Origin of the sequence: Ectothiorhodospira sp. BSL-9 (assembly GCF_001632845.1) — a bacterium.
Lineage (GTDB): Bacteria > Pseudomonadota > Gammaproteobacteria > Ectothiorhodospirales > Ectothiorhodospiraceae > Ectothiorhodospira.
Map to the genome: position 1 here is coordinate 57,672 of NZ_CP011994.1, position 447,863 is coordinate 505,534.

The window sequence follows — 447,863 nt, forward strand, 5'->3', positions numbered from 1 at the left end:
CTGGGCAATGGCCCGGCCCACGCATCCGGACACGACGACCAGGAACCCGCCGAACTGCGCACCCATGGCATCGGCGCCCAGATCCTCAAGGATCTGGGCGTGAGCCGGATGCGCCTGCTTTCGGCCCCCAAACGCTTCCACGGGCTCGGCGGTTTCGGGCTCGAGGTGGTGGAATACGTCAACGAACGCTAACGGAACACCCCAGTCATGACTGCAAACCTGCAAACCATCGAAGGCACCTTCACCGCCACCTCCGAGGCACGGATCGGCCTGGTGCTGTCCCGCTTCAACTCCTTCATCGTCGAGCGTCTGCTGGAAGGTGCTCAGGACACCCTGAGTCGCCATGGCGTGCCGGACCAGAACCTTACCGTGGTGCGCGTGCCCGGAGCTTACGAACTGCCCCTGGCCGTGAAGGTGATGGCCCAGTCCGGCAACTACGACGCCGTGATTGCCCTGGGCTGCGTGATCCGGGGCTCCACGCCGCATTTTGATTTCGTGGCCGGTGAGGCCGCCAAGGGCCTGGCCCAGATCCAGCTAGAGCATGGCCTGCCCATCAGCTTTGGCGTGCTCACCACCGACACCATTGAGCAGGCCATCGAACGGGCTGGCACCAAGGCGGGCAACAAGGGGGCAGACGCCGCCATGAGTGCCCTGGAAATGATCAGCCTGATCCGGTCCCTGCGCGCATGAATCCCGACGCCCTGCAACACCGGCGCCTCACCCACGCCCGTCGCCACGCCCGCCGCCTGGCGATGCAGGCGCTCTATCAATGGCAGCTCACCGATTACCACCCCAAGGACATCCTGGCCGACTTCCACGAGGATCCGGAAATGGAGCGGGCGGATTGGGAGCATTTCCGCCACGTGCTTCTGGGCGTGACCGAAAATGTGGAAGCGGTGGACGGGTTGATCGCCCCCTTCCTGGACCGCCCGGTGGCCCAGGTGGACCCGGTGGAGCGTTCCATCCTGCGCCTGGCCACCTTCGAGCTGCATCACTGCCCGGACGTGCCCACCCGTGTGGCCATCAACGAGGCCGTGGCGCTGGCGAAGAAGTTCGGTGCAGATCAGGGGCACAAGTTCGTCAATGGAGTGATCGACAAGGTGGCCGGAGGGGCACTGCGCCGGTAAGGCAGAGCACTCCCCTCTCTCCCCGAGGGAGAGGTGCTGTCATTCGCTTGGCTCCATCAAGGGGCATTCATCGGGAAGGCGTTGACTGAATGCAGACGAATCATCAGGGCATGCTGGCCGGGCAGGTGGAGACCGGGGCGCGGGAGCCGGGAGTGGCGGCGCGGCGATTGATTTATGGGGTGGCGCTGGCCTGGTCGCTGTTTCAGATCTGGATCGCCTCCCCCCTGCCCTATTGGTTCGATATCTTCATCGTCTCCGAGACCAAGGCTCGGTCCATCCATCTGGCCTTTGCCGTGCTTCTGGCCTTCCTGGCCTTCCCCGCCATCAACCCCATGGCCCGGATGCGGCCGCTGGCAGGGTATTTCTTCATCCTGGTGGGGCTGGGCCTTTGGGGGCTGGCCGGGTATCAGTTCTGGCATGAACTGCCTCGGGCGGGGGTATTTGCCACCATCGGCGCAGCGGTGCTGGTGGCCGCCTGGCCCTTGCTGCGGCCGGCCGCACTGGATCGGGTGCCGGTGGTGGACTGGGTGCTGGCCATGCTGGCGGCCCTGTGCGCCGGGTATCTGTTCCTCTTCCATCAGGATCTCGCCCAGCGACCGGGTTCACCCACACCCACCGACCTGATCGTCGCCGGCGTCGGCATGGCGCTGTTGCTGGAGGCCACCCGGCGGGTCCTGGGGCCGGCACTGATGGTGATCGCCGTGATTTTCCTGGTGTACACCTTTGCCGGGCCCTGGATGCCGGACCTGATCGCCCACCGGGGGGCCTCCTTCGGCCGGGCCATGTCGCAGCAGTGGCTGTCCAATGAGGGGGTGTTCGGAATCGCCCTGGGGGTGTCCACCAGCTTTGTCTTCCTGTTCGTGCTGTTCGGGGCCCTGCTGGAAAAGGCCGGTGCCGGCGGATATTTCATCCGCGTCGCCTTCTCCCTGCTGGGACACCTGCGCGGCGGGCCCGCCAAGGCGGCGGTGGTGGCCTCAGGGATGACCGGGGTGGTATCAGGCTCATCCATCGCCAATGTGGTCACCACCGGCACCTTCACCATCCCGCTGATGAAGCGGGTGGGCTTTCCGGCCTACAAGGCCGGGGCGGTGGAGGTGAGCAGTTCCGTGAACGGCCAGCTGATGCCGCCGGTGATGGGGGCCGCGGCCTTTCTCATGGTGGAATACGTGGGCATCTCCTATGTGGAGGTGATCCGGCATGCCTTCCTGCCCGCGGTGATCGCCTATATCGCCCTGTTCTACATTGTCCACCTCGAGGCCCTCAAGGCCGGCATGGAGGGCCTGCCCCGGCGGGTGACCTCCACGGTCACCGGGCGGCTCATCGGCTGGGGGCTGACCCTCTCAGGGCTGTTCGTCCTGGCCGGGGCCACCTATTACGGCCTGGGCTGGATCAAGACCGTGAGCGGCGATGCCTCGCCCTACATCATCGGAGTGCTGGTCCTGGCCGCCTACCTGGGCCTGTTATGGACGGCCTGCCGCGCCCCGGCCGTGCAGATGGTGGACGATGACCATCTGGAGCTGCCCGATCCCCGGTCCACCATCCAGGGCGGCCTGCATTTCCTGCTGCCGGTGGTGGTGCTGGTGTGGTGCCTGGTGGTGGAGCGCCTCTCACCAGGGCTGTCGGCCTTCTGGGCCGTCGCCTTCATGATCTTCATCATGCTCACCCAGCGGCCCCTGATCGTGCTGTTCCGGGGTCAGCAGGCGTTTGCCAACGACGTGCCGCCGGATGACCCGGCCGCCCGACAGGTCACCAGCGCCCTGCTGCGCGGTGGCCACGAACTGGCCGATGGCATGGTGCAAGGGGCCCGCAATATGGTGGGTATCGGCGTGGCCACGGCCGCGGCCGGCATCATCGTGGGCACCGTGGCCATGACCGGGATCGGGCTGGCCATGACCGACATGGTGGAATTCCTCTCCGGCGGCAATCTGCTGCTCATGCTCATGCTCACCGGCCTGATCTGCCTGGTGCTGGGGCTGGGGCTGCCCACCACCGCCAACTACATCATCGTCGCCACGCTCATGGCGCCGGTGATCGTGGAGCTGGGCTCGCAGCATGGCCTGCTGATCCCGCTGATCGCCGCGCATCTGTTCGTGTTCTATTTTGGCATCATGGCCGACGTGACGCCGCCGGTGGGCCTGGCCTCCTTTGCGGCGGCCGCCGTCTCCCGGGCCGACCCGATCCGTACCGGGGTGCAGGCCTTCATCTACAGCCTGCGCACGATCACCCTGCCCTTCCTGTTCGTCTTCAACACCCAGTTGCTGCTCATCGGCGTGGACAGCCTGTGGCAACTGCTGCTCACGGTCTTTGGGGCACTGGTGGGCATCCTGGTCTTTGCGGCCGCCACCCAGGGCTGGCTGGTCACCCGCAGCCGGATTCACGAGTCCATCCTGCTGCTGGGCATCTCCCTGGTACTGTTCGCCCCCAATCTGCTCATGGACCGTATCGAGCCCCGCTATGACCGCCTGCCCCCCGGGGAGATCCAGGAGATTGCCAAGGCGACGCCCCAGGGCGGGCAGTTGCGCTTCGCCGTGGAGGGCATGGATATGGATGGCAGGGAGGTGCAACGGGTGGTGATGCTGCCCATGGGCGATCCCGGGCCGGGTGATGAGCGCCTGGCGGATGCGGGCCTGGGGCTGATGACCCTGGGGGATCAGGTGAGCATCAGCTTCGTGTCCTTCGGCAGCCCGGCCGAGCGCATGCGCCTGGAATCCGGCTGGAACGTGACCGAAGTGATGGTGCCGGCGGACCGGCCCGCACCGGAATGGTTCTACCTCCCCGCGCTGTTGCTTCTGGGGGGGATCATCGCCCTGCAGCGCCGACGCGCCCGGGGCTGATTCAGCGTGGCTCGTCGGCCAGTGAAGAGCTGACGGCCTGCTGATGTGCACTGAAGCCCTCGGTGGGCGCAGCAGGGATGACGCGACGCCTGGGATCCGGGCAGGAAACGGCGGGATGGTGATTGCGCACCCGTCGCCAAAGGTTGAGCAGATAGCGTACATCGCTGTCGGCCTGATGGGCGAAACCCGGCGTATCCCGCCGGGCCTGGGCCATCAGGCCCTGCAGTAGATCCGGGGCCCGGTACTCGGGGGGTGGCAGGCGGGGTTCCAGCAGCTTGAACACATCCCCCAGTCGAAAACGGGGCATGAAGCTGCCCGCCACGAACAGGCGCTGCAGCCAGAATCGGTCCAGATGCACACCGTCGGTGAAGACCACCTTCCCCGCCAGGGCACGGTTCATGCGCCGGCACAGCCAGGTGATGTCACAGCCGCGCTCCTCGATCATGTCGCGGCTGATGCCATGCATCTCCTCCGCCTGATCGCACCAGTCGGTCCACTCGGGGGCGGGACGGATCAGCCAGCACTCCAGGTGGCCCGCCCCGTCGGACCAGGCCACCTGTACGGGATAACTGCCCCGGGTGAGAGACGAGGCCTCGAAGTCCAGAAAACAGGGCAATGTGCTGTGGGTGAAGTCGATTGACATGAAAATGCTTGGCAAAGCCCCCTTGCTCGGTCGATGATCATAACCCGTGCCCCCGCCCACGGCCACCCCTGGCCAGCGGGGGGCAAAGCCACACAAAATCAGGGGCCTGACGGCATGGGAAGTGCGTTCAAGCGGCTGGAAAGGAACACCGGGGGACGGGATTTTGTGGTGGGCGATCTTCATGGCATGTTCTCCGCCCTGGAGCGGGCCATGGACGAACTGGACTTCGATCGGGAACAGGACCGAATGATTTCGGTGGGGGACCTGATCGACCGCGGCCCCGAATCCCACCGGGCCCTGGAGTTTCTTGAGCAGCCCTGGTTCTTCGCCGTGCAGGGCAATCACGAGCGCCTGCTGCTTGAATCGGAAATCGACCGGGACCTGGCCACCTCCTGGGTGACACTCAATGGTGGCGAGTGGTGGATGGATGTGGACCCCATCACCCAGAACCGCTTCCGCCGCCGGCTGCGCGCGCTGCCCTTCGCCCTGGAGGCGGATACCGAACCCGGCCAGGTGGGTATTGTGCATGCCGATGTCCCTCCCCGGCTCAACTGGATGGCGTTCCTGGAACAACTGGAGCGGGACCAACGAACCCGTGAATACGCCACCTGGTCCCGCAAGCGTATCGGCCAGGTACTCAAGGATGAGGCCATCGCGCCCGTGGAGGGCCTGGCCCTGCTGGTGGTGGGGCATACCCCCGTCGAGGAGGCCATGCGTCGGGAGAACATCTATTATCTGGATACCGGCGCCGCCTACGGGAAACAGATGCCCCATGCCAAGCTCAGTATCCTGCAGATCCATCCGCAATGGGCGTTGAGCAGCTTTCCCACCGCGCCCAAGCCCACTTCTCAGGGGAGCACATGACCGATCAGGATTTGACGCAAACCCTCAGCGAGTTGATTGCCGACGCAGCCCGGCATGAGCGGCCCCTGGAGATCCGGGGCGGCATGACCAAGTCCTTCTACGGGCGCGCCGTATCCGGCGACCCACTGGATATGACCCCACACCGTGGCATCATCGACTACGAGCCCACCGAACTGGTTCTCACGGCCCGTGCCGGCACGCCCCTGAGAGAGATTCAGCAACTTCTGCAGGCCAATGGCCAGATGCTTCCTTTCGAGCCACCCGCCTTTGGTCCGGAGGCCACCCTGGGGGGCACGGTGGCCAGCGGATTGTCGGGGCCACGACGCCCCTACGCCGGGGCCGTGCGTGACGCGGTACTGGGTGTGCGCATGATCAACGGCCTGGGCGAGGTCCTGCATTTTGGCGGACAGGTGATGAAGAACGTGGCCGGTTATGACATCTCCCGGGTGATGGCCGGCAGCCTGGGCACCCTGGGGGTGCTGCTGGAAGTCTCGGTCAAGGTGTTGCCACGGCCCGCACACAGCATCACCATCGCCCAGCCCGCCAGCGCCAACCAGGCCCTGAACTCCCTGCTCGGCTGGGGCAGCCGTCCGCTCCCCCTCTCCGGGGCCTGCCATGTGGACGATACCCTCTATGTACGCCTGTGCGGCGCCCGCCAGGGCGTTGAACAGGCCGCGCATGTGATCGGCGGGGATGCAATGGAGGCTGCGGAGGCCTTCTGGGAGAGCATTCGCGAGCAGACCCATCCGTTCTTCCAGGGACGGGAGGCTCCGCTGTGGCGTCTGAGCCTGCCCCCGGGGGCGCCAGCCGATCTGGTGCCGGAGCCCTGTCTGCTGGACTGGGGCGGCACCCTGCGCTGGTTCCGGTCCGAGGGCCCGGCCGACGCCATCCGTCAGACCACCCAGGCACAGGGCGGGCATGCCACCGTATTCCGTGGTCATGGCGATCGCATCGAGCCGTTCCACCCCTTGGCGCCGCCGTTGCTGCAATTGCACCGGCAACTCAAGGGCGCCTTCGATCCGCACGGAATCCTCAACCCCGGCCGCCTGTACCCGGAGGTGTGACATGCAGACCCGACTGGTGGACTTCATCAGGGAAACGCCGACCGGCGAGGAAGTGGACGGCATCCTGCGCAACTGTGTGCACTGCGGCTTTTGCAATGCCACCTGCCCCACCTATCAGTTGCTGGGGGATGAGCGGGATGGCCCTCGGGGGCGCATTTACCTGATCAAGCAGGTGCTGGAAGGGCAGGAACCCAGCCGTCGCACCCAGACCCATCTGGATCGGTGCCTCACCTGCCTCAACTGCATGACCACCTGCCCCTCCGGGGTGGATTACCGGCATCTGGTGGAGGTGGGCCGTGCCCAGGTGGAAGAGCGGGTCAGTCGCCCCTGGCGTGAACGCCTGCAGCGGGCTGCCCTGCGCTATGTGCTGCCCCGGCGCCGCCTGTTCAATGGATTGCTGCGTACCGGCCAGGGTCTGCGGCCGGTGCTGCCGCCTCCCTTCCGTCACTGGGTGCCCCCGCGTGCCGTTCAGGGCCCCTGGCCCGAGGCAAGGCACGCGCGACGCATGCTCACCCTGGAGGGGTGCGTGCAGCCTGGCCTGCAGCCGGATATCGACGCGGCCCTGGCCCGGGTGCTGGATCGCCTGGGGGTGAGTGTTGTCCGTGGCGGCGGGGGTTGTTGCGGGGCCGTGGAGATGCACCTGAATGACGAGCAGGCCGCCCGGGCACGGGCACGGCGCAACATCGATAGCTGGTGGCCACAGATCGAGGCGGGCCTGGAGGCCATCCTGGTCACGGCCAGCGGCTGCGGTGTGCAGGTGAGGGATTACGGCCATCTGCTGGCGGCGGATCCGGCGTATCGGGACAGGGCCCGGCGGGTGGCGGAACTGGCACGTGATCCCTGCGAAGTGGTGACGCCGGAGGATGTCCGGCGCCTGGGGGTGGACGCCGATGGCCGGCGGGTGGCCTTTCATCCGCCCTGCTCCCTGCAGCATGGCATGAAGCTGAGCGGTCGGGTGGAGGCGCTGCTGCGGGCGGCGGGTTTTGAGTTGGTGGCAGTGCGGGATGTGCATCTGTGCTGTGGATCGGCCGGGACCTATTCCATTCTGCAGCGGGCGTTGTCACGGCAGCTGCAGCAGCGCAAGCTGACGAATCTGGAGCGGGAGGCTCCGGAGGTGATTGCCACGGCGAATATCGGGTGTCACATGCATCTGCAGTCGGGGACGGGCACGCCGGTGCGGCACTGGATTCAATTGATGGATGGAGACACCGGAGGCTGAGATCCGCACACCCTTCTCTCATCCGGCCCACCGCCTTATACTTCCATAATTTTTTCATAAACTTAAAGAAATCCACCCATTCAGCAGACCCTCACTATGATGACTTATCCCTCCTTCCACCCCCCCGTGCGCACCTTGATGGGCCCCGGTCCCTCCGATATCAACCCCCGGGTTCTGGCTGCCATGAGCCGCCCCATCATCGGGCATCTGGACCCCGCCTTCGTGGGCATGATGGATCAGATGAAGGTGCTGCTGCAGTACGCCTTCCAGACGGAAAACGAGCTCACCCTGCCCGTTTCCGCACCCGGTTCCGCCGGCATGGAAACCTGCTTTGCCAACCTGGTGGAGCCGGGTGACGAGGTGGTGGTGTGCATCAACGGTGTATTCGGCATGCGCATGAAGGAGAACGTGCTGCGCTGTGGTGGCACCCCCATCGTGGTGGAAGAGGAATGGGGCCAGCCGGTGGATCCACAAAAGCTGGAGAACACCCTGGCGGCCCACCCGGACGCCCGCCTGGTGGCCTTTGTCCACGCCGAGACCTCCACCGGGGTGTGCTCCGATGTGAAGACGCTTTCCCAGGTGGCCCATGCCCGGAATTGCCTGGTGATCGTGGACACGGTGACCGGCCTGGGCGGCAGCGAGGTTCGGGTGGACGACTGGGGTGTGGACGCCATCTACTCCGGCACCCAGAAATGCCTCTCCTGCACCCCTGGCCTGTCGCCGGTGAGCTTCAGCCCCCGGGCCGTGGAGCGCATCCGCAACCGCAAGCACCCGGTGCAGAGCTGGTTCCTGGACCTGAATCTGGTCATGGGGTACTGGGGGTCGGGCAACGCCAAGCGGGCCTATCACCACACCGCCCCCATCAATGCCCTGTACGCCCTGCATGAATCCCTGGTGCTATTGCGCGAAGAAGGCCTGGAAGAGGCCTGGGCGCGTCATCGCCATCATCACGAGGCGCTGAAGGCCGGCCTGGAGGCCATGGGCCTGAACCTGCTGGTGGACGAACCTCACCGCCTGCCCCAGCTCAATGCCGTGAAAGTACCCGAAGGCGTGGACGAGGCTGCGGTACGCGCGCAGTTGCTGGAACGCTATGGTCTGGAGATTGGTGCAGGCCTGGGGCCGCTGGCCGGGAAGATCTGGCGCATCGGCCTGATGGGCTTTGGTTGCAACCAGAGGAACGTGCTGCTGTGCCTGCACGCCCTGGAGGCCGTACTCACGGAGATGAACGCGCCCATCGAACGGGGCCATGCCATGCGTGCCGCGCAGCGGGTGTATGGCGAGGCGAGCCACATGGGCGAAGCTTGACGCGAAAGAACCCCGTCAGCTACCGACACTCCCTTCTCCCCCTCGGGGGAGAAGGGAGTGTCACGTGTCCTTGATCATCCGGGGTGATTGGCCGCCGTGATGCAACCGTGATGCATGAGAGTCAGTCACACTCCCCGAGACGCTGCCCCTTCACCTCGGTATGCATGGGGATCTTGCCGATGGAGGTATCCATATAAGACGTGACGCGACCGGTGAGCCTGTCTCCCATGAACTCGAAGGTCGCCCGCATTTCCACGACATCACCACCGTCCTGCTCGCATATCATGCTGTAGGCCAGATTGGCATGGGTGGATTCCATGTCCGTGATGTCGCAGCCCTGATCGGCAATCAGGAAGCTGGCGCCATCGGCGATATCCTCTTCCGTGATGCACCCCCGTTCCGTGTGGGCGTCTTCCTCAGGGGCCTCGTGCCCCATGGTGCTGCTGATGGAGGTGAACTCCCATTCCCCCGGCTGCAGGTTGGGCTGGTTGGCCAGAGCGCTCAAGGGCATCATCAAGGTCATGGCGGCAACCGCCATCGGTCGAAAGATTTGCATGTTTCCATCCTGATCGTGAGTTCGCAGGCATGGTAAATGATATAAAAGGGGATGACACGTTCCATGGGGGCCGGGGATGATCGCACTCGGGGAAGATCGTCACCTGCGCCTCACCCTCAAGGCCTGGGCCCTGTACCTGGGCGTTTGCCTGGTGCTGGCCGTGGTGATCGCCTGGGACCTCACCACCTCCAGAGAGCAGGATATGGAAGCCGCTCGCCAGCGCACCCATGCCACCAGCGTGCTGGTAAGCGAATGGCTGTATGCCGCCTTCGAGACCAGCGGGGCCCTGCTCAGCAGCATGGCCGGCGAGATCCGTCCCGAGAGCCTCCCGGGGCCCGAGGAAGACCCCGAAGCCCACGCCCGAATCAACCAGTGGCTCGATCGGCATCTGCATCTCCTGCCCAATACCAAGGGCATTGCCCTGTTCGACTCTGAAGGGCGGATGACGCATACCTCCGGCCCCCACCACGAGATCGGCCACGACATCAGCGACCAAGGTCATTTCCAGGCCCTGCGTGATAACCCTGACCTGGAGCGCCAGGTGTCCCGCGCCTTCTTTTCCCATGAGACCGGGGGGTTTCTTGTCGCTCATGCCCAGGCCCTTCGTGATGCCGAGGGTCACTTTGCCGGATTACTGGGGGTGCGCCTGGATCTGGATTTCTTCGATCACTGGCTGGAACGTGCCGAGCCCACACCCGGCAGCAGCCTCACCATTCTGGATCATGACGAGCGCTTGCTGGCGCGGCGCCCGCGGGACACCGTTCCGGGCCTCGAGGCCCAACTCGGTCAGCCGGTGGAAGCAGGCCGACTGGCTCCCCTGATTCGCGACGAGAAGGATACCTTGCAATTCGCCATCATCTCGCCGGTGGACGGGATGCACCGCTTGTTCGCAGCCCGGATGGTACGCGACCTGCCTTTTCTGGTGGTGGCTGGCGAGGCACAGCAAACCATCATGGCCACCTGGTGGCAAAAATTCTGGACATTGAGTCTTACCTGGCTGGTCATCGCCGGCCTGGGTTTGCTGGTCTTGCGCGGCTACCTGCGCACCATTCGGTACGATCTGGAGCTGCAGCGCAGCCATCGCTCCCTGGAAGAAGCCAACCGGACCCTGGGCCAGGAGATCCGTGATCGTCAGAAGGCCGAGGACGAGATCAAGACGCTGGCCTTCTTTGATCCGCTGACCCAGTTGCCCAACCGGCGCCTGTTCACTGAGCGTCTGGAAGCGACTGTTCATATCTGCCGCCAGGAATACCGCCATGGCGCCCTGCTGTTCATCGACCTGGACAACTTCAAGCTCCTCAACGACACCCTGGGCCATGACCGGGGCGACCAATTACTCATGCAGGCGGCCAGGCGCATCAGCGGCTGCGTTCATGAAGCCGACACCGTGGCCCGTTTGGGTGGGGATGAATTCGTGGTCATGCTCTGCGGGCTCAGCCATGAAACCCAGGAGGCCATCCAACAGGCAGAGATTGTCGCCGACAAGATCCTGGCCTCCCTGAAACATCCTTATCTCCTCGGCGGCCAGGAGCATCACAGCACGGCCAGCGTTGGCATTACCCTATTCCATCAGGAACCGGTGAGCGTGGACGAACTCATGAAGCGGGCAGACCTGGCCATGTATCAGGCCAAGGCGGCAGGGCGGAACACCCAACGGCTGTTCAACCCGGACATGCAGGCCTTGGTCATCGCCCGGGCCGCTCTGGAGGGCGATCTGCGCCGGGCGCTTTCCGAAAAACAGTTCCTACTGCATTACCAGGCCCTGGTGGACGATGACGGCGTGTTGACGGGCGCCGAGGCCCTGCTGCGCTGGCAACACCCGGATCGAGGCCTGGTGCCCCCAGGTGAGTTCATCCCGCTGGCCGAGGATACGGGGCTGATCCTGCCCATCGGGCAGTGGGTGCTGGAAGCCGCCTGCGCCCAACTGGCCGAATGGGCCCGGGACCCGTCCCTGAAAAACCTGAAACTCGCGGCCAATGTGAGCGCCCGTCAGTTCCGGCATCCGGAATTCGTGCCGGGGGTGTTGCGCGCCCTGAACACGACCGGGGCAGACCCGCATCGCCTCAAGCTGGAGATCACCGAAAGCCTGCTGCTGGAAGACGTGGAGGACGTGATCAGCAAGATGCGTCAACTGCGGGCACGGGGCATCTCGTTCGCCCTGGACGACTTCGGCACCGGCTATTCCTCCCTGAGCTATCTCAAGCGCCTGCCCCTGGACGATGTTAAAATCGATCAGTCATTCGTTCGTGATGTGCTCATCGACCCTAACGATGCCGCCATCGCCCGAACCATCGTCGCCCTGGCGGGCACGCTGGGCCTGAGGGTCATCGCCGAGGGGGTGGAAACCCGGGAGCATTGGGAATGGCTGAGCCGGCATGGCTGCCACACACACCAAGGCTACTATTTCGGTCGACCGGGGTCGGTGGTGGCCATGCTGGAAAGCCTCCCGGGCAGGCCCCTGCCCATGCGCCGCCGGGCGCATCCCCGCGAAACCAGCTAATCCCTGGTTAAAAAACGGTAGTCGCCCTGATAATAGACCAGGGGTTCACCCTCGCGGGGCATGGTCAGTCGCAACACCCGGCCCACGAAGATACGATGGTCGCCGCCGTCGTGAATCACCTCGGTGCGGCATTCAAACTGCGCCAGCATCCCCGGCAGCAACGGTGCGCCGGTCTGCCCGGCCTCGAACTGCAGGCCCTCCCAGCGACTGGCCTCCTTGCCCGCAAACCGGTTCGAGAGGTCCTGGTGATCCTCCGCAAGTACATTCACGGCAAAGGCCCTGGCCCGCTCGAAGGCCGCCAGACACCCGGCATCACGGCGCAGGCTGAACAGCACCAGCGGCGGATCCAGCGACAGCGAACTGAAGGAATTGGCCGTAAAACCGTTGGGCACCTCTCCTTGTGGATCAAGACAGGTGATCACCGTGATGCCCGTGGCAAAGCGACCCAGGGCATCCCGAAACCGACGTGGATCAATCACCGGCAAGGAATCGATTATTTCGGACTGAGCATTGTTCATACTGTTAGATCGGCCTGAGGCCCGGGGATGGGCGAGGATTTCTCAAATGAAGTATCATGCGGATCAGCAAGACGTGAACCTGATCACAAAACGGTGGCCTTGCCAGTGTATTCACAGGGCCTAACGGTAGCACACTCACCACCGGTGAACCCGTAACCGGCACCCATGTCCCGCAACAAACCCACCAAGAAGATTGACGAGGCGATTCGCGCCCGGGCCGAGCAGGCCCTGCGTGCCGGCGACTTTGACCTTTCCCAGGATCTTTTTGACAAGGGCCATATCGACCTGGCCGAGGTCACTGAGCACCTGCGCATCTACCAGGCCGAACTGGAGGTGCAGAACGCCGAGTTGCGTGAGGCCCAACTGGCGGCCGAGCGTTCCATGGGGCGCTATTCCGCCTTCTTCTCCGGCATCCCCGTAGCGGCCCTGGTGGTGGATCGGACCGGATTGATCCTGGAGTCCAACCACCAGGCGGCCCACCTGTTCGGCCTGCGCCACTCCCATCTGCGGCACCACTTTCTGCGTCGACTGATCCATCATGACAATGAAAGGGACCTGAGCCGGGTACTCATCCAGGCCGAAGAACAGGGCAAGGCGTTCTGCGAGGACTTCACCTTCGTGCGCACCGAGGGTGATACCTTTCGCGGTGAGTTGCATGTCGCCCGCCTGCCGGGGCGGCAGGGTGGGGAGAACGAATTCGTATGCGCCGTGGTGGACCTCACCGAACACCTGCGCCATGAGGCCCAGCTGCAACAGGCCCACCAGGAACTGGGCGAGAGCGAGGCCCGGTACCGCATCCTGGCCGATTACTCACCGGTGTGGGACTACTGGTATGACCCCGAGGGACGGTATCACTATGTCTCCCCCGGGTGCCTGGCCATCAGCGGCCATCCCCCCGAGGCCTTCATGGACGACCCGGGGCTGTTTACCCGCCTGCTTGAGCCCGAGGACCGGCAGCGCTGGGAGCAGCATGAGCAAGACATCCATGATTGTCGGGACCAACTACCCCATGAGCTCATGGAGTTCCGCCTGCGCCACCTGGACGGCGAGGTCCGCTGGATCGAACACGAGTGCCAGCCGGTCGTTGCGGAAGACGGCAGTTACCAGGGTCGCCGGGGCATCAACCGGGACATTACCGACCGAAAGCGGGCGGAACTGGAGGTGGCTCAGGTCAGCCTGCTGTATGCCACCCTGAGTGCGGTCAATCAGGCCATCGTCCGCATCGAGGACGAACAACCGCTGCTGGACAATCTGGCGCGCATTGCCGTGGAACACGGCGGCTTCACCGCCTGCGTCATCAGCCTGCGCAATGGCGATAATCCCCCCCTGCCCCGTGCCTGCAAGGGTCTGACACCCGAACAGATACAGGCCATGCCCCTGCACGAGGCCTGGGAGTTGATCAACCGGCAACCTTACGTTTACGCCAACCGGGAGGATCCAGACGCCCCCCCCAATGGCGCCAGTGGGCACAGGCCAACCGGATCCAGACCTTCGGCCATTACCCACTGATCCGCAACCATCGTCTGGTGGGCGTGGCCAGCTTCTTCTCCGACACCCGGGCAGGCTTCACCCCGCAAATTGACCGGCTGGTTCAGGACATCACCGAGGATTTCTCCTACGCCCTGCAACACCTGGAGCTGGAAAAGAAGCGCCGCATCACGGAGGCGGCCCTGAGCGAGAGCGAGGCCCGGTATCGCAGCCTGTTCGAGAACACTCATTCCATCATGCTCCTGGTGGACCCGGAGGATGGGCAAATCGTGGACGCCAATCCCGGGGCCTGCCAGTTCTATGGCTGGACCCGCGACGAGATGCGCCAGCGCCGCATCAGCGACATCAATGCCCTGTCAGACAAGGAAACCCAGGCGGAGATGGCCCGGGTCCAGCGCGGCGGGCACAGGCATTTTCGTTTCGTGCATTGCCTGGCCACGGGCGAAAGACGACAGGTGGAGGTGTACAGCGGCAGGATTCAGGTGGAAGGACGGGAACTGCTGCACTCGGTGGTGCATGACATCACCGAACGCAACCGCGCTGAAGAACGCCTGCGGCTGGCCGACCGGGTCTTTCAGGCTGCCGATGAAGGCATCATGGTCACGGACATGCAGGGGCGCATCGTGGCCGTGAACCCGGCCTTTACGCGCATCTCCGGCTACACGGAAGAGGACGCCCTGGGCCAGACACCTGCCCTGCTGCATTCGGGACGACAGGATGCCAGCTTCTACCAGCGTTTGTGGCGCAACCTGCTGCAACTGGGCCATTGGCGCGGCGAGATCTGGAATCGACGCAAGAACGGCGAGATTTACCCGGAGTGGCTCACCATCAGCGCCGTGCGCAACGACGATGGTGAAATCATCCACTATGTGGGGGTGTTCAGCGATATCGGCCAGATCAAGGAGGCCCAGCAGCAACTGGAGTTCATGGCCCATTACGACCCACTCACCGGACTGGCCAACCGGGCCCTGCTTAGGGACCGCCTGAAGCATGCCCTGCGCCGGGCAGACCGCAACAAGGCCACCCTCACCCTGCTCTTCCTGGACCTGGACCGCTTCAAGACCATCAACGACACCCTGGGCCACAACCTGGGAGATCTGCTTTTGCAGACCGTGGCCCGGCGCATGAAGGACACTGTACGCGCCTCGGACACCCTGAGCCGGCTGGGCGGGGATGAGTTTGTGCTGCTCCTGGAAGATGAAATCAACCCGCAGGAAATCAACACACTGTGTGAAAAGTTGCTGAATGTGCTGGAGGCCCCCATGTTGCTGGAGGGTCACGAACTGGTGATTACCGCCAGCATCGGCGTGGCCACCTATCCCGACGACGGGGTGGACGCCGATGCGCTGCTCAAGAATGCCGACCTGGCCATGTATGAGGCCAAGACTCAGGGGCGTAACGCCTATGAGTTTTTTGCCCCTAGCCTGTCGGAAGGGGTCATGGATCGACTGAAGATGGAATCCGCCCTGCGCGGTGCTGCAGCGCGGAATGAGCTGCGGGTGCATTATCAGCCCCAGGTGCGGCTGAAGGATGGGTCATTACTGGGGGTGGAGGCCCTCGCCCGCTGGGAACACCCCACGCTGGGGCTGGTGTCACCCGGGCACTTCATCCCCCTGGCCGAAGAGATGGGGGTGATCGGCGAGATCAGCGCCTGGGTGCTGCGTGAGGCCTGCCGACAGATGCGGGTCTGGTGGAACGAGGGTCGGGAAGTCAGTTGCGTGGCGGTGAACCTCTCCGTTCAGCAACTGGAGCGGCAGATGCTGGTGGACACGGTGCGCGACTGCCTGAAGGAATACGACCTGCCGGCAGAGTGCCTGGAACTGGAGGTAACCGAATCCCTGATCATGCGGGCCCCGGAGAAGGCCCAATCGGTGCTCCAGAAACTCAAGGTGATGGGGGTGAAGATCTCGGTGGACGACTTCGGCACCGGATATTCCTCCCTGTCCTACCTCAAGCGCCTGCCCCTGGATCGACTCAAGATCGATCGCTCCTTTGTCCAGGACATCGGCATGGATGCCAATGGCGAGGCCATCATCCGCGCCATCATCGGTCTGGGAGCCAGCCTGGGCCTGGAGACCCTGGCCGAAGGGGTGGAACAGGAGGAGCAGGTCCGGTTCCTCCTCAAGGAAGGCTGCGACCTGGCCCAGGGTTTCCTATTCAGCCGACCCGTGCCCCCGAATCAACTCACTTTTCACTGGGACTGTCCGACGACGCCTTCGGACGAACCATCCAGTCCGTGATCTCCAGGCGGCTGACGATGGCCCCACCCTCCGGGTGGTGCAGCATGCCCACTTGCATCAGGAACCATCGATCCGGCTCCGACCCAGGATAGCGGTACTCGAAACCAAACCCCTCGCTGTCACCCTTGAGCACCTGGCGCAGCCCTCGTTCCGCCTTGATGGTGTATTCTTCTGCTCCCTCAGGCTGGGCGCCCCGGGCATAGCAGGACTCCAGGAAATTGTCTCCGGGACCGGCTACACCCAGTGGATCCTTCGCCTGTGCCTTGAAGGCCTCCCGCCAGGCCTTGTTGACGATCTGGATCATGCCACTGCTGTCCAGCACCGCCACCTGGTGGGTCTGGGAATCCAGCACTGCCTGCAGGCGCACCACATCCCGCACCGAGGTGATGTCCACCAGGGTGATCACTGCCCCCCGGGAGGCGGCTCCCTGCAGGGTGTAAGGCAGGATGCGCACCAGATAGTAATTGCCCGATTCCGAACACACCTCATGCTCGTTCATGCGCCCTTCCCGCAGGCTTTCGCGCAGGTCATCCATGAGTCCGGGGTACATCAGGTTGTGGGTGAAATCGTCGATGCGTCGACCCACATCCCCGTCACGGATCTTGAAGATCTGCTGCGCCTCGGGGGTGAAGCGGGTGATGTGCATGGATTCATCCAGGAACAGGGTGGCGATGGACGCTGCCTTGGCCATGCTGTCCAGGTCCGCGTTGAGGCGATTGAGGATCTGGATCTTCTCCTGATTCTCCGCATTGACGGTGTACAACTCCTCGTTCACCGACTGCAGTTCCTCGTTGGAGCTTTGCAATTCCTCGTTGGCCGCCATCATCTCCTCGTTGGTGGCCTGCAGCTCCTCGTTGGAGGCTTCCAGTTCCTCAATGGTGGCCTGCAGGCTCTCCCGGGTGGCGGCCAATTCCTGCTCCAGGGAGTTGATGCGATCCAGGGCCTCCACGCTCATGTCCAGGCACTGGGTTTCCTTGTCGCCACCCTCGCGGACAACGGCCTCCTGGGACTCGAAGGAGAGCAGCAGGAAGGTACTGTTACGTTCGTCCCCGTCCAGGCGGCGCACGTTCAGGCGCAGGCGCTCGGTGCTGCCACCGGGCATCTTGAAGGTGCTGGCCTCGGAGCGGATCACCTCGCCGCTCCTGGAAGCCCGACGCAGCAGGGCCTGGGCCACGGGAACGATACCGGCGGGCAACAGCTTGGAGATCTCCAGGGTGATGCTGCCGGAAGGGAAATGCAGGAATCGCTGTGCCTCCCCAAACACATGGATGAGTTCCAGCGACTCCGATAGCAGGATGCTGGGCGGGGCATGCTCCTGCAGCAAGACCTGCTGCGCGGACTCAATGGCCGAGGCATCCCGGGAGCGGAACGCCTTGTCACTGCGCCCAGCGGAGGGTTGCGTACGTCTTTCGAGGGCCGGGATGCTGGCGTGGTGTGACTCCATTGGCAGCGGGGCGCTGCGCAGCATCTTAAACAGCTTGTACTTGCTGCTCACCGGTGTGAAATCCGGGCTCAGTTCCCCCAGGGATTCACTGCTGCCCAGGAACATGTAGCCGTTCGGGGCCAGGGCATACTGCAACCGCCGCAGGGCCCGCTGTTGAGTGGTGGGCAGGAAGTAGATCAGCATGTTACGGCAGGTCACCATGTCCATGCGTGTGAAGGGTGGGTCCTCCACCAGGTTGTGGCGAGCAAAGACCAGGGTCTGGCGCAGCTCCGGCTTGACCACGAAGTGGCTGCCCCGTTTGTCGAAGAAGCGCTCCAGCCGCTCCGGGGACACCTCCGCCATGATGGCCTCGGAAAACCTGCCCGCGCTGGCGGCATCCACGTTCTTTTGCTCCACGTCGGTGGCAAAGATCTTCAGGTCCGGCCAGCGGTGGGCTCGCTCGAAGGCCTCGGCAAACAGGATGGCGATGGAATAGGCTTCCTCCCCCGTGGACGTACCCGCCACCCAGACCCGGATGGAGTGGCTTATGCCGGACTGGCTGACAATATCCTCCACCGCCTTGCTGGCCAGGGTGTCGAAGGCCTCCGGGTCGCGGAAGAAGTTGGTCACCGGGATGAGGATCTCCCGCCGCAGTACCGACACCTCGCCCGAATCCCCCTCCAGCAGTTCCAGGTAGTGCTCGAAATCCGGCACGTGGCGCACCTGCATGCGCCGCTCGATGCGGCGCAGCACCGTGGCCGGCTTGTAGTCCCGGAAGTTGACCCCGCCATGGTTGTGCAGCAGGTGGAAGATGCCCTCCAGGGCCGAGCCCGAATCCAGGTCAGAGGTGGTCTTGGGGGGCAGCGTCACCTGGGTGTCGGGTTTTTGCTCGATATGATCGCGGATCCGCGCGCCCAGGGTATCCGGGGGCAGTACCTCGTCCACCAGGCCGGTGGCGATGACGCTGCGCGGCATGCCGTCGAACTTGGCACTCTCCGGGTCCTGGGCCAGCAGCAGGCCACCGGCATCGTTGATGGCCACCGAGCCCCGGGTACCGTCAGATCCAGTGCCTGACAGGATGACGCCGATGGACCGGTGATCGAACTCCCTGGCCAGGGAGGAAAAAAAAAGGTCAATGGGTAGGGATAAGATCCGGGGATTCTTGGGGCTGAGGCGCAAGTGCCCCTCGGAGAGGGTCATCAGATTGCCGGGCGGAATCAGGTAGATGGTCTCAGGTTCCAGTTCCATGGCATCACGGACCGTGACCACCGGCATGCTGGTATGTCGAGCCAGAAGATTGGCCATCAGGCTCTTGTGGTCCGGGGAGAGATGCTGAACCACCACGAAGGCCGCGCCGGTCTCTTTTGGCATGGCCTCGAACAATCGCTCCAGGGCCTCGAGCCCCCCCGCCGAGGCACCAATACCCACCACATGGCCGGTAAACTCCTGCGTCGGCCCAGCGGCCTCAAGCACCTCGCCAGCATCCTCCTGGGAGGCATCCTGGGGCTCGTGGGTGTCTTGTGGGGTCTGATCGGATGACATGGTGGGCTTACCGCGCAGGCCGGAGTGAATGGACTTCCCCACTATAAGGCCATCACCGGCTTACCGCCAGAAGCCCTGCCCGGCCCTGGATTCCGCTTTCATCGCTCCTCAAGGACCTTCGCGTCGTTCGGCATCAGCGTCGAACGGCGCAGTATCTCCGGGATGGCCTTGGCGGCCACCGGGTGGCTGAAGCGATACCCCTGCGCCCGATGACATCCAAGGGCCAGCAGGGCCTCCTGCTGCTCCCGCGTTTCCACACCCTCGGCCAGCACTTCCATCTTCAGATGCCCACCCAGCGTGGTGATGGCGCTGGCGATGGCCACATCGTGAGGGTCGGAGGAGATGCCACTGATAAAGCTCTGGTCAATCTTCAAAGCATCAAAAGGCAGTGACTTGAGATAGGACAGGGATGAATACCCGGTGCCGAAATCATCCACCGCAAGAGCCACACCCAAAGACTTGAGCTGGCGCAACAGTTCCTCCGAACCCTGACGGCGATCCATGACGAAGCTTTCCGTGATCTCCAGTTCCAGCAGGCCCGGTTCCACCCCCGTCTCCCGCAACAAGGCGTCCACGGTTTCCGCGAGGTTGCTGCGCTGCACCTGCACACCCGAGACATTCACCGCCACAGTGCCAAATTCGAGTCCGGCGTCCCGCCAGGCTTTCGCCTGCACACAGGCCTGGCGCAACACCCAGCGACCAAGGGGCAGGATCAGGCCGGTATCCTCGGCCATGGGGATGAAGCGCCCCGGCGAAATCATGCCCCGGGTGGGATGCTCCCAACGGACCAGTGCCTCAAGACCCACCACCGCCCCGCTGATCAGATCCACCTGGGGCTGGTAGTGCAGCACCAGTTCATTGCGTGCCAGTGCCTGGCGCAGGTCCGCCGCCAGCAGCACCCGGTCCCGGGCGTAATCGGTGAGATCCTGAGTGTAAAGAGCATAGGTATTGCCGCCCGCCTGCTTGGCGTGATGCATGGCCGCATCGCTGTGCTGCAGCAGTTGATCCTGTTCGCGGCCATCCTGGGGGAAGCTGGCGATACCAATACTGGCAGTGATGAAGACGTCGTTATTGCGTATCTTCACGGGGAGCTGCACCGCCTGGATGATCGCCTCAGCCACCTGTTCCACCCGGGTTTCCTCATCTGAGCCCTGCTCCACCAGGATGGCGAATTCATCACTGCCCATGCGCGCCAGGGTTTCGCCCCGCTGCAGGATGCTGGTGAACCGCTCAGCCAGACTGGAGAGGAGTTGATCCCCCATGCGGATACCCAGGCTGTCATTGATATGCTTGAAGCCATCCAGGTCCAGTAGCAGCACCGACACCTGCGAGGCATGAGAGCGAGCCCTGAGAAGGGCCTGTTCCAGGCGGGTGCGAAACAGCAAGCGATTGGGCAGGTTGGTCAGGGCATCCCGGTGGGCCAGGCGTTCGATCTGTTCCTGGGAGCTCTTGAGGTCGGAAATATCGGAAAAGACACTGACGAAATGGGTCAACCGGCCCTCGGCGTCGCGCACGGCATTGATGGTGGACCATTGGGGGTAGATCTCACCGCTCTTGCGACGATTCCACAGCTCGCCCCGCCAGCCTCCCGTCAGGCTGATCATGTCCCACATGCGACGGTAGAAGAACCGGCTATGGCGGCCGGAACTGAGCAGGCTGGGATTGTGCCCGATGGCCTCCTTCGGACCATAACCCGTGATCCGGGTGAAGGAGGCATTCACCATCAGGATGCGGGCACGATCATCGGTGATGATCATGCCCTCGCCACTGGATTCGAACACCGTGGACCACTGGCGCAGTTTTGCCTCATCGCGCTTGCGCGCGCTGATGTCCTGAAAGGCCCCCTGCACCCGGGTGATGCGCCCTTGCTCGTCGCGCACGGCCCGACCGATGGTGCGCACCCAGACCGGCGTACCCCTACGGGTGAGGATCTGCATCTCCTCGTCGTAGGGAATGCCTTCCTCGGCGCACGCCCGGAAGACCTGGCGAATCCTGTCCCGGTAGGCCGGCGCATAGAACTCAATGCCGTCTTCCAGCCTGATCCGGGTGCCCGGGGGCATGTCATGGATGCGATAGACCTCAGGCGACCAATGCACCAGGCCAGCTTGCAGATCCACCTGCCAGCCACCCACATGGGCCAGGCCGGAGGCCATGTTCATGAGGCGCTCGCTATCCTCGAGACGATGGGCCCAGGATCGCAGCAGCCCATACAGCAGCATGGACGTGACCAGCACGAACAGCAGCCCCTTGGCGATCTCCAGACGAACCTGCACCGTCCCATTATCAAGGGCCAGATCCAGTAGCCAGCCAGAACTGACGATCCACAGCCCCGCGATGAGGGCGTAAATCAGTACCAATGTTCCGGCGCTTGGTTTGAGGCGTTTACGCATCACGTCACTCTACGGCATCTCCGAATCCCCCGGAATACCATCCCCCGACATAATCGGGTTATCATGATGGCACCTGTCTCCCGGGAGATCCACCGGGGCGATGCGGGTCGGCGGTTCCCGCCAGTCGCGGCCCATGATGTCCCACGGAGCCCCATGTCAGACACCCACCCCAGTGAGGAAAGGTACCGCACCACGCGACGGGTGACGCTCGTGGGTGCCGCCACCAATGCCACCCTGGCCACGGCCCAGGTGGTGGGTGGTTTCCTCACCCAATCCCAGGCACTGATCGCCGATGGTGTACATACCCTGTCGGACCTGCTCAGTGACTTCATGGTGCTGTTCGCCGCCCGCAAGGCCAATGCACCGGCGGACGACAACCACCCCTATGGCCATGCCCGTATCGAGACCCTGGCCACCGTGATCGTGGGACTGGCCCTGATCGGCGTTGCCCTGGGCATCGCCCTGGATGCCTTCCGGCGCCTGCAGTCCCCGGAAGACCTGCTCAGCCCGGCCCCCGCGGCCCTGGCTCTGGCGGCCCTGGCCATTATTTCCAAGGAGGGGCTTTACCATTACACCGTGCGGGCGGCGCGGCGCATCGACTCCAGCCTGCTTTATGCCAATGCCTGGCACCACCGCTCCGACGTGGTCTCGTCGCTGGTGGTGCTGGTGGGCATTGGGGCCACCCTGGCGGGCTTCGCGTTCATGGATGCCGTGGCCGCCGTGCTGGTGGCCCTGCTGATCAGTTTGATGGGCGCCAAGCTGATCTGGAACAGTGTGAGCGAGTTGATCGACACCGGCGTGGGCCCGGAAGAACAGCGGCAGATGCTGGATTCGGTCAGGCACCTGGACGGTATCCATGGCGTTCATGAACTGCGTACCCGGCGCATGGGCAGTGCGCTACTGGCCGATGTGCACATCATGGTGGGCCCAAGGATCAGCGTCTCCGAAGGCCATCGCATCAGCGAATCCGTAGCCAAGACCCTGCGACAGTCCCGTCCCGAGTTGCGCGAGGTGCTGGTGCATGTGGATCCGGAGGATGACCGGACACACGCCCCCAGCAGCCACCTGCCCTGCCGGTCTGAATTGATGCGCCGCTTGAATCTGCAGTGGCAGTCCGTCCCCGGCGCACTGCCGATGGACAACGTGGTGCTGCACTACCTGGACGGTCGCATCCATCTGGAACTGCACCTCTCACCAGACAATTTTGAAACCCTGGAGGGGGCACGAGCCCTGGCGCGACAGCTCACCCGGGTCACCCAGGAGGTGAAGGGAGTGGGGGAAGTCAGGGTGTATTTCAGGTAATGAGCCCCCCCCTTCAAGCTGGGCGGATGAGCACCGCTCGAATTTGAGCACTTCGGGGAGAATTCGCTCGCGGGCCCCTTGCTTCATGCTGGCCAGTGACTTTGGTAGGGTGGTTTTTCAAACATAAGGGAAAAACCGATGACGATACATCTTGAAATGGTTCCCATCCTGTCACTGATCGCCGGCATTGCCATACTGATCGTGCCCAGGCTGCTCAACTACATCGTCGCCATCTATTTGATCGTGATTGGTGTGGTTGGTTTGTTTAACCTGTAGTTCGCCCACAAAAAAGCCCCTGAATCAGGGGCTTTTCATACATCATGGCGGAGAGGGAGGGATTCGAACCCTCGGTACGCTCGCGCGTACAACGGTTTTCGAGACCGCCCCGTTCGACCGCTCCGGCACCTCTCCTGACGGTCTTGGCGAAGTCAGGCATTATAGCCTATCCGCCCATGTCTTTTTAAGCCCTTGAGACGCCGACGCCCCGCATTAACCCTGGCACAGCGCATGGAGATTGTCGCCTTCCTGCTGCTGGTGACCCTCACCCTGCTGTTTGTCTTCGCGCGGCCCGTGACCGAACTGGACCGCGTGCTGGCCAAGGGCGAACTGGTGGTGGCCACCCGCCTGGGCAACACCACTTATCAACCCTGGGCCAACGGCACCAGCGGTTTCGAATATGACCTGGCCTCGGCGTTTGCCGAGCATCTGGGGGTGGAACTGCGCATCCTGGTGCCGGATCGCTTCGAGTCCATCCTGCCCCTGGTGAACGCCGGGCGTGCCGACATGGCCGCAGCCGGGATCACCATCACCCGGCCGCGCCTCAGCCAGGTACGCTTTGGGCCCAGTTACATGCAGGTAACAGAACAGCTGATCTACCGCAGCGGCAGGAGCCGACCGCAATCCCTGGCCGATCTGGCCGGCCGGACCATCCTGGTGGTGGCCGGCAGCAGTCACGCAACCACGCTGGCGCAGTTGCAGCCGCTCTACCCGGGGCTTGAATGGGAAGAAGTGGCGGACACCACTCCGGAGGATTTACTGCGCCAGGTGTGGGAGGGCGAGGCTGAACTCACGGTGGTGGACTCCATGGAACTGGCGGCCACATTGCGCTTCTTCCCGGAACTCAGGGTAGCGCTGGAACTGTCGGAACCCAGGCCGCTGGCCTGGGCCTTCAAGCGCAACGCGGACGCGACCCTGCTCAGGGAGGCCGAGGCCTTCTTCGAACAGATCACGGAGGATGGGCGCCTGGAACAGATACTGGAACGGTATTTCGGGCACGTGGAGATGCTGGATTATGCTGGCCTACTCATCTTCATGCGTCGCATCAGGAATCGTCTGGACCGTTTTGAGCCCCTGTTTCGCGAGGCGGCCCAGGCGCACGATCTGGACTGGCGTCTGCTGGCCGCCATCAGTTATCAGGAGTCCCACTGGGACCCGGGCGCCATCTCCTACACGGGGGTACGCGGCCTGATGATGCTCACCCGGGCCACCGCCGGCCAACTGGGGATACAGGACCGCACCGACCCCCGTGACTCGGTCTTCGGCGGCGCGGAGTATTTCGCCAGCCTGCGCGGGCGTCTGCCGGATGACATTCATGAACCGGATCGAACCTGGATGGCCCTGGCCGCCTATAACGTAGGCCTGGGGCACCTCCACGATGCCCGCCGGATCACCCGATCCCAGGGGGGGGATCCGAATCGCTGGATAGACGTGATGGAGCACCTGCCTCTGCTCAGTCAGCCCGACTGGTACCGGCAAACCCGCTACGGCTATGCCCGTGGCTGGGAACCGGTGCATTACGTGCAGAACGTGCGCAGCTTCTACGACATCCTCACCTGGCTGGACACCCGGGACGAAGCCCCGGGGGAACCTGCACCACTAACACCACGCCGGGGCGTTGCGCCTCTGGAGATCCTGCCCCCAGCTCTATGAGCGCCGCCCACGCCGCGAGCGAAAGAAATCCCGCAACAGGTCGCCGCAGGCCTGGGAGAGCACACCGCCGGTCACCTGCAAACGATGATTGTGCATGGGCAGGTTGACCAGATCGGCAGCGCTGCCGGCGGCGCCGGTTTTGGGGTCGTATGCACCAAACACCACCCGCTCTACTCGGGCATGGATCATGGCACCGATACACATGCCACAGGGCTCCAGGGTGACGTAGACGGTGCTGCCCGGCAGGCGATAGTTCCCTTCCCGCTGAGCGGCCTCGCGCAGCGCCAGGATCTCGGCATGGGCCGTGGGGTCGGCCAGGCCGATGGGCTGGTTGCCAGCGCGGCCAAGGCAGTCTCCCCCACGAACCACCAGGGCCCCCACTGGCACCTCGCCGTTGTCGGCCGCCCGCCGGGCCAGTTCCAGGGCCTGATGCATCCAGTGGACGTCATCGGGATCCATGCCTGCGCTCCTTAGTCTCGGTCTGATATGTCATACTGCAGCCACTCATTCACTCGTCCACACGCCCCGTGAAAAGAAATCTCGATTCCAAAGAGATCGTCGACGAATTCGTAGCGGATCTTCGCGCAGATCTTCAGGGAAATGGCATCCAGATTCCCACCCTGCCGGATGTCTCCATCCAGGCGCTGTTCACGATCAACCGCGACGACAGCTCCATTGACGATGTCACCTCGGTGGTGGCCCGGGACACCGCCATGGCGGCACGCCTGATTCGCTATGCCAACAGTCCCGTTTACCGGGGGCTGACCCGTTGTGCCACCATCAAGTCTTCCATCACCCGGCTGGGGCTGGAGAAGACCAAGAATGTACTGCTGTCACTGGCCATGCGGGACGTGTTCAGCACCGGTCACCGGGGCATTCGCCAACGCATGGAAACCCTCTGGGAGCATAGCGTGGAGGTGGCCGTGGTCAGCACCCTGCTGGCCCGTCGCTACCGGCATCTGGACCAGGAGGAGGCCATGCTGGCAGGCCTGATCCACGATGTGGGCGTGATCCCCATCCTGAACAAGGCCAAGAATGTGGATGTGATCGTCGAGAACGAGAAGCATCTCAACCTGATCATCGCCTCGCTCCACATGGCCGTGGGCAAGGCGGTGCTCAAGGCCTGGAACTTCGAGCAGGAACTGATCGACGTGGCCGCCGAGCACGACAACCTGGGGCGTGACCCGGGGGATGACAAACCCGTGGACTATGTGGATATCGTCCAGGCAGCCAACATCGAAAGCTACCAGTCCACCCGCCACCGACTGGCCTCGGTGGACCGCATGAAAGTGGCCTCCCTGCGTCGCCTGGGGGCCACCCCGGAAGACCCGACCCTGCCCTGGGACGAAGACCCGACCGCCATGCAGCAGATCAGCCGGATCTTCGTCTGAGCGGCATTACTCCCACTCGATCGTCGCCGGCGGCTTGCCGGAGATGTCGTAGGTGACCCGGGAGATGCCCTTGATCTCGTTGATGATGCGGCGTGAGACCTTGTCCAGGAACTCATAGGGCAGATGGGCCCAGCGGGCGGTCATGAAGTCGATGGTCTCCACGGCGCGCAGGGCCACCACGTAGTCGTAGCGGCGGCCATCGCCCATCACACCCACCGATTTCACGGGCAGGAACACCGCAAAGGCCTGGGAGACCTGGTCGTACAGCCCGGCGGCGCGCAGCTCCTCGATGAAGATATGGTCGGCCCGGCGCAGCAGGTCCGCGTACTCCTTCTTCACCTGACCCAGGATGCGCACCCCAAGCCCGGGCCCCGGGAAGGGATGACGGTAGACCATCTCCGTGGGCAGACCCAGCTCCACGCCGATGCGACGCACCTCGTCCTTGAACAGCTCCCGCAGGGGCTCCACCAGACCCATCTTCATGGTCTCGGGCAGTCCGCCCACATTGTGGTGGGACTTGATCACATGGGCCTTGCCGGTCTTGGAGCCGGCAGACTCGATCACATCCGGGTAGATGGTGCCCTGGGCCAGCCAGCGGGCGTTGGTGAGCTTGCTGGCCTCCTCGTCGAAGACCTCCACGAACAGACGGCCGATGATGCGGCGCTTTTCTTCCGGATCCGCCTCTCCTTCCAGGGCCGACAGGAAGCGATCTTCGGCATCGACGCGGATCACGCGCACGCCCATGTGCCGGGCAAAGGTGGCCATCACCTGGTCACCTTCCTGGTGACGGAGCAGGCCGGTATCCACGAAGACGCAGGTGAGCTGATCGCCAATGGCCTTGTGCAGCAGGGCACCCACCACCGAGGAGTCCACGCCACCGGAGAGGCCCAGCACCACATGGTCGTCGCCCACCTGGTCACGCACGCGGGCAGTCATGTCCTCGATGATGTTGCCGGCGGTCCAGAGGTTCTCGCAGCCACAGATATCGTGCACGAAGCGCGACAGGATGCGCTGCCCCTGGGTGGTATGGGTGACCTCCGGGTGGAACTGCACGCCATAGAAGCCCCGGGCCTCATCGGCCATGCCGGCGATGGGGGCCGCCTCGGTGGAGGCCATGAGCTTGAAGCCATCGGGCATCTGCGTGACCCGATCGCCATGGGACATCCACACATCCAGCATCCCGAATCCTTCCGGGGTGGTGTGGTCCTCGATATCGGTGAGCAGCGGAGTATGGCCGTGGGCACGCACTTGGGCATAACCAAACTCCCGGTGGTCCGACCCTTCCACGCATCCGCCCAGCTGGGCGGCCATGGTCTGCATGCCGTAGCAGATGCCCAGCACCGGCACACCCAGTTCGAACACACACTGGGGCACACCGGGCGGATCGCTCTCGTTGACTGACTCGGGGCCACCGGAGAGGATGATTCCCGTGGGGGCGAAGTCCCGGATGGCAGCCTCGTCCATGTCCCAGGGGTGGATCTCGGAATACACCCCAGCCTCGCGAATGCGTCGCGCGATGAGCTGGGTGTACTGGGAACCGAAATCGATAATGAGAATGCGGTAGGCGTGAATATCGGCAGCGGTCATGGATCAGTCCATCCGGTAGTTGGGGGCTTCCTTGGTGATCGCCACGTCGTGCACGTGGCTCTCACGCATCCCCGCAGCAGTCACCCGCACAAAGCCGGGGCGCGTGCGCATCTCCTCGATGCTGGAGCAGCCCACATAGCCCATGGAAGAACGCAGCCCACCCACCAGTTGATGAATGATCGCCACGATGCTGCCCTTGTAGGGTACCCGGCCCTCGATCCCCTCCGGCACCAGCTTGTCCACGTTGGCGTTGCCCTCGTTGTCCTGGAAGTAACGATCCGAGGACCCCTGCTGCATGGCGCCCAGAGAGCCCATGCCCCGATAAGACTTGTAGGAACGGCCCTGGTAGAGCTCCACCTCGCCAGGGGCCTCCTCCGTGCCGGCAAACAGGCTGCCCAGCATCACCGAGTGGGCACCGGCGGCCATGGCCTTGGCAAAGTCACCGGAGAAGCGCACACCGCCGTCCGCAATGAGCGGCACGTCCGTGTCCTTGAGGGCCTGGCGCACGTTGTCGATGGCCGTGACCTGGGGCACACCCACACCAGCAACGATGCGCGTGGTGCAGATGGAGCCGGGGCCAATACCCACCTTGACGGCATCGGCGCCCGCATCCACCAGCGCCAGGGCAGCCTCACCCGTGGCGATGTTGCCGCCCACCACCTGCACATGCGGGAAGTGCTTCTTCACCCAGGCCACGCGATCCAGCACGCCCTGAGAATGGCCGTGAGCCGTATCCACGATCACCACGTCCACGCCCGCATCCACCAGCGCCTCGCAGCGTTCCTCGGTGCCGGCCCCCACGCCCAGGGCCGCTCCCACCCGCAGGCGTCCCTGCTCGTCCTTGCAGGCGATGGGGAAGTCAGTGGATTTCTGGATATCCTTCACGGTGATCATGCCACGCAGGTGGAAGTCGTCGTTCACTACCAGCACCTTCTCGATGCGGTGCTCATGCAGCAGATGCTGGACCTCCTCCCGATCGGCACCCTCGCGCACGGTGACCAGGCGTTCCTTGGGGGTCATGATCTGGGAGACCGGGGCATCCATGCGGGTTTCAAAGCGCAGGTCGCGGCTGGTGACGATGCCCACCAGGTCCTTGCCACTGACCACCGGCACCCCGGAGATATCATTGGCACGGGTAATGGCCAGCACGTCGCGGATACTGGTATCCGGTGTCACGATGATGGGATCCACGATCACACCACTCTCGTATTTCTTGACGATGCGCACCTGATGCGCCTGGGCCTGGATGTTCATATTCTTGTGAACGATGCCGATACCGCCCTCCTGGGCGATGGCAATGGCAAGACGGGCCTCGGTGACCGTGTCCATGGCGGCCGATACCAGGGGGATGTTCAGGGTGATGCCGCGGGTGAACCGCGTGCTGAGATCGACTTCCTTAGGCAATACCCTTGAGTGAGCGGGTAGCAGAAGGACGTCGTCGAAGGTGAGGGCTTCCTGGACGATGCGCATGATGATTCTCGGCGGGGGGACGCGGTGGTTAATCCTCCTATTATAAGGATGCGACCAGGGGTGGTAAACCTGAGTGCTGTGGTTGTATCGTGTTGTGCATGCCCCCGATCCTGACTGTCTCAGACCTGAACGAAGCCGTCCGTAACGAACTGGAAGGGGGCTTTCCGCTGGTCTGGGTGGAAGGCGAGCTCTCCAACCTGGCTCGCCCCGCCTCCGGACACCTGTACTTCTCGCTCAAGGACAGCGGTGCGCAGGTCCGTTGCGCCCTGTTTCGCAATCGCGCCCGACTGCTGGGGTTTCGGCCCGCCGATGGCACTCAGGTGCTGGCTCGGGCCCGGGTGAGCCTGTACGTGCCCCGTGGCGACTACCAGCTGATCGTCGAGCACATGGAGGAGTCCGGCGATGGCGCCCTGCGCCGCGCCTTCGAGGTGCTGCGCCGCAAACTGGAGTCCGAGGGGCTGTTCGATCCGGCAGCACGCCGCCCCCTGCCCGCCTTCCCACGGCGCGTGGGTGTGATCACCTCCCCCTCCGGCGCCGCCATCCGCGACATCCTCGCGGTGCTCAGGCGCCGCTTCCCGGCCCTGCCGGTGCTGGTGTTCCCCGTGCCGGTGCAGGGGGCCGAGGCCGCCCCGGCCATCGTCCGGGCCCTGGATCAGGCCGCCTCCCGGGGTGATTGCGATGTGCTCATTCTGGCCCGGGGTGGCGGCTCCCTGGAAGACCTGTGGGCCTTCAACGAGGAATCGGTGGCCCGTGCCATCCGCGCCTGCCCCCTGCCGGTGGTCAGCGGCGTGGGCCATGAAACCGACGTGACCATTACCGACTTCGCTGCCGATCTGCGCGCCGCCACCCCCTCGGCTGCTGCCGAACTGGTCAGCCCCAATGGCCAGGACCTGATTCGGCGCGTGGCGCATCAGCAGGCCCTGTTGCAGGAGCGCATGGAGCGCCGGCTCCAGGCGCTGCGTTTGCAGCTTCAGGGCCTGGAGCGTCACCTGCGCCAGCAACATCCCGAGCGACGGCTGCAGGATCGCAGCCAGCGCCTGGACGAACTGGAGCAGCGTCTGCGCCAGGCCATGGTGCGTCGACAACGGGATCATCGAACCCAGCTGCGTGTACTCTGGTCGCGCCTGCAGCGCACCTCGCCGGCGGCCCGCGTGCTGACCGGGCAGGAGCGCTGCGCGCAGCTCTCGCAGCGCCTGCACCGGGCCATGGACCTGCGCCTGGAACGCCTGAACACCCGCCTGACCAGCAACGCCCGCACCCTGCACACCATCAGCCCCCTGGCCACCCTGGGCCGGGGTTACAGCATCCTGATGACTGAAACCGGCGAGGTGATCCGCGCGGCCAGCCAGGTCCAGCCGGACCAGCGCCTGCAGGCCCGGTTGAGCCAGGGTGAGATCCAGTGCCGGGTGGAAGAGACCCGGGAACCCTCACCATGATCAAGCCCCTCTCCCCCTGGGGGAGAGGGGAGTATTTGTCGCTGAACCTTGCTCCTTTCACGTCAGCCTGCGTGGGGCTGACCGGGAGGCCTCTCGAAAAAGACTCCGATGCGTCCGGACCTCGGGGAGAGCGGGCGTCAGGCCCGGCCTGTACGCCGCTCATGCAGGGCCTGCAGCCAGGACAGGGTGGCCACGCCCGGCTCCGGGCCCTCCCCCCGCAAGACCCGGCACGGCCGCCCCGGCTCGCCCAGGTGATCCAGCACGGCCAGGGCGCCGGTAAAGTCCTCGTCGGCCGTGTAGCCATTGACCGTCATCACGGTCCCGATGCCCGCCCCAAGGGCCGCCGCCAGGCCATGGCCCGAATCCTCGATGGCCAGGCACGCTGCGGGCGACAGATCCAGCCCCTCCAGTACATGGTGATAGATATCCGGAGCCGGCTTCTTGTCCGGCACCACGTCCCCGGCACCGATCACCTGGAACCAGCCGATGGAGGCCTCCCCCAGATTCGCTCGCAGCAAACCCTCCACATTGGCCGGCGAGGTGGTGGTGGCAATGGCCAGCCTCACCCCCGACGCGCGCGCCTCCTGCAGCAGCCGCTCCACCCCCGGACGCAACGGAATGCGCCCCTGCTCCAGCATGGCCGCGAACCGGGCCGTCTTGCGGGCATGCAGCCCCGCCACGAAGGCATCCAGGTCTTCGGGTGCCTCGAATGTGGGGGCATCCTGCTTCAGGAAATATCGGATGCGCTCCTTGCCACCGGTCACGGCCAGAAGCCCCGCGTAGCGCTCCACCGACCAGTGCCAGTCCAGACCGGCCTCGGCAAAGGCTTCGTTGAAGGCGACGCGATGCCCGTCCCGCTCCGTGTCCGCCAGTGTTCCGTCCACATCCCAGATCAATGCTTTGAGTGAATGGCTCACCGGTACTCCCCTCTGGTCGACTAACGATGCCCGGAAGATTACTATGTAAATCCACGGGCAGACACCCGGGGCCCTCGCCCCTGTGAACGCCCGCCGGGGCTTGACGCGACCGGTTTTTTGCTTGCGCCCCTGGGGATTCTCTGGTATCAACATTCGCCTTTTGGACAGTCAGGAGTGTGCGCAGCGATGGCCTCCAGCAGCAATCAGCCCAACCAATCCGGCAAGATGTCCCGACCGGATGATGGAATTGCCCCTTACCAGCCCACGGAGGGCGAGGAGTACATGAATCGGGACCAGAAGGAGCACTTCCGCGATATCCTTCTGGCCTGGCGCCAGCAACTCATGGAGGAAGTGGACCGCACCGTAGGTCACATGAAAGAAGACGCCGCCAATTTTGCCGACCCGGCCGACCGCGCCACCCAGGAAGAGGAATTCAGCCTGGAACTGCGCACCCGGGACCGTGAGCGCAAGCTGATCCGCAAGATCGAAGAGGCGCTCACCGATCTGGACAACGGCGACTACGGTTACTGCGAAGCCTGTGGCGTGGAGATCGGCATCCGTCGTCTGGAAGCCCGCCCCACGGCCACCTTGTGCATCGACTGCAAGACCCTGCAGGAGATCAAGGAAAAGCAGATGGCCTGATGTACCCTGGCGTCCCACCTGCCGGTGGGACGCCAAATGCCGCACACTGAAGCCCCACCTATCGGGGCTCGCCCATGGCCACACCCTTGGAACCCGCCTACACAGGTCGTTTCGCCCCCTCCCCCACCGGTCCGCTGCATTTTGGCTCCCTGGTCGCAGCCGTGATCTCCTGGCTGGATGCCCGCACCCATGGCGGAACATGGCGGGTTCGCATGGAAGACCTGGACCCTCCTCGGGAGGAACCCGGCGCCGCTGACCGCATCCTTCGTACACTCGACGCCCATGGCCTGCACTGGGATGGTCCGGTGCTCTATCAAAGCACCCGGCTTACGGCCTATGCCGATGCCATGCAGCAGCTGCGGGAGCAGGGCTGGGCCTACGACTGCGGCTGCACCCGTCGGGAGATCGCCGCCCTGGCCCTGCAGGGGCTGGAAGGCCCCGTCTATCCGGGCACCTGCCGCGAGGGCCTGCCCGCCGGCAAATCGCCCCGCGCCCTGCGGGTACGCACCCATGATGATCCCATCTGCTTCAGCGATCGCGCCCAGGGTGAGGTGTGCCAGCAACTGGCAAGCCAGATCGGTGATTTCGTGATCCGAAGGGCCGATGGGCTCACGGCCTATCAACTGGCTGTGGTGGTGGACGACGCCTTCCAGGGCGTCACCCACGTGGTCCGGGGCATTGACCTGCTGGCCTCGACGCCACGACAGATCCATCTGCAACGGCTGCTGGGCCATTCCAAGCCCGTGTATCTGCATCATCCGGTGGTCCTGGATCACGAGGGCGCCAAACTCTCCAAGCAGACCCACGCCCCGGCGGTGGATGACGCAACACCTGGGCAAAACCTGTCACGGGCGCTGGATTTTCTGGGGCTGGGAGGGGATGGGGTCGGGGATCGTGTGGAAGAAGTATTGGAAGCGGCCCTGACAAGATACTCCCCACCCTCCTCCCTTGGCCAACAAGACCCGCATCCGGCATGCTTACCCCCTGGCACCCGTCACCATTGGTAACACCATGTCGGCCCTGGACAAGACCCTCATCCTGTTTTTGCTGGGCGTGCTGCTGTTCGCCTCGCCACTGGTGGACTGGTGGTCACGGCCGGGGATGCCCTGGTATCTGCCGTATGCCCTCTGGGGCGGGCTCATCGGGGTGGGCATGCTGATCCAGTGGGGGCGCGGGCGCCATGATCTCTGAGATCGGCGTCCTCTATGCCGTCGGCGTGGCCTACCTGGCCCTGCTGTTCTTCATCGCCCACGCCACCGAACGGGGCTGGCTCCCCACTGCCCTGGTACGCCACCCCATGGTGTATGTGCTCTCTCTGGGCGTGTACGCCACTACCTGGACCTACTATGGCAGCGTGGGCTTTGCCCAGAGCGAGGGGTACAACTATCTCACCATCTACCTGGGAGTGACCCTGGCCTTCATGCTGGCCCCCCTGCTGCTGGCCCCCATTCTCAGGCTGGTGCGCGACTATCAGCTCACCTCCCTGGCAGATCTGTTCGCCTTTCGCTATCGCAGCCAGTGGACCGGCCTGCTGGTCACCCTGTTCATGCTGGCGGGGATCCTTCCCTACATCGCCCTGCAGATCAAGGCGGTGACCGACTCGGTCTCGGTGCTCACCCAGGAGGCGCCGCCCCACCTGCTGGCCCTGGGTTTCTGCGCCACCCTGGGCCTGTTCGCCATCCTGTTTGGCGCCCGCCACATCACACCCCGTGAGAAGCACGAGGGCCTGGTGGTGGCCATTGCCTTTGAATCCGCCGTGAAGCTGGCGGCCCTGCTGATGGTGGGCGCCTTCGCCCTGTTCGGCGTCTTTGGTGGCTGGGGCGGCCTCAATACCTGGCTGATGGAGCACCCCGAGGCCCTGGAGGCACTCTACGAACCGGTGAGTGAAGGCCCCTGGTTCACCCTCATGCTGCTGGCCTTTGCCGCCGCCTTCCTGTTGCCCCGGCAGTTCCACATGCTGTTCGTGGAAAACATGGACCCACGCGCCCTGCGGGTGGCCACCTGGGGCCTGCCCCTGTTCCTGCTGCTGCTCAATCTCCCCATTCCGCTCATTCTCTGGGCCGGTCAGGCCGCCGCCCTGGAAACCCCCGCCGATTACTTTGCGCTGGCACTGCCGGTGGATGGTGGCGCCAGCTGGCTGGCCCTGTTCACCTTCATCGGCGGGGTCTCTGCCGCCAGCGCCATGATGATCATCACCACCCTGGCCCTGGCCGCCATGTGCCTGAATCATCTCATCCTGCCCGCCCACGTGAATCAGCAAAGCCTGCCCCAGAGCAACCTTTACGGATGGCTGTTGTGGGGCAGGCGTTTGCTGATCCTGCTCATCATTGCCATGGGCTACGGCTTTTACTGGCTGCTGGAGTTCAACCAGGGCCTGGTGCAGGTGGGGCTGATCTCCTTCGTGGCCGTGGCCCAGTTCCTGCCTGGATACCTGGCCCTGCTGTTCTGGCCACGCGCCACCCGCATCGGCTTCATCGCCGGGTTGCTGGGGGGCATCACCATCTGGGTGCTGGCGCTGATCATCCCGGTGATCCATGAGTCCGGCCTGCCCATGATCGACTTCAACCTGGCCGTGGTCATGGGGGCCGAGGACGAAAACCGCTGGGCCTTTGCCACTTTCTGGTCTCTGGCCGTGAACAGCCTGCTGTTCGTGATCGGCTCGCTGCTGACCCGTCCCACCCGGGAAGAAACCGAGGCTGCCCAGGCCTGTCGTCGGGAACAGCTATCACCGGCCGGGGTGACTTCCGATGCCCGTAACGTGACGCAACTGGAATCCCACCTGGCCCAGGTGATCGGCCCCCAGACCGCCGGCCTGGAGATCCAGCGAGCCCTGCAGGACCTGGGCATGCAGCCCTCGGAAAAGCGCCCCGGCGAGTTGCGCCGGCTGCGCACCCGCCTGGAGCGCAACCTTTCCGGGCTGATGGGCCCGTTGCTGGCGCGGATGATCGTGGACAATCAGCTCAACGTGGCCCCTCAGGCCCAGGTGGCCCTGGCCGACAGCCTGCGGTTCGTGGAGGAGCAACTGGAGCATTCCACCGTGCGCTTGAGGGGCCTGGCGGCGGAACTGGATACCCTGCGCCGCTACCATCGCCAGGTGCTGCATGAACTGCCCCTGGGCGTCTGCTCCATCGACCCTGGCGGGGATATCCTCATCTGGAACAACACCATGGCCATGATCTCCGGGATCGATGCCGGACACGCCGTGGGCCAGCCCCTCAGCGCCCTCAAGGATCCCTGGGAAGGGGTGCTGCGCACCTTCATCAACGGTGACGACAAGCACCTCTACAAGCTGCAGATCTCCGTGGAGGGCCGCTACCGCTGGCTCAACCTGCACAAGGCAGCCATCGAGTCTCCGGCCGTGGGCCGCTCGGCCGCCCATGGACTGGGTGGCATGGTGGTGCTGGTGGAGGATCTCACCGAATTGCACAACCTGGAGAGCGAGGTGGCCCATAACGACCGTCTGGCCTCCATCGGTCGCCTGGCCGCCGGGGTGGCCCACGAGATCGGCAACCCGCTCACCGGCATCACCTCCCTGGCTCAGAATCTGCGCTACGAGCAGGACCCCGCCGAGGTGGATCTCACCGTGAAACAGATCCTGGAACAGACCCGGCGCATCAATGATATCGTGCAGTCACTGATCACCTTCAGCCACGCGGGCGAGGCGCCCCGGCCGCTACCGGTGACCGTGAACCTGAGGGACTGCGTGGCGGAGGCCCTGCAGTTGATCAAACTCAGCGACGTGGGCCGCGAAGTCACCTGCATTAACGAGGTGCCCAGTGAACTGAAGGCCCGCGGCAACCATCAGCGGCTGCTGCAGGTGTTCGTCAACCTGGTGAACAATGCCCTGCAGGCGTCGACCCCCGGCGACCGCGTCGCCATCCGTGGCACCCGACTGCCTGGCGGCGTGGAGATCCACGTGGACGATGAGGGTGCCGGTATCCCCTCGGGCTTGCTGGATCAGATCTTCGAACCCTTTTTCACCACCAAGCCACCCGGGGAAGGCACCGGCCTGGGGCTCTCGGTGGTATACAGCATCATTCAGGATCATGGCGGCCTGGTCTATGCCGACAGCCGTGCCCAGGGGGGCACGCGCTTCAGCATCCGGCTGCCAGCTATCGAAGAAGAGGAGATCATGGCTTGAACCGCATACTCATCGTCGAGGACGAGGCGGTGATCCGCCGCGCCCTGGGTCGCCTGCTGGAGCACGAGGGCTACCGGGTGGCCGAGGCCGACAGCCTCGCCAGGGCACAGGAGCAATGCCAGCAGACCTGTTTCGACCTGGTCATCAGCGACCTGCGCCTGCCCGACGGCGAGGGCATCATCATGGTGGATCACTGCCCCGACACGCCCGTGCTGATCATGACCAGCTACGCCAGCGTGCGTTCGGCGGTGGAGGCCATGAAACACGGGGCCGCCGACTACATCGCCAAGCCCTTCGATCACGACGAGATGCTGCTGTGCGTGGCCCGCATCCTCAAGCAGCACCAGCTGGAACGGGAGAACGCCCAGCTGCAGTCCCAGATCGGGCAGGCCTATCCGGTGGAAGGCATGGTCGGGGAGTCGCAGGCCATGCAGCAGATCTGCAAGACCCTGGAAAAAGTGGCGCCCACCGATACCACGGTACTGATTCGGGGCGAGTCGGGCACCGGCAAGGAACTGGTGGCCCGGGCCATCCACAAGAAGAGCCATCGTGCCCAGGCACCGCTGATCTCGGTGAACTGTGCCGCCATCCCCGAAGGACTGCTGGAGTCGGAACTCTTCGGTCACGAGAAAGGCGCCTTCACCGGGGCCGGTCAGACCCGCCAGGGCCTGGCCGAGGCCGCCGATGGCGGCACGCTGTTCCTGGACGAGATCGGCGAACTGACCCCAGCCGCCCAGTCACGCCTGCTGCGCGTACTGCAGGATGGGGAGATCCGCCGGGTAGGGGCCACTGGCAGCCGCAAGGTGGACCTGCGCCTGCTGGCCGCCACCCATCGGGACCTGGAAACCATGGTGCGAGAGGGGAGTTTCCGGGAAGACCTGTACTACCGGCTGAAGGTGATGGAAGTGACCCTGCCGGCCCTGCGCGAGCGCCGCGAGGACATCCCGAGGCTGGCCGAGTTCCTGCTGGACAAGGCCTGCCGACGGCTCAAGCGGGGCACGATCAGGCTGGACCCATCGGCGCTGGAGGCCATGCAGGCCCATGCCTGGCCTGGCAACGTGCGCGAACTGGAGAACGCCATCGAGCGGGCGGTCATCCTGGCCGACGGCGATTGCATCAAGCCCGAGCACCTCGCCCTCACGCCGCCCATGGACAAGACCGACACCGCCAACAGCAGCCTGGAAGATTACTTTCGCCAGTTCGTACTGGACAATCAGGCCCACATGACCGAGACCGAGCTGGCCCGTCGCCTGGGCATCAGCCGCAAGGCCCTGTGGGAGCGTCGCACGCGGATGGGGATGCCCCGGCCCAAGGGATGAATCCGCCCGGCTCACCGCTACCAAAGGTAACACCCGTTACCCCAGGTAACACCCGCCAGCAAACCGCTTACCCCTAACCCCTTGTTTCTACGGGTAACACCCTACAGGCACGATCCCTGCATTACCGGTTGTACAGCCACGGTTCATCCGGTTACACATGCACACAGACCACAACAACGGCAGAGAGCGCCCTCAGGGTGTACTGATCCCGGTGATGGAATTCCTGGGGCGTCATTCGCCGTTCGACCAGATGGACCTGGTGCACCTGGAGTTCCTTGCCAAGCGCCTGAAGCTGGTCTTCTACGCCCGCGATGAGCAGGTGACCTCGCCCCAGATGGGGCCGGCCAATCGCTTCTACATCATCAAGCAGGGCCGGGTACTGGGCGAGCCGGTGGACGACGATGGCAACGTGATCAACACCGCCTGGGAGCTGAGCCCCGGGGAATGTTTCCCGGTGGGCGCCCTGGTGGGGCGGCGCGCCGTGCGCACACGCTACCGGGCAGCGGAAGACACCTTCTGTTTCGAACTGGACCGGGAAGACTTCAACAAGCTGTTCAAGATGTCTTCGGAGTTCCAGGACTTCTGCACCCGCCGTCTGGCCAACCTGCTGGACAAGGTGCGGCGTCAGGTTCAGTCCAGCGCCGCTGCGGGACTGGGTGGCGATACCTCGCTGAATATTACCCTGGGGGAGCGCGTGCGCCGCGAGCCCGTGGTCTGCCGACCCGAGACCCGCATCCGCGAGGCCCTGCAGACCATGGATGACGAGCGCGTGGGGAGTGTGGTCATCACCGACGATGATCGACGCCCCCTGGGCGTGTTCACCCTGCATGATCTTCTCAACCGCGTGTCGCTGCCCGAGGTGGGGCTGGATCAGCCCATCAGCGCCGTGATGACACGGGATCCGATCACCCTGCCCCCCAAATCATTCGCCTTCGAGGCGGCCATGCTCATGGCTAGCCACGGCTTCCATCACCTGTGCATCGTGGAGCGGGGTCGGCTCACCGGCGTGATCTCCGAGCGGGACCTGTTCTCCCTGCAGCGGGTGGGCCTGGTAAACCTCAGCCGGTCGGTGAGTGGCGCCGAGGATGTGGCCACGCTGACCCGCCTGGGTCGGGACGTGCACCTGCTGGTGGGGCAGATGATCGCCCAGGGGGTACGCGTGGATCAGATCACCCAGATCATCACCCTGCTCAACGACCAGATCACCCGCCGGGTGATCCAGATCTGCCGGCGGGATGAGGGTACGGATATCCCCGAATTCGACTGGCTGGCCTTTGGCAGCGAAGCGCGGCAGGAACAGACCCTGAAGACGGACCAGGACAACGGCATCGTCTTCATCCCTCCGGAGGGCATGACCGCCGACGAGGCCCGCAAGCGCCTGCTGCCTCTGGCCCAGCGCATCAATCAGGCCCTGGATCAGTGTGGCTACCCCCTGTGCCGCGGCAATGTGATGGCCTCCAACCCGGAATGCTGCCTCACTCCCGAGGAATGGCGTCAACGCTTTACCCAGTGGGTGGATCAGGGCACCCCCAAGCACCTGCTCAACGCCAATATCTATTTCGATTTCCGGGTCATCCTCGGCAGCGAGGGCCCCGCCGAGGAACTGCGCCAGTGGTTCCTGGAAAAGACAGCCAAGAACAGTCGCTTCCGCCGCCAGATGGCGGAAAACGCGCTGCGCCTGAGACCCCCCCTGGGACTGTTCGGAGACTTCAAGGTCACCTCCCGGGGCGATTACCCACGCAGCCTGGACATGAAGGTGAATGGCGCCACCCCCATCGTTGATGTGGCCCGGATCTATGCCCTGGCCCACAGCATCCCGGAGGTGAACACCAGCCGGCGCCTGGAAGCCTGCGTGGAGGCCGGCGTGCTCAAGCGCGAGGACGTGGCCGCCTGGCTCAACGCCTATCACTACATCCAGCTGCTGCGCATGCGCACCCATCAGGATCAGGCGCAGGCGGGGCAGACCCTGAGCAATTTCGTCAACCCGGAGCGACTCGACGAACTGGAGCGGCGCATCCTCAAGGAGGCCTTCCGACAGGTGCGCAAGCTTCAGTCACGGCTGGCACTGGACTACCAGCTTTGACACCCACGGGCCACCTCACAAGAGCCCGAATACCCGCTGACAATGATTGAACAAAAAGTGAACGATGGAGGATCTACCGAGTGATGCAATACAAGCAAGTGGTGAAAGACCAAGCCTTTGATAGGAGGAGTGCCGAATGAACACAAAACTGCAGGAACAAAGAACGGCCTACTGGAAGGCCAACGTTCGTATCCTGGTGGGCTGCATGATCGTATGGTTCATCGCGGGATATGTCCTGCCCATTTTCCTGGCACCGGTGCTGAACATGGTGTCATTGGGCGGTTACCCACTGGGCTTCTGGATGGCACAACAGGGGGCAATCTATGTCTTCCTGATGCTGATCTTCTTCTACGCCTGGCGCATGAACAAGCTGGACCGTCAGTTCGACGTCCACGAAGAATAAGACTGGGGGACCAAGATTATGGATTTGAAACTCATGATATGGCTGGTGGTCGGCGCGACGTTCGCGCTGTACATCGGCATTGCCATCTGGGCCCGCGCGGGTAGCACGGGCGAATTCTATGTGGCCGGCAAGGGTGTGAACCCGGTCGCCAACGGGATGGCCACCGCGGCGGACTGGATGTCGGCGGCCTCCTTCATCTCCATGGCGGGTCTGATCGCCTTCCTGGGATACAGCGGATCGGTCTACCTCATGGGGTGGACCGGCGGCTACGTGCTCATGGCATTGTTGCTCGCCCCTTACCTGCGCAAGTTCGGCAAGTTCACGGTACCCCAGTTCGTGGGTGACCGGTTCTATTCGAACACCGCACGTATCGTGGCGGTCATCTGCCTGCTGGTGATCTCCATCACCTACGTGATCGGGCAGATGCGCGGTGTGGGTATTGCCTTCTCCCGCTTCCTGGAAGTGGACCTGCTCTGGGGCCTGATTGCCGGTATGACCGTGGTGTTCATCTACGCCGTGCTCGGCGGCATGAAGGGTATCACCTATACCCAGATCGCCCAGTACGTGGTGATGATCTTCGCCTACACCGTGCCTGCCGTGTTCATCTCCCTGCAGCTGACCGGGCACTTCCTGCCGCAGACCGGCCTGGGCGGCACGCTCAGCGGTCAGGATGGCGTCTACCTGCTCACCGCCCTGGACAACGTCCTGGTGGACCTAGGCTTCACGCAATACACCACCAATGAATCGTTCACCACGCTGAACATGTTCCTGCTGACCATGGCGCTGATGATCGGTACTGCGGGCCTGCCCCACGTGATCATCCGCTTCTTCACTGTACCTCGCGTGCGTGACGCCCGTAAGTCCGCCGGCTGGGCCCTGGTGTTCATCGCCCTGCTGTACACCACCGCCCCTGCCGTGGGCGCGATGGCCATGTACAACATCATCAACACCCTGCACCCCGGAGGCGTGGGCAACACCGCCGAGGCCATGGCCTATGAGGACCGTCCAGACTGGATGCGCACCTGGGAAGACACCGGCCTGCTGGAGTTCCAGCAGCAGGGTGAAGGTGAACGGGTGCATTACTACAACCGGGCAAACCCACCGGCCTGGGCCGACGATGTAGAGGGTGAGGGTTATCGCCTGGAGCGCTTTGACCGAGACATCCTGGTGCTCGCCAACCCTGAAATCGCTGGCCTGCCCAACTGGGTGATCGCACTGGTGGCGGCAGGGGGTATCGCCGCAGCCCTATCCACGGCAGCGGGTCTGTTGCTGGCCATATCATCGGCCATCTCCCACGACTTGTTGAAGGGCGTATTCATGCCCAACATCTCGGAGAAAAGGGAGCTCATGGCCGGGCGTCTGGCCATGGTGGGGGCCATCCTGCTGGCCGGTTACCTGGGGCTCAATCCACCAGGCTTTGCGGCCGAAGTGGTGGCACTGGCCTTCGGTCTGGCAGCCGCCACGCTGTTCCCCGTGCTGATGATGGGTATTTTCTACAAGCGGATGAACAAGCAGGGCGCCATCACCGGCATGCTGGTAGGCCTGTTCGTCACCCTGCTGTACATCTTCATCTACAAGGGCTTCTTCTTCTTCCCGGGCACGGCCCTGCTGCCCGACAACGCGGACGGCTGGCTGTTCGGCATCTCGCCCCAGGGCTTTGGCACCATCGGCGCCATCCTGAACGTGACTGCCGCACTGATCGTGTCCAAGCTGACGGCCCCGCCGCCGAAGGAGATTCAGGACCTGGTGGAAAGCGTGCGCGTGCCGCGTGCCGACGCCGCCTCTTCCTGATCGAAAGCCCGCGTTGCCCTGCAACGTGAACAGGAAGTGACATTGCAAGGATCGGGGCCCCGTTCGTGGGGCCCCTCGCTTTCGCTGCAACGCAACGGTAGGATCTTGCCTTCAGGCCATGGCATACATGCCCTGAAGGCAGGGTCTTCCAACCCCTGATCAACAGGAGGAGTCGACCCATCGATACACTCAGCTCCCATCCCGCACCGGATGCATACACAGGCCACGCCCATCGAGCCACTGCTGACGCGGATCCTTCAGGCACCGAACCATGGGGCTCTGTTCGCCCTGGCCGAAGGAATGCCGCCATATCAGATGCAATGGGCGGATCAGGGTGCCACGGGGGATCAGGTCGGTCGGCGCATCTCCTCCCTCAGCGACGCCCTCACGCGTCGCGCTATCGAACTGGCCGAGTCGGAACTGGGGCCGCCCCCCATGACCTACGCCTGGGTGGCCTGCGGGTCCCAGGGGCGATGCGAACAGACAGTGCACACCGACCAGGACAATGCCCTGATCCTGGCACAGCCACCCACAGCCGCCGCGCGGGACTACTTTCACCGGCTGGCGGAGCGGGTCACCGGGGATCTGGACAGCTGTGGCCTGCATCTGTGCACGGGGGGGTGATGGCCCGCAACGAGGATTGGCAACAACCCGTGGCCGTCTGGCAACAGTATTTCCTCGACTGGATACGTACCCCGGCCCTCAAGTCCGTGATGCTGGCGCAGAACTTCCTGGATCTGCGCACGATCCACGGAGACCCCTCGCTGCTGCGCGCGGTGCGGGAACGGGTGACCCCCGAGGCACGCAACAGCACCTGGTTCATCTCCACCATGGCCCGCGAGGCACTCAAGGACAGCCCCCCACGCAGCCCGCTGTGGCGCCTGGGGCTGAGATGCCCGGCCTTTTGGTTCACGCGGGCCAGGCCACTGGATCTCAAACGCAGGGGCATCATGCCCATCGTCAGCCTGGCGCGACTACTGGCGGTGGCCCATGGCCTGCCCGAACTGCATACGCGCGAACGCCTGGAAGCCACCATCAGGCTGGGCACCATCAGCCCATCTGCCGGGGAGGAACTGATACGGGCCTGGGATCTGATCACCACACTGCGGGTCCGTCAGCACGCCCGCCTCATTCGTGCGAAGAGGCCGCTGGACAACCGGGTCGAAAGCGGGGAGTTTTCCGCCGACGAACGCAAGCGGCTATGCCGGGCTTTTGCTCAAGTGCGCTTCATGCAGCGCAGCATCGGCCGGCATTATCTGGGGGGGCTGCCCACCTGACTTTAATGCATCACGGCGGTGAGTCACCCCCGATGATGAAAGATACGAATCGCGAATATCAGGTGTCCGAAGATGGCGGCCCGGACCCCTGCCCCACCCGGAATCGTCGACACTTTCCCGATGCAGCAAGTCGGGATAGTCAGCACCGGGCTGGCGCGTTATGCTTGACCGCCAAGACGTTATAATGACGAATTAGCCGATTCATCGGCCCGATTTCATTCAATTCCATGCATTTGCAGGAGGAGATCTCATGTCGGAAGTGAAGGTTCACGAAGTACCCAAGGACTTTGCCGCCAAGGCCAATGTGACCGCCGAGCAGTACGAGGCCATGTATCGGCAATCCGTCGACAACCCGGACACTTTCTGGGCGGAGCAGGCCGAGAAATACCTCACCTGGTTCAAGAAGTGGGACGCGGTTCGCTCGGGCTCCTTTGAAGGCGAAGCCCGGGTTACCTGGTTCCAGGGTGGCAAGCTCAACGTGGCCTATAACTGCCTGGATCGCCACCTGGACACCCGGGGTGATCAGGCCGCCATCATCTGGGAAGGCGACGACCCCTCCGACGATCGCACCATCACCTATCGTGAACTGCACGAAGAAGTGTGCAAGTTCGCCAATGTGCTCAAATCCAAGGGCGTGAAAAAAGGTGACCGGGTTTCCATCTACCTGCCCATGATCCCCGAGGCCGCCGTGGCCATGCTGGCCTGCGCCCGTATTGGTGCCGTGCACTCCATCGTCTTCGGCGGCTTCTCCCCCGACGCCCTGCGCGACCGCATCCAGGACGCCGAAGCCAAGGTGCTGATCACCTCCGACCAGAGCCTGCGCGGTGGCCGCAAGGTGCCCTTGAAGGGCAACGCCGACAAGGCTGCCGCCCAATGCCCCAGCATTTCCACCATGGTGGTGGTCAAGCGCGGTGGCGAGCCGGTGGAATGGAAGGAAGGCCGCGATGTCTGGTATCACGAGGAACTGGCCAATGCCAGCGCCGACTGCCCCGCCGAGGAAGTGGACGCCGAAGATCCGCTGTTCATCCTCTACACCTCCGGCTCCACCGGCAAGCCCAAGGGCGTGATGCACACCACCGGCGGCTACCTGCTGCAGGCGGCCATGACCCACAAGATGGTGTTCGACTACAAGGACGGCGAAGTCTACTGGTGCACCGCCGACGTGGGCTGGGTGACCGGCCACACCTACATCCTGTACGGCCCGCTGGCCAATGGTGCCAAGAGCCTGATGTTCGAGGGTGTACCCAACTACCCGGACAACGGCCGCTTCTGGCAGGTGTGCGACAAGCACAACGTGAACATCTTCTACACCGCCCCCACCGCCATCCGCATGCTGATGGGCGCCGGTGATGACTTCGTGACCAAGCACAAGCGCTCCAGCCTGCGCCTGCTGGGCACCGTGGGCGAGCCCATCAACCCGGAAGCCTGGGAGTGGTATCACCGGGTGGTCGGTGATGGCCGTTGCCCTATCGTGGATACCTGGTGGCAGACTGAAACCGGCGCTCACATGATTGCCAACCTGCCCGGCGCCGTGGACATGAAGCCGGGTTCCGCCACCAAGCCCTTCTTCGGCGTGGAACCGCTGCTGGTGGACGACAAGGGCAACGAGATCACCGAGAGCCCGGCCGAGGGCAACCTGTGCATCCGCCATTCCTGGCCTGCCCAGATGCGCACCCTGTGGGGCGATCACAAGCGCTTCGTGGAAACCTACTTCAGCATCTACCCGGGCCTGTACTTCACCGGTGATGGCGCCCGCCGGGATGCCGATGGCTACTATTGGATCACCGGGCGCGTGGATGACGTGCTGAACGTCTCCGGGCACCGCCTGGGCACCGCCGAGATCGAATCTGCCCTGGTGCTGCATCCCAAGGTGGCCGAGGCGGCCGTGGTGGGTTACCCCCACGACATCACCGGTCAGGGCATCTATGCCTACGTGACCCTGATGTCCGGCGAGCAGGGCGACGACGCCCTGGTGAAGGAACTGATCAAGCTGGTGCGGGACGAGATCGGCCCCATCGCCAAGATCAACCTGCTGCAGTTCGCCCCCGGCCTGCCCAAGACCCGCTCCGGCAAGATCATGCGCCGCATCCTGCGCAAGATCGCCGCCAATGAGCTGGAAAATCTGGGTGATACCTCCACCCTGGCCGATCCGGACGTGGTGAACGTACTGATCGACAACCGTCTGAACTCCTAAGACGGCAGGCGGGGCCGGCCCACAGGGTCGGCCCCTCGCCTTTGCGGTCGCCATCGCAACCGCCAATCTGGCGGCGGGCCGATCCTCGGGCTAGCCGCTGCCCCACCTCTCCTGCAACATCTCCCGATTCAGCCGCAACCATTGCAGGGCAATGATCGGGAAAGCCGTGTCCACCTGCTGTCGATCCAGCCAGTCGAAGGCCTCGTCCGCCGACAGCACATGGGTGCGGATCTCCTCTCCCTCCTCCACCAGGCCATGAATGCCACCCTTGGCGGCCGATAGATCTGCCTGGCCCACATAAACCGAGATACGCTCATCGGAACTCCCCGGGGTGGAGAAATACTCGTGCGCGAGCACCAGTTCGCCCAGGGAGCAATCGGCTTCCTCCAGGGCCTCACGGCGGGCCACGTCCTCGGCGCGCTCCCCCGGTTCGATCAGGCCGGCGATGGTCTCCATCAGCCAGGGGCCGTGAGGTGACTCGATGGCCCCCACCCGGAACTGTTCCACCAGCAGCACCCGGTCGGTGTCCGGGTCATAGGGCAGCACCGCCGCCGCCGGGCCACGGCGGATCAATTCCCGCTCCACCACCAGCGGCTCCCCTCCCGCGAAGCGGCCATGGCTCAGCCGCAGCCGGCACAGCTTGAAGAAGCCCTGATAGAGGTCTTCCACCTTGAGGATGTCCCATTTCATCGGTTTCGGATACCTTGGTTTTTCCTGTTTGATTATGGGCTCCCTTCTCCCCGGCGGGGAGAAGGGTCGGGGATGAGGGGCGGCGGCGTGTACCATGGCATCCCCGGGCAGCATCGGTATACTTATACCCATGGACAGACTCATGAAACTACTCAGCCCCCTCATCGGCCAAAAAGCGGTGGTGGATGGCATCCGCTGTCAGGTGATCGAGATCCTCGACACCGAGCCCGAACCCCGACTGGTGGTGGGCGAGGTGGCGGGCCATCATGTGATCCAGCCCGACCAGCACGGTGAACCGCACCGACGTGTGGAACGCACCTTCACCCTGCCCCTGCTCAACGACGATCAGAGCGACATCCATCCCGTGATCCAGACCCTGGCCGGTGATGAGCGGGTGGCCGAACTGCGGCGCGTCCTTAAAGGGTGACAGCCCCTGCGGCTCGCCGTGAGGCCGCCCTCCCCCCGGGGGCAGCGAGATCACCCTTGCCCCCGTGGGAGCGGCCCTCGGCCGCGAAGGGCTTTTCGAAAAAGACTCCGGACTGTCCGGACCTCGGGGTGCCCGGGTTCCTGTGAGCGGGCTTCAGCCGCGGGAAGCGGCTGCAGAGCCTGCAGGGACGTATTCACGGCGTCCCGCTGACAGGAATCCGGGCACCCCGAGGTCCACCCCGATCCCTGGCCTGGCAGCGAGACCGAGGGTTCCGCCCTTCGCGGCCGAGGGCCGCTCCCACCGAGGCTATCAGGGTCAACGGGGCTGGGTGTGGGCCAGCATCATCTCCACCCGCGCTACATCCTCCTGGACGTCCACGCCAGCACCCGGGGCCTCCAGGGCCACATCCACGTGGATGCGGGCACCGTGGTACATGGCCCGCAATTGCTCCAGGCACTCGATACGCTCCAGGGCGCAGCTCTCCATGCGGGTGAATCGCTTCAGGTAACCCACCCGGTAGGCATACAGACCGATGTGCCGCTGGCACACCTGCAAGGCCGGCGAGACCTCCATATCCAGGGCATCACGTTCCCAGGGGATGGGGGCACGGCTGAAATACAGGGCAAAATCCCGGGCATCGCGCACCACCTTCACCGTATGTGGATCATACAGCTGCGCCGCTCGCGTGATCGGTGTGCACAGGGTGGCGATCACCGCCTCCAGGTTATCCGCCAGATTATCCGCCACCTGCCGCACAATCGCCGAGGGGGTGAGCGGCTCATCCCCCTGCAGGTTCACCAGGATGTCCTCGTCGCCCCACTCCATGAGGGCCGCCACCTCGGCAATGCGGTCACTGCCCGAGGCATGGTGTACGGATGTCATGCACACCCTGGCACCGAAGGCTTTGACCGCCGCCTCAATGCGGGCATCGTCCGTGGCCACCACCACCTCATCGGCGCCGCTGGCCAGGGCGCGCTCGTACACATGCTGCACCATGGGCTTGTCGCCCAGAACCACCAGGGGCTTGCCCGGCAGCCGGGTGGACGCGTAGCGAGCCGGTATGACCACCTTGAATCCCATCAGGCCACCTCCCCTGTCGACCGGCCCGACTTCACTTCTTGTCCTTCCACTTCTCCACTTCCTCCTCACTGAGGGTGCGGGCCTCCTCCTCCAGCATCACCGGGATGCCATCGCGGATGGGATAGGCCAGACGGGCAGCCCGGGAGATCAACTCCCCCCTGTCCTTGTCGAACATGAGCGGGCCCTTGGTGACGGGGCACACGAGAATATCGAGTAAACGTTTGTCCATATCCTTTACCTCATACTGTGAATACGGTCCACGGCCTGGACCGAGCGAAGAATGGCCAAAGCCAGAGCCTGATCAGGCACGGCACTCACGGGCACGAACCAGTGCTCGGGCCCTGCGATACCCCGGCATTTTACGGCATCTTTCTCGGTCATCAGCACCGGACTGGCGTCCCCGAAACGGATATCGCAGTTGCCGTACACATGATGATCGGGAAAGGCATGTTCCACCACCTCCAGCCCCCGCTCCCGCAACATGGCGAAGAACCGGGGCGGATGTCCGATACCGGCCATGGCGTGCACGCGCTGGCCGGCAAAATCACTCAAGGGACGAATGCGGCCCGGGTCCCGCACGCTCATGGCCACCTGGGACATCAGCCGCATGGCGTATTCCCCGGGCTGGACCTCTCCACCGGTGACCACGACATAATCCGCCTCGCGCACGCGCTCCAGGGGTTCACGCAGCGGTCCGGCAGGCAGGCAGAAGCCATTACCAAAACGCCGCGCACCGTCCACCATGACGATCTCCAGGTCCCGACGCAAGGCATAATGCTGCAAGCCGTCGTCGGTGACGATCACATCGCAGTCATGCTGGGCCAGCAACAGCCGCGCCGCCCGGTTTCGATCCGGCCCCACGCATACCGGACAACCGCCTCGGGTGGCGATCAAGACTGGCTCATCCCCCACCTGCTCGGGGTCACTGCGGGGCGTGACCTCCCGTGGCCAGCTGCGCGAGCGCCCGCCATACCCTCGACTGACCACCCCGGGCCGGTAGCCATGCTCGCGCAGCCAGTTGCACAGCCAGACCACCATGGGCGTCTTGCCGGTGCCGCCCACCGTGACATTGCCCACGACCACCACGGCCCGCACGGGCAACCGGGGCCGCATGCGTGCCCGCCACTCCAGACGCAGGCGATTGAGCAGTGCCAGGCCGCAGTAAAGCAGCGACAGCGGATACAGGGTGAGCGCCACCGGATTGCGGTCTGCCCAATAATCCTCGAGCCGTTTCACCAGTCGAATACCCGCTGCAGGAACGCATCCATCACACCCTGAACCCGCCGACGCTCCTCCCAGAAGCGCCGCCGGCCCGTATCCGCCCGCTGGCGGCTGCCGATGGGGTCTGCAGCCTCGGCCCGCCAATGCGCGATCACCTGCCCGGGTTCGGGCAGCTTGCGGGCCATGGGATCCAGCCAGGGAAACGCCGCCATCAGGGAATCATCACCGCTTAATGAAACAGAACCGGCCAGGACCTGCCACAACAGGTCCCGATCCGCACCACACAGATGCACACCCAATGCGGCGCTGGCCACTGCCGGCCACCAGGCCGGATCATCCACCCAGAGCAGGGTACCCGCAGCCAGTGAGGTGCGCGTCCACTGACTCAGGGCCAGCCCCTCCCCTTCCGGCAAGGCATCCGAAGGCTCAACGGACACGCACAGCAGGGCCGAGCCACTCAGCGGCGACGCCTGCCAGGCGTCGCGCATGGCCGGCCAGGCCCGGGCCGGGCCGTGCCACCAGAAGATGGGCGCCCCGTCGGGCACCATGGACAGCAGGGTGGCCTGATTCTGGGACTCTGCCAGCAGGCTGGCCGGATCTGTCGGCTCCGCCACGGTCCCGGCCAGTCCCGTTTCGCGCCACTGGGCGGCGGTGATCTCGTCCCGGGGATAAGCGGCCTCCACTGGCACGGTGGTGAGCCCGGTGTTGAAGGCCATCACGTGAACCCCCTGCTCGACAGCACTTTCCACCAGATGCCGACGCGGCGGGGTATCCACCAGGATCAGCCCCAGGGGCTTGAGTCTGTCCAGCACGCGCGTGACCGCCCGCGGGCGGTCGCAGGGCCCGAAGCCCAGGCCAAAGCGGTTCATGCCACGCAGGCGCGGGAGCACCTCGTCCCGGTACTCCCGCTCGAAGGTGAGCACCAGCCGGGCATCCAGGCGCTTGCGCCGGATGGCCCCCATGAGTTCAGCCCCCAGGCGCACCGAGGCCCGGCTGTGGCCCGTCTTGAGCCAGATCAGCGGCCCCTTGGCCTGCGGGGCGCGCAGCCGGCCCATGCGGGCATGAGCCTGCCCGGACCGCCCCTGAAGGTGGTCCCGGAGATTGGCCTGCAGCACCGGCCAAAGGGCCGCGCCGTAAGGATCACGGGGCATCGGCTTCATGGAACTGAAGCTGATGCAGGCGGGCATACACCCCGTCCCGCTGGATCAGTTCCTGATGACTGCCCACCTCCTGGATGCGACCCGACTGCATCACCACGATGCGGTCGGCGTTCTCGATGGTGGACAGGCGATGGGCGATGACCAGGGTGGTGCGGTTGCGCACCAGGTTTTCCAGGGCCGACTGAATGTGACGTTCGGACTCCGTATCCAGGGCGGAGGTGGCCTCGTCCAGAATCAGGATCGGGGCATCCTTGAGCAGGGCCCGGGCGATGGCGATGCGCTGGCGTTGGCCGCCGGAGAGCAGCACGCCATTATCGCCCACCTGGGTGTGGATCCCCTGGGGCAGGCGCTGGATGAATTCCATGGCATGGGCCGCCTCGGCGGCAGCCACAATCCTTTCTTCGTCCGAGGGGTCCACCGCGCTGCCATAGGCAATGTTATGGGCGATGCTGTCGTTGAACAGGGTCACCTGCTGGCCCACGTGGGCGATCTGGTTGCGCAGATCCGCCAGTCGCAGTTCACGGATGTCCAGGCCATCCAGCAGGATGGCCCCCTGCTGAGGCTCGTAGAACCGGGGCAGCAGATTCACCAGGGTGGTCTTGCCGCTGCCGGAGCGGCCCACCAGGGCCACGGTCTCACCGGGCTGCACGCGCAGATTGATGTCTTCCAGGACATTGCCCTTGGTCTCGTCATAGCTGAAGGACAGGTCGCGGATCTCGATATCGCCCCGGGCCCGTTCCAGCGTGCGCGTTCCTGTGTCCGGCTCCAGGGGTTCATCCAGCAGGCCGAAGATGTTCTGACCCGCGGCGATGCCCTGCTGCAGGGTGGCATTGACCGTCACCAGACGACGGATGGGCTGCATCAACAGCAGCATGGCCGTGACGAAGGACACAAACGTACCCACCGTCACATCCTTCATCATGGATTCGTTGGTGGCCAGCCAGACGATCAGGGCCAGGGCGATGGCCACGAAGAACTGGATGATGGGCATATTGCTGGCCTGCAGGGCCACCTTCTTCATGTGCAGGCGCCGGTTCCTCTCATTGATCTCGTCGAAGCGCTCCTGCTCGTAGGCCTCGCCACCGAAGATCTTCACCTCGCGGGTACCGTCCATGACTTCCCCCGCCACATGGGTGACGTCCCCCATGGAGCCCTGGATGCGGCGGCTGAGCTTGCGAAACCGTCGGGTGACCCGGTCCACCGCGAAGGCGATGGCCGGCGCAACGATGAGCACCGTGAGGGTGAGCTTCCAGTTCAGATACAGCATCCAGCCCAGAAGCCCCAGCACGGTGACCGTGTCCCGGATCAGGATGGTGATGCTCTCGGTGGATGCCTTGGCCACCTGCTCCACGTTGTAGGTGAGCCGGGAGATCAGCTGCCCGGAGGTGTTGCGGTCGTAATAGGCCACGGGCATCTGCAGCAAATGGCGGAACATCTGGCTGCGCAGTTCCTTGATCACCTGCCGCCCCACCCACTTCATGGTGTAGCTGGAGAGGAATTCACCGATGCCGCGAATGAAGAAGATCACCAGGATGGCCACGGGGATCCAGCGGATCAGGGTTTCGTCCTGTTCCACGAAACTGCCATCCATCAGCGGTCGCATCAACGCCGCAAAGCCCGTTTCGGTGGCCGCCGTGATGATCATGGCCAGCACGGCAATGGACAGGTAACGCCAGTATTTCAGGGAGTGGCTGAGCAGGCGCTTGTACACCTGCATGCCGGACGTCTCATAGGCAGCTTGTGCAGGCGGGACGGGCTTCTTCATTCCGACTCACCACCCAGGGTGGCGATGGACAGGCGGGACAACCCCAGCCGCTGGGCCACGTTCATGGCCGTGACCACCGACTGATGGGGTGTGCGGGCATCGGCGCGGATCACCAGTGGGGTCTCCTGGTCACCTTCGATGACCTCGCCCAGGGCCGCGCGCAGGGTCTCCGGCCGGGTGTTCACCAGTTCGGCACCCTCCAGAAAGAAGCGTCCCTCGGCATTGATGACCAGCTCCACCGTGCGGGGCAGCGCCTGCTCCTCGGTGGCATCGGCCCGGGGCAGTTCCAGCTGCAGCACGGAGTGCCGATCGAAGGTGGTGGACACCATGAAGAAGATCAGCAGCAGGAACACCACGTCGATCAGTGGCGTGAGGTTGACCCCCACCTCCTCGGTCTGGCGGCGCCGGAAATTCAACTGCCCCGCACCCCGGGCGTGGGCGCCCGCTCGCCCTTGACCACTTCCACCAGCTTGATGGCCTCCTGTTCCATGTCCAGCACCAGCTCGTCCACGCGCCCCCGGAAGTAGCGGTGGAAGATCAGGGCCGGCACGGCCACGGAGATGCCGGTGGCGGTGGTGATCAGCGCCTGGGAGATCCCTCCGGCCAGTTCACCCGGACTGCCCACGCCCACGGCGGTAATCACTGAAAATACCTGAATCATGCCCACGACGGTGCCCAGCAGCCCCAGCAGGGGCGTGATGGCGGCGATGGTGCCCAGGGTGTTGAGGAAACGTTCCAGCTCATGGGCCACCCGGCGACCGGTCTCCTCGATGGACTCCTTCATCACCTCCCGGGAACTGCGCCGGTTGACCAGCCCGGCGGCCAGGACCCGACCCAGGGGGGACCCCTCGCGCAGGGCGCGCAAGCGGGCATCGTTCAGCTCTCCGGCCTGAATCCACTGCCAGATCTGTACCACCAGTTGCGGTGGCAGCACCCGGCGGCGACGCAGGCTCCAGAGCCTTTCGATGACGATGGCCAGCGCGATCACGGAACAGGCGATGATGGGCAGCATGAGCCAGCCACCGGCCTTGACCAGTTCAAACACTTAGTGGCGTCCTAGGTTGGGAAGGGGTTGATAAGGCGTGGGGCATGATACTGCACTCCCACGATCGCGGGCAAAGGGAGTCAGGGGCGATGCCAGTGGCGTCGCCCCACATGACGATAACCCGGTTGGACCCGCACCCCGGTATCGGGATGCACATCGACGCGAAAGGCGCCCTCCCCTGCGGTATCCAGTAGCGGGATCTGCCGACGCGCGAGTCGCTCAAGGGTCTGTTCATGGGGATGTCCAAAGCGATTTTCAAAGCCCGTGCTCACCAGGGCCAGCTGCGGCGACACCTGATCCAGAAAGGGCTCCGACAGGGAGGTGGCCGCGCCATGATGGGGCACCAGCAGCACGTCCGAGGCCAGAGCCGGGCCATGGCCGTGAACCAGCACGGCCTCACCCAGACGTTCCACATCGCCGGTGAGCAGCACACTGCCGCCCGGCCCCTGGATGCGGAGCACGCAGGAGGATTCGTTGTCATCCCCCCAGAAGGGTGGCGGATGCAGGACACGAAAGACCACCTCATCCCATACCCACTCCTGACCCATGAGACATTCCATGCTCTCGGGGTGATCCAGGCGCCCTGGGTCCCGACTGAGTACGGAGTTCACCGGCAGCCGCGCTAGCACGGAGGCGGCGCCGCCAATGTGATCATTATCCCCGTGGCTGATCATGAGGGTATCCACCCGGTCGCGCCCCTGATGTCGCAGGTAGGGCACCACCGCCGCCTCGCCAGCATCAAAGCGGGGACTGAAGCGCGGCCCGGTGTCGTACACCAGGGTGTGTCCGGCCGTCTTGACCACCACCGCCAGCCCCTGCCCCACATCCAGCATCGCCACCCGAAAGGCCCCCGGCTCCAGGTCCGCCCGGGGCGGCCAGAGCATGGGCAACAGGAGCAGCAGGCCCAGCCAACGGGCAGGCCAGGTGCGCGGAGCCATGAACCAGGCCAGGCCCAGCAAGGCGGGCATCAGGGTCCACGCAGGCGGTGCGGCGCGCCACTGGGCACCCGGCCAACCCGCCAGGTGTTCCAGCACCGGCCACAACACCCAGACCGCCAGGTGGGCCAGCCCCCACAGGGCCTCCGCGGCCCAGGGAATCAAAGGCGAAAGACCCACGCCCACCAGCACCAGGGGCACCACCACGAAACTCACCCAGGGCACGGCGATCAGGTTGGCCAGGGGCGAGATCAGCGAACCATGCTGGAACATGACCAGGGTCAGGGGCAGCAGGCCCACCCCCGCCACCCACTGCACCCGGAGCAGGGCATCGGTCTTGCCCACCGGCCCCACCCGGGCCGCCACGGCGTACAGGATCACGGCCACCGCGGCAAAGGAGAGCCAGAACCCAGGGGCGAGCACGGCACGGGGATCAAGCGCCAGGACCGCCAGCAGGGCCAGGGCCAGCGTGTGGGAGGGCCTTGCCGTGCGCCCCAGCCACACGGCGCCCAGCGCCACCGTGAGCATGACCAGGGCCCGCTGTGTGGGCACGGCAAATCCCGCCAACGCCGCATACAGGGCGGCGCAGATCAGGGCGCCGATGACGGCGGCCCGTTGTGCCGGCAGACGCAGGGCCAGCGCGGGGACGCGCCGCCAGCCCCAGAGCATGATGCCGTATCCCATCCCCGCCACCAGCCCCACATGCAGACCGGAGATGGCCATCAGGTGGTTGGTGCCGGTGTCGATGAGGGTGGCCCATTGTGCCTGGGAGATGCCGGAGCGATCCCCCACGGCCAGGGCCCGGAGGATGCCTCCGTACCCGGCTTCGCTCAGTGCAGCATCCATCCGTCCGGCCAGGGTGGCCCGCACTCGATCCACCCTTCGGGCCGGGGAATGTGCCGTTCCCAGGTGCTGGGCCGTATGTCCCTCGCGCACGTAGCCCGTGGCCCGAAAGCCCTGCTGAAACAGCCAGCCTTCGTAATCGAATCCCCCGGGATTGCGCAGGCCGTTGGGCTGACGCAGTCGCAGGGTGAGTTCCCAGCGCTCGCCCGGCTGCAGCGCGGGTGTCTGGCCATACCAGCCCACGCGAACCCGCCCGGGCAGCGGTGCAGTGATGGATCTATCCGTGGTCGACTCGATGCGAAACCCGAAACGCACGCCCCGCTCCATGGGTTCAGGCAGGCTGTCCACCACGCCCACCACTCGGATATCCTGGCCGGACAGCGATGGATCCAGGGGCGGCCCCACCACCCAGTGGGCGTGGATCAGGGCCCATAGAAAACCGGCCATGGCCCACAAGGGCCATCGCGTCATGGGGGCGAATCGGTAGAATAAAGGGGCCGCCAGCAGCAGCCAGCCCCAGGCCAATGCGGGCAACTGGCCCAGGCCGTGCAGCAGCGCCACCCCGATCAGGAACACCAAAGCCCGGATCTGCATCTTCCACTCCCTGGAAAAGCATCCATAATAGGCGGCCCCGTGATAATGGCCGGGGACCACAATTCACGACCCTGAACGCTCCATGCCGAAGAAGCTCATCCAGAGCCTGTTTCCAAGTTACCACACGGTAAGGGACTTCGAGATCCTGAAGCTTTTCGGTGCCGTGCTCAACGACCCGAACCTGTGGCATCTGAATCGTCGATCGGCGGCCGGTGCCTTCGGGGTGGGTCTGTTCGTGGCCTTTCTGCCCATTCCTGCGCAGATGCTGGTAGCGGCCGCCGTGGCCGTCATGGTGCGCGTGAACCTGCCCATCTCGGTGCTGCTGGTATGGATCACGAACCCGCTCACCATGGCCCCCATCTTTCTCACCGCCTATACCATGGGGCGGTATCTCATGGGCGAGCCGGCGCGGGGGTTCTCCTTCGAGTTGAGCCTGTCCTGGTTCACCGGGGAATTGCTGCTCATCTGGCAGCCGTTATTGCTGGGCAGCCTGTTGATGTCCACGATGGCGGCACTGGCGGGTTACATCAGCATCCGCCTGTTGTGGCGCCTGCACATCCTCCGGCGCCTGGCAGACAAGCGCCGCCGCCTGCCACGCATACGCCGATCCCGCTAGCCCCGCTGGACTGCCCCGGCGCACAAAATGGGGACAGACCCCTTTTTGCTGGCAAAAAGGGGTCTGTCCCCATTTTGTGCGCCCGTTTTGCCTCAGGCGCTTTGGGCGCTGTCTTCCCAGGCCCGAAGATTTCCACCTTCCAGCACCATGATCCGGTCCATGCGCTGAGCCAGTTCCAGATCGTGAGTGACGATGACGAAGGCGGTTCTCAGTTGCTTGTTGAGCCGCAGCATCAGTTGCAGGATCTCCTCGGCCCGGCCACGATCCAGGTTGCCGGTGGGCTCATCGGCCAGCACGGCCTTGGGGTCGGTGATCAGGGCCCGGGCGATGGCAGCACGCTGACGTTCCCCGCCGGAGAGTTCACCGGGCTTGTGGGCCATGCGATTGCTCAGGCCCACCCGCTCCAGCAGGGATCTGGCCTGATCAGCGGCGGCACTGGGGTTGGCACCGCGTATCAGCAGGGGCATGGCCACATTCTCCAGGGCCGTGAATTCAGGCAGCAGGTGATGGAACTGGTAGATGAACCCCAGGTGCTGATTGCGCACCTGTCCGCGCCGGGCGTCGGAGAGCCGGGCCATGTCCTGCCCCCAGACCTGCACGCTGCCCGCCGTGGGCAGGTCCAGCCCCCCCATCAGGTGCAACAGGGTGCTCTTGCCGCTGCCGGAGGTGCCGACAATGGCCACCTTCTCGCCGGGCTGCACGTCCAGGTCCACGTCGCGCAGGACCTCCACGGTGAGCCCCCCCTCGTCGAAGGTGCGCGACAGGCCCTGGCAGCGTATCACCGGGCCGGAATCAAAATCGAAATCCACCATACGATCTCTCGTCACTCGTAGCGAAGGGCTTCGGCCGGCTGGGTGCGGGAGGCCCGCCAGGCCGGGTACAGGGTGGCCAGCACGGTCAGGGCGAAGGCCAGCGAGCCGATGCGGGCGACATCCTGGAGGTTGAGTTCCGAGGGCAGGTCGGAGATGTAGTACACATCCGGGGAGAGGAATTGCTGCCCCAGGAGGGACTCGATGGCCGGGACGATGGTCTCCACATTGAGGGCCAGGGTGATGCCACCGGCCACCCCCAGCAAGGTACCCACCACACCAATCACGGTGCCCTGCACCATGAACACGGCCATCACGGAGCGGGGCGAGAGGCCCAGGGTACGCAGGATGGCAATATCGGCCTGCTTGTCGATGACCACCATCACCAGGGTGGAGACGATATTGAAGGCGGCCACGGCCACGATCAGGGACAGGATGATGAACATGACCGTCTTTTCCGTCTGCACGGCGCGGAAGAAGTTGGCGTGCTGGCGTGTCCAGTCGTTCACCCAGAAACGACCGTCCAGTTCGGCGGCCACTTCGCGGGCGATGGTGGGGGCGCGCATCATGTCATCCAGTTTCAGCCGCAGGCCAGAGATGGCGTCGTCGGTCTGGTAGATCTGCCGGGCGTCGTCCAGGTGGATGAAGGCGGTACTGCGATCGTATTCGTACATGCCCACTTCGAAGATGCCCACCACGTTCAGGCGCCGCATGCGGGGCAGCACGCCCACGGGGGTGACGGCGGCCTGGGGTGTGATGAGGGTGACCCGGTCACCCAGCCCCACGCCCAGGGCCAGGGCGAGTTCCTTGCCCAGGACGACGCCGAAGCCTCGGGCCTGCAGGTCGTTGATGCTGCCGAAGATGATGTGTTCACCCACTTGCGAGACACGGGCCTCCAGGTCGGGGATGACGCCTCGCACCATGGCACCGCTGACCTGCCGGCCACTGGAGAACATGCCTTCGCCTTCCACGTAGGGAGCCACACCCACCACCCGGTCGGCCCCTTCCGCCTGGGCCATGACCGCTTCCCAGTTGCGCAGCTGGCCGCCGAATTCGGCGATGGTGGCATGGGAGGCCATGCCCAGGATGCGTTCGCGCAGTTCCTTCTCGAACCCGTTCATCACGGAGAGCACGGTGATCAGTGCCGTCACGCCCAGGGCGATCCCCAGCATGGAGATCAGGGAGATGAAGGAAATGAAGTGGTTACGGCGCTTGGCGCGGGTGTAGCGCAGGCCGATGAAGATTTCCAGGGGTCGAAACATGACGGGATTAAATCACAGGTTGGGTGGGATGGATATGGGGGTTGGGCTTGTGTGCGGGTGGGGTTTGGGGACGTGGACCACCCTCCCCTCACCCCATCATTCCAGATCCACCGGTATTGCGTGGTTCAGGATGATCTCCCGTGGGGATACCCGGGCACCCAGGGCCAGGATCTCCACGCCGGCCTGGGCGGCGCGTCGCAGCCAGTGGCCGTAGTCCGGGTCGATCTCGTCGGCGGGGCGCACGCGGGTGACATCCTCGCGCTGCACGCAGAAGACCAGCGCAGCCCGGTGGCCGTCCTCGACCATGGCCATCAACTCCTGCAGGTGGCGGGTGCCCCGGGTGGAGACGGCGTCGGGAAAGATGGCGACGCCGTTGTCCACGGCTGCCGTAACGTTCTTCACCTCCACGTAACAGTGGGTGTCATCCAGGGTGAGCAATAAATCGATGCGACTGCGGAGGCGGCCGTAGCGGACCTCCCGGCGCAGCTCCGTGGGGCTGGCCAGGGTGGGCAGGAGGCTGTTGCGGATGGCCTCTTCCACCAGGGCATTGCTGCGACCGGTGTGGATGCCCACCAGGACGCCTTGCCGGGCCTCGACCAGTTCCCAGGTATGGGGGTACTTGCGTTTGGGGTCATCGCTGCGGCTGAGCCAGACCCGGGAGCCGGGTTCCATGCAGCCCATCATGGAGCCGGTGTTGGGACAATGGGCGGTGATTTCCTGGCCATCGTCGAGCGTGACGTCGGCGAGGAAGCGCTTGTAGCGCTTTCGCAGGGTGCCAGGGATGAGGGGGTCGGGCAGGATCATGTTTTCTCCCCAGGGGGGCAGTGATATATTGAGGGCATCTTCTTTCGCTGGAGTCCATGATGTCCAGATTGTCCGCCTCATGCGCAAGCTTCGTGATTGCCTTGTGCCTGGCTCCTGCGGCATCGGCGGATATCCTGATGCTGCCCAGCGGGCAACCCCAGGTGCTGGAAAAGCCCGGGCAGCCGGTGCGTGGCATGCATCAGCGCACGGTGGTGCAACGCTTCGGCGAGCCCCTCACCCGTCACCCTACGGTAGGCCAGCCGCCCATCACCCGCTGGGATTATGATGGCTTCTCGGTGGTGTTCGAGGGCCGTCACGTCATTCATACCGTGGTGGATGCCGAACGCGCCGATCTGCCGCGACACTGACCGCCTCCCCTCCTGAGTTCCCTTATGAGACGAATCCTTCCCCCTGAGTGGGCGCCGCAGGATGGCGTGATGCTCACCTGGCCCCATGAGGATTCCGACTGGGCCCCCATTCTCCCCGAGGCGGAGGATGTGTTTGCATGCATCGCCCGGGAGGTGACCCGCCGGGAATCCCTTATCGTGGCTTGCCGGGACGAGGAGCACGAGATTCACGTCTGTCGCGAACTGGCCCAGTCCCAGGTGGACATGCGGCGGGTGACCACGGCCCTGGCACCGGGGAATGATACCTGGGCCCGGGATCATGGCCCACTGACCCTCCTGGAAGACGACATCCCGGTCATGCTGGATTTCACCTTCAACGGCTGGGGGGGCAAGTATCCCGCGGAGGCAGACAATCGCATCACCGCCCACCTGCATGATCAGGGGGTCTTCGGCGAGCGTGCCCTGCGGCCGGTGGATTTTGTCCTGGAGGGGGGGTCCATCGAATCCGATGGCCTGGGCACGATCCTGACCACCCGCTGCTGCCTGCTGACCCCCTCGCGCAATCCTGGCCTGGACGCCACGGCCGTGGAGGCGGTGCTCAAACGTGAACTGGGTGCGCAACGGGTGCTGTGGCTGGAGCATGGCCATCTGGAGGGGGATGATACCGACGGCCATGTGGACACCCTGGCCCGCCTGTGCAGCCCGGATACCATTGCCCATGTGGTCTGCGAAGACCCGGAGGACCCGCATCACGGCCCGTTGCTGGCCATGACCCGGGAACTGGCCGCCCTGCGCACGCCCCAGGGGCATCCCTATCGTCTGATTCCCCTGCCCCTGCCGGCCCCCATCCACAACGAGGATGGGCAGCGCCTGCCCGCCACGCATGCCAATTTTCTGATCATCAACGGGGCCGTGCTGGTGCCCACCTACAACGACCCCAACGACGAGGTGGCGCTGGAGGCATTGGCGGGTGTGTTTCCGGAGCGGGAGATCATCGGCATCGACTGCCGGGCGCTGATCCGGCAGTTCGGGAGCCTGCATTGTGTGACCATGCAGATTCCATCGTCCCCTTAGCCCAAACCCTCACTGCCCCCCTCCAAACAACCACCGGGGTTGGGATTCCTCCTGCGGTGGCGTTTGCACCCCGCACTCCGAGCGTTGCGTGGGCGCGGAGCCGTCGATGAAGGGCATCCACTGGGCGGTTTCGCAGTCTTCCTCGGCCAGCAGGCCAGTTTTGGCGTCAATCAGACGCCAGGCCACACCCTCGGGGACCGAGGGCACCAGGCCGCGGCGGGAGACGGCCTGCATCACATCGCTCCACACCGGCAGCGCCCCGCTGGAACCCGTCAGCCCCATGGGCTGATTGTCATCCCGGCCCACCCAGACCACGACCAGGGCATCGCCGCTGTAGCCGGCGAACCAGGCATCCCGCATCTCCCCGGTGGTACCGGTCTTGCCGGCCACGGCCAGATCCTCGGGCAGACTGGATTGCAGCCTGCGGCCGGTGCCGCTGCGGGTCACCTCGTGCAGGGCCGCCGTCACCAGATAGACGGCCTTCTCGTCCGCCGCCTGGCGCAGCGACAGGGAGTAACGCTGCAGCAACTGCCCTTCACGGTCCATGACCTCGCGGATGGCACGCAGGGGCACGTAATATCCCCCGGAGGCCAGGCCTTGATACAGGCCGGTGACCTCCAGTGGACTCATGTCCACGGCGCCCAGCAACAGCGAAGGATAGGCGGGCAGATCCTGCCTGATGCCCAGACGCCGCATCTGCTCCACCACCCGCCCCACGCCCAGGTCCATGCCCAGGCGGGTGGTGGCCACATTGTAGGAGCGCACCAGGGATTCCTGAGCGGTCACCTGCCCATAAAACTCGCGACTGGCATTGCGCGGTGACCAGGTGTCGCCGTTATCCAGTTCCACGGTGAGGGGCTCGTCTTCCAGGAGCGTGGCCAGTGAATAGCGATGCGGATGGGACAGGGCCGCCAGATACACCATCGGCTTGATCACCGACCCCACGGGCCGGCGGGCCTGCAGCGCCCGATTGAAACCCGCCTGACGCACCTGGCGATCCCCCACCACGGCCAGTACCTCACCATTGTCGGGACGGGTGACCACCACGGCCCCCTGCAGAGCCCCCTCGGGCAGCCCCCGGTCCTGTTCCAGGCGCGCCAGACGACGCACCAGGGCCTGCTCCGTGGCCAGTTGCTTGATGGGATCCAGGGTGGTGAAGATCAGCAAGCCCTCTTCCTGCAGGTCCGCGTCCCGGTAATCCCGACGCAACTGATCCCTGAGCAGCTGCACGAAAGCCGGGAACGGCGTCACTCCGGACGGCGGGTTGGCACTGACGTTCAGCGGGCGCTCCCGCGCTGCGCGAGCCTGATCGCTTTCCAGATGGCCCTCCGACTCCAGCAGGGCGAGTACCAGATTACGGCGCTCCATGGCCCGCTCGGGCCGGCGGCGTGGATCATAGAAACTGGGACCACGGATGATGCCCACCAGCAGGGCCATCTCGGCGGTGCTCAGTTCACTCAGTTGACGCTGAAAATAGAACTGACTGGCCATGCCCACCCCATGGATGGCCCGCATACCGTCCTGGCCCAGAAAGACCTCATTGAGATAGGCCTCGAGGATCTCGTCCTTGTCGTAGCGCCACTCCAGCAGCAGGGCCATGATGGCCTCGTTGAATTTGCGCCCCCAACTGCGATCGTGGGTGAGAAAGTAGTTCTTCACCAACTGCTGGGTCAGGGTGCTGCCACCCTGTACGGTGCGCCCCGCCCGCAGGTTGGCCAGGGCCGCCCGGGCAATACCCGCCGGATCCACGCCCCGGTGTTCGTAAAACTTCCGGTCCTCCACCGTGAGCAGGGTGCGGATCAGTTCCTCGGGTACATCGTCCAGTTGCACCAGCAGGCGATCCTCGCCGTGGCTGGGATAGATATTGGCGATCAGCGCCGGTTCCAGGCGCAGCAAGGGTAGCGAGTTGCCTTCCTCCAGGTCCTCAAGCCCGCTCACGCGGCCATCACTGAAGGACACGCGCACGCGACGGGGAGGCTCGTAGCTGTCGGCGAAGGGAAATCCGCGGGTATGGAGGACCACACCGCCACCCTGGCGGGCATAACGTCCGCCGCCCTCCTGCCCAGGATGGTAGTGCAGCAACTGGAGTTCCTGTTCCAGGGTCTCGCGGTCCAGATCCAGGCCCACATAGATCTCCAGCGGACGGGCAAAGACCCGGGCCGGCAGTGACCAGCGTTTGCCCTCGAACTGGGAGCGAATCTGTTGATCCAGATGCAGGGTGTAGCCCCCCAACCCCACCAGGGCCCCCAGCCCCAGCAGGGCGGTGAACGCCAACGCGATGCCCAGCCGGGAGCGGCGGTGACTGCGGCCCTTGCTGCGGGATGCCCGGCTACCCGGTCCACGTCGGGAACTGGACTTGCTGTCCTTGCTGTCCTTCCTGGGCGCCGTGCGCCGGGTGGTTCGTTTTGCCATGGTCCTGGGATCGGGTAGGATTCTTGAGGTTCCACTACACTATACCCACTCAGGCCCTATTGCGGTCGAAGGCTCGTCACACAAACATGACCGATCAACAGACCCTACAGCGGCGGCTGATCCGCACCCTCGAGCAGCCCCATGCGTACCCCCATCCCGTGGATGAGGTGGAACGCATAGAGACTCACATCTCCACGGTGCTGCTGGCGGGCGATTTCGCCTACAAGATCAAGAAACCCCTGGATCTGGGCTTTCTGAACTTCACGCAGCTGGAGCGCCGTCGGTTCTATTGCGAAGAGGAGCTGCGCCTGAACCGACGCCTCGCTCCCGGGATCTACGACGATGTGGTGGCCTTCTCCGGCAGCCCGGAGGAGCCGGTATTCAATGGCCAGGATGCCCCCTTCGAGTATGCCGTGCGCATGAAGCGCTTCGACACCTCGCTGATGCTGGACCACCTGCAATCCGAGGGTCACCTGCCCATCGAGCGCATGGAAGACATGGCCCGCCGGGTGGCCACCTTCCATGACAGGATCGCCGTGGCCCCACCGGAGAGCGACTACGGGGAACCGGAGAAGGTGCTCCAACCCATGCAGCAGAACTTCGAGCAGATCCGCAGGCTGCTCAGCGATACCGAGCGGCTGGCGCAACTGGAACGTGTGGAAACCTGGACCCTGGAGCGCTTTGAGGCACTCCGGCCTCTGCTGGTGGAGCGCAAGCAGCGCGGCTTCATCCGCGAATGCCACGGGGACATGCATCTGGGCAACATGGCCCTGGTGGATGATGAGCCCACGCTGTTCGACGGGATCGAATTCAACCCCTTCATGCGCTGGATCGATATCGTCAGCGAAGTGGCCTTCCTCACCATGGACCTCAAGGATCGGGGTGCCCCGGCCCATGCCAATCGTTTTCTGAATATCTGGCTGGAACACACGGGAGACTACCGGGGCATGCGTCTGCTGGATTTTTATCAGGCCTACCGGGCCATGGTGCGGGCCAAGGTGGCAGTGATCCGCCTGGGACAGAACGAACTGCCCGAGGACGAACGGGAACGGCTCACCCGGGAATGCCACGCCTATCTGGACCTGGCGGAGGGCTTCACAAGACCCCGTGGCAAGGCCCTGTTCATCAATCATGGCTTTTCCGGCAGCGGCAAGACCACCCTGAGTCAGCCACTGATGGAGGCCATTGATGCCCTGCGTGTGCGCTCCGACGTGGAACGCAAGCGCATGTCCGGTATCCGCCCCACCGAGCGGCGCAGCAACGGGACCAACCAGGGCCTGTATTCACCGGACCTGACGGAACGAACCTATGGGCGACTGGCAGAACTGGCCCTGGAAGTGCTGGAGGCCGGCTATCCGGTGATTGTGGATGCCACCTTCCTCAAGACGGCCCAGCGGGCACGCTTTGCCGAACTGGCCCGAACCCGTGGACTGCCCTTTCGGGTACTGGACTACCGGGCCGACCCAGAACAGTTACGGGCCCATATTGCCGAGCGCACCCAAGCTGGCGACGATGCCTCCGATGCCGACATGAGCGTGGTCAACCATCAACTGGACAGCCATGAGCCCCTGCTGCCCGCCGAGCCGGTGATCACCATCGATACCACCACCCCACTCCCGCTGGAGCAGGTGCAACAAGCCCTGGCATCGACCACAGACGACCCGCTCGGGCCCGCCGGTCCGGGCAGATGACCATGCGGACCACAGGGCTCGGTCGGATATCCGTCAGCATGGCCCGCTCCCTCCAGGGAGCGATCATCCTGACGCTCGGCGTGACCCTGATGGCCTGTGTTGCGACACCGGAGCGCCCGGAAGCTTCACTGGCGCCCAGCGACCCCGAGTCACTTTCAGAACAACGTGCAGGGGTGGTGTTCGCCGCCCTGAACCAGGTGGGCACCCCCTATCAGTATGGTGGCCAATCCCCCCGAGAGGGCTTCGACTGCAGCGGCCTGGTCTGGTACACCCATCGGCACATGGGTCTTTCCGTGCCCCGCACCACCCGCGAGCAAAGTGGCCAGATCCAGAGGGTGTCCACCCGGTCACTGGAGCCCGGTGACCTGCTGTTTTTCCGCACCAAGGGCTCAGGCCCGAGCCATGTGAGCATCTACATCGGCGACGGTCAGTTCGTGCACGCCCCATCCAGCGGACGCCCGGTGAGCACGGAGCGCCTGGACAACCCCTACTGGAGCCGCCGCTTCCTGCATGCCGGGCATTACTACGAGCAGGAATGAACTCACCGGAGTTGCACGCCAAACCGATCTGATCCGATCAAGGAGCCAAGCACCATGCCACGCACCCTCATCCTCCTGGCCGCCCTCATGGGCCTCATCCTCGCCGCCCCCATTCACGCCGCAGAACCGCATCGGGACACCGAGCACATGCGCGTTTACAGTATTGAAGGGGATTTCGAGTGGTATCGGGAGGCCCTGGAGATGGCCATCGTCGATCGAGGCATCGTCATCAACAACGTGGCCCATATCGGCGCCATGCTCTCGCGTACAGGGGCGGATGTGGGGGGCGAGGCCCTGTTCAAGGACGCCCAGGCCCTGGAATTCTGCAGTGCCGGGCTGTCGCGGCAGATGATGGAGACCGACCCCCACAACATCGTCTTCTGCCCCTACGTGGTGGCCGTATATGAGACCGTGGACGAACCCGGCGTGATCCACCTGGGTTATCGGCGACCAGCGCTGGTGGGAGACGCGGACTCCCGCCAGGCCCTGCAGGCCGTGGAAGATCTGCTCGATGAGATCGTGCGCGAGGCCCTGACGTTCTGAACCCCGGCCACCGGGCCCCGCCGCCGGCGGGGCCCGGTTCAGGCCGTGATACGGCGCTTCACGAACCGGATGGCTGCCGACAGGACAGGGATCTGTTCATAGAGGTATTCGGCCGCGTCCCAGTAATCCACATGACTGATGACCAGGCCGGAGTCGTTGAAGAGCACCCGGCTCATGCCATCCACATCCAGACGCATGCCGCTCACGCCGTCGTCTTCCCGGTCGGTGAAACGCCAGTGGAAATAGGCGGTGTTGTCCTTCACCGCCCAGGCGTGGATGTAAAAGCGCGGCGCGGGACAGTTCCGGAACATATGGCGGAACACCATCTCGATCCCGTCCAGCCCGCTCACGTCGTTGAAGGGGTCCTTGAAACGGGCGTCGGGCGTGAAAATCTCCCCCAGCCGATCCAGATCCGTCTCCTTGAGATGGGTGAAGAAGCCGGCGTACCGGCGTGCCGAGGCCTCCATGACATCCTTCATGTTTTCACCATCCTCCCGGTGAGTCGCAGGAATACAGCATAGGGTAGCAGGCGCAGGGTCTTCATGATGATGGCAAAGGGCCTGGGGAAACTGATCTCGAACCCCTTTCGGTCCAGCCCCTTCATGATGGCATCCACCGCGGCATCGGTCTCGATGAGAAACGGCATCTTGAACTGGTTCTTGTCGGTCATGGGCGTTTTCACGAAGCCGGGGTTGATCAGCCTCAGGTTCACACCCTTTTGCGCCAGCTCCGGATGCAGGGATTCGGCCAGATTGATCACCGCCGCCTTGGAGGCAGAATACGGGGCAGCCCGGGGCAGGCCCCGGTATCCGGCCAGACTGGCGGTGACCAGGATCTGGCCGCGGCCGCGCTGGATCATGGGCGGCATGATCGCAGCCAGTCCATTCACCACGCCCAGGTAATTGATCTCCACAATGCGTTTGAACAGGGCGGGATCGAATTCCTCCAGCCCCATGGGCTCGTAGTCCCCCTGATTGAGGATGGCCATATCCACCGGCCCCACATGGGCCTCGATCTCCTCCACCAGCGTCTTCAGCCCGGCATCGTCGGTGACATCTCCGGGGAAGGCCTGGATGCGCCCGGGCCCGGAGGCCTCGGCGGCCAGGGCCTCCAGCTTGTCCCGACTACGGGAGGTGACCGCCACACACCAGCCAGCGGCGGCCAGGCGCAAGGCCAGGGCACGGCCGATGCCGGTACTGGCCCCCACCAGCCACACGACCCCGGCAGTGTTCGCGGCCGCACCCTTTGTCTGCGTCTGCTCTGCCATGACCTGATACCCTCCCGCCTCGCTCGAGGCTACACAAAAATTATACAACGGTTGTACAATCACGACATGACGCCGACACCCCCAGCCAAGGTCTCGCCGCCCGGGACTGACGGGCTGTTCCCCATCCGCACGGTCACTTCCATGACCGGAGTGCACCCGGTCACCCTGCGTGCCTGGGAACGGCGTCACGGGCTGATCCGTCCGCAACGCACACCCAAGGGACATCGACTCTACAGCACCGGGGACATTGATCGCATCCGCCAGGTGCTCGAACTGCTGGATCAGGGCATTTCCATCGGCCAGGTGGGTAAGCTGCTGGACGCCCCCGACCCGCCAACGCCCACGCAGGGCACCCCGGACCATGGCCCCTCCTGCGCCTGGGCCGACTACCGGGCAAGGCTGTCGGCTGCGGCCCTGCAGTTTGACAGCCAGGCCCTGGAACGGGTTTACGCCGACGCCATGTCGATCTTCCCGGTGCAACAGGTCATTCCCCAGTTGCTCTGGCCCGCGCATACGGCGCTGCGTGATCAGGCCGGGAACACGCCCCTGTCAGCCGCTGCCCAGGCCTTCTTCCAGGGCTGGGCCCGCTACACCCTGGCGTCCCGGTTTCGTCACGAACTGAGTCATGCCCAGGGGCCGCCCCTGGTCCTTGCGCCCTTCCCGGAGCAGGGTGAAACCCTGGACCTGGACATGCTGGCCCTGCTGGCCGCCACCCAGGGCCTGCAGGTGTTGTGGCTGGCCAGCCCCGTCACCCTGGATACCCTGGAGGCCACCATGAACCAGGTTCCGGCCCGGGGCCTGATCCTGGTGGGAGAGGACCGCCTGTCCCGAGACATGCTCACCCGGGGCCTGCCGTCCTGGTCGGGCAGGATCAACACCCCGGTGCTGGCCGCCGGCCCCAGCGCCCACCAACACCGCCGCGCCCTGACCGGGGCTGGCCTGATTCCCCTGGAACGCGACCCCTGGCAGGCCACGCGTCAGCTGGAGGCCCATCTGCGCACGGCTCAAGCTGATTGACGCAGGATCTCCCAGGCCGCCAGGGCCTCGCGGCGACTGACCGCCAGATCCACGATGGGTCGCGGATAATCTCGTCCAGGTCGGATGCCAGCGCTGCGCCACACGGAGTCCGGGGTCTGCCAGGGCTTGTGCAGGTACTTGTCCGGCAGGTTCTTGAGTTCCGGCACCCAGCGACGCACGTAGTCACCCTTTGGGTCAAAGCGCTCCCCCTGGAGCACCGGATTGAACACGCGAAAATAAGGGGCAGCATCTGCCCCGCAGCCGGCCGTCCATTGCCAGCCCAGGGTATTGCTGGCCAGGTCCGCGTCCACCAGGGTGTCCCAGAACCAGCGGGCGCCTTCGCGCCAGTGGATGAGCAGATTCTTGGTGAGCAGCGAGGCGGTGATCATGCGTACCCGGTTGTGCATCCAGCCGGTGGTCCATAACTCGCGCATCCCGGCATCCACGATGGGCAGGCCGGTACGGCCCTGTTGCCAGGCCTGCAGGGCGTCGTCATCCCGTGGCGGCCAGGGGAAATCCTCGAAACGGGTATCCAGGGGATTCAAGGGCGTGTGGGGAAAGTGAAACAGCAGGTGATGTCCGAACTCGCGCCAGCCCACCTCACCGAGAAAGGCCTTCACTGAGGCATCCGCCCCCCGGTGCCGCCCCTCCGCCACCGCCCGATGACAGGCGTGAACCACCTGCCGGGGGCTGATCTCGCCAAAGTGCAGATGCGGTGAAAGACGGGATGTACCGACCCGATCAGGCAGGTTGCGGGCTTCCCCATAGTCGGCCAGGGCATGAGCCAGGAACCCCTCCAGGGCCTCGTGAGCCCCCTCCTCCCCCGGCGTCCAGGCCTCGGCCAGTCCCGCATCCCACGGGATGGTGGGCAGCAGCCCCAGACTGCCCAGGGCCTCGCCACGGCAGTCTTCCGACGCCGACACAAACCGCCCGGGCCGGGGCTGCAGACTGACGTCCAGGGCCCCCTGGGCCTGACAGGCCTTCCAGTAGGGGGTGAACACCCGGTAGGGGTCGCCGGAGCGGTTTTGCACCGCCCACGGCTCCAGGAGCAGCGCCCCATTGAAACTGCGCGTCTGGACACCCTGCGCCTGCAGGACCTGCTTGATGCGGGTGTCCCGGCGGATACTGTCGGGCTCGTAGAGCCGATTCCAGTGCACATGCGACGCGCCGGTCTCGCGGATCAGATCCTGGAGGGTTTCCAGGCTGGGGCCGCTGCGAATCACCAGGGGGGCCCCCAGTTCGGCCAGATCCTGGCCCAGTTGAGCCAGGCTGTGATGTAACCACCAGCGCGACGCCGCGCCCGGCGTCCAGTCCCCCTCCTCCTCCGGGGCATGGATATAGACCGGCACGATGCGCTCGGCCTGCTCCAGGGCCGCCATGAGGGCGGGGTTATCCGCCAGGCGCAGATCCCGCCTGAACCAGATCAGTGCAGTGGTCATGCCCGTCACTCCTTGTGGCCGAATACCCGAGACAAACCCAAAGCCTCCTCAATGGCTGCGGCGAATCAGTTCCAGGAACTCCGAGCGGGTGCGGGCATCATCACGGAAGTTACCCAGCATCACCGAGGTGAGCATGGCAGAATTCTGCTTTTCCACCCCACGCATCATCATGCACATGTGCCTGGCCTCGGCCACCACCCCCACGCCCCGCGCGCCGGTGACGTCCATCACTGCCTGGGCGATCTCCCGGGTCAGGCTCTCCTGAATCTGCAGGCGCCGGGCGAACATGTCCACGATGCGGGCGATCTTTGACAGGCCGATCACCTTGCCATCGGGGATATAGGCCACATGGCACTTGCCGATGATCGGCAATAAATGATGCTCGCAGAGCGAATACAGTTCGATGTCCTTGACCAGCACCATTTCATCGCTGTCGGAGGCGAACAGCGCCCCGTTCACCAACTCCTCAAGGGACTGATGATAGCCACTGGTAAGGTACTGCATGGCCTTGGCGGCCCTGAGCGGCGTGCCCTGAAGCCCCTCGCGACCGGGGTCCTCCCCCAGCCCTTCGAGCATCAGGCGATAGTGTTCGGCAAGCTCATCAGCCGACATGGGCGCATGAGCCTCCACCGGCTCCTTGCCCCCGGCAATCTTCGTGACCGTCTTTGTCATGGCCTTTTCTCCGTGCAGGTGACAGCATGTATGTTGGACCGCTCCATCCTCTCATGACCGCGGCGGCGCGCAACGCTTTCCGGCCGCGCTCTTGTCCCGGGTCTTGCCACCATCGTATGGTCACGATCATGGGCAGCCGCTTGAAAAGCAGCGCTCCTAAAAACCTTGTACAATAAAAATCAAAGCTTGTACAGTTAATGTATAAGTATCCTTTTCAGGACTAGGGGAATCACATGGCTCGCGAACGCATCGCCGTCATCGGCGCAGGGATCTCGGGACTGGCCAGCGCCTGGCTGCTGTCACGACAATACGATGTGACAGTGTTCGAGAAGAATGATTACATCGGCGGCCACACCAATACCGTCGATGTGCCCGGAGACCAGGGCCCTCGCGGGGTGGATACCGGGTTCATGGTCTTCAATCACCGCAACTACCCCCACCTCAAGGCCCTGTTCGCCCATCTGGGCATTGAGTCACAGCCTACGGACATGTCCTTCTCGGCCTCCGTGGGCGGGGGTCGACTGGAGTACGCGGGTTCGGACCTGAATACCCTGTTTGCCCAGCGACGCAATCTGTTCAACCCCCGATTCCTGCGCATGCTGCGGGATATCATCAGGTTCAACCGCACCGGCAAGGCCCTGCTCCAGAGCGGCGACGTGCCCCAGGTGACGCTGGGCGGGTACCTGATTCAGGAGCGTTATGGTCCGGGGTTTCGCGATGATTACCTGCTACCCATGGCAGCTGCCATCTGGTCCTGCCCCACCCATCGCATGCTGGATTTCCCGCTGGAATCCTTCCTCAACTTCTTCTCCAACCATGGGTTGCTGGACCTGGCCGACCGCCCCCAGTGGCACACGGTCAAGGGTGGCAGCCGAGAGTACGTCCGGCAGATGCTCAAGGCCCTGCCCGACGGAGTGCATGCGAATCGTCGGGTCGTGGCGGTCCAGCGCCAGGAGGGGCAGATTCGGGTGATCACCGATGACCAGGGAGAACACCTGTTTGACCAGGTGGTGTTCGGCTGCCACGCCGATGAGGTGCTGGGCATGCTGGAGGACCCCACCGAGGCCGAATCCCGGATTTTGCAGTGCTTCACCTACCAGCCCAACCGCACCCTGCTCCATACCGACGTGCGCCTGATGCCGCGCATGAAGCGGGTTTGGTCATCATGGAACTACATGGCCCGACAGCGTTCCGCCGATGCCCCGGCCAATGCCGTGTCGGTCACCTATTGGATGAACCGGCTGCAGGCCCTGGATGAATCCAAGGACTACCTGGTGAGCCTCAACCCGCTGATCGAGCCGCGGGAGGAGACCATCATTCGCGAGATCCGCTACCATCATCCAGTGTTCGACCAGCGCGCCATGGAGGCCCAGAAGCAGCTCCCCGAGTTGCAGGGTGCCGACCGCATCTGGTTCTGTGGCGCATGGACGGGATACGGCTTCCACGAGGACGGCCTGCGCTCGGCCATTCAGGTGGCCGGACGCCTGGGTGTCTCACCGCCCTGGAGCATCCCCCGCGAGGCCACCGGAGACGAGGCGGCGCAGCCGGCCGGCGCGGTCGGGACGGAGGCGTCATGAGCGCTCCCGAAGGACACCCCGGAGCCCCCATGGGCCTGGCGGACATGGAGGATGGACGCCTCTACCGCACCCGGGTCATGCACCGGCGGCTGTTTCCCGTGGATTACCGCTTCATCTACCGGGTCTTCAGCCTGGTGGTGGACGTGGACCGGCTGGATGCCCTGGACCGGCGACTCCGGCTGTTGTCAGTGAACCGCTTCAACCTCCTGAGCCTTGATGATCGCGACCACGGCGCCCGTGATGGCACCCCACTGCGCCCCTGGGCGGAGACGCAACTGGCCCAGGCGGGCGTGGACCTGGACGGTGGTCGCATCTTCCTGCTGGCCTTCCCGCGGGTGCTGGGCTACGTCTTCAATCCCCTGAGCCTTTTCTACTGCCTGCACCGGGACGGTAGCCTGCGGGCCATCATCTGTGAAGTGAGCAATACCCTGGGGGATTGCCATCACTATGTCCTCCACAACCAGGATCAACCCATGGACTGGCCGGTGCGTGCCAGTCAGGACAAGCTCTTCTACGTCTCTCCCTTCATCGAGATGGATGCACGCTATCAGTTCCGGCTGTCGGAACCGGGACAGGGTCTGAGTGTTCTCATCCATGAATACCAGCAGTCGAAACTCATGCTGGCCGCCAGCCAGACCGGTCATGTGCGTCCGCTCACCGACCATGAGCTTCTCAAGGCCGTGGCCACCATGCCCCTGATGACCTTCAAGGTGATCTTCGGCATTCACTGGCAGGCCCTGAAGATCTGGTGGAAAGGCGGCAAGTACTACAGCAAGCCCAGCTCATCCTCAGAGGAGATGAACTGATGTCCCTGGAACAGACACCCACCCAGCCCCGTACCCTGGGCGCCCGCACCGGTGGCTTTGCCATGCGTTTCCTGCTGCGGCGGCTACGGGGCCTGCACTCGGGAGAGTTGCTGGTGATCGGCCCCGATGGCAGCGAACATCGGGTGCAAGGCACGCACCCCGGTGGCCGTGGCACCATCCGGATCCACCGCCCCGGCGTCCTGCTGCGGCGCCTGCTGTCCCGGGGCCTGGTGGGCCTGGGAGAGGGCTATATGGTGGGGGACTGGGACACGCCGGATCTGCAGGCCCTGCTGACCATGGGCTCGGTGAATCAGGAATACATCCGCAGCCTGGTCTACAGCGCCTTCTGGTCCCGGGTGGCCGATTTCCTTCGCCACCAGTTCCGTGCCAACAGCCGCGATGGCAGCCGCCGCAATATCTCGTTCCACTACGACCTGGGCAACGACTTCTACCGCCTCTGGCTGGACAAGACCATGACCTACTCCTGCGCCCTGCTGGAGCAGGAGGATGAACCCCTGGAGGCGGCCCAGCAACGCAAATACGCCCGTCTGCTGGAACATCTGGACGCGGCCCCCGGTTCACACATCCTGGAAATCGGCTGTGGCTGGGGCGGCTTTGCCGAATACGCCGCCCGCCAGGGCCACCGGGTGACCGGTGTCACCCTCTCCCGGGAGCAGCTGGACTATGCCCAGGCACGCCTGGAGGCGGCGGGCCTGGCCGACCGCGTGGATCTGCGCCTGCAGGACTACCGGGACGTGAACGAACAGTTTGACCATGTGGTGTCCATCGAGATGTTCGAGGCGGTGGGCGAACGCTGGTGGCCCACCTGGTTCGAGACGGTGCGCAAGAGCCTCAAGCCCGGAGGCCGCGCCGCCGTGCAGGTGATCACCATCGACGAAGGCGCCTTCGGCTATTACCGCCGGGCCGCAGATTTCATTCAGCTGTATATCTTCCCCGGCGGCATGCTGCCCACGGTGGATATCTTCAGCGAATGCGCGGACAAGGCCGGGCTGACCCTTCGTCACAGCGAATTTCATGGAGAGCATTATGCCCGCACCCTGGACCGCTGGTACCAGCGGGTGCAGGAACAATCCAGCGCGATTCTCTCCCTGGGCTCCTATGACGAGCGCTTTTTGCGCACCTGGGAGTTCTACCTGGCCTATTGCGAGGCGGGCTTCCGCTCCCGCAACACGGATCTGATGCACGCCGTGCTGGAAGCGCCCGCCTGATGATTCAGTCGCCGTCACCCTGGAGGTGAGCCATGAAGATCGAGGCATTCAAAGACCGCAAGCCCACCCTTGACCTGGAGGCCTATTTCGATGGTCAGGTGAAGGCCTGGGGCCTGTTTCAGGATCGTTTTGGCACGGTGCACCGCCAGTTCACCGTGGACATCCTGGGGCATGTGGAGGGAGATGAGCTGGTGCTGGAGGAGGATTTCATCTACGACGATGGCGAGAAGGATCGACGCGTCTGGCGCCTCAAGCGCCTGGATGCACAGCACTACGAGGGTCGTGCCGACGACGTGGAGGGGGCAGCCAAAGGCAAGCTCTGCGGACAGGCCTTCAATTTCACCTATGTCCTGCGCCTGCCCATCAGCGGCCGCATCTGGCGGGTCAATTTCGACGACTGGATGTTCATGCACGAGGACGGCGTGCTGGTAAACCGGGCGGTGATGAGCAAGTTCGGTATCCGCCTGGGCGAAGTGACCCTGTTCTTCCGGCGAGCTGGTGACAGCACTGCGTGATGAATCCCTCCCAACGGGGCCGCCACCGGGGGAATGATTTTCCCACCAAGACTAGCCCTCGGGCGCCGTTTATTGGATACTTACCAGAATAAAGATAAGGCCATCGGGAATGATTTTTATCAGTGACCGAAGGCTGACAGCAAGACGGGCCCAGCCCGCTTAATCGGGATCACCGGATGATCAGGGCAGAGAACCCCGCGCCGGCCCCCGTTGATATCATCGCGAGACGCTAGGAGTATAAGAGAATGAAAAAGCAAGACCTTAGCCGTAGAAGCTTCCTGAAGTTCGGTGTCGCCGGCCTGGTGGCCGTGCCCGTGGCCGGCCTGGGCTGGACCACCACCGCCGCTGCCGCCGAGCGCCTGGATCCCGAATCCGCCGAGGCCCAGGCCCTGCAGTACGTGCACAAGTCCGAAGTTGACGACCAGAACTGCCTCAACTGCCTGCTGTACAACGATCCCAGCCAGGAAGAGTGGGGCCCCTGTGCCGTATTCCCCGGCAAGGTCGTGGCCGCTGAAGGCTGGTGCACCGCCTGGGTTGCCCGCGGCTGATCAGCCCCGGATGACCGATCTGCAGCAGCGCCCGCCTTCGGTGGGCCTGCTGTTCAAGACCCGCCCCGTGCGGGTCTTCTCGTTTGGAGGCCCTCACCATGTACGCCACCTCCGCTCAACCCCTGATGGAACACCCGGAGCGCTATCTGCTCGGTCGCACCGACGGCGATATCACACTGGAGACGCCCGATCAGCTGCGTCTGACGGTGCAACGCATGGTGGAACAGGGTCGGCGCAGCCTCTGGGTTACCAGCCGGCACCTGGATCCGGCGATCTTCGACAACCCGGCGGTGGTGGAGCCCATCTCCCGGCTGGCCCGCAGCAGTCGCCATGCGGACATCCGCATCCTGATCCAGGACAGCGACCCGCTGCGGGGTACAACCCACCGCCTTATCGCCCTGGCCCAGCGCCTGAGCAGCCGCGTTCAGGTCCGCCGCATGGGGGAACAGGGCCGGCGCTCCGGTGCCGAGGCCTTTCTCGTCGCCGATCGCCAGGGGTTCATCCATCAGCCCCAGGCCCTGCGTTATCAGGCAGTGGCGAATTTTCACGCCCCCCGGCAGTCCAAGCTTTTGAGTGAGCAGTTCATACTCTCCTGGGATGCGGGAGAACCCGATCCCCACCTGCGGCGGCTGCACCTGTGATCCACCCCCTGAAAACCCCCTGGCCTGCCCTCCTCCTGCTCGGCGCCCTGCTGACGGGCATGGGGGGTGGCGCCCTGGCCCAGGAAACCCGGGCGCAGGTGATCGCCCTGGAGCATCGCCCCGCCAGCGAGCTCATGCCGCTACTGCGGCCGCTCATGGGTCCGGACGACGTCCTCACCGGCCAGGGCTTCCGCCTGGTGGTGCGCACCGACGCCGACACCCTGGACGCCCTGCAGGCCGTCATACGCGACCTGGACACCGCGCCCGCCAACCTGCGGGTAAGCGTGCGCCGGGGCGGCGATAGCGATGTCCGGGACCGGGAAGCGGGCCTGCAGACCGATGATGACGGGAACCTCCGGATTCGCGGCATCCATCGCATCACCACAGACCGGGGCATGGAGACACACAGCCTGCGTGTGCTGGAGGGTCAGGTGGCCTTTATCCGCGGGGGTGAATCCATCCCCCGAGGCAGCCAGCGGGTGGTGCGCGTGCCCGGTGGGATGGCCCTGGAGCAGGCCGTGCATTACGAAGATCTGGAAAGGGGTTTTCTGGTGCGCCCACAACGCATGGGGGGCGATCGGGTGCGCCTGGACATCCGCCCGGTGTTCGAGCGGGAGGCCCCCACCGGCGGCGGCCGGGTGGAACGCCAGGCGGCGCAATCCACCCTGACTGCCCCCATGGGAGAGTGGGTTCCCCTGTCCAGCGTGAGCCATGACGGACAACAACGGGATCACAGGGTCATCACCACCCGACGCCATGACACATGGCAGGATACCGATCTCTTCATCCGGGTGGACCGGGTGGATTGATCCTGTGGCATTGACGCCCGGTGCAACCCCCTCCTACTATGCCTTACCGCTGCTCAGGAACCACATCCCTCAATGACCTATTGCCTTGCCATCACCATGGACGCCGGGCTCGTTTTTGCCTCGGACTCACGCACCAATGCCGGTGCCGATCAGGTGAGCACCTACAGCAAGATGCACACCTTCGAAGTGGAGGAGGATCGTGTCTTCGTTTTACTCGCCGCCGGGAACCTGGCCACCACCCAGGCGGTGCTGGCGCGCCTCAAGCGCGACATCGAGGACAGCGCGGAGGAGAGCCTGCACACAGTACGAGGCATGTCCGACGCAGCCGAGTACCTGGGCCGGGTGAACCGTGAAGAGCAGGAGAAACATGGGGAGGCACTCACCAAGGCCGGATTCCGGGCCGATGCCTCGTTCATCATCGGCGGGCAGTTCGTCGGGCAGGAACCGGAGCTCTACCTGGTCTATCCCCAGGGCAATTTCATCACGGCTTCGTCCCATACACGCTTCCTGCAGATTGGCGAAAGCAAGTATGGCAAACCCATTCTGGATCGCATCATCAGCCCCGAAGGCAGCCTGGGTGACGCCGCGCGCTGCGCCCTGGTGTCCATCGACTCCACCATGCGCTCCAACGTCACCGTGGGCCCGCCCATCGAGGTGATTGTCTACGAGCGCGACAGCCTGACTTTCGAGCACTACCTGTGCCTGGAGGCGGACGACGACTATCTCACCGATCTGAAGCGGTCCTGGGACGACAACATCAAGGCCGCCTTCCGAGACCTGCCCCGCTTCGACTGGGAGGCTGCTCGCGGACGCAAACGCCGCGGCACGGAAGTCACCGTCAACCGCCGCAGTACGCGCAAGCCCTCCAAGAGGACCGGCTAAGCCCCGCCGGCCCGGGTGCGCCTGGCCCAGGGCTCACGCCGCCTTGTCCAGGCGGAACCAGGTCTCTGCCACGAGGCCATGCAGTTCCGCCATCTCCTTTTGCAGATCATCGATGAAACGATGCAACTCCTTGGGCTCCAGCAGCTTGTCCACCTGGGAGTCCACGGCATGGCGCTTCACCTGCATGGCCATGCGCAGGGGGATGTCATTTCGGGGCAGGTTGGCCAGACTGTGTTCCACCTCCGCCAGGGCATGACCGATGGAACGGGGAAATTCCGGATCCTGCACCAGGAAACGCAGTACATCGGCCGCGTTGATCCTCCGCCGCACATGCTGACGGTACATCTGGAAGGCGCTCAGGGATTTGAGGATGTTGATCCACAGCAATCCCTCAAAGGGGGAGGCATCCTCGTCCGCATCCTTGCCACGGGCCAGCAACCCCACGGCGCCCACATCCAGCAGACGTGACGTCATGTCCGCCCGTTCCAGATTGCGCCCGGCCTTGATCAGATCATAGGCATGGTCATGGCTCATGGTGCCCGCCAGCATCCCGGTGATCTGCTGACAGCGGCTGCGGATCTGGGACAGGTAGCGATAACGCCCCCGCTTGCCCTCCCCCGCATCCAGGTTGAAGCGAGCATAAAGATGCAGTTCGTTCACCGTTTCCCACACCTCGGTGGGCACCCGATCCCGCGTGGTGCGCACGTTCTCCCGGGCGCTGTTCAGGGCATTGAGGATCGATCCCGGGTTGGCGGGGTCACCCAGGAGAAACTTGACCACATTGGCCTCGTTGTACTCGGGGTAGCGCTCCTCGAATATCGCCTCACTCCCCGTGATGGACACCAGCCCGGCCCAGGAAACCCGGGTTTGATAGGGCATGTCCAGGGCCAGATGGTTGAAGGCGGTGACCATACGGGCCGTGTTTTCGGTCCGCTCGATATAGCGGGCCATCCAGTAAAGCCGTTCTGCGACGCGTGAAAGCATGTATTCAGTCCCGGGTATCCGTGTCAACGATCCAGGTGTCCTTGCTGCCACCCCCCTGCGAAGAGTTCACCACCAGGGACCCCTTGCGCAGGGCAACCCGTGTAAGACCTCCCGCGGTCACATCCGTGCGCACCCCCTGAAGCACGAAGGGGCGAAGATCCAGGTGTCGGGGCTCCAGGTGTCCGTCACATAGCGTGGGTGACGTGGACAGCTTGAGGGTGGGCTGGGCGATGTAATTACGCGGATCGCGCTTGATGAGCTCGGCAAACTCCTCCAGCTGGGTGGGCGTGGCGTGGGGGCCGATGATCATCCCATACCCTCCCGACTCGTTGGCCGGTTTGACCACCAGTTGATCCAGGTTGGCCAGCACGTGTTCCCGCTCCTTGTCGTCCATGCACAGATAGGTGGGCACGTTGGGCAGGATCGGCTCTTCGTCCAGATAGTAGCGGATCATCTTGGGCACGAAGGCGTACACCACCTTGTCGTCGGCCACGCCGGCCCCCGGAGCATTCACCAGGGCCACGTTACCGGCGCGCCAGGCCCGCATCACCCCGGACACGCCCAACCTGGATTCGGGGTTAAAGGCCTCCGGATCAAGGAACAGATCGTCGATGCGACGATAGATCACATCCACCCGTTCCAGACCGTCGATGGTGCGCATGTACACGCAGTCATCATCGCCCACCACCAGGTCGGCCCCTTCCACCAGCTCTGCCCCCATGCGCTGGGCCAGATAGGCGTGCTCGAAATAGGCGGAGTTGTAGATCCCCGGCGTGAGCACCACCACCTCGGGATAATCCAGGGGTCGGGGCGAAAGGCTGGCCAGCATGTCAAAGAGCTGGGAGGGGTATTCGTCCACAGGCTGAATGCTGTAATTCTCGAACAGCTCCGGAAACACCCGCTTGGTGACCTGACGATTCTCCAGCATATACGACACGCCCGAGGGCACCCGCAGGTTGTCCTCCAGCACATAGAAGCTGCCATCGGCATCACGCACCAGGTCGGAACCACAGATATGCGCCCATACCCCGTGGGTGGGCTGGATGCCCCGGCATTGCTCGCGGAAGTTACGGGACTGGGCCAGCACCTCGGCCGGGAAGATCTTGTCCTTGACGATGCGCTGTTCATTGTAGATGTCGTTAATGAACATATTCAGGGCCGTGAGGCGCTGGCGCAGCCCGGCCTCCACGCGGCTCCATTCACTCTGCGGGATGATCCGGGGGATGATGTCGAAGGGCCAGGCGCGGTCAATGTTCCCGCCTTCCGTGTACACCGTAAAGCTGATGCCCATCTCCATGATGGCATGCTCGGCGGCCTGCTTGCGCTCGTGTATCTCGGCGTCGCCGAGGGATCGCAGATAATCGGTCAGGGTCTGGGCCGCCGGGCGTGAAACGCCCGGGGCGCTGATGAGCTCATCGTAAAATCCGTTGGGGTCGTACGCCTTCCAGTCGATGCTCATAAGGGACTCTTGAATGGGTGGGTCCGTCGTCCCCAACGGGGACGACGAGCAGATAGCGAACGGGATCAGCCGGGCTGATCCGCCGCGCGAGGTGTCAGTGGCTGCTCCGGTTCCGCCAGCGGCGCCTCGCCATTTCGGTAATGCACCAGCTTCCAGTAACCGAACAGGTTGGTCTTGTGCACGCCCACACGGTTAAGCCCGGGAAGCTCGGGCAGGCTATCCAGCTCCATGTCGGGCCTGAAACCCACCAGGCGTGACAGGGGCCGCAGGGCCCGCTCTACCCGGCGCACCACAGGGTGACTGGAGGCGAAGTGGTTGATGACCAGCACATCCCCACCGGGGACACACACCCGCTGCATCTCCCGCATGAGTTTGTCGGGATTGGGCACCACGGAGGCTACATACATGGCCACGACACAGTCAAAACTGTCGTCGGCGAAGGCCAGGCATTCGGCGTCCATCTCCAGGAGCGCTTCCACCTGCTTGAGCTGCCCCTCCTCGGCGCGTTGCTTGGCGATCTGCAGCATCTCCGGGCTCACATCGATACCCACCACCCGGGCATCCTCCCGGTAATCGGGCAAGGACAGCCCGGTGCCCACTCCTACCTCGAGGACGCGTGGCGCCGGTTCCGCGTTCACCATTTCCATGGCCAGGCGTCGGCCACCCGCGAAGATGGGGCCAAACACGGCGTCGTAATATCTCGCATAGCGCCGGTAGGCGCTCTTGATCGAGGAGAGATCCATGAGATGCTTTCCAATATGGGATTATGCACCTGTTTTAACGACTAGTGTCTTCACTTTCAAGTGACCCGCTCGATAAAACGACCATTCACCGGGAGTCAACCACGCTTCCCCGAGCCCAACCGAGAAAACAACGACCATGATCACGCAGGCCAACTTTCACCCGGCGCGCTGGTTGCGGGGCAGCCATGTGCAAACCATCCTGCCCAACCTGTTGCGCCCTCGTCATTCGATCCCGTTGCGCCGCGAGCGCATGGAACTGCCCGATGGCGATTTCCTTGATCTGGACTGGGCGCCCAACGCAGATGGCCCGCTGGTGATCCTGTTTCACGGCCTGGAGGGATCCAGTCGCTCCCCCTATGCTGCGGGGCTGATGCACCGGCTGCACGACCAGGGCTTTCAGGCCCTGACCATGCACTTTCGCGGCTGCGGCGGCGAACCCAACCGTCTGCCCCGCAGCTATTTTGCCGGCGATACCGGGGACATGGCCTGGGTGGTGGAACAACTGACCCAGCGGTTTCCCGAGCGGCCGGTGGCGGCCATCGGTGTCTCCCTCGGCGGCAATGCGCTGCTGAAATGGCTGGGCGAAACGGGCAACGCCAGCCCCCTGTCGGCGGCGGTGGCCATCTCCGTGCCCTTCGACCTGGACAAGGCCGCACGACGCATGGAGAAAGGCTTGTCGCGCCTGTACCAGGGCTACCTGGTGGGGCGACTGAAGCGCTCCACCCAGGCCAAATGCAGCCGCATGGCCCTTCCCATCGACTGCACCAATCTGCCAGGCTTGCGCACCTTTCGGGAGTTCGATGATGCCGTCACCGCCCGGCTGCATGGTTTCAAGGATGTGGACGACTACTATGGGCACTGCAGTTGCCGACAGTACCTGCGTGGCATCCAGGTCCCCACCCTGATCCTGCATGCGGTCGACGACCCCTTCATGAGCCCGGATGTCATCCCCACCGAAGCGGAGCTGTCGTCCTCGGTCAACCTGGAACTGGCGCGCCATGGGGGGCATGTGGGCTTCATGGAGGGCTGGGGCAGCTACTGGCTGGAGCGCCGTGTGCCTCGTTGGTTGCAAGGCAGCCTGGCAACGGGTGCTTGAGAGTTGATGAACAGCCATTAAACTGTCCTTGAGGTTGGTCAAAAAAACGAACGCAATCACCACCCGCCCGACAGGGGAGGCAACACACCATGATGCAGGGACTTCTCGCGGTTAACGATTGGGTCAACAACATCGTCTGGGGCCCTCCTTTCATGATCCTGCTGGTGGGCACGGGGCTGTACCTCACCATCCGGCTTGGCTTCTTCCAGTTCACCCATCTCTTCTTCGCCTGGCGACGCACGTTCGGAACCCTCTTCCGTCGCGACCAGAAGGTGGAGAAGGGGGCCATCACACCGTTTCAGGCCGTCACCTCTGCCATGGCGGCCACCATCGGGGTGGGCAATATCGCCGGGGTGGCCACAGCCATCGCCCTTGGCGGACCGGGGGCCGTGTTCTGGATGTGGATCGTCGCCCTGGTGGGCATGGCCACCAAGTTGGCCGAGGCCACGCTGGGCCTCAAATACCGCCAGATGGAGTCGGACGGCCGGGTTTCGGGCGGGGTCTTCTATTACATTGAGTACGGCCTGGGCAAGAAATGGAAATGGCTGGCCCTGCTCTATGCCTTCCTGGCGGGCCTGGCGGCCTTTGGCATCGGCAACATGGTGCAGGCCAACACCATGGCCCATGCCCTGGAGACCAGCATGGGCGTGCCCAACTGGGTGACCGGCCTGGTGGTCATGTTCTTCGTCGGCCTGGTCACCCTGGGGGGCATCAAGCGCATCGCCGTGACCGCCGAGCGCATCGTGCCCACCATGGCCCTGATCTATGTGATCGGCGCCATCGGCATCCTGGTGAGCTTTTACGACCAGATCCCCGGAGCATTTGCGCAGATTTTCGCGGGTGCCTTCACCCCGGCGTCGGCCATCGGCGGCTTTGCCGGTGCCACCGTGGCAGGTGCCATTCGCTATGGCATTGCCCGGGGCATCTTCTCCAACGAGGCGGGCCTGGGGTCGGCCTCCATCGTCCACGCCCAGGCCCGCAACAAGCCCTATGCTCAGGGTCTGTGGGGGATGTGGGAGGTCTTCATCGACACCCTGGTGGTGTGCACCATGACGGCCCTGGTGATCCTGGTGACCGGCGTGATTCAGACCGGGCAGACCGGCGCGGAACTCACCAGCAGCGCCTTCGCCAGCGGCCTGCCGGGCCTGGGCGGCTGGATCGTCCTGATGGCCATCGTGCTGTTCTCCTACACCACCATGCTCACCTGGAACTTCTACGGTGAGAAGAGTTGGGAGTACGCCTTCGGCAAGCGGGTCATCCTGCCCTACCGGATCATCTTCGTGGGCTTCCTGTTCCTTGGAGCCATCGGCGGGCTGACCACCGTCTGGGATGTCTCCGACACCCTCAACGGCCTGATGGCAGCGCCCAACCTGATCGCCCTGGTGCTGCTGGCCGGTGTGCTGGCCAAGGAGAAGGTTCAGTACATGAAGGAAGAACGTGAGAAGGCCATGGCGGCCCGCAAGGGGTCGGATGACGACAAGGGTAGCGGGTAAGGCAAACCTGGCCCCTGCCTGCTCCCCACGGGCCTTACCGGAAGGCCTTGCAAGGAGCAGGCAGGGTGGCTCACGAGTTCACCCTCAATCGCTGGAGGTCTCGGCCTCACTGCCCGGGCCCCAGGCAAAGATCCCCAGACCCAACACAATCACGAGCAGGGCAGGACTCAGGTAACCGATTACACCCAGGCCACTCATCTCCAGCGGAATATTGCCCGCTCGCATCAACAGCCAGGTCAGACCCACCAGAAATACACCGATACCGATACCGATTCGCACGTCTGCAACCTCATTGCCGGGGCAGCGCGCTCCGCGCCGCCGTTCAGGACGGATGTCATCCGACCCAGAATGCTAGCTGAGAACATGGGCTTGCGCGAATCCAGCCCGCTTCATCGTTGTCCGGGATCATTGAATCGCCCCTTCCAGCGCGGCCGGTTTCTATTCAGGTGCGGGTCAGATCCCTTATGTTATAGGGGTTGGACTACGGCTCGTGGCGATGCCCAGCCGCTCCCATCTCCTGAAACGTTTCCGCCCAAAGGATGACTCCATGCCCTCGACCCGCTTCGCCCCTTTCGTCTCTCCCCGTCAATGGGGGCTGGCTGCGTTCCTCGGGACAACACTGTTCGTCTCCCCTCTTGCAACGATGGCCGATGAGGCGGACGAGGCACTGCCGGTGATCACCCGGGAGGAACTGGCACAACATGATCAGCCGGAGGATTGCTGGAAGGCGATTCATGGCAAGGTGTATGACATCACCGACTATCTGCCACGCCACCCGGGCCCTCCTGCGATGGTGCTGCACTGGTGCGGACGGGAGTCCACCAAGGCCTGGGAGACCAAGGGTTACGGGGCACCCCATAGCGCCGCCGCGGAGATCCTGCTGGAGGATTATCTGATCGGTATTCTTGAGGGGAAGAGTGAGTCGGAGCTATCGGCAGATGGGGAGCAAGACTGAACCTCGGGGGCGCCCCGCCCCTCATCCCCGGCCCTTCTCCCCGGAGGGGAGAAGGGAGATTCGCGTGCACCACTGCGGAGGGAAAACCTACTCGCCCTGACCGACTGCCTTCATGCTCAGGCGGATACGGCCCTGCTTGTCCACTTCCAGCACCTTCACCTTGACCGTCTCGCCTTCCTTCACCTTGTCCGACACACTCTCCACCCGCTCTTCGGAGATCTGGGAGATATGCACCAGGCCATCACGACCGGGCAGGATGGTGACAAAGGCGCCGAAGTCCATGATCTTGGCAACGCGACCCTCGTAGACCCGGCCCACTTCCACATCGGCGGTGATCTCCTCGATGCGGCGCTTGGCCTCCTCGCCGGCTTCCTTGTCCACCGAGGCGATCTTGATCACACCGGAATCGTCGATATCGATGGTGGCACCGGTTTCCTCGGTGAGGGCACGGATGGTGGCGCCACCCTTGCCGATCACGTCCCGAATCTTCTCCGGGTTGATGCGCAGGGTAATGAAACGCGGCGCATAAGCGGACATTTCGCCGCGAGGCGTGGTAATGACCTTGCCCATCTCCTTCAGGATATGCAGCCGGCCTTCGCGGGCCTGGCCCAGGGCCTTTTCCATGATCTCGCGGGTGATGCCGTCGATCTTGATATCCATCTGCAACGCAGTGACACCGTCTTCGGTACCAGCCACCTTGAAGTCCATGTCACCCAGGTGATCCTCGTCCCCGAGGATGTCGGACAGCACCGCGAAGCGGTCCTGCTCCTTGATCAAACCCATGGCGATACCGGCCACCGGGGCCTTCAGGGGCACGCCGGCATCCATCAGCGCCAGGCTGGTGCCGCAGACCGAGGCCATGGAACTGGAGCCGTTGGATTCGGTGATCTCCGAGACCACCCGCAGCACATAGGGGAAGTCCTCGTCTGCCGGCATCACACCCTGCACGCCCCGCTTGGCCAGACGGCCATGACCAATCTCGCGGCGCTTGGGCGTGCCCACCATGCCGGTCTCACCGGTGCAGTAGGGAGGGAAGTTGTAATGCAGCATGAAGCGCTCGCGGCGCTCGCCCTCGATGGCATCGATGATCTGGGAATCCCGATCCGTGCCCAGGGTCGCAGTGACGATGGCCTGGGTTTCACCCCGGGTGAACAGCGCCGAGCCGTGGGTACGAGGCAACACGCCCACGCGCACGCCAATGGGGCGCACGGTGGTGGTATCGCGACCGTCGATGCGCGGCTTACCGTCCAGAACCAGGTTGCGCACGATGCGCTTCTCGATATCGTGGAAGACTTCCTTGATCTCGTCAGCCTCGGGGGAGCCTTCCTCACCATCGGCAAGACGGGCCTTCACCTCATCACGCAATTCCTTGATGCGCGCGGTCCGCTCCTGCTTTTCGGCAATCTGGTAGGCGGCGGTCAGATCCGACAGGCAGGCCTCTTCCACGCGGGTGCGCAGGTCCTTGTCCTCTTCCGGCGGCTGCCAGTCCCAGGCAGGCTTGCCAGCTTCGGCAGCCAGTTCGCGAATGGCGTTGATGGCCACCTGCATCTGCTCATGACCGTACATCACGGCGCCCAGCATGACCTCTTCCGAGAGCTCGGTCGCCTCAGACTCCACCATGATGACGGCATTTTGGGTACCGGCCACCACCAGATCCAGCTGGGAATCCTTCAGCGGGGTGATGTCGGGGTTCAGCAGGTATTCGCCATCCTGATAGCCCACCCGGGCAGCGCCGATGGGGCCGGCAAAAGGCATGCCCGACAGGGCCACCGCAGCGGAGGCTCCCAGCAAGGCCGGGATATCCGGGTCCACTTCCGGGTTCAGTGACATGACCGTCGCCACCACCTGCACCTCATTGGTGAAGCCCTTGGGAAACAGGGGCCGCAGGGGGCGGTCGATCAAGCGACAAGTCAGGGTTTCCTTCTCGGAGGGCCGCCCCTCGCGCTTGAAGAAACCGCCGGGGATACGCCCTGCTGCGTAAGTCCGTTCCTGATAGTTGACCGTCAGGGGGAAGAAATCGCGCCCCGGCACGGCCTCCTTGCGGCCTACGGCCGTCACCAGCACCACGGTACCGGCCACATCGACCATGACGGCGCCGGTGGCCTGACGGGCGATCTCGCCGGTTTCGAGGGTGACGGTATGCTGACCGTACTGGAACGACTTGGTAATTGACTGCACGTTGTATCCCGGTTGGCTTGTTCTGAGTGGACTCGGCAAGGGCGTTGCCAGGTACTTAGCGGCGCAGACCCAGGCTGCTGACCAGATCCTGATAGCGCTGCTGATCCTTGCTCTTGAGATAGTCCAGCAGCTTGCGGCGCTGGTTGACCATCTTCAACAGACCACGGCGGGAATGATGATCTTTCTTGTGCGTGGAGAAGTGCCCCATCAGGTGCTGGATACGCGCGGACAACAGCGCCACCTGAACCTCCGGGGAACCGGTGTCGGCGGCGTCGCGCTTGTACTTCTCAACGATCTCGGACTTCACTTCACTGCTCAGGGACATTCTTGAAAACTCCTGGGATGGGATCCGGCCAAACGGGGCCGCTGCATTCTTTTCTGAAGGCTCGCGATTCTATCATGCCCCCCTTTTCAGAACAGGGGGCAGTGGGATGGCGTGATCAGGTGGGCTGGACAATCAGCCGCTTGGGGGCCACCCGGCCATCATCCAGCAGCCGACCCACCCCCAGGAAGCGATCCCCGGGGCCGTATAGCCGCAGGTGACCCCGATGCGTCAGGCCAGGCACAAACACCGCCTGCCCCTGCCCCAGGTAAAAGGCACTATCGGCATCCAGTGTGACCGCCGGCCAGTGGACCAGGGCTTCATCCAGGGGCCTCAGGGCCTCATCCAGGGCCTGCGGGCCCTGCTCCGCCAGGGCCTCGATCTGCTCCAGGGTGACCATCTGCGGATCTTCGAAGGGCGTCAGGCCAATGCGTCGCAGGGCGATCACATGGGCGCCGCAGCCCAGCACCTCGCCAATATCTTCCACCAGGGTGCGGATATAGGTGCCCTTGGAGCAGACGACATCCAGGGTCAGAGTGTCGTCATCGTAATCCAGGCAGCGCAGGTCATGGATGGTCACCGGTCGGGGCGGTCGTTCCACCTCCTGCCCCTTGCGAGCCAGATCGTACAGCCGCTGGCCCTGATGCTTGAGCGCCGAGTACATGGGCGGAATCTGCTCGATAGGCCCGCGAAACCGGGCCAGGACCGACTCGATCTGCGCGTCATCCAGAGCGGGGATCGCCCGGGTGTCGATCACCTCCCCCTCGGCATCGCCGGTCAGGGTTTTCTGCCCCAGGCGGCAGACAGTGTGATAGCGCTTGTCGGCATCCAGCAGAAACCCGGAGACCTTGGTGGCCTCACCAAAGCACAGGGGTAACAGGCCGGTGGCCAGGGGATCCAGGCTGCCGGTGTGGCCTGCCTTGCGGGCCCGAAACAGGTACTTCACCCGCTGCAGGGCCTGGTTGGAGGTGTATCCCTGAGGCTTGTCCAGCAGGATCAGGCCGTGGACGTCACGGCGCTGGATTTTCGGTTTGCTCATTGAGGATCTTTGTCGTCGGAGGCATCCGGATGGCGCGCGCGGTCGCTGGCTACCGCCTCATCAATGAGGGCCGACAGCCGGGCCCCCTTCTCCTGGGTATCATCGTAGCGAAAATGCAGTTCCGGCACGGTGCGGATGCGCATTCGACGACCCAGTTCGCGACGCAGGAACCCGGCCGCCTGACGCAAGCCCTGGGTGGTTCCCTCGATGGCGTCCTGATCCCCCAGCACGGTGAAGAAGACCTTGGCATGGGCCAGATCACGACTGACCTCGACCCCCGAGAGGGTCAGCATGCCCACACGGGGATCCTTGACCTGCTCGCGGATCAGTTCGGCCAGCTCCCGCTGGATCTGGTCGCCCACTCGTTGTGAACGTGAAAAATCTTTGGGCATGTCAAAAACCCCGGGCGTTGGATGCCATGGCGTGACGTCGGTTCATGTGGCGTGCCCCCGACTTCAGAGGGACCGCGCCACCTCGACCCGATGGTAGACCTCGATCTGGTCGCCGGGCTTCACATCATTGTAGTTCTTCACGGCGATACCGCATTCGGTACCGGTCTTGACCTCGTTGACGTCATCCTTGAAGCGACGCAGGGACTCCAGTTCACCCTCATAGACCACCACGTTGTCACGCAGCACGCGGATGGGATTGCCCCGGCGCACACTCCCTTCGATGACCAGGCAGCCGGCTACCGCGCCAAACTGGGAGGACTTGAACACATCCCGAACCTGGGCCAGACCGATGATCTCCTCGCGCATCTCCGGTGACAACAGACCCGAGAGGGCCTGCTTCACATCGTCGATGGCCTCATAGATCACGCTGTAGTAGCGCAGGTCCACATCCATGTCGCTGGCGGCCTTGCGGGCCCCGGCATCGGCACGCACGTTGAAGCCGATGATGATGGCACTGGAGGCCGTGGCCAGGTTCACGTCGGATTCGGTGATACCCCCCACGCCCGCAGACACGATCTTGACCTTCACTTCGTCGGTGGAGAGTTTCTCCAGCGAGTCGCGCAAGGCTTCGGCAGAGCCCTGAACATCGGCCTTCAACAGAATGTTGACCACCGAGGCGGCCCCTTCCTGCATCTGACTGAACAGATTCTCCAGCTTGGCAGCCTGCTGAGTGGCCAGCTTGGATTCGCGGAACTTGCCCTGACGGAACAGGGCCACTTCACGGGCCTTGCGCTCGTCCTGAACGACCAGCATGTCGTCGCCGGCGTTGGGCACGCCCGACAGACCCAGCACCTCCACGGGCATGGAGGGCCCGGCAGACTTCACCGGCTTGCCGTTCTCGTCGAACATGGCCCGCACGCGACCGAACTCCTGGCCGGTGAGGATGACGTCGCCCTTCTCCAGGGTGCCGGACTGAATCAGCAGTGTCGCCACGGCGCCACGGCCCTTGTCCAGTTTGGATTCCACCACCACGCCACGGGCCTGCCCCTGGTGATGGGCCTTGAGCTCCATGAGCTCAGCCTGCAACTGGATCGCCTCCAGCAGGCGGTCGATACCCTCGCCAGACTTGGCAGAGACGTGCACGAACTGCGTCTCGCCACCCCACTCTTCCGAGATGACGTTGTGCTGCGCCAGTTCGCTCTTCACCCGTTCCGGGTCGGCTTCCGGCTTGTCGATCTTGTTGACCGCCACCACGATGGGCACCTCGCCCGCCTGGGCGTGCTGGATGGCTTCCAGGGTCTGAGGCATCACGCCGTCGTCCGCCGCCACCACCAGCACCACCACGTCGGTAACCTTGGCACCGCGGGCACGCATGGAGGTGAAGGCCGCGTGGCCCGGGGTGTCCAGGAAGGTGACACCCGCGCGATCCTTGAAGGGCACGTGATAGGCACCGATGTGCTGGGTAATGCCCCCGGCCTCGCCTTCGGCCACCTGGGTCAGGCGGATATGGTCCAGCAAGGAGGTCTTGCCGTGGTCCACGTGGCCCATCACAGTGACCACCGGAGGACGGAGCACGGCTTCGCCAGCCTGCTCGACTTCCAGGGAAAGCTCCTCTTCCACCTCGGCTTCCTGCATGGGCTTGGCGATATGCCCCATTTCCTCCACCACGAGGGTGGCGGTATCCTGATCAATGGACTGGTTGATGGTGGCCATCACGCCCATACCCATCAGCGTCTTGATCAGTTCAGGCGCCTTGATGGCCATCTTCTGGGCCAGTTCGCCCACGGTCATGGTCTCGGGGATACCGACCTCACGCACCACGGGCGCCGTGGGTCTTTCAAAGCCGTGCTTGCTGGGCGTGACGGCAGCCGCTGCACGGCCACCCTTGCCCTTGCCACGACGTCCCCGCTTGTCGCTGGAGACGTGCAGTTCCTCGCGCTTGGACTTGCCCGCATCTTCCCGCTCCTTGCCGCGACGACGCTTGCCACGAGGCTGGTCGCCCGCGGGCGGCGGGGTCGCGGGGGCTGCCGGGGCAGCAGGAGGAGGAGGCGCAGCGGCGGCTGCAGCAGCGGCACGCACCTCGGCCTCGCGACGAGCGAGTTCCTCGGCGGCCTGCCGGGTTTGCTGCTCGGCCTGCTGACGGGTTTCCTGTTCTGCTGCCTTGAGGACTTCGGCTTCCATCGCCTTGCGCTGCTCTTCCGCCTGGCGCGCGGCCTCTTCGGCCTGACGCTGCTCCTCGGCGGCGCGTGCTGCGGCGAGCGCCTCGGCTTCCGCCTGTTCCTGCTCAGCCGTCTTGGCCTCCTCGACCACGGGGGCCTGCTCGGGCTCGGCCGGCGGCTCTGCGCGCGGTTCTGCCGGGGCGTCCGCGGTGGGCTCGACAGCCTTCGGCTGCGGAGATTCCGGGACGTTCTCGGGCTTCGCTTGTGGCGGGCCGGACTCGGCCGCCGGAGTCGGCGCCTCAGGCTGTTCGGGCTCGGCTGCCCCGCCCTTGACGTAGGTGCGGCGCTTGCGCACCTCCACACTGACGGTCTTCGCGCGCCCTTGGGCGCCCGCCACCTTCAACTCGGTCGTGCTGCGGCGACGTAGTGTGATACGTCGCCCCTGGCCATCCTCTTCGGACTTGCCATGGGCCTTTCGCAGGTGTTCGAGCAGCTTGAACTTCTGCTCCTCGGTCACCATTTGATCGGGATCGGAGACGGACACACCCGCTTCGGAGAGCTGCTCAAGCAGCCGCTCCACGGGTGTTCCCACCATCTCTGACAACTGTTTCACCGTAACGTCGGTCATGTGCCGTTACCTCCGATCTGAATGCTTCCGCGGACCGGGCCCCGACCTGTGGCCTGGGGCGCGCGCACGGCAGGCGCGCTGGTCCTTCTTACTTACGCGTCTTTTGTCTGGTCCGCAAACCAGGGGGCACGAGCCGCCATGATCAGGCTGGCTGCCTGCTCCGGGTCGACCGATGCCTGTTCCACCAGGTCGTCCACCGATTGCTCGGCCAGGTCCTCCATGGTGCAGATCCCGCGAGCAGCCAGGCGATGCGCCAACTCGGAGTTCATGCCCTCCATCTCCAGGAGGTCGGCCGCTGGCGTGCCACCGGTATGCTGCTCCTCCGAGGCGATGGCCTTGGTCAACAGGGCATCACGGGCGCGGCGGCGCAACTCCTCGACGATCTCGTCGTCGAATTCCTCAATCTGCATGATCTCGGCGGTGGGCACGTAGGCCACTTCATCGATACTGGAGAAACCTTCCTGCACCAGGATGGCAGCCACTTCCTCATCCACGTCCAGGCTGTCCATGAACATCTGCTGGAGTTCGGCCGTTTCGTGTTCGTTCTTCTCCACGGCCTGCTTCTCGCTCATCACATTCAATTCCCAACCCGTGAGCTGCGATGCCAGACGAACGTTCTGACCGCCACGACCGATGGCCTGGGAAAGCTTCTCCTCAGCCACGGCGATGTCCATGCTGTTGCGGTCCTCGTCCACCACAATGGACAGCACCTCCGCCGGCGACATGGCATTGATGACGAACTGGGCAGGGTTTTCGTTCCAGAGAATGATATCGATGCGCTCACCGGCCAGCTCGTTGGAGACGGACTGCACCCGGGAACCACGCATGCCCACGCAGGCACCCACCGGGTCCAGGCGAGGGTCGTGGGAGCGTACGGCGATCTTGGCGCGCATGCCCGGGTCGCGGGCTGCCCCCATGATCTCGATCAAACCCTGCCCCACTTCCGGCACTTCCAGCTTGAACAGCTCCACCAGGAACTCGGGCACGGTGCGACTCACAAACAGCTGCGGACCGCGCTGCTCGGTCCGCACCTCGCGCAGATAGCCGCGCAGTCGGTCGTTGGGGCGCACCGTCTCCCGGGCGATCATCTCGTCGCGAGGGATCAGGGCCTCGGCATTGCTCCCCAGGTCCAGAAACACGCCGTTGCGTTCGGAACGCTTCACCGTGCCCATCACCAGTTCGCCCACGCGATCCTGAAACTCATCCACGACCTTGGCCCGCTCAGCCTCCCGCACCTTCTGCACAATGACCTGCTTGGCGGTCTGGGCAGCGATGCGACCGAACTCCACCGACTCGATGGGCTTTTCGATGTATTCACCCACCTGAATGTCCGGGTGATTCTGAATCGCGTAGGAATAGAGGATCTGCCGCTCGGGGCTTTCGAACTCCGGATCTTCGTCATCCACCACGCACCAGCGACGGTAGGTCTCATAGTCGCCGGTCTCCCGGTGAATACTGACGCGCACGTCGATCTCGCCGCCGTGCTTCTTGCGTGTGGCGGAGGCCAGAGCGGACTCAATGGCCTCAAAGATCACGCTCTTGTCGACGCCCTTCTCATTGGAGACGGCGTCCACCACCAGCAGGATTTCTTTGCTCATTCAAACGTCTCCACATGAATTGCCCCGGCGCGGCCTGCTCGGCGGCGTCCGGCTCACAGCGCCCGGTGATTGGCCACCATGGCGACCTGGGGTGAATCCGACGCCGGACTCATCCGGCATGATCCAGGCTTTCAGAAGCTGGGCACCAATCGTGCCCGGGAAACCGATTCCAGGGGGATGCGCACAGACCCTTCACCATCATCCAGGGTGAGCACCACCGCCTCATCCTCCACAGACTCGATCACGCCCTTGAAGTTGCGCTGACCCTCCACGGGCCAGATGGTGCGGACACGAACACGGGCACCCGGGTAACGCCGGTAATGGGCCGACTCGAAGAGCGGGCGGTCCATACCGGGCGAAGACACCTCCAGGCGATAGGGCACCGGGATGGGATCTTCCACGTCCAGCACGCCACTCACCTGATCACTCACGGCGGCGCAGTCGTCCAGCGTGACGCCTTCCGGGCCGTCGATAAAGATCCTCAAGAAGGCGCTGGTGCGCTGAACCCGATACTCCAGGCCCCACAACTCGTAACCAAGCCCTTCGACCACGGGACGAATCAGACGCGTCAATTCCAGGGAGTCCTGCCGCACATGCACCCCACAAACAAAAAATGGGCCCCAGGGCCCATTCAAGAACATCGCCGTAGCAGCCGCCTTGCGCCCGGCGCCCCCTGTCGGGGTCGCGTGAAACAGACGTTAAAGACACTGCCGCGGCTAAGAAAAAGGCCCCAAAAGGGGCCTTTTACGGTACCTGGTAGCGGGGGCAGGATTCGAACCTGCGACCTTCGGGTTATGAGCCCGACGAGCTGCCAGACTGCTCCACCCCGCAACTGAGGCTGTGAATACTACGCATCTTTTCCGGGGACTGCAACCCCTGATTCACACTTTTCTTTAAATGATCAATCCGCCGTTTCCGAGGCAGCATGAGGCACTCGACTGCGACGAACCAGATGCTTGCGCAGATCGTGGCGGTAGATGAACCCCGGGAAGGCGGACACAGCGAACAAGGAGAGGGTAATGGCGTAGAACTGCCAGCCCTGCCCGTGGACATTGCCGGTCATGTAGTTTTCCAGCGCCCAACCCAGTGCCAGGGCCACCCCATACAGGACACCCCACTCCGCGAACCGCCAGCCCGGCGCCTTTCTGCCGCCGGGTGCAGAGAAGAAAAAGAACACCCTGTCGGTCATCCAGGGCAGGTTGGCGGCCAGGATCATGGCGGCCAGGTAAAACCATACGGCAATCTGCAACGTATCCATCAATCAGTTCCGGTTTTCCGTGAGTTTGGACCCCGCCGGATGCGCGGGGTCCGCACAGCCTATCTCGCGGCGGCCGTCAGGGCCATCAGCAGGCCGGGGAAGATCCCCAGGCCGATGACCAGCAACCCGTTAATGGACAGCACCACGTTGATGCCGGTTCCCTGGGGCAGCGGCGCCGTGTCCGTGGGCTTGTCAAAGTACATGTACTTGACCACCCGCAGATAGTAGAAGGCCCCGATCACCGACATGAGGACCGCAAACACCGCCAGCCAGACAAACTCCACCTGCACCACCGACTGCAGCACCGCCAGCTTGGCATAGAAGCCCACGGTAGGCGGCACACCGGCCATGGAAAACATCAGCAGGAGCATGATGAACGCGAACCACGGGCTGCGATCATTCAATCCCTTGAAGTCCTCGATATTGTCCGCCTCAAAGCCCTTGCGTGACAGGAAAAGGACCATGCCGAAGGCTCCCGCCGAAGTGATGGCATACACAATCACGTAGAACATGGCGGCGGCGTAGCCCGCCTCGGTCCCCGACATCAGCCCCATGACGATGAAACCCACATGGGCGATGGTCGAATAGGCAAACATCCGTTTGATGTTGGTCTGGGCGATGGCCACCACGTTACCCAAGGCCAGGGAAAGCACCGCCAGGATCAGCAGCATGCCCTGCCAGTCGCCGTGCAAGGGCCCCAAACCATCCACCAGCAGACGCATGGCGATGGCAAAGCCGGCAATCTTGGGCGCAGCGCCGATGAACAGGGTCACCGGCGTGGGCGCCCCATGATAGACATCGGGCAACCACATATGGAATGGCACGGCCCCCAGCTTGAAGCCAAGACCCACCACCACGAAGGCCAGGGCGAACACCAGGGCAATATTGTGATCCGCCGAGCCCGCTGCCGCAGCCACCACACCCTGGGTCACACCGGCGATATCCAGGGTGCCCGTGATCCCGTAAAGCAGCGACATGCCATAGAGCAGCATGCCCGAGGCAATGGAGCCCAGCACGAAGTACTTCATGGCCGACTCGGAGGCCACGGGGGAGTCTCGATCAAAGGCCACCAGGGCGTAAAGACAGAGAGCCAGGAGTTCCAGCCCCAGGTACAGGGTGAGCAGGCTGTGGGCCGAGATCATGATCAACATCCCCAGCACACCGAACAGGCCCAGTACGTAGAACTCACCCTTGTGCAGATCCCGACTTTGCAGGTAGGGCCTGGAGTAGAGGAACACCGCCGCGGATATCAGCAGCACCACGGACTTGAGCAGATCCGACATGGGATCGGCCACAAAGCTGTCACTGAAGGTGAGCCGGGTCTCCGGGGCCGCCAGGATCACCGTGAGGACAAAGGTGCCCAAGAGCGTGAACTGGGTGAGCCCGTAGGTGATGTCCCGACGCGCCTGGGGGATGAACAGATCCGCGACCAGGATGGCGCAAGCCATGCCCAGCAGGAACAGCTCGGGGATGATGGGAACGAAATCCGGTATCTCAAAGGTCATATCGGTATCCAGGAACGCTTAGAGCTTGGAGACGGCGATATGCCGCACCAGGTTTTCCACGGTGGCGTCCAGTACGTCCAGCAGCGGCGCCGGCCAGACCCCCAACAGGAGGATGGCAAAGGCCAGCACGCCGAGGATCCAGAATTCCCGCCGGTTCAGGTCCTGCAATTGGGCCACGTTGTCGTTGGCCACCTCGCCATAGATCACCCGTTTGACCAGCCACAGGGTATAGGCGGCGGCCAGGATCAGCGTGGTGGCGGCCAGCAGGGCGATCCAGAAATCGGCACGGAAGGCCGCCAGGATGACCATGAATTCGCCCACGAAACCAGAAGTACCGGGCAGACCCGTGTTCGCCATGGCGAACAGCACGAAGAACGCTGCAAACCAGGGCATGGTATTGGCCACGCCGCCATAGTCGGCGATCTGCCGGCTGTGCATGCGGTCATAGAGCACGCCCACGCTGAGGAACATGGCCGCCGAGATCAGGCCGTGGGAGATCATCTGCACCATCCCGCCGCTGATCCCAAGCCCGGCACCCTGCCAGTCGCCGGTGTTGTTGTAGATCATGAAGACGATGAAGAAGCCCAGGGTCACGAAGCCCATGTGCGCAATGGAGGAGTAGGCAATGAGCTTCTTCATGTCCTTCTGCATCAGCGCCACCAGGCCCACGTACACCACTGCGATCAACGACAGGGTGATCATCAGCCAGTCCAGAGCCATGGCCGCATCCGGGGTAATGGGCAGGGAGAAGCGCAGGAAGCCATAGCCGCCGATCTTGAGCATGATGGCCGCCAGGATCACGGACCCACCGGTAGGCGCCTCCACGTGGGCATCCGGCAACCAGGTGTGCACCGGGAACATGGGAATCTTGACCGCGAAGGCCAGCAGCATGGCCAGGAAGATCAGTGTCTGGGCGGTCATGCCCAGTGGGGTGTGATGGAAATCCAGAATCGCGAAGCTGCCCGCCTGGGTATAGAGGTAGATCAGGGCAATCAACAGGAAGACCGAACCGAAGAAGGTGTAAAGGAAGAACTTCAGGGTGGCGTAGATCCGGTTGGGACCACCCCAGATGCCGATCACCAGGAACATGGGGATCAGCATGGCCTCAAAGAAGACGTAGAACAGGACGGCATCCAGAGCGGAAAACACCCCATTCATCAGGCCCGCCAGGATGAGGAACGACGCCATGTACTGGGACACCCGGTACTGGATCACCTCCCACGCCGCCAGCACCACCAGCATCGTGGTGAAGGTGGTCAGCAGGATCAACGGCATGGAAATACCGTCCACCCCCAGGTGGTAATGGATGTCGAAGGTACTGATCCAGGGGACCCATTCCACGAACTGCATCTCGTGGGTGGAGCGGTCGAAGAGCGCAAACAATGGCAGGCTCAGCAGGAAGGTCAGGACCGCGATCGACAGGGACAGGCGCCGGGATGCCTCCGGCACCCGATCACCCACGAACAATACGATGAGTCCACCGATAATCGGCGTCCATATCACCAGAGACAAAAGTGGCCAGTCAGCAAACATGTGCTCTTCCCGTTGGAATCCCGCGTTTAACCGTATCGTGGTGCAAGAGGTGCCGACCCTACAGCGCGAAGGCCAGGATCAACACCAGCAGCCCGATGATCATGGCGAAGGCATAGTGGTACAGGTAGCCCGTCTGGCCGAGGCGCAGACGACCCGATACCCAGCCCACCGCGCGGGCACTGCCGTTGACGATGACCGTATCGATCAGCAGCGTGTCGCCAAAGCGCCACAACCACTGCCCCAGACGGCGCGCCCCACCGGCGAACACGACATCATTGAACTCGTCGAACCCATACTTGCGGTCCAGCATGTTGTATGCCCAAGGCAGGGTGTCCCGCGCCTTCTGGGCCAGTTCCGGCCGCTTCATGTACACGTACCAGGCCGTGCCCAGGCCCGCCATGGCCAGCCAGAAGGGCGGCATCATGATGCCGTGGACAATAAAGCCCAGCACACCGTCGTAGCCCTCACCCAGCCTGGCCAGCACATCGCGGCTCTCGTCCACGAACAGGGCGTCTGCAAAGAAGTCACCGAACAGCAAGGGGCCCACAAAGTACCCGGCCAGCACGGAAGGGATGGCCAGCAGGATCAAGGGCACGGTGACCACCCAGGGTGATTCGTGGGGTGTGCCACCCTGTCCATGACCGTGCCCTCCATGATCGCCACCCTGTCCGTGATCCGCGTGGGACACCTGCCGGAAACGCTCCTCGCCATGGAACACCATGAAGAACATCCGGAAGGTGTACAGGGCCGTGACGAACACACCCGCCAGCACCAGCACATAGGCGAACGTGGCCCCCGGGGTCGAGGACAGGTGCACCGCCTCGATGATGCCGTCCTTGGAGAAGAAACCGGCCAGCCCCGGGAAGCCGATCAGCGCCAGGGAGCCAATCAAGGCCGTGGCGTAGGTGATGGGCATGTACTTGCGCAACCCGCCCATGCGCCGCATGTCCTGCTCATGATGCAGGGCCATGATCACCGAGCCGGCCGCCAGGAACAGCAGGGCCTTGAAGAAGGCATGGGTCATCAGGTGGAACATGCCCGCCGCATAGGCCGAGGCACCCAGGGCCACGGTCATGTAACCCAGCTGGGATAGGGTGGAATAGGCCACCACCCGCTTGATGTCGTTCTGCACCAGGCCGACCAGACCCATGAAGAAGGCGGTGATGGCGCCGATGACCAGGATGAAGCTCAGGGCTGCCACCGAGTATTCATACAGGGGCGACATGCGCGCCACCATGAAGATACCCGCAGTCACCATGGTGGCGGCGTGGATCAGGGCCGAGATGGGCGTCGGGCCTTCCATGGAATCCGGCAGCCATACGTGCAGGGGCACCTGCGCCGACTTGGCCATGGCGCCGATGAACAGCAGGATGCAGGCCACCGTCAGCAGCGACCACTCGCTGCCCGGCAGGATGCTGATGGTGGCATCGGCCATGGTATCGGCCTGGGCGAAAACCTCCATGTAGTCCAGGCTGGCGGCGTGGAAGACCACCGCGCCGATCCCCAGCACAAAGGCGAAGTCGCCCACCCGGTTGACGATGAAGGCCTTCATGTTGGCGTAGATGGCCGTGGGCCGCTTGAACCAGAAGCCGATCAGCAGATAGGACACCAGGCCCACCGCCTCCCAGCCGAAGAACAGCTGCAGGAAGTTGTTGGCCATCACCAGCATCAGCATGGAGAAGGTGAACAGCGAGATCAGGGCGAAGAAGCGCTGGTAACCCGGATCATCCCGCATGTAGCCGATGGTGTAGACATGCACCATCAGGGACACGAACGTGACCACCAGCATCATCATGGCGGTGAGATTGTCCACCAGGAAGCCGATCTCGAAGCGGATGCCATCACTCACCAGCCAGGTGTAGACGGTCTCGTTATAGACCTCCCCACCGGCCATGGCGTGGTACCAGAAGACTACCAGGGAGAGCACGAAGGAGATGGCGACGCCGGCAATGGTGACACTGTGGGCGCCCACGCGGCCCACCTGACGCCCGAAAAGTCCGGCAACGATGGCCCCCAGCAAGGGCGCCAGCACAATGGCAAGATAGAGCGTCTCCATGTCTTACCCCTTCATCTCGTCCAGATCCTGGACATTGATGGTCTCTCGGTTACGGAAAACCAGGACCAGGATGGCCAGCCCGATGGCTGCCTCGGCAGCGGCCACGGTGAGGATGAAGAACACGAACACCTGGCCAGCCAGGTCCCCCAGGTAGTGGGAGAAGGCCACGAAATTCATGTTCACCGCCAGGAGCATCAGCTCGATGCACATGAGCAGAATGATCAGGTTTTTCCGGTTCAGGAAGATCCCGGTCACGCTGAGCGCGAACAGGATCGCCCCCAGAACGAGGTAATGCGACAGAGGAATCATGCTTGGTCCCGTTGTTGGCCCTGCGCAGGTCTCTCGACGGTGCCCGCTCGGGTGGTTTTGTTCAGCCCTGACTTCCCGGCACCGGCGGTGTCACCGGACCGGGGCGCCCTCTACCCTTGTTTCTTTTCCGATTCCATTTTCACCATGCGTACCCGGTCTTCCCGCCGGATCTGGATCTGTTTGGCCGGATCCAGATAGCGGGTGTCGGGGCGCTTCCGCAGGGTGAGCACGATGGCGGCGATGATGGCCACCAGCAGGATCACTGCGGCGATCTCGAATGGATAAACGTATTCGGTGTACAGCAACTGACCCAAGGCCTCGGTGTTGCTGTAGTCGGCGCTGGCCGGGACCGGCGGTTCCACCTGGAAGACCTGGGCACCCACCACCATGGCCATGACCACCATCATGCCCACCGCCACCACGATGCCCACCGGCAGGAGCTTCATGAAGCCCTCACGGATACGCGACATATTGATGTCCAGCATCATGACCACGAACAGGAACAGCACCATGACCGCGCCCACGTAGACCAGCACCAGCAGGATGCCGAGGAATTCCGCCTCCAGCATGATCCAGTGGGCAGCCGTGGCAACGAAGGCCAGCACCAGAAACAGTGCCGCATGCACAGGGTTGCGCACGGTGATCACCGCCACGGCAGATCCCACCAGGACCACCGAGAAGAAATAAAACAGGAATGCTTCGAAAGTCATGTGATCCGGGGCCTCCTCATCAACGATAGGGCGCGTCGACCGCCCGGGCCGCGGCGATTTCTTGTTCGTACTTGTCACCAATGGCCAGGAGCTTGTCCTTGGTCATGATCTGCTCACCCCGGTTTTCGAAGTGATAATGCTGGATATGGGTCTCGACGATGGAGTCCACCGGACAGGCCTCCTCGCAGAATCCGCAATAGATGCACTTGAACAGGTCGATGTCGTAGCGCGTGGTGCGTCGAGTGCCATCATCACGCTGCTCCGACTCGATGGTGATCGCCAGCGCGGGGCACACGGCCTCGCAGAGCTTGCAGGCAATGCAGCGCTCCTCACCGTTGGGATAACGGCGCAGGGCGTGCAGCCCGCGGAACCGGGGCGATATGGGGGTCGTCTCGTCCGGATACTGCACCGTGATCTTGCGCTCGAAGAGGTGGCGGCCGGTCAATTTCATGCCCAGCAGCAGCTCCCAGAGCAGGAAGGTCTTGAAGAACTGACGAATGGCCGTGCCCATGATGAAAACCTCCTTCACGCGAACCAGGGTCCGACGCCGATGGCCACGGCGACACCCGCGACAAACAGCCAGACAATGGTCACGGGAATAAGCACCTTCCAGCCCAGGCGCATGATGTGGTCATAGCGATACCGGGGGAAGGTGGCGCGGAACCAAAGGAAAAGGAACAGGAAGAAGGCCGTCTTGATCAGGAACCAGTGGATGCCACTGTCGAGAAGCCAGCCGAGCACCGGAATGGCGAAGGCGGACTCGGGCAGGATCCCCTCGAACGGCGACAGCCATCCTCCCAGGAACAGCAGGGCGGTGAGGGCCGAGATGAGGATCATGTTGGCGTACTCGGCCAGGAAGAACACGGCAAATGCCATGCCCGAGTATTCCACGTGGAAACCCGCGACGATTTCCGACTCCCCTTCCGCCACGTCGAAGGGTGCGCGGTTGGTCTCGGCCACCCCGGAGATGAAGTACACCAGGAACAGGGGGAACAGCGGCAGCAGGAACCAATGATAGACGCTGCCCTGCTGAGCCATCACGATCTCCCCCACGTTGAGGCTGCCCGCAGCCATGATCACCCCCACCAGGGCGAACCCCATGGCGATCTCGTAGGAGATGATCTGGGCCGCCGAGCGCATGGAACCCAGCAGCGCGTAGCGGGAATTGGAGGCCCAGCCCGCGATGATGATGCCGTACACCCCCATGGAGGTGAGGGCCAGCAGGAAGAGCAGGCCGGCGTTGATATCCGCCAGTACCATGCCATCGTCGAAGGGCACCACCGCCCACGCCGCCAGGGCCGGAGCAATGGCCAGTACCGGAGCGATCAGGAACAGGTACCGGTTGGCATTGGTGGGGATCACCACCTCCTTGGTGAGCAGCTTGAGCGCATCGGCAATGGGCTGCAGCCAGCCTCGGGGACCGACCCGGTTGGGGCCCACCCGCACCTGCATGTAGCCGATGATCTTGCGCTCGGCGAAGGTGGTATACGCCACCGCCAGCATCAGCGGTGTGAGGATTGCCATGATCTTGAGGTTGATCTGTACGATCAACGGCAACCCTTCCCAGAACTGAATCATGGCTTGCTGCATGCTTGAACCCTGATCGTCAAACCTTGTGGAATTCCACCGGCCCGTGGGACGGCCCCAGGCCGCAGGTGACACTGACGCCCGCAGGCAGCCAGGCACACCCCTCGGGGATGCTCTCGTCGATCACCAGCGGCATGCGTGCGGTCAGTTTGCCCTGACGCACCACCACCTCAGTGGCCTCGGACAGATCCAGGCTACGTGCCTGGACCGCATTGATCCGCGCCGCATCGCCGTCTCCGGCGTCTGGCGTGGCCTGCAGCGGACGCGAACGACGCACCAGCGAATCAATCGCATACAGACCCACCGATGACACCCGCTGCAGACCGGCGGCCTTGGGTGGCACCGGCAGCTTGCTGCCGTCATGGTGTACCCGCGTGTCGAAGTCACCCACCCCGGCCTCTGCCAGACGTGCCTTGACCTCGTCGCGAACCTGCTCGGACGACAGATACTCGAAGCCGGCAAGATCACACATGTTTCCCAGCACCCGCAGCACCTTCCAGGCAGGGCGCGCTTCGCCCGGGGGCGTGGCGGCACCCTTCACGCTCTGCCAGCGACCCTCGGCATTCACGTAGGTACCGGCGGTCTCGACAAAGGTGGACACGGGCAGGAGCACATGGGCCACCTTGCGCAAGGACTCCCCGGCAAATGGCGTCAGGGCCACCACGAAATCGGCGTTCTCGAGGGTCTGCATCGCCTGGGCGGGATCGGCACAATCCAGATCGGGTTCCACGTTCAGCAGCACACACCCCTTGGGAGCGCCCGATAACCAGTCACCCGCCGGCTGCCCGGCCGTCTCCAGGTCCGCCCCGCCGGGGCCCCGATGGGGCACGGCACCGGCCAGCCAGGCACCCGCGGCATTGCCGCCCTCGGAGAGATAACCCAGGGTGGCACCCGTGAGATCGGCGATGACACCCCCCAGGGCGCGCAAGAGCGAGAACTGAGGATGATGTTGAGCCTGGATGCCCAGCAGGATGCGTGCATCGCCCTCCCCTGCCAGCCTCTCGGCCATGGCGCGGGCCTCGTCGGTGATCTGGGCGGCCTTGAGCAGATCCGCGAAACCGCGCGGCGTGCTGCCGCCGGCCTTTTCCAGGGCCGCGGCGGCCACCGCTGCCAGTGTCATCACCATGCCCTGGGGATCCACCACCACCCGGGGCTCCACCGGGAAATGGAAAGGGAAGTCGCGGGAATTGATGGCCATGATGGCTGCGCCTTCCAGCGCGGCCTTGCGCAGACGATGCGCCGCCAGGGGTTGATCCTTGCGAATATTGGAGCCCACCAGCAGACAGGCGGAAACCTGCTCCAGGGATTCCAGGCTACCGCCCAGATAGGGGAACAGCGGGGCACGATCCTGATCCGAGAAGTCGGATTGGCGCAGGCGGTGATCCAGGTGATGGATGCCCAGGCCACGCAGCCACTGCTGCGCCAGATAGAGTTCCTCCAGGCTGGCCTGGGGAGAGAGCAAGGCCCCACAGGCCTCGGCAGGTTGATCCCGCAATCCTTCCACCACGCGGGTCAACGCCGTTTCCCAGTCAGTGACCACCCACTCACCCTTCTGGCGAATCATGGGTTGAGTCAGGCGATCTTCGGCAGACAGACCGGTGTAGCTGAAGCGATCCCGGTCGGAGATCCAGGTCTCGTTGACGCCGTCATTTCGCCGGGGCACAACGCGCATGGCGTGCCCGTTGTAGGTGTGCAGATAGAGATTCGAGCCGACACAGTCATGAGGGGCCACGGTGGCGTGCTGGACCAGCTCCCAGGCCCGATAGGTGAAGCGCGAGGGCTTGGCGGTCAGGGCGCCCACCGGGCACAGATCAATCACATTGCCGGATAGCTCGGAAGCCACGGTCTTGGCCACGAAGGTGCCGATCTCCATGTTCTCGCCGCGGCCCGTGGCACCCAGCTCGCGCATGCCGGCGATCTCGTCGCCAAAGCGCACACAGCGGGTGCAATGGATGCAGCGGGTCATCTCAGTGGCGATCAGCGGGCCGATATCCTGATCCTTCACCGCCCGCTTGGGTTCGCTGTAGCGGGAGATGTCCTCCCCAAAGCCCATGGATACATCCTGCAGCTCGCACTCCCCGCCCTGATCACAGACCGGGCAGTCCAGGGGATGATTGATCAGCAGAAACTCCATGGTCGCCTTCTGCGCGGCCAGGGCCTTGGGCGAGCGGGTATAGACCTTCATGCCCTCGGCCACCGGTGTGGCGCAGGCGGGCATGGGCTTGGGTGCCCGCTCCACCTCCACCAGGCACATGCGGCAGTTGGCGGCCACGGACAGCTTGTCGTGATAACAGAACCGCGGGATGTGGATACCCGCCGCGTCCGTCGCACGGATCAGCATGCTCCCCTTTTCCGCCTTCAAGGGGATACCGTCGACCTCGAAATTGACCAGATCCTCACTCATGCTTCGCTTCCCGTTGCACCGAACGCCATGGGTCAGGCCGCGTCTGCCACGAGGCTGCGGCCATGCTCGATGTAGTGTTGGAACTCATGCCTGAAGTGCTTGACGAAACTGCGCACCGGCATGGCGGCAGCGTCCCCCAGGGCACAGATGGTGCGACCTTCGATCTTGGCGGCCACGTCGTCCAGACGCTCCAGGTCTTCCATGCGACCCTGCCCTTCCACGATCCGGGTCAGTACCCGGTACAACCAGCCGGTGCCTTCCCGGCAGGGTGTGCACTGGCCACAGGATTCGGCGAAGTAAAACCGCGAGATCCGCTGCAGTGCCCTGACCATATCGGTGGTCTCATCCATCACGATAACGGCACCGGAGCCGAGCATGGAGCCCGCCTTGACGATGGCGTCGTAATCCATATGGGTCTTGAGCATGATGTCACCGGGCACCACCGGCACCGAGGAGCCACCGGGAATCACGGCCTTGAGCTTGCGCCCCTTCCAGACGCCGCCCGCCATCTCCAGCAGTTCGCTGAAGGGCGTGCCCAGAGGGACCTCGAAATTACCGGGCTTTTCCACGTGACCGGACACCGAAAACAGCTTCTCGCCCCCGGATCGCTCCACACCCATGTCGGCAAACCACTGCCCGCCCTCGCGGATGATGATCGGCACCGAGGCCAGGGTCTCGGTATTGTTGATGGTGGTGGGACGACCATAGAGCCCGAAGTTGGCGGGGAACGGCGGTTTGAAACGCGGCATGCCCTTCTTGCCTTCCAGGGAGTCCAGCAGCGCGGTTTCCTCACCGCAGATATAGGCACCGGCGCCCAGTGTGGGGTACAGGTCGAAATCAATGCCCGAGCCCTGGATATTCTTGCCCAGCCAGCCATGCTCATAGGCCTCCTTCACGGCCTGGGAGAATCGCTGATAGGGCTCGTCCAGGAACTCGCCGCGCATGTAGTTGTACCCCACCGTCGCGCCGATGGCGAAGCCGGCGATGGCCATGCCCTCCACGAGGGCGTGGGGGTTGAAACGCAGGATATCGCGGTCCTTGCAGGTGCCCGGCTCGGACTCATCCGAATTACAGACCACGTATTTCTGCCCGGGCGCCGTGCGGGGCATGAAACTCCACTTGAGGCCTGCAGGAAAACCGGCTCCGCCCCGCCCACGCAGGTTCGAGGCCTTGACCTCCTCGATCACCGCCTCCTGGGACAGCTCACCCTTGAGGATCTTCCCCAGGGCCTGATAGCCACCCACCTTGAGGTAGTTCTCGTAGGTCCAGGGTTCGTCAAAACCCCGGGTGATGAAACAGATACGATTCGCCATGGCCGCCTCAGTCCAGCTTGTCGAGGATCTCATCCACCCGCTCGGGGGTGAGATGCTCGTGATAGACGTGGTTCACCTGCATCATGGGGGCGCCGCAGCACCCGGCCAGGCATTCTTCCTCACGCTTGAGGAAAAAACGGCCGTCGGGGGTCGACTCGCCCAGGCCCACACCCAGCTTCTTCTCCAGGTGTTCCAGGATCTTGTCGCCGCCCCGCAGCATGCAGGAGATGTTGGTGCACACCGAAATGCTGTGCTTGCCCACCGGCTCCAGTTCGAACATGGAGTAGAAGCTGCCCGCCTCGTAGACGGCGATCTCGGGCATGCCGATATAGTCGGCCACCGCGTCCATCATCTCGGTGGACAGATGACCATGCTCGTGCTGAACCGCCCGCAGCGCACCCAGCACAGCGGACTGACGCTGATCCTCCGGGTAGCGGGCGAGCCAGTCGTCGATCTCATGGCGGATGTGCTCGCTGAGCAGGTCGGACTTGCGTTGAGTCGGATTGGCTGACATCAGCGGTCGATCTCCCCAAAAACGATATCCAGGCTGCCGATCAGGGTCACCACGTCGGCCAGCATGTGCCCTCGGGACATTTCATCCAGGGCCGAAAGGTGCACGTAACCCGGCGGCCGCACCTTCACCCGATAGGGCTTGTTGGCCCCATCGGAAATCATGTAAACGCCGAACTCCCCCTTGGGATGCTCCACCGTGGCGTAGGCTTCTCCCTCCGGCACACAGTAGCCCTCGGTGAAGAGCTTGAAGTGGTGAATCAGGGATTCCATATCCGCCTTCATCTCTTCCCGAGCCGGCGCCATGATCTTGCGATCGTCCACACGCACCGGGCCGGGATTGTTCTTCAGCCATTCCACGCACTGGCGGATGATCCGGTTGGACTGGCGCATTTCTTCCATGCGCACCAGGTAGCGATCGTAGGAGTCGCCGTTAACGCCCACAGGGATGTCAAAGTCCACGCGATCGTAGGCGGCGTAAGGCTGTTTCTTGCGCAGGTCCCACTCCACCCCCGAGCCACGCAGCATGGGCCCGGTGAAGCCCAGCTGCAGCGCGCGCTCCGGACCGACCACACCGATACCCACCGTGCGCTGGCGCCAGATGCGGTTCTCGGTGAGCAGGGTCTCGTACTCATCCACCTTGGTGGGGAAGCGTTCGGTGAAGGCCTCGATGAAGTCCAGCAACCCACCCTGGCGCTCCCGGTTGAGAAAGGCCACATCGGCCTTGCTCTTCCAGCGGGACGGCTGATACTGGGCCATGGTGTCGGGCAGATCCCGGGCCACACCGCCGGGGCGGTAATAGGTGGCATGCATGCGCGAACCACTCACCGCCTCGTAGCAATCCACCAGGTCCTCACGCTCGCGGAAGCAGTACAGGAACATGGTCATGGCCCCCACATCCAGGGCGTGGGTGCCCAGCCACAGGAGGTGATTCAGGATGCGGGTGATCTCATCAAACATCACCCGGATGTACTGGGCTCGCAGCGGCGGCTCGATGCCCAGCAGACGCTCGATGGCCATGCAGTAGCCGTGCTCGTTGCACATCATGGACATGTAATCGAGCCGATCCATGTAACCAATGCTCTGGTTGTAGGGCTTGCTCTCGGCCAGCTTCTCCGTTCCACGATGCAGCAGGCCGATGTGCGGATCGGCTCGTTGCACCACCTCGCCATCCATCTCCAGCACCAGGCGCAATACGCCATGGGCCGCCGGATGCTGGGGACCGAAGTTCAGGGTGTAGTTGCGAATCTCAGGCATCGGCGGATGTCTCCTCGGCCGAGTCATCCAGATAACGGTGATCGTCGCGGATGACCCGAGGTACCAGCACACGGGGCTCGATGGTCACCGGCTGATAGATCACCCGCTGTTGCTCCGGGTCGTAGCGCATCTCCACATGCCCCACCAGGGGGAAGTCCTTGCGGAAGGGGTGACCCACGAAACCATAATCAGTCAGGATCCGACGCAAATCCGGGTGCCCCTCGAAAACGATTCCGAAAAGGTCGAAGGCCTCACGCTCGAACCAGTTGGCGCAGGACCACACCTCCACCACTGATGGCACCATGGGGAATTCGTCGTCGGGACAGAAGCAGCGCACGCGCAGGCGGTGGTTGTGGGCGATGGACAGCAGGTGATAGACCGCAGCGAAGCGCGGCCCCTCGTGCCCTCCGGCAGCGGGGGCCTCGTCGAAGGTGAAGCGCCCGAAGGTGGCCTCTTCCACACCGCGACTGAAGCCCTCGCTGCTGGAGGCCTCCGTGGCCCATTCGGTCACGCCGTAGGCCATATAATCCACGCCGCAGACATCGACGAGGATCTCAAAACCCAGTTCGGGATCGTCCCGCAGCATGCGCGCCAGGGGCAACCAGTCGTCCGGCGCCACCTGAATGGTGATCTCGCCACGCGCCTGGGTCAGACCCTGCAGCCGGCCCTTGAACTTTTTCTCCAGGCACGCGGCCAGTCTGTCGAGTTTCTCGCTCATCATGAGATCCTGGCTGGAGGCCGCCCGTCAGCGGGCGATGGTATGGGTGCGACGGATCTTGTTCTGCAGTTGCAGGATTCCGTACAGCAGCGCTTCGGCAGTGGGTGGACACCCGGGGACATAGATGTCCACGGGGACGATGCGATCGCAGCCACGCACCACCGAATAGGAGTAATGATAGTAACCACCGCCGTTGGCACATGACCCCATGGAAATCACCCAGCGCGGCTCAGGCATCTGGTCGTACACCTTGCGCAGCGCGGGGGCCATCTTGTTGACCAGTGTGCCGGCGACAATCATCACATCCGATTGCCGGGGACTGGGTCGGAACACCACGCCCATGCGGTCCATGTCGTATCGCGCTGCACCGGTATGCATCATCTCGATGGCGCAACACGCCAGCCCGAACGTCATGGGCCACAGGGAACCCGTGCGGGCCCAGTTGATCAGCTTGTCGGCAGAGGTGGTGACAAAGCCTTTTTCAAGGACGCCTTCTATTCCCATTCCAGGGCCCCCTTCTTCCACTCGTAAATGAACCCGATCACCAGAATACCCAGGAACATGGCCATGGCCAGAAGCCCGAACATTCCAATGGAATCCAGGGCGACGGCCCAGGGAAAGAGAAACGCGATTTCCAGATCGAAGATGATAAAGAGGATGGCGACCAGGTAGAACCTGACGTCAAATTTGATGCGGGAGTCCTCAAAGGCCTCGAAACCGCATTCGTAAGGGGAGCCCTTGGCGGCGTCAGGGCGACTGGGCCCCACTGCCATGCCCAGAGCGAGAGGAATCACCCCAACGAGCACGCCGATGCCGATGAACACCAGTACAGGCAGGTAGTTTTCGAGCATGTTCCTCTCCTCCCACCCCATGGCTGTGCATGCGGCAGGCCTCGGTGATGCTATGTGTGCATGCGCAGGCACGCACGCCACTTAGTTTTTAGTTATCGGGGCCGATTGAAAGTGCCCTGATTTTCTCAAAGCCCGGGGGAGTCTATGGCACCCGTTATAAGGGTGTCAACCATCAGAATACACTAATACCTTGATACAGCTGGAGTTTTTTTGTGCAGCGCCGCAAGAAATGGCCGGAACGACAGCGACGCCTGAATGAAGAATGGTGCAGATGGCCGGACTCGAACCGGCACGGCTTTCGCCACCGCCCCCTCAAGACGGCGTGTCTACCAATTCCACCACATCTGCACGATGCATCACGAACGCGGGGCCTGTGACGCCCCGCTCACCCGAGGCAACGCCATGGCGCCGCGGGCAACTCCTCCTCCCAACTCCTTTGGACAGGCCCCCCGAAGGTGACCTGCCTGGGTGGCATCCCTCTTAGTTGGGGACGTCCACCGGGCCGACATCCTCCCCGGAATCATCATCTTCCGGAGGCATGGTGGCCGGTTGTTCAACACGCTGGGGTGTCGTATCGATCAGATCAATGACGCTCGGAGCATCCGGCCTATTGGCCACCAGGTAGGTGAGCACCAGGCTATTGATGATGAACCCCGTGGCGGTCAATGCCGTGGCCCGGGTGAGCAGATTGGCTGAGCCCCGGGCCCCGAAAACGGTAGCCGAGGCGCCGCTGCCAAAGGCCGCTCCCGCATCAGCTCCCTTGCCATGCTGCAACAAAACCAGCACGATCAAACCGATGGACAAGACTACCTGAACTACCAATAAAATGCTATACAGCATGGTTTATCCTGCTTGACTGGCGGCCTTGCAGATCGCAAGGAAGTCAGCCGCCTTGAGTGAGGCGCCGCCGATCAGGCCGCCATCGATATCCGCTTGGTTGAACAACTCGGCTGCGTTGTCGGCTTTAACGCTGCCTCCATAAAGAATCTGCACACCCGCTGCCACAGAGGCGCTGTGCTCCGCCAGCCGCTCCCGAATGAAGGCGTGCACGGCCTGGGCCTGATCCGGCGTGGCGGTGCGACCGGTACCAATGGCCCAGACAGGCTCATAGGCGACCACTGCGTCACGAAACGCCTCCACGCCCTCCAGATCCAGCACGGCGTCCAGTTGCCGGGCCACCACCTTTTCGGTGATATCCTGCTCGCGCTCTTCCAGCAGCTCGCCCACGCACAGGATGGGCTTGAGCCCATGACGACGCGCCGCCGCGAACTTGCGGGCCGTGAAGGCATCATCCTCACCATAGAGGGTACGCCGTTCGGAATGCCCAACAATCACGTAGTGGCAACCCAGATCCTTGAGCATGGCACCGGACACCTCACCGGTGTGAGCGCCCTCGTCCTGATCGGAAAGATCCTGGGCACCCAGGGCAATCGCCGATCCAGTCAGTGACGACACCTGCTCCAGGTAGACGAAGGGCGGACAGACCGCCACATCGACCGAATCAAGACCAGCCGCCTGAGCCGCCACGTCGTGCATCAGGGTCTGGTTCGCCGAGCGCGAACCGTTCATCTTCCAGTTACCAGCCACCAGGGGTCTACGCATGGATCATCTCCGTGAAATGGACACCCACCCGGCTGAACACAGAGGACACATGCATCCCTCGCGGGAGCAATCGGGCCCTTGTCGTCCCCGGATCATGAAGCGGGGAATCCTACCTGCGCGCGGCCGATAAATCAATTTCAGGATGCGCGCTCCGCTGCGCGGCGAACGCAGTCCGCCAGGTCCTGGGCAAGACGCCCCACCAGGGCCATGTCGGATCCCTCCACCATCACCCTCACCAAAGGCTCGGTGCCCGAGGGCCTGAGGAGTACGCGACCACGGCCTGACAGGGTGGATTCAGCATCCCTGACCGCCTCGCGCACGGTCTGGGTATCCAGCAAGCCGTGGGGGCGGGCACTTGGGTTGACGGGCACGTTCACCAGGGTTTGCGGGTATTTTTCCATGCCCCGCTGCAATTCGGAAAGCGGCCGCCCGGTAGCCCCCATCACCTCCAGGATCTGCAGCGCCGAGATGATCCCGTCGCCGGTACAGGTGCGGTCCAGGCAAATCAGATGCCCGGAGGACTCCCCCCCCAGCAGCCAGCCTTCTTGATGCAGGGCCTCCATGACATAGCGATCGCCCACGGCCACCCGCCGGAAGGGAATGCCTGCCGAGTCCATGGCCTGCTCCAGACCCAGGTTGCTCATCAGGGTGCCCACCACGCCCCCTTGTAGGATGCCACCCCGGTGGCGCGCCAGAGCGATGATGCACAGGGCCTGATCTCCATCCACCACATCGCCGCGCTCATCCACCAGGATCAGACGGTCCCCATCCCCATCCAGGGCGATACCCAGGTCCGCCTTGTGGGATAGCACAGCGGCCTGAAGCTCACGAGGATGCAGCGCACCGCAACCCTCGTTGATATTGAATCCATCGGGCCGCACACCCACGGGAATCACCTGGGCACCGAGTTCCTCGAACACATGGGGCGCCACGGCGTAGGTCGCGCCATTGGCACAATCCACGACGATACGCAGGCCATGCAGGTTGGTACCGGTCGGGATGGTGCTCTTGCAAAACTCGATATAGCGACCGGCCGCATCCACCACCCGTTCCACCTTGCCCAGATCCGCGGAATCCACGGTCTCCATGGGCTGATCCAGGGCGGCCTCGATGGCCAGTTCCACCGGGTCGGGCAACTTATTGCCGTTGGTGCAGAAGAATTTGAAACCGTTGTCGTAGTAGGGGTTATGGGAGGCGCTGATCACGATCCCCGCCGAGGCTCGGAAGGTACGGGTGAGATAGGCCACCGCGGGGGTCGGCATGGGGCCCAGCAAGCGGATATCCACCCCGGCCGCCGACAAGCCGGCCTCCAGGGCCGACTCAAACATGTAACCGGACACACGGGTGTCCTTGCCGATCAGCACCAGGCCCTCGCCATCGGGGGCCAGCACCCGCCCCGCCGCCCAGCCCAGGCGCAGGGCGAAGTCCGGCGTCATCGGGTAACGACCCACCCGTCCGCGAATGCCGTCGGTACCAAAATACTGTCTTTCCTGAGTCATCAATCCAAGCCTGTCCTGGTCAAGAGGGGTTCGGCGGAGCGAAGCGGCACGCTTGTCCGAATTTTCAGTGAATGAACGGCTGACCCACCGCCCGGAGCACGCGCAGGGCGTCCCGGGTGGCAGCCACGTCGTGCACGCGCAGGATGCTGGCCCCCTGCTGGGCAGCCAGCAGGGCCGCAGCCACGCTGCCCTGGATTCGCTCCGGGGCTGGCCGCTCATCACCCAGCATCCGGCCGATCATGGTCTTGCGCGACATCCCCACCAACAGCGGCAGTCCCTCCACGGCCAACTCCGGGAGACGGCGCAACAGGGTGAGATTGTGCTCCAGGTTCTTGCCGAAACCAAAACCCGGATCCAGCAGCAGGCGATCGGCCGAAATGCCTGCGGCGCGACAGGCCACCACCCGCTCGGCCAGAAAGTCGCGCACCTCGGCCACCACGTCCCCGTATTGGGGATCCACCTGCATGCTGCGGGGCTGACCCTGCATGTGCATCAGGCACACAGGGACCCCGCACCGCGCGGCCATCTCCAGAGCCCCTGGGTCCTGCAAGGCCCGCACGTCGTTGATCAGGGTGGCGCCGGCGGCGCAGGCGGCCCGCATCACTGCGGCCTTGCTGGTGTCCACGGAAATCGGTACCGGCACCCGGGGCGCCAGGGCCTCAATGATGGGTACCACCCGGGTCAGTTCCTCCTCGACGGGCACGGATGCAGCACCGGGGCGCGTGGACTCGCCGCCCACATCAATGAAATCGACCCCCTCCTCCACCATGCTGAGCGCGTGCTCAATGGCCTGGGCAGGATGAATGAAGGCGCCCCCATCGGAGAAGGAGTCCGGGGTGACGTTGAGGATGCCCATGATACGGGGCTGGGCGAGATCGACGGTGTACTGACCAAACTGCATGACGAAACCATGGCCGTGAAAGAGATGGATCATAACCGGCCATGGGCACTCATGGCCATGCCGGGGCCAGACGCAGAGAAGCCGCCCAAGGGCGGCTTCTCTGTCTTACCGGTTCAAGATGCCGCCAACAGACGGCATCCGGGGCTCAGGTCTGACTGGCAGGGCCGCCAATGATGCCCTTGCCTTCCTTGTCCTTGCCATCACCCTTGGCACTGGCGTCACCGTCGCCGGACCCGGGTTCATCACCACCGGTCCAGCCGTCCGGATCGCGGGGCTCACGCCCTTCCATGATGTCGTTGATCTGCTCCACATCGATGGTCTCGTACTTCATGAGCGCCTGGGACATGGTGTGCAGTTTATCCATGTGCTCTTCAAGGATGGTTTTTGCCCGCTCGTAGCTGGAGTCGATCACCCGGCGGATTTCCTCGTCGATGGCATGGGCCGTCTCGTCGGACATCTGCTTGTGCTGAGTCACCTGACGCCCCAGGAACACCTCGCCTTCATCCTCACCGTAGGCCAGCGGACCCAGACGGTCGGACAGACCCCACTTGGTGACCATGTTGCGGGCAATGGAGGTGGCCCGTTCGATGTCGTTGGAGGCACCCGTGGTCACCTTATCCGGCCCAAAGATGATCTCCTCGGCGATACGGCCGCCAAACAGGGAGCAGATCTGACTTTCCAGGCGCGTCTTGCTGTGACTGTAGCGATCCTCGTCCGGCAGGAACATGGTGACGCCCAGGGCCCGCCCACGGGGGATGATGCTCACCTTGTAGACCGGATCATGCTCCGGCACCAGACGACCGACAATGGCATGCCCCGCCTCGTGATAGGCGGTGAGCTTCTTCTCGTCCTCGCTCATGACCATGGATTTGCGCTCGGCGCCCATCATGATCTTGTCCTTGGCCCGCTCGAAGTCGATCATCTCCACCAGGCGCTTGTTGGCCCGGGCGGCAAACAGGGCTGCCTCATTGACCAGATTGGCCAGGTCGGCCCCCGAGAAACCGGGCGTACCACGGGCGATCAGATCGGGCTTGACGTTGTCATCCACCGGCACCTTGCGCATGTGCACCTTGAGGATCTGCTCGCGGCCACGCACATCCGGCAACGGCACCACCACCTGACGGTCGAAGCGACCGGGGCGCAGCAGCGCCGGGTCCAGCACATCGGGGCGGTTGGTGGCAGCAATGACGATGATGCCTTCCGTCCCCTCGAAGCCATCCATCTCCACCAGGAGCTGGTTCAGCGTCTGTTCGCGCTCATCATGGCCACCGCCCATGCCGGCACCACGCTGGCGGCCGACGGCATCGATCTCGTCGATGAAGATGATGCAGGGCGCGTGCTTCTTGGCCTGCTCGAACATGTCACGCACCCGGGAGGCACCCACACCCACGAACATCTCGACGAAGTCGGAGCCGGAGATGCTGAAGAACGGCACCTTGGCCTCGCCGGCGATGGCCTTGGCCAGCAGCGTCTTACCGGTACCCGGGGAGCCCACCATCAGCACACCACGGGGAATCTTGCCGCCCAGCTTCTGGAACTTGCTGGGATCGCGCAGGAAGTCCACCAGCTCGCTGACTTCTTCCTTGGCCTCGTCGCAACCGGCCACGTCGGTGAAGGTGATCTTCACCTGGTCCTCACTCATCATGCGCGCCTTGCTCTTGCCAAAGGACATGGCGCCGCGACCACCGGCCCCACCCTGCATCTGACGCATGAAGTAAATCCACACGCCGATCAGCAGCAGGAACGGGAACCAGCTGATGAGGATATCCGTGAACAGGGAGCGTTGCGCCGGCTCATCGACGCGGATCTCAACGTTGCTGTTGAGCAGATCGCCAATCAGGCCGGGATCATTGGGGGCATGGGTACGGAACTGCTCACCGTTGATGGTGCGCCCCTCGATGGTCTTGTCCTCGATAAACACGCTATCGATGCGTCCGGCCTTCACCTCGCTGATGAATTCCGAATAGGACCAGGCCTGGGCCTCCTGCTGCTGCGGTGTGAAGTTGTTGAACACCGACATCAGCACGATGGCAATAACCGCCCAGATAATCAGGTTTTTTACCAGCTCGTTCAAGGGTCTACCTCGACTATTCCGTGGTGTGCTGTTGGTTTCACAGACCTTACACCAGTTTGCGGCCCCTGGCCAACGCATACACCTCGCGGGAGCGGGCCCGGGAAGCCTGGGGTTTACGAATCTGTACCTTGTTGAATTGCCCGCGCAGGGTCTTCACGTACTCGTCGAACCCTTCGCCATGGAAAATTTTGACCAGGAAATCCCCGCCAGGTTTCAACACCCGTCCGGCGGTGTCCAGGGCAAGCTCCGCCAGGTACATGGCGCGCGGCTGATCCACCGCATCCATCCCACTGATATTGGGGGCCATATCGGAAAGTACAAGGTCAGCGGGCTCATCCCCCATCTCGGACCCCATGGCGGCGAGGATGGCATCCAGCACCTCATCCTCGCGAAAATCCCCCTGCACGAAGGTAACACCCTCCAGGGGAGCCATCTCCAGGATATCCGAGGCAATCACACAGCCCTTGCGACCCACCAGGCCGGCGGCATACTGGCTCCAGCCCCCGGGGGCCGACCCCAGATCCAGCACCCGCATCCCGGGGCGGATCAGCCGGTCCCGCTCCTGGATCTCCTGGAGCTTGTAGACGGCCCGGCAGCGCCAGCCCTCTTCCTGGGCCTGCTGCACGTAAGGGTCGCTGAAATGTTCCTTGAGCCAGCGTTGGCTGCTTTTGCTGCGGGGCATGGTGGGCGGGGTCTGTGAATGGAATAACGGGTCAGGATACCTTAACCGGACGCGCCTTGGGGCGACACCACTTGAGAGTTGACGTGAGACCCCTCAAACTGCGCGGCCTGTCCATCTCAGTCGGAACCTTGTTCACCACCATGCCCACCCCTCAGCAGATCAAACACCTTCGCACGCTGGCCCATGACAAGAAGCCCGTGGTCAGTCTCGGCCGACACGGCCTGACCGATGCCGTGCTGGAAGAACTCGACATCGCCCTGAACCATCATGAACTCGTCAAGGTGAAGGTGGGGGTGGGCAATCGTGAGCTGAGGGATCAGGTGGTGGCGCAGATGTGCGAACGAAGCGGCGCCACCCTGGTGCAGCGGGTCGGAAACATCGCCACCCTGTTCCGGCGCAATCCGGAAAAACCGGTGGTGAAGCTGCCCTGATACTCATCCCCGGCCCTTCCCCCCGAGGGGAGAAGGGAGCGAGAAAGGGACTGTCCCCGCTTTGAAGCCCCTCTGCCCTGCGGGGAGAGGGGTTGGGGTGAGGGGGCACTCAAACGTATCGGACGGCCACGACCTCGTAGTGCTTTTCGCCCGCTGGGGCATTGAAGGTGAATTCATCCCCCTCCTCCTTGCCGATCACTGCGCGGGCAATGGGGGAGTTCACGGAGATGCGGCCCGCCTTGATGTCGGCCTCATCGTCGCCGACGATCTGGTAGGTCACTTCCTGATCCGAATCCAGATCCAGCAATTCCACGGTGGCACCGAACACCACCTTGCCACCCGCATTCAGCGTGGTCACGTCGATGATCTGCGCGTTGGAGAGCTTGCTCTCCAGATCCTTGATGCGCCCCTCGATGAACCCCTGCTGCTCCCGGGCAGCGTGATACTCGGCATTTTCCTTCAGGTCACCGTGTGCGCGCGCCTCGGCAATGGCGGCGATCACCCGGGGGCGATCCTCACTCTTGAGCTTTTGCAGTTCTGCCTTGAGCAGTTCGGCCCCGCGGACCGTCAGTGGCGTCTTGCTCATGCCAGGTTCTCCTTGTGCATGTCCTGCAGGCAGTACACGTTCTCGCTGTCCAGGAACGACAGGGCTTCAACGGTGGCAAAGGCACCCGCCAGGGTGGTGGTGTAGCTCACCTTGTGCTGCAAGGCCTCCCTGCGGATGGTGTAGGAGTCGGCGATGGCTTGCCGACCCTCGGTGGTATTGATGATCAGGCTGATCTCGTCATTCTTGATCATGTCCACGATATGCGGTCGGCCCTCGGTGACCTTGTTGATGCGCTTGCAGGCAATGCCAGCGTTTTCCAGCACCTCAGCAGTGCCTTTGGTGGCGATCAACTCAAAGCCCTTGTCCGCCAGGTGACGCACCACCTGGGCGATCTCACCCTTGTCGGCATCACGCACACTGATGAAGGCCTTGCCGGCGGTGGGCAGGGTCACACCCGCACCCAACTGGCTCTTGGCAAAGGCCTCCGGGAAACTGCGGCCCACACCCATGACTTCGCCGGTGGACTTCATCTCGGGGCCCAGAATGGGATCCACGCCCGGGAACTTGATGAACGGGAACACCGCCTCCTTCACGGAGAAATACTTGGGCCGGATCACATCCGTCACGCCCTGCTCGGCCAGGCTGCGCCCCGCCATGCAGCGGGCTGCGATCTTGGCCAGGGGCATGCCGATGGCCTTGGAGACAAAGGGCACGGTGCGCGAGGCCCGGGGATTCACCTCCAGCACGAAGATCCGATTACCCCCCTGGACAGCGAACTGGGTGTTCATCAGGCCCACCACGTTCAGACCCACGGCCATCTTGCGCACCTGATCGGCGATCTCGTCCTGCAATTCCATGCTCAGGCTGTACGGGGGCAGGGAGCAGGCGGAATCGCCGGAGTGCACGCCAGCCTGCTCGATATGCTGCATGATGCCGCCGATGACCACTTCCTTGCCATCACTGATGGCGTCCACGTCCACCTCGACGGCATCGTCCAGGAAGCGGTCCAGCAGCACCGGGGCATCGTTGGAAACCTGCACGGCATCGCGCATGTAGCGGCGCAGGTCGGTCTCGTTGTAAACGATCTCCATGGCCCGGCCACCCAGCACATACGAGGGACGCACCACCACCGGAAAGCCAATGGCCTCGGCATGACGCACGGCCTCCTCCACACTGCGGGCAGTCCGGTTGGGGGGCTGGACGAGATCCAGCTCGTTGATCAGATTCTGGAAGCGCTCCCGATCCTCGGCCAGGTCGATGGAGTCCGGCGTGGTACCGATCACCGGCGCGCCGGCGGCTTCCAGATCCCGGGCCAGCTTCAGCGGAGTCTGGCCGCCGAACTGGATGATGATGCCCTTGGGCTGTTCAAGATGCACAATCTCCAGCACATCTTCCAGGGTCAGGGGCTCGAAGAACAGGCGGTCGGAGGTATCGTAGTCGGTGGACACGGTCTCCGGGTTGCAGTTGACCATGATGGTCTCGTAGCCATCCTCGCGCATGGCCAGCGCCGCATGCACACAGCAGTAGTCGAACTCGATCCCCTGGCCAATGCGGTTGGGGCCACCACCAAGCACCATGATCTTTTCACGACTGGAGGGCTCGGCCTCGCATTCCTCCTCGTAGGAGGAATACATGTAGGCCGTGGTGGAGGCGAACTCGGCGGCGCAAGTATCCACCCGCTTGTACACCGGATGCACCTTGAGACTGTGGCGATATTCGCGCACGGTGCGCTCGGTCTCCTGCAGCAGGGTGGCCAGACGGCGGTCGGAGAAGCCGTACTGCTTGAGGCGGAACAGCTCCAGGGCGTCGATCTCCTTGAGAGAGCGCTCCTTGAGGGACTCCTCGATCAGCACCAGTTCCTGGATCTGCTCCAGGAACCAGGGGTCGATCCAGGTCATCTCGAACAGCTGTTCCACGGTATAGCCCAGACGGAAGGCATCGGCGGCATACCAGATCCGGTCCGGACCCGGATCGGCCAGCCGCGCGCGCACCTCAGCGTCGGCATCCTCACCACCCAGGTCCACCTTGCCGTTAAGACCATCGTTACCCGTCTCCAGGCTGCGCAGCGCCTTCTGGAAGGATTCCTGGAAGGTACGACCGATGGCCATGGCCTCTCCCACCGACTTCATCTGGGTGGTCAGCTTGGCCTCGGCACTGGGGAATTTCTCGAAGGTGAACCGCGGGATCTTGGTGACCACGTAGTCGATGGACGGCTCGAACGAGGCCGGAGTCACACCGCCGGTGATCTCGTTGCGCAATTCATCCAGGGTGAAGCCCACCGCCAGCTTGGCCGCCACCTTGGCAATGGGGAAGCCCGTGGCCTTGGAGGCCAGGGCCGAGGAGCGGGATACCCGCGGGTTCATCTCGATCACCACCAGGCGGCCGTTTTCCGGGTTCACGGCAAACTGCACGTTGGAACCGCCGGTTTCCACGCCGATCTTGCGCAGCACCGCCACGGAGGCGTCGCGCATGATCTGGTATTCCTTGTCGGTGAGGGTCTGGGCCGGGGCCACGGTGATGGAGTCACCGGTATGCACGCCCATGGGATCCAGGTTCTCGATGGAGCAGATGATGATGCAGTTATCGGCCTTGTCCCGGACCACCTCCATCTCGAATTCCTTCCACCCCAGCACGGACTCCTCCACCTGCACCTCGTTGACCGGGGAGAGGTCCAGGCCGCGCTTGACGATGTCCTCGTATTCCTCACGGTTGTAGGCGATGCCGCCACCGCTGCCACCCATGGTGAACGAGGGCCGGATGATGATGGGGTAGCCGATCTGCGGTTGCACCCGCTGGGCCTCTTCCCAACTATTGACCATGTAGGCCACCGGGCTCTCCAGACCGATATCGCTCATGGCCTCGCGGAAACGCTGGCGATCCTCGGCCATGTCGATGGCATCCTCGGAGGCGCCGATGAGCTTGACCCCGTGCTTGTCCAGCACACCGTGCCTGGCCAGATCGAGGGCGCAGTTCAGGGCTGTCTGGCCACCCATGGTGGGCAGGACCGCATCCGGCTTTTCGCGCGCGATGATGCGCGACACGGTCTTCCATTCCACCGGCTCGATGTACACCGCATCGGCCATCTCCGGGTCGGTCATGATGGTGGCCGGGTTGGAGTTCACCAGGATCACCCGGTAGCCCTCCTCGCGCAGGGCCTTGCAGGCCTGGGCGCCGGAATAGTCGAACTCGCAGGCCTGGCCGATGACGATGGGGCCGGCACCGAGGATCAGGATGCTCTTAAGATCGGTTCTCTTGGGCATGAAATGTCTTACCGTGGGCAACGCGGCGCGCGAGGCGCGCCGGTGGGCGAATGGGGTCTGGCGAGGCCGGAGGCCAGCAACGTCCTCAGGACGCGCGGGCTCTCATCATGTCAACGAACCGGTCGAATTCCGGGGCCACGTCGGTGGGCCCGGGCGAGGCCTCCGGGTGTCCCTGAAAACTGCGTGCCGAGCGATCGGTCAGCTCGATCCCCTGCAGGGTGCCATCGAACAGGGAACGGTGCGTGGGCCGCACATTGTCGGGCAGGTCGGCGTCGTCCAGGGCGAAGCCGTGGTTCTGGCTGGAGATCATCACCCGTTGGGTGGCCAGATCCTGCACCGGGTGGTTGGCCCCATGGTGACCGAATTTCATCTTCAGGGAGCGGGCACCGGCGGCCAGCCCCAGGAGCTGATGACCCAGGCAGATGCCGAAGACGGGCACGTCCTTGTGATCCAGCAACTCACGGATCGCCCCAATCGCATAATCACAGGGCTCCGGGTCGCCTGGGCCATTGGAGAGCAGCACGCCATCGGGCTTGAGGGCAAGCACATCCGCCGCCGGCGTCTTCGCGGGCACCACAGTGATGCGGCAACCCCGGTCCACCAGCATGCGCAGGATATTGCGCTTGGTGCCGAAATCGTAGGCCACCACATGGTAGGGCTGATTCTCGGGGGCCTTGCGATGCCCCTCGCCCAGCACCCAGGTGCCCTCGTTCCAGCTATAGGTCTCCTGGGTCGTGACCTCCTTGGCCAGGTCCATGCCCTTGAGCCCGGCAAAGCCCCGGGCGGCCTCGATGGCCTTCTGTTCGTCCACTGCCCCGGCCATGATGCACCCGTTCTGGGCACCCTTTTCACGCAGCAACCGGGTCAGTCTGCGGGTATCCACGCCGCTGATGGCCACCACGTTGTGACGGGCCAGGTAATCGGGCAGGCTCTCGGTGGCCCGCCAGTTGGACATGCGCGCAGGCACGTGCCGAACGATCAATCCGGCCGCCTGGGGGGCAGTGGATTCCTCGTCCTCCGGGTTGACCCCGGTATTGCCGATGTGAGGGTAGGTGAGCGTGACCAACTGACGCGAATAGGAGGGATCGGTGAGGATCTCCTGGTAACCGGTCATGGCGGTGTTGAACACCACCTCGCCCACGGTGAGACCTTCAGCACCCACGGCATAACCGTGAAAGAGGCTGCCATCTTCCAATGCCAACAAGGCGGGTGTGGTTTTCAAGCTGACCTCCGACACGCATACAGAAGGGGCGGGACGAGACCAGCCCGACCAGCCCGGATAGGATTAGACAACAACGTAAGGATGGGTCAAATAGTAGCGGATCGGGCCCGGGGGTGTCCAATGCCACCCCCGGCCGCCGGGGCCTGACATCAGCGCAGACCCAGCACGTCCTGCATGTCGTAGAGCCCGGCGGGGCGGCCCGCCAGCCAGGTGGCGGCGCGGGCGGCCCCCTTGGCGAAGGTCATGCGGCTGGAGGCCTTGTGGGTGATCTCCACCCGCTCGCCCAGACCCGCAAACATCACCGTGTGCTCACCCACAATATCCCCGGCACGAATGGTCTCAAAGCCAATGGTCTTGCGATCCCGCTCCCCGGTCACACCTTCACGGCCGTAGACGGCGCAGTCCTTGAGATCGCGCCCCAGGGCCGAGGCCACCACCTCCCCCATGCGCAGGGCCGTGCCGGAGGGGGCATCCACCTTGTGACGGTGATGGGCCTCGATCACTTCCACGTCCACCTCGTCACCCAGCACCCGGGCGGCCATGTCCAGCAATTGCAGGCACAGGTTGACGCCCACACTCATGTTGGGTGCGAAGACCACGGGGATCTCCCTGGCCGCCTCGCTGATCCGCGCCTTCTGCTCATCGGTGAAGCCGGTGGTGCCGATGATGATCCCCCGCCCCGCCTGGCGGCAGATCTCCAGGTGGTCCAGAGTCCCCTCCGGTCGCGTGAAGTCGATCAGCAGGTCGAAGCGGTCGGTCAGTGCGGCCAGATCCGACTCCAGGGCCACTCCCAGGCGCCCCTGCCCCGCCAGCTCACCGGCATCGCTGCCCAGGAGGCTGCTGCCGGGCTGCTCCGTGGCCACGGTCAACGCCAGACCCGGAGCCTGGCCAATGGCCTCGATCAGGGTGCGGCCCATGCGACCGCCGGCACCGACAATGGCGATACGCGCTGGCGTCATGATTTTCTCCAGAATTTCAGGTCTTCAAAAAAGCCCTTCACACCATCGAGCCAACCCTCATGCTGAGGGCTGTGACGCTCCCCGCCGGCCTTCATGCTGGCCTCGAACTGCTGCAGCAACTCCTTCTGCTCCTTGGTGAGGTTGATGGGGGTTTCCAGTTTCACGCTGCAGATCATGTCGCCCTCGGCACCGCCATGCACCGAACGCACCCCCTTGCCACGCAAGCGGAACAACCGCCCGGTCTGGGTTTCGGCCGGAACCTTCAGGGCCACCCGCCCCTTGAGGGTGGGGATCTCCAGTTCGCCACCCAGGGTGGCAGTGGCAAAGCTGATGGGCACCTCACAGTAGAGGTCGCTGCCCTTGCGGGTAAAGATCTGGTGGGGCTTCACGTGCACCTGCACGTACAGGTCCCCGGACGGGCCACCATTGACGCCGGCCTCGCCTTCACCCGAAAGGCGGATGCGGTCGCCGCTGTCCACGCCGGGCGGCACGGTCACCGTCAGCGTACGACGCTCCTCCACGCGACCCTGGCCACGGCAGGTACCACAGGGTTTGGGAATGATCTTGCCGGTGCCCCGGCAACGGGGACAGGTCTGCTGCACCGAGAAAAAGCCCTGCTGCATGCGCACGCGGCCCATGCCGCCGCAGGTGTCGCAGGTCTCGGGCGTGGTGCCGGGCGCGGCGCCACTGCCGTTACAGGCCTTGCAGGTGGACAGGGTGGGCACGCGGATCTTCACGTCCGTGCCGAACACCGCCTCCTCCAGGGTCATCTCCAGGTTGTACTGGAGATCAGACCCGCGGAAGGCGCCATTGCCGCCACCACCCCGGGCGCTGGTCCCGAAAATATCGCCAAAGATATCCTCGAAGATGTCGCTGAAGTTGCCCCCACCGGCCCCAGGGCCGCCGCCACCACGGGCCCCTTCCACGCCGGCATGACCGAACTGGTCATAGGCGGCCCGCTTGCGGGCATCGGAGAGCACTTCATAGGCCTCCCGGGCCTCCTTGAAGCGGTCCTCCGCCTGCTTATCGCCAGGATTGCGGTCCGGGTGATATTTCATGGCCATCCGCCGGAAGGCCTTCTTGAGCGCGTCCTCGCTGGCGTTCTTCGCCACCCCCAGGACTTCGTAATAGTCGCGTTTTGCCATGATTACCGTGGGTCACTCAGAAACGGTAAAGCCCGCAGGCCACCTCCCTCCCCCAGGGGGGACAAAGACGGCCAGCGGACCCTGATTGCCTGACACGGGGCCGTCCAGTGACGGCCCCGCGCGCGGGTTTACTTCTTCTTGTCGTCCACTTCCTCGAACTCGGCGTCCACCACATCATCCTGGGCAGACTGCTGGCCCTGGCCGCCGGGCTGCTCACCGGCACCTGCGGTTGCGCCCTCGGCGCCCCCCTGGCCAGCCTGCTGAGCATACATGCGCTCGGCCAGTTTACCGGAGACCTCGGTCAACTTCTGCGTCTTGGCCTCGATGTCTTCCTTGCTATCACCCTTCATGGCCTCACGCAGATCGTTGAGGGCCGACTCGATGCTGCTCTTCTCGTCGGCTTCCACCTGATCGCCCATGTCCTTGAGGGTCTTCTCCACCGAGTGAATCAGGTTATCCGCCTGGTTGCGCACACCCACCAGTTCATGGAAGCGCTTGTCTTCCTCGGCGTGGGCCTCGGCGTCCCTGACCATCTTGTCGATCTCGTCCTCGCTCAGACCAGAGGAGGCCTTGATGATGATGGACTGCTCGCGACCGGTGGCCTTGTCCTTGGCGGACACGTTCAGGATGCCATTGGCGTCGATGTCGAAGGTCACCTCCACCTGCGGCACACCGCGCGGCGCAGGCGGGATGTCCGTCAGGTCAAAGCGGCCCAGGGACTTGTTGGCCGCGGCCTGCTCACGCTCACCCTGCAGCACATGCACGGTCACCGCCGTCTGATTGTCCTCGGCCGTGGAGAACACCTGATTCGCCTTGGTGGGGATGGTGGTGTTCTTCTCGATGAGCTTGGTCATCACGCCACCCAGGGTCTCGATACCCAGGGACAGCGGGGTCACGTCCAGCAGCAGCACGTCCTTGACGTCGCCACCCAGCACGCCGCCCTGGATGGCGGCGCCCACGGCCACGGCCTCGTCCGGGTTCACGTCACGACGCGGTTCCTTGCCGAAGAAGTCCTTCACCGCCTCCTGCACCTTGGGCATGCGGGTCTGACCACCCACCAGGATCACATCGTCCACCTCAGACACCGACAGACCAGCATCCTTCAGGGCCACCTTGCAGGGCTCAATGGTGCGCTTGATGAGCTCTTCCACCAGCGACTCCAGCTTGGCCCGGGACACCTTGATGTTCAGGTGCTTGGGGCCGGTGTTGTCGGCCGTGATGTAGGGCAGGTTCACATCGGTCTGCTGACTGGAGGAGAGTTCGATCTTGGCCTTTTCAGCTGCCTCCTTGAGACGCTGCATGGCCAGCGGATCACCCTTGAGATCGATGCCCTGCTCCTTCTTGAACTCGGAGGCCAGATACTCGATCAGACGGGTGTCGAAGTCCTCGCCACCCAGGAAGGTGTCACCGTTGGTGGCCAGCACCTCGAACTGATGCTCGCCGTCCACCTCGGCAATCTCGATGATGGACACATCGAAGGTACCGCCACCCAGGTCGTACACGGCCACCTTGCTGTCGCCACGGCTCTTGTCCAGCCCATAGGCCAGGGCGGCCGCGGTGGGCTCGTTGATGATGCGCTTGACCTCAAGACCGGCAATCTTGCCGGCATCCTTGGTGGCCTGGCGCTGGGAATCGTTAAAGTAGGCCGGCACCGTGATCACGGCCTCGGTGACCGACTCGCCCAGATAGTCCTCGGCGGTCTTCTTCATCTTCTGCAGCACGCGTGCGGAGATCTCCGGCGGTGCCATCTTCTTGCCACGGACCTCCACCCAGGCGTCATTATTGTCCGCCTTGATGATCTTGTAGGGCACCATGTTGATGTCCTTTTGCACCTCGGGCTCCTCGAAACGCCGCCCGATCAGACGCTTGACCGCAAACAGGGTGTTGGTCGGGTTGGTCACCGCCTGGCGCTTGGCAGATTGCCCCACCAGGACTTCGCCGTCCTCGGCGAAGGCCACGATGGAGGGCGTGGTGCGCCCACCTTCCGCGTTTTCAATGACCTTGGCCTTGCCACCTTCCATCAAGGCGACGCAGGAATTGGTGGTTCCCAGGTCGATACCGATTGTCTTACCCATGGTGATTCTCCAGATTTCAAATGTTTTTCAAGACTGTATTCGTGAGGACTACCCCGTACGTGGGGGCACTCCCGGGCTTTTCAACCCCTGACGGTGTCATTGCGCGATGGCTTCATTGCCCGGCGCCCGGATCCTGCGACGCGGGCGGCTCCGCGGCCGGGGCCCGGCTGACGATCACCATGGCGGGGCGCAGCAAGCGGTCATTGAGGACATAGCCCTTCTGCATCACCGTCATGACCGTATTGGGTTCCAGTTCGGCGTTTTCCTGCATGGACATGGCCTGGTGCCGCTCCGGATCGAAGCGCTCCCCTTCGGGATCCACTTCCTCGATACCCTGCTTGGCCATGGCCTGAACCAGCATCTTCAGGGTCAATTCGGTGCCTTCGCGGATCTTGTTCACATCCGCCTCGCCCTGGGCCGCGTCCAGCCCCATCTCCAGGCTGTCGCGCACCGGCAGCAATTCGCCGGCAAACTTCTCCAGGGCGTACTTGTGGGCCTGCTCCACGTCGCGCTTCATGCGCTTGCGCAGGTTCTCCAGCTCCGCCTGACTGCGCACCAGCTTGTCCCAGTATTCCCGGGCCTCACCCTGAGCCTCTTCCAGTTGCTTGAGCAGCGTGGCCGGATTGAATTCCGCCTGCTGTTCCTGCGGGGCCTCGGTATCCTCTGCGGCCTGCGCATCATCTTTGTGTTCGTCGTTCGCCATGACAACTCCGCTCGGCTATTACGTGACTGGTTCCTGGCCCCCCGCTCCGGGGCGCGGGGCCCTTGTTCTCGACATGACAAAGCCACGGAACGCCGGTCGGCCACCGCCGCCAGGCCCGAGGCCCTCTCCTGCCCCCTATGTGGGATTCAATTTCGGGAATTCAAGGCCGCGCCCAACAGCTTGGCGGTGATGTCCACCACCGGGATGATGCGCTCGTAGGCCATGCGGGTGGGCCCGATCACTCCCAGCACACCCACCACCTGGCCGCCCACGTTGTAAGGCGCCGTCACCACGCTGCAGTCATCCAGCACCTTGTGGCCCGATTCCTGACCAATAAAGATCTGCACCCCCTGGGCGCTGATGCAGGTATCGAGCAGGGTGAGCAGGTCCCGCTTTTCGGTAAAGGCCTCGAACAGGCTGCGCAGTTTCTCCACGCTGGACAGCTCCGCATAGTCCAGCAGGTGGATCTGCCCCGTGAACACCACCTGATCGTCCTGCCCTTCATCGCTGAAGGCCTGCTCACCCAGCTGGATGGCGGCCAGCATCATCGTGTTCATGTGCTCGCGCACCGCCTTCATCTCCCGCAGCACCTGCTCACGGGCCTGACGCAGGTCCAGCCCCGCCAGGTGCTCATTGAGATAGTTGGCCATCTGCTGCAACTCGCTGTGGGAATATTCCCGGTCCAGTTGCAGAATGCGGTTTTGCACCTCGTTCTTGTTCATCACCAGGATCGCCAGCACCTGGCGCCCTGATAACTTGAGAAATTCGATCTGCACCAAGGCAGCATGATCCCGCCGCGGCACCCGCACCATGCCCGCCATCTGCGTGACTGCCGAAAGCAGATCGGACGCCGACTCCACCAGCGACTTGGTGTCCAGCTCCGGGTTCAGCCGCTCCTTGAGGGTGCGTACTTCCTGGCTGTCCAGGGGCTTGATCTCCAGCAGCGAATCCACGAACAGACGATATCCCTGGGCCGTGGGCACCCGACCGGCCGAGGTGTGGGGCGAACTGACCAGCCCCATCTCCTCCAGATCCGACATGACGTTGCGGATCGAGGCGGGGCTCAGATCCAGGCCCGCGGTGCGCGCCAGGGTGCGCGACCCCACTGGCTGACCCTCGCGGACATAACTCTCCACCAACGCCCGCAACAGCCGGCGGGCGCGATCATTGAGAGGCTGCGTGTTGCTAGTGTGGGTCGTCTTCATGGGCCACCTTGGCACTCATCAGGGTAGAGTGCCAAGGCCGCATGTTACTCCTGCGCCCCCGACTGTCAAGAAACCCCCTCGCCCCACGCAGCGACCGGGCCATGATCGGACCCATACACTCCCGAGCGGATTTCCACCATAATCCAGCCATGAACCAGCACTTTCAAACCATTGGCATCATCGCCAAGACCGGCGACCAGCCCCTCGCCGACATCCTGGAAGCCCTGGTGTCGCACCTTCGGCACCATCAGCGACACATTCTGCTCGACAGCAGCGCACTGCCCTGGCTGAGCGACACAGACGGCTGCGAGCACGCCTCCCGTGAAGAGATCGCTGCCCGTGCCGACCTGGCCATCATTGCCGGAGGCGACGGCACCTTCCTGGCGGCCGCTCGCACCCTGGTGGACGCCGGTGTGCCACTACTGGGCATCAATGCCGGGCGCCTGGGTTTTCTGGTGGATGTCTCTCCCCACGAGATGCTGGGTCGCCTGGACGAGATCCTCTCGGGGCTCTATGTGGAGGATGACCGCCAGATGCTCACCGCCCGCGTCATGCGTGGCGACCAGGTGGTGGCAGAGGGAGACGCCCTCAATGACGTGGTGATGCATATCCGCGACGTGGTGCGCATGATTGAATTCGACACCTGGATCGACGGCCGCTTCGTGAACACCCAGCGGGCCGATGGCATGGTGGTGGCCACCCCCACCGGCTCCACCGCCTATGCCCTGTCCGGGGGCGGCCCCATCCTCTCCCCCTGCCTGGAGGCCGTGGTACTGGTGCCCATCTGTCCCCATGGCCTGAGTAATCGCCCCCTGGTGGTACCGGCTGGCGCCCGCATCGAGATCGCCGTCAACGAGCACAGTCGCACCCGGGCCCAGGCCGCCCTGGATGGTCAGGACACCATCGACATGGAGCCTCTGGACCGCGTCATCATCGAGAGCAAGCCCCGCAAACTTCACCTGATCCACCCCACCGGTTACGACTATCTGCAGATCCTCCGGGTAAAGCTGGGCTGGGGTGAGCAACCCTGAGCCGGGTGCGCAGGGATACTGTATGTGATTACAATAGAGCGAATCTGACAGCGGACACCCGAGGCCATGCTCACTCATATCCATATCCGTGACTTCGCCATCGTCGATGAACTCTCGCTGGATCTGACTGATGGCATGACCGCCCTCACCGGGGAGACCGGCGCTGGCAAATCCATCCTGGTGGACGCCCTGGGCCTTGTCCTGGGAGACCGGGCCGACAGCAGCACGGTGCGCCACGGGGCACCGCGCGCCGAGGTGAGCGTGCAGATCGAGATCGGCAACGAGGCTGCGGCCTCTGCCTGGCTGGAGGAACAGGGTCTGGACAGCAGCGAATGCCTGCTGCGTCGGGTGGTCAACCGCGACGGCAAGAGCCGGGCCTGGATCAACGGCAGCCCGGCCACCCTGCAATCCCTCAAGACCCTGGGGGAAATGCTGGTGGATATCCACGGCCAGCACGCCCACCAATCGCTGCTGCGCAAGGAGGTGCAACGTCGCATTCTGGATGAATACGCAGACCACCCCAAGCGGCTTTCGGCCATGCGCCAGGCTCACGGCCAGTGGCAAAAGCTGGCCCGGCGCCTGGCGGAACTGAGCGAGGACAGTCAGACCCGGGATGCCCGCCGGGACCTGCTGCGATTTCAGGTGGATGAACTCCAGACACTGGAACTGGGCCCGGAGGAATGGCCACAACTGGAGGAGGAACATGGTCGGCTGGCCCATGCCGGCAAACTCATGGAACTGGCGGAATCCGCCTACCAGGACCTGTACGAGCGCGATGGCAGCGCCGAGTCCCTGATCGGGCACTTTGCCAGCGAGCTGGAGCAAGGGCAGGCCCTGGATGCACGCCTGGACGAGCCCCGGGAACTGCTGGCCACCGCCCACATACAGATCCGCGAGGCGGCAGGCTGGCTGCGACGCTATGCCGATGGCCTGGAGATGGACCCGGCCCGCCTGGAGTTCGTGGAGTCACGCATGGCCGCCATTCAGGACCTGGCCCGCAAGCATCGGGTGGAGCCGCAGGCACTGCCACAGGTGCTGGAACAAATGCAGGCCGAGTTGACCGACCTGGAAGAAGGCATGGGCAATCTGGACGAGCTGCAGCAGGCAGTGGAGGGTGCCCTGGCAGACTGCCACAAGGCGGCTCAGGCCCTTCACCAATCCCGGCGCAAGGCCGCCGACCGGCTTTCTCGCGCGGTCACGGAGGCCATGCAGGGCCTCGGGATGGAAGGTGGGTGTTTCGAGTGCCATGTGGAGACACAGCCCGAGGTCCAGCCCACCGCCCATGGCACCGATCAGATCAGCTTCCAGGTCAGCGCCAATCCCGGCCAGCCGGTTCAGCCCCTGGCCCGGGTGGCCTCCGGGGGAGAACTGTCCCGCATCAGCCTGGCCATCCAGATGATCGCCGCCCGCGCACTGCCCACGGCCACGCTGATCTTCGACGAAGTGGACACCGGCATCGGTGGCGCTGTGGCCGAGGTGGTGGGCCGGCAATTACGCACCCTGGGGGAACACCGTCAGGTGCTGTGCGTCACCCACCTGCCCCAGGTGGCCGCCCAGGCCCACCACCACCTGCAGGTGAGCAAGCACAAGGGCCGGGATCACACCGCCACGAGCATCCAGCCTCTGGTGGACGATCACCGCGTAAGGGAACTGGCCCGCATGCTGGGGGGGGTCGAGATCACCGACCAGACCCTCGCCCATGCTGCGGAAATGGTGAACCGGGTGGGGCCGGCGAAGGACTCATCCAACCCCTGATGCGCCCTACCCGTTTTCTTCCTCGTCTTTCTTGTCACAGGGGCACGGGTTCTGGCTGCACTGACCGTAGATGATCAGGGCATGATCCTTGATGGCGTAGCCCAGACGGTCGGCAATGGCCTGCTGTCGCTCCTCGATCAAGGGATCCACGAACTCATCCACTCGTCCGCATTTAACGCATACGATGTGATCGTGATGCCGCCCGCGCTCGAGCTCGAATACCGCCTGGTTGCCTTCAAAGTGATGGCGGCTCACCAGGCCGGCGGCCTCAAACTGGGTCAATACCCGGTAGACGGTGGCCAGACCGATCTCCTCCCCGGCCTCCAGCAACTCCCGGTAGATGGCCTCCGCGCTCATGTGGTGATCCTCCTCCTTTTCCAGGATCTGCAGAATCTTGACCCTGGGCAACGTCACCTTGAGTCCGGCCTTTTTGAGGTCTTGGGTTTCCATCGGAGGGATTCTCCATGCGGGGCTACACCCTGGCTTGGTGTAGAATTCCGCGCTGTGTGGTGTTCGGGACAGGACCCATCTTGCAATTCACGGCTTACTGGAAGCAATCATGGCAAGACTGATTCTCTATTCTATCCTTATCGCCGGCCTGCTGCAGGGTTGCAGCGGCGGGCTGTTTTCGGTTTTCAAACCGGACGTGCAACAGGGCAACGCCCTCAATGAAGATCAGGTGGAACAGCTCCAGGAGGGCATGACACCCCGCCAGGTGCGTTTTCTGCTGGGCGAGCCCGTACTCAAGGATCCCTTCCAGGGGGACCGGCGCTGGGATTACGTCTATTACCTCAAGCCCGGCGATGGCCCCGTGGAGCGCCGGCGCCTGACCGTTTTCTTCGAGCAGGGGCAGGTGAGCCGGATCAGCGATACAGGGAAGTATCAGTGATCCGGTAGCGGGCCGCTACTGGGCGGCCCGCTGCTTGCGCACTGCCTTGGGGTCGGCGATCAGCGGCCGGTAGATTTCCACCCGGTCCCGATCACGCAAAGGGGCGTTGAGCTTGGCCAGCTTGCCATACACACCCACCTTGTTGCTGGCCAGGTCGATCTCGGGGCACTGATCCAGGATCCCCGATTCCTGAATCGCCTGTTCCACGGTGCCCCCTTCCGGCAGGGACACCTCCAGCACCACCTGCTTCTCGGGCCGGGCGTAGGCCACTTCCACTCGCAACCCCGATGGCTTGTCAGCGGGCACCATAGACCACCCGGGCGCGTTTCACGAAGGAATCCACCAGACTGTTGGCCACCTGGTGGAACACGGGCCCAATCACCGTGCTCATGATGCGGTTGGAGAACTCGAACTCCAGGTCCAGGGACACCCGGGTGGCATTCTCGTTCAGGGCATCGAACCGCCAGAAACCCTCCAGGTGACGGAAAGGACCGTCCACCAGACGCATTTCAATCATCTTGTTGCGCTGCAGACGATTGCGCGTGGTGAACGATTTGCGCACCGCCCCCTTGGCCAGTTCAATGGAGGCCTTGATCTCGTCTTCATCGGCCGAGAGCACAGCCGAGGAGCGGCACCCGGGCAGAAAGCCCGGATACGCCTTGACGTCGTTCACCAGATCGAACATTTCCTGGGGCGTGTACGGCACGATGGCCTGACGACTGATGGAAGGCATGAGACTCCTCTGGCACTAGATGATATTGATGGCTTTGAGGAACACCAGCAGGATGCCGATGGGCGCCGCGAAGCGCAGAACATAGTACCACGCCCCAAAAATCAGCCGGGAGCCAATGCCCAGTTCATCCTCCACCGAGCGCCGGGTCATGCGCCAGCCCACGAACAGGGCGATCAGCAGTCCGCCCAGGGGCAGCAGGATGTTCATGGTGAGGTACTCCAGGATGTCGAATACCGTGCCGCCAATGTAGATCACCTCCCCGCCCCAGGAAACATGGAAGCCGAAGCCGGCGGACCACAGGTTGAAGGACAGCACCGTACCAATCCCCAGCAGCCAGGCGATGGCCCCGACGATCACCGCCGCCACCGGGCGATCAATATCCCGGTTTTCCGACAGCCAGGCCACCGCCGGCTCCATCAGGGAGATGGACGAGGTCCAGGCAGCCATCACCAGCAGCACGAAGAACAGGGTGCCGAAGAACAGGCCGAAGGGCATCTCCGCAAAGGCCAGGGGCAGGGTCATGAAGATCAGACCCGGGCCCGCGTCGGCGGCCAGGCCACTGGCGAAGACGATGGGGAAGATCGCCATACCGGCCAGCAGGGCCACGGCGGTATCCGCCGACACCACCGCAGCCGAGGTCCGGGCGATGGAGGCCCGGGAGCTCAGGTAGGAGCCGTAGATCATGATGGCCCCCATGCCCAGGCTCAGGGTGAAGAAGGACTGCCCCATGGCCAGCAGGATGGTATCCCCGGTCACCTGACTGAAGTCGGGCTTGAACAGGAAGCGCAGCCCTTCCGCGAAATGCCCCAGGCTGTAGGCATAACCCACCATCACCAGCAGCAACACGAACAGGGCCGGCATGAGGAATTTCACCGCCTGTTCAAGGCCGGAGCGCACCCCCCGCGCCACCACCAGCACGTTCATGATCATGAACAGGGTATGCCAGGCCAGCAGCCGCTCCGGATCGGACACCAGGCCGTTGAACAGGGCCTCGACCCCCGCTGCGTCCAGGCCGGAGAAGGCCCCGCCCGCAGCGCGAAACACATAGGACAGCGACCACCCGGCGACCACACTGTAGAAGGACAGGATCATGAAGCCGGCTGCCACGCCTACCCAGCCCACCATGCCCCACATACGACTCAGACCCTCTTCCCTGGACAGGGTGGCCATGGTGTTGATGGGGCTTTGGCGCCCCCGCCGCCCCAGGCTGATCTCGGCCATCATGATGGGCAGACCGATGGCCAGGATGCAGGCCAGATAAATGAGCACGAAGGCGCCTCCCCCGTTCTCACCGGCGATATAAGGAAACCGCCAGATGTTCCCCAGCCCTACCGCCGAGCCCGTGGCCGCCAGCACGAAAATCAGCTTGGACGACCACTGCCCGTGTATCGAGGTTTCTCTTCTCATTGTGGATCCTCCGGATTTGCCGGTCATTTTGATGAAATTCCGCTCAGGCCTCAACGTCTCACCCCGACGAGCCGCCCCTCGTTTATAATCGCCGCCATGAGCAAGAAACAAAAAAACCAGGGGGGCGGCAGTACCATCGCCCTGAACAAGAAGGCCAGACACGACTATTTCATCGAGGACCGCCTGGAGGCGGGCCTGGTGCTTGAGGGCTGGGAGGTCAAGAGCATGCGCGCCGGGCGGGCGCAGCTGAGCGAGAGCTATGTGCTCATCAAGCGGGGTGAGGCCTGGCTGTTCGGGGCCCACATCAGCCCGCTGTCCACGGCCTCCACCCACATCAACCCGGACCCGTCCCGCACCCGCAAGCTGCTATTGCACGGCGCCGAACTGAGCAAGCTCATCGGCCTGGTGGAGCGGCGCGGCTACACCGTGGTGCCGCTGGCCCTGTACTGGAAACGGGGCCGGGCCAAGCTGGAGATCGGCCTGGCCAAGGGCAAGAAGGCCCATGACAAGCGGGCCGTGGAGAAGGAACGGGACTGGCAGCGGGAGAAGGCGCGGGTACTCAAGAGCGGTTGAGCGCTCACCAACGCTCCTCCACCCCCAGCTTTTCCAGTACGCGGTGGTGGGCTTCGAGTTCCTGCTCGCTGGCCCGGGGCACCGCGAGCCGGGGTCGATCAGCGGACAGGCGGCGGATGGCCACCTCGGCCGGCCCGGTTGCCCCCTCCCCTTCCGCGTCACCCCCCAGGGACAGGGTCTTCTGCCCGCCGGTCATGGCCAGGTAGACATCGGCCAGGATACGGGCATCCAGCAGGGCCCCGTGGAGTTCACGACCGGAGTTATCGATCTGGTAACGCTTGCACAGGGCATCCAGGCTGTTGCGCTGGCCCGGGTGCATCTTCCTGGCCATCACCAGGGAGTCGGTGACCGTGCAATAGTCCTCCACGCACCCCCGGTCTGCCCCCAGCAGCTTGAGCTCGTGATTGATGAATCCCACGTCGAAAGGGGCGTTGTGGATGATCAGCTCGGCGCCGCGGATGAATTCGAGGAAGTCTTCCACCACATCGGCAAAGCGGGGTTTGTCCGCCAGAAAGGCATTGCTGATGCCGTGGACCTCCTCGGCACCGGCATCCACTTCCCGGTCAGGCTGCAGATACTGGTGATAGTGTCGACGGGTCAGCCGACGCTTGACCATCTCCACACAACCGATCTCGATGATGCGATGCCCCTGCGCCGGCTCCAGACCGGTGGTTTCGGTGTCGAGGATGATCTGACGTGCGGGGGTATCGGTCTGCATGGTTCTCTCGATGGGGCTTGAACGGCGATGCCGCGTGCTTGCGGGCCCGGCTCACTCGGCCAGGGCACCCGCCTTCATCTCGTCGATGGCCTGGTTGGCCAGGGTATCGGCCAGCTCGTTTTCGGGGTGACCGGTATGACCGCGCACCCAATGCCAGCTCACCTGATGAAGCGCCGCAGCGGCATCCAGGCGCTGCCACAGATCCTGGTTCTTCACGGGCTGGCCCGCCGCCGTGCGCCACTGGCGCTTCTTCCAGTTGGGCATCCACTGATTGACGCCGTTCTTCACATATTGTGAATCGGTGGTCAGGGCCACCTGGCAGGGGCGCTTGAGGGTCTCCAGGGCCTGGATGGCAGCCATCAGTTCCATGCGGTTGTTGGTGGTCAGCGCCTCCGACCCCTTGAGGTGCTTTTCATTCCCCTTGAAGCGCAGCACCGCGCCCCAGCCGCCAGGGCCCGGGTTACCACGACAGGCGCCATCGGTATAGATCTCCACCACTTCACTCACGATCACGTCTCCTGCACAAGGGTTTTGCCATTCCACCGGGGACCATTCCCCGCATGGCGCGCCAGCGGGGACGCATGGGGGTCATGGTGGACACCCGCTTGCGGGCCAGAATCACGTAGGCCCCTCCCAGGTAAGGCAGATTGCGCCCCCCCAACCCCTGGACGATGCCCAGCCGCTCCCGCAGCCCCTTCCCGCCAGCGGGCGGCGTAAAACCCGCGTAGGCCCGGGCGAGCACCTCAAAGCCCAGCAGGGACAGCCATTCCCGCGCGCGGCCGGTGCTGTAACAGGGCTGGGCCCAGGGTGTGCTACCACGGCGCCCGGGCAACATCTCCCATAACCCCATCGCACTCAGGGGGTTGAAGCCAACGATGATCACATTCCCCTCCGGCAGCAGGGTGCGCTCCACTTCCCGCATCACCTGGTGCGGGTCCTCGCTCAGCTCCAGGGTGTGCATCAGCAGCACCAGGTCCAGGGAGTCGGCCAGCATCGGCCAGGCCTCCGGCAGGGCCGCCACATGGCCCTCACCCGGTCGGCATTCCATACAAAAGCGGTGATTGATGCGGCTGCTGGCCAGCAGATCCTCACCCAGGGTCACCTGCCCCAACTGCAGGGCATGGAAGCCGAACAACTCCGGCAGGAAACGATCCAGGTGAACCTGCACCGCCGCCAGGAGCGCTCGCCCGGGGGGCGTCGAATACCAGCGGCGCAGGGCATCCTGGCGATCGACGATGGGAGCATGGGAGGGCGACATAGGGCGGAGGATAGAGACTTTCGTGAAGAGTGGCCAGTCAGGGTTGAGGGGGTGCCCCGGCCCCGCTATCCTAGCGCGCCTATGATAAAGAAGAAAACGCTCGGTCATTGGGGGGTCGCCGCTGGCACCTGCATCCTGCTCGCAGGCTGTGCCGGCCTGCCCGATCGGGAGACTCCGGATCGCCCCGAGGAGAGGGCCGCCCATGAGGGCCGGGCCACTGATGCGCCGGTCCAGCCCATGCTGCAGACCTCTTCCGCTGGCGCCGAGGCCGAGCACCTGAGGAGCGAGGCAGCACGGGCCATCAGCGAGCATTCGGTCACCGGGATGGAAGTCGACGATGACCTGTGGACCCGGGTTCGCCGGGGCATGAGCATGCCCGATGCCAGCGACGAAGACCGGGTGTTACAGTATATCGAGTGGCACCAGGAATATTCCCAATATCTGGAGCAGGTCACCGCTCGTGCCACGCCCTTTCTTTATTACATCCTGGAAGAGATCGAGGCCCGGGGGCTGCCCACCGAGTTGCTGCTGCTGCCCATCGTCGAAAGCGCCTACCTTCCCATGGCCCAATCCCCCAGTCAGGCGGCGGGCATCTGGCAGTTCATCCCCTCCACCGGCCGCCACTTCGGCCTGGAGAGCAACTGGTGGTACGACGGTCGTCGGGACATCCACGCCTCCACCCAGGCGGCCCTGGACTACCTCACCCAACTCAATGAACGTTTTGAAGGTGACTGGCTACTGGCCCTGGCCGCCTATAACGCTGGCCAGGGCACGGTGAGCCGCGCCATTCAACGCAACGAGCGCCGCGGCAAACCCACCGACTACTGGCATCTGGACCTCCCCCGGGAGACACAGCACTACGTCCCTCGCCTGCTGGCCCTGCAGGCCATCGTGCGCGATCCCCAGGGTTATCAGGTAGGTCTGACCCCGGTACCCGATGAACGCCGCGTGCAGGTGGTGGATACCAAGGGGCAGATTGAACTGGCGGTGGCCGCCGAACTGGCCGGGGTGGACAAGGAAACCCTGCGAACGCTCAACCCCGGATTCAAGCGCTGGGCAACGGCGCCCAACGGCCCGCATCACCTGCTGTTGCCAGCGGACCGCGTGACCGACTTTCACGATGGCCTGAGCCAGCTGGACGATGGCGAGCGCGTGACCTGGCAGCGTCATCGCATCCGCTCGGGTGAAAACCTGGGCCGCATCGCCGCTCGGTATGACGTGACCGTGGGCACGCTCAAGGAGGTCAATAACCTCCAAGGGACCACCATCCGTGCCGGCGACCACCTGCTGATCCCCTCCCCGGGCACCAGCCGGCAGGTCGCCGCCGGCCCGGACCAGGACAACCGGCCCACCCGCCAGGTGGAATACACAGTCAAACCCGGCGACACCCTCTGGCATGTGGCCCGCCATCATGGCGTGACTGTCCGGGACCTGGTGCGCTGGAACGAACTGTCCACCTCCGACATCCTGCGCCCGGGCCAGACACTGATCATTCGCACCGGCGGTGAGGCGGTCTCTGCCTGAGGCCGAACATCGGCACCGGGTGGCCGATCACCCCACCGATTACCACCTTTCGCACCATTCTGTGATGGCATCGGGAAACGGGCGGGGCTATCCTGAGAGTTCCTTGACCACCTCACCGCGCGCAGGCGGCGACAGCCCGGATGACCCTGAAAGAAACGCTGCAGATTGCCGGATGTACTGACCCGGGACGCACACGGGCAAGAAATGAGGACGCCATCGGCGAGGACGCGGAACTGGGCCTCATGGTGCTTGCCGATGGCATGGGGGGGCATTCCGGGGGGGATGTGGCCAGCCGCATCGCCGTGGACACCATCATGGCCGAATTACGCCAGAACCTGACCCGCACCGGGCGCGGCCAGGGGGGGAGCACTGAGGAAATCAGCCTGCAGGTGCGCGAGGCCGTCATCCAGGCCAACCGGGCGATTCATGAGGCCGCCTCAGGTAACGTGGGCAACGCCGGTATGGGAACCACCCTGGCCGTGGCCCTGTTGCGTCCCGGTCGCATCATTCTCGCCCACGTGGGGGACTCCCGGATCTATCGTTTTCGCAACGGCCAGCTGGAACAGCTCACCGTGGATCACACCCTCATTCAGGAACTGGTGGACCGGGGCCTTTGCAGCGCTGACCAGGCACGGACATCATTGAACCGCAATCTGGTCACTCGTGCCCTGGGGATCGACTCCACCGTGGCGGTGGACATTCGCGAGGAGCTGGTCATGCCCGGTGACATCTACCTGCTGTGTTCCGATGGCCTCAATGACATGCTGGAGGATGCCAGTATCGAGGACATTCTCGGCCGTCATCAGGCAGACCCGCAAGAGGCCTCCCGGGAGCTGGTACGACACGCGAACGAGTCGGGTGGCCGGGACAATATCTCGGTCCTGATCGGGCGCACCTCGCTGGCCTCGCACCCGCGGGGTCGCTGGTATCATCGACTCCTGGGTCTGAGGCGGTAAACTCATGGCCATGAAGTCACTTCCCCGATTGATCATCAACACCGGTGAAGCCCTTAGAGGCACAGTGGCCCTGGGTAGCAAGCCCATCACCATCGGCCGCCGCCCTGACAACGACATCCGCCTGGACAACCTGGCGGTCAGCGGCTACCACGCCCAGCTGATCCCCCTGCTCAACGACATCATCCTGGAAGACCTGCACAGCACCAACGGCACCCTGGTGAACGATCAGCCCATACGCAAGCGGGTCCTGCTCGAAGGTGACAGAATCGCCATCGGCAGCCACGAGTTGCTGTTCACCCGCATCCCGCCGGAGGACATGACAGAGGATCAGGACTCCGATCCGCCCGAGGAGACGCTGATCATCAGTACCCGCACCGGCAAGCATCCCTCAGACGGGACGAGTGCTGCCGCAACACGGGCAGCTGGACACATGCCCCTCACCCATGGCGCCTGTCTGCAGGTGCTCACTGGCGCCCAGGCCGGGCGGGAATGGCCGCTGACCAAGGCGCTGACCACCATCGGCAGCCCAGGAGTACAGGTGGCCGCCATCAGTCGTCGGGGCGATACCTTTCACATCAGCCGCGTGGAGGGTGGCAGCCACCCCAACCCCCCTCGCCTGAACGGTGAGGACCTGGGCACCCAGGCCCGGGCACTACAACACCAGGACGTGATCGAAATCGCCGGCGTGAGCATGGAATTCATCGACCGGTCCACGCTGAGCCAGCATCACTGACCGGAATCACCCACCATGGCACGCCTCCTGGCCTACAAGAACCGCCAGCCCCAAGGGGAGTTCCCCCTCTCAGAGGGGACGACCACCATCGGCCGCAAGCCCGACAACCTCATCCGCCTGCAGGACCGCTCTGTCAGCGGTCACCACGCCCGCCTGCGGCTGTATCGGGACGAGGTGATCCTGCAGGACCTGGACAGCACCAACGGCACCTACGTCAATCGCGAACGCATCCAGGAGAAGGGCCTCAAGGATGGGGACTTCATCCTCATCGGCAATTGGCGCCTGCGACTGCAACTGGAATCGCAGTCGGTCCCTGAGCCACCCCCCGTGGATATGCTACGCGTCGCCACACCCGGCATGCCGCCGGGGCCGGTCTGCGACGAGGTGGCCCGCCGCATTCAGGACATGCAGACACAAGTGAACGCGCGCGCCGCACCGGACCCGCAAGCCCCGCGACCCCACGCCCGCCTGCACATCGGCAGCGGCCGCAATCAGGGGCGTCACCTGGATCTGCTCTCCCCCCTGAACGCCCTGGGCGAGCCGGGCCGTCAGGTGGTGGTCATTGCCCTGGGAGAACCGGGCCAGGCCACCACCCTGACGAACCTGTTTTCGGAACTGGATCCACCCCAGGTGAACGAGGAGCCCCTGACCGAGGGGGACAGCCGCGCCCTGCATGACTGCGATGTGCTGGATGTGGCCGGGGTGCGCATGGTCGTGGTCATGGACTGATCCGGGGCACGGCTGCCAGGAGCTTGCGGGTGTATTCGTGCTGCGGCTGACGGCACACCTGCCGCGCTGGCCCGTATTCCACCACCCGCCCCTGGTACATCACCGCCATGGTGTCGGCCAGATACTCCACCACGCCAATGTTATGGGTGATGAACAACAGGGTGAGGCCCCTCTCCCGGGTGAGGGCCATGAGGATCTCCAGGATCTGTGCCTGCACCGACACATCCAGGGCACTGGTCACCTCGTCACAGACGATGAAGGCCGGATCCAGCACCAGGGCCCGGGCGATGCCGATGCGCTGACGCTGCCCGCCGGAGAATTCATGGGGATAACGCCACAGGGTGTCGGCGGGCAGTTGCACCTGCTCCAGCACCTGCGCCGCCCGCTCCAGACGATCCTCCTTATCGATACCGATCCCGTGCACCGCCATGGGCTCGATGAGCGTGGCCGCCACGGTAAGACGCGGATTCAGGGACGACATGGGGTCTTGGAAGATGATCTGCATGCGCCGCCGGTAAGGCTGCATGCGGCTCCGGGGCAACCGGGTGATGTCGTCGCCGCCAAAGTGGATGAATCCGCCGGTGGGCTCCACCAGGCGGAGGATGGCCCGACCCAGGGTGGTCTTGCCGCAACCGGACTCCCCCACCAGCGCCAGCACCTGTCCACGGGGGATCTCCAGGCTCACCCCATCCACGGCCCGCACGTGGTCCACCACCCGGCGCATCAGCCCCTTGCGCACCGGGAAATGGATCTGCAGATCATCCAGGCGAACCAGGGTGTCTCCGGCGGGGGCCGCATCAACCGCCTTGCCGGCCGCCTCCCGGCGCCGGGTGAGATTCTCCGGCAGGGCGTCGATGAGTTGACGGGTGTAGGGGTGCTCCGGGCGGTCCAGCACCTGGCGCACCGTACCCTCCTCCACCAGCTTGCCCAGACGCATCACCCCCAGGCGATGCCCCATCTTCGCCACCACCCCAAAATCGTGGGTGATGAACAGGATGGACATGCCATTGCGCTCCTGCAGCTCCCGCATGAGCCGCAGGATCTCCGCCTGCACAGTCACATCCAGGGCGGTGGTGGGCTCGTCGGCGATCAGCAGGTCCGGCTCGCAGGCCATGGCCATGGCGATCATCACCCGCTGGCGTTGCCCACCCGACAGACGGTGGGGGAACTCGTCCGCCCGCTCGGCGGGATTGGGGATCTGCACCTGGGCCAGGGCCTCCACGGCCCGCTCCCGGGCCTCGGCATCACCGAGGTGCGGCTGGTGCAGCTTGAGCACTTCGGTGATCTGGTCGCCCACGGAGAACACCGGGTTCAGGGAGGTCATGGGCTCCTGGAAGATCATGCTCATGCGCATGCCGCGGATCTGTCGGCGCCGGGCCTCATCCAGTTGCAGCATGTCCACCACCTGGCTGCGGCCCTGGGCATCCCGGGCCCGGAACAGGATCTGGCCGCCCGGATGACGGCTGATGTCCTGGGGCAGGAGCTGGATCACCGACAGGGCGGTCACCGACTTGCCGCTGCCCGACTCCCCCACCAGGCAGAAGGTCTCCCCCGGCTCAATACCAAAACTCACCCCATCCACGGCACGCACGGTCTCGCCGCCGGCCTGGAGATGGGTCTGCAGATCCTTGACTTCCAGCAGCACGGTCAGGCCTTCTTCTTCAGGTAGGGGTCCAGGGCATCACGCAGGGACTCGCCCACCAGGTTGTAGGCGAACACCGTCAGGAAGATGGCCCCGCCGGGGAAGGCGGCCATCCACCAGTTGAAAGAGGAGGATTGCACCGCCTGGTTGAGCATCTGCCCCCAGGAGGGATCATCCACCAGCCCCAGCCCCAGAAAGCTCAGGGTGGCCTCCGCCAGGATGGCCGAGGCCACCCCGAAGCTGGCGGCCACCAGGATCGGCGCCACGCCATTGGGCAGCATGTGCCGGAACAGCACCGAGCGCAGCGGCAACCCGCAGGCCACCGCGGCCTGCACATAGTCCTGCTCGCGCAGCTTGAGAAACTCGGCTCGCACGTAACGGGCATACCCCGACCAGGAGGTAATGCCGATGATGATCATCATCATGTAGAGGCTGCGCCCGAAGAAGGCCACGAAGGTGAGCAGCAGGAACAGGGTGGGGATGGCCTCGAAGATCTCCACGATGCGCATGCCGATGATGTCGACGATGCCCGAAAAATACCCCATCAGCCCGCCCACGATGATGCCGATGCCCAGGGCGATGCCGGTGGCGATGAAACCGATGCCCAGGGCGATGCGCGAGGCATGGATCATGCGTGAAAGCACATCGGCACCGTTTTCCTCGGTACCCAGCCAGTGGCGGCGCAACTCATCCGCCAGGGGGGATTCCAGGCCCGTATCGCCAAAGTCGCGCAGATAGTCCTTGGGGGAATACGGCACCGGCGCCCACATCACCCAGTCGTACTGACCCGCGGCCTCGGCCTCGCGATGCTGCTCGTAGATCACCAGTTCCGGCGGTGAGACGGTGAAGGCACTGATGCTGCCGCTGATCACCAGCATGGCCAGCACCGCCAGCAGTTTGTGCCAGAAGGGTCGGCGCAGGAAGGTCACCAGCACCCCCGTGAAGAACACCACCAGCAGGGTCACGTCAGCGGCGGTGAGATGTTCCAGCACCGGCGCCATCAGCCCGCCCTCCCCCCTGGCCAGCAGCGGATGGCTGGTGGCCAGGAAGGGGGCGAACACCGCCACCATCACCAGGATCAGGATCCAGGTGAGCCCGATGCGGGCGCCCCATCGCAGCAGCACCTCACGGGCCACCTGGGCGGCGTAGCTGCGGCGCTGGCGCGGTGGGGCAAGCGCTTCCTGGCTCGATTCAGTCATAACTCACCCGAGGATCGGCAATGGCGTAACACAGATCGGCAATCAGGTAGCCGGCCAGGGTGAGCATGCCGCTGATCAGGGTGACCGACAGCACCAGTTCCCGATCGCGGGTCTGCACCGCCTCCACGGCCAGCTTGCCCATGCCATCGATGGAGAAGATGGTCTCCACGATCACCGAACCGGCCAGCAGGCTGGGCAACAGGGTGGCCGAGACGGTGATCAGGGGCAGCAAGGAGTTGCGGAACACATGCCGCCAGAGCACATCCCGCTCGCTCACACCCTTGGCCCGGGCAGTACGTGCATAGTCCGAGAGCAGGTTCTCCAGCACCGCCGAACGGGTCAGCTTGGCCAGGAAGGCAAAGCCCCCATAGGCCAGGCAGAGCACCGGCAGAATCAGGTGCCAAAGACGATCAAACAGAAAACCGCGCACGAACTCCCCCTGGGCCAGCCCCGCCGCCAGGGCGATACCGATGGCCATGCCCACCAGTCCCAGCAGGCCCACGCGCAGGGCCACGAAGGCATTGCCCGCCGCCAGGGCCAGACTGCCCCCCACGGTGACCATCAGCAGCAGATGCAGCAGACCAAAGGCCTGGTCCGACACCTGAGCAGCCATCAGGAAACCCAGCGCGGCGCCGGTGGTACTGCCCACCAGCACCCGCCAGCGCTGCGCCGCGCGCAGGGCCAGCCAGACCATCAGTGCGGCCCCCAGACCCGCCAGCAGGAACAGCATCAGCAGATCCGTGGCCGTGCCCCAGTGGGGCAGGAAGGTCATGTCCAGGGCCTCGCGACGATTGATGCCCCCGGTGGGGAACCAGCGCCAGAACTGCTCCGAGGCGAAGAAGCCGATCAGGAGCACCCCGGCCAGCATGGTGGGTACGGACCACAGGCCCAGCAACACCACGCCCGAGCCGGTATCGAAGCTGCCCCCGCGCCGGGTGGCGGCCTGCACCCCCACGGCGATGGCAATGATGTAGATAATGGGAATCGACAACACATTCAGCAGCAGCGTGATGGGCAGGCGTTCCGCAATCAGGTCCCCCACCGGCCTCCCGTAGCGGAAACTGGTGCCCAGTTCAGAACCCTTCCAGAATGAAAAACCCTCGATGGCCCCATCCCGGTCGAAGGTGAACCCGGCCGGCGAGATGTTGTTCACCCAGCGCAGATACTGCACCGGCGGCGGCTGATCCAGGCCGTACATGCGGTTGTAGTAGTCCTCCATGGCCTGCTTGGCCTGGGGCTCCAGGTTCATGCCATCCACCAGGGACTGGGCACTGATGCCCCCGGGGGCTGCCGCCATGACCACGAACACGACGATGGTGATCCCGACCAGGGTCGGGATCATCAACAACAGGCGCCGAAGGATATACGTGAGCACGGGATCAGCGGGCGTGACGTTGTTGTTCGATGGGCACGTAGACCTCCAGCGGCACCGTGCCCAGGTTCAGCCCCAGGCGGGTGCGTTTGAGGTTTGCCAGGCGCTCGTCCACGAAGGCCAGGGTCTGGCGGCGCATCAGGAAGGTGTAGGGCTGATCCTCGTGCAGTACCCGCTGCACCTCATGCCAGATGGCCATGCGCTCATCCTCGTCTACCGTACCCCGGGCCTTTTCGATCAGGGCATCCAGCTCCGGGTTTTCATAGCTGATGAAGTTGTCCCCGCCCGAGACCGTCTGGCTGGAGTGGAACATCTGGTAAACATCGATCTCCACACCACTGGTCCAGCCCAGGGTGATGGCATCGAAATCCTTGCGGTTGAGCAGATCCAGCATCACCGACCACTCGGTGGGCCGGGGGCGCATGAGGATCCCCGCCCGGGCATACAGGTCCCGCAGGAACAGCACCATGCGCCGGGTGTCCTCGTTGTCCTGGAAGAACACCATGTCGAACTCAAAGCGCTTGCCATCGGGGCCCTGAAGGATACCGTCGCCGTTGCGGTCCTCGAAACCCGCCTCTTCAAGCAGCGCGCGGGCCTTGTCCACACTGAACTCGTAGGGTTCAAGGCTGCTGTCGTGCTGGGGACTGCGCGGATTGAAGGGACTGATGGCCACCTCCGCATAGCCCAGCATGATCTCGTCGATCACCCGCTCCATATCGGTGAGATGGGTCATGGCCTGGCGCACGCGCCGGTCCGCGAAGCGCGTGGGCTCGTCGTTGCGCTTCTGGTTCCAGCCGATATAGCTGTAGCCCCCGGTGGGGCTCATGTACTCGAAGTGCTGGGTGCGGGCCTGAAGTCTCTCATCGTCCAGCAACTGCCGGTACTCCCGGGGCCTGGCCGTATAGAGGTCGATGTCCTGGTTGCGGAAGGTGGTCAGCCGGGCACTGTCGTTCTCGATCACCCGCCACAGCAGACGGTTGAAAGGCGGGTCCACCGGCCCCCAGTACCGCGGATTGCGCTGCAGTTCCACCATCCCGGCATCCGGCGTCCAGCCCTTGGGATCGCTCAGACGATAGGGGCCCGAGCCCAGCAACAACCCCCGGGACTCATTGAAGCGACGCGGTTGCTCCAGGTAGGGCTCATAGAAATGCTGCGGCATCACCTGCATGGTGCCGGCCAGGGAGAGGCTGTTGAAATAGGGCTCGGAGAAGGTGAACGCCACCTCATGCTCCCCCAGGGCCTCCACCTTCTCCAGCTTTTCCAGATAGGCCCGGGCCCGGGGGCAGCGATGTCCTCGTTCATGATGAACTCGTAGGTGAAGACCACATCATCGGCGGTGAGGGGTTCGCCATCGGAGAACTCCAGGCCCTCGCGCAGCCGGAAGGTGATGGTGAGCCCGTCGTCGCTGAAGTCCCAGTCCCGGGCCAGCAGGCCCTGCCATTCCAGGGTGTCCGGGTCACGCACCAGCAGGGATTCGAGCACGTAGCTTTGCACCTCACTGGCATAGGCGTCGCTGGACACCAGCGGCGTCAGGGTGGACAGACCCGTGGGGAAGGCGCGCACCAGCCAGTCGCCAGCGGCAAAATCCGGCTGCTGGCTGGCCTCAAAGGCCCGGGCAAAGGCCTCGGGCACGCCATCGGGATCCGCGGGTTCGTGCCCTGCCCCAGGTGTGGCCACGCCTGCCCGCAGGCGCGCATCGAGCCCCTGCACCGCCCCGCGGATACGGCGCAGATCATCCCCCTGCTCCTGCAGGGTGCGCTGCATCTCCGCCATGCGGGACCACTGGCGATCCACCTGATACATGAGCAGGATCAGCAGCAGCCCCAGACCCAGCAGCAGGCCCAGCATCACGAAGTCTTTAGAGGTGTAGCGTTTTTCCATGGGAACAGATCCATGACGGCTTGAAGGCCAAGTCTCCGGGTTCGGCGAGGGCGTGACAAGGGGTGGGGCGCGCGTCCCGCACCGTTAGTAGTATCATGTCCGCCGAATCATCTTGATACCACTGAAACAGACAGACAGGAGATCACAGCATGGGTTTCATGACCGGCAAGCGGGTGCTCATCACGGGCGTGGCCAGCAACCGCTCCATCGCTTACGGCATTGCCAAGGCCATGGCGCGTGAAGGCGCGGAACTGGCCTTCACCTACCAGGGCGATCGCCTGAAGGATCGGGTGGTCAAGCTCGCCGGGGAATGCGGTTCCAGCATCGTGCTGCCCTGCGATGTGTCCAGCGACGAACAGATCAACGCGGTTTTCGAGCAACTGGGTCAGCACTGGGATGGGCTGGAGGGTCTGGTACATGCGATCGCCTTCGCCCCCAAGGAGGCCCTGGAGGGTGATTTCCTGGATGGCATGTCCCGGGAGGCCTTCAACACCGCCCATGACATCAGCAGCTACAGCCTGGCGGCCCTGGCCAAGGCGGCCCGCCCCATGATGAAGGGCCGCGATGCCGCCATCCTCACCCTGTCCTACCTGGGCGCCGTGCGTTCCATGCCCAACTACAACCTCATGGGCCTGGCCAAGGCCAGCCTGGAGGCCAACGTGCGTTTCCTGGCTTATACCATGGGCCCGGAGGGCGTGCGCGTGAACGGCATCTCCGCCGGCCCCATCCGCACCCTGGCCGCCGCCGGTATCGGCGACTTCCGCAAGATTCTGGATCACGTGGAGAACAATGCCCCGTTGCGGCGCAACGTGACCATCGAACAGGTGGGCAATGCCGCCGCCTTCCTGTGCTCGGACCTGGCATCGGGCATCACGGGTGAGATCACCTACGTGGATTCCGGCTACAGCACCCTGGGGCTGGGGCCGGCGGAGGTCTGAAGGGCTTAGTGTGCTCCCCCCTTCTCCCCCTTGGGGGAGAAGGACCGGGATGAGGGGCCTGGGATCAGAGGTTGTCCCGGTGGATCTTGATATCCGCCTGCGCCTGCAGGGACTCCAGCACCGCCTCGAAGTCCAGTGCACCATACAAGCCACGCAGATGACTGCGGGCACTGCTCAGTTCACGCTGATCCGGTTCCACATTCTGCACCGACTGCAAGGTCAGCAGCGCGTAGTCCCCATCTTCCAGGCTCACACCACCCGCCGTCTGCTGCCCTTCCTCGGGAGCCGGCAGCCCAAAGGCCGTGCGCAGAATCTCGTTGGGCACGCGGGCATCCTCGCGGGTCACCGTACGGCCCTCCTCCAGTTCACCCGGCAGGCCCTGGATCACCTTTGACAGGGCCTCGCCTTCGCGCAGGGCCTGCAGCAGCGCTTCCCCGGCCTCTCGTGCCAGTCGGGCGGATTCCTCGGCGCGAATCAACTCGCGGATCCTATCCTCCACCTCTTCCACCGGACGGGGCGTGGACGGCTCGTGCTCCTTGACGCGGATCACCAGGGCACGGCCATCGGCCAACTCCAGCAGATCGCTGTTGCGCTCCTCCTGAAGCACCTGCGTACTGAAGGCCGCCTGACGCACGGCGTCCTGCTCACCGATGCCCTCGCCTTCCTCGCGGGTCAGCCAGTCGGTTTCACGGATCTCCAGACCCGTGGCATCTGCCACAGCCGCCAGGCTGCGGGGATTTTCATAGGCCTGGGTGATCATCTGCTCGATGAGTTCGATCTGCCTGGATTCCACCTGACGGGCTCGGACCTCCTGCTCCACCTCGTCACGCACGGCCTCGAAGGGCTCCGATTCAGCCGGCTGGATCTCGATCAGGCGCAGGATATGAAAGCCTTCATTGGTCCGCACCGGCTGGCTGATCTCTCCCTCGTCCATGGTGAACAGAACACCATCCAGGGCCGATCCCAGATCCCCCCGCTGCAGATAACCCAGGTCGCCACCATCACCGGCGCTGAAATCGTCCTCGGAGACCTCCCGGGCCACCGACTCGAAATCATCCCCCTCATCAATACGGGCACGCAACTCCCGGGCCTGGGTGCGCAATGCCTCTACCTGGGCATCATCCGCATCCCGGGGCACCCGCACCAGGATGTGCGCCGCACGGCGCTCCTCCGGCGAGGTGAAACGATCCAGTTCCTGACGATAATGTCGCCGCAACTCCGATTCGGACACACTCAACTCGGTTTCCAGGCGATCCAGATCCAGTTCCACATAACTCAGCCGCACCCGCTCCGGCGTGCGGAAGCGCTCTTCATTCTGGGCGTAATAGGCCTGCACCTGCTCGTCATCGATATTCACATCCCGGGCATATTCCTCTGCCGGGATGACGAAATAACTCAGGGTGCGCTCCTGGTTGCTCAGCCGCAGGTACTCTCGCACCTCGGCGTCGGTGACCAGAGCCGAGTTGCGAACCCCCGCCTCGAACTGCTCCAGGCGCAGGCCCTGAGCCACATCGGCCTCGAAGGCGCCGCGGCTGATACGTTGAGCTTCCAGCAGCCGGTTGTAGCGCTCAGGATCGAAGACACCGTTCTGGTGGAAGACCTCAATGCCGGACAACTCCCTGGCCACCGCCTGCTGGCTGATGGTGAAACCACGCTCGCTCACCATCTGCCTGACCAACTCACGCCGGATCACGGATTGCAGGGCGTGCTCCCGCAGGGCCTGTTCGTCCACGACACCGTCCGGCAGGCGTCCGCCAAAGAACTGCGCCATCTGGTCGCGCTGACGCTGCACCTCCCGCTGGAACTCCCGGGTGGTGATCTCGGTGCCATTGACCTCGGCCGCCACCAGGCGGGCGCCGCCACCGAAATACTCGTGAACCCCCCAAAGAGCAAACGGGATGGTGATCATGATGATGATGGCGTAGGCAAACCAGCCAGACGCCTTGTCGCGAATTTTCAGAAGCATGGGGTATCAGCTATCTAACAGCGGAAAGTGGAGCCCATGATACCCAAAAGCGCATCGGGTTTCGCGGGGGACACAAGCAGATCAGAAGGGAGGGAGCAGAAAGCAAAAAAGGGTGCCCTGAGGCACCCTTTTTTGCTTGAAGATGGCGGAGCGGACGGGACTCGAACCCGCGACCCCCGGCGTGACAGGCCGGTATTCTAACCAACTGAACTACCGCTCCAGATTGTGACTATCTTACCAGATTTTAACACCTTGGTGGGTGCTGAGGGGATCGAACCCCCGACATTCGCCTTGTAAGGGCGACGCTCTACCAGCTGAGCTAAGCACCCGATGAAAGCGCGCTAGTTTACAGCATCTTTCAGTGCTTTACCAGCCTTAAAACTCGGAACTTTCGAGGCAGGGATCTGAATGGTGTCGCCGGTGCGCGGATTGCGACCACTGCGGGCATCGCGCTCACGGACCAGGAAGGTCCCGAAACCGACGATCGTCACCTGATCACCTTGGCGAAGTGTATCAGAAATCACATCAACAATGGAATCCACCGCACGCGCGGCTGCAGCCTTGGGGAGGTCGGCGGAGCTGGCGACGGCGTCAATGAGTTCGGATTTATTCATTCAGTTGTACCTTCAGTTAGGCAATAGCGTGGACGGAGCGCGTGGCGTCTCGCCGAGTCAAGGGAAATAGCCAGCCTGAGCGCCTGAAACAAACGGGCGGCACGGACTCGGTTCGTCAGAGGTTCTAGGGATTTATTGTTATGGGCGCTTGGACAAGAACGCGGACTTTATACCAAGCGCATTTCAAAGCTGTCAACAACGCACCTGGCCCGCAAAGCCCCGCGCAGCGCCGTTTGCGGCCATTATCAACAACCTGCGCGCACACCCTCGGGCTGTCCTTGCGGACGCGTCCGAGGGTGTGCGCGCAGGCAACTCCCGACAAAAGGCCTGAGTCAGGCGTTAGTGATGCGGCACGCGGCCTGTGGATCCCTTACCGGCGGGCTTGCCTGCCACCTCCGGTTTCTCCGGCGCCTCTTCCTCGGCGCCAGCCGGGCGCTCCTTGAGCGCGATGGCCAGTACCTCGTCAATCCAGCGCACCGGGCGGATATCCAGACGGCTCTTGATGTTCTTGGGGATGTCCGCCAGATCCTTCTCGTTCTCATGAGGAATCAGCACCGTCTCGATACCGCCCCGGTGGGCCGCCAGCAGCTTCTCCTTGAGGCCGCCGATGGGCAGCACCTCGCCCCGCAGGGTGATCTCCCCGGTCATGGCCACATCGGAGCGCACCGGAATCCCCGTGAGCGACGAGACGATGGCTGTACACATGCCAATACCGGCGCTGGGGCCATCCTTGGGCGTAGCACCCTCGGGCACGTGGATGTGGATGTCCTTCTTCTCGTGGAAGTCCTCGGCGATACCCAGGGTCTGGCAACGACTGCGCACCACGGTCATGGCTGCCTGGATGGACTCCTGCATCACGTCTCCGAGTTTGCCGGTATGGATGCACTTGCCCTTGCCGGGAACCACGGCCGCTTCGATGGTGAGCAATTCGCCACCCACCTCGGTCCAGGCCAGACCGGTCACCTGCCCCACCTGATCGTGCTCCTCGGCCACGCCGTAGCGGAAACGCCGCACCCCCAGGTACTTGTCCAGGTTCTTGGGCGAGACCACCGTCTTGCGGTCCGAGGCCTTGATCAGATGGGTCTTCACCACCTTGCGGCAAATCTTGGAGATCTCCCGCTCCAGGTTACGCACGCCCGACTCCCGGGTGTAGTACCGCACGATGTCGCGGATGGCGGCCTCACTGATGGTCAACTCGTCCTCCTTGAGGCCGTTGTTCTTCACCTGCTTGGGCACCAGGTAGTTCTGGGCGATATTCGTCTTCTCATCCTCCGTATAGCCGGGCAGACGGATCACCTCCATGCGGTCCAGCAACGGGCCGGGGATATTCATGCTGTTGGCCGTGGCCACGAACATGGTGTCCGACAGATCGAAGTCCACCTCCAGGTAATGATCCGCAAAGGTGCTGTTCTGCTCGGGGTCCAGCACTTCCAGCAGGGCCGAAGCCGGGTCGCCCCGGAAATCCATGGCCATCTTGTCGATCTCATCCAGCAGGAACAGCGGATTGCGCGTACCTGCCTTCGCCAGGTTCTGCACGATCTTGCCCGGCAGGGCACCGATATAAGTGCGCCGGTGACCGCGGATCTCGGCCTCGTCGCGCACCCCGCCCAGGGACATGCGGGTGAACTTGCGATTGGTGGCCCGGGCGATGGAGCGCCCCAGGGAGGTCTTGCCTACCCCCGGCGGGCCCACCAGGCACAGGATGGGGCCCTTGAGCTTGCGCACACGCTGCTGCACGGCCAGGTACTCGAGGATGCGCTCCTTCACCTTCTCCAGACCGTAGTGGTCCTCGTCCAGAACCCGCTGGGCCTCCTCGATGTCGTTGCGCACCTTGGTGCGCTTCTTCCACGGCACGTTGGCCAGCCACTCCACGTAGTTGCGCACCACCGTGGCCTCGGCCGACATGGGTGACATCATCTTGAGCTTGTTGAGTTCGTTCTGGGCCTTCTGCTTGGCCTCCTTGGGCATGCCGGCCTTTTCCACCCGGCGCTGCAGTTCCTCGAACTCGTTGGGGGCATCTTCCAGGTCGCCCAGCTCCTTCTGGATGGCCTTCATCTGCTCATTGAGATAGTACTCCCGCTGGCTCTTCTCCATCTGCTGCTTCACGCGGCCGCGGATGCGTTTCTCGATCTGCAGGATGTCGATCTCCCCTTCGATCAGGGACATCAGATGCTCGAGGCGAGTGCGCACGTCATCCACCTCGAGGATCTTCTGCTTCTCCTCGATCTTCAGGGACATGTGCGCGGCGATGGTGTCAGCCAGGCGCGCAGCGTCCTCGATGCCCGCCAGGGAGGTGAGGATCTCGGGTGGGATCTTCTTGTTGAGCTTCACATACTGATCGAAGAGATTGAGCACCGAGCGCGTGAGCACTTCCATCTCCCGCTCGTCGACGCTGGTCTCCTGAGGGATCATGGAAATCTGCGCAGAGAAATGCTCCTCGCCATCGGTGAGTTCCATCACCCGCGCCCGCTCTGAGCCCTCCACCAGGACCTTGATGGTCCCATCGGGCAGCTTGAGCAGTTGCAGGATGGTGGACAGGGTACCCACCCGGTGAATCTCTTTCGCCGAGGGCTCGTCCACCTCGGCGCTCTTCTGGGCTACCAGAAGGATCTGCTTGTTGTTTTCCATGGCGGTGTCCAGCGCACGAATGGACTTCTCGCGACCTACGAAGAGCGGGATCACCATATGGGGATAGACCACCACATCCCGCAGCGGCAGGACGGGCACCGTCTGGATGGGCTCGTTGGTGGCTGCTTGGGTCTTCTGTTCGTTATCCATGGTGCTTGGGTCTCGTCTGGATTCGGTATGGGCCCCCGCCGATCCACGGCGCGCGGGGGTGGCACGCGCCAATACCTTATTTGATGGGTATGTTAACGGCGAATTCAAGGACCAAAGGAAAAAAAGCCGGAAATTCCAGCCTGGGAGGGTCAAAACGAGGGAAAAGGGGGTGAATTTTTGAGGGGAAGGGTACGGCTGCCCAGTAAGGGGGGACAGATAACCAACAATAGGGGACAGATTTCAATCTGTCCCCTATTGTTGGTTATCTGTCCCCACACGCCGCCAAAGGCAGCGGTCAGTCCGACGCGGCCTTCTGGTAGTCGGAGTTCTCGTAGATCAGGTAGGGCTTGGCGTCCCCCATGATCACTGCATCATCGATGACCACCTTGGAGACATTCTCCGTGGAGGGGATCTCGTACATGCTGTCCAGGAGTACCTGCTCCAGAATGGTCCGCAGGCCGCGGGCGCCCGTCTTGCGCTCCATGGCCTTTTTGGCCACGGCACGCAGGGCATCCTCGCGGAACTCGATCTCCACCCCTTCCATCTCGAACAGCTTGCGATACTGCTTGGTCAGGGCGTTCTTGGGCTCGGTGAGGATCCGGATCAGGGCATCTGAATCCAGCTCCTCCAGCGTGGCCACCAAAGGCAGCCGACCCACGAACTCGGGGATCAGACCGAACTTGACCAGATCCTCCGGCTCCACGCCAAACAGCACCTGGGAACTGGAACGGGATTCGTCCTTGGCCTTCACCTCGGCAGAGAAGCCGATACCACCCTTCTCGGTGCGGTCCCGAATGACCTTTTCCAGGCCGGAGAATGCCCCGCCCACGATGAACAGGATGTTGCGCGTGTCCACCTGCAGGAATTCCTGCTGCGGATGCTTGCGGCCACCTTGGGGCGGCACCGAAGCCACGGTGCCCTCGATCAGCTTCAGGAGTGCCTGCTGCACCCCTTCGCCGGATACATCACGGGTGATGGAGGGGTTGTCGGACTTGCGGGAGATCTTGTCGATCTCATCGATGTAGACGATACCCGTCTGGGCCTTCTCCACATCGTAATCGCATTTTTGCAGCAGCTTCTGGATGATGTTCTCCACATCCTCGCCCACGTACCCCGCCTCGGTGAGGGTGGTGGCATCGGCGATGGTGAAGGGAACATTCAGCAGGCGGGCCAGGGTCTCGGCCAGCAGCGTCTTGCCCGAACCGGTGGGGCCAACGAGCAGGATGTTACTCTTGGCCAGCTCCACGTCGTCCTTGCCGCTCTTGGCTTCCAGACGCTTGTAATGGTTGTACACGGCCACGGAGAGGATCTTCTTGGCCCGCTCCTGACCAATCACGTATTCGTCGAGGATCTGGTTGATCTCGAGGGGCGTGGGAAGTTTGCTGCCTGACGCAGCTGCCTGCTCCTGCATCTCCTCACGGATGATGTCGTTGCACAGTTCCACGCATTCGTCGCAGATGAACACGGACGGACCCGCGATCAGCTTCCGCACCTCATGCTGGCTCTTGCCGCAGAAGGAGCAATAAAGCAGTTTCCCGCTGTCCGAATCCTTGCCTTTGTTGTCGCTCATCGCCGACCTCAATTCGTACCGTTCGGTTACACCTTGCCCCTTTTAACAGCAGGATGCAAGCCGCACGCGGGCAGGGTTATTGGTTGCCGGGGCGCGCCCCGGCAACCGGCTGTCAGGACTTGGCGGGCGGCGTGCGGACGTCGAGCACCTTGTCCACGATGCCGTACTCCCGGCTCTCCGGGCCACTCAGGAAACGGTCCCGCTCGGTATCGTCGGCGATACGCTCGATGGACTGCCCCGTGTGGTGGGCCAGGATGCCATTGAGCTGATCCCGAACCTTGAGGATTTCCCGGGCATGGATATCGATGTCCGTGGCCTGCCCCTGGAAACCACCCAGAGGCTGGTGGATCATCACCCGCGAATGGGGCAGGCAGTAACGCTTGCCCTTGGCACCACCGGCCAACAGGACGGCACCCATGCTGGCAGCCTGGCCGATGCACAGGGTGCTCACGTCAGGCTTGATGAACTGCATGGTGTCGTAGATGGCCAGGCCAGCGGTGACCACGCCGCCCGGGGAATTAATGTAAAGGCTGATGTCCTTGTCGGGATTCTCCGACTCAAGGAACAGCATCTGGGCCACAATCACGTTGGCCATGTAGTCTTCCACCGGACCCACGGCGAAGATCACCCGCTCCTTGAGCAGGCGTGAGTAGATATCGTAAGCGCGTTCGCCCCGGGCGGTCTGTTCGACCACCATGGGCACCAGGTTCAGGGCCCGGGTATCCTGGGCCCCACCACTTGTCAAACCGTCATCTTGCATCAGGCCTGATTCTCCTGGGAAGGATTCATGAGGGCGTCGAAACTCATGGGTTCGTCGCTGACCTCGCACTGGGACAGCACCCATTCGACCACCTGCTGCTCAAGCACCATGGCTTCCAATCCGCTCATGGCCTGCTTGTTACTACGATAGTAGCTGATCACTTGCTGCGGATCTTCATAACCGGCGGCCATGGCCTCCAGCTCGGCGGTGACCTTGTCCTGGTCCACCTTGATATCGTGCTGACGAACGATCTCGCGGATCACCAGTCCCAGGCCAACGCGGCGCTCGGCATCTGCCTTGAACTGCTCGTCGGGCAGCTGCGGGGCACCTTCCTGATTCATGCCGTAGCGGGCCTGAGTCTGCTCGCGCAGGCGGTTGATCTCTTCCTGCACGATGGCGGAAGGCAGATCCACGGAGTTGCGCTCCAGCAAGGCGTCCATGACCTGGTCCTTGACCCGGGCCTTGACGGCCTGGCCCATCTCACGGGACATATTGCTCTTCACTTCCTCGCGCAGCTTCTCGATGCCGCCCTCTTCCACACCGAAGGCCTTGGCAAATTCTTCGTTCAGCTCCGGCAGGGAGGCCTCCTGGACCTTCTTCACGGTGAGCGCAAACTCGGCCGTGCGCCCTGCCAGGTGTTCGGCCGGGTAATCCTCGGGGAAGTTCACCTCGATGGTCTTTTCCTCACCAGGGGTCACGCCAGGCAGCTGGTCTTCAAAGTCTTTGATCATGCGACCCTGGCCCAGTTCAATCGGCACATCCTCGGCCTCGCCACCTTCAAAGGCCTCGCCGTCCAGCGTGCCCTTGAAGTCCACGACCACCTGATCACCCTCGGCAGCGGGGCGTTCCACATCCACCCACTCGCGGCGCTGCTTGCGCAGGGACTCGATCACCTTGTCCACGTCCGCCTCGGCAATCTCCACCTGAGGACGCTTGATCTGGGCGCCGGACATGTCGGCAGGCTGCACCTCGGGGAACACCTCGAAGGTGGCCACGTATTCCAGCGGCTGACCCGCCTCCATGGACTGGGGCTCAATGTCGGGGGTGCCGGCGGGAATGATGCTCTCCTGGGCCAGCGCCTCCTGATAGGAGGACTGCAGGATCTCGCCCAGAACTTCCTGATAGACACCTTCGCCGTAGCGCTTCTGCACGACCTTGAGGGGCACCTTGCCGGGACGGAAACCATCGATGCGCACGCGCTTGACCAGCGACTTGAGGCGACGATCCACCTCTTCCTGAATGCGCTCGGCAGGCACCTGCACCGTCATCCGCCGCTCCAGGTTGCTCAGGGACTCCACTGATACTTGCATGGAATGAAAACCTCTTCGCCTCTAAATTTTCGAATCTTGAGTCGTGGCAAACCCGGCGTCCATCGGGGCGCCTTGCAGCCACTGCGGGCTCGACTTGCCAAACGCGTAAAATGGTGCGAAAGGAGAGACTCGAACTCTCACGGGTTTTCCCCACTGGAACCTAAATCCAGCGCGTCTACCAGTTCCGCCACTTTCGCATGCATCCATTACCAACCGTGCAAACCGGGGATTATACAAGCACGCCACACGCACTATAACCCATTGCGCCGCCTGTGCCGCAGATACGAAAAGGCCCGGCATGCGCCGGGCCTTTTCGAAACACGCAAAATGGTGGGCCGTGAAGGACTTGAACCTTCAACCAATGGATTAAGAGTCCACTGCTCTACCAATTGAGCTAACGGCCCGTCTGACTGGTACCCGTTTCCGGGTTACTGCCAGGGTCGCCAGATACCCTGTCAGAAGATGGGGTGGCCGACGGGGCTCGAACCCGCGACAACCGGAATCACAATCCGGGACTCTACCATCTGAGCTACGGCCACCATCATTTCTCAACACTGCCACCGGTCACCCGGCAAATGGCGCGCCCGGCAGGACTCGAACCTGCAACCCTCGGCTTAGAAGGCCGATGCTCTATCCAGTTGAGCTACGGGCGCGGAGTCCACGCATCCTCCGGGTCTTTATGGTCGGGGTAGAGGGATTCGAACCCCCGACATCCTGCTCCCAAAGCAGGCGCGCTACCAGACTGCGCTATACCCCGGATATCCCAACCTCGCAAACAGCCAAGGCGACGCGGAAGCCGTGGATATTAAACCCATATTTCCACCGCGTCAATGCGCGAACCGGGTCAATCCCCTCCGGCACGCAGCATGCGCTTGCGCCGCCAGCGCAACAACGCCAGGCCCGGGCCGGACAGGGCATAGATCAGGAACCCGGTCCACAGCACCTTGGGTGGATCCAGGGCCGTGAGCATCACCGCGAACAGCATCCCCAGCACCACGAAAAAGGGCACGCGATGGCGAAAATCCATGTCCTTGAAACTGAAGTAGGTGAGATTGCTCACCATGGCCGCACCACTGAGCACGGTGAGCAGCAAGGCGAGCAGCACCAGGTCCTGACCCGCAAAGCCCAGCTCATTCCACACCCACACCATCCCCATGAGCACGGCGGCCGCCGACGGGCTCGGCAAACCCTGGAAAAAGCGCTTATCGGAACTGCCCGCCTTCACGTTGAACCGGGCCAGACGCAGGGCGGTGGCAGCGGCATAGAAAAAGGCCACCACCCAGCCCAGTTGCCCCAGCCCCGACAGGGCCCACAAATAGATGATGATGGCTGGCGCCACACCAAAGGAGACCATGTCCGCCAGGGAGTCGTACTCGGCCCCGAAGGCGGTCTGGGTCTGGGTCATGCGGGCCACGCGCCCATCCACGCCATCCAGGATCATGGCCACGAAGATCGCCACCGCCGCAGCAGTGAACTGCCCCTCAAAGGCGGCAATAATGCCGTAAAAGCCGGCAAACAGCGCCCCCGTGGTGAACAGGTTGGGCAGCAGGTAGATACCGCGCCGCCGCTCCCGGGGGGGGGTTGTCTCAGCCTCGTCGTTCACGACTCGGCATCCTGCTTTTTATGGACCAGCGTGGCCATCACATCCGTCGCCGCACGCAAGCGCTGGCCCGGTTGCACCTCGGCACGAGACGTGGGCGGCAGGTAAACCTGCACCAACCGTCCAAACCCCAGAAAGCCGCAACGACGACTCTGGCCCAGGCGATCGCCGCTACCGGCCATGCAATTGAACACATGCGGCCAGGAACGGCACTGCATGGCCACCACCACATCATCCCCCTCGTCGGTCTTCAACCAGACAGCCAGATGCCCACTGGCATCCACGGCATTGTCGGTCTTGCGACGGAAGAATTGCTGCACCCGGCACTCCACCGGGCTGTACATATTGAACTCCCCCCACCCGTTCTGGCGCAGGGTAATACACAACGCCGGGCGCTCCAGAAACGGGTCGTGGCACTCGTCCACGGCCGTCACACGGGCATCCAGCGGACTGAAAACGGCCAGCGGGCGGGAAGGTGTATCCCGCCCCCGGTTGCGAAACACAAAAAAGCCGCCCAGCAGCAACAGCCACGTGGGGGCGGCCCATACGCCCAAAAACAAATGCGCCACGGCCACCAACACGGCCAGCAGCGCAAGATAGGCACGTCCTTCCGGAGCAATGGGTAACATGATCATCCCGGCCCCGGGCACGCGGCGCGCACCCGGGGCGTTGAGGCTTTAGTTCTTGGACTTATCGACGATCTTGTTGTCCTTGATCCAGGGCATCATGTCCCGCAGGCGGCTGCCCACCACTTCCAGGTCGTGCTCACGGGCCAGACGACGGCTGGCCTTGAGGCGCGGCGCACCGGCCGTGTTCTCCAGGATGAACTCACGGGCAAACTCGCCGGTCTGGATCTCGCGCAGGATCTTGCGCATCTCTTCCTTGGTCTGCTCGTTCACCACGCGCGGGCCACGGGTGATGTCACCGTATTCGGCGGTGTTGGAGATGGAGTAGCGCATGTCGGCCACGCCACCTTCGTACATCAGGTCAACGATCAGCTTCAGCTCGTGCAGGCATTCGAAATAGGCCATCTCCGGCGGATAACCGGCTTCCACCAGGGTTTCAAAACCAGCCTGCACCAGGGCGGAGGCACCGCCACAGAGCACGGCCTGCTCACCGAACAGGTCGGTTTCGGTCTCGTCCTTGAAGGTGGTCTCGATCACGCCGGCACGACCGCCACCATTGGCGGAGGCATAGGACAGGGCGATGTCACGACCGCGACCGGAGGCATCCTGGTAAACGGCGATCAGGCTGGGCACACCGCCACCCTGGGTGTAGGTGGAGCGCACCAGGTGACCGGGGCCCTTGGGGGCGATCATCAGCACGTCCAGATCGGCACGGGGCTGGATCTGCTCGAAATGCACGTTGAAGCCGTGGGCAAAGGCCAGGGCACCGCCCTCCTTCAGGTTGGGCTCGATCTGCTGAACATACAGGCTGGCCTGGTGTTCATCGGGAGCCAGCACCATGACCAGATCGGCACCCTTCACGGCCACTTCAATGTTCTTCACATTCAGGCCAGCGTCCTCGGCCTTCTTGGCAGAGGACGAACCCGGGCGCAAGCCCACGGTCACGTCGACGCCGGAATCCTTCAGGTTGTTGGCATGGGCATGGCCCTGGGAGCCATAACCAATGATGGCCACCTTCATCCCCTGGATGATGGAAAGATCGGCGTCTTTGTCGTAATAGACCTGCATTTGGTAAATCCCCGGAAAATGGAAGTTGGGTTAGAGGGAAAGAGCAATCAGAGTTTAAGAGCCACGTCGCCACGGGCAATGCCCATGACGCCGGAGCGCACCACCTCGATCACCTCGAAGTGGCACATGGATTCCACGAAGGCGTCCAGTTTGTCACTGTCGCCGGTGAGTTCCACCACGTAGGTGGCAGCGCTCACGTCGATGATGTGACCGCGGAAGATCTCGGCCAGGCGCATCACCTCGGCCCGCTGATCGGCATCCTGCACCTTGAGCTTGATGAGCATCATCTCCCGCTCGATGTGCCGGTGCTCGGTCAGATCCAGCAGCTTGACCACGTCCACCAGCTTGTTGAGCTGCTTGGTGATCTGCTCGATCACCTGATCCGACCCCCGGGTCACCAGGGTCAGCCGGGACAGGGTGGGATCTTCGGTGGGCGCAACGGTCAGCGACTCGATATTGTAGCCACGGGCCGAGAACAGACCAGCCACCCGGGAGAGGGCGCCGGACTCGTTTTCCATCAGGATTGAAATAATATGTCGCATGATTACAGGAGGATCATTTCGTTCTGGCCCGCACCGGCCGGGATCATGGGGTAGACGTTCTCACTCTGGTCAGTGATGAAGTCCATGAAGACCAGACGATCCTTCATGTCCAGGGCCTCCTTGAGCGCCCCTTCCACGTCGCCCGGCGACTCAATGCGCATGCCCACGTGCCCGTAGGCCTCGGCCAGCTGCACGAAGTCCGGCAGGGCATCCATGTAGGACATGGCATAGCGCCCCTGATAGAAGAACTCCTGCCACTGGCGCACCATACCCATGTAGCGGTTGTTCAGGGCCACCACCTTGATGGGCAGATGATACTGCAGGGCCGTGGACAACTCCTGAATGCACATCTGAATACTGGCCTCGCCGGTCACGCAGACCACGGTCTCGTCCCGGTGGGCCAGCTGGGTGCCGATGGCCGCCGGCAGGCCGAAGCCCATGGTGCCAAGCCCGCCGGAGTTGATCCAGCGATTGGGCTTGTCAAAGCCATAAAACTGGGCCGTCCACATCTGATGCTGCCCTACATCGGAGGTGACGAAGGCATCCCCCTTGGTCAGGCGATGCAGGGTCTCCAGCACGTACTGGGGCTTGATCAGCTCGCTCTCGCGGTCATATTTCAGGCAGTCCATGGAGCGCCATTCGTCGATCTGCTTCCACCAGTTCTCCAGCGGCTCGGGATCAGGGCGGCGCTCCCCGGCCTTGATCTCCTTGATCATGGCCTTGAGCACGCTGTCCACCTGACCCACGATAGGCACATCCACCTTCACGTTCTTGGAGATGGAGGCCGGATCCACGTCCACATGGACGATGCGGGCGTTGGGGCAGAACTTCTCGATATTGCCTGTCACCCGGTCATCAAAGCGGGCACCAATGGCAATCAGCACGTCCGCGTGATGCATGGCCATATTGGCCTCGTAGGTGCCGTGCATCCCCAGCATGCCCATGAACTGCTTGTCTGACGAGGGGTAGGCGCCCAGACCCATCAGGGTGTTGGTGATGGGGTAATTCAGCAGACGGGTGAGTTCGGTCAGGGCCTTGGAGGCGTTGCTCAGGATCACCCCGCCGCCGCTATAGATCACCGGCTGACGGGCCGAGAGCATCAGGTCCACCGCGCGACGAATCTGACCCGGGTGCCCCTTCACCGTGGGGTTGTAGGAGCGCATCTTGATGGAGCGCGGGTAATGGAACTCGCACTTGTCGGCGGTGATGTCCTTGGGGATGTCCACGACCACCGGCCCCGGGCGCCCGGTGGTGGCCACGTAGAAGGCCTTCTTGATGGTGGTGGCCAGGTCCTTCACGTCCTTGACCAGGAAGTTGTGCTTCACGCATGGGCGGGTGATGCCCACGGTATCCACTTCCTGGAAGGCATCGTTGCCGATCAGGCTGGTGGGCACCTGGCCACTGAAGACCACCAGGGGCACGGAGTCCATATAGGCATCGGCAATACCGGTGACCGCATTGGTGGCCCCGGGACCGGAGGTCACCAGCACCGCGCCGGGCCGGCCGGTGGACTTGGCATAGCCCTCGGCGGCGTGCACGGCGGCCTGTTCGTGGCGCACCAGGATGTGCTCCACCTTATCCTGGCGGTACAGGGCATCATAGATGTGCAGTACCGAACCGCCGGGATAACCGAACAACGTGTCGACATTTTCTTCCTGCAGACATCGGACAAATATCTCGGCGCCGGTCAATTCCACGGTCTTGGTCTCCTGCTGCGCACTGTGCGGGCCTGGTCTTGGGATCGCCCCCGGGCGCGTGATGACCGCGCCGCACGGAAACGATGGGGAAAAGGTTCGATCATAATATGATCCAGTGGAAATTTCACCTGCCGGAAAGGTACCGGACGTTCCCCACGACAGCCAGGCTGACGAATCCACCGCCGCCACAGCGCCATTGTAAGGAGAACCCGACATGCCAAAACGCAAGCACCCACCACGGCCTGACAACGCACCCTGCCCCTGCGGCTCCGGGCTCAACCGTGAACGCTGTTGCGGCCCGTTTCTGGACGGCACCGCCCTCCCCCAAACGGCCGAAGCCCTGATGCGCTCCCGGTACACCGCCTTCGTGGAGGGGCATACCGACTATCTTCTGGACACCTGGCTGCCCAGGACCCGCCCTCCCCTGCTGGAACTGCAGGCAAACCAGCAATGGTTGGGGTTGAGCATCCGCGCCACGTCAGGCGGCGAAGTGGCGGATGAGCACGGCGAGGTGGAATTCGTGGCCCGCTCCCGCATCGCCGGCCGGGGCGTACGCCTGCATGAACGCAGCCGTTTCCTGCGTGTTGATGAGCGGTGGTATTACGTGGATGGGGATTTCCCGGGGTGAATGCTGGGCCACTCATGGTGTTATTCACCTGAAGCCGTGCATGACTTGCTTACGATCCGTTCACCTTTTGCCACCAAAATTGTAGTACTGGAACTGTGGCATGAAGACCTCTCTACGGTTCGCAAGCTTTTCGCCGCAGTAAGGGCAGTATGCTACCTGAATCTGAACAGTCTCAATTGCCTGCCCCTCGTACTCAAGGTAATGGTCGGCTTCAAGATCTTCCTCTGTCGCCACCCTGTTCAGGTTTAGATACACATCGGAACCATCTTCTTCAAACCATATCTCCGCGAGTGAACAGGAAAGGCAGTTGTGTATCACTTATGGCACCTCGTTGAGTGTTCATAACGCACGCAGCATGAGCGGCTTTGGACTGAAAATGAGGATGCAATGTAAACGCCGTCGCACAGCCGGCGATGGTTATGTGCCATGCGCGACATTCGGGAACCCCTCGGGATGCTTAATAGCGGCTGGTTATGCATTATTCGTAGTGGCTCCAGAGCCTGAGCACCTTCACCACTCGCTCGTCCTCGAGCACTTGATAGACCAGACGATGCTGAATATTGATGCGACGCGAATAGGCCCCTGCAAGATCACCAACGAGCTTCTCAAACGGCGGCGGCTTACGGTAGGGATCTTCTGCAATGAGCGCCAACAATTCCTGAGCTTTCGGCTTGAGAGTGCTGGCCGTCAGCTTCCTTGCATCTCTTTGGGCTTGCTTGGTGTAAACCAACTTCCATGTCACCAGTCCAGCTCCTCATGGCACTCATCCACAGAGGTTTCCATACCCTCACGAATAGACTCTCGCATACCTGGAACCGAGAGCAGATAGAGTGTTTCCTGAATTGCCGACCAGTCCTCCTCAGATACCAGAACCGCTGTGTTCCGCTTACCCGTGATCACGATAGGTTGGTGGGATTCAGCCGTTTCGTCAATCAACCGATAAAGGTTGCTGCGCGCCTCAGTTGCTGTGATTCCGGCCATGAGCCATCTGCCTCGTGTTTAACCTCATAAGAAAGTGTACGCCCTTGAGTACGTACGTCAAGACGAACGCCCCACATAACGCCGGGTTCAAGCGGCCGGGTTAAGAACCGTGCGTGCGACTTTCACCGCACACGGCTCAAGCCTTGGTAAGGCGCCGTGAAGCACCCGGCAGCACATTGGGCACACACTTCGACCTCATACGCATCGCCATCCTTAAACAAAAACAGATACGCCACTGATCATTGATTGAAATTGCATGCTGACCTTGCCTATTCCCCGACAGACTAAAAATTCATGCCCTTATCCGGGGAGATCTGTTCCGTGGACCCACCTCAATACAAATACTGCTGAAAATCCACAAAGACGTCTCGAATATTACCCACAGGCCCCAGCTCCCGCACAGCATCGCCGACGCTGTGATACTTCAATTCGATCAACTGCGGCAGCTTTGCCGTGTCCAGCTCGCTGACGCCCTGGGCCACATAGTGATCGAGGACGAACCTCAAGAATTCCTGCTGCCTGTAGTCGTGGCCATGGAAGATGCGCGCCTTGTGGGCATCCACTCGCTCGGCCCGGCTCACCGGCGCCATGTTGAAGGCGATGTAGGCCAGCACATCGTAGAGATCGCTGTGCTCGGCCTCGATCAGCTTGCCCATATCGGCCAACTCCTGCCTGCCGTAGCCCTTCTCCTCCAGCCCCTCCAGCAGCTTTTTCCGGGTATCCGGGCGGCCCCACAGGCGGCGCAGCTCGTCCTCGTCCTTGAACAATTCGGGCAGATCACCGAACAGGCGCTGGATGAACTCAGCCGCGGAAATGGGCTTGCCGTCCGGCCCCCAGAAGCTCGTGGCGGTCATGTGCTGGATGGCGCGCTCCTTACCATCGGCCAGCCGGATCTTCACCTTGCGGCGTTTCTCGCAGAGGCAGGGCCTCTCACCGCAGACCTGGCAAGGTTCCGGCGGCGTTTTCTCGCACACACAAGGCCGCTCCCCACAAACACCGCATGCCTGAGGCGGCGGCCTGGTGCAACTGCACGGGCTGTGACCGCATTGCTCGCAGGGCTCAGGCGGCAGCGGTTCGCCATCCCACTCCGGATCGCTGAAGTGCTCGTAGGCCTTCACGAAATCGTGGATCGTGAAATAGTCCTTGCCATCGAACAGCCGCGTCCCCCGGCCGATGATCTGCTTGAACTCGATCATGCTGTTCACCGGACGCATCAGCACGATGTGGCGGACATTCCTGGCGTCCACGCCGGTGGAGAGCTTCTGCGAAGTGGTGAGGATGGTCGGGATGGTCTTCTCGTTATCCTGGAACTGCTTCAGGAAGCGCTCGCCTTCCTTGCCGTCGTTCGCCGTGACGCGCTCGCAATAATGGGGATCGGTGCGGGTCTTGAGCTGGTTGATCAGATCGCGGACCGCCAGAGCATGTTCCTGGGTGGCGCAAAACACCAGCGTCTTCTCGCGCGGGTCGATCTGGTCCATGAACAGCTTCACCCGATAGCGTTCACGTTCCGCAATCTCGATGACGCGGTTGAAGTCATCTTCCCTGTAGCGTCGACCTGACTCGACCTCGCCCTCGATCACCTGGTCATCGGGCGCATAGACATAGTCATCCAGCGTCGTGGCGATCTGCCGGACCTTGAAGGGCGTCAGGAAGCCATCGTTGATGCCTTCCTTCAGGGAGTAGATGTACACCGGCTCGCCGAAGTAGGCGTAGGTATCGGCGTTATGCGTGCGCTTGGGGGTGGCGGTCAGCCCGAGCTGCACGGCGGGCTGGAAGTACTCCAGGATACCCCGCCAGTGGCTCTCATCGTTGGCACCGCCCCGGTGGCATTCATCGATGATGATGAAATCGAAGAAATCCGCCGGAAATCGCTCATAATTGGCACCGAAGTTGGGTGCCGGATGGCCCGCCGCATCGCGCCCGGTCATGAACGTCTGGAAGATCGTGAAGAAGACGTTCCCGTTCTTGGGCACCCGGCCTTTCTTGCGGATGATCTCCGGATCGATACGAACCAGGGCGTCCTCGGGAAAAGCGGAAAAATCGTTGAAGGCCTGGTTGGCCAGGATGTTCCGATCCGCCAGGAACAGGATGCGCGGCTGTCGGCCAGGTGTGCCGGAGGCGCGTGCCGTGAGACTCCAGCGGGCATGGAAGAGCTTCCAGGCGATCTGGAAGGCGATGGCGGTCTTGCCGGTGCCGGTGGCCAGGGTCAGAAGGATGCGATCCCGCCCCGCCGCAACGGCCTCCAGCGCCTGGTTGATGGCGTTGTGCTGGTAATAACGCGCCTGCCAGAACCCGCCCTTGTCCTCGAAGGGCACCGCGCCAAAGCGTTCCCGCCAGGTACCTTGAACTCCAGCAGCCTCGCCAAAGGTTTCCACCCACAGCGCATCGGGAGAGGGCCAGGCATCCACCGGCCCCTCCGTGCCCGTGCCCATGTCCACCCGGTAGATGCCGTCGCCATTGGTGGCGTAGGCAAATCGGGTCTGCAAGCGCTCGGCATAGCGCTTGGCCTGGGCCAGCCCCTCGGTCACCGGCAGGTCGCGCTTCTTGGCCTCGATCACCGCGAGCTTCTGGCCGCGATAGATCAGCACATAGTCGGCGATATCCTGCCTGGCCCGTTTGCCACCGCCCTGCAGCCGACCGAGGGTAATCACCTCACGCCGCACCCGGCTGGCCTCCATCACACCCCACCCTGCCTCCTTCAAGGCCGGGTCGATGAGTTCAGCGCGGGTTTCGGCTTCGTTGAGGCCGGCTTCCTTCACTCTCGGGCTCCAGCCAGCATGTTCATGATCAGACGGATCATGGTCTCCTTGTTGGCGGCATCGGACTCGGCCACCAGCAAGGTCAGGGCCGCAAGGCCCACATCGTTGATCACCGGTTCATCCGCCGCATTCAGCAGGCGGCCATTGCGGTGGAGGAAGTCCACGAACAAAAAGGCCGCGCTGCGCTTGTTGCCATCGGAGAACGGGTGATTCTTGACCACGAAGTACAGCAGATGCGCGGCCTTGGCCTCCACGCTGGGGTAGGCCGGCTCACCAAACACGCTCTGATCCAGATTGCCCAGCAGCGAGGCTAGACCGTCGCCCCGATCTCGGGCGAACAGATCGGTCGCCTCACCCCGTGCCATCAAGTCGGTTTTCAGACCATCCAACGCAGCCCTCGCCTGTTCCAGTGTGGGCAGACGTCCACCCGGCTGGGCACGTGGCTCGGTCAACAGGCCCTCGTCGTAGCGTTGCAGCAGCAGAAAGGTCTGGGCGTAGCGGCTGACGATATCCACCAGGCCACGACCGCTGCCCGCGTCCAGCGCCGGGCTTTGCGCGGCCTTGCGTACCAGCGCCAGGGCCGCCTCCAGTTCGCGGGCGTTTTCCTCGAAGCGCTGGCGGCTCAGGGTCCAGCCCTGGGTGAGGTGTTCGCGCAGGACGCGGGTGGCCCATATCCTGAAGCGGGTTGCCCGTGTGGAACTGACCCGATAACCCACTGATATCACGGCATCCAGGCTGTAGTGCTTGCGCTTGCGTTGGACCTCTCGCCCACCTTCCTGTTGAACTTGTAAGAAATCCTTACAAGTTGCCCCCTCCACCAGTTCGCCATCTTCGTAAACGTTCTTCAGGTGCATGGTGATGTTCTGGGGCTTGACATCGAACAGTTCAGCCATCTGCGCCTGGGTCAGCCAGACGGTCTCGCGGTCGGTATCCAGCCGCACCTCGACGGCCTTGTCGGCATCCTCGAAAATGAGGATCGGGGCTTGGGTTTCAGGGGTCATGCAACTTCCTCCTTGTTGTGGATTGCATCGGATACTTCCTTGTCTGCGGTGAGTTGGCCGGAGAAGGCTTTTTGCAGGAGGGATTGTTTTAGTTCATCCAGCGAGCTCAGTTTATGCCTAAAACGACGCTCAATCGCAGCGCAATTCGATGCCATTTCGTTAAGCTGTGCCACGTAATGCCTCTGATCATCAATACTCGGGACTGGAACTTTTAATTCTCGCAGGTCGCTGAGATTAATACCTGTGTACGCGACACCTTTCTGAACGCCAAAGAGCCAATCTTGGCTTGCTCTGGTGGCAATACTATGCGCGGCAAATTCGGGCAGGACCTTTGTCGCGTCCACCGGGACAACCGCAACTTCCCGTGATACATTCCATCCAGTCATATCCGCAGTCGCTACAGCAACACCACCCAACGTGCCACGCACATTAACCAGCACTTCACCTCCCTTCAGTATTGTCCTTGAATATTGCTTTGAAAGCGCCGGGTCAATTCGCTTCATGCCCCTCGTGTCGATATGCAACCTGCGGACATTACTCGTTCGCAAGCATGGAACCCCACTGGGCCACTCGTTACCGAGCTTAATTACACCATATGTAATGACCCCCGGCCCACAAAGCGCACTTAAACATTGCCGATCTTGCCCAGATGGCAGATTCGAGAATACGCCATCCAAATAGCTCTCAAACAACTCCCGGGCATTGGCGAGGTTCTTTTCGGTGTTGGCGACCGCGGTGGCGATTCCCGTGAAGGCTTCATCGAGGATGGCGACGATGCGCTTTTGTTCGGGGAGGGGTGGAATCGTAACCTCGATATCCTTGAGCAGGCGGAAATGCCTTGCATAACCTAGGGTTTTTACCGGGTTACCAAGCAAGAAATAGTAAAAGTACTGCGGATCCAGAAACGGCCTGGGCTTCAATACTCTGACCCCATCAGCACCGATTACGAAGTCAAAATCAACGTAGCTGTTCAGGCTGTCGCAGCCAGCCGCAGGACTTCGAAGGGGTTCTGTCCGCGTAGCTTGCTGGTTTCCCATACCGAGCGAATGATGCAGAAAGCCCGGGTGCCACCCATGGCCCGGAAGCCGCCGATGACCTTCAGCTTCACCTTGATGGGGCGCACCATCCGCTCGGCGAGGTTGTTGGTGAAGGGGATTCGCCAATCGGTCAGGAAGCGCCAGATGGACTCGCGAAAGTCACGCAACCTCACGAGCAGGTTGGTGGCGGGATGCTGCTTGATACGCCGCCGGCTGCCATCATCAGGCACTTTGACCGGCTTGGCCGCCAATCCCTCGGCCACCTGTTCGTCGTAGGCCTTGAGAAAGGAGTCGACCTGGTCGCTTGGCAAGGTGGTCAGGCCCTTTGCCTTGGCCTGTGCCACGGCGTCATTGGCCTGGAGCAGCGATTCTCGGAGCAGGCGTGGCCAGAGATGGCCGGTGAGCTCATCGCTGTAATTCAATTCTCGAAGATGATGGGCATTGCACAGGACATGCTCGCAGTCCTTGTAGCGCCAGTAGGGAGCCCAGTGATCATGCACCGCCACCCCTTTGAAGTGGGGAAGAATACCGGCCTCATCCATGGCCTCATGCCCCCGCTTGGTGTGGGCCGTGTAGTACACCGCATCGGTCGTGGCGGCCACGTGGAGCCAGTGCAGTCGACCCTGCACCCGCAGCCCGCTCTCATCGAAATGGGCCACGGCGGCCTGACGGATCTGGTCACCGGCCGCCTGATAGGTCGCCTCCAGGCCATCGGCCATCCCCAGAATCCAGTTCTGCAACGTCCCTGCGGAGGGCGCCACGCCATACTGGTCTCCCAGAATCTGACTGGTACGCTGCAAGGCGACAAAATGCCCCTGGTTCAGGCCAATCGCATAGGCCTTCAGGCGCGGACCATAGCTGATGTTGGGCGTCACACCCGCCGGAAACTCGCCCAGATGGCGACGGCCACAGCCGCACACCACTTGCATCCGTCGGAATTCGGTATAAATGGCCCGAGGCTCGGGAATTTCAATCTGCTGGCGACGTTCCTTCATCGTGGCCGGCAACACGCCCAGATCGCAACCACACGCACAGCGACCCTGGGGCAGCAGTTCCTCCACCGCATCCGGGTTATCCACCATCTGCCGGGTCGCGCCTTTGTGGCCTTTTTGGCCACCACTGGATCTTTGGCCCTTTTGCCGCGGTTGGGCCGGACCTTTGCGTGGACCGTCCGAGGATGGAGGCTTGCTGGAGTTGCGACTGTTCTTCTCGACCTTCTTCTCCAACTCGGCCAATCGGGCACTGAGCGTCTCCAGCGCATCGAACAACTGCAGGATCAGCGCATCCTTCTGCGCATGGGTCATGCCGTCGAGTTCTGCTTGCGTGGGGCGCTGGAGCTTCATACAGGGCAGGATAGCCTATCGAGGGAAAAATGGGCAGACTGCGGGCAGGGAGCCTGAACAGTTACAAATCAACGAGCTTCACTATCTGCGTATGGTCCCCGAAAATGACTATCGGACGATCGACCTTTATGACGTCACTTTCGTCATCCCAGTACCCATTAACGAGGCCCTTCTCCTGAGACACAACAGGAAAGCGACCGCCATCCTTAAACTGCTTTTTTTGGATCTTGGGTGCTCGCGGAGCCCTCTCTATGCACTCCGTCAGCTTCAAGTTTCTCCACGCGCTCATAACATCCCCCGAATCCCTTCCAGGATCTCCTTGCTCTCCCTGTCCAGCGTCTCGATATCGTTGATGATCACCTCGGGATCGCGCAGGGGCGCGGCTTCGGCCTTGTTGGGATTCTTCACCGACAGATCCACGCTGTCCGGGTCGATGTCCTTCACATCCACCGTCCAGGCATTCTCGGAATCCTCGAATCCGGCCTGCCGGGCGACGAAATCCTTGAGGTCATTATCATTGAGCGGGTTGGTCTTACCCAGGCTGCGGCCCGGATCCAGCTGGTAGTACCAGATCCTCTGGGTCGGGGCGCCCTTCTCGAAGAACAGCACCACGGTCTTCACGCCCGCACCCAGGAACGTGCCACCGGGGCAGTCGAGGACGGTGTGCAGGTTGCAGCTTTGCAGCAGATCCTTGCGCAGCGCCCGCGAGGCATTGTCGCTGTTGGACAGGAAGGTGTTCTTGATGACGATGGCGGCGCGGCCACCCGCTTTGAGGTACTTGATGAAGTGCTGCAGGAACAGGAACGCCGTCTCGCCGGTCTTGATGGGGAAGTTCTGCTGGACCTCCTTGCGCTCCTTGCCGCCGAAGGGCGGATTGGCCAGGATCACGTCGAAGCGGTCCTTCTCCTGGATGTCGCTCAGGTTCTCCGTGAGGCTATTGGTGTGGATGACATTGGGCGCCTCGATGCCATGCAGGATCATGTTCATGATTCCGATGACATAGGGCAGGCTCTTCTTCTCCTTGGCGTAGAAGGTGCGGGTCTGGAGGATCTCCAGGTCGCGGGTGGACAAGTGGCTGCCATCGCGCCGGCCATCGCCCTGGCCCTCCGGGCCGTAGCGCAGATAATCATGCGCCTCGCACAGGAACCCCGCGGAACCGGCCGCAGCGTCGTAGATGCGCTCGCCGATGCGGGGCTTGACCACCTGGATCATGGCGCGAATCAGTGGGCGCGGCGTGTAGTACTCACCGCCATTGCGCCCGGCGTTGCCCATGTTGCGGATCTTGGCCTCGTACAGGTGGGAGAGCTCGTGCTTCTGTAAGTGTCCGGTAGGGCACGTATACCCAACCCTCACTCCCCGCTGTCATTCTCCCCGCAGGCCTGGGTGGGCGGTTCCCAGTGATAGGGCAGCAGTTCGTGGAGGCGATTGGCGGGATGATCCTGGATGCGCTCAAGCACATCGATCAGGTAGTGACGCGGGTTCACCCCGTTCTGCTTGCAGGTTTCCAGGAGGGTGAGCAGGATGGCCAGGGCGTGGCCACCATTCTCGGAGCCGGTGAAGTTCCAGTTCTTGCGACTCACGCACACCCCGCGCAGGGCGCGTTCGCCGCGGTTGTTGTCGGGCTCCAGGCGGCCATCCTCAGTGAAGCGCATCAGGGCCTGCCAGTGGTTGAGGACATAACCGATCGCCTTGGCGAAGTCTCCCCGGGGCGGCAGGCTGGGCAGGATGCGATCCAGCAGGCGACGCAAGCGCTTGAGGATGGGCACCGTGCGGCGCTGGCGGGCCTCGCGGATCTGCTCGGGGTCCGTGATCCCCTGTTCGCGCAGGCGCGACTCCACCTGGTAGATCGCCGTGATCAGCTTCATCACCAGATGCACCCGGCCGCGTTTTTTGTGTTTGCGGGCGATCTTTTCGAACGGGCGCCTCGCATGGGCCCAGCAGGCACACCAGATCAGCGCCTCCTGGATCCGCTCGGCGTTCAGGTAGCCCGCATAGGCATCGGCTTGCAGATATCCCTGGTAGTCACGCAGGTGTTCCAGCGGACCTTCCTGGGATCGGTTGGTGGTGTAGTCGTAGAACACCGGGATGATGCCGTCCTCCCGCCCGCGGCCCAGGTAGAGCCACAGGCGACAGGTTCGGGTTTGTCGTCGGCCCTTTTCCAGTTGCGGCACCGTGGTGTCGTCGCTGTGAACGACCGGACTGGCCAGGGCATCCTGGCGAACGAGGTCGGCCAGCGGGGCCAGGACCGAGGCGGACAGCAGCACGTAGTCGCACAGCCGCTGGCGGGGGACGTCGTAACCATCCCGGGCCAGCTGCTGGCTGATGCGGTTGAGCGGCAGATGATCCGCGAACTTGCTGATCACGGTATGGGCCAGCAGGCTGGCACCCACCTGGGCGCCGGGGATCGGTGGCGAGGGGCGCGGTGGAGAGACGATGGTGCGCTCCCCGTCATCCCCCTGGATCGCATACTTGGGCACCTCGTGGCGCTTCACGTACAGCTGCCCGGGTTGGTACTCCAGGGTCTCGGTCACCTCGACACCGATCTCCACCAGCGGGCCGCCGTTCTGGGCCTCCAGTTGGGCCCGGGTTTCGTCGTCGTAGTCGTAGCGCTGCGTCTCCCGGGGCAATTCCGGTGGGAGGACACGGCGACCTCGAGGGGGCTGGGTCTTGCGCCGCTTTTTGGGCGCCTCGGTGGTTTCTTCTTCGTCTTGCTCGGGGATCGGGGCTTCCTGCGGGTGGAAGAGATCCTGCTGGAGGTAACAGCCACGCTCGGAGCTTTGCCCGAAGCGTTTGCGCTGGGCCTCAAGGACCTGGCGCTTGAGATTCTCCAGTTGTTCGCTCAGCTCATTGATCGTGGACTGCTGCTGGGCGAGTAGCTGGGACTGCTGCTCAATGAGCTGATCACGGTCCGCCAGGGCAGCGCGGAACTGCGATTCGCGCAGGCCGGAAGGGGGTGTCGGCAGGTCTTGTGCAGTGCCGTTCAACATGCCCGCATTTTACCACGCCGAAAGCGCTAAGTGGCTGACTTATTGATGGTATTTATCTATCAACGGGTGGCTGTGGCAAGGCATTTTTGCGGGGTTTCCAGGCGCCGCCAATCGATACCCTCGAACAGCGCCTGCATCTGGCTGCGGGAGAGCCGAACCTCACCCTCTGCATCTCCATCCACCTGCTGGAGCCACTTGAAGCGCCCCTTCTCCAGGCGCTTGTAGATCATCACAAAGCCCTGGCCATCCCAGTACAGGGCCTTGAGCTTGTCCCCAGCCCGGTTGCGGAAGACGAACAACTCACCGCTGAGCGGATCCCGCTCCAGGGCCTCGACGATCTCGATGCACAGACCATCGAAGGCCTTGCGGAAATCCACCGGCGCCACTGCCAGGTGGATGGCCACCCCCGTGGGCCACGCGATCATGCCTCCAGGACCTCCATGGCCCGTTGCAGGGTCTGGGCGCAAAACCCCGGATAGAGCTCGAGCCGACGACCGTGGCTCAAGGTCACCACCACCGGTCCACCGGGCTGCGGCGACAGGTCCACGGGATCAGGGGCGTCCTCCACCGTGCGCACCGTCAAAAAGCGCTGCGTCCCGGCGGCGGGCTTCGAGGGCGAATGCTCCGCCTTGGAGTCGACTGTGGCCACCACCCATTCCGGATAGCGCACTGCCCACTGGGACAACTGCTGGGGTGTGACCCCATGCTGACGGGCAAAGGCCGCCTTGCTCTGGCCTGAAGCTGCCCACTGCTGGACCAGTCCCTTCCAGAAAGCGCGCTTGCGCTGTCGGACACCTCTGTTCATACCGGCACATCTCCTTGGTTGCTTGAGATCGTGCCGTGGACGATGGGGGATCAGGGCGGGCTATGAAATATGGGTTCTAGCGGACGCGTACGTGCTTCTGCTTTTGCGACCGGAAGCTCAGCCCGTCGATCAGCTCCAGGGCATCCCGCAGGCTGTAGCCGCTGGCGAACTTGTTGCGGATCTCGCTGAAGATCTCCCCGATCTTGTATTCGATGGTGTCCGGCCCGGTGGCGCGGTCCCGGAAGCCCTGCAGGTAGGGGAACAGCTCGTCGTTGACAAAGGCGATCAGGTCGGCGCCGGTCAGGGCCGTATCATGGTCGAACAGGCCGTCAGCCGTCCTGGGCGCAGCCCAGGCCGACCAGCGGTAGGGCTCATCGATGATGAACGGGTAGGACTTGCCCACCAGCTCCGCCTCCTGGGCACGCTCATACTCCAGGTCGTCCAGGTACTTGAGGAACAACATCCATGACGCGTCTGCTCGGTGTAGTCCAGCTCCGTGGCACAACCGGCCTCTTTCCAAAGCACGTCATCGATGTTGCGGAAGGTTGGTTCGAACATTCAGAATCCTGTGGTCAGTTTGCCGAATTATGCCAAAGGCAGGGCTGTTTGGGTGGCCTAACGCGAAGCACCGCGGTGGCCCGCCAGGGACATCCGGCGGCCGCAGGTCGCGTACTGCTGCGTCTTGTGTACGCCCGGCGTGGGCATGAGCCCCAAGAGCTACTGGCACCTGTCCCGATCCCTCGGCCCCCAGACCGGGATGACCAATGACTGGCTGCAACGCCAGGGCTTGATCAGCATCCGCGATCAATGGATGAAAGCGCATGGTTATGCCTGAAATCGTCGTGTGCGCCCTTCTTGTAAACCGCCTGGTGCGGACCCGCATGCCAGGTGGTGTGGGGAGGGCGGGCTAAACACCCGCCCTTACCCGATTCTGTGCTGCTTCAGGCCGCAACAAGCTTCTTCACGTTGAGCTCTTTGCGATGTTGTTCAGCATGCCAGAGTTCATATTGGCATTGCTGATTCAGCCAGCTTTCTGCCGAGGTATTAAAAGCGATAGAAAGTCGGATAGCCATTTCAGGACTAATACCCGCCTTACCGTTCAACACGGCACTCAGTGTTTTACGGCTAACGCCCAGACCCTCTGCAGCCGCTGTAACAGTCAGGCCCAGGGGCTCAAGGCAAAGCTCTCTCAATACTTCGCCGGGGTGAGGAGGATTGTGCATCAACATAGCGATACCTCAGTGGTAATCTTCGTAATTCACTATCTCGGCATCTCCGTCCTCGAACCGGAACGTCACTCGCCAGTTACCACCCACTGTCACTGACCAGATTCCGGTGCGATCGCCCGAGAGTTCGTGCAACCGAAGGCCTGGCAAGTCCATATCCTTGGTATCCGACGCCGCATTTAATCTACCGAGAATGAGTCGAAGCCTCCTTGCGTGAGCGGCCTGAATCCCTGCTGTGCTGCCGGACTTGAAGAATTTGGCCAAGCCCTTGTGTTCGAAGCTTCGAATCATTCGCCGAACGTACCCCGTAACGTATCAGGTGTCAACTCACATAACGCCGCCAACACGTGCAGCTTTATAGTCGGACCCACAGTGACCGGTTGTTCCAGGCGGCCCTTCAGGATGGTCGCAGTGCCTTCATCTACACCCCCCTGATCGAACACAAGTCCTGGCCCGACATGGGCGCGCCCCTGCAGCTGATGGGCTATCGCCACCGCATCTGGTCCCGCTACGCCCAGGGCGAGGTGGAACGACTGCGCAAGCTGCCACCCATCATCACCCTGCTGGTCTACCATGGACGACCCCCCTGGAACGTGCCCACCTGTCTGATCGACTGCATCGACGCCGACGAGGATCTGCTGGCCCTGCAACGGGATGGCCGGTACACGGTCAAAGACCTCAGCGGCAATGCCCCGGCCTATGAGGAATTTTCCAATCATCCCCTGCTGCGGGCAGGACTGGCGGCACTGGCCAAACCCCATCTCGTGGAGGCACTCACCATGTCGCTGGCTCAGGAATGGATGGATCGCGGCGAAGCCAGAGGGGTCCAGAAAGGCATTCAGCAAGGCGTCCAGCAAGGCGAGGCTCAGACCCTATTGCGCCTCATGGAGCGCAAATTCGGCCCCCAGGCCAGGATGCACTGCCAACAGCGCGTCCAGCAGGCCGATGAGGCTCAATTACTCCAGTGGATCGACAACATTCTCACCGCCGAACGCCTCGAAGACGTCTTCCAGAACGATGCCTCCCTGCAGTAACCTGCTGTCCACAACCCGGCCACGGACCTGGCTGGGAGTACGCGTCCGCTAGAACCCATATTTCATAGTCCGCCCTGATCCCCCATCGTCCACGGCACGATCTCAAGCAACCAAGGAGATGTGCCGGCATGAACAGAGGTGTCCGACAGCGCAAGCGCGCTTTCTGGAAGGGACTGGTCCAGCAGTGGGCGGCTTCAGGCCAGAGCAAGGCGGCCTTTGCCCGTCAGCACGGGGTCACACCCCAGCAGTTATCGCAGTGGGCAGTGCGCTATCCGGAATGGGTGGTGGCCGCGACCGAGGCCAAGGCGGAGCATTCGCCCTCGAAGCCCGCCACCGGGACGCAGCGCTTTTTGACGGTGCGCACGGTGGGGGACGACCCTGATCCCGTAGACCTGTCGCCGCAGCTCGGTGGACCGGTGGTGGTGACCTTGAGCCACGGTCGTCGGCTCGAGCTCTATCCGGGGTTTTGCGCCCAGACCCTGCAACGGGCCATGGAGGTCCTGGAGGCATGATCGCCTGGCCCACGGGGGTGGCCATCCACCTGGCAGTGGCGCCGGTGGATTTCCGCAAGGCCTTCGATGGTCTGTGCATCGAGATCGTCGAGGCCCTGGAGCGGGATCCGCTCAGCGGTGAGTTGTTCGTCTTCCGCAACCGGGCCGGGGATAAGCTCAAGGCCCTGTACTGGGATGGCCAGGGCTTTGTGATGATCTACAAGCGCCTGGAGAAGGGGCGCTTCAAGTGGCTCCAGCAGGTGGATGGAGATGCAGAGGGTGAGGTTCGGCTCTCCCGCAGCCAGATGCAGGCGCTGTTCGAGGGTATCGATTGGCGGCGCCTGGAAACCCCTCGAAAATGCCTTGCCACAGCCACCCGCTGATAGATAAATACCATCAACAAGTCAGCCACTTAGCGCTTTCGGCGTGGTAAAATGCGGGCATGTTAAAGGGCGCTGCACAAGACCTGCCGACACCCCCTTCCGGCCTGCGCGAATCGCAGTTCCGCGCTGCCCTGGCGGACCGTGATCAGCTCATTGAGCAGCAGTCCCAGCTACTCGCCCAGCAGCAGTCCACGATCAATGAGCTGAGCGAACAACTGGAGAATCTCAAGCGCCAGGTCCTTGAGGCCCAGCGCAAACGCTTCGGGCAAAGCTCCGAGCGTGGCTGTTACCTCCAGCAGGATCTCTTCCACCCGCAGGAAGCCCCGATCCCCGAGCAAGACGAAGAAGAAACCACCGAGGCGCCCAAAAAGCGGCGCAAGACCCAGCCCCCTCGAGGTCGCCGTGTCCTCCCACCGGAATTGCCCCGGGAGACGCAGCGCTACGACTACGACGACGAAACCCGGGCCCAACTGGAAGCCCAGAACGGCGGCCCGCTGGTGGAGATCGGTGTCGAGGTGACCGAGACCCTGGAGTACCAACCCGGGCAGCTGTACGTGAAGCGCCACGAGGTGCCCAAGTATGCGATCCAGGGGGATGACGGGGAGCGCACCATCGTCTCTCCACCGCGCCCCTCGCCACCGATCCCCGGCGCCCAGGTGGGTGCCAGCCTGCTGGCCCATACCGTGATCAGCAAGTTCGCGGATCATCTGCCGCTCAACCGCATCAGCCAGCAGCTGGCCCGGGATGGTTACGACGTCCCCCGCCAGCGGCTGTGCGACTACGTGCTGCTGTCCGCCTCGGTCCTGGCCCCGCTGGCCGACCTCGTTCGCCAGGATGCCCTGGCCAGTCCGGTCGTTCACAGTGACGACACCACGGTGCCGCAACTGGAAAAGGGCCGACGACAAACCCGAACCTGTCGCCTGTGGCTCTACCTGGGCCGCGGGCGGGAGGACGGCATCATCCCGGTGTTCTACGACTACACCACCAACCGATCCCAGGAAGGTCCGCTGGAACACCTGCGTGACTACCAGGGATATCTGCAAGCCGATGCCTATGCGGGCTACCTGAACGCCGAGCGGATCCAGGAGGCGCTGATCTGGTGTGCCTGCTGGGCCCATGCGAGGCGCCCGTTCGAAAAGATCGCCCGCAAACACAAAAAACGCGGCCGGGTGCATCTGGTGATGAAGCTGATCACGGCGATCTACCAGGTGGAATCGCGCCTGCGCGAACAGGGGATCACGGACCCCGAGCAGATCCGCGAGGCCCGCCAGCGCCGCACGGTGCCCATCCTCAAGCGCTTGCGTCGCCTGCTGGACCGCATCCTGCCCAGCCTGCCGCCCCGGGGAGACTTCGCCAAGGCGATCGGTTATGTCCTCAACCACTGGCAGGCCCTGATGCGCTTCACTGAGGATGGCCGCCTGGAGCCCGACAACAACCGCGGCGAACGCGCCCTGCGCGGGGTATGCGTGAGCCGCAAGAACTGGAACTTCACCGGCTCCGAGAATGGTGGCCACGCCCTGGCCATCCTGCTCACCCTCCTGGAAACCTGCAAGCAGAACGGGGTGAACCCGCGTCACTATCTGATCGATGTGCTTGAGCGCATCCAGGATCATCCCGCCAATCGCCTCCACGAACTGCTGCCCTATCACTGGGAACCGCGCACCCAGGCCTGCGGGGAGAATGCCAGCGGGGAGTGAGGGTTGGGTATACGTGCCCTACCGGACACTTACGCTGGGAAGCCCTGGAAGGAACCATGATGCGCCCCGGCAGCGGTTGGCGAGAAAACCGTAGTGCCTCACGCGCATGAGACCTTTTGGCAGGATGTGCTGCAGGAAGCGACGCACGAACTCTTGCCCGGTCAAGGTCATGACCTTGCGTTGCTCGGTCAGATAATCTTTGTAGGCAACGCTAGCGCTCAACCGCGCGGGGTACGAGCGTCGGTTGGAGCGCCTTGTTGGGCATGATTTGGAATATGCACAGCTTCCGCATGCAGCTTCAGGCCAAGTGCTGTCATGACCTTCAGGATTGTGTCAAACCCTGGAGTCCGCTCACCAGAAAGCGCTTTGTATAGGCTTTCGCGTGACACACCTGCATCACGTGCCACTTGTGACATTCCTCTCGCACGGGCAATATCACCAAGAGCCTTTGCGATAAACGCAGCGTCACCTTCTGCCTCTTCCATGCAGGCTTCCAGATATGCCGCCATTTCTTCAGGCGTACGGAGATGCTCAGCAACATCGTAGCGGGACGTGGCTGTCTTTTTCATGGGTCATCCTACAGATTGCGGGCGAGGCGTAGCGCGGTCTTAATATCTCTCAACTGGCTGCTTTTGTCACCACCAGCCAACAAGATCACCAACTCACGCCCTTGCTGTTTGTAGTACACCCGGTAACCGGGGCCATAGTTGATTCGCAACTCAGAGACTCCTTCACCTACTGGCTCGGCGTCTCCGGGATTCCCTGCGGCCAAGCGCTCGACTCTCGCCAAAACTCGGGCACGAGCACGAATATCACGCAACCCATCGAGCCACTTGACATAGACTTCCGTTTTGCGGATCTCCATCGCACCACCAAATGTAGCCCAGTGGATACACCCTGTCAACTTCGATTATTTGCCCAAACAACGCTGCGCTCAGCCGCGCGGATTTTTCGCGTCGGCTACAGCGCCTTGTTGTGCGACCGAACGCTGACTTTTGTTATAAACAAACTCAGGATCAAGATCTATACCTGAATCCCACTCTATGGTATCGAATGAAACATGAACTCGATTAAACACACCACGTTCTTTGAGTCTATTAAAAACACCAAAGTCCAAATATGGCTTCATATCCAGAACTCCTCTCTCCCCATTGTCAAAGTCAATGGAGAGAAGATAGTCGGCTTCAGGAATAACATTTATGACAGATGGATACATTGTTTCACCTCCTACTGTAACGGTTGAATTTTGAATGGCTCCTCACCATTCATTACCAACGCCCAATCAGCCATCAGTTCGTCCTGATGAAGCTCGGCCCATGCCAGCACAAGCTTCGTCTATTTTCTCGGCAGATTGCCTTGAATCACTTCGCATGTGCGGATATCACATGTCGAGGCTTGCGGGATTTTGCCGCGCAACGCCGAAGGCAGCGGCGCGCGTTAGCGTGTACGCTGGCCTGACTTGTTAGCAGAAATGTCCTTCAGGCCACCAGAGACATACTTATGCAGGACACTGGACACGAGAGACTGATAAGGAAGCCCTTCCTCCAGAGCCCGACGCTGAAGTGCCTCCAGATCCCGGCTAGAGATACGTATATTGATCCTTTTGTCTTTCTTGAATGTTTCTTCGGCCATCTTGGCTAGGTACTCGCGACGATCAGCATCCAAGTCCGACTCAAACTTTCCGGATTCGCATGCCTCAAGCAATTCTTGCTCTTCAGGATCCAATTTGGTTTTCGCCATGTTACCCTCCTAAAAATTTCTTGGTGGCCTTGCGACTGGGAATAATCGTCTTGAGAAAGAACTCCCTATCATTTTCAACGTACGGCACCAGCCAGGCATAATCATCTATCCGAACCACGAATATACGCTGGTTTGGATACTTCTCCCTGTTGGAATGAGGTCCATGTTGTTTCCCACCCCTAATCGCTGATCACCACCTGATTCGAAGCAGATTATTCCCCCGGTGAGGGAGTCGGGACGGTGGCAGAGTGTGGGCGGGCTCTGTGGGGAGATGTCCAGATTGATTCACCGGGACTGGTAGACCGGGGCGTGCCAGGGCATGATTTGAGGCCAACCCATAAAAGTGGCCCGCCACGGTAGCCGCCGTGCGGGCCGGTGCTTGCACCGCCTCAGGGGACTGCTGCCCGACCTGCTCACTGACTGCGCTCCCACCTTGACCGCCTGCCAGATCACATTGGGTCAGACACCCTTGCTTCCCGCCCTGCGTGAGATTACCGCGCCCTGGCTTGATCAGCTGCGCCCTCGTTCAGCCAGCGTCCGAACGTTGCCTTTTCACGCGATACATATCGCCATCCGCATGGCTGAGCGTACGCGTCCGCTAGAACCCATATTTCATAGCCCGCCCTGATCCCCCATCGTCCACGGCACGATCTCAAGCAACCAAGGAGATGTGCCGGTATGAACAGAGGTGTCCGACAGCGCAAGCGCGCTTTCTGGAAGGGACTGGTCCAGCAGTGGGCAGCTTCAGGCCAGAGCAAGGCGGCCTTTGCCCGTCAGCATGGGGTCACACCCCAGCAGTTGTCCCAGTGGGCAGTGCGCTATCCGGAATGGGTGGTGGCCACAGTCGACTCCAAGGCGGAGCATTCGCCCTCGAAGCCCGCCGCCGGGACGCAGCGCTTTTTGACGGTGCGCACGGTGGAGGACGCCCCTGATCCCGTGGACCTGTCGCCGCAGCCCGGTGGACCGGTGGTGGTGACCTTGAGCCACGGTCGTCGGCTCGAGCTCTATCCGGGGTTTTGCGCCCAGACCGTACGCGTCCGCTAGAACCCATATTTCATAGCCCGCCCTGATCCCCCATCGTCCACGGCACGATCTCAAGCAACCAAGGAGATGTGCCGGTATGAACAGAGGTGTCCGACAGCGCAAGCGCGCTTTCTGGAAGGGACTGGTCCAGCAGTGGGCAGCTTCAGGCCAGAGCAAGGCGGCCTTTGCCCGTCAGCATGGGGTCACACCCCAGCAGTTGTCCCAGTGGGCAGTGCGCTATCCGGAATGGGTGGTGGCCACAGTCGACTCCAAGGCGGAGCATTCGCCCTCGAAGCCCGCCGCCGGGACGCAGCGCTTTTTGACGGTGCGCACGGTGGAGGACGCCCCTGATCCCGTGGACCTGTCGCCGCAGCCCGGTGGACCGGTGGTGGTGACCTTGAGCCACGGTCGTCGGCTCGAGCTCTATCCGGGGTTTTGCGCCCAGACCCTGCAACGGGCCATGGAGGTCCTGGAGGCATGATCGCGTGGCCCACGGGGGTGGCCATCCACCTGGCAGTGGCGCCGGTGGATTTCCGCAAGGCCTTCGATGGTCTGTGCATCGAGATCGTCGAGGCCCTGGAGCGGGATCCGCTCAGCGGTGAGTTGTTCGTCTTCCGCAACCGGGCTGGGGACAAGCTCAAGGCCCTGTACTGGGATGGCCAGGGCTTTGTGATGATCTACAAGCGCCTGGAGAAGGGGCGCTTCAAGTGGCTCCAGCAGGTGGATGGAGATGCAGAGGGTGAGGTTCGGCTCTCCCGCAGCCAGATGCAGGCGCTGTTCGAGGGTATCGATTGGCGGCGCCTGGAAACCCCGCAAAAATGCCTTGCCACAGCCACCCGTTGATAGATAAATACCATCAATAAGTCAGCCACTTAGCGCTTTCGGCGTGGTAAAATGCGGGCATGTTGAACGGCACTGCACAAGACCTGCCGACACCCCCTTCCGGCCTGCGCGAATCGCAGTTCCGCGCTGCCCTGGCGGACCGTGATCAGCTCATTGAGCAGCAGTCCCAGCTACTCGCCCAGCAGCAGTCCACGATCAATGAGCTGAGCGAACAACTGGAGAATCTCAAGCGCCAGGTCCTTGAGGCCCAGCGCAAACGCTTCGGGCAAAGCTCCGAGCGTGGCTGTTACCTCCAGCAGGATCTCTTCCACCCGCAGGAAGCCCCGATCCCCGAGCAAGACGAAGAAGAAACCACCGAGGCGCCCAAAAAGCGGCGCAAGACCCAGCCCCCTCGAGGTCGCCGTGTCCTCCCACCGGAATTGCCCCGGGAGACGCAGCGCTACGACTACGACGACGAAACCCGGGCCCAACTGGAGGCCCAGAACGGCGGCCCGCTGGTGGAGATCGGTGTCGAGGTGACCGAGACCCTGGAGTACCAACCCGGGCAGCTGTACGTGAAGCGCCACGAGGTGCCCAAGTATGCGATCCAGGGGGATGACGGGGAGCGCACCATCGTCTCTCCACCGCGCCCCTCGCCACCGATCCCCGGCGCCCAGGTGGGTGCCAGCCTGCTGGCCCATACCGTGATCAGCAAGTTCGCGGATCATCTGCCGCTCAACCGCATCAGCCAGCAGCTGGCCCGGGATGGTTACGACGTCCCCCGCCAGCGGCTGTGCGACTACGTGCTGCTGTCCGCCTCGGTCCTGGCCCCGCTGGCCGACCTCGTTCGCCAGGATGCCCTGGCCAGTCCGGTCGTTCACAGCGACGACACCACGGTGCCGCAACTGGAAAAGGGCCGACGACAAACCCGAACCTGTCGCCTGTGGCTCTACCTGGGCCGCGGGCGGGAGGACGGCATCATCCCGGTGTTCTACGACTACACCACCAACCGATCCCAGGAAGGTCCGCTGGAACACCTGCGTGACTACCAGGGATATCTGCAAGCCGATGCCTATGCGGGCTACCTGAACGCCGAGCGGATCCAGGAGGCGCTGATCTGGTGTGCCTGCTGGGCCCATGCGAGGCGCCCGTTCGAAAAGATCGCCCGCAAACACAAAAAACGCGGCCGGGTGCATCTGGTGATGAAGCTGATCACGGCGATCTACCAGGTGGAGTCGCGCCTGCGCGAACAGGGGATCACGGACCCCGAGCAGATCCGCGAGGCCCGCCAGCGCCGCACGGTGCCCATCCTCAAGCGCTTGCGTCGCCTGCTGGATCGCATCCTGCCCAGCCTGCCGCCCCGGGGAGACTTCGCCAAGGCGATCGGTTATGTCCTCAACCACTGGCAGGCCCTGATGCGCTTCACTGAGGATGGCCGCCTGGAGCCCGACAACAACCGCGGCGAACGCGCCCTGCGCGGGGTGTGCGTGAGTCGCAAGAACTGGAACTTCACCGGCTCCGAGAATGGTGGCCACGCCCTGGCCATCCTGCTCACCCTCCTGGAAACCTGCAAGCAGAACGGGGTGAACCCGCGTCACTACCTGATCGATGTGCTTGAGCGCATCCAGGATCATCCCGCCAATCGCCTCCACGAACTGCTGCCCTATCACTGGGAACCGCCCACCCAGGCCTGCGGGGAGAATGACAGCGGGGAGTGAGGGTTGGGTATACGTGCCCTACCGGACACTTACCCCAGACCCTGCAACGGGCCATGGAGGTCCTGGAGGCATGATCGCGTGGCCCACGGGGGTGGCCATCCACCTGGCAGTGGCGCCGGTGGATTTCCGCAAGGCCTTCGATGGTCTGTGCATCGAGATCGTCGAGGCCCTGGAGCGGGATCCGCTCAGCGGTGAGTTGTTCGTCTTCCGCAACCGGGCTGGGGACAAGCTCAAGGCCCTGTACTGGGATGGCCAGGGCTTTGTGATGATCTACAAGCGCCTGGAGAAGGGGCGCTTCAAGTGGCTCCAGCAGGTGGATGGAGATGCAGAGGGTGAGGTTCGGCTCTCCCGCAGCCAGATGCAGGCGCTGTTCGAGGGTATCGATTGGCGGCGCCTGGAAACCCCGCAAAAATGCCTTGCCACAGCCACCCGTTGATAGATAAATACCATCAATAAGTCAGCCACTTAGCGCTTTCGGCGTGGTAAAATGCGGGCATGTTGAACGGCACTGCACAAGACCTGCCGACACCCCCTTCCGGCCTGCGCGAATCGCAGTTCCGCGCTGCCCTGGCGGACCGTGATCAGCTCATTGAGCAGCAGTCCCAGCTACTCGCCCAGCAGCAGTCCACGATCAATGAGCTGAGCGAACAACTGGAGAATCTCAAGCGCCAGGTCCTTGAGGCCCAGCGCAAACGCTTCGGGCAAAGCTCCGAGCGTGGCTGTTACCTCCAGCAGGATCTCTTCCACCCGCAGGAAGCCCCGATCCCCGAGCAAGACGAAGAAGAAACCACCGAGGCGCCCAAAAAGCGGCGCAAGACCCAGCCCCCTCGAGGTCGCCGTGTCCTCCCACCGGAATTGCCCCGGGAGACGCAGCGCTACGACTACGACGACGAAACCCGGGCCCAACTGGAGGCCCAGAACGGCGGCCCGCTGGTGGAGATCGGTGTCGAGGTGACCGAGACCCTGGAGTACCAACCCGGGCAGCTGTACGTGAAGCGCCACGAGGTGCCCAAGTATGCGATCCAGGGGGATGACGGGGAGCGCACCATCGTCTCTCCACCGCGCCCCTCGCCACCGATCCCCGGCGCCCAGGTGGGTGCCAGCCTGCTGGCCCATACCGTGATCAGCAAGTTCGCGGATCATCTGCCGCTCAACCGCATCAGCCAGCAGCTGGCCCGGGATGGTTACGACGTCCCCCGCCAGCGGCTGTGCGACTACGTGCTGCTGTCCGCCTCGGTCCTGGCCCCGCTGGCCGACCTCGTTCGCCAGGATGCCCTGGCCAGTCCGGTCGTTCACAGCGACGACACCACGGTGCCGCAACTGGAAAAGGGCCGACGACAAACCCGAACCTGTCGCCTGTGGCTCTACCTGGGCCGCGGGCGGGAGGACGGCATCATCCCGGTGTTCTACGACTACACCACCAACCGATCCCAGGAAGGTCCGCTGGAACACCTGCGTGACTACCAGGGATATCTGCAAGCCGATGCCTATGCGGGCTACCTGAACGCCGAGCGGATCCAGGAGGCGCTGATCTGGTGTGCCTGCTGGGCCCATGCGAGGCGCCCGTTCGAAAAGATCGCCCGCAAACACAAAAAACGCGGCCGGGTGCATCTGGTGATGAAGCTGATCACGGCGATCTACCAGGTGGAGTCGCGCCTGCGCGAACAGGGGATCACGGACCCCGAGCAGATCCGCGAGGCCCGCCAGCGCCGCACGGTGCCCATCCTCAAGCGCTTGCGTCGCCTGCTGGATCGCATCCTGCCCAGCCTGCCGCCCCGGGGAGACTTCGCCAAGGCGATCGGTTATGTCCTCAACCACTGGCAGGCCCTGATGCGCTTCACTGAGGATGGCCGCCTGGAGCCCGACAACAACCGCGGCGAACGCGCCCTGCGCGGGGTGTGCGTGAGTCGCAAGAACTGGAACTTCACCGGCTCCGAGAATGGTGGCCACGCCCTGGCCATCCTGCTCACCCTCCTGGAAACCTGCAAGCAGAACGGGGTGAACCCGCGTCACTACCTGATCGATGTGCTTGAGCGCATCCAGGATCATCCCGCCAATCGCCTCCACGAACTGCTGCCCTATCACTGGGAACCGCCCACCCAGGCCTGCGGGGAGAATGACAGCGGGGAGTGAGGGTTGGGTATACGTGCCCTACCGGACACTTACGGCTGAGCAGGGTATCGGCATCCTCCCCGTCCGCTGGATAACAAGCCACGCCAATGCTGAAGGATGGCGTTTTCATCCCACCGAACTCGGTGCCTAACGGCTCGGCCATGGTCGTGACAATCTGCTCCACCTTCCTGGGAACGGCATCCGCCGACTGGATGTCCGTCAACAGCACGGTGAACTCATCACCGCCCATCCGGGCCACCGTGTCCGTTTCACGTACGCAGTGTTCCAGACGTCGCGCGATCGTACAGAGCACACGATCACCCATCGCATGTCCATGGGTATCGTTAATATCCTTGAAGTCATCAAGGTCCAGAAACAGCAAGGCCAGGCTGCTCTGGTGGCGATGGGCCGCACGCAGAGCAGAGTCCAGTCGATCATTGAACAGCGATCGGTTAGTGAGCCCTGTCAGCGGATCGTGATGAGCGAGGAAACGTAATTTCTCCTCGGCCTGCTCGAGGGCCGTCACGTTCCGCGCCACACCGATCCGCACACCGTGCTCCTCGGACCAGCGGGCAGACCACAGGATGTGCACGATCGCGCCATCTTTGTGGATATAGCGATTACGGAAGTTGACGTGGGGCTGACCGTCCATGACTCGGGCAATGGAGGCCCCTGTCGCCGCCAGGTCATCAGGGTGCATATAGTCCGTGATCAGGGTGCCGATCAGCTGGTCAGCGCGGTAGCCGAGCAGCGCTTCACATGCATCACTCACAAAGACGATCCTGTTGTCCCTATCGACCACGAATACCGCGTCGAGCATCAGATTAAGCAGCTTGGGATAAAGCGCTTTTAGATCAACGACTGGCATGAATTTCATGCGGATGCTGCAAGCTGCACGATCTTTTGCGAAATCTCTTCCGGCGACAGGACAAAGTCGATGCAACCGGTGGCGATTGCAGTCTCAGGCATATCCGGCTGTCCAGCCGTATCGGGCTTCTGCGCGATGGTAATGCCACCCACCTCCTTGATACGACACAGGGCCTCTGCTCCGTCGCCATCATAGCCAGAGACAATGATCGCGACGATCTTTCCGTCCCAGCAATCCGCCAAGGAACCCAGAAACACGGTAATGACGTCAGGCCATCCCCTCGGCTTGGATATGGATTTTAGACGAAACTCACCTTCGAGCACATGCAGATCACGGTTCTCAGGGATGATAAATACGTGATTGGGCTCAATAACCAGTTTTTCCGTAATGAGTTCAACCGGCATCCTTGTGTGGTTCGGAAGAATCTGGTGAAGCAGCGTGGCTTGGGTTCTCACGTGATTAACGATCACGATAGCCACGCCCATATCGGCTGGCAGATGCTGGAGCAACCGGACATAGGCATCAAGCCCACCGGCCGACCCGCCCACGCAAACGACCGGAAAGCTCCTCTTGGCAAGATTGGCGTCCATTAGCGATACATCCTCCACGCTGCCAAGTACCTTTATGAGCGAAATGAACGCTCAAGTAAAGTCGAAAGGCACGTCCTTGCACACTGGATTTTGTCCGATTCACCGAACGCCGACCATCGCCTGCCACAATACCGCAGTGCCGAGGCTGAGAGGTGCAGGCCATCCTGGAAACGGTCCCTCATCCTGAGATCGTCCTCACATGGGGGCCCCAGGAGGATGAGAGCGCAGAGGCGGAATTCGTGGCCCGCTCCCGGATCGCTGGCCGGGGCGTGCGCCTGCATGAACGCAGCCGTTTCTTGCGTGTCGATGGGCGGTGGTATTACGTGGATGGGGATTTCCCGGGGTGAATGCTGGGCCACTCATGGTGTTATTCACCAGAAGCGGTGCATGGCTTGCTTACGATCGTTCACCTTTTGCCACCAAAATTGTAGTACTGGAACTGTGGCACGAAGACTTCTCTACGGTTCGCAAGCCTTTCGCCGCAGTAAGGGCAGTATGCTACCTGAATCTGAACAGTCTCAATTGTCTGCCCCTCGTACTCAAGGTAATGGTCGGCTTCAAGATCTTCCTCTGTCGCCACCGTGTTCAGGTTTAGATACACATTGGAACCATCTTCTTCAAACCAAATCTCCGCAAGTGAACAGGAGGGGCAGTTGTGTATCACTTGTGTCACCTCGCCGAGTGTTCATGACGCATGCATGCTGCGATATTCGCTATTCCATTGGGATCGTTACTTAGTGGTGGTCGATCATGCATTATTCATAGTGGCTCCTGAGTCGCGATTGTAGTGAATATGACGCGCATCACTCTTCGTTAAATATTTCTTCCATCGAGACGCCTTTCAGCTTTCCTTCCCGGTAGGCCTTGAGTCTCTTTTCAGATTGTTCAGCCCATACCTCATCGAGCTTCTTATCCGGCTCATCCAAACTCTTTATCAGACCCTCAACCAAGGTGAACCGCTCTTCTGGTTTTAGTTTCATCGCCTCGTCTAACAGCTCTTTCATGCTCATTGTGTTTATTAACCCGGCGATCAAATAGCTATGTATGTGTTACGCTCGGAGCATGGAACAAGAAGACGCTCACACACTGCATACGGCCGCGCAGGAAGAGAAGCGTAAGACAACTGTGCCTCTGTCCGAACGCGGTTTCACCCGCCAAGAGATTGGCGAAGAACTCGGAGTCCACCATCTTACGATGAAAGGGAACCTGATAAATCATCTACAGAGCAATCCAAAATTCGAGCTAGTTCTTGCTGATCCTCATCGCAGAGTTCGATTGTTGTATTTACTTACATGCTTCCTCCTTATCTACCTATCGCTAACGTTCAAAATCACCGGCGTTGCGCGGCCTTATCGCGCAGCGTCCGGTGCATTGCAGGGTTGGGCGTCGCCGCAAAATCTTGCGAGTTCGCGCTCCAGCGCATTTAGCAAGCCGGCGGGAACGCTTAACGACTTTCGGCCTGACAAATTAACAAGTGATGGCGAAATGCCAAGGTAGCGAGGAATTTCAGCGACCACCTCCGCTGGAATGCCAGATAGATCGTAGCTCACCTGCGGCGCGAAGCCGCTTGAACCGTTGCTGTGGATTCGTTCGATAGTAAAGAGACGGGCTAGCTCTTGAAGTCGCTTCTCGTGAGTAGCCACATATGCAATGCAAAGCTCGGAAGGAGACTCCGAAAATAGCATCTCTGGAAAGCGGAGAAGGAACATATCCCAGGCAGTCGACCGCACAATGCACAATGCTTTCTCGACAGTGGTGTTTGACTGGATTCCCAGCAGCTTCCCTGCTCGATCACAGAAATAGTGCAGTGCTAAGTGAGCCTCTCGTGAGAGCATGATTCCGAGATCCTCACGCAGAAACCTAATGAATTCCTCATGCTTTCTGGCTGGCGACGCTTTGGGCTGTTCGAGCTTGTGAAGTAAAACCATCTTGATTAGCGCGATTTGCGTTGCTTCAATCATTCCAGCGAGCGCCTGTCGTTCGTAATTGTTCGCAAAGGACGTAACTCGATGCTCTGCGACTTCCTGCAACGTCTTTGCGCCTACTTCGCTGGTGTAATGCGCAACAGCCTCTGGATTTGGAATGACTTCTCCGGTCGCGAGGAAGTGCTCTTCATTCATGGAGTGAAGACGCAATAGTGCTTCCGTGCGTCTAATGGCATTGGGCAAAAAGTCATGCTGCGCTGCTTTTGCGAAGTGTTCCATGTAATAGAACATGGGGCTAAAGTCCCAGCCCTTTTCCGTCACAAAACGAAGGAAACCCTCAAAGCCATCTGATACCGCCTTTCCGGAAACTCGCTTGTCGATGGCATCCAGAATATTTGAGTCGAGCAATGCACTCGGATACATACCAAACGTAATCTTCCCGTTTGACAACAATTCATCGTTGAGAAGCGCGGGGCGTCTCCCTTCAAACTGATCCACCAAGTAGAGCGGCAATGACTCACCGAATTGACGTGTCCCTGTCAAGAATTGCGAAGGATAGGGAGAGTGATGCACCTCCCACAAGAACGTTCCACCATGCATATTCAGAGCTCATCCGGTAGCTTGATTGCGACGCCCAACGTTTGGCGTAACCTCGGACCCCATAAAGTGGCGTGAGGAACGAACGGAACGCCGCTTTATGGGGTCCGAGGTTACGCCTTTGTTGGGCGCAGTTATTGTTGAAGTGGCCGTATAAAAAGACTCCAATAATATTCAGCCGCGCCTTGTTGGGATAGAGCTTCATCCTTCCTGTTACCGTACATTTGCATGCCAAGTGGCTTGAGCTGCAATGTGTATCCATCATCAATGACAGTGCACTGTTCATTGAACGAATTTCTTTGTACGTCCGCCGTATGAGAAAAGGCTATACCGGAAGAGCCAAATCCACTTTTGCCATAATATACAGAGCACTCTGAGACTCGTTCGCCATTATCATAAATAAATGAAGAAAAACTTGTTTCATCCAATCTCTTGAATCTAACCTTTATGTGCGGATTTCGTGACGCAAGCTCTTGGAGAGAGCCATCAAAATAGCGTGCAATATACTCGTAACTATCTTCTAAAAACTGATCGCGCTCATGATCGTCAAATTTCTTCTTTATGCGCAAATCACTTGATCGGTCACCTTGGAGTTTTCTCGCTCCAACATCTACGGAAAAGGCACCATTATTTTGGATAGAGGCGGGCTCTTGTACAGCTTCAGCAGCATTACGTACATCCTTTGCCACAATACTGAAGGCCTCATGCGGGTTGGCGAACATTGATATTGCCTTACCGTCTGTAGGAGTTGCTCTTAAGTTACCAAATGGAGCGGAATGCCAATCACAAGGATGAACAATTACCGGAATGACTATTGAACTACCATTCTCATGCTGTTCGATTGCGCGAGCCATCTCTTTTTCGTAGCAATAATCGGATGCTAGAAAGTGAGCACTGACAAGCAGCAATATAATCTGAGAGTTTTCTAACTCATTGCTTATGACTTGACCGAAATCACTTCCGGCTGTAATTCGCCGATCATGCCACGAAGAAATGGCTCCTTGACGCCTGAGTAAAGCCAAATGGGTTTCAAGCTCATTACGCATTTCTTCGTCTTTGTGAGAATAAGAAAAGAACAGCTTTGCCATAAGACTTCTTCTTTTTTGAAAGTAACCATCCCCCGGCAAAGCCGGGGGCTTTGAATCCTGAATCCGTGGCCAACCCCGTCTGCCGAACCGGAAACCGGCTGTTACGTCCCGCACTGATCCCGCTTGCCACCCCCTCGCCATCCCAGGTTCCTTGAGGGCCTGTTAAAGCACATCCCCGCCTTCAATCCGGGACATCCGGGTCAAAGAAAAGGCCGGTGCACCTCTGGTAGTGTGAAATCTTCGACCAAATCACAACACCAAAAGGCACCGGCCATGGCTTTGATCCTGCCAGGGATTGCGTCCCTTGAGCAACACTTATCGGCCCTGTTGACTCATCCCGAGGGCTATCGACCCAAGCCGTGTCCGCATTGTGGTCGCGCCGGGCTGTGGTGCCACGGGTGCTATGGCCGCAAGGCCGACCGGGATCGTGGTGGCACCCTGAATCCGATTCCCATTACGCGATTTCGATGCCCGGGGTGTTGCCGCACCTGTTCGAGGTTGCCCGAGTGCATTCCCCCACATCGTTGGTATCTGTGGGCGGTACAGCAGTGGGCATTGCTGACACTCCTGGCGGGGCGTTCCTGCCGCGCCCTGAGCCGGGAGGGGATGCTGGGCAGGCACACCCTGGGGCGGTGGATGCACCGTTGGCGGGAGCGGTTTCACCTGCACGCCTTTGCCTTGTGTCAGCACGACCCTGGGTGGGGGCGTTATCCCGGCATGGCCACCTTGTGGCCGGCGGTGCTGGCCTGCATGCCGCTGTCAGGGGCGATGATCCGGGTACAGCATGTCGGGATCGCCATCCCATGAAGGCACGGGGATGCCCGTGGCGGGACAGGGGGTCAGTCGTGTTTCCATGACTCCACACAGTCTGCCCCTTGGACGGGGGGGGCGCTGGGTTTTGCTGGGCGTTCCCTATCCGGCCCCAGGAGGCCTGCCCATGAAAATCGTACGCGTCCGCTAGAACCCATATTTCATAGCCCGCCCTGATCCCCCATCGTCTCCGGCACGATCTCAAGCAACCAAGGAGATGTGCCGGCATGAACAGAGGTGTCCGACAGCGCAAGCGCGCTTTCTGGAAGGAGTTGGTCCAGCAGTGGGCGGCTTCAGGCCAGAGCAAGGCGGCCTTTGCCCTTCAGCACGGGGTCACCCCCCAGCAGTTGTCCCAGTGGGCAGTGCGCTATCCGGAATGGGTGGTGGCCACAGTCGATTCCAAGGCGGAGCATTCGCCCTCGAAGCCAGCTGTCGGGACGCAGCGCTTTTTGACGGTGCGCACGGTGGAGGACGACCCTGATCCCGTGGACCTGTCGCCGCAGCCCGGCGGACCGGTGGTTTTGGCGCTGAGAAATGGCCGTCGACTCGAGTTGTATCCGGGGTTTTGCGCCCAGACCCTGCAACGGGCCATGGAGGTCCTGGAAGCATGATCGCGTGGCCCACGGGCGTGGCCATCCACCTGGCAGTGGCGCCGGTGGATTTCCGCAAGGCCTTCGATGGTCTGTGCATCGAGATCGTCGAGGCCCTGGAGCGGGATCCGCTCAGCGGTGAGTTGTTCGTCTTCCGCAACCGGGCCGGGGACAAGCTCAAGGCCCTGTACTGGGATGGCCAGGGCTTTGTGATGATCTACAAGCGCCTGGAGAAGGGGCGCTTCAAGTGGCTCCAGCAGGTGGATGGAGATGCAGAGGGTGAGGTTCGGCTCTCCCGCAGCCAGATGCAGGCGCTGTTCGAGGGTATCGATTGGCGGCGCCTGGAAACCCCTCGAAAATGCCTTGCCACAGCCACCCGCTGATAGATAAATACCATCAACAAGTCAGCCACTTAGCGCTTTCGGAATGGTAAAATGCGGGCATGTTCAAGGGCGCTGCACAAGACCTGCCGACACCCCCTTCCGGCCTGCGCGAATCGCAGTTCCGCGCTGCCCTGGCGGACCGTGATCAGCTCATTGAGCAGCAGTCCCAGCTACTCGCCCAGCAGCAGTCCACGATCAATGAGCTGAGCGAACAACTGGAGAATCTCAAGCGCCAGGTCCTTGAGGCCCAGCGCAAACGCTTCGGTCAAAGCTCCGAGCGCGGGTGTTACCTCCAGGAGGATCTCTTCCACCCGCAGGAAGCCCCCGGCGGCTGTCAAGGTTGTTGGAACCCGGGTCATGCAGCCTCTAATGAGACACGAGGATCATTTTGAGTTTCAGGGTTGAGCCACACCGGACCCACCGGCGTCCAGTTACGGGTCTCACCGGACCAGCGCTCGGGTTTGGCGGCACGGGCAGCCTGGTAGAGCTGGTGACGGCGCGCCAGGATCTCGTGATCCAGGCCTCGATGGCGTTCGTCAGGCGTGACGTAACGGATCCCACTGTGAAGTGGACCCCATCCACTGGACCACCTGACAGGGGGGTTAAGCTCTAACCGGGGTTGTAGCTCTCAGGCGTCAGGCCGCCCGAGTCAGAGGTTGGTTGAAGTAAACCTCATCCGGTGTTGCGTCGTCCAGCCCCTGATGGGGCCGCTCGGCGTTGTACCAGGTGAAGTACTGCTTCAGATCCTGGCGTAAGTGGACGCCATTATCAAAGGCCTTCAGGTAGACGCACTCGTACTTCACGCTGCGCCAGAGCCGCTCCACAAAGATGTTGTCCTGGTAACAGCCCTTACCGTCCATGCTGATCTGGATTTTGTGGTCTTTCAGCACCTGGGTGAACGCCTTGCTGGTGAACTGGCAGCCTTGGTCCGTGTTGAATATCTCGGGTCGCCCATGGCGTGCCAGAGCCTCCTCAAGGGCATCAATGCAGAAGTCGGTGTCCAGGGTGTTCGACACACGCCAGGAGAGCACACGACGACTGTGCCAGTCCATGATGGCCACCAGGTACATGAACCCCCGGGCCATCGGGATGAACGTCACATCGGTCGCCCAGACCTGGTTGGGACGATCGATCACCAGATCCCGCAGCAGGTAGGGATAGATCTGGTGGCCCTCGCCCGGTCGACTGGTGCGCGGCCTCGGATACACGGCGTGCAGGCCCATCTGGCGCATCAGCCGCTGGACTCGCTTGCGGTTTACCGGGTGGCTCAAGCGGTTGAGGTAGGCCCTCATCCGCCGCGAACCATAGAACGGCCTTCGCAGGTATTCCTCGTCAATCAGGCGCATCAGCTCCAGGTCGCTATCCTGGGTCGGCTTGGGCCGGTAGTACACCGAAGAACGGCTGATGTCGAGCAACTGACACTGTCGCCGGACGCTGACATCAACCGCCTGCGGCTCCACCAGGGCCTGTCGCTGGGCCCGGCTCAACGACCGAGCCTGCGTGATAAAAAATCGCGTTCCACCGTCAGCTTGCCGATCTCACGGTACAGGGTGTCGATCTCCTCCTGAGTCTTCTGGGCCGCCTTGCCCCCACCCTTGCCCTCGAAGATCCCCGTCGCCTTGTCCAGCAACTCACGCCGCCACTGACTCACCATGGTCGGATGGATCTCGAAGCGGGCTGCCAGCTCCGAGGTGGTCTGTTCCCCTTTGAGGGCTTCAAGGGCCACCTTGGCCTTGAAGTCGGCGCTGTATTGCTTGCGTTTCCTGCTCATGATCAGATTCTCCTGTCGGAATGATCAGAGCTTAACCCCTGGTCCGAATCTTGGGGTCCACCTCACTGTGGCGATGCTCATGGTTGTACCATTGGACAAAGTGATGGACCCATTCGCGGGCTGCCTCAAGGCTCTCAAAGCCCGTCGTCGGATAGTCGGGGCGGTACTTGCAGGTACGGAACATCGCCTCGGAGAAGGCGTTATCGTTGCTCACGCGCGGCCGACTGAAAGAGGGGTTGATCTCGAGCTTTTGCAGGGTGGCCAACAGCGTGGAGCCCTTCATGGCCCCGCCGTTGTCGGCGTGCAACCTGGGAGGCGCATGGCAGCACTGCTCCCGGAGCACGGCCCGTCGGATCAGGATGCTGCTGTTATCGGCGTTCTCCGATGCAAAGACCTCACTATCCACAATCTTGCGGCTGTAGATGTCGATGATCATGTACAGGTAGTAGAACTGGCCTCGCACGGCTGTGGGCAGGTAGGTCACGTCCCAACTCCATGTTTGCAGCGCCCCATCCGCCCGGTGTCGCGGCGGTGGACCGGGTTGCCGGGGCGGCGCCATGCGCCCCCGGTGATGCTGTTCATTGGCGTCGTGCAGAATCCGGTAGAAGGTGGATTCCGAGGCCAGGTAAGTACCCTGGTCGGCCAGGCGTGCGACGATCTGAGCCGGCGGCAGACTGGCAAACTCGGGCTGATGACACACGTCCAACACAGCCTGGCGCTCTGCATCACTCAAGGCCTTCGTGGGCTTGGGTCTGATGGCATGAGGCCGCTTGTCCTGGCCACCCGCTGCCCAGCGCCGGTAGGTGTTCAGTCCAATGCCCAACTCGGCACAGGCGCTTTTCAGGCGCGCTCCGGCAGCATGAGCCTCATTGACCAGTTCAACTGCTTGCTGGCGATCCCGGGTGCTGGTCATTCTTCCTCTTCCCCCCAGATCGCCCGGGCCTTTTTTCGCAAGGTCAGCAGCGCTGCCGTTTCCGCCAGGGCCGCCTCCTTGCGCCTGAGTTCCTTCTGCAAATCCCGGCTGCGCTTGCGCTCCTGCTTGAGTTCTTCGCTCTCCTGGCGTGACGCTGCCCGAGTCCTTTCATTGGCGCCCTCGCAGCTTTGCCGCCAGCGCCGGATCTGTTCCGGATACAGGCCACGTTGGCGGCAGTACTCCGCCAGTTCCGTCTCACTGAGCGCGGCGGTTTCCAGCACCGCATTGAACTTGTCACGGGAACTCCAGCCTTCGGAGCCGGCACCGCTCTCCGGCAGGAGCTGGCCATCATCACGGGCCTGCTTCCGCCACAGATACAAGGTAGCCGCGCTGATCCCTTCTTCCTCTGCCACCTCGGAGATGGGCCGGTTGTTGGGCGGGAACAGCTTCTTGAGCACTGCTTCCCGGCGTTCTTCGGAGTACTTCATCGGAACCCTCTCGTCGCCCCCTTCAGGGTTTAAGATTCTAACAGCAGGTCAGGTTCCAACTACTTTGCCAGCGGGGGCCCCGATCCCCGAGCAAGACGAAGAAGAAACCACCGAGGCGCCCAAAAAGCGGCGCAAGACCCAGCCCCCTCGAGGTCGCCGTGTCCTCCCACCGGAATTGCCCCGGGAGACGCAGCGCTACGACTACGACGACGAAACCCGGGCCCAACTGGAAGCCCAGAACGGCGGCCCGCTGGTGGAGATCGGTGTCGAGGTGACCGAGACACTGGAGTACCAACCCGGGCAGCTGTACGTGAAGCGCCACGAGGTGCCCAAGTATGCGATCCAGGGGGATGACGGGGAGCGCACCATCGTCTCTCCATCGCGCCCTTCGCCACCGATCCCCGGCGCCCAGGTGGGTGCCAGCCTGCTGGCCCATACCGTGATCAGCAAGTTCGCGGATCATCTGCCGCTCAACCGCATCAGCCAGCAGCTGGCCCGGGATGGTTACGACGTCCCCCGCCAGCGGCTGTGCGACTACGTGCTGCTGTCCGCCTCGGTCCTGGCCCCGCTGGCCGACCTCGTTCGCCAGGATGCCCTGGCCAGTCCGGTACTGCACAGCGATGACACCACGGTGCCGCAACTGGAGAAGGGCCGACGACAAACCCGAACCTGTCGCCTGTGGCTCTACCTGGGCCGCGGGCGGAAGGACGGCATCATCCCGGTGTTCTACGACTACACCACCAACCGATCCCAGGAAGGTCCGCTGGAACACCTGCGTGACTACCAGGGCTACCTGCAAGCCGATGCCTATGCGGGCTACCTCAATGCCGAACGGATCCAGGAGGCGCTGATCTGGTGTGCCTGCTGGGCCCATGCCAGGCGCCCGTTCGAAAAGATCGCCCGCAAACACAAGAAGCACGGCCGGGTGCATCTGGTGATGAAGCTGATCACGGCGTTCTACCAGGTGGAGTCGCGCCTGCGCGAACAGGGGATCACGGACCCCGAGCAGATCCGCGAGGCCCGCCAGCGCCGCACGGTGCCCATCCTCAAGCGCTTGCGTCGCCTGCTGGACCGCAGCCTGCCCAGCCTGCCGCCCCGGGGAGACTTCGCCAAGGCGATCGGTTATGTCCTCAACCACTGGCAGGCCCTGATGCGCTTCACTGAGGAGTAAGCGCCAAGGAACCGACCCCCTTGCGGGATTGGAATTAGGCTGCTTTGGCTGCCGGCAGCTGCACGTTCCAGGGCAGCAGTGCTTCGAGCTTCTCCACCGTATCGGCCTTGGCAATGTGCTCCAGCACATGATGGATATAGGCCGAGGGCTCCAGGCCATTGGCTTTGGCCGTTTCGATCAGTGAGTAACAGGTGGCACTTGCCCGGGCCCCCTGCGGGGTATCGGCGAACAACCACGCCTTGCGATTATGCGCAGCTGCACATAACTGTAATTATGCCCAGCACCCGATTATGCGCAGTTGTCCTGCCTGGCCCCGACCACGATCCAGCATCAATGCCCCTCGAGTGCCAGCAGCTGGACCGTGGTTTTCTCATAACACTCAGAAAGACTGCGCATAATCACAAGCTGTCGAGGAAGGCCAGCACGTCTGGCTTGGGTACGAAGCGCGGTGTCGTCGTTTCCGGTGGCTGCAGGCTCGCCAACGCGCGCTCCTTCATGTCCAGGTCGGCCTCGAGATACTGGTGTGTGGTCGTCACCTGCTCGTGACCCAACCACAGGGCAATAACCGCCAGGTCGACACCCGATTGCAGTAGATGCATGGCGGTAGTGTGACGAATCACATGCGGTGACACCCGACGACCTTTCAGGGCGGGGCAGTGTGCGGCGGCCTGCGACACCGCCAGTTGCAAGCGCTGTTCCACACCGGATCGGCTCATGGACTGACCACCTCGGTTCAGCAGTATCGGCTGCATCCTGTCACTCGAGAGTGTGACCATCCACTCATCCAACGTCTGAGCCGTGCGCTTCCACAGCGGCACCACTCGCTCCTTGCGCCCTTTGCCGTGCAGCTGGATGGCCTGTGCGTGCTGTGTATCGACATCCCCACGACGGATGCTGATGAGCTCAGAGACGCGTGCACCGGTGTTGTAGAGCAGCAGGATCAGCAGGCGATCCCGTTGCCCCGTCCAGGTCTCGGCGTCCGGTGCCGCGAGGATAGCCTCCATCTCGTCACGTGACAGAAACCCGACCACTGGTCGCTCGAAGCGCTTCATGGGAATGGCCATCACCCGCTGTACCTGCGCCAGGAACGCGGGTTCTTGTAGTGCCACATAGTGGAAGAAGGCCCGGATAGCCGCGAACCGCGCATTGCGGCTGCGAATACAGTTGTGGCGATGAGTCTCGAGGTGATCGAGGAAGGCCAATACCAGGGAGACATCCAGGTCATGGAGGCACAGCGTGCTGACGTCACGACCGAGGTGCTGCTCGGCAAAGCGGAACAGCAGCCTGAAGGTATCGCGGTAACTGGTCACGGTCCGAGCACTGAGGTGTTGCTGTTGCTGAAGGCGCTGGCAGAAAAACCGCTGTACGAGCCGGGCCAGATCGGTTTCAGACGTCGTCGATCTCATGGCTGATCCTCCTCTGACGTGGCGGCCGCCAGTTCGAAACGCTCAGCGGCAATTGCCATCAGTGCCGGGATGCCGGTGAGATACCAGTAGGTGTCGGAGACCTTGCAGTGCCCCATGTAGGTGGACAACTGTGGCAGCCTCTGGTTGACATCCACCCCTTCGGCGTACCATCGCAGCAGACACCGGCAGGCAAAGGTATGCCGTAGATCGTAGAGCCGCGGCTTAGGACCGGCCGCTGGCTTGTCCCAGCCCAGCTGTTGGCGAATGAGATGAAAGGCGTAGCGCGCCTGAGCCCCCGTGATGGGACGGGCGTTGTCGAACACGAAGAAGCCAGACGCCTGAGCAACTCCTAGGCATCGTTGCCGCACGCAAAGGTATTCAGCCAATGCCTCCGTGGTGCTGGCGTGGAGCGGAACCAGGCGGGATTTGCGGAATTTGCTTTCGCGCACCTCGACCATGCCCCGCTCCAGGTCGATATCCTGGTCCTGTAACCGCAAGGCCTCGCCGAGGCGAAGACCTGTTGCAGCGAGCAAGCCAAGCAAGGTGTGCATGGTCACCGGCCGAAGCCCCTCGATGGGGGACAACGCTGCCGTTGCCGCCAGCAGTTGCTTGAGCTCCTGCGAGGAATAGATGTGCGGTGGTAGGCGACGATGGGCCGGTCCGAAAAGCCGAGCGGGTGGAATCTCCGTCTGTGGCTCGAACAACTGACAATACTTGGCGAAGGGCCGTAGCGTTTCCAGGCGCCGGGCGGGACCCAGCCCTTCCGGTGTGAGGGAGGCATTGGCCCAGTCGACCGCCAGTGCCAGGGTCAGGGGGCCCTGATGGTCCCGTTGCTCGGCAAAATGGGCAAAACGCTCGAGCTGCTGGCCTTCGATGGTCAAGGTGAAGCCCAGGGCTCGGCGTGTCCGCAGGTACGCGGCCACCCGTTGATGCATGCTGCTCCAGTGCGTCATGACCATTCCTCCGGCCAGGGCTGCGCCACGCAGGTCAACTGCGGCAGATCGACTTTGGTGTAAATGGCCGTGGTGTCGATGCTGCGGTGGCGCAGCACATCGGCGATCTCCTTGATCGAACAGCCGCTTTGCAGCATGCGCCGGGCAGCGGTGTGGCGTAACACATGGGTGCCGCTCCAGGGCAATATGGCGCGCTGGAAAGCGCGACGCATGGCGCCACGCACCGTCGTAACGGCGACGGCTTGACCCAGAGGGGCACGGTGATGGACGAACAGGGCACGGCTGCTCGAGGCCGGTCGACCATGACGCAGATAATCGACCAGACTTTCGCCGGTCGATTTCGGCAGCGGCAGACGATCGACGCGGCGGCCCTTGTTGTGGGCCAGCGTCAGGACCCCACCACGCCAATCGATCGCCTCCAGATCCAACTGCGCGACCTCATGACAACGCAGCGCCATGTCGGCGAGACACCGCGCCATGGCGTAATCACGTTTGCCGATGGCGATGCTACGGTCGAAGACGGCCCAGAAACGGGCCAGTTGTTCGTCATCCAGTGCCGGTGGCAGGGCCGTGAGCGACCAGCGGGCCGGAGACGGGATGGCATCCCCGAGGTTGTCGACCAAGGTTCCATCGAAACGCAGGAAGCGCAGATAGCTGCGTAACGCCCCCACCAGAGCAGTCGCCGTCAGGCCGCGTGCCCTAGATGCCCGGTCAGTGACGTAGTCGATCAGGACCGGTGGCGTGATGTGATCGACGATCAACGGGCCCGCCCCGAACATATCAGAGAGGAATTGCCGTACCTCGCGGCACCGGCCACGGCGCGTTTGCACCGCCAAGCCGCAGACGTCGCGCAGATAGGCATCGAAGGCAATGATTGATGCCTCGATAGCCGTCGGGGGCGGCACATCGCGTTGGATCACGCGGGGTTGGCCATGCATCGACAGAAGCTGATTCAGTGCTGCCCGGACTGTCTTCCGCCAGCGAACAACCGGAGAAACGCAGCGGCAAGCTGGCAAATGCTCATCGAGAAAGACACGCACGGCCTCGGTGCTGACCGCCTCTGCCAGCGAGGAGGCCGCGATAGGGTGCCATTGCAGATAATGCACCACCGCATTGCGGTAAGCCTTCGTCGTACTGACGGTATGCCCTCGTCGTTCCAGGTGGGCGATATACCGGTCAAGCACGTCTGTGTCAGCGCTCGATAGTGCCGATTGCGGTATCTGAACACGAATATATGGATGGTCTGACATGAGTACCCTCCGACAGGGTGGCGAATGGTACTCAAAGCTTATGTCTTGTGGACCCATTCCTCCGGGCAGAGATTTCTATTCATAGTCAGTGCGTTACAGATAAAGCGTCCGAATAACTGCGCATAATCGAGAACTGGGCATAACTTGCGCCAATACACAAACCGGCCATAGGCCAGCGACTCCTGCTTGCAGTAGGCCATCCCGGATAATCCGGACGACCGCCACTGCGTGATATGCTCCTGCCAAAGTTCAGCTCGCTTGCCGGCCATACTGATTCCTCCTGAGACTGTGGGGGATCAGTGTGGTCAATCTCAGGCCGGCAGGGTAGGTGCTGATTCTCTGGCGCTTACGTTTGACATATCGGGAATCGCTCGAACACTCAAGAGTGCCAACACTCAAGAGTGCCTGTCCTTCACTTTTTTTCCCCGATCCTCTCCCAGGCTTCGCTGTACTCATCCACGCAGTACGATCTTGGCTGAAGCCAATAACTGACGCGGCCATCCTTCTCGCCTCGGTGAGCCAACTCCTTGACCTCGTCTGGGCCAAGAACATAAGTTTTCGGGTCTTTGCCAATGTTGTTAACAATGACCCACCAGTCTCCCATGATCTTATCTAAGCTCGACCCAAGCGGTACAGGAGCTCGCTTTGTAAGTGCTTTCACCTGAACGCCAATAAACTCTCTGCCAGTTTTGTCATAGGCAATTAGGTCTATACCTCGGGCGTTCCTTGCAGTTGGCATCACATTCCACCCCATTCGGGAAAGGTGGTAGCAGACATAATACAAACCGATATTACCGGTTACTTGAGTCTCGAGCTTCACACAGCCTCTCTTTGCGTCTTAACGTCCAGCGTAACCGGCAGCGTAAAACTACAGAACGAAGTGGCGTAGCTTTACGCTGTCCGAGTTGACGCTATTGTTAGGCTTTTCAAATATTGTTCCATTAATAACAGCAATATCAATATCGGTGTTTAAAAATAGATCATATGTATCTTCTGGTCTTTCAGTTATCGGCATACCATTACCATTCAAGCTTGTGTTTAGAAGTATAGGAATCCCTGTTATATTCCCATGCTCCATTAATAAGTTGTGTAATAGCGGATTATCATTTAAATGTAATGATTGAACTCTAGCGGTCCCATCTATATGTGTAATCTCTTCTAGTTGATCCCTGTATTTCTGGGTTACTGGCACAGCTTGGAGCATTAGAGAGGTTAGTCGGGAAGGCATGCCATCAAAAAAACGGCTGAAGCTTTCTTCAATAACCACTGGAGCAAGAGGGCGGAACAACTCACGCTTCTTGATTTTTAAGTTAATGTAATCCTGAAGTGGACCCCATCCACTGGACCACCTGACAGGGGGGTTAAGCTCTAACCGGGGTTGTAGCTCTCAGGCGTCAGGCCGCCCGAGTCAGAGGTTGGTTGAAGTAAACCTCATCCGGTGTTGCGTCGTCCAGCCCCTGATGGGGCCGCTCGGCGTTGTACCAGGTGAAGTACTGCTTCAGATCCTGGCGTAAGTGGACGCCATTATCAAAGGCCTTCAGGTAGACGCACTCGTACTTCACGCTGCGCCAGAGCCGCTCCACAAAGATGTTGTCCTGGTAACAGCCCTTACCGTCCATGCTGATCTGGATTTTGTGGTCTTTCAGCACCTGGGTGAACGCCTTGCTGGTGAACTGGCAGCCTTGGTCCGTGTTGAATATCTCGGGTCGCCCATGGCGTGCCAGAGCCTCCTCAAGGGCATCAATGCAGAAGTCGGTGTCCAGGGTGTTCGACACACGCCAGGAGAGCACACGACGACTGTGCCAGTCCATGATGGCCACCAGGTACATGAACCCCCGGGCCATCGGGATGAACGTCACATCGGTCGCCCAGACCTGGTTGGGACGATCGATCACCAGATCCCGCAGCAGGTAGGGATAGATCTGGTGGCCCTCGCCCGGTCGACTGGTGCGCGGCCTCGGATACACGGCGTGCAGGCCCATCTGGCGCATCAGCCGCTGGACTCGCTTGCGGTTTACCGGGTGGCTCAAGCGGTTGAGGTAGGCCCTCATCCGCCGCGAACCATAGAACGGCCTTCGCAGGTATTCCTCGTCAATCAGGCGCATCAGCTCCAGGTCGCTATCCTGGGTCGGCTTGGGCCGGTAGTACACCGAAGAACGGCTGATGTCGAGCAACTGACACTGTCGCCGGACGCTGACATCAACCGCCTGCGGCTCCACCAGGGCCTGTCGCTGGGCCCGGCTCAACGACCGAGCCTGCGTGATAAAAAATCGCGTTCCACCGTCAGCTTGCCGATCTCACGGTACAGGGTGTCGATCTCCTCCTGAGTCTTCTGGGCCGCCTTGCCCCCACCCTTGCCCTCGAAGATCCCCGTCGCCTTGTCCAGCAACTCACGCCGCCACTGACTCACCATGGTCGGATGGATCTCGAAGCGGGCTGCCAGCTCCGAGGTGGTCTGTTCCCCTTTGAGGGCTTCAAGGGCCACCTTGGCCTTGAAGTCGGCGCTGTATTGCTTGCGTTTCCTGCTCATGATCAGATTCTCCTGTCGGAATGATCAGAGCTTAACCCCTGGTCCGAATCTTGGGGTCCACCTCATCCTTGACCCCGACTCTCGCTGGTGAAGCTAGAATGCTTCGATTTCCCAGCGCACGCGGTCCATATTCAGACCTTCCCCAGTGCCACGCAATGACATGCCCCTGCGCCAACTTTTTGGCAACGTAGGAGATCAATTCTCCTCTATCTTCATATATCATCCCTTCAGGGTAATTAGCTGAATCACCAGTGTCAGTCCTAGGCCCCAAGTATGGGCTGAATGTCTTCGGCTCATACTCCTGCTGTAGCACTTCAACATGTGCATAGATTGCTGCTCCTAGCGCTATGCCATCATCGCCAGCAGCTGAAATACAAAAAATATTCTTGAATCCAGAATCACAAACCAACCTATTGTTTGCGACACAATTTAAAAAGACGCCGCCAGAAACACATAAATAATTCTGACCAGTCAACATTCTTGCTTGCTTGGCTCTAAAGAGAACAGCTTCTTCTACAGCTATCTGAGTAACACTGGCTAGATCGGCATAATGCATCACATCGCTTTTAGATGTTGAATCGACCTCTTGTAAGAATGAAGACTTTACGCAAACATTATTCCGACTGATTGCTATAGCCCGCTTCCAGTCCTTGTCTTTTCCGTACGGTGCTAACCCCATCGTTTTCCCAGCATCAAAACGGGATCCAAAAATTTTCTTTGAAACATAGCTATATAAACGGCCAATGCTGATATCTTCTTTAGAAAACTGCCCTGTGTTATGAGTTGACAGGCGGCGCAATACTGGATGCACCCGATGACCAACTGCATTATAAATAGTCATGCTTTCATGCGCTGTCCCTAAATACTTTCCAGAAAATATACTCTCGTTTTCTATTGGGCAAGCTCCAAGGTCACTCAAATACTTAATATGCGTGCCTAAACCATCCATAACGAGAATGGAGCTTTGTCTAAACCCGGATGAATAATAGACACTATAAGCGTGGAGCAGGTGGTGGCTTTCACATACACAATACTGCTTTGACTGTTCTTTTAGTTTTTGTAAAGCAATCTTGCTTTCTTCATTTTTGAGACACTCTTCCAGTCCGTGTCTGCACACAACTACAGCGTCTAGTTCTTCATATTTAACTGCATAGTCATTAAGGACTTTTGCAATACAGTTAAAAACTGAATATGAATGGTGTTTTTTCTTTGTAATTCGTTCTTCCGCGATAGAAGCTACGGGCTCTCCATCGATTAAAAGAACTGCAGATGCATCAAATGCGGGGTTAATCCCTAGGCAAATGCTACTCATAAACCAGGCCCCAGAACCTTTCCCCAGGGTAAATATACGCTGGAATCAGGCACACGATATCGAAACCAATTTGGTGCTTTACCTGCGTCTATAGACAATTCTGTAGCTAGCAAGGTGGCCCAGCGCAAGTTATCAGAATCAAACCCTTTTCCGATTAAATATTCTGTTACTTCTTTTATTGTATCGCCGGTAAGCGATGCACCATCTACAATCAGAATTTTCTCGTTCTTGTTTTTCAAGAATTCACTAGAAAACGCTATATCCCATTTCGTCGTTGAAACAGTCAACTTTGTCTTTGGTACAGTCCCGTTCTTATTTGGTATTGCAACGTGAAGAGGAAGATAAACTCCCTTTTTTGCCATTAACAGACTTGCGATAGTGCAGCCTGGCGCGGAAACTGTAAGTATTCTATCAGGCTTATATTCTGAAATACCTTTTTGGTATATATATTCAACCGCATTTTCTACATCTTGCCACGTAAATCTACGAATACGCTCTTCAAGCTTCTTCGCCTTAACTCCAAAAAATACGGATGCAATAATGCCAGCGACACCAATTACCAATCCGAGTATGTCCACTATTTCTCCAGTATTATTCTGTAGCCTAACACCCGGCTCACGCGCCGGCTTGGAGCCGCGAAGCGGCGGAAAATCGGTCGCTGTGCAGCCGATTGTTAACTGTTGATGCTCAACGTCAATGGCACGTGGTCACTTATTGAAATCCACTCGTCATGCTGACCGACCTGCAAAGTACATTCTTCCGTGAAATCAGACGAAGTAAAAACATAATCAATGTGGTACGCCTTCTCGCGGTTCCGCTGCAAGAAAAATGTTGGGCTGGTCTCGTTTCCCTGCTCTTCCTCGAAGACTCGATGATACTGGCTCTTGAAACCCATCTCGTTAAGCTCAGCAACCACGTCCGAATGATTCCACCAACGGTCAGGCTTATCCCAGCGCACATTGCTATTAAAATCGCCGAGCATGACTGTCTTTGGCCCGCTAAGGTCTTCACGGTGGTTCTGAAGGTACTTCCAGAATTGCCCCATGTAGCCAAATGCTTCTTCATTGCGCCCCTTCGTCCAGACGGCCAGCACAGTGAAATCTCCGTCGATGGTGAAAGGTAGAAAAAGCCTGAGATCTTCCGTGTTCCAATTCAGTGTTTCACTCTTGCTCAGCAGCCCAGGCACAGAAAAACTGCGGCTCCAATCTAACTTTTCAACTCGATGACCGTTTCGAGGAAAAATGCCGATACCACGATTTTTTGACTCGCCCACCCACAGGTATGAGCCTGCCCAATCCTTATAGGCGGGAGTTGATAGCGCAGGGTCTTCGCATTCCTGAACCACCAAGACATCAGCTTGCAAGATCTCTGCTTCTGCAAGCTTTCGTCTCAGTGCCCCATTACAGTTCCAGGTTACTAATTTCATAGATAGAGACAGTTAACGCCTGCCTTCAGCCGCGCCGTCCTCGGCGTCGACTGGAAGGCCTTGTTCGACTTTTCTAATCTTAAGCATCTGATTCCCGCCTCGCTGGAATTCGTAGGAGACCTGTACCTGCATAACCTCGTACCCCATAGCCCGAAAGTGCTTCATTACCGGATCGACGTGAGGGGAGGGCGTGGCTCCCAGCTGAAGGAGGGGAAATATCCGCACTTCTCCGGACACGCGACTCAGTTCGGTAATGGTCTCAAGATGGAACTTGAGATCGAGATGGTCGCTATAAAGAAACAGGAAGTGTGAAGCCAACGCAAGGCCGAAGCTGTCATCAGGAAAAGCCAAGGCGGGAGCGGACTGCGCGAGATATCTCCCGCTGCTCCGGCCTTGTGGGTAGTCTTCAAGGAAGTCACGCATCGCCGCCATCCGAACCTTGCCCAGTTCTTCAACGGAGTGGATGTGCTCCCAGACGAACTCAGCTTCGTTCTGACGTGTTTGCCGTATAACATCATTAAACGTCTCGTCGATTCGTTGTCGGATATCTTCTGCTCCAAATGCGTAGAGCGGATCTACCGAAACAACCGCGCCTCCGCGCCTTGTCAACTCGGCATTGAAACCGGCAGGACCATCACCGCACCCAAGAATTGGCCTAGTGAGGTCATCCTTCGAGAGTGCAAAAATGTCCACGTATTCTTGGAACGATCGACCCCAGGGTACAATCTGCTTCAGTTCAAATGCCATCCGATCTCTCCTGCGGTCGAACGTTGAAAATCACCGGACGCCAAAAAGCGCAGCTTTTTGGCGTCCGGTGCATTGCCTTGTTAGGTTGCATTACGGCGGACTTCACGCACCGACCGATGACCGTGCTTGTATAAGCCGTTCGTATTTCCATCCAGCGATTTGCAGCGAACCGCGAAGCCTTCTTCGAGCACCTTCCGCACCATAGTCTCTTCGTCCACCTCTTCGCTGGCCTCAAGAGTATTGCCGACCGTCCCGCCAGCAGAAATTCTGAATGCGATAGTTCCAGTCTCACGCCTCTTCATTTGAACCGGAAAAACTTCCGTCCCATTGTTGAGAACAAAACTGAATCTTCTGGATATTCGCTCTTGCGCGACAGGCATATTAATTTCCATTTTGAGTTGCTGAACTGATTTAGCAGGTCCTACCGGTGCACGGCTGAGCGCTCCAGCATTCTTGCGAAAGTTGCATTCGTAGCACTCTGCCTGAATATTGGAAATGTCGTCCGATCCACCGTGATAAATCGGCGTTTTGTGCCCCTTGGTCCAGGGGTGTTTGTAACGTGGATCAGGTCGAGGAGGAATCACAGCCCATGATCTGCCACACACTGCGCAGGTCGGACTGCTTGCAAGAAGAGACTTCCATTCGGCGCTTGTATGAGAGCCGCCATTTTTCTTGATTCTCTCGGCCCGAACTTTCGCGCGCTGGTTACGGCATTCCATGCAACGATTCCAGCTGTTAAATCGAGTCCCGCCGCACTTTGTGCAAATCATGGTCTGCAACCTAACGTCTATGATAAGCGGCGCGGCCACGGTCCTAGCCCCGCTTTACCGGCCACCAATTTAGCCCGCGTCCGCTTGAGCATTTTGTTGGGCCATTGGCTTCCACTCTTGAACGCCGTAGCCCTGATCAGATAGTCTCTCAATACCTACTCTATACTTGCGAAGGAAATACAGCGTGGTCATGTTGGTTCCGGAGAGCTTATCGTGCTCCTGGCAATACTGACGTAGCGAATTTAGATAGATAGTGATTGTGCTGAAAGCTTCATAGCATATGACCAATGGCTCGTTGCGACTTACCTGCCCGTTTGATGCGTGTAATCTATCTTTAACCTGTTTTTCGGAGGGGATTACGGCTCGCCATTCGAGAAAGGTTATATTCAGAAAGGCATCAGTTCCTGTAGCATTAACTTGCTCTTGTTTATAGGTGACGTTGATTGTCAGCTTATCAAGTTCAGCCTGAATATCTTTTTCTATTTTTTGGACGAAGCGCATCAGATCCAGCCTGTTGCTTTGCGACTGCAAACTTTTCATCTCAGCTTGATGCGCTCGTTCTCTCTGCAACAATGCGAATGCAGCGACCATTATGGTGATTGGAGTAAGCACTCCGCCAATAAAAGTCCCGTACGCCGCAAGCTGATTAGGCTCTATTGCTGTAGGTAGGACCGAGTTATCAAATACCACTAGAGCAACAGAACCCAGAAAAATAACGAGTAGGAACCCAAGCAAAACGATTGTGAATGGTCTCATTTGCTCCCCGCCCAACGCCGCAATCACGCGCTCGTCGCGTGCATTGCCTTGTTAGCTGCCTATCTTGGCGTGTGGTACAACATGACTGCGATTCTTACCGCTCTATTTCTGTCACCATTTAGGTGAAATGAGTAGTTTAGCCAAGTCTCATCAATCTGATCTTTATACTCGATGAAATTTTGATGCTCACTGATAGCTTGCTTTGCAGTTTCAAGGGCGGACGTAAAATCTTTATTTGGTACAAACATGATCACCGCGGCTTTAGAGTCTCTCCACGTTAAATATCCGAGTAACTGGGTGATTGTATCTAAGAAATTCTTTTGTCCGCGCCAAAACTTGCACTCCGCAATAAACACGTTTTTACCTTCGTAACGCAGAAGAATGTCAGTTTTCCCTGTTTTATTAAAAGTTTCACCTGTAGCAGAACCCTCAAAATTGGGCTCAAGCATCATAAGAAAGTGATCCCTTAAATGCTCTTCTTCTTTTCCTGCGTAGAGGCTCGGGAGGCGTTCAAACTCTTTTCCAACATCATGAATTAGTCGAAGTATGTCTGTATATGCTGATTGATCAAGGCTTGGCTCGGGCTTGTAGCCAGTCTCAGCTACAGCAGGGCGACTGAAAGTTACTTTCTTACGCTTTTGCGGTGTGGGAACAGAAAATGTTGAAGAAACATTGCCAGCCTTTTTAATAGGTACACCTAAAGAAGCCAGCACATTACTTTTTGCTAGGATTCTCTGCTTTCTTGCTTCAAACGCTTGTTTAATTTGTGAATGTAAGACCGAGTTATAACGCTCCACTTCTGAGGAAACGTTCCCAAGTTGCTGCATAATGCTTCGGATGTTTGAATCTCTATCTCGGCCTATGCTTTCTGCATTATCACTAAAATTTATTATTTCAAATGAAAATTCGTTACCTGCAATCTCCACATCCATCGACCATAAGACTCGTGTACTAGGAGCGCATCTAAGGAGGTCTAGGTTACCGCTAAACGGAATGTGGAATTTAATCACATCTTTCTTATAGCTTTTCCCTGAGTAAACATGGAACGATTGCGGAAAATACTCAGCTGGAATCATTTGCTCCGATGACGAAGCATAAATCTGGTCTACATGAATCTCCAAAGGGTCAACAAACGCCTCGTCTACCTTGTACCTTACATAGTCGGATTCATTCACGTTAAGAAGGTAGTCATCCTGTTCATTTTCGATGGAATGAATTACTGAGGATTTTCTTTCCTTCATGTAATCTCTCAAGTCTTTTTCAGCGAAAATTGCTATTTTTCCGTAACCGCGCCTCATATTCTCTCCGTTCCTTTTACAGCTAACGTTTAAGCTAAGCGGCGCGGCTTTAGCCGCGTCCGGTGGAGCGCGAAGCGCGGAACGAACTTGAGCGCCATGTTATGTTGCGTTATCTAATGTTCACTGTGAAAATATTGGCCACATGCAAGATGGAAAACAGCAGGCCAAGAAGGATTACAATTACGTGAGGAAGCGCTACATGGGCCCGGAACATAATACGCAATAGACGCTTCGTTCCTCCAGTTTTCAGTCTCTTATTCCAAACTCTTCCAATCTGCATTGGTGCAAGAAGAGTCTTCTCCCCAGAGAAATGATCTTCTATTTCTCCGGTACGCTGATAATATGCGTATTGAAATAGTTTCCAATATCCTTCAAGCAACCAAAACAGCAAGGCGCTGATTGTGGCAAGTAGAAGAACGAGCGGCACATTTACAGCGTAGGCTCCGCCCAATGCGGCGAGGCTAAACGTAACACTCCAAGTCTTTATGGTGATCGCTTTCGAATCGAATTCCTGAACTACATTTTGTAGGTAGAGGTATTCTTTCGCGAGTAGCTTGTTCAGCTCAGATGTGTCCAATTTCTGTGAACCTCCCTAGCAACATAACAGTTAATTGGACGGAATCCGCCTTCCCCAGGATAGACAGATTCCGCATAGCATGGCTTCAGGCTTTGCCTGCGTAATGCGCCGAAGGTTGCCAGCCATACCCCGGGTGTTGCATCATCAAGCATCACCTACACCTCATGAGCGGAGCCAAGGACATGGCCACCCCCACTCTTACGGAGAAAGAGCGCGCTTTCTGGTCTCGGTTCAGCAAGCATCTGATTCAAAAAGGAATTAAGCCTGACTCGGTACGTTGGTATCGGATTCGGGCGGAGCAGTTCATCCGTGCTTTTCCTCGCCGACGACTCGCTTCCCTCACCTCTGACGATGTATCGGCCTATCTGCTCAAGGTAGGCGAATCCCCCAGCCTGAAGCCCTGGCAGTACCTGCAGGTCATCGATGCTATACAGATTCTGTATAAGTTGGCACACACGGAATGGAGCCAGACTTTCGACTGGGACTACTGGCGTGCATCGGCCAGAGCGCTGGAACCCCAGCACGCGACCCTGGCCCGGGAATATGTACCGCTCACGCCGTCTGAGTCTGAGGTATCCCCACGTTTTCGCAGGCAGAATTCCTTGTGAAACAGTGGGATAAGAGGAGGTAGGGGTGGACATGCACCGGCAAGATCGTGATTCTTTAAGGTTACGAAGCCGAAAAAGAAGCACGAAACAAGCCGATGCACGCCACGGACCTGATTCACGCAAACTTGGGGGTTGCTTGTCAATCCATTCACCGCACCCGCTTCAACGCGCTGTTGACCGCGACGGCGGCGGCCCTGGACGGGCAGACCACCTCGGTTACCGGTCTTGGCCGGGCATCGCAGCGGCAGATCACAGAAAAGGCGAGCATCAAGCAGATGGATCGGCTGGTGGGTAACCCCAGGATGCATCAAGAGGCGGCGACGGTTTATCAGGCCATGGCTCACTGGCTGGTTGGCCAGGAAGAGCGCCCGGTGATTCTGGTGGATTGGTCGCCGGTGGCAGTGGATGAGAGCATTCACGTGTTGCGCGCCTCGGTGCCCGTGGGTGGCCAGGGAAGAACCCTGTACCAGGAGTGCCACCCTCAGGCCAAGTACGCGAACCGCCAGATTCAGGAGGATTTTTTGAAGCACCTCTCGGAGGTTTTGCCCGCCGGAGTCTGCCCGGTGATCGTCACGGACGCCGGCTTCAAGAAACCCTGGTTTCGCGCCGTGGAGGCCTTGGGCTGGGACTGGGTGGGCCGAGCGCGAGGCCTGGTCCAGATGACGCGGCCAGGCGAGGACACCTGGCTCAATACCCGCGAGTTGGGGTGCTTGCTGGATGAGAATCAGCCGACCCACATGGGTGCCTTTGCCATGACTCGTAACGATTCGTTGGTGTGCCAGGTGTATGGCCTGCGCAAGACTCTCCAAGGGCGTATTCATGCGACCCGGTCTGGTCAGCGTGCCCAGAGCGGCAAGAGTCGCGCGCATGCAGCGGGCGAACGGGAACCCTGGGTGATTGCTACCTCCCTGCCAGGAGGGTCGAAGATCACCGACCGGGTGATAGCCCTCTATTCGCTGAGGATGCAGATTGAAGAGGATTTTCGAGCCAGCAAGAACGAGCATTATGGACTTGGCGTGAATCGCTCCAGGTCCCGCTCCGCGCAACGATTTGATGTGCTGTTGCTGATTGCTGCCCTGGCCAGCTTCGCAGCCTGGTTGGTGGGCTTGGCAGCAGAGCACGAGGGACGCCACCGTCATTACCAGCCGAACACGGCCAAGCGACGGGTGTTATCCCACTTTTTCCTGGGATTGAGGATATTGCGGCGGGAATCCGCCAACATCCTCGACGACACCTTACACCGCATCAGATCGGCCATACGAACTGTGTTTGCCGCTGGGATCCCTGCATGATTTCGTGGGGATATCCCAGCGTCTGAGTTCGCCCAGCATGTGGGTGAAAAACGGGTAGCTGTTCAGGCTGTCGCAGCCAGCCGCAGGACTTCGAAGGGGTTCTGTCCGCGTAGCTTGCTGGTTTCCCATACCGAGCGAATGATGCAGAAAGCCCGGGTGCCACCCATGGCCCGGAAGCCGCCGATGACCTTCAGCTTCACCTTGATGGGGCGCACCATCCGCTCGGCGAGGTTGTTGGTGAAGGGGATTCGCCAATCGGTCAGGAAGCGCCAGATGGACTCGCGAAAGTCACGCAACCTCACGAGCAGGTTGGTGGCGGGATGCTGCTTGATACGCCGCCGGCTGCCATCATCAGGCACTTTGACCGGCTTGGCCGCCAATCCCTCGGCCACCTGTTCGTCGTAGGCCTTGAGAAAGGAGTCGACCTGGTCGCTTGGCAAGGTGGTCAGGCCCTTTGCCTTGGCCTGTGCCACGGCGTCATTGGCCTGGAGCAGCGATTCTCGGAGCAGGCGTGGCCAGAGATGGCCGGTGAGCTCATCGCTGTAATTCAATTCTCGAAGATGATGGGCATTGCACAGGACATGCTCGCAGTCCTTGTAGCGCCAGTAGGGAGCCCAGTGATCATGCACCGCCACCCCTTTGAAGTGGGGAAGAATACCGGCCTCATCCATGGCCTCATGCCCCCGCTTGGTGTGGGCCGTGTAGTACACCGCATCGGTCGTGGCGGCCACGTGGAGCCAGTGCAGTCGACCCTGCACCCGCAGCCCGCTCTCATCGAAATGGGCCACGGCGGCCTGACGGATCTGGTCACCGGCCGCCTGATAGGTCGCCTCCAGGCCATCGGCCATCCCCAGAATCCAGTTCTGCAACGTCCCTGCGGAGGGCGCCACGCCATACTGGTCTCCCAGAATCTGACTGGTACGCTGCAAGGCGACAAAATGCCCCTGGTTCAGGCCAATCGCATAGGCCTTCAGGCGCGGACCATAGCTGATGTTGGGCGTCACACCCGCCGGAAACTCGCCCAGATGGCGACGGCCACAGCCGCACACCACTTGCATCCGTCGGAATTCGGTATAAATGGCCCGAGGCTCGGGAATTTCAATCTGCTGGCGACGTTCCTTCATCGTGGCCGGCAACACGCCCAGATCGCAACCACACGCACAGCGACCCTGGGGCAGCAGTTCCTCCACCGCATCCGGGTTATCCACCATCTGCCGGGTCGCGCCTTTGTGGCCTTTTTGGCCACCACTGGATCTTTGGCCCTTTTGCCGCGGTTGGGCCGGACCTTTGCGTGGACCGTCCGAGGATGGAGGCTTGCTGGAGTTGCGACTGTTCTTCTCGACCTTCTTCTCCAACTCGGCCAATCGGGCACTGAGCGTCTCCAGCGCATCGAACAACTGCAGGATCAGCGCATCCTTCTGCGCATGGGTCATGCCGTCGAGTTCTGCTTGCGTGGGGCGCTGGAGCTTCATACAGGGCAGGATAGCCTATCGAGGGAAAAATGGGCAGACTGCGGGCAGGGAGCCTGAACAGTTACAAAAACGGTTTGCGCCCCTGATCCTGGCGCATCAGCCGGTTTTTGAAAAACTGATCACCGTGATGCGAACGCGCAATATGTCCATCCGGACAGAAAAAACCTATATGGGCTGGATTTGCCGATTCATCCATCATTCCGATGGACAGCCTCCCAGTAGCTTGGGGCCTGCGCAGGTAGCGGATTTCCTCCAGTATCTGGCGGTCACACGGAACGTGGCGGCCAGCACTCAGAACCAGGCGTTGAACGCGCTGGTCTTCCTGTTCAGCAAGGTGCTTGAGCAACCCCTTGGCGATATTGGCCCCTTTTCCAAGGCCAAACGCCCCAGGCGATTGCCCTCGGTGCTCTCCAGGGACGAGGTGCGGCGTTTGCTTGGCGAATTGTCGGGGGTTCCCTCCCTGGTCGCCTCTTTGCTCTACGGAACTGGCATGAGACTGATGGAATGTCTGCGGCTTCGCGTGCAGGACGTAGAATTTGACCGGGGATTGATCGTGGTGAGATGCGGCAAGGGGAATAAGGACCGGATCGTGCCCTTGCCGGAATCGCTGGTTGGCCCGTTGACGGAGCACCTGGAAGCCGTGCGTGCACTGCATGCCAGGGATGTTGAGCAGGGATTGGGGGAAACAGTCCTGCCCGATGCGCTGGCGCGCAAGTATCCCAATGCCCCTCGCGAATGGCGCTGGCAGTTTGTGTTTCCCAGCGGTCGGCTCTCGGTAGACCCTCGCTCGGGAAAAGCCCGACGCCACCACCTGCACGAAACCGCTGTGCAGAAGTCCGTCAAAGGTGCCGCTAGAAGGGCGGGCATTCACAAGAAAGCCAGTTGCCACACCTTGCGGCACAGTTTCGCGACCCATTTGCTGGAGCAGGGTTACGACATCAGAACCGTTCAGGAACTGCTGGGGCACAGCGATGTGTCCACCACACAGATTTATACCCATGTGTTGAACCGTGGAGGCCTTGCCGTGAGAAGTCCCCTGGATGTCTGAAACGACACGCCGTGCCCTATGCTGTCTGGCCAGCGGGGCCTTCCCCAGGTATCTACCCTCGCCTGCTTTGCACCATTCAGGCTGCTCGGGCTCCGTGTGCTCCATGTCCTGTACCGTTGGGTGTTGGAGCGTCAAAGATTAGCTGATTTTGTGACCCATTTCAGGTTTCAGGCATGCGCTTGTCGGCGCATTACCCACGATTAGCGACCCTGGTTGCACCATATAAGGGCCTGTGGAGTTAATCGCCTCCAAGTCCAGCCACCACCACCTACTCCCCCACCCTCTCAAACATCCCCAAATACCCCCCCTCGCCATCACCCCCAACTCCGCCACCGCCAACACATCCTCCAGATGCTCCGGCGTGCTGATGCCTGTCAGGCTCGTCCCCACCCCGGGCGTCGATCGATTGAATTGCAGTGCCCTTTGGGCAGGATTAGGCAGATCCACCAAAGCACGCGCAACCGTGTCCACGGACTGCGCCGCCAGATGCCCCTTGAGCAGGGAGTGCGACGCCATCACATAGAGCTGAAGCTGATGCGCGGCCTGGATGGGTGAGGCCACGTTGCCCTGGCCGGTGGCGGTGTTGAAGCGGGTGAAGCCTTCCAGCATCACCTGGTTGAAGGGCATCATCACGAGCTTGAAGTGGTGTCGGGCCTGGGGGTTGCCGGTGACGGTGTGGGCGGCGCGTTCGGCCAGGCCTACGAGCGAGGTGAGGGAGAGGAACAGGGGGGCGTCGGTCTCCACGCGGAAGCTCTCGAAGCTGGTGATGCCGTAGCGTTGGATGCGGCCTTCCTGTACGGCGCGCTCCAGCATTTCGAATACGGGCTCCAGCCGCTGCAGGGTGGCCTCCTTGCCGCGCTCGGGGATGTGGACCTCGGGCTGGTCCACCAGGAAGGCGTCCAGGGTGTCCACGCCCATGAGGTGGCGGGAGAGTTCCAGTTGGTAGTTCAGGTACTCGGGGGTGAGCAGGTGGGCGCCCTTGGCCAGTTGCTCGCGAGTGCCCAACCCCTGGGCGGTGATCTCGTCCTGGAACCATTGGGCCATGTCGGCGGGCGGGCCACCCCGCAGGGTGAGAAAGCCCCCCTTGGAGACCAGGAACATGGCCTCCCGTGGGATGCCGGCCTCCAGGGCGGTGCGCACCCCGGCCCCTACCGCCGCCAGGGAGCGGCCGTAGCGATAGTGGGCGCCGGTGTCGATCACGTTGATGCCATGGGTCAGGGCCCGGGCCACCACGGCGCTGATGCGGGCGTCCACCGCCGGGCTGGGCTCGCCGCCAAAGCTGCCCACGCCCAGGCTGGATAGCTGCAGGTGTTCGCGGGGGAAGTCGCTGTAATGGCCCTCGGCCACACGGCCGGCTGCCTGGTGGGCCTCGGCGTAGGCCTGGGTGGCGGCGCGGGTGGCGGCACCGGGGATGAGATGGTTTTTTTCGGTCACGAGGTTCCCGGGCTATGGACTGTGCATGGACGCTTGGTTATATAATCATAACCTTAAACAAGACAACACCGGGGAACCCGATGGCACTGGTCAAGCTCGTCAAGCTCAACAACCTGCAGTACAACCCCAATCGCGACCCGGAGTTTTATCGCCGCCCGGTGGGCAAGGAGTTTCGCCTGCAGGCCGTATTGAATGGCAGTGGCCGCGCCAAGGCCCGGTTTGTGGCCGAGGGCAAGACCCTCTGCGAGACGGAGATCCCGATGCCCGGCACCTTTGACTGCCGCTTCCATTACGACACCGCCGGCACCCGGGTGGGCACCCTCAGCGTGGAGGGCAACGGCGAAACCTTCAGTCAGGACATCCGCATCGATACCACGGAACACGCCTGGGTGGGCTGAGGCTCAGCGCCCCCAGCCGTAGAGTTCGAAGAACCGGGGCAGCATCTCCAGGAGTTCTGCCTCGGTGAAGAACCGGTCCGCCCGGGCCAGGCGCATCTCTCCCTGCAGGTCCGCATCCCCGCCCAGGCAGAAGACCGGCAGATTGATCTGATACTCCATGCGCAGGGTCTCGATGACGTCCAGGGGATCAAACGCCCCCGGGTCATCCAGGTCCAGCAGCATGAAGCGGTGCAGCAGGATCTCGTTCCAGGGGCCGATGGCGTCCAGGTCCGTCACCGTCACCCGCGTCCAGCCATCCGGGATGAGTGGGTCCAGCGCCTGAAGAAACCCCTCCCGTGTGGTCATGACGATGAAACGACGCTCCATACGGGACTCGATGGTGGGGGCCTGCCCCGTGTCGGAGGGGTCTTGGGATGCCATGGCGCCTCAGGAGAAGTAGCGGAAGTAGAAATCGGACCGGGACAGGTCGTCGTAGAGCTTGGCCCGCTCCTCCACCCCCAGCTTGAGGATCTGGATCAGGGCCTGCGCCTGCTGAGCGTCCACGATGTGCATCTGGCCCACCAGGTCCTCATCGGGGCTCAGGCAATGGGCCACCAGCTCGTCCGGGTGCTCCACGTAGATCAGGAAGGACTTGCAGGTCTCGTCTTCCGGGTCCAGGGGCTGCATGAGCACCTTGCCCAGCCAGGCCAGTCGGGCCACCTGGTTGAACTGGTGGATGTCGAACTTCTTGCCCTGCCGGTAGCGATTGAGCTGGTTGCGCAGGTCGCTGACATTGGTGATGTCGATCTTCTTCATCGGGCCTCCCCGGGCCGGACCTTCAGTCCGAGTCGTGATCGAAGGTGCCCACGGACTCCCCGGCCATCTGCCGGCGCACCACGGCCACGTCCCGCTCATTGAGGGCGAACGGGAATGACATGATGTCCGTGGGGCTGGAGTCGCCATAGGGGCGGGTGCAGGCCGAGACGGTGTCCTGGTCCGAGCGCCCCGGGCAGCCGGAGGTCCTGAAGGGCGTGCCTTCATTGATCAGGGCCTCCAGCTCCGCCGGTTCCAGGCCGTATTCCACCACCTCGCCAGCGGCGTTGAAGCGCATGTCCTCCACCCGGCCATCCAGGTAGTCGATGATGTAACGGGCCAGCTGCACCCGCCGCCATTGGGCACGGGGCACCGGGGACCAGGCCTCCATCAGCGACCCCTGCTCGGGGAAGAAGGCGAACAGGTGGTTGTGCCCACCCATGTCGCGCACCCGCTGACACACTTCCAGCATCTCCTGTTCCGTCTCGCCCATGCCGCAGATCAGGTGTACGCCAAAGCGCTTGGGACCATAGATCTCGGCGGCCCATTCCAGGGTTTCCCAGTACTTGTCCCAGCGGTGCGGGCTGTCCACTGTGGCGCCCCGGGTGTGCTCGAAGATCTCTGGCGTGGCCGCATCCAGGGCCACGGTGAAGATCTGGGCTCCGGCCTCCTTGAGCTGCACCAGATCGTCCCGGGACATGGAGGTGGGGTTGGAGAGGATCGAGGCCGGGATGTGGGGCACCGCCTCCACCCAGCGCTTGAGCAGGGTCAGGGTGTCGGCGTCGGAATCCGGGTGGGTGATCATGGAGATGCACATGCGCTCGAAACGGCCCCGATCCGCACCGTCACGCACCCGCTGGATCACATCCTCGTAACGGGCCGTGGGCCAGTCCACGCGGATGAAGTTGCGGTCGGCGTAGTCCTGGGACTCTTCCCGGTGACGGGCCAGGCCGCAATAGCTGCAGTTGGCCCGGCAGCCCTCGGGATAGGTGACCAGCAGGTTCAGGCAATGGGTGCAGTCGGTGCGGTGCATCCAGCCCCGCACCAGCCCCAGGGTGATGGCCGCGGCCGTGGACATCTGCACGTATTCGGGCGAGCGCATGTCCGGGGTCTTGATGTAGGGATCGGGCCGATAGAAGTTCACCGTCTCGGCGGCGATGCTCTCCGGGGTGCTCATGGTTGTCTCCTCCTCTGGTGCGGTGCCATGCCCGCACGCGTGTCTCACGGATCCGTGTCGCTCAGGGGCTGACCGGGTCGTTGAAGTATTCGTCAAAGGCAATCCAGCCGCGCCGGTGGACGGCATCCTCATGGGCCTGGGGCTGATGCCAGATGGAAGCCAGTTCCCGGCGCCGGGTCACGGCCCGGTCCAGGCTGGGGCCGTAGCGGTCCCGCAGGTCTTCCTGATAATCCTCCAGGGCATCCTCATCCCCCCGCAGCCAGGCCACGATGGCCTCCCCCGCCAGCTCGCCGGAGGCCACCGCCGGGGCGATGCCGCCGCCGGTGATGGGGTGGGTGAGGCCCGCCGCATCACCGGCAAACACCACCGCCCCCTCGAACACCCGGGGACGCAAGCCGCCCACGGGGATGGCCCCGCCGGTGCGGCGCAGGATCTCCTGACCCACCCAGCCGGCCTCCACCAGGTCCCGGTGCAGGGTGTCCAGTGGGGTCTTGAGGTCGGGGGCCAGGGTCTTGTCCATCCCCAGGCCCAGGTTGGCGTGGGTCTCACGGGGGAACAGCCAGGCGTAGCCGCCCGGGTAGTCGGGGGAAAGCCAGATGACGGTGTCGTCCCGGGCCTTTTTCAGGGGCACGGTGTACTGACGGGTGTGCACGGTCTCAAGGGCGGGCCAGCCAAGCTGGGCCGCCACGGGGGAATGGGGGCCATCGGCCGCCACCAGGGCGCGGAAGGCCACGGTCTGCTCCTGGCCCTCATGTCGCACCCGGGCCGTGCGGCCCTGCGGGTCCACGTGCAGCAGTGTGGCGTCGGTCCAGAGGGTGGCGCCGTGTTCCCGGGCCCGGGCGGCAATGGCCTGATCGAAGGCGGCCCGGTTGATCATGATGCCGGGGAAATCCGATTCCCGGCAGGTGCCGGAGGGCAGCAGCGTGGTCATGCGATCGATGGGCTGGGAGAACACGCCGGGGGCCTGGGCGTAGCTGCCCATGGGCAGGGGGATGAATTCGGCGCATTGCACGGGTTCGCCAATCACCGCCCGCCGGTCGATCCCCAGCACCGACAGGCGCTGACGGGCGGCCACCCGGGCGGCGCTGCCGCCGGCGGGGCCCAGGCCCACCACCAGGACATCAACCGACTGCATGGCTGGGGTCGTCACTGGCGCCCCGTGAGGCATCGTCCGAATCCAGGGCCAGGCGCAGCACGCGGATGAAATCATCCCGGGTGAGCATGAGCATCTCCACCGGGTAGTCGTCGAAGAAGTCGTGCAGGGTGCGTTCCAGGTCTGCCACGGCGATGCCGCGCAGGGCGGCCTCCAGGTCCACCAGCATGCGTCGGGGGTTGGTGAAGAAGTCGCCGGTGATCCATACCTGGCCAATGCGTCCCCTTTCCCGATCCAGGGTCACGCCGGCCCGCATGAGGCCTCCGGGGGCTCGGTGCACCGCCTCCAGCAGCGGCGAATCCACCGCCGGGCGGTTGCGCTGGTAGATCCATTCGTCGCTGTCGATCTCCTTGAGAACCTGCTCGAAACGGGCCTGTTCCACGGCATCCATGGCTTCGGCCGGCGCCAGGGTCACGTTGAAGGTCTCGGCAAAGGCCTCGGCCAGGGACTGCTGGATGGTTTCCAGCGGCGGCACTTCGCCCAGGAGTTCACGCAGGTTGGCCACCCGGTCCCGGGCCGAGGCGATGGCCTTGTGGGAGAGCTTTTCGGCGGGGATGCGCAGCACCCGCAGCATGCGCTCCACGTCGAAATCGATCAGCAGGGTGCCCTGGTACATGATGGAATCCCCATCAAAGGCCCCGCCGGTGCCGGATACCTTGCGGCCATCCACTTCGATGTCGTTGCGGGGGCGGAACTGGGCATCCACCCCCAGGCGGCTGATGCCCCGGGCCGCCGCGCGGCAGATGCGCCCGGCGATCTTTTCCATGTTCGCCGAGCCCACGAAGCGCTTGTCCACGTAGAGCTCCCAGCCGATCTGGGTGGGATCGAAGTAGATGGCGCCGCCGCCGGTGATGCGGCGCTGGATGTCGATGCCCTCGGCGCGGCAGACCTCGGTGAGCAGTTCCTGATCCACGTTCTGGTGAAAGCCCACCAGGGCCGAGGGTTCGAATCGCAAAAAGCGCAGGGTATGGGGGGAATGCCCTTCCTGGTGGCACTCCAGCAGGGAGCGGTTCAGGGCCAGGTTCTCGGCGGCCCGACGCAGGCCCGTATCCAGAACCCGCAGGGTATGTTCATCACGCATCATCACTCTCCAACCAGCATTCAGGCCCCGGGGGCCACGTTTTCCATGACCACGGGGATGCCTCCCGGCCCCATGCCCGGTGCGCCCCGTTGCCGCCGGCGCGCCCGCTCATCGGCGACGATGGCTTCCAGGTCGATCTCCAGGGCCTCCCGCCCGCCGTCCAGGGCCATGACCTCTTCACCCACCGCCATGGAACAGCAGGAGGGTATCACGCGCACCTGCCGCCCCAGCCGGGCCGCCAGTTCCACCACGCCATCGGCGGGATGGGCCAGGCCATCAATGCCGGCCATCACCGCGTAGGCATCCATCTCGCCCTTCACCTGACCCGCCGGCCGGGCACAGCCCAGCAGCAGGGGCAGGTCCGGCAGGGCCTGGCGCGCATCGCGGAAGAAATGCCCCACATCCACGGCCTGGGGCGTGGCAAAGGGTTTGCTGTCAGGGGCATAGAAGGGCATGACCACCACCAGCACCACCGCGTCGGGCCGGTGCCGCTGGATCATGTTCAGGGCCTCCCATTCTCCCAGGAAGCGGCCGTAGTGCAGGCCCATGACGATGTGGGGCACCACCTTCATGCGGGTGTTCACCAGGGCCTCCAGGGTGGCCTCGAAATCCGCCACCGAGCGCTTGAGGTGATAGACCTGGGTGATGGTTTCCTGGGCGCCGATCACGTCCATCATGGCGGCGTCGATGCCGGCCTGCTCCATGCAGCGGGCGGCATCATCGTCCACCAGGGCGGTGTGCAGGGCGATGCGAAACCCGGGGAAGCTGTCCTTGATGCGACGGATGGTGTCGTAGAAGGGGCCGTATTCCACCTCGTTACGGTGGTTGGAGCCGCCGGTGAGCAGCATGCCCTCCCCGCCCTGCTCGACGATGCCGTTCACCACCCGCCATAGCGTTTCGGGATCGCGTGCGGGGATCATGGGCTCCAGCAGTTTGGCCTTGCAGTGATCACAGCGCAGCTTGCAGTCGGGCCCGGTGATGGACACCGCCGGCCAGGCGTTCTTGCCGCAACTGCTGATCTCGGAGGTCTGGTAGCTCTTGAAGGTAGGGGTGTAGAGATCCACGGGATGGCCGTGGTTGCGGAAACGGGGCTCGTTGTCCGCCTCCAGGGTGCTGACCAGCGCCGCATCCAGCGGGATGTCCTCGAGGGGTTCCACGTGGCGCACGAGGTCTTCCCAGTGACTTGGGGATGGATCACTCATGGCAAGGGGCTCATGGGGCTCATGGGGCTCATGGGGCTCATGGGGTTCCTTTGCTGGTCCTTGTGTCGGGGATTGCGGGCGCCCGGACATATCAGGCGTCATCCCCTTGCCGGGATGACCCGCCGGGGCCGCACATCGGGGCGGACCGATCAGCCCGCCCCGGGGCTTGAGGGCCTTCAGCAGCCCTTGAAGCCGTCTGCCTCCATCTTGGCCTTGATGGCTTCGATGGCATCGTTGCCGGTCTTGAGTGCGGCGGAGTCGCCGTCCCAGTTATCGGGCGTGATCTTCACCAGCCAGCCCTCGCCATACGGGTCCTCATTGATCAGGCCGGGGTTGGCAGACACCGCATCATTGATGGCGGCCACCTCGCCGCTGATGGGGGACTTGGCAGGCCCCACCCACTTGCCGGACTCCACCGTGGCGCAGGACTTGTCCTTCTTCACGGCCTTGCCCACCTTCTTGGGGGTGTAGGACACCACCTGCCCGGCCAGGGAACCGGCATACGAGGTCAGGCCGATGGTGGCGGTGCCATCGGACTCCTGGCGGACCCAGACGTTGTTCTCGATGCTGTAGAGCAGGTCCTCCGGTAGGTCACAACCTTTGACTTCGCTCATGCTTTCCTCCTGATGTTTATAAGGTTATTGATGTTTGCTTGATCAGTATCCGGGTCACCGGGACGGCATATGGTGATCTGGATCAAGGCGCGTGGCACACCCGCCTCAGAAGGAGAGGACCTTGTCCCCCCGCAGCATGAGATCCCCCAGGTCGCTGGCCCGGGCCACGTGGTCCACCTCGTCGATCAGATCGGTGGCCGGGTCCAGGCCATAGCCCGGCAGCGCCGGGTCGCACACATGCAGTGTCACCCCGGCGCGCTTGGCATCGCGGATGAAATCGATCAGGAACTTGCCTCCTTCCATGGCCTGCAGGCCCTCGGCCACGCCCTTTTCCATGAGCCTGACCCCTTCCATGGTGAAGAACAGGTGTACATCCGCATCCATGGTGGCCAGCACCGACCCCAGATAGAAGGGGGTGGCACAGCGGGAGGGGGTGCTGGGGCCGCTGGTCATCACCAGCACCACCGTCTGTTCGTCTCCGTCCAGATAATCCGGCTGCTTGTTCACGGTGCGCCCCGTCAGTCCCGATGACAGTGGATGTCATCGCGCCGAGCCCGCTCGCAATAGCCCTGGTGGGCTGCGTCCCCGGTGAGGTAGTCCTTCAGCACGCTGGCGCCGCCGCCCTCCACTTCCACCCGCGCCACCCAGGCCCCGTAAGGGTCCTGGTTGAGCAGGTCGGGCTGATCCATCACGGCCTCATTGGCCTCGATGATGGTGCAGTCCATGAAATTGGGGATGGGACCGGCCCATTTGCCGCTCTCGATGGTGGCCACCGGTTTACCCGGTGGCCGCCGTGTTCCGGGGCGACGCACGCGTACATGGAGGATATGACCGGCAATGGCCTGGGAGAGGTCGGTCATGCCCACGGTGAGGGTGTCGTCCTCTTCCAGACGCAGCCAGATCTGGTACTCCGCGTCGTAATACAGCTCCGGTTTGAATTCGCAGCCGTTGCAGTCCATGCGGGTCAGAATACCCCCCGATCCTTGAGGAAACCAATGGAGTCGCTCACGTTTTCGTGAATGCCCAGCTTGCGCGGCGACAGCCCCATGGCCAGCCCCAGCAGCTGGGTGAAGTACAGGATCTTCACGTTGGTCTTGATGCCGAATTCGGTCTCGGCACGCACCTGGTGCATCTCCAGCCCCGAGTGGCAGGTGGGGCACTCGGTGGCGATCACCTCAGCGCCACAGTCTTCCGCCGCCTGCAGCAGGTTGAGCACCAGCTGGGTGGAGGTGTCGGAGTCCGACAGGGTGTGGGCGCCGCCGCAGCAGGCGGTCTTCAGGGGGAAGTCCATATTCACACCGCCGGCGGCCTCCAGCAGGTCGTCCATGAAGTGCGGCTTGTAGCTGGACTCGGAGCCCGGGCCCTGATCCTTTTCCGGGAAGATCTGCCGGGGCCGGGTGTACATGCAGCCATAGTAGTTGGCGATCTTGATGCCGTTGAGGCTCTTGGTGAACTTCTGCTTGATGCCCTCGGGGCCCAGTTCCTCCATCAGCCATTCCAGCAGGTGCAGGGTACGCACGTCGCCGGTGTAGACGGGGTCATCGGACTTGCGGGCCAGGTCCTGAATCGTCTGCATCACCTCTTCGGAGGTGGCGGTTTCAAACTCGGCCTTCTTGAGGTTGTGATAGCAGCCGTTGCAGGGGGCCATGACCGTATCCAGGCCCATCTGCTCGGTGGCGATGGCCAGGTTGCGGGCCGAGAGGTAGGTCTGCAGCATGGGGTGGACGTTCTTCACCTCCATGGCGCCGCAGCAGTTGTAGTCCCGCAGGTTTTCCATCTCCAGGCCCAGGGAGTTCACCAGCACCCGGGTGGACTTGTCATAGGGGCCGCCGGAGCCTTCCAGCGCGCAACCGGGATAGTATGCAACCTTAGCCATGGGCGGCCTCCTTCTGTTCGCGGACGTATTGCTGGAGCACCTCACCGGTGCGGCCCCAGGATTTGGTGCGGGGCTTCATGAGCACGTTGCGGCCGAACTTGAGCCCCAGGCTCACCGGCAGATGCCGGGCCAGGCGCAGGCCGAACACCCGCAGCCAGTTCTGGAACATGGACTGGCCGGTCTTCTTGTAAAAACCCATGAGGACGTGGCTGTCCTCGATGCGACCGCGCGCGTAGATCTGCTCGGTGAATTCCTCGTCGAAGATGGTGGAGGGTGTCTTGTCGGTGATGCCCTCCTCTTCCATCCAGTGGGCCAGGGCCTTCATGACGCCCTCGGGCCGCACGTCCTTGGGACAGATGTTCGTGCACTTGTTGCAGGACACGCACTGCCAGACGATGTCCTTGTCCTTGATGATCTCTTCCTTGAGCCCCAGGCGTACCGCATAGATCCAGTAGCGGGGATTGAACTGCACGTTCTGGGCATACATGGTGCAGGAGTTGGTACATGAGCCGCATTGCCAGCAGCGATGCACGTTCTCGCCACCGGGGATGGCCTGGATCTTCGCCTCGAAATCATCATCGTAATCGGTGAGGGTTCGCGGCGTGATCATCGTGTTCCAGTGCCCGGACACGTCCACCCCGTCCACCACCAGTTCGTCGTGGTGGAGCAGGCGCTCGGGCTCGATGAGGGACTTCTCGTGTATCGCCATGCTGTTCTCCGAAACTCGCTTTTACCGGGTTCGACACATGCCGGCTAATGCCATGTCTGCGACGCGGCGGCGTGACGCTCGCCGCGTCGGGCATCGATACCCAACAGTTTGACCACCAGCTCCATCGGGTCCTGCTTGGCACCAAATTCGCCCTGCAGGATTCCCAGGCCGCCGGAAATGGACCGCACATAATCCGAATAGGCCCGCGCCAGGATGAGATCCGTCACGAACGGCAGATCCCGGTAGAACCCACTGGCGGTGAGGTGCTCCACAAACCAGCTGCGCACCCCTTCCAGGTGTTCGGGGCTGGCCTCCAGGGGCAGCACGTTCATGCCCTCGTTGCCGGCCACGAACTCACGCACCGCGCCGCTCATGGTCTGCGTATCCCACACCCAGCGGGTCATCAGCGGGACGGCATCCGGGTAACGGAAATGCAGCAGTTCCGCCGCCAGATCCCAGGCCGCCCCCGATTCCTTGCGGGTTTGAGTGGGGATGCGCTCGCAAAAGGCGCGCATCCGGCTCAGCAGATCCCCCCGCCCATACACCAGCCCCAGGATGGCCTCCGAAAAGGCCTCCGGGGACAGGTTCTGCATGGGGCCGGTGAGCTTGCGGCGGGCCGGGAAGACGCATTCCAGCAACACCCCGGAGATATCCGCCCGCAACGCCGCGGGGCGCTGATCCGGCAAGGCGGCGGTGAAGACCTGGTGCTTGCTGCGCAGCGCATCCAGATAGGTTTCCACCCCTCCGCGATCCTTCATGTCCTCCAGCAGTTGCTCCAGTTTGCTGGCGGCAATACGCGGTTCCAGGCGGATCTTCAGCGGGGCAGGCCGGATGTGCTTGTCCATGACCGCGTCAACCCGCCTTGCGGACCAGGGCCGTCAGGTCCATCACGGCACGGCCGCCGGCCGCCGCCCCCTGAGCGATGGAGTCGTCGATGGTCTCGGGGCCATAGGCGGCGCCGCAGGAATACACCCCGGGCCGGGAGGTGCCGCAGGTGTTGGTGTATTGCTCACCCTTTTGCAGGAAACCATGTTTCTCCAGCTCCACCCCGAAGACCTTGGAGATCTCCGGGTTGTCCTGGTTGGGATCCATGCCGATGGCGTGCACCACCATGTCGAAGGGAATGACGATGGGCCGCTTGACCAGGGTGTCCTCCCCCTTCACCAGCAGGCGCCCATCCCCCGAGGCGGTCACCTCGGCAATACGAGCCTTGACGAACTTGGTCTTGAACTCCTCCTGGGACTTCCAGTAGAAGCGGTCCTCGTAGAGCCCGAAGGTACGGATGTCCATGTAGTAGATGAACACGTCGGTCTCGGGGGACATTTCCTTGATCTCGATGGCCAGGTTGGCCGAGACGGTACAGCAGATCTTGGAACACCACTCGCGCCCGATCTGCCGATCCCGGGAACCCACGCACAGCAGGATGGCCACCCGTTCGGGTACGCGCCCATCGGAGGGACAGGCGATCTTGCCGGACGCCACCATCTGCTCCATCTGGGTGCTGGTGAGCACGTCCGGGAAGGTGCCAAAGCCCCACTCGGGCTTGTTCACGGAGTCGAAGTGGGTGAAGCCGGTGGCCAGGACCACGGCCCCGGCCTTCACCTGCTTGTTGTTGCTCAGCTTGGCGGTGAAGTTGCCAGGCTCGCCATCCAGCTGGGTGACACGGGTCCCCTTATGGATGGTGATGGCCTTGTCGTCCTCCACCCGCTTGACCATGCGACCAATGGCGTCCTTGGCCCACTCGCCGGAGGGCACCAGCTTGGCGTAGCCGGAGAGGATGGGGGCACCGCCCAGCACATCCTCCTTTTCCACCATCACGACCTTGTAACCGGCGCCGGCCACCTGTGCGGCAGCCGACAGGCCGGACGGACCCGACCCGACGATCAGTACTGTATCCTGCATGATGCCTTACCCCCCGTAAGCCAGTTCGGGTTTGTAGAGATATTCGATGTTCCCCTGCTCCACCTCCTTGAGGTAGGCATGGAAGTTCTTCTTGGCCTCGGACCAGGAGATACCCATCTTTTCCACCAGGTCCTCGCAGGGCGAGGCATGCCACTGCAGCTGCACGATCTTGAGCGGATCGGCGCCGCAGGCCAGGGCGGCAAACTGCACCTCGGCCATGATGGGGATCTGGAAGTCCTGCTCGTGGGCCTTGCCGATCCACTGGTTCTTGTCCATGGTGGTCACGCAGCCGGTATCGTTGGCCAGCATGACATCGGCATTGGCCTCTTCCCGGGCCACGCGGATCTTGCGGTTCATGGTGAATGAACGGGTGAACTCCCGCTCCGAGATGATGTGCCGGAAGCCAAAGCCACAGCAGTCGTACCAGGTGGAGTAGTCGATCACCTGGGCACCCAGGGCCTGGGCCATGGAGGTGATGATGGCGGTGCGGTTACCCCCCAGGACCTCGGGATCGTAGACCGCATCCTCGTGGATCATCTTGTAGTAGTGGCAGGCCACGTGGGCAGTGGTGCGAATGTGGGACACGTCGATCTTCTGCAACTCCGAGGCGATGCGGTTGCGCATCACGTGTACCCACTCGGAGTAGTGGATGATCTCCTCGGGGATGACGAGCTTGCCATCCACCAGACGACCCAGCTTGTCCAGGATCTTGGTGACCTTCTCGCGCAGCTCCGGTGACTCGACCAGGTACTTGCGGATCTCCTTGTAGTTGCCAAAGGAGGTGCCGCAGTGCACCAGCGGGTAGAAATGCCCCGGCTCGTGGCCGTGTGCCTGGCCCGACACATAAGCCTGGTGGAAATTGCGCAGGAACACCGCTGCCAGGGATTCCACGTTGCCAATGCCCGAACCATGGTAGTTCCAGGCCGTGCAGGAGGTCTGGTCGGTCTCGTCCAGGTAGTCCTTGCCCGGCACGAAGCCGAACTCGTTCATGAACCACAATAGCGAGGTGGGGTAGCCGGGAATGTTGCCGCACTGACCACAGGACTTGTGGTGCCACAACTGCTTGGTGGGGATCTTCTTGTCCCAGCCGAAGAGGGTCTTGACCGTCTTGGGCTCGTGCTGGTCTTCAATACGGTGGATCAGGATCTTGCCTTCCTTCTCCAGCTCGTACATGTGCTCACGCACATCATCCATGCGATCGCCCAGGTCGATGGTGCGCCGATCCACGTGCTTGCGCACCCAGTCGGTGGCAGTGACGGCCTCCTCGCGGGAGAGCTGGGTCTGCTGGAAGAAGGAACCGTGACCGGCCACGCCCTGGCCGTCGGTATTGTGGAAACCGGGTTTCATGGCACCGGCTCCGGTGCCTTCGGCGGTGGCGTTGTGCCCACCGGGGGTCTGGTCTTTAGCTGTCATGGGTGTGCCACTCCTCTACGCTCGGCATGTGGTGGTGCAAGGCGAAGGTGGACTCAATCTTCTTCCTGTTCTTCGAGCCACTCGTCGTATTCCTCCCTTTTCTCGTCGATGAAATCCTCGATCACGTCGAACAGGTTTTCATCCATCAGCTCAAGCGACTTGAGCACCCCGGTCATCTCCCAGATGGTGTACATCTCTACGGATGTTTTCAGGGAGACTTCCCAGGCGGTATCGGTGGTCTGCAGGGTCTGCATGGGGATGGCCTTGCGCAGGATGCGAAGATCCCCGTCCACCTTTTGAATGTTCGGGCCCCAGTCGGGGAAATGGTCGGGCTGGATCATGTCCGGGGAGAGCTGGTTGCCGGTGGTGATCAGCTTGAGCATCACCCGCCCGAAGGGTCGCAGCACGTCCTTGGCGGATTGCATTTCGTGCTTGATGGCCACTTCCCGCATGATGGCCACCAGGCCGCCGGGGGAGTTCTTGAAGGGGCAGCGGGCCGCGCAGGTCATGCACTGGGCGCAGGCCCAGATCTTCTCCTGCATGGCGTCGTAGATCTGCTCCACGTTTTCGGTCCAGAGCAGCTGCACGATCTCGCGGGGGCTGTAATCGTAGAACTGGGCCGAGGGGCAGGTGGCGGTACAGATACCGCAGTTGAGACAGCCGTTGAGTTCGTGGTCGTAACGGAAGTCCCCACGAATATCGTCGTAGATCTGCTGCATTTCCGCATAGGTTGCCATGGGATACCTCGTTGCATATCGCGGGGCGTTATAGATCTATGCCCTAGTAAAACTGTCAACTTTTCAGCCGTTGAGGAAGTCTAGACCATTTCCCGGACTTCGCTAGTCGTCACACGTACAGGCAGATATCCGAGTCACCCGCGAACTCGAAGAAGGTGGCGGCGCCACCGTAGTCGATGCCCTCAATGAAGTCGTCCCGGGCCATGTCGAACAGGTCCACGGTCATCTGGCAGGCGATCATCTTCACTTCCGCCTCCAGGCACATCTCCCGCAGCTCTTCCACGCTGGCCACGCCCTTGGACTTCATCTTCTTCTTCATCATGGAGGTCATCATGCCCTGCATGCCGGGCAGGGCCTGCACCAGCACGGGCATCGGCATGGGCATGGGCATGCCCGGGTTACCCAGGGAGGTGACCTGCAGATCCGGCTTTTTCTTCAGCAACTGCAGGCCGTAAAAGGTGAAGAACACCTGCACCTGGTAGCCCAGGGCAGCGGCCGTCGAGGCCAGGATGAAGGGCGGGTAGGCCCAATCCAGGGTTCCCTTGGTGGCGATGATGGCGAGTTTCTTTTCCGACACGTCCTGCAACCTCCTTGAATCTGCCTGCTTGAAATGCCAGGTCATTGGCCCTTGAACGGGGGCTCTTGATCGAGATGGCCGTCGCTGGGCGACGGCCATGCAGCCCTCATCAGGACTTGCGCATCAGGAAGTAGAACTTTCCGCCCTCTTCCTTGTGCTCCATCAACTCGTTGCCGGTCTGCTTGGCAAAGGCCTCGAAGTCCTTCACCGCGCCCGGGTCGGTGGCGATGATGTGCAGCACCTGTCCGCTGGACAGGGAGGCCAGGGCCTTCTTGGCGCGCAGAATGGGCAATGGGCAGTTCAGTCCGGAGGCATCCAGTTCCTGGTCGAATTCAGCCATGGTTCAATCACTCCTCTTGCGCGGGACGGGCGGGCTTGAGCGCAACCGCGGCAATGTCCCTGATGTCATGTGGAAAAACCTTCGCCGCCAGATCATCGCATGAATGGTCCAGGCTTCGGGGCTTTCGCGTCTTAAGGATTTTTTATCCCCAAGAGGATCATACTTATGCCCGGATGGCCTGCGTTGACTTGCGACAACTCAATTGCGCCACACGTTACCGTATTAGCATATACTAAGACAACATATAATTAGATGTTTTGGAAATCCACCCGGGGACGCCGCCCCCTGAACCAAGGAACCGCGCCGATGTCAGAGGCGTGGTAGTGTTCAGCGGACCAGGATCATCCCCGCCTTCAAGCCGAGGAGCCCAGACCATGGACAAGAAAGCCTTTGCCGTTGACACCCAATACGCCGTCACCTTGCGTGACGCCACTGGCCGGCTCCGGCCCGCCAACCTGTATGTCCACCAGCTCTTCGACCAGGACATGATCGCCCGCCGCACCGACGGCGGCGCCCAGTCCGGCTTGCTGTTCAAGATCCCTTACAAGGACGTGGCGCGGGTGGTGCGCACGGTGCCGGTATCCGACAAGAAACGCTTCATGCTGCCCGAAGCCATGTTAAAGCCGAAATTATGGGAAAACCGAAGTTCCATGGCCGCCTATTCTTCATCCCCGGGATTGGGCAAGTAGACGACACCGCTCGCGGACAAGGCCCGTCGCACCGAGGGCGGGGAGCACACGCCCCCCGCCTGTGGGCGCGACTGGTCACTGCCCTGCTCTGCCTGGCCCTGCTGTGGCCCGTGCATGCTCCGGCCCAGGTATCCCTGCCGGAGATCGGCGACCCCTCTTCGGCCATGCTATCCCCCTCCCAGGAGCAGCAACTGGGCCGCTCGCTGCTGCGGGAAGTACGCCGCAACCTGCCCTTGAGCAAGGATCCGCAACTGCTGGGATACGTGGAGGCCGTGGGTCAGCGTCTGGTCTCCAGCGCCCCGGATGGGCATCCCAACTTCACCTTTCTGGTGGTGGAAGACGATGGCATCAACGCCTTTGCCATGCCCGGGGGTATCGTCGGGGTCAACACCGGCCTGATCGAGGCCACCCGCAACGAGGCCGAACTGGCGGCGGTGCTGGCCCACGAAATCGCCCACGTCACCCAGCGCCACATCGCCCGCGCCTACGCCGGCAGCACCCGCATCGACCTGGCCGCGGGCCTGGCCATCCTGGCGGGCATCATCGCCAGTGCCTATGCCCCGGAAGTAGGCCAGGCGGCCATCGTCGGCGGCATGGCCGGCAGTGCTCAGGCGCAAATCAACTTCACACGCGCCAACGAGCAGGAAGCCGACCGCATCGGCATCTCCATCCTGGCGGCCACCGGTTTCGACCCCCAGGCCATGCCCAGTTTCTTCGAACGCCTGCAGCAACTCAGTGGTGGGCTGGCTGAGGCCGTGCCCGAGTATCTGCGCACCCACCCGGTCACCAGCAACCGCATCAGTGACAGTCGCTCGCGTGCCGACCAGTACGACGGGGAGTACCGCAGCGACTCCCAGGAGTTCCGGCTGATCCGGGCCCGCATCCAGGCGATCCAGGACCCCTCGCGGGCCATCAGTCTTCACGAGCGGCGAAATGACGGCGAAGCCCCCAAGCCGGAAGAACTCTATGGCTATGCCCTGGCCCGGAACGAGCGCGGGCAACGGGATCAGGCACTGGCGGCCCTGGACCGCATCGACACCTCCGACAATGAAAGCCTGGCGCTGTACGTGGACCTTGCCCGGGCTGAAGTCCACATGGAAGGGCGGAATCCGGATCACCCGCAGGCCCTTGAGATCCTGGAGCGACTGCACGACATCTATCCCGGTTACCTGCCCGTGGCCCAGACCTACGCCAGGGCCCTGAAGGACTCCGGCCGCCATGATCAGGCCATCCAGGTGCTCGACCGACTGCTGCAAGCGGATCACCCGCCCCCGGAACTGCTGCGCCTGCGGGCCGATGCCGCCGCACGCGCCAATCGCCAGGTGATCAGCCACGAGAGCATGGCAGAATATTATTTCCATCACGGACAGTACCGTGAGGCGGTCAGACAACTGGACCGGGCCCTGGCATCACCGGACCTCACCCCGCACCTGGAGGCCCGGGTGCGCAGCAAAAGGGACATTGCCATGCGTTTTACGGACGACCGATAGATCGCTTCAGTATGTTCTGATATTCGACTTTTCGTATATAACTAAAAAACACTTGTAAAAAAGATTTAGTTAGGTACGCTGTGGATTGTGATCCGTCAAAGCAGCCTGAATCGCAGATTGGCATGCCACTTAAAAGGCCTGTCAAACCATGAGATCGAGTGATCGATCCAACCCCGAATCCTCAGGGATGGGTTAACGGGCCAGGCGAGGCCCCGCATTGAAATAACTGGAGGAGACCACATGAACAGCAAGCGTCGAGTGTTTCTCAAGGGCACCCTGGCGGCAGGCACCGTGGGGGTGGCCGTAGGCGCCGGCCTGCTCACACCCAGCACCGTACTGGCCAGTGCCCGGGAGGGTTTCGAGGCCGGGTCAATCAGTGATGCACTGCAATCCGTGATGGGATCGGACAGCCACGACTCGGGCGACATCACCATCAGCGCTCCGGAACTGGCAGAAAACGGTGCCGTGGTACCCATCACCGTGGAATCCAGCCTCACCGGCGTAACGGACATCGCCATCCTGGCGGCCGCCAACAACACCCCGCTGACCTCCAGCTACAAGCTGGGTGAGGGCACCAAGGCCTACGTGGCTACCCGCATCAAGATGGGCGAGAGCTCCGACATTGTTGCCGTGCTCAAGTCCAACGGGCAGCTCTACAGCAGCTCGCGGGAAGTCAAGGTCACCATCGGCGGATGCGGCGGCTGATCCACCAGCCCGCGCACCCCCAGGCCCAAACCAGGAGAACCTGCCATGTCCAGCATTCGCGTACGCGCTCAGCTCAGTGACGGTGTAACCAATGTCCGCGCCTTGATCAGTCATCCCATGGAGACAGGTCAGAGAACCGACAGCGGCGGTAACACCATTCCGGCCCACTACATCACCGAGGTCAAAGCCAAGGTGGGGGATCGCGAGATCCTCACCGCCAACTGGGGCCCGGCCATCTCTCGCAACCCCTATCTGTCCTTCCAGTTCGAGGGTGCCTCTTCCGGCGATACCCTGGATATCTCCTGGGTGGACAACAACGGGGAATCGGACAGCACTCAGGTGCAGATCAGCTAACAATCATACAATCATAAGGCCGGGAGCCTTGCAGGCTTCACCGGCTGTACGAGTAACAGGTTTGTAGTACGTCGCGCCATTCGTTCCCCCGGGAACGGCCACCAAGAGGAGCGACCCGACCACCCAGCGCGGTGGCGGGTCACGGCAGGAAAAAACATAATCATACCTGCCATTTGAGCAAGCCCGGTTTTCGCCGGGCTTTTCTTTGCATGGGAAAGACGCCGGACAACGGCGCATCATGTCTGGAGGAAGCTAGATGAATCTATCCCGCCGAGAATTCCTGCAGGTCCTGGCCGCCGCCGGTGTGGCCGGTTTCTCACTGCCCGCCAGTGCCCGACTCGGGGCCGCCGGCAAGAATCCCAGCGACCCTTACGAGTTACCGGCCAAGGGCAACGTGTCGATCCTGCACTTCACCGACTGCCATGGGCAGTTGCTGCCCGTGTATTTCCGCGAGCCCCATGTGAACCTGGGCGTGGCCGACATGAAAGGCCGCCCACCGCACCTGGTGGGCAAGCACCTGCTGGAGCACTATGGCATCGACCACCCCGGCCTGCTCTCCCACGCCTATACCTACCTGGACTACGTGAAACTGGCGGAACACTACGGTCGCGTGGGGGGCTTTGCCCATCTGGCCACGCTGGTGAAAAAAATCCGCGATCAGCGCCCCGGCGCGCTGCTCCTGGACGGCGGCGACACCTGGGGCGGCGGCTCGGGTACGGGCCTTTGGACCAACGCTCAGGATATGGTGGATGCTCAGCTCAAACTGGGCGTGGACATCATGACCGGCCACTGGGAATACACCTTCGGGGCCGACCGGGTGCGGCAGATCGTGGAAAACGACTTTGCCGGTCATATCGAATTCCTGGCCCAGAACGTGGTGGACGTGGACTGGGGCGACCGCATCTTCAAGCCCTACACCATCCGTGAGATGAACGGCGTGAACGTGGCCGTGATCGGCCAGTCCTTCCCCTACACCCCCATCGCGAATCCACGGCACATGGTGGCCGAGTGGTCCTTTGGCATTCGCCAGCGGGAGATGCAGGAGACGGTGAATGAGGCCCGCGCCGAGGGGGCAGAGGTGGTGATCCTGCTGTCCCACAACGGCATGGATGTGGACATCAAGCTGGCCCAGGTGGTGGACGGCATCGACGCCATCATGGGCGGGCACACCCACGACGCGGTCCCCGCCCCGCTGGAGGTGAAAGGGCCGGAGGGCGGCACCTGCCTGGTCACCAATGGGGGTTCCAACGGCAAGTTCCTGGGCGTGCTGGACCTGGACTTCCGCGATGGCCGCATCCGCGATTACCAGTACCGTCTGCTGCCGGTATTCGCCAACCTGATCGAACCGGACCCGGACATGGCCCATTACATCGAACAGGTGCGCGACCAGGAGGTCACCTTTGATGGCCAGACCTTCAACATGAAGGACAAGCTCTCGGAAGAGCTGGCGGTGAGCGAGGATCTGCTCTACCGGCGCGGCAATTTCAACGGCACCTTCGATCAACTCATCTGCGATGCCCTGATGGAGCAGGTGGATGCCCAGATTGCCTTCTCGCCGGGCTTTCGCTGGGGCACCACGGTCCTGCCCGGCATGCCCATCACCTTCGAACACATCATGGACCAGACCGGCCTCACCTACCCGGCGGTGACACGCAACGAAATGAGCGGTGCCATGATCAAGGAGATCCTTGAAGATGTGGCCGACAATCTCTACAACGCGGACCCCTTCTATCAGCAGGGGGGCGACATGGTGCGGGTGGGTGGCCTGAAATACAGCATCGACCCCACCCGCTCCATTGGCGAGCGCATTGCCGACATGGAACTGAACGGCAAGCCCATCGCCCCCAACGAGAATTACGTGGTGGCCGGCTGGGCCAGCGTGCAGGAGCAGCCGGCGGGCGACACCGGTCGCAAGATCTGGGACGTGGTGGCCGACTACCTGCGCGACCACGAGACGGTGTCCATCAGCGAACTGAACGAACCGAGGCTGCGGGGCGTTGAGGGTAATCCGGGGGTTTCCTCGGTTTAATTTCTCGGTTTAAAGGGAAGGGCTGGGGAGAGGGGCGAAAACCCCTCTTCCTACCAATCCGCCACCACCTGATCCCGCCCCTTCTGCTTCGCCCGGTACATGGCCGCATCCGCCCGCTGTATCAGGGAGTCCACACCCTCCGTTTCCCGCCATTCGGCCGCACCGATGCTGGTACTGGGTCTAAAGTCATCATCCAGAGGTCGCAACTCCCGGGTCCGCAAGCGCAAGCGCTCACCCACCTTCATGGCCACGTCCAAAGAGGTGTCGAGCATGTACAGACCAAACTCCTCGCCACCCAGACGCCCCGGCAGATCCGACACCCGTACCAGGGCGCGCAGCAAATCGGCGAAGGCCACGAGCACCCGATCTCCCGCCGCGTGGCCGTAGGTATCGTTCACCCGCTTGAAGTGATCCAGATCGATCATCAGGATCGACAGGCGATGCTGCCGGCTCCTGGCCTGGGCCACACCGGACTCAAGCCGCTCCAGGAAATGGCGACGATTGGCCAGGCGGGTGAGCCCGTCGGTACGGGCCAGTTCCTCGTTCAAGGCATTCACCCGGGCCAGATCCCGGTTGGCCCGCCTCAGGTCACGCACCAGCCGGGACATGTCCAGGGTGAGGTTGCCCATACGGGCCACCACTTCATGATCACCAGCCTCGGCCACTTCGCCTATCAACAGGGTGTGCCCATCCAGGGGATAGGCGTGAAACAGACAGCGCTCCCCCTCCGCCGTGGCGCGAAACACCCGGGCCACGGTCTTCTCTTGTGCCTCGCCGGGCTCAATGTCCAGTGGACCGTGTTCGTCACTGAAAAAACGGGCAATGGGCTCCCCGCGCACATCGGCAAAACCCGCATAACGGGACCTGAAGGCGCTATTGGCGCAGATGATCCGGCCATCCTGCCCCACCTCCAGCACCAGCAAACGTCCCGAATTCACCACATAGTCCTGCAAGGCCCTGGCCAGATCGGGCCCGGGAGGGGTATCGCGGGTCCCCGGTCTCATCTGGGGGCACCCAGACTTCGGGCCCAGGCCACCGCGGCCATGGCACTCTCAAGATGCAGATCCGCGTTGACCGACTGCACCAGCCAGGGAGCCTCATGAAAGGCCTGCCCACCGACCACGATGGGGGTGGCATCATCCGGCCCCAGGGCCGCCCGCAAACTGGCCACGGTGGAACGGGCCTCGCCCACGTTACCCACCAGCGTGACCGACAGGGCCACGAAGCGAGGGCGCTCCTCCAGCACCGTGGCCACCAGGGTTTCCGGAGGCGTGTCGGCGGTCAGCAAGGTGATATCCCAACCATCCAGTTCCAGGCTCACGGCCAGCATCCAGGAACCCATCTCGTGGAATTCGTTGGACACGGGAGACACCAGCCCGCGACCCCGGTCGCTCTCGGGGAACGGTTGGTCGTAGTAAAGCGCAGCCAGCACCCGATAGACCATGGCCGTGGTCTGGTGCTCCATGGCCACCGACAGTTGACCGGCCTCCCAGCGAGCCCCCACATCCACCATGGCCGGATAAAACAGGTTTTGCAGCAGCGATTCATAGGGCATCCCATCCAGCAACAGGCCATGGCAGCGATCGATCACGCCCGTCGTGTCCCCCTGGATAAGGTGGTCGACGATATACTGATAGTCGTCTTCCCAGCGAGGCTGCACGGATGCCCGCCGCGTCCGGTACTGGTGCGCGGCCTCGATGAGTTCATCATGGTGCTGCACCATCCACTCATAAATGGGGAGGATCGCCTCCGCTTCCCGCGCGGGCAGGATCCCGGCAATCGCCTCTTGCCAGGTTTTCCACTCGTGGAGGAAGAAGTCGAAGGACACGCCCTGATTGTGATAAGTGGCATAGACCCAGGCCAGGGCCTGCTCCAGCAACCGGGCGTCGTTCCCCGCCATGACCTCACCCATGAAGGCGGCATGGTGGCGACGGGTGCTATCCATCAGCCTTGGCGAATGACTGCCCACCCATTCCCCCAGCCGGGAATCCTGATCCATCCGACGGGCCACGGCATTGACCAGTTCGCCACGGCGCGCGCGAAAGGCCTCTGCCGCGACTTCCGGTACTGGCAAGGGAGCATGCGTTGTTTTTGGATTCGTTGGCACGATGGACTTGGGCTATTTTGAGACAAAGTCCAGATTACATCATTGTGACGCTGCCAGGCATTGTCCGGAATCATATCCGGGCAGCTGGCCATATCTCTGTCAATATATCTTGTGAAAGGCAGCGGTAAAGTCGTTGTCCAGATAGTCTTCGAGGATCTCCACTCGTGCCCCCAGTGCCTCCCCCTGGGCACGAATCTCCTCCGGCAGATAATAGTTGAAGCGTGATGGTCCCGGCTGCCCCTTGAGCAGGTTGAATACAAAGGCCTGCCGCGCGGCACCGTAGCAGTGCTGGATGAAGCACCCCGTTTCGTCCCGGGTGAGATTGTTCATGGCCCCGCTGCACAGATAGAAGTCTGCCTCGGGCAGAGGGTCATGGAGTACATCCCGCAACCATATCTGACATCCTGTGCGCTCACGGGCTGTCTGGATCATGGGCTCGCATACTTCCAGACCGATATATCCGGCTGGTGGGCCACGATGCTTGCACAGAAAAGTATAGAGATCTCCGAACCCACAGCCGGCATCCACGAGCGTTTTGCCAGTGAGGTCATGGGGCAGGCAGCGGGCCAATGCAACAAAACGCGCCGTCTGAGTGTAGGCCGAGCGCCAGTGCAGTCCCTGTGGCGTCGCCCCGTGGTTCGCCATGGCACGGCGGTAGAAGGCCTCATTATCGACTCTGGGCATGGCACAGTGACCGCGGCAATGGTGTCACGCCAACATAGTCCCCAGGGTTTTCAGGGTCAATGCACCTGACTGACGCCGACTCACGCGCCAACCTTTGCCGATGTGATACCACCTCACGTGACGCATGTGCTGTTTTGATACGCCCGCGACCTGGTTAACCGCCCCGGACACTTCGCAGCACCAAGCCCATAAGTCACTGTTCATAAAGATATTAACAACCTCAGAACTCAATTGGCACGCCCCCTGCTTTATCTTGGTTGTCATTTCACCAACCCAATGGGAGCAATCAATGACATTACGCAAGACAGCCTTGGCCCTGGCCATCACTTCCCTCTTTGCCCTCGGTGGCACGGCCGCCGCTCAAGGCTTCGGCGATGATGCCGGCGGCGCGCCCCCGGATGCCCAGCAAGGCACCCCCCCTGATGCCGGCGGCGCTGCCCCCGAGCAAGGCGGTGCCCCGCCGGAAGGCGCAGCCCCTGGCGCAGCCCCCGAACCCACGGTGGAACTTACCGATGAGGTGATCGACGACTTTGTGGATGTCTTCGTGGAAGTCCAGAAGATCGAGGAAGACTTCGCGCAGCAGCTGGATGCCGCCGAAGACCAGGCAGAAGCACAAGCCATCCATCAGGAAGCTCAGGAAAAGATGGTTGAGGCCGTCGAAAGCAATGGCATGAACGTGGAGGAATACAACGAAGTGGCCATGGCCCTGCAGGGTGACCCCGAGCGTCTTGAAGAGGTGATTGAACGTACCCAGGATCGCCTGTAAGACACAGGATCATTCCAGCCTCTGCCCGGCCGGCCCACCGCTGGCCGGGCCCTGGTCAGTCCCGATAGGAGTTGCACCATGAGACACGTGAAGAAAACCCTGGGCGTGCTCGCCGCCGTCCCGCTGGCACTGCTGGTGGGCTGTGGCGACCCAGGCCCGGAGATGGAAGAACAGTTCGAGCCAACCGATCAGCCGGATATGGAGCAGCAGGAAGGGATGGGTGCACCGCCGGATGATGGCATGGGCGCACCGCCTCCCGACGACGGCATGGGCGCACCGCCCGCCGATGATGGGATGGGTGCACCACCCCCGGACGATGGGATGGGTGCACCGCCCGAGGGTGACATGGATATGGAAGCACCCGAGGGTGACGATCAGGACCGCTGAGTCCGTTTCATCCCACGGCAGGTCCCGCCCACGGGCGGGATCTGCACGTTTTCAGGCAGCTACACCAGCAGCCAGGCCAGATAGGCCAGGTAAGCCCCCAACAAGAGCACCCCGAAGACACGCCCCAGGTCACGCCGCCAGGCGAACGCCATCCACACCACCAGCGAGAACAGCAGCATCACCGACAGATCCACATAGGTGATACCGCCAGCGCCCAGGGGAATGATGGTAGCGGTGATGCCCAGCACCGCCAGCACGTTGAAGACATTGGAACCAATGATGTTGCCCAGCACCATGCCGGTCTCCCGCTTGAAGGCGGCTGCCACGGTGGTGGCCAGTTCCGGCAGACTGGTACCCACAGAGACCAGAGTCAGACCGATCACCGCCTCGCTCACTCCCAGGGCCCGGCCAATGGTGATGGCACCACTCAAAAAGGCCTCGGAACCCACGTACAGACAGCCCGTCCCGAAGACCACGAAGAGGGCCGCCCGCCCCATGTCAATCCCCGCATAGGCCCCCACCTCTTCCGCCACCTGATGGCCCGCCATCTGACGCCGGGCCAGATGCACCTGCCAGGCCACGAACCCCACCAGCAGGAGCAGCAGCACCATACCTTCGATGCGAGAGATCATGCCGTTGTAGAGCAGAAGAAACGGCAGGGCCACGGCGCCCACCATCAGCGGCAGTTCCCTCTTGAAGGTTTCCTGTTCACAGCGCACGGGATAGAGCAGCGCGGCCGCTGCCAGCACCAGCCCCAGGTTGGCAATATTCGATCCCACCACATTGCCCACGGCGATGCCCGACTGCCCCTGCAGGGCCGCCATGACGCTGACCACCAGTTCCGGGCTGCTGGTGGCAAAGGCCACCACCGTCAGACCGATCAGCAGGGGCGAAATCCCCGTGCGCAGGGCGATGGCACTACTGCCAGCCACCAGACGGTCGGCGCCATAGGTGAGCAGGGCCACGCCCAGCAACAACATGAGAACTGCAAGCAACATGATGGGAGTCTTCCAGATCAAAACAGGGGGCGGAGTATCGCACAGCCCCAGGTGCGTAAAAGCTCAGCAGTCCTGTTCCATCCGATTGTGACCGACCGCCTCGGCGCGGAACAGGGCCATGTCGGCGCGCCCGGGGATATTATCACCGGAGCATCCGGGCATAATGAAGGGATGAACAATGCCTTCACCAACCGACTGAGCAAGAACCTGCGTCACTGGGGCAAATGGGCCCGCCGGCGCGGGATCGAGTGTTTTCGTGTCTATGACCGGGACATCCCTGAATTCCCCGTGGCCATCGACGTGTACGCGGGGGTGCCCCATGTGCACGTGTACGAGACCCGCTGGGAGGCGGACGATGCCGAGTATGGCGCCTGGTTAAGACAGGTGCGCGATCAGGTGGCCGGGGTCTTCCAGGTCGATCCGGTGCATCTGGCCATGAAGGTGCGACGCCGCCAGAAGGGACTGGCGCAGTACGAAAAGACCGGCCTGGAGGGCAAGGAGATGATCGTCCACGAGGACGGCCTGGCCTTCTCGGTGAATCTGCATGCCTACCTGGACACAGGCCTGTTCCTGGATCATCGCCAGACCCGGGCCATGGTGCGCGAACGTAGCCAGGGCAAGCGCTTTTTGAACCTGTTTGCCTACACGGGCAGCTTTACGGTTCATGCCGCCGCCGGCGGCGCCAGCGACAGCCTGACCCTGGACATGTCCCGCACCTATCAGGACTGGTCCCTACGCAATTTCCAGCTCAACGACCTGGCCCCGGACCGACACCGCCTGGAACAGGTGGACGCGATGCAATGGATGGAAGCGGCTCCGGCCCTGGGGCAACGCTATGACCTGATCGTGCTGGACCCGCCGTCGTTTTCCAACTCCAAGCGCATGGAGGCCACCCTGGACGTGCAACGGGATCATCCCTGGATGATCAACCGTTGCCTGGGTCTGCTCAGCCCGGGGGGTGAGCTGTTCTTCTCCAACAATCGCAAGGGTTTTCGGCTCTATGAGGACGAACTGGCCCCCTGCGAGGCGCGCGAAATCACGGCGCAGACCGTGCCGGAGGATTTTCGGCGCAGTCGCCCCCATCGTTGCTGGTTGATCACACGCCCCGGCGCCTGAGACGCCAGCCTACCGGCGACGCCCCGTGAGGGAACCCAGCAGGCCCCGCACGATCTGACGCCCCACCTGGGTGCCGATGGCCCTGGCGGTACTCTTGGCGGTGGCAGTCACCAGGCTGTCACCCCGTCGGGCCGGGGCGCGCCCCTGGCGACGGGTTCGCGCGGCCTGCTGGGTGCTGGTCTCCACGGGCTGTTCGCTCAGGGCCGCCTTGGCCTGCCGCTCCAGGATCTGATAGGCCGATTCCCGATCCACCGGCGTATCATAGGCCCCGGCCAGGGGGGACTGCTGGATCAGGCTGCGACGCTCCGCATCGGTCAGCGGCCCCATGCGGCTGGCTGGCGGCCTAATCAGGGTGCGTTCCACCTGCGTGGGCTGCCCCCGCTCGTCCAGCACCGACACCAGGGCCGACCCCGTGCTCAACTCGGTGATCACCTGCTCCGTGTTCAAATCAGGATTGGGCCGGAAGGTCTGTGCAGCACTGCGCACGGCCCGCTGGTCCCGGGGCGTGAAGGCGCGCAGGGCATGCTGGATGCGATTGCCCAGCTGGCCCAGTACCGGCTCGGGCAGATCCAGCGGGTTCTGGGTCACGAAGTACACCCCCACCCCCTTGGAGCGGATCAGGCGCACCACCTGCTCGATGCGATCGGTGAGCGAGCGCGGCGCATCCTTGAACAGCAGGTGCGCCTCGTCGAAGAACATCACGAAGCGAGGCTTGTCCACATCACCCACCTCCGGTAACTGTTCGAACAACTCCGACAGCAGCCACAGCAGCAGGGTGGAGTACACCAGGGGGCTGCTACGGTACAAGCGCTCGGCATGCAGGATGTTCACCACCCCGCGCCCCTGCTCATCCGTTTGCAGAAAATCCTCCAGGGTCACCGCGGGCTCTCCGAAGAACCCCTCCGCCCCCTGGGCTTCCAGATTCAGCAGGTTCCGCTGGATGGCACCGATACTGGCCGGGGCGATGTTGCCATAGTCCCGGGACAGTGCCTGGCGCTGCTCCCCCACCCAACTCACCATCGCCCGCAGATCCTTCAGGTCCAGCAGCAACCAGCCCTTGTCATCGGCCACCCGGAACACCAGTTGCAGCAGGCCGCTCTGGGTCTCGTTCAGGTTCATCAGGCGGGACAGCAGGGTGGGCCCCAGGTCCGCCACCGTCAGACGCAAGGGGTGTCCATGCTCACCGAACACATCCCAGAAGACGGTCGGTGCGCCATGCATTTCCAGGTCTTCCAGCCCCACTTCAGTGGCACGCTCCCGCACCCGCTCGCTGAGCTCCCCCGGGGCCGCGATCCCCGAGAAATCCCCCTTGATGTCCGGCACGAATACCGGCACGCCCAGGTCCGAGAAGGACTGGGCCAGGGTCTGCAGGGTGATGGTCTTGCCGGTACCGGTCGCCCCGGCAATCAATCCATGACGGTTGGCCATGCGGGGGGTGATGGCCACGGGGCGGCCATCGGCCGCACCAATCAACAGCGGGTGAGCATTCACACATCGTCTCCTTGATCATGTTGCACGTAGATGAGTTCATCCACATCGAAACCCAGTTCCCGGGCCTGTTCCACCAGCGAGGCCACCACCGCCTCGTCCAGGTCCGGCGAGCGGGCCAGGATCCACAGGTAGGAACGGGTCGGACCGCTCACCATGGCGTACTGGTAGTCCTCGTCGTCCAGGGCGATGAGGTTGTAGCCCCCGTAGAACGGACCGAAGAACGACACCTTCAACCGGCCCACATTGGGCGATTCGATGAACCTGGCCACGCCGCGGGCCTCGCGCCATTCTTCCTTGTCCGGGTGATAACCCCGGTTGACCACCCGGATGGAACCATCGTCCCGCAACTCATAGTGGGCGGTCACGTTGGTGAGATCCCGTTCAAACGAGTGATCCAGGCGCGCAATGGAATACCAGGTCCCCAGATAACGCTCCGGCTCCAGGTTCTGAACGGGCTTCACGCCATCGGGGATGCCGGTGCAGCCGGTCAGCACCAAGAATAGGGCCAGGACGGGCAACAGCCAATAGGGGGAACGCACGAAAAACCGGGGCATCAATCAACCTCCTGAAAAAAGCCTAAGGCTCAAACAACAACCGATACGGATGCGCATCGAACAACGCCTCGATCCGGTCGATACGCCCCCCCTGCACATGCACCCACTGCACCAGATCCACGGCCATTTTCTCCGATAACTGCACATGAAACACCAGAAAATGACACACGTCCGGCCCGTCCACGAAAGCGTGGCGAACCTCAACACGCTGGACGATGCTGCCACTGAGCGACATGTGAGCGATGAAGGCGTCGGCATCGGAGAATCGCGAGATGGGGCTCTTGTAGACAAAGTCCCCATCCGACAGCAGGGCACGGGCGGTGTCGTAGTCGTGGGCCTCGATGGCCCTAAGATACTGCATCGCCAGGGTCTGGGGATCACTCATCGCAGGTCCTCATGGGGTCACGGCGTCGACTCACCGCCGGGCTGGCACCCGACCGCTCAAGCCACCTGCCGAAACATGGGCTCCGGGGCTGGCCGGTCCACCGCGGCAAACACCTCCGCCAGACGGTCCCGGGCCTCACCGGGTTCCTGGCGAGCCAATCCCCCGGCTCGGGAGGCTTCGTCCCGGCGCTCGGCCATCTCTTCCTGGCGTTCGGCGGCCAGTTCGCGGCGTGCCTCGGCCTCCATCAATCTCGCCTGGGAGGCCACACGGTAATCCTGGGGGGAGGGATCGACGGGTGCCATGGCCGCGCTGAACACCACCCGCGCCTTGGCAATGGCCTCCTGGGGATCGGAGGGGCGCGAGGTATCGATGGAGACTTCGCCCCCCACGGCATAACGGCGACCATCGGGGCCGGTCTCATAGTCGTAACTGGGGGCCGCCGTCACATACTGCCCGCCCGCTGCCACATGGGCCTGCTCATGGGCACGCACAGCACGATCCCGCTGCTGCAACTCGCGCACCACCCGTTCCTCCTCGGGGGTGAGCTCCAGGGGATTGCGGTCGGTCTCAGGACCGGCCTGCTCCCCCTCCTCCGCCTCATCCACGGGGGCAAGCGAACTCTCCGCCTCCAGCTCGGTGTCTGAAGGCGGCGACTGACGCTGTGCATCGGGCCGGATCATGGGCCCGAATGCCGCCACTGGGGCGACGCTGCCATCGATCATCATGACCTATCCGGGAGGGCCTCATTGGCAAACACTCCTTACGACGCTAGCCCTGGCCATCGAGGGTGTCAAGGCCGGGTGACGAAGGTCACACATCAGGGGGTGCCCGGCCGATCATGCGGGGTCGATGGTGGAGGCGGCCCCAGTGGATGCGTTATAAATATGCCTCGACTGCACTCAAGAACACCCATACGCAGCCAAGGAGTCCAGGTTGAATCTCACCCGCCAGACGCTCGCCCGTGTTCTGCTGTTACTGCTGACAGCCGTGCTCATCCTGCCCATGCCCGCGCTGGCCGACTCCCCTTCCGGAGACAGTCGCCTCGCCGACATTCTTGAGGACGACCAGGCCCGGGCGTCACTGATCGCGGAGCTGCGGCGCAGTGCGGCAGAAGCCGATGCCGTGCAGGCTGAGGAGACGGAACCTGCGGTCTCGCTGCCGGGCCGGGTGGCACAACTCACCCAATCCCTGGCCGAGGGCACCGTCACGGAGGTGGAGGCCGCCCTGCAGTCCGGTGGCCAGGCCTGGCAACAGCTCATGACGGCAGACCTGATGGACCTGACCCTGCAGGTGGGGCTGCTGGCCAGCCTCATTGCCGCCACCCTGGTCACCCTGTGGCTGCTCTCCTGGCTGGCACGATTCGCCTACCGGGGCCTGAACGCATACGCGTTCTCCCGCACCGGCACGGTGGGCATCATCCGTCGTGGCGTGGCCATCATTTCCTCCCTGGTCATTGATGTGGCCACCGTTCTGCTGGCCTGGCTGGCCGGGTACGCCATCGCCCTGTTCGTACTGGGTACGTCGGGCGAGATGACCACCCAGGCGACCTTATTCCTCAACGCCTTCCTCATCGTGGAACTGCTCCGCGCCGCCATCCGCCTGGTCTTCTCCAAGCACTGGCCCGGCCTGCGCCCCGTGCCCCTCACCGATGAAGAGGCCGCTTACTGGACCGCCTGGACCACGCGCATGGCGGCGTTTCTGGGATATGGCCTGCTGTTCGTGGTGCCGGTCGTCAAGCAGACCGTTACTCCGGAACTGGGGCGCGCCTTGGCCCTGATCATCATCTTCATGGCCTTCCTCAAGGGTGTGGCACTGGTGATGCAGAACCGCAAGCGGGCTCGGGACAGACTCTCCGCGCTGGCGGACCAGATGGAAACGGGCTTTGCACAGATCAGTCTGAATCTGGTGGCCAAGACCTGGCACATCATCGCCCTGGTGTATCTGGCCGCCATTCTCAGCACCGCCGTGCTGTTCCCGGAACAGGCCCTGCCCTTCATGCTCACGGCCACCGTTCAGACCCTGATCGCCGTGGCGGTGGGTATTGCCCTGTCGGCGTTTCTCACCCGGGTGATCCTGCGTCGCATCCAGTTGCCCGAGGATACCCGGACCAAGTTCCCGCAACTGGAAGAGCGGCTGAACGCCTACATCCCCATGAGTCTGAAGATCACCCGGTTCACCATCCTGGCCGTCGTTGCCGGTGTGATCCTGGATGCCTGGACGCCCTTCAGTCTGGCTGGGTGGGTAACCTCGGACAGTGGCACCCTGATCATCGGCAAGATCGTCGCCGTGGCCCTGATCATCGCCTTTGCCCTGCTGCTCTGGCTGGTGATCGCCAGCTGGATCGAATTCAAACTGAACCCGGCGGCGGGCAACGGTGAGCCCAACCCCCGGACCCGCACCCTGCTGACCATCTTCCGCAATGCCATCGCCATTGCCCTGATCGTGATGACGGTGATGGTGGTTCTGGCGGAGATCGGCATCAACATCGGCCCGCTGATCGCCGGTGCCGGCGTGCTGGGTCTGGCCATCGGTTTCGGAGCCCAGAAACTGGTCCAGGATGTGATCACCGGCGTCTTCATCCAGCTGGAGAATGCGGTGAATGTGGGGGACGTGGTCACCGCCGGGGGCATGACCGGCACCGTGGAACGCCTCACCATTCGCTCCATGGGCCTGCGGGACCTGTCCGGCACTTACCATCTGATCCCCTTCTCCTCCGTGGACGCCGTATCCAACTACATGCGCGAATTCGCCTATCACGTGGGCGAGTACGGCGTGGCCTATCGGGAGGACACGGATCAGGTGATCGCCCGCCTGCGGGACGCCTTCGCAGAACTGCGCAGCATGCCGGAGGTGGCCCCCAACGTGCTGGGCGACCTGGAGGTGCATGGCGTCACCGCCCTGGCCGACAGTTCGGTGAACGTGCGGGTGCGCATCAAGACCGCTCCGGGCATGCAGTGGGCCGTGGGCCGCGAGTACAACCGCCTGGTCAAACGGCATTTCGACGCCGCCGGCATCGAGATTCCATTCCCGCACATGACCCTGTACTTCGGCGAGGACAAGGCCGGCCACGCCCCGCCGGCCCGGGTTCTGCTGGAGGAAGACGGCACCGGTCACGAGGATCCCGCCACCCCGTCGCGGATCTCCCGTTTCCGCTCCCGCTCCAACCCCAAGTTCAAGGGGGACTTCGACGAAGGGGAGGAATAGATTCAGGGTGGCATGCTCATTCATGCTCCGTTCAGGGAACAAGGCGAATAATGGCCCCGAAGCCTGGAGAAATGATCCGGGCCATACGACAAAGCCATTCGCCTCGATGCGAGAAGGAGCACACCATGAAGACCCTGAACAACAACGTGAGCCGTCGCCGTTTCCTGCAGTTCGGTGCCTATGGCCTGGTGGCTGTCCCCCTGGCCGGCCTGGGCTGGACCACCGCCGCGCAGGCGGGCGTGGAACAACTGGACCCGGCCTCGGACACCGCTCAGGCCCTGAGCTACACCCATGATGCCGGGAGCGTGGAGCATGACCAGTTCAAGGAAGGCAGCAACTGCCTGAACTGCATGCTCTACTCCGACCCCAATGCCAAGGAATGGGGCCCCTGCGCGGTGTTCCCGGGCAAGCATGTAGCCGCCGAAGGCTGGTGCACCGCCTGGGTTGCGCGCTGATCCGGGGGATTGCGCCCTCCGCTCCCCCCTCATCCCCGACCCTTCTCCCCTGAGGGGAGAAGGGAGCCATGGGACGAAAACGGGGACAGACACCTTTTTGGCAAAAAGGTGTCTGTCCCCGTTTTCGTCCCCGTTTTGCCGTTTCGCATTCAAAACCCCAGAAATTCCTCCCCCATTGAGGAATCATGTAGACTTGCGGGCTGTCGCCCGCGTTGCCGCGTCGTCGGTCGCCGGGCTCCGTCGTCCCACAGACAGATTGAGCAGCAGATCATGGCATCGACCGAACGTCTTCTTCTGAGCGGCAACGAAGCGGTGGCCCTGGCCGCCCTGCATGCCGGTGTCACCCTGGGGACCGGCTACCCCGGCACCCCTTCCACCGAGATCCTTGAGGCCTTCGACCATATGGGCGGTCCAGCCCAATGGGCGCCCAATGAGAAAGTGGCCCTGGAAGTGGCACTGGGCGTGTCCTTCGCCGGTGCACGCAGCCTCACCACCATGAAGCACGTGGGCGTCAATGTGGCCGCCGACCCCCTGTTCACCGCCGCGTACATCGACATGACCGGCGGTCTGGTGCTGGTCTCCGCCGACGACCCGGGCATGGCCTCCAGCCAGAACGAGCAGGACAACCGCCATTACGCCCGGGCCGCCATCGTGCCCATGCTGGAGCCGGCCGATGCCCAGCAGGCCTATGATTTCACCCTGGCTGCCTTTGAGCTTTCCGAACGCTGGAAGGTGCCTGTGATCCTGCGCATGACCACCCGTATCTGCCACGCCAAGACCGAGGTCCACCCGGGACCCGAGCGCCCCTCCAGCATCCAGCCCGGCTATGAACGCGACATTCCCGGTCGGGTGATGATCCCCGCCTATGCCCGCCCCGCCCACCACAAGGTGCGCGCCAAGATGGAAGAGATCGCCCAGTGGAACGAGCAAAGCGACCTCAACCAGATCCACCCGGGTGATCGCTCCCTGGGCATCATCACGTCCGGCGTTGCTGTCATGCATGCCCGCGAAGCGGCACCGGAGGCCACCATACTGGCCCTGGGGCTCACCTGGCCGCTGCCCATGAAGCGCATCAAGGAATTCGTGGAGAGCGTGGATCGCTGCGTGGTGATCGAGGAAGGCGATCATCTGCTGTACGAGGCCCTGAAGGTGGCCGGTCTGGACGTGGAAGGCAAGCCGGAGATGTACCGCTTCAGTGAGCTGAACGTCCCCCGGGTGCGCCGCATCCTGGCCGGCGACACCACCCCAGAGGCCAAGCCACCCCGGGGCAAGCCGCCGGAGCTGTGCAAGGGCTGCTCCCACCGGGAGGTCTTCGAGGCCCTGAGCCGCATGGACTGCATCGTCGCCGGCGACATCGGCTGCTATACCCTGGGCGTACTGCCCCCCTTCGAGGCCATGGACACCTGCGTGTGCATGGGCGCGGCGATCGGCGTGGGCCTGGGGCTGCGCCACGTGCTGCCAGAGGACCAGGCCCGGCGCGTGGTCAGTGTGATCGGTGATTCCACCTTTGTGCACTCGGGCCTCACGGGGATTGCCGAGATGGTGTACAACCCGCCGCCGACGGGGCACGTGGTCCTCATCGTGGATAACAGCACCACCGCCATGACCGGCCGCCAGGAACATCCGGGCACCGGCCGCAGCCTCAATCACGAGCCCGCCAACAAGATGGATTTTGGTGCCGTCTGCCGCGCCATGGGCGTGAAGAACGTGGAAGTGGTGGACCCGCAAAAGCCCGGCGAGGACTTCGAGGGCCGACTGCGGGCCATGCTGGAAAAGGACGAGCTCTCCGTCATGATCGCCGAGCGCCCATGCATTCTGGCGGCCCCGCTGATCCGCAAGTTTGAGAAGGCACAGGAGGAGAAGCAGGCCCAGTGTTCCGCCGCCATGACGGACTGATCCGTCGCGACGCATCCCGGCTTTCTTCCACACTTACCAACGAATTCAGAGGATCAGCAATGGCTGTCACCAATATTGTGCTTGCCGGCCTGGGGGGCCAGGGCGTGGTCAAGGCATCGGACCTGCTCTCCACCACCGCCTTCAACGCCGGTTGCGAAGTCAAGAAGAGCGAAGTGCACGGCATGAGTCAGCGGGGCGGCTCCGTCACCAGTGACGTGCGCTTTGGCGACAAGGTGCTCAGCCCCATGGTGCCCATGGGCGAGGCAGATTTCCTGCTGGTGTTCGAGTCCAGTCAGGTGGATATCAACCGCGGCTGGCTCAAGCCTGGCGGTGTGCTCATCACCCCGGACGCCATCCCCGAGGGAGCCCTGCGCAACCGCAAGAGCCTGAACGTGGCCATCCTGGGTGCCCTGTCGGTGATGCTGGACTTCGAAGAAGACCAGTGGATCCGCTCCATCCATACCTGTCTTGCCGAAAAGCTGCACGCGGTCAACGAGCAGGCCTTTGCCCTGGGGCGGGAAGTAGGGCAACAGCTGGGCCGCGTCAAAGAAACCGAGGGGGTTTAAATGCTCAAAGAACGCTGGAACGACGTGGAGGGAGGCTTCCACCCGGCCAGTGCGCCGGACTACCTGCCCGAGGAGAAGCTGCGCGAAGTGCAGCTCAGACGCCTGCGGGTCGTGGTGAAGCGCGCCTATGACAACGTGGAACTGATCCGCACGCGGATGCAGGAAAAGGGCATGGCGCCCGAGGACATCAAGCAGTTGTCCGATGTCGCCCACCTGCCCTTCACCACCAAGCTGGATCTGCGCGACACCTACCCCTTTGGTCTGTTTGCCAGCCCCATGAGTGACATTGTGCGCCTGCACGCCTCCTCCGGCACCACCGGCAAGCCCATTGTGGTGGCCTACACCCGGGAGGACCTGGAAGTCTGGGCCGAAGTCATGACCCGCACCTTCGCCTCCTGCGGCCTGCACCGGGGCGATGTGGTGCAGAATGCCTTTGGCTATGGTCTGTTCACCGGCGGCCTGGGGGCCCACTACGGGGCCGAATCCCTGGGCGCCACGGTGATCCCGGTGTCCGGCGGCAACACCGAACGGCAGCTGATGGTGATGAAGGATTTCTCCGTCACCGCCATGTGCGCCACCCCCAGCTATTTCACCCACATCATCGAGCGTGCCCACGACATGGGTATGGACATGCGCGACCTGCCGCTGCACACGGGCATCTTCGGGGCCGAACCCTGGAGCGATGCCATGCGCGCTCACATCGAGGAAGGTGCCGGCATCAAGGCCTACGATATCTATGGCCTGTCCGAGATCATCGGGCCCGGGGTAGCCAGCGAGTGCGCCGAGCAGAACGGCCTGCATGTGTTCGAGGATCACTTCTATCCGGAGATCATCGATCCGGAAACTGGCGAACCACTGCCCGACGGTGAAGAAGGTGAGCTGGTGCTCACCACCCTGAGCAAGCAGGCCATGCCCATCATCCGCTACCGCACCCGGGATATCACCCGCATCATCCCCGAGACCTGCGCCTGCGGACGCACCACCCGGCGCTTCCGTCGCGTGGGCCGCCGCTCCGACGACATGTTCATCATCCGCGGCGTCAATGTCTTCCCCTCCCAGGTGGAAGCTGCGCTGCTGCAGGTGGAAGGCACCCTGCCCCACTACCAGATCATCCTCACCCGCGAAAACGGGCTGGATCAGATGGCCGTGGAGGTGGAGGTCACGCCGGAGGTATTCAGCGACAAGGTCCGGGCCCTGGAGGATGTGCGTGCCGCCCTGGCCAAGGCCATCGAGCACATCGTGGGCATCCGTGTTGGCCTGCGCCTGGTGGAACCGCGTACCATTGCCCGCAGCGAGGGCAAGGCCAAGCGGGTGATCGACAACCGTTCGCTGTAAGTCGTCACAGGAGCATCACATCCCATGAAGCTGCAACAGCTTTCCGTTTTTCTGGAAAATCGCCCGGGACACCTGGCCGAACCGCTGGAACTCTTGTCCCGGCAGGGCATCAACCTGCTTAATCTCTCGCTGGCCGACACTGCCGAGTTCGGTATCCTGCGTATCATCGTGCGCGACTGGCAAAAGGCTGAGCAGGTCCTCAAGGACGCTGGCTGGGTGGTCAAGCTCACCGAGGTGGTGGCCGTTGACGTGGAAGATCGTCCCGGCGGCCTCGCCGAAGTGCTGCAGGCGGCTGGACGGGCGGAACTGAAGATCGAATACATGTACGCCTTCCCGCTGCGCCGCAATGACCGCGCGGCCTTGATCTTCCGATTCGAACAGCCAGATCGGGCCATCGAGCAACTGCAGAGTGCCGGCATTCACCTGATCGAGGCGGAAGAACTCTTCGCCGCCGTGGAATGATCCCAGGCCCATGAATCTGCCCTTCAAGGAACATGCGCTGCGCCGTGCCCTCAACGGTGAGTTGCACGCCCGCACCTTCGAGCCCACCCAGGCACCGGCGCGGGTGTCGCACCTGGCGTTTCTGTGCGGCGAACGGGGCAGTGGTATCAACACTCGCCATCTGCACCGTCTGCTGAAGCATTTCGGTGCCCCCATCCCGGAGCAGGTGGGGCAGTATCATGTGGCGAATCTGGGGGATATCCGGCTGCACTGGGAGCGGCACACGGAGTTTGTCACCTATACCTTCACTCACTGCGGCCCGTTCACACACCCTTTCGACGACCCGGTCATCGAGCGCCTGCCGAACAACTGGCTGGAGAACTCCCCTGGTGAGTTGATTGCCGCCGTTTCACTGGCCATGGAGTCTGCCGACATGCCCGAGCGCAGCCTGGAGGAAATCTCCGGGTTGTTTGGTGGCAATATCCTCATCGGTTCCGAGGTGGTGGGGGGCAAGGGCCGGGCCTGGTCGGACCTGCGTATCCATCCGGATGGCTTTGCCCGGATCCTGCTGCGCAACGACAACCTCACCGATGCACAGGCCGGGCGGCTGATCAAGCGCATCCTGGAAGTGAGCGCCTATCGGGCCATGTCACTCATGGGACTGCCCATGGCCCGCAAGGCCAGCCGCTCCCTGGGCACCGCCGACCGTCGTCTGGCCGAGCTGGCGGCCCGCATGACCGAACAGAACAGCCACGACTCCGGCGAAACCCAGGGGGAACTGCTGGCGGACCTCACCCATCTGGCCGCCCAGATCGAGGCCGTGGCCGCCCAGACCACCTACCGGTTCGAGGCCTCCCGGGCCTATTACCGGGTGGTACAGCAGCGTCTTCAACAATTGCGTCAGCAGCGTATCGAGGGATTGCAGACCTTCACGGAATTTCTCGAGGCCCGCCTGGCACCGGCCGTGGCCACCTGCGAATCGGTGGGTGACCGGCAGCGAGGGCTGGCTGAGCGGGCGGCGCGTCTGACCGCCTTGCTGAGGGCCCGGGTGGAGGTGAGCCTGCAGGCCCAGAACCGCAACCTGCTGGAATCCATGGACCGTCGTGCCAGCCTGCAATTGCGGCTGCAGGATACCGTGGAGGGACTGTCAGTGATTGCCATCAGCTACTACGGTGTGGGTCTGGTGGGTTATGCCCTCAAGGGACTGGAGAGCCAGGGCTTGCCCATCAGCCCGGCCCTGGGGATGGGCCTGGCCACGCCGGTGGTGGTCTTCAGTGCCTGGATGTTCCTGCAACGGGTGAAGCGGCGCATCCTCGGGGACGAAAAGAGCGAACACTGAGGCGTCGTTGCCAGGATCAACGCCCCGGCGGAAGGTTGACCCCCATCAACGGCGCCCACCTGTCGTACGTGACATGATATTCAGCGCAGCACGGCCCGCCATGCGCAAAGGGAACCCCTTATCGGCCCAAACAGCCGGCGCATCCATCAGGGATGGATGACGATCAAGTTAAGCCTGTCACTGCCGATATACTGAGCCGGACACGAAAGAATCCTGCCAAGGGTCTGGCAGCCAACGGGGAATCGCAATGCGACGTATTTCAGACCTGCCGATCTGGGTCCGCCTGGTAGGTGCCATGTGGTTGATACTCCTGCCCGCCTGGGCCGGCATGATCCTGTGGGCCATCCATGAGCAGCGCAGTACCGCCATCGAACAGGCCGAAGGCTTCTCGTCCACCATTCACGAGATGACCATGGCAGGCCTGACCACCATGATGATCACCGGCACCACCCATCGGCGGGAGGAATTCCTCGAGCAGATCGTCGAACTCCAGAGTGTTACCGACCTTCGCGTCCTGCGTGGCGAGCCGGTCTCGCGGCAGTATGGGGAGGGCACGGAACACGAACGCCCGCAGGACGCGGTGGAGCGACGGGTGCTGGAGACCGGCGAGCCCCACATCCGGCTGGCGGACGACCGCAGCACGCTGCGCGCCGTGCTTCCCGTTTACAACGAGCGTGAATACCTGGGCAAGAACTGCACCTCCTGCCATGCCCTGGCCGCGGAGGGAGACGTGCTCGGTGCCACCAGCATGCAGATCCGCCTGGACGATGTGAACGCCGCCGTACACCGCTTTGGCTGGAGCATCACCCTGCTGGCCATCCTGGTGAGCATCCCGGTGCTGGTATTCCTGTTCCTGTTCGTGCGCCGATTCGTCACGCGCCCCCTCAACGACATGACCCGGGGGCTCAAGGGTATCGCCGAGGGGGATGGCGATCTCTCCCATCGCCTGCAGGTCAGGGGCAATGATGAGATCGGTGAGGCCTCCCAGGCCTTCAACGCCATGATGGACAACTTCCGCGACCTGATCAGCCGGGTGCTGGACTCCACCGCGCATCTGGCCCGGGCGGCCTCGGACCTGGCGGCCATCACCGAGCGCACCGACGCCGGTGTGAGCCGACAGCGCTCCGAGGTGGACCAGTTGGCCACCGCGATGAACGAGATGAATGCCACGGCCCAGGAGGTGGCGCGCAGCGCCCAGCAGGGCGCCGATGCCACCCGTGACGCCCATGGCTCAGCCATGGCCGGCAAAAATGTGGTGGCCGGCACCATGGATCGCATCGAAAAACTGGCCGAAGAGGTGCAGCGGGCCGCCGACGTCATCCGCGACCTGGACAAGGACAGCGAGCAGATCGGCAAGGTGCTGGACGTGATCCGGGGCATTGCCGAACAGACCAACCTGCTGGCCCTGAATGCCGCCATCGAGGCCGCCCGGGCCGGCGAGGCCGGGCGCGGATTCGCGGTGGTGGCCGACGAGGTGCGCTCACTGGCCACCCGCACTCAGAGTTCCACCCAGGAGATTCAGGAGATGATCGAGCGCCTGCAACAAACCAGCCAGCGCGCCGTGGTGGTGATGGAGGAGAGTCAGCAATATGCCCAGTCCAGCCGTGACAGCGCTGCTGAGGCGGGTCACTCCCTGGACTCCATCACCCAGGCGGTGAGCACCATCAACGACGTGAATACGCAGGTGGCCAGTTCAGCCGAAGAGCAGAGCGCCGTGGCCGAGGAGATGAACCGGAACGTGACCAGCATCTCCGATGCCGCCGAGGAGAACGCCCAGGGCGCACGGGAAACCACCCACGCCTCCGAGCAACTCTCCCGACTGGCCAACGAGCTTCAGGATCTGGTGGGCCGCTTCAAGGTGTGAGAACACCGCGACCCCGTACCCGTCACCCTGGGGTGGACACGCCACCCCAGGGTTTTTTTAATGCTCCGACATCTCCACAATGGCGGAAACGATGTCGTTCATGGTGACCAGGCCGGCCAGTTCGTTATTGTTCAGCACGACAATGCGACGGATGCGCTGCAGCACCATCAATCTCGCCACATGCTTCACTTCCATCTCCGCCGGCACGGTGATGACAGGTTTCGAGCACACGTCGTAGACATTGATGAGGTCAATGTCCCCCTCCTCCGCGACGATGGTGCGCAGGATGGTGGTGTAGGTGATGATCCCATAGGCGTCATGGGAGTGTTGCTTGTTCACCACCAGGGACTTGACCCGATGGCGTTTCATTTCCTGCATGGCCTCGCGGATGGTGGCGAGCGGGGAAATCGTCGCCACGTTCTTGACCATGAGATCTTTAACCAGCATGGATAACCTCTGGGTAGTGTGAAAGGACGGCCCTGGGGCGACGGTCAGGTCTACAGGTCGTCCTTGATGCGTTCCTCAAAGCGCTCCACCTGACTCAGATCGATCCCCGCGATATGCTCCAGGGGCACCGTGAAGACCACGCCATGGGAGTGGGATTTCAGCTCCAGCTCATCGCGCAGGGCCTTCATCACAGCCAGGGAGAGCTTTTTCTCCAGTACAAAGACGAGCGCCGACTGACTGCCTTCATAGGTCAGCCCGAAGAAGGTCTTCTTCTCCTTGCCGCCGATACCGCGGGCATCGAGGATGGTCACGCCCCCCGCCCCCGCCTTGCGAGCCACGTCAATGGCCTTCTCTTCCAGATTGTCGGCCAGGATGGCCACCAGTACGGCAAACTTCATGACGGTTGCTGCCTCCAGCGATTGGCAAGTTCAACGGCAATAGCATAGAGCATGACACTGATGATCGGGAAGATCGAGGCAAAGGCGATCAGACCAAAGCCATCGATGAGCACATTGCGGTCCTCAATGTGGGTGGCCAGGCCAATGCCCAGGGCGGTCACCAGGGGCACGGTCACCTCAGAGGTGGTCACCCCCCCCAGGTCGTAGGCCAGGGCGACGATGTAGCGGGGCGCCAGCATGGTGAGGAGGATCACCACCGCGTACCCGCCCATGATGTAGTAATGGATGGAGTCACCGACGATGATCCGGTGCACGCCAATCGTGATCCCCACGGCCACACCCATGGCCACCAGCAGGCGGATGGTATTGCCATTGAGCTTGCCCTTGCCCGCCTCCTGTGCCTTCTGACCAATGGCGATCAGGGCCGGCTCGGCCATGGTGGTGGCAAACCCGATACTGAAGGCAAACAGATAGACGAACAGGAAGCCATCCAGGGTGATCAGCTGTTCCGCCATGCTGCGACCGATGGGGAACAGACCCAGCTTCAGGCCCACCACAAAGGCATACAGGCCGAAGATGACCAGAACAAAACCGCCCATCACCTTGTGCACATGGGCGATGCCCTTGCGGATCACCAGGTACTGGAAGACCAGGACCACCGCAATGATGGGCAACACATCACGAAACATCACCAGCAGGTCCGTGAGCATGCCCAGCAACACGCTGCCACCTACCCGGCTGACCACTTCGTCTTCCACTGCCTCGGCCAGGGGGGCTGCCCCCCGGACCATCTCCGGGTCCCCCAGGGTATACACCACGATGCCGTAGAGTTGCACGGCAATCATCGGCACCATCACCGCCAGCCCCACCAGGCCGAAGCCGTGGGTGAGTGCGTTGCGTCCGCGAATGGAGACGGCAAGCCCGATGCCCAGGGCGGCGATCAGCGGTACGGTGACGATATTGGTGGTCACGCCCCCCGAATCGTAGGCCAGACCGACGATCTCTTCGGGCGCGAAGAAGGTGATGATCACCACCAGCAGATAGCCAATGATCATGTACCAGTGCAGGCTGTGCCCGAGGATGATACGCACGATCCCCAGCGCCACCACCGCCCCCACGGATACCGCCACCAGCAAGCGCAGCACCAGGGCGCTGATGTGGCCACCACTGATCATCTCCGCCTGACTGGCCACCGCGATCAGTGCCGGTTCGGCGACCACTGCCGCAAAGCCCAGGCAGAAGCCAAAAATCATCAGCCAGGCCAGGGAGCCCTTCTTGGCAAACTCATTGGAGAGGTTCTTGCCGATGGGGAAGATCCCCATCTCCAGCCCCTGGAGGAACAGGGCCACACCCACCACCACGATCAGCAGGCCCACGGCCATGGGGAGCCAGCCTTCGGGCACCTGCTGCATGACGGCAAACTGGAAGATGCCTACCACAATGATGATGGGCAGCAGGTTCCGGAAGGAGTGCTTGAGAAGTTCGTAGAATTCCTTGATCTGATTCAAGAGGCTGCGCTTTGGAAACGTGGGTTATTGTGTGTTGTTGTACCGCATGGGATTTCCCCTGCCGAGCATACTGTAATTGCATGGCCCAACTCCATGCTGCACCTGCACGGACGCCTTGCAGGCTCCGTGCTTTGCGTTATGCTCACCCCCCCATCCTTGTATGACTGCCCAAGCCATGACACTGCCTGTATCCGACCGAGCCATCCGCGAATCTGTCCGCATCGCCCTCGCCGAGGACGTCGGTCCCGGGGATCTGACCGCGCAACTCGTCCCGGAGAACGCCACCTGCCGCGCCCACGTGATCTGCAAGGAGACAGCCATCCTCTGTGGTCAGGCGTGGTTCGATGCCACGTTTGCGGCGCTTGATGGCGACGTCAGGGTGCAGTGGCAGGTGGCGGATGGCGACAATATCCCCGCCGGCACCCGCCTGTGCACGGTCTCGGGCCCCTCCCGGGCCATCCTCACCGGCGAGCGCACGGCCCTCAACTTTCTGCAGACCCTCTCGGCCACCGCCACCCGTACCCGCGAGTATGTGGAAGCGATAGCCGGCACCCGGGCGCATATCCTGGACACGCGCAAGACCCTGCCGGGGCTGCGACTGGCCCAGAAGTACGCCGTGACCTGTGGGGGCGGTCACAACCATCGTCTGGGGCTTTATGACGCCGTGCTGATCAAGGAAAACCACATCATGGCCGCCGGCTCCATCGCCGCGGCCGTGGCACGGGCCCGGGATCTGGGGGAGCAGGTCCCGGTGGAGGTGGAAACCGAGACCCTGGACGAGGTGCGCCAGGCCCTGGAGGCTGGCGCCGACATCATCATGCTGGACGATTTCACCCTGGACGGCATGAAAGAGGCCGTGGCCCTGGTGAACGGTGCCTGCCTGCTGGAGGCCTCCGGCGGCGTGGACCTGAACAGCATCCGGGCCATCGCTGCCACCGGGGTGGACCGGATCTCCATCGGCGGGCTGACCAAGCATGTGCAGGCGGTGGATCTGTCGCTGCGTCTGGAGGGGGAGTAGTGCAAAAAGGGGACAGACCCCTTTTATGCAAAAGGGGTCTGTCCCCTTTTTGCACTACTCCTGCCCCTTCGCCCGCTCCCACAACTCGTCCAGAACCTCCAGCGGCTGATCTTCCACCGCGCGCCCCTGCCCGGCCAGGGTCTGCTCGATGAACCGAAAGCGGGACTCGAACTTGCGATTGGTGCGCCTCAGGGCGGCCTCGGGGTCCACCTTCAAATGACGGGCCAGGTTGGTCACGGCGAACAACAGATCCCCGACTTCGTCCTCCAGGCGATCGTGCCCTGCCCCCACGGCCATCTCATGGCGCACCTCTTCCAGTTCCTCGTGGATCTTGTCCAGTACCGGCGCCGGGTTGTCCCAGTCAAACCCTACCCGCGCGGCACGCTTCTGCATCTTGACCGCACGACTCAGGCCCGGCAGGGTGCGGGCGATGCCGTCCATCTGGCTGGGCAGGGCCCTGGCATCGTTGCCATCAGCGGGCGCACCCTGGCCCGCGGCACGTTCCCGGGCCTTTTCCGCCTCCCAGGCGGCATGCTGGGCCTCTTCGGACTCGAACCGGGTGTCGCCAAAGACATGGGGGTGGCGCCGCACCAGTTTCTCTGCCAGCGTGGCGGCCACGTCGTGGAAATCGAACCGGCCCTCTTCCTGGGCCATGCGTGAATGAAACACCACCTGCAGCAGCAGGTCACCCAGTTCACTGCGCAGTTCATCGAAGTCCCGACGCTCGATGGCATCGGCCACTTCAAAGGCCTCTTCCAGGGTGTGGGGGACGATGGAGTCGAACGTCTGTTTCAGATCCCAGGCACAACCCCGTTGCGGATCCCGAAGGCGGGCCATGATGGCCAGCACTTCATCCATGGAGCCGACCTGGCGGGGTGTATCCGGCATGGCAGCGGGTCAGTGTCAGAAGTTGAACCGAACCCCGAAATGGACGTGCTCGTCCATCTTGTAATCGCGCCGCCGGTCCATGTCGGCTTCGAGATAGCGATAGCCGATGAAACCACGGGCACCCGGCGTGACCTCCAGTTCGTAACGCACCGAAGCATCCAGCAGATCCCGGGCATCGCCGAAGGTGGTCACACGCGGACCGTAGTAAGCCTCGGCAGCCAGATACATGGGCATGTTGGCAGGGATGGTGTAACGCACCTCACCGCCCAGGGCCACGGACTGGAAACGATCATCCGGCGTGTCGATGAAGCCGAAGTAGGCCTTCCCACCCACACCGAAGGTCAGGGGTTGTTCGCCGGCGGGCACACCGACCACGTTGAGACCCGTGGTCAGCATGTAGTCACTGTCGTCGTTGAAAAAGACCCCGAAGGAAAGATCCGCCCCGCCGAAACCAATCGCGCTGGAATCCGTGATGAAGGTGAACTGGGCCGTGTCCTTGCTCAGATAGGCATCCAGGGTATTGGCGCCGGCCACGGGCGCAAGCCCAACGAGCACGGCGGCCGTCAGCACTCTGAGTTGCATAGTCATTCCTCGGCAATCGATGAAGGCGCCGCAGACAGGCGGCACCCAGGGTGATTCAGTCGGCCTTGTCTTTACCGGGTTGATCGTCCGAATGGACCTCACCGGGCGAGAGCAATACCTGATTCTGGGCATCGTAGCGGTCCTTGAGTTCGTCCTTGAGGGTCTTGGACCACATGGGCACACCTACAAAGTACCCGGCTCGCCCGATCAGATGTGCCGCAATGGGGGCGGTGAGCACGATGAAGATGATGATCGCCGCCGCCCGCGCCGCCACGGCCACGTCACCGAAGAACTCCAGGCCCACAGCGATGACCATCAGGCCGCCGCCCAGGGCGCCGGCCTTGGTGGTGGCGTGCAGACGCATGGGCAGATCAGGCATGCGCAACAATCCCAGGGCTGCCACGAACATGAAGCCGGCCCCGACCAACAGAAACAGGCTTACCACCAGATCAGTCATGATGAACCCCTCCCCCCTTGGTGATCAGGCGAGCGAACGCAACGGCCGCCAGGAATGCCGTGAGCGCCAGCACCATGGCCACGTCAAGGAAAGCGGTCACGCCACTGGACAGGGTATAAATCGCGATAAAGCCCACCGTGAGGGTAGCGATCATCTCCAGGGCCACCACCCGGTCGGGCAGACTCGGACCGATCACGAGCCGCACGAAGGTCAGCCCCAGAGCGATACTCAGGATCACGTAGGACACAAAGATGGAGACCTCAAGCATGGTAGACCCCCAGGGAATGGCATTGAGCGGGCAAGGCCGTCATGGTTGCACGGATCATCTGAGCACCTCCAGTGCGCGGTGTTCCAGGTAGCGCAGACTCTTGACCACTTCGGCCTCGTCATCCAGGTACATCACGTGAATGTACAGCACCTTGCGGTCGCTGGAGACATCCAGGCTCAGGGTGCCCGGTGTCAAGGAGATCAGGTTGGCGACGATGGTGATCTCGCCATCGGTCCTGGCCTCCAGGGGAAAGGCGATCACGCCCGGCTTCATGTAGTACGTGGGGGTCAGCACATCATAGGCCACCTTCAGGTTGGAGAGGATCAACTCCCACAGGAAGAAGACGATGAATCGGATCGTCCTGGGCACCTTGGTGGCATAGTTGGCGAAGGCCGGAATCCCGCGCAGGGCATAGGCAAGCACCAGATAGCCCAGCGCCAGGCCAATGAAAAGGTTGGTGCCGGTGAAGCTGCCGGTGAACCCCATCCACAGCATGGCCAGCAGGATATTCCACGCCAGTGGTCCAATCATGACCGATCCCCCAATACCGCCTCAATGTAGATCTGCGGATCCAGCAATTGATGCGCCGCCTGCTCTGCAATCAGATAGATGGGCTGGGCGCCGAATCCAATGAACACCGTCATGGCGGCCATCACGGCGATGGTGCCGTACATGACGCCGGTCCCCTTGGGCCCGGGAGCCGGACGGTCCGCATACTCCTCGGGCTGCGCCTTCCAGAAGACTTCAGCCCAGATCTTGATCATGGAGTACAGCGTCAGCAGGCCCACCAGCAGCGCCACGAACACGATCCACCAGGATTCGGCCTCCACGCCGGCCCGGATGAGGATGAACTTGGCGAAAAATCCCGACAGCGGCGGGATACCCGCCAGCGACAGGGCCGGCACCAGGAACAGCAGACCCAGGATGGGATGGCTGCGGTACATGCCCCCCAGTTCCTTGAGTTCGTAAGTGCCCTTGAGGCGATACACCAGGCCACTGACCAGGAACAGATTCGCCTTCACGATGATGTGGTGCATGATGTAGAAGACACCGCCCACCAGGGCCAGCGGCGTAAACAGCGCCAGCCCCATGATCATGTAGCCGATCTGGCTGATGATGTGGAACGACAGGATCCGCCGGAACTCATACTGGGCCGCCGCACCAAGCACGCCGGTGAGCATGGTGGCCCCCGCCACCCACAGCAGGATCTCATGGGTGTAGCCCACATCCTGGGTGAAGATCAGCGTGAACACCCGGAACAGCGCGTACACCCCCACCTTGGTGAGCAGGGCCGCGAACAGGGCCGAGACCGCCACCTGGGGTGTGTGATAGGAGGCCGGCAACCAGAAGAAGAACGGGAAGGCACCCGCCTTGATGCCGAAGGAGACCAGGAACATCATCGCGATCACGGTGATGAGCCCCGTATCCTCCACGTCTGCCAGCTTGTCGGCGATGTCTGCCATGTTCAGGGTGCCGGTCAGGCCGTAGAGCAGGCCGATACCCGACAGGAAGATGGCGGACGACACCAGGTTCAGCGTGACGTACTTGATGGCGCCTTCCATCTGCGCGCGCTCGCCCCCGAGGATGAGCAGCGCGAACGACGCCACCAGCATCACCTCGAACCAGACATACATATTGAAAATGTCACCGGTGAGGAAGGCGCCATTCACGCCCGCCAGCAACAGGTGCAGCAGCGGATAGTAGCCGTAGTGCTCATGACGCTTGCTGATGGCCGTGAGCGAGTACACCGCCGTGGCCAGACCACTGATGGCCGCCAGCACCACCATGATGGCACCCAGCAGATCCGACACCAGCACAATGCCGAACGGGGCCTGCCAGTTACCCATGTGCATGACCAGCACGCCATCACGCCAGGTGGCCAGCAGCAACCAGACCGCTGCAGCCAGCAGGGTGCCGGTGCCCAGCACGCCGATGACGCGCTGTGCAGTGCGATAGCGCCAAAGCGCCAGGGATATCGCACCAAATAACAGGGGTAAGACAACCGGGAGCGCGACCTCGGGCCTCATGTGTCAGTATCCTTCATCTGGTCCATATCGTCGGCTTCCACCACCTCATAGGCACGGTGGATGAGCACCACGGCGAATGCCAGCACGCCAAAACCGATCACGATGGCGGTGAGAATCAGGGCCTGGGCGAGCGGATCGGCCACCACACCCTCGGGTTGCATTGCCCCCAGTGGCACAAGTGGCGGCGCACCACGCAACATCCCCGCCTGAGTGAACAGCAACAGGTTGGCGCCATTGGAGAGCAGGATCAGCCCGATCACCAGCTTGACGATGGAGCGGCGCAACATCATATAGATGGCGGCGGCAAAAAGCCCCCCCACCACGAAGGCCATCAAGGTTTCCATGTGCGCCCCCTTGCCCCCAGGACGTGCCCGAGGGGGGCCGTCCGGTGCGACCGGCGTTGTGATTGCAATGCATGCATAGCGTTATGGATTAAGGCTCGGTTGTTCAGTCTTCGGCTTCGGCCAGCGTGAGCAGGATGAGCAGCACACTGCCCACCACCACCAGGTAGACGCCGATATCGAAGATCAGCGGCGTGCCCACCTTGATCTTGCCAAGGATCGGCATGGTGAACTCCAGCCATTGAGAGGTGAAGAAGGCCTGCCCCCTGAAGATGGCCGGTACCCCGGAAATCACACCGAACACCAGTCCCCAGCCCACCAGGTCCCGCGGGTCGGCATACAGCACCCGTTTGGCCTGATGGATGTCCTGGGCAAACATGTGTAGCGCGATGGCCGACGCGGCTACCAGGCCGGCGATGAAACCGCCGCCCGGCTCGTCATGCCCGCGTAACAGCAGGAACACCGAGAACATCAGCAGCAGCGGCAACAGCAACTGCGATGCCGACCTCAGTATCAGGGACTGGATATTGAGTTCACGGGTCATTTCCGGTTGTCCTCAGCACGCAGCTTGATCATGGCGTAGACACCCACCGCCGCCAGGGCCAGCACGACGATTTCGCCCAGGGTATCCAGGGCACGGAAGTCCACCAGGATGACGTTGACGATGTTGCGCCCGAAGCCCGAGGGTTCGCTCTCGCGGATGAAGTATTCCGAGATGCTCTCGGCATAGCGGGTGGACGACGCTGCCAGGGACAACAGGGCCATCATTGCCCCCACGGCCAGGGCCACTGCCGCGTCGCGGATGCGCAGCGCCTGGGGAGTCAGGTTGAGAAAGCCCGGCAAACGGAACAGCACCAGCACCAGCATGATGACCGTGAGGGTTTCCACCAGCACCTGGGTGATGCCCACGTCCGCCGCGCTGAACAGCACATAGATCAGCGCTACGGAAAATCCGACCGCCCCCAGGGAGGCCACTGCCCCCAGTCGGGAGTGGGTGGTCACCGACACCAGGGCCGCCAGCAACAGTACGGCGATGATGGCCAGCTCCTGGATGCGCACGCCAGCAAGACTCATCTGGATCTCCAGACCACCCGCGCGGGTGATGGCGAAGGTCACCAGGGCCACGGTAGACAGCAGGATGGTCAGCAGGTAGTAGCGCAGGTAACCGTTCTGCAGCACGCGGGTCTGCCATTCGGAGATCGACACCAGACCCTCCATGCTCTTGTCGTAGGCCCGCTCGGGCCCGAAGCGCTTGAGGTCATCCATGAAGCCGGTGGCAGTGCGGAAACGCTCCCAGTTGAAGTAGATGGTCAGGCCCAGCACCAGGCTCAGCACACTGAGCATCAGCGGCAGGTTGAAGCCATGCCAGAGGCTCAGGTAGGTCTCCACCGGACTGCCATAGACCGCCCCGGCCGCCGCCGACAGCAGGCCACGATCCACCATGGCCACGCCCACACCGAACAACAGCCCCAGGGAGGCCAGCACGGCGGGACCTGCCAGCATGGCCGGGGGCGCCTCATGGTGAGGCGTCTTGGGCGTTTCCACCCGCGGCCCCCAGTAGGGCTTGATACCCACCACAGCGGCCACAGCCACCACGAGGATGGCCGAGGCCACCGTCAGCAGGGACAACAGACCCGACAGGCTCGGGGCATCCAGGACGGCCTCAAAGAGAAGCTCCTTGGCCACGAACCCGAACATGGGAATCACCCCGCCCAGCGACAGGGCGGCGATGGCGGCAAAGGTGGCGGTAATGGGCAAGGCATGGCGCAAGCCACCCGTTTGCAGGAAGTCCTTGCAGCCTGCCTCGTGGTCCAGGATGCCGGCGATCAGGAACAGCGCGCCCTTGTACAGGGAGTGGGCCACCAGGAAGGCCATGGCGGCCATGATGGCGGTGTCCGTGCCCACGCCGATGAGCATGGTCAGCGTGCCCAGGGCCATCACCGTGGAGTAGGCCAGCACCTGCTTGACGCCCGTGGAGCGGATGGACATGAACACGCCGGTGAACATGGTGAGTGCGCCGAACACCCCCAGCAGGATCAGCCACAGGTCAGTAGCCCCCAGGGAGGGGTTCAGACGGGCCATCAGGTAGACACCGGCCTTGACCATGGTGGCCGAGTGCAGATAGGCGGATACCGGCGTGGGCGCCGCCATGGCGCGGGGCAACCAGAAGTGGAACGGCACCTGGGCCGACTTGGTGAAGCACCCCAGCAACACCAGCAGAACGATGGCCACGTACCAGCCATGATCCCGGAGGGCATCACCGGAAGAGAGGATTTCCGAGAGCTCGTAGCTGCCCGTGACCACCGCCATCATCACCAGACCGGTGAGCAGCGCCAGCCCGCCACCCACGGTGACGAACAGCCCCTGCAGGGCACTGCGCCGCGCCGTGGCGTCCTCGTGATTGAAGCCGATCAGCAGGTAGGAGGTGATGCTGGTCAGTTCCCAGAAGACGAAAAGGGAGATCAGGTTGTCGGACAGCACCAGGCCCAGCATGGAGGCCATGAAGGAAAGGATGAGCACATAGAACCGACCCAGATCCTTATGCCCTTCCAGGTAGCGCCCGGCATAGGCCACGATGAAGAAGCCGATCCCGGAGATCAGCAGGGCAAACAGCAGACTCAGGCCATCCACCAGGAACGAGAGCTGGATATCCAGCCCCGGCACCCAGGGATAACTGATGACAATGGATTCACCACTCCCCACCGCCGGCAGGAAAGAGAGGAAATAAAGGAATAGCGCAGCCGGCAGGATGGCCAGTACCCAGCCACTGTTCAGGCCGGTCTGACGATGGACCGCGGGGGCGACGGTGGCTAGCAGAAAACCGGATAGGATAGCGAGCAGCATGGCGATCTATTTCGGCGATGTGACGCGGTCCATAACGTTCAGACTGACAAGGACCCCGCGCCGCGACAATGGCTGTCTGCGGCTGCCTTTCTCCTTTCGGTTGCAGGTGTATGGATCATGTGCCCGGGAATTCCCCAACCCGATCCCACTGTGGACCGGGCGCCCAGCAGCCCGGGCAGGCTGCCCACTCAAGGTTGAAGATGCTAGAACATGTCCTAGATCAAAATCAATCGTTTTAATGCGCCGCATCAATGGCGAGAGGGGGTCATCAATCTATCCATCCCGACTGACGGCGCCGCAGGCGGACCCGGGTGAGCAGGATCCCCAGGATCAGACTGCCAATGGCCACGCCGCCGCCGTAGAGGAACCAGTTCAGACGCTCATCACCCCGCAACGCGCGGTTCTCATCCAGCAGATCGCTCACCCGCTGCTGCTCCTGGGACAGGCTCTGGCGCAGCTCCTCGTTCTCCCTGGCCGTCTCCAGGGGCTCGGCCGCCACCTCCCGCAGATTGTCCAGCTCCGCCTCCAGGTCGGCCACGAGCGCCGCCAGGGATTCCGCACGCTCGGATTCCTCATCCCGTTCATCACGCAATGCCTGGAGGCGGTCATTGAGCCCATCCCGCTCGGCAGCCAGCGACTGAACCCGATCACGGGCGTCCGACAACTGCTCCCGGGCGTGCGGCCTGTCCATGAGATAGCGAGTCTGCACCCAGCCTTCCGTGCCGCCGGAGGTACGGATCAACGTGTAATCCCCATCCTCATCAAGCACCGTGACCCGCGTGCCGCTGGACAGGAAGGTCAGGATACGGTGCTGCAGGGTCTGGCCGCGGCGAACATCCACTTCCAGTTCATCGCTGATATACGCGGTGGACTGAGCCATGGCAGGTGGCGAGACCACCAGCGTCAGGGATAAAGCCACGGCACAGACGGAACCAGCAAGCAAGGCGCGTTTCACGGAATCATCCTTCTGCATTGACCAAACACAAAATTCGTGGAGACTTGTCAGAGTCCAACATCATAACCATCACGGATCTTCCTGCCCATGCCCGATCAAGAACCCGCCAATCTTTCACCCCGGGAAGCCTACGACATGCTCCAGTCCGACCCCAAGGCCCTGCTGGTGGATATTCGCTCCAGCATGGAGTTCCTGTTCGTCGGGCATCCGGTCGGCGCCGTACACATCCCCTGGATGGACGAACCGGACTGGACCCTGAACCCCCGCTTTACCACGGAGGTACGCAAACTGCTCCTGGGAGGCGCCTCCGGGCAGCATCAGGGCGACGGCGGCGCGCCGGTCATCCTGATCTGCCGCAGCGGCAAGCGCTCCCTGGAGGCTGGTCGCGTCCTTCTGGAAGACGGCCTGCCCAGGGTTTTCCACGTGGGGGAGGGTTTCGAAGGCGACCTCAACGACAAGCACCAGCGTTCCAGCATGGGTGGCTGGCGCTACCACGGCCTGCCCTGGGAGCAGTGCTGAAGCCCATCAATCCCCTGGCCCGCCCTCTGGCGGCCTTTTCCCGCCCCCGGGGACGGCTTGGGGCGAATCCGGGGGGGGCGTGATCACGGCCAGGGGCTTCTCTGGCCCTGATCGGGACGCGCGCGCACGCTGCACGGTCCGCTCGATCCACACCGGGATGAAGATCCACAACTCGTAGATAGCCAGCAGCAGGCGGCCCAGCAGGGTCACACCCCAGGACAGCCAAAGCAGCAGTGCGGAAAGGATTTCCAGCAGGAAGACCGCCAGGGTTCCGGTCACCACACCCAGGGCCTGCATGAACATCTGCACCGGCACCGCCCCCAGGGAGAGGACGAAGGTGAGCAACAGACCCAGCAGCAGGAGCGTGAGCGTGGAGAGCCAATCCAGCGCCGGCAGCAGCATGTCCGGCTCTCCCTGCAGCAACAGCCCCATAGCGTCCTCCTGAGCCATGTAGAGCCCCCGACTGGCTGCCAGTGAGCCACTGAGCACGGCCACGGTCACCAGCACCACCATCCCCGCCAGATAAAAGCGACGCCTCACGCGGGGCTCAACACCACCAAAAGCCGGAATCATGCGGGTCACTTGCCGGGTCTCGCTCATCATGGCCCCGGCAAACACCGCCATGAAGATCAGCAGCGCCACTGCCAGCTGACTCAAGGCCACCCCACCCCCCGGGGGCAGACCGCCCAGCACCTCCCACATGGGGCGCTCCAGCAGGTGAAACAGCACCACACCACACAGAGCCAGCAACCCCAGGAGAAAACTGCTGAACACCAGCACCCCCGTGGAAGCCAGGGTGAGGCTGCGGGAAGGTACCCGCCCCTGCTGGAGGTGTTGAAAACGCATCACCACCTCGTCGATGCGGCGGGCGTGATCACGCACCCCCCGCACGGAGCGGTCCAGCTGACCCAGTTGATCACTCAACTCACGCCAGGCCGGCAGCAACCCCCGCAAGGCTTCAATGCGATCCCGACTGGCGCGGCGATATTCCTCCAGGGCGTCACGCGCCGAACGCGCCAGGGAGTCATGCATCTCTTCCAGCACCTGACTCACCCGCGGATCTCCCTTGGGCGGAGCCGCCGCCAGGGCATTGGCCGTGCGCACCCACGACGGCTCTTCAGGCACCTGGTCCTGGGCCGTGTGATAGTCCCGCTCCAGCTGACTGATCTGCTCATTGATGCGACGCTGCAGGGCCGGATACCCCCCCAGATCCCGGTTCACGCGGGCATGAATGGCCTGATACTCCTGTTCGAAGCGCCCCTCCAGACGCCGAGCCTCCACGCCGCGCAGGTAATCACGCCGCCACCGCTGCAACCTCTGCGCTCGCCGCCCAACGCCCCTGCCCGCATGGCGTAACAGGGATGACAGCATCCTGGCCAGTGCCCGAATGACCCGCTCGGCCTGCTCACGAGCCAGGTAGGCCAGCGGTATCAGGACCACCAGCCAGATAAAGATGGAAAGGCTCAAGCTGTCGGCCCAAAGGCCGATCAGTCCATCAGGACTCATGCAAAACTCCCAAATGCCCGTGTGTCGGAGTTGAGATCCGGTGACACCTTCGGGGCACGCTGTGATCGAATGGGCCCCGATTATGGGGCATCAGGGCGCCGCTTGGGCAGTCTCTAAAGTTTTCTCCCACCATGCCGCTAAGACGAGAGAGAAGCCTTGACCACGGACACCAAGAGAACGCCCCCATGAACCGAAGCCACCTGGAACAGCAAGCTGGCGCCCAGTACGCACCGTATCGTGAGTTCCCCGAAATGAAGGCCGGGGCCGCGGTACTGGGCTTTCTCCCCGCATTCAAGGACATCAACACCCATGAAACCCACCTGTCCGTAAACGACGACGGCAGCCTGGCACTCATCCATCTGCTGGACGGACTGCCCGACCACTGGGTGGTGGAGCGCGACGAGCAGGGCCGCATCACCGCCCTGAAGGACGGCATCGTCGCCGGCTTCATGCGTCAGGGCCGTTTTTTCACGCGCTCGCAGCTGGCGCAGCTGCGCTGGGACGCCTGACCCCGGGCCCCTGGGGCTTGTGCCTCCCCACCGAATCCGTTCCAATAGGCCGCTCCCTACTGGATCGACCAACCCCCAATGCGAAAAAACAGCTACGAGCGCGACGAACTCCTCCAATGCGGCCACGGCGAGATGTTTGGCCCGGGCAACGCCCAGCTCCCTGTACCCAACATGCTCATGATGGATCGCGTGACCCACATCAGCGACGAGGGCGGGGCCTTCGGCAAGGGTGAAATGCGCGCCGAGCTGGATATCAACCCCGACCTGTGGTTCTTCGGCTGCCACTTCCCCGGCGACCCGGTGATGCCGGGCTGCCTGGGCCTGGATGCCATGTGGCAGTTGGTGGGTTTCTATCTGGCCTGGATCGGCAACCCCGGCCGGGGCCGCGCCCTGGGCGTGGGCGAAGTGAAATTCACGGGCCAGGTCCTGCCCACAGCCGGCAAGGTGGACTACCAGGTGGACGTCAAGCGTGTGATCACCCGCAAGCTGGTGCTGGGCATCGCTGATGGCCAGGTATTCGTGGACGGCCGCCTGATCTACACCGCCAAGGATCTGCGCGTGGGCCTGTTCACCTCCACCGACGGCTTCTAGGCTCCGGCCTTGGACCCGCGCGCCGTCGAAGCCTCTTTCGAGTTCAACCCGGCGACCGTCGCGCGTCTGCGCAGTCAGTGGCTGGCTTTGATGGAAACCAGTCTCTGGGGGGATTTGAAGACCTCGAAGATCGGCACCCTGCCCCGTTTGCGCAAGCGCTGGCTGGAACTGGGCGAGAACCTGGCCTCCCTCACCCGCGACCGGCGCTGGATCCCGCAGCCCCGGGAACGGGTCAAGGGGGCCATGGCCGCGAGCCTGAACCTGCGCGATAGCCTTCTGCACGTGGAGCGCAGCCTGCAAGTCCTGGACGGCGGCGAGGACTTTGCCGCCTTCGAGAAGGATGTGCTGCAATTTCGCCAGGAACTGCTGCAATTCATGGAACATCATGAGAAGGCATGGGGCGACTTGCTGGAGACCCAGTACGACCAGCCGGAGGAGTGAACTCCTCCAACCCGTGTCCGATTGACCTGGCACCGCCCTTCAAGCACGATCGGGAGAGATCCCCCATCCGGTGATGCCCGTGGGCCAGGAAATCGACAACACCCGCTTTACCCCCCGTGACGCCGAGCGGTTTCGGGAACGCGTGGCCCAGGAGACGCGCCTGGCCAGGGAGATGGCCAGGCAAGGCGACTTCGAATCCGGTGACCCCATGGCCGGATTCGAGATCGAGGCCTGGCTGGTGACCCCCGACGAGTTACCCGCCAGCCTCAACGAGCGCTTTCTGGCCCGCTTCGACGACCCCATGGCCACCCCGGAACTGGCCAGTTTCAACGTGGAACTCAACACCGAGGCCCACTCTCTCTGCGGGCGCGTGCTGTCCGCCCTGCATCAGGAGATCCGTACCACCTGGGAACGGGCCTGCGATACCGCCGAATCCCTGGACGCCCATTTCCTCATGATGGGCATCCTGCCCACCCTCACGCCCAGTGACCTGTGCCTGGACAACATGTCCGCCATGAAACGTTATCGGGCCCTGAACCGACAGGTGTTCCAGTCCCGCGAGGGCCGGCCGGTGCACCTGGACATCAACGGCCGGGAACACCTGGTGCATGACCACAAGGATGTGATGCTGGAGGCCGCCACCACGTCTTTCCAGATTCACCTGCAAACCCCGCTGGAAGTGGCCCACCGGGTGTACAACGCCGCCATCGCGGTCTCTGCCCCCATGGTGGCGCTGAGCGCCAATGCTCCTTACCTGTTCGGCAAGGACCTGTGGGAAGAGACGCGCATCCCGGTGTTTGAACAGGCGGTGGAGGTGGGGGGCTTTCAGGATGCCGCACGCGGACCCATGCGCCGCGTGAGCTTCGGCTCCGGGTATGCCCGGGAGTCCATCATGGAGTGCTTCCGGGAGAACCTGGACCACTTCCCTCCTCTGCTGCCCATGTGTGGCGACACACCGCCGGAGGCCTTTTCCCATCTGCGCCTGCACAATGGCACCATCTGGCGCTGGAACCGGCCGCTGATCGGGTTCGGCCCCAGCGGCAGACCTCATATCCGCATCGAGCACCGCGTCATGCCCGCGGGCCCCACGCTCACGGACAGCATTGCCAATGCGGCCTTCTTTTACGGGCTGGTGGAGGACCTGGTGAGCACCGCCGGCGGTGCCGAGGCCCTGCTTGACTTCGCCACCGCCAAGGACAATTTCTACCTGGCCGCCCAACATGGCCTGGAGGCGCATCTGCACTGGAATTCAAAGGACCGCATCAGCGCCCGGGAATTGATCCTCAAGGACCTGCTACCCAGGGCCCGCCGCGGCCTGCAGCATCTGGGCGTGGCCCAGGCCGACGCCCACCACTATCTGGAGGTGGTTGCCGAACGGGTGCAGGCCCGCGCCACCGGCAGTCATTGGCAAAGGGCCTGGGTCAAGGCTCATGGTCGGGACATGGCGGGCCTGACCCGGGCCTACCGCCTCCAGCAGATGACCGACGAACCAGTCCACCAATGGCCCCTGCCATAACGGCAATCCCATGCTCAGGTACCACGACACACTCCCCGAAGGCTTCACCCAGACCCCACCCGGGCAGATCCACGAACTGCTACCGGAGCCCACTCTGATTCACCTTCAGGGTCGGCGCGAGCCGCCGCTGTTCATCTCCGTGCTATTGCACGGCAACGAGCCTGTGGGCCTGCAGGCCGTTCAGGCCCTGCTGCGAGACCTGCCCGCTGCCGGCTTGCCGCGCTCCCTCTACCTCTTTGTGGGCAATGTGCAGGCCGCCGCGCAGGGCGTGCGTCGCCTGCCGGGCCAGCCTGACTTCAACCGCGTCTGGCCCGGCACCGAGCATCCGGAATGCGCGGAAACCGCCCTGATGCGCCAGGTGGTGGATACCGTGACCCAGGGGCCGCTGTTCGCCAGCGTGGACGTGCACAACAACACCGGCCTGAACCCGCACTACGCCTGCGTGAACCGGCTGGACAACCGCTTCCTGCAGCTGGCCACCCTGTTTGGCCGGACCGTGGTGTACTTCATTCGCCCCCGGGGCGTGCAGTCCATGGCCCTGGCCGCCCACTGCCCGGCGGTCACCCTGGAATGCGGCAAACCGGAGGACGCCCATGGCATCGAGCATGCCCGGGATTACCTCCACGCCTGCCTCAACCTGGCGGACATCCCCGACTCTCCGGTGGCCCACCACGACCTGGATCTGTTCCACACGGTTGCCCAGGTGAAGATCCCAGACTCGGTGAAGATCAGTTTCACCCCTGGCGAGGCGGAGCTGATCTTCGACCCGGACCTGGACCACATGAACTTTCGGGAACTGCCATCGGGCACCGTGCTGGCCAGGGTCAATTCAAAACAGCAGCTGCGCCTGGTGGCCCACGATGAGCAGGGCGTGGACGTCACCCCCCGCTACTTCGAAACCATCCGCGACCGCCTCGTCCTCACCCGCCGGGTGATGCCTTCCATGCTCACCCTGGACGAGACCATCATCCGCCAGGACTGTCTGTGCTACCTGATGGAGCGCATGTCACCCCCAACCAGCCGTTAGAGGGCCTGGGGACGGATTTAAATCCGTCCCCAGTGGGACTTGTACTGCGGGAGTCCCCTTAACGCCGGATCAACGCCAGCCAGCGCCACATATTCAGCACCGAGGCCAACGCCGTGGCCACATAGGTGAAGGCACAGGCAGTGAGGATGCGCCGGGCGGCGCGCTGATCCCGGGGCGGGATGTACCCCATGGCCAGGATGGGCATGGCGCGGCGGTAACTGGCATCCAGCTCCACCGGCAGCGTCACCAGGTGCACCAGGGCCGAGACCCCGAAGGAGAGCACCCCCACCAGGAGCATGAAGCCAGCCCCCACCGGCGAGCGGGTGAGCACCGCCATCACCGGCACCAGCATCATCACCCAGGCCCCCATCCGTTCGGCCTGCTGAGCGGAACGCGCCAGGGTGGAGCGGATCTGCAACGGCGCATAGCCCTCGGCGTGCTGCAGCGCATGACCCACTTCGTGGGCGGCCACGGTGACGGCCGTGAGTGAACGGCCATCATGGTTTTGCGGTGACAGACGCACGGCGCGGTCCTGGGGATCATAATGATCTCCCGCCTCGGTCACTTCCACCACCACGTCGTTCAGGCCTCGACGATCCAGCAGATGCCGCGCCAGTTCACCGCCGGTACCCGGAAAGTCCTCACGCTCATCGCTGTAATGACGCAGCACCGAACGGGCAATGAAGGCCGGCAGAAAGAACAATGCCAGCAGCAGGGTAAGAACCAGAAAGACCACCACGGCGGTCGCACTCCCGACACGAACACGGCCTCAGTCTACACGGGCACAGTCGGTGACCGAAGAAACCCGCATCGGGGTGTGGGGGCTGGGGCGGTATCGGCGGTGGCGGCCACTCACCCCAACGCCAGGTCGATGGCGATCAGGGCAATGAAGCCGATCAGCACACCCAGGGTTGCCTTGGCCTCATGACCCTTGCGGTGGGATTCGGGGATGATCTCGTGACTGATCACGAAGAGCATGGCGCCCGCCGCGAAGGCCAGCCCCCAGGGCAGCAGGAATTCCATCACCGAAACCGCTGTTGCCCCCATCAGCCCGCCCACCGGCTGCACCAGTCCGGTCAACAGGGTGACACCGAAGGCCGTGGCCTTGCTGTAACCCAGCGACAACAGGGCAATGGCCACCACCAGCCCCTCGGGCATGTTCTGCAGGCCGATGGCCACGGCCAGGGTCATGCCGTCACTCACATCACCGCCGAAGCCCACCCCCACTGCCAGCCCCTCGGGCAGGTTGTGCAGGGCAATGGCGAAGATGAACAGGTACACACGGCGGATCTTCATGGGATCGGCGCCACTCTGGGGGCCGATCATGAAATGCTCATGGGGCACCAGCCGATGCAATAACAACAGAAAGCCGCCGCCCAGCCCGATCCCCACAGCCAGCACCAGGATGACCATGCCCACGGCGCCATACTGGGCCTCGGCGCCCTCAACCGCGGGCAACACCAGTTCGAAGGCCGTGGCTGCGAGCATCACCCCGGCCCCGAAACCCATCATGGCATCCTCCACCGACTGGGGGATCCGGCGCAGGAAGAAGATGGGGATGGCCCCCACGGCAGTGAACAACCCGGCCACCAGGCTGGCCAGGAGACCGATCTGGATCGTCCCCATCCCGGAGACCCAGTCCTCGATTCGGGGCCAGGTGACCGAGACCATGAGGATGAACAGCACCAGGACCACCAGCGAGATGATCACGCCCGGCCAGGACACCCGTGCGCCGTCCTGAATAACTTCCACTCTGGATTCGTGCATGCAGCGTTCCGTCGATGAAATCAGAAAAAACCCACCATGATAACGTGATCTCATCTTCTGTGAAGTACGGCTGGGCGGGGCGGCAGGGCAATCGCACATAAAGACTGATTCTCATTTGAGGCCGAGCAAGTGAGCACGGTACTCGTCAGATGTTGCCGCGATGATCCGCTTGGTCTTGAGGCTGCCCTTGCGAGGCAAGGGATCCAGACGGATCAGATTCAACGTCAAGCGCTTGAGGATGGCCAGGTTATGCCCAGCGTGGGCCGTACGGGCCCTCATCTGATCATCCGCAAACGTGACGTCCAGGCACCAGTGCACCTGGTTCTCGACGCACCAGTGCTGGCGGATCGTTCGTGCCAAGACCGGCGCATCGGGGGGCAAACTGCTGATATAGCACCGGCGCTCCTGGGTCGCCTTGCCGTTCACCTCGCGCGAGGCTTCGATCACGGCAAAGCTCTTCATGTCAGGCCAGCGTCCCGGATTGGGTAAGCACGCCAGGGCATCAAACACATAGCAGCGGCGTGTTTCCTGCCGTCCATGGCCCTTGTCGATGTCTTCGCTGACCTGATGGGGCGTCTTGTCGGTCGGGGCTGACTGAAACAGGGCGAAGAAGTCATCCATGGCCTCCCATAACTGAGGCTGGTTCCGTTTGACGGCCAGGACATAGTCCGCCTGCTGGTCGCGTATGGCCTGCGCGATCGAAGGCTGCGTGCCCATCGCATCGATCGTCACAATGCAGCCTTCCAAGGCCAGCGTCGCCAGTAGGTCGGGGATCGCCGTCTTCTCGTTGGATTTGGTGGCTGTGGCGTGCTGCCCCAGGATGACGCCGGCGTCAGCAGCAAAGGCGCTGACCAGATGGAGCGGTGCCTCACCGGTCTTCGCCGATCGGCGGCTCGTCTTGCCGTCCAGCGCCACGACCTGAGGCGAAAGCCCGGGTAGCACCTCGGCTACCCAGCGCCGGAAGGCGGCTTCGAACTGCTGAGTGTCGATCAGGCCGAAGAGGCGAGCAAAGGTGTCATGCGAGGGGATGCCGTTGGGCAAGTTCACGTACTGCCGGAGCCAGGCCTCTTTCTCCTGAGCCCATAGCGCGATTTCTTCAAAGGTGTCGGCACCGACCAAAACGCCGCAGACGGCGGTGGTCAGGACATCAGGCAGCGGATGCTCGACCCGGCGAGGATCTCGCGGGTCCGTGACACAGGTAAAGATATCGAAAAGCGAGGGGAGCTGGGACATCAGGGCGAACCTCAAATGCTCCAGCTATAGCGCTTCAGGCTGCATTCAGCAAATGCGATTCATTCCGGGTCTACGATTGCCCTGGGCGGGGCGGGCATCTCAGCGCCCTTGAGGAACAAAGCCTTGGTCCAACGGGCTTAAAGGTGCCCCAAATATCTGTAGTATTGAGGATCCAGCCCACACAACACGCATAGGAGCGAAGGCATGGCAAACGAAGGCTATCACGAGCCCACGGACGAACTGAGCGACGAGACCCGCGACATGCACCGGGCCATCGTGTCGCTGATGGAAGAGCTGGAAGCCGTGGATTGGTACAACCAGCGCGTCGACGCCTGCAAGGATGCCGAACTCCGGTCCATCCTTCAGCACAACGCCGACGAGGAGAAAGAGCACGCCGCCATGGTTCTGGAATGGATCCGTCGGCGCGACCCGGCCTTCGACAAGGAATTACGCGACTGGCTGTTCACCGACAAGAAGCTGGATCACTGAGACAATCGTCTCGATGGACGACCTGTTACCTGCGCAGGGCGGGCGCCTGAGGAAATGGTGGGTCGTGTAGGATTCGAACCTACGACCAATGGATTAAAAGTCCACTGCTCTACCAGCTGAGCTAACGACCCATTGAACTGACGTTCCAGGGGGGATCATGCACTCCGGCGGGGGGCCGGAAAGGGCACGTATTCTACTGAAGTTTTCGGGGATTGCAAGGGCTTTGATGGGGGGGGCAGTCGTACCCGCTGCCCCCCATTACCTTCGAGGTCACATGGCTTCCAGCTTCCTCAACTTGCCCGGGAGCAGCCGCATGTCCACCAGACTGGTGAGGAAGGCCTTGCCGAAGCTGGCTTCATCCTCGTAGAGCATCTTGTAGTACTGGATCTTCATGGTCAGCGCTGCGCCGAAGACAATGCTGGCGAAGGTGAGAAAACCGCCCAGGGCCAGGGTGGAGATGCCGGTAATACCCTGGCCGATGGTGCACCCCATGGCCAGCACCCCGCCGAAGGCCATGAGGATGGCGCCGACGAAATGGTTGATGAAGTCCCTCACCGAGGCAAACCACTCGATACGGAACGCCTTGGTGACCAGCGCCCAGAACAGGGAGCCCAGGATGACACCGGCCAGGGCCATCACACCGATGTAAAGCACCGCCGAGTCAAAACCGCTGCCCACATAGCGCAGACTCTGTCCCATGGGGTTGATGAAGGTGAAGGACTGGGCCGACCAGGGGGCCGCCTCGGCGGGCCGGGCATCCGGGTCGTCGGCCAGGAAGTCCCAATCCTGTACATATTCGCTCAGGGTATTCTGGCCACCAAAGCCATCATCGATCACGGCCTGGCTGGTCACGTACCAGGCGCCCACCACCATCAGGCCAATCACCACACCCCCAAGAATATTATCGAAACTGCGGCGGAAATCCGCGTTCTTGAAGATGAAGAACAGCACCCCGGCAGCCAGGATGAGGCCGATGATCAGGCGAGCGATGGCGCCATGCTCCGTCCCTGCCACCAGAGAGCCCAGATCCTGCTGGTTACCCAGGTTGATGGCCAGGGGATTCATCCAGGGGTAGAACAGCGTGGAGTACAGGGTGTGCGAGGTGCCCGGGAAGGGATTGATCATGAAATAGGCGATCACGGCGATGATGAGCAGCACCATGATGGACTTGATGTTGCCACCCCCCACACGCACCAGGATCTTGTTCCCGCAGCCGCTGGCCAGGCTCATGCCGATGCCAAACATCAGGCCGCCCAGCAGGTGCTCGATCCAGCGGAACTGGGGGGATCGGTAGGGTGGAAAGGCCCCGTCGGCGTTCACCATGCCGAAGATCTCGAACAGGATCACGCCCAGCATGGCCACGGCGATGGCCAGCAGCCAGGCCCGCATGCGGCCCAGATCGCCCATGTTGACCCAGTCGGAGACGGCCCCCATGGTGCAGAAGTTGGTCTTGTTGGCCACCGCGCCGAAGATGAAGGCCAGCACGAAAATGGATGTCAGCACCACGGCCGCCGCCGCGGTAAAGCTCTCGAATACCATGTTATCTCCTCCTCCGGGTAGCGGGGGGCGTCTGTGCGCCCATGTCCTTGGGCCTGAAAGCCCGGACTTTTCTTATCATAGTTTGACATTCTGCAACAGCGAGCCCGATCGCACCCATTCAGTGTTTTGAATGGGCAGATCAATGGGACTTGGGGAGCAGGAGCGGGATCAGGAACGGTAGCGTGTGGTGTCGGGCAGGCCGGCGTCGGCAAAACCCCGGGCGCGCAGGCGGCAGGCGTCGCACAGGCCGCAGGCACGACCTTGATCATCGGCGCTGTAGCAGGAAACGGTGCGGGCGAAGTCCACCCCGGCCTCCACACCCTGACGGATGATCTCGGCCTTGGAGAGGTCAATCAGCGGTGTACGGATATGGCAGTGATCGCCGCCCACCCCAGCCTTGGTGGCCAGGTTGGCCATGGTCTCGAAGGCCTGAATGAACTCGGGGCGGCAGTCGGGATAGCCGGAATAGTCCACGGCGTTCACGCCGATGAAGATGTCCCGGGCGTCGAGCACTTCGGCCCAGGCCAGGGCGATGGACAGGAAGACTGTGTTGCGGGCGGGCACGTAGGTGACGGGGATGCCGTCGGAGGGGGCATCGGGTACCTGGATGGCTTGATCGGTGAGGGCCGATCCACCGAACAGGCCCAGGTTGAGATCCACCACCCGATGGTCGGCGGCGTCCAGGGATTGTGCCAATTCGGCAGCGGCCACCAGTTCGGCGTGGTGGCGCTGCCCATAGCGAAAGCTCAGGCAATGGCAGTCAAAGCCCTGGGCGCGGGCCAGGGCCAGGACCGTGGCAGAGTCCATGCCTCCGGAGAGGAGGACGACGGCGTTTTTCATGGTGATTTCCTCGATCTGTTTTTGGCGCCGTGCCAGCGGGAGAAGGGCTTGCGGTCATCGGCCCCGGGCATCGTTCCAGAGGACCTTGTGGAGCTGCAACTGGAAACGCACGGACAGACGATCTGCCACGATCCAGTCCGCCAGGGTGCCTGGGGGCAGGTCACCGAAGGCGGCGGAGAACAGCACCTCCACTCGCTCGGCGAGGCCATACCGGGCAACCACCTCCCGCGCCCAATCGTAATCTGCCCGGTCACAGATCACGAACTTGATCTGGTCGTGGGTGGATAGGTGGTCCAGGTTTTCCCAGCGGTTGCGGGAGGCCTCGCCGGAACCCGGGGTCTTCAGGTCCATGACCTTGATGACCCGGGGGTCCACGGCGGACACGTCCAGGGCCCCGCTGGTTTCCAGGGAGACTTCGAGGCCGGCATCGCACAGGGCACTTAACAATGGGAGGCAAGCGGGCTGGGCCAGGGGCTCGCCGCCGGTGACGCAGACATGATGCACCCCGTATGCCTGGACCTGAGCAACAATCTCCGGCAGCGACTGATTCTGGCCCCCGGTGAAGGCATAGGCGGTGTCGCAGTAGCCGCAGCGCAGTGGGCAGCCGGTGAGCCTCACGAATACCGTGGGCCAGCCCACGCTGCGGGACTCACCCTGCAGCGAGAGGAAGACCTCGGTGATCCTCAGGCTGGGCTGAGCCGAGTGGGCCGATAGGGGGTTGGGTACGTTCATTTCACAGGGCTGGCGGTTGGGTGGGGGCGGCCGAGGGCCGCTCCCACGGTAGGCAGGCTTAGTCGGCGCGCTCGGCCAGACGGGCCAGGCGCTGTTCTGCCAGGCGGGCCACGGTGGTGCCGGGGTGTTCGTCCCTCACCTGGGTGAGTTGTTCCCGCGCGGCATCCCATTGCCCCAGCTCGTAATGGGTGAAACCCTTCTTGAGCCGGGCATCCACCTCCTTGTTGCTGCCGGGGTGTTCATCCAGTACCCGAGCGAACTCCTTGAGGGCCTGGTCAAAGTCCCGGGTCACATAGAAGGCCTCGGCCAGCCAGTATTGTGCATTGGCAGCCAGGGGGCTGTCGGGGTGATTCTCCAGGAACCCCTGGAAGGCTTCGATGGAGCGGCGATGGCGACCCTCCCGCAGCAGGTTGAAGGCCTCCTGGTAGGCCTGACGATCATCGCCGGCCGCCTGGGGATCCACCAGGGCCTGTTGCCCCGACGGCGCCTGGGATTCCGCCGGAGTCTCGCTGGCCTGCCGACCCGGGCCTGCCCGCTCCAGTCGCTCCAGCCGCTGATCCACATCCAGGTAGAGATCCCGTTGCCGCGTCTTCACCGTTTCCAGTTCATGGCGCAAGGCGTCCGACTCACCCCGCAGATCCCGCAGGTCCTGATCCATGCCCTCCACACGGTTGAGCATCTCCATCAGGGCCTGGTTTTCCAGGATGCGTTCCAGGCGCTCCAGGCGTTCTTCCAGCTGCGCCAGTCGGTCCTGGGCCTGCACGGGGCCGACCACGGCCCCGGCCAGCAGTGCCCCGGACATCACCAGGGGTATGACACGACGCCACATCACTGCTCACCCTCGTAGACGATTTCCACGCGGCGGTTCCGCTCCCAGGCTTCCTCATTGCTGCCCAGCTCAGCCGGCATTTCCTCGCCATAGCTGATCACCTGGATCTGCTCACCACGGGCCCCCTGCAGCATCAGCATGCGGCGCACCGACTGGGCCCGGCGCTCGCCCAGGCCCAGATTGTATTCGCGGGTGCCGCGCTCGTCGGTATGCCCTTCCAGGCGCACCCGGGCGTCGCGGTCACGGGACAGATAATCGCCATGGGCGGCAATCACATCCACGAACTCGGAGCGCACCGTGTCGCGGTCAAACTCGAAATAGATCACGCGGGTGGACAGGGGGCTGTCCGGGTCATCCAGGGCCTCTGCCAGGGGACGACCGTCCCGGCCCAGGGGGCGCGTCCGGACATCCGGGTCCAGGGTACCGGGGGCGCGGGCATCCGGATCGGTGGCACCCGGCCACTCATCGGCGGGTGTTCCCGCGGGATGGCGGTCGGCGGTGGCACAGGCGCCAAGGGTGGCCACGGCTACCAGCATCACAAACATTTTCAGGGCCTGAGACCAGGCGGGGGTATTCAGCATGGGGTGTTACCTCGGTAAGGGATTCAGGAAAACAGGGATTCAATCAAGAAAGGGAGACCAGGCCGGCTCGCGCACCTCGCCGTCTTCCAGTACCAGGCGCTGATGCACGCGACCATCCTCGCTAACCGCCGCCAGTACCCCGCGGCCGCCTTCCGAGGTGGCGTAGATGATCATGCTGCCATTGGGGGCAAAGCTGGGGGACTCATCCATGCCGCTGTCGGTGAGGGTGCGAAACAGCCTCGAATCCCGGTCCAGCAGGCCAATGCGGAAACGGCCACCGGCGCCGTGCACCATGGCCAGGCGACGACCGTCAGGCGAGATGGTCACGCCCCCATTGTAGCGCCCCTCGAAGGTGAGGCGCTGGGCCTGTCCTCCCCGGGCGGGCACCTCGTAGAGCTGAGGCTGGCCGGCCCGGTCGGAGGTGAAGACGATGGAGCGGCCATCAGGCATCCAGGCCGGTTCGGTATCAATGGCGCGGTGCTGGGTGACCCGGGTCAGGGACTGATCGGACAGGTCCAGGACATAAATATCCGGCTGCCCCCCCCTGGACAGGGTAAGGGCCAGGCGACGGCCGTCCGGCGACCAGGCCGGGGCACTGTTGATGCCCTCGTGACTGGCCACCCGGGTGCGGTTACCACCGTCCAGATCCTGGATGTAGATCTCGGAGCGCCGGTTCTCGAATGACACGTAGGCGAGGCGGCGGCCATCCGGCGACCAGGCGGGAGACATGATGGGCTGACTGGAACTGAAGACGGTCTTGGGGTTGTGACCATCGGCATCGGCCACCTGCAGGGCGAAGCGCAGATCCCCGTCCCGACGGGTGAGGCTCACATAGGCCACCTGGGTGTCAAAGGCGCCGCGATCACCGGTGAGGCGCTCATAGATGATGTCGCTGACCATGTGCGCAGCACGGCGCAGGTTGCCACGCTCCACGGGGATGCTGTAGCCGGTAAGCTGGCGTTCGGAGGCCACGTCCAGCAGCTGGAAGCGCACGGAGTAACGGTCCTGATCAGTCTGCTGCAGGCGCCCGACAACGAGATATTCGCTGCCCTGGTCGCGCCAGGTGGAGTAGCTCACCTCGTCGGCGCCATGGGGGCGCTGGGGCATGTCGTCCGGATCGGCAGGACTGAAGCGGCCGGTGCGATTGAGGTTGGCAGCGATGATGCCGGCCACATCCTCCGGGGGGCGCGAGGCTTCACCGTCCCAGGCAAAGGGCACGATGGCCACCGGCATGGCGCCTTCCACCCCCTGGGTGATACGGATCTCCAGGGCGCCCTGGGCGGCCAGGGGCAAGGTGAGCAGGAGCAGCAGCAAGAAGGAATTGAGTGGTTTCATCTGGTTGACTCGATCGTGCCAGCGGGAGAGGGGCTTGAGACGCCTAACTCGGTTCAAAGGTAAACCGGATCTCACGGGCAAACAGGTCCGGGTCCGGTGGTGACGGCAGGGGCTCGGCCAGGCGCACGGCCCGCTCTACCGAATCGCAGAACACAGCGTCTCCCGTGCATTGTTCCACCCTCACCTGCTGGATGAAACCACCAGGCGACTGACGGACAAACACCACTGCGCTCTGCCCGGACCGATGCCCATCCGGGCGACGCCAGCGGCGCTCCACGGCGGAGCGGATGGCCGCTGCGTATTCATTCTGTTGCCTGTCCAGTTCCCGCTGCCGAGCGGCGCGCTGACGTTCTGCCTCGGCCTGCTCAAGACGCCGCTGCTCCGCTTCCATTCGCTCCCGGGTGCGCTGCTCCTCGGCCTGACGCTCCTGCTCGCGGCGTTCCGCCTCCGCCTGCCGGCGTGCTTCCTCCCTCTGACGCTCTTCCTCGGCCCGGCGTTCCGCCTCTTCGCGTTCACGCTGTTCCTGGGCACGGCGCTCGGCCTCTTCCCGTTCCCGCTGTTCACGGGCCCGGCGCTCCGCCTCAGCACGCTCCTGCTCGGCCTTGGCGCGACGCTCGGCCTCACGTCGTTCCTGTTCCGCCTGGGCACGACGCTCTTCCTCCTGGCGCTGACGTTCCGCCTCGGCGCGACGCTGCTCTTCCTGGCGCCGGGCCTCTTCCTCACGGCGACGCTCGGCCTCGGCCTGCTCCCGCACCTGGCGCCGCGCCTCCTCCTGGGCCTGCTCCCGGGCCTGTTGCGCGCGATCGAAGGTCTCGGCATCCATGGCCACCGCCTCCACCACCTCCACCGGCGCCTGCTCGCCACGGGCCGCAGGTTCGGCGCTGGGCTTGAAGTGCAGGTTCACCCCCAGGACGAGGAACAGCAACAGGTGAATGAACAGCACCAGCACGAACAGGCGGCGATGCTGCGTCAGCAAAGACCACATGGAATCAGCCGTCCTGTTCGGGCGGGTCGGTGATCAGCCCCACGCGCCCGGCCCCTGCCGCCTGGACGCTGATCATGGCGTCCACCACGCGACCGTAATCCACAAACCGGTCACCGCGCACGAACACGTCCGTGCCCGGCTGCTGGCTGAGCAGGTCACTGACGATGCCCCGCAACTCATCCCGTTCGAGCCCCTCGCCCACACGCGGCCCCTGGTTCAAGGTGATCTGGCCGTCCCGCGAGACGGTCACCACAATGGGCTCACCCTGATCGGGCGTGGGGTCCAGGGCCTCGGCGTCCGCCTGCGGCAGGTCCACTTCCACCCCCTGCTGGAGCAGCGGCGCGGTGACCATGAATATGATGAGCAGCACCAGCATCACGTCGATGAAGGGTACGACGTTGATCTGGGACATGGAGCGACGGCGACGCCGCAGCGAGACACCTTCAGCCATCAGGCGGGCGCCTCCCCCTGTTCCTGGGCGCCGGTTCCCATCTGGCGCTGCAACAGGGCCGAGAGCTCCTCGGAGAAGTTCTCGTAGCGGGCCATGAGGCGGTCGATCTCGGCAGAGTAGCTGTTATAGGCGATCACCGCCGGGATGGCCGCGAACAGGCCCAGGGCCGTGGCGATCAGGGCCTCGGCGATGCCGGGGGCCACCATGGCCAGCGTGGCCTGCTGCACACCGGAGAGGCCGATGAAGGCATGCATGATGCCCCATACGGTGCCAAACAGCCCGATATACGGGCTGGTGGACCCCACCGTGGCCAGAAAGGTGAGATGGGTCTCCAGGGTGTCCACCTCCCGGGAAACCGCCACCCTCATGGAGCGCTGGGTGCTGGCCGCCACCAGGGCGCCGCCGGTGGCATCCCGGGCCAGGCGCCGCCCCCGCAGGAACTCCTTGAAGCCCACGGCGAAGACATGCTCCAGCCCGGCCACGTCATCCTTGCGGCGCAGCCCCTCGTACAACCGGGACAGATCCGCTCCGGACCAGAAACGCTCCTCGAACTCATCTGCGGCGCGACGCGCTTCCCGCAGCACTCGCCACTTGAGGGCGATGACCATCCAGGAGAAGACCGAGGCCAGCACCAGGATGATCATCACCACCTGGACGATCAGGCTGGCCTCGAGGATCAGGCGATAAAGGGACAGATCAACGCTCACTGCGGGTCTCCGGCATTCATGATGGCAGCAATGGTGTCGGGGATCGGGCGGGGCGTGAATTGCCTGGCATCCAGACAGGCAATCTTGACCTCGCCGCGGCATAACAGTTCCGGGGCATCGCCTTCCATGCCACGCCAGACCTCATGACGAATGTGCAGACTGGCCCGGCGCCGGTCGGCCACCTGGGCGGTGATGGTCAGGGCGTCGTCCAGCACAGCCGGCCGCAGGTAATCCACCTGGGCACTGCGTACGGCGAAGATGACGCCCTGCTCCCGCATGAGCCGCTCCTGCTCAAACCCCAGGTGACGCAGCCATTCGGTGCGGGACCGCTCCATGTACTTGAGGTAGTTGGCGTAGAACACCACGCCGCCAGCGTCGGTGTCTTCGTAATAGACGCGCACGGGCCACTGAAAGGCCGGAGACATTGTGCTGTTTTGGGAAGATCGGGACACGAGAACAGTTCACAGTTTGAAGTGGAAGATGCGGTTCAAGGAGCGCTCGGCTCACCATCGGCGGCTGCCTCGGGGGTATCGAATCGATCAGGCTGGGCGCTGCGCGCCTCCAGGGCTGCGGGCACGCGCAGGCCAAAATGACGATAGGCGTGGCTGGTGGCCATGCGCCCCCGGGTGGTGCGCATCAGGAAGCCCTGCTGGATCAGATAGGGTTCGAGTACATCTTCTATGGTACCCCGCTCCTCACCGATGGCAGCAGACAGGCTGTCCACACCCACGGGCCCGCCGTCGAATTTCTCGATCACGGACATCAGCAGACGCCTGTCCTGGGCATCGAAGCCGTTGGCGTCCACATTGAGCATCTTGAGGGCCTTGTCAGCCACCGGAGCGGTGATCACCCCGTCAGCCTTGATCTGGGCGTAGTCCCGCACCCGGCGCAGCAGCCGGTTGGCGATGCGCGGCGTGCCCCGGGCACGACGGGCAATCTCCAGGGCTCCGGAGGGATCCAGCTGCGCCCCCAGGATGCCGGCGGCGCGGGTGACGATGCGGGCCAGATCCTCGGTGGAATAGAACTCCAGGCGCTGCACGATGCCGAAGCGATCCCGCAGCGGCGAGGTGAGCAGCCCGGCTCGGGTGGTGGCCCCCACCAGGGTGAACGGCGGCAGGTCGATCTTGATGGATCGGGCCGCTGGCCCCTCGCCGATGACGATATCCAGCTGGAAGTCTTCCATGGCAGGATAGAGCACCTCTTCCACCACCGGTGAGAGGCGATGAATCTCGTCCACGAACAGCACATCCCGGGGTTCCAGATTGGTGAGCAGGGCCGCCAGATCGCCGGGACGTTCCAGCACGGGGCCGGAGGTCTGGCGCAGGTTCACCCCCAGTTCCTGGGCAATGATATGGGAAAGCGTGGTCTTGCCCAGCCCCGGCGGGCCAAAGATGAGCACATGATCCAGTGCCTCTTCGCGGGCCCGGGTGGCGGAGATGAAGATCTCCATCTGCTCCCGCGCCACGGGCTGGCCTTCATAGTCGGCAAGCCGCTGGGGGCGAATGGATCGCTCCAGCGTCTCGTCGTCGGTGGGGGTGGCTGCGGGGGTGACGATGCGGTCCGTCATGGAGGGGTGCCGGTTAAAAGGGGTAACGATAACATTGCCAGCGAAGGTCAGTTCTTCAAAGTGGCCTTCAGCGCCCGCCGGATCATCTCCTCGCTGCTGTCGGACTCGCCTTCCACCTTGCTCACCAGACGGCTGGCCTCCTGGGGCTTGTAGCCCAGGGAAACCAGGGCGGCCACGGCGTCGCCGGTGGGATCAGTCGGACCGGAGGCCGGACTGACTCCGCTGCCACCCAGTGCGCCCTGGGCCTGAATCTGCGCCGTGACCTTGTCCCGCATCTCGATGATCAGGCGCTCGGCGGTCTTGCGGCCAATACCGGGCAGACGGGTGAGCGTGGTGATGTCGTTATCCATCACGCAGCGGTGAAAGGCCTCCGCACTCATGCCGGAGAGGATGGCCAGGGCCATCTTGGCCCCCACACCACTCACCCGGATCAGGCTGCGGAACAGGGCCCGCTCATCAGGGCTGGCAAAGGCAAACAGGACATGGGCATCCTCGCGCACGTGCAGATGGGTGTGCAGGATCACCTCGTCACCGGTCTGGGGCAGCTCGTAGAAGGTGGACAGGGGCGCTTCCAGCTCGTAGCCGACGCCATTGACCTCCACCATGAGTTGCGGCGGCTGCTTGAGCACCAGCACGCCACGCAAACGTCCGATCATCGACCTCTCCTGGCAAACCCCGCCGGCAGGCGGGACAGGGTGGCATGGGTATGGGCATGGCACAGGGCCACGGCCAGGGCATCGGCGGCATCCGTGGCGGGCGTGGACTGTAACTCCAGGATCAGGGTGACCATGTGCTGCATCTGCTCCTTGGCCGCCGCGCCGGTGCCCACCACCGCCTGCTTGATGGACCGGGGCGCGTATTCGGCCACCGTGAGCCCGCCTTCCACGCCGGCACAGATGGCGGCGCCACGGGCCTGCCCCAGCTTGAGGGCCGAGGACGGGTTGCGCGAGACGAAGACCTGCTCCACCGCCATGGTGTCGGGCCGGTGCCGGGCGATGATCTCCTGCACCTGCCGGAAGATGAAGCCCAGACGCTCGGGCAACGCCTCGCCCTTGACGCGGATGCAGCCGCTGTCCACGTAGGTGCTGCGCCGCCCATCGGTGTCCAGGACCCCGTAGCCGGTCACCAGGGAGCCGGGATCAATGCCGATGATACGCATCAGGACATGCCCTGCATCACCTCGTCCGGGAAGTCGGCGTTGGTATAGATATTCTGCACGTCATCCAGGTCATCCAGCATGTCCAGGAGCTTGAGCACCTGTTGAGCGCTGTCCGCATCCAGGCTGCTGGCGGTGGCGGCACGCATGGTCACCTCGCCGCGCTCGGGTTTCACACCGGCTTCGGTCATGGCCTCGCGCACGCTTTCGTATTCGTCCGGAGCGGTGAGCACTTCCATGGAGCCATCGTCACTGACCACCACGTCCTCGGCACCTGCCTCCAGGGCGGCCTCCATGATGCGTTCCTCATCCAGGCCCTCCGGGTAGCTGAGCACGCCCTTCTTGTCGAAGAGATAGGCCACGGAGCCGTCGGTCCCCAGGTTGCCGCCGCACTTGCTGAAGGCATGACGCACTTCGGCCACCGTGCGGTTACGGTTGTCGGTCATGCAGTCCACCATGACGGCAGCGCCGCCGGGGCCGTAACCCTCGTAGCGAATCTCCTCGTAGGTGACCCCTTCCAGCTCACCGGCACCGCGCTTGATGGCCCGCTCCACCGTGTCCTTGGTCATGTTGGCGTCCAGTGCCTTGTCCACAGCCAGGCGCAGACGGGGGTTGGAATTGGGGTCCGAACCCCCCATGCGGGAGGCCACGGTGATCTCCTTGATGAGCTTGGTGAACAGCTTGCCGCGCTTGGCGTCCTGGGCATTCTTGCGGTGCTGGATGTTTGCCCATTTACTGTGTCCGGCCATGTGATCTCTTCTCTTGGATGATGTGCTTCAGGGGCATCATGAATGCGTGGTTCGGCCCGCGAAATCCCCGGTGCGCAGGAAGTTGGCCACCGCCTGGGCCACCGGCCGGGCCGTGAGCAGGGTGAAATGGCTGTAGGGCACGGTGAGATGTGCAGTCACCGCGTCGCTCCATGTCTCGCGCAGATCCACCGTGCCATCCCCCTCCCCTGGCGGCGCAGCCCCCAGGGCGCGCCCCACCCCCAGGCCGCGGGCGCCGGCGATCATGCCCAAATCCCGCGCGCCTTTCCAGCGGGGCACGTCGCCCAGCAGGCCCCGCTGGATGCTGCGACCCAGAGTCCAGCGGCTCAGGGGGGAGCGGGCCAGGGAGGCCGCCACGCCACTGCCGGAGACCGGCGTGCCGAGCATCACCACCCGACCCGGCCGCTGCAGCGGGAACCGATGGAACAGGTGCATGATCACCAGCCCGCCCAGGCTATGCCCCACCAGATGCACCACATCGGCGTCCAGGGTACGCAGATAGGCATCCAGCCAGGCCGCATTGTCCTCGGGGGTGGCAAGGATACTGGAATAGCGGAAACGGTGCACCGCGAAGCCCTGCCGACTCAATCGGTGGGCCAGCAGGTTCATCTCCAGGCCGGTCATCCACAGCCCGTGTATGTAGACGACGGCCTCACGCATCCTGGCCACCCGGCCCTTTTGGCACGTGCTCCACAATCGCCTCGGCATTGGTCCAGGAGGTGACCCATCGAGCCGCCTCATCCCTGGGTAGCCAGCGGTACTCATCATGCTCGTGGGGGCTGATCCGGACCGTCACCCCCGCCGGGACCCGCAAGGTGAAGTGATGTTCCAGGTTCTCATGGGCATCGGGCGGGTAACGCTCCCGCCACGGGGGCACGATGGGAAAGCGAACCTGCCGATGCAGGTTGACCAGACCGTCGGCAGACAGACCCGTCTCCTCCTCCAGCTCACGGCGGGCAGCCTGCACCGGGGACTCGCCCCATTCCAGACTGCCGGTGACCGACTGCCAGAAGTCCGCCGGGGTACAGCGCCGCAGCAACAGGACACGGCCGGCGTCATCATGGACCACCACCAGGACCGATTCGGGACGCTTGAAGACCATATATCAATACTTTACAAGGGACCGACAGGCAGTAAAAGGGCCGCGCCGGAAGCTTGGGCACGGCATCAGACCTAGAACGCGTGACTCGTGCCGAAGTAGGCCCGGGATTCATTGGCACTGAATCCATAGGCATAGTCCACCCGCAGATCCGTGCGCACGAACCACCGCAGGTTGATGCGCAGCCCCAGGCCGGCCCCTACGTGTACGTCCGACAAATCCACGTCGCGGCGCGGCCAGACACCCCCCAGATCCACGAATCCCACCCCACGCACATCGGGGCGACCGAACAGGGGTCGAAGATACTCGGTATTGAGCAGCATGAGCAGATCTCCCTCCCGGTAGTCCCGGGGATAACCACGCAGGTTGCTGCCGCCGCCCAGGGAGTAGGCCTCGTCGCCAAAGGCGGTGCGACTGGCCACGGCAAAGCGGGCCTGGTAGTTAAGATTGGGAGACAATTCGCTGTTGCCCAGCGGCCGATAGGCACGGTAGAACAGGCTCAGGTTCTGGTGACTGGTATCCGAGCCGATGGCCTCGCCCCCAAAGGACAGGGAGGCCCCGTACTCCACGCCCTCCCGACGCACCCCCAGATCCGCCACATCGGTAAAGGAGATGCCCCCACTCCAGCTCAGCACGCGCGCATCGTCGGGGACGGCCTCACCCGCATCATGAGGGCTGTAACGCCGGTCGTTCCAGTTCACCCCCAGGCTGGCCCGCCACCCGGCGCTCGGGCCCTGGCGATCCAGCCAGCGACTGATGGAGGCGCCCAACTGCAGGGTGTCCTTGTCGTGGTCACCATAGCCATCCTCCTCCGAGGCCGATTCCACCACCCGCTCATCCTCGAAGGAAAGCGTCAGGCCCCAGGCCGTGTGGGGGATGCGAGGGATGCTGTAACTTGCACTCAGCGTCCGCGATTCCTCCTCGGAGGTGTCGCTGCCGGCGTCCTCCCATTCCGCCCGCAGGCGCAGCACCTGGTTATAGCCCAGGAAATTATCGAAACGCACATCGCCCCCATAGCGAATGTCGCCATCGGAAGTACGGCTCAGGCGAGGCAGGGGAAAGATGTAGAATTTCTCGCGCACGGCGAAGGTCACCTCGGCCTCGCCATTGACCATCTCCACCCGGGACTCCACCGACTGGAACAGCCCCATGTTCATCAGGGCCTGGCGCGCTTCCTCAATGGCCTGGGCGTCCAGCGGATCGCCGCGCCCGACGGCCAGCTCCTGGCGCATCACCGATTCACGTGTCACCCGGTTGCCCTCGAAGCGGATGTCACTGATCACAGGGGTATCGGTGGAGGGTGCCGACAAGACCGGTGCGGCCCACAGGCACAGGACCACGAGACAACCAGAAGTCATCCATGAAGCCCAGGCAAACCATCCTCTGGACACCGTCATCACGCGCCTTGCAGCCCCTTCGCTCTCACCTGCCCTTGACCCCTTGCGCCAGCAACCGGCGCACCACGAAGATCCCCACCACCAGCAGCACGGTGGCGGTGACCAGGGCCCCATACACGCCGAGATAGGGCTCCAGGGCACTCCACTGCGCGCCCAGGGTGTATCCCGCCAGGCCCAGAAAGCTGTTCCAGATGAACGTCCCCAGGAAGGTCAGCCCAACGAAACGACCGAAGGACATGGGCAGCAGCCCCGCCGGAATGGACACCAGGCTGCGCACCGTGGGGATCAGGCGCCCACCGGCCACGATCCAGTAGCCCTTGCGCTCATAGACCCCCAGCACCAGGTCCAGGTCGGACTCACGCACCAGCACCCAGCGGCCACGACGCCGCACCAGATCCCGCATGCGCTCCTCGCCTGCGCGCCGGGCCAGCAGGTAGATCAGGGTGGAACCGGTGGTGCCCCCGAGCGAGCCCACCAGGATGGACAACCACAGGTTCAGCAGACCCTCGTGGGCCAGGAAGCCCGCGAACGGCATCAGGGCCTCCGGCGCCAGGATCACCAGGAAGACCCCCAAGGCCCAGTAGCCGTAGTCGGCGATCGCGTCCGTTGCCAGTTCGACCATGTCCATGGGGGTCAGCGCTCTCTCAACGCAGGGTGAGGGTCTTGGTATTCACGAAGGCCAGGATGCCGGCCCGTGCCAGTTCCCGACCATAACCGGAATCCTTGACACCACCGAAGGGCAGACGCGGGTCGCTCTTGACCATGGCGTTCACGAAGGTGGCACCGCAGGCCAGCTGTCGGGCCACGGCCGCCCCCCGCTCCGGGTCGCGGGTCCAGACACTGCCGCCCAGACCGAAGCGGGTGTCATTGGCGATGCGCACCGCGTCCGCATCGTCCTCGGCACGGATGATGCTGGCCACCGGACCGAACATCTCCTCGTGGTAGGCCCGGGTGCCGGGCACCACCCGATCCAGGATCGAGGGGGCGTACCAGGCCCCCTTGCCGGGCAGCGGTTCGCATCCCAGTACAGGGACGGCCCCCTCGGCGATGGACTCCCGCACCTGCTGGTGGAGCTCATCCCGCAGGTCCGTGCGAGCCATGGGGGCCAATGTGGTGTCATCCCGGGTGGGGTCGCCAGGCTTGAGGGCCTTCACCGCGGCCTTGAAACGTTCCATGAAGCCATCGGCGGCGCCGGGCAGGAGAATGAAGCGCTTGGCCGCGATGCAGCTCTGGCCGGCATTCTGATAACGGGAGACCACCGCCTGCTCCACGGCCCGGTCCAGATCCGCATCGTCCAGGACGATGAAGGGGTCCGAGCCCCCCAGTTCCAGCACGGATGGCTTGATGCACTCGCCGGCCACCGCGGCCACGGCACGTCCTGCCGGCTCGCTGCCCGTGAGGGTCACCCCATGAACCCGCGGGTCACGGATGACATCGGCCACGGCATCGGAGGGGATCATCAATGTCTGAAAGACCCCGGCGGGGAAACCTGCGTCCCGAAAGATTTCCTCCACCGCCAGCGCACACCGGGGAACATTGGAGGCATGCTTGAGCAGGGCGGTGTTGCCCGCCATCAGGGTGGGGGCGGCGAAGCGGAACACCTGCCACAAGGGGAAGTTCCAGGGCATGACGGCCAGGATGGTGCCCAGGGGCTGGAAGATGACCCGGGCGTCCCCTTCCACCTCGGGCACGGTCTCGTCGGCCAGAAATTGTGCCGCATGATCGGCATAGTAGTCGCACACGGTCGCGCAGCGGTCGATCTCCCCCTGGGACTCGCGCAGCAGCTTGCCCATCTCCTGGGTGATCATATGGGCAAAGTGGTCCCGGCGATGGCGCAGAACGTGCGCCGCCTGGCGCATCAAATCGGCTCGCTCGGCCAGCGGCAGATCCCGCCAGGGGCGGGCAACGCGCTCGGCCTGACCGAGGGCCTTGTCAATACGCGGCCGGTCCCAGGTCTCAAACACGTTGAGCACGGAACCATTGGCGGGATTGACAGAACTCATGGGCACAGGTGAACTCCTTGGGAAGCAGGGGGCCATACCATAGTATATTTGGCCGTTTGACGATGTAACGGGACCGCCGCCGTCACTCCCCTTTAAAAAAGGAGGAAGGCGCGACGGGCAGGGTTCCGGATGCCGGTTGCCTTATGACTTTCAACGTACTTCAAGACAGGAATAACAAAAGCATGAACATCCGGACGGTGTGTGTATTGGGGGGCACGGGTTTTGTCGGGAGCCACCTGGTCACCCGACTGGTGGACCAGGGATACCGGGTCAAGGTTCTGACCCGGCGGGCCTTTCGTTCCAAGCACCTGATGGTGCTCCCCGGGGTGAGACTGGTGGAAGCGGACTGCCACGACGGGTCGGTGCTGAGAGCCCACTTCCAGGATTGCGAGGCCGTGATCAACCTGGTGGGTATTCTAAACGAGCGCGGCCACGATGGCAGCGGTTTCCGCCGCACCCACGTGGACCTGGCCCATACCGTGATCGAATCGGCCCGCGAGATGGGCGTGAGACGACTTCTGCACATGAGCGCCCTGAACGCCGACGCAGCCAGCGGCCCCAGCCATTATCTGCGCTCCAAGGGCGAGGCAGAAAACATCGTGCATACCCTGGCGGGTGATGTGGCGGTGACCAGCTTCCGCCCGTCGGTGATCTTCGGTCGGGGCGACAGCTTCTTCAACCGCTTTGCCGGCCTGCTGCGCATCACTCCCGTGCTGCCCCTGGCCTGCCCGAATGCCCGTTTCGTGCCGGTGTTCGTGGGAGACGTGGTGGAGGCCTTTGTCGGTGCCCTGAAGGATTCGGCCACTCACGGTGAGCGCCTGGATCTGTGCGGCCCCCAGGTTTACACCCTGAAGGAACTGGTGGAGTACACCGCAAGGCTTCTGGGAAAATCCCGGCTCATCATCGGCCTGTCCGACCGGTTTTCCCTGCTGCAGGCCCGGGTGATGGAATACGTGCCCGGCAAGCCCTTGAGCCTGGACAACTACCACTCACTCCAGCGGGACAGTCTCTGTCCGGAGGGAGGCATCTGCCCCACCGCTCTGGAATCCGTGGTGCCCCAATACCTGGGCGATGCCACCCACCATAATCGCCTGCAGCATTTGCGCAGCAGCGCCCGCTGATCATGCAGACCTTCCTGGTGGGTGGCGCATTGCGGGACGAACTCCTGGGCCTGCCCGTGAAGGAACGGGACTGGGTCGTGGTGGGTGGCACCGTCCAGGAGATGCTCGACCAGGGTTTCACGCAGGTGGGCAGGGATTTTCCGGTCTTTCTGCATCCCCGCACTCACGAAGAGCATGCCCTGGCCCGCACCGAACGCAACACCGGGCCCGGTTACCATGGGTTCGAGGTTCATGCCTCGCCCGAGGTGACCCTGGACGAGGACCTGGCGCGGCGCGACCTCACCATCAACGCCATGGCCCGGGACGCGCAGGGCCACCTGATCGACCCTTTCAATGGCCAGGCGGATCTGCAGGAGCGCTGGCTGCGGCATGTTTCCCCCGCCTTTGTGGAAGACCCGGTGCGGGTGCTGCGCGTGGCCCGCTTCGCCGCCCGCCTGTGCCCCCTGGGTTTTCGGGTGGCGGACGAGACCCGCTCGCTGATGCAACGCATGGTGGACGAGGGCGAACTGGATGCCCTGGTCCCCGAACGGGTCTGGCAGGAGACGGAAAAGGCACTCAAGGCCCCGGCGCCCTCGGCCTTCTTCCAGGTACTGCGTGACTGCGGGGCCCTGGCGGTGCTGTTCCCGGAACTGGAGGCCCTGTATGGCGTGCCCCAGCCCCCCCGCTATCATCCCGAGATCGACACCGGGGTACATGTGTTCATGGTGCTGGATCAGGCCACCCGTCTGAGCGAGGACCCGCTGGTCCGCTTTGCAGCCCTCACCCATGACCTGGGCAAGGGCAACACACCCCGGGAGATTCTGCCCAGCCACCGGGGGCACGAGGAACGGGGCGTGGTATTGATCGAAGCCCTGTGCGATCGATTCAGGATCCCCAACCGCTACCGGGAGCTGGCCCGACTGGTGGCCCGCTACCATGGCCTGGTGCACCGGGTTTTCGAGCTTCGCCCCCAGACCCTGGCACGCACCCTGGAGGGGCTGGACGCCTATCGCCGCCCCGAGCGGCTGGAATCGGTATTGCTGGCCTGCGAGGCCGACTACCGGGGGCGCACGGGCTTTGAGGCCAGGCCCTACCCCCAGGCGGATTACGTGCGCCGCGCCCAGGCACGTTGCGCCGCCATCCAGGCCCGGGAACTGGTGGAGCAGGGACTCAAGGGCCCGGCCATCGCCGAGGCCCTGCAACAGCAACGCATCCAGGCCCTCAAGGCGCTCAAGGCCGAAGGGGCTACAGACGAGGGATAAGATCCCGCCCGGAAAACCCCATCAGTGGCTCTGACACACCACGCCCGAGGGCCATGGCCTGGAAGCGTTCCCCCATCTCCCCGGGCAGGGTGAGCATGCGTACCTGGGCCGCCAGATCCATCTGCTCGCGCAGCCCCTGTGCCTGGCAGGCCTGGAAGGCGGACTCCAGCCCGGAACCCATGAGAAACCAGGCCTGGCTGGTGTAGCCCAGCAACGACAGTCCTGCCGCCCCTCCGGCCTCGGCCACGGCGGTGAAATCCACATTGGCGGTAATGTCCACCACCCCCGGCCAGACCAGGGGCTCGTCCAGGGCCCGATGACGGTAGTGGGCGATCAGGGTGCCCCGATACCGCTCCGGGCTGTAATACTCCCGGCGCGGGTAGCCGTAATCCACCAGCAGGATCACGCCGGCAGCGAGGCTGTCGGCAGCAGCCCGCATCCACCCGGACAAGCCGGGATTGATCTCCGAGACATAACCGGACGGCCATGCGCCGCCGGCGCTTTCATGCAGGGCGCACACCATGTTCGTGAGCGCCTCATCGGCCGGTCGATCGGCCCACTCCAGTCGCTCCCCGAGCACCACGCCCCGCTCACGCACCTCCCCATCCCGCCAATGGAACACCTGCACCGGCATGGCATCCAGCACCTCGTTCCCCAGCATGACGCCCCGGAAACGGCCCGACTCCGGCAGGGCATCCAGCCATTGCACCCGATGACGCAGGGCCTCGGGCAACGCGGCCACGGCGGTCTGCTGGCGCTGACGCAGATCGGGGCTCAACTCCAGGATCTGGTAACGTTCCGGGAGGGCATCCAGCGCCTCCAGGGTGGTGAGGACCTCCACCGCCAGGATGCCCGTGCCCGCGCCGAATTCCAGGATATCGCCGCCCTCCAGGCTCTCCAGCACCTGGGCACACTGGCGGGCGATACAACGACCAAACAGGGGCGACACCTCCGGGGCTGTCATGAAGTCGCCGCCCCGCCCCAGCTTGTGGCTGCCCGCGGTGTAATACCCCAACCCCGGGGCATACAGGGCCAACTCCATGTAACGACGGAAAGACAGCCAGCCATCGCCTGCGTTAATCTCCTGTCTGACCAGCTCCAGCAACTGCTGGCTGACCTGCAGGGCCTCGGGTTCAGGCGTGGGTAATGGGGAATCCGTGGGCATGCATGCAGTCCAAGATGATCGGCGCCGTGGGGAGGGGCATTGTCGCCCCACCCGCTCCGCGCCTCAAGCCGTCGGCCCACCGCTTCGCGAGCAGCACAAGGAAACCGCATGGAACAGCCCAAACACCCCGACCTGACCGGCAAGACCGCCTTCATCACGGGCGGCGCCCGCCGCATCGGCGCCGAAATGGCGCGCACACTGCACGCGCACGGGATGAACCTGGTGCTCCACTATCGCAGTTCCGGGCAGGCAGCCCAGGCACTTCGGGAGGAGTTGCATCGCAAGCGGCCCGATTCGGTGCATCTGGTGGCAGGAGAACTTCTGGAACCCGGGGCGCTCGGGCGCCTGGCCAGCGAGGCGGAGGCCGCCTTCGGGGGCATGGATGTGCTGGTGAACAATGCCTCCACCTTCTACCCCACGGCCCTGGGCGAGATCACCGAGGCCCACTGGGATGACCTGATGGGAACCAATCTCAAGGCCCCGCTGTTCCTGTCCCAGGCGCTGGCGCCGGCACTGACGCGGGCTGAGGGCTGCATCCTCAATATCGTGGACATCCACGCCCTGCGGCCCCTGAAGGGCTACCCGGTCTATTGCGCGGCCAAGGCGGGACTGTGGATGCTCACCCAGTCCCTGGCCCGTGAACTGGGCCCCCGTGTACGGGTCAATGGCATCGCGCCGGGAGCCATCCTGTGGCCGGAGGCAGAGGAGAACGCAGCCACCCATGAAGAGATGATTCAGCGCACGGCGCTCAAGCGGGAGGGCTCGCCGGAGGACATCGCCACCACGGCGCTGTTCCTGATCCGGGATGCCCGTTACATCACCGGCCAGGTGATCCCGGTGGACGGGGGGCGTACCACGGCACAGTGAATACTGCGTGCTAATCCGACGGCAGGACCTCCACACGGCGCAGCCATTGGCCCGCGGGGTCAAAGGTCTCCCAGAGGCGGGCGATGGGTGTCTGGAGCACCGGATGGATCACGTCGGCGGCAATGTCCGCCAGAGGACCGAGCACGAAGGCGTGACGGATGATCTCATCGCGCGGCAGCTGCACCCCGGGGGCATCCAGCACGAGATCCCCCAGCAGCAACAGGTCCAGATCCAGGGTGCGATCGGCGAAGCGCTCGCCACCCCGCTGACGACCATGGCGCGACTCCATGGCCTTGAGCCTTGCCACCAGCGCCTCAGGCGGTTGATCCGTATCAAAGCCCGCCGCCAGATTGAAGAAAGGGCTGCCATCGAAACCCACGGCCCCGGTCTCATAAACGGGGGAAAAGGTCACCGCCCCGAAGGCGTTCAGGAGTTCCTGGCGAGCAACCTCCACGTGCCACTCGCGGTTCACGTTGGTGCCGATGCTCACGAAGGCACGGCGCGACAGGGATTCCGGCTGAGTCATCCGCGCTCCCCACGCTCGATGCTCACCCCCACCTCGCGCGCCCCGCGCACGGCTCCCGGCTTGCCCAGGGTAAGGCGCAGCCAGGGCACGGAGAACTCCTGCATCACCATGCGGGCGATGTCCTCGGCCATGGCCTCCACCAATTCCCGCTCATTGCTTTCCACCAGGGCAATGACACGCTTGGCCACTGCCTTGTAATCCAGGGTGTGGTCAATGCAGTCGGAATCCGCCGCAGGGCGGATATCCGTGCCCATCTCCAGATCGATGCGCACCTCCTGACGGATACTGCGCTCCCAATCGAAGATGCCAACGGTGGTTTTCACCTTCAAATCACGAATGTAGACGATGTCCATGGGCTTGGACTATATACGCCGTCCCGCGCGGGCACCACCCCTGACATGGTCCGTTATGGCGCCCCGTACTTGCCCCCACCCCACCCTTCTGCTAAGGTTCCCGGCTTTCCTCAAATCAGCCTGGTTTTTCCGGAGAACACCAATGGCCCGAGTCTGCCAAATCACGGGTAAGCGCCCGATGACCGGGAACAACGTATCCCACGCGAACAACAAGACGCGTCGTCGCTTCCTGCCCAACCTGCACGATCACCGTTTCTGGGTGGAGAGCGAGAACCGTTTCGTGAAGCTGCGCATCAGCCAGAAGGGCATGCGCATCATCGACAAGAAGGGTATCGACACGGTCCTGACGGACCTGCGCGCCCGTGGCGAAAAGGTCTAAGGAGACGCACCCATGGCGAAAGGCATTCGTGAAAAGATCCGCCTGGTGTCCAGTGCCGGCACCGGCCACTTCTACACCACCACCAAGAACAAGCGGAACATGCCCGACAAGATGGAGATCAAGAAATTCGATCCCGTCGTGCGTCAGCATGTGATGTACAAGGAAGCCAAGATCAAGTAATACCGGCTTGCCTGCCGGCATGAGCCGGCCCGGCAACACCTGGCTGATAGGCCCACCGTCTGGCGGTGGGCCGCCGGCCCGGCGGTCACCCCTCCCTCTGATCCGCCTCCATCCGCTCCACCGTCTCCCGAGCCCAGACCTGCATGAGCCTGCCCCAGCGATGGGCGGTAGCGGGGTCCAGATCCAGATAAGTGTAACGCCCCCCGTCGCGCACGAGCACCCGCAGCAGCGGCACACCGCTCTCGTGCATCACCTGTCGCAACTCGACTTCCTCCCCCATAGGGGCCTTGATCTGCTCCATGCCTCACCCTCTGTCGGGCGGTGACGGGCTTTCAGCCCGCCTCCACGTTGATGGCGCGTTGCCCATGGGCGCTGCTGAGCCGCGGCATCTCGACGCGCAGCACGCCATGCTCATAGGTGGCTCGGGCACCCTCGGTATCCACCGGCCCCGGCAGCGGGATGGCCCGCTCAAAGCGCCCATAGGCACACTCGGCGATATGGTAGCGACCCCTGCTGCGTTCCTGCTGCACACCCTTCTCGCCCCGGATCACCAGATGATCATCGATCACCTGGATATCAAAGCTGTCCCGATCCATACCCGGAGCCTCCAGGCGCACCACCAGACGATCACTGTCGTCAAAGACCTCCGCCGCCATCACGCCCCAGCCGATGCTGCGGGTCTCCAGTTCATGCTCATCCCGCTCAACGCCTTCAGCGGACCAACTCCCCGGACTGAACCGGGTAATGGCCCCCGAAGCGCGGGCATACAGACGCTGCCAACCACCCAGGATACTTTCCCAGGCGTCACTCACACCCTGACGCAAATGCTGCAAATTCGACATCTCCACCCCCTCCTTCAATCTTTGGCTGTCCCGCGATAGTGAAAGAGCGGGTGTATCCCCGCTTTCCAGTCAAGTATCACGCAGCCCAGGTATATTTCAAGCCCGACCGCATCCCATGACGTGCCCGACTGCCTTCAGCACCCGAGCGAACGCCTTTTCATCCGTTGGTGATACGACGACCGCCCATGATCCGGTAACATTAGGCCCATGGCGAACATCTCTGAATCGACACCACTGACCGTCCGACTGCTGACCGAAAGCGAGCTTGCCACGCGCGACCCCCGCCGCCTGGCCGTGATCCGCTTCGGCCAGGAGAATCTTCTGGATCCGGCGCGCCCCACGGAACTCACCCTGGCCCTGCCACCCCTGGCGGCCGACACCCCCGTGGAGGTCTGGGAGGCCAACGAACCGGTGGCCGCCGGTTGCGACCATGACGTGGGTTACGCCCACACCCGGGACGCACTGTTCGGCTGGATCCTCGTGGACGAAGCCCGCTTCGATCACGACATGGACCAGGCCGCAGAGTACGCCTACGACCGGGTACTCGCCTTCCACCGAGCCATGGGATTCCCCTGCCTGCTGCGGATCTGGAACTACTTTCCGCACCTGCACGACGAAGTGGACGGCCTGGACCGCTATCAGGCCTTCTGTCTGGGACGCCACCGCGCCCTGGAGCGCGTGCCCCTCACCGAAGGAGAACTGCCCGCCGCCACCGCCATCGGCACCACCGCGGCCGGCCTCGTGGTCTACTTCCTGGCCGGACGCGAACCGGGCATACAGATCGAAAACCCCCGGCAGGTCAGCGCCTTCCACTACCCCCGGCGCTACGGACCCAAGAGCCCGTCCTTCTCCCGGGCCACCCTCAAACCCTGGCCGGGCAACCCACATCTGTACATCTCAGGCACCGCCAGCATCGTCGGCCACGAAACCCTGCACACCGACGTCATCACACAACTGGACGAGATCCTGGAGAACCTGCGCGCCCTGATCGGCTCCGCCGGCGACCCCATGGCCACCCTGAACGGCGACCCCGGCGCCCTCTCCCTGCTCAAGGTCTACGTACGCCACGCCCAGGACGTGGACGCCGTACGCGCGCGCCTGCAGGCAGCCCTGGGCCCGAAGGCACCCGCCGTTTACCTGCGAGGCGACATCTGCCGGGACGACCTGCTGGTGGAGATCGAAGGCCTGCATGCCTGAACTGCCCGAGGTGGAAACCACCCGGCGCGGCATCGAACCCCACCTCACCAGACGCCGCATCACCCAGGTCCACATCCGGCAACCGCGACTGCGCTGGCCCATACCCACCGACCTGCCCCAGCGACTTGAAGGGCGCAGGATCACCGGCGTCGAGCGCCGGGGCAAGTACCTGCTCATCCAATGCCCCCCGGGGACCGTCCTGATCCACCTGGGCATGTCCGGCAGCCTGCGCCTGGTACCCCCCAGCGCCCCACCCCGCCCACACGACCACGTGGACCTCACCCTGGACTCCGGCCTCACCCTGCGCCTGCACGACCCCCGCCGCTTCGGCGCCCTCCTCTGGTTCGACCCCGCAACCGGCAACCACCCCCTGCTCGCCCACCTAGGCCCCGAACCCCTGGGCGACACCTTCGACGCCCAGTACCTCTTTCGCATCAGTCGCGGCCGACGGGTGAGCATCAAGGCCCTGATCATGAACAGCCAGATCGTGGTAGGGGTGGGCAACATCTACGCCTCCGAATCCCTCTTCCTGGCCGGCATCCGCCCCCGCCGCGCCGCCGGCCGCCTCACCCGCGCCGAGGCCACCCGCCTCGTCGACGCCATCCGCCAGGTCCTGCAAGCCTCCATCGCCCAGGGCGGCACCACCCTCAGAGACTTCGTCCACGAAGACGGCGCCCACGGCTACTTCAGCCAGTCCCTCAGGGTGTACGGACGCCCCCAGGAACCCTGCACCACCTGCCAGACCCCCATCAAGCAGATCACCCAGGGCGGCCGCTCCAGCTTCTACTGCCCCACCTGCCAGAAGTAACTCCCGCAGCAGTCACACAACCTGAAGCGTCCGGGTGGGTGAAGCCCTCCGGGGGTGTTCACCGCAGGGATGCGGTGGCCAAGCCTACAGGGACGTATTCACGGCGTCCCCCGGAGGGATTTACCCACCCGGAGGCCGCCACCGAACCCGCGGAGGGCACCAATACGGCGGGCACCCAACCTGAAGCCTCCGGGCGGGTGAAGCCCTCCGGGGGTGTTCACCGCATGGATGCGGTGGCCAAGCCTACAGGGACGTATTCACGGCGTCCCCCGGAGGGATTTACCCACCCGGAGGCCCACCACCGAACCCACGGAGAGCACCCAAAGCCCCCAAACAAAAAGGGCCGGGTAGCAGCCCCGGCCCTCCACAACACGAAAAACGATCGACTCAGGAAGCCCCGGCAGTAATCCGCTCGAACTTCGCCATCAGCACATCATGGCTCTCTTCGTTATCCGGATCCTTGGGAATGCAATCCACCGGGCACACCTCCACGCACTGAGGCGCATCAAAATGACCTACGCACTCCGTGCACAGACTCGGCTCGATCACATAAATCTCATCACCCGGAGAGATCGCACCATTGGGGCATTCCGGCTCGCACACGTCGCAATTGATGCACTCGTCGGTAATCATCAAGGCCATAACGCACTTTCCTCTTCAAACTCAATAAGATGTAATCGCTTGTCCGTGACTGCGAAAACCCCTGCCAGCCCCACTTTCGGACCACCGACAGACCTCACGTCACAGCTTCTTATAATCCCGCCCACGGCGGATGACCGCGCATCTTAGCCCAAGCGGGCGCGCAGCGCAGCCTCCACGCTTTCCGCCACAAAGTGTGAAACATCACCACCCAACGCAGCAACTTCCCTCACCAGACTTGAGGAAACATACGAATACTCCTCCGCCGGCGTGAGAAACACCGTCTCAAGATCTGGCGCCAGATGCCGGTTCATGCTGGCCAACTGAAACTCATGCTCAAAATCCGACACCGCCCGAAGGCCGCGCAACAACACCCGCGACCCATGCGCAGCCGCAAAATCCGCCAGCAGACCATCAAACCCGCACACCTCCACCCCCTCGATCCCCCGCAACGCCTGCCGCGCCAGATCCACCCGCTCCTCCAGCGTAAAGGTAGGCCGCTTCGTCGGATTGGCAGCCACCGCCACCAGCACATGATCAAACAAGCGGTGAGCCCGACGGACGATATCCATATGGCCATTGGTAATGGGATCGAAAGTCCCGGGGTAGACGACAGTCACTGGCATGTTTTGCATCCCGATCGGATTAAATTCCCAAGATTGGTCAGTCACGACAAAGGCGCACGGCGAGGCAACTCACGCTCTTCCGCCACCCGGCGCCCACGGGCCTCGTCAAGTCCAAGCGCCACCACCAGGGCCAGCGCGAACAACAGACTGCAGAACAGAATGGAGACATGCAGCCCCACCAGCACCTGCAGCAGGCCCAGCCCCAGCAAGCCCACGATGGCAGCCAGTTTACTGGCCAGGCCCCAAAAGCCGAAGAACTCCGCGGCCCGCAGACGCGGCGCCAGCACGCCCACCAGAGCCCGCCCCGCCGATTGCGTGGAACCCAGACACAAACCGGCCACGCTGCCCACGATCAGGAACACATGCTGAGCCTCCATGGGCACCACCCGCCCCAGCCAGGGCGTCGCAAAGATCAAAGTGACCGCCACGATCCATAGCACCAAGGTGGCCAGATACGTGGTGCGGGCACCAATCCTGTCCTGAAGAAAACCAAAACCCAGGGCCCCGGCGGCCGCGGTCAACTGAACGGTGACGAACATCCAGACCCTCACCTGCTCATCCCATTGAATCACCTGGGCGCCGTAGATGAAGGTGAAGGAGATGATGATATAGATCCCGGCCATCGCAAAGAAGACCGAAACCAGCAACGTGGCCAGATCACGGTAATGCCGCAGATCCTTGAGCGTGGCCCGTACCCGCCGGAAACCAATCCCCAGATAACTGCGAACCCCACCCTTGAGCCGCCGGGCCCGCCCCCGCTCCCGAAGCCACAGAAAGGTGGGGATGGCCGCCACCAGGAAGAAGACCGCCGCAAACGGCCCTACCCAGCGGATGCGATCAAAATTCTCCTCGCTCACCTCCCCCAGCATGACCAGGGCAAAGGCCGTGGCCACCAGGCCACCCACATAGCCCAGAGCCCAGCCAAACCCCGAAATCCACCCCAACTGCTCCCGAGGCCCCAGATCAGGCAAAAAACTGGCAATGAACGACTCACCGATGGCATACGCAAAGTTGGAGCAGATGATCAGCAGCATACCCAGCCAGATATACCCCGGAGCCACAAAGTACAGCAGCCCCGTCGTCACCACCGTAAGCACATAGCTGGCAAACAGAAACTTTTTGCGGGCCGCGGAAAAATCCATGATCGCCCCCGCCACCGGGCCCACGAGCACCACCATCAGGTAGCTCACCGCCAGGGCAACGCTCCACAGCAGATTGCCCAGGCGATAATCCGTCTCCGCATCACCGACGATGACCCGCGTGAACAGATCCCCGAAGATCACCGTAATGATCAGCAGGGTGTAGGCCTGGTTGGCGAAGTCGAACATCGCCCAGCCAAAGATTTCCTTGAAAGAGGCCCGCTTCATGGCACTCACCACCTGGGTTGCCGGCTCAAGGTTAGGTGCGCGCCTGCTGCAACGCAACTACCCGAAGCCCCTCCCGCCGGAAACACCCATCCAGACGCGCGCACCGGGATAACAATTGACCAAAGCCATGGTGGGGACGAGAATGCAGGCACACTTCACCCAAGCCCGAGGATCGTCATGAAAAAGAATCCCCTCCTGCAACGCCTCGTCACCCTGGTCTGCATCATGGCCCTGCTTCTGGCCGGCACGGCGCCCCTGCACGCCTCCATGGTAGGAACGGATCAACTCATCCTGTCCGAACAGGCCCAGGTAGACCGCGAACAACTGCTCGCCACCCTGGAGCGGGATGATGTGCGGGAACAACTGGCCGCTATGGGCGTAGACCCCAACGAAGCAGCCCAGCGGGTGGCACGGATGACCGACCAGGAAGTGCGTGAACTGAACGAGCGCATTGAAGACATGCCGGTGGGCTCCGCCAGCGTGCTCGGCGTGGTGGCCCTGGTCTTCATCGTCTTCATCATCACCGACGCCATCGGCGCCACCGACATCTTCCCCTTCGTACGCCCGGTGAACTGATTCACCCGGTCATGCCGAATGACCCGCAACGATGACTGCGGGGCCGGGTCGGCCCCAGCCCCGCAAGAGCGACACATGGCTGTCAAACTCACCCTGGAGAAGCCCGGCATCCCCTACGTGGGAGCGGCCCCACTCTGGGGGCTGGCCAGCCTGTTGCTGGCAATCCTCCTGCTCAGCGGCTGCGCCACCCCCCTGCAAACCCGCGACCTGCTCAATGAACCACCCGACGAACTCCCCCGTCAGGTGGAACTGGACCAGACCCCCTTCCACCCCCAGGAACTCTATCAATGCGGCCCGGCAGCCCTGGCCACCGTACTGGGCGCCCGGGGCCTCATCGTTCACCCGGACGACCTGGTTGAAGAAGTCTACCTCCCCGAACGCCAGGGCACCCTGCAAACCGAAATGCTCGCCGCCGCGCGAGCCCGCGGCCTCGTGGCCTACGTCATCGAACCGCGCATGGACACCCTGCTCAAGGAAGTGGCAGCAGGCCACCCGGTCGTGGTATTCCAGAACCTGGGCCTCAACGCCTTCCCCTACTGGCATTACGCCGTGGTCATCGGGTTCGACCTGGACCAGGAAGAAATCATCCTGCGATCGGGCACCCACCATCGCCACATCACGCGCATGCCCGTATTCGAGCGCACCTGGCGTCGTGGCGACTACTGGGCCTTCATCGTCCAGCCCCCCGGCCAACTACCCGCCACCGCCCAGCCCCTGCCCTGGCTACGCGCCGCCAACGCCCTGGAGGCCACCGGCCAACTCCAGACCGCCGCAACGGCCTACCAGACCGCCACTCAGCAATGGCCAGCCCACCCGATCGCCTGGATCGGCCTGGGCAACACCCTATATGCCCTCGATGAATTCCCGGGCGCCGAACAAGCCTTCCGGCAACTCATCCACCAGGACCCCAAGGCCCACGCCGCCTGGAACAACCTGGCCCACGTCCTCCACGCCCGCGGCTGCACCACCCAGGCTCACCAGGCGGTCACCTGCGCCCTGCAACTGGCCCCGGACGAACCCTACTACCAACGCACCCGGGAAACCATCAAGTCATCCCCCAACACCCTGGCCGTGGACAACGACTGCCTGCCCGTCATCTGCCCCGCCGACAACAATCAGTAAAGGTGCCGCCAGGACAAGCCCCCACACGGCAGGCACCAACCCCAAAGCCTCCGGGTGGGTGAAGCCCTTAAGCCCCATACCAGAGAATCGCGAAATAATGACAAACCGTCCCCGCGATCACGAACAAATGCCAGACGAAATGGGCATAAGGCACCCGCTGATCCAGGGCATAGAACACCACCCCACCGGTATAGGCCAGCCCCCCCGCCACCAGCCACATCAGGCCCGGCGCTGGCATCAGGTTATAGAGCGGCACAATGGCAATCACCACCAGCCACCCCATGAGCAAATACAGCCCCGTAGAAATGATCGGATGCGACAGACCATTCAGTGATTTCAGCAACACCCCCAGCGCCGCCATCCCCCAGACCAGACCAAACAGCGTCCAGCCCCACGGGCCACCCAGAACCCCCAGCGTCAAAGGCGTGTACGTACCGGCAATCATCAAAAAGATCACCGAATGATCCACCACCCGAAAGGCTCGCTTGACCCGCCCATGAGGCATCGCGTGATACAGGGTCGAAGACAGGTAGAGGATCACCATGGTGGCTGAAAAGATGCTCACCCCGGCAACAAAGGCCGCACTGCCCGAACGCACAGCCTCCAGAATCAAAAACGGAATGCCCACGATCACCGCCACCAGGGCGACGCCGTGACTCACGCTATTGGCGATTTCCTCTCCCTGCGTCTGGTGACGCCGGTGCAGGGTTGTCGAGGCAGCACTCATGGATATCACCCTCCTCTTCGCGGCAACCGCAGAAAACATCCCATACGCCCGATGAACATAGCGCCAACCGCCCCGATTCGCAATTGAGAGCCAACACCACTATCATGGGCGGCTGACAACATCTCTCTCGCCTGTCCACGACCCTGCGGCGGTCCCCACGGACCCACGCCGCCCCGGCCTCCCGCCGGGCCCCATGGACAGGCCACGGTGCTCGCCCGGAGCACCGGGCCGACTACACGGTCGGTCACCCATTCAACCAAGCCAGGAGATCCGATGTCTGCTCTTATCTGCGGTTCATACGCCTACGACACCATTATGGTCTTTCCCGACCGCTTCAAGAACCACATCCTCCCCGAGAAGGTACACATGCTCAACGTATCCTTCCTGGTGCCCGGGATGCGTCGGGAATTCGGCGGCTGCGCCGGCAACATCGCCTACAACCTGAAGCTGCTGGGTGGCGACCCTCTCCCCATGGCCACCGTCGGCGCCGACTTCGACCCCTACGCCGACTGGATGGACAAGTGCGGCATCACCCAGAAGCACATCACCGTCGTCCCCGAGCACTACACCGGCCAGGCCTTCATCACCACCGACCAGGACGACAACCAGATCACCGCCTTCCACCCCGGCGCCATGGGTGAATCCCATCGCAACAAGGTGAGCGACGCCAGCGGCGTGAAGATCGGCATCGTCTCCCCCGATGGCCGCGACGGCATGATCCAGCATGCCGAACAGTTCGTGGAAGCCGGCATCCCGTTCATCTTCGACCCGGGCCAGGGCATGCCCATGTTCGGTGGCGAAGACCTGCGCCGCTTCGTGGAACAGGCCACCTACGTGACCCTGAACGACTACGAAGCTCAGCTGATGAGCGAGCGCACCGGCTGGAGCCACGAGGAACTGGCCAGCCACGTGGACACCCTGATCATCACCCGCGGCGGCGAAGGCTCCGACATCTACAGCAAGACCGGCAAGGTGCACGTGCCGGCTGCACCGATCGCAGGCATCAAGGACCCCACCGGTTGCGGCGACGCCTACCGTGCCGGCCTGCTGTGGGGCCTGATGAATGATCTGGACTGGGAAACCACGGGTCGCATCGCCTCCCTGATGGGCGCCATCAAGATCGAGCAGGTGGGTCCGCAGAACCACGCCCCCAGCCGTGCCGATATTGAAGCCCGCTTCAAGGAAGCCTTTGGCCGGGAGATGTAAGCCACCCTATCTCCCTTCTCCCCAGGGGGAGAAGGGCCGGGGATGAGGGGCAACGGTGTGCACAATGCACCTTGCCCGCCGACCCACCCTCACCCCAACCCCTCTCCCGCCCGCGGGAGAGGGGCTATACGCTGAGTTGCAGCACCATCGTCGCCACGCTGAAATAGACCAGAATGCCGCCCACGTCCGCAATGGACGTGACCAGCGGGGCGCTGGCAGTGGCCGGGTCCAGCTTGAGCCGGGTCAGCAAAAGAGGCAGCAGCAAACCCACCATGCTGCCCACGATGACCACCAGCACCATGGCAATGGCCACGGCCATGCCCACTTCAGGGCCGCCCAGCCAGATCCCCGCGCCCCAGACGGCCAGACCCAGAGTGATACCCAGCCCGATGGACACGAGGAACTCCTTGCCCCAGAGCTGGATCCCATCCTTGAGTTGCACGTCGCCGGTGGCCAGTGATCGCACCATCAGTGTCGACGCCTGGGTGCCGGCGTTCCCCCCGGTGGCAATCACCAGCGGCAGGAAAAACACCAGAGCCACCACGGCCTCAATGGCCTCTTCGTAGATGGCGATGGCCGCCCCGCTGAACAGGTTCACGAAGACCAGGATCAGCAGCCAGCCCACCCGCTTGCGGTAGAGCAGGCTCAAAGCGGCGTCCTTCAGGTTCAGCACAATGGGACCCACACTCCCCATGCGCAGGAAGTCCTCAGTGGTCTCCTCGGTGGCCACGTCCATGACGTCATCCACGGTGATGATGCCCACCAGGATGTCCCGCTCATCCACCACGGGCAGGACTTCCAGGTCGTAACGGCGGATCAGGTCAGCGGCCTCTTCCTGGTCCATGCGGGTCTGGGCCCGCACCACATCCTCTCGCAACAGCGTGTCGACTCGCCGCCGGGGCGAACCCACCAGCAGATCCTTGAGCTTCACGGCACCCAGCAGCCGCCCCTCCTCGTCGGTCACGAAGACCACGTTCACGGTCTCGCTTTCCTCAAACTCCCGCCGCAGGTGATCCAGGGCCTGCTCCAGGGTCCAGTGAGGGCGCATCGACAGGAAACCGGGAGTCATGCGCCGACCGGCACTTTCCTCCGGGTAGGCCAACAGGCTCTTGATCACCCACTGATGACGATCCGGTAGCAGATCCAGCACCTCACGGGCGTGCTCATCCTCCAGACTATCGATGAGCGCCGCAGTATCGTCATAGGAAGACCGCTTGAGCAGGTGAGCCTTTTCCGTGTCGGACAGATCCGCCAGGATGCGCTGCTGCTGCTCCTGAGCAAGATAGGAAAACACATCCGGGGCACGCTCTTCCGGTAACAACCGGATCAGCACGGCCCACTCATTCGGCTCAAGGTGCGCCGAGAGGGCAGCCAGATCCTGATCCTGCAACTGTGCCAGGATTGACTTGAGTCCCTCCTGGTCCTGGGACTGAATATGCGCCTTGAAGCTCTCGGCGCTGATGGCCTCTGTCGTCTCCATTGGTGAGCTCCTCTCCTAGCGTGGCAGTCCCAGCATGGCGGTGGCCAGGCCGAAATAGATCATGATGCCGGCCACATCCGCGATGGACGTGACCAGAGGGGCGCTGGCCGTGGCCGGATCCAGCTTGAGGCGGGCCAGAATGAACGGCAGGATCATGCCCACCATGCTTCCCACCATCACCACCAACAGCATGGCCACGGCCACCAGCATGGCGATCTCACCGCCCCCTCGCCAGAGTCCCAGCCCCGACACCGCCGCGGCCATGGTCAGACCCAGGGCCATGGCCACCAGCAGCTCCTTGCCCCATAGCCGCAGCCAGTCCCGGGGTTGCACATCGCCGGTGGCCAGGGACCTCACCATCAGGGTGGACGACTGGGTACCGGCGTTGCCGCCGCTGTCGATAATCAGCGGCAGGAAGAAGATCAGCACCACCAGTGCCTCGATGGCCTCCTCGTAGCCGGCAATCACGAAACCGCCGATGATGTTCACGGCCACCAGGATCAGCAACCAGCCCACCCGCTTGCGATACAGCAGCGAAGGCCGGGCGTTGCGCAGGCTGAGATTCAGCGCCCCAAGACTCCCCATCTTCTGGAAGTCCTCGGTGGTCTCTTCCTCCTCCACGTCCAATGCGTCGTCCACGGTGATCATGCCCAGCAGTTCGCCATCCTCGTCCACCACCGGCAGGGCCGGGAGATCATAGTGGCGCATGGCGTGCAGAGCCTCTTCCTGGGGCTTGTGGGCGTCGATGGACACCACGTTGCTGGTCATCAGGCTCGAGACCGGGACCTCGGTCTGCTGCTTGAGGAAATGCTTCAGGGCCAGCACCCCCTTGAGCACCCCTTCCTCATCGGTCACATAAACCAGATTGACCGTCTCGCCGCGCTCCGCCTGGGTGCGCAGATGGTTCAGGGCCTGAGCCATGGTCCACTCAGGGCGCACACTGACCACCGCCGTGGTCATCAACCGGCCACAGCTGTCCTCGGGGTAACCCAGCAGCGTGAGCGCGCGGCGGATGGAGCGGAACGGCAATAACCGCAGCAGCCGGCGCACATCATCCTTGGGCAGGTCTTCCAGCAGGGCAGTGAGATCGTCCGGCAGCATCTCGGAGAGCAGGTAACGCCCCTCGTCCACCGAGACCTGGCCGATCAAATGGTATTGGTGATGGGGATCCAGGTAGGAAAACACATCCACCCGTCGCCCCGGCGGCAGCAACCGGAACACCTCACGCTGAGGATCTGGCTCCAGGTCCATGAGCACGTGGGCGATGTCCTGGATACGCATGTCGTCCAGTCGCCGGCGCACGCCGGGGAGATCCCCGGACTCCAGGCTTTCACGCACCTGCTCAAGATCGTATTGGTGAGTCTGTTCCATGGTTTCGCCCCTGATCCCAGGGCGACAGGATCCGGCCGCCCCTTCGTGTCATGCATTCATGGTTTCATACCGGAGTTTCAGCAGGATGGCATACCCCGATGCGGGCCTCATGCTACACCGCATCAAGCAGGACAGACCAGTATCCGGCCTTGCTTTCAACGATGCGGGGCATACCCCAGAACCGCGAGCAATCGCGACATATCCTCAGCCAGTGGCGCCTCCCAGGACACCGTATCCCCATGACCTGGGTGCACCAGAGTGAGACGGATGGCATGCAGGGCCTGGCGGCGGAATCCCTGGAGGGCTTCGATGGCCGCGTCGGACAGCCCGGCGGGCAGCCTCAGGCGGCCACCATAGACCGGGTCGCCCACGATGGGATGGCGCAGATGGGCCATGTGCACCCGGATCTGGTGCGTGCGGCCCGTCTCCAGGCTCACCCGCAGCAGGGTGAAGCCCTCCAGCCGGCCCTCGATCCGGTAATGGGTGACGGCCGCTCGTCCGCCCCCCACCACGGCCATGCGCTTGCGATCCACCGGATGACGGCCGATGGGCTCATCCACCATACCCCCGGCCACCATCTCCCCCTGCACCAGGGCCAGGTATTCCCGACCCACCGTTCGAGCCTGCAACTGACGCACCAGATCGGTGTGGGCCTCCAGGGTCCGGGCCACCACCAGGAGGCCCGAGGTCTCCTTGTCCAGGCGATGGACAATGCCGGCCCGGGGGAGATGCGCCAGCTCCGGGGCGTGGTGCAGGAGGGCATTCACCAGCGTGCCTCGCGGATGACCGACGGCGGGATGCACCACCAGGCCCGCTGGCTTGTGGATGACGATCAGGCTATCGTCCTCATGAACGATATCCAGGGGCAGATCCTGGGGGGCATCGTCTCCCGGCTCATCCAGGCAGGCCCGGACCACCACCATGGCGCCCTCCGTCGCCTTGTCACGGATGCGTGGCACCACGTCATCCACCCGAACCCAGCCCGCCTCGATCCACTGCTGGATACGACTGCGGGAATACTCGGGAAACAGACGCGCCAGAACCGCATCCAGGCGTTTTCCCGCCAGTTCCGGGGGATGGTGGCGTCCAGGTGAATGGTGGTTTGGGGCATGGGCTAACGCATCTGTCAGGTGGGTGTCGGTGAGCCCGGGACGCAAGCCACTTCGATGGCTTTACCGCCCGGGTCCTTAGTATACTCCGGGGCTGATGCTTCAATCTCGTGGCTACCATGTCCGCTCTTCGCAATACACTGATTCTGATCCTCCTGGCCGCCCTGATCTCCGGCTGCGGCGCCATGCGCCAGGACCCCACGCGGGACTGGTCCGCCAGCCAGCTTTATGAAGAGGCCAAGGCCGCGCTGGAACGGGGCAACTTTGACCAGGCCGTGGAGTATTACGAAACCCTGGAGGCCCGGTTCCCCTTCGGCCGACACGCCCAGCAGGGACAGCTGGAGATCGCCTACGCCTATTACAAGGCCCAGGAGCCGGAGATGGCCATTGCCGCCATCGACCGCTTTCTGCAGATGAACCCCCGCCACCCCCATGCGGATTACGCCTATTATCTGCGTGGCCTCACCAATTATGAGCGGGACCAGAGTTTCCTGAATCGCTGGATCCCCCAGGATCAGGCCCGCCGGGACGCCGTGCCGCTGCGCACGGCCTTCGAGGACTTCGGCACCCTGGTGCAGTATTTCCCCGACAGCCGCTATGCTCAGGATTCACGGGAGCGCATGGTGCGTCTGCGTAATCTGCTGGCGGCCCATGAGATGCACGTGGCCGACTTCTACATGCGCCGGGGTGCCTGGGTGGCGGCCGCCCAGCGGGGGCGTTACGTTCTGGAGCATTATGACGGCTCAGCGTCCGTGCCCGACGCCCTGGAGGTCATGGTCAGGGCCTACCGGGAACTGGACATGGACGATCTGGCTGAAGACGCCTTACGGGTGCTGAGACAGAATTTCCCGGACAGGGCCGACGAACTGGCGGCCCTGCCCCACCGGATCACCGCACCGGCTTGACGCCGGGCGCCAGATCATCGCACAGGCACGAGGAGACAACCGGGATGTGGGATTTCTTTCAGACCGTCAGGCACCGTCATTCCATCCGTAGCTATCAACCGGACATGCCGGTGGAGCCGGAAAAGCTGCATGCCATCCTGGAGACCGCCGTCACAGGGCCGTCGGCAGGGGACCTGCAGTCCTACCGGATCATCTGCATCGAGGATGCCGCCCTGCGCCAGTCGCTGGTGAGCGCGGCCCATGATCAGGCCTTCATCGCCCAGGCGCCCGTATGCCTGGTGTTCTGCACGGACGCGGCCCGGGCGGAGCAACAATACGGTGAGCGGGGGCGTGATCTATTCGCGCTGCAGGATGCCACCATCGCTGCCGCCTATGCGCAACTGGCCGTGGTGGCGGCCGGCATGGGCTCCACATGGGTGGGTTTCTTCGATGAGAAAGCGGTGATCAGCACGCTGGAGCTGGAACCGGGCCTGCGCCCCGTGGCACTGATGTGCGTGGGATACCCGGCGGAGATCCCTGAAGCCTCCCATCGGCGACGCCTGGACGAAGTGGTCACCTACCGGTAGCGAAAAAAGGGGACAGACACCTTTTGTAGACAGCACCTCGCCCCCGGTTCGCGCCGGTAACGGGAAAAAGGTGTCTGTCCCCTTTTTGCAATTACAGGGCGTCGCTGTTTTCTTCGCCGGTGCGGATGCGGATGGCGCGTTCCATGTCGGTGACGAAGATCTTGCCGTCGCCGATCTTGCCCGTGCGGGCAGCCTTGATGATGGCATCCACGCAGGCATCCACCAGACCGTCGTCGACGCCAATCTCCAGTTTGACCTTGGGGATGAAGTCCACCACGTATTCGGCACCACGGTAGAGTTCAGTGTGGCCCTTCTGACGCCCGAAGCCCTTCACTTCCGTAGCGGTCAGCCCGGTGATGCCGATTTCCATAAGGGCTTCGCGCACGTCTTCGAGTTTGAAAGGCTTGATGATGGCTTCGATCTTTTTCATGGGTTCCGGATTCCGTTTGAGCCGCAGGATGCGCGGCGCGGTCAGGATGAAAGGTATAGATGATTATCTTAACAGCCTGCCATAGCCCGATGTAATGGGATAGCGCCGATCCTTGCCGAAGGCCCGCGGCGTGACCCGCACACCCGGCGGGGCCTGACGGCGTTTGTACTCGTTGCGCAGGACCAGACCGATCACCCGCCGTACCACGGTCTCGTCATAGCCGGCATCCACAATACGGGAGAAGGATTCATCCCGTTCCACGAAGCGCTCCAGGATGGCGTCCAGGATTTCATACGGTGGCAGGCTGTCCTCGTCGCGCTGATCGGGGGCCAGCTCCGCCGAGGGGGGGCGTTCGATGACCCGTTCCGGGATGGCTGGCCCCCGCTGGTTGCGGTAGCGAGACAGACGATACACCCAAAGCTTGCCTAGATCCTTCAGGGGCGCAAAGCCGCCGGCCATGTCCCCGTAAAGGGTGGCATAGCCCACGGCCATTTCGCTCTTGTTGCCGGTGGTGAGCAGCATGCGCCCGGTCTTGTTGGAGAAGGCCATCAGAATGGTCCCCCGACAACGGGCCTGGATGTTTTCCTCCGTGGTGTCGGCAGCCAGGCCGGCGAAGGCATCGGACAGGCTCCCCATGAAGGCCTCCACCATGGGCGCGATGGGGATCTCCCGGAAACGCACGCCCAGCAGCTCGGCCTGGGCTGAGGCGTCCTCCCGGCTCATGCTGGCGGTGTAGTGGTAGGGCATCATGATGGCCTCCACCGCCTCCGCCCCCAGGGCGTCCACGGCAATGCAGAGGGTCAGGGCCGAGTCGATCCCGCCGGAGAGACCCAGTACGGCACCCTTGAAACCATTCTTGTTGACGTAGTCCCGCACCCCCAGCACCAGGGCGTCGTAGAGGCTGGCCTCGGCCGGCTGTGGCGGTGCCATGACCCCGCTGGAAAACCGCACACCCTCGGCATCGTGCTGCACCTCCAGCAGGTACAGCCCTTCCTGCCAGGGGGGCGCGCACAGACGCAGGGAGCCGTCGGCATCCACTGCCATGGAATGGCCATCGAATACCAGTTCGTCCTGTCCGCCCACCAGGTTCACATAGGCGATGGGCAGGCCCGTTTCGGCCACCCGGGCACGCAGCACCTCCAGGCGCTCCTGGTGTTTGTCCCGATGAAAGGGCGAGGCATTGATATTGAGGATGAGCCGCGCACCGGCATCCCGGGCCCGGCGGGCCGGCTCCGGTTGCCAGATGTCCTCGCAGACCGTGATGCCCATGGGCAGCCCCCCAACCTCCACCACGCAGGCCTGGTCACCGGGGCAAAAGTAACGTTTTTCATCGAAAACGCTGTAATTGGGAAGGATCTGCTTGTGGTAGCGGGCGTGTACTTTCCCCTCTCGCAGCCACACCGCGGAGTTGCACAGGCCACAGGCATCTCGCAGGGGCGCCCCGAGCAGGATGTCGATACCCCGCACCTGGTGGGCCACCTCCTCCAGGGCCTGGGTGACACGATCCAGCAGGCTGCCGCGCATGAGCAGATCTTCCGGCGGATAGCCGGTAATGGCCAGTTCGGGAAACAGGACCAACTGGGCCCCATGGCGATCGCGGGCCTGGCTGGCGGCGTGGATGATCCGCTCGGCGTTGCCTTCCACGTCGCCCACCATGAGGTTCACCTGGGCCAGGGCGATCTTAAGCGTCTGAGTCATGAAGTCAGTGCAATCTCGAAAAGGATACGGGCCCGAAGCCATCGCCAGGAGTCATCGCGCAGCCTCGGGCCTGGGTCATGCGGGAGTGGGAGTGGCTCAGCCCAGCAGTTCCTTGAGGCGTGCGCCCATGTCGGCAGGAGAGTGAACCACAGCCACACCGGCCTCTTCCAGGGCGGCAAACTTCTGGTCGGCCGTGCCCTTGCCCCCGGAGATGATGGCCCCGGCGTGGCCCATGCGCCGCCCCGGCGGGGCCGTCACGCCGGCGATGTAGGCCACCACAGGCTTGCTGACATGTTCCCGGATATAGGTGGCGGCCTCTTCCTCGGCGGTGCCGCCGATCTCGCCCACCATGATGATGCCCTCGGTCTGCGGGTCCTGCTCGAACAGTTCCAGGCAGTCAACGAAGTTCATGCCATGAATGGGATCGCCGCCGATGCCCACGCAGGTGCTCTGACCCAGGCCGGCGTCGGTGGTCTGCTTCACGGCCTCGTAGGTGAGGGTGCCGGACCGGGAAACAACGCCCACCTTGCCGGGCACGTGGATATGACCCGGCATGATGCCGATCTTGCAGGCCCCCGGGGTGATCACGCCCGGGCAGTTGGGCCCGATGAGCCGCGCCGAACTGCCCTCCAGGGCTGCCCGCACCCGCAGCATGTCCAGCACCGGGATGCCCTCGGTGATACAGACGATGACCTGGATGCCGGCGTCGGCGGCTTCCAGGATGGCGTCGGCCGCGAAGGCGGCCGGCACGTAGATCATGGTGGCCTCGGCACCCGCCTCCCTGACCGCGTCATGCACGGTATCGAAGACGGGCAGGTCCAGGTGGGTCTGGCCACCCTTGCCGGGAGTGACGCCGCCCACCATGCGGGTTCCATAGGCGATGGCCTGTTCCGAATGGAAGGTGCCCTGCTTGCCGGTGAAGCCCTGGCAGATGACGCGGGTGTTCTTGTCGATCAGGATGCTCATGAAAAGTCCGTGTCCGCCCTTGTTGATCTGGCTGGTTCTGTAGGGATGGGGTGGCGCGATCAGGCCTCGGAGGCCGCCTTGACCACCTGCTGGGCGCCCTCGGTCAGGCTGGGTGCGGTGATGATGTTGAAGCCGCTGTCCGCCAGGAGCTGGCGGCCCTGCTCCACGTTGGTACCCTCCAGCCGCACCACCACCGGGACAGTGATATGCACTTCCTTGACCGCCGCAATGATCCCCTCGGCGATCAGGTCGCAACGCACGATGCCGCCGAAGATGTTCACGAAGACCGCCTTCACGGCATCATCGGACAGGATCAGCTTGAAGGCCTCGGCCACCCGAGCCGCGGTGGTGCCGCCGCCCACATCCAGAAAATTGGCGGGCTCGCCACCGTGGAGCTTGATCAGGTCCATGGTGGCCATGGCCAGGCCGGCGCCATTCACCATGCAGCCGATATTGCCATCCAGGCGCACGTAGTTCAGTTCATGCTCCCGGGCCTGGGCCTCGCGCGCCTCCTCCTGAGAGATGTCGCGCATGTCTGCCAGGGCCGGGCGGCGATACAGGGCGTTGTCATCGATGTTCACCTTGCCGTCCAGGGCGATGAGCTCACCGCTGCCGGTGACCACCAGGGGGTTGATCTCCACCAGACTGGCGTCACTATCGACAAAGAGCTGATACAGCCGGGTGAGCAGTTTCACGAAAGCCCCCACCTGTTTGCCTTCCAGGCCCAGGGCGAAGGCGGCCCGACGCCCCTGGTAGGGCATGATGCCGGCGGCCGGATCGACAAACTGGGTGAGCAGTTTTTCAGGGGTCTTCTCGGCCACCTCCTCGATATCCATCCCCCCGGAGGCGGAGACCATCACGGCCACCCTGCGGGTGCCGCGATCCACCAACAGGCTCACGTAGAGTTCCCGCTGGATATCGGTGAGGGATTCCATGAGCAGGGTGTTGACCGGCAGGCCCTCGGGACCGGTCTGGTGGGTCACCAGGGTGGTGCCCAGCAGGTCCGAGACCGCCGCCAGCAGTTCCGCACGCCCGCGTACCCGTTTGACCCCGCCGGCCTTGCCCCGGCCGCCCGCGTGCACCTGGGCCTTGACCATCCAGGCGTCGCCGCCCAGGTGCTCCATGGCCTCGTCCACATCCTCGGGACGCTGAATGGAGACCCCCTCGGGCACGGGGATCTGGTGTTCTCTGAACAGGGCCTTGGCCTGGAATTCGTGAAGGTTCATGGATCCTGAGTATCAAAGGGGATGAATTTCGCCGGCGGGCTGCCCGATATCAAGGGCCAGGCCCGTAATGGCTGATCACATACTCACTGCCGACGCCTTTTATGTAGTACCTTTTTATACACCACTCAAACCCGAATCACCGTACCCATGAACATCCTGTTCCTGATCGCTGCCTTCGTACTGGTCTTTATGGTGGTCCGACTGCTGCTTAAAACCCCGGACGTAAAACGACCCAAGCATCCACAGCAGGTGAGTTCCAGCCACATGCTGCGTTGCGAATACTGTGGCCTGCACGTCCCGGAGAACGAAGCGGTCAAGGAAGGCCCGCGGGCCTTCTGCTCCAACGAGCACCGCGAACTGGCACTGGCTCAAGAGTCTACACGAGAATGATGCGTACCGCGGCATGAGCCCCGTCCGCCCCGCCAGCCCCGCTTGACGGGGCATGAAGCTCTCAGGCCTGCCCCCTGCCGGCTGGACACGGCGCCCGATGGACGATGTCTGGCGGGCGCTACGCCTGTTCAGCCTGTATCGCTTCTTCATTGCCGGGATGCTGCTGGCCCTGGTGGTGCTGGGCACCGGCCCCGAAACCCTGGGGCAATCCCACCCCCGGCTGTTTCTGGTGTGCGCGTCCGCCTATCTGGTACTGAGCTTCGGGTTCGGCACGGCGGCACGCCTTTTCACCCCTTCTGCCGAGGCCCAGGTCTACGCCCAGGCCGTCACCGACACCCTGTGCATCACCCTGCTCATGTATGCCAGCGGCGGCGTGACCAGCGGCCTGGGCATGCTGACCATTCCGGCCATGGCCGGCCTGAGCATCCTGGCACCGGGGCGTCCGGCGCTGTTCTTTGCGGCGCTGGGTTCCATCGCCCTGTTGCTGGCGCAGATTCACGGCTATCTGTTCGACCCCACCCGGGACGCAGCCCTGACCCAGACCGGCCTGCTGGGCGCGGCCCTGTTCGCCACGGCCCTGCTGGGACTGGTGCTGTCCCGCCGGGTGCGGGAAAGCGAGGCGCGGGCGGAGCGCCACAGCGTGGACCTGGCCAACATGGCCGAACTCAATGCCCACATCATCGAGCGCATGCAATCGGGGGTCATCGTCGTCAACGACACCGGCCACGTGCACCTGATCAACGAGGCGGCCTGGGGGCTGCTGGGCAACCCCAGCGCCGACAATCCCAGCGATCTGGGGCAGATAGCCCCGCAGATCGAGGGCGCCCTGCAACAGTGGCTGGCAAAGCCCGGCCTCCAGGGTCATCAGACCCTGGAGGCCGGGGCCTACGGACCCGAGTTACGGGTGCGATTCACTCGCCTGGGAGTGGACCGGGCCGTGGGAACCCTGATCTTCCTGGAGGACACCGCTGAACTGCATCGCCAGATGCAGGCCATCAAGCTGGCCTCCCTGGGGCGCCTGACCGCCAGCATTGCCCACGAGATCCGCAACCCCCTGGGGGCCATCAGCCACGCTGCCCAGCTGCTGGGGGAATCGGAATCCCTGGACAAGGCGGACCGTCGTCTGGCGGGCATCATCCAGGATCAGAGCCAGCGCATGAACGCGCTGATCCAGAATATCCTCGGCCTGTCCCGGCAGGCCTCGCCCCGGGGTGAGTCCCTGATCCTCAAGCCCTGGCTTGAGCAGTTCACGGAGGAGTTCCGGCGGCATTACAATCTGGAACCGGCGCAGTTGCAGGTGGCCATCCGTCCCGATGACGCCCGCGGGCGTTTCGACCCGGAACAGCTCCACCAGGTCCTGTGGAATCTGTGCGTGAATGCCCTGCGCTATGGCACCCGCGCTGGCGAGCCGCCGCGCATCCGCATCCAGGGCGGCACCCAGGACATCTCCCGGCAACCGGTGGTGGACGTGATTGACGAGGGTCACGGCGTAAAGCCAGGCATTGCACGTCAACTCTTCGAGCCATTCGTCACCTCCGGCAGCCAGGGCACCGGACTCGGGCTGTACATTGCGCGGGAGCTGTGCGAGAACAATGGAGGCGGGCTGGAATACCTGCCCCTGCCCACCGGCGGCAGTTGCTTTCGCATCCGATTCCCCATACCCGAACACACCGCCACTCAACCGGCCCCTTGAGCCGCAGCCGATAACAACCCCATGGGCATCCAGCACGTACTGATCATCGACGACGAACCGGACATCCGGGAACTCCTGGAGATCACCCTGGGCCGCATGAAACTGCACACCCACTCTGCCGCCTCGGTGCGGGAAGCCAAGGCCCTGCTGGGAAGCGAGACCTTTGATCTGTGCCTCACCGACATGCGTCTGCCTGACGGTGATGGCATCGAACTGGTGGAACACATCCAGGCCTACCACCCCTGCCTGCCGGTGGCGGTGATCACGGCCTATGGCAGCATGGATACGGCCGTGCAGGCACTCAAGTCCGGGGCCTTCGACTTCGTCTCCAAACCCGTGGACCTGACCACCCTGCGGGACCTGGTGAGCAGCGCCCTCAAACTCTCGGCCCCGCCCACCATGCCTTCGGTCGACCGGACTCAGGACACGGCTCAGGGGGACGACCACCTGCTGGGCGATGCCCCGGCCATGCGCAAGCTCAAGGCCACCATCGCCAAACTGGCCCGCAGCCAGGCCCCGGTCTACATCCTGGGGGAGTCGGGCAGTGGCAAGGAGCGGGTGGCCCAGGAAATCCACCGGCTGGGACCCCGGGCCGAGCGCCCCTTTGTACCGGTGAACTGTGGCGCCATCCCCGCCGAACTCATGGAAAGCGAATTCTTCGGTCATATCAAGGGCAGTTTCACCGGGGCGGTCACCGACAAGCAGGGCCTGTTTCAGGCCGCCCAGGGGGGCACCCTGTTCCTGGACGAAGTGGCGGAACTGCCCCTGCACATGCAGGTAAAGCTGCTGCGTGCCATTCAGGAACGGGCCATCAAGCCGGTGGGAGCGGCCCGGGAGATCTCCGTGGATGCCAGAATTCTCTCGGCCTCCCACAAGAACCTGGCCAACGAGGTGGAGAGTGGCCGCTTCCGCCAGGACCTGTACTACCGGCTCAACGTCATCGAACTCAAGGTCCCCAGCCTGCGCGAAAGGCTTGAAGATCTGCCCCGACTGGCCGATTACATCCTTGGGCGGCTGGCCGAGCGCTGGGACGAGCCGCCCAGGTGCCTGAGCGAGGCAGCCATGAGCCAGCTGGCGGGCTATCACTATCCGGGTAACGTGCGGGAACTGGAAAACATCCTGGAGCGGGCCGCCACCTTGTGCGACGGGGATGTCATTGAGGCAGAGGATCTACAGCTCCCCCGGGGGGTGGAATCTTCAAACCCGGGCCAGCACGCCTCCAGGCTGTCACTGGAGGAGCGCCTGGTTCACGAAGAGCGGCAGGTCATCCAGGAGGCTCTGGAGGCCGTGGGCGGTGATCGCGAGCAGGCGGCGCAGAGGCTGGGGCTGAGCACCCGGCAACTGGGTTTTCGGCTGCGTCGACTGGGCCTTGAGAGCGCCTGACATCCCGAAGAGGTCTGCCGCGAAATGACGTCAACCAGGAATGCCCATATACTTCTGATGGATCAAGACAGTTCCACAGGCGGCGCGGGGCTTGAGCCTGGCGCCCTTAACCCCGAGACTAAACCCTCGCAACCCTCTGCCTGAACGGTCGCCCATGTCCACACCAGCCAGTTCCATCCCCCTGAGCGGCCTCGCCCGCAGACTTGTCCAGGATGGCCAGCTCAATGAGGCGGACGCTAACCGGGCTCTGGAGCAGTCGCGCAAGAAACGCGTGCCACTGGTGGCCTACCTGGTGGACGAGAAGCTGGTGGAAGCCCGCAGCCTGGCACAATCCGCCTGCGAGGAATTTGGCACCCCGGTGTTCGACCTGGACACCCTGGACCGGGATCACCTGCCCAAGAATCTCATGGACGAAAAGCTGGTCCGCCAGCACCAGGCCCTGCCCCTGTACAAGCGCGGCAATCGCCTGTTCGTGGGCCTGGCCGACCCCATGAACCTCACCGCCCTGGACGAGATCAAGTTCAACACCGGCATCGCCACCGAGCCGGTGCTGGTGGAACAGGACAAGCTGGTCAAGCTGATCGAGGATGCCCTCAACGATTCGGGGGCCATGATGGACGGCCTCATGGACGAGGATCTGGACGATCTGCAGATCAAGGGGGATGACGACGACCGGGGCCAGGATGTTTCGGAAAGCGACATCGACGACACCCCGGTGGTGCGCTTCGTCAACAAGGTGCTGCTGGATGCCATCAACAAGAAGGCCTCGGACATCCACTTCGAGCCCTACGAGAAGAACTTCCGGGTGCGCTTTCGCCTGGACGGGGTGCTCTCGGAGGTGGCTCACCCGCCCTCCAACCTGGCCCCCCGCATCACCGCCCGCATCAAGGTCATGTCCCGCATGGACATTTCCGAGCGCCGCATCCCCCAGGATGGCCGCATCAAGATGCAGCTTTCCAAGAACCGGGCCATCGACTTTCGGGTGAACACCTGCCCCACGCTGTACGGGGAGAAGGTGGTCCTGCGTATCCTGGACCCCACCAGTGCCTTTCTGGGGATCGACCAACTGGGCTATGAGCCGCACCAGAAAGACCTCTACATGAATGCCCTGAGCAAGCCCTATGGCATGATCCTGGTCACCGGCCCCACCGGCTCCGGCAAGACCGTGTCACTGTATACGGGCCTGGGCATCCTCAACACGGCGGACCGCAACATCTCCACCGCCGAGGATCCGGCCGAGATCAACATGCCCGGGGTCAACCAGGTGAACGTGAACCCCAAGGTGGGCCTCACCTTCGCTGCTGCCCTGCGGGCTTTCTTGCGCCAGGATCCGGACATCATCATGGTGGGGGAGATCCGCGATCTGGAAACCGCCGAGATCGCCATCAAGGCGGCGCAGACGGGCCACCTGGTGCTGTCCACCCTGCACACCAACGACGCCCCACAGACCCTCACCCGGCTGGCCAACATGGGGGTGCCCTCCTACAACATCGCCTCCTCCATCCTCCTGATCATCGCCCAGCGACTGGGGCGCCGCCTGTGCAATCATTGCAAGACCCCCCACGATGTGCCCGACGATGTGCTGCTGGAGGAGGGTTTCACCGAACAGGAGGTCAAGGAGGGTGTCAAGCTGTTCAAGCCGGTGGGATGCGACCGCTGCACCCTGGGTTACAAGGGGCGTGTCGGCATCTATCAGGTGCTGCCCATCTCCGAAGGCATGCAGCGACTGATCCTGGAGGGGGGCAACGCCATGCAGCTGGCCGAACAGGCCAACAAGGAAGGCATTGCGGACCTGCGGCGCTCGGGACTGCTCAAGGTCAAGGCCGGCATCACCAGCCTTGAAGAAATCAACCGTATCACCAAGGACTAAGCCATGGCCGAGACAATGACCGTGTTTGTCTGGGAAGGCGTGGACAAGAAGGGAGCCCGGGTCAAGGGAGAGACCACGGCCGCCAACGAGAACCTGGCCAAGGCGGATCTGCGCCGCCAGGGTATCAATCCCCTCAAGGTCCGCAAGAAACCCAAGCCCCTGTTCGGTGGCAAGAAGAAGATCACGCCCAAGGATATCGCCGTGTTCCTGCGGCAGATGTCCACCATGATGAGCGCTGGCGTGCCCCTGGTGCAGGCCTTCGAGATCGTCGGGCGGGGCCATGAAAACCCCTCCATGCAGGAGCTCATCCTGCGCATCAAATCGGATGTTGAAGGCGGTTCCACCTTCGCCAGCGCCCTGGCCAAGCACCCGCTCTACTTCGATAACCTGGTGGTCAACCTGGTGGGGGCCGGCGAACAATCGGGTGCGCTGGAGACGCTGCTGGATCGCATCGCCACGTACAAGGAAAAGACCGAGTCCCTCAAGGCCAAGATCAAGAAGGCCATGTTCTACCCGGCAGCGGTCATCGTGGTGGCCTTCATCGTCACCGCCATCCTGCTGATCTTCGTGGTGCCCCAGTTCCAGGACCTGTTCCAGGGCTTTGGCGCCGACCTGCCCGTGTTCACCCAGTTCGTGATCGGCATTTCCGATTTCTTCCAGAACTACTGGTGGGCCATCTTCGGGGGGATTGGTCTGGCGGTATTCGCCTTCACTCAGGGCAAGCGACGATCTCCCGGCTTCCGGCGCCAGCTGGACCTGTGGTCCTTGAGGGTCCCGGTGGTGGGTGAACTGCTGCGCAAGGCCTCCATCGCCCGTTTTGCCCGCACCCTGTCCACCATGTTCTCCGCCGGGGTACCGCTGGTGGAGGCCATGCAGTCGGTGGCGGGGGCCACCGGCAATGCCCTGTACTACGAAGCCACCATGCGCATGCGGGACGAAACCGCCGGCGGCACCCAGTTGCAGCAGGCCATGCGCAATACCGGGGTATTCCCCAACATGGTGGTGCAGATGGTGGCCATCGGCGAGGAATCCGGGTCCCTGGACGAGATGCTGAGCAAGGTGGCGGACTTCTATGAAGAGGAGGTGGACAACATGGTGGATGGCCTCTCCAGCCTCATGGAGCCCATGATCATGGCCTTCCTCGGGGTCGTGGTGGGCGGCCTGGTGATCGCCATGTATCTGCCCATCTTCCAGCTGGGAGCAGTGGTGTGATCGAACTCATGGCAAGTACCCCCTGGCTGCTGCTCACCGTGACCGGGCTGTTCAGCCTGCTCATCGGCAGTTTCCTTAATGTGGTGATCCACCGGCTGCCCATCATGATGGAGCGCCAGTGGCAGAGTGAGGCCCGGGCCTGGTTGCAGACCCAGGGGCAATCCGGTGACGGTGGCGAGGTGGCCGGTCCTTACAATCTGGTGGTGCCCCGCTCCGGCTGCCCCCATTGCGGGCACCACATCAAGGCGGTGGAAAACATTCCGGTGCTGAGCTACCTGTTCCTGCGGGGTCGGTGCTCGTCCTGCGGTGCCCGCATCTCCAGCCAGTACCCGCTGGTGGAGGCCGCCACGGCGCTGCTGTCCATGCTGGTGGTGTGGCATTTCGGGTTCACCTGGGCCGGCGGCGCGGCGCTGCTGTTCACCTGGGCCCTCATCGCCCTGGCGGTCATCGACCTGCGCACCACCCTGCTGCCGGACATGATCACCCTGCCCATGCTCTGGCTGGGCCTGATCGTCAACCTGCCCGGCCTGTTCACCGATGCCACCAGCAGCCTCATCGGTGCCATCGCCGGCTATCTCAGCCTGTGGCTGATCTATCATGCCTTCCGGTTGCTCACCGGCAAGGAGGGTATGGGCTATGGGGACTTCAAGCTCTTTGCCCTGATCGGGGCCTGGCTGGGCTGGCAGGTCCTGCCACTGGTCATCCTGCTCTCCTCCCTGGTGGGTGCCGTGGTGGGCATTGCCCTGATCGTGGCACGGGGGCGCGACCGCGACATCCCCATCCCGTTCGGCCCCTACCTGGCCGCCGCCGGCTTCATCGCCCTGTTATGGGGAGATGCCATTATCGGGGTCTATCTGCAGGCCCTTGCCTGATGCTGACCGTTGGCCTGACCGGCGGCATCGGCAGCGGAAAGTCCACGGTGGGGCGCCTGTTCCAGGAGCATGGCGCGGCGCTCATCGACTCGGACGTGGTGGCCCGACAGGTGGTGGAACCCGGCAGCGAGGGGCTCGAGCGCCTTCGGAAGGCCTTCGGCGAAACCATTCTGGATGCCCAGGGCCATCTGGACCGGGCCGCGATGCGGGAAGTGATCTTTCAGAACAGCCAAGCCCGTCACAGATTGGAGTCTTTGTTACACCCTATGATCTGGGCTGAGATAGACCGCCAAAAATCAGAAACTAACGCCCCTTACTGCATGCTGGTTATCCCGTTACTGGTGGAATCGGGCGCGCAGGAGCGGGTGGATCGTGTGCTGGTGGTGGACTGTCCCGAGGACAGGCAACGCTCCCGGGCCAGCGCACGGGATGGGGTATCCCCACAGCAGATTCAGGCAATCCTTGATGCGCAGGCTACCCGAACCCAGCGTCTGGCCGCCGCCGACGACGTCATCGACAATAGCGGCGCCACCGGGGCCCTCGCGAACCGGGTGGAAGAGCTGCATCGGCGGTATCTGGACCTGGCCGACGCCCGCTGAAACAACGCGGATCCGCCGCGGCCAATAGCGCCAGCCCCACAATTCAGAGGTGATAACATGTTTGTGAATTTCGGCCGCAAAGCGGAAAATAACGAGTATGTGGTTCACAATCCGCCGTCGGTCGCACCTGTGAAGGGATCCGTCATCTACGAACAGCCTCTCCACGAGCGCATGCGCCTGTTCATGCGCCTGGAGGTGTTGATGCACCGTTTCTGGCACAGCCTGCAGCACGACGGTGGCCCCGACACCCATAATGCCCTGCTCACCCTGATCGAGTTGCTCAACCTGACCAACCGGGTGGATCTCAAGCGGGAACTCATGAAGGAGCTGGAGCGCCAGACCACCAACCTGAGCCGACTCAAGGAAGACCCCGGCGTGGACCAGCGGCGCCTGCAGGCGGTGATTGATCAACAGCGCAAGCTGATCGAGAACATTCACACCATCAGCGGCCAGCTGGATCAGCAGGTGAAGGGCAACGACTTTTTCAACAGTGTGCGCCAACGGGTCTCCATCCCCGGTGGCACCTGTGACTTCGACCTGCCCGCCTATCATTTCTGGCTCATGCGACCGGTGTCCGAGCGACGCAAGTTGCTGGAAGAGTGGGCCCGCCCCTTCGATGACATTCACGAGGCCGTGGGGCTGATCCTGCAACTCATCCGCAACGCCGGCGCGCCGCGGGAGCTGACCGCCAGCAAGGGCTTCTATGAGCAGACCCTGGACACCAGTCAGCCCTGGCAGATCATCCGCATCGCCCTGCCCCATAACGCCCACTTCTATCCCGAGATCAGCGCCGGTCGGCAGCGCTTCAATGTGCGCTTCCTGCAGCCGGGAGACATGCGTGAACGGGCGCCGCAGTGCCAGGGAGATATCCGGTTCTCACTGACGTGCTGCGCCCTGTAGCAACCGCTTGAAGTGAACGCGGTTTCAGCCCCCCGTGCTGCGCTCCATACGGCGCGCCGGGCGTTCGAGCAGCACCGGCACCCGCGCCTCGTAAGCCTGCCCCTGGTAGGCAAACCGCACCTGGGCCACCCAGTCCAGTCGACCCGACATGCATAGGGGCAGGGCCGATGGGGCGCGCCATACGCCATCGTCCCCCTCCCCGAAGGCAAACCGGTTCACACCCATGTCCATGCCCGGCATGATGTAGGACACCTCCAGGGGCTCCACCGGCCCTTGCGCTTCCAGGATCAGGTCAAAGTCCTCCAGAGGCGGGAGGGTGTCCGGGCCGCGAATGGTCAGGCGCATCCCGTCCAACTCCACGGTGCAGCCCGCACGATTCAGCTCGCAGCCCTCGGGCGCCTCCAGCACCACTCGATCCCCGGCGCCAGGGTCCAGCATCGGGCGCAACCAGGTTTCGCTGCCCCAGATACTCAGGCCAAGGACCAGCAGGATCACCGGCAGAACCTGCCAGGGACGGGGGTTGCGAAGGCTCATGAACATGCGCTCCTATTCGGATGAACAAGCGGGCCATACCCCACGGATGCCGGCCACACCCTGACCTCCATGGATACGGGCAAGAGGGATATCTTCCGGGGTCATTCCCCCCAGGGCGTAGACCGGACAGACCGCCTCGCCGACCAGGGCCTGGAAACCCGACCACCCCAGTGGCGCGGCACCGGGGTGCGTCCGGGTGGGCGCCACCGGGGAGACCACCACGAAATCGCAGCCCGCCCGCCTGGCCATCGCCATGGACGAGGCATCATGTACCGAGGCGGCCACGAGAAAACCAGAGGGCACGCCGGACGGAAGCCCCCGCCAGCCGCACAAACGCCGATGGTTGAGATGGACGCCATCCACCCCCAGGTCACGGGCGAGTTCGAGGTCGGCATTGAGCATCAGTCGAACCCCTTGCCGCCGGCACAGGGCCAGGGCATCCCGGGCCAGCGAGGCATAGGCCCCGGCATCCAGCTGAGGGGCGCGCAGTTGCACCAGGCTCACAGAGGGGTCCCCCAGACTGCACTCCAGATGGACCCGCAACTGCTCCGGGTCCCAGTGATCCGGGGTGATGAGGTAACGTTCCGGCAGGGAGAGGGCCCGGATGATGGGACGGTTGGCCTCGGGGAAGTCCCGGGCATGGAGGGCCTCCACAGGCACCCACTCCAGGGGTTGACCTTCCAGCCCCTGAGGCGTGCCCTGAAAATCGGTCACCCGCACCACGTCCAGCTGGACCCGCAGGTCCGGGTAATCATGGGTGAGACTGATCAAGGGTTCGTGACTCAGGGGGGTGATGCCCAGCTCTTCCCGAAGCTCCCGGGTCAGGGCCTGACCCAGGGACTCCCCCGGCTCCCGCTTGCCTCCCGGAAACTCCCAGCGCCCCCCCTGATGGACACCCTGCGGACGGCGGGCGATCAGGCACCGCCCCTGGTCGTCCATGATGACAGCCACCACCACCGGCAGGGGAGAACAATCGTTACGGGTGCCCATGACCGCCCTCCCCGGGCTCAGGAGCGGTATTCTGCGTTGATGCGCACGTAGTCGTAGGAGAAGTCACAGGTGTACACCTCGGCCTGGTCATGCCCTCTTCCACCCAGGTCAATGGTCATCATGATCTCCGCCTGATCCATGACCCGCTGGCCGGCCTGCTCGGTGTACTCCGGTGCCCGCCCGCCATCGACCACGATGCGCACATCGCCCAGGTGGATGGTCACCGCATCCACGTCCAGCTCCGGCAGACCGGCACGCCCCACGGCAGCCAGAATGCGTCCCCAGTTGGGATCGGAAGCGAACAAGGCCGTTTTCACCAATGGTGATTGGGCCACGGTCATGCCCACGACGCGGGCCTCCCGGGCATCCCGGGCGCCAGTCACCCGCACGGTGACGAACTTGGTGGCACCCTCCCCGTCCCTGACGATGGCCTGGGCCAGATAGCGACAGACGCGCAGCAGGGCCGCCTCGAAGGCATCCCGGTCCTCGGTGCTTTCCACCGCCACACCCGAGGCCCCGGTGGCCGCCAGCACGCAGGCATCGTTGGTGGAGGTATCACCGTCCACGGTGATGACATTGAAACTCTGATCGGCACAGCGCCCCAGCATGGCCTGCAAAAGGCCGGATTCCACCCGGGCATCGCTGGCCACATAGGCCAGCATCGTGGCCATGTCCGGATGGACCATCCCGGAGCCCTTGGCAATCCCGGTGAGGGTCACCGTGCCACCGGAGAGTGCCACCTGCTCGCTGATGCCCTTGCCCACCGTATCGGTGGTCATGATGGCGCGCATGGCGGCCATCCAGCCCTGTGGATTCAGGCCCTGGATGGCCGCCGGCAGAACGTCGGTGATGCGCTCCACGGGCAGGGGTTCGCCAATCACGCCGGTGGAGAAAGGCAGTACCCGCTCGGGCCGGGTGTGCCCCACCTCGGCCACGGCGGCACAGCAGGCCAGCGCCGCATGCATGCCCGGCTGCCCTGTTCCGGCGTTGGCATTACCGGCGTTGATCAGCAGATAGCGCGGAGCCTCACGGGCCAGATGATCCCGCGCCACATGCACCGGCGCGGCGCAGAAGGCGTTACGGGTGAAGACAGCAGCACACTCGCTACCGGGTGCCAGTTCCATCAGCACCAGGTCGTTGCGATCCTTGTAGCGGATGCCTGCCGCCACGGCGCACAGGCGTACGCCGGGAACCGGCAGCAGTCGATCGGGTTCAGAGAGGTGAACAGCCACGGCTCAACCCAGCTTGCCGTGGCAATGCTTGTACTTCTTGCCGGAACCGCACCAGCAGGGGTCGTTGCGCCCCAGCTTGGGCTCTTCCCGGCGGTAAGGTTGTTCCTGGTCTTCCTCCCCCTGATCAGCCCTGCCCGCCTGGGCACCCGGGCCGATGGGCTGGGGCGCGCCGCCTTGCGCACCCCGCGCCTCCTCACCCTCACTCAAGGGGCTACCGGGCTGGGCATGCTGGAATTGCATCTTCGAGGGCTTGGTGGTGCGCGTCTGTTCCTCCAGGGCCGCCACGTCCTCGGCAGAACGTACCTGCAGCCGCATCAGCATGGACACCACGTCGTGCTTGATGCGATCCAGCAAGGACTCGAACATGGCAAAGGCTTCTTTTTTGTACTCCTGCTTGGGGTTACGCTGGGCGTAACCGCGCAGGCCGATGCTCTGGCGCATGTAGTCCATGGCGGCCAGATGCTCCTTCCAGTGGCTGTCCAGCACCTGGAGCATGACGTCCTTTTCGATCCGCCGCATCATGTCCGGCCCCACCACTTCGCCCTTGGCCTTGAGGGCCTGCTGGAATTCCTCGCGCAGGCGCTCACGCAGGGTCTCCTCGTGGAGATCATCGTCCTTCTCAAGCCAGTCGGCGATCTCCAGCTTCATGCCAAAATCGCTCTCCAGGGCCTGGGCCAGGCCCGGAATATCCCACTGTTCCTCGATGGAACCGGGTGGGATGTACTGGCTTACGGTCTGGTCGAGCACATCATTGAGGACGGGCTCGATGGTGTCGGAAATGTCCTCCGAGTCCAGCAGTTCCCGTCGCTGTTCATACACCACGCGGCGCTGGTCGTTGGCCACATCATCGTATTCCAGCAGGTTCTTGCGGATGTCGAAGTTATGCCCTTCCACCTTGCGCTGGGCATTCTCGATGGCCTTGGTCACCCAGGCGTTCTCGATGGCCTCGCCTTCCTGCATGCCCAGGCGCTGCATCACGGCCTTGACCCGGTCGGAGGCGAAGATGCGCATCAGGTTGTCTTCCAGGGACAGGAAGAAACGGCTTGAGCCCGGATCCCCCTGACGACCGGCGCGGCCGCGCAACTGGTTGTCGATGCGGCGGGATTCGTGGCGCTCGGAGCCGATGATATGCAGGCCACCGGCATCCAGGACGGCCTCGTGACGCTTTTCCCAATCGGCCTTGATCTTCTTCACCTGCTCTGGATCCGGGTTCTCCCCCAGGGTCTCCAGCTCCGCGTCCAGGCTGCCCCCGAGCACGATGTCGGTACCGCGACCGGCCATGTTGGTGGCAATGGTCAGCGCGCCGGGACGACCTGCCTGAGCGATGATGTGGGCTTCGCGCTCGTGCTGCTTGGCGTTGAGCACCTCATGGTGGATCTTTTCCTTGTTGAGCAGTTTAGCCAGGGCCTCGGAGGCCTCCACCGACGCGGTACCCACCAGAACGGGCTGCTTGCGTTCCCTGCAGTCCTTGATCTCTTCGATGATGGCCTTGTACTTCTCCTGCTGGGTCATGTAGACCAGATCCTGCATGTCATTGCGCACCATGGGGCGGTTGGTGGGGATCACCACCACCTCCAGGGCGTAGATATGCTGGAACTCGTAGGCCTCGGTGTCCGCCGTACCGGTCATGCCGGATAGCTTGTCGTAGAGGCGGAAGAAGTTCTGGAAGGTGATGGACGCCAGGGTCTGGTTCTCGTTCTGGATCGGCACCCCTTCCTTGGCCTCCACGGCCTGGTGCAGGCCATCGGACCAGCGCCGACCGGTCATCACGCGGCCGGTGAACTCATCGATGATGAGTACCTTGTTGTCCCGTACCAGGTACTGGACGTCCCGCTGGAACAGGGCGTGGGCCCGCAGGGCGGCGTTCAGGTGGTGCAGCACCGGGATGCTGGCGGCGTCGAACAGGGTCTGGCCTTCCTTGAGCAGGCCAGCCTCCAGCAACAGTTGCTCGGCCTTCTCCTGGCCGTCCTCGGACAGGAAGACCTGCTTGGCCTTCTCGTCCACCACATAATCCCCCTCGGACTCCTCATCCTCCTGGGGAATGAACTTGGGGACGATGTCCTTCATCTGTGTGTAAAGATCGGAGTTTTCGCTGGTGGGCCCGGAGATGATCAGCGGCGTGCGGGCCTCGTCGATGAGGATGGAGTCCACTTCGTCGACGATGGCGTAGGCCAGGTCCCGCTGCACCCGGTCCTCGGCGCGAAAAGCCATGTTGTCGCGCAGATAGTCGAAACCATATTCGTTATTGGTGCCATAGGTGATGTCGGCCGCATAGGCCTCGCGGCGGGTCACCGGGCGCAGGTGCAGGGGGGCCTCACCGTCACCGGGGAAATCCGGATCGAAAAGGTAGGAGGCGCTGTCCACACCCTTGCCGCCGGAGGCATTGATCACGCCCAGGGACAAACCCAGGTTGTGATAAAGGCGCCCCATCCAGGCCGCGTCCCGGCGGGCCAGGTAATCGTTCACTGTAATCACGTGCACGCCCCGGGCGGGCAGGGCGTTGAGGTAGGCCGACAGGGTGGCCACCAGGGTCTTGCCCTCACCGGTGCGCATCTCGGCGATGCGACCGTCGTTGAGCACCATGCCACCGATGAGCTGCACATCGAAATGGCGCATCTCCATGAATCGCCGGCCCGCCTCGCGCACCACGGCAAAGGCCTCGGGCATGAGGTCTTCCAGGGCCTCATCCTTGGCCAGACGATCACGGAATTCCCGGGTCTTGGCCTTGAGGGCCTCGTCGGAGAGGGCCTTGACCTCCTCCTCCCGTTCGTTGACGCGCTGCACCACCTTGGAATAGCGCTTGACGAGGCGGTCGTTACGACTGCCGAAGATCTTTCTTACGAGGGTTGTGACCATGAAGGTTTCGCGCTGCGTGACTGGGTTTCTGATCGACCATGATAACTGATCGTCCACCGGGGCGCAGGAGGCCGGGGGCCTGCACCCGATGGGCTCACCCGGGGAGGTCAGCCGGAGGACTCGATGAACCGATGGGGATTGGTATGACGACCATCCTTGAGCACCTCGAAGTGCACATGCGTGCCGGTGGCCCGACCGGTGGCGCCCATTTTGGCGATCACATCGCCCCTGCGCACCGTATCCCCCACCGAGACCAGCATCTCCTTATTGTGGGCATAGCGCGTGACATAGCCGTTACCGTGATCAATCTCCACCAACTTGCCAAAGGCGTCGTTATAGTCGGCAAAGACCACGATCCCACCGGCCACGGCGATGATCTCGGTGCCCGGAGCGGCGGCGAAGTCCACCCCCCGATGGAAGGCCTGGCGGCCGGTGAACGGATCGGTGCGGGTGCCATAGCCGGAGGACATCCAGCCCGTCCTCACCGGACGCCCTGCAGGGGTCACCTCTTCCTGCAACTGGTCGGAGAGGATCAGCCGACCCAGCAGCCGCAACTGGGACTCCCGATCGTCCAGCACTCGGGCCAGATCGTCCAGCTCCCGCGTCAGGTCGGATCGCCGGGTGTCCTGCAGGACATCCTCAGGCCCCCCGATGCCAGGGAGCCCGGCAAAATTGAATTCGCCATCGTCCAGCCCGGCCATGCTCACCAGCTTGCTGCCCAGGGCGTCCAGGCGTGTGGCCTGGGCCTGAAGCTGCGCCACCCTGAGGGTGAGCGCATCGAGGCTGGCCTCGGTGGTGTCCCGGGTCTGGCTGAGTTGTTCACGTTGCTCCACCAGCGCCCTTTCCCACTGGACGAAAATGGCATCCGGGGGGGCCTGACGGCTGCCCAACTGGAATCCGGCCCACAGCAGCATGCCACCGACCACCAGCAAGGCGGCGATGGGCATGGCAAACTGTTGCCAGCGGGTAAACTGGATACGACGTGGACCGTTTTGGCCCTGACCTGCCAGTAGGATGATCTGCATGGCGACCTGAGTTTGTGAGTGACACCACCCGACCAAACCACGAGCCGGAATAAGGCGGGGGATGCGCTCGGCACAATCCCGTATAAAACTACAAACTTTGGGATAATAGCGAACGAACCCGCTCAAGGGAAACCATTCACGCCCAGACCACCCCGGGAAGATTCACCATGCGTGCCCCCCGAACCTATCTCGATCCCACGATGCTGGACCAGGCGCGACGACTGGAAGCCATGACCCAGAGCGTGCGCACGCTGCTGCCGCCGGGGCTGCGGGATCATTGCTGGGTGGGGAACATCAAGGACGGCGTATTGATCCTGGTGACCGATTCCGGCACCTGGGCGCATCAGTTACGCTACATGCAGCGGGAGGTGCTCAAGCAGATGAAGGCCTACCACGGCATCAGCGCTCGATCCGTCAAGATCCGCGTGCGCCCGGTGATGCAGGCCTTTACGCCACGCCCCGGCAAGCCGCTACCCCCGCTCAACGAGGACGCCCGCGAGGCCCTTTCCCGGGCCGCGGATTCAGTGGAGGATCCGGAACTGAGGAAGACCCTGCGTCGCTTTGCAACGCAGGGCTGATGTGAAAGCGCTCAGGCGGTGGCCGCCTGGGCGTAGGAGATGGGCAGACGCTCGGACTCGTCCTCGAAGGTGACGATCTCGTAGGCGTCCGGCTGCTTGATCAGCTGGCGGATCAGGTGATTGTTCAAGGCGTGACCGGACTTGTAACCCTCAAAAGCGCCAATCAGGCTGTAGCCCAACTGGTACAGGTCACCGATGGCATCCAGGATCTTGTGCTTGACGAACTCGTCCTCGTAACGCAGGCCGTCCTCGTTGAGCACGCGGAAGTCATCAAGCACCACGGCATTGTCCAGACTGCCCCCCAGGGCCAGCTGCTTGCCCCGCAACGCCTCGATATCGCGCATGAAGCCGAAGGTGCGGGCCCGGCTCACTTCCTTGACGAAGGAGGTAGTGGAAAAATCCAGCTCAGCACTCTGGATGCCACCGCTGAAGATGGGGTGATCAAAACCGATGGAAAAGGCCACCTTGAAGCCATCGAAGGGTTCGAATCGGGCCCACTTGTCATCCTCACGCACCTCCACCGGCTTCTTGATCCGGATGAAGCGTTTGGGCGCGTTCTGTTCAACGATGCCCGCTGACTGGATCAGGAACACAAAGGGGCCTGCACTGCCGTCCATGATGGGCACCTCGGCAGCACTGACCTCCACGTACAGGTTGTCGATCCCAAGGCCAGCCACGGCCGAGAGCAGATGCTCCACCGTGGAAACCCGCACCGGCCCATCCACCATGGTGGTGGACAGACAGGTATCTCCCACATTCTCGGGGTGGGCCTTGATTTCCACCACCGGATCCAGATCGACGCGCCGAAAGACCACACCGGTGTCCGCCGGGGCGGGGCGCAACATCAGGTAGATCTTCTCCCCTGTGTGAAGCCCCACGCCGGTGGCCCGGATGGTGTTCTTGAGTGTGCGTTGTCTGATCACAGTGATGTCCTCGGAGCACCGGACAGCCTCGAAAGGGCGCCCTGCCGTTCCCGCCAGGGCCGGACCGGCGTCGATAAAAGTTGACGACTATAGCACAGCATTATGTCATGTGCAGTGCAGCATAAGCGGCCGATCGTCGGCTGAAAGTCTCCGATGAGCGCCCGCCCGGCGCCGGGGGTACCCCGCCCCGCGAGGCACCCCCTGCCCTCCCCCGGCCATGATCAATCCGCCTGTTTGCGCAGGAAAGCCGGGATATCCAGGTAGTCCATATTGGTATTGCCGGAAGAGTCATAACCGCCACCACTTTGCTGCTTGCGCATGACGGCAGGACGGTCCAGCTTCTCGTAGTCCACCACTTCCAGTTCCGACTGACCGTGCTGCACGGCCGCAGCCGCTGCACCGCCGGCGGCAGCCACCTGATGGGTCTCCACCAGCTTGACGGCCGGCTTCTCCCGGGTGGGACGGGTGGCCTGCCCCGGGGTGCCCAGACCGGTGGCCACCAGGGTCACGCGCAGTTCGTCGCCCATGTCCGGATCGATGACCGTACCCACCACCACAGTGGCGTCTTCGGAGGCGAACTCCTTGACGGCAGCGCCCACTTCCTCGAACTCGCCGATGGACATGTCCATACCGGCGGTCACATTCACCAGGATGCCGCGAGCCCCGGAAAGGTTCACGTCCTCCAGCAAGGGGCTGGAGATGGCGGCCTCGGCGGCCACCCGGGCGCGGTCACCGCCGGAAGCAGTACCCGTACCCATCATGGCCATACCCATCTCCGACATCACCGTGCGCACGTCAGCGAAGTCCACGTTGATCAGGCCCGGACGGGTGATCAACTCGGCAATACCCTGAACCGCACCCAGCAGCACGTCATTGGCGGCCTTGAAGGCATCCAGCAGGGTGACGTTCTTGCCCAGCACCGAGAGCAGCTTGTCATTGGGAATGGTGATCAGGGAATCCACATACTTGGCCAGATTCTCCATCCCCGTCTGGGCCACCTGCATGCGCTTCTTGCCCTCGAACGGGAAGGGCTTGGTGACCACCGCCACGGTGAGCACGCCCATTTCCTTGGCGATCTGCGCCACCACGGGCGCGGCGCCGGTGCCCGTGCCACCGCCCATACCGGCGGTGATGAAGACCATGTCGGCCCCATCGATCATCTCCTGGATGCGCTCCCGATCCTCCAGGGCGGCCTCGCGGCCCACCGTGGGGTCGGCACCGGCACCCAGCCCCTTGGTGATGTGGGCGCCCATCTGCAGCAGCGTCTTGGCGTCCACCCGTTTCAGCGCCTGGGCATCCGTGTTGGCGCAGACAAAGTCCACGCCCTCGATAGAGGCGTTGACCATGTGCTGCACCGCATTACCACCGCCGCCACCGACGCCGATGACCTTGATGACCGCGTTTTGCGGATAGGTATCCATCAGTTCAAACATTTCCGTTACCTCCTAGAACCCATTGGTTCATTCACCGAATTGATTTTGCGATTCCCGATCTCACCCAACCAGCCGCCGCATTCCCGTCTATTCTTTGCCATTCCCTTACCCCGCCCGCATCACAGGTTCCCCTGGAACCAACTGCGCATGCGCGCCCAGACCGATTTCATGCCACCGCCGCGCACCCCCTCACCGGTACGCTCCAGACGGCTTTCATGACCAAACAAAAGCAGGCCCACACCGGTGGAATGCACCGGGTTGCGAACCGCATCCACCAGCCCGGTCACGTAATGGGGCAACCCCAGTCGCACCGGCATGTGGAACACCTCTTCCGCCAGTTCGGCGACACCTTCCATCTTCGAGGAACCCCCGGTGAGCACCACGCCGGCTGCCACCATCTCCTCGCAGCCGGAGCGCCGCAGTTCCGACTGCACCAGGGACATGAGTTCCTCGTAGCGAGGCTCCACCACCCCGGCCAGTGTCTGGCGTGACAACCGACGCGGGGGACGATCCCCCACGCCCGGCACCTCGATGGTTTCCTCCGGATCCGCCAGCTGACGCAGGGCGCAGGCATACTTGATCTTCAAATCCTCGGCATACTGGGTGGGCGTGCGCAGGGCCACGGCAATGTCGTTGGTCACCTGATCGCCGGCAATGGGGATCACCGCCGTGTGACGGATGGCCCCATCGGTGAACACGGCGATATCGGTGGTGCCGCCACCGATATCCACCAGGCACACCCCCAGTTCCTTCTCATCCTCGGTGAGCACCGCGTAACTGGACGCCAGTTGCTCGAGGATGATGTCGTCCACCTCCAGACCACAGCGGCGGACGCACTTGATGATGTTCTGGGCCGCGGAGACGGCGCCCGTGACCAGATGCACCTTGGCCTCCAGCCTTACCCCGGACATGCCCACCGGCTCGCGAATACCCTCCTGCTCGTCGATGATGAATTCCTGGGGCAGCACATGCAGGATGCGCTGGTCCGCCGGGATGGCCACCGCCCGGGCGGCATCGATCACCCGCTCCACATCCGCCGGCGTGACCTCCTGGTCCTTGATGGCCACCACGCCGGTGGAGTTGAGGCTCTTCACATGGCTGCCGGCGATACCGGTGAACACCGAGTGGATCTGACAGCCGGCCATCAGCTCGGCCTCCTCGATGGCCCGCTGAATGGACTGCACGGTGGACTCGATGTTGACCACCACACCTTTCTTGAGGCCTCGTGAGGGGTGCGAGCCGATACCGACGATCTCGATCTCCCCTTCATCAGAGATCTCGCCGACGATGGCCTCCACCTTGGAGGTCCCGATATCCAGGCCGACGATCATTCCCTTATCCGATCGCTTCGACATAAGTCTTGTTCTCCCGTACCCGGACGTTCGCTGTCTGTCGCTGTTGCCTATTGGCCATAAACGTCTTCAAGTCATTCATTCCAATGCCTCCGCCGGCTCTCCCCAGGCGACGGCAATACCGTTGGTGTAACGCATGTCGATGCGCTTGATGGGTTCGTCCCGGTGTTCTGTCAGTCGCGGATACATGCGCACCAGGCGATCCAGCCGATCCGTATCCATGCCGCGCCCCATGACCACCTGACTGCCATCCTGCAGGTGGATCACCCAGGAGCGGCGTGCATCCTCCTTGAGTCCTTCCACCTCCAGCCCCACGTCCGCGAGACGGGCCTGAACCGCAAGATAACGCTCCATCAGCGGCCGCTCCCGCCCGGCGCGACCCCACAGGGCGGGCAGTCCCTCGGGCTGACTCTCCATCGGGGGGTGGAAAAGCTCGCCATACTGGTTGAGCAGGGCCGTCTCGCCCCAACGGGCCACCGGGACCTGCTCATCCACCCGCACCACCAGACGATCCGGCCATTCACGGCGCACGGAGACGCCATGCACCCAGGGCATCGCTTCCACCGCCCGCTCCACCGGGCGCAGATCAAGACTGAAGAACCCGCCGCTCACATAGGGCACCAGGGTCTCCGATATGGCCTGGCGATCCAGGTACTGGAAGTCCCCCTCGATCACCACGCTGCGTACCGGCAGGGTCTCCGGATGCAGGAGTCGCTCCACGCCCTGGATCACAAGCGCCATCAGCAGCACGGCCGCCCCTCCCAGCCACACAAGGCGCAGGCCACGGCGCAGCCAGGGCTGGCGCCACCAGGGTGGTCGCGACAGATGACGCCGTGCCATGGTGCGTTTGCGCATGCGCACTGCATCACCGCCCTCCCGGCGTCAGGGTTGTGGCCAGAATACGGACGACCAGGGCCTGGAAATCCAGACCCGCCGCACGGGCGGCCATGGGGACGAGACTGTGATCCGTCATGCCCGGCACAGTATTCACCTCGATGAGCCAGGCGCCGCCCTGTCCATCCAGCATCAGGTCCACCCGACCCCAGCCCTCGCCGGATACCGCCTTGAAGGCATCCAGGGCCAGTCGCTGCAAACTCGCCTCCTCATCGGCGGGCAGCCCGCAGGGGCAGTGGTAGAGGGTGTCATCCGATTGATACTTGGCCTCGTAGTCGTAAAACGCCCGCGGCGTTTCCAGGCGGATCGGCGGCAGGGCCTGTCCATCCAGGATGGCGACGGTGTACTCGGCGCCACGCACCCAGTGTTCGGCAAAGACTGGCCCGCCACAGCGGGCGGCCGTCTCCTGTGCCTGACCCAGTTCCTCCCGTTGTGACACCTTGGTCATGCCAATACTGGAGCCCTCCAGGGCCGGCTTGACGATCAGGGGCAGACCCAGAGCCTCTGCAACGGCGCGGGGATCCGTGTCCTGCTCCAGCACCCGGAAGTCCGGCGTGGGCAGACCGGCGCCGCGCCACAGGCGTTTGGTCAGCAGCTTGTTCATCCCCAGGGCCGAGCCGGCCACGCCGCTGCCGGTATAAGGCAGGCCCAGCACCTCCAGGGCTCCCTGGATGACGCCATCCTCTCCGCCCCGGCCGTGCAGGACGATAAAGGCCCTGTCGTACCGTTCCCGGGCCAGTACATCCAGGATGTCCCGCCCCACATCCACGCCATGGGCGTCCACACCGGCGGCACGCAGGGCCTTGAGCACCTCGGCACCGCTGCGCAGCGAAACCTCCCGCTCCGCGGACCAGCCGCCCATGAGCACCGCCACCTTGCCAAAATCCGCCACGTTCGAATGATTCATGCCCGATCCTCCCGACGGGGTTCACCGACAATGCGCACCTCGGACTCCAGCGCCACACCGTGATGCGCCTGCACCGCCTGCCGCACATGGTTCATCAGGGCCTCGATGTCCTGGGCCCGGGCACCGCCGGTGTTGATGATGAAATTGGCATGCTTCTCCGACACCTGGGCGCCGCCGATGGCAAACCCCTTGAGCCCGCAGGCCTCGATCAGACGCGCCGCATGATCCCCGGGGGGATTGCGGAACACCGAGCCGCAGGAGGGCTGGCCGATGGGTTGTGTCTCCCCGCGCCGGGCCAGCAGCGCCTTGATGTGCTGACGGCTGCGGGCGCCATCGCCGGCCTGGAACTGGAGCACAGCCTCCACGAACCAGGCCTCTCCACGGCCACGCACCGAGCGGTACCCCACCTGGTATTCCGAGGGGTGGCGCCGCTCCATGCGCCCCTGGCGGTCGATGGTCAACACCTCCCGCACATGGGACCAGGTGTCATCGCCCCAGGCCCCGGCATTCATGGCCAACGCGCCGCCCAGGGCACCGGGGATCCCGGCGAAGAACTCCCCGCCCACCCGGTCATGCTCGGCGCAAAAGCGGGCCAGCTTGGCGCAGCTCACGCCAGCCCCGGCCCGGACCCGCTGATCTTCCAGTATCTCCAGGTCGTCCATGATGCCGCTGCACGCGATGACTGTGCCGCGCACACCGCCGTCTCGCACCAGCAGATTGCTGCCCAGTCCGACCCACATCAGGGGCTCGCCGGCACGCAGGCCGGAAAGGAAGCGGCTCAGATCCTGCGTGTCGGCAGGGCGATACCAGCGATCCGCAGGGCCGCCCACCCGCCACGAGGTGTGGCGCGCCATCAGCTCATTGATACGCAGTTCGCCGCGCAGGTGGCTGACCCTCATGTCACCCCCCCTTGCACGCCCAGGGCTCGCGGCAGGCTGGCGGACAGGGCGCCCACATTGCCGGCGCCCTGCGTGAGCAGCACATCGCCATCCTCGAGAACGCCCTTGAGGGCCTCCACCAGGCGCTCCGGGGCGTCCACAAAGACCGGGTCCACCCGTCCACGCACGCGGATCGCCCGGGCCAGGGTACGGCCATCGGCGCCCTGAATGGGCTCCTCGCCCGCCGGATAGACCTCCAGCAGCACCAGGGCATCGGGCTCGGACAAGGTTTCGGTAAAGTCCTCGAACAGGTCCCGGGTACGGGTGTAGCGATGCGGCTGGAAGGCCAGCACCAGGCGGCGGTCCGGCCAGGCGGCACGGGCGGCGGCCAGGGTAGCGGCCACCTCAGTGGGGTGATGACCATAGTCATCCACCAGCAGCACCTGGCCGTTGGCGGTTTGCAGCTCGCCATACACCTGGAAACGACGCCCGATACCCTGGAAACCCTGCAGGGCCCGCTGGATGGCCTCGTCACCGACCCCCAGTTCGTGGGCTACAGCCACGGCCGCCAGGGCGTTGAGCACGTTGTGACGCCCAGGCAGGTTCAGGGTGACCGGGAAGCCCGTATCCCGCCCCGGCAGATGCAAAAGGAAATGGGTACGGGTGCCATTGGCCCGCACCTGCGTGGCCCGCACATCGGCTGGATGCTCCACCCCGTAGGTGAGCATGGGGCGCCCAATACGGTCGATCAGCTGGCGGATCTGGTCATCATCCACGCACAGCACCGCCAGACCATAGAAAGGCAGGTGATGCAGGAACTCCAGGAAGGCGTCCTTGAGCCGTGTGAAATCCCCCTCATAGGTCGCCAGATGGTCGGCATCGATATTGGTGACCACGGAAATCATGGGTTGCAGGCACAGGAAGGAGGCGTCGCTCTCATCGGCCTCCGCCACCAGGTAACTGCCCTGCCCCAGCCGGGAATGGCTGGCGGTGCTATTGAGGCGCCCGCCGATGACGAAGGTTGGGTCCAGCCCCCCTCGGCCAGCAGACTCGCCACCAGGCTGGTGGTGGTGGTCTTGCCATGGGTGCCGGCCACGGCAATGCCATAACGGAACCGCATCAGCTCGGCCAGCATCTCGGCGCGGGCCACCACCGGGATGCGCCGCTCGCGGGCCGCCCGCAGCTCAGCGTTGTCCGGATGGATGGCACTGGAGACCACCAGCACATCGGCGCGGGCCACATGGGCAGCATCATGGCCCCGATGCACATCCACCCCCAGCTCTTCCAGGCGCCGGGTGACCGCATTCTCGGCCATATCCGAGCCACTGACCTGATACCCCAGGTTGGCCAGCACTTCGGCGATACCGCCCATGCCCGAGCCGCCGATACCCACGAAGTGAATACGGCGGATGCGGCGCATACCGATCATGGCAGTGGGTGCATTCATTGCCCGTCACCTCCTCGCGCCAGGGCCTGACAGGCCTCTGCCACCCGCCGGGTCGCTTCGGGATGGGCCAGGGAGCGGGCCTTCTCGGCCATATCCAGCAGTCGCGGACGGGTCATCGCCCCCAGTCGCGCCGCCAGTTCTTCGGGATTGAATTCTGTTTGCGGCACCAACCAGGCCGCGCCAGGATCGGCCAGATAGCGCCCATTGGTGCGCTGATGGTCATCCACCGCATGGGGATAGGGCACCAGCAGCGAGGCCACGCCGGCCGCCGCCAGTTCGGACACGGTCAGGGCACCGGAGCGGCAGATGACCACGTCGGCCCAGGCATAGGCCTCGGCCATATCCTCGATGAAGGCGTCTACCCGGGCCTCCACATCGGCGGCCTGATAAGCCGCCCGGGCCTGCTCCACGGTACGCTCGCCCGCCTGATGGCGGATCAGGGGACGTTCTTCCCGGGGCAGTCGCGCCACGGCCTCGGGCACGCAGGTGTTCAGGGCCAGGGCCCCCAGGCTTCCCCCCACCACCAGCAGGCGTAGCCGCCCTTCCCGACCGGCCATGCGCTGGGCGGGGGCCGGCAGGCGCAGGATCTGTTCGCGCACCGGGTTGCCCACGGTCACCGCCTCGTGACGGGCGGCGAAGGTATCGGGAAACGCCTCCAGTACCAGATCGGCGGGGCCCGCCAGCCAGCGATTGGTCAGACCCGCCACGGCATTCTGTTCATGGATCACGAGGGGGCGTCCCAGGGCCGCAGCCATCAGCCCACCCGGACCGGAGGCGAAACCGCCCAGTCCCAGCACGGCGCGAGGCTTGAGGCGCATGAGCAGGGCAAGTGCGGCCCAGAGGGCCACACCCACACGCCATGGGGCCAGCAACCAGGTGCCCAGCCCCTTGCCGCGCAGGCCGCTCACCGGCAGCGTGTGAAAGGGGATGCCAGCCTCGGGCACCAGCCGGGCCTCCAGGCCACGCGCCGTGCCGAGCCAGCAGACCTCTTCCCCCTGGGCCTGAAGATGGGCTGCCACCGCCAGCCCCGGGAAGACATGCCCACCGGTACCTCCGGCCATGATGAGGATGGGACGCTGGCTCATGCGTTAGCCTCCGCTCGTACCTTGCGCCGGGGGCTGCGACGGCGCCAGCCTCCGCTTTCCACGGTTTCCCGGTGCACCCGTGCCAGCAGCCCCATGGCGGCGCAGGTCACCAGCATGGAACTGCCTCCGTAGCTCATCAGAGGCAAGGTCAAACCCTTGGTGGGCAACAGTCCCATGTTCACTCCCATGTTGATGAAGGCCTGCAGACCGATCCAGATGCCAATGCCGTAGGCCAGGAAGGCCCCGAACCGGTGGCCCACCGCCTCGGCCGCCTGGCCGATGGCAAAACTGCGCCAGACCAGGAAAACGAACAGCCCCACCACCACGCAGACACCCACCAGACCCAGTTCCTCGGCCATCACCGCAAACAGGAAGTCGTTGTGGGCCTCGGGCAGGTAGAACAGCTTCTGCACGCTACCCCCCAGCCCCACGCCGAACCAGGAGCCACTGCCGATGGCAATCAGCGACTGGGTGAGCTGGAAGCCAGTGTTGAAGGGATCGGTCCAGGGATCCATGAAGCCGGTGAGGCGGGCGATTCGATAGGGGGTCTGGATGGCCAGATAGGCCATGGCACTGCTCACCACGCCAAGCAGCAGAATGAACTGCCAAAGACGGGCACCACCCAGAAAGAGCATGCCCAGACCGATGGCCAGCAACACCACCGCGGCCCCGAAATCCGGCTGCATCAGCAGCGGTATGGTGGCCACTCCCAGCAACATCAGGGGTTTGACAAAGCCCATCAGGCTCTCGCGCACCTGGCGTCCATGGCGCACCAGGTACCCTGCCAGATAGACCGTCACCAGCAGCTTGACCACCTCGGACACCTGCAGGTTGAACAGGCCCAGGGAGATCCAGCGAGTGGAACCATTCACCGTCTTGCCCACGCCGGGGAGCAGCACCGCTATCAGCAGGACATACACCAGCACCAGCAGCAGCAGACCTGCCTGCTCCCAGTAGGCCAGACGCAGGGAATACAGGGCCCAGGCGGCCACCATCCCCAGCGCCACGAAGACCACCTGCCGCTGCAGAAAATAGAAGGGCTCGGCCATGCCAACGGAGGCAGATGCCACCATGACCAACCCAAGCGACAGCAGGGCCAGCACCACCAGGGCCAGACCCACGTCGACCCGCTGGTGAATCTCCACCGTCAGGCGGGTGCCCACATCGCGGCTTGCCTGGAGATCCAGCATCTTCATGACACCAGCCTCCGCACCGCCGCCTCAAAGACCTCGCCGCGGTGCTCGTAACCCCGGAACATGTCGAAGCTGGCACAGGCCGGCGAGAGCAGCACGCTGTCCTTGCGGCGCGCCAGACGCGCCGCCTCATCGACGGCCTGATCCAGGTCACGGGCCCGCACTACCGGCACCACGCCCCCCAGGGCCTGTTCGATGACACCGGCATCCTGCCCCAGAAGCACCACTGCCCGGGCCTTTTGCTGGGCCACCTGGCGCAGCGGGGTGAAATCCTGGCCCTTGCCCTGACCACCGGCGATCAGCACCACACGGCCGGGCAGCCCCGTCAGGGCCGCCAGCGTGGAGCCCAGGTTGGTCCCCTTGGAATCGTTGTACCAGTTCACGCCCCGGTAGGTGGTCAGCCACTGGCAGCGATGGGGCAAACCCGTGAAATCCCCCAGAGCCACGATACTGGTCTCCAGCGGGAGACCGATGGCGTCGGCCAGGGCCAGGGCCGCCAGGGCATTGGCGATGTTGTGGCTACCGGCCAGCCGAAGGGTGGATTCCGCCACCAGGGTCTGCTCCCCCCGGGACAGCCAGTGCACGCCACTGCGGGCATGCAGACCGAACTGCCCCTTTTGCGGGGCGTCCAGACCGAAACTCACCGGGGTCACCTCCGGTTGCATGGCGCTGACCACCGGGTCGTCCCGGTTGATCACCGCGGCCCGGGCCCGCTGGTAGATCCGGGCCTTGGCCTGGGCATAGTCGGTGAGGTCGCGGTAACGATCCAGGTGGTCTGCCGAGACATTGAGCACCACTGCCGCGGCACAGGCCAGGGAATAGGTGGTCTCCAGCTGAAAACTGGACAACTCCAGGACATAAAGGTCCGGCTCCGGGTCGCTGAGCAGATCCAGGGCCGGCGGGCCCAGGTTGCCACCCACAGCCACTCGGCGACCGGTGGCACGGGCCATTTCCCCCAGCAGGGTGGTCACGGTGCTCTTGCCGTTGGAGCCGGTGATGGCCACTACCGGAGCCGTGGCGGCCTGGGCGAACAGTTCGATATCTCCCTCCACCCGGGCCCCCGCCGCCACGGCGGCACGCACCGCAGGTTCCTGCACACTGACGCCGGGGCTCACCACCAGTCGATCGAAACCCGCGAACAGTTCGGGATCAAAGGGGCCGCAGTGCAGGGAAACCTCCGGAGCCAGGACCCTGAGGGCTTCGGCACCAGGCGGAGTCTCGCGGGAGTCGGCCACGCAGAAGGGCTCGCCGCGGGCGGTCAGATGCCGCGCCACGGAAAGCCCTGTGCTGCCCAGTCCCACGATCAAGGTATTCATATCCGTCGTCACATCCACACCGCTGTCAGCGGATCTTGAGGGTGGCCAGACCAATGAGCACGAGCACCACGGTGATGATCCAGAAACGGACAATCACCCTGGGCTCCGGCCAACCCTTGAGTTCAAAATGATGATGCAGCGGCGCCATCCGGAAGATGCGCCGCCCCGTCAGCTTGTAGGAGACCACCTGCAGGATCACCGACAGGGTCTCCACCACGAATACACCGCCCATGATCACCAGCACGACCTCCTGGCGGGTGGTCACCGCCAGCACACCCAGGGCCGCCCCCAGGGCCAGGGCACCCACATCGCCCATGAAGACCTGCGCCGGATAGGCGTTGAACCACAGAAAGCCCATGCCGGCCCCCACCAGAGCGGCCGAAAAGACCACCAGATCCCCCACGCCCGGCACGTAGGGAATGCCCAGGTAATCGGCGAAGATGGCATGGCCGGAGACATAGGCAAACACGCCCAGGGCGCCGGCCACCAGCACACAGGGCATGATGGCCAGGCCGTCGAGACCATCGGTGAGGTTCACCGCGTTGCTCGAGCCCACGATCACCAGCCAGGTGAGGGGGATGAACCAAAGGCCCAGATCGATGGCCACGTCCTTGAAGACAGGCATGATCAGGGTGGTCTCGATGGGGGTCTGCGCCGTGTAGAAGAGCAGGAACGCCGTGGCAAAGGCCACGACTGACTGCCAGAAGAATTTCTTGCGGGCCGACAGGCCCTGGCTGTTGCCGTAACGAAGCTTCAAGTAATCGTCAATCCCGCCGATTAATCCAAACAGGAGGGTGACGATGAGCACGATCCAGACAAATCGATTCCCCAGATCGCTCCACAGCAGGGTACTGACGGCCACCGCCACCAGGATCAATGCCCCCCCCATGGTGGGCGTGCCTGCCTTGCCCAGGTGGGTCTGGGGGCCATCGTCACGAATATGCTGGCCAATCTTGTACAGGGTCAGGCGCTTGATCATGGTGGGGCCCACCCAGAAGGCGATCAGCAGCGCCGTGAGCACACCCAGGATGGCGCGCAGGGTCAGGTACTGGAAGACGCTCAGTGCCGTGTAGTACTGGCTGAGATACTCAAACAGAATGAGCAGCATGCTCTTGACTCTCCGATTGTTCCTGTTGCCGCTCATCCGGCGTGATCAATGCTTCCACCACTCGCTCCATGCGTTGCCCCCGCGACCCCTTGACCAGCAGGGTTCCGTTCTTGTGCAAGGGGTTTTCAAGGGCAAGGATCAGGGCCTCCTGATCCTTGAAATGAAGGGCACCTTCCCCAAAGCCTTCCACCGCGTGCCGACACAGCGGCCCCACCGCCAGCAGTTGGTCCACCCCCCGGGCAGCGGCATATTCACCCGTCTGCCGGTGCAGGGCCGGACCATCGTCTCCCAATTCCCCCATGTCGCCGAGCACCAGGATCCGCGGCCCCGGCTCGTCCAGCAGCATGTCCACGGCGGCTCGCGTGGAGGCGGGATTGGCGTTGTAACTGTCATCGATGATGTTCAGGCCATCGGGTCCTGTGCGCCGCATCAGGCGACCGGGCACCGGGGCCAACGAACTCAGCCCGGCGGCAATGGTGTCAAGGCCAAGGCCCAGGGCCAGGGAGGCAGCGGCCGCCGCAGCCGCGTTGAGGCGGTTATGGGCCCCCGGCAGCGCCAGGTTCACGGGCAGGCACACGCCTTCATGACGAATCCATGCACCGCCATCGCCCCCCTGCCCCACCTGTACCTGTGCCCCTTCACCGGTGCCGAACAGCAGTGTGCGACGCCCCGTATTCAGGCCTTCCCAGAACGGCGCATAGGGATCATCGGCATTGATCACCGCCACCCCGTCGGGGCCCAGTCCCTGGAAGATCTCGCCCTTGGCCCGTGCCACCCCATCCAGACTCCCGAAGCCCTCCAGGTGTGCGGGGCCGGCATTGGTGATCAGCGCCACCTGAGGCCCCGCCAGGGACGTGAGATTCGCGATCTCCCCGGCATGATTGGCCCCCATCTCGATCACCGCAAACCGATGCTCCGTGGACAGACCCAGCAAGGTCAGGGGCACGCCGATATCGTTGTTCAGGTTGCCACGGGTGGCCAGGGTATTCCCCGCCTGCTGCAGGATGGCGGCCAGCATCTCCTTGACGGTGGTCTTGCCATTACTGCCGGTCAGGCCCACCACCCGGGCCGGGCAGCGACGACGCCAGCCCGCGGCCAGGGCGCCCAGGGCCTGACGGGTATCCTTCACCAGGATCCGGGGATGCCCGGATGCCACGGGACGACTCACCATCACGGCAGCGGCCGGCAGGTGGGCATCAATGAACTCGTGGGCATCAAAACGTGGCCCCTGCAAGGCCACGAACAGCGACCCTTCCGATACCTGGCGGGTATCCGTGGACACACCCGTCACGGTGACATCCTCGCCCCCTGGGGTGCCGTGACACAGGGCCGCCGCCTCCTGAAGGGAGAGCCGCATCATGCGCCACCTCCGGTCAGGGCCAGCGCCAGTTGCCGGTCGCTGAAGGGCCGAACCTCGGTACCCACCGTCTGCCCGGTTTCGTGGCCCTTGCCGGCAATCAGCACCATGTCCCCGGACCCCGCCTGCATGAAGGCATGGCGGATGGCCGCATCCCGGTCCGCCTCGATGCGCGCGGCATCTGCGCGCGCGAAACCCCGGCTCACCTCCTCGATGATGGCCATGGGGTCCTCCCGTCGCGGGTTATCGCTGGTGAGGATCACATGATCCGCATGCCGTTCGGCGGCCCTGGCCATCAGCGGACGCTTGCCCCGGTCCCGGTTTCCGCCGCAGCCGAACACGCACCACAGCCGACCGGCGCAATGGTCCCGGGCCGCCTGCAGGGCCTGGGCCAGGGCCTCGGGGGTGTGAGCGTAGTCCACCACCAGGGTCGGCCCCCGGCTGCCCCGGAAACATTCCATGCGCCCGGGGATCACCGGACTGCGCGACAGGCGTTCCAGGGCATCGGAGAGGGTCACGTCCAGGGTGAGCAATGCGCCCAGGGCAGCGAGCAGGTTCAGCACGTTGAACCGGCCCAGCAAACGGGTTTCCAGTTCGCCGTCACCCCAGGGGGTATGCACCCGGCAACGCACGCCCTCGGGCCCAAAGTGCAGATCCGAGGCATGCAGGTGATCACGTCCACCCGGATCGGCCCGCAGACCATAGCCGAGTATCTGCACATGATCTTCAATGCGACCGACCAGCATCTGGCCGAAGGGATCATCCAGGTTGAGAACCGCCGTCTTCAGGCCCGGCCATTCGAACAGCCTGGCCTTGGCCTCGCCGTACGCGGTGGCGGTGACGTGGTAGTCCAGGTGATCGTGGCCCAGGTTGGTCAGGATCGCCAGGTCAAAGTCCACGCCCGCCACCCGGGACTGGGCCAGGGCATGGGAGGAGACCTCCATCACCACCTGGCGAACACCCTGGGCGCCCATCTCGGCCAGGCGTCGATGCAGGGTGACCGGGTCGGGTGTGGTCAGCCCCGGATCCCGCAACTCGCCCCATCGGCCACAGCCCAGGGTCCCCAGGACTCCACAGGGGGCGCTCTCGCTATCCAGCGCGGCCGCCAGGATCTGCGATACCGAGGTCTTGCCATCCGTGCCGGTCACCCCGACCACCTTCATGGATCGACTGGGATGACCATGAAAACGCGCTGCCACCTGCCCCAGATACCGGCGAAGGTCCGGCGCCTCGATGTAAGGGACCTCTTCTCCCAGGCCAGGAGGACTGACCCCCTTGAGGGGTTCCCAGACCACGGCCGCCACGCCCCGACGCACGGCCTCGCTGGCATGCGTCAGACCATGATGATCATGGCCGGCCAGGGCAAAAAAGACTTCGCCGGGTTGAGCCCGGCGACTGTCAAGACACAGGCCGCTGATCTCTCGATCCCGTTCCACGGGCACGCTCACATGCGGACTCAGAAGGTCCGACAGGCGCCAGGCTTGAGTGGAGGAGCGGCGCGCGTTCATGCGGGATTGTCCTGACCGGGGCCGGAGACTGAGCGCAACGCGGGCAGATCGTCCGGCGGGATGTCCATCAGACGCAGGGCGCCACGCATGACATTGGAAAAGACAGGTGCCGCCACCTGCCCGCCGTAATACTGATCACCGCTGGGCTCGTCCACCATCACCACCATCACTAGGCGGGGATTGCTGGCTGGCGCCATGCCGGCGAACAGGGACAGATACCGCCGCTCGGTGTAACCGCCGGCACCGGACTTGCGCACGGTCCCGGTCTTGCCCGCCACCCGATAGCCTTCCACGCGGGCCCGTACCCCCGTGCCACCCGGTGCCACCGAGGCCTCCAGCATGTCCACCAGGGTGCGGGCCGTGCTGGCATGCATGACCTGCTCTCCAGGCCGGACTTCCTGAGATTGCACGAAGCGGGGCGCAGGCATCACTCCATCATTGGCGATGGCAGCATAGGCCTGGGCCAGTTGCAGCATGGACACGGACACACCGTAGCCAAAGGCCAGAGTGGCACGATCCACTTCCCGCCAGTAGAGAAAATCACGCAGGGTGCCACCGGCCTCCCCGGGAAAACCGCTGCCAGTGGTCCGACCGAAGCCCACCTGGTAGAAGGTTTCCCACAACGCCTGTGGCTCGATGGCCATGGCCAGCTTGCTGGCGCCCACATTGGAGGACTTGACCAGCAGGGTGGACAGATCAATCAGACCATAATTGCGGATATCGCGAATGGTGTGCCGTCCCACGCGCAGGGTGCCCGGGCTGGTTTCCAGCAGGGATTCCGGCTGAAACTGGCCCGACTCCAGGGCAGCGGCCACGGTAAAGGGCTTGATGGTGGAGCCGGGCTCAATCAAATCCGTCACGGCCCGGTTGCGAAACCGGTCCCCCTGGAGGGTTTCACGGTTATTGGGGTTGTAGGAGGGCTGATTGACCATGGCAAGCACATCGCCGTTCTGGGCGTCGAGGATCACAGCTGATCCCGCCCTCGCGCCGTGGGTACGGACCGCCGCCTTGAGCTCCCGATAAGCCAGGTATTGCAGACGCTGATCGATGGTGAGGTGAAGATCCTGACCATGGCTTGCGGGCCGGATGTTTTCCACGTCCCGGATCACCCGCCCAAGGCGATCACGGAGCACCCGCTTGGCCCCCGGCTCGCCCGTCAGCCAGGCGTTGTACCCCAGTTCGATGCCCTCCTGGCCCTGATCGTCGATATTGGTGAAGCCCAGTACGTGGGAAGCCACCTCACCCATGGGGTAATAGCGGCGGTATTCACGCTGCAGCGCCACGCCCGGCACGCCCAGCGCGGACACGCGCGCCCCCACCTCGGGGGTGACGTGGCGGCGCAGGAAGACGAATTCACGCCCGGTCCTATCCGACACCCGTCGATAAAGGGCGGTCGGATCCACGCCCAGCACCTGGGCCACCTCATGCAGGCGCTGTGGTTCTTCCAGGACCTCCTGAGGATTGGCCCAGACGGTATCCACGGGTGTACTCACCGCCATGGGCTCGCCCTGGCGGTCCATGATCATGCCCCGGTGTGCCGGCAGGGCGACCACGCGCAAGTGTCGCGCATCACCTTCACCACGCAGGAAGTCCTGCTGCACCACCTGCAGGTCCACGCCCCGGGCGAGCACGGCTGAAAAGGCGAGCACAAGGGCGCCCAGCACCACCAGGCGCCGCCAGCGGGATACTACCCCTGTGGTTTCTCCTTTCATCGTCACTCCAGCAGGATCACGGTGGTGCGGCTACCGGGCAGACGCATGTCCAGCCGCTGACTCGCCGCGTCCTCGATCCGGCCATGGGTGGCCCAGGTACTCTGCTCCAACTGCAACTGCCCCCACTCGATATTCAGTTCGTCCCTCAGGTTCACTTCCCTTTGCAGTTCCATGAACAGCAGGCGGCTCTGGTGCTTGCTGTGGATCACGGCCAGGGCACTGGCCATGACTGCCACGAACAGCACCCCGATCCCGGCCAGTTGCCAATTCACGACAGGCGCTCGGCAACGCGCAGTACGGCACTGCGGGCGCGTGGATTGACGGCCAGTTCGGCCTCACCGGACCGCTGAGCCTTGCCCACGTGACGCAAGGTGCGGCCTGGCGGCAGATCACGTACCGGCAAGCCACGGGGCACGGGCTCCCCCTCCACCTGACGACGGATGAAGCGCTTGACCCGCCGATCCTCCAGGGAATGAAAACTGATCACCGCCAGGCGCCCGCCGGGTGCCAGCACCTGGGGAACCTGGGCCAGACACGCATCCAGGGATTCCAGCTCCTGGTTCACATGCAGCCGAATGGCCTGAAAACTGCGCGTCGCCGGGTGCTTGTGACGCTCGTGCCGCGGCACGGCCTCGCTGATCAATTCCGCCAGGCGCCCGGTGCGTTCCACAGGCGCCTCCTCACGGGCCTCCACCAGGCGCCGTGCGATACGCCGGGCGAAGCGCTCCTCGCCCAGTTCCCGCAGGACCCTGACGATTTCACCTTCCTCGGCACGCGCCACCCATTGGGCTGCGGATTCACCCCGGTCCGGGTCCATGCGCATGTCCAGAGGGCCATCATTCATGAAGCTGAAACCCCTTGTTGCATCATCCAGTTGGGGTGAAGAGACCCCCAGATCCAGGAGCAATCCCTGCACGTGGCCCATGACGCCACACCCCTCCAGCAGACCGGACAGATCGGCGAATGAACCGCGCAGGAACTGAAAGCGTGGCTCGGCACCGAAACGCCGGCTGGCCACCGCCTGCGCCTGCGGATCCTGATCCAGGGCGATCAGACGCCCCCGCGGCCCCAGGCAGTCGAGGATGGCCGCACTATGACCGCCGCGCCCGAAGGTGGCGTCCACATAGATGCCATCTTCCTGCACCGCAAGCCCCGCCAGGGCCTCTTCCAGCAATACCGGTCGATGCGTGTCGGGGGCAGATGCCCCCCCATCAGAGGACGAGGGACTCAAGGGTCGAGCTGGGATCACCATCTTCATCTTCTTCCTGCAACCAGGCATCCCGGCTACGTGTCCAGGCATCCTCGTCCCATAATTCGAATTTCTTGCCTTGCCCCACCAGCACGGCCCGTTTATCCAGACCGGCATAGTCGCGCAAGGGCGTTGGAAGCAGGATGCGCCCCTGCCCGTCCAGCTCGCACTCGGTGGCATGACCGACGAGCAGACGCTGCATGCGGCGCGTCTTGCGATCCATATTGGGGCGGGAGACGAGGGCCTCTTCGATCCGCTCCCACACGGGCAGCGGATACACCAAGAGGCAGCCATCGCGATCAATGGTGATCACCAGACGACCCTGACAGGACTCCATCAGGCGGTCGCGATACCGTGCTGGCATCGCCATGCGCCCCTTGGCATCCAGATTCAGGTTGGTGATACCTCTAAACACGACAGCCCGGGCCCTCTGTATCGCCACCGGCAGGGGTGGCGATGGAGTCACGGGAACACAACGGTCGATGCTCGAAAGCACGACCCGATACCACCCATCCCCACGTTTCCCCACTTTTCTACACTATAGGTAGGGCCTCGCTGGGGTGTCAAGGGAAAAGCCGGAAGCGGCCCTGAAGATTTATACTTACGTCACAAATACTTACAAAAACCTTCACAGGTGGGTTAACGGATCTCGAAGCCTGCAGGAAGGGTTTCAAGAATAGTCAGCTGGTTGCGGAACACTTCTGAAAAAAGAATACGAAAAAGGCTCCATGAGCTTGGCTCACCGAGCTTTTTTCCCAACAAGGGGCGGCGGGGAAAAGTGGGGGCCAGAAGGCCCCCGGAGGGGAAATAAGGAGGAGTCGGCCGGTAAGCCGGGTTCTGTCGTGGACAATCATTCCTCTGGGGCGCGCGTCACCACGCGCCTCTAGCAGCCTACCCGGGTGCAGTGCGGGCCACACCAATGCACCCCTATTTGGCCTTGCTCCGGACGGGGTTTACCCTGCCGCGGCGTGTTGCCACCCGCGCGGTGCGCTCTTACCGCACCTTTTCAACCTTACCTGTGTCCGTGCCCGAAGGCCGCGGACCATCGGCGGTGTATTTTCTGTGGCACTTTCCGTCGGCTCGCGCCGCCCAGGCGTTACCTGGCGCCCTGCCCTGTGGAGCCCGGACTTTCCTCTGCGGCGTGGGGTCCGCAGCGACTGTCTGGCCAACTCCAGGGATCATCATACTGTAAATTTGGATAGTTTCAAGAGTGGCCGCCACCCTTTTTCACTCACCGCCGGCGGTCCCCCGGGGCAACCGGCGTCACCCCTGCCCCTTGAGCGCCAATGCCTGCTGATACAGGTCATTCTTGGGGGCCCCGGTGATCTGCGACGCCAGTTTCGCCGCCTGCTTCACGGGCATCTGCGCCAGACACAGCTCCAGCACCCGGATCGACTCGGCCGCCAGGGCATCCCTGGGGGCGTCGGGAGCCCCGGACACCAGCACCACGAACTCCCCTCGAGCATGATTGGGGTCGCTGGACACCCAGGCGCACAGATCTTCCAGGCTCCCTCCCTGGATCTGCTCGAAGGTCTTCGTCAGCTCCCTGGCCACCACCGCCTGACGCTCTCCCCCCAGGGTGTGGGCCATATCCTCCAGGCTGGCCTGAATGCGATGACTGGATTCGTAGAAGATGAGCGTGCCGGAAACGGCTACCAGGGCCTCCAGGCGGTGGCGGCGCGCCTGAGCCCGGGCAGGGAGAAAACCCTCGAACCAGAAACGGTCGGAGGGCAGGCCACTGACGGACAGGGCCGCAATCAGGGCGGCAGGACCGGGGATGGGCGCCACCCGGATGCCGGCGGCACGGGCGGCCGCCACCAGCCGAAAGCCCGGATCGCTGATCAGCGGGGTGCCGGCATCGCTGACCAGGGCCAGGGATTCTCCCTGTCTGAGCCGCTGGATCAGGGCCGGTACCTGTCGGTCCTCGTTATGCTCGTGCAGGCTCACACGAGGTGTCTGGACCCCATAATGGGTGAGCAGCCCGGCCGTGTGGCGAGTATCCTCGGCTGCGATCAGGTCGACACCGGCGAGCACCTGCACGGCGCGCGGGGACAGATCACCCAGATTCCCGATGGGCGTGGCCACCACATGCAGCACCCCACCCTCAATTGACACACTGCACCTCGGCCAAGATACTGACATTCCCATGAAAACAATACGTCAGTCTAACCCGGTACAAGCCCGCCGGGAAGGCTCGGCCACCCGCCCAATGCGACCCTGTGGATCACTGATGGACAGACAACACCACGCCGGCCAGCCCCTCCATGGAAACACCCACCGGGCAAGCCCCCCCTGGCGCGGCGCACGCACCGTGGCAGCCCTGCTGGTGATCACGCTGCTGATCTCTGCCTGCGCCGGCATCCCCCGCCCCATGGACGACGCCGAAGAGCGCCTGGCGCAGGCGCAGGCCCTGGAAGAGGCCCAGGAGTACCAGCAAGCGGCGGACCTCTACCTGGAGATCGCCCAGGGCCTGAGGGCCACACCCCGTGCGCGCGTGCAACTGGAGGCCCTGGAGATCCTCACCCGGGAGGACGCCACCCCGGCCCAGCGGGACCGCGCCGGGCAGTTACTGGAGGAAATCGACCGAGGCCGCCTGGAAGGCGACGAGCCCGCGCGCCTGGACATCCTGTCGGCACGACTGGCATTGCTGGAGGACGACCCCCGCGCCGCCCTGGAGAGGCTGCCGGAAGACCCCAGGGCCCTGCCCGACCGCCTGGCCCGCCAGGCCCTGGAAGTGGAGGCCCTTGCCCATGCAGCACAAGAGGACTGGATACGGGCAGTGGACGCCTGGGACGCCCTGGGTGCGCGCCAGCCCGATGCTGAACGGCGTCAGCAAACATTCGAACGACTCTGGGCCCTGACCCAGGAACGGGACCCGGACGCCCTGGAGGCCCTGCGGGACCGGGCCGACCGAGCGGCCACCCGGGGCTGGCTGGACCTGGGTTACGTAGCCCGGACCACGCCCCCCAGTCCGCGCGTTCTGGAGGATGCCCTGGATGACTGGCGTGAGCGGCACCAGGATCACCCGGCTGACCCGGTCTTCCTGGAACGCCTGCGAGAGCAATGGGCTGCCTACACACGGCACCCGGATCACGTGGCCGTGCTGCTGCCGCTCACCGGGCGCTTCGGATCCTCGGCCAATGCCATCCTTGAGGGCATCGTCGCCGCCTACTACGACACCCCCAGGGAAGAACGCACAACGCTTCGGGTGTACGACACGGGCGAGCAAGCCGACGCCAGCTGGACCCAGTACGAAAAGGCCGTGGAAGCCGGCGCCAGCCTGGTGATCGGCCCCCTGGAGCGCTCCGCTGTGAACCGCTTCGCGCGAGAATCCTCCTTGCCGGTGCCGGTGCTGGCGCTGAACCGGGCCGAGTCCCGGGACAGTTACCCGGATAATCTCTATCAATTCGGGCTGAACCCGGAGGATGAGGCCGTCCAGGCGGCAGAACGCGCGGTGCTGGACGGGCATCATGATGCGGTGGTGATGGTGCCCCGCACCGAACTGGGCGACCGCCTGCATCGGGCCTTTGAAGACCGTTACGAGGCCTTGGGTGGCCTGGTGCGCGATGTTCAGTTCTATGCCCCCGAGGCCACGGATTACAGCGACACGATCATCCAGGGGCTGCAGATCCGCGATACCCGCCCCACCCATCGACGCCGTTCATCGGATGGCGATCGGGCGGACCGTGGTTCTGATGAGCCCCGGTATCGCAGCGATGTGGACGTCATCTTCCTGTCCGGTGGCCCCCGTCAGGCCCGGTTGATCCGCCCGCAACTGCGCTACTACCAGGCCGGTGACCTGCCGGTGATCGCCACTTCGCATATCTACTCGGGGCAACCCGATGCCCGTGCCGATGCCGACCTCAACGGCATCGTCTTTGCCGACATCCCCTGGCTTCTGGATCAGGCCAACCCCCGTCCGGAACTGCGCGAGACCCTGAGCGACCAACTCTCGAGCACCTCACAGCAGTTGCCGCGACTGGTGGCCCTGGGCTTCGATGCCCTGCAGGTGAGCCCCATGGTGGAACGGCTGGCCCGCCACCGGGGTGAATATCACCAGGGCCTGACCGGGCGACTGCACATGGACGAGCAACGACGCATCATCCGCGAACTCAACTGGGCCCGTTTCATCGACGGGGAACCGCGGGTCATCGGCATTGGCGATGGGCTGATCAACCCGCTGGGCGACGAGGCATGGTGAACCGACGGGCCCAGGGGGACGTGGCCGAGGCCCGTGCGCGGGCCTATCTGGAATCCCGGGGCTTGCGGTTCATCCGTGCCCAGTTTCGCTGCAAGGTGGGCGAGATCGACCTGGTCATGGAGGACCGCGACAGCCTGGTGTTCGTTGAAGTCCGCCAGCGCCGATCAGCCCGCTATGGGGGCGCGGCGGCCAGCATCAACCACCGCAAGCAGCGACGCATCCTGCGCGCCGCAGCGTATTATCTGCAAATCCACGGCTGCCAGCGCCCGGCCCGTCTCGACGTGATCGCCATTGAGGCCGACAACCGCATCCAGTGGATACCCAATGCCTTTGAGGCGCAAGCCTGATCCAACCGAGCCCGTTCAATGAATCTGCAAGACATCATCCGCCAGACCTTTGCCGAAACCCTGGAAACCCATCAGGCAGCGGCCGACGCCCTGCCGCCCGCCATCGAACTGGCCGCCAACAACATGCTCGGTGCCCTTCTGGGCGGACACAAGGTACTGATCTGCGGTAACGGGGGATCGGCAGCGGATGCCCAGCATTTTGCCTCGGAGATGGTCAACCGGTTCGAACATGACCGGCCGGGCCTCCCGGCCATTGCCCTGACCACCGACACCTCCACCCTCACCTCCATCGCCAATGACGACGCCTTCGAGCAAATCTTCGCGCGCCAGGTTCGCGTGCTGGGCCAGGGGGGTGATGTGCTCGTGGCCATCTCCACCTCCGGGCGGTCACCCAATATCCTTGAAGCCATCCATGCAGCGCGGGAGCGCGATCTGCAGGTGATCGCCCTGACCGGACGGGATGGCGGCCCGCTGGCGGAATTGCTGACGGAGCGCGATGTGGAAATCCGCGTACCCTCCGAGCGAACGGCACGTATCCAGGAGGTGCACCTGGTGGTCATCCACTCCCTGTGCGATCTGATCGACCGGCAGTTGCTGGGCATCCGCCCATGACCGCCCCCGATCCGGAAAGACCCCTGTCAAAGGCGGCCATCAAGGCCCTCAAGGACGCAGTGGGGGCCGCCAATCTGCTGACCGAAGCGGCCGATCGCTGGCCCTACGGTGGCGACAACTCCCGCCTGCATGCCCCACCGCAAGCGGTGGCCTTCGCAACAGAGACGGACCAGATTCAAGCCCTGGTGGATGCCTGCCGAAGCCACTGGATCCCGCTGGTGACCCGCGGGCTTGGCACAGGCACCACGGGTGCCACCGTGCCCGATCAGGGAGGTGTGGTGCTCTCCCTGGAACGCATGAACCGCATTCTGGAAGTGGATCCGGACAACCGCATGATGGTGGTGGAGCCGGGCGTAACCAATCAGGCGGTACAGGACGCCGCCGCCAAACATGGCTTTTTCTGGCCCCCGGACCCCACCAGCGCCGCCTACTGCACCGTGGGTGGCAACCTCGCCTACAACTCGGCCGGCCCCCGGGCGGTGAAATACGGCACCCCCCGGGAAAACACCCTGGGCCTCACGGCCGTCACTGGTGCCGGCCGCCTGCTTCGCACGGGCGTTTATACCACCAAGGGCGTGGTGGGCTATGACCTCACCCGCCTGCTGATCGGCTCGGAGGGCACGCTTGGCATCATTACCCAGGCCACCCTGCGCCTCACCCCCCTGGCAGAGGGCAAGCGCACTCTGCAGGCTGTCTATGCCTCCATGGACGCTGCGGCCCGGGCCGTCTCCCGCATCATGGCCCACCCCGTGGTGCCCTGCGCCCTGGAGTTCATGGATGGCCGAGCCATCGAAATGATCCGCGACTATTCCCAGGCAAACCTGCCCAAAGCCGCGGGGGCGCTGCTGATGATCGAAGTGGACGGCCCCCTGGCAGGGCTGGACGAGGCCGCCCAAAGGGTCGCCGATGCGGCCCGTGGGGAGGGCAACCTGAGCGTGGCGCTGGCCAAATCCGAAAACGAGGTCAAGGCCCTGTGGGCCACCCGCAAGGCTCTCTCCCCTGCCCTGCGGCGCGTGGCACCCAAGAAGATCAACGAGGATGTGGTGGTGCCGGTCTCCCGCATCCCCGAGCTGATCCGGGGTCTGGAGTCCCTGGGCCGCAAGCACGACATCACCATCGTCTGCTTCGGTCATGCTGGCAATGGCAACATCCATGTGAATCTGCTGGTGGACCCGGACGATGCGCGCCAGATGAAGGCCGCAGCGGCCTGTCTGGACCAGGTGTTCACCCTGGTGCTGGAATTACGCGGCAGCATCTCCGGCGAGCACGGCGTGGGACTGGCCAAACGGGATTTCGTGGGCCGGGAGCTGGGCCCGGAGGTGCTGAGCCTGATGGAAGGCATCAAGGCCACCTTCGATCCAGCGGGCATCCTCAATCCGGGCAAGGGCGTGCCGCCCGCCCCACAGTAGCCCGCCACCGGACGTTTCGCCGCATACGCACGTGGGAGCGGCCCTCGGACGCGAAGGGTCTTTTCAAAACGAAGCCACAACAGCCTCCGAACCTCGGCGGGGCGGTATGCCTGGGAGCGGGTGTTCGCCGCATGGATGCGGCGGCCAAGCCTACAGGGATGTATTCACGGCGTCCCGCGGACAGGCATACCGCCCCGCCGAGGTTCACTCCGCTGCCAACCGAGGGGGTTGGTGCGCGGGCTCTGACCCTTCGCGGCCGAGGGCCGCTCCCACATCCAGACTCACACAGGGCGGTGAGGGCCTACTTGACCACCCTAAGGCTCGGACCCTTCTTCTGTGTGCCGGAATCGCCACTGCCGGGGCCGTCATCGTCCCCTTCCGGCGGTGGATCGTCCCCATCGCCGGGCTCGGCGAACATCATGCCCTGGCCGTTCTCACGCGTGTAGATGGCCAGCACCCGATCAACGGGGATGATCACGTTCATGGGGCGCCCACCAAAGCGGGCACTGAAGGTGACCTCTTCATTGCCGATGTTCAGCGCGCTGACCGCCATGGGCGCCACGTTCAGCACGATGCGCCCGGCCTCCACATACTCACGCGGCACCACCACTTCCGGCGCCGCATCCACCAGCAAGTGGGGCGTCATGTCATTGTCGGCGATCCATTCGTAGATGGCTCGAATCAGGTAGGGACGACTGGAAGTCATGGTAGGGCTCAAACTGGGCTGCTCTTGCTGACGTGGGTCGCAGGGCGCCTGCGCGGTGCCCGGTAACGGAAACGCACCCCGCCCGAGGCCCTGTGATCAGTGCATTTCCTTTTCTGCCTCGGTGAGGCTGTGCTGAAAGGCCTCGCGTGCAAACACGCGGCGAGTATAGTCCCGCATGGGCTTTGGCAGCTTGTCCATGGGGATTCCCAGGGTGGGCAAGCGCCACAGCACCGGTGCCACCGCAGCATCCACCAGGCTGAATTCATCACTGAGAAAATAGGGTTTGATGGCGAAGATCTCGCTTGAGGACACAAGGCTCTCCAGCAGGATCTTGCGCGCGCGATTGGCTGATGCCTTGTCAGTGGCCGCCTCCAGATTCTCCACACCCCGATACCAGTCCTGCTCGATGCGATACAGGGCCAGCCGGGCCGTGGCGCGGGAAACCGGGTCCACCGGCATCAGCGGTGGATGAGGAAATCGCTCATCCAGATATTCTTGTATGACCTGCGTACCGTACAAAACCAGGTCCCGGTCCACAAGGGTGGGTACGGAATTGTAGGGATTCAGATGGGACAGGTCTTCGGGTCTGGATTCCGGATCGATATGGGTGATATCGACGGTGATGTCCTTTTCAGCCAGCACAACCCTCACCGCGTGACAACGCGGACAGGCAGGTGCTGAAAAGAGCGTCATGACGGATCTACGGTTGGCGACTAACGCCATGGAGGCTCTCCAAAAGGCAGGCCGCGCCATGCGCGACCGCCAAACACGGGGGGCTTCCCTGCCCCGGGCTAACGATGACGATCAATGAACGTCGCGCCAGTATTCCTTCTTCAGCAAGTAGGCCAGGATGGTGAACAGGATCAGGAACCCGATCACATACATGCCCATGGCTTCGCGCTCCATCCGGATCGGTTCGGCCACGTAGGTCATGAAGGCAGTGATGTCACGGACCACTTCATCGTATTCCTCGGCGGACATCTTGCCTTCTTCCACCAGCTCCAGCTTGATCTGACCGTCCTCACCCACATTCTTCTGCCAGCCCTGAAGCTCCCACAGGACATGGGGCATACCCATGGCCTCGAAGGTGGCGTTGTTCACGCCCAGCGGGCGAGAATCATCCAGGTAGAAGTTGCGCAGCACGGTATAGATCCAGTCCGGGCTGTTGGCACGGGCGGTGAGGGTCAGATCCGGCGCGGGCTGCGCGAACCATTCCTCGGCGTCGTCCGCACGCATGGCGATCTTGATCAATTCGCCCACACCCGTGGGATCACCCGAGGCATCCCGGGTGTGGATGAACATCTCCTCCACCTGCTCGTTAGTGAGGCCCAGATCCTGACCGATACGGTTGTAACGCGCATGCTCCAGGGAATGGCAACCGATGCAGTACTGGAAGAAGTACTCGGCACCACGCTGAATGGACGCAGTATCGCTCAGGTCGATATTGGCCCGATCCAGGGAGCCGGACGGACCGGCCGCCAGGGCCGGACCCGCCGGCACCAGGCAGGCCACTACAAATGCTAATGTCGCAAATTTTTTCATCACGAAGTCACCCTCGCCGGAACCGGCTTTTCCTCGTTGAAGCTCGTGTACAGGGGTGCCAGCAGGCAGATCATCAGATACGCCGTGGGCAGCAACCACCAGGTCATGGCCATGGTCGCATCGGCGCCACCTTCGACCCGCAGGAAATCCCAGTAGGTGTAACCCGCCACGATCACCAGGAAGGAAGCCCAACTGAACGTGAAGGACCGAGGCTTGCTATGGAACCAGATCACGAAGAAGAACGCGCAGTAGATCGTGGTCAGACGCAGGTTCAACTCCGAGTAGAACGGTTCCACCGCCTGCATGCCAAGCCAACCCAGGATGATGAACGCAATGGCGAACACGATCAGGTTGAACTTGTGGATGGCGCTACGATAGCGCACGGAGTTGATCGGGTTCCGATCCAGCCAGGGCAGGAAGAACAGAATCAGCACCGCACCGAACATCAGCAGCACACCGAGGAACGGATCCGGCACCACCCGCAGGATGGAGTAGAAGGTACCGAAATACCAAACAGGGTGGATCAGTTCCGGGGTCACCATCGGATCGGCCGGCTCGAAGTTGGCCTTCTCGATGAAGTAGCCCCCGGCTTCCGGCGCGAAGAACACCACGCCGAAGAACAGGATCAGGAAGACCCCGAAGCCGATCATGTCCTTGACGGTGTAGTAGGGATGGAACGGGATGCCGTCCAGCGGAACGCCGTCGTCACCCTTGAACTTCTTGATGTCCACGCCGTCCGGGTTATTGGAACCCACGGCATGCAGCGCCACGATGTGGGCAAACACCAGCATGATCAGCACCAGCGGCAGAGCAGCCACGTGCAGGGCAAAGAACCGGGTCAGCGTCGCATCGGAGATCAGGAAGTCGCCGCGGATCCAGGTCACCAGTTCAGGGCCGATGAACGGAATGGTCGCAAACAGGTTCACGATCACCTGCGCACCCCAGTAGGACATCTGACCCCAGGGCAGCATGTAACCGGCAAACGCTTCGGCCATGAGCACCAGGTAAATGGCCACACCGATCACCCACACCAGCTCACGCGGCTTCTTGTAGGAGCCGTAGAGCAGCGCCCGGAACATGTGCAGATAGACCACGATGAAGAAGGCTGACGCCCCCGTGGTGTGCATGTAGCGGATGAGCCAGCCCCATTCCACGTCACGCATGATGTACTCGACGGAGGCGAACGCCAGTTCGGCATCCGGCTTGTAGAACATGGTCAGGAAGATGCCCGACACGATCTGGATGGCCAGTACCAGCATGGCCAGGGAGCCGAAGTAATACCAGAAGTTGAAGTTCTTCGGCGCGTAGTATTGCGCCAGGTGCTCATTCCAGGTCTTGGTGAGCGGATACCTGGCGTCGACCCATTCTAGAAGAGCTCTCATAATGCGACTCCTTCCTCGTCCTCGCCGATGACGAGCAGCGTTTCCGACTCAAACTTGTGCACGGGTACCACCAGGTTGGTGGGCGCGGGCATGTTGCGCCATACGCGCCCGGCCAGATCGAAGCGCGAGCCGTGGCAGGCACAGAAATAGCCACCCGTCCAGTTATCCCCCAGATCAGAGGGTGCCAGCTCAGGACGATAACTCGGTGAGCAACCCAGGTGGGTGCAGATGCCGACCAGCACGGAGTATTCCGGCTTTCTGGAGCGGGTCTCGTTTTGCGCATAGGCGGGCTGCTGCGACTCCACCTGGGAGTCCGGATCCACCAGGCGCGCCCGGTTTTCCGGTAGCAGATCCAGCATTTCCGGCGTGCGATGGGTGATCCACACAGGCTGGCCGCGCCACTCGACACGGACCAACTGCCCAGGTTCCACCCCGCTCACGTCGAATTCCACCGGAGCACCCGCCGCCTGGGCACGCGCACTGGGGGACCACGACGCCAGATGCGCATAGCCTACCGCTGCAACCCCGGCCCCGCCGACCACGCTGGTCGCCGCTACCAGGAATCGCCGTCGATTCTGGTTCACGTCTTCATAAGACATTAATTAAGATCTCCCGTTGAGTTCCAACAAAAAGCCGCTGGCCGCTGGGCGCCCGGCATCGGCCGAGCGCATGGAAAGACGCTCGCCTACCACTAAAACCCCTCGACCCACCGGGGCACTCAAAACGCGGTAGCATTCCCGAAGACGCTCCACAGGTCAAGAGAAAACTCGTGCCGAATCCGCAATACATTGATTTAAATAGGGTTATCAATATCTATAAATTCATGCGAAAGTGCTAATGTTTGTGCCAGGTACTCACCCAGCGCCTTCGGGCCATAACGTTCGGTGGCATGGTGCCCCGCCGCAAAAAAGTGGATACCCTCCTCGCGCGCCACATGCACGGTCTGCTCGGAGACCTCACCGGTAATGAAGGCATCCAGCCCCAGGGCCACGGCCTGCTCGATCATTCCCTGGGCACCGCCGGTGCACCAACCCACACGCTGGATGGACTCCCGACCTGATGCAATCCACAAGGGTTCACGCTGCAGGCGCCGGGCGATGCGATCCTTCAATTCCTGCCCTGATATGACCTGCTGCGGACGACCAAAGTTGCCCACGCCGTCGGGGCGCATGGGGCCCTCCACCTGAAACTCCAGCAACCGCGCCAGTTGGGCGTTGTTGCCCAGTTCCGGATGGGCATCCAGAGGCAGATGATAGGCCAGCAGATTGATGTCGTGGGCCAGCAGCAGGCGCAAGCGCTCCCGCTTCATGCCCGTAACGCGGGCATCCTCACCTTTCCAGAAATACCCATGATGCACCAGCAGGGCATCGGCCCCATGCTGGATCGCCGCTTCGATCAGGGCGCGACTGGCAGTGACGCCGGTGACCAGCCGCCCCACGTGGGGCCGACCCTGTACCTGCAACCCATTGGGGCTGTAGTCGGTAAAGGCACTCACGTTGAGCAGGTCATCGACGTGACTCACCAGATCCTGGATGGCAACCATGGGGGACCTCCGTAATGGGCAGTGCTTCAAACTGCGTATATAAGCATTGTGTTATTGTAGCGGCATGACCCGAATCAGTCCCTTCCTGCTCCAGGTGGTTGGCGTCGGCGTGGCCGTGGCCGTCCTCATGCTGCTGTTCTTCCCCGACCTGCTGCGGCAACCGCAGCCGCGGGTGGAAGTGCTGCAGAGCGACCGGCCTGCGCCGCTCGCCATTGGAGAGGGGCCTGTCTCCTACGCCAACGCGGTGGACCGGGCCACCCCTGCAGTGGTGAACATCCACACACGCAAGACGGTGGTGCAACGCAGTCATCCCTTCATGGATGACCCGGTGTTTCGTCAGTTCTTCGGTGATCGCTTCGACACACCGCAACGCCGCACCCAGACCAGCCTGGGTTCCGGCGTGATCATCAGCCCACAAGGGTACATCCTCACCAACAACCATGTCATTGAGGGCGCCGACGAGATCGAGACCATGCTCGCCGATGGGCGCAACCTGCCGGCCCAGGTGGTGGGCACGGATCCGGAGACGGACCTGGCCGTGCTGCGCATCGAATCCGGTGAAGGCCCCTTGCCCAGCATTGTGGTGGGGGACTCGCGGCACCTGCGTGTGGGGGATGTGGTGCTGGCCATCGGCAACCCCTTTGGCGTGGGGCAGACCGTGACCCAGGGGATTGTCAGCGCCACCGGTCGCAGTCGACTGGGCATCAATACCTACGAGGATTTCATTCAGACCGACGCTGCCATCAATCCTGGCAACTCAGGCGGCGCCCTGGTCAACGCCCATGGCGAACTGGTGGGCGTGAACACCGCCATCTTCACCCGCTCGGGGGGTTCACAGGGCATCGGTTTTGCCATCCCTGTGGATCTGGCTCGGGACGTGATGACCCAGATCATCGAGCAGGGTGCCGTGGTGCGCGGCTGGCTGGGCATCGAGGTTCAGGAGATCACGCCGCAACTGGCCCAGTCCTTCGGTCTCGCGGACAGCCGGGGCATCCTCATCGCCGGCGTGCTGGGCACCGGACCGGCGGCCCGGGCCGGTATCCGCCCTGGAGACATCTTCACCCATATCGATGGCGACCGCATCAACGATGCCCAGGACGCCCTGAACTTCATCGCCCGCAAAAAGCCGGGCAAGACCCTGCGCATCCAGGGGCTGCGGGATGGAGAGCCCTTCGAGATCCGGGCCGAGGTGGGGAAAAGGCCGACGGCGCGGCGTTGATTCAACGACCACCGCTTTCGCGGCCGAGGGCCGCTCCCACACGGCCCCCTGGCAGCCAAGGGTCGCCGCCGATCGTCCTTCAGGGGACGGTGGCGAGCGCGCCTTCCAGGGCCTGCAGGAACTGCTGATTCTCCGCGGGCGTGCCCACGGTCACTCGCAGGCAATCGGCAAGCAGGCCACCCTGGCCAGAGAGGTCCTTGATGAGCACGCCGCGATCCCGGATGCCCTCGAACACCGCTCGTCCCTTGCCTCGCGGCACCCGGAACAGGATGAAATTGGCCTCACTGGGGAACGGCTTCACCCCCGATATCGACGCCAGCGACTGGTGCAGGGCCTCGCGATCCCGGCGAATGGCAGCGGCCTGCTCATCCAGCACGTCGTGATGGTCCAGGGCAAATTCCGCCGCCACCTGGGTGAGCACGTTCACGTTGTAGGGCAGACGCACCTTCTCCAGCTCATCCATCCACGGCGCAGGGCCGCACAGATACCCCAGTCGCAGGCCGGCCAGACCCAGCTTGGATACGGTCCGCATCACCAGCAGGCGCTCATGCCGATCCAGGTCAGCCAGGAAGCTGTCATCGGCAAAGGGCCCGTAGGCCTCGTCCAAGACCACCAGCCCCGGTGCACGGGCAATCAGCGACTCCACATCCTGCCGCGACCAGCGATTACCGGTGGGGTTATTGGGATAGGCCAGAAAGACCACCGCCGGTTGATGGGTGTCCAGGGCCCGCTCCATGGCGGGCATGTCCAGGGAGAAGTCCTCATTGAGGGGGACACCCACGAATTCCAGGCCCAGCCAGCGGGAGATCATGCGATACATGACGAAACCCGGCTCTGGCGCCATGATCACGCGCCCCGGGGAGGCCACGGCCATGAGCAGGATCTGAATCAATTCGTCCGAGCCATTGCCGAGCATCAATCGCGCCGCATCGGGCACCCGCATGACCCGGCGCAGCGCCAGGGTGAGACGCGTGCCCTGGGGGTCGGGATACCGGTTCATGGCCACCCGGGACAGGCGCTCCGCCCAGGCTGATTGCAGTGATGCGGGCCATTCGTAGGGGTTTTCCATGGCGTCCAGCTTAACCAGTCCCTGGGACGAAGGCACGGGATAGGCAGACAGTTCCCGAATCTGGGGCCGAATGAGATCCGCAGGCAGGGTCATGACTGGGCGCCCGGGTCCTGGCGGTATTCCGCCGAGCGGGCGTGGGCGATGAGGCCCTCGCCCCGGGCCAGAACCGAGGCCGTGCGGCCCAGGTCGGCAGCGCCGGCCGGGGAACACTGGATCAGGCTGGAACGCTTCTGGAAGTCATACACCCCCAGTGGCGAGGAGAAGCGGGCCGTACGCGAGGTGGGCAGCACATGGTTGGGTCCGGCGCAGTAATCCCCCACCGCCTCGGCCGTGTGCCGTCCCATGAAGATGGCGCCCGCATGACGAATACCCGGCAACAGGGTATCGGGATCCGCCACCGACAACTCCAGGTGCTCTGGTGCAATGTGGTTGGCCACCTGCACCGCCTCGTCCATGTCCCGCACCTGGATCAGCGCCCCCCGATCCGCCAGGGAGGTCCGAATGATTTCGGCCCGCGGCATTTCAGTGAGCAAGTCGTCCATGGCAGCCGCGACACTCTCCAGAAACGGACCATCCGGGCTGACCAGCATGGCCTGGGCATCCTCGTCATGCTCGGCCTGGGAGAACAGGTCAGCAGCAATCCAGCGCGGGTCGGTCTTGCCATCGCAGATCACCAGGATTTCCGAGGGGCCGGCCACCATGTCGATGCCCACGGTACCAAAGACCATGCGCTTGGCGGTGGCCACATAGATGTTGCCGGGTCCGACGATCTTGTCCACCGGTGGCACCGTCTGGGTGCCATAGGCCAGGGCGGCCACCGCCTGGGCGCCACCGATGGCGAACACCCGATCAACACCGGCCACGGCCGCCGCCGCCAGCACCAGATCATTCACCACGCCATCCGGGGTAGGCACCACCATGATCACCTCGGGCACCCCGGCCACCTTGGCGGGCACGGCGTTCATGATCACCGACGAGGGATAGGCGGCCTTGCCACCGGGCACGTACAGGCCCACCCGGTCCAGGGGCGTGATCTGCTGCCCCAGCACGGTGCCATCGGCCTCGGTGTAGCACCAATCGGACATCTTCTGGTGTTCGGCATAGCTGCGCACGCGATCGGCGGCGCGCTCCAGGGCCTCACGCTGTTCCTGGGGAATGGTTTCCAGTGCCCGGGCCAGGCGTGCCTGGGGGATCTCCAGTTCACGCAGGTCGTGGCATTCCAGGCGATCGAAACGGGCGGTGTATTCCAGCACCGCCGCATCGCCACGCTGGCGCACGTCCGCCAGGATGTCGGTGACGGCGCGGGTCACGGCCTCATCGGAGACCCCTTCCCAGGCCAGCAGCTCATCGAGCCGGGCCATGAAGTCGGTCTGAGTGGAATCCAGTCGATTGATCTGTGGCATGACGATATCTCCGGCTACGACGCCTTGGAACGGCGCTCCCGTACACCTGCGGCCAGGTCGCGCAACACGGGGATGGTGTCGTCCCAGTTCATGCAGGCGTCAGTGATGCTCTGCCCATACACCAGGGGCTTGTCGGCGACCAGGTCCTGCCGTCCAGCCACCAGGTGACTCTCCAGCATAACACCCATGATGCGCCGATCGCCGCTGCCCACCTGGCGGGCCACGGAATGGGCCACGTCCACCTGCTTTGCCGGGTCCTTGCGGCTGTTGGCATGGCTGCAATCGATCATCATGTGAGCCGGCAGACCGGCGTCCTGAAGGGCCTCGGCCGCCTCGTCCAGGCTCTTGGCATCGTAATTGGGTTTGCGGCCACCGCGCAGGATGATATGGCAGTCGGGATTGCCGGCGGTGGAGAAGATCGCCGAGTGACCCGCCTTGGTCACGGAGAGGAAGTGATGCGGCTTGGAGGCCGAGCGGATGGCGTCGATGGCCACCTGCAGGCTGCCATCGGTGCTGTTCTTGAACCCCACCGGACAGGACAGGCCCGAGGCCAGCTCCCGGTGCACCTGGCTCTCGGTGGTGCGCGCGCCGATGGCGCCCCAGGCCACCAGGTCGGAGACATACTGGGGGCTGATCAGGTCCAGGTATTCCGTGGCCGCCGGCATGCCTTCCCGGGCCAGGTCCAGCAACAGCCCCCGGGCCAGCCGCAGCCCCTTGTTGATCTCGAAACTACCGTCCAGGTTGGGGTCGTTGATCAGGCCCTTCCAGCCCACCACCGTGCGCGGCTTCTCGAAATACACCCGCATGATGATCACCAGGTCGCGGGACAACTCGTCCCGCAGGACCTTGAGCCGCCGCGCATACTCCTTTCCGGCCTCCACATCGTGAATGGAGCAGGGGCCGGCAATCACGAGAAGGCGGTCATCCGTGCCCTGCAGGATGCCCTGAATCGCCTGGCGGGCTTCGTAAACCGTGGTGGCGGCCGCCTCGTTGATGGGCAACTCCTCGTGCAACTGCCGTGGTGGCAGGGCCTCGCGGATATTGATGATCTTCAGGTCGTCGGTGGGGTGCTGCATGGGTACCTTGGGCAATGCGTGTCGAGTCTGAGGGGGATCTTCCCTGGCTGGGTACGGGCACCTGCGTCGCCCGGGTGGAGGTTCACGCCGCCTGAGAAACCGCCGCATCCATCGACTGGATCAGCGCCTTGACGCGGTCGGACTTCATCTTCATCGATGCCTTGTTGACGATCAGACGGGAGCTGATGTCGGCAATATGCTCCAGCGGTTCCAGGCCATTGGCGCGCAGCGTATTTCCGGTGTCCACCAGGTCCACGATGCAATCGGCCAGACCCACCAGGGGTGCCAGCTCCATGGAGCCATAAAGCTTGATGATCTCCACCTGCCGGCCCTGCTCGGCATAATAACGGCGCGTGGTGTTGACGAACTTGGTGGCCACCCGCAGGCGCCCGGCCCGCTGTGTCGCACCCGGGTGCCCGGCCACCATCAGGCGGCAGCGGGCAATGCGCAGGTCCAGGGGCTCGTAGATGCCTTCCCCGCCATGCTCCATGAGCACATCCTTGCCGGAGACCCCCACATCGGCGGCTCCGTACTGCACATAGGTGGGCACGTCGGTGGCACGGATCACCACCACCTTCACATTCGGGTGGTTGGTATCCAGGATGAGCTTGCGGCTGGTTTCCGGATCGTCCACCGGCTCGATGCCGGCCTGGGCCAGCAGAGGGAGTGTGTCCTTGTAGATGCGCCCCTTGGACAGGGCAATGGTCAATGTCTGTTCAGGCATGAAATCATCCGGGCACGCGGCGAATGATGGCACCAAGCTGGGAGAGCTTCTCCTCGATGCACTCATAGCCGCGATCAATGTGATAAATGCGATCCACCAGGGTGTCGCCGTCGCCCACCAGGCCCGCCAGAATGAGGCTGGCCGAGGCGCGCAGATCCGTGGCCATCACCGGGGCCCCCTTGAGGCGCGGCACGCCGCGGATGACGGCGGTATTGCCCTCGATGCGGATGTCGGCCCCCATGCGCTGCATCTCCAGGGCATGCATGAACCGGTTCTCGAACACCGTTTCGGTGATGGTGGCGGTGCCTTCCGCCACGGTGTTCAAGGCCACGAACTGGGCCTGCATGTCGGTGGGAAAGGCCGGATAGGGCGCCGTGCGCAGACTCACGGCCCGGGGGCGTCGACCTTTCATGTCCAGGCTGATCCAGTCCTGCCCCACGTCCAGCTCCGCCCCGGCCTCTTCCAGCTTCACCAGCACGGCGTCCAGGGTTTTGGGCTCGGTGTTGCGGGTTCGCACCCGGCCGCCGGTGATGGCACCAGCCACCAGGAAGGTCCCGGTCTCGATGCGGTCCGGCAGCACGTCGTAGGCGCAACCCCTGAGCGAAGTCACCCCCTCGATGATCAGGGTATCGGTGCCGGCACCGCTCACCTGGGCACCCATGGCATTCAGGCAGTTGGCCAGATCGATGATCTCCGGCTCACGGGCGGCATTTTCGATAATCGTGGTGCCCTCAGCCAGGGTGGCCGCCATGAGCAGGTTTTCGGTGCCGGTCACGGTCACCGTCTCCAGCACCAGCTTTGCTCCCTTGAGGCGACGCGCCCGGGCACGGATGTACCCCCCCTCCACCTGGATATCAGCGCCCATGGCCGCCAGCCCCTCCAGATGGATGTTCACGGGACGCGAACCAATGGCGCAACCACCGGGCAGGGAGACCTCCGCCTCGCCATATCGGGCCAGCAGGGGCCCCAGCACCAGGATGGAGGCTCGCATGGTGCGCACCAGCTCGTAGGGCGCCACGCATTCACGCAGGGTGTTGGGATTCACCTCGATGCGCATGCGTTCGTCCACGGTGAGCGTGACGCCCATCCGCCCGAGCAGTTCCATGGTGGTGGTCACGTCCTGCAGATGCGGGACGTTACCGATGGTCATGGGCCCGTCGGCCAGGAGCGTGGCTGCCAGGATCGGCAGCACCGCATTCTTGGCGCCGGAAATACGCACGTCGCCCTGGAGCGGGCCGCCACCGCTGATGATGAGTTTGTCCATGGGGGTGGGATGATAGCGGAAATCCGGCCGTCAGTCGTCCCGCTCCAGGGGCATCACGCCATCCAGGTCGCTGAGACGGACCAGGTCCCACATGCGATCCGGCACACCCACGAACCGCAGCCCGCCCTGCGGGCCGCCGCACAGACGCATCCACTCCACCAGCAGGGCCACCCCGGCCGAATCGGTGCGGGTCACCCCGGACAGATCCACCCGACAGCCGCCCTGCCCCTCCTTGAAGCGCTTCTGGGACTCGGCCCAGAGGCCGGGCACGGTCTCCTGGGTCAGTTCGCCCACCAGGCGCAACCCCCGATCCGCAGATTCCAGGTGTGCCTCGCTCACTCGCCCTGCCCCGCCTCTACGGCTTCCTCGATGAGGGACTCATCCCCCGCCTCAAGGCGCTCGATCAAGGCCTCCAGCCCGTGGCGATCCACCTCGGCACCAAAATTGGTGCGGAAGTTGGTGACGAAACTCAGCCCCTCCACGGTCAGGTCGAAGACCTTCCACTCCCCGTCCACGGGGCGCAGGCTGTAGTTCACGCTGATGTTGGACTGCCCCCGCCCCATGACGATCTCGCTGGCCACCGAGGCCATGCGGTCATCGGTGAAACTGCGATGGGGCAGCACGCGGATATCCTTGTCCATGTGCTCGGCCATCTGCAGGGTATAGGTGCGCACCAGCATGGTGCGGAAGGCCTTCACGAAACGTTCCCGCTGCTCGGGCTCGGCGGTACGCCAGTGGCGGGCCAGGATCAGCCGCGACATGCCCTGCCAGTCGATCAGGGGCAGAATGATGTCGTCCACCAGTTCGAACAGGAACTCGGGATCCTCGCGGGTTCTTTCGGGGTCTTCGCGCAGCTTCTGCAGGACCTCGTCGGCCGTGTTCCTGACCAGATCCACAGGATCCTTGTCCGGCAAGGAGGCATGGGCAACGGAGACGGATGCGGCGAAAGCCACAATGGCGGCCAGCAAGAGATGGGTAAACGACTTCATGACAGACTCCGGGTGGATGGTTCTGCAATCCTGCGCCCCGGGGGGTGAACCGGGGCTGAATGGCTCTGGTAGATCAGCCGAGGGCTTAATCCCCGGTGATATTGACCAGCATGCGCCCGATCAATTCCTCAAGCACCACCGCCGATTGGGTGAACAGGATGGTGTCGCCATGCGCCAGCACCTCTTCCTCCCCACCAGGCTCCAGAGCGATGTATTGCTCCCCCAGCAGACCGGCGGTATAGATGCTGGCCTGGGTGTCGGTGGGCAGATAATCGTGGGCAGCGGAGATATTCATGGTCACCCGCGCCTGGTAGCGCTGAGGATCGTAGCGAATATCCGTCACCCGACCGATGCGAACGCCGGACATGGTGACCGGGGCCCGCACCTTGAGCCCGCCGATGTTGTTGAAATGGGCATGCACCTCGTAACCCTCGCCGCCGCGGTATTCACCCAGGTTGCTTACCTGCAACGCCAGCATGAACAGGCCCGCCAGGCCCAGGGCCACGAAGATGCCCACGGTGATCTCGATCCTGCGCGTCGTCATCTTGCCGTCCCGTTATCAGAGGTCACCGAACATCAGTCCGGTGAGAATAAAGTCCAGGGCCAGTACGGCCAGTGCGGTGTGCACCACGGTGCGGGTGGTGGAGCGGCTCACGCCTTCGGAGGTGGGCGTGCAGTCATAGCCCTCGAAGACCGCGATCCAGGCGGCCACCAACCCAAAGACCATGCTCTTGATGACACCGTTCATCACGTCATCAAAAAGATCCACGTTGGCCTGCATGTGCGACCAGTAGGATCCGGCATCCACGCCCAGCAGACCCACACCAATGAAGTACCCACCCATGACCCCCACCGCGCTGAAGATGGCGGCCAGCAGGGGCAGGGAGATCACCGCAGCCAGAAACCGCGGGGCGATCACCCGCTTGTAGGGGTCCACCGCCATCATTTCCATGCTGGAGAGCTGCTCGGTGGCCTTCATCAGGCCAATCTCGGCGGTCAGCGCCGAACCGGCACGACCGGCAAACAGCAGCGCGGTGACCACCGGGCCCAGTTCCCGCACCAGGGACAGGGCCACCACCGTACCCAGGACCTCGGCCGCACCGAAGTCCACCAGGGTGATGTAGCTCTGGTAGCCCAGCACCATGCCCACGAAGAGCCCCGAAACCACGATGATGAGCAGCGAGAGCACCCCCACCGAATACAGTTCGCGGATCAGCAATCGGGGGCGCAGCGCCAGTGGCCCCAGGGCCAGCAGGGTACGGAACAGGAACAGATGCCCGCGCCCCAGCCGCTCCAGCACTCCCAGACTCCATTGGCCCAACCTTTGGAATGCACCCATCAGGATCGCCCGCCTCCCATCAGATCGTCCAGATAATCCGGGGCCGGGTAGTGGAATGGCACCGGCCCGTCGGGCAGCCCTTCCAGGAACTGGCGCGACCAGTCCGAGGCGTCCTGCTGCAATTGTGACGGAGAGCCCTGATCCACCACCCGGCCATCGGAGATGAGATACACCCAGTCGGCAATGGAATTGGCCTCGGCCACGTCGTGGGAGACCACGATACTGGTCATGCCCAGGGCATCGTGGAGGCGGCGGATCAGCGAGACGATGACGGCCATGGTGATGGGATCCAGGCCCGTGAAGGGCTCGTCATACATCATCAGCACCGGATCCAGGGCGATGGCGCGGGCCAGGGCCACACGCCGTGCCATTCCGCCGGAGAGTTCGCTGGGTTGCAACGCCCAGGCGCCGCGCAAACCCACGGCCTCCAGTTTCATCAGCACCAGGTTGCGCACCACAGGCTCAGGCAGCCGCGTGTTCTCACGGATGGGGAAGGCCACATTGTCGAAGACATTGAGGTCGGTGAGCAGCGCGCCGCTCTGGAACAGCATGCCCATGCGCCGACGCAGACGGTACAGTTCCCGCAGGGAAAGGCGATGCACGTCCTGCCCCTCCACCAGCACCTGCCCCCGATCCGGTTTGAGTTGGCCGCCGATCAACCGCAGCAAGGTGGTCTTGCCCGTGCCGCTGGGCCCCATGATGGCAGTCACCTGCCCCTGGGGGATGGTGATATCCAGCCCATCAAAGATCTTGCGGTCGCCGCGGGCGAAATGCACATCGCGGATCTCGATCCAGGGGGTTTTATCGGGTGCGGGGGAAATAGGGACGTTCCTTGGCAGGGTAATGATCGTCGAATACCAATCGAGCGGTTCTCATCTTCTTTCGGAGCGCCGAGACTGTCAAGTGAACCCCAGCAGGCCGGCCAGGGTGACGGCTTGCCCCATGACGGCGGGCGGGGCATCCAGGAACAACACACCTGAGCCACCTTCCGAGCAGCGGGCGAACGCCTCCAGGTGATCCCGCAGGACACGCGGGTGCGCCCCCGATGGCAGGACCACCCGCCCCACCGGCCCGCAGGGCGACTGCGTTTCCGGCCCCGTCCACAGACGGGCATGTGTCGCCGGGGCGTTGGCCGAGTAACAAGGGAGGCCATCCGGCCATGGGCCCATGGCCGGGGTGTCTCCTGCCCCGTCCACGGGCACGCCCGTCGCCTCCGGCAGCACCAGGCCAGCCAATTGGGGACCCAGGGTCGCCTGCAGGCGTCTCAGGTGCTCCACATCCACGCCCCGGGGGCCCGCCAGTTCCAGATAAAACCGAAAGTCCTCCCGCACCTCACCGAGCCAACCCCGCCAATCCGACACCTCGGTACCTTGCCAGCGCTGCGCCGGCACCAGCACCGCCGAAAACTCATTGGCGTAAAAGCACAGACGCCAGGACGCCGGCATGTCCTGGGGGTAGAATTGCGCCACCCACGCCGGATGCTCCCAGTCACGGGCGCCCAGCGTGAGGTGGAAAGGCTTGCCTTGTCCCATTGTTTAATCCGCTCCCGCCTTGAGGTAGTGTTTTGCCGATGAAGCTCAATCCCGACAAGACTTTGGACATGGCCCGGGCCGTCCTGGAGACCGAGGCTCAGGGTATCCGCGATCTCATCTCCCGCCTGGATGAACGCTTTGTGCGCGCCTGCGAGTACATGCTGGCCTGCACCGGGCGGGTGGTGGTCACCGGCATGGGAAAATCCGGCCACGTGGGTGGCAAGATCGCTGCCACCCTGGCCAGCACCGGCACCCCGGCCTTTTTTGTCCATCCGGGCGAGGCCAGCCACGGTGATCTGGGCATGATCACCACCGGGGATACGGTGCTGGCCCTGTCCAATTCCGGGGAGACCGATGAACTCCTCACCATCCTGCCATTGATCCGTCGCCTGGGCGCCCCCCTGATCGCCCTGACCGGCAATCCGCGCTCCACACTGGCCCGGGAGGCCAACGTGCACCTGGATGTAAGCGTGGCCGCCGAGGCCTGCCCCCTGGGCCTGGCCCCCACCTCCAGCACCACTGCCACCCTGGCCATGGGTGATGCCCTGGCTGTGGCAATGCTGGAGGCCCGGGGTTTCACCGCCGATGACTTTGCCCGCTCCCACCCCGGTGGTCGCCTGGGGCGGCGCCTGCTGCTGCATGTCGGGGATATCATGCACACGGGTGAACGCATCCCCCTGGTGCGGGCCGACGCCCCACTGACCGATGCCCTCATGGAAATCACCCGCCAGGGTCTGGGGATGACCGCGGTGGTGGACGAGCACCGCAACCTGATCGGCGTGTACACGGACGGCGACCTGCGCCGCACCCTGGACCGCGGCATCGACATTCGCAGCACGTGCATCGGTGATGTGATGACCCGTCAATGCAAGACGGTGCAGTCGGGCATGCTGGCAGCCGAGGCCCTCAAGGTGATGGAGGACCACAAGATCAGCGCCCTGCCGGTGGTGGACGTGGGCCAGCGCCTGGTGGGAGCCCTGAACATGCATGACCTGCTGCGCGCCGGCGTGGTCTGAAGTGGTACGGCGGGCCCGTGGTATCCTTGCCCCATGAATGATACGCCTAGACAACGTGCCCGCGACGTGCGCTTCCTCATCCTTGACGTGGACGGCGTGCTCACCGACGGCAGCCTCTACCTGGGGGACGATGGCCAGCAGTACAAGGCCTTCAATAGCCGCGATGGCCATGGCATCCGCATGCTGGCCGACAGCGGCGTGCAGATCGGCATCCTCACCGGGCGACGCTCCCAGGTGGTGGAACACCGCTGTCGCGACCTGGGCATCGAGCACATCGTCCAGGGCCGTCGCGACAAGCTGGATGCCCTGGGTGGATTGCTGAAGGCGGCCGGTGTGGGTATCGAACAGACGGCCTACATGGGCGACGATGTGGTGGATCTGCCCGTGATGCGTCGCGCCGTGCTGGCGATCGCCGTGGCCGACGCCCACCCCCTGGTGCGCGAGCATGCCCATTACATCACCCGGGCAGGCGGCGGCCGTGGAGCGGTGCGCGAGGCCTGCGAGTTCATCCTGGAGGCCCAGGACAACCTGCAGGCCGCCCTGGCCCCCTATCTGGAATGAGTCGCCGCCTTTCAGGACTGCTGCTGATCATGGCACTCACCCTGGTGGCCGCCGTGGGCTTCTGGCTCGCGGAGAATGCCCAGGAACGGCGCGTGGTGCCGACCACCCAGGTGGACCCCGAGGCCAATCAGTTCTTCGCCGAGGATTTTGTGGTCTGGAGCATGGACGAGTCCGGCAATCTCAAGTACCGGCTCTCCGGCGCCCGAATGGAGCAACGCCAGGCAGACCGTTCCAGCCATGTGGAGGCCCCGGTGCTGATCATGGAACACCCCCCCGCTCCCGACTGGACCCTGCGTTCCGAACGCGGCTGGGTTTCACCCGCTGGCGACGAGGTGCAGCTGCTGGGCAACGTGCGCCTGAACCGCCCCGAGGCCCCCGATCACCCCCCCATCACCATCACCAGCCGGGATGTCACCGTATGGACCCTTTCCCGCCAGGCGCAAACCGACGCCCTGGCCCGTATGGTGAGCACTCACCGCGAGGCAGAAGGGGTGGGCATGACTTTGGATCTGACCCGGGATACCCTGGAACTTGAGAGTCAGGTAAGAGGCACCTATGTTCCGCACTGACATCCCCACGGGCCCGCACCTGGCGGGGCTGCTATTGGCCGTTTCGCTGGCCTGGATGCCTGCCGCACAGGGCCAGCACGACCCCGATCTGCCCATCCGCATCGAGGCGGATCGCGCCAGCCTGGACGATCAGCGGGGGGTGAGTGTTTACAAGGGTAACGTCACCATCACCCAGGGCGACACCGTCATCACGGGCGACGAGGTGACAGTGCATGCCCCCCAGCGGCAACTCCAGCGCATGGTCTCCGAAGGACGCCTGGCCACCCTGACCACGCGGGATGAATCCAACCGCGAGGTTCGCGCCGAGGCACGACGCATGGAGTTCTTTCCGGATGGACCGCGGGTGGTGCTCACCGGCGAGGCCCGGGTATGGCAGGGGGACGACGAATTCCGCGGCAGCAGCATCGTCTATAACCTGGAGGCCGCCACCCTTGAAGCCAGCACCGGTGACACAGGCCGGGTAGAGGCCATCTTCGCACCCCGTGACCGTGATCGCTCTCGCCCAGAGGACGGCGACACGCCATGAGCCGCCTGGAGACCGACAAGCTGGTCAAGCGTTACCGGGCGATCAAACCCGTGGACGGCGCCTCCATCCACATCAATAGTGGGGAGGTGGTGGGCCTGCTGGGCCCCAATGGCGCTGGCAAGACCACCTGCTTCTACATGATCGTGGGCCTGGTACCCTGCGACGAAGGCCAGATCCGCCTGGACGGCCGCGACATCACCCGACTGCCCATGCACGCAAGGGCCCGCATGGGCGTGGGCTATCTCCCCCAGGAGCCCTCGGTATTCCGCAAGCTCTCCGTGGCAGACAACATCATGGCTGTGCTGGAGGTCCGCCGCGACCTCAACAAGGCCCAGCGTCTGGAGAAGATGGAATCCCTGCTGGAGGAGTTCCAGATCCAGCACATCCGCGACAACGCCGGGGTCAGTCTCTCCGGTGGCGAACGACGGCGCGTGGAGATCGCCCGTGCCCTGGCCACCGAGCCGGCCTTCATCCTTCTGGACGAGCCCTTCGCCGGCGTGGACCCCATCTCGGTGATCGAGATCCAGCGGATCATCACCCATCTCACGTCACGGAACATCGGTGTACTGATCACCGACCACAATGTGCGCGAGACCCTGGGCATCTGCAACCGGGCCTACATCCTCAGTGGCGGGCACATCATCAGCCAGGGCGCGCCGGAAGACGTACTGGCCGACCCGCAGGTCCGCCGCGTCTATCTAGGGGAGAACTTCCGCCTGTGAAGCCGAGACTCCCCATTCAGCGTGCGGTTTTCGGGACATGGGTCCCATTTTTGCTGGCACACCGTATAATCTCTCTTGAAAGCATCATTTACGCCGGGGGCCTGCCCCCGCCTTCATCATCAGGCATCAAAGACCCGGGCCCCGGCCCGATGGCGCGCGTCGTGCTATGTTGAAACCGTCCGTCCAGCTCCGGCTGGGTCAAAACCTGACCATGACCCCGCAGCTGCAGCAGGCCATTCGCCTGCTGCAGCTCTCGACGCTGGAATTGCAGGCCCAGATCCAGGAGACCCTGGAAATCAATCCCATGCTCGAGGCCGTGGAGGGCACGGAGGCAGATCAGGAGACCGCCAGCGAGGAGCCTCGCGAGCAGGAGCAGGCCGATACCTCCGAGGCAGCAGAAGCAGCGGAGGCCGCCGCCGAGACGGAAGGCAACGCCGAGGGCAGTCAGGAGCAGATCCCCGACGAATTACCGGTGGACAGCAACTGGGACGACATCTACGATGTGCCCCCTTCCAGCGCCGGACAGTCGGATCACGACGGGCGCGACCTTTTCGAGAACCAGACCGGACCCTCGGAAAGCCTGCATGAACACCTCATGTGGCAGGTGCATTTGTCGTCCATGAGTGAGCGTGACCGGGCCATTGCCTTGACCATCATTGATTCCATTAACGAAGACGGCTATCTGGCCGAACCCATCGAACAGATCCACGCAGCCCTGGCCACGGACCGGGAGATGGACCTGGAACTGGACGAGGTGGAAGCCGTGCTGAACATGGTTCAGCACCTGGACCCGGTGGGCGTGGGCGCACGTGACCTGGCCGAATGCCTGGGCCTGCAACTGGCCCAGTTCCCGGAGGACACACCCTGGCTGACCGAGGCCCGCACCCTGGCCCGTGAACACCTGGACGCTCTGGGTGCACGTGATTACAAGGGCGTGCAGCGGCGCCTGGGGCTGGATGATGGCGAGTTGCAGCAGGTGATCGCCCTGATTCAGACACTGAACCCGCGCCCAGGCGGGGTCATCAGCAGCAGTTCGCCCGAATACATCATTCCCGATGTCTTCGTGCGCAAGCGAGAGGGCCGCTGGCAGGTGGAGCTCAACCCGGAAATCGCGCCACGCTTGCGGGTCAACCCCCTGTATGCCAGTTTCGTGCGCCGCGCCGATTCCAGCCAGGACAACACCTACATGCGCAACAGCCTCCAGGAGGCCCGCTGGTTCATCAAGAGCCTGCAAAGCCGCAACGAGACTCTGCTACGGGTGGGCACCGCCATTGTCGAGCACCAGCGTGCCTTCCTGGAATACGGTGACGAGGCCATGAAACCTCTGGTGCTGCGCGATATTGCCGAACAACTGGAGATGCATGAGTCCACCATCTCCCGGGTGACCACCCAGAAATTCATGCATACCCCCCGGGGTATCTACGAATTCAAGTATTTCTTCTCCAGCCATGTGGGCACGGCCGACGGCGGTGAGTGTTCAGCCACCGCGATCCGCGCCATGATCCGCAAGCTGGTTGCCGAAGAGCCCCAGGGCAAGCCCATGAGTGACAGCAAGATCGCCCAGGTCCTGGTGGATCGGGGTATTCATGTGGCACGACGCACCGTGGCCAAGTACCGTGAGGCCATGGCCATTCCGCCATCCAACGAACGCAAGCGGCTCGTCTGAAGCAAACCCACGCAGCCGTCCTGCTCATTACCCATCCCTACCTATTTCCAAGGAGTCATCTCATGCAGATCAACCTCACCGGTCATCACGTCGACCTGACCGACGCCCTGCGCAACTACGTCAACGAGAAGTTCGAGCGCCTGGAGCGGCATTTTGACAACGTCATCGACGTGCACGTGATCCTGACCGTGGAGAAGCTGCAGCAAAAGGCCGAGAGCAACCTGTTGCTCAGCGGTAACAGCATCCATGCCGAGGCCAGCCACACGGACATGTACGCCGCCATCGACGCCCTGGTGGACAAACTGGATCGCCAGGTGGTGAAGCACAAGGAGAAGCTCAAGGACCACCACCGGGCTGAAGGCTCCCACCGCAACCACATCGAGTGAACGCTTCATGAACATCGGTGATCTTCTCGCCCCTGAGCGGGTGCACTGCCAGACGGACGTGAGCAGTAAGAAACGTGCGCTGGAGATGCTGGGCGAGATGCTCTCCAATCATCTGCCCAAGCTCACCCAGGGCGAGATCTTCGACAGCCTGCTGGCCCGGGAGCGCCTGGGCAGCACGGGCCTGGGGCATGGCGTGGCCATCCCCCATGGTCGTCTGGCCGGCGCCAGCGAGGCCTGTGCCGCGCTGCTCAAGCTGGAAAAGGGCGTCGACTACGATGCCCCAGACAGTGAGCCGGTGGACATCCTGTTCGCGCTGGTGGTGCCGGCAGACTGCACAGACGAGCATCTTCAGATCCTCGCGTTGCTGGCCAGGATGTTCTCCGATCCGGAGACGCTGGCCCGGCTGCGCAGCACCTCCGGCCCTTCGGACCTGCTGACTCTGGTGCAGGAATGGGACACCGAAGACACCGGATGACCCCATGACCGACTCGCTCACCGTCAGCAACATCATGGAGGTCATGGAGGAGCGCCTGGGCCTCGTCTGGGTGGCGGGCACCCAGGGGTGTGGCCGGAGCATATCGCACCGTTCCACCCCCCATGGGAGCCCGTCCCTGGTGGGTCACCTGAACATCATCCACCCCAATCAGATCCAGGTACTGGGGAGCGACGAGATGCGCTACCTGTGGTCGCTGCGCAAGAACTCCCAGCGAGACATTCTGGAGCAATTGTGCAGCGGCGCCTCCTCCATGCTGATCGTCACCGATAACCTGGAGCCCCTCCCCGAGCTGCGCACCCTGTCGGAACGCCAGTCGGTACCGCTGCTGCGCACCGCCCTGCCCAGCCATGAACTGATCAATATCCTGCGTTACTTCTTCAGCAACAAGCTGGCGGAAACCACCACCCTGCACGGGGTGTTCATGGAAGTGCTGGGAATCGGGGTGCTGGTGACCGGCGAGAGCGCCGTGGGCAAGAGCGAACTGGCCCTGGAACTCATCAGCCGGGGCCACCGTCTGGTGGCGGACGATGCCCCGGAATTCGCCCGAATCGCCCCGGACATCCTGCGCGGTACCTGCCCGCCGGTGCTGGAGAACTTTCTTGAGGTCAGGGGTTTGGGCGTACTCAATGTGAAGGCCATGTACGGCGACAGCGCCATCAAGAACAGCAAGTACCTGCGCCTGATCATCGACCTCAAGGATCAGGCCAAGGTGCAGGCCGAGGATATCGACCGCCTGCACGGGGTGCGCTTCACCCGGGTGGTGCTGGGGCTGGAAATCCCGGTCATCACCCTACCGGTAGCCCCGGGACGCAACCTGGCCGTCATGGTGGAAGGCGCCATTCGCAATCACCTGCTGCGCCTGCGCGGTTATTATGCCGGCGACGACCTGGCTGCCCGACAGCGCAAGCAGATGCAGAGCGAAAGCCCATGAAACTCATCATCGTCAGTGGCCTGTCCGGCTCCGGCAAGACCGTGGCCCTGCATGCCCTGGAGGATGCAGGCTATTACTGCATCGACAACCTGCACCTGGGCCTGCTCACGGCAGTGGTCGCCCAGCTGCGCAGCCCACGCCTCACCCTGTACGACGAGGCGGCCGTGGGCATCGACGCCCGCAGTGGCATCGAGGAACTGGATCGTTTCGACACCATCGTCGAGGAGATCCGCGCCATGGGGGTGGACCTGCAGGTCATCTTCCTCCAGGCAGAGGAAGAAACCCTGCTGCGGCGCTTCAGCGAAACCCGTCGACGACATCCCCTCACCCGCGACGGCGTGCCCCTGTGGGAGGCCATCCATCTGGAGCGCAAACTGCTCTCCAATATTGCCAACCATGCCGACCTGGCCATCGACACCACCCGCACCAACGTGCATCAGTTGAGCCAGACGATCCGTGAGCGGGTGGAGCAGGCCGCTGACCGGGGCATCTCCCTGCTGATCCAGTCCTTCGGCTTCAAGCATGGTGCGCCAGTGGACTCGGATTTTGTCTTCGATGTACGCTGTCTCCCCAACCCTCACTGGGAACCGCTGCTGCGCGGCCTCACCGGCCGTGACGAGGAAGTGGCCCAATTCCTGGACAATCACCCCATGGTGGAGGAGATGTTTGCCTCGTTACGCGACTTCCTGACCACCTGGATCCCGCGCTTCGAGGGTGAAAACCGCTCATACCTGACCGTATCCATTGGTTGCACTGGCGGGCAGCATCGCTCAGTCTATCTGGCGGAGAGACTGGCGGAACATTTCCGCGGCCTCAGGGGCGAGGCGGTGAGCACCCGTCACCGTGAACTTTCCTGATCCTTGAACCGGGATGCCAGCATGTCCGTCGGACTCATGATCATTACACACAATCACATCGGGGAAGACCTGCTCAGCACGGCGCGTTCCATGATGGGCACCATCCCGCTGGAAACGTACTGCCTGGCGGTCTCCCAGTCCGGTGACCCGGACATCCTCCTGGGCAAGGCCATCGACGCCTATCATCGACTGCACCAGGGGGACGGCGTGCTGGTGCTCACCGACATGTACGGTTCCACCCCCAGCAATATCGCCAACCGTCTCACCCAGCAGCCCAAGGTCCAGGTCATTGCCGGGCTGAACCTGCCCATGCTGGTGCGCGTGCTCAACTACCCCACCCTGCGCCTGCATGAACTGGTCAACAAGGCCATCAGTGGTGGCCATGATGGCATCCTTCTTTGCGAGACCCACAGTTAAATGCCCACGCGGGAAGTCGAGATCATCAACAAGCTGGGCATGCATGCGCGGGCAGCGGCCAAGTTCGTCAACCTGGCCAGCAGTTACTCGGCTGACCTGGAGGTGGAAAAGGGCAACCGCCGCGTGAACGGCAAGAGCATCATGGGCATCATGATGCTGGCTGCCAGCCGCGGCACCACGGTGCGCCTGATCGCCGAGGGGGAGGATGCCAAACAGGCCCTGGATGCCCTGGAGGGCTTGATCGGGGATCGATTCGGAGAGCCGGAGTAGAAAAAAGGGGACAGACACCTTTTCCAAAGGAAAAGGTGTCTGTCCCCTTTTTTCCGTACGCCCCTACACCTCCCTGTAAACCTTAGCCCCCTTCTCCACAAACTCCACTGCCTTGTCCTGCATCCCCTTCTCCAGGGCCTCCTCGGCGGACATGCCCTGCCGCGCCGCATACTCCCGCACATCCTGGGTGATCTTCATGGAACAGAAATGCGGCCCGCACATGGAGCAGAAATGGGCCACCTTGTGGGCCTCCTTGGGCAGGGTCTCATCATGGAATTCACGCGCCCGCTCCGGATCCAGCGAGAGGTTGAACTGGTCCTGCCAGCGGAACTCGAAGCGCGCCTTGGACAGGGCATTGTCCCGCACCTGGGCTCCGGGAAAGCCCTTGGCCAGATCCGCGGCATGGGCAGCGATGCGATAGGTGATGATGCCATCCCGCACATCCTGCTTGTTGGGCAGGCCCAGGTGCTCCTTGGGCGTCACATAACAGAGCATGGCCGTGCCATACCAGCCGATGTTGGCAGCGCCGATGCCGGAGGTGATGTGGTCGTAGGCCGGGGCCACATCCGTGACCAGTGGTCCCAGGGTGTAGAAAGGCGCCTCGAAGCAGTCCACCAACTCCTTTTCCACATTCTCCTTCACCCGGTGCAACGGGACATGCCCCGGACCCTCGATCATCACCTGCACATCATGTTCCCAGGCGATGCGGGTGAGCTCGCCCAGGGTCTCCAGTTCGGCAAATTGGGCGGCATCGTTGGCATCGGCCAGGCTGCCGGGACGCAGTCCATCCCCCAGGGAGAAGGCCACGTCATAGGCCTTCATGATTTCGCAGATGTCCTCGAAATGGGTGTAGAGGAAGTTCTCCTCGTGGTGGGCCAGGCACCACTTGGCCATGATGGAGCCGCCCCGGGAGACGATCCCCGTCAGGCGCTGGGCGGTCAACGGCACATAGCGCAGCAGCACGCCGGCATGAATGGTGAAATAGTCCACACCCTGCTCTGCCTGTTCGATGAGGGTGTCGCGGAACAACTCCCAGGTGAGGTCCTCGGCCTTGCCGTCCACCTTCTCCAGGGCCTGATAGATGGGCACGGTGCCGATGGGCACGGGGCTGTTGCGCAGCACCCACTCCCGGGTCTCATGGATGTTCTTGCCGGTGGACAGGTCCATCAGGGTGTCGCCACCCCAGCGGCAGGACCACACCAGTTTTTCCACCTCCTCGCTGATGCTGGAGGTGAGGGAGGAGTTGCCGATGTTGGTGTTGATCTTCACCCGGAAGTTGCGCCCGATGATCATGGGCTCCAGCTCCGGGTGGTTGATGTTGGCGGGGATGACTGCCCGGCCCGCGGCCACCTCGTCGCGCACGAATTCCGGGGTGATGACCTCAGGGATGTGGGCCCCGAAGGATTCCCCCGGGTGCTGGCGCAACAGGGCCGCGTATCGGGGGTCGGCACGCATTTCCTGCAGGCGGCAGTTCTCGCGGATGGCCACGTACTCCATCTCCGGCGTCACGATCCCCTGGCGGGCATAGTGCATCTGGGTGATGTTGCGCCCTTCACGAGCACGGCGCGGCGCGCGGATATGCTCAAACCGCAAGGACGCCAGCTCCGGATCACCGGCCCGTTCCCGACCAAATTCGGAACTGGGCCCGTCCAGCGGTTCGGTATTGTCCCGCTCCAGAATCCAGGGCTCGCGCAACGCGGGCAGGCCCTTCAACAGATCGATGCGGGCCTCGGGGTCGGTATAGGGGCCGGAGGTGTCATACAGGGTGATGGGAGGGTTGTGCTCGGTACCGGCGGTGGTCTGGGTCTCCGCCAGGGTGACCTCGCGCATGGGGACCTGGATGTCCGGGCGGGAACCGGGCACATGAATCTTGCGGGAGCCCGGGAACGGCTGGGTGATCTCGTCGGACAGACGGGTGGTTTGCTTGACAAAATCCTGGGGGATGGCACTCATGCGATGACCTCAAAGGGGCGGCGGTCACCACGGGGCGCGGTTGCGCGCCTCCGAAGCTTCCCTCCGCCGGTATGATCCGGTTCAGGTTCCAAGGGACTGTCTCAGCCCCCTTCGGGGGCACCCCTAGCTTCAAGCGCTCACGCTAGCCCAGATGCCAGGGCTTGGCAAGCCCGAAGGCCTCCCCGTGCGCCTCAGGTGATGGCCGCCTCCAGACGCTCGCACACCGTTTCCAGCACCGTCACCCGCGCAAAGCGCTTGTCGTTGGCCGACACCAGCGTCCAGGGCGCGTATTCGGTGCTGGTGCGTACCACCATCTCGTTCACCGCGGCATTGTAGCCCTCCCGCTGCTGGCGATTGCGCCAGTCCTCGTCGGTGATCTTGTGTTGCTTGTAAGCGACCTTCTCACGTTCCCGGAAACGCTCCAGTTGCTCTTCTTCCGTGATGTGCAGCCAGAACTTCGCCAGCACGATGTCGTGCTCCACCAACTGCTCCTCGAAGTCGTTGATCTCGTGGTAGGCCCGGCGCCAGCGGTCCTCGGCGGCAAAGCCCTCCACCCGCTCCACGAGCACACGCCCGTACCAGGAACGGTCGAACACCGTCATGCGCCCCCGGGGTGGCACGTAGCGCCAGAAGCGCCACAGATAATGATGGGCACGCTCTTCGTCGGTGGGTGCCGCCACGGCCACCACCCGGTACAGACGGGCGTCGATGCCAGAGGTGAGGCGACGGATGGCTCCGCCCTTGCCAGCGGCATCCCAACCCTCGAAGACGAGCACCATGGCTACGCCCTTGTCCTTGGCCCGCCAGGTCAGGTCGCGCAGCCGCGCCTGGGCACGGGCCAGGCGTTTCCTGTAGTCCGCCTTTTCCAGGGTCTGAGCCATGTCCAGATGGTCCAGCACCGTCACCCGGGCGGAAGGCTCAGGAGGCAGGCTGGGCGCGTGGGAGAGTGAGACGCCCTCATGGGGCGGCCCACCGGCCTGCAGGCGCTCGTTGATGGCATCGAGCAGGGTGCGGCCCACGGTCAGATCCCGGTATCGGGGGTCGGTGGCCTCGATCAGATACCAGGGGGCGAGCCCGCTGTCGGTCTCGCGGATCACCCGCTCCCCGGTCTCCACCAGGCGCTGATAGCGGATGGTCTGATCCTTGCCCTTGGGCAGCCGGTACCAACGGCTGGCGGGGTCCTTGAGGCGCTGCTTGAGCCGGGACTTTTGTTCCGAACGGGTCAGATGGAACCAGAACTTGATGATCAGGGCCCCGTCCACCACCAGCATGCTCTCGAAATCCCGGATGCGGGTGAGGGACTCATGCAGGCTGGCCTCGTCCCATTCATCCTGAATGCGCTGACGAATGGGCCGGGAATACCAGCCGCCAAAGAAGATACCGATACCGCCCCGGCGGGGCATGGACTGCCAGTAACGCCACAGGGGCGGACGCTGCAACTGATCGGAACTCTGCTCCCAGAAGGCATGGGTCTCCACGCCCCGGGTATCCAGCCAGGTGTTGAGACAGTTCACCACCTCGCCACGTCCGACACCGTCCACCCCCTCAACGATGACGATCACCGCCGCGTCGGTTTCCCGCAGACGCCGCTGCGCCTCCAGCAGATCGGCCCGCAGTCGTGGTACTGCCTCCTTGTAGGTCTGCTTGGATACCTTTCTGCCCAACTCCGCTGCTTCGAACATGCCTGACCCCGTCACCGTATGATGCCCGCACCCGATGGGCGCAGGTCTTGCCCCACCCTGCCCAAGACCTTAACCTTCCGATCACGACTCATCACCGGGTGGCGTTCCATCATGGCCGCCCGGCATAACAACCACAAGATGCAGAGACCACCACCATGAACCTCGAACAAGCCCGATTCAATATGGTTGAACAGCAGGTCCGCCCCTGGGACGTGCTGGATCCGCGTGTACTGTCGGTGATGGAACACACCCCTCGGGAGCGTTTTGTGCCCGACAGCCAGCGTATGATGGCCTACGCCGACCTGGAGGTCCCTCTGGGCCATGGCGAATCCATGATGCGCCCCACCGTGGAAGGACGCCTGCTGCAAGCACTGGATATCCAGCCCCGTGACGTCATCCTGGAGGTGGGCACGGGCTCCGGCTATCTCACCGCCTGCCTTGCCCAGTTGGGCAGCCATGTGGAGAGCGTGGACATTCACGAAGACTTCACCCGCACCGCTCAGAGCCCCCTGAAGGATCTGCAACTGCGCAACGTCAACCTGGTCACCGGCGATGCCGCCGAGGGATGGTCCGGTCGCCATGGCCAGTACGACGTGATCGCCGTGACGGCCTCCATGGCACGTTATCGGGAGGACTTCGAGCGTCAGTTGAATCTGGGGGGGCGTCTGTTCGTGGTGGTGGGCGAACCGCCGGCCATGCAGGCCATGCTGGTGATCCGCGTGGGTGAGAACGATTTTTCCCGGCATGGCCTCTTCGAAACCTGCCTGAAACCACTGGTGGGGTTCGAAGAGCCCCCCCGTTTCGTCTTCTGAACCCGCCCCATGCAGAGACTGACGGCAAAGCAGCTTCACGATCATCTGCGGTCGAGCGATGAGCCGCCGCAGCTCATTGACGTGCGCGAACCCTGGGAATACGAGATCGTGCACCTGGAAGGGGCCCAGCTATGCCCCCTGGGGCAACTGGACGAACTGGAGGAGACTCTGGACCCGGACGAAGAAGTGGTACTGATCTGTCATCATGGCATCCGGTCCCTGCAGGTGGCCCACTATCTTGAACACCAGGGCTTCACCCGGGTGATCAATCTGGAGGGCGGCATGGACGCCTGGGCCCGCCAGGTGGACCCGAAGCTGCCCACCTACTGAGAAGTCCGCAAGGTTCCCAATCCGGCCTCCATGAAGATACGATATCAGATGATGCTGATGTTCCCTGTTACCCCCACCCCTTGCGGCTGGAGATGCCCATGATCCGCTTTCGCAAACCGCTGCTGGCCAGCCTGTTTGTTTCACTGACCACGGCGGCGGCACCCTTGTATGCTGCCGATTTGCTGGAGGTTTACCGCACCGCCCAGGACCGGGATGCGGAGTTGCGCGCCGCCGAGGCCGAGTTCCGCGCCGCCCTGCAGGCCCGCCCCCAGGCACGCTCCGCGCTGCTGCCGCAGATCGAGGGCACCCTGGGCTATGCCTACACGGACACCGATGTGGATGGAGATGGGCGGGGCTCCTTCGACTTTCAGACCCGCAGCTTCGAGTTGTCCCTGAACCAGACCATCTACGATCACGCCAACTATGTGGCCCTGCGCCAGGCGGATCTGGGCATCGCCCAGGCCACTGCGGTGCGCGATGCCGCTCGTCAACAACTCATCCTGCGGGTGGCCGAGGCCTATTTCGGTGTGCTCTCGGCCAAGGACAACCTCTCCTTCGCCGAGGCGGAAAAGGAGGCCATCGGCCGACAGCTGGAGCAGGCAGACCGCCGCTTTGAGGTGGGCCTGATCGCCATCACGGACGTGAAGGAGGCCCAGGCCCAGTTCGACCTGTCGGTGGCTGAGGAGATTGCCGCTCAAAATCGGCTGGATCAGGCCCGGGAGGACCTGGCGGTGATCACCGGTGAGTTCTACGAGAGCATGTCGGAACTGTCCGACCGCATGCCCCTGGTGCTCCCCGAGCCCGCAGACAAGAACCTGTGGGTGGAGACGGCCCGGGAGGCCAATCTGAACCTGGTGGCGCAAAGGCTGAGCACCGAAGTGGCGGCCCAGGACATCAAGCGGCAGCGCTCGGGCCACTACCCGACCCTGGGGCTGTCGGCCAGTTATACGGACCAGGAGTTCCATGATCTGCCGAGCTTCGGCAGCGGGGCGCCAGGGGATCCCGGGCCCGGCCAGCAATTCCTGGATCGCCGCGATGCCCAGATCGGCGTGCAGTTGCGGGTACCCATCTACACCGGTGGCCGGGTGAGTTCCCTGACCCGGGAGGCCCGTGAGAACTTTGATGCGTCCCGCGAGCAGCAGGAACTGACAGAACGCCAGACAGTGCAACAGACCCGCAGTGCCTTCCTGTCGGTGAATGCCGGCATCTCCCGCGTGCGGGCGCTGGAACAGGCCCTGGAGTCCACCCGGGCCTCCTTTGAGGCTGCCGAAGCCGGCTTCGAGGTGGGTACCCGTACGGCCGTGGATGTGTTGCTGGAATTGCGCCAGGTCTTCCGGGCAGAGCGGGACTTCTCCGAGGCCCGATACGATTACCTGCTCAACACCCTGCGCCTGAAGCAGGCCGCCGGCACCCTCACCCAGGATGACCTGATGAGCGTGAACACCTGGCTGGATTAAGCTGACTGGATTGAGACTGATGACCGAACTGCTCTGCAACCCTGACCGCAGCCACCTGCTGGTGGTGGACATCCAGGAGAAACTGGCGGTGGCCATGGACGAGGCCGAGCGTGCCGGGGTTTACCACAACGCAGGCCGCCTGGCCCGGGCTGCCGGGATGCTGAACATCCCGGTCACCGTGACGGAGCAGTACCCCCAGGGGATCGGTCACACGGCTGGCGAGGTCCTGGAGCAGTTACCCGAGGCGGCCCGGGTGCTGGACAAGACCACGTTCTCCTGCTGCGGCAACCCGGGCATCATGGATGCCCTCAAGAGCGCCCGACGCCCGCAGGTGATTGTCTGTGGCATGGAGGCCCATGTGTGCGTGTTGCAAACGGCGGTAAGGCTCACCCAGGAGGGTTTCCAGGTGTTCGTGGTGGAGGATGGCATCTGCTCACGCAGCCCCCGCAACCGGGATAACGCCCTGGCCCGCATGGCCCGCGCCGGTGTCACGGTGACCAACGCCGAGTCGGTGATGTTCGAATGGCTGGGCGAGTGCACCCACCCCCACTTCAAGGATCTGCTGAAGCTGATCCGCTGATCGCAACCCCCATCAATCGAAGCCCCCGTGGGAGCGGCCCTTGGCCGCGAATGGGCCTTGGAGCATGCAGGGTGCCTGGGATTTGCATTCGGGGGGAACCTCGGTGGGGCGGCATGCCCTCATTCACTATATAGGCCTCGGTGCCATTGCCTCAGCCCAGTTAAGTACTCGAGCCACCGCTCCGCGATTGGACTCCAGCACCCGTGTCGCCGCGGCACTGAGAGCGTCGCGACCCTTCCCCGAATCAAGCAATCGCACAACGGCCTGCCCCAGTGCATCGGCATCCTCCACCTGGCACACCCCACCCGCGCCGGACAGCGCCGCAAACACCTCGGTGAAATTGAACACCTCAGGCCCCGTCACCACAGGTACGCCATGGGCGGCAGGTTCCAGGGGGTTGTGCCCTCCCGTGGGCACCAGGCTGCCCCCCACAAAGGCCACATCGGCCACGCCGTAGAGCATGAGCAGTTCTCCCATGCTATCCCCCAGCCAGACGGCCTGCGTGCCATCAGGAAGCTGCCCCCTGCTGCGGCGTGCAGGCTCCCATCCGGCCTCGCGGCACAGGCGCGATACATTCTCGAAGCGCTCCGGATGCCGGGGCACCAGGATGAGCAAGGCATCGGGCAGTGCCTGGCGCACGAGGGCATGGGCCTTGAGCACCTGCTCATCCTCGCCGGGATGGGTGCTGGCGGCGATCCACACGGGGCGCGGCCCCACGGTGTCGCGCAGCGCACGCGCCTGATTACTCAGGGAGGCGGGGAGTGTCAGGTCATACTTGATGTTGCCGGTCACCCGGACCCGATCCGGCAACGCCCCCAAGGCCACAAAGCGTTCGGCATCCTCCTGCCCGCGGGCCGCCACGCCGTCCAGCCACCCCAGGGTGCGCTGCACCAGCGGGCGCAGTCGCCGATAGCCGCGAAAGGAGCGGGGAGACAGGCGCGCATTCACCAGCAGGATCGGGATGCCATGGGCGTGACAGGCCCGGTAAAGGTTGGGCCAGAGCTCGGTTTCCATGACCAGCAGCCGGTCCACGGGCATCCGTTTGAGAAACCTCCCCACGGCACCCGGCAGATCGAAGGGCAGATAGCGATGGATCACCTCACTCCCCAGGCGACGCATCACCTCGTCCGCCCCCGTGGGCGTGGTCGTGGTCACCAGCACCGGTTGCTCCGGGTGCCGTTCCCGCCAGGCATGAATCAGCGGCGCGGCCGCCACCACCTCCCCTACAGAGACAGCATGCACCCAGAGATGCGCACGGCCATCAGGTGGCGGCCCGGGATATCCCAGGCGTTCACCCCAGCGCTGCCGATAAGCCGGATTGCGGCGGCTGCGCCAGAGCAGGCGCAGCAGGAAAACGGGCGTGAGCAGATGGATCAGGAGGTTGTAGAGTGCGTGCATCATCAGGCATCTAACCACCCGACCGAATCCGGTCAATCACCCCGGTGGTCGACACCCCATCCATGAACGGCAACACCTCCACCGTGCCGCCCGCCTCCCGCACACAGCCCGCCCCGGCAATCTGATCGGGATGATAATCCCCGCCCTTCACCAGCACATCGGGCCGCACCGCGCAGATCAGGCGCTCTGGCGTGTCTTCACCAAAGGGCACCACCCAGTCCACCGAGGCCAGGCCCGCCAGCACGGCCATGCGGCGCTCCAGGGGGTTCACCGGCCGCTCCGGGCCCTTGAGGCGGGCCACCGAGCCATCATCGTTCACCGCCACGATCAGCCGATCACCGCGCTTGCGCGCCTGCTCCAGGTAGGCCACATGCCCGGCATGGAGGATATCGAAACAACCATTGGTCATGACGATGCGCTCGCCCTGGGCCTTCGCCTCCTCAACGGCCAGCAGAAGATCCGCCTCCGACAACAGGCTGCTCCAGCCCCCGTGATGCCCACGCAACGCGGCCCGCAGTTCAGCGGGCTTCACGTAGCCGGTACCCAGCTTGCCCACCACGATCCCGGCGCCCAGGTTGGCCAGTGCCGCGGCGGCGGCCATGTCCTGCCCCGTGGCCAGGGCGGCGGCCACCAGGGAGATCACCGTATCCCCTGCCCCGGTCACATCAAAGACCTCCCGGGCCCGGGTGGGCAGATGCATGGGATCATGCCCCTCACGGATCAGCAGCATGCCCCGCTCACTCAGGGTGATCAAAAGTCCCGTCAACCCAAGGTTCGCCCGGAGCTGCTCACCGCGCTCCACCAGCAGGTCATCCCTTGGGCAGGCGCCGACCACGGCCTCGAACTCAGCCAGATTGGGGGTGAGCAACGTGGCTCCGCGATAACGCTCGAAGTCCCTTCCCTTGGGGTCCACCAGCACGGGCACGCCCGCCTCACGGGCTAGGGCGATCAGCTGAGGTGCGGATGCCAGGGTTCCCTTGCCGTAATCCGAGAGCACGAGTACCAACACCGAGGCCAGTGCATCGGGCAGGGCATCCAGCAAGGCATGGGTATCCACGTTGTCCAGCGGCTGTTCAAAATCCAGGCGCAGCAGTTGTTGATGCCGGCTCATGACCCGCAGCTTGGTGATGGTGGGGATGGTTGGATCCCGAACGAACGCGCAGGTCACCCCCGCATCGGCCAGCAGTCGGTCCAGCGAGGCGGCTGCATCATCCTGGCCCACCACGCCGGCCAGGTGCGTCTGCACCCCCAGTCGAGCCAGATTCAGGGCCACGTTGGCAGCGCCGCCGGGCCGCTCCTCCACGTCGTTCACGTGCACCACCGGCACCGGGGCCTCCGGTGAGATCCGGGCCGTGGTGCCGGACCAGTAGCGGTCCAGCATCAGGTCACCCACCACCATGACCCGGGCGTGTTCGAAGGAGGGCATTCCAGGTTTCACCAACATTCACCTCGCTTAGCAATCCCGCGCATGATACAAGACCGGTCCACGCTCATGGGGGGGAACACACGCTGGGCGTCGATCCGGATGTGGATGTGGGAGCGGCCCTCGGCCGCGAAGGGGCCGACCCAGGCTCCAGCCCCTTCGTCTGGCACCGGAGTGAACCTTGGTGGGGCGGTGTGCCTGTCTGCGGGACGCCGTGAATACATCCCTGTAGGCTTGATCACCGCATCCATGCGGCGAACACCCGCGCCCAGGCACACCGCCCCGCCAAGGTTCGGATGCTTCTGTGACTTCGTTTTGAGGCCCTTTCGCGGCCAGGGCCGCTCCCACGGAAGGCATGAGCCTGGCGTGATAGAATCCCGGTTTTGCCCACAGCCCATGCCCAAGCGCAAACCCCCTCCCCGACTCCACCATCCCCGCCACTGGCCCATGTGGGTCGGCGTCGGCTTGCTGTGGGTGCTGGTCAAGGCCCTTCCCTGGCGCTGGCTGGTCCGTCTCGGGGAGGGCATCGGCGCCCTGCTCTACCCCCTGGCCCGGGACCGGCGCCGCATCGCCCAGACCAACATCCGCCTGTGCTTTCCCGAACTGGATGCCCCAGCCCAGCGGCGCCTGGTCAAGGACCATTTCCGAGCCATGGGGGCTGCCCTGTTCGAAACGCCCTTCGGCTGGTGGGCCTCGGACAAGCAAATGGCCCCGCTGGAACACATCGAGGGCCTGGAGCACCTGCGGGAGGCGCAGGCGAGGGGCAAGGGCGTGCTGCTGCTTTCGGCCCACTTCACCTCCCTGGAGATCTGCGGGCGTCTGATGCTGAGGCACCAAGCCCTGTCGGCCATGTACCGCCCCAACCAGAACCCGGTGGTGGAACACTTCTTTCGCCGCAATCGGGAGCGCCACTGCACCCGGGCCATTCGTCGTGATCAGGCCAAGGACGTGATTCGTGCCCTGCGTCAGGGCGAAGTAGTGTGGTATGCGCCCGACCAGGCGTTCAAGACCCGCGCCAGTGTGATCGTGCCCTTCTTCGGCCAGCCGGCCGCCACCAACCCGGCCACCTCTCGACTGGCAAAGATCACCGGCGCCCCCGTGGTGCCCTTTTTTGGGTACCGGCTGCCTGGTGGGCAAGGCTACCGCCTGGTAATCCACCCACCTCTGGAGGACTTCCCAGGCGACACCCCGGAGGCCGACGCCATCCGCATCAACCAGGTGATCGAGAGCGCCATCCACGAAGCCCCGGAACAGTATTTCTGGACCCATAGGCGCTTCAAGTACAAGAAACGCTGGGGCATACCGGACCCCTATCGCCTCCCCCCCGGCTGACATCCCCGTGGGAGCGGCCCTGGCCGCGAAAGGGCCTCAAAACGAAGTCACAGAAGCATCCGAACCTTGGCGGGGCGGTGTGCCTGGGAGCGGGTGTTCGCCGCATGGATGCGGCGATCAAGCCTACAGGGAGGTATTCACGGCATCCCGCGGACAGGCACACCGCCCCGCCAAGGTTCACTCCGCTGCCAAACGAAGGGGCGGAAACCCGGGTTGGCCTTTTCGCGGCCTTCGTGGCCAGGGCAGTTCCCACAGGCCGCCTGGCGGATGCTGGCCGGGCAGTGGACCATGGTCACTGGATGGGGCGACTCACGCCGCACGCCCCATCCAGCGCACCGGCCCAGAGCATCACGGCAAAATCAAAGGGCTCGCCGTTCCACGCCTCCAGCGAAATCACCTGAACGTCCTCCCGCACTTCACTGACATCAAGCCCCAGATAGGTCTCAAGCCAGACTTCCAGGCGCGGACTCAACTCAGCCCCGCGACTGGCCTCCCAGGCCACCATCAAATCCCCGCCCTCCAGGCACTGCAGACGCCCCGTGGCCACGCTGGGCGAGATCACCTGGCTTTCCGGGAAATGCACCCGCAGATTACCGGCCACGAACGTTCCATCGGAGACAATGATTCCCCGCCGGAAGCCTCGGCTGGCCACCTCCTCGGCCAAGGCATCGAAGGGATGCACATGCCGCTGCCGATCCTCCAGAAAGGCCCAGTCGTTGACCCGCCAGGCCATGACCAGCAGCACCAGCACTGGCACCACCAGACAAGTCGTGAGATAGGCCCGCACCCTCGCCGGCGTGAGACTCGCCGCATCCATCATGGCGAACACATACACGGGGAAGACCCACAGCATGGGCAGCATCCAGCGATCCTTGAAGTGCGTGGCCCCCACCAGCACCATGAGCACCAGCAGAGCCAGCACCGCCAGCAGATAGCGCTGTATCGGAAACGGGCCCACCGGGGCCTGCCAGCGGGTCAAGGCGCGGACCAGGTCCCGCCGGAAGATCAACCCCATCACGATCCACAGTGGCGTCAAAAAGGCGATCACCGCCAGCAGCAATTCCCCCAGCCCGGCCAGAGGCCAGATGCCCTCACCAAAATCCATCTTCTCAAAGCCACGCCCGGCCACATCGCGGCTTCGCACCAGCCAGTAAAGGTGCGGACCGATCACCGCCAGCGCGGCCAGACCACTGAGCAGGATGCGCCCATCCAGCAGCAGTGCCCGCCCCCTGGGCAGGGTCAGCAGGACGAGACCGGCCGCCGCCGCAAAGACCAGGAAGTTGTATTTAGAGAGCACCCCCAGCCCGAAGACCAGGCCCACCAGCAGGTAATGGAGCAGCGTGGGCCGATCCAGCCAGCGCAACATCACGTACAGGCTTGCCGCGGCCATGAAGGTGGCCATCACCGAGTGAGTCAGATCCCGCTGTGACTCCCAGACGATCTGGGGAATCAGCAGCAGCGACAGGGTGGCCAGCACAGCGAGGCGGACATCCCCCAGCAGGCGCCGTGCTGACAGATAGACGAAGAGATACGTCAGGAAAAGCAGCGTGTTCTTCACCAGAGCCAGGGACAGAGTGTTCGCCCCCAGCACCTGGAACGCCATGGACTGCAGCCAGGCATACAACGGCGGCTGACCCGAATAGCCGGCGGCCCACCATTGGGTGACCACCATCAGCTCGGCCTCATCCAGCTCCAGCACCGATGAGCCGGTGGAGCGGATGATGACGTGCAGCAGAAAATAGGCGGCCAGCCCAAGCAACAGCCAGGGGCCCCAGGCGTGGTGAGTGTTGTTCATGCGAGTATCTTTTTCTGAAGCGGCTGGACGGGGCGCGACCCGTCAGGACCGATATGTTATCCGATGACGTCCCGATACACCGCCAGGTTGCCCTCCACCATGGCATCCAGGGAAAACCGCTGGCACACCCGTTCCCGCGCCGCACGCCCCAGCCGCAGGCGCAGATCGGGGTCATCCAGCAGGCGCAGCACCGCCTCGGCCAGGGCGGGCACGTCCCCCGGCGGCACCAGCAGGCCGGCATCATCGCCCAGGATCTCCGGCACCCCGCCGGCCCGGGCGCCCACCATGGGCACACCGGCCGCCCCTGCCTGAAGCAGTGACACCCCCAGCCCTTCCATCTCCACCGGGTGCACCACCAGATCCAGACAGGGCAAAATACGGGGCAAATCATCACGAAAACCTGCCAGCAGGACATGCCCCTCCAACCCATGCCGCGACACCTGCTCACGGATCTCGTCCTCCAGCGGACCCTGCCCGAAGAACACGAACCGCACCTGGGGATGGGCCTCGATGATGCATGGGGCCGCCTCAAGCAGATAACGATGCCCCTTGCGAGGGATCAACTGGGCAATCACCCCGACCACCGTCTCATCGCCGGAGAAACCAAAGGCCTCGCGCAGCACCGTCCCATCACAGTCCCGGCTGTACGCTGCCACATCCACGGCGCTGGGAACGCAGACCACCTGATCCGCCGGCACCCCTTCCGCCAGCAGGACCTCACGAATTGCCTGGGAGATGGTGATCACCCGGTGAAATAGACGATATTTGAGTCGCGCCACCCAGGCACGCTCGGGGTTATCCACGCGTCGGGACACCACGGCAGGCACCCCGCACAAGCGGGCCGCCACACCGCCGAATATATCCGCACCCCGGCGACTGTGCAGATGCACCAGATCAGGCTGCTCACGCTGGATCACGCGACGCAGGCGCCACACGAACCCCACATCCAGATCGCCCCCCATGGGCAACTCGCACACCGCATCGCAGAATGGACCCGCCGCCTCGGCAATGGCGGCGCCACGGGGGCAGACCAGCACGTTGCGCACCCCGCGACGGCTCAACCCCTCGATGAGATAACGCACCTGCAGGGCACCCCCGTACAGATGGCGCCCCGCCTCCACGTGCAGGACGGTCAGGCTCACGGATTCGTCTCTCCGACCGGCAGCAGCTTTTCAACCTCCCCCAATACTTCCTCGACGGTCATGTCGGTGAGGCAGTCGAATCGTCCATCGCAGGTGGGGTTGCGCTTGCAGGGGGCACAGGGCAGGTCATGGTAGATCACCACGGTGTTGTCCCGCCCCGTATCCAGATAGGGACAGGTGGACCCGAACAGGGCCACCGTGGGGATATTGAAGGCCGGCCCCATGTGGGTGAGACCGGTGTCGACGCCCACCAGCAGACGGGCACCGGCGATGACGGCGGCCGCCTCGGTCAGCGAGGTCTCCCCCACCCGATTGTCCACTGCCTCACCCGCCTGTTCAGCAATGCGATCGGCGGCTGCACGGTCACCGGGGCCACCCAGCAGGATCAGCCGCATGCCATACCGCTCCCGAAGGCGTGGTGCCAGTGTCCCCCAGTAGGCCTCCACCCAGTGTTTTTGCGGGCGGGTGGTGAAGGGGCAGGCCACCAGATAACCCTGGGGATGATCCCCCGCCACGGTCTCAGCCACTCGGCGGTCACCTTCGGATAGCCCTACCTGCATCCGGAAATCACCAACATCGAGGCCCAATGCCTCGGCCAGGTGACGATATTCGGAGCCGATGAGCCTGATATCCCCCCCGCGAGGAACCACCCGCGTCATCAGCAGATGACTGCCCTCCCGGGAGCCCAGCCCCACCCGTTCGCGAGCCCCGGATAACCAGGTCAGCAGGCCGCTCTTGAGCAGGCCCTGGAGATCCAGGGCCAGATCGTAGCGTTCGTGACGGAGTTCGCGGACAAAACGAACGATGTCACGCCCCAGACGCAGCCATTGAAAGCCTTTCAACCAAGCGAGCCACTGAGCCTTGGGCCAGACCACCACCCGGTCCACGAGGGGATGACCCACAACCACCGGCGCTGCCCCAGGCTCAATAACCCAGGTGATGCGCGCGTCGGGCCATCGCCCCCGGATTGCCCCAGGGAGGGGTGAGGCCATGACCGCATCCCCAATGGCCGAAAGCCGGACAAGAAGGACTGATCGCATTACTGGTTCTTCGGGGCGGATTCGTCAGCCCATTGTGCACCATACTTTGATGATTCCCTGCATAACTTAGCGAGTTCGTGCACCAGCAACTCCGCATTTTCCTCGACCGGTGACCGCCCATCCAGGGTGATGACTCGAGTTCCGGAGTGTCGCTTCAACCATTCGATGATCCATTGTATGACGGCATACTGGTCCTGATAAAGGCGCGTAATCCGATCCCTGTCCCATTGCATGTACGGTCTCCTGGAACTGGTTTTGGCACGGACAAAACAGCGTTCCGCCGCCACCTCCGGTGGCGTGTCAACAAACACATGCACTTCGGACAGGTCAGGCTTGATCACTTCAAGCACCGCTTCCACACCCGCACGATCAGGCTTATCTTCCTCCCGCATCAAATAGAGCTTTTGAATCAAGCCCTGATCATAAATGACCATATCCTGCTCACGAAGCCTATCGCGGGCACGCCGAAATACCAGTATCTTGTTCAGCACTCCAAGCATCCGCCGCATCTCTCGGGGTTGCCCACGAGTCACCACGCCTACCAATGACTGATACGCTACAATAATCGTCCGTCCAGCGTCCCTCATACCGTGCTGTAGCTTACCGTCCTTCGCATAAAAAAAAGTTGACCAATCATGACGATCCCTGAATTGCCCTACGGCCATCTTGGCAATCGTTGTCTTGCCGGCCCCCGGGAAACCCACGCACTCCAGCAGAACTGGCTTGGATTTCCTCTGCTCATCTTGTGAAGGCTTCCAACCCATCTTGGCATCTCTGGATTCGGTAATCATGAACAGATCACATGGGTCAGTGAACGGTGCTGTGAGAGGTCAGACGCCGCGATAAAAAGCTGGCTATAATTACGCCAAGGATAGGAGCATACAACTGCTCGACACCGAACTTCTCAAAGAACTCTTCCGTCATCCCCCAAAACATCAAAATAGCCACGAACCCAAGAACGAATATGCCAAGCACCCGCTGCGCAGACCCAAGACGCAGATTCCTAGATGCTTCCAGGGTGGCGAGCCCAATCACAATCATGATCGGCAGATAACCAATAATTCCGAACCGGAACAACGCACCTAAATGGGAGTTATGAAGATTACTGATCCGCCCGGTCATTTGTGGTGGGACATCCGGGTCGATGTTATGCCAGCCACCGTGATAATCACCAATCGCGCCCATTCCCGCGGGGCCGTATCCAATCAGCCATCGTGATTTGACCTGCTCGAATCCATAGACCATATAGGCAAAGCGTATAGTAAAGGAACTTCTATCCATCTCCTCGAGATGCTTCCCTTGCGCCAGAGCAGCCACGGTATCTGACTCTTGACTCCAGCGAGCCTCCACTACTCCCCATGAGGTGTAAAAAGCTGCACCGGCAAAGATCACCATGAACAACAACCCAAGGACTGACTCTTTCCACCAGAGCGGCAGTTCCTTGCGATACACCCAACACATGAATACCAAAACCACTATGCACCCGATCACAAACGAAACCCAACTGCCCCGGCTCTTGGGGGCAACCAGAACCACTGTAGCAACTGCCAATAGAAAAACGCTCGCGATAACGGCAAGCAATGCGAAAACCTGATGACGAGACCTTTGCCTTAAAGCCCAGAATGTGGACCAGACCACCAGAACCAGAACCCCTAACGCAAACACAGGGCTGATTAAGGTTAATGAGCCATAGCCAATTTCAAAAAAAAATCTAGAATTACCTTGCATGGCGTTAAGCAGAGGCTCCAGAGATGTATTGAGAGACAGAAAAACAAGAAAGCCCAATATCCAGGCTATCAAAACACCGAGCCCATGCCTAATCCAGTCACCTGTTGCCACCAGCAACACGCCGAAAAGCATGATGATAAATGGACCACTCTTGATCCATTGTTTAACACCATACCAATGAGACTCAGCGATTGACGGGCTTTCTATCCAAGCAGCATACCCGCCACGCACTAGCACATAGCTGCAATAGAACACCACACACCAAAACAGCAGCGAGCGACCAAAATAGCTCCAGTGCCGTTTCACGAAAATAATCGCTATCACCAGCATGAGAGCCCAAGCCAATTGTGACAGGCTGTGGGTTATCGGAGCAGTAAAACAAGCTGCATACACAGCGCCTATCGCCCAACGCTGGAGGCGCACCGACTGGACTCTTAAGCCTACTTGACCAACACTATCCCTGCCCCCCGCCACTTGTGGCAAAGCTCCGAGATATTCAATACTCTGCATTAATTTATGACCTGAAAAATTGGCGACCAATTAGCGGATCGATGCGTGAGGGGTATCAAACCCCATTACCGTGGCATAGCATTGCGCACTTTCGCAGACGCGATACGGGGCTACAGACGCACGCAACTCATGAGATGGCGGATGCCCCCCCTCAAGTATACCCTCGACAGCATTGGCCAATGCATCGTCATCGCCTACGGGTACCAACGTGCCCAGGCGCCCACCATCCAGAACCTCACGCGGCCCACTTGGACAGTCTGTGCTAACAACTGGCACTCCGAGTGAGAGCGCCTCCACCAGCACGATACCCATGCCCTCCCATCGGGCCGAGTGCGCCAGCAAGGAAGCCCCTTTAATATATGGATAGGGGTTCTCCAAAAACCCGGGAAGCCGGAAATCATCCGCCACACCGAGCGACGCCGCAAGTTGCAGCAGTTGCTCCCTCTCCCTCCCATCGCCCAGCACCACCAATCGACAGGGCCGCTTGGACCTGACTCGTGCAAACGCTCGCACCAAGGTTGCGAAGTCCTTCCTAGCTGACAGTTCACCGACACCCACAATCACCGGAATATCGTTATTGATCGCCCCCACCCCCCAAAGCACGGGTATGGGCACCTCTGCCAGTGAGTCCAGGTCAGGCCTCACCACGGGACTGGGTACAACGTGTATCTTTCTTGGCTCTGACACCCATTGCGCCAAGTCACTGGCGACCCCTTGGGATGGCACGATAATGCCCTCTGCATAACGATAAAGCCGCGAAATGGACTGAACCTGAAGCCATCGCTCCAACCGGCCACGCTTCCGAAGATTGACTGACACGGTGGTACCGAGCCTGACGAAGTGGCGTACGGGCACGCCGGCCACCCTGGCGGCCAAGATGGCCACCCGATTGACCTTATCCTTATCGGACAGCATGACATCAGGACGAGCCTGGCGCAGATACCGCACCAGGCAAGGAAGAGCAGTATTCACGTGTGATGCAGGCAATTCGACAATGCGTACGCCTTCCGTGGCTTCCATGTAAGGTCCATGCTGTCGAATTCGCAGGAGATCTACTGAAACCCCGCGAGCAGCAAGCGCTGGCAACAGGTTCCCCAAAATCCGGTCCACACCACTATGGCCCGAGGTGGCGGCAAAAACAGCAAGACGATTCAAATCAACCCCATGACCTGAAGATAACGAGAGGCTGCCGCCGAACCAAAACGCTCCATGGTCTGGCGGTCGAACTCCTTAGCGCCACCGTCGAGCGCCCGTTCCAGCGCGTTCGCCATAGCAGCCAAGTCCCCCACAGCAACCAACTCGCCGTGACGCCCACCCTCGAGGATCTCCTTCGGACCGCTGGGGCAATCAGTGCTGACCACCCTGGCACCCGCCGCCAGGGCCTCAATCACCACGTTCCCCAGACCTTCGTAACGGGAAGACAGTGCAAAGACACCGCATCGGGCCATATAGGGTATGGGATCCGAGACATAACCGGGTAACGATAAATCGCCGGAAACGCCCTGCTCGTCGGCCAAGGCCTCCAGCGCCCCCCTCTCGTCCCCCTCGCCCAGCAACACCAACCGACAGGATCGCCGCGACCTGAGTATGGCGAAGGCGCGAATCAGGTCGTCAAACCCCTTTTGGCGGCACAACCTGCCCACACCCAGCACGACTTTCTTGCCCTGGTCACCCTGAAACCAGGGATGCTCCACATCTCGAGCAGCCCGGCCGGGGATGTCTACGGTACTCATGGGATTGTATATGACATGCACAAGCCCCCGAGGCACACCGAAATTCGACACCAGATCCTCGGCAACGCCACCGGAAACCGCGATGACGCCACTAGCCCTGGGATATAGCCACTTGATCAGGCGTCGTCTTCCAGGTCGACGAACCGCCTCGCTAAGCGTGTTGGTCGCCTTCACGAAGACCGGCACATTCAGTCGGCCCAGCAAGCTGGCCAGCATCACGGCCTCGGCTGAATGGGCGTCCACGGTAATTACGGCAGCAGGCCGCTCACTGCGCAGGTATTGGATGATCCGAGGCACCGCATGCCACTTGCCGCGGGTCCGCAAATCCACGGCCCGCGCTTCTGCGGGCAGACGCTCAGGATATGGGGTAGCCCCCCCCCTGAGCAGCACGAATGTAGGGATGACGCCATGCCCCACAAACGCATTGGCCAGTACAGCCACGGTGCTCTCGATCCCGCCCCAGGCCTTGAAAGCACCGAAGATGGCCACTGATCTCGTTTGTTTCACGAAAGATTCACCTGCAATGGGCATGACGTGGAAAATCCGCTAGTGTACCAGCCGCACCGACAGGCCCCAACTCCAGCCCACTCCAAGTCACGCCATCAAGTACCCAGGGAATCTCATGCGGACGTCTTCGACATCCAGAAGAAAGCGAACCAGCCTGCGACTATCGCTGGAACAGCGACTACTCGAGCGGCGGCTAGCGCCATTCGTTACGCCCAGCCTTCCAGCTTCCTGGGATGAGCTATTGACCCGTGAAGTCTGCCCATTACTGGGCCATGCATTCGATTCCTGCATAGTGTCTTCCCGCCCCCCAGGCATGACCAGGGCGACTCCTTTCAGAGAGCGCGCTCATCTACGCTTCCTGACACCCCAAGCGGCGCCCGAGAACACGTACGTCATTCGTGCAAGAACCGCCTGGCGTTTCGCCCCCAAAGAGCGTGTGAGACACACGGGCGTTGCTTCATCGGCCCGGGCCAGCCTGCTTCTGCAACACCTGGGCATGCCCACACCTCCGTTGATCTGGGTGCGTGAGTGGCAGTCACACCTGGGTTTAAAGACCCATTTCATATCTGTGGAAAAATACATGCAGGGCGAGGCGATCAACGTGGCCAACCCCACGCACACGCGCGCCCTCATACGATGCATCAGCCAGATGCACGCAAACACATCCGACAAATATGGATTACCCGGAAAAACACATAATCCTTCTGCTGCCTTCATGGAGAATCACCTTCGGTACGTCTTTCTGCGCCGCATCAGCAGGGCAAATAAAGAGCCTGATATTACGCTAAAAAACACAGGGATCACCGCGCTTTGGAACCTGCTCCTGGGGCATGCCAGGGCCGCGTACCGCTCTATTCCCTATACCCGCCTGATCCACGGCGACATCAATCCTGGCAACTTTATCTTACTAGACAAGAATGAGGTCGCCGTGCTGGATTTTGACAGTCTGCGTTATGACCAATTCTCACCCGAACTGATTCGTGCGATGCTGCAATCATCCGGCAACCCTGAATCGGCAAAAGCCAACTGGCAGCATTATTTCCAGCATTCGGGAGTACTGAGCTGGCATGACTTCAAAAGAAGCGCCGGCCTGGCCTTCACCCTCAATCTGCTCTCCACCCCCAGACTCATCAAGAACCCCAATGACTCCATAAAGATCATCAGCACACTCACAGACTTGCTTGGCAACGAACCCGACGAAACGGAGTGGACTGACATCATGCGCATCTACCGCTACACTGATGCTTCCTGATTCCATCATTTCAGGATACTCGGGATAACGGAAAGCAGGCCCCGCGCAGCTAATGGAGACCGCCGCATAACGGGAAAACCTTAAACGTCAGCGAGGCCTGCAGGCATCACACATCGCGATGATACCCAAACTCAACAAAATCCTGCCGGTACAATTCGTACACCCTCCCCTTCAGGGAGGATGTGTAGTATTTTTCAATCAGACCACCCGCCCGACGACGCCCAGCTTCCCGATTCCGGGCCCCGTGAAAGGCCCCCTCACCAAAGATCCGATTAACGACATACTCAAGCCCCTGATCCAGGTCTTCCACATAACCACAATAGTCGAGACGATGGGGTCGAACCGGCAGGACCGAGCATTGCGGTGCCCAATGCAGGTTATCATACAACCCGCCTTGCTCGAGATAGGTCACGAACTGCTCAAATGACACACTGCCCTCATCTGCCCCCCCTGCATGAAACTGCGCCGGATCTTTCGTCAAAACCTTGTCCAGATAGGCCGACAGCAGGCGGGCATAGGGGTCTCTGACAAAGGTAAAAAGAAAATAACGTTCCTGAAGTGAATCCAGAGAAGTGGCTTCCGCACTCAACAACCGACCAAAGGCCCGCTTGGCTGCACGGGCCTTGGGGTCGGGGGCCAGCAACGTAATGTCCGGATCATAGGTCGCCAGGGTGTTCACCACGGTGGAATTGGCGCACTTGGGAAGCCGGAAGTAACAATACTTACGGTCATTGGAGACCACGGCACGCGCGACGACGCCACCCAGATCCACGCGTGGATCCGTCTCTGCGGCCAGGGGATGCCGCCGGAGACGGCGATTCCGCAAGCTGATCCTGAGGTTTTTGAGGGTTTGCCTCATGATTCAATGACCTTCTGGCGCGTTGCGCACCGACGTTGAAGTTGCTGCAGATGGTGACAGGTAATACCAAGACGCTTATAACCCGGAGCCTTCTTCAATTCGGAGATGGCAGCCGCCAGAACCAACTGGTCCACGGGGCGCAGATCCCGCTCTGTTGAGTGGCGACCGAGCATCTGCAGTGCCTGGGCCTCGCACTCGGGCAGGACATGAAGAAACCCTTCAGCCAGCAGCCCCAGTTTGACACCTTCCCAGTCCACCACCATCAACCTGCCGTCACGACCAGTAAAAATCTCCTTGGACACATTACCGCGGTAAGGCAGGGACACCGGCGCATACATGGACAGATACTCATCCGGCAGCGAAAGCTGCCTTTCATGGAGATACCGACTCACTTCCCCGGGAGTGAGCCGCACCCGGGCAAGCCAATCACCTACCCGACGCGAACGGGGCTTCCAGACTTCGTAGTATGCGGGCGCCACTTCAGCCATGAACCGGGAGAGCGCGTCGCCCCGACTGAGTGGCTCGCCATGGGGGTGATACTCGCAAACCATCCACTTGAGTGACGGGTCGCTGGCCAGCAGGCGCGGGGTCAAGCCCGGCTGACGACCGAAACGCCGGTGCATGCGGATATCACGATTCAGCGTGGCCCGGCAGACCGCGATCTTCATGACCTTCATGCCATCATGCTCAAAGACCAGAAGGGCATTTTCCTTGCGGTGATAACGCAACTGCCCTCGCCCCCGCAACCGTGCGCCCACACACAGGCGCGTGGCGCATACCGGCAATCGCACCAGAGTAGGCGCCCCCTTCCTCAGGGATCCCAGCAGGCGGATCCACAACGCCGGACGGAGCAGCACCTGCGACAGGGGCCAGCCCCTTCCGTTGCCCATCAGCATCAATAGCCACGGATGTTTCGGGTTAGCCCACGCGGGATCCAGATCACGAAGCGCCTTGACGCAATCCCGTTCAATGGTGTCCAGCACCCCCGGGGCAAAAGGGCGCCACCACAGCGCCAGACGCTCACGAAGCATGCCCGCGCTCCGCGCTGATGCCAAAGGCATCCAGATATTGACGGGCGGCGTGTTCAGCCCGAAAGGGTGCTCCGGCTTCGACGGGGTCATACCCCGGCGTCTTCCCGCCCAGAGCACGCAGCATGGCGTGTTTCAGGCCCTCTATCGAACCCGGCTCGACCAGCACGCCATGGCGCCCGTTGCCAAGCACCTCGGCCGACCCCCCCGGACAATCGGTGGCGACCAGGGGCACACCCAGCGCCAGGGCCTCAATCAGAGCGTTGGGTATGCCCTCCCACAGGGAGGAGAGCACGAACGCATCGGAACGAGCCACCCAGCTCAAGGGGTTGTCCACATGGCCGGGCAAAGCCACGTCTTCCGTCAAACCCAAAGAGCCAATCAACGCTTCCAACTCCCCTCGCTGACCTCCCTCACCCAGGATGACAAGCCGCGCCGCCTGCTGATCCCGCACCCCCCTGAAGGCCCGGATCAGCGAAGGAAAGTCCTTCTGTCGCGCCAATCGGCCCGCAGACATCACCACGGGGACAGTCTTGTGTTTCAACCACGGGTGATTCACGGGGCTCTCGGCGTCACGCAGCAGTTGCGGGGTGAGGGTGCCGTTGTAAATGACCCGAATGCCCACATTGTCGAGACCGACCCGGTCCTGCAGATCTTCCTTCACCCCCTGAGAAACTGCGATAATGCCTTGCGCCTTGGGGTAATGTTCCCTGATCTGGGCGAATTTACGCGCACGCTGGCCTGGCGCATTCTTGTCGGACGTGCCGTAGGCATTACCCACGCTCAGGAAGCACCGGGTGCGCACGCCCGGCAGGCGGCAGGTACCAATGGAGACCAGATTGGCTATATGGGCTGCCGACAGAATCACCCTGGGCTGGCGTACCCGCAGATAGCGCCACAGGGCAGCGATGGATGCCCACTTATGGCGAGTCCCAAGGTGAACATGGGAAACCCGCCCGAGCATTTCATCGGGGTAGAACTGACAGCCATCCCTGAAGGTCACCACTTCCACACGCAAACCGAGGGAAACCCAGCAAACAGCCATGTTTGCCAACCTGCGCTCGCACCCGCCATGCGCCTTGAAATCACCCAACAGCACAATATCGACAGGGGTCTTCATGACTTGCGGCCCCACCACATCAAAGCCGCCGGAGCCGGGAAGACGCCCACCCGCGGAAAATGACCATAAGAAAACATGACTCTCCCACCATCCATCCTGATTGAGATCACCGGCCTGCCGGGCTGCGGCAAATCTTTTGCGATGAAGAGACTTCTCAAACTACGCACCGCACCAATGAAGCTAACCACCCACAAGATCCGGGTGGGCGAACTCAACCTGCAAAAATACTGGGGAGCACTCGGCATGGGCTTTCTGGCCCGCTCGCCTTCCCGCAGGAGTGCCGCGAGGCGGGCAAGGAAGGCATACCATCTGCGCAGCCGCTCCCTGGAGACCGAGGCCATGATGCGCTTTGCTCGTGAGCATCATGAACTCACCCAATGGCTGTTGAGACAGGCTGCTGCCTACGCGCGGCGACCGGATCATGGCCTCCTCATCCTCGCCTGGTTTGGACGCCTCTTTGCCGACTACCAGATGACCCGGGAAAACCTTGCGACCGGCGAAGCCGTACTGATGGACGAGTCCTTCGCCCAAAAGGCCTTTTCGCTGGTCAACCATCTGGAGATCCCCCCGGAAAAAATATCGGAGTATATCTCACTCACACCCATGCCGGACTACGTGGTGCCCCCTTTTGTCTCCGGGTCCACGCTCGTGGAGCGCCTGGAGCAACGCGGCTGGCCGGGCTGGGCCAAGCCAGGCAGCGAGTCGGCCAAACAGCATTTCGTCGAGGACTGGCTTGCCACGCAGGACATCATCCAGTCGGCCTACCAGCAACAGGCAGTGCCCGTTATCCGTCTGGACAATAACGCCTCCGGCACGCAGCAGCTGGATCGGCAGTTGGCGGTGCTTGCCAACGCCCTGCCTGGGAGACCCGCCCTTGGTTAACCCACCCAGGCTGGCCGTGCTTCTCTCTCTTTCCGGGGAAGGTGGCGTCGAACGCATGGTGCTGAATCTGGTTCGAACCCTGTCCTGCCTGAACTGGAACATTGATTTACTGGTCATCCGCGAGGACAGCCGGCATCTGCACAGCCTGCCGGAAAACGTGCACGTCGTGCGTCTCGGAACCCGCCACAGTGGCCTCGCAGTAGCCCCGCTGAGGGACTACCTAGTGGCGCACCAACCGCCTGTCCTCCTGGCCGCCAAGGACCGCGCCGGCCGCGCAGCCCTCAAGGCGCGCAGAATGGCCGGGGTGGACACGCGCATCTACATCCGCCTGGGCACCACCCTCTCACAGGCTCTCGAAGGCCGCTCGAACATCCGCAAATGGCTTCGTTACCGCCCCATGCGACGCCTCTACCCCAAGGCCGACGGCATCATCGCCGTCTCACAGGGCGTGGCCGAAGACATTCAGCAGATTACCGGCCTCGCCCCGGAGCGCCTGCACGTGGTGCGAAACCCGGTGATCACCCATCGACTCGCTGAACAGGCATCAGCCCCCCCCCCTCACCCCTGGCTCACCGATAACGGCGATCCCGTGATCATGGGCATGGGCCGCCTCACACGCCAGAAGGATTTTCCCACACTGATGCGGGCCTTTGCACGCCTGCTGCGGAAACGGCCCGCCCGGCTGTTGATTCTGGGTGACGGAGCAGACCGATCCACGCTCGAAGATTTAGCCAGGGAACTGGGCATCGCAGACCGCCTCCTATTGCCCGGCTTCGACCCCAACCCTTACGCCTGGCTGTCACGGGCTAATCTCTTCGTGCTCTCCTCCGCCTGGGAAGGCTCCCCCAATGCACTCACCGAGGCCATGGCGCTGGGTATTCCGGTGGTATCAACCGACTGTCGCAGCGGGCCACGGGAGATTCTTCAGGGGGGGCAATACGGGCCGCTGGTACCGGTGGGTGACGCGGCAGCGCTGGCCGATGCCATGCTGGAGGTCCTCGATAGCCCTCTGGGGCCGGCATACATCAAGGAAGCCGTGGCGGAATACCATGCCGAAACCAGCGCCCGCCGCTACCTGGAAGTCATGGGCCTTGAGGTACCGAAATGAACCCCTCCACCCGTTGCACTGCCTCCCTGTAATCCAGGGGTACCTGGTGGACACCCACGCCGCTGGGTTGGATACTTTGCCCCCTCACTTTAAAGCCCGCTGATCCCCCATGCTCCTGTCCCTGAAACACAACTTCCTCTTCGTTCACATCGCCAAGACCGGTGGCACCAGCGTGCGGGCGGCGCTGTCGCGGTACCGGTACCAGGGGCCGTGGGGCGTGCCCCTATTCCTGGCCGACAAGCTGGATCAGATGAGCGGGCACCGGATTGGTGCCAAGTTTCCCCGTCATGCCAAGGCCATTGCCGCGCGGGAGATGCTGCCGGCAGAGGTGTATGACAAGCTCTTCAAGTTCGTCTTCGTGCGTAACCCATGGGATCTTCAGGTGAGCTCCTTCTTCCATATCCGCAAGGAGCGGCCCCATGTGCTGGAGGGGGTGGACACCTTCGAGCAGTTCGTCAGGCTCAAGTTCGACCCGGAGCGGGAGTGGAACTACATGCTCGATACGTCAAAGGAGTTGCAGCGGGACTACGTGACCGACATGAGCGGGCAGCTCATCATCGACTTCATGGGCCACTACGAGAGCCTGCAGGAGGATTTCGACTCGGTCTGTGATCGCATCGGCATCCCCCGGGTGGCCCTGCCCCATCGACGCAAGGCCGAGGGACGGGATGATTACCGGCGCTACTACACGGACGAGACCGCCGGCATCGTCGAGGCCCATTACCGGCCGGACATCGAGATGTTCGGTTACCGGTTCGACGCCCCTGCCCCTTCGGGGCGGCAGGGGGACGCCGAAGGCATGTGAGCCCTTAATCCTCCAGCGTGAACTCCGTGCTGCAATAGGGGCACAGAATCCGGCCATCCTTGCTGTCTTCAATGGACAGAAACACCCTCGGATGCGAGGCCCACAGCGCCGTACCCGGCATGGGGCAATGCAGGGGCAGGTCCTTGCGGGTGACACGGATGGCCGTTTGCTGGTTGGCCACCTGGTACTGATCCTGATGCAGTGCGGTATTCGGATTGGGCATGGCGTCTCACTCCTCGGGGCACATCAGATATAGGTCAGCCACTCATCATGCTTGGGATGGCGGCCCTTGACCACATCAAAATACAGGGTCTGCAACTTCTCGGTGATGGCGCCGCGGCCACCGTTGCCGATGCTGCGACCATCCAGTTCGCGGATGGGGGTCACCTCGGCGGCGGTGCCGGTGAAGAAGGCCTCGTCGGCTACGTAGACCTCGTCCCGGGTGATGCGCTTCTCACGCACCTCAATGCCGCATTCATGGGCCAGGGTGATGATGGTGCGCCGGGTGATGCCATCCAGGGCCGAGGTGAGTTCAGGGGTGTAGATCACGCCCTCGTACACCATGAAGAAGTTCTCGCCACTGCCCTCGGCCACATAGCCCTCGGTGTCCAGCAGCAGGGCCTCGTCACAGCCGCAACCCTGGGCCTCCTGCAGGGCCATCATGGAGTTCATGTAGTTGCCGTTGGCCTTGGCCTTGCACATGGTCACGTTCACGTGGTGCCGGTTGTAGGAGGAGGTCTTCACGCGGATGCCGCGCTCCAGGCTCTCATCCCCCAGATAGGCGCCCCACTCCCAGGCGGCCACGATGGCGTGCACCTTCAGGTTGTCGGCCCGCAGGCCCATGCCCTCGGCCCCGAAGAAGCACATGGGGCGCAGGTAGGCGCTGGTGAGCTGGTTATCGCGCACGGCGGCCACCTGGGCGGCGTTGAGCTCGTCCGGGGTGAAGGGAATGGTCATGCCCAGGATATGGGCAGAGCGGAACAGGCGGCGGGTGTGGTCACCCAGTCTGAAGATGGCCGGACCGCGGTCGGTCAGGTAGGCGCGTACGCCCTCGAACACCCCCATGCCGTAGTGCAGGGTGTGGGTGAGCACATGGGTCTTGGCCTCGCGCCAGGGCACCATCTCACCGTCGTACCAGATCAGACCATCGCGATCGGCCATGATGGACATGCAATGCTTCCTCTTTAATATTCGATCATCAGTTCCCCCACCGGGGGATGGAACATCGCCGGTTGGGGCGATGGGTCAGGTCATCAACTGCTGCCAGTATGCGCGCACCTGGTCCCGCTCCCGGGACCACTGGGCCGCGTCCACCCGTGTCGTCTGATCCTGAAGCGTCAGTTCGTGGATGCGATCCCTGAAGGCCCGGTAGGTATCCATCAGGAACACGGCGTCGTCCCTGGACATGAGATCGGTCTCGATCAGTGATTCCAGGATACGGATATTGTCCGGATAGGTGGACAACTCCGGATACTCTCTGGCATGCGCCAAAACCAGATATTGCACCATAAATTCGATATCCGCGATACCGCCGGGGTCTCTCTTCAGGTCAAAGCGCGCTGGATCGCGGCTGGCGTGCTCCTTCCACATCTTCTCGCGCATCTCCCGCACCTGGCGCTTGAGCTCCTCGGGATCCCGCTCGCGCCCCAGCACACGCTGGCGCATGGCCTGGAAGGCCTCGGCGATGCGGGCATCACCGGCCACCGGGCGGGCCCGCACCAGGGCCTGATGCTCCCAGGTCCAGGCGGAGTTCATCTGATAGTCCTCAAAGGCCTCAAGGCCGATCACCAATAGCCCGGCAGCGCCGCTGGGGCGCAGGCGCGTATCCACCTCGTAGAGCCGCCCGGCCCCGGTGAACACCCCCAGAAAATGCAGGATGCGCTGCCCCACCCGGGCAAAGAACTCGCTGTTGTCCAGGGGACGATCGCCATCGGTCATGGCCTGCTCACCCCGGCTATCGTGCAGGAAGACGATATCCAGATCGGAACCGTAGCCCAGTTCCAGCCCGCCCATCTTGCCATACCCCACCACGGCGAAACCCGGCTCGTAGGGTTCGCCATCAACGATGCAGTGGGGGCGGCCATGCTTGGCGATGAGCTGCTCCAGCACCAGCGCCAGCACCTTCTCCAGCACCACCTCGGCAATCCAGGTGAGGTGATCGCTCACCTTCATCACCGGCAACACATCCATGATGTCGGCCGCCGCCACCTTGAGCACCTGAACCTGCTTGAACATGCGCAGGCGGTCCATCACCTGTTCCAGATCATCCAGTGGAACCTGCACCAGCTCATCTTCCACCGCCTGGCGCAGCCCCTGACGATCCGGTGGGGCATACAGGCTGCGGGGGTCCAGCAACTCGTCCAGCAACAGGGGGTAGCGGGTCAGGTGATCGGCGATCCAGGGACTGGCCTCACACAACCGCGCCAGCTGCGACAGGGCCAGGGGGTTTTCCACCAGCAGGGAGAGATACACGGAGCGCCGGGCGATGGTCTGCACCAACCGAACCAGCCGGATCAGGGTGGCATCCACCTCCTCCAGGCCGTTCAATACGCTCAGCATCAAGGGCATCAGCCGGTCCAGACGCTCCCGCCCGGTCGAGGTGAGCGAGCGGCAGGCACTGCTCTCACGCAACTGTTCCACGGCGCTCAGGGCCGCCTCCGGGTCCTTCAGCCCCAACCCGCCAAGCACGCTCAGGGAACGCTCCTGCCCCAGGCTGCCGGCCCACAGGGCCGCCAGATCACGCTGCGCCTCGGGCTGGGCGGCGGCCTCTTCTTCCTCGTCGGCGCGCTGGGGCGCCGCAAACACCTGCTCGAAGTGCCCGTGGATACGACGCATATGGCGCCCGAGGGCCACCTCGAACCCGTCCCAGTCGGAAAACCCCATGGACAGGGCAAGGCGCAACTGGCCAGCACGATCGGACGGCAGACAATGGGTCTGCTGATCCGCCACCATCTGCAGGCGATTCTCCGTGCGCCGCAAGAAGGCGTAGGCCTCCTTGAGCTGCTCCACGGCGTATTCCGGCATGACTTCCTGGCGAGCCAGTTGATCCAGCACCGGGCGGATGCCGCGCAACTGCAGTGAGGGGTCGCGGCCGGCGCGGATGAGTTGGAAGGCCTGGCCCACGAACTCCACCTCGCGGATGCCTCCCTCGCCCAGCTTCACGTCCCGCTCCTTGCCCTTGCGCGCCGCCTCGCGGTTGATCATGGCCTTCATGTCCCGCAACGACGCGAAGGCCCCATAGTCCAGGTAGCGGCGATAGACGAAGGGCCTGAGCAGGGTATGCAACTGCTCGGCGCTCTCCCGGTCTCCGGCCACGGCCCGGGCCTTGATCAGGGCGTAGCGCTCCCATTCACGGCCATGGCTCTCGTAATAGTCCTCCAGGGCGTCAAAGCTCATCACCAGGGGACCGGCATCGCCAAAGGGCCGCAGGCGCATGTCCACGCGGAAGACAAAACCATCGGCGGTCTTCTCGTTAAGCACCTTGATCAGGCGCTGGCCCAGGCGGATGAAGAACTGCTGGTTCTCCAGGCAGCGCTCCCCATCCGTCTGCCCCGGCTGGGGGTAGGCGAAGATCAGGTCGATATCCGAGGAGAAGTTCAGCTCCCGCCCCCCCAGCTTGCCCATGCCCAGCACCACCAGCCGCTGGGCATGGCCCTGGGCATCCCGGGGCTCGCCGTGCCGGCGTGCCAGTTCCCGATGCTGCCAGGTGAGGGCCTCGTCGATCAGATGCTCGGCCAGGCAGGTCAGGTCTTCCAGGGCCTCGTCCAGGTCGGAAAGGCCCGCCAGGTCACGCCAGGCAATACGAACCATCTCCCGATTGCGCACCCGGCGCAGGGCACGCATCAGGGCCGGCTCGTCGGCGGCCTCCCTCAGGGCATCCGCCACATGACGGGTCATCTCATCATCTTCATACGCCCTCTCCAGGTCACCCGAGGTCACCAGATCCACGAACAGGGCCGGCCGGCGCACGCAGGCCCGGGCGACGAAGTCACTGTAGTACCAGATGGTGCCGGTGGATGCCGGCCAGGCATCCAGGGACAGCCCCTCACGCTCACAGGCCTTGAGGAAGTCATCGGCGAGATGGCTCACACTCGTGCGGGCCGCCTTGGGCACGGCATCCAGTGGCAGGTCTTCGGGGGCAGGCAGGGTCATCAGGGCAACTCGAGAGCAAGGGGTTCGGGGGTTCAAGGCGGCGCACTGCCGCCAAAGTCGGACTTGTTGATCGCATGATGCCGGGCTTCCTCGGGACTGGCCTGGCCTGAATCCACCAATCGCCGCAGGGCGGTATCCATGGTCTGCATGCCCACCAACGCGCCGGACTGCATGGTGCCGGGCAGCTGGTCGGTCTTGCCCTCGCGCACCAGATTGGCCACGGCGGGCGTGTTCACCAGGATTTCCACCGCAGCCACACGGCCACCGCCATCGGCCCGTCGCACCAGCTGCTGGGAGATCACCCCCCTGAGCGAGGTGGAGAGCATGGTGCGGATCTGCGCCTGCTTCATGGCCGGAAAGGCATTGATGACCCTATCCACCGTGGCGGCGGCCCCGTTGGTGTGCAGGGTGCCCAGCACCAGGATGCCCGTCTCGGCCGCCGTCACCGCCAGGGAGATGGTCTCCAGGTCACGCATTTCCCCCACCAGGATGGCGTCGGGGTCCTCGCGCAGTGCTGAGCGCAGGGCGGCTGCAAAGCTGGGCGTGTGCAGGCCCAGCTGACGCTGGCTGATCAGGCAGCGCTTGCGCTCGTGGATGAACTCGATGGGGTCTTCAATGGTGATGATATGACCGCGACGACGCTCATTGATGTCGTTTACCAGGGCCGCCAGGGTGGTGGACTTCCCCGACCCCGTCTTGCCGGTCACCAGAATCAGGCCGTGGCGCTGCATGCCCAGGCTGGCGATCACCGGCGGCATCTTCAGCTCGTCCAGGGACAGGGCCCGGGCGGGGATGGAACGAAAGACCACCGCCAGGCCGTTGAGATGCCGGGAGAGGTTCACACGAAAACGTGCCAGATCCTCGATGGCATAGGCGAAATCGGCCCCATCCTCCCGTTCGAAGGTCTGGCGCGCCGCATTGGGCAGGATCTCCGCGGTGAGATCATTCACCACCTGGGAGGTGAGAGCCTCGTCGGACAGATTCTCCAACTCGCCGTTGATGCGCACACGCGGCGGGTCCCCGCCGATCAGGTGCAGATCCGAGCCCCCCCGCGCAATCAGCTCCCGCAGATAACCATCCACCTGATGCATCACTCACCCTCCCGCCAGGTTGATCCGGGGCAACAGGCTGGAGTCGGTGACGAACCGCTGGAAGGCCTGCTTGTCGGTGGCATACTGGTAGGCATCGTCGGGATCCACTTCATTGCGCTGTATGGCCTCCAGCAGGGCCTGATCCAGGAGTTGCATGCCCTGGTCCCGGCCCGTCTGCATCTGCGAGGGGATCTGGTGCACCTTGTCGGACATGACCATGCGTGCAATGGCCCGGTTCATCACCAGGCACTCCACGATGGCCCGACGCCCCCGGCCATCGGCTGACTTGACCAGGTTCTGCGTGACCACGCCATGCAGGTTCTGGGAAAGAAAGGTCTTGCCCTGCTCGCGCTGCTCCAGTGGCAGGGCATCCAGGATACGGTCGATGGTCTTGACCGCCGAGGTGGTGTGCAGGGTGCCCAGCACCAGATGGCCCGTCTCGGCGGCCACCATGGACATGATGATGGAATCCACGTCCCTGAGCTCACCCACCAGGATCACGTCCGGGTCCTGACGCAGGGCCGCCCGCAAGCCCTTGGCATAGCTGGGCACGTGGGTCCCCACCTCCCGCTGGATCACCTGGGCCCGCTTGCAGCGGTGCACGAACTCCACCGGATCTTCCAGGCTGATGATGTTCACCGCACGCCGGGTGTTGATGTAATCGATGATGGCCGCCAGGGTGGTGGACTTGCCGGTCCCCGTGGAGCCGGTCACCAGCACCATGCCCTGGTGATGATCCACCATCCGGGTCACCACCGGCGGCAGCCCCAGGCTCTCCAGGGAAGGTACCTGGGCCGGGATGTGCCGGAAGGTGGCCCCCACCCCGGTGGCCTTGCGGAACAGGTTGGCCCGGAACCGGCCCACCTCGTCGTTTACATAGGAAAAATCCAGGTCGTCCCCGCCCCGAAACCGATCCTTCTGGGCCGGGGTGAGGATCTCCATCACATAGGCCTCCAGTTCCCGATCGCCCAGGTCGCGAAAACGGATGGGCATCAGCTCGCCGTTCATGCGCAACATGGGAGGCACCCCCACCGCCAGGTGCAGATCGGAACACCCCTGTTCCCGGGCCAGTTTGAGAAAGGCGTCGATTCTGGGCATGGCGAGGTCTCGTTCAGGCAACCAATCCAGCCGCGCAGGCCATCAGACCCGCCGCTCTTGCTGGAACTCTAGCAGAGTCTTGCGCACATCCCGCATGGTGGGGAAGCGGTCCCCGGGGTCCACCGCCATCATCGTCATGACGATGGCACTGAGCTCGCGGTCTATCTGCGGGTTCATCTCATGGGGCGGTGTCGCCTGTCCCTGCACATGCTGATACATGATGGCCATCTGGTCCTCACCGCTATAGGGCACCTCACCGGTGATCATCTCGTAAAGCATCACCCCCAGGGCATAGATGTCGGCGCTGTGGGTGATCTTGCGGCCGGTCACCTGCTCCGGGGCCATGTATTTGGGGGTGCCGATGAGGATACCGGTGCGGGTGAGGCGGGTGTCCGCCGAACCGGTCACCGAGGCGATACCGAAGTCCACGATCTTGACCTGTTCCCTGTTGTTGATGAGCACATTGCCCGGCTTGAGATCCCGATGGATGACGCCCACCTCGTGGGCAGCACCGATGCCGGATGCAATGCAGGCGGCGAACCCCACGGCCCTGTCCTGGGGCATGGGGCGCTCCTGCTTGAGGACCACACCCAGGGTGGATGACGGGAAATACTCCATGGAGATGGCCAGCACCCCCTGCACCGTCAGGAAATCGTAGATGCGGATCACGTTCTCGTGGGTGATCTTGCGGGACAGGCGCAGTTCCTGAACGAAGCGCTTGATCATCTCTTCATCGGCAGCCAGCTGCGGGTTCATGACCTTGAGGATGATGGTCTCGGAGATCATCACATCGTCCATGAGCAGCACGGTGCCAAAGGCCCCTTTGCCCACACGGCGGATGAAGCGGTAGCGCTCTCCCAGCATTTCCCCCGGCCTGAGGGTCTCCAGGTTCAAGCCGCCACCATGGGCGCTCAGGCGACGGGTGCCCGCCGCGGTCTCGTCTGCGCCGCCCAGGGTGAGGGCCATCTGTCCTGTATCGCCATCCAGAATGGAGGTGGCTTCAGGCAGGGCCTGGCCGGAGACCCCCTGCCCCAGCGAAGAAATGGCAAACCGGGCCTCCAGCCGGGCACTGGCATCCCGCGCCATGTCCTGCAACTCACCGTCGGCATCCGCCGTGTGTTGCTGGATGGCCCTGAGAACTTCGGGAGCCGTGCGGGCATCGGCCAGTTCCACCAGGGCATTCACCGCTTCCAGGCGCACCGAACGATCATTGCCTGCCAGATGCCGCATCAAGGGCTCCACCGCCCGGTCATCCTGCAGACGGGCCAGGTTACGCACCACCACCGGGGCCGCATCGGCGTCCCGATCCAGCATCTTCAGCAAGGCCGGCACCGCCGAGGCGTTGCCGATACTACCCAGGGCATCCACGGCGCGCTCCCGCACCCACCAGTCAGAGTCCTCAAGGGCATCAATGAGATAGGTCAGGGCCGTCTCGTCACGGGTGGAATTGAGGATCTCCACCGCCGAGCGGCGCACGAACTCATCCTCGTCACGGATCAGTTCCACCACTGCCCGCACCACCCGGGGCCCACCAATCTGCGCCAGGGCATCGGCGGAACGGGCTCGCACCCACCAGTCCTCATCCTTGATGGAAACCAGCAGTTCCTTGATGTTGCTGGCGTTACCCACACCATTGAGCACCTCCACGGCGGCCCGGCGTACATACTCCGAGTCATCCTGCAGCACCGGCAATAAGTGACGCATGATGTGGGGGTCGTCCAGCTGGATGATGGCGTCGATGGCCTTGTGCTGCACGTTGATGTCCGGATCATGCAGCAGGGTGCACAGGGAGGCGGCATCCATGTCCACCGCCCCCATGGCCATCAGCGCCTCCAGGGCGGCGCCGCGCACCCCCTTGTCCTCGTCACTGAGCCGTTCCTGCAGGATGGCGCGCACCTGAGGGGTATCAAAGCGTCGCAGCACCCTGACCACCATGCGCCGGATCACCGGATCCTTCCCGGAGGCCCGACTCACCAGGTCGGGGAGCACTGACTCGTCGGCCACCTCGTCCACCACGCGGAACAGGGCATTGCGGTCCACCGGCTGCAGGTCATACGCCTCGCGCAACAGCAGGCTGGCATTGAGCCGGTGCCGGTGGGCATGCAGCACCCGCACCAGGGCCGATTTGGACACGGCGGGGTCACGAAAGGCACGGGCCAGGGGACTGGGGTCGAACCCACTGGCGCCCTCAAGCACCTGGGCAACCCGGTCCACCCGGGTCTGATTGATGTCGGCCAGGGCCTGCAGGAAGACCGGCAGGGTTGCATCGTTCACCAGGCGCCGCAGCAGTTCCATGGTGCGGGACAGACCGTCACCCGAGGCATCGGCCAGCCCATGCAGCAGGCGCCGCACACCGGCTTCCCCCAGGGACCTCAGCTTGTTCAGGCGCTTTTGCGCTTCCGCCTCGTCCAGATCCGCCGCCTCCAGCAGGCGCTGGATCTGGCGTTCGGCACGAAAATCGCTGAACACGCTCATGGGCAGTTCCTCGCGAAGCCCCTGGCGGGCAGGCGCGGGGTGGCATCACCCCGTTTGCCGGGACCCCACGGGGCACACAGGCGCTCAGTCCCGGGGGCTATCATCGGGCGAGACGCGCACGATGTAGGCCTTGTTCACCAGCGTGACTTCCGTGTCCGACAGGAACAGGCGCACAAAGCGTTGATCGTGGATGTTGATGTAGTCGTAGAGGCGGGCGTTTTGCGGATCCAGCAACTCCCGGATGGTGCCTGTGAGGTTCGAGCCGTCCATGAGATGCAGCCGCGCGCCCAGGCAGACGCCGCTATCGTCGGGCCCGGGGGCATCCACCTCGTGCTCCACCCGCACCACCGAGTGCTTGTTATAGAAGCGCGTCTCATCCTCGCCGCACTGGATCACGAAGAAGGGCTCGGCCCCGTTGAGGATCTCCGCTGGTGTCTCCTCACCCGCGTACTGGGCACTCTGCAGATGCACGAACAGGGAGCCCACGACCAGGCCATCAGGATGCACCCAAACCTTGACCGGTTTGAGCTTCTTGGGAATCTTCAGCGCTTCTTTGTCCACGGGTGCCCCCTATGGAGGATCTGGAGATCATCGACGGATGACAGGACAGTATGCCGCAAACATCCAGCGCTGACGAAGACCGACACGCGGATCTTGTTGACATGGACGCAAAACAAAATAACAATCGTTCTTGTTTAATTCGGGCTCAGCCGAGTACCGCACCTTCAAGATAGGGAGTGACCCCGCCCATGATCAAACGCCCCATCACCGCACTGGCCAGCCTTGCCGTGGCCGCCGTGACTGCACTCACCCTGCCCCTGCCGGCCCTGGCCGATGGCGAAGTGAACGTCTACTCGGCCCGGCAGGAAGCCCTGATCAAACCCCTGATGGATGAATTTACCGAAAAGACCGGTATTCGCGTCAACATTGTCAGCGCCCGGGCCGACGCCCTGCTGCAGCGCCTGCGCAGCGAGGGCCGTAACACCCCCGCCGATGTGCTGATCACCGTGGATGCGGGCAACCTGTACAGTGCCAAGGAGGCTGGCGTGCTCCGCCCGATCGAGTCGGAGGTACTCAAGGAAGCCATACCGGAGAGTTACCGTGACCCCGATGGCTACTGGTACGGACTGTCCATGCGCGCCCGCCCCATCATGTATGTGAAGGGCAAGGTGGACCCGGAGCAACTCTCCACCTACGAGGCCCTGGCGGATGAGCAATGGAGACGCAGCATCTGCATACGCTCCTCCAGCAATGTGTACAACCAGTCCATGGTGGCCTCCATGATCATCGCCCACGGCGAGGCCGAGACCGAAGACTGGGCCCGGGGACTGGTGGCCAACATGGCCCAACCGCCTCGCGGGGGCGACCGGGATCAGATCCGCGCCGCCGCCGCCGGCGTGTGCAACATCGCCATCGCCAACACCTACTACCTCGGTCAGATGCTCAACTCCAGTGACGATGCCGAGCGGGCCGCGGCCGAGGCCATCGGCGTCTTCTGGCCCAACCAGGAAGACCGGGGCACCCATGTGAACGTGAGCGGTGCTGGCCTGATCACTCATACTGAAAACGTGGATAACGCGGTGAAGCTCATGGAGTTCATGGCCAGTGACCGCGCCCAGCAGTGGTATGCCGAGGCCAACCAGGAATACCCGGTGAAAGCCGGCGTGGAGTGGAGCAATACCTTATCCGACCTGGGGGACTTTGAAGCCGATTCCGTCAACCTGGGTCGTCTGGGTGAATACAATGCCCAGGCCGTGCGGCTGATGGACCGTGTGAACTGGCGGTAACGGCCTGATCCTGCCCCTCACCCCAGCCCCTTTCCCCGATCGGGAGAGGGGTTTTTGCTTGCAGGCTGTGTTCAGAGCCGCAACGCGTTAACATATCCATCTTTTAACATCCCCATGCCCATGAACCACGACCAAAGCGCTTCATGAGATCGGCCCTGGCCACCCTTGCGGGGACGATGCCCCGTGCGCGCTTGCGCAGGCCCGATGGCTGGACCCTCAGCACCCTGCTGATCGCCGGCGTGCTCTCCCTGCCCATCCTGGTGATCTTTGCTCACGTGTTCATCCCTGCCTCGGAGGTATGGCTGCACCTGCGGCAAACCGTGCTGCAGGATTACGTGGTCAACTCGCTGGTGCTGATGCTGGGCGTGGGCGTGGGCGTGCTGCTCATCGGCGTGCCCACTGCCTGGCTGGTGAGCATGTGCGACTTCCCGGGCAGGCGCATCTTTGAATGGGCCCTGCTACTGCCCCTGGCCATGCCCGCCTACATCATCGCCTACACCTACACCGGCATGCTGGACTTCGCCGGACCGGTGCAGATGCAGATCCGCGATCTCACCGGCTGGGGATACGGGGATTACTGGTTCCCGGAGATCCGCTCCCTGCCCGGCGCCATCGCCATGCTCACGCTGGTGCTCTATCCCTATGTGTATCTGCTCAGCCGGGCCGCCTTCCTGGAACAGTCCATCTGTGTGCTGGAGGTTTCCCGCACCCTGGGGTCCAGCCCCTGGGCGGGTTTTCGGCGCGTGGCCCTGCCCCTGGCGCGCCCAGCCATCATCACCGGCCTCACCCTGGCCCTGATGGAAACCCTGGCCGACTACGGCACGGTGGAGTATTTCGGGATTCCCACCTTCACCACCGGCATCTTCCGCACCTGGTTCGGCCTGGGCGACCCGGGGGCCGCAGCGCAACTGGCGGCCCTGATGATGACCTTTGTGCTGGTGCTGATCGTGCTGGAGCGCTATTCCCGGCGCCGCGCCAGGTTCCATCACACCAGCGCCCGCTACTCCCGCCTGCCCCGCTACCGCCTCAAGGGCTGGGCCCGCACCGGCGCCCTGGTCGCCTGCCTGCTGCCCATCGTGCTTGGATTCCTGGTGCCTTCCACCCAGTTGTTCCAGTGGGCTATGAAGACCACCCACATGTGGATGCAGCCGCAGTTCCTGGGTCTGGTGTGGAACAGTGTGTCTCTCGCGGCCATTGCCGCGGTGCTGGCGGTGTTTCTGTCCCTGATCATGGCCTACGGCAAGCGCCTGGGGCCCTCCCGGACCACCAACGCCGCCGTGCGCGTCGCCAGCATGGGCTACGCCATTCCGGGCACCGTGATCGCCGTGGGGATCATGCTGCCCTTCGCCTGGATCGACAACACCGTCGACAGCTTCATGCGCGAGGCCTTTGGCATTTCCACAGGGCTGATCCTCTCCGGCACGCTGGTAGCCCTGGTGTTTGCCTATTGCGTGCGTTTTCTGGCCGTCTCCCTGAACACGATCGATGCAGGCCTGGCCAAGATCAAGCCCTCCATGGACGATGCCGCCCGCTCCCTGGGCTCCGGGCCACGCACCGTGCTCAGGCGCGTGCACATGCCCATCATGCGCGGCAGCATCCTCACCGCCCTGCTGCTGGTGTTCGTGGATGTCTTGAAAGAACTGCCCGCCACCTTGATACTGCGCCCCTTCAACTTCAACACCCTGGCGGTGCGCGCCTTCGAGCTGGCCTCGGATGAGCGTCTGGCGGACTCCGCCAGTGCCGCTCTGGCCATCGTCCTGGTCGGGATCATCCCCGTGATCCTGATCAGCCGCACCATCAGCCGCTCAAGACCCGGACATGACACGCCTGCTTGAGATCGACCACGTCAGCGTGGGCTACGACGGTACCAACGTCGTCCACGATGTCACCCTGAACCTGAACACCGGCGTCATTGGCTGCCTGCTGGGCCCCAGCGGCTGCGGCAAGACCACGTTGCTGCGCTCCATTGCCGGCTTCGAGCCCATCAGTGACGGCCAGATCCGGCTTGATGGCCAGGAGGTGAGTCGCCCGGGCCGCACCCAGCCGCCGGAGCGTCGCCAGGTGGGCATGGTCTTCCAGGATTTCGCCCTGTTCCCGCACCTCACCGTGGCCGAGAACATCGCCTTTGGCATCCGCGGCCAAACGGCTGCCCAGCGCCGTCAGCGGGTCACGGAACTGCTGGGCCTGATCTCCATGGACGGCTATGGTGAGGCCTACCCCCACGCCCTTTCCGGCGGGCAGCAGCAGCGCATCGCCGTCGCCCGGGCCATGGCGCCTCGCCCCCGCGTGCTGCTGCTGGATGAGCCCTTCTCCAACATGGATGTGGAACTGCGCGAGGGCCTGGCCCGGGAGGTCAGGGCCATCCTCAAGCAGGAGGAAATCACCGCCATGCTGGTCACCCATGACCAGAACGAGGCCTTTGCCTTCGCCGACCGCATCGCCGTGATCCACGCCGGCCGGGTGCTGCAGTGGGACACCGCCTACAACCTTTACCACAAGCCTCAGGACCGTTTCGTGGCCGACTTCATCGGCCAGGGCCGCATGCTCCCCGGCCAGGTGCTCAGCGAGCACGAGGTGAAGACGGAACTGGGCACCATCACCGGCAATGTCCCCCAGAACTGCAGCCCCGGGGCCCCGGTGGATGTCCTGGTCAGACCCGACGACATCATGCCCGATGACGACAGCGAGGTTTTCGGGGAGGTGATGGACAAGGCCTTTCGTGGCGCCAGCTTCTTGTACAACCTGCGACTGGGCAGCGGCACCCGGGTGCTGTGCCTGACCCCCTCCCATTACAACTTCGCCCTGGGGGAACGCATCCCCCTCAAACTGGGCTTCAATCACCTGGTCATCTTCCCCCGCTGAGGTGATGCTCCACCCGGCCCCGCAGGTGCACGGCCGGACCCGCCAGATGGATGGCACGCCCATGGAGGATCACCACACCACGGGCCGGCAACAGGGTGATCCCCGCCTCGGGGGTGCCGATGACGATGGGGTGCCCACCGCGGGATCGGATATGCAGATCCCGGTCTGCCCACAGGGACACGTCCCCTTCCACCTGCCAGCGGCCGTCACCCGCGACCACCTCCAGGACCACCCGGTCACCGCTGGAGAGGTTCAACCCTCGGGCGGCCGATGCCTGCAGCCCTCCTTCACTGACCATGGCCACGTGTCGACGGGCGCGCCCACGCCAGTCAGCCGCAGCCCCATGGAGACATGGTCCCGCGACCTGAACCGAGGACTCGCCGGCCACGCGCTCGTGTCGATCGCCGCCGGCCCGCGCATCCAGGTCACCGCCGCAGCGGATGTGCAGGCAACCACCGGTGGTGGCGATCAGCGCCCCCTGGCGGCAGATCAGGGACAGCGTGGCCGCATCCGCGTGGGCATCCAGGGCCAGCAGGTGCTGCTCGTCGCGGGTGAACAGCCTCAGTAGCGCCCTCCCCTCCCGATCGTCCATCAGCAGGGTGTGACCGCCGGCACTGCGGTAGCGGTTCGCCGTGTCATCCCGGGCGTTCACCGGATTGGCATGAGCCCCATCGAACCCGGCTCCGGCGATCACTGCAAAACCATCCGGATCACCGCCCAGGATCATCAGGCTCACGGGTTGACCGGGATGCAGCGGCGCATGCCAGCCACTGGCCTGCCCGTCCTGCCCGGGTGGAGCGGCATAAGGGGTCAGGCGCGCCCAGCGGGGCCCCCTGTCAGGCTCCATGAGGCCCGCATCCTCGAACAGGCCACGGGCCCGCTGGCGCCCGGCCTCATCCTGATCCGGGCCATTCAATCCCTGAATCCGGGCCTGCAGCATATCCGGCACCGCCCCGTGACGACGAGGCTCGGCGGGTCGATAGGAGGCATCACCAGGGCACAGCCGTACCCGATTGCGATAGGCCCATCGACCCGATGCATCGGAGTGCACCCGATGCAGCACGGACTCCACACGCCAGACCCCCGAGGGGACTGAGGGGTGGTCCGGTGCAGATATCCGCACCCGCTCACCGGGCTCCAGATCCGGCACCGTGGTCTCCAGCAACAATGTGCGAGCCCGACAGGCCTCGCGCTGAGCCAGGAAACGTGCACGCCATTCCAGGCTTCGGCTGTCATGCAGCCCCCAGCCCGGATGATCTTGAATCCCTTCGCCATGCCCGGTGTCTGCCAAGGTCTCGCAGGGCCGGCCATCTGCCAGCCGGCCCCGCACGCGTATCTGTCGGCAGACCTGGCGATGATGCTCCCGGGCACTCAGAACCCCCGGGGCTCGATCCCCCCAACCACGGGAGGGTCCCAGCCAGTCCAGCACCCGGGGCTCGCTGGCATCCATGCCATCTGCCAGTCGCAGCGTCTCCATGCCCTCGACCGCGGCCAGCCGTGTGTGGATCCCGGCCCGGGCCAGCACCCGGAAGAGCAGATCGGCGTCACTCTCGTCCGCCTGCAGGATGGCCCCGCGACGCGGGTGATCCAGGGTGAGATGCCCGGCGTCCACCGCCACCCCCAGCGGTTCCAGCAGTTCACGGGCGAGGTCCACCGCATCCAGGCCGGTGAACAGGCGGGTGTGGCGATGCAGGGTCAGTCCCGCCAGGCGGCTGCGCAGGGACAGGCGCCAGCGTCGCCCCACATCCTCAGCCATACCACTGGGGCGACAGGCCATCAGGATGCCCTGCCAGTCACGCACAGGGCCGGGTGCGGCAGACAGCATCAAACGGGCCGATGACCCCAGACGCTCCAGACAGGCCGGCCCGGAGTGGATCACATCCACCTCCATGCGGGTGATACGGGACAGCCCCTCGCGCAGCCGCAGGGCCACGACGGGCAGATCCAGGCCGCCCAGGGTCAGGCGCAAGGTCAGGCCCGGGGCAACCCGGGATGAACGGGCGTGATGGGGGTGTTTGATGGGCACATCCATGGGCATCGAAGGGCTTCCCTGGTCCGTGGGATAAGGCATGAACATATCACCGCCGGGCATGGCTTTGAAGGGCAGACGAATGACATGAAAAAAGCCCCTAAAAGCTCTTCAAAAATGCGTCCCGAAGCGTTATGGTGGCGCCCGTTCCCGGAGGGATGCGAACAATGGCCCACAGCCACCCCGTCCGCCTCCCTGAACAGGTTGCAAACCCTGCCCGGGGGCCTTTGTGAGGCAATAGAGGATTCACCTCTCGTATGGACAGTTGCAGTACAAACGGCACACGCGCGGCGGCCCTTCCGGCCTTGCCCAGGATGGTGTGCAGCGTCCATCGGGACGAGCGCCCCGCAATGGTCATCTGACCTTCCCGGGCCCTCCCCCCAGGCGCCGCCATCCGGCACGCACGGGAGAGCCCGACCCCCGACTTCACGTCCCCACGCCCGGCCCGGCCGGTGCCGTGGTGATGTGGCATTGATATCGGGATCATCTCTCCCCACCCTCCGCCCGTTGCCACATCCGCCAGACCGCGCAGCACGCCCCCGGGCAAGAAGGAAACGATGAGATGACCGAGATGATGACCAAGGCCAATGACCGCTTCGAAACCAGCCACAACCAGGCCATCCACTGGATAGATGAGCGCCAGGACCCCGCACTGCAGACTGTGGACCGGGCCGTCAGACAAGGGCATTACCAGGCTGCCCGCACCCGGTTTCTGAAACTGGCCGAGTCATCCCAGATCGGTGTTCTCCAGCACATCCCCCAGCAGGATGCCGTGCGCCTGGCTGGCGGCCTGCCCACCTATACCGTCGCCCGTCTGTTCGAGCGCCTGCCCCGCCATCTGGGTCGTGCCATCGTCCAGTCCCTGCCGGAGGGCAAAAGACAGGGCGTGGTGGTCATCCTCAACCATCGCCGTCACGACCCCCGCAACCTGCAGAGACGTCAGCTACAGGGCTGACTCCCCTGCCCCGGCGAGGCCAGCGCGGTAAACACCGGGTGGCCTCGCAGGAGGCATACCCCATATCCATGAGTTATCCTTGGTTGCATCACCAAGGACCCGGCCCCGCTTCCACGTGAACCAAGCGACCCTCCCGGTGTCCGATGGCAAAGGATCATCAAGCGCCCCATGACACCCGCCCTCACCCCTGAATTCTCCATCCATCCTTCGCGGCGTTCACGTCCCAGGATCCGGCTGACGGCGTCGTTGGCGGGAGTCCTCCTGCTCTTAATGATGTCGAGTGCGTGGGGCAACCCCAGGGTGGAAATCACCGGCGGCGACAGCGAGATTCGGGATAACATTCGCGCCCACCTGGGGCTTGCCCGCGAAGGCTGTGACCTGCCCCCCTGGCGGGAACGCCCGCTGGTGAGGGCGGCCCGGGAGGATGCCCGCAACGCCCTGCGGGCCCTGGGCTATTACAGCCCCCAGATGGACATCGATTTCCAACGCATCGACGACTGCTGGCGACTGAATGTCCAGGTGGACCCGGGTCCGCCGGTACGCATCCGTTCCATGGATGTGGCCTTGAGCGGCGCCGCCAATGAGGATTCTGCCTTCCAGGAATACCTGCGCGAGCTGCCCCTGCGTGAAGGCCAGCGCCTGCGCCACAACCAGTACGAGCAGATCAAGGGCGGCCTGAACCGACTGGCCTCATCCCGTGGTTATTTTGATGCCCGCTTCACCACCACCCAGATCCGGGTCCAGGTCAGCGAGCAGGCCGCCGACGTGGTGGTGCACATGGACAGCGGCCCGCGTTACCGCTTTGGTCCGGTCAGTCTGGAGCAGGACATCCTCCACGATGAACTGGCCCAGAAATTCGTTCCCTTCCAGCAGGGGAGCGACTTTGAGAGTCGACGCCTGATCCAGATGCAGCAGGCGTTCATCGACAGCGGTTATTTCTCCGATGTGCGCGTGGATACCCACCCGGAGGATGCCGAGGATCTGGAAATACCCATCACGGCCACCCTGGGCGCCCGCAACAAATGGTCCTATCTGGCCGGCGTGGGGGTGAGCACGGATATCGGCCCCCGGCTGCGTCTGGGCCTGGAAAATCACCGAGCCAATCTATCCGGGCACCGCTACGGCGCAGATCTGGAACTGTCACCGGTGCGTTCCAGTATCGGCCTCAACTATCAGATCCCCCTGGGGGACCCGGCCCGGGAACGACTGGATCTCACCGCCGGGTATCAGACCGAAAGCACCGACACCGCCGACGGGGATCTGTTCACCGTGGGCGTGGCCCACATCCAGCAAAGACCCTCGGGCTGGACCCATACCCGATTCCTGCGCTACGAGCACGAGGATTACAAGATCTCCGATACCCGGGGCACCTCAAGGCTGTTGACCCCCGGCCTGGAATGGTCCCGTATCCAGGCGGATCACCCCATCTTCCCGCGCCAGGGCTGGCGCCTGAGCGCCAACGTACGCGGCGCATCCGAAGATCTGCTCTCCACCGTCACCTTCGGCCAGGCCACGGGTCGGGCCAAGCTGATCACGCCCCTGGGCCAGGGGCGCCTGCTCACCCGGGCAGATGCCGGCACCACGGCAGTGGATGAATTTGCCGAGCTGCCCAGCTCCGTGCGGTTCTTCGCCGGCGGCGACAACAGCGTGCGCGGCTACGGTTACCAAAAGCTGGGGCCCACCAATGATGACGGCGAGGTGATCGGTGGACGGCATTTCATCACCGGTAGCGTGGAGGCCGAGTATCCCATCATCGGTCAATGGAGTGGCGCCGTCTTCGTGGACGGCGGTAATGCCTTCGAGCGCCTGGATGACTACAACGCCAAGTACGGCGTCGGGGCCGGCGTGCGCTGGCGCTCGCCCATCGGGCCGATCCGGGTGGATATCGCCCATCCCACCGATGGCGATGACAGCTTCCGGCTGCACCTGACCATGGGGATGGATCTGTGATACGCCGCGTCCTGATCAGCCTTGTCGTGATGCTGTTGCTGCTGGTGGTCCTGGTCACCGGCCTGGTGACGGCCCTGGTGGCCACCGAACCCGGCGCCCGCCTGGTGGTGAAGCAGGGCGTGGGCTTTGTGCCGGGGGAACTGCGCATCGAACAGGTGAGCGGCACCCTGCTCACCGGCCTGCGGGCCGGGGGGGTGGTCTATACCCACGAGGCCCTGACCGCCACCCTGGAAAGTCTCGACCTGCAGATGGAACTGCTGCCACTGGCAGGCTTGGCGGTGCATATCAATGCACTGGATGCCCAGGGCCTGGATCTCATTCTCACGCCGGATCCCGACGCGCCACCGTCGGATCCGGACGCGCCCTTCACCCTGCCCGATGCCATTCCCATGCCGGTCACGGTGGATCTGACCCAGGCGGTGATTCAGAACATCCGCTTTCGCACCCAGGAGCAGGCCGAACCGATCCTCGTGGACGCGGTGCGCCTGAGCCTGCATCTGGATGCCGAGCGTGCCCTGATCCGTGATCTGGACGTCCAGACGCCCGACATCCAGGTCCGGGCCTCCGGCCGCGCGGCCCTGGCCCAACCTTACCCTCTTGCCCTGTCGCTGGACTGGCAGCTGGATCTGCCCGAGGCCGCCCTGGAGCTCTTCCCGGACGAACCCGCCCACGGGCGACTGGCCCTGGAGGGGGACCTGGGCAGCCTGGCGATCCATCACCGGCTGCTGGGCCCGGTGTCCCTGCTCAGCGCCGGTCGCATCGATCAACCGATCACCGATCTCCATCTTGACCTGACCCACCAGTGGGAACCCTTCGAGCTGGATCTGGCACCCGAACAGCGCCTGTCCGTGGCCTCGGGCACCCTGACCACACAGGGTGGCCTGGAGGCCTATGAACTGGGCCTGCGCACAGCCCTGCAGGTCACCGACCTGCCCGCCCTGAACCTGGCGCTCACCGCCGATGGGAACCTGGAATCCCTGAATCTGGCCCCCTTGTCCGTCAGCAGTCCGGCCGGCAACCTGGAAGTGGCCGGTCGCCTGGGCTGGGTCGACGATCCGGACTGGGCGCTGCAAGTCCGTGGCCGGGACCTGAATCCCGCCGAGTTCGTGGCGGACCTGACCGGTCGCCTCAACCTGGACCTGCATACCCGGGGGCGTCTGGATCCGGAACAGGGGGTGGTGGCCCAGGTGGACCTGCAACGCCTGGCGGGTCAACTGCGTGACTATCCCGTGACTGGCCAGGGTCAGGTGGCCATCGCCGGTAACACCCTTAACATCCCCGGGCTGAGACTGGGGGTGGGTGATAATCGCCTGAGCACCCGCGGTCAGGTGAGCGACACCCTGGCGCTGGACTTTGACCTCAACGCCCCGGACCTGCCTGCCCTGTGGCCAGGACTGGAAGGCAGGGTGATCGCCAGCGGACAGGTGAGCGGTCCCCTGGAGGCCCCGGTGGTCTCCGCCCGGGCAGACATCCGCGACCTGGGCCTGGGGAATCTCTCCCTGGCTCGACTGGATCTGGACCTGGAGGCCGGGGTGAGCCCCGACAGCCCCATGCGCCTGGACCTGGAAGCTCGCGACCTGCGGCTTGGTCAGGATCTGGAACTGACCAGCCTCAGCCTGCAGGGTCGCGGCACAGCGCAGGCCCATGAGATCAACCTGGACCTGGAGGCGGATCAGGGTCAACTGGGTCTCACCCTGGACGGCGCCCTGGACGAGGGGCCCGCCTGGGCGGGCCAGCTCACCCGCCTGGACCTGGATCAGCCCCAGGCAGGTACCTGGCAACTGGAAACCGCCGTGGGCCTCAATGCTTCCCCCCAGGCGGCAGGCCTGGAGGACAGCCTCTGCCTGATACAGAACCAGGGCCGCCTGTGCCTGGACGGCAACTGGTCGGCCGAGGCGGGCGCCTCGGCCGACCTGCAACTGACCGATCTCTCCCTGCAGATTCTGAATCCCTTCCTGCCCCCCAACCTGCGCGTTGATGGCTCGCTCGGGGCCACGGCCAGGCTGCGCCTGGACGATCAGCTATGGCTTGAGGCGCGGGTGCAACCCAGCGCTGGCGAGATCCGCCTGCGGGACCTGGATGACGAGGAACACATCATTCCCTACCAGGACGGGCAGGTGGATCTACTCGTTGAGGACCGGGACATCACCGCCCGCCTGGCGCTGGGCTTTCTGGAGGGCGGTCAGGTGGATGGCCGACTGGATGCCCGTCAACGGGACGATGGCGACCTGGACCTGGACGGCGACGTCCAGGTGGCCCTGGACGAATTCCGCTGGCTGATGCCGCTGGTTCCCCAGGTGACTGACCCCGGCGGGCGCCTGCGGGTGGACCTGACCGTGGGCGGCACCGCGGCAGATCCCCGCATCGAGGGCCTGTTGACCCTCACCGAAGGCACGGCCTTCATCACCGAGGCGGGCATCACCGTGGAGGCCCTGAACCTGGAACTGCGCAACGAGGGTCTGGAACGCCTGGTGTTCGAGGGTGACATGCGCTCCGGTCCCGGCACCCTGGAGGTGGACGGCGAGGTGCAACTGGACGGCGAAGACATGCCCATCATCATCAACGTGCGTGGGGATCGTTTCCAGGCCGTGCGCCGTCCCGATGTGCAGGCCCTGGTCAGCCCGGATCTGCGCATCACCCTCATCGGGCAGCGGGCCATCGTCACCGGTCAGGTGGAGATTCCCGAGGCACGGGTGGAACTGGTGGAACTGCCGCCCCAGGCGGTGTCCGTCTCCCGGGACGAGCTGATCCTGGATGACGGGGAAGAGGCGGGTGAGGCCCTGGTGGTGATCGCCCGGGTGCGGATCATCCTGGGAGATGATGTGCGCATCAGCGGCTACGGCCTTGACGCCCGCCTGACCGGCGACATCGCCGTGCAGGACTCGCCGGGCAGACCCACGCGACTGGTGGGCGAAGTGCGTGTGGCTGAAGGGCGCTACAAGGCCTATGGACAGGATCTCACCGTGGAACGGGGCATCATCGTATTCCAGGGCCCGCCGGAGAACCCGGGGCTGAACATACGGGCCTCCCGACGCGTGCCCGCCTACGACGTGGTCGTGGGGCTGGAGATCGGCGGCACTCTGGAAGAGCCTCGCTCCCGGGTCTTCTCGGAGCCTTCCATGGAGGACAGCGATGCGCTGGCCTTCCTGGTGACGGGTCGCCCCCTGTCGGGCGCTGGCGAGGGAGAGGCCACCGACATCGTGGCGGCGGTGGCCATGTTCGGCATCGAAAGGGGCGGCTTCATCACCGACCGCATTGGCCAGGAGGTGGGCCTGGACGAGTTTACCGTGGACACGGGCACCGAACTGGAGGACTCGGCCCTGATGATGGGCAAATACCTCTCGCCGCGCCTGTTCCTGCGCTACAGCGTGGGCCTGTTCGATCGGGTGAATACCGTCATGCTGCGTTACCAGCTCACCCGCACCCTGAGCCTTGAGACCCGGTCCAGCAGCGAGGCCCAGAGCATGGACCTGCTCTACCGGCGGGAGCGTTGACCCAGCCCCCTGTTACCGCGCACTGAGCGGGAGTAGGCTGGATGCAAACCCATCGACAAAGGCCCTGCCATGGCCAAGCTCACCTTCCTGGGCGCCACCGGCGAAGTCACCGGCTCGCGCTACCTGATCGAGACCGAAACCACCCGCCTGCTGCTGGAGTGTGGCCTGCAGCAGGGCGGACGCCAGGCCAGCGAGGCCAACCAGGCCTCCCTCAAGCCATTGGCCGACAGCGTGGATGCGGTCGTCCTCTCCCATGGCCACCTGGACCACGCCGGCCTCCTGCCCAAGCTGGTGAGGGATGGCTATCGAGGCCCCGTGTACTGCACCACCGGCACCCGGGACCTGTTGCACATCATGCTGCGGGACTCCGCGCATGTGATGTCCAAGGACGTGGAATGGGAAAACAAATGGCGCCAGCGGGCGGGCCGCGACCTGCTCGAACCGCTCTACAGCATGAACGACGTGGAAGCCGCCCTGGACCAGTGTTGCGCCGTGGACTACGGCCACCTGCAGGCGGTGGGCAAGGACATCCAGCTCAAGTTCCACGATGCCGGACATATCCTCGGTTCGGCCATCGTCGAGATGATCCTCCAGGACGGCGGGCGCTCCCGCCATCTGGTCTTCTCCGGAGACCTGGGCAATCCGGACTCGGTGCTCATGAACACGCCGGCCCGTCTCACCCATGCCGACCTGGTGATGCTGGAGAGCACCTACGGTAACCGGGATCACCGTCCTCTTGAAGAGACCATCGAAGAACTGGCCAGCATCCTGAAAGAGGCCCATGAGGCCGGCGGTAACGTGCTCATCCCCGCCTTTGCCGTGGGTCGCACCCAGGAGGTGCTCTACCACCTGGGCCGACTGCATCATCAAGGGCGCCTGCCCCAGCAGAAGGTCTTTCTGGACAGCCCCATGGGCATCCAGGTCACCGAGCTTTACGCCAAGCGCCGCAAACTGCTCAATGGCGCCGATATGGATGAACTGGACCGGGCATCAGGGGGTGACCTCCAGCGTTATCTGCCCCAGTTGCAGTTCACCCGGCGGGTGGAAGAATCCATGTCCATCAACCAGATCACGGGGGGCGCCATCATCATTGCCGGTGCCGGCATGTGCAACGGCGGGCGCATCACCCACCACTTCAAGTACAACCTGTGGCGCCGCCAGACGCACCTGATCATCGTCGGCTTTCAGGCGCGAGGCACCCTGGGGCGACAACTGGTGGACGGGGCCAGGAAGATCAAGGTGCTCGGCAACGAACTGGCGGTGGCGGCCAAGGTACACACCCTGGGTGGCCTGTCCGCCCATGCCGGGCAGTCGGCACTGCTGGACTGGGCCGGGGCCTTCAGGAACCAGCCGGTGTTCCACATGGTGCACGGTGAACCCGAGGCCCGGGCGGCGCTTGCGGAAGCCCTGCGCACCCGGGCCCAACGCGATGCCCGGGTGCCGGAACTGGGACAGACGGTGGAGATCTGACCTCAGCGCTTGAGCTTCAACTGGGACAGATCCCGCACGGCACCCTGTGAGGCCGAGGTGGCCATCAGGGCATAGGCCTGCAGGGCCTGGCTCACCACGCGCTGGCGGCTCACCGGCTGCCAGGCCCGCTCCTCTCCCCGGGCTTCCATGGCCTGGCGCCGGCGATCCAGCTCCGCATCCTCCACGGCAATACGGATGCTGCGTGCGGGGATATCGATCTCGATGGTATCCCCCTCTTCCACCAGACCGATCGCACCGCCCTCGGCGGCCTCCGGGGACACATGACCGATGGAGAGCCCCGAGGTGCCCCCGGAGAAGCGACCATCGGTGATCAGGGCACAGGCCTTGCCCAGCCCCTTCGATTTCAGGTAGCTGGTGGGATAGAGCATCTCCTGCATCCCCGGGCCGCCCTTGGGGCCCTCGTAGCGGATGATGACCACGTCCCCTGCCTTGACCTGATCCCCCAGGATCGCCTCCACCGCCGCATCCTGGCTCTCGAACACCCGCGCCGGGCCGGAAAACTTCAGAATGCTCTCGTCCACGCCCGCCGTCTTGACGATGCAGCCGTCCAGGGCCAGGTTACCCGCCAGCACCGCCAGCCCCCCGTCAAGGGAATAGGCGTGGGGCACATTCCGGATGCAGCCCTGCTCGCGATCCAGATCCAGGTCATCCCATTTTTGCGACTGGGAGAAGGCCTCCTGGGTGGGCACCCCGCCTGGGGCCGCCAGATAACGCTCCCGGGCCACTTCCGAGCGCGTGGTGCGCGCCACGTCCCATTCATCCAGGGCCTGTCCCATGCTGGGACTGTGTACCGTGGGCACATCCGTGTGGATCAGACCGCCTCGCTCCAGCTCGCCCAGGATGGCCATGACCCCGCCCGCCCGGTGCACATCCTCCATGTGATACTTCTGGGTGGCCGGAGCCACCTTGCACACGTTGGGCACCTTGCGGGAGAGGCGGTCGATGTCTTCCATGGTGAAGGGCACCTCTCCTTCCCGGGCCGCCGCCAGCAGGTGCAGCACCGTGTTGGTGGAGCCGCCCATGGCAATATCCAGGCTCATGGCATTCTCGAAGGCCTTCATGCTGGCGATGGAGCGGGGCAGCACTGAGTCATCGTCCCCCTCATAATAGCGCCGCGCCAGATCCACCACCTGACGACCCGCCTCCAGGAATAGATCCCGGCGGCCCGAGTGAGTGGCCAGCAGGGAGCCATTGCCAGGCAGTGACAGGCCCAGGGCCTCGGTGAGGCAGTTCATGGAGTTGGCGGTGAACATGCCCGAGCAGGAACCGCAGGTGGGGCAGGCGGAGCGCTCGTATTCCATCACGCTCTCATCGCTCTCCCCGGGAGTGGCCGCTGCCACCATGGCGTCCACCAGATCCAGACTGATCACCTGGTCGCCACGGCGCACCTTGCCCGCCTCCATGGGGCCGCCGGAGACGAATACCGTGGGGATGTTCAGGCGCATGGCGGCGTTGAGCATCCCGGGGGTGATCTTGTCGCAGTTGGAGATGCACACCAGGGCATCGGCGCAGTGGGCGTTGACCATGTATTCCACGGCATCGGCAATCACCTCCCGGGAGGGCAGGGAATAGAGCATGCCGCTGTGGCCCATGGCGATGCCATCATCCACCGCGATGGTATTGAACTCCTTGGCCACACCGCCGGCCTTCTCGATCTCCCGCGCCACCAGTTGCCCCAGGTCCTTGAGGTGCACGTGCCCGGGCACGAACTGGGTAAAGGAGTTGGCGATGGCGATGATGGGCTTGTCGAAGTCCCCATCCTTCATGCCGGTGGCGCGCCACAGGGCGCGCGCCCCGGCCATGTTGCGTCCGTGGGTGGTGGTGCGTGATCTGTACTGAGGCATGAGACTTATCCGGCAATTGTTGCTGTTGGCGCACAGTCTACACCGCCACCCGATCCGTTCCGAGTATCCGCGTCGGCAACAAGGTCGGATCGCCCCGTGGGGTCTTCGCCGGGAGAAGCCTGCAAGGCCTGGGCTGCTGATGCCGGCAGCGGTGGGTGAATCGTCAACATTCTTTACAACACATGCGCGCACGGATAACAAAAAAACACCCAAAATACTGATTTTATTGACTAATCAATTTACGGCACGAGATATGCTGATCAGGCTAGGGATAAGCGGATTGCAGGCAATCAGGCATGGATTCAGGTGCCCTAAAAGCACACCGACTTCTTTGGGTGGACCTCTCGGAACACCCAGAACCACCTGATCTGACGAATTCCTGGGAGATCCTGGTGGTCTCCTGCCTCGCCGAGGCGGAAGCAATCCTCAGGGACCCCAGCGTCATGATAGGCGTCTTCCCGCTCAAGCATGACTTGCTGAGCCAGTTGCCCACCCTCGAGCGTTTCCTGCAACAGCATGGAACCCGGGAGTGGATTGCACTGGTGGAACCGGAACTGCTCTGGGACCCGCGTGTTCGCGAGATCCTGCGCCACTGGTGCTACGACTTCCACTCCCTCCCGGTGGATACCTATCGCCTGGAGGTGGTGCTGGGGCATGCCTTCGGCATGGCTGAGCTGCTCATGCACTCCGGCATGCACTGCAACTCCCTCGATCAGCAGGATCCTCTCACCGGCGAGAGCCCCCCCATGGATCAGGTCCGCCGCACCATCTGCAAGGTGGCCCGCGTCGCCGCGCCGGTGCTGATCACCGGCGAGAGTGGCACCGGCAAGGAGCTGGCGGCCCGCGCCGTGCATGACGCCTCCCCCCGGGCGGGCCGACCCTTCGAGGCCATCAATTGCGCCGCCGTGCCGTCCGCACTCATTCAGTCGGAACTCTTTGGCCACGAGCGTGGGGCCTTCACCGGCGCCCATCGCACCCGGGGTGGCCGGGTGCAGTCTGCCCATGGCGGCACCCTGTTCCTGGATGAGATCGGTGACCTGCCCCTGGAGGTACAGGCCTCATTGCTCAGATTCCTGCAGAATCAGACGGTGCAGAAGGTGGGTAGCGACCATGAAGAGAAGGTCGATGTGCGCGTCGTGGCCGCGACCCATGTCAACCTCACGGAGGCAGTGAAGGAAGGTCGATTCCGGGAGGACCTGTTCTATCGCCTGGATGTCCTGCACTTCGAGATGCCCCCCCTGCGGGAACGGGACGGGGATGGCGTATTGCTGGCTCATCACTTCTTCCAGGCCTTCGCCCGCGACCGCAGCGCCCGCGTGAAGGGTTTCAGTGCGTCCGCCCTGGAAGCCATCCGCCAGCACCACTGGCCCGGCAATGTCCGGGAGCTGATCAATCGCGTGCGGCGTGCCATGGTGCTGTGCGAGAACCGATTCATCCAGCCCGAGGATCTGGGGCTCGAGGACGCCCTGGAGAACACCCTCCCCCAGGCCTCCCTGGAGGAGGTACGGGCAGAGGCAGAGCGCACTGCCATTGTCCGCGCCCTGCGGGCCTGCGAGGGCAACGTCTCTGCGGCTGCCCGCCGCCTGAATGTCTCGCGCATCACACTCTACCGGCTGGCTCGACGCCACGAAATCCCCCTGCAGGGGCAAACGGCAGTCAAGAGCTAGAGAGTCGAATGGCGAGGCAAACACGGCATCGCTCAACGTGCCCGCCCCATAGCTGCCGCGCTGGATCATCCATACAAGGGAGCCCGAAGGTCATGAGATTCACCCGCAAACACCTGGCAATTGCCTGCTCCACTCTGCCACTGCTGCTGACTCACGCAGCCTGGGCCCAGGAACAGCCGCCAGAAGAGGTGGGTGAGAGGCCACCCCAGGAAGAGGCCCAGCCGGACGTGGCGGCGGTGTTCCAGGAGCGTGGCCTGCTCACACCCAAGGGGGGCTGGGTGGTGGAGCCCTCCCTTCAGTATGTGCACAGCTCATCCACCACGGTGGCCATTGACGGGTTCACCATCCTGCCGGCCATTGCCATCGGACTGATCGACCTGACCGAAGTCCAAAGGGACACCCTCACCGCGGCGCTATCCTTCCGCTATGGCCTGTCCAATCGCATGGAAGTGGGTATCCGCATACCGTATGTCTGGCGGGATGAGTCGCTACGTCGTCGAGAAGTCCTGGTGGGCACTTCTGGCGATCAGGTCACCGGCTCGGACGGGCAAGGCCTGGGGGACATCGAATTGGCCGTGCATTATCAATTCAATCGGGCCGTGACGGGCAGGCCCTTCTTTATCGGCAACCTGCGCGTGAAAGCACCCACGGGCACTTCCCCGTTCGACGTGGATCGCGAACTTATCGAAGATGATGATACCGGGCGCCCCATCACGGAGATATTCATTGAACAGCCCACCGGCTCGGGCTTCTGGGCCATCCAGCCCAGCCTCACCATGACCTATCCCACCGACCCGGCGGTGATTTACGGCAATATCAGCTACCTCTGGAACATCGAACGGGATGTGGGCGATGGGATCGGCAAGATCAACCCGGGCGACGCCCTGGGCATCAGCGTGGGCACAGGCATTGCCCTGAACAATCAAACCTCCATCAGCCTGGGCTACGACCACAGCATGGTATTCAAGACCAAGTATGAAAATGCCCCGCCGCTGGACCCTTCCTTTGACCGCATCCAGGTGGGAAGCTTCCTATGGGGTTTATCACACCGCTTTTCCCCACGGACCAGCATGAACCTGTCGGTAGGCATCGGGGCCACCTCGGCCGCCCCGGACACCCAGGTCACACTGCGCATTCCCATGCGGTTCTGACAGGCGGAAGTGACCGGGCTCAGTAGCCCCTCAACCCCTGAATCATCTGCGCATCCATGACGCGCCGCATGTCCATGCGGTTGAGGTTCATGCCCGACAGGTCCACGTTCAGGGTCGTCTGGTTACTGATGATCTGGTCGCTGACCTGGTTTTGCACAATCGAGGTCCAGTTCGAACCGGACAGTGCCTGAACGGTCAGGCCATCCAGGGCATTCTGGATGTGGATACCGCCTGCGGCCACCCTGGGACGCAGACCCGAGTGATCCATGATCACCGTATGGGCCACCACTTCCCCATTGATGGCGGTGGTGCGCTCGATCCCCAGCGCCAGTTCAAAGCCATCACGGCGGATCAGCCCGCCCCGCTGCTCCGCCAGCTCATGGTCCGGCACCAGCGCCCAGTCCATCATCGCCATCGGGTCGGAGCCATCGACAGCAAACCCGATGCCCACGGTTTCAGGCCATTCACCCAGGGCCGGCGACATCACCACCAGTAGTCCCAGGCCCACCACAGCCCCACGCAGGAATGCCCGGGACGAACGGCACACCGTCTTTTTCAGTGCGTCGTTTGGGAATTCAGATAGCGGTTTCATGTCTGCCTGCACCTCGGCTACCAGTCAGAATGACGTGGCAGGGCCAGGAGAAAATCCGCCAGCCCGTCACGCGCCAGGGCTGTGCCATAAGGGGGAGTCGTCAGCGCCTCCCAGGTCACCGGAGCATTGAAATATTCCCGCCCAAGGTCCAGGCGGTCACGAATCAGAAAAAGGATATCGTTACTGCGAATATCCTCGAACTCGGCCCGACTGTAATCCTTCACCCCCAGGGCGGGGTCACCCACCAGAACGCGGTCGCCCTTGATGCCCTTGACCACGACGAAATGGCGATAGCCCTCGATATCCACCAGGGCGATGGCGGGTATGCCCAGTTCCTCGAGTTTTTCCAGCGGGATTCGAAAACCATCCGAAGCAAGGCCCTGGGTCGCCAGGTAACGCTTCATGTCCAGCATGGAAAAACCCTGCTGCCGGATACGCGCCTGATCGCCCATCTCGTACATGAGGTCAAATGTTTCCCGCTCCCGGGTGGGGCGACCATAGTGATAAGTCAGCACCGTGGCCAGCGCGGCCGATCCACAACTGAAATCATACTGCTGACGCACCACCCTCTTGAAACGCATGCCTTGCAGGCTGGTCACCGACATCTCGTGGGTACCCATGGCACCCGGGATGTGCACCATGCCCGATGTCAGGCCGGTATGCGGCATGGCCAGTGCCAGCGCGCCCAGCGTCAATGCCATCAGGCCCGCATGGGCACACCTGGAACCTCTCTTGCCGGCGACCTTCATGACGGACTCACGGCGCCACATTGACATTGAGAATGAGGGATTCCTGAATGACCACGTTATGACCCGAATTCTGGATCACGGTACTGATGCCCTGAGCGTGATCAAAGGCCCCTGCCCCCAGCACGTTGTCACCGCTGGCAAAGGCCCCCTGCATCTGGGTATTCGACACTTGAGCGTTGGAGGTCATCTGCCCCAACTGTACCGATGAAATGTTGTACATGGCCCGCTGATCCTCCAGGGCTTCAGCTGCCACCGCCTCCGGCAGGTCCAGTGAACCCGCCTGAGCCAAAGACGTGCCTGCAAGTAACACCATCAAGGCCAGGGGAAAAACCCCCCTTCCCCCTCTACCACCTTGCTTCGCGACCATCACCCTTCACCTCCAGGGTTGTGGAGTTGGCCTGAAACCGGGGGCAACGGGTCGATCGCCCGTTGCCCCCGATCACCTCTCAACAGACTTCAGGCATGGGTATTACTGACCCAGGCCCAGGTGTGCCTGCACGGACACTTGCTGCTGAGTGAGGCTGTTGGTCCCGCTGTTCTGGGACACCTGGGTGATGCCCGCAGAATTGCTCAGGCCACTCTCACCGATGGTGTTATAGGCGGTGTAGGAGGAGTCCGACTCGATATGCAGGTAGGTATCGGTCACCGCGCCGCTGAGGTCGTTCTCGCTCACCACCATGGAACCGACATTGAAGGAATCGGTGATGCTGTTGTCGGTGAAGGTGCTGTTGTCGTTATTGCTATTCACGACGTTATTGCTGTCGTTCATGCTGTTGTCGGAGTTATCCGACGAGTCGTTACCGGAATCAGACACGGTGGTGTTGCCGGAGTCGGCAATATTCGTGCTGTTGTCGGAGTTGTTGCTGTTATCCGAGTTATCGCTGTTGTCGGAATTATCGTTCAGCGAATCCGTCCAGGCCATGCTGTTATCGGAGTTGTCGCTGTTATCCGAGTTATTGCTGTTATCGGAGTGATCGCTATTATCCGAATTGTCGTTCAGCGAGTCCGTCCAGGCCATGCTGTTATCGGAGTTGTCGCTGTTATCGGAATTATCGCTATTATCCGAGTTGTCGTTCATCGAATCCGACCAGGCAAAGTTATTGCTGTTGTCGGAGTTATTGCTGTTATCCGAGTTGTTGCTGTTATCGGAGGAGTCATTACCAGAATCCGCAACGCTCAGATTCCCCGAGTCATTCACACTGTTATTGGAGTTATCGTTCCCGGAATCGGCAACGCTGGTGTTACCGGAATCTGCGATACTGGTGCTGGCGTCAGTCTGGGAATTGTCATTGCCGGAGTCGGCGATGCTGCTGCTGGAGTCATTCTGGGAGTTGTCATTCCCGGAATCAGCCACGCTCGTGTTGCCAGAGTCAGCAATGCTGGTGCTGGCATCGGTCTGGGAATTGTCGTTACCCGAGTCGGCGATACTGGAACTGGTATTTCCGGAATCAGCAACATTGGTGCTGGAATCATTCTGGGAATTGTCATTCCCGGAATCAGCCACGTTGGTGTTACCAGAGTCAGCGATGCTGGAGCTGGTGTTGCCGGAATCGGCCACGTTGGTGCTGGAATCATTCTGGGAATTGTCATTCCCGGAGTCGGCCACGTTGGTGTTACCAGAGTCGGCGATGCTGCTGCTGGCATCATTCTGGGAATTGTCATTTCCAGAATCGGACACGTTCAGGTTACCTGAATCATTCGTGCTGTTATTGGAACTATCGTTGCCTGAATCCGCCACATTGGTGTTGGCGGAGTCGTTCACGCTGTTGTTGGAACTATCGTTAGCGGAGTCGGTCCAGCTGTTATTGCCTGAATCAGCTGTCGAGCTGTTGAATGACTCGGAGGCATTGTAGGAATTCTGATCCCCGAACTCACCTTCGCCGGTGTTGTTCGCGTCTGCCCAAGCGGGGGCGGACATACCGAAGGCCAGGGCAATTGCAGCGGAGATTGCGGTCTTCTTGAACGTCATCATGAAATCATTCCTCCTCACATTAGCTGTCGTCCGGCCGGCGGGCGAAGGGCCTTACCAGTCCGTGCCCCTCCCGTTGCAACAAGCAGGCCAACATAAAAAAAGTGCGATAAACCATTACCTTGCACGGCGTCAGCTTCATCAATGCCCACAAGTGCACAGTTTTGCGGTCGAAACCTGTTCAGTTGCTGTTACACATCGAGGCATCAGTACATGATGAAATCCGCCACAGACCCCATCCAGGCAGGCTCTGCAGGGAAAACACCCGACCTGTTACGCTGCTGATACACCCCCACCCGATCCCGGCTGGCTTCGCATTGTTGCGTTGAGGCAGGGGGCGTATCTTGGAAGGAAAGCCATCCGGAGCGCCGCCATGCCCCAGCCCGACCTCATGCACATGCTCAAGCGCCTCATCGAAATCCCCTCGGTGAGCAGCGTCTCGCCAACCTACGACATGGGGAACCGGCCGCTGATCGATGAGCTGGCCGGGTGGTGCGAGGCGGGAGGATTTCGGGTGGAGGTCAGGCCTCTGGAGGGGGTGGCCGACAAGGCCAACCTGGTGGCCAGCCTGGGCGAGGGGCCGGGCGGGCTGGTGCTGGCCGGGCACACCGACACCGTGCCCTGCGATCCCCATCTGTGGTCCCAGGACCCCTTCCAGGGCATCATCCGTGATGATCGGCTCTACGGACTGGGCAGCTGTGACATGAAGAGTTTCCTCGCCCTGGCCCTGGAGGCGGCGGCAAGCTTCGAGCCAAAGGATTTCCGACACCCGCTGGTAATCCTGGCCACCGCGGATGAAGAAAGCTCCATGCGCGGGGCCCGTGCCATCGCCGAAGCCGGGCAACCCCTGGGGCGACAGGCGTTGATCGGCGAGCCCACCAACCTGCGGCCCGTGCGCATGCACAAGGGCATCCTCATGGAGGGCATCCGGGTGAAGGGTCAGGCCGGCCATTCCAGCGACCCCAGCCTGGGTAACAGTGCCCTGGAAGGCATGCATCGGGTGATGAGCGAGATCCTGGCCTGGCGGGATGAACTCCAGGCCCGGCATCGCAACCCGCAGTTCCAGGTGGCGGTACCCACCCTGAACCTGGGTCACATCCATGGCGGTGACAACCCCAACCGCATCTGCGGCCAATGCGAGCTGCATATCGACCTGCGCCCCCTGCCTGGCATGGAGCCCGGCGCGCTGCGCCAGACCCTGACCGAGCGTGTGGACAAGGCCCTGCAGGGTTCGGGTCTGGATTACGAGGTCTTCCGTCTGATTCCGGGCGTACCCCCCATGGAGACGCCCGCCGACAGTGAACTGGTGAGGGCCACCGAGGCCCTCACCGGCCATGCCGCCGAGTCGGTGGCCTTCGGCACGGAAGGCCCCTTCCTGCGGCAGATGGATATGGACGTGGTGATCCTGGGCCCCGGCGACATCCGTCAGGCGCATCAACCGGATGAATACCTGGCCCTGGACCGCATCGAACCGATGCTGAAGATCCTGCGCGGCCTGATCCAGCGATTCTGTATCAAGGCGTGACTTCCAGCCAACAGCGCGGTGACTCACCCGGTGCCCATAGGCGGATCGCGCCAGCATTTGGCAGCGGGGCGGGCAATTGCTTATGATCGTGCCGCAAACGCACGCACCGCCTAAGGACCTGATGGCCTTGAAGAAAAACCTCACATCCCCCCATGTCGCCTGGTTCAGGGACGCCGCCCCCTATATCAACGCTCACCGGGAACGCACCTTCGTCATCTGTTTTGGTGGCGAGGCGGCCCTGCAACCGGGCTTTGCTGCCCTGCTGCACGATATCGCCATCCTGCAGACCCTGGGGGTGCGACTGGTCCTGGTGCATGGGGCGCGTCCGCAGATCGAGGAGAGGCTGCGGGCCCGGGGGGCACAGATACAATACGTGAACGGTTTGCGGCTCACCGACGATTCCGCCCTGCAGGCGGTCAAGGAGGCGGCCGGCTCGCTGCGCGCAGAGATCGAGGCGCTGCTGTCCATGGGGCTGGCCAATACGCCCATGTCTGGCGTGCGGGTGCGGGTATCATCCGGAAACTTCGTCACGGCGCGCCCGCTGGGCGTGCGCGATGGCGTGGACTATCAGCACACGGGGGAAGTACGGCGGGTGGATACCGAGGGCATGAAACACCACCTGCAGGCCGGGGACATGGTCCTGCTGCCCCCCATGGGCTATTCCCCCACTGGCGAGATCTTCAACCTCACTGCGGAGGACGTGGCCACCGCCGCCGCCGCCGCCCTGGGGGCTGACAAGCTCATCTTCTTCAGTGACACACCCGCCCTGCGCGACGGCAGCCGGCGCCCCATCACCCAGATGACCGCAGACCAGGCTCAGGCGCTGCTGGACGGGCGTCGTCGCCTGCCCGAGGAACTGGCCCTGCACCTGAAGTGCGCCATCAGCGCCTCGCGGCAATCGGTGGAGCGCGTTCACCTGGTGGATCGGCACCGGGACGGCGCCTTGCTCATGGAGCTCTACACCCGCGAGGGGGCCGGCACCCTGATCACCGGAGAGAGCTACGAACGCCTGCGCCAGGCCACCATCGAGGACGTGGGCGGCATCCTGGAACTCATTCAGCCGCTGGAGGTGGAAGGCATTCTGGTGCGGCGCTCCCGAGAGCAACTGGAACTGGAGATCGAGCGCTTCACCGTGATCGAGCGGGACGGCATGATCCTGGCGTGCGCTGCCCTTTATCCGTCCACCGAAGAGGCCGTGGCGGAGGTGGCCTGTGTGGCCGTGCACCCGGAGCACCGGGGCGGCGGGCGTGCCGACATGCTGGTGGAACACCTGGAGCTTCAGGCCCGCAACCTGGGCATCACCCGGCTGTTCGTGCTCACCACCCGCACCGCTCACTGGTTCCGGGAACGGGGGTTCGAGCCCGGGGAAATCCAGTCCCTGCCCATCAGCCGGCAGCAGATGTACAACATCCAGCGTAATTCCAAGATCTTCATCAAGCCGCTGCAGCCCCGGCAGACGCGCCGCAAGCTCGCCTGAGACAACCTCAGCGCTTGCGGGCCAGGGTGAGGCCGTCGCCGATGGGCACCAGACTCACCGTCACGCCCGGGTCCTCGTGGGCCAGGGCGTTGAAGGCGCGAATGGCCTCGGTCTCCGGTTCGTGGTTGTTGGGATCGGCCACCCGGCCAGCCCACAGGGTGTTGTCCAGGCAGACCACCCCACCCGGGCGCATCAGACGCAGGCAGCGCCGGTAATAGTTGACGTAATTGGCCTTGTCGGCGTCGATGAAGGCCAGGTCGAATCGGCCCGCCTGACCGTCTGCCAATAGCCCATCCAGGGTATCCAGAGCCGGCGCCAGACGCAGGTCAATGCGGTCGGCCAGCCCCGCCTCGGCCCAGTAGCGACGGGCGATGGCCGTCCATTCCTCGCTGATGTCGCAACACACCAGCTCACCATCCTCGGGCATGGCACCTGCCATCCACAGGGCGCTGTAACCGGTGAAGGTACCGATCTCCAGGATACGCCGCGCGCCCAGCAGTTCCACCAGCAACCCCAGAAACTGGCCCTGCTCGGGCGCCACCTGCAGGTTGTGTTCGGGCATATGGGCGGTTTCCTCCCGCAGGCACCGATACAAGGCGGGCTCCCGCAGGGATACCGAGCGCATGTATGCCTGCAGGCGCTCATCCATGGGCGTGGTCAGGTTGGACATCAGGGGACTCCTTGGCGTGCTGTGTCGTCGGGCCGTGACGGTTCCGTCAGAGCTTTGTCAGAGAATTCGGTTATACTCCGCCCATCCGGAGACAGGATGGTGTCTTTTTATACACTTTCTGTCTGGACAATGCCTTGTTCCAGCTCACGGAGGTAGTCATCATGAGCGATATGGGCGCGCACGTCTCACCACTGCGAATCCTTCAGATCACCGATCTCCACCTATGCCCGCAACCGGGAGATGTCATGGGGTCGGGCATCAACACCGATGATAGCCTCCAGCGTGTGCTCGCGCAGGTCAAGCGACAGGAGCCACACCTGGACCGGGCGCTGGTGACCGGGGATCTGGTTCACGACCCGGTGCCCGAGGCCTACCAGCGGGTGAGCCAACAGCTGAACGCCCTGCCCTGCCCGGTACACTGTCTGCCCGGCAACCATGATGATACAGACCTCATGGAGGATACCCTTGCGGGCAGCCACCTGCATTGCGGCAAGATTCTCAGCCAGGATGACTGGCTTATCGTCCTGCTCAACAGCGCGGTACCGGAGGAAAGTCACGGCCGACTGGAAGACACCGAGCTGGACCTGCTGGAGGAAAGCCTCTCCCGCCACCCGTCACGCCATGCACTGGTCTGCCTGCATCATCCGGTGGTCCCGGTGGGCACCCCCTGGATGGACCGCATCGGCCTGCGCAATGCCGATGATTTCTGGGGTGTCATCGATCAGCACGACAAGGTGCGCGCCGTGATCTTTGGTCACGCCCATCAGGTAGTGGACCAGACCCGTAACGGCGTGCGTCTGCTGTGCGCGCCTTCCACCGGTGCGCAGTTTGCACCCGGGAGTCAGACCGTGCGCCTGGATGACCTGCCACCCGGTTACCGGCGTCTGGACCTGTTCCCCGATGGGCGCATCCACACCTGGGTGGAATACCTGCCACAGGCACCCGAATGGCGCCTGTGCGGTAGTTAAGGCTCATTCAATCCCGTTATTGGTGCGCGGCGCGGGGCGGCTGGCATTGACCATCAGCACCAGGGACCGCCCCTGCAGCGGATAGACCTCGTGGCTGTGAAACTTGCGGTGATCCGGCCGGGGCCCGCGGGGATAGACCGTATCCAGCAGCACGTCCCAGCGGGTGCGCTCCGGTTGGGCGGGCAGCCGAAAGGAGATGGCCTCGTGATCCGCGTTGAGTAACAGCAGCATATCCGTATCCCGCACCCGGCGACCGCGCTCGTCATACTCCTCGAACAGGTCGCCGGCGATGAACATGCCCAGACTGCGGGCGAAACCCTGCTGCCAGTCTTCGTCATCCATCTCCTCGCCATCGGGCCGGATCCAGGCCAGATCCTTCACGCCGGCCCCCATGATGGGGCGCCCCTGAAAGAAATGCCGTCGCTTCAGTGCGGGGTGCTCGCGTCGCAGGGCGATCAGGTATTGCACGAAGGGCAACAGGTCGCGGCCATATTCGTCCAGGGCCCAGTCCATCCAGGAAATCTCGTTGTCCTGGCAATAGGCGTTGTTGTTGCCCTGCTGGCTGCGGCCGCGCTCATCGCCGGCCAACAGCATGGGGATACCCTGGGACAGGAACAGGGTGGACAGGAAATTGCGCTTCTGCCGCGCCCGAAGGTCCATGATGTGCTTGTTGCGGGTGACCCCCTCTTCGCCACAGTTCCAGGAGAGATTGTGGCTCTCGCCGTCCCGGCTTTCCTCCCCATTGGCCTCGTTGTGTTTTTCGTTGAAGCTCACCAGGTCTTCCATGGTGAAGCCATCATGACAGGTCACGAAGTTGATGCTGGCATAGGGCCTGCGACCGCTGGATTCGTACAGATCCGATGAACCGGTGAGACGATAGGCCATATCGCCAATCAGCCCGTCCTCGCCTTTCCAATAGGCTCGCACCGTATCCCGGTACCGGCCGTTCCACTCGGTCCAGCCCACCGGGAAGTTACCCACCTGATAGCCCCCCTCGCCCAGATCCCAGGGCTCCGCGATCAGTTTCACCTGGGACAACACCGGATCCTGGTGGATGATGTCGAAGAAGGCCCCCAGGCGATCCACCTCGTGCAGCTCACGCGCCAGCGCCGAGGCCAGGTCGAAACGGAAACCGTCCACGTGCATCTCCTGCACCCAGTAGCGCAGCGAGTCCATGATCAACTGCAGCACCCGGGGGTGCTGCATGTTCAGGGTGTTACCGCAGCCGGTGTAATCCATGTAATAACGCTGATCATCATGCACCAGCCGGTAATAGGCCCGGTTATCGATACCGCGAAACGACAGGGTGGGCCCCAGGTGACTGCCCTCGGCGGTGTGGTTGTACACCACGTCCAGGATGACCTCGATCCCCGCCGAGTGCAGCGTCTTCACCATGGTCTTGAACTCGTTCACATGCCCCGAGGCGCTGTAACGCATGTCCGGCGCGAAGAACGACATGGAATTGTAACCCCAGTAATTGCGCAGCCCCTTCTCCACCAGGTGCCTGTCATCCAGAAAGGCGTGCACCGGCATCAGTTCCACCGCCGTCACGCCCAGGCGCTGCAGATAGGACACCACCGGAGCCGTGGCCAGCCCGGCGTAGGTGCCACGCAGTTCCGGGTGCACCTTGGGATGCTGGGCGGTGAATCCCTTCACGTGGAGTTCATAGATGACCGTCTCGTGCCAGGGGGTCTTCGGCGGCTTGTCATCCCCCCAGGTAAAGGCCGTATCAATCACCTGCCCCTTGGGCATGCCGGGGGCTGAATCCCGCTTGTCCATGACCAGGTCGGCCTCTTCGGCGCCAATGCGGTAACCGAACAGCGCATCATTCCATTTCACCTGCCCATGCAGGGCCTTGGCATAGGGGTCGATGAGCAGCTTATTGGGGTTGAATCGATGCCCGGCGGCCGGATCGTGAGGCCCATGCACCCGATAGCCATAGAGCAGCCCCGGGCGCGCCTCCGGCAGGTAGCAATGAAATACCTGATCCGTCTGCCAACGCATCTCGATACGTTCAAGCTCCCGCCGGCCACTTTCGCTGAACAGACACAGCTCCACCCGCTCGGCGTGCTCGGAAAACAGCGCGAAATTCACCCCTTCACCATCCCAGGTGGAACCCAGGGGATAGGGACTGCCGGGCCAGATGGCCCAGTTCGGTTGGCTCATGCGGATAACCTTCTGCGCCTATGGGCGCCCATGGAAAACACACGGCCGCTGGGGCCGCTTTTACTATGATCGCCCGACCATCACCCTATCGGTCAATGGCCACCGGGGCATTGGCTGAGGCTGCGGGCATGTAATAATGACACGGCGCAAGAATCACCGCTCTGGAGAGCCCCGCCCCCCATGACAGCCCTCATCAGTGAACCGGACCAGCGACTTGAGGCCATGCAGGAATGGCTGTGGGAGATCCTGGGCCCCGACACGCCCGCCCCCACCCTCCTGTCGGCCGATGCCAGCTTTCGCCGTTATTTCCGGCTACGGGATCACAACGCCTCCCGGGTGATCATGGATGCCCCGCCCGACAAGGAATCCGCGGAAGACTTCGTGCATATTGCCGACATACTGCGGGAACTGGGCCTGAGCGCGCCCCGCATCCATGCCTTTGACCGGGCCCAGGGGTTTCTCTTGCTTGAAGACCTGGGCGACCACACCTTCAGTCGCGCCCTGGGCGAGGGGGCCGACGAGGCAGGCCTTTACCGCCTGGCCACCGACACCCTCGTTGAACTGCATCGCAACTGGTCACGCCATCATACCCGCCGCGTCCCCCCTTACGACGAGGCCGCGCTGCTGCGCGAGGCCGATCTGTTCACCCAATGGTACTGGCCCGAGGCCTTTGACGCCCCGTGCGACGCCCACGTGCAGGAAAGATTCCAGCAGGCCTGGCGACAGGCACTGGAGCCGGTGCATCGGCTGCCCCCCACCCTGGTGCTGCGAGACTATCACGTGGACAACCTGATGGTGCTGGCAGGCCGCCAGGGTGTGGCTGCCTGCGGGCTGCTGGACTTCCAGGATGCCCTGATCGGCTCGCCGGCCTACGACCTGGTCTCCCTGCTGCGGGATGCCCGCCGGGACGTGGACCCCGCCGTGGCCGAGACCATGGTGGCCCGCTACCGGGATGCCTTCCAGGGCCTGGACGCCAACACCCTGGACGACAGCTTCTGGATCCTGGGGGCGCAGCGCACCACCAAGATCATCGGCATCTTCACCCGCCTGTGGCGACGCGACGACAAACCCTCGTATCTGCGTCACCTGCCCAGGCTATGGCGTTTGCTGGAACAGGAACTGGCCCATCCGGCCCTCACCCCGGTACGCCAGTGGTTCGACGCCCACCTGCCGCCCGAGCGGCGTCTGGCCCTGCAGGCCGGTGTGCTGGCGTGTTCCGATAACCCCCTTTCCCGGATCGGCATCCGGCCGGGGGCCTGAACATGCATGCCATGATCCTGGCCGCCGGTCGCGGCGAACGCATGCGTCCGCTCACCGATCACACGCCCAAGCCCCTGCTGTGCGCCGGAGAACGCCCGCTCATCGTGCATCACCTGGAGCGCCTGGCAGCGGCTGGCTATCGGCAGGTGGTCATCAACCTGGCCTGGCGGGGCGAACAGATCCGCGATCACCTGGGTGATGGTCGCCCGTGGGGCCTGAACATCCGTTATTCCCCCGAGCCCGAGGCACTGGAGACCGGTGGCGGTATCCGTCAGGCCCTGCCGCTGCTGGAATCCGATCCCTTCCTGGTGATCAATGGCGATGTCTGGTGCGACCACCCGCTCGTGCCACCCACCCTGGCCCACGATACCCTGGCCCACCTGGTCCTGGTGGACAATCCAGCGCATCATCCCGGGGGAGACTTCCGGCTTCATGAAGGGCGGGTGCATCCTCCCATGGAGGACCCGGCAGCCCCCTGCCTGACCTTCTCCGGCATCGGCTGGTACCGTCCGGCCCTGTTCACGGGCACCCCTATCGGAGCCTTCCCCCTGGCCCCGCTGCTGCGCCAGGCCATGAGTCGCGAGCAGGTGAGCGGCGAACATCACCCCGGGCAATGGCTGGACGTCGGCACCCCCGAGCGACTGGCGGCCCTGGACCGACAATTGGCCTGACCCCATCGCCCGGCTTGGGGCAAAACCCAATCCCCGCTAGACTTATGCCAAGGATTCAAGGCCAAACCGACCTTCTCGACAGGTACCCAACACCATGCAACTGCCCAAACCACCCGTCCTGCTACCCCTCGGCGTCGCCCTGCGACTACTGCCCGACGCCGTTCACACCCGTCTCTTCTCGACCCTGGTCAACCACCTGCTCAAGGGGCAACCGGCCGCTGAAGAACTGGGCCCGCTGGAAGGCAAGCGCATCTGCCTATCGGTCACGGATCACCATGGGGGCATCTGCTTTCTGGTAAAGGAAGGCGGCGTCACCCCCTGGGACTGCAAGGCCGACGACGACTGGGACGTGCGCATCCGCGGCCGCCTGGAAGACTTCTGGCGCCTGGCCGCACGCGCCGAGGACCCGGACACTCTGTTCTTCAGCCGCCGCCTGGACCTGGAAGGCGAGACCGAGGCCGGCCTGTACCTGAAAAACCTCCTGGACACCGCTGAGCCCGACTGGGAAAGTCACATCCACGCGGTGCTGGGAGAGCGCGCGGGCACCAAGGCCGTGTGCATGCTCAATCAACTGGGCCTGGGCAAGCTGCTGCCGGGGGGGCTGCACCCGAGCCAGTAGTTGGCAGTGACTTGCAGGCCAAAGGGGGACGGACTCGGGCAAAAGGGGGACGGATTTAAATCCGTCCCCCTTTTGCCCGAGTCCGTCCCCTATACCCGCCTCCCAAACAGATCATGCTCGGAGGCCTCTTCCACCTCCACCTGCACAAACTCCCCCACGGCCAGCCCCTGGCCATCCTCCACGAACACCAGACCATCCACCTCCGGCGCATCCGCCGCCGAACGCGCAATCGCCGTCCCCTCGGCATCTATCTCATCCACCAGCACGGTCAACTTCTGCCCCACGCGACGGGCCAGGCGCGCTTGACTGATCTCTGCCTGCACTTCCATGAAACGGGCCAGACGCTCCTCCTTCACCGCTTCTGGCACCGCATCGGGCAAGGCATTGGCCGGCGCGCCCTCCACTGCGGAGTAGGTAAAGCACCCCACCCGATCCAGCTGTGCCTCCTGGATGAACTCCAGCAACTGCTGAAAATCCGATTCCGTCTCCCCGGGGAAACCGACAATAAAGGTGCTGCGCAGGGTCAGATCCGGGCAGATCTCGCGCCAGCGATGAATCCGCTCCAGCACCCGCTCGGTGGCCGCCGGTCGTCGCATGGCCTTGAGCACCCGCGTGCTGCCAT

435 protein-coding genes, 11 tRNA genes, 1 other RNA gene, 10 pseudogenes and 1 riboswitch (2 of these 458 cut by a window edge) are annotated in these 447,863 nt (G+C 63.3%); of the genes and pseudogenes, 164 read left to right on the top strand and 293 right to left on the bottom strand.

Annotation, left to right across the window (positions count from 1 at the left end; genetic code table 11):
• From ribBA to ECTOBSL9_RS00295, 4 genes are all read left to right on the top strand, one after another.
• On the top strand, window positions 1-192 hold the 3' portion of the coding sequence (ribBA, locus tag ECTOBSL9_RS00280) for a bifunctional 3,4-dihydroxy-2-butanone-4-phosphate synthase/GTP cyclohydrolase II (RefSeq protein WP_063465919.1). Its footprint begins 927 nt before the window's first position; the window shows 192 of its 1,119 coding nt (coding positions 928-1,119); its start codon lies beyond the left edge, outside the window; its stop codon occupies window positions 190-192.
• A gap of 15 nt (window positions 193-207) precedes the next feature.
• Window positions 208-690, top strand: a complete 483-nt coding sequence (gene ribE / locus ECTOBSL9_RS00285) for a 6,7-dimethyl-8-ribityllumazine synthase (protein ID WP_063463380.1) — start codon at window positions 208-210, stop codon at window positions 688-690.
• Window positions 687-1,127 (top strand): transcription antitermination factor NusB, encoded by a 441-nt coding sequence (nusB, locus tag ECTOBSL9_RS00290; protein WP_063463381.1) that lies wholly within the window; start codon window positions 687-689, stop codon window positions 1,125-1,127. Before ribE ends, nusB begins: the two co-directional genes overlap by 4 nt.
• Before the next feature lie 89 nt (window positions 1,128-1,216).
• Window positions 1,217-3,961 (top strand): TRAP transporter permease, encoded by a 2,745-nt coding sequence (locus ECTOBSL9_RS00295; RefSeq protein ID WP_063463382.1) that lies wholly within the window; start codon window positions 1,217-1,219, stop codon window positions 3,959-3,961.
• Between the two features lies 1 nt (window position 3,962).
• Here the strand turns inward: ECTOBSL9_RS00295 and ECTOBSL9_RS00300 are convergent, their stop codons facing one another.
• On the bottom strand, window positions 3,963-4,604 hold the full coding sequence (locus tag ECTOBSL9_RS00300) for a hypothetical protein (protein WP_205631983.1): 642 nt from the start codon (window positions 4,602-4,604) through the stop codon (window positions 3,963-3,965).
• A 114-nt stretch (window positions 4,605-4,718) separates the two neighbouring features.
• Here ECTOBSL9_RS00300 and ECTOBSL9_RS00305 point away from each other — a divergent pair, with 114 nt between their 5' ends.
• The 4 genes from ECTOBSL9_RS00305 to ECTOBSL9_RS00320 all read left to right on the top strand — a co-directional run bounded on the left by ECTOBSL9_RS00305 (window position 4,719) and on the right by ECTOBSL9_RS00320 (window position 9,056).
• Window positions 4,719-5,468 carry a metallophosphoesterase gene (locus tag ECTOBSL9_RS00305; protein ID WP_063463384.1) on the top strand — a complete coding sequence of 250 codons (750 nt, stop codon included), beginning with the start codon at window positions 4,719-4,721 and terminating at the stop codon, window positions 5,466-5,468.
• Window positions 5,465-6,532: a glycolate oxidase subunit GlcE gene (glcE, locus tag ECTOBSL9_RS00310; RefSeq protein WP_063463385.1), complete on the top strand. Its 1,068-nt coding sequence runs from the start codon at window positions 5,465-5,467 to the stop codon at window positions 6,530-6,532. The genes ECTOBSL9_RS00305 and glcE overlap by 4 nt, the downstream gene beginning before the upstream one ends.
• Before the next feature lies 1 nt (window position 6,533).
• Window positions 6,534-7,751, top strand: a complete 1,218-nt coding sequence (gene glcF / locus ECTOBSL9_RS00315; protein WP_063463386.1) for a glycolate oxidase subunit GlcF — start codon at window positions 6,534-6,536, stop codon at window positions 7,749-7,751.
• A gap of 99 nt (window positions 7,752-7,850) precedes the next feature.
• Window positions 7,851-9,056 carry an alanine--glyoxylate aminotransferase family protein gene (locus tag ECTOBSL9_RS00320; RefSeq protein ID WP_063465920.1) on the top strand — a complete coding sequence of 402 codons (1,206 nt, stop codon included), beginning with the start codon at window positions 7,851-7,853 and terminating at the stop codon, window positions 9,054-9,056.
• A 121-nt stretch (window positions 9,057-9,177) separates the two neighbouring features.
• On the opposite strand, the gene ECTOBSL9_RS00325 is transcribed toward ECTOBSL9_RS00320, so the two are convergent.
• Window positions 9,178-9,612, bottom strand: coding sequence for a DUF3617 family protein (locus ECTOBSL9_RS00325; RefSeq protein ID WP_082829651.1), 435 nt, complete (start codon window positions 9,610-9,612; stop codon window positions 9,178-9,180).
• 76 nt (window positions 9,613-9,688) lie between these two features.
• Here ECTOBSL9_RS00325 and ECTOBSL9_RS00330 point away from each other — a divergent pair, with 76 nt between their 5' ends.
• A complete protein-coding gene (locus ECTOBSL9_RS00330) occupies window positions 9,689-12,112 on the top strand; it encodes an EAL domain-containing protein (RefSeq protein ID WP_063463387.1) in 2,424 nt (807 codons plus the stop codon).
• On the opposite strand, the gene ECTOBSL9_RS00335 is transcribed toward ECTOBSL9_RS00330, so the two are convergent.
• A complete protein-coding gene (locus ECTOBSL9_RS00335) occupies window positions 12,109-12,630 on the bottom strand; it encodes a flavin reductase family protein (protein WP_063463388.1) in 522 nt (173 codons plus the stop codon). The genes ECTOBSL9_RS00330 and ECTOBSL9_RS00335 overlap by 4 nt on opposite strands.
• 165 nt (window positions 12,631-12,795) lie before the next feature.
• On the opposite strand from ECTOBSL9_RS00335, the gene ECTOBSL9_RS00340 reads away from it, so the two are divergent.
• Window positions 12,796-14,139, top strand: coding sequence for a PAS domain-containing protein (locus ECTOBSL9_RS00340; protein WP_063463389.1), 1,344 nt, complete (start codon window positions 12,796-12,798; stop codon window positions 14,137-14,139).
• 23 nt (window positions 14,140-14,162) lie between these two features.
• Window positions 14,163-16,358: an EAL domain-containing protein gene (locus tag ECTOBSL9_RS00345; protein WP_156500004.1), complete on the top strand. Its 2,196-nt coding sequence runs from the start codon at window positions 14,163-14,165 to the stop codon at window positions 16,356-16,358.
• On the opposite strand, the gene ECTOBSL9_RS00350 is transcribed toward ECTOBSL9_RS00345, so the two are convergent.
• Window positions 16,303-19,323 (bottom strand): chemotaxis protein CheB, encoded by a 3,021-nt coding sequence (locus ECTOBSL9_RS00350; RefSeq protein WP_082830017.1) that lies wholly within the window; start codon window positions 19,321-19,323, stop codon window positions 16,303-16,305. The two genes, ECTOBSL9_RS00345 and ECTOBSL9_RS00350, sit on opposite strands and share 56 nt — an antisense overlap.
• 98 nt (window positions 19,324-19,421) lie before the next feature.
• Entirely contained in the window at window positions 19,422-21,713 is a 2,292-nt protein-coding gene (locus tag ECTOBSL9_RS00355) for a bifunctional diguanylate cyclase/phosphodiesterase (protein ID WP_063463391.1), read from the bottom strand.
• A 153-nt stretch (window positions 21,714-21,866) separates the two neighbouring features.
• On the opposite strand from ECTOBSL9_RS00355, the gene ECTOBSL9_RS00360 reads away from it, so the two are divergent.
• Both ECTOBSL9_RS00360 and ECTOBSL9_RS16255 read left to right on the top strand, forming a co-directional pair.
• Entirely contained in the window at window positions 21,867-23,015 is a 1,149-nt protein-coding gene (locus ECTOBSL9_RS00360; RefSeq protein ID WP_063463392.1) for a cation diffusion facilitator family transporter, read from the top strand.
• A gap of 138 nt (window positions 23,016-23,153) precedes the next feature.
• Window positions 23,154-23,291: a DUF3096 domain-containing protein gene (locus ECTOBSL9_RS16255; protein WP_082829652.1), complete on the top strand. Its 138-nt coding sequence runs from the start codon at window positions 23,154-23,156 to the stop codon at window positions 23,289-23,291.
• Between the two features lie 45 nt (window positions 23,292-23,336).
• Here the strand turns inward: ECTOBSL9_RS16255 and ECTOBSL9_RS00365 are convergent.
• Window positions 23,337-23,426: transfer RNA gene (locus ECTOBSL9_RS00365), tRNA-Ser, on the bottom strand.
• Window positions 23,427-23,522: 96 nt separating this feature from the next.
• On the opposite strand from ECTOBSL9_RS00365, the gene mltF reads away from it, so the two are divergent.
• The gene (gene mltF / locus ECTOBSL9_RS00370) at window positions 23,523-24,944 is read left to right on the top strand and encodes a membrane-bound lytic murein transglycosylase MltF (protein WP_063463393.1); all 1,422 of its coding nucleotides are present in this window, start codon (window positions 23,523-23,525) and stop codon (window positions 24,942-24,944) included.
• On the opposite strand, the gene tadA is transcribed toward mltF, so the two are convergent.
• Entirely contained in the window at window positions 24,939-25,403 is a 465-nt protein-coding gene (tadA, locus tag ECTOBSL9_RS00375; protein ID WP_063463394.1) for a tRNA adenosine(34) deaminase TadA, read from the bottom strand. The two genes, mltF and tadA, sit on opposite strands and share 6 nt — an antisense overlap.
• 68 nt (window positions 25,404-25,471) lie before the next feature.
• Between tadA and ECTOBSL9_RS00380 the strand changes: the two genes are divergently transcribed.
• Window positions 25,472-26,335 carry an HDOD domain-containing protein gene (locus ECTOBSL9_RS00380; RefSeq protein WP_063463395.1) on the top strand — a complete coding sequence of 288 codons (864 nt, stop codon included), beginning with the start codon at window positions 25,472-25,474 and terminating at the stop codon, window positions 26,333-26,335.
• Between the two features lie 6 nt (window positions 26,336-26,341).
• Here ECTOBSL9_RS00380 and guaA read toward each other — a convergent pair whose 3' ends face one another.
• Together guaA and guaB are read right to left on the bottom strand one after the other, a co-directional pair.
• Complete coding sequence (gene guaA / locus ECTOBSL9_RS17200; RefSeq protein WP_063463396.1) at window positions 26,342-27,922, bottom strand: glutamine-hydrolyzing GMP synthase; 1,581 nt, start codon at window positions 27,920-27,922, stop codon at window positions 26,342-26,344.
• Between the two features lie 3 nt (window positions 27,923-27,925).
• On the bottom strand, window positions 27,926-29,392 hold the full coding sequence (gene guaB, locus ECTOBSL9_RS17205) for an IMP dehydrogenase (RefSeq protein WP_063463397.1): 1,467 nt from the start codon (window positions 29,390-29,392) through the stop codon (window positions 27,926-27,928).
• Window positions 29,393-29,490: 98 nt separating this feature from the next.
• Between guaB and xseA the strand changes: the two genes are divergently transcribed.
• Window positions 29,491-30,828, top strand: coding sequence for an exodeoxyribonuclease VII large subunit (gene xseA, locus ECTOBSL9_RS00395; RefSeq protein ID WP_063463398.1), 1,338 nt, complete (start codon window positions 29,491-29,493; stop codon window positions 30,826-30,828).
• Window positions 30,829-30,965: 137 nt separating this feature from the next.
• Here xseA and ECTOBSL9_RS00400 read toward each other — a convergent pair whose 3' ends face one another.
• Entirely contained in the window at window positions 30,966-31,745 is a 780-nt protein-coding gene (locus ECTOBSL9_RS00400; protein WP_063463399.1) for an HAD family hydrolase, read from the bottom strand.
• 186 nt (window positions 31,746-31,931) lie between these two features.
• Between ECTOBSL9_RS00400 and dksA the strand changes: the two genes are divergently transcribed.
• From dksA to acs, 11 genes and pseudogenes are all read left to right on the top strand, one after another.
• Window positions 31,932-32,387: an RNA polymerase-binding protein DksA gene (gene dksA, locus ECTOBSL9_RS00405; protein ID WP_063463400.1), complete on the top strand. Its 456-nt coding sequence runs from the start codon at window positions 31,932-31,934 to the stop codon at window positions 32,385-32,387.
• A 74-nt stretch (window positions 32,388-32,461) separates the two neighbouring features.
• Window positions 32,462-33,394 (top strand): tRNA glutamyl-Q(34) synthetase GluQRS, encoded by a 933-nt coding sequence (gene gluQRS / locus ECTOBSL9_RS00410; RefSeq protein WP_082829654.1) that lies wholly within the window; start codon window positions 32,462-32,464, stop codon window positions 33,392-33,394.
• A 4-nt stretch (window positions 33,395-33,398) separates the two neighbouring features.
• Window positions 33,399-33,578 carry a hypothetical protein gene (locus ECTOBSL9_RS00415; protein WP_063463401.1) on the top strand — a complete coding sequence of 60 codons (180 nt, stop codon included), beginning with the start codon at window positions 33,399-33,401 and terminating at the stop codon, window positions 33,576-33,578.
• Entirely contained in the window at window positions 33,568-36,528 is a 2,961-nt protein-coding gene (locus ECTOBSL9_RS00420) for an ATP-binding protein (protein ID WP_063463402.1), read from the top strand. The genes ECTOBSL9_RS00415 and ECTOBSL9_RS00420 overlap by 11 nt, the downstream gene beginning before the upstream one ends.
• Window positions 36,525-37,847 carry a sigma-54 dependent transcriptional regulator gene (locus ECTOBSL9_RS00425; RefSeq protein WP_063463403.1) on the top strand — a complete coding sequence of 441 codons (1,323 nt, stop codon included), beginning with the start codon at window positions 36,525-36,527 and terminating at the stop codon, window positions 37,845-37,847. Before ECTOBSL9_RS00420 ends, ECTOBSL9_RS00425 begins: the two co-directional genes overlap by 4 nt.
• Window positions 37,848-38,004: 157 nt before the next feature.
• A complete protein-coding gene (locus ECTOBSL9_RS00430) occupies window positions 38,005-39,930 on the top strand; it encodes a putative nucleotidyltransferase substrate binding domain-containing protein (protein ID WP_240481015.1) in 1,926 nt (641 codons plus the stop codon).
• Window positions 39,931-40,066: 136 nt separating this feature from the next.
• Complete coding sequence (locus ECTOBSL9_RS00435; protein WP_063463405.1) at window positions 40,067-40,333, top strand: DUF4212 domain-containing protein; 267 nt, start codon at window positions 40,067-40,069, stop codon at window positions 40,331-40,333.
• An 18-nt stretch (window positions 40,334-40,351) separates the two neighbouring features.
• Window positions 40,352-42,124: a sodium:solute symporter family protein gene (locus tag ECTOBSL9_RS00440; protein ID WP_063463406.1), complete on the top strand. Its 1,773-nt coding sequence runs from the start codon at window positions 40,352-40,354 to the stop codon at window positions 42,122-42,124.
• Between the two features lie 315 nt (window positions 42,125-42,439).
• Window positions 42,440-42,765: pseudogene (locus ECTOBSL9_RS00445) on the top strand (DUF294 nucleotidyltransferase-like domain-containing protein); the annotation flags it as partial.
• A gap of 189 nt (window positions 42,766-42,954) precedes the next feature.
• Window positions 42,955-43,401, top strand: a complete 447-nt coding sequence (locus tag ECTOBSL9_RS00450) for a putative nucleotidyltransferase substrate binding domain-containing protein (RefSeq protein WP_240481093.1) — start codon at window positions 42,955-42,957, stop codon at window positions 43,399-43,401.
• Window positions 43,402-43,651: 250 nt separating this feature from the next.
• Complete coding sequence (acs, locus tag ECTOBSL9_RS00455) at window positions 43,652-45,595, top strand: acetate--CoA ligase (RefSeq protein ID WP_063463409.1); 1,944 nt, start codon at window positions 43,652-43,654, stop codon at window positions 45,593-45,595.
• 90 nt (window positions 45,596-45,685) lie between these two features.
• On the opposite strand, the gene ECTOBSL9_RS00460 is transcribed toward acs, so the two are convergent.
• Window positions 45,686-46,285 carry an NUDIX domain-containing protein gene (locus tag ECTOBSL9_RS00460; RefSeq protein WP_063463410.1) on the bottom strand — a complete coding sequence of 200 codons (600 nt, stop codon included), beginning with the start codon at window positions 46,283-46,285 and terminating at the stop codon, window positions 45,686-45,688.
• 142 nt (window positions 46,286-46,427) lie between these two features.
• On the opposite strand from ECTOBSL9_RS00460, the gene ECTOBSL9_RS00465 reads away from it, so the two are divergent.
• Entirely contained in the window at window positions 46,428-46,712 is a 285-nt protein-coding gene (locus ECTOBSL9_RS00465; protein WP_240481016.1) for a hypothetical protein, read from the top strand.
• 315 nt (window positions 46,713-47,027) lie between these two features.
• Here the strand turns inward: ECTOBSL9_RS00465 and kdsB are convergent, their stop codons facing one another.
• From kdsB to ECTOBSL9_RS00505, 8 genes are all read right to left on the bottom strand, one after another.
• Window positions 47,028-47,792 carry a 3-deoxy-manno-octulosonate cytidylyltransferase gene (gene kdsB, locus ECTOBSL9_RS00470; protein ID WP_063463412.1) on the bottom strand — a complete coding sequence of 255 codons (765 nt, stop codon included), beginning with the start codon at window positions 47,790-47,792 and terminating at the stop codon, window positions 47,028-47,030.
• Between the two features lie 31 nt (window positions 47,793-47,823).
• Entirely contained in the window at window positions 47,824-48,021 is a 198-nt protein-coding gene (locus ECTOBSL9_RS00475) for a Trm112 family protein (protein ID WP_063463413.1), read from the bottom strand.
• A gap of 5 nt (window positions 48,022-48,026) precedes the next feature.
• A complete protein-coding gene (gene lpxK / locus ECTOBSL9_RS00480; protein ID WP_082829655.1) occupies window positions 48,027-49,028 on the bottom strand; it encodes a tetraacyldisaccharide 4'-kinase in 1,002 nt (333 codons plus the stop codon).
• Complete coding sequence (locus tag ECTOBSL9_RS00485; protein ID WP_240481017.1) at window positions 49,025-50,200, bottom strand: glycosyltransferase N-terminal domain-containing protein; 1,176 nt, start codon at window positions 50,198-50,200, stop codon at window positions 49,025-49,027. The genes lpxK and ECTOBSL9_RS00485 overlap by 4 nt, the downstream gene beginning before the upstream one ends.
• Window positions 50,154-51,938 carry a lipid A export permease/ATP-binding protein MsbA gene (msbA, locus tag ECTOBSL9_RS00490; protein ID WP_063463414.1) on the bottom strand — a complete coding sequence of 595 codons (1,785 nt, stop codon included), beginning with the start codon at window positions 51,936-51,938 and terminating at the stop codon, window positions 50,154-50,156. Before msbA ends, ECTOBSL9_RS00485 begins: the two co-directional genes overlap by 47 nt.
• Window positions 51,935-52,354, bottom strand: coding sequence for a biopolymer transporter ExbD (locus tag ECTOBSL9_RS00495; protein ID WP_063463415.1), 420 nt, complete (start codon window positions 52,352-52,354; stop codon window positions 51,935-51,937). Before ECTOBSL9_RS00495 ends, msbA begins: the two co-directional genes overlap by 4 nt.
• Window positions 52,351-52,983, bottom strand: coding sequence for a MotA/TolQ/ExbB proton channel family protein (locus ECTOBSL9_RS00500; RefSeq protein WP_025281292.1), 633 nt, complete (start codon window positions 52,981-52,983; stop codon window positions 52,351-52,353). The genes ECTOBSL9_RS00495 and ECTOBSL9_RS00500 overlap by 4 nt, the downstream gene beginning before the upstream one ends.
• Window positions 52,984-53,063: 80 nt before the next feature.
• On the bottom strand, window positions 53,064-55,355 hold the full coding sequence (locus ECTOBSL9_RS00505; RefSeq protein ID WP_063463416.1) for a DNA internalization-related competence protein ComEC/Rec2: 2,292 nt from the start codon (window positions 55,353-55,355) through the stop codon (window positions 53,064-53,066).
• A gap of 82 nt (window positions 55,356-55,437) precedes the next feature.
• On the opposite strand from ECTOBSL9_RS00505, the gene ECTOBSL9_RS00510 reads away from it, so the two are divergent.
• Window positions 55,438-55,971, top strand: coding sequence for a DUF2062 domain-containing protein (locus tag ECTOBSL9_RS00510; protein WP_063463417.1), 534 nt, complete (start codon window positions 55,438-55,440; stop codon window positions 55,969-55,971).
• A gap of 92 nt (window positions 55,972-56,063) precedes the next feature.
• Here the strand turns inward: ECTOBSL9_RS00510 and lolD are convergent, their stop codons facing one another.
• From lolD to sfsA, 3 genes are all read right to left on the bottom strand, one after another.
• Window positions 56,064-56,783, bottom strand: a complete 720-nt coding sequence (lolD, locus tag ECTOBSL9_RS00515) for a lipoprotein-releasing ABC transporter ATP-binding protein LolD (protein WP_063463418.1) — start codon at window positions 56,781-56,783, stop codon at window positions 56,064-56,066.
• Window positions 56,784-56,794: 11 nt separating this feature from the next.
• Window positions 56,795-58,042, bottom strand: coding sequence for a lipoprotein-releasing ABC transporter permease subunit (locus ECTOBSL9_RS00520; RefSeq protein WP_063463419.1), 1,248 nt, complete (start codon window positions 58,040-58,042; stop codon window positions 56,795-56,797).
• Window positions 58,043-58,138: 96 nt separating this feature from the next.
• Window positions 58,139-58,846 carry a DNA/RNA nuclease SfsA gene (gene sfsA, locus ECTOBSL9_RS00525; RefSeq protein WP_063463420.1) on the bottom strand — a complete coding sequence of 236 codons (708 nt, stop codon included), beginning with the start codon at window positions 58,844-58,846 and terminating at the stop codon, window positions 58,139-58,141.
• Between the two features lie 59 nt (window positions 58,847-58,905).
• Here sfsA and ECTOBSL9_RS00530 point away from each other — a divergent pair, with 59 nt between their 5' ends.
• A complete protein-coding gene (locus tag ECTOBSL9_RS00530; protein ID WP_063463421.1) occupies window positions 58,906-59,214 on the top strand; it encodes a hypothetical protein in 309 nt (102 codons plus the stop codon).
• Between the two features lie 24 nt (window positions 59,215-59,238).
• Complete coding sequence (locus ECTOBSL9_RS00535) at window positions 59,239-60,267, top strand: agmatine/peptidylarginine deiminase (protein WP_063463422.1); 1,029 nt, start codon at window positions 59,239-59,241, stop codon at window positions 60,265-60,267.
• A 9-nt stretch (window positions 60,268-60,276) separates the two neighbouring features.
• Here ECTOBSL9_RS00535 and mrcB read toward each other — a convergent pair whose 3' ends face one another.
• Window positions 60,277-62,679: a penicillin-binding protein 1B gene (mrcB, locus tag ECTOBSL9_RS00540; protein WP_082829657.1), complete on the bottom strand. Its 2,403-nt coding sequence runs from the start codon at window positions 62,677-62,679 to the stop codon at window positions 60,277-60,279.
• Between the two features lie 86 nt (window positions 62,680-62,765).
• Between mrcB and ECTOBSL9_RS00545 the strand changes: the two genes are divergently transcribed.
• The 3 genes from ECTOBSL9_RS00545 to ECTOBSL9_RS00555 are packed head-to-tail and all read left to right on the top strand — an operon-like array spanning window position 62,766 to window position 65,452.
• Window positions 62,766-64,370 carry a bifunctional aminoglycoside phosphotransferase/ATP-binding protein gene (locus ECTOBSL9_RS00545; protein WP_063463423.1) on the top strand — a complete coding sequence of 535 codons (1,605 nt, stop codon included), beginning with the start codon at window positions 62,766-62,768 and terminating at the stop codon, window positions 64,368-64,370.
• Window positions 64,371-64,408: 38 nt separating this feature from the next.
• Window positions 64,409-64,909 carry a C40 family peptidase gene (locus tag ECTOBSL9_RS00550; protein WP_168161512.1) on the top strand — a complete coding sequence of 167 codons (501 nt, stop codon included), beginning with the start codon at window positions 64,409-64,411 and terminating at the stop codon, window positions 64,907-64,909.
• 54 nt (window positions 64,910-64,963) lie between these two features.
• Window positions 64,964-65,452, top strand: a complete 489-nt coding sequence (locus ECTOBSL9_RS00555; RefSeq protein ID WP_063463425.1) for a DUF302 domain-containing protein — start codon at window positions 64,964-64,966, stop codon at window positions 65,450-65,452.
• Window positions 65,453-65,490: 38 nt separating this feature from the next.
• On the opposite strand, the gene ECTOBSL9_RS00560 is transcribed toward ECTOBSL9_RS00555, so the two are convergent.
• On the bottom strand, window positions 65,491-65,931 hold the full coding sequence (locus tag ECTOBSL9_RS00560) for a nuclear transport factor 2 family protein (protein ID WP_063463426.1): 441 nt from the start codon (window positions 65,929-65,931) through the stop codon (window positions 65,491-65,493).
• The gene (locus tag ECTOBSL9_RS00565; protein WP_063463427.1) at window positions 65,928-66,719 is read right to left on the bottom strand and encodes an SDR family oxidoreductase; all 792 of its coding nucleotides are present in this window, start codon (window positions 66,717-66,719) and stop codon (window positions 65,928-65,930) included. Before ECTOBSL9_RS00565 ends, ECTOBSL9_RS00560 begins: the two co-directional genes overlap by 4 nt.
• A gap of 66 nt (window positions 66,720-66,785) precedes the next feature.
• Between ECTOBSL9_RS00565 and ECTOBSL9_RS17210 the strand changes: the two genes are divergently transcribed.
• On the top strand, window positions 66,786-67,736 hold the full coding sequence (locus ECTOBSL9_RS17210; protein ID WP_082829658.1) for a MerR family transcriptional regulator: 951 nt from the start codon (window positions 66,786-66,788) through the stop codon (window positions 67,734-67,736).
• Here the strand turns inward: ECTOBSL9_RS17210 and ECTOBSL9_RS00575 are convergent.
• Complete coding sequence (locus tag ECTOBSL9_RS00575) at window positions 67,724-69,175, bottom strand: deoxyribodipyrimidine photo-lyase (protein ID WP_063463429.1); 1,452 nt, start codon at window positions 69,173-69,175, stop codon at window positions 67,724-67,726. The genes ECTOBSL9_RS17210 and ECTOBSL9_RS00575 overlap by 13 nt on opposite strands.
• A gap of 48 nt (window positions 69,176-69,223) precedes the next feature.
• Window positions 69,224-69,787: a GTP cyclohydrolase I FolE gene (gene folE / locus ECTOBSL9_RS00580; protein WP_238625057.1), complete on the bottom strand. Its 564-nt coding sequence runs from the start codon at window positions 69,785-69,787 to the stop codon at window positions 69,224-69,226.
• A 293-nt stretch (window positions 69,788-70,080) separates the two neighbouring features.
• On the opposite strand from folE, the gene ECTOBSL9_RS00585 reads away from it, so the two are divergent.
• The 8 genes from ECTOBSL9_RS00585 to ECTOBSL9_RS00620 all read left to right on the top strand — a co-directional run bounded on the left by ECTOBSL9_RS00585 (window position 70,081) and on the right by ECTOBSL9_RS00620 (window position 76,854).
• Window positions 70,081-71,424 carry an NAD(P)/FAD-dependent oxidoreductase gene (locus tag ECTOBSL9_RS00585; protein ID WP_063463431.1) on the top strand — a complete coding sequence of 448 codons (1,344 nt, stop codon included), beginning with the start codon at window positions 70,081-70,083 and terminating at the stop codon, window positions 71,422-71,424.
• The gene (locus ECTOBSL9_RS00590; protein WP_371258990.1) at window positions 71,421-72,230 is read left to right on the top strand and encodes a DUF1365 domain-containing protein; all 810 of its coding nucleotides are present in this window, start codon (window positions 71,421-71,423) and stop codon (window positions 72,228-72,230) included. The genes ECTOBSL9_RS00585 and ECTOBSL9_RS00590 overlap by 4 nt, the downstream gene beginning before the upstream one ends.
• Window positions 72,230-73,459, top strand: a complete 1,230-nt coding sequence (locus ECTOBSL9_RS00595; RefSeq protein ID WP_063463433.1) for a cyclopropane-fatty-acyl-phospholipid synthase family protein — start codon at window positions 72,230-72,232, stop codon at window positions 73,457-73,459. Before ECTOBSL9_RS00590 ends, ECTOBSL9_RS00595 begins: the two co-directional genes overlap by 1 nt.
• A gap of 32 nt (window positions 73,460-73,491) precedes the next feature.
• Entirely contained in the window at window positions 73,492-73,974 is a 483-nt protein-coding gene (locus ECTOBSL9_RS00600; RefSeq protein ID WP_063463434.1) for a DUF3833 domain-containing protein, read from the top strand.
• A 245-nt stretch (window positions 73,975-74,219) separates the two neighbouring features.
• Window positions 74,220-74,522 (top strand): high-potential iron-sulfur protein, encoded by a 303-nt coding sequence (locus tag ECTOBSL9_RS00605; RefSeq protein WP_063463435.1) that lies wholly within the window; start codon window positions 74,220-74,222, stop codon window positions 74,520-74,522.
• Between the two features lie 98 nt (window positions 74,523-74,620).
• Entirely contained in the window at window positions 74,621-75,163 is a 543-nt protein-coding gene (locus tag ECTOBSL9_RS00610; protein WP_156500006.1) for a hypothetical protein, read from the top strand.
• Window positions 75,160-75,972 carry a hypothetical protein gene (locus tag ECTOBSL9_RS00615; RefSeq protein ID WP_063463436.1) on the top strand — a complete coding sequence of 271 codons (813 nt, stop codon included), beginning with the start codon at window positions 75,160-75,162 and terminating at the stop codon, window positions 75,970-75,972. The genes ECTOBSL9_RS00610 and ECTOBSL9_RS00615 overlap by 4 nt, the downstream gene beginning before the upstream one ends.
• Before the next feature lie 72 nt (window positions 75,973-76,044).
• Window positions 76,045-76,854 carry a proteasome-type protease gene (locus ECTOBSL9_RS00620; RefSeq protein ID WP_063463437.1) on the top strand — a complete coding sequence of 270 codons (810 nt, stop codon included), beginning with the start codon at window positions 76,045-76,047 and terminating at the stop codon, window positions 76,852-76,854.
• Between the two features lie 33 nt (window positions 76,855-76,887).
• Here ECTOBSL9_RS00620 and ECTOBSL9_RS00625 read toward each other — a convergent pair whose 3' ends face one another.
• The 3 genes from ECTOBSL9_RS00625 to ECTOBSL9_RS00635 form a co-directional block, all read right to left on the bottom strand.
• Entirely contained in the window at window positions 76,888-77,838 is a 951-nt protein-coding gene (locus tag ECTOBSL9_RS00625; RefSeq protein WP_063463438.1) for an alpha-E domain-containing protein, read from the bottom strand.
• A 4-nt stretch (window positions 77,839-77,842) separates the two neighbouring features.
• Window positions 77,843-79,297, bottom strand: coding sequence for a circularly permuted type 2 ATP-grasp protein (locus ECTOBSL9_RS00630; protein WP_063463439.1), 1,455 nt, complete (start codon window positions 79,295-79,297; stop codon window positions 77,843-77,845).
• A gap of 65 nt (window positions 79,298-79,362) precedes the next feature.
• Window positions 79,363-80,040 (bottom strand): class I SAM-dependent methyltransferase, encoded by a 678-nt coding sequence (locus tag ECTOBSL9_RS00635; RefSeq protein ID WP_063463440.1) that lies wholly within the window; start codon window positions 80,038-80,040, stop codon window positions 79,363-79,365.
• A 136-nt stretch (window positions 80,041-80,176) separates the two neighbouring features.
• Between ECTOBSL9_RS00635 and ECTOBSL9_RS00640 the strand changes: the two genes are divergently transcribed.
• A complete protein-coding gene (locus ECTOBSL9_RS00640) occupies window positions 80,177-81,136 on the top strand; it encodes a hydrolase (protein ID WP_063463441.1) in 960 nt (319 codons plus the stop codon).
• 92 nt (window positions 81,137-81,228) lie between these two features.
• Window positions 81,229-82,629, top strand: coding sequence for a sodium:alanine symporter family protein (locus ECTOBSL9_RS00645; protein WP_240481095.1), 1,401 nt, complete (start codon window positions 81,229-81,231; stop codon window positions 82,627-82,629).
• Between the two features lie 84 nt (window positions 82,630-82,713).
• Here ECTOBSL9_RS00645 and ECTOBSL9_RS00650 read toward each other — a convergent pair whose 3' ends face one another.
• Entirely contained in the window at window positions 82,714-82,908 is a 195-nt protein-coding gene (locus ECTOBSL9_RS00650) for a hypothetical protein (protein ID WP_063463443.1), read from the bottom strand.
• Window positions 82,909-83,176: 268 nt separating this feature from the next.
• Here ECTOBSL9_RS00650 and ECTOBSL9_RS00655 point away from each other — a divergent pair, with 268 nt between their 5' ends.
• Window positions 83,177-83,584 carry a cytochrome b5-like heme/steroid binding domain-containing protein gene (locus ECTOBSL9_RS00655; protein ID WP_240481018.1) on the top strand — a complete coding sequence of 136 codons (408 nt, stop codon included), beginning with the start codon at window positions 83,177-83,179 and terminating at the stop codon, window positions 83,582-83,584.
• An 87-nt stretch (window positions 83,585-83,671) separates the two neighbouring features.
• Here ECTOBSL9_RS00655 and pnp read toward each other — a convergent pair whose 3' ends face one another.
• The 30 genes from pnp to rlmE form a co-directional block, all read right to left on the bottom strand.
• Window positions 83,672-85,762, bottom strand: coding sequence for a polyribonucleotide nucleotidyltransferase (gene pnp, locus ECTOBSL9_RS00660; RefSeq protein ID WP_063463445.1), 2,091 nt, complete (start codon window positions 85,760-85,762; stop codon window positions 83,672-83,674).
• A gap of 55 nt (window positions 85,763-85,817) precedes the next feature.
• Window positions 85,818-86,087: a 30S ribosomal protein S15 gene (gene rpsO, locus ECTOBSL9_RS00665; RefSeq protein WP_025280956.1), complete on the bottom strand. Its 270-nt coding sequence runs from the start codon at window positions 86,085-86,087 to the stop codon at window positions 85,818-85,820.
• A gap of 115 nt (window positions 86,088-86,202) precedes the next feature.
• Window positions 86,203-87,123, bottom strand: coding sequence for a tRNA pseudouridine(55) synthase TruB (gene truB / locus ECTOBSL9_RS00670; protein WP_063463446.1), 921 nt, complete (start codon window positions 87,121-87,123; stop codon window positions 86,203-86,205).
• Window positions 87,120-87,515, bottom strand: coding sequence for a 30S ribosome-binding factor RbfA (gene rbfA, locus ECTOBSL9_RS00675; RefSeq protein ID WP_025280954.1), 396 nt, complete (start codon window positions 87,513-87,515; stop codon window positions 87,120-87,122). The genes truB and rbfA overlap by 4 nt, the downstream gene beginning before the upstream one ends.
• Before the next feature lie 63 nt (window positions 87,516-87,578).
• On the bottom strand, window positions 87,579-90,302 hold the full coding sequence (infB, locus tag ECTOBSL9_RS00680; protein ID WP_063463447.1) for a translation initiation factor IF-2: 2,724 nt from the start codon (window positions 90,300-90,302) through the stop codon (window positions 87,579-87,581).
• A gap of 92 nt (window positions 90,303-90,394) precedes the next feature.
• The gene (gene nusA / locus ECTOBSL9_RS00685; RefSeq protein ID WP_063463448.1) at window positions 90,395-91,900 is read right to left on the bottom strand and encodes a transcription termination factor NusA; all 1,506 of its coding nucleotides are present in this window, start codon (window positions 91,898-91,900) and stop codon (window positions 90,395-90,397) included.
• Window positions 91,901-92,031: 131 nt separating this feature from the next.
• On the bottom strand, window positions 92,032-92,478 hold the full coding sequence (gene rimP, locus ECTOBSL9_RS00690; protein ID WP_063465927.1) for a ribosome maturation factor RimP: 447 nt from the start codon (window positions 92,476-92,478) through the stop codon (window positions 92,032-92,034).
• A 176-nt stretch (window positions 92,479-92,654) separates the two neighbouring features.
• Window positions 92,655-92,731, bottom strand: a tRNA-Met gene (locus ECTOBSL9_RS00695).
• A 70-nt stretch (window positions 92,732-92,801) separates the two neighbouring features.
• Complete coding sequence (locus tag ECTOBSL9_RS00700; protein ID WP_063463449.1) at window positions 92,802-93,158, bottom strand: DUF2818 family protein; 357 nt, start codon at window positions 93,156-93,158, stop codon at window positions 92,802-92,804.
• A 59-nt stretch (window positions 93,159-93,217) separates the two neighbouring features.
• On the bottom strand, window positions 93,218-94,663 hold the full coding sequence (nuoN, locus tag ECTOBSL9_RS00705; RefSeq protein ID WP_063463450.1) for an NADH-quinone oxidoreductase subunit NuoN: 1,446 nt from the start codon (window positions 94,661-94,663) through the stop codon (window positions 93,218-93,220).
• 18 nt (window positions 94,664-94,681) lie between these two features.
• Complete coding sequence (locus ECTOBSL9_RS00710; RefSeq protein ID WP_063463451.1) at window positions 94,682-96,196, bottom strand: NADH-quinone oxidoreductase subunit M; 1,515 nt, start codon at window positions 96,194-96,196, stop codon at window positions 94,682-94,684.
• A 58-nt stretch (window positions 96,197-96,254) separates the two neighbouring features.
• Complete coding sequence (nuoL, locus tag ECTOBSL9_RS00715; RefSeq protein ID WP_063463452.1) at window positions 96,255-98,252, bottom strand: NADH-quinone oxidoreductase subunit L; 1,998 nt, start codon at window positions 98,250-98,252, stop codon at window positions 96,255-96,257.
• Between the two features lie 3 nt (window positions 98,253-98,255).
• The gene (gene nuoK / locus ECTOBSL9_RS00720) at window positions 98,256-98,561 is read right to left on the bottom strand and encodes an NADH-quinone oxidoreductase subunit NuoK (RefSeq protein WP_025280946.1); all 306 of its coding nucleotides are present in this window, start codon (window positions 98,559-98,561) and stop codon (window positions 98,256-98,258) included.
• A gap of 110 nt (window positions 98,562-98,671) precedes the next feature.
• Window positions 98,672-99,271: an NADH-quinone oxidoreductase subunit J gene (locus ECTOBSL9_RS00725; RefSeq protein WP_063463453.1), complete on the bottom strand. Its 600-nt coding sequence runs from the start codon at window positions 99,269-99,271 to the stop codon at window positions 98,672-98,674.
• Window positions 99,272-99,290: 19 nt separating this feature from the next.
• Window positions 99,291-99,782: an NADH-quinone oxidoreductase subunit NuoI gene (gene nuoI, locus ECTOBSL9_RS00730; protein WP_063463454.1), complete on the bottom strand. Its 492-nt coding sequence runs from the start codon at window positions 99,780-99,782 to the stop codon at window positions 99,291-99,293.
• 14 nt (window positions 99,783-99,796) lie between these two features.
• Window positions 99,797-100,861, bottom strand: a complete 1,065-nt coding sequence (gene nuoH / locus ECTOBSL9_RS00735; RefSeq protein ID WP_025280943.1) for an NADH-quinone oxidoreductase subunit NuoH — start codon at window positions 100,859-100,861, stop codon at window positions 99,797-99,799.
• 16 nt (window positions 100,862-100,877) lie between these two features.
• The gene (gene nuoG, locus ECTOBSL9_RS00740; RefSeq protein ID WP_063463455.1) at window positions 100,878-103,262 is read right to left on the bottom strand and encodes an NADH-quinone oxidoreductase subunit NuoG; all 2,385 of its coding nucleotides are present in this window, start codon (window positions 103,260-103,262) and stop codon (window positions 100,878-100,880) included.
• A gap of 32 nt (window positions 103,263-103,294) precedes the next feature.
• Window positions 103,295-104,575: an NADH-quinone oxidoreductase subunit NuoF gene (gene nuoF, locus ECTOBSL9_RS00745; protein ID WP_063463456.1), complete on the bottom strand. Its 1,281-nt coding sequence runs from the start codon at window positions 104,573-104,575 to the stop codon at window positions 103,295-103,297.
• Between the two features lie 7 nt (window positions 104,576-104,582).
• The gene (gene nuoE, locus ECTOBSL9_RS00750; protein ID WP_063463457.1) at window positions 104,583-105,089 is read right to left on the bottom strand and encodes an NADH-quinone oxidoreductase subunit NuoE; all 507 of its coding nucleotides are present in this window, start codon (window positions 105,087-105,089) and stop codon (window positions 104,583-104,585) included.
• A complete protein-coding gene (locus ECTOBSL9_RS00755; RefSeq protein ID WP_063463458.1) occupies window positions 105,089-106,342 on the bottom strand; it encodes an NADH-quinone oxidoreductase subunit D in 1,254 nt (417 codons plus the stop codon). Before ECTOBSL9_RS00755 ends, nuoE begins: the two co-directional genes overlap by 1 nt.
• Window positions 106,335-107,060, bottom strand: a complete 726-nt coding sequence (locus tag ECTOBSL9_RS00760; RefSeq protein WP_063463459.1) for an NADH-quinone oxidoreductase subunit C — start codon at window positions 107,058-107,060, stop codon at window positions 106,335-106,337. Before ECTOBSL9_RS00760 ends, ECTOBSL9_RS00755 begins: the two co-directional genes overlap by 8 nt.
• A gap of 27 nt (window positions 107,061-107,087) precedes the next feature.
• Window positions 107,088-107,564 carry an NADH-quinone oxidoreductase subunit B family protein gene (locus ECTOBSL9_RS00765; RefSeq protein WP_025280937.1) on the bottom strand — a complete coding sequence of 159 codons (477 nt, stop codon included), beginning with the start codon at window positions 107,562-107,564 and terminating at the stop codon, window positions 107,088-107,090.
• Window positions 107,555-107,911 (bottom strand): NADH-quinone oxidoreductase subunit A, encoded by a 357-nt coding sequence (locus ECTOBSL9_RS00770; protein ID WP_063463460.1) that lies wholly within the window; start codon window positions 107,909-107,911, stop codon window positions 107,555-107,557. The genes ECTOBSL9_RS00765 and ECTOBSL9_RS00770 overlap by 10 nt, the downstream gene beginning before the upstream one ends.
• A 263-nt stretch (window positions 107,912-108,174) precedes the next feature.
• Window positions 108,175-108,259: transfer RNA gene (locus ECTOBSL9_RS00775), tRNA-Leu, on the bottom strand.
• Window positions 108,260-108,391: 132 nt separating this feature from the next.
• Window positions 108,392-108,751, bottom strand: coding sequence for a preprotein translocase subunit SecG (gene secG / locus ECTOBSL9_RS00780; protein WP_063463461.1), 360 nt, complete (start codon window positions 108,749-108,751; stop codon window positions 108,392-108,394).
• 3 nt (window positions 108,752-108,754) lie between these two features.
• Complete coding sequence (gene tpiA, locus ECTOBSL9_RS00785) at window positions 108,755-109,513, bottom strand: triose-phosphate isomerase (protein ID WP_063463462.1); 759 nt, start codon at window positions 109,511-109,513, stop codon at window positions 108,755-108,757.
• 137 nt (window positions 109,514-109,650) lie between these two features.
• Window positions 109,651-111,012, bottom strand: a complete 1,362-nt coding sequence (glmM, locus tag ECTOBSL9_RS00790; protein WP_063463463.1) for a phosphoglucosamine mutase — start codon at window positions 111,010-111,012, stop codon at window positions 109,651-109,653.
• A 64-nt stretch (window positions 111,013-111,076) separates the two neighbouring features.
• Window positions 111,077-111,946, bottom strand: a complete 870-nt coding sequence (gene folP / locus ECTOBSL9_RS00795; protein ID WP_240481019.1) for a dihydropteroate synthase — start codon at window positions 111,944-111,946, stop codon at window positions 111,077-111,079.
• A gap of 112 nt (window positions 111,947-112,058) precedes the next feature.
• Window positions 112,059-113,987 (bottom strand): ATP-dependent zinc metalloprotease FtsH, encoded by a 1,929-nt coding sequence (gene ftsH, locus ECTOBSL9_RS00800; protein WP_063463464.1) that lies wholly within the window; start codon window positions 113,985-113,987, stop codon window positions 112,059-112,061.
• Between the two features lie 46 nt (window positions 113,988-114,033).
• Window positions 114,034-114,669 carry a 23S rRNA (uridine(2552)-2'-O)-methyltransferase RlmE gene (rlmE, locus tag ECTOBSL9_RS00805; protein ID WP_063463465.1) on the bottom strand — a complete coding sequence of 212 codons (636 nt, stop codon included), beginning with the start codon at window positions 114,667-114,669 and terminating at the stop codon, window positions 114,034-114,036.
• 140 nt (window positions 114,670-114,809) lie between these two features.
• Between rlmE and ECTOBSL9_RS00810 the strand changes: the two genes are divergently transcribed.
• Window positions 114,810-115,100 carry a YhbY family RNA-binding protein gene (locus tag ECTOBSL9_RS00810; protein WP_063465929.1) on the top strand — a complete coding sequence of 97 codons (291 nt, stop codon included), beginning with the start codon at window positions 114,810-114,812 and terminating at the stop codon, window positions 115,098-115,100.
• Between the two features lie 109 nt (window positions 115,101-115,209).
• Here the strand turns inward: ECTOBSL9_RS00810 and greA are convergent, their stop codons facing one another.
• The 8 genes from greA to hrcA form a co-directional block, all read right to left on the bottom strand.
• The gene (gene greA / locus ECTOBSL9_RS00815) at window positions 115,210-115,686 is read right to left on the bottom strand and encodes a transcription elongation factor GreA (protein ID WP_063463466.1); all 477 of its coding nucleotides are present in this window, start codon (window positions 115,684-115,686) and stop codon (window positions 115,210-115,212) included.
• Window positions 115,683-118,907: a carbamoyl-phosphate synthase large subunit gene (gene carB / locus ECTOBSL9_RS00820; protein WP_063463467.1), complete on the bottom strand. Its 3,225-nt coding sequence runs from the start codon at window positions 118,905-118,907 to the stop codon at window positions 115,683-115,685. The genes greA and carB overlap by 4 nt, the downstream gene beginning before the upstream one ends.
• Window positions 118,908-118,992: 85 nt before the next feature.
• The gene (gene carA, locus ECTOBSL9_RS00825; protein WP_063463468.1) at window positions 118,993-120,129 is read right to left on the bottom strand and encodes a glutamine-hydrolyzing carbamoyl-phosphate synthase small subunit; all 1,137 of its coding nucleotides are present in this window, start codon (window positions 120,127-120,129) and stop codon (window positions 118,993-118,995) included.
• Window positions 120,130-120,278: 149 nt separating this feature from the next.
• The gene (gene dapB, locus ECTOBSL9_RS00830; RefSeq protein WP_063463469.1) at window positions 120,279-121,088 is read right to left on the bottom strand and encodes a 4-hydroxy-tetrahydrodipicolinate reductase; all 810 of its coding nucleotides are present in this window, start codon (window positions 121,086-121,088) and stop codon (window positions 120,279-120,281) included.
• The gene (gene dnaJ, locus ECTOBSL9_RS00835) at window positions 121,085-122,233 is read right to left on the bottom strand and encodes a molecular chaperone DnaJ (RefSeq protein ID WP_063463470.1); all 1,149 of its coding nucleotides are present in this window, start codon (window positions 122,231-122,233) and stop codon (window positions 121,085-121,087) included. Before dnaJ ends, dapB begins: the two co-directional genes overlap by 4 nt.
• Before the next feature lie 128 nt (window positions 122,234-122,361).
• Entirely contained in the window at window positions 122,362-124,308 is a 1,947-nt protein-coding gene (gene dnaK / locus ECTOBSL9_RS00840; RefSeq protein WP_063463471.1) for a molecular chaperone DnaK, read from the bottom strand.
• A 112-nt stretch (window positions 124,309-124,420) separates the two neighbouring features.
• Window positions 124,421-125,011 (bottom strand): nucleotide exchange factor GrpE, encoded by a 591-nt coding sequence (gene grpE, locus ECTOBSL9_RS00845; RefSeq protein WP_063463472.1) that lies wholly within the window; start codon window positions 125,009-125,011, stop codon window positions 124,421-124,423.
• 146 nt (window positions 125,012-125,157) lie between these two features.
• Window positions 125,158-126,216 carry a heat-inducible transcriptional repressor HrcA gene (gene hrcA / locus ECTOBSL9_RS00850; protein WP_063463473.1) on the bottom strand — a complete coding sequence of 353 codons (1,059 nt, stop codon included), beginning with the start codon at window positions 126,214-126,216 and terminating at the stop codon, window positions 125,158-125,160.
• A 149-nt stretch (window positions 126,217-126,365) separates the two neighbouring features.
• Between hrcA and ECTOBSL9_RS00855 the strand changes: the two genes are divergently transcribed.
• Both ECTOBSL9_RS00855 and recN read left to right on the top strand, forming a co-directional pair.
• A complete protein-coding gene (locus tag ECTOBSL9_RS00855; protein ID WP_063463474.1) occupies window positions 126,366-127,247 on the top strand; it encodes an NAD(+) kinase in 882 nt (293 codons plus the stop codon).
• 66 nt (window positions 127,248-127,313) lie between these two features.
• A complete protein-coding gene (gene recN / locus ECTOBSL9_RS00860; RefSeq protein ID WP_063463475.1) occupies window positions 127,314-129,002 on the top strand; it encodes a DNA repair protein RecN in 1,689 nt (562 codons plus the stop codon).
• Between the two features lie 6 nt (window positions 129,003-129,008).
• Here the strand turns inward: recN and fur are convergent, their stop codons facing one another.
• Window positions 129,009-129,452, bottom strand: a complete 444-nt coding sequence (gene fur / locus ECTOBSL9_RS00865) for a ferric iron uptake transcriptional regulator (RefSeq protein ID WP_063463476.1) — start codon at window positions 129,450-129,452, stop codon at window positions 129,009-129,011.
• Between the two features lie 109 nt (window positions 129,453-129,561).
• Here fur and ECTOBSL9_RS00870 point away from each other — a divergent pair, with 109 nt between their 5' ends.
• Window positions 129,562-129,891, top strand: coding sequence for an outer membrane protein assembly factor BamE (locus ECTOBSL9_RS00870; protein ID WP_063463477.1), 330 nt, complete (start codon window positions 129,562-129,564; stop codon window positions 129,889-129,891).
• A 15-nt stretch (window positions 129,892-129,906) separates the two neighbouring features.
• Here ECTOBSL9_RS00870 and ECTOBSL9_RS00875 read toward each other — a convergent pair whose 3' ends face one another.
• The 3 genes from ECTOBSL9_RS00875 to ECTOBSL9_RS00885 are packed head-to-tail and all read right to left on the bottom strand — an operon-like array spanning window position 129,907 to window position 132,031.
• Window positions 129,907-130,197 carry an RnfH family protein gene (locus ECTOBSL9_RS00875; RefSeq protein WP_240481020.1) on the bottom strand — a complete coding sequence of 97 codons (291 nt, stop codon included), beginning with the start codon at window positions 130,195-130,197 and terminating at the stop codon, window positions 129,907-129,909.
• Entirely contained in the window at window positions 130,187-130,624 is a 438-nt protein-coding gene (locus ECTOBSL9_RS00880; RefSeq protein WP_063463479.1) for a type II toxin-antitoxin system RatA family toxin, read from the bottom strand. The genes ECTOBSL9_RS00875 and ECTOBSL9_RS00880 overlap by 11 nt, the downstream gene beginning before the upstream one ends.
• Window positions 130,625-130,639: 15 nt before the next feature.
• On the bottom strand, window positions 130,640-132,031 hold the full coding sequence (locus tag ECTOBSL9_RS00885; RefSeq protein WP_063463480.1) for a sodium-dependent transporter: 1,392 nt from the start codon (window positions 132,029-132,031) through the stop codon (window positions 130,640-130,642).
• A gap of 96 nt (window positions 132,032-132,127) precedes the next feature.
• Between ECTOBSL9_RS00885 and smpB the strand changes: the two genes are divergently transcribed.
• Complete coding sequence (gene smpB / locus ECTOBSL9_RS00890) at window positions 132,128-132,604, top strand: SsrA-binding protein SmpB (RefSeq protein ID WP_063463481.1); 477 nt, start codon at window positions 132,128-132,130, stop codon at window positions 132,602-132,604.
• 4 nt (window positions 132,605-132,608) lie between these two features.
• Here smpB and dnaQ read toward each other — a convergent pair whose 3' ends face one another.
• Genes dnaQ through ECTOBSL9_RS00905 form a run of 3 tightly spaced genes read right to left on the bottom strand, consistent with a single transcriptional unit; the run spans window position 132,609 to window position 134,580 of the window.
• Window positions 132,609-133,322: a DNA polymerase III subunit epsilon gene (gene dnaQ, locus ECTOBSL9_RS00895; protein ID WP_063463482.1), complete on the bottom strand. Its 714-nt coding sequence runs from the start codon at window positions 133,320-133,322 to the stop codon at window positions 132,609-132,611.
• 51 nt (window positions 133,323-133,373) lie between these two features.
• Window positions 133,374-133,829, bottom strand: a complete 456-nt coding sequence (gene rnhA, locus ECTOBSL9_RS00900) for a ribonuclease HI (protein WP_063463483.1) — start codon at window positions 133,827-133,829, stop codon at window positions 133,374-133,376.
• On the bottom strand, window positions 133,822-134,580 hold the full coding sequence (locus ECTOBSL9_RS00905; RefSeq protein WP_063463484.1) for a class I SAM-dependent methyltransferase: 759 nt from the start codon (window positions 134,578-134,580) through the stop codon (window positions 133,822-133,824). The genes rnhA and ECTOBSL9_RS00905 overlap by 8 nt, the downstream gene beginning before the upstream one ends.
• An 81-nt stretch (window positions 134,581-134,661) precedes the next feature.
• Between ECTOBSL9_RS00905 and ECTOBSL9_RS00910 the strand changes: the two genes are divergently transcribed.
• The 4 genes from ECTOBSL9_RS00910 to ECTOBSL9_RS00925 all read left to right on the top strand — a co-directional run bounded on the left by ECTOBSL9_RS00910 (window position 134,662) and on the right by ECTOBSL9_RS00925 (window position 138,522).
• The gene (locus ECTOBSL9_RS00910) at window positions 134,662-136,104 is read left to right on the top strand and encodes a LysM peptidoglycan-binding domain-containing protein (RefSeq protein ID WP_063463485.1); all 1,443 of its coding nucleotides are present in this window, start codon (window positions 134,662-134,664) and stop codon (window positions 136,102-136,104) included.
• Between the two features lie 140 nt (window positions 136,105-136,244).
• Entirely contained in the window at window positions 136,245-137,060 is an 816-nt protein-coding gene (locus ECTOBSL9_RS00915) for a Stp1/IreP family PP2C-type Ser/Thr phosphatase (protein WP_063463486.1), read from the top strand.
• A gap of 10 nt (window positions 137,061-137,070) precedes the next feature.
• Window positions 137,071-137,793 carry an FHA domain-containing protein gene (locus ECTOBSL9_RS00920; RefSeq protein ID WP_063465930.1) on the top strand — a complete coding sequence of 241 codons (723 nt, stop codon included), beginning with the start codon at window positions 137,071-137,073 and terminating at the stop codon, window positions 137,791-137,793.
• Between the two features lie 15 nt (window positions 137,794-137,808).
• Window positions 137,809-138,522, top strand: a complete 714-nt coding sequence (locus tag ECTOBSL9_RS00925; RefSeq protein ID WP_063463487.1) for an FHA domain-containing protein — start codon at window positions 137,809-137,811, stop codon at window positions 138,520-138,522.
• Here ECTOBSL9_RS00925 and ECTOBSL9_RS00930 read toward each other — a convergent pair.
• The 4 genes and pseudogenes from ECTOBSL9_RS00930 to ECTOBSL9_RS00945 all read right to left on the bottom strand — a co-directional run bounded on the left by ECTOBSL9_RS00930 (window position 138,512) and on the right by ECTOBSL9_RS00945 (window position 144,616).
• Window positions 138,512-140,167, bottom strand: a complete 1,656-nt coding sequence (locus tag ECTOBSL9_RS00930; protein ID WP_063463488.1) for an ABC transporter ATP-binding protein — start codon at window positions 140,165-140,167, stop codon at window positions 138,512-138,514. The two genes, ECTOBSL9_RS00925 and ECTOBSL9_RS00930, sit on opposite strands and share 11 nt — an antisense overlap.
• 2 nt (window positions 140,168-140,169) lie before the next feature.
• Complete coding sequence (locus ECTOBSL9_RS00935) at window positions 140,170-141,363, bottom strand: ABC transporter permease (RefSeq protein WP_063463489.1); 1,194 nt, start codon at window positions 141,361-141,363, stop codon at window positions 140,170-140,172.
• A complete protein-coding gene (locus ECTOBSL9_RS00940) occupies window positions 141,356-142,738 on the bottom strand; it encodes an ABC transporter permease (RefSeq protein WP_063463490.1) in 1,383 nt (460 codons plus the stop codon). Before ECTOBSL9_RS00940 ends, ECTOBSL9_RS00935 begins: the two co-directional genes overlap by 8 nt.
• Before the next feature lie 4 nt (window positions 142,739-142,742).
• Window positions 142,743-144,616 (bottom strand): annotated as a pseudogene (locus ECTOBSL9_RS00945) (peptide-binding protein).
• Between the two features lie 149 nt (window positions 144,617-144,765).
• Between ECTOBSL9_RS00945 and fabI the strand changes: the two are divergent.
• The gene (fabI, locus tag ECTOBSL9_RS00950) at window positions 144,766-145,554 is read left to right on the top strand and encodes an enoyl-ACP reductase FabI (RefSeq protein ID WP_063463491.1); all 789 of its coding nucleotides are present in this window, start codon (window positions 144,766-144,768) and stop codon (window positions 145,552-145,554) included.
• Window positions 145,555-145,618: 64 nt separating this feature from the next.
• Here fabI and ECTOBSL9_RS00955 read toward each other — a convergent pair whose 3' ends face one another.
• The 18 genes from ECTOBSL9_RS00955 to ECTOBSL9_RS01040 all read right to left on the bottom strand — a co-directional run bounded on the left by ECTOBSL9_RS00955 (window position 145,619) and on the right by ECTOBSL9_RS01040 (window position 160,085).
• A complete protein-coding gene (locus ECTOBSL9_RS00955) occupies window positions 145,619-147,520 on the bottom strand; it encodes a SurA N-terminal domain-containing protein (RefSeq protein WP_063463492.1) in 1,902 nt (633 codons plus the stop codon).
• Between the two features lie 143 nt (window positions 147,521-147,663).
• Window positions 147,664-147,740, bottom strand: a tRNA-Asp gene (locus tag ECTOBSL9_RS00960).
• A 33-nt stretch (window positions 147,741-147,773) separates the two neighbouring features.
• A tRNA-Val gene (locus ECTOBSL9_RS00965) sits at window positions 147,774-147,849 on the bottom strand.
• Window positions 147,850-147,861: 12 nt separating this feature from the next.
• The gene (locus ECTOBSL9_RS00970) at window positions 147,862-148,134 is read right to left on the bottom strand and encodes an HU family DNA-binding protein (protein ID WP_025280902.1); all 273 of its coding nucleotides are present in this window, start codon (window positions 148,132-148,134) and stop codon (window positions 147,862-147,864) included.
• Window positions 148,135-148,473: 339 nt separating this feature from the next.
• Complete coding sequence (lon, locus tag ECTOBSL9_RS00975) at window positions 148,474-150,912, bottom strand: endopeptidase La (RefSeq protein ID WP_063463493.1); 2,439 nt, start codon at window positions 150,910-150,912, stop codon at window positions 148,474-148,476.
• A 295-nt stretch (window positions 150,913-151,207) separates the two neighbouring features.
• On the bottom strand, window positions 151,208-152,482 hold the full coding sequence (clpX, locus tag ECTOBSL9_RS00980) for an ATP-dependent Clp protease ATP-binding subunit ClpX (protein ID WP_063463494.1): 1,275 nt from the start codon (window positions 152,480-152,482) through the stop codon (window positions 151,208-151,210).
• 112 nt (window positions 152,483-152,594) lie between these two features.
• A complete protein-coding gene (gene clpP, locus ECTOBSL9_RS00985) occupies window positions 152,595-153,242 on the bottom strand; it encodes an ATP-dependent Clp endopeptidase proteolytic subunit ClpP (protein ID WP_063463495.1) in 648 nt (215 codons plus the stop codon).
• Window positions 153,242-154,552: a trigger factor gene (gene tig / locus ECTOBSL9_RS00990; RefSeq protein WP_063463496.1), complete on the bottom strand. Its 1,311-nt coding sequence runs from the start codon at window positions 154,550-154,552 to the stop codon at window positions 153,242-153,244. Before tig ends, clpP begins: the two co-directional genes overlap by 1 nt.
• A 111-nt stretch (window positions 154,553-154,663) precedes the next feature.
• Window positions 154,664-154,749: transfer RNA gene (locus tag ECTOBSL9_RS00995), tRNA-Leu, on the bottom strand.
• Window positions 154,750-154,880: 131 nt separating this feature from the next.
• Window positions 154,881-154,956 (bottom strand) — tRNA-Lys (locus ECTOBSL9_RS01000).
• Between the two features lie 59 nt (window positions 154,957-155,015).
• A tRNA-His gene (locus ECTOBSL9_RS01005) sits at window positions 155,016-155,091 on the bottom strand.
• A gap of 37 nt (window positions 155,092-155,128) precedes the next feature.
• Window positions 155,129-155,205 (bottom strand) — tRNA-Arg (locus ECTOBSL9_RS01010).
• Between the two features lie 27 nt (window positions 155,206-155,232).
• Window positions 155,233-155,309 (bottom strand) — tRNA-Pro (locus ECTOBSL9_RS01015).
• A gap of 87 nt (window positions 155,310-155,396) precedes the next feature.
• Window positions 155,397-156,155, bottom strand: a complete 759-nt coding sequence (gene pssA / locus ECTOBSL9_RS01020; protein ID WP_063463497.1) for a CDP-diacylglycerol--serine O-phosphatidyltransferase — start codon at window positions 156,153-156,155, stop codon at window positions 155,397-155,399.
• Entirely contained in the window at window positions 156,152-156,781 is a 630-nt protein-coding gene (locus ECTOBSL9_RS01025; RefSeq protein WP_063465931.1) for a hypothetical protein, read from the bottom strand. Before ECTOBSL9_RS01025 ends, pssA begins: the two co-directional genes overlap by 4 nt.
• Before the next feature lie 48 nt (window positions 156,782-156,829).
• The gene (gene ilvC, locus ECTOBSL9_RS01030) at window positions 156,830-157,846 is read right to left on the bottom strand and encodes a ketol-acid reductoisomerase (protein WP_063463498.1); all 1,017 of its coding nucleotides are present in this window, start codon (window positions 157,844-157,846) and stop codon (window positions 156,830-156,832) included.
• 47 nt (window positions 157,847-157,893) lie between these two features.
• Window positions 157,894-158,388, bottom strand: a complete 495-nt coding sequence (gene ilvN, locus ECTOBSL9_RS01035) for an acetolactate synthase small subunit (protein ID WP_063463499.1) — start codon at window positions 158,386-158,388, stop codon at window positions 157,894-157,896.
• Window positions 158,389-158,390: 2 nt separating this feature from the next.
• On the bottom strand, window positions 158,391-160,085 hold the full coding sequence (locus tag ECTOBSL9_RS01040) for an acetolactate synthase 3 large subunit (protein ID WP_063463500.1): 1,695 nt from the start codon (window positions 160,083-160,085) through the stop codon (window positions 158,391-158,393).
• A gap of 214 nt (window positions 160,086-160,299) precedes the next feature.
• On the opposite strand from ECTOBSL9_RS01040, the gene ECTOBSL9_RS01045 reads away from it, so the two are divergent.
• Entirely contained in the window at window positions 160,300-160,713 is a 414-nt protein-coding gene (locus ECTOBSL9_RS01045) for a YchJ family protein (protein WP_063463501.1), read from the top strand.
• 60 nt (window positions 160,714-160,773) lie between these two features.
• Here the strand turns inward: ECTOBSL9_RS01045 and ECTOBSL9_RS01050 are convergent, their stop codons facing one another.
• The 12 genes and pseudogenes from ECTOBSL9_RS01050 to ECTOBSL9_RS01110 form a co-directional block, all read right to left on the bottom strand.
• Window positions 160,774-161,031: a YgiT-type zinc finger protein gene (locus ECTOBSL9_RS01050; protein WP_082829661.1), complete on the bottom strand. Its 258-nt coding sequence runs from the start codon at window positions 161,029-161,031 to the stop codon at window positions 160,774-160,776.
• A 160-nt stretch (window positions 161,032-161,191) separates the two neighbouring features.
• Window positions 161,192-161,455: a Txe/YoeB family addiction module toxin gene (locus tag ECTOBSL9_RS01055; protein WP_063463503.1), complete on the bottom strand. Its 264-nt coding sequence runs from the start codon at window positions 161,453-161,455 to the stop codon at window positions 161,192-161,194.
• Complete coding sequence (locus ECTOBSL9_RS01060) at window positions 161,452-161,694, bottom strand: type II toxin-antitoxin system Phd/YefM family antitoxin (RefSeq protein WP_063463504.1); 243 nt, start codon at window positions 161,692-161,694, stop codon at window positions 161,452-161,454. The genes ECTOBSL9_RS01055 and ECTOBSL9_RS01060 overlap by 4 nt, the downstream gene beginning before the upstream one ends.
• A 332-nt stretch (window positions 161,695-162,026) precedes the next feature.
• On the bottom strand, window positions 162,027-164,453 hold the full coding sequence (gene hsdR, locus ECTOBSL9_RS01065; RefSeq protein WP_063463505.1) for an EcoAI/FtnUII family type I restriction enzme subunit R: 2,427 nt from the start codon (window positions 164,451-164,453) through the stop codon (window positions 162,027-162,029).
• Window positions 164,450-165,454 carry a RhuM family protein gene (gene rhuM, locus ECTOBSL9_RS01070; RefSeq protein WP_063463506.1) on the bottom strand — a complete coding sequence of 335 codons (1,005 nt, stop codon included), beginning with the start codon at window positions 165,452-165,454 and terminating at the stop codon, window positions 164,450-164,452. Before rhuM ends, hsdR begins: the two co-directional genes overlap by 4 nt.
• Window positions 165,451-166,374 (bottom strand): restriction endonuclease subunit S, encoded by a 924-nt coding sequence (locus ECTOBSL9_RS01075; RefSeq protein ID WP_063463507.1) that lies wholly within the window; start codon window positions 166,372-166,374, stop codon window positions 165,451-165,453. Before ECTOBSL9_RS01075 ends, rhuM begins: the two co-directional genes overlap by 4 nt.
• 50 nt (window positions 166,375-166,424) lie before the next feature.
• On the bottom strand, window positions 166,425-167,834 hold the full coding sequence (locus tag ECTOBSL9_RS01080) for an IS66 family transposase (RefSeq protein ID WP_205631985.1): 1,410 nt from the start codon (window positions 167,832-167,834) through the stop codon (window positions 166,425-166,427).
• A gap of 285 nt (window positions 167,835-168,119) precedes the next feature.
• Window positions 168,120-169,151: pseudogene (locus ECTOBSL9_RS01090) on the bottom strand (class I SAM-dependent DNA methyltransferase); the annotation flags it as partial.
• A gap of 32 nt (window positions 169,152-169,183) precedes the next feature.
• Window positions 169,184-170,821: an IS66 family transposase gene (locus tag ECTOBSL9_RS01095; protein WP_063463344.1), complete on the bottom strand. Its 1,638-nt coding sequence runs from the start codon at window positions 170,819-170,821 to the stop codon at window positions 169,184-169,186.
• 59 nt (window positions 170,822-170,880) lie between these two features.
• Window positions 170,881-171,246 carry an IS66 family insertion sequence element accessory protein TnpB gene (gene tnpB, locus ECTOBSL9_RS01100; RefSeq protein ID WP_063463345.1) on the bottom strand — a complete coding sequence of 122 codons (366 nt, stop codon included), beginning with the start codon at window positions 171,244-171,246 and terminating at the stop codon, window positions 170,881-170,883.
• The gene (locus tag ECTOBSL9_RS01105) at window positions 171,243-171,626 is read right to left on the bottom strand and encodes a helix-turn-helix domain-containing protein (protein WP_063463510.1); all 384 of its coding nucleotides are present in this window, start codon (window positions 171,624-171,626) and stop codon (window positions 171,243-171,245) included. Before ECTOBSL9_RS01105 ends, tnpB (ECTOBSL9_RS01100) begins: the two co-directional genes overlap by 4 nt.
• Window positions 171,627-171,717: 91 nt before the next feature.
• Window positions 171,718-172,184: pseudogene (locus ECTOBSL9_RS01110) on the bottom strand (type I restriction-modification system subunit M N-terminal domain-containing protein); the annotation flags it as partial.
• Window positions 172,185-172,329: 145 nt separating this feature from the next.
• Between ECTOBSL9_RS01110 and ECTOBSL9_RS16265 the strand changes: the two are divergent.
• Window positions 172,330-172,461: a maturase gene (locus ECTOBSL9_RS16265; protein ID WP_082829663.1), complete on the top strand. Its 132-nt coding sequence runs from the start codon at window positions 172,330-172,332 to the stop codon at window positions 172,459-172,461.
• A gap of 106 nt (window positions 172,462-172,567) precedes the next feature.
• Here ECTOBSL9_RS16265 and ECTOBSL9_RS16270 read toward each other — a convergent pair whose 3' ends face one another.
• Window positions 172,568-172,855, bottom strand: coding sequence for a HigA family addiction module antitoxin (locus ECTOBSL9_RS16270; RefSeq protein WP_082829664.1), 288 nt, complete (start codon window positions 172,853-172,855; stop codon window positions 172,568-172,570).
• Window positions 172,856-172,864: 9 nt separating this feature from the next.
• The gene (locus ECTOBSL9_RS01115; RefSeq protein WP_063463512.1) at window positions 172,865-173,143 is read right to left on the bottom strand and encodes a type II toxin-antitoxin system RelE/ParE family toxin; all 279 of its coding nucleotides are present in this window, start codon (window positions 173,141-173,143) and stop codon (window positions 172,865-172,867) included.
• A gap of 56 nt (window positions 173,144-173,199) precedes the next feature.
• Here ECTOBSL9_RS01115 and ECTOBSL9_RS01120 point away from each other — a divergent pair, with 56 nt between their 5' ends.
• From ECTOBSL9_RS01120 to ECTOBSL9_RS01135, 4 genes are all read left to right on the top strand, one after another.
• Window positions 173,200-173,886, top strand: coding sequence for an Rpn family recombination-promoting nuclease/putative transposase (locus ECTOBSL9_RS01120; RefSeq protein ID WP_082829665.1), 687 nt, complete (start codon window positions 173,200-173,202; stop codon window positions 173,884-173,886).
• Window positions 173,887-174,014: 128 nt separating this feature from the next.
• Window positions 174,015-174,398, top strand: coding sequence for a helix-turn-helix domain-containing protein (locus ECTOBSL9_RS01125; protein ID WP_063463348.1), 384 nt, complete (start codon window positions 174,015-174,017; stop codon window positions 174,396-174,398).
• Window positions 174,395-174,760: an IS66 family insertion sequence element accessory protein TnpB gene (gene tnpB, locus ECTOBSL9_RS01130; RefSeq protein WP_063463347.1), complete on the top strand. Its 366-nt coding sequence runs from the start codon at window positions 174,395-174,397 to the stop codon at window positions 174,758-174,760. Before ECTOBSL9_RS01125 ends, tnpB (ECTOBSL9_RS01130) begins: the two co-directional genes overlap by 4 nt.
• A 59-nt stretch (window positions 174,761-174,819) precedes the next feature.
• Window positions 174,820-176,457, top strand: a complete 1,638-nt coding sequence (locus ECTOBSL9_RS01135; protein WP_063463514.1) for an IS66 family transposase — start codon at window positions 174,820-174,822, stop codon at window positions 176,455-176,457.
• An 18-nt stretch (window positions 176,458-176,475) separates the two neighbouring features.
• Here the strand turns inward: ECTOBSL9_RS01135 and ECTOBSL9_RS16785 are convergent, their stop codons facing one another.
• The 5 genes from ECTOBSL9_RS16785 to ECTOBSL9_RS01150 form a co-directional block, all read right to left on the bottom strand.
• Complete coding sequence (locus ECTOBSL9_RS16785; RefSeq protein WP_371259010.1) at window positions 176,476-176,628, bottom strand: transposase; 153 nt, start codon at window positions 176,626-176,628, stop codon at window positions 176,476-176,478.
• Window positions 176,629-176,675: 47 nt separating this feature from the next.
• A complete protein-coding gene (locus tag ECTOBSL9_RS16280) occupies window positions 176,676-177,026 on the bottom strand; it encodes an addiction module antidote protein (RefSeq protein ID WP_082829667.1) in 351 nt (116 codons plus the stop codon).
• Between the two features lie 8 nt (window positions 177,027-177,034).
• Window positions 177,035-177,322: a type II toxin-antitoxin system RelE/ParE family toxin gene (locus tag ECTOBSL9_RS01145; RefSeq protein WP_063463516.1), complete on the bottom strand. Its 288-nt coding sequence runs from the start codon at window positions 177,320-177,322 to the stop codon at window positions 177,035-177,037.
• A 69-nt stretch (window positions 177,323-177,391) separates the two neighbouring features.
• Window positions 177,392-177,673: a DUF2442 domain-containing protein gene (locus ECTOBSL9_RS16285; RefSeq protein ID WP_082829668.1), complete on the bottom strand. Its 282-nt coding sequence runs from the start codon at window positions 177,671-177,673 to the stop codon at window positions 177,392-177,394.
• A gap of 221 nt (window positions 177,674-177,894) precedes the next feature.
• Window positions 177,895-178,197 (bottom strand): CopG family antitoxin, encoded by a 303-nt coding sequence (locus ECTOBSL9_RS01150; protein WP_063463517.1) that lies wholly within the window; start codon window positions 178,195-178,197, stop codon window positions 177,895-177,897.
• A gap of 678 nt (window positions 178,198-178,875) precedes the next feature.
• On the opposite strand from ECTOBSL9_RS01150, the gene ECTOBSL9_RS01155 reads away from it, so the two are divergent.
• From ECTOBSL9_RS01155 to ECTOBSL9_RS01180, 6 genes and pseudogenes are all read left to right on the top strand, one after another.
• Complete coding sequence (locus ECTOBSL9_RS01155; RefSeq protein WP_063463518.1) at window positions 178,876-179,241, top strand: hypothetical protein; 366 nt, start codon at window positions 178,876-178,878, stop codon at window positions 179,239-179,241.
• A gap of 76 nt (window positions 179,242-179,317) precedes the next feature.
• Window positions 179,318-179,701 (top strand): helix-turn-helix domain-containing protein, encoded by a 384-nt coding sequence (locus ECTOBSL9_RS01160; RefSeq protein ID WP_063463510.1) that lies wholly within the window; start codon window positions 179,318-179,320, stop codon window positions 179,699-179,701.
• Window positions 179,698-180,063, top strand: a complete 366-nt coding sequence (gene tnpB, locus ECTOBSL9_RS01165; protein WP_063463345.1) for an IS66 family insertion sequence element accessory protein TnpB — start codon at window positions 179,698-179,700, stop codon at window positions 180,061-180,063. Before ECTOBSL9_RS01160 ends, tnpB (ECTOBSL9_RS01165) begins: the two co-directional genes overlap by 4 nt.
• 59 nt (window positions 180,064-180,122) lie before the next feature.
• The gene (locus ECTOBSL9_RS01170) at window positions 180,123-181,760 is read left to right on the top strand and encodes an IS66 family transposase (protein WP_063463344.1); all 1,638 of its coding nucleotides are present in this window, start codon (window positions 180,123-180,125) and stop codon (window positions 181,758-181,760) included.
• A gap of 70 nt (window positions 181,761-181,830) precedes the next feature.
• The gene (gene tnpB, locus ECTOBSL9_RS01175; protein WP_063463345.1) at window positions 181,831-182,196 is read left to right on the top strand and encodes an IS66 family insertion sequence element accessory protein TnpB; all 366 of its coding nucleotides are present in this window, start codon (window positions 181,831-181,833) and stop codon (window positions 182,194-182,196) included.
• A 59-nt stretch (window positions 182,197-182,255) separates the two neighbouring features.
• A pseudogene (locus ECTOBSL9_RS01180) lies at window positions 182,256-183,788 on the top strand (IS66 family transposase); the annotation flags it as partial.
• Here the strand turns inward: ECTOBSL9_RS01180 and ECTOBSL9_RS16300 are convergent.
• Window positions 183,727-184,749 carry a diguanylate cyclase gene (locus ECTOBSL9_RS16300; protein WP_240481022.1) on the bottom strand — a complete coding sequence of 341 codons (1,023 nt, stop codon included), beginning with the start codon at window positions 184,747-184,749 and terminating at the stop codon, window positions 183,727-183,729. The pseudogene ECTOBSL9_RS01180 and the gene ECTOBSL9_RS16300 overlap by 62 nt on opposite strands.
• The gene (locus ECTOBSL9_RS01190) at window positions 184,746-185,330 is read right to left on the bottom strand and encodes a chemotaxis protein CheB (RefSeq protein ID WP_063463520.1); all 585 of its coding nucleotides are present in this window, start codon (window positions 185,328-185,330) and stop codon (window positions 184,746-184,748) included. The genes ECTOBSL9_RS16300 and ECTOBSL9_RS01190 overlap by 4 nt, the downstream gene beginning before the upstream one ends.
• Before the next feature lie 195 nt (window positions 185,331-185,525).
• Between ECTOBSL9_RS01190 and ECTOBSL9_RS01195 the strand changes: the two are divergent.
• Window positions 185,526-185,677, top strand: a pseudogene (locus ECTOBSL9_RS01195) (YchJ family metal-binding protein); the annotation flags it as partial.
• A gap of 59 nt (window positions 185,678-185,736) precedes the next feature.
• Here the strand turns inward: ECTOBSL9_RS01195 and ECTOBSL9_RS01200 are convergent.
• From ECTOBSL9_RS01200 to ECTOBSL9_RS16305, 4 genes are all read right to left on the bottom strand, one after another.
• Window positions 185,737-185,994 (bottom strand): YgiT-type zinc finger protein, encoded by a 258-nt coding sequence (locus tag ECTOBSL9_RS01200; protein WP_082830020.1) that lies wholly within the window; start codon window positions 185,992-185,994, stop codon window positions 185,737-185,739.
• 139 nt (window positions 185,995-186,133) lie between these two features.
• Complete coding sequence (locus ECTOBSL9_RS01205; RefSeq protein ID WP_063465932.1) at window positions 186,134-186,340, bottom strand: addiction module protein; 207 nt, start codon at window positions 186,338-186,340, stop codon at window positions 186,134-186,136.
• 339 nt (window positions 186,341-186,679) lie between these two features.
• Window positions 186,680-187,768, bottom strand: a complete 1,089-nt coding sequence (locus ECTOBSL9_RS01215; RefSeq protein ID WP_156500007.1) for a hypothetical protein — start codon at window positions 187,766-187,768, stop codon at window positions 186,680-186,682.
• Window positions 187,769-187,986: 218 nt separating this feature from the next.
• Window positions 187,987-188,940: a toll/interleukin-1 receptor domain-containing protein gene (locus ECTOBSL9_RS16305; protein WP_082829669.1), complete on the bottom strand. Its 954-nt coding sequence runs from the start codon at window positions 188,938-188,940 to the stop codon at window positions 187,987-187,989.
• Window positions 188,941-189,213: 273 nt separating this feature from the next.
• Between ECTOBSL9_RS16305 and ECTOBSL9_RS17780 the strand changes: the two genes are divergently transcribed.
• The 4 genes from ECTOBSL9_RS17780 (at window position 189,214) to ECTOBSL9_RS16790 (ending at window position 191,115) form a co-directional block, all read left to right on the top strand.
• Window positions 189,214-189,747 carry a DUF6431 domain-containing protein gene (locus tag ECTOBSL9_RS17780; RefSeq protein WP_371258991.1) on the top strand — a complete coding sequence of 178 codons (534 nt, stop codon included), beginning with the start codon at window positions 189,214-189,216 and terminating at the stop codon, window positions 189,745-189,747.
• 230 nt (window positions 189,748-189,977) lie between these two features.
• A complete protein-coding gene (locus ECTOBSL9_RS01225) occupies window positions 189,978-190,361 on the top strand; it encodes a hypothetical protein (protein ID WP_063463526.1) in 384 nt (127 codons plus the stop codon).
• Complete coding sequence (gene tnpB, locus ECTOBSL9_RS01230; protein ID WP_063463347.1) at window positions 190,358-190,723, top strand: IS66 family insertion sequence element accessory protein TnpB; 366 nt, start codon at window positions 190,358-190,360, stop codon at window positions 190,721-190,723. The genes ECTOBSL9_RS01225 and tnpB (ECTOBSL9_RS01230) overlap by 4 nt, the downstream gene beginning before the upstream one ends.
• Window positions 190,724-190,782: 59 nt before the next feature.
• Window positions 190,783-191,115 carry a hypothetical protein gene (locus tag ECTOBSL9_RS16790; protein WP_156500008.1) on the top strand — a complete coding sequence of 111 codons (333 nt, stop codon included), beginning with the start codon at window positions 190,783-190,785 and terminating at the stop codon, window positions 191,113-191,115.
• On the opposite strand, the pseudogene ECTOBSL9_RS17785 reads toward ECTOBSL9_RS16790, so the two are convergent.
• The 4 genes and pseudogenes from ECTOBSL9_RS17785 to ECTOBSL9_RS01255 form a co-directional block, all read right to left on the bottom strand.
• Window positions 191,079-191,288, bottom strand: a pseudogene (locus ECTOBSL9_RS17785) (IS3 family transposase); the annotation flags it as partial. The gene ECTOBSL9_RS16790 and the pseudogene ECTOBSL9_RS17785 overlap by 37 nt on opposite strands.
• 70 nt (window positions 191,289-191,358) lie before the next feature.
• A protein-coding gene (locus ECTOBSL9_RS01240; protein ID WP_371258969.1) for an IS3 family transposase occupies window positions 191,359-192,494 on the bottom strand; the annotation gives its coding sequence in 2 pieces (ribosomal slippage) (window positions 191,359-192,218 and window positions 192,218-192,494; 1,137 coding nt in all).
• Between the two features lie 31 nt (window positions 192,495-192,525).
• Window positions 192,526-193,407: an IS3 family transposase gene (locus ECTOBSL9_RS01250; protein WP_063463528.1), complete on the bottom strand. Its 882-nt coding sequence runs from the start codon at window positions 193,405-193,407 to the stop codon at window positions 192,526-192,528.
• Window positions 193,404-193,895: a transposase gene (locus ECTOBSL9_RS01255; RefSeq protein ID WP_063463529.1), complete on the bottom strand. Its 492-nt coding sequence runs from the start codon at window positions 193,893-193,895 to the stop codon at window positions 193,404-193,406. Before ECTOBSL9_RS01255 ends, ECTOBSL9_RS01250 begins: the two co-directional genes overlap by 4 nt.
• 64 nt (window positions 193,896-193,959) lie before the next feature.
• Here ECTOBSL9_RS01255 and ECTOBSL9_RS01260 point away from each other — a divergent pair, with 64 nt between their 5' ends.
• A complete protein-coding gene (locus ECTOBSL9_RS01260) occupies window positions 193,960-195,066 on the top strand; it encodes an IS66 family transposase (protein ID WP_168161514.1) in 1,107 nt (368 codons plus the stop codon).
• Window positions 195,067-195,100: 34 nt separating this feature from the next.
• Here ECTOBSL9_RS01260 and ECTOBSL9_RS01265 read toward each other — a convergent pair.
• The 15 genes and pseudogenes from ECTOBSL9_RS01265 to ECTOBSL9_RS01330 form a co-directional block, all read right to left on the bottom strand.
• Window positions 195,101-195,310 (bottom strand): annotated as a pseudogene (locus tag ECTOBSL9_RS01265) (transposase domain-containing protein); the annotation flags it as partial.
• A gap of 154 nt (window positions 195,311-195,464) precedes the next feature.
• The gene (locus tag ECTOBSL9_RS01270) at window positions 195,465-196,472 is read right to left on the bottom strand and encodes a tyrosine-type recombinase/integrase (protein ID WP_063463532.1); all 1,008 of its coding nucleotides are present in this window, start codon (window positions 196,470-196,472) and stop codon (window positions 195,465-195,467) included.
• Window positions 196,469-197,425 (bottom strand): tyrosine-type recombinase/integrase, encoded by a 957-nt coding sequence (locus tag ECTOBSL9_RS01275; protein WP_063463533.1) that lies wholly within the window; start codon window positions 197,423-197,425, stop codon window positions 196,469-196,471. The genes ECTOBSL9_RS01270 and ECTOBSL9_RS01275 overlap by 4 nt, the downstream gene beginning before the upstream one ends.
• Window positions 197,422-198,675, bottom strand: coding sequence for a tyrosine-type recombinase/integrase (locus tag ECTOBSL9_RS01280; protein WP_168161515.1), 1,254 nt, complete (start codon window positions 198,673-198,675; stop codon window positions 197,422-197,424). The genes ECTOBSL9_RS01275 and ECTOBSL9_RS01280 overlap by 4 nt, the downstream gene beginning before the upstream one ends.
• A 412-nt stretch (window positions 198,676-199,087) precedes the next feature.
• Window positions 199,088-199,495, bottom strand: a complete 408-nt coding sequence (locus tag ECTOBSL9_RS01290; RefSeq protein WP_063463536.1) for a hypothetical protein — start codon at window positions 199,493-199,495, stop codon at window positions 199,088-199,090.
• A gap of 48 nt (window positions 199,496-199,543) precedes the next feature.
• Complete coding sequence (locus tag ECTOBSL9_RS16310) at window positions 199,544-199,990, bottom strand: carbamoyltransferase C-terminal domain-containing protein (protein WP_082829672.1); 447 nt, start codon at window positions 199,988-199,990, stop codon at window positions 199,544-199,546.
• Between the two features lie 79 nt (window positions 199,991-200,069).
• Window positions 200,070-201,205 (bottom strand): IS3 family transposase gene (locus tag ECTOBSL9_RS01295; RefSeq protein ID WP_371258969.1). Its coding sequence is split into 2 segments (ribosomal slippage): window positions 200,070-200,929 and window positions 200,929-201,205, totalling 1,137 coding nucleotides; the frame shifts between segments, so codons are not numbered across the junction.
• Window positions 201,206-201,236: 31 nt separating this feature from the next.
• Complete coding sequence (locus ECTOBSL9_RS16315) at window positions 201,237-202,517, bottom strand: carbamoyltransferase N-terminal domain-containing protein (RefSeq protein ID WP_082829673.1); 1,281 nt, start codon at window positions 202,515-202,517, stop codon at window positions 201,237-201,239.
• On the bottom strand, window positions 202,514-203,095 hold the full coding sequence (locus ECTOBSL9_RS16795; RefSeq protein WP_156500010.1) for a hypothetical protein: 582 nt from the start codon (window positions 203,093-203,095) through the stop codon (window positions 202,514-202,516). Before ECTOBSL9_RS16795 ends, ECTOBSL9_RS16315 begins: the two co-directional genes overlap by 4 nt.
• Window positions 203,096-203,190: 95 nt before the next feature.
• A complete protein-coding gene (locus tag ECTOBSL9_RS01305; protein ID WP_240481023.1) occupies window positions 203,191-203,880 on the bottom strand; it encodes an endonuclease/exonuclease/phosphatase family protein in 690 nt (229 codons plus the stop codon).
• A 75-nt stretch (window positions 203,881-203,955) separates the two neighbouring features.
• Window positions 203,956-204,690, bottom strand: coding sequence for a hypothetical protein (locus ECTOBSL9_RS01310; RefSeq protein ID WP_063463537.1), 735 nt, complete (start codon window positions 204,688-204,690; stop codon window positions 203,956-203,958).
• Between the two features lie 80 nt (window positions 204,691-204,770).
• A complete protein-coding gene (locus ECTOBSL9_RS16320; RefSeq protein WP_168161517.1) occupies window positions 204,771-205,409 on the bottom strand; it encodes an HNH endonuclease signature motif containing protein in 639 nt (212 codons plus the stop codon).
• Window positions 205,410-205,529: 120 nt separating this feature from the next.
• The gene (locus ECTOBSL9_RS01320) at window positions 205,530-206,243 is read right to left on the bottom strand and encodes a hypothetical protein (protein WP_063463539.1); all 714 of its coding nucleotides are present in this window, start codon (window positions 206,241-206,243) and stop codon (window positions 205,530-205,532) included.
• Between the two features lie 32 nt (window positions 206,244-206,275).
• Window positions 206,276-207,514: a hypothetical protein gene (locus tag ECTOBSL9_RS01325; RefSeq protein WP_063463540.1), complete on the bottom strand. Its 1,239-nt coding sequence runs from the start codon at window positions 207,512-207,514 to the stop codon at window positions 206,276-206,278.
• A gap of 109 nt (window positions 207,515-207,623) precedes the next feature.
• Window positions 207,624-208,091, bottom strand: a complete 468-nt coding sequence (locus ECTOBSL9_RS01330; protein WP_063463541.1) for a hypothetical protein — start codon at window positions 208,089-208,091, stop codon at window positions 207,624-207,626.
• Window positions 208,092-208,273: 182 nt separating this feature from the next.
• Here ECTOBSL9_RS01330 and ECTOBSL9_RS01335 point away from each other — a divergent pair, with 182 nt between their 5' ends.
• On the top strand, window positions 208,274-208,699 hold the full coding sequence (locus ECTOBSL9_RS01335) for a phage integrase N-terminal SAM-like domain-containing protein (protein ID WP_063463542.1): 426 nt from the start codon (window positions 208,274-208,276) through the stop codon (window positions 208,697-208,699).
• Between the two features lie 95 nt (window positions 208,700-208,794).
• On the top strand, window positions 208,795-209,991 hold the full coding sequence (locus ECTOBSL9_RS01340) for an IS4 family transposase (RefSeq protein ID WP_063463543.1): 1,197 nt from the start codon (window positions 208,795-208,797) through the stop codon (window positions 209,989-209,991).
• Window positions 209,992-210,053: 62 nt separating this feature from the next.
• Here the strand turns inward: ECTOBSL9_RS01340 and ECTOBSL9_RS01345 are convergent, their stop codons facing one another.
• Window positions 210,054-211,463, bottom strand: a complete 1,410-nt coding sequence (locus ECTOBSL9_RS01345) for an IS66 family transposase (protein WP_205631985.1) — start codon at window positions 211,461-211,463, stop codon at window positions 210,054-210,056.
• Between ECTOBSL9_RS01345 and ECTOBSL9_RS01350 the strand changes: the two genes are divergently transcribed.
• Window positions 211,444-212,511, top strand: coding sequence for an integron integrase (locus ECTOBSL9_RS01350; RefSeq protein WP_371258992.1), 1,068 nt, complete (start codon window positions 211,444-211,446; stop codon window positions 212,509-212,511). The genes ECTOBSL9_RS01345 and ECTOBSL9_RS01350 overlap by 20 nt on opposite strands.
• Window positions 212,512-212,779: 268 nt before the next feature.
• On the opposite strand, the pseudogene ECTOBSL9_RS01355 reads toward ECTOBSL9_RS01350, so the two are convergent.
• Window positions 212,780-213,945, bottom strand: a pseudogene (locus ECTOBSL9_RS01355) (aldo/keto reductase).
• An 80-nt stretch (window positions 213,946-214,025) separates the two neighbouring features.
• Between ECTOBSL9_RS01355 and ECTOBSL9_RS01360 the strand changes: the two are divergent.
• A complete protein-coding gene (locus ECTOBSL9_RS01360; protein WP_063463544.1) occupies window positions 214,026-214,343 on the top strand; it encodes a hypothetical protein in 318 nt (105 codons plus the stop codon).
• Window positions 214,344-214,346: 3 nt separating this feature from the next.
• Here ECTOBSL9_RS01360 and ECTOBSL9_RS01365 read toward each other — a convergent pair whose 3' ends face one another.
• From ECTOBSL9_RS01365 to ECTOBSL9_RS01445, 17 genes are all read right to left on the bottom strand, one after another.
• On the bottom strand, window positions 214,347-214,763 hold the full coding sequence (locus ECTOBSL9_RS01365) for a hypothetical protein (protein ID WP_063463545.1): 417 nt from the start codon (window positions 214,761-214,763) through the stop codon (window positions 214,347-214,349).
• Window positions 214,764-214,769: 6 nt separating this feature from the next.
• Window positions 214,770-215,138 (bottom strand): hypothetical protein, encoded by a 369-nt coding sequence (locus tag ECTOBSL9_RS01370; protein WP_063463546.1) that lies wholly within the window; start codon window positions 215,136-215,138, stop codon window positions 214,770-214,772.
• Window positions 215,139-215,160: 22 nt separating this feature from the next.
• Window positions 215,161-216,312 (bottom strand): radical SAM protein, encoded by a 1,152-nt coding sequence (locus ECTOBSL9_RS01375; protein ID WP_063463547.1) that lies wholly within the window; start codon window positions 216,310-216,312, stop codon window positions 215,161-215,163.
• A 61-nt stretch (window positions 216,313-216,373) separates the two neighbouring features.
• A complete protein-coding gene (locus tag ECTOBSL9_RS01380; RefSeq protein ID WP_063463548.1) occupies window positions 216,374-217,447 on the bottom strand; it encodes an NAD(P)/FAD-dependent oxidoreductase in 1,074 nt (357 codons plus the stop codon).
• Window positions 217,434-218,546 carry a lipoate--protein ligase family protein gene (locus ECTOBSL9_RS01385; protein WP_063465935.1) on the bottom strand — a complete coding sequence of 371 codons (1,113 nt, stop codon included), beginning with the start codon at window positions 218,544-218,546 and terminating at the stop codon, window positions 217,434-217,436. Before ECTOBSL9_RS01385 ends, ECTOBSL9_RS01380 begins: the two co-directional genes overlap by 14 nt.
• A gap of 20 nt (window positions 218,547-218,566) precedes the next feature.
• Window positions 218,567-219,748, bottom strand: a complete 1,182-nt coding sequence (locus tag ECTOBSL9_RS01390; RefSeq protein ID WP_063463549.1) for a radical SAM protein — start codon at window positions 219,746-219,748, stop codon at window positions 218,567-218,569.
• Window positions 219,749-219,924: 176 nt separating this feature from the next.
• Entirely contained in the window at window positions 219,925-220,362 is a 438-nt protein-coding gene (gene gcvH, locus ECTOBSL9_RS01395; protein ID WP_063463550.1) for a glycine cleavage system protein GcvH, read from the bottom strand.
• A 105-nt stretch (window positions 220,363-220,467) separates the two neighbouring features.
• Entirely contained in the window at window positions 220,468-220,815 is a 348-nt protein-coding gene (locus ECTOBSL9_RS01400; RefSeq protein ID WP_063465936.1) for a DsrE family protein, read from the bottom strand.
• Between the two features lie 65 nt (window positions 220,816-220,880).
• Window positions 220,881-221,321, bottom strand: coding sequence for a glycine cleavage system protein H (locus ECTOBSL9_RS01405; protein WP_063463551.1), 441 nt, complete (start codon window positions 221,319-221,321; stop codon window positions 220,881-220,883).
• Window positions 221,322-221,326: 5 nt separating this feature from the next.
• Entirely contained in the window at window positions 221,327-222,238 is a 912-nt protein-coding gene (locus tag ECTOBSL9_RS01410; protein WP_063463552.1) for a CoB--CoM heterodisulfide reductase iron-sulfur subunit B family protein, read from the bottom strand.
• Entirely contained in the window at window positions 222,231-222,947 is a 717-nt protein-coding gene (locus tag ECTOBSL9_RS01415; protein WP_063463553.1) for a 4Fe-4S dicluster domain-containing protein, read from the bottom strand. Before ECTOBSL9_RS01415 ends, ECTOBSL9_RS01410 begins: the two co-directional genes overlap by 8 nt.
• A 44-nt stretch (window positions 222,948-222,991) precedes the next feature.
• Entirely contained in the window at window positions 222,992-223,792 is an 801-nt protein-coding gene (locus tag ECTOBSL9_RS01420) for a hypothetical protein (protein WP_063463554.1), read from the bottom strand.
• Between the two features lie 7 nt (window positions 223,793-223,799).
• Window positions 223,800-224,849 (bottom strand): CoB--CoM heterodisulfide reductase iron-sulfur subunit A family protein, encoded by a 1,050-nt coding sequence (locus ECTOBSL9_RS01425; RefSeq protein WP_063463555.1) that lies wholly within the window; start codon window positions 224,847-224,849, stop codon window positions 223,800-223,802.
• A 6-nt stretch (window positions 224,850-224,855) separates the two neighbouring features.
• Entirely contained in the window at window positions 224,856-226,262 is a 1,407-nt protein-coding gene (locus ECTOBSL9_RS01430; RefSeq protein WP_063463556.1) for a heterodisulfide reductase-related iron-sulfur binding cluster, read from the bottom strand.
• A gap of 53 nt (window positions 226,263-226,315) precedes the next feature.
• Complete coding sequence (locus tag ECTOBSL9_RS01435) at window positions 226,316-226,981, bottom strand: 4Fe-4S dicluster domain-containing protein (protein WP_063465937.1); 666 nt, start codon at window positions 226,979-226,981, stop codon at window positions 226,316-226,318.
• A gap of 127 nt (window positions 226,982-227,108) precedes the next feature.
• Entirely contained in the window at window positions 227,109-227,576 is a 468-nt protein-coding gene (locus tag ECTOBSL9_RS01440; RefSeq protein WP_063465938.1) for a DsrE/DsrF/DrsH-like family protein, read from the bottom strand.
• 109 nt (window positions 227,577-227,685) lie between these two features.
• Window positions 227,686-227,916: a sulfurtransferase TusA family protein gene (locus ECTOBSL9_RS01445; protein ID WP_063463557.1), complete on the bottom strand. Its 231-nt coding sequence runs from the start codon at window positions 227,914-227,916 to the stop codon at window positions 227,686-227,688.
• A gap of 374 nt (window positions 227,917-228,290) precedes the next feature.
• On the opposite strand from ECTOBSL9_RS01445, the gene ECTOBSL9_RS01450 reads away from it, so the two are divergent.
• The 5 genes from ECTOBSL9_RS01450 (at window position 228,291) to soxB (ending at window position 233,183) form a co-directional block, all read left to right on the top strand.
• A complete protein-coding gene (locus ECTOBSL9_RS01450) occupies window positions 228,291-228,605 on the top strand; it encodes a hypothetical protein (protein WP_063463558.1) in 315 nt (104 codons plus the stop codon).
• Window positions 228,606-228,715: 110 nt separating this feature from the next.
• The gene (locus ECTOBSL9_RS01455) at window positions 228,716-230,095 is read left to right on the top strand and encodes a M48 family metalloprotease (RefSeq protein WP_240481024.1); all 1,380 of its coding nucleotides are present in this window, start codon (window positions 228,716-228,718) and stop codon (window positions 230,093-230,095) included.
• Between the two features lie 240 nt (window positions 230,096-230,335).
• A complete protein-coding gene (gene soxY / locus ECTOBSL9_RS01460; protein WP_025282119.1) occupies window positions 230,336-230,800 on the top strand; it encodes a thiosulfate oxidation carrier protein SoxY in 465 nt (154 codons plus the stop codon).
• A 45-nt stretch (window positions 230,801-230,845) separates the two neighbouring features.
• Window positions 230,846-231,154, top strand: coding sequence for a thiosulfate oxidation carrier complex protein SoxZ (gene soxZ / locus ECTOBSL9_RS01465; protein ID WP_063463559.1), 309 nt, complete (start codon window positions 230,846-230,848; stop codon window positions 231,152-231,154).
• A gap of 256 nt (window positions 231,155-231,410) precedes the next feature.
• Window positions 231,411-233,183 carry a thiosulfohydrolase SoxB gene (soxB, locus tag ECTOBSL9_RS01470; RefSeq protein ID WP_063463560.1) on the top strand — a complete coding sequence of 591 codons (1,773 nt, stop codon included), beginning with the start codon at window positions 231,411-231,413 and terminating at the stop codon, window positions 233,181-233,183.
• A gap of 50 nt (window positions 233,184-233,233) precedes the next feature.
• Here the strand turns inward: soxB and ECTOBSL9_RS01475 are convergent, their stop codons facing one another.
• The 3 genes from ECTOBSL9_RS01475 to ECTOBSL9_RS01485 all read right to left on the bottom strand — a co-directional run bounded on the left by ECTOBSL9_RS01475 (window position 233,234) and on the right by ECTOBSL9_RS01485 (window position 235,974).
• Window positions 233,234-234,187, bottom strand: a complete 954-nt coding sequence (locus ECTOBSL9_RS01475) for a GGDEF domain-containing protein (RefSeq protein ID WP_063463561.1) — start codon at window positions 234,185-234,187, stop codon at window positions 233,234-233,236.
• A complete protein-coding gene (locus ECTOBSL9_RS01480) occupies window positions 234,184-235,257 on the bottom strand; it encodes a B12-binding domain-containing protein (RefSeq protein ID WP_240481025.1) in 1,074 nt (357 codons plus the stop codon). Before ECTOBSL9_RS01480 ends, ECTOBSL9_RS01475 begins: the two co-directional genes overlap by 4 nt.
• Before the next feature lie 132 nt (window positions 235,258-235,389).
• A complete protein-coding gene (locus ECTOBSL9_RS01485) occupies window positions 235,390-235,974 on the bottom strand; it encodes a class I SAM-dependent methyltransferase (RefSeq protein ID WP_063463563.1) in 585 nt (194 codons plus the stop codon).
• A 289-nt stretch (window positions 235,975-236,263) separates the two neighbouring features.
• On the opposite strand from ECTOBSL9_RS01485, the gene ECTOBSL9_RS01490 reads away from it, so the two are divergent.
• Window positions 236,264-236,740 carry a DUF4168 domain-containing protein gene (locus ECTOBSL9_RS01490; RefSeq protein ID WP_063463564.1) on the top strand — a complete coding sequence of 159 codons (477 nt, stop codon included), beginning with the start codon at window positions 236,264-236,266 and terminating at the stop codon, window positions 236,738-236,740.
• Window positions 236,741-236,818: 78 nt separating this feature from the next.
• Window positions 236,819-237,127 (top strand): hypothetical protein, encoded by a 309-nt coding sequence (locus ECTOBSL9_RS01495; RefSeq protein WP_156500013.1) that lies wholly within the window; start codon window positions 236,819-236,821, stop codon window positions 237,125-237,127.
• Window positions 237,128-237,186: 59 nt separating this feature from the next.
• On the opposite strand, the gene ECTOBSL9_RS01500 is transcribed toward ECTOBSL9_RS01495, so the two are convergent.
• The gene (locus ECTOBSL9_RS01500) at window positions 237,187-238,125 is read right to left on the bottom strand and encodes a calcium/sodium antiporter (protein ID WP_082829678.1); all 939 of its coding nucleotides are present in this window, start codon (window positions 238,123-238,125) and stop codon (window positions 237,187-237,189) included.
• A 171-nt stretch (window positions 238,126-238,296) separates the two neighbouring features.
• Here ECTOBSL9_RS01500 and ECTOBSL9_RS01505 point away from each other — a divergent pair, with 171 nt between their 5' ends.
• Window positions 238,297-239,241, top strand: a complete 945-nt coding sequence (locus ECTOBSL9_RS01505) for a class I SAM-dependent methyltransferase (protein WP_063463566.1) — start codon at window positions 238,297-238,299, stop codon at window positions 239,239-239,241.
• 9 nt (window positions 239,242-239,250) lie between these two features.
• On the opposite strand, the gene ECTOBSL9_RS01510 is transcribed toward ECTOBSL9_RS01505, so the two are convergent.
• The 4 genes from ECTOBSL9_RS01510 to ECTOBSL9_RS01525 are packed head-to-tail and all read right to left on the bottom strand — an operon-like array spanning window position 239,251 to window position 242,396.
• Window positions 239,251-240,732: a helicase HerA-like domain-containing protein gene (locus ECTOBSL9_RS01510; protein WP_063463567.1), complete on the bottom strand. Its 1,482-nt coding sequence runs from the start codon at window positions 240,730-240,732 to the stop codon at window positions 239,251-239,253.
• Window positions 240,729-241,286 (bottom strand): lipocalin family protein, encoded by a 558-nt coding sequence (locus ECTOBSL9_RS01515; protein ID WP_063463568.1) that lies wholly within the window; start codon window positions 241,284-241,286, stop codon window positions 240,729-240,731. The genes ECTOBSL9_RS01510 and ECTOBSL9_RS01515 overlap by 4 nt, the downstream gene beginning before the upstream one ends.
• A gap of 22 nt (window positions 241,287-241,308) precedes the next feature.
• Window positions 241,309-241,671, bottom strand: coding sequence for a nuclear transport factor 2 family protein (locus ECTOBSL9_RS01520; RefSeq protein ID WP_063463569.1), 363 nt, complete (start codon window positions 241,669-241,671; stop codon window positions 241,309-241,311).
• 56 nt (window positions 241,672-241,727) lie between these two features.
• The gene (locus tag ECTOBSL9_RS01525; RefSeq protein WP_063463570.1) at window positions 241,728-242,396 is read right to left on the bottom strand and encodes a putative metalloprotease CJM1_0395 family protein; all 669 of its coding nucleotides are present in this window, start codon (window positions 242,394-242,396) and stop codon (window positions 241,728-241,730) included.
• Between the two features lie 277 nt (window positions 242,397-242,673).
• Here ECTOBSL9_RS01525 and ECTOBSL9_RS01530 point away from each other — a divergent pair, with 277 nt between their 5' ends.
• From ECTOBSL9_RS01530 to ECTOBSL9_RS01565, 8 genes are all read left to right on the top strand, one after another.
• Window positions 242,674-244,875 carry a mechanosensitive ion channel domain-containing protein gene (locus ECTOBSL9_RS01530; protein ID WP_082830022.1) on the top strand — a complete coding sequence of 734 codons (2,202 nt, stop codon included), beginning with the start codon at window positions 242,674-242,676 and terminating at the stop codon, window positions 244,873-244,875.
• A gap of 125 nt (window positions 244,876-245,000) precedes the next feature.
• Window positions 245,001-245,330: a high-potential iron-sulfur protein gene (locus ECTOBSL9_RS01535; protein WP_063463572.1), complete on the top strand. Its 330-nt coding sequence runs from the start codon at window positions 245,001-245,003 to the stop codon at window positions 245,328-245,330.
• A 270-nt stretch (window positions 245,331-245,600) separates the two neighbouring features.
• Window positions 245,601-247,226 carry a thiamine pyrophosphate-dependent enzyme gene (locus ECTOBSL9_RS01540; RefSeq protein ID WP_063463573.1) on the top strand — a complete coding sequence of 542 codons (1,626 nt, stop codon included), beginning with the start codon at window positions 245,601-245,603 and terminating at the stop codon, window positions 247,224-247,226.
• A 59-nt stretch (window positions 247,227-247,285) separates the two neighbouring features.
• Window positions 247,286-247,792, top strand: coding sequence for an indolepyruvate oxidoreductase subunit beta (locus tag ECTOBSL9_RS01545; protein WP_063463574.1), 507 nt, complete (start codon window positions 247,286-247,288; stop codon window positions 247,790-247,792).
• Window positions 247,793-249,127, top strand: a complete 1,335-nt coding sequence (locus ECTOBSL9_RS01550) for a phenylacetate--CoA ligase family protein (RefSeq protein WP_063463575.1) — start codon at window positions 247,793-247,795, stop codon at window positions 249,125-249,127.
• A 24-nt stretch (window positions 249,128-249,151) separates the two neighbouring features.
• Window positions 249,152-249,589: a hypothetical protein gene (locus ECTOBSL9_RS01555; protein ID WP_063463576.1), complete on the top strand. Its 438-nt coding sequence runs from the start codon at window positions 249,152-249,154 to the stop codon at window positions 249,587-249,589.
• Between the two features lie 10 nt (window positions 249,590-249,599).
• Entirely contained in the window at window positions 249,600-250,907 is a 1,308-nt protein-coding gene (locus ECTOBSL9_RS01560; protein WP_063463577.1) for a DUF3422 family protein, read from the top strand.
• 247 nt (window positions 250,908-251,154) lie between these two features.
• A complete protein-coding gene (locus ECTOBSL9_RS01565; RefSeq protein WP_063463578.1) occupies window positions 251,155-252,771 on the top strand; it encodes a methyl-accepting chemotaxis protein in 1,617 nt (538 codons plus the stop codon).
• Between the two features lie 57 nt (window positions 252,772-252,828).
• Here the strand turns inward: ECTOBSL9_RS01565 and ECTOBSL9_RS01570 are convergent, their stop codons facing one another.
• The 3 genes from ECTOBSL9_RS01570 to ECTOBSL9_RS01580 are packed head-to-tail and all read right to left on the bottom strand — an operon-like array spanning window position 252,829 to window position 255,124.
• On the bottom strand, window positions 252,829-253,218 hold the full coding sequence (locus tag ECTOBSL9_RS01570; protein WP_063463579.1) for a CBS domain-containing protein: 390 nt from the start codon (window positions 253,216-253,218) through the stop codon (window positions 252,829-252,831).
• Window positions 253,219-253,268: 50 nt separating this feature from the next.
• Window positions 253,269-253,616, bottom strand: coding sequence for a P-II family nitrogen regulator (locus ECTOBSL9_RS01575; RefSeq protein WP_025282367.1), 348 nt, complete (start codon window positions 253,614-253,616; stop codon window positions 253,269-253,271).
• Window positions 253,613-255,124 (bottom strand): DUF1538 domain-containing protein, encoded by a 1,512-nt coding sequence (locus ECTOBSL9_RS01580; protein WP_063463580.1) that lies wholly within the window; start codon window positions 255,122-255,124, stop codon window positions 253,613-253,615. Before ECTOBSL9_RS01580 ends, ECTOBSL9_RS01575 begins: the two co-directional genes overlap by 4 nt.
• A 175-nt stretch (window positions 255,125-255,299) precedes the next feature.
• Here ECTOBSL9_RS01580 and nadC point away from each other — a divergent pair, with 175 nt between their 5' ends.
• Window positions 255,300-256,142, top strand: coding sequence for a carboxylating nicotinate-nucleotide diphosphorylase (gene nadC / locus ECTOBSL9_RS01585; protein ID WP_063463581.1), 843 nt, complete (start codon window positions 255,300-255,302; stop codon window positions 256,140-256,142).
• A gap of 54 nt (window positions 256,143-256,196) precedes the next feature.
• Here nadC and mazG read toward each other — a convergent pair whose 3' ends face one another.
• From mazG to ECTOBSL9_RS01635, 10 genes are all read right to left on the bottom strand, one after another.
• Entirely contained in the window at window positions 256,197-257,030 is an 834-nt protein-coding gene (gene mazG, locus ECTOBSL9_RS01590; protein ID WP_082829679.1) for a nucleoside triphosphate pyrophosphohydrolase, read from the bottom strand.
• A 15-nt stretch (window positions 257,031-257,045) separates the two neighbouring features.
• Window positions 257,046-257,612, bottom strand: a complete 567-nt coding sequence (locus ECTOBSL9_RS01595) for a YfaZ family outer membrane protein (RefSeq protein WP_063463582.1) — start codon at window positions 257,610-257,612, stop codon at window positions 257,046-257,048.
• A gap of 55 nt (window positions 257,613-257,667) precedes the next feature.
• Window positions 257,668-258,069, bottom strand: a complete 402-nt coding sequence (mnhG, locus tag ECTOBSL9_RS01600; protein WP_063463583.1) for a monovalent cation/H(+) antiporter subunit G — start codon at window positions 258,067-258,069, stop codon at window positions 257,668-257,670.
• Complete coding sequence (locus ECTOBSL9_RS01605) at window positions 258,062-258,337, bottom strand: monovalent cation/H+ antiporter complex subunit F (protein ID WP_063463584.1); 276 nt, start codon at window positions 258,335-258,337, stop codon at window positions 258,062-258,064. The genes mnhG and ECTOBSL9_RS01605 overlap by 8 nt, the downstream gene beginning before the upstream one ends.
• A 54-nt stretch (window positions 258,338-258,391) precedes the next feature.
• A complete protein-coding gene (locus tag ECTOBSL9_RS01610) occupies window positions 258,392-258,868 on the bottom strand; it encodes a Na+/H+ antiporter subunit E (RefSeq protein ID WP_063463585.1) in 477 nt (158 codons plus the stop codon).
• Complete coding sequence (locus ECTOBSL9_RS01615; protein WP_063463586.1) at window positions 258,865-260,364, bottom strand: Na+/H+ antiporter subunit D; 1,500 nt, start codon at window positions 260,362-260,364, stop codon at window positions 258,865-258,867. The genes ECTOBSL9_RS01610 and ECTOBSL9_RS01615 overlap by 4 nt, the downstream gene beginning before the upstream one ends.
• Window positions 260,361-260,708 (bottom strand): Na+/H+ antiporter subunit C, encoded by a 348-nt coding sequence (locus ECTOBSL9_RS01620; RefSeq protein WP_063463587.1) that lies wholly within the window; start codon window positions 260,706-260,708, stop codon window positions 260,361-260,363. Before ECTOBSL9_RS01620 ends, ECTOBSL9_RS01615 begins: the two co-directional genes overlap by 4 nt.
• Window positions 260,709-260,811: 103 nt before the next feature.
• On the bottom strand, window positions 260,812-261,249 hold the full coding sequence (locus ECTOBSL9_RS01625; protein ID WP_063463588.1) for a Na+/H+ antiporter subunit B: 438 nt from the start codon (window positions 261,247-261,249) through the stop codon (window positions 260,812-260,814).
• Window positions 261,246-263,549, bottom strand: coding sequence for a putative monovalent cation/H+ antiporter subunit A (locus ECTOBSL9_RS01630; protein WP_063463589.1), 2,304 nt, complete (start codon window positions 263,547-263,549; stop codon window positions 261,246-261,248). Before ECTOBSL9_RS01630 ends, ECTOBSL9_RS01625 begins: the two co-directional genes overlap by 4 nt.
• Before the next feature lie 268 nt (window positions 263,550-263,817).
• Window positions 263,818-264,504 carry a TIGR04211 family SH3 domain-containing protein gene (locus ECTOBSL9_RS01635; protein WP_082830023.1) on the bottom strand — a complete coding sequence of 229 codons (687 nt, stop codon included), beginning with the start codon at window positions 264,502-264,504 and terminating at the stop codon, window positions 263,818-263,820.
• An 87-nt stretch (window positions 264,505-264,591) separates the two neighbouring features.
• On the opposite strand from ECTOBSL9_RS01635, the gene ECTOBSL9_RS01640 reads away from it, so the two are divergent.
• Window positions 264,592-265,023 (top strand): rhodanese-like domain-containing protein, encoded by a 432-nt coding sequence (locus ECTOBSL9_RS01640; protein WP_063463591.1) that lies wholly within the window; start codon window positions 264,592-264,594, stop codon window positions 265,021-265,023.
• A gap of 6 nt (window positions 265,024-265,029) precedes the next feature.
• Here ECTOBSL9_RS01640 and ECTOBSL9_RS01645 read toward each other — a convergent pair whose 3' ends face one another.
• Entirely contained in the window at window positions 265,030-266,529 is a 1,500-nt protein-coding gene (locus tag ECTOBSL9_RS01645; RefSeq protein ID WP_156500014.1) for a hypothetical protein, read from the bottom strand.
• A 185-nt stretch (window positions 266,530-266,714) separates the two neighbouring features.
• Between ECTOBSL9_RS01645 and ECTOBSL9_RS01650 the strand changes: the two genes are divergently transcribed.
• The 5 genes from ECTOBSL9_RS01650 (at window position 266,715) to ECTOBSL9_RS01670 (ending at window position 270,613) form a co-directional block, all read left to right on the top strand.
• Window positions 266,715-267,038, top strand: a complete 324-nt coding sequence (locus ECTOBSL9_RS01650) for a hypothetical protein (RefSeq protein WP_025282382.1) — start codon at window positions 266,715-266,717, stop codon at window positions 267,036-267,038.
• A gap of 78 nt (window positions 267,039-267,116) precedes the next feature.
• Entirely contained in the window at window positions 267,117-267,629 is a 513-nt protein-coding gene (fabA, locus tag ECTOBSL9_RS01655) for a 3-hydroxyacyl-[acyl-carrier-protein] dehydratase FabA (protein ID WP_063463593.1), read from the top strand.
• A 9-nt stretch (window positions 267,630-267,638) separates the two neighbouring features.
• Entirely contained in the window at window positions 267,639-268,070 is a 432-nt protein-coding gene (locus tag ECTOBSL9_RS01660; RefSeq protein ID WP_063463594.1) for a hypothetical protein, read from the top strand.
• A 79-nt stretch (window positions 268,071-268,149) separates the two neighbouring features.
• Window positions 268,150-269,586 carry a hypothetical protein gene (locus tag ECTOBSL9_RS01665; RefSeq protein ID WP_063465942.1) on the top strand — a complete coding sequence of 479 codons (1,437 nt, stop codon included), beginning with the start codon at window positions 268,150-268,152 and terminating at the stop codon, window positions 269,584-269,586.
• 10 nt (window positions 269,587-269,596) lie between these two features.
• Window positions 269,597-270,613 (top strand): M14 family metallopeptidase, encoded by a 1,017-nt coding sequence (locus tag ECTOBSL9_RS01670; RefSeq protein ID WP_063463595.1) that lies wholly within the window; start codon window positions 269,597-269,599, stop codon window positions 270,611-270,613.
• A 58-nt stretch (window positions 270,614-270,671) separates the two neighbouring features.
• On the opposite strand, the gene ECTOBSL9_RS01675 is transcribed toward ECTOBSL9_RS01670, so the two are convergent.
• From ECTOBSL9_RS01675 to ECTOBSL9_RS01685, 3 genes are all read right to left on the bottom strand, one after another.
• Complete coding sequence (locus ECTOBSL9_RS01675; RefSeq protein WP_063465943.1) at window positions 270,672-271,349, bottom strand: zinc metallopeptidase; 678 nt, start codon at window positions 271,347-271,349, stop codon at window positions 270,672-270,674.
• Window positions 271,350-271,465: 116 nt separating this feature from the next.
• On the bottom strand, window positions 271,466-272,380 hold the full coding sequence (locus ECTOBSL9_RS01680; protein ID WP_063463596.1) for a ZIP family metal transporter: 915 nt from the start codon (window positions 272,378-272,380) through the stop codon (window positions 271,466-271,468).
• A gap of 111 nt (window positions 272,381-272,491) precedes the next feature.
• Complete coding sequence (locus tag ECTOBSL9_RS01685; RefSeq protein ID WP_063465944.1) at window positions 272,492-273,613, bottom strand: ISAs1 family transposase; 1,122 nt, start codon at window positions 273,611-273,613, stop codon at window positions 272,492-272,494.
• 204 nt (window positions 273,614-273,817) lie between these two features.
• On the opposite strand from ECTOBSL9_RS01685, the gene ECTOBSL9_RS01690 reads away from it, so the two are divergent.
• Window positions 273,818-274,102 carry an encapsulin-associated ferritin-like protein gene (locus tag ECTOBSL9_RS01690; protein ID WP_063463597.1) on the top strand — a complete coding sequence of 95 codons (285 nt, stop codon included), beginning with the start codon at window positions 273,818-273,820 and terminating at the stop codon, window positions 274,100-274,102.
• Between the two features lie 55 nt (window positions 274,103-274,157).
• On the opposite strand, the gene ECTOBSL9_RS01695 is transcribed toward ECTOBSL9_RS01690, so the two are convergent.
• The 20 genes from ECTOBSL9_RS01695 to ECTOBSL9_RS01790 all read right to left on the bottom strand — a co-directional run bounded on the left by ECTOBSL9_RS01695 (window position 274,158) and on the right by ECTOBSL9_RS01790 (window position 290,090).
• Window positions 274,158-274,233, bottom strand: a tRNA-Lys gene (locus ECTOBSL9_RS01695).
• A gap of 139 nt (window positions 274,234-274,372) precedes the next feature.
• Window positions 274,373-275,641, bottom strand: coding sequence for a YeeE/YedE family protein (locus ECTOBSL9_RS01700; RefSeq protein WP_063463598.1), 1,269 nt, complete (start codon window positions 275,639-275,641; stop codon window positions 274,373-274,375).
• A gap of 168 nt (window positions 275,642-275,809) precedes the next feature.
• Window positions 275,810-276,487: a 7-cyano-7-deazaguanine synthase QueC gene (queC, locus tag ECTOBSL9_RS01705; RefSeq protein ID WP_063463599.1), complete on the bottom strand. Its 678-nt coding sequence runs from the start codon at window positions 276,485-276,487 to the stop codon at window positions 275,810-275,812.
• A 48-nt stretch (window positions 276,488-276,535) separates the two neighbouring features.
• Window positions 276,536-277,213 (bottom strand): 7-carboxy-7-deazaguanine synthase QueE, encoded by a 678-nt coding sequence (gene queE / locus ECTOBSL9_RS01710; protein ID WP_063463600.1) that lies wholly within the window; start codon window positions 277,211-277,213, stop codon window positions 276,536-276,538.
• 58 nt (window positions 277,214-277,271) lie between these two features.
• Entirely contained in the window at window positions 277,272-278,042 is a 771-nt protein-coding gene (gene ybgF, locus ECTOBSL9_RS01715; protein ID WP_240481026.1) for a tol-pal system protein YbgF, read from the bottom strand.
• Window positions 278,042-278,623 (bottom strand): peptidoglycan-associated lipoprotein Pal, encoded by a 582-nt coding sequence (pal, locus tag ECTOBSL9_RS01720; protein WP_063463601.1) that lies wholly within the window; start codon window positions 278,621-278,623, stop codon window positions 278,042-278,044. The genes ybgF and pal overlap by 1 nt, the downstream gene beginning before the upstream one ends.
• A gap of 39 nt (window positions 278,624-278,662) precedes the next feature.
• Window positions 278,663-279,958 (bottom strand): Tol-Pal system beta propeller repeat protein TolB, encoded by a 1,296-nt coding sequence (tolB, locus tag ECTOBSL9_RS01725; RefSeq protein ID WP_063463602.1) that lies wholly within the window; start codon window positions 279,956-279,958, stop codon window positions 278,663-278,665.
• Window positions 279,959-280,001: 43 nt separating this feature from the next.
• Window positions 280,002-280,943 (bottom strand): cell envelope integrity protein TolA, encoded by a 942-nt coding sequence (tolA, locus tag ECTOBSL9_RS01730; protein WP_063463603.1) that lies wholly within the window; start codon window positions 280,941-280,943, stop codon window positions 280,002-280,004.
• Window positions 280,944-280,947: 4 nt separating this feature from the next.
• On the bottom strand, window positions 280,948-281,394 hold the full coding sequence (tolR, locus tag ECTOBSL9_RS01735) for a protein TolR (protein WP_063463604.1): 447 nt from the start codon (window positions 281,392-281,394) through the stop codon (window positions 280,948-280,950).
• Window positions 281,394-282,101 (bottom strand): protein TolQ, encoded by a 708-nt coding sequence (gene tolQ / locus ECTOBSL9_RS01740; RefSeq protein WP_063463605.1) that lies wholly within the window; start codon window positions 282,099-282,101, stop codon window positions 281,394-281,396. The genes tolR and tolQ overlap by 1 nt, the downstream gene beginning before the upstream one ends.
• Window positions 282,098-282,526, bottom strand: a complete 429-nt coding sequence (gene ybgC, locus ECTOBSL9_RS01745; RefSeq protein ID WP_063463606.1) for a tol-pal system-associated acyl-CoA thioesterase — start codon at window positions 282,524-282,526, stop codon at window positions 282,098-282,100. The genes tolQ and ybgC overlap by 4 nt, the downstream gene beginning before the upstream one ends.
• Window positions 282,527-282,588: 62 nt before the next feature.
• A complete protein-coding gene (gene ruvB / locus ECTOBSL9_RS01750; RefSeq protein ID WP_063463607.1) occupies window positions 282,589-283,668 on the bottom strand; it encodes a Holliday junction branch migration DNA helicase RuvB in 1,080 nt (359 codons plus the stop codon).
• Window positions 283,669-283,715: 47 nt separating this feature from the next.
• Window positions 283,716-284,324, bottom strand: coding sequence for a Holliday junction branch migration protein RuvA (gene ruvA, locus ECTOBSL9_RS01755; RefSeq protein ID WP_063463608.1), 609 nt, complete (start codon window positions 284,322-284,324; stop codon window positions 283,716-283,718).
• A complete protein-coding gene (ruvC, locus tag ECTOBSL9_RS01760) occupies window positions 284,321-284,827 on the bottom strand; it encodes a crossover junction endodeoxyribonuclease RuvC (protein ID WP_063463609.1) in 507 nt (168 codons plus the stop codon). The genes ruvA and ruvC overlap by 4 nt, the downstream gene beginning before the upstream one ends.
• Complete coding sequence (locus tag ECTOBSL9_RS01765; protein WP_063463610.1) at window positions 284,827-285,573, bottom strand: YebC/PmpR family DNA-binding transcriptional regulator; 747 nt, start codon at window positions 285,571-285,573, stop codon at window positions 284,827-284,829. Before ECTOBSL9_RS01765 ends, ruvC begins: the two co-directional genes overlap by 1 nt.
• 36 nt (window positions 285,574-285,609) lie before the next feature.
• A complete protein-coding gene (locus tag ECTOBSL9_RS01770; RefSeq protein WP_063463611.1) occupies window positions 285,610-286,251 on the bottom strand; it encodes a triacylglycerol lipase in 642 nt (213 codons plus the stop codon).
• A complete protein-coding gene (nudB, locus tag ECTOBSL9_RS01775; protein ID WP_063463612.1) occupies window positions 286,244-286,693 on the bottom strand; it encodes a dihydroneopterin triphosphate diphosphatase in 450 nt (149 codons plus the stop codon). The genes ECTOBSL9_RS01770 and nudB overlap by 8 nt, the downstream gene beginning before the upstream one ends.
• Before the next feature lie 71 nt (window positions 286,694-286,764).
• Window positions 286,765-288,048 carry a BamA/TamA family outer membrane protein gene (locus tag ECTOBSL9_RS01780; protein ID WP_063463613.1) on the bottom strand — a complete coding sequence of 428 codons (1,284 nt, stop codon included), beginning with the start codon at window positions 288,046-288,048 and terminating at the stop codon, window positions 286,765-286,767.
• A 64-nt stretch (window positions 288,049-288,112) separates the two neighbouring features.
• Entirely contained in the window at window positions 288,113-288,715 is a 603-nt protein-coding gene (locus ECTOBSL9_RS01785) for a DedA family protein (RefSeq protein ID WP_063463614.1), read from the bottom strand.
• A 16-nt stretch (window positions 288,716-288,731) separates the two neighbouring features.
• Window positions 288,732-290,090, bottom strand: a complete 1,359-nt coding sequence (locus tag ECTOBSL9_RS01790) for an NAD-dependent succinate-semialdehyde dehydrogenase (RefSeq protein ID WP_063463615.1) — start codon at window positions 290,088-290,090, stop codon at window positions 288,732-288,734.
• A gap of 182 nt (window positions 290,091-290,272) precedes the next feature.
• Between ECTOBSL9_RS01790 and ECTOBSL9_RS01795 the strand changes: the two genes are divergently transcribed.
• Window positions 290,273-291,211, top strand: coding sequence for a complex I NDUFA9 subunit family protein (locus ECTOBSL9_RS01795; RefSeq protein WP_063463616.1), 939 nt, complete (start codon window positions 290,273-290,275; stop codon window positions 291,209-291,211).
• Window positions 291,212-291,213: 2 nt separating this feature from the next.
• On the top strand, window positions 291,214-292,452 hold the full coding sequence (locus ECTOBSL9_RS01800) for a multifunctional CCA addition/repair protein (RefSeq protein ID WP_063463617.1): 1,239 nt from the start codon (window positions 291,214-291,216) through the stop codon (window positions 292,450-292,452).
• On the opposite strand, the gene ECTOBSL9_RS01805 is transcribed toward ECTOBSL9_RS01800, so the two are convergent.
• Window positions 292,436-293,617 (bottom strand): class I SAM-dependent methyltransferase, encoded by a 1,182-nt coding sequence (locus ECTOBSL9_RS01805; RefSeq protein ID WP_063463618.1) that lies wholly within the window; start codon window positions 293,615-293,617, stop codon window positions 292,436-292,438. The genes ECTOBSL9_RS01800 and ECTOBSL9_RS01805 overlap by 17 nt on opposite strands.
• A gap of 108 nt (window positions 293,618-293,725) precedes the next feature.
• Here ECTOBSL9_RS01805 and ECTOBSL9_RS01810 point away from each other — a divergent pair, with 108 nt between their 5' ends.
• On the top strand, window positions 293,726-294,484 hold the full coding sequence (locus ECTOBSL9_RS01810) for a pteridine reductase (protein WP_063463619.1): 759 nt from the start codon (window positions 293,726-293,728) through the stop codon (window positions 294,482-294,484).
• A gap of 10 nt (window positions 294,485-294,494) precedes the next feature.
• Here the strand turns inward: ECTOBSL9_RS01810 and folK are convergent, their stop codons facing one another.
• Together folK and folB are read right to left on the bottom strand one after the other, a co-directional pair.
• Window positions 294,495-295,010, bottom strand: a complete 516-nt coding sequence (gene folK, locus ECTOBSL9_RS01815; RefSeq protein WP_063463620.1) for a 2-amino-4-hydroxy-6-hydroxymethyldihydropteridine diphosphokinase — start codon at window positions 295,008-295,010, stop codon at window positions 294,495-294,497.
• Entirely contained in the window at window positions 295,007-295,363 is a 357-nt protein-coding gene (folB, locus tag ECTOBSL9_RS01820; RefSeq protein WP_063463621.1) for a dihydroneopterin aldolase, read from the bottom strand. The genes folK and folB overlap by 4 nt, the downstream gene beginning before the upstream one ends.
• A 142-nt stretch (window positions 295,364-295,505) precedes the next feature.
• Between folB and rpmB the strand changes: the two genes are divergently transcribed.
• Window positions 295,506-295,742, top strand: a complete 237-nt coding sequence (gene rpmB, locus ECTOBSL9_RS01825; RefSeq protein WP_063463622.1) for a 50S ribosomal protein L28 — start codon at window positions 295,506-295,508, stop codon at window positions 295,740-295,742.
• Between the two features lie 12 nt (window positions 295,743-295,754).
• Window positions 295,755-295,922 (top strand): 50S ribosomal protein L33, encoded by a 168-nt coding sequence (gene rpmG / locus ECTOBSL9_RS01830; RefSeq protein WP_025280648.1) that lies wholly within the window; start codon window positions 295,755-295,757, stop codon window positions 295,920-295,922.
• Between the two features lie 85 nt (window positions 295,923-296,007).
• Here the strand turns inward: rpmG and ECTOBSL9_RS01835 are convergent, their stop codons facing one another.
• Window positions 296,008-296,223: a hypothetical protein gene (locus ECTOBSL9_RS01835; RefSeq protein ID WP_063463623.1), complete on the bottom strand. Its 216-nt coding sequence runs from the start codon at window positions 296,221-296,223 to the stop codon at window positions 296,008-296,010.
• A 31-nt stretch (window positions 296,224-296,254) separates the two neighbouring features.
• A complete protein-coding gene (locus ECTOBSL9_RS01840) occupies window positions 296,255-296,764 on the bottom strand; it encodes an Hsp20/alpha crystallin family protein (RefSeq protein WP_063463624.1) in 510 nt (169 codons plus the stop codon).
• A 207-nt stretch (window positions 296,765-296,971) separates the two neighbouring features.
• Between ECTOBSL9_RS01840 and ECTOBSL9_RS01845 the strand changes: the two genes are divergently transcribed.
• The gene (locus ECTOBSL9_RS01845; protein ID WP_063463625.1) at window positions 296,972-297,961 is read left to right on the top strand and encodes a hypothetical protein; all 990 of its coding nucleotides are present in this window, start codon (window positions 296,972-296,974) and stop codon (window positions 297,959-297,961) included.
• Entirely contained in the window at window positions 297,954-298,769 is an 816-nt protein-coding gene (mutM, locus tag ECTOBSL9_RS01850; RefSeq protein WP_063463626.1) for a bifunctional DNA-formamidopyrimidine glycosylase/DNA-(apurinic or apyrimidinic site) lyase, read from the top strand. The genes ECTOBSL9_RS01845 and mutM overlap by 8 nt, the downstream gene beginning before the upstream one ends.
• Before the next feature lie 387 nt (window positions 298,770-299,156).
• Here mutM and ECTOBSL9_RS01855 read toward each other — a convergent pair whose 3' ends face one another.
• From ECTOBSL9_RS01855 to ECTOBSL9_RS01865, 3 genes are all read right to left on the bottom strand, one after another.
• Window positions 299,157-299,411 (bottom strand): YfhL family 4Fe-4S dicluster ferredoxin, encoded by a 255-nt coding sequence (locus tag ECTOBSL9_RS01855; protein ID WP_025280643.1) that lies wholly within the window; start codon window positions 299,409-299,411, stop codon window positions 299,157-299,159.
• Between the two features lie 143 nt (window positions 299,412-299,554).
• Complete coding sequence (gene coaD, locus ECTOBSL9_RS01860; RefSeq protein ID WP_063463627.1) at window positions 299,555-300,034, bottom strand: pantetheine-phosphate adenylyltransferase; 480 nt, start codon at window positions 300,032-300,034, stop codon at window positions 299,555-299,557.
• A 41-nt stretch (window positions 300,035-300,075) separates the two neighbouring features.
• A complete protein-coding gene (locus tag ECTOBSL9_RS01865) occupies window positions 300,076-301,401 on the bottom strand; it encodes an MFS transporter (RefSeq protein WP_063463628.1) in 1,326 nt (441 codons plus the stop codon).
• A 177-nt stretch (window positions 301,402-301,578) separates the two neighbouring features.
• Here ECTOBSL9_RS01865 and ECTOBSL9_RS01870 point away from each other — a divergent pair, with 177 nt between their 5' ends.
• Both ECTOBSL9_RS01870 and ECTOBSL9_RS01875 read left to right on the top strand, forming a co-directional pair.
• Window positions 301,579-301,977 carry a DUF6627 family protein gene (locus ECTOBSL9_RS01870; protein WP_063463629.1) on the top strand — a complete coding sequence of 133 codons (399 nt, stop codon included), beginning with the start codon at window positions 301,579-301,581 and terminating at the stop codon, window positions 301,975-301,977.
• Window positions 301,978-302,052: 75 nt separating this feature from the next.
• On the top strand, window positions 302,053-303,099 hold the full coding sequence (locus tag ECTOBSL9_RS01875) for a PA2778 family cysteine peptidase (protein WP_063463630.1): 1,047 nt from the start codon (window positions 302,053-302,055) through the stop codon (window positions 303,097-303,099).
• Between the two features lie 67 nt (window positions 303,100-303,166).
• On the opposite strand, the gene ECTOBSL9_RS01880 is transcribed toward ECTOBSL9_RS01875, so the two are convergent.
• On the bottom strand, window positions 303,167-303,826 hold the full coding sequence (locus ECTOBSL9_RS01880; RefSeq protein WP_063463631.1) for a hemolysin III family protein: 660 nt from the start codon (window positions 303,824-303,826) through the stop codon (window positions 303,167-303,169).
• Between the two features lie 273 nt (window positions 303,827-304,099).
• On the opposite strand from ECTOBSL9_RS01880, the gene ECTOBSL9_RS01885 reads away from it, so the two are divergent.
• Window positions 304,100-305,032: a carbohydrate kinase family protein gene (locus ECTOBSL9_RS01885; RefSeq protein ID WP_063463632.1), complete on the top strand. Its 933-nt coding sequence runs from the start codon at window positions 304,100-304,102 to the stop codon at window positions 305,030-305,032.
• A gap of 124 nt (window positions 305,033-305,156) precedes the next feature.
• Here ECTOBSL9_RS01885 and mgtE (ECTOBSL9_RS01890) read toward each other — a convergent pair whose 3' ends face one another.
• The 3 genes from mgtE (ECTOBSL9_RS01890) to rluD form a co-directional block, all read right to left on the bottom strand.
• On the bottom strand, window positions 305,157-306,512 hold the full coding sequence (mgtE, locus tag ECTOBSL9_RS01890; RefSeq protein WP_082829682.1) for a magnesium transporter: 1,356 nt from the start codon (window positions 306,510-306,512) through the stop codon (window positions 305,157-305,159).
• Window positions 306,513-306,527: 15 nt separating this feature from the next.
• Window positions 306,528-307,883, bottom strand: coding sequence for a magnesium transporter (gene mgtE, locus ECTOBSL9_RS01895; protein WP_063463633.1), 1,356 nt, complete (start codon window positions 307,881-307,883; stop codon window positions 306,528-306,530).
• Window positions 307,884-308,038: 155 nt separating this feature from the next.
• Entirely contained in the window at window positions 308,039-309,013 is a 975-nt protein-coding gene (gene rluD / locus ECTOBSL9_RS01900; protein WP_082830024.1) for a 23S rRNA pseudouridine(1911/1915/1917) synthase RluD, read from the bottom strand.
• A gap of 98 nt (window positions 309,014-309,111) precedes the next feature.
• Between rluD and ECTOBSL9_RS01905 the strand changes: the two genes are divergently transcribed.
• On the top strand, window positions 309,112-309,897 hold the full coding sequence (locus ECTOBSL9_RS01905) for an outer membrane protein assembly factor BamD (RefSeq protein ID WP_063463634.1): 786 nt from the start codon (window positions 309,112-309,114) through the stop codon (window positions 309,895-309,897).
• Window positions 309,898-309,941: 44 nt separating this feature from the next.
• Window positions 309,942-310,463 carry a nitroreductase family protein gene (locus ECTOBSL9_RS01910; RefSeq protein ID WP_063463635.1) on the top strand — a complete coding sequence of 174 codons (522 nt, stop codon included), beginning with the start codon at window positions 309,942-309,944 and terminating at the stop codon, window positions 310,461-310,463.
• Between the two features lie 91 nt (window positions 310,464-310,554).
• Here ECTOBSL9_RS01910 and ECTOBSL9_RS01915 read toward each other — a convergent pair whose 3' ends face one another.
• The 4 genes from ECTOBSL9_RS01915 to sucC all read right to left on the bottom strand — a co-directional run bounded on the left by ECTOBSL9_RS01915 (window position 310,555) and on the right by sucC (window position 314,783).
• Entirely contained in the window at window positions 310,555-310,893 is a 339-nt protein-coding gene (locus tag ECTOBSL9_RS01915; RefSeq protein WP_063463636.1) for a P-II family nitrogen regulator, read from the bottom strand.
• Between the two features lie 63 nt (window positions 310,894-310,956).
• Entirely contained in the window at window positions 310,957-312,591 is a 1,635-nt protein-coding gene (locus ECTOBSL9_RS01920) for an NAD+ synthase (RefSeq protein ID WP_063463637.1), read from the bottom strand.
• Between the two features lie 96 nt (window positions 312,592-312,687).
• Window positions 312,688-313,557 (bottom strand): succinate--CoA ligase subunit alpha, encoded by an 870-nt coding sequence (gene sucD / locus ECTOBSL9_RS01925; protein ID WP_063463638.1) that lies wholly within the window; start codon window positions 313,555-313,557, stop codon window positions 312,688-312,690.
• Between the two features lie 59 nt (window positions 313,558-313,616).
• Window positions 313,617-314,783: an ADP-forming succinate--CoA ligase subunit beta gene (gene sucC / locus ECTOBSL9_RS01930; protein ID WP_063463639.1), complete on the bottom strand. Its 1,167-nt coding sequence runs from the start codon at window positions 314,781-314,783 to the stop codon at window positions 313,617-313,619.
• A 147-nt stretch (window positions 314,784-314,930) separates the two neighbouring features.
• Here sucC and ECTOBSL9_RS16325 point away from each other — a divergent pair, with 147 nt between their 5' ends.
• From ECTOBSL9_RS16325 to zapD, 8 genes are all read left to right on the top strand, one after another.
• Window positions 314,931-315,173 (top strand): PP0621 family protein, encoded by a 243-nt coding sequence (locus ECTOBSL9_RS16325; RefSeq protein ID WP_025280629.1) that lies wholly within the window; start codon window positions 314,931-314,933, stop codon window positions 315,171-315,173.
• 52 nt (window positions 315,174-315,225) lie between these two features.
• Window positions 315,226-316,866: a nitrogen regulation protein NR(II) gene (locus ECTOBSL9_RS01940; RefSeq protein ID WP_205631987.1), complete on the top strand. Its 1,641-nt coding sequence runs from the start codon at window positions 315,226-315,228 to the stop codon at window positions 316,864-316,866.
• A gap of 21 nt (window positions 316,867-316,887) precedes the next feature.
• Window positions 316,888-318,249: a sigma-54 dependent transcriptional regulator gene (locus ECTOBSL9_RS01945; protein ID WP_063463641.1), complete on the top strand. Its 1,362-nt coding sequence runs from the start codon at window positions 316,888-316,890 to the stop codon at window positions 318,247-318,249.
• Between the two features lie 154 nt (window positions 318,250-318,403).
• Complete coding sequence (gene pilB / locus ECTOBSL9_RS01950) at window positions 318,404-320,119, top strand: type IV-A pilus assembly ATPase PilB (RefSeq protein ID WP_063463642.1); 1,716 nt, start codon at window positions 318,404-318,406, stop codon at window positions 320,117-320,119.
• Between the two features lie 3 nt (window positions 320,120-320,122).
• Window positions 320,123-321,331, top strand: coding sequence for a type II secretion system F family protein (locus tag ECTOBSL9_RS01955; protein WP_063463643.1), 1,209 nt, complete (start codon window positions 320,123-320,125; stop codon window positions 321,329-321,331).
• 8 nt (window positions 321,332-321,339) lie between these two features.
• Window positions 321,340-322,203, top strand: coding sequence for an A24 family peptidase (locus ECTOBSL9_RS01960; RefSeq protein ID WP_063465949.1), 864 nt, complete (start codon window positions 321,340-321,342; stop codon window positions 322,201-322,203).
• A complete protein-coding gene (coaE, locus tag ECTOBSL9_RS01965; RefSeq protein ID WP_063463644.1) occupies window positions 322,203-322,802 on the top strand; it encodes a dephospho-CoA kinase in 600 nt (199 codons plus the stop codon). The genes ECTOBSL9_RS01960 and coaE overlap by 1 nt, the downstream gene beginning before the upstream one ends.
• A 57-nt stretch (window positions 322,803-322,859) precedes the next feature.
• Window positions 322,860-323,702, top strand: coding sequence for a cell division protein ZapD (gene zapD / locus ECTOBSL9_RS01970; protein ID WP_082829683.1), 843 nt, complete (start codon window positions 322,860-322,862; stop codon window positions 323,700-323,702).
• Window positions 323,703-323,726: 24 nt separating this feature from the next.
• Here zapD and ECTOBSL9_RS01975 read toward each other — a convergent pair whose 3' ends face one another.
• The 5 genes from ECTOBSL9_RS01975 to ECTOBSL9_RS01995 all read right to left on the bottom strand — a co-directional run bounded on the left by ECTOBSL9_RS01975 (window position 323,727) and on the right by ECTOBSL9_RS01995 (window position 330,339).
• On the bottom strand, window positions 323,727-324,236 hold the full coding sequence (locus tag ECTOBSL9_RS01975) for a hypothetical protein (RefSeq protein ID WP_156500015.1): 510 nt from the start codon (window positions 324,234-324,236) through the stop codon (window positions 323,727-323,729).
• Window positions 324,237-324,248: 12 nt separating this feature from the next.
• Window positions 324,249-325,226: a Nudix family hydrolase gene (locus tag ECTOBSL9_RS01980; RefSeq protein ID WP_063463646.1), complete on the bottom strand. Its 978-nt coding sequence runs from the start codon at window positions 325,224-325,226 to the stop codon at window positions 324,249-324,251.
• Window positions 325,227-325,243: 17 nt separating this feature from the next.
• Window positions 325,244-326,458, bottom strand: coding sequence for a bifunctional glutamate N-acetyltransferase/amino-acid acetyltransferase ArgJ (gene argJ / locus ECTOBSL9_RS01985; protein ID WP_063463647.1), 1,215 nt, complete (start codon window positions 326,456-326,458; stop codon window positions 325,244-325,246).
• Between the two features lie 3 nt (window positions 326,459-326,461).
• The gene (gene secA, locus ECTOBSL9_RS01990; protein WP_063463648.1) at window positions 326,462-329,314 is read right to left on the bottom strand and encodes a preprotein translocase subunit SecA; all 2,853 of its coding nucleotides are present in this window, start codon (window positions 329,312-329,314) and stop codon (window positions 326,462-326,464) included.
• Window positions 329,315-329,421: 107 nt separating this feature from the next.
• Window positions 329,422-330,339: a M23 family metallopeptidase gene (locus ECTOBSL9_RS01995; RefSeq protein WP_063463649.1), complete on the bottom strand. Its 918-nt coding sequence runs from the start codon at window positions 330,337-330,339 to the stop codon at window positions 329,422-329,424.
• 167 nt (window positions 330,340-330,506) lie between these two features.
• On the opposite strand from ECTOBSL9_RS01995, the gene ECTOBSL9_RS02000 reads away from it, so the two are divergent.
• Window positions 330,507-330,917, top strand: a complete 411-nt coding sequence (locus tag ECTOBSL9_RS02000; RefSeq protein ID WP_063463650.1) for a DUF721 domain-containing protein — start codon at window positions 330,507-330,509, stop codon at window positions 330,915-330,917.
• A gap of 11 nt (window positions 330,918-330,928) precedes the next feature.
• Here ECTOBSL9_RS02000 and lpxC read toward each other — a convergent pair whose 3' ends face one another.
• The 19 genes and pseudogenes from lpxC to rsmI form a co-directional block, all read right to left on the bottom strand.
• Window positions 330,929-331,840, bottom strand: a complete 912-nt coding sequence (gene lpxC, locus ECTOBSL9_RS02005) for a UDP-3-O-acyl-N-acetylglucosamine deacetylase (RefSeq protein WP_063463651.1) — start codon at window positions 331,838-331,840, stop codon at window positions 330,929-330,931.
• A gap of 221 nt (window positions 331,841-332,061) precedes the next feature.
• The gene (gene ftsZ / locus ECTOBSL9_RS02010) at window positions 332,062-333,273 is read right to left on the bottom strand and encodes a cell division protein FtsZ (protein WP_063463652.1); all 1,212 of its coding nucleotides are present in this window, start codon (window positions 333,271-333,273) and stop codon (window positions 332,062-332,064) included.
• Window positions 333,274-333,392: 119 nt separating this feature from the next.
• The gene (gene ftsA / locus ECTOBSL9_RS02015) at window positions 333,393-334,628 is read right to left on the bottom strand and encodes a cell division protein FtsA (protein WP_025280615.1); all 1,236 of its coding nucleotides are present in this window, start codon (window positions 334,626-334,628) and stop codon (window positions 333,393-333,395) included.
• 75 nt (window positions 334,629-334,703) lie between these two features.
• Window positions 334,704-335,480: a cell division protein FtsQ/DivIB gene (locus tag ECTOBSL9_RS02020; protein WP_082829684.1), complete on the bottom strand. Its 777-nt coding sequence runs from the start codon at window positions 335,478-335,480 to the stop codon at window positions 334,704-334,706.
• A 10-nt stretch (window positions 335,481-335,490) separates the two neighbouring features.
• Window positions 335,491-336,426: a D-alanine--D-alanine ligase gene (locus ECTOBSL9_RS02025; RefSeq protein ID WP_063463653.1), complete on the bottom strand. Its 936-nt coding sequence runs from the start codon at window positions 336,424-336,426 to the stop codon at window positions 335,491-335,493.
• Entirely contained in the window at window positions 336,423-337,325 is a 903-nt protein-coding gene (gene murB / locus ECTOBSL9_RS02030) for a UDP-N-acetylmuramate dehydrogenase (protein ID WP_063463654.1), read from the bottom strand. Before murB ends, ECTOBSL9_RS02025 begins: the two co-directional genes overlap by 4 nt.
• Window positions 337,322-338,751, bottom strand: a pseudogene (gene murC / locus ECTOBSL9_RS02035) (UDP-N-acetylmuramate--L-alanine ligase). Before murC ends, murB begins: the two are co-directional and overlap by 4 nt.
• On the bottom strand, window positions 338,748-339,836 hold the full coding sequence (murG, locus tag ECTOBSL9_RS02040) for an undecaprenyldiphospho-muramoylpentapeptide beta-N-acetylglucosaminyltransferase (RefSeq protein ID WP_063463655.1): 1,089 nt from the start codon (window positions 339,834-339,836) through the stop codon (window positions 338,748-338,750). Before murG ends, murC begins: the two are co-directional and overlap by 4 nt.
• Complete coding sequence (ftsW, locus tag ECTOBSL9_RS02045) at window positions 339,833-341,032, bottom strand: putative lipid II flippase FtsW (protein ID WP_063463656.1); 1,200 nt, start codon at window positions 341,030-341,032, stop codon at window positions 339,833-339,835. The genes murG and ftsW overlap by 4 nt, the downstream gene beginning before the upstream one ends.
• Window positions 341,029-342,345 carry a UDP-N-acetylmuramoyl-L-alanine--D-glutamate ligase gene (murD, locus tag ECTOBSL9_RS02050; protein ID WP_063463657.1) on the bottom strand — a complete coding sequence of 439 codons (1,317 nt, stop codon included), beginning with the start codon at window positions 342,343-342,345 and terminating at the stop codon, window positions 341,029-341,031. Before murD ends, ftsW begins: the two co-directional genes overlap by 4 nt.
• Window positions 342,346-342,370: 25 nt before the next feature.
• Complete coding sequence (mraY, locus tag ECTOBSL9_RS02055) at window positions 342,371-343,453, bottom strand: phospho-N-acetylmuramoyl-pentapeptide-transferase (RefSeq protein ID WP_063463658.1); 1,083 nt, start codon at window positions 343,451-343,453, stop codon at window positions 342,371-342,373.
• Window positions 343,434-344,813, bottom strand: coding sequence for a UDP-N-acetylmuramoyl-tripeptide--D-alanyl-D-alanine ligase (gene murF, locus ECTOBSL9_RS02060; RefSeq protein WP_063463659.1), 1,380 nt, complete (start codon window positions 344,811-344,813; stop codon window positions 343,434-343,436). The genes mraY and murF overlap by 20 nt, the downstream gene beginning before the upstream one ends.
• Complete coding sequence (locus ECTOBSL9_RS02065; protein WP_063463660.1) at window positions 344,810-346,318, bottom strand: UDP-N-acetylmuramoyl-L-alanyl-D-glutamate--2,6-diaminopimelate ligase; 1,509 nt, start codon at window positions 346,316-346,318, stop codon at window positions 344,810-344,812. Before ECTOBSL9_RS02065 ends, murF begins: the two co-directional genes overlap by 4 nt.
• Window positions 346,315-348,030 (bottom strand): penicillin-binding protein 2, encoded by a 1,716-nt coding sequence (locus ECTOBSL9_RS02070; RefSeq protein ID WP_063463661.1) that lies wholly within the window; start codon window positions 348,028-348,030, stop codon window positions 346,315-346,317. The genes ECTOBSL9_RS02065 and ECTOBSL9_RS02070 overlap by 4 nt, the downstream gene beginning before the upstream one ends.
• 2 nt (window positions 348,031-348,032) lie before the next feature.
• Window positions 348,033-348,257 carry a cell division protein FtsL gene (gene ftsL, locus ECTOBSL9_RS02075; protein ID WP_063465952.1) on the bottom strand — a complete coding sequence of 75 codons (225 nt, stop codon included), beginning with the start codon at window positions 348,255-348,257 and terminating at the stop codon, window positions 348,033-348,035.
• A 41-nt stretch (window positions 348,258-348,298) separates the two neighbouring features.
• Window positions 348,299-349,282, bottom strand: coding sequence for a 16S rRNA (cytosine(1402)-N(4))-methyltransferase RsmH (gene rsmH / locus ECTOBSL9_RS02080; RefSeq protein WP_063463662.1), 984 nt, complete (start codon window positions 349,280-349,282; stop codon window positions 348,299-348,301).
• Complete coding sequence (mraZ, locus tag ECTOBSL9_RS02085; protein ID WP_063463663.1) at window positions 349,242-349,694, bottom strand: division/cell wall cluster transcriptional repressor MraZ; 453 nt, start codon at window positions 349,692-349,694, stop codon at window positions 349,242-349,244. Before mraZ ends, rsmH begins: the two co-directional genes overlap by 41 nt.
• Window positions 349,695-350,089: 395 nt before the next feature.
• Window positions 350,090-350,452: RNase P RNA component class A (rnpB, locus tag ECTOBSL9_RS02090), an RNA gene on the bottom strand.
• 90 nt (window positions 350,453-350,542) lie between these two features.
• Entirely contained in the window at window positions 350,543-351,394 is an 852-nt protein-coding gene (rsmI, locus tag ECTOBSL9_RS02095) for a 16S rRNA (cytidine(1402)-2'-O)-methyltransferase (RefSeq protein ID WP_371258993.1), read from the bottom strand.
• A 115-nt stretch (window positions 351,395-351,509) separates the two neighbouring features.
• On the opposite strand from rsmI, the gene ECTOBSL9_RS02100 reads away from it, so the two are divergent.
• From ECTOBSL9_RS02100 to ECTOBSL9_RS02115, 4 genes are read left to right on the top strand one after another with little or no spacing between them, the layout of a single operon-like run.
• Complete coding sequence (locus ECTOBSL9_RS02100; RefSeq protein ID WP_168161519.1) at window positions 351,510-353,480, top strand: penicillin-binding protein activator; 1,971 nt, start codon at window positions 351,510-351,512, stop codon at window positions 353,478-353,480.
• The gene (locus tag ECTOBSL9_RS02105) at window positions 353,474-353,827 is read left to right on the top strand and encodes a YraN family protein (protein WP_063463665.1); all 354 of its coding nucleotides are present in this window, start codon (window positions 353,474-353,476) and stop codon (window positions 353,825-353,827) included. The genes ECTOBSL9_RS02100 and ECTOBSL9_RS02105 overlap by 7 nt, the downstream gene beginning before the upstream one ends.
• Window positions 353,828-353,845: 18 nt before the next feature.
• Window positions 353,846-354,439, top strand: coding sequence for a phosphoheptose isomerase (locus tag ECTOBSL9_RS02110; protein ID WP_063463666.1), 594 nt, complete (start codon window positions 353,846-353,848; stop codon window positions 354,437-354,439).
• Window positions 354,436-355,848 (top strand): FAD-binding oxidoreductase, encoded by a 1,413-nt coding sequence (locus tag ECTOBSL9_RS02115; protein WP_063463667.1) that lies wholly within the window; start codon window positions 354,436-354,438, stop codon window positions 355,846-355,848. Before ECTOBSL9_RS02110 ends, ECTOBSL9_RS02115 begins: the two co-directional genes overlap by 4 nt.
• 301 nt (window positions 355,849-356,149) lie before the next feature.
• Here ECTOBSL9_RS02115 and ECTOBSL9_RS02120 read toward each other — a convergent pair whose 3' ends face one another.
• The 6 genes from ECTOBSL9_RS02120 to ECTOBSL9_RS02145 all read right to left on the bottom strand — a co-directional run bounded on the left by ECTOBSL9_RS02120 (window position 356,150) and on the right by ECTOBSL9_RS02145 (window position 361,021).
• The gene (locus ECTOBSL9_RS02120) at window positions 356,150-356,554 is read right to left on the bottom strand and encodes a ClpXP protease specificity-enhancing factor (protein WP_063463668.1); all 405 of its coding nucleotides are present in this window, start codon (window positions 356,552-356,554) and stop codon (window positions 356,150-356,152) included.
• 96 nt (window positions 356,555-356,650) lie between these two features.
• Window positions 356,651-357,277, bottom strand: a complete 627-nt coding sequence (locus ECTOBSL9_RS02125) for a glutathione S-transferase N-terminal domain-containing protein (protein ID WP_063463669.1) — start codon at window positions 357,275-357,277, stop codon at window positions 356,651-356,653.
• 81 nt (window positions 357,278-357,358) lie between these two features.
• Window positions 357,359-358,096 (bottom strand): cytochrome c1, encoded by a 738-nt coding sequence (locus ECTOBSL9_RS02130; RefSeq protein WP_063463670.1) that lies wholly within the window; start codon window positions 358,094-358,096, stop codon window positions 357,359-357,361.
• A complete protein-coding gene (locus ECTOBSL9_RS02135) occupies window positions 358,096-359,478 on the bottom strand; it encodes a cytochrome b N-terminal domain-containing protein (RefSeq protein ID WP_063463671.1) in 1,383 nt (460 codons plus the stop codon). Before ECTOBSL9_RS02135 ends, ECTOBSL9_RS02130 begins: the two co-directional genes overlap by 1 nt.
• Complete coding sequence (gene petA / locus ECTOBSL9_RS02140) at window positions 359,475-360,077, bottom strand: ubiquinol-cytochrome c reductase iron-sulfur subunit (protein ID WP_063463672.1); 603 nt, start codon at window positions 360,075-360,077, stop codon at window positions 359,475-359,477. Before petA ends, ECTOBSL9_RS02135 begins: the two co-directional genes overlap by 4 nt.
• 194 nt (window positions 360,078-360,271) lie before the next feature.
• Window positions 360,272-361,021 (bottom strand): Nif3-like dinuclear metal center hexameric protein, encoded by a 750-nt coding sequence (locus tag ECTOBSL9_RS02145; RefSeq protein ID WP_063463673.1) that lies wholly within the window; start codon window positions 361,019-361,021, stop codon window positions 360,272-360,274.
• 64 nt (window positions 361,022-361,085) lie between these two features.
• Between ECTOBSL9_RS02145 and ECTOBSL9_RS02150 the strand changes: the two genes are divergently transcribed.
• Entirely contained in the window at window positions 361,086-362,240 is a 1,155-nt protein-coding gene (locus tag ECTOBSL9_RS02150; protein ID WP_063463674.1) for a Do family serine endopeptidase, read from the top strand.
• A 79-nt stretch (window positions 362,241-362,319) separates the two neighbouring features.
• On the opposite strand, the gene hisC is transcribed toward ECTOBSL9_RS02150, so the two are convergent.
• The 11 genes from hisC to ECTOBSL9_RS02205 all read right to left on the bottom strand — a co-directional run bounded on the left by hisC (window position 362,320) and on the right by ECTOBSL9_RS02205 (window position 371,636).
• Window positions 362,320-363,402, bottom strand: a complete 1,083-nt coding sequence (hisC, locus tag ECTOBSL9_RS02155; RefSeq protein ID WP_063463675.1) for a histidinol-phosphate transaminase — start codon at window positions 363,400-363,402, stop codon at window positions 362,320-362,322.
• A complete protein-coding gene (gene hisD, locus ECTOBSL9_RS02160) occupies window positions 363,399-364,712 on the bottom strand; it encodes a histidinol dehydrogenase (RefSeq protein WP_063463676.1) in 1,314 nt (437 codons plus the stop codon). Before hisD ends, hisC begins: the two co-directional genes overlap by 4 nt.
• A gap of 14 nt (window positions 364,713-364,726) precedes the next feature.
• Window positions 364,727-365,788 carry a 3-deoxy-7-phosphoheptulonate synthase gene (locus ECTOBSL9_RS02165; RefSeq protein ID WP_063463677.1) on the bottom strand — a complete coding sequence of 354 codons (1,062 nt, stop codon included), beginning with the start codon at window positions 365,786-365,788 and terminating at the stop codon, window positions 364,727-364,729.
• A gap of 82 nt (window positions 365,789-365,870) precedes the next feature.
• A complete protein-coding gene (hisG, locus tag ECTOBSL9_RS02170) occupies window positions 365,871-366,512 on the bottom strand; it encodes an ATP phosphoribosyltransferase (protein ID WP_063463678.1) in 642 nt (213 codons plus the stop codon).
• 4 nt (window positions 366,513-366,516) lie between these two features.
• A complete protein-coding gene (gene murA, locus ECTOBSL9_RS02175; RefSeq protein WP_063463679.1) occupies window positions 366,517-367,776 on the bottom strand; it encodes a UDP-N-acetylglucosamine 1-carboxyvinyltransferase in 1,260 nt (419 codons plus the stop codon).
• Window positions 367,777-367,806: 30 nt separating this feature from the next.
• Complete coding sequence (locus ECTOBSL9_RS02180; RefSeq protein WP_063463680.1) at window positions 367,807-368,115, bottom strand: lipid asymmetry maintenance protein MlaB; 309 nt, start codon at window positions 368,113-368,115, stop codon at window positions 367,807-367,809.
• On the bottom strand, window positions 368,112-368,765 hold the full coding sequence (locus tag ECTOBSL9_RS02185; RefSeq protein WP_063463681.1) for a phospholipid-binding protein MlaC: 654 nt from the start codon (window positions 368,763-368,765) through the stop codon (window positions 368,112-368,114). Before ECTOBSL9_RS02185 ends, ECTOBSL9_RS02180 begins: the two co-directional genes overlap by 4 nt.
• 85 nt (window positions 368,766-368,850) lie before the next feature.
• Window positions 368,851-369,309: an outer membrane lipid asymmetry maintenance protein MlaD gene (mlaD, locus tag ECTOBSL9_RS02190; protein ID WP_063463682.1), complete on the bottom strand. Its 459-nt coding sequence runs from the start codon at window positions 369,307-369,309 to the stop codon at window positions 368,851-368,853.
• Between the two features lie 15 nt (window positions 369,310-369,324).
• Window positions 369,325-370,104 carry a lipid asymmetry maintenance ABC transporter permease subunit MlaE gene (gene mlaE / locus ECTOBSL9_RS02195; protein ID WP_371258994.1) on the bottom strand — a complete coding sequence of 260 codons (780 nt, stop codon included), beginning with the start codon at window positions 370,102-370,104 and terminating at the stop codon, window positions 369,325-369,327.
• Complete coding sequence (locus tag ECTOBSL9_RS02200) at window positions 370,104-370,949, bottom strand: ATP-binding cassette domain-containing protein (RefSeq protein WP_205632013.1); 846 nt, start codon at window positions 370,947-370,949, stop codon at window positions 370,104-370,106. Before ECTOBSL9_RS02200 ends, mlaE begins: the two co-directional genes overlap by 1 nt.
• Window positions 370,950-371,003: 54 nt before the next feature.
• Window positions 371,004-371,636 carry a hypothetical protein gene (locus tag ECTOBSL9_RS02205; RefSeq protein WP_063463685.1) on the bottom strand — a complete coding sequence of 211 codons (633 nt, stop codon included), beginning with the start codon at window positions 371,634-371,636 and terminating at the stop codon, window positions 371,004-371,006.
• 38 nt (window positions 371,637-371,674) lie between these two features.
• Here ECTOBSL9_RS02205 and ECTOBSL9_RS02210 point away from each other — a divergent pair, with 38 nt between their 5' ends.
• The 12 genes from ECTOBSL9_RS02210 to ECTOBSL9_RS02265 all read left to right on the top strand — a co-directional run bounded on the left by ECTOBSL9_RS02210 (window position 371,675) and on the right by ECTOBSL9_RS02265 (window position 380,053).
• The gene (locus ECTOBSL9_RS02210; RefSeq protein WP_063463686.1) at window positions 371,675-372,652 is read left to right on the top strand and encodes a KpsF/GutQ family sugar-phosphate isomerase; all 978 of its coding nucleotides are present in this window, start codon (window positions 371,675-371,677) and stop codon (window positions 372,650-372,652) included.
• 33 nt (window positions 372,653-372,685) lie between these two features.
• Complete coding sequence (kdsC, locus tag ECTOBSL9_RS02215) at window positions 372,686-373,213, top strand: 3-deoxy-manno-octulosonate-8-phosphatase KdsC (protein ID WP_063463687.1); 528 nt, start codon at window positions 372,686-372,688, stop codon at window positions 373,211-373,213.
• Window positions 373,214-373,242: 29 nt separating this feature from the next.
• Complete coding sequence (lptC, locus tag ECTOBSL9_RS02220; RefSeq protein ID WP_168161520.1) at window positions 373,243-373,782, top strand: LPS export ABC transporter periplasmic protein LptC; 540 nt, start codon at window positions 373,243-373,245, stop codon at window positions 373,780-373,782.
• Window positions 373,769-374,308, top strand: coding sequence for a lipopolysaccharide transport periplasmic protein LptA (gene lptA / locus ECTOBSL9_RS02225; RefSeq protein WP_063463689.1), 540 nt, complete (start codon window positions 373,769-373,771; stop codon window positions 374,306-374,308). The genes lptC and lptA overlap by 14 nt, the downstream gene beginning before the upstream one ends.
• Window positions 374,305-375,030 (top strand): LPS export ABC transporter ATP-binding protein, encoded by a 726-nt coding sequence (gene lptB / locus ECTOBSL9_RS02230; protein WP_063463690.1) that lies wholly within the window; start codon window positions 374,305-374,307, stop codon window positions 375,028-375,030. Before lptA ends, lptB begins: the two co-directional genes overlap by 4 nt.
• Window positions 375,031-375,196: 166 nt before the next feature.
• A complete protein-coding gene (locus ECTOBSL9_RS02235; RefSeq protein ID WP_240481027.1) occupies window positions 375,197-376,696 on the top strand; it encodes an RNA polymerase factor sigma-54 in 1,500 nt (499 codons plus the stop codon).
• 62 nt (window positions 376,697-376,758) lie between these two features.
• Complete coding sequence (gene hpf / locus ECTOBSL9_RS02240) at window positions 376,759-377,082, top strand: ribosome hibernation-promoting factor, HPF/YfiA family (RefSeq protein ID WP_063463691.1); 324 nt, start codon at window positions 376,759-376,761, stop codon at window positions 377,080-377,082.
• Window positions 377,083-377,089: 7 nt separating this feature from the next.
• On the top strand, window positions 377,090-377,557 hold the full coding sequence (locus ECTOBSL9_RS02245; RefSeq protein WP_063463692.1) for a PTS sugar transporter subunit IIA: 468 nt from the start codon (window positions 377,090-377,092) through the stop codon (window positions 377,555-377,557).
• Between the two features lie 4 nt (window positions 377,558-377,561).
• Window positions 377,562-378,509 (top strand): HPr(Ser) kinase/phosphatase, encoded by a 948-nt coding sequence (hprK, locus tag ECTOBSL9_RS02250; protein ID WP_063463693.1) that lies wholly within the window; start codon window positions 377,562-377,564, stop codon window positions 378,507-378,509.
• On the top strand, window positions 378,506-379,366 hold the full coding sequence (gene rapZ / locus ECTOBSL9_RS02255; protein ID WP_063463694.1) for an RNase adapter RapZ: 861 nt from the start codon (window positions 378,506-378,508) through the stop codon (window positions 379,364-379,366). Before hprK ends, rapZ begins: the two co-directional genes overlap by 4 nt.
• A gap of 21 nt (window positions 379,367-379,387) precedes the next feature.
• Entirely contained in the window at window positions 379,388-379,783 is a 396-nt protein-coding gene (locus tag ECTOBSL9_RS02260; protein WP_063465955.1) for a PTS sugar transporter subunit IIA, read from the top strand.
• The gene (locus ECTOBSL9_RS02265; RefSeq protein WP_063463695.1) at window positions 379,784-380,053 is read left to right on the top strand and encodes an HPr family phosphocarrier protein; all 270 of its coding nucleotides are present in this window, start codon (window positions 379,784-379,786) and stop codon (window positions 380,051-380,053) included.
• A gap of 63 nt (window positions 380,054-380,116) precedes the next feature.
• Here the strand turns inward: ECTOBSL9_RS02265 and thiC are convergent, their stop codons facing one another.
• The gene (gene thiC, locus ECTOBSL9_RS02270) at window positions 380,117-382,006 is read right to left on the bottom strand and encodes a phosphomethylpyrimidine synthase ThiC (RefSeq protein ID WP_063463696.1); all 1,890 of its coding nucleotides are present in this window, start codon (window positions 382,004-382,006) and stop codon (window positions 380,117-380,119) included.
• Between the two features lie 41 nt (window positions 382,007-382,047).
• Window positions 382,048-382,141: riboswitch (TPP riboswitch) on the bottom strand.
• A 56-nt stretch (window positions 382,142-382,197) separates the two neighbouring features.
• The gene (gene pap / locus ECTOBSL9_RS02275) at window positions 382,198-383,688 is read right to left on the bottom strand and encodes a polyphosphate:AMP phosphotransferase (protein ID WP_063463697.1); all 1,491 of its coding nucleotides are present in this window, start codon (window positions 383,686-383,688) and stop codon (window positions 382,198-382,200) included.
• 155 nt (window positions 383,689-383,843) lie between these two features.
• Here pap and ECTOBSL9_RS02280 point away from each other — a divergent pair, with 155 nt between their 5' ends.
• The 4 genes from ECTOBSL9_RS02280 (at window position 383,844) to ECTOBSL9_RS02295 (ending at window position 386,867) form a co-directional block, all read left to right on the top strand.
• Window positions 383,844-384,500 (top strand): protein-L-isoaspartate O-methyltransferase, encoded by a 657-nt coding sequence (locus tag ECTOBSL9_RS02280; RefSeq protein WP_063463698.1) that lies wholly within the window; start codon window positions 383,844-383,846, stop codon window positions 384,498-384,500.
• A 9-nt stretch (window positions 384,501-384,509) separates the two neighbouring features.
• Window positions 384,510-384,830 carry a rhodanese-like domain-containing protein gene (locus ECTOBSL9_RS02285; RefSeq protein ID WP_063463699.1) on the top strand — a complete coding sequence of 107 codons (321 nt, stop codon included), beginning with the start codon at window positions 384,510-384,512 and terminating at the stop codon, window positions 384,828-384,830.
• Between the two features lie 98 nt (window positions 384,831-384,928).
• A complete protein-coding gene (locus ECTOBSL9_RS02290; RefSeq protein ID WP_156500016.1) occupies window positions 384,929-386,287 on the top strand; it encodes a TolC family outer membrane protein in 1,359 nt (452 codons plus the stop codon).
• A 19-nt stretch (window positions 386,288-386,306) separates the two neighbouring features.
• On the top strand, window positions 386,307-386,867 hold the full coding sequence (locus tag ECTOBSL9_RS02295) for a hydrolase (protein ID WP_063463700.1): 561 nt from the start codon (window positions 386,307-386,309) through the stop codon (window positions 386,865-386,867).
• Window positions 386,868-386,993: 126 nt separating this feature from the next.
• Here the strand turns inward: ECTOBSL9_RS02295 and waaA are convergent, their stop codons facing one another.
• Both waaA and hldE read right to left on the bottom strand, forming a co-directional pair.
• A complete protein-coding gene (waaA, locus tag ECTOBSL9_RS02300; RefSeq protein ID WP_063463701.1) occupies window positions 386,994-388,268 on the bottom strand; it encodes a lipid IV(A) 3-deoxy-D-manno-octulosonic acid transferase in 1,275 nt (424 codons plus the stop codon).
• Window positions 388,269-388,275: 7 nt separating this feature from the next.
• On the bottom strand, window positions 388,276-389,691 hold the full coding sequence (gene hldE, locus ECTOBSL9_RS02305) for a bifunctional D-glycero-beta-D-manno-heptose-7-phosphate kinase/D-glycero-beta-D-manno-heptose 1-phosphate adenylyltransferase HldE (protein WP_240481028.1): 1,416 nt from the start codon (window positions 389,689-389,691) through the stop codon (window positions 388,276-388,278).
• Window positions 389,692-390,084: 393 nt separating this feature from the next.
• On the opposite strand from hldE, the gene lpxL reads away from it, so the two are divergent.
• Window positions 390,085-391,020, top strand: a complete 936-nt coding sequence (gene lpxL / locus ECTOBSL9_RS02310; protein WP_063463702.1) for an LpxL/LpxP family Kdo(2)-lipid IV(A) lauroyl/palmitoleoyl acyltransferase — start codon at window positions 390,085-390,087, stop codon at window positions 391,018-391,020.
• 292 nt (window positions 391,021-391,312) lie between these two features.
• Here lpxL and ECTOBSL9_RS02315 read toward each other — a convergent pair whose 3' ends face one another.
• From ECTOBSL9_RS02315 to ECTOBSL9_RS02345, 7 genes are read right to left on the bottom strand one after another with little or no spacing between them, the layout of a single operon-like run.
• Window positions 391,313-392,815 (bottom strand): glycosyltransferase family 39 protein, encoded by a 1,503-nt coding sequence (locus ECTOBSL9_RS02315; protein ID WP_063463703.1) that lies wholly within the window; start codon window positions 392,813-392,815, stop codon window positions 391,313-391,315.
• 56 nt (window positions 392,816-392,871) lie between these two features.
• On the bottom strand, window positions 392,872-393,951 hold the full coding sequence (locus ECTOBSL9_RS02320; protein ID WP_063465958.1) for a glycosyltransferase: 1,080 nt from the start codon (window positions 393,949-393,951) through the stop codon (window positions 392,872-392,874).
• A gap of 2 nt (window positions 393,952-393,953) precedes the next feature.
• Complete coding sequence (locus ECTOBSL9_RS02325) at window positions 393,954-394,949, bottom strand: glycosyltransferase family 9 protein (RefSeq protein WP_240481029.1); 996 nt, start codon at window positions 394,947-394,949, stop codon at window positions 393,954-393,956.
• Between the two features lie 47 nt (window positions 394,950-394,996).
• Window positions 394,997-395,788, bottom strand: a complete 792-nt coding sequence (locus tag ECTOBSL9_RS02330) for an AAA family ATPase (protein WP_063463705.1) — start codon at window positions 395,786-395,788, stop codon at window positions 394,997-394,999.
• A 16-nt stretch (window positions 395,789-395,804) separates the two neighbouring features.
• Entirely contained in the window at window positions 395,805-397,265 is a 1,461-nt protein-coding gene (locus ECTOBSL9_RS02335; protein WP_156500017.1) for an O-antigen ligase, read from the bottom strand.
• Window positions 397,266-398,390 carry a glycosyltransferase gene (locus tag ECTOBSL9_RS02340; RefSeq protein WP_063463707.1) on the bottom strand — a complete coding sequence of 375 codons (1,125 nt, stop codon included), beginning with the start codon at window positions 398,388-398,390 and terminating at the stop codon, window positions 397,266-397,268.
• Window positions 398,387-399,475 (bottom strand): glycosyltransferase, encoded by a 1,089-nt coding sequence (locus ECTOBSL9_RS02345; protein WP_240481030.1) that lies wholly within the window; start codon window positions 399,473-399,475, stop codon window positions 398,387-398,389. The genes ECTOBSL9_RS02340 and ECTOBSL9_RS02345 overlap by 4 nt, the downstream gene beginning before the upstream one ends.
• Before the next feature lie 313 nt (window positions 399,476-399,788).
• Between ECTOBSL9_RS02345 and ECTOBSL9_RS16330 the strand changes: the two genes are divergently transcribed.
• Window positions 399,789-400,727 carry an aminoglycoside phosphotransferase family protein gene (locus ECTOBSL9_RS16330; RefSeq protein ID WP_240481100.1) on the top strand — a complete coding sequence of 313 codons (939 nt, stop codon included), beginning with the start codon at window positions 399,789-399,791 and terminating at the stop codon, window positions 400,725-400,727.
• Between the two features lie 106 nt (window positions 400,728-400,833).
• On the opposite strand, the gene ECTOBSL9_RS02355 is transcribed toward ECTOBSL9_RS16330, so the two are convergent.
• The 3 genes from ECTOBSL9_RS02355 to ECTOBSL9_RS02365 form a co-directional block, all read right to left on the bottom strand.
• A complete protein-coding gene (locus ECTOBSL9_RS02355) occupies window positions 400,834-401,499 on the bottom strand; it encodes a sulfotransferase family protein (protein WP_168161522.1) in 666 nt (221 codons plus the stop codon).
• Between the two features lie 83 nt (window positions 401,500-401,582).
• Window positions 401,583-402,617, bottom strand: a complete 1,035-nt coding sequence (locus ECTOBSL9_RS02360; RefSeq protein ID WP_063463710.1) for a hypothetical protein — start codon at window positions 402,615-402,617, stop codon at window positions 401,583-401,585.
• Window positions 402,607-403,659 carry a glycosyltransferase gene (locus ECTOBSL9_RS02365; protein ID WP_240481031.1) on the bottom strand — a complete coding sequence of 351 codons (1,053 nt, stop codon included), beginning with the start codon at window positions 403,657-403,659 and terminating at the stop codon, window positions 402,607-402,609. The genes ECTOBSL9_RS02360 and ECTOBSL9_RS02365 overlap by 11 nt, the downstream gene beginning before the upstream one ends.
• A gap of 249 nt (window positions 403,660-403,908) precedes the next feature.
• Between ECTOBSL9_RS02365 and ECTOBSL9_RS02370 the strand changes: the two genes are divergently transcribed.
• The 3 genes from ECTOBSL9_RS02370 to ECTOBSL9_RS02380 all read left to right on the top strand — a co-directional run bounded on the left by ECTOBSL9_RS02370 (window position 403,909) and on the right by ECTOBSL9_RS02380 (window position 406,529).
• Window positions 403,909-404,616 (top strand): hypothetical protein, encoded by a 708-nt coding sequence (locus tag ECTOBSL9_RS02370; RefSeq protein WP_063463712.1) that lies wholly within the window; start codon window positions 403,909-403,911, stop codon window positions 404,614-404,616.
• A 55-nt stretch (window positions 404,617-404,671) separates the two neighbouring features.
• A complete protein-coding gene (locus ECTOBSL9_RS02375) occupies window positions 404,672-405,724 on the top strand; it encodes a glycosyltransferase (protein ID WP_063463713.1) in 1,053 nt (350 codons plus the stop codon).
• Between the two features lie 109 nt (window positions 405,725-405,833).
• Window positions 405,834-406,529, top strand: coding sequence for a sulfotransferase family 2 domain-containing protein (locus ECTOBSL9_RS02380; RefSeq protein ID WP_063463714.1), 696 nt, complete (start codon window positions 405,834-405,836; stop codon window positions 406,527-406,529).
• A gap of 4 nt (window positions 406,530-406,533) precedes the next feature.
• Here the strand turns inward: ECTOBSL9_RS02380 and ECTOBSL9_RS02385 are convergent, their stop codons facing one another.
• From ECTOBSL9_RS02385 to ECTOBSL9_RS02415, 7 genes are all read right to left on the bottom strand, one after another.
• Window positions 406,534-406,752: a zinc-finger domain-containing protein gene (locus tag ECTOBSL9_RS02385; RefSeq protein ID WP_063463715.1), complete on the bottom strand. Its 219-nt coding sequence runs from the start codon at window positions 406,750-406,752 to the stop codon at window positions 406,534-406,536.
• Window positions 406,753-406,775: 23 nt separating this feature from the next.
• Complete coding sequence (locus tag ECTOBSL9_RS02390; RefSeq protein WP_063463716.1) at window positions 406,776-407,699, bottom strand: branched-chain amino acid transaminase; 924 nt, start codon at window positions 407,697-407,699, stop codon at window positions 406,776-406,778.
• 75 nt (window positions 407,700-407,774) lie between these two features.
• Window positions 407,775-410,681 carry a bifunctional [glutamate--ammonia ligase]-adenylyl-L-tyrosine phosphorylase/[glutamate--ammonia-ligase] adenylyltransferase gene (gene glnE / locus ECTOBSL9_RS02395; RefSeq protein WP_063463717.1) on the bottom strand — a complete coding sequence of 969 codons (2,907 nt, stop codon included), beginning with the start codon at window positions 410,679-410,681 and terminating at the stop codon, window positions 407,775-407,777.
• A gap of 32 nt (window positions 410,682-410,713) precedes the next feature.
• The gene (locus ECTOBSL9_RS02400; RefSeq protein WP_063463718.1) at window positions 410,714-411,772 is read right to left on the bottom strand and encodes a type IV pilus twitching motility protein PilT; all 1,059 of its coding nucleotides are present in this window, start codon (window positions 411,770-411,772) and stop codon (window positions 410,714-410,716) included.
• A 3-nt stretch (window positions 411,773-411,775) separates the two neighbouring features.
• Window positions 411,776-412,870, bottom strand: a complete 1,095-nt coding sequence (locus ECTOBSL9_RS02405; protein ID WP_063463719.1) for a type IV pilus twitching motility protein PilT — start codon at window positions 412,868-412,870, stop codon at window positions 411,776-411,778.
• A 42-nt stretch (window positions 412,871-412,912) separates the two neighbouring features.
• Window positions 412,913-415,345: a HEAT repeat domain-containing protein gene (locus tag ECTOBSL9_RS02410; RefSeq protein WP_063463720.1), complete on the bottom strand. Its 2,433-nt coding sequence runs from the start codon at window positions 415,343-415,345 to the stop codon at window positions 412,913-412,915.
• 84 nt (window positions 415,346-415,429) lie between these two features.
• The gene (locus ECTOBSL9_RS02415; protein WP_063463721.1) at window positions 415,430-415,906 is read right to left on the bottom strand and encodes a hypothetical protein; all 477 of its coding nucleotides are present in this window, start codon (window positions 415,904-415,906) and stop codon (window positions 415,430-415,432) included.
• A 188-nt stretch (window positions 415,907-416,094) separates the two neighbouring features.
• Between ECTOBSL9_RS02415 and ECTOBSL9_RS02420 the strand changes: the two genes are divergently transcribed.
• The 3 genes from ECTOBSL9_RS02420 (at window position 416,095) to ECTOBSL9_RS02430 (ending at window position 419,994) form a co-directional block, all read left to right on the top strand.
• The gene (locus tag ECTOBSL9_RS02420; RefSeq protein ID WP_063463722.1) at window positions 416,095-417,132 is read left to right on the top strand and encodes a Fe(3+) ABC transporter substrate-binding protein; all 1,038 of its coding nucleotides are present in this window, start codon (window positions 416,095-416,097) and stop codon (window positions 417,130-417,132) included.
• 143 nt (window positions 417,133-417,275) lie between these two features.
• Entirely contained in the window at window positions 417,276-418,967 is a 1,692-nt protein-coding gene (locus tag ECTOBSL9_RS02425; protein WP_063463723.1) for an iron ABC transporter permease, read from the top strand.
• A complete protein-coding gene (locus ECTOBSL9_RS02430) occupies window positions 418,951-419,994 on the top strand; it encodes an ABC transporter ATP-binding protein (protein ID WP_063463724.1) in 1,044 nt (347 codons plus the stop codon). Before ECTOBSL9_RS02425 ends, ECTOBSL9_RS02430 begins: the two co-directional genes overlap by 17 nt.
• On the opposite strand, the gene ECTOBSL9_RS02435 is transcribed toward ECTOBSL9_RS02430, so the two are convergent.
• Window positions 419,978-422,065: a phage late control D family protein gene (locus tag ECTOBSL9_RS02435; protein ID WP_168161523.1), complete on the bottom strand. Its 2,088-nt coding sequence runs from the start codon at window positions 422,063-422,065 to the stop codon at window positions 419,978-419,980. The genes ECTOBSL9_RS02430 and ECTOBSL9_RS02435 overlap by 17 nt on opposite strands.
• A 520-nt stretch (window positions 422,066-422,585) precedes the next feature.
• Between ECTOBSL9_RS02435 and ECTOBSL9_RS02440 the strand changes: the two genes are divergently transcribed.
• The 4 genes from ECTOBSL9_RS02440 (at window position 422,586) to ECTOBSL9_RS02455 (ending at window position 429,892) form a co-directional block, all read left to right on the top strand.
• The gene (locus ECTOBSL9_RS02440) at window positions 422,586-422,978 is read left to right on the top strand and encodes a hypothetical protein (RefSeq protein ID WP_063463726.1); all 393 of its coding nucleotides are present in this window, start codon (window positions 422,586-422,588) and stop codon (window positions 422,976-422,978) included.
• 270 nt (window positions 422,979-423,248) lie between these two features.
• A complete protein-coding gene (locus tag ECTOBSL9_RS02445) occupies window positions 423,249-424,928 on the top strand; it encodes an autotransporter assembly complex family protein (protein ID WP_063463727.1) in 1,680 nt (559 codons plus the stop codon).
• Complete coding sequence (locus ECTOBSL9_RS02450) at window positions 424,925-428,422, top strand: translocation/assembly module TamB domain-containing protein (RefSeq protein WP_063463728.1); 3,498 nt, start codon at window positions 424,925-424,927, stop codon at window positions 428,420-428,422. The genes ECTOBSL9_RS02445 and ECTOBSL9_RS02450 overlap by 4 nt, the downstream gene beginning before the upstream one ends.
• A gap of 69 nt (window positions 428,423-428,491) precedes the next feature.
• Window positions 428,492-429,892 carry an MBL fold metallo-hydrolase RNA specificity domain-containing protein gene (locus tag ECTOBSL9_RS02455; protein ID WP_063463729.1) on the top strand — a complete coding sequence of 467 codons (1,401 nt, stop codon included), beginning with the start codon at window positions 428,492-428,494 and terminating at the stop codon, window positions 429,890-429,892.
• Window positions 429,893-429,894: 2 nt separating this feature from the next.
• Here the strand turns inward: ECTOBSL9_RS02455 and ilvD are convergent, their stop codons facing one another.
• Window positions 429,895-431,757: a dihydroxy-acid dehydratase gene (gene ilvD / locus ECTOBSL9_RS02460; protein ID WP_063463730.1), complete on the bottom strand. Its 1,863-nt coding sequence runs from the start codon at window positions 431,755-431,757 to the stop codon at window positions 429,895-429,897.
• A gap of 296 nt (window positions 431,758-432,053) precedes the next feature.
• Between ilvD and ECTOBSL9_RS02465 the strand changes: the two genes are divergently transcribed.
• Complete coding sequence (locus ECTOBSL9_RS02465; protein ID WP_063463731.1) at window positions 432,054-433,424, top strand: sigma-54 dependent transcriptional regulator; 1,371 nt, start codon at window positions 432,054-432,056, stop codon at window positions 433,422-433,424.
• Between the two features lie 92 nt (window positions 433,425-433,516).
• Entirely contained in the window at window positions 433,517-434,575 is a 1,059-nt protein-coding gene (locus tag ECTOBSL9_RS02470; protein WP_063463732.1) for a transporter, read from the top strand.
• 19 nt (window positions 434,576-434,594) lie between these two features.
• On the opposite strand, the gene ECTOBSL9_RS02475 is transcribed toward ECTOBSL9_RS02470, so the two are convergent.
• The 4 genes from ECTOBSL9_RS02475 to ECTOBSL9_RS02490 all read right to left on the bottom strand — a co-directional run bounded on the left by ECTOBSL9_RS02475 (window position 434,595) and on the right by ECTOBSL9_RS02490 (window position 437,420).
• Complete coding sequence (locus ECTOBSL9_RS02475) at window positions 434,595-435,167, bottom strand: hypothetical protein (RefSeq protein ID WP_156500018.1); 573 nt, start codon at window positions 435,165-435,167, stop codon at window positions 434,595-434,597.
• A gap of 17 nt (window positions 435,168-435,184) precedes the next feature.
• Window positions 435,185-435,868, bottom strand: coding sequence for a C39 family peptidase (locus ECTOBSL9_RS02480; RefSeq protein WP_063465960.1), 684 nt, complete (start codon window positions 435,866-435,868; stop codon window positions 435,185-435,187).
• Between the two features lie 55 nt (window positions 435,869-435,923).
• Window positions 435,924-436,229: a hypothetical protein gene (locus ECTOBSL9_RS02485; protein WP_063463734.1), complete on the bottom strand. Its 306-nt coding sequence runs from the start codon at window positions 436,227-436,229 to the stop codon at window positions 435,924-435,926.
• Between the two features lie 156 nt (window positions 436,230-436,385).
• Complete coding sequence (locus ECTOBSL9_RS02490; protein ID WP_371259011.1) at window positions 436,386-437,420, bottom strand: hypothetical protein; 1,035 nt, start codon at window positions 437,418-437,420, stop codon at window positions 436,386-436,388.
• Window positions 437,421-438,258: 838 nt separating this feature from the next.
• On the opposite strand from ECTOBSL9_RS02490, the gene argE reads away from it, so the two are divergent.
• Together argE and argA are read left to right on the top strand one after the other, a co-directional pair.
• Window positions 438,259-439,410 (top strand): acetylornithine deacetylase, encoded by a 1,152-nt coding sequence (argE, locus tag ECTOBSL9_RS02495; RefSeq protein WP_082829692.1) that lies wholly within the window; start codon window positions 438,259-438,261, stop codon window positions 439,408-439,410.
• Window positions 439,411-439,531: 121 nt separating this feature from the next.
• Complete coding sequence (gene argA / locus ECTOBSL9_RS02500; RefSeq protein WP_063463735.1) at window positions 439,532-440,887, top strand: amino-acid N-acetyltransferase; 1,356 nt, start codon at window positions 439,532-439,534, stop codon at window positions 440,885-440,887.
• 7 nt (window positions 440,888-440,894) lie between these two features.
• On the opposite strand, the gene ECTOBSL9_RS02505 is transcribed toward argA, so the two are convergent.
• Window positions 440,895-441,557 (bottom strand): O-methyltransferase, encoded by a 663-nt coding sequence (locus tag ECTOBSL9_RS02505; RefSeq protein ID WP_063463736.1) that lies wholly within the window; start codon window positions 441,555-441,557, stop codon window positions 440,895-440,897.
• Window positions 441,558-441,718: 161 nt separating this feature from the next.
• Between ECTOBSL9_RS02505 and cpdA the strand changes: the two genes are divergently transcribed.
• A complete protein-coding gene (cpdA, locus tag ECTOBSL9_RS02510; RefSeq protein ID WP_063465963.1) occupies window positions 441,719-442,525 on the top strand; it encodes a 3',5'-cyclic-AMP phosphodiesterase in 807 nt (268 codons plus the stop codon).
• Window positions 442,526-442,528: 3 nt separating this feature from the next.
• On the opposite strand, the gene glgX is transcribed toward cpdA, so the two are convergent.
• Window positions 442,529-444,691 carry a glycogen debranching protein GlgX gene (glgX, locus tag ECTOBSL9_RS02515; RefSeq protein ID WP_063463737.1) on the bottom strand — a complete coding sequence of 721 codons (2,163 nt, stop codon included), beginning with the start codon at window positions 444,689-444,691 and terminating at the stop codon, window positions 442,529-442,531.
• 192 nt (window positions 444,692-444,883) lie between these two features.
• On the opposite strand from glgX, the gene ECTOBSL9_RS02520 reads away from it, so the two are divergent.
• The 3 genes from ECTOBSL9_RS02520 to ECTOBSL9_RS02530 all read left to right on the top strand — a co-directional run bounded on the left by ECTOBSL9_RS02520 (window position 444,884) and on the right by ECTOBSL9_RS02530 (window position 447,241).
• Window positions 444,884-445,951: an aminoglycoside phosphotransferase family protein gene (locus tag ECTOBSL9_RS02520; RefSeq protein WP_371259012.1), complete on the top strand. Its 1,068-nt coding sequence runs from the start codon at window positions 444,884-444,886 to the stop codon at window positions 445,949-445,951.
• A gap of 2 nt (window positions 445,952-445,953) precedes the next feature.
• Complete coding sequence (gene murU / locus ECTOBSL9_RS02525; RefSeq protein ID WP_063463739.1) at window positions 445,954-446,622, top strand: N-acetylmuramate alpha-1-phosphate uridylyltransferase MurU; 669 nt, start codon at window positions 445,954-445,956, stop codon at window positions 446,620-446,622.
• Window positions 446,623-446,716: 94 nt separating this feature from the next.
• Window positions 446,717-447,241, top strand: a complete 525-nt coding sequence (locus ECTOBSL9_RS02530; RefSeq protein ID WP_063463740.1) for an SCP2 domain-containing protein — start codon at window positions 446,717-446,719, stop codon at window positions 447,239-447,241.
• A gap of 89 nt (window positions 447,242-447,330) precedes the next feature.
• On the opposite strand, the gene rimO is transcribed toward ECTOBSL9_RS02530, so the two are convergent.
• On the bottom strand, window positions 447,331-447,863 hold the end of the coding sequence (gene rimO / locus ECTOBSL9_RS02535; protein WP_082830027.1) for a 30S ribosomal protein S12 methylthiotransferase RimO. Its footprint extends 766 nt past the window's final position; 533 of the gene's 1,299 nt are visible here — the last part of the coding sequence; its start codon lies beyond the right edge, outside the window; the stop codon is at window positions 447,331-447,333.

Bases quoted from the DNA above. Each gene is read 5' to 3' on its own strand.
- ECTOBSL9_RS01080 (WP_205631985.1), bottom strand. From the start codon at position 167,834: ATGAAGCTCCAGCGCCCCACGCAAGCAGAACTCGACGGCATGACCCAT.
- cpdA (WP_063465963.1), top strand. From the start codon at position 441,719: ATGAGCGATATGGGCGCGCACGTCTCACCACTGCGAATCCTTCAGATC.
- ECTOBSL9_RS16315 (WP_082829673.1), bottom strand. From the start codon at position 202,517: ATGAGTAGCATTTGCCTAGGGATTAACCCCGCATTTGATGCATCTGCA.
- hpf (WP_063463691.1), top strand. From the start codon at position 376,759: ATGCAGATCAACCTCACCGGTCATCACGTCGACCTGACCGACGCCCTG.
- ECTOBSL9_RS01155 (WP_063463518.1), top strand. From the start codon at position 178,876: ATGAACAGAGGTGTCCGACAGCGCAAGCGCGCTTTCTGGAAGGGACTG.
- coaE (WP_063463644.1), top strand. From the start codon at position 322,203: ATGCTGACCGTTGGCCTGACCGGCGGCATCGGCAGCGGAAAGTCCACG.
- ECTOBSL9_RS01390 (WP_063463549.1), bottom strand. From the start codon at position 219,748: ATGAGTGATCCATCCCCAAGTCACTGGGAAGACCTCGTGCGCCACGTG.
- ECTOBSL9_RS01280 (WP_168161515.1), bottom strand. From the start codon at position 198,675: ATGTCAGACCATCCATATATTCGTGTTCAGATACCGCAATCGGCACTA.
- murU (WP_063463739.1), top strand. From the start codon at position 445,954: ATGCATGCCATGATCCTGGCCGCCGGTCGCGGCGAACGCATGCGTCCG.
- ECTOBSL9_RS00645 (WP_240481095.1), top strand. From the start codon at position 81,229: ATGCAGGGACTTCTCGCGGTTAACGATTGGGTCAACAACATCGTCTGG.
- ECTOBSL9_RS01095 (WP_063463344.1), bottom strand. From the start codon at position 170,821: ATGTTGAACGGCACTGCACAAGACCTGCCGACACCCCCTTCCGGCCTG.
- ECTOBSL9_RS02420 (WP_063463722.1), top strand. From the start codon at position 416,095: ATGATCAAACGCCCCATCACCGCACTGGCCAGCCTTGCCGTGGCCGCC.
- ECTOBSL9_RS01375 (WP_063463547.1), bottom strand. From the start codon at position 216,312: ATGAGCACCCCGGAGAGCATCGCCGCCGAGACGGTGAACTTCTATCGG.
- ECTOBSL9_RS02235 (WP_240481027.1), top strand. From the start codon at position 375,197: ATGTTGAAACCGTCCGTCCAGCTCCGGCTGGGTCAAAACCTGACCATG.
- ECTOBSL9_RS02315 (WP_063463703.1), bottom strand. From the start codon at position 392,815: ATGAACAACACTCACCACGCCTGGGGCCCCTGGCTGTTGCTTGGGCTG.
- folP (WP_240481019.1), bottom strand. From the start codon at position 111,946: ATGATCCATCTCTTTCACGGCCATGGTTTCGTCATGCAGTTTGGTCAG.
- ECTOBSL9_RS01855 (WP_025280643.1), bottom strand. From the start codon at position 299,411: ATGGCCTTGATGATTACCGACGAGTGCATCAATTGCGACGTGTGCGAG.
- ECTOBSL9_RS01960 (WP_063465949.1), top strand. From the start codon at position 321,340: ATGGCAAGTACCCCCTGGCTGCTGCTCACCGTGACCGGGCTGTTCAGC.
- ECTOBSL9_RS01565 (WP_063463578.1), top strand. From the start codon at position 251,155: ATGCGACGTATTTCAGACCTGCCGATCTGGGTCCGCCTGGTAGGTGCC.
- nuoI (WP_063463454.1), bottom strand. From the start codon at position 99,782: ATGGGCACGGCCATTCGTCAGTTCTTCAAGACCTTCCTGCTCTGGGAG.
- rsmH (WP_063463662.1), bottom strand. From the start codon at position 349,282: ATGGTGATCCCAGCTCGACCCTTGAGTCCCTCGTCCTCTGATGGGGGG.
- ECTOBSL9_RS01670 (WP_063463595.1), top strand. From the start codon at position 269,597: ATGCTCAGGTACCACGACACACTCCCCGAAGGCTTCACCCAGACCCCA.
- ECTOBSL9_RS00620 (WP_063463437.1), top strand. From the start codon at position 76,045: ATGACCTATTGCCTTGCCATCACCATGGACGCCGGGCTCGTTTTTGCC.
- ECTOBSL9_RS00320 (WP_063465920.1), top strand. From the start codon at position 7,851: ATGACTTATCCCTCCTTCCACCCCCCCGTGCGCACCTTGATGGGCCCC.
- ECTOBSL9_RS01770 (WP_063463611.1), bottom strand. From the start codon at position 286,251: ATGCGTGAGGCCGTCGTCTACATACACGGGCTGTGGATGACCGGCCTG.
- ECTOBSL9_RS01485 (WP_063463563.1), bottom strand. From the start codon at position 235,974: ATGCCCAGAGTCGATAATGAGGCCTTCTACCGCCGTGCCATGGCGAAC.
- guaA (WP_063463396.1), bottom strand. From the start codon at position 27,922: ATGACCGCTGCCGATATTCACGCCTACCGCATTCTCATTATCGATTTC.
- ECTOBSL9_RS02110 (WP_063463666.1), top strand. From the start codon at position 353,846: ATGAATCTGCAAGACATCATCCGCCAGACCTTTGCCGAAACCCTGGAA.
- ECTOBSL9_RS02100 (WP_168161519.1), top strand. From the start codon at position 351,510: ATGGACAGACAACACCACGCCGGCCAGCCCCTCCATGGAAACACCCAC.
- ECTOBSL9_RS02405 (WP_063463719.1), bottom strand. From the start codon at position 412,870: ATGCCCAGAATCGACGCCTTTCTCAAACTGGCCCGGGAACAGGGGTGT.
- folE (WP_238625057.1), bottom strand. From the start codon at position 69,787: ATGTCGGCTGATGAGCTTGCCGAACACTATCGCCTGATGCTCGAAGGG.
- ECTOBSL9_RS00595 (WP_063463433.1), top strand. From the start codon at position 72,230: ATGTCCCTGGAACAGACACCCACCCAGCCCCGTACCCTGGGCGCCCGC.
- ruvB (WP_063463607.1), bottom strand. From the start codon at position 283,668: ATGACGGACCGCATCGTCACCCCCGCAGCCACCCCCACCGACGACGAG.
- ECTOBSL9_RS01610 (WP_063463585.1), bottom strand. From the start codon at position 258,868: ATGATTGGACCACTGGCGTGGAATATCCTGCTGGCCATGCTGTGGATG.
- dnaQ (WP_063463482.1), bottom strand. From the start codon at position 133,322: ATGCAGACCGATACCCCCGCACGTCAGATCATCCTCGACACCGAAACC.
- mrcB (WP_082829657.1), bottom strand. From the start codon at position 62,679: ATGGCAAAACGAACCACCCGGCGCACGGCGCCCAGGAAGGACAGCAAG.
- rpsO (WP_025280956.1), bottom strand. From the start codon at position 86,087: ATGTCCCTGAGCAGTGAAGTGAAGTCCGAGATCGTTGAGAAGTACAAG.
- mnhG (WP_063463583.1), bottom strand. From the start codon at position 258,069: ATGACTGATCTGGTGGTAAGCCTGTTTCTGTTGGTCGGGGCCGGCTTC.
- ECTOBSL9_RS00335 (WP_063463388.1), bottom strand. From the start codon at position 12,630: ATGAACAATGCTCAGTCCGAAATAATCGATTCCTTGCCGGTGATTGAT.
- tnpB (WP_063463347.1), top strand. From the start codon at position 174,395: ATGATCGCCTGGCCCACGGGGGTGGCCATCCACCTGGCAGTGGCGCCG.
- nuoL (WP_063463452.1), bottom strand. From the start codon at position 98,252: ATGGAGACGCTCTATCTTGCCATTGTGCTGGCGCCCTTGCTGGGGGCC.
- nuoH (WP_025280943.1), bottom strand. From the start codon at position 100,861: ATGCAGCAAGCCATGATTCAGTTCTGGGAAGGGTTGCCGTTGATCGTA.
- ECTOBSL9_RS01905 (WP_063463634.1), top strand. From the start codon at position 309,112: ATGTCCGCTCTTCGCAATACACTGATTCTGATCCTCCTGGCCGCCCTG.
- ECTOBSL9_RS02505 (WP_063463736.1), bottom strand. From the start codon at position 441,557: ATGTCCAACCTGACCACGCCCATGGATGAGCGCCTGCAGGCATACATG.
- ECTOBSL9_RS01980 (WP_063463646.1), bottom strand. From the start codon at position 325,226: ATGGGCACCCGTAACGATTGTTCTCCCCTGCCGGTGGTGGTGGCTGTC.
- nuoG (WP_063463455.1), bottom strand. From the start codon at position 103,262: ATGAGTGAGGATCTGGTCAATTTCGAGGTCGACGGTATCCCCTTGAAG.
- ECTOBSL9_RS02385 (WP_063463715.1), bottom strand. From the start codon at position 406,752: ATGCCCAATCCGAATACCGCACTGCATCAGGATCAGTACCAGGTGGCC.
- argE (WP_082829692.1), top strand. From the start codon at position 438,259: ATGCCCCAGCCCGACCTCATGCACATGCTCAAGCGCCTCATCGAAATC.
- ECTOBSL9_RS00710 (WP_063463451.1), bottom strand. From the start codon at position 96,196: ATGTTTGCTGACTGGCCACTTTTGTCTCTGGTGATATGGACGCCGATT.
- ECTOBSL9_RS00305 (WP_063463384.1), top strand. From the start codon at position 4,719: ATGGGAAGTGCGTTCAAGCGGCTGGAAAGGAACACCGGGGGACGGGAT.
- ECTOBSL9_RS00530 (WP_063463421.1), top strand. From the start codon at position 58,906: ATGTCCAGATTGTCCGCCTCATGCGCAAGCTTCGTGATTGCCTTGTGC.
- ECTOBSL9_RS01345 (WP_205631985.1), bottom strand. From the start codon at position 211,463: ATGAAGCTCCAGCGCCCCACGCAAGCAGAACTCGACGGCATGACCCAT.
- ECTOBSL9_RS02125 (WP_063463669.1), bottom strand. From the start codon at position 357,277: ATGGCGTTAGTCGCCAACCGTAGATCCGTCATGACGCTCTTTTCAGCA.
- ECTOBSL9_RS01410 (WP_063463552.1), bottom strand. From the start codon at position 222,238: ATGGCTAAGGTTGCATACTATCCCGGTTGCGCGCTGGAAGGCTCCGGC.
- ECTOBSL9_RS01170 (WP_063463344.1), top strand. From the start codon at position 180,123: ATGTTGAACGGCACTGCACAAGACCTGCCGACACCCCCTTCCGGCCTG.
- ECTOBSL9_RS01450 (WP_063463558.1), top strand. From the start codon at position 228,291: ATGGACAAGAAAGCCTTTGCCGTTGACACCCAATACGCCGTCACCTTG.
- ECTOBSL9_RS02390 (WP_063463716.1), bottom strand. From the start codon at position 407,699: ATGTCCATCATGGCCGATCGCGATGGTCTGATCTGGTACGACGGTGAG.
- hrcA (WP_063463473.1), bottom strand. From the start codon at position 126,216: ATGAAGACGACCCACACTAGCAACACGCAGCCTCTCAATGATCGCGCC.
- ECTOBSL9_RS01545 (WP_063463574.1), top strand. From the start codon at position 247,286: ATGGCTGTCACCAATATTGTGCTTGCCGGCCTGGGGGGCCAGGGCGTG.
- ECTOBSL9_RS01765 (WP_063463610.1), bottom strand. From the start codon at position 285,573: ATGGCCGGACACAGTAAATGGGCAAACATCCAGCACCGCAAGAATGCC.
- ECTOBSL9_RS00590 (WP_371258990.1), top strand. From the start codon at position 71,421: ATGAGCGCTCCCGAAGGACACCCCGGAGCCCCCATGGGCCTGGCGGAC.
- nadC (WP_063463581.1), top strand. From the start codon at position 255,300: ATGACACTGCCTGTATCCGACCGAGCCATCCGCGAATCTGTCCGCATC.
- folB (WP_063463621.1), bottom strand. From the start codon at position 295,363: ATGGACATCGTCTACATTCGTGATTTGAAGGTGAAAACCACCGTTGGC.
- sucC (WP_063463639.1), bottom strand. From the start codon at position 314,783: ATGAACCTTCACGAATTCCAGGCCAAGGCCCTGTTCAGAGAACACCAG.
- secG (WP_063463461.1), bottom strand. From the start codon at position 108,751: ATGCTGTATAGCATTTTATTGGTAGTTCAGGTAGTCTTGTCCATCGGT.
- acs (WP_063463409.1), top strand. From the start codon at position 43,652: ATGTCGGAAGTGAAGGTTCACGAAGTACCCAAGGACTTTGCCGCCAAG.
- truB (WP_063463446.1), bottom strand. From the start codon at position 87,123: ATGAGCAAACCGAAAATCCAGCGCCGTGACGTCCACGGCCTGATCCTG.
- ECTOBSL9_RS01605 (WP_063463584.1), bottom strand. From the start codon at position 258,337: ATGCTTGAGGTCTCCATCTTTGTGTCCTACGTGATCCTGAGTATCGCT.
- hisD (WP_063463676.1), bottom strand. From the start codon at position 364,712: ATGCCACAGATCAATCGACTGGATTCCACTCAGACCGACTTCATGGCC.
- ECTOBSL9_RS01535 (WP_063463572.1), top strand. From the start codon at position 245,001: ATGAAGACCCTGAACAACAACGTGAGCCGTCGCCGTTTCCTGCAGTTC.
- ECTOBSL9_RS01115 (WP_063463512.1), bottom strand. From the start codon at position 173,143: ATGATTCGAAGCTTCGAACACAAGGGCTTGGCCAAATTCTTCAAGTCC.
- ECTOBSL9_RS02325 (WP_240481029.1), bottom strand. From the start codon at position 394,949: ATGGCCTCACCCCTCCCTGGGGCAATCCGGGGGCGATGGCCCGACGCG.
- glcF (WP_063463386.1), top strand. From the start codon at position 6,534: ATGCAGACCCGACTGGTGGACTTCATCAGGGAAACGCCGACCGGCGAG.
- ECTOBSL9_RS00585 (WP_063463431.1), top strand. From the start codon at position 70,081: ATGGCTCGCGAACGCATCGCCGTCATCGGCGCAGGGATCTCGGGACTG.
- ECTOBSL9_RS00925 (WP_063463487.1), top strand. From the start codon at position 137,809: ATGGCACGCCTCCTGGCCTACAAGAACCGCCAGCCCCAAGGGGAGTTC.
- ECTOBSL9_RS02455 (WP_063463729.1), top strand. From the start codon at position 428,492: ATGGCCAAGCTCACCTTCCTGGGCGCCACCGGCGAAGTCACCGGCTCG.
- ECTOBSL9_RS00550 (WP_168161512.1), top strand. From the start codon at position 64,409: ATGGCCCGCTCCCTCCAGGGAGCGATCATCCTGACGCTCGGCGTGACC.
- ECTOBSL9_RS16325 (WP_025280629.1), top strand. From the start codon at position 314,931: ATGAACATCCTGTTCCTGATCGCTGCCTTCGTACTGGTCTTTATGGTG.
- ECTOBSL9_RS01270 (WP_063463532.1), bottom strand. From the start codon at position 196,472: ATGAGATCGACGACGTCTGAAACCGATCTGGCCCGGCTCGTACAGCGG.
- ECTOBSL9_RS01835 (WP_063463623.1), bottom strand. From the start codon at position 296,223: ATGGAGCAGATCAAGGCCCCTATGGGGGAGGAAGTCGAGTTGCGACAG.
- ECTOBSL9_RS01310 (WP_063463537.1), bottom strand. From the start codon at position 204,690: ATGGCATTTGAACTGAAGCAGATTGTACCCTGGGGTCGATCGTTCCAA.
- ECTOBSL9_RS02480 (WP_063465960.1), bottom strand. From the start codon at position 435,868: ATGGCATTGACGCTGGGCGCGCTGGCACTGGCCATGCCGCATACCGGC.
- ECTOBSL9_RS01555 (WP_063463576.1), top strand. From the start codon at position 249,152: ATGAAGCTGCAACAGCTTTCCGTTTTTCTGGAAAATCGCCCGGGACAC.
- pilB (WP_063463642.1), top strand. From the start codon at position 318,404: ATGTCCACACCAGCCAGTTCCATCCCCCTGAGCGGCCTCGCCCGCAGA.
- mgtE (WP_082829682.1), bottom strand. From the start codon at position 306,512: ATGGAGACGACAGAGGCCATCAGCGCCGAGAGCTTCAAGGCGCATATT.
- ECTOBSL9_RS01370 (WP_063463546.1), bottom strand. From the start codon at position 215,138: ATGAAGAAGATCGACATCACCAATGTCAGCGACCTGCGCAACCAGCTC.
- ECTOBSL9_RS01445 (WP_063463557.1), bottom strand. From the start codon at position 227,916: ATGGCTGAATTCGACCAGGAACTGGATGCCTCCGGACTGAACTGCCCA.
- ECTOBSL9_RS01405 (WP_063463551.1), bottom strand. From the start codon at position 221,321: ATGGACTGCAACGGCTGCGAATTCAAACCGGAGCTGTATTACGACGCG.
- ECTOBSL9_RS16285 (WP_082829668.1), bottom strand. From the start codon at position 177,673: ATGTATCCATCTGTCATAAATGTTATTCCTGAAGCCGACTATCTTCTC.
- ECTOBSL9_RS01255 (WP_063463529.1), bottom strand. From the start codon at position 193,895: ATGAAGTACTCCGAAGAACGCCGGGAAGCAGTGCTCAAGAAGCTGTTC.
- ECTOBSL9_RS02485 (WP_063463734.1), bottom strand. From the start codon at position 436,229: ATGGTGTTACTTGCAGGCACGTCTTTGGCTCAGGCGGGTTCACTGGAC.
- nudB (WP_063463612.1), bottom strand. From the start codon at position 286,693: ATGGTCTTCAAGCGTCCCGAATCGGTCCTGGTGGTGGTCCATGATGAC.
- ECTOBSL9_RS17210 (WP_082829658.1), top strand. From the start codon at position 66,786: ATGACGCCGACACCCCCAGCCAAGGTCTCGCCGCCCGGGACTGACGGG.
- gluQRS (WP_082829654.1), top strand. From the start codon at position 32,462: ATGGCCACACCCTTGGAACCCGCCTACACAGGTCGTTTCGCCCCCTCC.
- ECTOBSL9_RS00460 (WP_063463410.1), bottom strand. From the start codon at position 46,285: ATGAAATGGGACATCCTCAAGGTGGAAGACCTCTATCAGGGCTTCTTC.
- ECTOBSL9_RS00415 (WP_063463401.1), top strand. From the start codon at position 33,399: ATGTCGGCCCTGGACAAGACCCTCATCCTGTTTTTGCTGGGCGTGCTG.
- ECTOBSL9_RS02205 (WP_063463685.1), bottom strand. From the start codon at position 371,636: ATGGGACAAGGCAAGCCTTTCCACCTCACGCTGGGCGCCCGTGACTGG.
- ECTOBSL9_RS00765 (WP_025280937.1), bottom strand. From the start codon at position 107,564: ATGGGAATAGAAGGCGTCCTTGAAAAAGGCTTTGTCACCACCTCTGCC.
- ECTOBSL9_RS02135 (WP_063463671.1), bottom strand. From the start codon at position 359,478: ATGAGAGCTCTTCTAGAATGGGTCGACGCCAGGTATCCGCTCACCAAG.
- ECTOBSL9_RS01640 (WP_063463591.1), top strand. From the start codon at position 264,592: ATGCCCGATCAAGAACCCGCCAATCTTTCACCCCGGGAAGCCTACGAC.
- ECTOBSL9_RS02445 (WP_063463727.1), top strand. From the start codon at position 423,249: ATGATGTCGAGTGCGTGGGGCAACCCCAGGGTGGAAATCACCGGCGGC.
- fabI (WP_063463491.1), top strand. From the start codon at position 144,766: ATGGGTTTCATGACCGGCAAGCGGGTGCTCATCACGGGCGTGGCCAGC.
- dksA (WP_063463400.1), top strand. From the start codon at position 31,932: ATGGCCTCCAGCAGCAATCAGCCCAACCAATCCGGCAAGATGTCCCGA.
- ECTOBSL9_RS00655 (WP_240481018.1), top strand. From the start codon at position 83,177: ATGCCCTCGACCCGCTTCGCCCCTTTCGTCTCTCCCCGTCAATGGGGG.
- ECTOBSL9_RS00955 (WP_063463492.1), bottom strand. From the start codon at position 147,520: ATGCTTCTGAAAATTCGCGACAAGGCGTCTGGCTGGTTTGCCTACGCC.
- ruvA (WP_063463608.1), bottom strand. From the start codon at position 284,324: ATGATCGGACGTTTGCGTGGCGTGCTGGTGCTCAAGCAGCCGCCGCAA.
- ECTOBSL9_RS01145 (WP_063463516.1), bottom strand. From the start codon at position 177,322: ATGGAGATCCGCAAAACGGAAGTCTATGTCAAGTGGCTCGATGGGTTG.
- ECTOBSL9_RS01425 (WP_063463555.1), bottom strand. From the start codon at position 224,849: ATGCAGGATACAGTACTGATCGTCGGGTCGGGTCCGTCCGGCCTGTCG.
- ECTOBSL9_RS01620 (WP_063463587.1), bottom strand. From the start codon at position 260,708: ATGGAAACCTTGATGGCCTTCGTGGTGGGGGGGCTTTTTGCCGCCGCC.
- mutM (WP_063463626.1), top strand. From the start codon at position 297,954: ATGCCTGAACTGCCCGAGGTGGAAACCACCCGGCGCGGCATCGAACCC.
- ECTOBSL9_RS01125 (WP_063463348.1), top strand. From the start codon at position 174,015: ATGAACAGAGGTGTCCGACAGCGCAAGCGCGCTTTCTGGAAGGGACTG.
- ECTOBSL9_RS01400 (WP_063465936.1), bottom strand. From the start codon at position 220,815: ATGACCAGCGGCCCCAGCACCCCCTCCCGCTGTGCCACCCCCTTCTAT.
- mazG (WP_082829679.1), bottom strand. From the start codon at position 257,030: ATGCCGGATACACCCCGCCAGGTCGGCTCCATGGATGAAGTGCTGGCC.
- queE (WP_063463600.1), bottom strand. From the start codon at position 277,213: ATGAACGTACCCAACCCCCTATCGGCCCACTCGGCTCAGCCCAGCCTG.
- ECTOBSL9_RS01415 (WP_063463553.1), bottom strand. From the start codon at position 222,947: ATGGCGATACACGAGAAGTCCCTCATCGAGCCCGAGCGCCTGCTCCAC.
- ECTOBSL9_RS02430 (WP_063463724.1), top strand. From the start codon at position 418,951: ATGACACGCCTGCTTGAGATCGACCACGTCAGCGTGGGCTACGACGGT.
- ftsW (WP_063463656.1), bottom strand. From the start codon at position 341,032: ATGAAGATGCTGGATCTCCAGGCAAGCCGCGATGTGGGCACCCGCCTG.
- ECTOBSL9_RS00935 (WP_063463489.1), bottom strand. From the start codon at position 141,363: ATGACTGAATCGAGCCAGGAAGCGCTTGCCCCACCGCGCCAGCGCCGC.
- ECTOBSL9_RS00420 (WP_063463402.1), top strand. From the start codon at position 33,568: ATGATCTCTGAGATCGGCGTCCTCTATGCCGTCGGCGTGGCCTACCTG.
- clpP (WP_063463495.1), bottom strand. From the start codon at position 153,242: ATGCAAGATGACGGTTTGACAAGTGGTGGGGCCCAGGATACCCGGGCC.
- ECTOBSL9_RS01945 (WP_063463641.1), top strand. From the start codon at position 316,888: ATGGGCATCCAGCACGTACTGATCATCGACGACGAACCGGACATCCGG.
- ECTOBSL9_RS01495 (WP_156500013.1), top strand. From the start codon at position 236,819: ATGAGACACGTGAAGAAAACCCTGGGCGTGCTCGCCGCCGTCCCGCTG.
- ECTOBSL9_RS01430 (WP_063463556.1), bottom strand. From the start codon at position 226,262: ATGACAGCTAAAGACCAGACCCCCGGTGGGCACAACGCCACCGCCGAA.
- murG (WP_063463655.1), bottom strand. From the start codon at position 339,836: ATGAGCCAGCGTCCCATCCTCATCATGGCCGGAGGTACCGGTGGGCAT.
- ECTOBSL9_RS00435 (WP_063463405.1), top strand. From the start codon at position 40,067: ATGAACACAAAACTGCAGGAACAAAGAACGGCCTACTGGAAGGCCAAC.
- murA (WP_063463679.1), bottom strand. From the start codon at position 367,776: ATGGACAAACTCATCATCAGCGGTGGCGGCCCGCTCCAGGGCGACGTG.
- ilvD (WP_063463730.1), bottom strand. From the start codon at position 431,757: ATGCCTCAGTACAGATCACGCACCACCACCCACGGACGCAACATGGCC.
- msbA (WP_063463414.1), bottom strand. From the start codon at position 51,938: ATGAAGAAGCCCGTCCCGCCTGCACAAGCTGCCTATGAGACGTCCGGC.
- ECTOBSL9_RS00325 (WP_082829651.1), bottom strand. From the start codon at position 9,612: ATGCAAATCTTTCGACCGATGGCGGTTGCCGCCATGACCTTGATGATG.
- ECTOBSL9_RS02245 (WP_063463692.1), top strand. From the start codon at position 377,090: ATGAACATCGGTGATCTTCTCGCCCCTGAGCGGGTGCACTGCCAGACG.
- glcE (WP_063463385.1), top strand. From the start codon at position 5,465: ATGACCGATCAGGATTTGACGCAAACCCTCAGCGAGTTGATTGCCGAC.
- zapD (WP_082829683.1), top strand. From the start codon at position 322,860: ATGTTTGTGAATTTCGGCCGCAAAGCGGAAAATAACGAGTATGTGGTT.
- ECTOBSL9_RS01530 (WP_082830022.1), top strand. From the start codon at position 242,674: ATGCCCGCGCTGGCCGACTCCCCTTCCGGAGACAGTCGCCTCGCCGAC.
- ECTOBSL9_RS00885 (WP_063463480.1), bottom strand. From the start codon at position 132,031: ATGAGAAGAGAAACCTCGATACACGGGCAGTGGTCGTCCAAGCTGATT.
- tadA (WP_063463394.1), bottom strand. From the start codon at position 25,403: ATGGATCCCGATGACGTCCACTGGATGCATCAGGCCCTGGAACTGGCC.
- ECTOBSL9_RS02470 (WP_063463732.1), top strand. From the start codon at position 433,517: ATGAGATTCACCCGCAAACACCTGGCAATTGCCTGCTCCACTCTGCCA.
- ECTOBSL9_RS01920 (WP_063463637.1), bottom strand. From the start codon at position 312,591: ATGACTCAGACGCTTAAGATCGCCCTGGCCCAGGTGAACCTCATGGTG.
- ECTOBSL9_RS02105 (WP_063463665.1), top strand. From the start codon at position 353,474: ATGGTGAACCGACGGGCCCAGGGGGACGTGGCCGAGGCCCGTGCGCGG.
- clpX (WP_063463494.1), bottom strand. From the start codon at position 152,482: ATGAGCGACAACAAAGGCAAGGATTCGGACAGCGGGAAACTGCTTTAT.
- ECTOBSL9_RS00440 (WP_063463406.1), top strand. From the start codon at position 40,352: ATGGATTTGAAACTCATGATATGGCTGGTGGTCGGCGCGACGTTCGCG.
- ECTOBSL9_RS02285 (WP_063463699.1), top strand. From the start codon at position 384,510: ATGCAGAGACTGACGGCAAAGCAGCTTCACGATCATCTGCGGTCGAGC.
- nusB (WP_063463381.1), top strand. From the start codon at position 687: ATGAATCCCGACGCCCTGCAACACCGGCGCCTCACCCACGCCCGTCGC.
- ECTOBSL9_RS01575 (WP_025282367.1), bottom strand. From the start codon at position 253,616: ATGAAGTTTGCCGTACTGGTGGCCATCCTGGCCGACAATCTGGAAGAG.
- hprK (WP_063463693.1), top strand. From the start codon at position 377,562: ATGACCGACTCGCTCACCGTCAGCAACATCATGGAGGTCATGGAGGAG.
- nusA (WP_063463448.1), bottom strand. From the start codon at position 91,900: ATGAGCAAAGAAATCCTGCTGGTGGTGGACGCCGTCTCCAATGAGAAG.
- rlmE (WP_063463465.1), bottom strand. From the start codon at position 114,669: ATGCCCCGCAGCAAAAGCAGCCAACGCTGGCTCAAGGAACATTTCAGC.
- ECTOBSL9_RS02370 (WP_063463712.1), top strand. From the start codon at position 403,909: ATGAAGCTAACCACCCACAAGATCCGGGTGGGCGAACTCAACCTGCAA.
- ECTOBSL9_RS00630 (WP_063463439.1), bottom strand. From the start codon at position 79,297: ATGAGCATCGACTGGAAGGCGTACGACCCCAACGGATTTTACGATGAG.
- infB (WP_063463447.1), bottom strand. From the start codon at position 90,302: ATGACCGACGTTACGGTGAAACAGTTGTCAGAGATGGTGGGAACACCC.
- ECTOBSL9_RS01505 (WP_063463566.1), top strand. From the start codon at position 238,297: ATGAACAATGCCTTCACCAACCGACTGAGCAAGAACCTGCGTCACTGG.
- ECTOBSL9_RS00920 (WP_063465930.1), top strand. From the start codon at position 137,071: ATGAAGTCACTTCCCCGATTGATCATCAACACCGGTGAAGCCCTTAGA.
- ECTOBSL9_RS01790 (WP_063463615.1), bottom strand. From the start codon at position 290,090: ATGAGTTCTGTCAATCCCGCCAATGGTTCCGTGCTCAACGTGTTTGAG.
- lon (WP_063463493.1), bottom strand. From the start codon at position 150,912: ATGGATAACGAACAGAAGACCCAAGCAGCCACCAACGAGCCCATCCAG.
- ECTOBSL9_RS02145 (WP_063463673.1), bottom strand. From the start codon at position 361,021: ATGGTTGCCATCCAGGATCTGGTGAGTCACGTCGATGACCTGCTCAAC.
- ECTOBSL9_RS00565 (WP_063463427.1), bottom strand. From the start codon at position 66,719: ATGGCAGAGCAGACGCAGACAAAGGGTGCGGCCGCGAACACTGCCGGG.
- soxZ (WP_063463559.1), top strand. From the start codon at position 230,846: ATGTCCAGCATTCGCGTACGCGCTCAGCTCAGTGACGGTGTAACCAAT.
- rpmB (WP_063463622.1), top strand. From the start codon at position 295,506: ATGGCCCGAGTCTGCCAAATCACGGGTAAGCGCCCGATGACCGGGAAC.
- fabA (WP_063463593.1), top strand. From the start codon at position 267,117: ATGCGAAAAAACAGCTACGAGCGCGACGAACTCCTCCAATGCGGCCAC.
- ECTOBSL9_RS02130 (WP_063463670.1), bottom strand. From the start codon at position 358,096: ATGAAAAAATTTGCGACATTAGCATTTGTAGTGGCCTGCCTGGTGCCG.
- waaA (WP_063463701.1), bottom strand. From the start codon at position 388,268: ATGATGCACGCACTCTACAACCTCCTGATCCATCTGCTCACGCCCGTT.
- ECTOBSL9_RS01205 (WP_063465932.1), bottom strand. From the start codon at position 186,340: ATGAGCATGAAAGAGCTGTTAGACGAGGCGATGAAACTAAAACCAGAA.
- ECTOBSL9_RS01515 (WP_063463568.1), bottom strand. From the start codon at position 241,286: ATGCCCCGGTTTTTCGTGCGTTCCCCCTATTGGCTGTTGCCCGTCCTG.
- ECTOBSL9_RS01550 (WP_063463575.1), top strand. From the start codon at position 247,793: ATGCTCAAAGAACGCTGGAACGACGTGGAGGGAGGCTTCCACCCGGCC.
- tnpB (WP_063463345.1), bottom strand. From the start codon at position 171,246: ATGATCGCGTGGCCCACGGGGGTGGCCATCCACCTGGCAGTGGCGCCG.
- ECTOBSL9_RS00545 (WP_063463423.1), top strand. From the start codon at position 62,766: ATGACCGATCAACAGACCCTACAGCGGCGGCTGATCCGCACCCTCGAG.
- ECTOBSL9_RS16305 (WP_082829669.1), bottom strand. From the start codon at position 188,940: ATGGCAAAGCTGTTCTTTTCTTATTCTCACAAAGACGAAGAAATGCGT.
- mlaD (WP_063463682.1), bottom strand. From the start codon at position 369,309: ATGACGACGCGCAGGATCGAGATCACCGTGGGCATCTTCGTGGCCCTG.
- ECTOBSL9_RS02400 (WP_063463718.1), bottom strand. From the start codon at position 411,772: ATGCATCAGGTGGATGGTTATCTGCGGGAGCTGATTGCGCGGGGGGGC.
- ECTOBSL9_RS16255 (WP_082829652.1), top strand. From the start codon at position 23,154: ATGACGATACATCTTGAAATGGTTCCCATCCTGTCACTGATCGCCGGC.
- hisG (WP_063463678.1), bottom strand. From the start codon at position 366,512: ATGCCTGAACAGACATTGACCATTGCCCTGTCCAAGGGGCGCATCTAC.
- kdsB (WP_063463412.1), bottom strand. From the start codon at position 47,792: ATGGGATTCAAGGTGGTCATACCGGCTCGCTACGCGTCCACCCGGCTG.
- ECTOBSL9_RS02410 (WP_063463720.1), bottom strand. From the start codon at position 415,345: ATGAGCGTGTTCAGCGATTTTCGTGCCGAACGCCAGATCCAGCGCCTG.
- ECTOBSL9_RS01435 (WP_063465937.1), bottom strand. From the start codon at position 226,981: ATGCAGCAGATCTACGACGATATTCGTGGGGACTTCCGTTACGACCAC.
- ECTOBSL9_RS02465 (WP_063463731.1), top strand. From the start codon at position 432,054: ATGGATTCAGGTGCCCTAAAAGCACACCGACTTCTTTGGGTGGACCTC.
- ECTOBSL9_RS02165 (WP_063463677.1), bottom strand. From the start codon at position 365,788: ATGCAGCACCCCACCGACGACCTGAAGATCATCAATATCCGCGAGGCC.
- tolB (WP_063463602.1), bottom strand. From the start codon at position 279,958: ATGAAACCACTCAATTCCTTCTTGCTGCTGCTCCTGCTCACCTTGCCC.
- ECTOBSL9_RS01780 (WP_063463613.1), bottom strand. From the start codon at position 288,048: ATGACTTCTGGTTGTCTCGTGGTCCTGTGCCTGTGGGCCGCACCGGTC.
- ECTOBSL9_RS02185 (WP_063463681.1), bottom strand. From the start codon at position 368,765: ATGAAGTCGTTTACCCATCTCTTGCTGGCCGCCATTGTGGCTTTCGCC.
- ECTOBSL9_RS01650 (WP_025282382.1), top strand. From the start codon at position 266,715: ATGAACCGAAGCCACCTGGAACAGCAAGCTGGCGCCCAGTACGCACCG.
- ECTOBSL9_RS02365 (WP_240481031.1), bottom strand. From the start codon at position 403,659: ATGGCTGTTTGCTGGGTTTCCCTCGGTTTGCGTGTGGAAGTGGTGACC.
- petA (WP_063463672.1), bottom strand. From the start codon at position 360,077: ATGTCTTATGAAGACGTGAACCAGAATCGACGGCGATTCCTGGTAGCG.
- ECTOBSL9_RS01540 (WP_063463573.1), top strand. From the start codon at position 245,601: ATGGCATCGACCGAACGTCTTCTTCTGAGCGGCAACGAAGCGGTGGCC.
- ECTOBSL9_RS01340 (WP_063463543.1), top strand. From the start codon at position 208,795: ATGCACGCCACGGACCTGATTCACGCAAACTTGGGGGTTGCTTGTCAA.
- lptA (WP_063463689.1), top strand. From the start codon at position 373,769: ATGTTCCGCACTGACATCCCCACGGGCCCGCACCTGGCGGGGCTGCTA.
- ECTOBSL9_RS02120 (WP_063463668.1), bottom strand. From the start codon at position 356,554: ATGACTTCCAGTCGTCCCTACCTGATTCGAGCCATCTACGAATGGATC.
- ruvC (WP_063463609.1), bottom strand. From the start codon at position 284,827: ATGCGTATCATCGGCATTGATCCCGGCTCCCTGGTGACCGGCTACGGG.
- guaB (WP_063463397.1), bottom strand. From the start codon at position 29,392: ATGCGCATCGTCCAGGAAGCCCTCACCTTCGACGACGTCCTTCTGCTA.
- rpmG (WP_025280648.1), top strand. From the start codon at position 295,755: ATGGCGAAAGGCATTCGTGAAAAGATCCGCCTGGTGTCCAGTGCCGGC.
- ECTOBSL9_RS00355 (WP_063463391.1), bottom strand. From the start codon at position 21,713: ATGCGTAAACGCCTCAAACCAAGCGCCGGAACATTGGTACTGATTTAC.
- argA (WP_063463735.1), top strand. From the start codon at position 439,532: ATGGCCTTGAAGAAAAACCTCACATCCCCCCATGTCGCCTGGTTCAGG.
- ECTOBSL9_RS00465 (WP_240481016.1), top strand. From the start codon at position 46,428: ATGAAACTACTCAGCCCCCTCATCGGCCAAAAAGCGGTGGTGGATGGC.
- ECTOBSL9_RS00535 (WP_063463422.1), top strand. From the start codon at position 59,239: ATGAGACGAATCCTTCCCCCTGAGTGGGCGCCGCAGGATGGCGTGATG.
- ECTOBSL9_RS01490 (WP_063463564.1), top strand. From the start codon at position 236,264: ATGACATTACGCAAGACAGCCTTGGCCCTGGCCATCACTTCCCTCTTT.
- ECTOBSL9_RS01190 (WP_063463520.1), bottom strand. From the start codon at position 185,330: ATGGACGCCAATCTTGCCAAGAGGAGCTTTCCGGTCGTTTGCGTGGGC.
- ECTOBSL9_RS16785 (WP_371259010.1), bottom strand. From the start codon at position 176,628: ATGACCTTGACCGGGCAAGAGTTCGTGCGTCGCTTCCTGCAGCACATC.
- ECTOBSL9_RS00300 (WP_205631983.1), bottom strand. From the start codon at position 4,604: ATGTCAATCGACTTCACCCACAGCACATTGCCCTGTTTTCTGGACTTC.
- ECTOBSL9_RS02380 (WP_063463714.1), top strand. From the start codon at position 405,834: ATGCTCCTGTCCCTGAAACACAACTTCCTCTTCGTTCACATCGCCAAG.
- ECTOBSL9_RS01060 (WP_063463504.1), bottom strand. From the start codon at position 161,694: ATGGCCGGAATCACAGCAACTGAGGCGCGCAGCAACCTTTATCGGTTG.
- rbfA (WP_025280954.1), bottom strand. From the start codon at position 87,515: ATGCCCAAAGATTTTTCACGTTCACAACGAGTGGGCGACCAGATCCAG.
- glmM (WP_063463463.1), bottom strand. From the start codon at position 111,012: ATGACTCAGGAAAGACAGTATTTTGGTACCGACGGCATTCGCGGACGG.
- ECTOBSL9_RS01940 (WP_205631987.1), top strand. From the start codon at position 315,226: ATGAAGCTCTCAGGCCTGCCCCCTGCCGGCTGGACACGGCGCCCGATG.
- ECTOBSL9_RS00760 (WP_063463459.1), bottom strand. From the start codon at position 107,060: ATGAGCGAGAAACTCGACAGACTGGCCGCGTGCCTGGAGAAAAAGTTC.
- pap (WP_063463697.1), bottom strand. From the start codon at position 383,688: ATGTTCGAAGCAGCGGAGTTGGGCAGAAAGGTATCCAAGCAGACCTAC.
- ECTOBSL9_RS01685 (WP_063465944.1), bottom strand. From the start codon at position 273,613: ATGTCCCAGCTCCCCTCGCTTTTCGATATCTTTACCTGTGTCACGGAC.
- ECTOBSL9_RS00340 (WP_063463389.1), top strand. From the start codon at position 12,796: ATGTCCCGCAACAAACCCACCAAGAAGATTGACGAGGCGATTCGCGCC.
- grpE (WP_063463472.1), bottom strand. From the start codon at position 125,011: ATGGCGAACGACGAACACAAAGATGATGCGCAGGCCGCAGAGGATACC.
- ECTOBSL9_RS01810 (WP_063463619.1), top strand. From the start codon at position 293,726: ATGGAACAGCCCAAACACCCCGACCTGACCGGCAAGACCGCCTTCATC.
- ECTOBSL9_RS00350 (WP_082830017.1), bottom strand. From the start codon at position 19,323: ATGTCATCCGATCAGACCCCACAAGACACCCACGAGCCCCAGGATGCC.
- ECTOBSL9_RS01785 (WP_063463614.1), bottom strand. From the start codon at position 288,715: ATGGACATGGTCGAACTGGCAACGGACGCGATCGCCGACTACGGCTAC.
- ECTOBSL9_RS02295 (WP_063463700.1), top strand. From the start codon at position 386,307: ATGACCGAACTGCTCTGCAACCCTGACCGCAGCCACCTGCTGGTGGTG.
- ECTOBSL9_RS02020 (WP_082829684.1), bottom strand. From the start codon at position 335,480: ATGCGCAAACGCACCATGGCACGGCGTCATCTGTCGCGACCACCCTGG.
- ECTOBSL9_RS00430 (WP_240481015.1), top strand. From the start codon at position 38,005: ATGCACACAGACCACAACAACGGCAGAGAGCGCCCTCAGGGTGTACTG.
- ECTOBSL9_RS01335 (WP_063463542.1), top strand. From the start codon at position 208,274: ATGGCCACCCCCACTCTTACGGAGAAAGAGCGCGCTTTCTGGTCTCGG.
- ECTOBSL9_RS01840 (WP_063463624.1), bottom strand. From the start codon at position 296,764: ATGTCGAATTTGCAGCATTTGCGTCAGGGTGTGAGTGACGCCTGGGAA.
- ECTOBSL9_RS00970 (WP_025280902.1), bottom strand. From the start codon at position 148,134: ATGAATAAATCCGAACTCATTGACGCCGTCGCCAGCTCCGCCGACCTC.
- ECTOBSL9_RS01645 (WP_156500014.1), bottom strand. From the start codon at position 266,529: ATGAGTCCTGATGGACTGATCGGCCTTTGGGCCGACAGCTTGAGCCTT.
- ECTOBSL9_RS00625 (WP_063463438.1), bottom strand. From the start codon at position 77,838: ATGCTTTCACGCGTCGCAGAACGGCTTTACTGGATGGCCCGCTATATC.
- ECTOBSL9_RS01955 (WP_063463643.1), top strand. From the start codon at position 320,123: ATGGCCGAGACAATGACCGTGTTTGTCTGGGAAGGCGTGGACAAGAAG.
- ECTOBSL9_RS01135 (WP_063463514.1), top strand. From the start codon at position 174,820: ATGTTAAAGGGCGCTGCACAAGACCTGCCGACACCCCCTTCCGGCCTG.
- soxB (WP_063463560.1), top strand. From the start codon at position 231,411: ATGAATCTATCCCGCCGAGAATTCCTGCAGGTCCTGGCCGCCGCCGGT.
- ECTOBSL9_RS16300 (WP_240481022.1), bottom strand. From the start codon at position 184,749: ATGAAATTCATGCCAGTCGTTGATCTAAAAGCGCTTTATCCCAAGCTG.
- mgtE (WP_063463633.1), bottom strand. From the start codon at position 307,883: ATGGAACAGACTCACCAATACGATCTTGAGCAGGTGCGTGAAAGCCTG.
- ECTOBSL9_RS00910 (WP_063463485.1), top strand. From the start codon at position 134,662: ATGATAAAGAAGAAAACGCTCGGTCATTGGGGGGTCGCCGCTGGCACC.
- ECTOBSL9_RS02000 (WP_063463650.1), top strand. From the start codon at position 330,507: ATGCGTGCCCCCCGAACCTATCTCGATCCCACGATGCTGGACCAGGCG.
- murB (WP_063463654.1), bottom strand. From the start codon at position 337,325: ATGAGGGTCAGCCACCTGCGCGGCGAACTGCGTATCAATGAGCTGATG.
- rhuM (WP_063463506.1), bottom strand. From the start codon at position 165,454: ATGACCCCTGAAACCCAAGCCCCGATCCTCATTTTCGAGGATGCCGAC.
- ECTOBSL9_RS02070 (WP_063463661.1), bottom strand. From the start codon at position 348,030: ATGAAAGGAGAAACCACAGGGGTAGTATCCCGCTGGCGGCGCCTGGTG.
- ECTOBSL9_RS02115 (WP_063463667.1), top strand. From the start codon at position 354,436: ATGACCGCCCCCGATCCGGAAAGACCCCTGTCAAAGGCGGCCATCAAG.
- hisC (WP_063463675.1), bottom strand. From the start codon at position 363,402: ATGACCCTGCCTGCGGATCTCATTCGGCCCCAGATTCGGGAACTGTCT.
- ECTOBSL9_RS01275 (WP_063463533.1), bottom strand. From the start codon at position 197,425: ATGACGCACTGGAGCAGCATGCATCAACGGGTGGCCGCGTACCTGCGG.
- nuoN (WP_063463450.1), bottom strand. From the start codon at position 94,663: ATGACCTTTGAGATACCGGATTTCGTTCCCATCATCCCCGAGCTGTTC.
- ECTOBSL9_RS01365 (WP_063463545.1), bottom strand. From the start codon at position 214,763: ATGGCATCCCAAGACCCCTCCGACACGGGGCAGGCCCCCACCATCGAG.
- ECTOBSL9_RS00600 (WP_063463434.1), top strand. From the start codon at position 73,492: ATGAAGATCGAGGCATTCAAAGACCGCAAGCCCACCCTTGACCTGGAG.
- ECTOBSL9_RS01630 (WP_063463589.1), bottom strand. From the start codon at position 263,549: ATGCTGCTCGCTATCCTATCCGGTTTTCTGCTAGCCACCGTCGCCCCC.
- ECTOBSL9_RS01360 (WP_063463544.1), top strand. From the start codon at position 214,026: ATGGCACTGGTCAAGCTCGTCAAGCTCAACAACCTGCAGTACAACCCC.
- ECTOBSL9_RS01250 (WP_063463528.1), bottom strand. From the start codon at position 193,407: ATGACCAGCACCCGGGATCGCCAGCAAGCAGTTGAACTGGTCAATGAG.
- ECTOBSL9_RS02425 (WP_063463723.1), top strand. From the start codon at position 417,276: ATGAGATCGGCCCTGGCCACCCTTGCGGGGACGATGCCCCGTGCGCGC.
- dnaJ (WP_063463470.1), bottom strand. From the start codon at position 122,233: ATGGCAAAACGCGACTATTACGAAGTCCTGGGGGTGGCGAAGAACGCC.
- ECTOBSL9_RS00880 (WP_063463479.1), bottom strand. From the start codon at position 130,624: ATGCCTTCCATCAGTCGTCAGGCCATCGTGCCGTACACGCCCCAGGAA.
- ECTOBSL9_RS00915 (WP_063463486.1), top strand. From the start codon at position 136,245: ATGACCCTGAAAGAAACGCTGCAGATTGCCGGATGTACTGACCCGGGA.
- ECTOBSL9_RS01525 (WP_063463570.1), bottom strand. From the start codon at position 242,396: ATGATGATCGATGGCAGCGTCGCCCCAGTGGCGGCATTCGGGCCCATG.
- ECTOBSL9_RS02440 (WP_063463726.1), top strand. From the start codon at position 422,586: ATGACCGAGATGATGACCAAGGCCAATGACCGCTTCGAAACCAGCCAC.
- ECTOBSL9_RS01045 (WP_063463501.1), top strand. From the start codon at position 160,300: ATGCCAAAACGCAAGCACCCACCACGGCCTGACAACGCACCCTGCCCC.
- nuoF (WP_063463456.1), bottom strand. From the start codon at position 104,575: ATGGCGAATCGTATCTGTTTCATCACCCGGGGTTTTGACGAACCCTGG.
- folK (WP_063463620.1), bottom strand. From the start codon at position 295,010: ATGACTCAGCCGGAATCCCTGTCGCGCCGTGCCTTCGTGAGCATCGGC.
- ECTOBSL9_RS01805 (WP_063463618.1), bottom strand. From the start codon at position 293,617: ATGCCCACGGATTCCCCATTACCCACGCCTGAACCCGAGGCCCTGCAG.
- ECTOBSL9_RS00575 (WP_063463429.1), bottom strand. From the start codon at position 69,175: ATGACCACTGCACTGATCTGGTTCAGGCGGGATCTGCGCCTGGCGGAT.
- sfsA (WP_063463420.1), bottom strand. From the start codon at position 58,846: ATGATCCTGCCCGACCCCCTCATCCCTGGCACCCTGCGAAAGCGCTAC.
- glgX (WP_063463737.1), bottom strand. From the start codon at position 444,691: ATGAGCCAACCGAACTGGGCCATCTGGCCCGGCAGTCCCTATCCCCTG.
- ECTOBSL9_RS00905 (WP_063463484.1), bottom strand. From the start codon at position 134,580: ATGTCGCCCTCCCATGCTCCCATCGTCGATCGCCAGGATGCCCTGCGC.
- mlaE (WP_371258994.1), bottom strand. From the start codon at position 370,104: ATGGGTGCATTCCAAAGGTTGGGCCAATGGAGTCTGGGAGTGCTGGAG.
- tig (WP_063463496.1), bottom strand. From the start codon at position 154,552: ATGCAAGTATCAGTGGAGTCCCTGAGCAACCTGGAGCGGCGGATGACG.
- ECTOBSL9_RS00770 (WP_063463460.1), bottom strand. From the start codon at position 107,911: ATGCTCGAAAACTACCTGCCTGTACTGGTGTTCATCGGCATCGGCGTG.
- ECTOBSL9_RS01625 (WP_063463588.1), bottom strand. From the start codon at position 261,249: ATGACCCGTGAACTCAATATCCAGTCCCTGATACTGAGGTCGGCATCG.
- ECTOBSL9_RS16270 (WP_082829664.1), bottom strand. From the start codon at position 172,855: ATGTTGATGCACAATCCTCCTCACCCCGGCGAAGTATTGAGAGAGCTT.
- ribE (WP_063463380.1), top strand. From the start codon at position 208: ATGACTGCAAACCTGCAAACCATCGAAGGCACCTTCACCGCCACCTCC.
- tnpB (WP_063463345.1), top strand. From the start codon at position 179,698: ATGATCGCGTGGCCCACGGGGGTGGCCATCCACCTGGCAGTGGCGCCG.
- ECTOBSL9_RS01870 (WP_063463629.1), top strand. From the start codon at position 301,579: ATGAAAAAGAATCCCCTCCTGCAACGCCTCGTCACCCTGGTCTGCATC.
- ECTOBSL9_RS01570 (WP_063463579.1), bottom strand. From the start codon at position 253,218: ATGCTGGTTAAAGATCTCATGGTCAAGAACGTGGCGACGATTTCCCCG.
- ECTOBSL9_RS01845 (WP_063463625.1), top strand. From the start codon at position 296,972: ATGGCGAACATCTCTGAATCGACACCACTGACCGTCCGACTGCTGACC.
- ilvC (WP_063463498.1), bottom strand. From the start codon at position 157,846: ATGCAGGTCTATTACGACAAAGACGCCGATCTTTCCATCATCCAGGGG.
- dnaK (WP_063463471.1), bottom strand. From the start codon at position 124,308: ATGGGTAAGACAATCGGTATCGACCTGGGAACCACCAATTCCTGCGTC.
- kdsC (WP_063463687.1), top strand. From the start codon at position 372,686: ATGAATGATACGCCTAGACAACGTGCCCGCGACGTGCGCTTCCTCATC.
- ECTOBSL9_RS00610 (WP_156500006.1), top strand. From the start codon at position 74,621: ATGTACGCCACCTCCGCTCAACCCCTGATGGAACACCCGGAGCGCTAT.
- ECTOBSL9_RS01915 (WP_063463636.1), bottom strand. From the start codon at position 310,893: ATGAAAAAGATCGAAGCCATCATCAAGCCTTTCAAACTCGAAGACGTG.
- fur (WP_063463476.1), bottom strand. From the start codon at position 129,452: ATGGAAACCCAAGACCTCAAAAAGGCCGGACTCAAGGTGACGTTGCCC.
- ECTOBSL9_RS00555 (WP_063463425.1), top strand. From the start codon at position 64,964: ATGCCACGCACCCTCATCCTCCTGGCCGCCCTCATGGGCCTCATCCTC.
- ECTOBSL9_RS01865 (WP_063463628.1), bottom strand. From the start codon at position 301,401: ATGAAGCGGGCCTCTTTCAAGGAAATCTTTGGCTGGGCGATGTTCGAC.
- ECTOBSL9_RS01225 (WP_063463526.1), top strand. From the start codon at position 189,978: ATGAACAGAGGTGTCCGACAGCGCAAGCGCGCTTTCTGGAAGGAGTTG.
- nuoE (WP_063463457.1), bottom strand. From the start codon at position 105,089: ATGTCAGCCAATCCGACTCAACGCAAGTCCGACCTGCTCAGCGAGCAC.
- ECTOBSL9_RS02435 (WP_168161523.1), bottom strand. From the start codon at position 422,065: ATGCCTTATCCCACGGACCAGGGAAGCCCTTCGATGCCCATGGATGTG.
- rapZ (WP_063463694.1), top strand. From the start codon at position 378,506: ATGAAACTCATCATCGTCAGTGGCCTGTCCGGCTCCGGCAAGACCGTG.
- ECTOBSL9_RS02360 (WP_063463710.1), bottom strand. From the start codon at position 402,617: ATGCTTCGTGAGCGTCTGGCGCTGTGGTGGCGCCCTTTTGCCCCGGGG.
- ECTOBSL9_RS17780 (WP_371258991.1), top strand. From the start codon at position 189,214: ATGGCTTTGATCCTGCCAGGGATTGCGTCCCTTGAGCAACACTTATCG.
- ECTOBSL9_RS00640 (WP_063463441.1), top strand. From the start codon at position 80,177: ATGATCACGCAGGCCAACTTTCACCCGGCGCGCTGGTTGCGGGGCAGC.
- ftsA (WP_025280615.1), bottom strand. From the start codon at position 334,628: ATGTCGAAGCGATCGGATAAGGGAATGATCGTCGGCCTGGATATCGGG.
- ECTOBSL9_RS00510 (WP_063463417.1), top strand. From the start codon at position 55,438: ATGCCGAAGAAGCTCATCCAGAGCCTGTTTCCAAGTTACCACACGGTA.
- hldE (WP_240481028.1), bottom strand. From the start codon at position 389,691: ATGCCCTCCTTCGAACACGCCCGGGTCATGGTGGTGGGTGACCTGATG.
- ECTOBSL9_RS00855 (WP_063463474.1), top strand. From the start codon at position 126,366: ATGAACCAGCACTTTCAAACCATTGGCATCATCGCCAAGACCGGCGAC.
- ECTOBSL9_RS16280 (WP_082829667.1), bottom strand. From the start codon at position 177,026: ATGAAAAAGACAGCCACGTCCCGCTACGATGTTGCTGAGCATCTCCGT.
- ECTOBSL9_RS00635 (WP_063463440.1), bottom strand. From the start codon at position 80,040: ATGGATCTCTCCTCGATCAAGAGCGCCTACCGGCGCTATGCGAGATAT.
- ECTOBSL9_RS00505 (WP_063463416.1), bottom strand. From the start codon at position 55,355: ATGCAGATCCGGGCTTTGGTGTTCCTGATCGGGGTGGCGCTGCTGCAC.
- nuoK (WP_025280946.1), bottom strand. From the start codon at position 98,561: ATGATTCCTCTGTCGCATTACCTCGTTCTGGGGGCGATCCTGTTCGCG.
- ECTOBSL9_RS00475 (WP_063463413.1), bottom strand. From the start codon at position 48,021: ATGGACAAACGTTTACTCGATATTCTCGTGTGCCCCGTCACCAAGGGC.
- secA (WP_063463648.1), bottom strand. From the start codon at position 329,314: ATGGTCACAACCCTCGTAAGAAAGATCTTCGGCAGTCGTAACGACCGC.
- ECTOBSL9_RS02260 (WP_063465955.1), top strand. From the start codon at position 379,388: ATGTCCGTCGGACTCATGATCATTACACACAATCACATCGGGGAAGAC.
- ECTOBSL9_RS02210 (WP_063463686.1), top strand. From the start codon at position 371,675: ATGAAGCTCAATCCCGACAAGACTTTGGACATGGCCCGGGCCGTCCTG.
- ECTOBSL9_RS02375 (WP_063463713.1), top strand. From the start codon at position 404,672: ATGGTGCTGAATCTGGTTCGAACCCTGTCCTGCCTGAACTGGAACATT.
- ECTOBSL9_RS01880 (WP_063463631.1), bottom strand. From the start codon at position 303,826: ATGAGTGCTGCCTCGACAACCCTGCACCGGCGTCACCAGACGCAGGGA.
- ECTOBSL9_RS02265 (WP_063463695.1), top strand. From the start codon at position 379,784: ATGCCCACGCGGGAAGTCGAGATCATCAACAAGCTGGGCATGCATGCG.
- ECTOBSL9_RS01595 (WP_063463582.1), bottom strand. From the start codon at position 257,612: ATGCAACTCAGAGTGCTGACGGCCGCCGTGCTCGTTGGGCTTGCGCCC.
- ECTOBSL9_RS00560 (WP_063463426.1), bottom strand. From the start codon at position 65,931: ATGAAGGATGTCATGGAGGCCTCGGCACGCCGGTACGCCGGCTTCTTC.
- ybgF (WP_240481026.1), bottom strand. From the start codon at position 278,042: ATGTGGCGTCGTGTCATACCCCTGGTGATGTCCGGGGCACTGCTGGCC.
- ECTOBSL9_RS01420 (WP_063463554.1), bottom strand. From the start codon at position 223,792: ATGGACAAGCACATCCGGCCTGCCCCGCTGAAGATCCGCCTGGAACCG.
- xseA (WP_063463398.1), top strand. From the start codon at position 29,491: ATGCCCCCGATCCTGACTGTCTCAGACCTGAACGAAGCCGTCCGTAAC.
- ECTOBSL9_RS02280 (WP_063463698.1), top strand. From the start codon at position 383,844: ATGAACCTCGAACAAGCCCGATTCAATATGGTTGAACAGCAGGTCCGC.
- ECTOBSL9_RS00605 (WP_063463435.1), top strand. From the start codon at position 74,220: ATGAAAAAGCAAGACCTTAGCCGTAGAAGCTTCCTGAAGTTCGGTGTC.
- ECTOBSL9_RS00870 (WP_063463477.1), top strand. From the start codon at position 129,562: ATGGCAAGACTGATTCTCTATTCTATCCTTATCGCCGGCCTGCTGCAG.
- thiC (WP_063463696.1), bottom strand. From the start codon at position 382,006: ATGAGTGCCATCCCCCAGGATTTTGTCAAGCAAACCACCCGTCTGTCC.
- ECTOBSL9_RS02290 (WP_156500016.1), top strand. From the start codon at position 384,929: ATGATCCGCTTTCGCAAACCGCTGCTGGCCAGCCTGTTTGTTTCACTG.
- ECTOBSL9_RS00330 (WP_063463387.1), top strand. From the start codon at position 9,689: ATGATCGCACTCGGGGAAGATCGTCACCTGCGCCTCACCCTCAAGGCC.
- ECTOBSL9_RS00755 (WP_063463458.1), bottom strand. From the start codon at position 106,342: ATGCCTGAGATTCGCAACTACACCCTGAACTTCGGTCCCCAGCATCCG.
- ECTOBSL9_RS02475 (WP_156500018.1), bottom strand. From the start codon at position 435,167: ATGAAACCGCTATCTGAATTCCCAAACGACGCACTGAAAAAGACGGTG.
- ftsL (WP_063465952.1), bottom strand. From the start codon at position 348,257: ATGGCCAGTGCCCTGGCCGTGATCCACAGCAAGCACCAGAGCCGCCTG.
- ECTOBSL9_RS01795 (WP_063463616.1), top strand. From the start codon at position 290,273: ATGAACATCCGGACGGTGTGTGTATTGGGGGGCACGGGTTTTGTCGGG.
- greA (WP_063463466.1), bottom strand. From the start codon at position 115,686: ATGAGCAAGACGCCACTGACGGTCCGCGGGGCCGAACTGCTCAAGGCA.
- ECTOBSL9_RS01150 (WP_063463517.1), bottom strand. From the start codon at position 178,197: ATGGCGAAAACCAAATTGGATCCTGAAGAGCAAGAATTGCTTGAGGCA.
- ECTOBSL9_RS01995 (WP_063463649.1), bottom strand. From the start codon at position 330,339: ATGCAGATCATCCTACTGGCAGGTCAGGGCCAAAACGGTCCACGTCGT.
- mltF (WP_063463393.1), top strand. From the start codon at position 23,523: ATGGAGATTGTCGCCTTCCTGCTGCTGGTGACCCTCACCCTGCTGTTT.
- ECTOBSL9_RS01325 (WP_063463540.1), bottom strand. From the start codon at position 207,514: ATGAGGCGCGGTTACGGAAAAATAGCAATTTTCGCTGAAAAAGACTTG.
- ECTOBSL9_RS01800 (WP_063463617.1), top strand. From the start codon at position 291,214: ATGCAGACCTTCCTGGTGGGTGGCGCATTGCGGGACGAACTCCTGGGC.
- ECTOBSL9_RS01385 (WP_063465935.1), bottom strand. From the start codon at position 218,546: ATGCGTGATGAACATACCCTGCGGGTTCTGGATACGGGCCTGCGTCGG.
- ECTOBSL9_RS01975 (WP_156500015.1), bottom strand. From the start codon at position 324,236: ATGAGCCTTCGCAACCCCCGTCCCTGGCAGGTTCTGCCGGTGATCCTG.
- glnE (WP_063463717.1), bottom strand. From the start codon at position 410,681: ATGACCCTGCCTGCCCCCGAAGACCTGCCACTGGATGCCGTGCCCAAG.
- ECTOBSL9_RS16790 (WP_156500008.1), top strand. From the start codon at position 190,783: ATGTTCAAGGGCGCTGCACAAGACCTGCCGACACCCCCTTCCGGCCTG.
- smpB (WP_063463481.1), top strand. From the start codon at position 132,128: ATGAGCAAGAAACAAAAAAACCAGGGGGGCGGCAGTACCATCGCCCTG.
- ECTOBSL9_RS00485 (WP_240481017.1), bottom strand. From the start codon at position 50,200: ATGCCCGCCTGCATCAGCTTCAGTTCCATGAAGCCGATGCCCCGTGAT.
- recN (WP_063463475.1), top strand. From the start codon at position 127,314: ATGCTCACTCATATCCATATCCGTGACTTCGCCATCGTCGATGAACTC.
- sucD (WP_063463638.1), bottom strand. From the start codon at position 313,557: ATGAGCATCCTGATCGACAAGAACACCCGCGTCATCTGCCAGGGCTTC.
- ECTOBSL9_RS01700 (WP_063463598.1), bottom strand. From the start codon at position 275,641: ATGGTATTCGAGAGCTTTACCGCGGCGGCGGCCGTGGTGCTGACATCC.
- tpiA (WP_063463462.1), bottom strand. From the start codon at position 109,513: ATGCGTAGACCCCTGGTGGCTGGTAACTGGAAGATGAACGGTTCGCGC.
- coaD (WP_063463627.1), bottom strand. From the start codon at position 300,034: ATGCCAGTGACTGTCGTCTACCCCGGGACTTTCGATCCCATTACCAAT.
- ECTOBSL9_RS01875 (WP_063463630.1), top strand. From the start codon at position 302,053: ATGGCTGTCAAACTCACCCTGGAGAAGCCCGGCATCCCCTACGTGGGA.
- murD (WP_063463657.1), bottom strand. From the start codon at position 342,345: ATGAATACCTTGATCGTGGGACTGGGCAGCACAGGGCTTTCCGTGGCG.
- gcvH (WP_063463550.1), bottom strand. From the start codon at position 220,362: ATGAGCGAAGTCAAAGGTTGTGACCTACCGGAGGACCTGCTCTACAGC.
- ECTOBSL9_RS02025 (WP_063463653.1), bottom strand. From the start codon at position 336,426: ATGAATCATTCGAACGTGGCGGATTTTGGCAAGGTGGCGGTGCTCATG.
- ECTOBSL9_RS00450 (WP_240481093.1), top strand. From the start codon at position 42,955: ATGGCCCGCGAGGCACTCAAGGACAGCCCCCCACGCAGCCCGCTGTGG.
- ECTOBSL9_RS01680 (WP_063463596.1), bottom strand. From the start codon at position 272,380: ATGCACGAATCCAGAGTGGAAGTTATTCAGGACGGCGCACGGGTGTCC.
- lptC (WP_168161520.1), top strand. From the start codon at position 373,243: ATGGCACTCACCCTGGTGGCCGCCGTGGGCTTCTGGCTCGCGGAGAAT.
- lolD (WP_063463418.1), bottom strand. From the start codon at position 56,783: ATGGTGGATTTCGATTTTGATTCCGGCCCGGTGATACGCTGCCAGGGC.
- ECTOBSL9_RS02530 (WP_063463740.1), top strand. From the start codon at position 446,717: ATGCAACTGCCCAAACCACCCGTCCTGCTACCCCTCGGCGTCGCCCTG.
- ECTOBSL9_RS02065 (WP_063463660.1), bottom strand. From the start codon at position 346,318: ATGAACGCGCGCCGCTCCTCCACTCAAGCCTGGCGCCTGTCGGACCTT.
- ECTOBSL9_RS01615 (WP_063463586.1), bottom strand. From the start codon at position 260,364: ATGAGGCCCGAGGTCGCGCTCCCGGTTGTCTTACCCCTGTTATTTGGT.
- tolR (WP_063463604.1), bottom strand. From the start codon at position 281,394: ATGGCTGAAGGTGTCTCGCTGCGGCGTCGCCGTCGCTCCATGTCCCAG.
- ECTOBSL9_RS01105 (WP_063463510.1), bottom strand. From the start codon at position 171,626: ATGAACAGAGGTGTCCGACAGCGCAAGCGCGCTTTCTGGAAGGGACTG.
- mraY (WP_063463658.1), bottom strand. From the start codon at position 343,453: ATGCTGCTCATTCTGTTTGAGTATCTCAGCCAGTACTACACGGCACTG.
- ftsZ (WP_063463652.1), bottom strand. From the start codon at position 333,273: ATGTTTGAACTGATGGATACCTATCCGCAAAACGCGGTCATCAAGGTC.
- ECTOBSL9_RS01475 (WP_063463561.1), bottom strand. From the start codon at position 234,187: ATGAGACCGGGGACCCGCGATACCCCTCCCGGGCCCGATCTGGCCAGG.
- ECTOBSL9_RS00520 (WP_063463419.1), bottom strand. From the start codon at position 58,042: ATGTTTCGACCCCTGGAAATCTTCATCGGCCTGCGCTACACCCGCGCC.
- carB (WP_063463467.1), bottom strand. From the start codon at position 118,907: ATGCCCAAGAGAACCGATCTTAAGAGCATCCTGATCCTCGGTGCCGGC.
- ECTOBSL9_RS02150 (WP_063463674.1), top strand. From the start codon at position 361,086: ATGACCCGAATCAGTCCCTTCCTGCTCCAGGTGGTTGGCGTCGGCGTG.
- ECTOBSL9_RS00295 (WP_063463382.1), top strand. From the start codon at position 1,217: ATGCAGACGAATCATCAGGGCATGCTGGCCGGGCAGGTGGAGACCGGG.
- ECTOBSL9_RS00725 (WP_063463453.1), bottom strand. From the start codon at position 99,271: ATGACTTTCGAAGCATTCCTGTTTTATTTCTTCTCGGTGGTCCTGGTG.
- ECTOBSL9_RS16330 (WP_240481100.1), top strand. From the start codon at position 399,789: ATGACCAGGGCGACTCCTTTCAGAGAGCGCGCTCATCTACGCTTCCTG.
- ECTOBSL9_RS01380 (WP_063463548.1), bottom strand. From the start codon at position 217,447: ATGCAGTCGGTTGATGTCCTGGTGGTGGGCCTGGGCCCCGCCGGCGGC.
- tnpB (WP_063463345.1), top strand. From the start codon at position 181,831: ATGATCGCGTGGCCCACGGGGGTGGCCATCCACCTGGCAGTGGCGCCG.
- ECTOBSL9_RS01500 (WP_082829678.1), bottom strand. From the start codon at position 238,125: ATGTTGCTTGCAGTTCTCATGTTGTTGCTGGGCGTGGCCCTGCTCACC.
- ECTOBSL9_RS00360 (WP_063463392.1), top strand. From the start codon at position 21,867: ATGTCAGACACCCACCCCAGTGAGGAAAGGTACCGCACCACGCGACGG.
- ECTOBSL9_RS01560 (WP_063463577.1), top strand. From the start codon at position 249,600: ATGAATCTGCCCTTCAAGGAACATGCGCTGCGCCGTGCCCTCAACGGT.
- ECTOBSL9_RS00810 (WP_063465929.1), top strand. From the start codon at position 114,810: ATGCCCACCCCTCAGCAGATCAAACACCTTCGCACGCTGGCCCATGAC.
- ECTOBSL9_RS01520 (WP_063463569.1), bottom strand. From the start codon at position 241,671: ATGAGTGATCCCCAGACCCTGGCGATGCAGTATCTTAGGGCCATCGAG.
- soxY (WP_025282119.1), top strand. From the start codon at position 230,336: ATGAACAGCAAGCGTCGAGTGTTTCTCAAGGGCACCCTGGCGGCAGGC.
- dapB (WP_063463469.1), bottom strand. From the start codon at position 121,088: ATGACGCCAGCGCGTATCGCCATTGTCGGTGCCGGCGGTCGCATGGGC.
- ECTOBSL9_RS01025 (WP_063465931.1), bottom strand. From the start codon at position 156,781: ATGTTACCCATTGCTCCGGAAGGACGTGCCTATCTTGCGCTGCTGGCC.
- tnpB (WP_063463347.1), top strand. From the start codon at position 190,358: ATGATCGCGTGGCCCACGGGCGTGGCCATCCACCTGGCAGTGGCGCCG.
- ECTOBSL9_RS16320 (WP_168161517.1), bottom strand. From the start codon at position 205,409: ATGGAATGCCGTAACCAGCGCGCGAAAGTTCGGGCCGAGAGAATCAAG.
- lptB (WP_063463690.1), top strand. From the start codon at position 374,305: ATGAGCCGCCTGGAGACCGACAAGCTGGTCAAGCGTTACCGGGCGATC.
- ECTOBSL9_RS01160 (WP_063463510.1), top strand. From the start codon at position 179,318: ATGAACAGAGGTGTCCGACAGCGCAAGCGCGCTTTCTGGAAGGGACTG.
- ECTOBSL9_RS00700 (WP_063463449.1), bottom strand. From the start codon at position 93,158: ATGGATACGTTGCAGATTGCCGTATGGTTTTACCTGGCCGCCATGATC.
- ECTOBSL9_RS16265 (WP_082829663.1), top strand. From the start codon at position 172,330: ATGAGCCCCAAGAGCTACTGGCACCTGTCCCGATCCCTCGGCCCCCAG.
- pal (WP_063463601.1), bottom strand. From the start codon at position 278,623: ATGCTGAATACCCCCGCCTGGTCTCAGGCCCTGAAAATGTTTGTGATG.
- murF (WP_063463659.1), bottom strand. From the start codon at position 344,813: ATGATGCGGCTCTCCCTTCAGGAGGCGGCGGCCCTGTGTCACGGCACC.
- ECTOBSL9_RS01885 (WP_063463632.1), top strand. From the start codon at position 304,100: ATGTCTGCTCTTATCTGCGGTTCATACGCCTACGACACCATTATGGTC.
- lpxL (WP_063463702.1), top strand. From the start codon at position 390,085: ATGCCCAAGCGCAAACCCCCTCCCCGACTCCACCATCCCCGCCACTGG.
- ECTOBSL9_RS02330 (WP_063463705.1), bottom strand. From the start codon at position 395,788: ATGATTACCGAATCCAGAGATGCCAAGATGGGTTGGAAGCCTTCACAA.
- ECTOBSL9_RS01910 (WP_063463635.1), top strand. From the start codon at position 309,942: ATGTGGGATTTCTTTCAGACCGTCAGGCACCGTCATTCCATCCGTAGC.
- ybgC (WP_063463606.1), bottom strand. From the start codon at position 282,526: ATGTCTCCGGCCTTTCAGTGGCCCGTGCGCGTCTATTACGAAGACACC.
- ECTOBSL9_RS01690 (WP_063463597.1), top strand. From the start codon at position 273,818: ATGGCAAACGAAGGCTATCACGAGCCCACGGACGAACTGAGCGACGAG.
- tolA (WP_063463603.1), bottom strand. From the start codon at position 280,943: ATGTGGTCTTTGCTGACGCAGCATCGCCGCCTGTTCGTGCTGGTGCTG.
- ilvN (WP_063463499.1), bottom strand. From the start codon at position 158,388: ATGCGACATATTATTTCAATCCTGATGGAAAACGAGTCCGGCGCCCTC.